The organism is Burkholderia sp. JP2-270 (assembly GCF_003233675.1).
GTDB classification, from domain to species: Bacteria; Pseudomonadota; Gammaproteobacteria; order Burkholderiales; family Burkholderiaceae; genus Burkholderia; species Burkholderia pyrrocinia_C.
Genome location: NZ_CP029825.1, coordinates 689747 through 1146401 on the forward strand (window position 1 = coordinate 689747; position 456655 = coordinate 1146401).

A 456655-nucleotide genomic window follows, 5' to 3' on the forward strand; every position below is an offset into this window, starting at 1 on the left:
CGAGATGGGACAGCAGATCGATCTCGTCGTGTCCGCCGACTGGCAGCCGCTGGCCGAGGTCGCCCTGCGCAATACACTGCGTGATACGCCGGACCTCCTTCAGACGCCGCATTTGCCGCACGCTGAGAATCAAGCCGCCCACGATGCCCGCGCCAAGGCAGAGCAGCCCGCCGCCGACCAGCGCCTGGATGATCCCCGCGCGGATTCGCAGGATGTGCGTGAGGTCGCGTCCGAGCACCAGCACGTAGCCGTTTGCACGCCGCTCCGCCATCGCGCGGACGACCGGCGGCACCTGGTCTCCCTCGATCGGCATCGTGTGATCGAGCGTCACGCCGTTGCGGTTCGGCCGTATGCCGGCGGGCAACGCCAGTACATCGCCGGCAATATGCCTGCCGTCCGCGGTGAAGAGTCCGTAGTAGTTGGTATGCATCCGCTCGTGCTCGATCCGGTGCCGGATCGCAGCGGGAAGCTGGTCGTCCTGTATCGAATCGAAGTAGATCATCTGCCAATCGATCACCGTGTCGGTTTCCCTCTCCATGTCGTGCGTGATCACCGATGCGATGAAACCGAGCAGCAGCATGACCGACACGGAGAACGTGACGGCATAGACCGACACGAGCCGAAACGTACTCGAGTACCAGCGTCGCGTGGGTTCCGGCTGGACGTGATGCGCGACGGACGCAGCGGTAGCCGACTCAGCCAAGGCGATACCCCGCACCGCGTACCGTCTGGATCATCTGCTTCGCATCGGGTGGATCGATCTTCCTGCGCAACCGGCCCATGTGCACTTCGATCAGGTTCGTGCCGGGATCGAAGTGATAGCCCCATACGGCCTCGAACAACATCGTCCGCGTAATGGTTTGCCCGGCATTGCGCATCATGTATTCGAGCACGCGGTACTCGGTCGGCAACAACACGATTTCTTCGCCGTCGCGAAACACCTTGCGCGAGATCAGGTCGAGCTTGAGGGGGCCGACGACCAGCATCGTGTCGAACGCGGCCGGCGCGGCCTGGCTCCGGCGCAGCAGCACCTCCAGGCGCGCGGCCATTTCCTCGGGATCGAACGGTTTGGTCAGGTAGTCGTCCCCCCCCGCGCGCAGCCCGCGGACCCGTTCATCGACATCGCCGAGCGCGCTCAGCATCAGCACGGGTGTGCGCACGCCGACGCTGCGCATCGTGGTCAGGATCGTGAGGCCATCGACAACCGGCAGCATTCGGTCGAGCGTGATCACGTCGAACTCGTTGCCGAGCGCGCGGGCCATGCCATCGCGCCCGTTCGCCGCCCATTCAACCGTAAAGCCGCGCCCCTTCAGCTCCCTGACTATTTCGTTCGCGGTGATTTCGTCGTCTTCGATCGTGAGTACGTGCGCCATGGCCGCACTGTCCTCGGGCAGCTTGTTAGGCACGGCGGGCTCGTTATCCGGGGAAGCTGATGATGCCATGTACGATTCTCGTCTTCATCGAAGGGACGTATGCGCTTCGATACCTGACGGTCGAACGCGCTCGTTTAGAGCTTATACGTGCACGCGTAAAAGATGCGCATCGGCTTCATGAAGAAAGTTTCATGTCGGGCGGCATCGCGCGCGGGCCGTCGTCAGCCCTGGCTGGCGTGCCATTGCAACGGAGGTCGGGAACGGCCCCGCATGCGGTCCTTGCGACACGATGCCGTATCGCGGCCTTCGGCGCACGCCAGCCGCTGCGACCAGCTGCGTACCGAGAGCCGCAACGCGCAATCAGCCCTGGTGCGATTGTGTTCCCGATCTGTCCGCGCGATGCGATGCAAGATCACGTGCGGCATCGATCGCACGATCCCTATGTTCGGCTTTCACGTGCGCGAGCGTCACATCGGCGATCGCGAGTCCTGTTCCCTGCACCTTCGCGAACGCCGGTAGCGACGCACACACAAGCGCGACCAGTCCAGCCATCACGACCCTTGATTTCATTGCATTACCCCAGTACGCACCGCGCGGCGCGCGGCATCGATTGATCCATCGGTCGACGATACGCCGCTGCGCCTAACCATTCGGGAACACGCGCATGAAGGATTCTTTAACTTTCAACGCATTCGGCAGCCAGTGCATGGCCCGATCCGGGCTTGCCTAAAACATGTTTCATCATCGCGCTGCCGTTTAGATAGTCCGCTATGCCTAATCTTCGTCTCGCGGCCGACGCAGGCATCCTGCCGTACGGCCTCTACCCACCGCTATCCAGGAGCCGAAGATGAATCATCCCGTCCGTTACCTCGTCTGCGCCGCCATGCTTGCATTGAGCGTCTCCGCGCATGCCGAGACGAAGCTCACGTCGGCGCAATGCCATGACTATCCGTTCGTGCATACGAACGGCCCAGTCTCCCACCGGCAGCTCGTCAACGAACTGAACGAGCTGGAGTCCGTCGGCTACAACCCGTCGTCCGGAGACGAGAGCAGCTATCCCGACGATATCGATTCGGCACAGACGCGCCTGATGCAGAAGTACCAGCACGATTGTGCCGGGGCAGCCAATACCGTCGCGTCGAGCGGTAACTGAATCGTCCCCGGCAACCGTTCTCCGACTTCGCGCGCGAGCCTCGTGGCCGCGCGCGTTTTTTTGGGTTAATCCGACCCGATCGTTGACAGCACGCGCTACCGCTTCCTCACGCGCTTTGCTCCGGAATTCTGCTTCGGAAGAACCGATTTCTTGCTTCACGACTCGCTTCGTCAACAGTGACCGTCGGATAACGGCGTGAATTCGCTTTCCGGTATATCGACGTTTCACGCGAATTAAATCATCATGTCAACCAGCGAAAAATAGAAAACAACACATTGCGAAGCGTTCGATAGCCATGCGACTCAACAGCGCAATACCTTTCCGCGTGACATCTATCGGCGCATGACACTTTCGAATACTGAAAGATAGTCTTTCCATGCACGTTGCGGCGACCGCTTTTCCCTCTGCCTACACTGCCTCGTCCGCTGAGATCACACTTCGGGACAACACCGAAGTCAGCGCCATCCAGCGCTGACTACCCAATCACACCATCAGAGGAACTAAATGAAACGCCAAGCGATGAAATTATCCTGGTTCGCATTCGCGCCGGCACTCCTGCTCGCAGGTGCGGCGCACGCACAGCAGAGCGTCACGCTATACGGCCTGATAGACGAAGGCCTTAACTTCACGAGCAACGCAGGCGGTCATGGCGCATGGCAGATGTCGAGCGGAGACACATTCGGCAGCCGATGGGGCTTGAAAGGCAGTGAAGATCTTGGTGGCGGCGACAAGGCCATCTTTCAGCTCGAAAACGGCTTCAACGTGAACAGTGGAAAGCTGGGTCAGGATTCGAGCATGTTCGGCCGTCAAGCGCTCGTGGGCCTGTCGTCTTCACGGTATGGCACGCTCACGCTCGGACGCCAGTACGATACCAGCGTCGACGCACTCGGCTTTGGCGGTATCACGGCGGCCGGAAACTGGGCGGGCGACATCAATACCCACCCATTCGATAACGACAATACGGACTGGGATTTCCGCGTCAACAATGCCGTCAAGTATGTGACCCCGACATACCGTGGACTCACTGCGGAAGCGATGTACGGCTTCAGCAACCAGCCCGGCGGATTCTCGAACAATCGCGTCTGGGGAGCCACGCTGAACTACCAGAACGGCAACCTGACTGCGGCGGCGTCCTATCTGAAGCTCAATAATCCGGGGCTTGCGGCTGGTGGCGCGGTCAACAGTGGCGACCTCTTCAACGGGTCGTCGCAGCAGGACATCGGCGTAGCGGCTTCTTACCAGTTTACCCACGTACTAGTCGGCGCCGCGTGGTCCCATGTCGATGTCTATAACCCCGTCGGCAATGCATGGATGGACAATACCACCCTGCAGAATGGCGCGACGTGGAATGCGTGGAAATTCGATAACTTCGAAATCAACGCTCAGTACTACTTCACTCACGCCCTCTGGCTGGGAGCGGCCTACACTTTTACCATGGCACATCTGTACACGTCCGACACGAAATATGTCCCCAAGTGGCACCAGATCGGCCTGATGCTCGACTATGACCTGAGCAAACGCACTTCGCTGTATCTGCAAGGTGCTTGGCAGCATGTCGTCAGCGCTCATACCGGGACCAGCTTTGACGAAGCACAGATTGTGGACGCGTCGGCCGGAGCGTCGTCAGGACCCAACCAGATGGTTTATCGCATGGGCATGTTGCATCGCTTCTAACCACCAGACTCCCGTACCGAAGCCGCGCTAAGCGGCTTCGGTACGGCCACCGGGGGGATCATGATTTAATGCGAATCGGCCGCTGGCACAACACAAAGTGGACCAAAATCCCTGAGGCTGGCCCAATTTCCGTCCCGGTCTTAATTGGAAAATTCCGGCTCTTCGGGATGGGCTGAAGCGGCCCGGGCGGCGCACTGGCGGGCGAATTCCGCCGGCGTCATCCATTGCAGCGCAGAGTGAGGACGCGCCTCGTTATAGACTCGCGCCAGACTTCGATCTTGCGTCTGGCATCCTCGAGAGACAAGAACCAATGTGCGTTGAGGCATTCCTCCCGGAAGCGTCCGTTGAAGATTCATTCTTCGCATTGTCGGTCGGCTTGCCAGGGCGCGAGAAGTCAATCTCCACGCCATTCTCGTACGCCCATTTGTCGAGCACCTTCGAAATGAATTCGCTGCCATAGTCTGCCTTGATATAGCGCGGAAGCGGACGATGCTGCGCAAGCCGGGTCAGTGCGGCGACAACGCTCGCCTTGCAAAGGCGGGGTGGACCATGCATTTTTTGACAGCACGAAAACGTCGCATCGCTGATCCCCATCTTGCGACACACCTCCGCGACCGGCGTGCCCAACTCCGCCTGCTTCAATGCGTATGCAATCTGCTCCTCGGTGAACTTGCTCTTCTTCACGGCATGACCTCCTGGTCTTGATGACAACGTCATGCCGGAATTTTCCACTTCAAAATGGGACAGTTTTGTGGGCTAGGGTCAGTTCCCTTGGCCTGATCGAGGCGTCGTCGCACAACGACCTCGGCGCGGCCTATGAGCGGCACGCGCAGATCCGTTGCTCTCTCGTTATGCAGCCCTTTAGTCTTATGCTTCGGGATCGTCCACCAGAGACCATCGGCTTCCTCCGCGATCTCAGTGTTCTCCCTGGCGACGATCTCGCCGCCTCTCGTGCCAGTCCAAAGGTACAGTGTCAACGCGTCGGCAACAGTCAAACTAAAAATTCGGCAACCACCGGATCAATGTACCGGGTTCGTCTATCGAGAGCACCCGTTTCTGTGTCCCCGTGTATTTCCCCTCGACCTTGCGCCCTTTGCTCTTCAATCGCCCTCTTAGAACTTCCCTCCACCAGTTCGGCGTATTTTCAGGAAGGCGCCCGGCATCAAGTGCGTAGTGCCAGGCGCAGCCAAGCTTCATACGAAGGCGCGCCGCAAGCATAGGCGTAGACCGATATGAGTCGAGTAGGTCGAATGCTTGGGCGTGCGTGATGGTCGCTGCGCTCACGTCCGAAATGGGCCCCAACATCGCCTTGAATACCTGTCGCATGCGGCCGTCGACCGGCGACTTGTAACGATACGCCCACGGCTTGCGGCCCGTCGACGCCTGAAGGCGTAACCCCGGAAATCCCTCAAAGGTCAGCTGCTCGCCACTCAGCATTTTGGCCGCGACACGCGCATCGAACCGCGTTCTTCCCTCGGCGTAGGTTTTCTGTGCTACACCACATCAACCTACGCTGAAGCAACAGGCTTAGGCACGCGGAGACAAGCGCCAAGTCGTTAATCGAGGCACCGGAAATTGCAACATAATCCTTAAAATTCAATACCTTACAGACATCAGCGGATCGATTCGGACGAACCTGGACAAACCCGAAATTTCCGCTATTCGTTTTCTTCGAAGTAATGCCCGAATTTCGTCTGCTTCGTACGGATATAACGCTCGTTTTCCTCGCGCACGGGCACCGCGAGAGCCACGCGCTCACAGACGGGAATGCCGTGCTTCGCGAGCGTGTCGAACTTCTTCGGGTTGTTGCTCATCAGTCGCACCGACGTCACGCCGAGGATCCGGAGGATCGCGGCGGCCGAGTCGTATTCGCGGGCGTCGTCGGGCAGGCCAAGGTCGAGGTTCGCCTCGACGGTGTCGCGCCCCTGCTCCTGCAGCGCGTATGCGCGGATCTTGTTGCTCAGGCCGATCCCGCGCCCCTCATGGCCGCGCAGATACAGCAGCACGCCGCGGTCTTCGGCCGCGATGTAGCGCAACGCGAGATCGAGCTGCTCGCCGCAATCGCAGCGGTACGAGCCGAACACGTCGCCGGTCAGGCATTCGGAATGCAGCCGCGTCAGCACGGACTGCTCGCCGGTCACGTCGCCCATCACGAGCGCGAGATGTTCGGCATCGCTGCCCGATACGCGGAATGCGTATGACGTGAACGTACCGTAGCGCGTAGGCAGCGACGCAGTGGCGACGAGCGTCACGCACTCGTCGGCCTGGCCATTGCCCGGCGTGGGCGATTGGGGACGCAAAGACATCATGAATTCAATCGAAACGTTCAGGAATGTAGGAGTTGTGTGGATAGTGCGTGACGGGAGTTTACCGCTAATCTGGAAACGTCACGCGACTGCCGCCGCCTGCCCGGCTATACTGGGCCCATCGGGTGACGCGCATCACGCCTGCCTTCCCTGCATCGACCTGCACACGGAGAAAGCGAATGAGCACGACTGTCGCGCAGATTCTCAAGGCCAAGCCGGATTCGGGCCGCACCATCTACACCGTCAAGAAGACCGACCTCGTCTATGACGCCATCAAGCTGATGGCGGAAAAAGGCATCGGCGCTTTGCTGGTCGTGGACGGCGACGACATCGCAGGCATCGTCACCGAGCGCGACTACGCGCGCAAGATCGTCCTGCAAGACCGTTCATCGAAAGCCACCCGCGTCGAGGAAATCATGACGGCGAAGGTGCGCTACGTCGAACCGTCGCAGTCCACCGACGAATGCATGGCGCTGATGACCGAGCACCGGATGCGCCACCTGCCTGTCCTCGACGGCGGCAAGCTGATCGGCCTCATCTCGATCGGCGACCTCGTGAAGAGCGTGATTGCCGATCAGCAGTTCACGATCAGCCAGCTCGAACACTATATCCACGGCACGCCCGCGGTGACGTCCGTCTGACCCGCTCCAGCAAAAAAGGCCCAAACGCGCAAGCGTCTGGGCGGAAAGCCGCCGGGATGCGGCGACGGAGGTTCTGCTCCTGCGGGCGAACGACGCGCGCGGATGGCGCGCGTTTCGTCGATTAAGTGGTGCGCTCGGGCAGACCGGGGACGTTCGCTTAGTTGCCGAAGTAGACCGAGTTCACGGGATTCGGCGCTTCCCGCGACATGCGGCGGCCTGCTTGTCCGGCACCCGTCGCCACCGCACCGTAGCCGCTCGTATCTGCCTGCGCGAGCATCGGCTGGTTCGGCTGGATCCGTTGTTCGGCCGCCTGGATATCGCTCGGATATTGCGAATCGCTCGCCAGCGGCTTGTAGCCGTTCTGTTCGAGTTGTACGAGTTCGGCCTTGACCTGGTCGCGGGTCAGCCCTTGGTCGGACTGCGCAAACGATGCGATCGGGGTGGCAAGGACGGATGCGGCGATGGCTGCGTAGATGATCGACTTCATGATTTACCTCCGGAATATGTTCTGTTTTGACGTCGCCTCGGCAGGACTGTCTGAAGCGATTGAATCCAGTGTAGTTCGCGCCACCCCGAGGGAAAACCCTTGGTTTGAACATACAGCGTTGCGATTTTGGAAAATATCGCCGACTGTTTATGGACTAGCGCATTGCCACTTACTTCATCCGCACAACAATCGCTGACGAAACGCCAACAGCCGGATCACATATCCCGAAGGTTGTGTTGTAAAATCGTAAGGTTTTATTCGCCAGTCGATATTCCATCCACCATGTACGCGCTCACGCCACTCTCGGTTTCGCTGTCCGGCCCGGCCGGCGCGCGCGCACGCGCCGGCCATCCGGCGCATCCACTCGCTCGACGCACGGCCCAGGCGCCGCTCGCCCCTGCCCGGCGCCTGATCTGACGGCTCGGTCTCCTCCCGGAGCCAGGTCAGACAGGCTCCGGGCGATCCTCATAGGCACGCCACGCCTGCCCCTGCCGATCATTTGGAGAACTGCCATGAAACAACGCCTTTACCAGTTGACTGAACTCGACGTCGCTCGCCTCGAGAAGCACGCCGAGCACAACCCGCGATTCCAGACGATGCTCGATACGCTGCTCGAACGCGCCGACATCGTCCAGCCCGACGCCATCAAGGCGAACGTCGTCACGATGAACTCGCAGATCACGCTGCTCGACGAAGCGACCCAGGAACAGGCCACCTGGACAATTGTTTATCCGGACGCCGCCAATCTCGAGCTCGGCCGCCTGAACGTCTTCTCGCCCGTCGGCATGGCGCTGCTGGGTACGCAGCGCGGCCAGATGGTCAAGGTGATGCAGCCGAGCGGCGCCGAAAAGCTGATGAAGGTCGCCGCGATCGTGTTCCAGCCGGAAGCCAACGGCGAATACACGCGCTGACGCCACCGGCCGGCAAGTGCCGCGCCGCAACGGGCACCGAACGAAAAAGCGAGGCACAGACCTCGCTTTTTTACGTCCGGACGATCCGGATTGTCGTCATCGCAATTCGCGGACGAAAAAAAGGCGCCCGAAGGCGCCTTTTTTGAAGCTGCGAAGCTGGTTACCCAGCCGTCACGCTTAGAAGCGGTGACGCAGACCAACCGTTGCTGCGGTTTGGTTGATCGACGAGCTCGGAGCCGTCGTGACGTCGCCGTTGTAGATCGAAGCGCCGCCGGCGTTCTTCGACGCACGTTGGTACACAGCTTGTGCGTACACGTCCGTGCGCTTCGACAGAGCGTAGTCAGCTTGCAGACCGAACTGGTTCCAGTGCGCGCTGGTGCCGTCAACCTTCGCGTTCGTGTACGTGTAAGCAGCACCCAGGCCGAGAGCCGGCGTCAGGTTGTACTTTGCGTTGACTTCGTAGTTGTCAGCGCGCAGCGAGCCGCCGCCGTTCGCTTGGTTGTCCAGACGCGATTGCGTCCATGCTGCACCGACTTGCGCCGGGCCGAATGCGTATGCTGCAGCTGCACCGAACGTGCGGTTACGGCCTTGAGCGGCGAACGCGTTGACTGCGCCCGACGGGTTAGCCACGGAACCGATGTTCGCTTGCGAGTATGCTGCACCCAGCTTCAGGCCTTGGAACTGGTACGACGCGCCGCCGCTGTATGCACGGTTGTTGCCGAAGTTCGTGTTGTTCGAGAACGAGTACGTGCCGCCGAATTGCAGGCCAGCGTAGTTCGCGCTCGTGTACTTGACCGTGTTGTTCAGCGCGACGTCGCCGTTCGTGCTCAGACGGTCATTGTTCAGCGGGTGCGCGAAGTACGTGCCGCCCCACGAACCCGTTGCCGTCAGCGGCGCCAGGTAGTCTTGCGTTGCGTCGTACTGCTTGCCCAGCGTGACCGTGCCGTACTGGCTCGACAGGCCGACAAACGCTTGACGGTTGAACATGCCGCCGTTGCCGTTCGCGAACTTGCCGTTACCGATGTTGAAGCCGCTTTCCAACGTGAAGATTGCCTTCAGGCCACCACCGAGGTCTTCCGAGCCACGCAGGCCGAAACGGCTCTGGTCAATGCCCGAACCCATCGACCACAGCGACTTGCCTTGGCCGGCTGCGTTCTGGACGTTGCTTTGGTAGGTGATGCCTGCGTCCAGCACGCCGTACAGCGTGACGCTGCTTTGCGCGTGAGCGACGGTAGCGAACGATGCTGCAGCTGCTGCAACGATCAGAGTCTTGTTCATTCGTGGAGCTCCCTTCTAAAAAGAGGCAGGTCTCGCGACCTTGTTTCATAAACGGTCTCAACCGCCCGGGAACGCCATCGGTCCTGCTGGCCGCGCCCGGATAGTTGCCCGTTTGGGAACCGTGAGTTTAGGGGTGTACCCTAGGGGCGCGATCCGCAAATAAAGAAATAAGCTTTTCCAGAACTAGAAATAATGAAAGCGGGGTAGCATTATAAGTATTTGTTTTTATGCCTGTTTTTGACTTCTTGACGGGGGCTTTTTGGAGGCTTTCATCGCACCATTCTTTCATGTCGCCGTCTTGACGGTTGCATAGAAACAACAAACTGGTTCGGTTGAACACCCAAAATCGGCAATTTTTACCTGCTTCAGCCTCAAGTGCCGGGCTTCGATCGTCTAAAGCGTGTCGGTCGACCAGTAAACAGGGAGCGACGCCCGTGCAGCGGGCGATGTCCGCCTGTCAGTCCGCAGAAACGGAAGGTCGATCTCCACCGACTGGCAGCCCAGCCCGTACCGTGACACGCGGTAACAGCCTTAACCGCCCGCGTAACCCGGCCGCCGTACCCACGCGCTAATGTGAGGCAGCCTCCAATACAGAACAGGGACACGCCATGAATAGACGCTCGTTGCTGCGCGCCATCGGATTGACTGCCGCCTTCGTCGGCACCGGCTGGCTCCGCGCCGCCTCGGCCCAGCCCGCACCGCCGGTGTACCGGCCGTCCGGCCCGAACCGCGTTCCCGGCGGGCCGCCTTATGACGACCGCCCGGGCTTCGGGCCGCCGGCGGCCCGGCACGACCGCCGCCCGCCGCCGCCACGGCCGCACGGCTATATATGGACCGACGGCTACTGGCGCTGGCAGCGCGGCCGCTATATATGGGTGTCCGGCCGCTGGGTCGCGCGACGCCCCGGACGTCGCTGGGTGCCCGGCTACTGGCGTCGCCAGGGACAAGTGTGGGTCTACGTCGACGGTTCGTGGCGGTAGGCGGTGGCTCGGCTCCAGCCCGTGGCAGCCCAGGCCCCGGAGCCGGACGGCGTGCGAACCCGCGCCGTTCGGCTCCGGTTTCATGGGTGCCCGACAGGCGCACTGCGACTGCTGCGCAACTCGCCCCTTCTCCGGACCGATCCCGACCGCCAGAGCCGATGCCTGGACGTCCAATCAGGCAACGTCGATATGCAACATGCCCGCCGATCTCCGGCACGTCTTAATGCATCGACCGGATTCCTGCCACGCTCTTGTCGTGCACATCGCATGCCGCGCGACAGACGCCCGAATGTTTCGGTCGCCCCGATGCGAGGCCCATTATCGGGGCGCCGTGTCGCAAGCGCATCGCGTGCGCGCATCGTCCGCAGCGCGACCGACGGCGATCTCGTTTATCTGCACGTGCATGCGACCGAGCGTCCGGACGATCGAGGCAAAGCGGTCGTCGACATCTTCCGCGTGAAGGACGGCAAGCTCGTCGAGCACAGGGACGTGATCCAGCCGGTGCCCGAAACGGTCGCGAACCAGAACACGATGTTCTGACGCTCTGGCCCGCGCGCCGCGTGCAACGATGCGCGCACGAAACGGCCCCCATGCGGGCCGTACACGCCGTCCGGTTTCCGATACAGCGTCAGCAGCACGATGTACAGCATCCCTGCCGACCGTCAGCGACACCGGCACGCTCAGGTCTAGCCCGCCCGCGAAGTTGTCGAGCGGCACAAACATCACGCATTCGAGACGTTTACGGCGAAGGAGAACCGTGTTTCCGGGCGGGCGGCCGGCCGGTTCCCGCGCCGCCCGTGCGGCGCGGGCGCTGCATCCGTCAGTGCGTCGGCGTTGCGGCCGGCGCGCGGCAGGCGACCAAGCCCCGCTGAACGGCTGGCCGCGCGGCGATGTCGGCGAGCCAGCGCTCGACGTGCGGGTAATCGGCAACGTCGAGATCGAGCTCGGCCGCCGAGCGCAACCACGGAAACGCGGCGATGTCAGCGATCGAGTATCGCGACGATGCGAGATACGCCGATTCCGACAATCGGCCGTTCACGACCCCATAGAGGCGCCGCGCTTCGTTCCGGTAGCGAGCGATCGCTTCCGCATTGTCAGTCTTCGATGCATGCAGGAACCACCAGAGCTGGCCGAGCATCGGCCCGATCCCGCCGATCTGGAAGTGCAGCCATTGCTGGACCGCCGTACGCTCGGCCAGCGTTTCGGGATGCAGACAGCCCGTCTTCGCGGCGAGATAGCCGAGGATCGCGCCGGATTCGAACACGGCCAGCCCGGTGTCGTGGTCGACGATCGCCGGAATCTTGCCGTTCGGGTTGATCGCGAGAAACGCCGGGCTGCGCTGCTCGCCGGCGGACAGGTTCACATGCACAAGGTCGTGCGCGAGCCCGGCCTCTTCCAGATAGATCGCGATCTTGTGCCCGTTCGGCGTGTCGGCCGTATAGAACGTGAGGGAGTGCGTCGATGTCATGTCGGTCCTTGTCATCCGGTTATCGTTGCAACTACAATCGTTGCAATTGCAATCCTATGCCAGGACCCGGGCCTCCGGTACATGTCAGCACTCGAAGGAGGGATATGCAGACCATGCAATCCGGGCAGGCCGGGCAGGCCGGCGCGCGGCGGCGAGCATGGTCACGCAAATCCGGCCGTTCGGTGCGAGTCGCACCGGCGATGCACCAGCATGCGCGCGGCCGACGCGCGAGCCGGCCGACGCTACTTCGCGTCGGCCGTCGCTTCACGCGCCGCGGCGGTCGCGCGATCGAGCGCGGCGGCCAACGCCACCTGCTCCTTGCCGGCGAACTGCCCGAGAAAAAGTTCCGAGACTGTCGACTGGTACACCTTCCACATCTTCTTGCGCAGTGCCCGCCCCTTGTCGGTGATGCTCGCGTACGCGGCGCGGCCGTCGTCGGCCGAACGGGAGCGCGTGACGAGCCCCTCCTGTTCGAGCCTATCGACGAGCCGCGTGAGGTTGTAGCGCTCGATCACGAGCACGTCGGCCAGTTCGTGCATGCGGCGCGCGCCGTCGGGCCCGCTTTCGAGCCCCCACAACGCGTCGTACCACGCATACGCGGGCAGGCCGGCATCCGTGAGGCGGCGCTCGATCTCGCGAATCATCGTCCGGTGCGCGCGGACGAACGAGAACCACAGATCCGGTTCGGGGGCGCTCATGTCAGGTCGTTCCCTTCGTTTAATTGCAGTTGCAATTAAATCTTACCTCGATACGGTTCCCCTCCACATATAGTCGTGCTCCGCGCGGCAGGCACGACCGTTCCGGCCGGCCGCGCCGCCCTGCCCGCGCTACTGCCCCGACTGCGCGAGCGGGCCTTGCGCGCGCTGCGCCGTTCCCGACGGCCAGCCGCCCGCGAGCGCCTTGTACAGCGCGACCGTCGATGCCGCGCTGCGCGTGCGTGCGTCGGCCGCCGCATCCTGCGCCTGCAGCAGCGTTCGTTGCGCGTCGAGCACTTCGTAGTAGTCGATCGCGCCGGCCGAGAAGCGCGTCTGCGCGAGCTGCGCGGCGCGCGCGCTGTCGTCCGCGGCACGCACGAGGTGCGTTGTCTCGTCACGCGTGCGTGCGACGCGCAGCAGCGCGTTCTCCGTTTCCTCCAGCGCACCGAGCACGGTCTGCCGGTACTGCGCGAGCTGGCCGGCTGCTTCCGCGTCGCTCGCGGCGATCCGTGCGCGCACGCGGCCGACGTCGAGGAACGACCAGTCGATGCCGAGCGCGATCAGGTTCGTGTCGCTGCCAGCGCGAAAAAAACCGTAGCTGCTCGTCGCGCTGCCGAGCAACCCCGACAGCGTGAAGCGCGGAAACAGGTCGGCCGTCGCGACGCCGACGCGCGCGGTCGCCGCGTGCAGCCGCGCCTCGGCGGCCGCGACATCGGGGCGCCGGCGCAGCAGGTCGCCCGGCGTGCCGGGATCGATGTCGGCGGCAAGCGCCGGCAGCGGCACGGGTGTGACCGCCGAAGCGACGGCCTTCGGGAGATCGAACCGGCCGATCAGCGCACCCGGCGTCTGCCCGGTCAACACCGCGAGCCGGTGCTCGTCGACGCCGATCGCGGCTTCGTACACGGCAATCCGCGACGTCGTCGATTCGTACTGCGCCCGCGCACGCGCCGCATCGAGTTCGGAACCGCGCCCCGCGCCGACGCGCGCATTGATCAGCGCGAGCGTCTGCTTCTGGTTGTCGGCGTTGTCGCGCGCGATTCGCAGCCGCTCCTGCGAGCCGCGCAGATCGACGTACGTGCTCGCGACCTCGCCGGCGATCGCGACACGCACCGCGCGCACGTCCGCCGCGCTCGCAGCCGTTTCCGCACGCTGCGACTCGATCGAGCGGCGCACCCGGCCGAACAGGTCGAGTTCCCATGCCGCATTGATCCCGACGCTGGATATCGGCGTATCGCGCTGGCTGCGCGGCGCACCGAACGCCTGGTCCCTGCTCGTCAGTTGATGGCCGATCCGGCCGCTCGCGGTGAGCGTCGGATAGCGGTCGAACGTCGCCTGCGACAGCAGCGCGTTCGACGCGTCGTAGCGCGACACGGCGACCTGCAGGTCCTGGTTCGCCGCGAGCGCCGTGTCGATCAGCTGCGTCAGCGCCGGATCGCCGAAGCCGCGCCAGAACGCGGCATCGGCATCGGCCGACGCGTCGGGCGGCGTATCGGACGTCGGATTGGACGGTGACGCCTCGCGCTGCGTCGCCGGCTGCGCATCGCGCGCGAACCGCGCGGCCGTGGCCGTGTCGGGCCGCTTGAAATCGGGGCCGACCGCGCACGCGGCCAGCGTCACCGAGATCGCGAGCGCGGAAAGACGGAAAGCGGCGCTCATCGGTTTTCTCCTTCGAGGGTGCCGTGCTGTTCGCTCCAGACGGCCGGCGTGCCGCCCGCGAGCTTGCGGATCGCCACATAGAACACGGGCGTCAGGAACAGCCCGAACAGCGTGACACCCAGCATCCCCGCGAACACGGTGACGCCGGTGGCCGCGCGCACTTCGCTGCCCGCGCCGCTGCCGATCAGCAGCGGCACCGAGCCGGCGATGAACGCGACCGACGTCATCACGATCGGGCGCAGTCGCAGCTTGCACGCCTCGAGCGCGGCTTCGATCACGCCCTTGCCCTGGATTTCGAGCTCGCGCGCGAACTCGACGATCAGGATCGCGTTCTTGCACGCGAGCCCCATCAGCACGACCAGACCAACCTGCACGAATACGTTGTTGTCGCCGCCCGACAGCCACACGCCGAACAGCGCCGCGCACATGCACACGGGCACGATCAGGATCACCGCGAGCGGCAGCGTCCAGCTCTCGTACAGCGATGCGAGCACGAGAAACACGAGCATCGCCGCGAGCGGGAACACGACGATCGCCGCGTTGCTTTGCGTGACCTGCTGGTAGCTGAGGTCGGTCCACTCGAGCGTGATGCCGGGCGGCAGCACCTCCGTCGCGATCTGCTGGAGCTTCGCGATCGCCTGCGACGACGACATCACCTTCGGATCGGCGTCGCCGATCAGGTCGGCGGCCGGATAGCCGTTGTAGCGGACGACCGGGTCGGGCCCGTACGCGGGCCCCACCGTCACCATCGAGCCGATCGGCACCATTTCGCCCTTCGCATTGCGCGTGCGCAGGTTCGCGATGTCAGCGGACGTCTGCCGGTGACCGGCGTCGGCCTGCGCCATCACCCGATACACGCGGCCGAACACGTTGAAGTCGTTCACGTACATCGAGCCGAGATAGACCTGCAGCGTGTTGAACAGATCGGTCAGCGCGACGCCCTGCGCCTTCGCCTTCAGCCGGTCGACCTTCACCTCGAGCTGCGGGATGTTCGCCTGGTACGAGCTGACGGGGTAGCTCATCCCCGGCGTCTTCGCGACCGCGGCCTGGAACGCGGCAAGCGCGTTCTGCAATGCACCGTAGCCGAGCCCGCCGCGATCCTCCAGGTACAGCGAGTAGCCGGAGCCGTTGCCGAGGCCCTGGATCGGCGGCGGCATCAGCGCATAGGTAATGCCGCCGCCGATGGCCGCGAAGCGCGCGTTCAGGTCCGCGTTGATCTGCGCGGCGCTGCGGTGACGCTGGTCGAACGGCTTCAGGATCACGTACGAGTTCGTGATGTTCGGCGTGTTCACACCCTGCAGCGCATTCAGCCCGGCAAACGCCGGCACCATCTCGACGCCATCGGTGCCGAGCGCGATCTTCGTCATCTGCTCGGTCACCGCGCTGGTGCGCGCGAGCGACGCGCCTTCCGGCAGCTTCGCGCCCGCGAACAGGTACAGCTTGTCCTGCACGGGGATGAAGCCGCCCGGCACCGCGTTGAACAGCAGCGCGGTGGCCGCGAGCAGCGCCGCATACACCGCGAACACCCCGCCGCGCCGTTTCAGCGTGCGCGCGACGACACCGTGATAGCGGTCCGAACTGCGCTCGAAGAAGCGGTTGAACGGATGGAACAGCCAGCCGAATGCGCGGTCGAGCGCGCGCGTGAGCGCATCCTTCGGCGCGCCGTGCGGGCGCAGCAGTTTCGCGGCGAGCGCGGGCGACAGCGTCAGCGAGTTGATCGCGGAGATCACCGTCGAGATCGCGATCGTCACGGCGAACTGCCTATAAAACTGGCCCGTGACGCCCGACATGAATGCCATCGGCACGAACACCGCACACAGCACGAGCGCGATCGCGACGATCGGCCCCGACACCTCGCGCATCGCCTGGTGCGCGGCATCGCGCGGGCTCAACCCCTGCGCGATGTTGCGCTCGACGTTCTCGACGACGACGATCGCATCGTCGACGACGATCCCGATCGCGAGCACGAGCCCGAACAGCGTCAGCGTGTTGATCGAATAGCCGAGCAGATGGAGAAACGCAAACGTGCCGACCACCGACACGGGTACCGCGACGAGCGGAATGATCGACGCGCGCCAGGTCTGCAGGAACAGGATCACGACGAGCACGACCAGCACGACGGCCTCGATCAGCGTGTGCCGCACCGCGCGGATCGATTCGCGCACGAACACGGTCGGATCCCACACGGGGCGATACGCGACGCCGGGCGGGAAACGCTTCGACAGTTCGTCGAGCTTCGCGTAGACGGCCTTCGCGACGTCGAGCGCGTTCGCGCCCGGCGACAGGAAGATGCCGACCACGGCCGAATGCCTGTCGTTGAAATACGAGCGCAGCGTGTAGTCGCCCGCGCCGAGCTCGATGCGCGCGACGTCGGACAGCTTCACGACCTGGCCGTCGTCGCCGTTGCGCAGCACGATGTCGCTGAACTCCTGCACCGTGCGCAGGCGGCCGCGCACGTTGATCGACACGAGGAAGTCGTTCGCCTTCGGCGACGGCTCCGCGCCGAGCTGGCCTGCCGACACCTGCACGTTCTGCTCGCGCACGGCCGCGATCACGTCGCTCGCGGTCAGCCCGCGCGACGCGAGCCGGTTCGGGTCGAGCCACAGCCGCATCGCGTAGTCGCCCGACCCGTACACGCCGACGTCGCCGATGCCGGTGAGCCGCGACAGCTCGTCCTTCACGCGCAGCGTCAGGTAGTTGCGCAGGTACAGCGAGTCGCGGCTGTTGTCCGGCGAGTAGAGGCTCACGTACATCAGCGGCGTCGGCGACTGCTTCTGCGTCGTCACGCCGTACTGGCGCACCTCGTCGGGCAGGCGCGACAGCGCCTGGCTCACGCGGTTCTGCACGCGCACGGCGGCCGTGTCGGGATCGACGCCCTGCAGGAACGTGACGACGACCTGCAGGCTGCCGTCCGACCCGGCAACCGACTTCATGTACATGATGCCTTCGACGCCGTTGATCGCTTCCTCCAGCGGTTCGGCGACCGATTCGGCGATTTCCTTCGGGTTTGCGCCCGGGTACGTCGCACGCACGACGACGCTCGGCGGCACGACTTCCGGGTATTCGCCGGCCGGCAGCATCGGAATCGAGATCAGGCCGATCGCGAAGATGACGATCGACAGCACGACCGCGAAGATCGGCCGGTCGATGAAGAATCGGGAGAAGTCCATCACATGTCTCCCGTCATTGCGCGGCCGGCGCGCGCGGGCAGCGCCTTCGGCTTCACCTGAGCGCCCGGATAGTAGATCCGCTGCACGCCGTCGACGACCACGCGGTCGCCCGCCTGCAGCCCCTTCTCGACGATCCGCTCGCCCTCGAGCTCGCGGCCGATCGTCACGTCGCGCCGCAGCGCCTTGTCGCCGGGGCCGATCACGTACACGTACTTGCGGTCCTGGTCGGTGAGCACGGCCTTGTCGTCGACGAGCAGCGCATCCTCGTCGCGGCCACTGACGAGCTGCACGCGCGCATACAGGCCCGGCGTGAACGTGTGGTCCGCGTTCGTCAGCCGCACGCGCGCGCGGATCGTGCCGGTTTGCGGGTCGAGCCGGTTGTCGAGAAAGTCGACGGTGCCCGCGTGCAGGAAACCCGTCTCGTTCGCAAGACCCACGCGCACCGGATCGGCGCCGATCGCGCGATGCTTCGGATCGGCCCGCCGCGCGTTGTAGCGCAGGTAGCTCTGCTCGTCGCAGTCGAAATACACGTAGACCGGATCCTGCGACACGACGGTTGTCAGCAGCGTGTCGTCCGCGCGTGCAAGGTTGCCGACCGTCGCGACCGCGCGGCCGACGCGGCCCGCGATCGGCGCGCGCACTGCGGTGAAGCCGAGATTGAGTCTGGCATCGGCAACTGCCGCGTCGGCCGCCTGCAGGTCCGCACGCGCCTGCTCGGCGGTGGCGCGCGCGTTGTCGAGCTCTTCCTGCGACGTCGCATGCGCATCGATCAGCGTCTGCACGCGCTTGAGCTGTACGTTCGCGAGGCTCGCGGCCGCGCGGGCCCGCTGCTGCTGCGCGTTCGCGCGGTCGAGCGCGATCCGGTACGGGCGCGGGTCGATCTCGAACAGCAGCGCGCCCTGCGCGACGAGATCGCCCTCCTTGTAGGCGACGCGCTGCAGATAGCCGCTTACGCGCGGCCGCAGTTCGACCGCGTCGACCGCTTCGACGCGACCGTTGAATTCATCAGCGAGGCGGACCGTGCGCGGCGCGACGGTTGCAACGCCGACTTCGGGAAGGGGATGGGCCGACGACGCGTCTTTGCCGTCGTGACAGCCCGACAACGCCAGCAGCAGTGCGCAAGTGGCGCCGAAAGGCGACGCCCTGCGTAGGGGTAAGGAGAACATGATGCCTCACGACAGGTTAAACTGCCGCGCAGCATAAAAGTTGAAGTTAACTTCAAGTCAAGCTTTTCCCGGAGAAGATCATGGGTACCCCGGAAGAACCGAAATGGCCGCTGATGTCGATCCGCGAAGTGGCCGCGCGCAGCGGCGTGCCGGCGTCGACGCTGCGGTTCTACGAGACGCGCGGGCTCATCAAGTCGCACCGGAACGGCTCGAGCCATCGCCACTATTCGCGCACGGTGCTGCGGCTGATCGCGTTCATCGTGTTCGCGCAGAAGATCGGCTATTCGCTCGACGAGATCGCCGAGCAGCTCGTCAGCCTCCCCGAGGACACCGCGCCGAGCAACAAGGACTGGCAGCGGTTGTCGCGCGGCTGGAAGCAGCGCGTCGCGAGCCGGATCGAGGAGCTGCAGCGGCTCTACATCAACCTCGACGAATGCATCGGCTGCGGCTGCCTGTCGCTGAAGCGCTGCAAGCTGACCAACCCTGAAGACCGCGCGGGCCGCAACGGGCCCGGCGCGCGGCGCTGGCTCGGCGACAAGCCGCCTACGGATATCGAATGATGCATGGTCCGGGCACGGCGCGTAATGGCGCGCGGAACGCTGTGAGCGAACCGGGGCTGGTTGCCGCGACGTGACCGCGCGCATCGTGCGCGCGGCGCTCAGTCGCCTATGATGTTGAGCGCGGCGGCGAGCACGGCCTGCTTGAACGCGTCCCGCTGCGTCGGCAGCGACGTGAACCCCAGCATCATGTGGCTGTACGACACCGTCGTGCCGATCGCGCTCGCGATCATGAAGAACAGCACGTTCGGATCGACCGCGCGGATCGCGCCGGCCTGCACGGCGTCCGACAGCAGCGGAAACATCACCTCGTGATACGGCCGCACGAGCCGCTCCTGCAGCCGGTCGAGCCGCATGCCCACTTCGGTCGCCGCGGTCGAGAAGAACATGCCGATGTCGGGCTCGTCGAACTCGTGATCGACGCACAGCTCGAGCGCGCGCCGCACGCGGTCGCGATGCGGCAATGACGACGTGCGCAACGCACGCAGCGCGTCGAACATCGGCGTAGCCAGGTCGACGATCTGCTCGACGACGGCCAGCCACAACGTTTCCTTCGTCCCGAAATGATGGGCGATCAGCGCCGCGTCGACGCCCAGTTCGCGCGCGACCTCGCGCACGCTCGTCGCGTCGTAGCCCCGCTTCGCGAACGTGCGGCGCGCGGCCCGCAATATCACGTCCGGACCGACGGACGCATCCGCCAGCGGCCGCCCGCGCGTACGCCGCTTCGACGGCGCGCGCTCAGTGACTTCAGCCACGTTTTCCTGCTCCCCTTGAATGGTTCGAATGCCCGTGTTCGGGCCCCGGTCTCACGTCGGCGAAACCGGGCTGCCTGCCCCCGCTCCGTTGACACGCGAAGCCGGGAAGCGCTAGGATCATACATTATTCATCACGCGATGATTTATTCATGACAACCCCTACGCGCATCGTCATCGTCGGCGGCGGGATCGCCGGGCTGCAGCTCGCGACCCGCCTGGGCGAGCGCCTCGGCCGGTCCGGGCGTGCGCAGATCACCGTCGTCGACCGCAGTTCGACCCATATCTGGAAGCCGATGCTGCACACGATCGCGGCCGGCACACGCGACGTCCAGCAGCAACAGGTGATCCTCCTCGCCCATGCACGCGACCACGGCTACGCGTACCAGCCCGGCGAACTGAAGGGGCTCGATCGTGCGCGCCGCCGCGTGCAGCTCGGCGAGATCCGCTCGCAGGACGGCGATGTGGTGATCGAGGCCCGCGAACTCGAATACGACGTGCTGATCCTCGCGCTCGGCAGCCAGGCGAACGATTTCGGCGTGCCGGGCGTGCGCGAGCACTGCTACTTCATCGACAGCCAGCAGCAGGCCGAAACCTTCAACGAAGCGTTGAGGATGCGCGTGTTCCGCAGCATCGCGCGCGACGAGCCGTTTCGCGTCGCGATCGTCGGCGCGGGCGCAACGGGCGTGGAACTCGCGGCGGAGTTGAGCCGCTTGCTGGAAGTGGCGCAGGCGTATGGCGACGCGACGGTGCGCGAGCGGCTGCAGCTGACGCTGCTCGAAAGCGGCCCGCGCATCCTCGCCGCGTTTCCGCCGAAAATTTCCGCGTCGGCGCAGCGGCGGCTCGAACAGATCGGCTTTCAGGTGCTGACATCGACGCGCGTCACGTCGGCCGACGCGAGCGGCTTCCACTACGGCGACGGTTCGTTTGCCGAAGCAGATTTGATGGTCTGGGCGGCCGGCGTGAAGGCGCCCGATTTCCTGCAGGCGCTGGGCGGGCTCGACACGAACCGCGCGAACCAGATCGTCGTCGGACCCACGCTGCAGGCAACGAGCGACGAGCGACGAGCATGTATTCGCGATCGGCGATTGCGCGAGCCTGCTGCCCGACGGCCACGAACGGCCGCTGCCGCCGACCGCGCAGGTCGCGACGCAGCAGGCCGAGCATCTCGCGAAGCACCTGCCCGCATGGCTCGACGGCCAGCCGATTCCGCCGTTCGCGTTCCACGATTTCGGCGCGCTCGTGTCGATCAGCGACTACGACGCGTTCGGCACGCTCGGGCAGTTCGGGTTCTTCCGCGGCGGCTTCATCCAGGGGCGTTTCGCGCAGTTCAGCCACCTGATGCTCTACCGGCGGCACCAGCAGGCGCTGCACGGCTTCTCCAAGGCGACCCTGCTGTGGATCGCCGAACGGATCAACGGCTGCGTGCAGCCGCGCATCCGCCTGTCGTGATACCGCGTCGCGGTGTCGCGTAACGTTTCGAGGAAAGCAGACATGAACGACAGTGCAGCGCCCTGGCTCATGACCGTCGCCGCGATCGGCAGCTTCGACATGCCGTCCTTATCGTGGGGCATACCGCGGCGACGCGGCGTCACGCGCGACCGGCTGCCGACGTGGGACGCGACGAGCCGGCCGACCATCAGCGTACTCGAGCGGCCCACGGCCGACACCGTGATGATTTCGTGGTGCGATGCGTGCACCGGGCATTACGGCTACCAGAAGTGGCGGCTGTTCACGACGCGCAAGCGCGGCGTCTGCGCGCTGTCGGGGCGGTCGATCGAGATCGGCGCCAGCGTCTATGCGCCGCAATTGCTCGGCTCGACGCCGGGCAACGCCGCCGCGATGGTGCTGGCGGCGTGCATCGACGAAACCTGCACCGCTTGAGGTCAGCTCGACGCAGCCTGACCGGCGCCGTAGGCCGGATCGCTGTTCTGCCGTTCCAGTTCGGCATCGAGATGCGCGGCATGCACTTGCGCCTCGGCTTCCGACATCAGCTCGCCTTCCCACTTCGCGACCACCGCGCTGGCGATCGAGTTGCCCACCGCGTTCGTGGCCGAGCGGCCCATGTCGAGGAACGTGTCGACGCCGAGAATCAGCAGCAGCCCGGCTTCCGGGATGTTGAACTGGTGCAGCGTCGCCGCGATCACGACGAGCGATGCGCGCGGCACGCCGGCCATCCCCTTCGACGTCAGCATCAGGATCAGCAGCATCGTGACCTGCGTGCCGAGCGACAGGTGGATGTTGTAGGCCTGCGCGATGAACAGCGACGCGAACGTGCAGTACATCATCGAGCCGTCGAGGTTGAACGAATAGCCCATCGGCATCACGAAGCTCGCGATCTTGCGCCGCACGCCGAAACGGTCGAGCGCGTCGAGGATCTTCGGATACGCGGCCTCGGAGCTCGCGGTCGCGAACGACAGCATGAACGCTTCCTTGATCAGCACGAGCAGCTTGAACACGCGGCGGCCGAGGAACAGCAGCCCGGCGGCGACGAGCGTGGCCCACAGCAGCACGAGGCTCACGTAGAAGTCGCCCATGAACACCGCGAACTTCAGCAGGATCGACAGCCCGTTGATCGCCACCGTCGACGCCATCGCGGCCATCACCGCGAGCGGCGCGAGCTTCATCACGTAGCCGGTGATCTTGAGCATCACGTGCGACAACTGGTCGATCGCGGCGACGAGGATCTTGCCGCGCTCGCCGAGCGCCGACAGCGCAACGCCGAAGAACAGCGAGAACACGACGATCTGCAGGATCTCGTTGTTCGCCATCGCCTCGGCGAACGACTTCGGCACCATGTGGCCGACGAAATCCTTCAGCGTGAACTTGGACGTCGCGAGATGCGCGGACGCGCCGATGTCCGGCAGCGGCAGGCCGAGGTTCTCGCCGGGCCGCAGCAGGTTCGCCATCAGCAGCCCGAGCAGCAGCGAGATCAGCGACGCGGTGACGAACCAGCCGAGCGCCTTCACGAACACGCGCCCGACGGACGACGCATCGCCCATGTGCGCAATGCCGACGACGAGCGTCGAAAACACCAGCGGGCCGATCACCATCTTGATCAGCCGCAGGAACACATCGGACACGAGCGAGATGTAGCCGGCGATTTCCGCAGCGGACTGCTTGTCCGGAAACTGCGTGAAGATCAGGTAGCCGATGAAGATGCCGGCCGCCATCGCGAGCAGGATCCAGCCTGCCGCAGACATTCGTTTGTTCATAACGGGATTCGTCGCAGGGTGAAGAGGTTGACGGATGAAAGGCGCGCGTCCGGCGCGGTGCCAGCACGCGCGCGCGGCAAGCCGGTCGTACGCGGAATGCCACGCACAGGCGCCGATCGGACTTGCAGATGTCCGCGAACGGACGCACTGCCGCCGTCGCGGCCTTCGCGGAAACGCGAATGCGGGCGGCGGCGGTTCAGCGTGATGCGATCAGGTCAGTAGCCGATCGCCGATCCGGCCGGACGGCGCGGATCGTTGTAGCCGTAAATGAAGCCGACGCGCACGTTGCCGGACACGGACGAATCGTTCCCGGAACTCTGGCGGCTCGCCGCTTCGGTGCCCGGCAGACCGACCATGATCAGCTCGGCCGCGCCCCACGGCGTCTGCTCGACCATCTTGTAGCCCATGTTGCGCAGGATCGCGAGCGTGTCGGGCGACAGGCCGTAGGTTTCGTAATAGACCTCGTCGGGCAGCCACTGATGGTGGATGCGCGGCGCGGCGACCGCGTCCTGCGGCGTCATCCCGTAGTCGATCACGTTCAGCACGGTCTGCAGCGTGATCGTGATGATGCGCGACCCGCCCGGCGAACCGACCACCATGAATACCTTGCCGTCCTTCGTCACGATGGTCGGCGCCATCGACGACAGCGGACGCTTGCCCGGTGCGATCGAATTGCGCGTGCCCTGCACGAGGCCGAACAGGTTCTGCGCGCCGACCTTCGTGGTGAAGTCGTCCATCTCGTCGTTCAGGAAGAAGCCCGTGCCCGGCGCGATGACCACGGCGCCGAAGCGGCCGTTGACCGTATAGGTCGTCGATACTGCATTGCCGTCGTGGTCGATGATCGAGTAATGCGTCGTCTCCGGCTTCTCGTGCACGCCGACGCCGGGCTGCACGTCGACCGACGGCGTCGCCGTATCGGCATGGATGCTCTTGCGGATTTGAGCCGCGTATTCCTTGCTCGTCAGCTTCGCGATCGGATTGTCGATGAAGTTCGGATCGCCGAGCAGCGTGTTGCGGTCCTCGTACGCGTGCCGCATCGCTTCGGTCATGTAGTGGACCGACGCCGCGGAGTGATAGCCCAGCTTGCGCAGGTCATACCCTTCGAGGATGTTCAGCGTCTCGCACATCGTCACGCCGCCCGAGCTCGGCGGCGGCGCCGACACGAACTCGTAGCCGCGGTACGTGCACTTCAGCGGGGCCATGTCCTCGGCCCGGTAGGACGCGAAATCGGCCGCCGTGATCAGGCCGCCCGCCTGCTTCGACGCCGCCTCGACGATCTTCGGGATCGCGCCGTGATAGAACGCGTCGGGCCCCTGCTCCGCGATCCGCTCCAGCGTGCGGGCCAGGTCCTTCTGCACCAGCCGGTCGCCCGGCTGCAGCGGCGTGCCGTCGGGCCGCAGGAAGATGCGGGCCGCGTCAGGGTCCTTCCTGAAGCGGTCGATCGTCGTGTCGAGGATGTCCGTATCGCCGCGCGTCAGGATGAAGCCGTCGCGCGCGAGACGGATCGCGGGCGCCATCACCTGCTTGCGCGTCAGCTTGCCGTATTTGCGCTGCGCGAGATCGAGGCCGGCGACCGTGCCCGGCACGCCGACGGCGCGATAGCCGTACAGGCTTTCGCCCGGGCGCACGTTGCCCGACGCGTCGAGATACATGTTCGCCGTGGCCGCGGCCGGCGCGGTCTCGCGGAAATTGATGAAGCGGTCGCGGCCGTCGGCCAGGTGCACGGTCATGAAGCCGCCGCCGCCGATGTTGCCGCAGCACGGATTGGTCACCGCCTGCGCGTAACCGACCGCCACCGCCGCGTCCACCGCGTTGCCGCCTTGCTTCAGGATGTCGACGCCGATCTGCGACGCGAAGTGCTGCGATGACACGACCATGCCGTTCTTCGCTTCAACTGCGGGATCCGAAGCGGCGAACGCGCACACGCTCAAAGCCGACAACAGGGTGAGTACGACGAGCCGCCTCATGCGGAATCCTCCAGACAAATTACCGGACCATGCCGGGATGCGCCGCCGCCTCATCGCGTGCGAACGCTGCCGATCCGGCATGTAATAAACGGTACATTCCGGCGAGGCCGCGATCATAGCACTCGCTTTTTTTCATCAAAACCTAGGGTTACTACTGAATTTGGAGCGAATGTGCGCGGAAACACTACCGGGCAAATGTTCGTTTCATTACATTGATGGGCGGGGCCATCTGGCCGAGCGATGCGTCCCTCTAATTTTGGCCCGCGCGCGGCCCACCGCACGTCGATCGGCTAACATGCGTGGGGTCCCGGCAGACGCACGTCTGCCGTTTGTCATTCAGATAAGAGAGTTGGAGTGCCCGATGGGGACGAGCATCAGGGCGTTGCTGTTATCCCAGATGGATAGCTTCACGCCGTCGGAACAGAAGGTTGCGCAGGCGTTGCTGGATCGCTATCCGAGCCTCGGCCTCGGGCCGATCGCGAGCTTCGCGAAGCAGGCTGAAGTCAGCGATCCGACCGTGTTCCGCTTTGTCGGCCGGATCGGCTTTCCGAATTACTCGTCGTTCCAGCAGGCGCTGTACGACGAGATCGACACGGCAATGAATTCGCCGCTCGCGCGAATGGATGCGTTCCATTCGGAAACGGGCCTGCGCGACAGCCATTCGGCGATTTTCCAGCGGCTGTCCGAGTCGCTCGCGACCACGATCGAAGGGCTCGACGCGGCCGCGTTCGACGCAGCCGTGGCGCTGCTGGCCGATCCGGACGTCCGCATCTTCTGCGGCGGCGGGCGCTACACGGCGCCGCTCGCGTCGCTGTTTTCGTTCACGCTGACCTATGCGCGCCCGCACGTGCAGTACGTCGAACCTAACGTGAATCTCGCGTCGGTCGCACTGACCGACATGGGGCGCAACGACGTACTCGTCATCTTCGACTTTCGCCGCTACCAGAAAGACAGCATCCGCTTCGCGCAGGCCGCGCACCGGCTCGGCACGCGGATCCTGCTGATCACCGACGAATGGATGTCGCCGATCGGCAAGTTCGCGGAGATCGTGCTGCGGATCCACGGGCGCCCGTTCGCGATGCTGCAGACCAATGTGCCGGCGCTGGCGCTCGCGGAAGCGCTGGTGATCGGCGTAACGAACCAGTTACCGGAACTGGCGCGGCAGCGGATGGAGAAGATCGAGCATCTCAATACCGGGGGATCGATCTGGACGCCAACCAGCGCGATCTGCCCGAATGACGATCGCTCGCCATTCGGGTGCGGGCGTCAGCTCTCGACGTCCTCGAGGCTGAACACCTCGGTCTTGTCGTTATACGAGAAGACTTCGCCGTAACGGCCCCAGTCGATCACTGCGTCGAGCGTTTCCTCGGCCGCCTCGTCCGACAGGAAATCCTCGAGCTCCTGCTCGAAGCGCACCCGCGGCGCACGATGGCCCGGACGCTCGTTCAGCACCTTCCTGATCCGTGCGGCGAGCGGCACGTGCTTCAGCAAGTGATCCGCGAACATCAGCTTGCGCTCCTGCGTGCCGAATTCCGCGAACACGCGAGCGGGCGGCGTCAGGAACACGTCGCCTTCCCGCACGTCCGCGAAACCGAGGTACTGCAGCACTTCGGCGATCGGGAACAGATCGTCGACTTCCAGATGCAGCGTGCGTGCGATTTCCGGCATGTCCGCGCGGCCGTGGTACGGCGCCATCGCGAGGGTTTCGATCAGGCCGGCCATCAGGTTGGTCGACACCTGCGGCAGCCAGCTGCCGAGCTCGAGCCCCTTCTTCGTCGCCTCGCCGGTCTGGCGGGCCGTCATCTTCGCGTAGATGTCGTCGACGAGCTTGCGGAAATCAGTGTCGAGCCGGTTGCGCGGGTGCTTGAACGGCACCTTGATCTCGGCAATCACGCGGCCCGGGTTCGACGACAGCACGAGGATCCGGTCGCACATGAACACGGCTTCCTCGATGTTGTGCGTGACGATCAGAACCGACTTGATCGGCATCCGCCCCTGTGTCCACAGGTCGAGCAGATCGGTACGCAGCGTTTCGGCCGTCAGCACGTCGAGCGCGGAGAACGGCTCGTCCATCAGCAGGATCGTCGGATCGACGACGAGCGCGCGCGCAAAGCCCACGCGCTGGCGCATGCCGCCCGACAGCTCGCGCGGATACGCGTTCTCGAAACCGTCGAGACCGATCAGGTCGATCGCGGCCAGCGCGCGCTCGCGCCGCTCGCGCGCGCCGACGCCGAGCGCCTCGAGGCCGGCCTCCACGTTCTGCAGCACGGTGAGCCATGGAAACAGCGCGAAGGTCTGGAACACCATCGCGACGCCTTCGGCCGGGCCGCGCAGCGGCTGGCCGAGGTAGGTCACTTCACCGCCGGTCGGTTCGATCAGGCCGGCGATGATTCGCAGCAGCGTCGACTTGCCCGAGCCCGAACGGCCGAGCAGCCCGACGATCTCGCCTTCGCGCAGCGACAGGTTCGCGTCGTCGAGCACGAGCAGTTCGCCCTGCGACTTGTTGAAGCCGCGGTTCACATGCTCGACGCGCAGGATTTCCTCGCCGAGGCGCGGCGGCTGCAGCGGCTGCGATGTCTTGACAGGGGCGTTGATAACGGTCGAATTTTGCATCGCGCTTACTCTCAATCGAGACGGAGCCGGGATTCCGCATAGGCGTACATCGGACGCCACAGCAGACGGTTGAACAGGGTAACGAACAGGGACATCACCGCGATGCCCAGGATGATCTTCGGGAAATCGCCGGCGGCAGTCATCTGCGCGATGTACGCGCCGAGGCCGTGCGCGACGACCTTCGTGTCGCCCCACTGCACGAACTCGGACACGATGCTCGCGTTCCACGCGCCGCCCGATGCGGTGATCGCGCCGGTCACGTAGTACGGGAAGATGCCGGGCAGGACCGCCTGCCGCCACCACTGCCAGCCGCGGATGCGGAAATTCTTCGTCGCTTCCTTATAGTCGTTCGGATAGGACATCGCACCGGCGATCACGTTGAACAGGATGTACCACTGCGTGCCGAGCACGATCAGCGGCGACAGCCAGATATCCGCATTCAGGCGGAAGTGGACGATCACGATCACGAACACCGGGAACAGCAGGTTCGCCGGGAACGCGGCGAGGAACTGCGCGAGCGGCTGGATCTTCTCGGCCAGCGCGGGGCGCAGCCCGATCAGCACGCCGAGCGGCACCCAGATCACCGACGCGATCGCGATCAGCACCATCACGCGCAGCAGCGTGATGAGCCCGAGCACGAGCACGTGCCCGACTTCGCCCATCGTCACGCCGGTCGCGACGAAGCTGACGACGCGCCACACGACGTACGCCGTCAGCACGATCACGAACGCGCCCCACACGATGTCGCCGATACGCGACGAGCGGCGTGCCGACGCACTGCGCGAGCGCGTGCCCTTCAGCGACGGCAGGCGCAGCGGAATCCGCGCGGCCTGCGACAGCAGCCAGCCGGCCGGCACGAGCAGTTGATGAATCAGGTGCGTACGGCGCAGCATGGCGAGCAGCCACGATTGCGGCGCATCGCCGGACGCGGTGTTCTCCATCCGGAACTTGTCGGCCCACGCGACGAGCGGGCGAAACAGGAACTGGTCATAAGCCAGGATCACGATCGACATCGCGACGATCACCCAGCCGACCGCGCCGATATTCCTGGCCGAGATCGCCTGCGCGAGATACGCGCCGATCCCCGGCAGCGTGATCGTCTGGTTGCCGACGGTGATCGCCTCCGACGCGACGACGAAGAACCAGCCGCCCGACATCGACATCATCATGTTCCAGATCAGGCCCGGCATCGAGAACGGCACCTCGAGCTTCCAGAAGCGCTGCCACGGCGTCAGGTGAAAGCCGCGCGACACTTCGCTCAGGTCGCGCGGCACCGTGCGCAGCGACTGGTAGAAGCTGAACGTCATGTTCCATGCCTGGCTCGTGAAGATCGCGAAGATCGCCGCGAGTTCGGCGCCGAGCACGCGGCCCGGGAACAGCGCGAGGAAGAACGTGACCGTGAACGAGATATAGCCGAGCACCGGCACCGACTGCAGGATGTCGAGGATCGGGATCAGCACCATGCCCGCACGTCGACTTTTCGCGGCGAGCGTGCCGTAGACGAGCGTGAACGCGAGCGACGCGACCATCGCGGCCAGCATCCGCAGCGTGGTGCGCAACGCGTATTCGGGCAGGTTCGACGGATCGAGCGAGATTTTCTGCGTCTGGAGCACGCCGATCGGCGCCATCGTCTGATGGAAGCCGACGATCGCCATCGCCAGCAGGCAGATGATCAGCGGAAACGCGACGGCATCCCAGCGGTTGGGGAGCACGCGCCACGCCGAGGCGTGCGCGGTGCGGTTCGGATCGAAACTGATGTCCATCGGTAGCGTCTTGTGTCGGATTGAAATTCGATGGGGCCGGCCGCGGGCCGGGCGTTGCGTCGGCCCGCGCCGCTGCCGACCGGCAGGATCAGCTCGACGGGCAGCAGCTGCACGATGCCGAACGCGACGGCGCCGCTCGACACGAGCACGCCGAACAGGTTCCGGAGGCCCGACCAGACGACCGCAAGGTGCGGGTCGAGCGAATGCGTGCAGATGACGGTCTCGACCGCGTTCGCGGTGCCGTGAAAGCCGTTCACGAATTCGAAGCCGAGCGCGATCAGCAGCGCGACGACGAGCAGCACGAACGGCAGGACCGAGCTTTCCCGGACCGGACCGAGGTCGGCGCTCAGGTGAATCGCGATATGGACGATGCCGCAGGCAACGATCAGGAAAAACAGCGCGAAACTGAGGGTGCGCGTGCGGTGGCGGACCGCGCCGCTGGTTTCCGTTGCCGCGAGATTCGGCATGAAGTGGCTCCGGATAGGTGACTCGGTGTCGCAGGCTATCGGGCGGCCATGACGCAAATGTGACGTATCGATTACAGGACATTAACAAGTCATCGTTCGGCATCCCGACGGCCGCCTTGCGCGGCCGCCGGCACCGGTGGCCGAATTCGCATATCGCGGGAATAAAACCGTCGCCGTGCCGGTATGGCACACGAAGGCGCCGGTTTATTCCAGGACGATCCGGCCGTCCCGTTTCGTCATACGATTGCGAGGCTCCCATGTCTTCATCCAATCCCACCCGCCCGTCGCGCCGCAAGGCCCTGCAGTGCATGGCCTTCGGCGGCCTCGGCACGCTGTTTACGCTGTCGGGCGGCATCCTGACGCCGTTCGACCTCGCGCTCGCGCAGACCGGCGACGCGCGCCCGGCCGACGCGGGCCGGCCGCTGTTCGTGCAGATCAGCGACACGCACATCGGCTTCAACAAGGATGCCAACCCCGACGTGTCGGCCACGCTGCGGCAAACGATCGAACTCGTCAACGGGATGCCGGCGATGCCCGCGCTGACCATCCATACCGGCGACATCACGCACCTGTCCAAGCCGGAGGAATTCGACCACGCGTCGCAACTGCTGTCCGCGCTGCGCGTGCCGGAACTGCATACGGTGCCCGGCGAGCACGACGTCACCGACGGTTCGGGCGCCGAATATTTCAGCCGGTTCGGCAAGGCCTCGGACAACCGCGGCTATTACAGCTTCGATCACGCGGGCGTGCACTTCATCGGCCTCGTCAACGTGATGCATTTCAAGCCGAACGGGCTCGGCAGCTTCGGCGACGACCAGCTCGCGTGGCTCGCGCAGGATCTGAAGGGCCGCTCGTCGAGCACGCCGATCGTCGTGTTCTCCCACATGCCGATGTGGACCATCTACGAGCCGTGGGGCTGGGGCACCGGCGATGCGCCGCAGACGATGGCGCTGCTGCGCCGCTTCGGCTCGGTCACCGTGCTGAACGGGCACATCCACCAGATCGTGTCGAAGGTCGAAGGCAACGTGACGTTCCACACCGCGCGCTCGACCGCATTCCCGCAGCCGACGGCCGGCAACGGCCCGGGCCCCGTGCCGCTCACGGTGCCGCGCGAGCAGTTGCCGAAGATGCTCGGCGTGACGACGGTGGAGTTCGCCGGCCACCCGGCCGCGTCGGCGCTGCACGACGCGACGCTCGCCTGATTTGCATAAGGAGACCGACATGACCCGCTGCAAGCAACCAAAAATCATCGCCGCGCTGATCCTGTGCGCGGCCGCCGCCGGCACGCCGCTCGCCGCATTCGCGCAGGGCCCGGACGGCCCGCTGGTCACGATCCGCAACTTCATGTTTTCGCCGATGTCGACCACGATCAAGGCCGGCACGACGATCACGTGGAAGAACCTCGACGCGGAGCCGCACACCGTCGTCAACGACGCCGGCATCTTTCATTCGAAGGCCCTCGACCAGGACGAGACGTACTCGTTCCGCTTCGACAAGCCGGGCGTCTACAAGGTGTTCTGCGGGATTCATCCGTACATGAAGGAGACGATCACCGTCGAATGAAGCGGCCCGCCACGAAACGCGCGGACGAACGGCGGGCGGCGGCCGCCTACAATGGCCATCGTCCCATTCGCCCGCGTGGCAAACGGAGCCGCCCATGCCCAGGATCGACCTCAGCACCGTGCCCGAACGCCGCGGCAGCGGCTATCCGCAGCCGTTCGACGCGCCGTGCGCGCAGCGCATCCGCCAGCGCCTCGGCGACGCCGGCGGGTTGCGCGATTTCGGCGTCAACCTGATGCACGTGCCGCTGGGCGGCTGGTCGAGCCAGCGCCACTGGCATTCCGCCGAAGACGAATTCGTGTACGTGCTCGAAGGCGAACTCGTGATGATCGAGGACGGCGGCGAGACCGTGCTGCGCGCGGGCGACTGCGCGGCGTTTCCGAAAAACTCCGGCAACGGCCACCACCTGATCAACCGGTCGGATGCGGTCGCCGTCTATCTCGAGGTCGGCTCGCGCTCGCCGGACGACGTGATCACCTGCCCCGACATCGACATGATGAGCCCGAGCAGCGACGGCCGGTTCCTGCACAAGGACGGCACACCGTACCCGGACGCGTGACGCCCGCCGCACCGCGGCGCATGCCTGCCGATGCGCAGCCGTCGATCCCCCGCCGCCGATCGCCTACACTGAATCGAACTGTTCGGATCCGACCCACCGTCACACGCAGCGAGGCAAGTCATGACCGCGAGCCAGCCGACACGAATGGATCTCCCCGGGCAAGTCGTGCTCGTGCTCCAGGGCGGCGGCGCGCTGGGCGCGTACCAGCTCGGCGTGTTCCAGGCGATGGACGAAGCCGGCATTCGGCCCGACTGGGTGGTCGGCACGTCGATCGGCGCGATCAACGCTGCGCTGATTGCCGGGAATCCGCCGGAGCGGCGCTACGAAAAGATGCTGGCGTTCTGGCAGCGCGTGACCGAACGGACCCGCTTCGACGTACCCGCGCTGCTGCCCGGCTGGGACAAGATGCTGGCCGAGCTGATGATCATCGGCGGCGGCATCGCGGGATTCTTCCAGCCCAATCCGGCATCGTGGCTCGGCCCGATGGTCCGCCTCGGCGTCGATCGCGCGTCGTACTACCGGATCGCGCCGCTGCGCGACACGCTCGCGTCGCTGATCGATCCCGGCCTGCTGAGCGCGGGCCACCCACGCCTGACCGTCAGCGCGGTCAATGCGTGCACGGGCACGATGCGCTATTTCGATTCGCGCGACACGCACCTGGGAATCGACCACATCATGAGCTCGGGCGCGCTGCCGCCCGCGTTCCCGGCGATACGGATCGACGGCGAGCCGTATTGGGATGGCGGCGTGTATTCGAATACGCCGGTCGAGGTCGTGCTCGACGACAATCCGCGCCGGAGCTCGATCATCTTCTCGGTACAAGTGTGGAATCCGGCCGGCCCGGAGCCCGAGAGCATCTGGCAGGTGTCGGAACGCCAGAAGGACATCCAGTACGCGAGCCGCACCGACAGCCACATCGCGCGCCAGCAGCAGATCCACCGGCTGCGCCACGTGATCCGCGAACTGGTCCGGCACGTGCCGGAAGCCGAACGCGCGTCGCCGGCCGTGCGCCGGCTCGCCGCGTGGGGGTGCGAAACCACGATGCACCTGATCAAGCTCGCGGCACCGCGGCTCGACGGCGACAATCAGCTGAAGGACATCGATTTCACGCCGGCCGGCATCGCGGCCCGCCGGCAGGCCGGCTACGACGCCGCGAAACGGGCCATCGCCGCCCGTCCGTGGGACTTGCCGATGGACCCGACGGAAGGATTGAGCGTATTCGATCCGGACGCACCGCCGGTTGCTGAAAAACCGGCATGACGTGCGGCGTCGCATCGCGCGCCGATCGCAACTGCGCGACCAGGCGCGCGCGATCGGCTTCGCCCACCTCGACCTCGGCGACGCCGCCGGACGCATGCTGTCCGACCACGTAGCCGCGCGCAGGGATCGATGTCGATGTGCGGATGGACGCTGCGCTGGCTGTCGCGATGTTCATGGAGACGCTCCCGGCAACGCTGTCATCCTGAACCGCGCGCGCCCGACCGGGAAACGAATTTATCTCGCCGATTCCTGCATTTTTTCGATCGATCCATCCGCCGCGGATATCGCACGCACGCTCACTGCCCCACCGTGCGCATTCCGGGCGCGGTTCCGGCGACGACCGGACATGATTGCGGCAACGCCTGGCCGAACAGCGCGGCCAGCCCGCAAGCGGACGTGAACATGCCGAGATTGTCGTGCCCGACGCCCGGCACTTCGACGACCTGCTGCGCGAGATCGTCCGGATGCCGCTTCTTCAGGTAGTCGAAATACGCAAGCCCGCGCGCGAGCCGGTATGGCCCTTGCGCCATCGCGGCGCACGAGCGGTCGATGAAATGCGTGTACGGGTTCGTGTCGGCCTGCCCGAGCAGGTACACGACATGGCGCGCGACGTAGCGCGCTTCGAGTTCGCGCACGTCCTGCGACGCGACGTAAGGCGGCGCTGACTTCAGCCCGTATTTCCATTCCGTCGCACGCGGGCAGGCTCCGCCCGCGATTGCGTCGGCGTCCGGCCGTTCGTCGTCGAAATACAGGTAGCTCGACGGGTTCGCGACCACATAGCGCACGGCGATGCCGGCCCGCACCAGCGCATCGCCTTCGCGCCCGGCCACCGCGTAGCGCTGCAGCAATTGCGCGCCGGCCGAATGACCGATCACGACCACGGTCGACAGCGCGGGGTACAGGCTGCGATCGGCGAAATGCGCGAGCAACGCATCGAGTGCGGCGAACGAACTGGCCGGGCCCGGCTGGCGTGCCGGTTCGCCGCCCTTCCATCCTTCCTGGGTCCAGGCCAGCGTCTGCGCGGGCAGCGAGAACGCGCGCGTATCGGCGCGCGTCAGGAACTGCGGGGCGACGACCATCGTGCCCTGCCCGGCCGCGCCAGCCTTCTCGACGACCTTGAGCCCCGACGCATAGTACGCGTCGGCATTTCGCAGTGTGCCGTGAATCACGATGAAGACACGCGTGACGTCGGGCGCGGCCTGGTCGAGCGGATGATCGGCGTAGACGGGCAGCATCGCGCTGCCCTGCGGCGTAGCGACGGTTACACGCTGGTCGGCGACGGCCTTGACCGGGGCCTCGAGACGTTCGCGCTGCGTCGCGGCATCGGCCGGACGCGCGCCGCCCAGCACACCGATTACGGCACAGGCTGCCGCGAGCGGGATCGCGTATGACAGGGTTCGGGCGGCCGGCAGCACGCGCGAGCGCCGGATTGTTGCAAAGGCGACGGAAATGAGTGACATGGCGACGGACCGGGTTGCGGGTATGACTTTAACGGCGATGGTCGCAGAATCCGTCGCGCGCTGCCGGCCCGTTGCGGAAAGCGGTTCGGTCGGCCGGTTCTGCGCCATGTTCGGCGTCGACTCGCGCTTCACCCTAAGCACGCTGCATTCGCCGTACGATCGCGGCCAGTTCGCCGATATGCGCGGTCACCGCCTGCTTGCCCGCGCGCGTCCATGCGTCGAACGACGTCATCCCGCTCACCGCGCCGACAAACGACACACCGGCGCGCTCGGCCGCCTGCGCGTCCACCGCATGGTCGCCCACGTAGATCGCCGCCGCGGCCGGCAAGCCGAGCCGCGCCAGCGCCAGTTCGAGCCCTTCCGGATCCGGCTTGTGACGCTGCACGTCTTCTCCGCCGATCAGCACGTCGACCAGCGACTGCAATCCGTTCAACGCGAGGATTGCGTCGATCCGGTAACGAAACTTCGACGAAACGATCGCGACCGCGAGACCCTGCTCGCGCAGACGCGCGAGCAGCGGCGGGACTTCGGGGTAGATGCGGGTGCCGTGCACCATGATCTCGTCGGCGCGCGCCACGAAGTGCCGTGCGAACGCGTCGGCCCGCGCCGGGTCGGTTTCGCCCGTCAACGAACGGAACATTTCGTGCAGCGGCAGCCCGATCACCGCACCGATCTGCGCAGGCGTCGCGCCGGCGGCGCCAAGCTGGTGCAACGCGTACTCCGTGCATTCGACGATCGCGGCGGACGAATCCGCCAACGTCAGATCGAAGTCGAATATGACGGCCCGAACAGACATGAAAGATCTCCTCAAACAAGAAAGGCCCGCGCGCGCCGCTCAGACCGTTTCACAGCATAGACAAAGAGGTCAGCGAACGGTTGCATATCGAGGCGCAGACGTCCGTACTGATGCACGCGCGCTTCAAGCGAACGCCATGCCGAACGCACGCCGGAGATCACCGCACCGAAGCCGGCGCGGCCGCTACCGGGCGGCAGCCGTCATCAGAACGAGCGGCATGTCGACCGACGGCCCGAAAGCGCTCGACAAGCTGCGCGCACAGCTCGGTGAATGAAGAAGGGACGGCGTGATTCTCAATCCCGGATTGCAGCGCGCGCGGAACATCAAGTGGGCGCCTCCGATGCATGTTGTAAAAATAATGCACGACGTATACAGTTGCATTCAGTGCATTAATTGATATTACCTTCCGAGCAAGGTGACATCCGAGGCAGGCCTGCACGTCGTCACGTACCTTACCGTCATGGAGGCGGGCATCGGAATACTGTCGTCCGGTAGATCGCTGTCGTGAAAGCGACTTCGAGAACTGACGACGTGTCGAGATCGAGGTGCATGAACATGCGCCACCTGACCTTTTCCACCGAGTTTCCCCGGTTTTCGGGGGCTTCCTGAAACGCTGTCGCACATCATCATGAATGCAAGCGAACTCTTTCAACAAGCAATTGAAATCGCCAGCAATTGCGCCTTCTGTTTTGTCTCTTCGAACGACGCGTCCGGTCAGATCAACTCCAGAGTCGTCGAGGTTCTGGAGATCGGGAAGGACCTCACGATTCGTTTCATGACCGACTCGAGAACGCGCAAAGCGTTGGAGATTCGCCAGGGGAAGACGATCAGTCTGTCCTTCCTCAGCATGGCTGACCGAGGATACGTCACGATCGGGACCGTCCCGACGGTCTCCGCGGAGACTGCGCTGAAGCACCGCATCTGGAAAGAATCACTGCGCACCTGGTTCCCCAACGGGCCTGACGATCCTTATGTGGTGACCGTTACCTGTGAGCCCGCCTGGGTTGAACTGTGGTCGCGCATGCGGGGAGTTGCGCCAGATCCGCTGGGCCTCAACTCGGTCCGGCTGACGCGGAACGATGGCGGCTGGCACGCCCGGCATACGTTCCCGACCGATGGCGAACCGTTGCATCCTTGAGCGCCATCTCGACGCGGCGAGCCAAACGTCGCCCGCTGCCCTGTGGCGGCAAGTCCTGTTCACCGGCGTTCGATGCGGTCGAGACTTTTCGCGACTTCCATTTTATGCACGATACGCAATATTGCTCATCGTGCAAATCATGAGGGATCGTATGACGAGCAATGGCAAGAACCCCGTCGTCGTGATCGGCGCAGGCCTGGCCGGCCTGACTGCCGCGCTGACGCTGACACGCAATGACAGACCCGTCGTCGTACTGGAGGCCTCGGACGAGGCCGGCGGCTGCTGTTCCACCACGACGGCCAACGGATTCACATTCAATAACGGCGCGATGTATGTCGCGGTGCCCTCGCTCATTCGCGCGTCGTTCCGGCGCCTCGGTCTCGACTTCGATCGCGAGGTTCCGATGGTGGCCATTGAACGGCCTCACGTTACGCATCTGGAGAATGGAACGGCCATTCATCTATCCCGCGCCGGCACGTCATATGTGGAAGGCGACAGGGAGGCCTCACGGACACGGCAACTGCGTGACGGCCTTGGCAGGCTCCAACAGCAATGGGGCTCCATCTATCGCACGCTGGTTGACGAAGTTCTGCCGCAGGAGCCTTCGCTTCTACGGACGCTAAGCAAACTGTGGCGTTACCTGCCCCGCATGAACGGGCATGTCAGCCACCTGATCGCGTCGCACTTCGCCGATGCGGACCTGCAGGCGGCTGTTGCATCGACACTGCTCTACACCGGGCAACCGCCCGATCGCCTTCCGGCAACGCAGATCATCGGCCTGCTGGCCATGCTGGAGGAGGGATTCCATTTGCCTCGCGCAGGTATGGGCGCCATCAGCTCCGTGATGGCGCGCGAATTGTCCAGACGGTCGGTGCCGATCAGGTTCGGTGCCCATGTACGCGAAATCCTCGTGGAGAACGGGGCCGCCCGTGGCATCGTTCTTGCCGACGGCGAGTGCATCTCGACCGATTGCGTCGTGGCGACGTGTTCAGGTTTCGAAGTGGTCCGCCACCTGTTGCCCGCCCACGCCCTACCTCGGCGGCTAGCGCACAAGGCTCGGGCGGCACCGCTCTCGCATCGCGCGATTTCAATCCAGATCGGCTGCTCCGGTGCCGTGCTGCCACGCGCCTTCATTACCAATCATGTTCCCCCGATGTCGCAACAGGCGGCCATGCATGTATCGACGCCCGGGGTTCCTCGCTGGCTCGCCTACACCTGTCCGTCACAGGTGCTGCCAGGGCTTGCGCCAAACGGCAAGGCAGTATTGGAACTGTATGCGCCAGCAACGGGAATCCATTCCGCATCGAAATGGACGAGCGCGATGACGCAGGCCGTGGTCGGCGACTATCTCGACGCGATACAGGCCCATCTCCCCGGCCTCTGCCTGGAAAACGTCCGTGTATCGGATCCGCAGGATTTCGCGCGCGGGCGGCACCTATACGAGGGAGCGCTCTACGGCATTGCGCCGGGCACCACGCCCGACAAGTTCTTTCCGCATCGGACAGGGCTGCGCGGCCTCTATCTCGGAGGACAAACGACGTTCCCGGGGTATGGCGTACCCACGGCCATTTTCTCCGGCGTCCAGGCCGCAGAAGCGGCATTGCAGGACATGCACGCGCATGTGCGAGTTGCGCCTTGCATGACTTCGGGCAAGTCGATCCAGTGAAGCGGAAAGCTTGAGCAGGATCTTCATCCGGGGCGTTTTCGAATGATCCGGGAGATTCGGCGACAGCCCCAGCGTCGAATGAAGCTGCTGTATCGTAACGGCTTCCGATATTCCCGGGTGTGATGTGCCAGATGATTCCGCTCTTTCGCAATCCAGCCTTCTATCAGTTGCTTGCCGACAGCCATGCTCGCCTGCTCGGTCGCCCGCTCGTGCCGGCCACCATTCCCGAGAATGACGCAACCGAGTGGCTCTATGAGCGCGCCCCGTTCGCAGTGCTTGCACACAACACGGACCCCGATCCACGCTTTATTTATGCCAACAAGGCCGCACAGTGCCGATTCGAATATGGCTGGGATGAAATCACCCGACTTCCGTCCCGGCTCTCTGCCGAAGCGCCGAATCGCGAGGAACGGCAGCAATTCCTCGCACGCGTACAGCGGCTTGGTTACGAGACCGGATACAAAGGGGTTCGCATCACGAAATCCGGCCAGCGCTTCATGATCGAGGAAGCAACACTGTGGCAGCTTCTCGATACGGACGGCCGATTACACGGCCAGGCAGTCGTCATTCCCCGTACACGTGACATCTGATTGCATTACCGGCGGTCCGCGCGACACAACGCAAAGCCGGAAGTGATTGCGTCCCCCAACCGGAGAAGAAGCACCTGCGACAAGCGTGCGTGCAGCGCCGGACCACCCGGCGCATCGCGATCGCTGGTTGGCTCTGGCCCCATCGCAGCGCCGGTCGACCTCGCGCGACGATAGCGAATCGCCTCGGTCGACAGCTATCAACCCCATTGCCAACAGTGCTTTCAAACATATCGCAAACTTCCGATATATGATTCGCCCATCGACGATACCCGTCTGCCCGACCGAAACACCCGCTCCATCCATGCCGACCGAAATCGACATCGACGCGATCCTGAAAGCGCTCTCGAACCCCGTGCGCCGCGAAATCCTCAACTGGCTGAAAACGCCGGGCGAGCATTTTCCGGCGCAGACGCTGCCGTACGACCACGGCGTCTGCGCGGGGCAGATCGACGCGCGCTGCGGGCTGTCGCAGTCGACCGTCTCCGCGCACCTCGCGACGCTGCAGCGCGCGGGGCTCGTGACGTCGACGCGGATCGGCCAGTGGGCGTTCTTCCGGCGCAACGAGGCCGTCATCGACGCATTTCACGACGCTTTGCGCCGCGATCTCTAGCCAACCGGCCGTATCGGCCACGCGGGCCCGCGTTGCGCATGACGCGACGGCGCGCCCGCGCCTTTCGTGAAGAGGTTATCTGCCATGCCCACGCTGTTCGATCCCGTTACCCTCGGCGAACTGACCCTGCCGAACCGCATCGTGATGGCGCCGCTCACCCGCTCCCGTGCGGGCGCGACGCGCGTGCCGAACGCACTGATGGCCCGCTATTACGCCGAACGCGCGTCCGCCGGCCTGATCATTACCGAGGCGACCTCGGTCACGCCTCAGGGCGTCGGCTACGCGGACACGCCCGGCATCTGGTCCGACGAGCAGGTCGAAGGCTGGAAGCAGGTGACGCAGGCCGTGCACGCGGCCGGCGGGCGCATCGTGCTGCAACTCTGGCACGTCGGCCGGATCTCCGATCCGGTGTTCCTGAACGGCGACCTGCCGGTCGCGCCGAGCGCGATCGCCGCGGGCGGGCACGTGAGCCTCGTGCGTCCGCAGCGTCCTTACGTGACGCCGCGCGCGCTCGAACTCGACGAAATTCCGGGCATCGTCGCCGCGTACCGCAAGGGCGCCGAAAACGCGAAGGCGGCCGGCTTCGACGGCGTCGAGATCCACGGCGCGAACGGCTACCTGCTCGACCAGTTCCTGCAGGACAGCACCAATCGCCGCACCGATGCCTACGGCGGCCCGATCGAGAACCGCGCGCGCCTGCTGCTCGAAGTGGTCGACGCGGCGATCGACGTGTGGGGCGCCGGCCGTGTCGGCGTGCACCTCGCGCCGCGCGGCGACGCGCACACGATGGGCGATTCCGATCCAGCGGCAACGTTCGGCTATGTCGCGCGCGAGCTCGGCCACCGCAAGATCGCGTTCATCTTCACGCGCGAATCGTATTCGGGCGACCACTTGAGCCCGCGCCTGAAGGAAGCGTTCGGCGGCCCGCTGATCGCGAACGAGCAGTTCACGCTCGATACCGCTCAGGCCGCACTCGAGAGCGGCAGCGCCGACGCGATCGCATGGGGCAAGCTGTTCATCGCGAACCCCGACCTGCCGCGCCGCCTCGAACTCGGCGCGCCGCTGAACCAGCCGGTGCCGGAAACGTTCTACGCAGAAGGCGAAACGGGCTACACCGACTACCCGGCGCTGAGCGACGCGGCCTGACGGCCGGACAGCACGTGTTCAGGCGCGCACGTCCGCGCGCATGAACACGCGCTGCGTCTCGTCGAGCCCGCGCGCGACGTGATGCGCGCGGACCGCGCGCAGCGTGTCGTCGAGCGACGCGTCGTCGATGATCCGGAAACCGAGGCGCGCGTAATATGGCGCATTCCACGGCGCATCGCGGAACGTCGACAGCACGACCTGTGCGATACCCTGCTGCGCCGCTCGCGCCGTCACCTGTTCGATCAGGCGCGCGCCGATCCGCTGTCCCGCATGCGACGGCGCGACATCCAGTTCCTCCAGATACAGCCGCTGCGCATCGAGCAGCCGGTAGAACGCAAACCCGACGCACGCGCCCTGCGCATCGACCGCGACAATCGCGCGGCCGTCGTCGATGCGTGCGAGCACGTCGGCCGTATCGGTCGGCTCGCCATCGGCGATGTCGGTCATGCCGATCTCGCGAAACCGCTGCGCGGCGGCGACTTCCACGGCGGCCATCGCGGCCGCGTCTTCCCGCGTCGCGGGACGGATCAGGATCGATGCAGTCATGACGGCAATTCAGGCAGGCAGTCTGGAACGGCCGTCACTATAATCGAAACTTCATACGTTTCGAATGCCCATCCACGAGGCCCATCATGACGTTGTCCGCACTCGCCGTCTTCGCCTTCGCCCTGCTCGTCACCGCCGGCACGCCCGGCCCGAGCGTCGCCGCGCTCGTCGCGCGCGTGCTGACGAACGGCGTGCGAGACGTACTGCCGTTCCTGGCGGCGATGTGGCTCGGCGAAGCGCTGTGGCTCACGCTCGCGGTCGCGGGGCTGTCCGCGTTCGCGCGCACGTTCGAGACGGGCCTGATCGTGCTGAAGCTGCTCGGCGTCGCATACCTGCTGTTCCTCGCGTGGAAGATGTGGACCGCGCCGACCGGGACGGGCGCGGACGACCTGCCGCGCGGCCAGTCGCCATGGCGCATGTTCGCCGCGGGCATGCTGGTCACGCTCGGCAACCCGAAAGTTAGGCGAAAATACATACTTCGCCTAACCGCGCAGAGCCTTATTTTACGCGCCCCCCCCGGAGCCGCCCATGTCAACTTTCTGCCCTACTTCCGTGATTCACACGACCAAGCGCGCAAGCCGTGCAGCCGCCCACGTCGCGCGGTAACACGACATGGCAGCGCCGAAGAAAACGAAATCCAAGGTCTACAGTTACCTGCGCTTCTCCGATCCGAAACAGGCCGCCGGCAGCAGCGCGGATCGGCAGATGGAGTACGCCGCACGATGGGCGGCTGAACACGGCATGCAGCTCGACGCGTCGCTCACGCTGCGCGATGAAGGGCTGTCCGCGTTCCATCAGCGCCACATCAAACAGGGGGCGCTCGGCGTGTTTCTGCGCGCTGTCGAGGATGGCCGCATCCTGCCCGGGTCAGTGCTCATCGTCGAAGGGCTCGACCGCCTGAGCCGTGCCGAGCCGATTCAGGCCCAGGCGCAACTAGCGCAGATCATCAACGCTGGCATCACAGTCGTGACGGCGAGCGACGGCCGCGAATACAACCGCGAGCGGTTGAAGGCGCAGCCGATGGATCTCGTATACAGCCTACTGGTGATGATTCGCGCGCACGAGGAATCGGACACGAAGAGCAAGCGCGTGAAGGCGGCAATCCGCCGGCAATGCGAGGGATGGGTCGCCGGGACGTGGCGTGGCATCGTGCGCAATGGGAAAGATCCGCACTGGGTACAGCAACGCGAAGATGGAGCGTTCGAACTCTATCCCGAACGCGTGTTGGCGATCAAGACGATGATCAACTTGTTTCTCGCCGGCCACGGCGCGATGGAAATCGCACGCATCCTATCGGAGCGCGAGCTGTACGTCAGCAACGCCGGCAACTATTCGACACATATGTACCGCATCGTCCGGAACCGTGCCCTGATCGGTGAGAAGTCGCTCACGGTGGACGGCGAGGAATTCAGGCTGACCGGCTACTACCCCACTCTCCTGACAGACGAGGAATTCGCGACCCTGCAAGATGCGATGAGCGAGCGCGGGCGCCGCAAAGGAAAGGGGGAAATCCCAGGCATCCTCACCGGACTGTCGATCACTTCGTGCGGGTATTGCGACATGGCAGTGGTGTCGCAGAACGCCACGAAGAAACGTGCCAAGGGCTCGGAAATCGTTCGACGTCTCTCGTGCTCGGGCTCCACGTTCAACGCCGGCTGCCCGGTCGGCGGCACGTGCGATACGGTGACGGTCGAGCGCGCGCTGATGCGCTACTGCTCGGATCAATTCAACCTGACGCGACTACTCGAAGGTGACGATGGGTCCGCGCGCCGAACAGCGCAACTTGCCGTAGCGCGGCAGCGCGCCGCGGAGATCGAAGCGCAGATCCAGCGCGTAACTGATGCACTTCTATCGGATGACGGCGCGGCGCCGGCGGCGTTCATGCGCCGCGCGCGCGAGCTCGAGACGGAACACGCACAGCAGCGCCGCGAGATAGAAGCGCTCGAACATCAAATCGCGGCGAGCAACGCCCACGAGATTCCCGCAGCAGCCGAGGCATGGGCGCGGCTCGTTGATGGTGTTCTCGCGCTCGAATACGACGCGCGCCTGAAGGCGCGTCAGCTCGTTGCGGATACGTTCCGGAAGATTGTGCTGTTCCAGCGCGGCTTCACGCCGCTCGATGACGCGCCGGCCGATCGGTGGAAACGCAGCGGCACCATTGGGCTGCTGTTGGTCACCAAGCGCGGCGGAATGCGACTGTTGAACATCGATCGAAAGACGGGGCAATGGGAGGCCGAAGACAACATCGACCTCGCGCCGCACCACGCCGACGAAGTGCCGTTACCTCACGGCATGTCAGGAGGGGCTTAGAACACGACGTATCATGCACGTCGCTTGGGAGCCGGCGGAATCGCCGCCAGGAAATTTCCGGACGAGCTTCGCCAGGTACCCCTGGGCACCTTTGGGGGCTTCGTGGAACACGGGTATGGTTCGCCAGAAACGGCACCCGGAGTGGGGGCGGGGCGTGCGCTCGAAATCACAGCAGTGCGCCTGTAGAATAGCGACTGAGTACCCTTTCCGCGCAACGCGGCCCGCTCGAGATGCTCGCCTCACATGCGAGTCCAGCGAAGAGAATATGAACGCGAAAGCAAAGATAATTTCGAAGGAGCGCGAGAGCGCTGTAATCGCAAAATTCCTCAAGTCACAGGACAGGCTTGTATATCAGACGGCCGATTTGTCGCTGTCGTCGCTCTCTGGGATGACTAGTGTTGGCCCACGTGGTAAAGCGGCAATCGACTTAGAGCCTGACTTTCAGCGCCGGAAACGATGGTCACCGGAAAAGCAGTCCGCGCTGATTGAGTCCTTCCTGATGAATGTCCCCGTCCCACCAATTTACCTGGCAGAGGACGCTTTTGGCCAATACTCAGTGGTCGATGGCAAGCAACGCCTGACGGCGATTCACGCATTCATGAGCGGAAGTCTGAGTCTTACGGGCCTGGAGAGTTTCACAGAGATTGATGGGCTGTTCTTTGAGAATCTCCCGGAGGACCTTCAGAACGCACTAACGATTCGCCCATACGTTCGAGTCGTCACGCTCCTCAAACAATCCGACCCCAACTTGAAGTTCGAGGTATTCACACGCCTAAATCGGGGCGGCGAGCCAATGCTGGCCCAAGAACTTCGGAAAGTTGCGTACCGAGGGCCCTTCAGCGATCTTATTTTTTCCCTCTCGGATTCTGAGTTCTTGAAACAGAGGCTAAAAATCACGTCCGAAACGTCTCCCGCGTACGTGCAAATGGACGATGCTGAATACGTACTTCGATATTTTGCACTTCTGGAAAGCTGGAAGACGTTCTCGGGCTCACTGCGGGACGAGCTTGATCATTGTATGGTCCGCAATTCAAAGCGATCAGCGGCAGAGGCCGCAGCGTTAGGGGAGAAATTCTCTGCGGCCCTCGAGGCGTGCCGCCGCATATGGGGGCAACGTGCATTTCAGCGACACACGGGAACCAGTTGGCGCGATCAGTTCCTAGCGGGGATGTATGACGCGGAGATGATTGCGGTCTCACAGTTGACAGCGCAACAAGTGGCAAAGGCAGAGGCGGCAAGCGCGAACGTGATCGAGTCGACCGCAGCGTTATTCTTGACACCAGGTTTCGACAAAGCTGTCCGACAAGGAACGAATACTCCATCTTTCGTGCGCCACCGTATCAACACTGTTCTTGATCTTCTGAGGGCTCTGTGAGCGCAGCTTACGATGATTTCTGGGCGACTATCTGCACCCTACGCGAATTGTCGGAGGCATTAGGAGACGTACTCCCGGGAACGCAGGGGTCACGGAGTGCGAACCACATTCGACTTAACGGTCTTCATGTTGTGGCCTTTGCTGCGCTCGAGGATTTTATCCGCCGCCGTGCGCATGAGGTCATCTCCTGGCTCGGGGCTGAAGGTGTTCGCCTCGAGAGCTTTCCCAATAGGTTACAGATGCTGATCCTTCAAGGAACCATTGAGGGCATCAACTTTTCTCTATCCCGCACAGATAGGGACGACCGAATTACGCTCCTGCAACTTCAAGGCCTGCTGCTAAGTAGTTCGGGCGAGAACGATCAAGCATTTGTGCCATCTGAATACTTTTTCGGGAAGGCCGCGTCGAATATATCGCGAGACGACGTTCGAGAATTACTGGAGTCATTCGGCCTCGGGGAGAAGTTCGCTTGCTTAAACGAAGTGACAGCCCTGCTCGAGATGCCGCTGCTCGGATCAATAGAAAGCGTGTTCACCCGGCTAGCTAAGAACAGGCATCGCGCTGCGCATGGTTTCGGGCTCGATTACAAGCTTTCAGACTTTCGGTCGGATATGGCCAACGCGTTGCCCTTGTTCGCGTTCGCCTTCGATACATCAGTCAGTCAGTGCGCTCAAGCTCTGCGCAAAACGGTGGTCACCGACAAGGCAGTGTTCGAAAAATTCTCGGCTGCGGCCTCGATAATTCGAATTGTCGAGTTCAATCCCGATCAATCTGGCTGGCAGGAGAACCGACTCGGCAAAATCGTTAAGAAGCTCAAGAAGGGAGAGCTGCGCCAGAGACTACAGGCGTTCGCAAATCGCACGATGGGTAGCGGGGAGACAATAATTGTCAAAAACGAGAAGGGCTTGATAAACGGCTGGATACAGCCGATCTAGCTCGCCCAACTAGTGGAGCGGAGTACCACAAATACGCCTCTCGAGGTACCACATGGGGTCCTTGGCCGACATATACGCTCCGGCTTGCTATTTCGCTGAAACCCTTGCTAGTATTGCGTCTCAGCCCTACAGGCGCCCCCGTTTAGGTCCTTGGCATTTCGATATCGATCCCTGTCGGGGGGACCAGCGACACCCCATTCAAGCCTTATACAGCAAGCCTCATCGGCGAATTTGGCGTAAATTTGGCGTAATGCCGAATTACTTCGCCTCGGCGTACATCTCGTCGGCCGGATAGAGCTGCAGCATCGCGCGCGCGGCCTCGATGTTCGATGTCGTGAGCCATTCCTCCCAGTCGTCGGGCCGCAGGATCACGACCGACCGCTTCTCATCTGCCGGCTTGTGCATGCGCGACATCAGTGGGTGGCCGTCGGCGTTGACGGTAATCATCGACATCACGTGATGCTCGGAGCCGTCCTGGTTCGTCAGCGTGCGCCAGATGCCGGCGACGCACATCGTCGGCCTGTCGACCACGCCGATTTTCTGCCACACGCACGGCCCGAGCACCCAGTCGCCATTCGCTTCCTGGCGCGCGTCAGGATAGGACGGTTCGACCACGGATAGCGCCGGAATCAGGCAACGCCGGCCGGCGCGCCAGGTTGGCCCGTACAACGGCGATTTCCCGAGGTTGTCGTCGCGCACGTTCATCGTGCTGCGCATGAGCGGCGGCTTGCGTCCCTGCTCCTTCGCCTTCTTGATGTTTGCTTTCTGGAGTGCACTCGGCCAGAAGCCGAAGCCTGCGATTAGGGGCTCGAACTGCCCGTCGACGTAGCCGACGATCGGCGCATCGTAGTCCGGGTAGATCTCAGGTTTCCACGGCGTCCAGCGGTACAGGTCGCGGAAGCTGTCGATCTTCAGCTCACTCAACCCCGGATCTTCTCCCGGCGCGACGTAGTTTGTGCACATATCCCGTCCCCATTTTTCTGGTCTTGACGAGGATAGCTTAGCGCGAAATATACTGTGTTTTTATACAGTGGTGTCGACGTGATCAAGCCGCAGTGGGCTTACATCTGGGAATACGGGTTCCAAGGCGACAAGAACCGCCTACGGACTCCGGTTGAGCTCACAAAGCAGGAATTCGAATTTTGGGTCGATCAGGACCCGAGGTCCGTTTTCCTAGGCTCATGCACGCCGATCGAGGCCACACGGATCGATCGAAATCGCGTGCCGCTCACCGATCCGCGCTTCAAGGTCAAGCCAAAGATGCCGGAGTTTGATGCTCCGTCGGATGCCGAGCTGCGCGCCCTATGGCGCGAGTACACGGACCTGCAGGTACGCTGGCTGATCCTTGAAATCCTCGCCCTTCGGAAATCGCTGGATAAGGTGCAGGAGTGGTTCGACTACGTCGACAAGAACGTCGAGGACCGCGGGGAGCTAGGCGGCGGCAACGGGAAACTTCAAGAGCTGCGCCACCTTCTCCGGAAAGAAAAGGGGCGCGCCGGGATGATGTGATCAGTCGACGGAGCGCCCAGTAGCTGTTACTTCTTCACCGGCTCGATACCCCAGCACTGTGCCGACCGGTCACCCTCCGGAATGGCCGACGGGTTGTATTTGCACTTGTTGATCGTGTCGAGCGCGACTTTGTACCGATCGACCAGCGGATCGGCAATGCTGGCCAGGTGCGCGTCTCGCACCGTCTGGTCGGGCGTGCTGCAGTCGGCGCCCATATGGGAAACGTCAGGCCTGTAAATGCCGCCAATGGGCGACACTACCCCCTCGTTGCTGGCGCCCTCAATTACCTCGTAAAGGACTTGCGACGTCGGCTTGTACGAGTTCACCACCACCATGCCCTCGTCATTGACGGTTCGAACCTCTTTGGGCCCGGCACACGACACGATCGGCCGAGCCGCGAAAATGACTCGCCCCTTGAGATATTCTCGCGCGCCATACACCTGCAGATCGCGCTTGAACTGACTAACTTCGGCACTCCGCTGTGCCGAATCGATGTATCCGGACATATCGTCGAGCTCGAAGTACACGAGAGCCCATTCGCTGATGTTGGTTTTCGAGTTGAGGATCTCGGCCGTGGTCGGCCCGACGCCACCGTTCTCGCTCATGACAATATCGTGCAGCTTCGAACCGTTGACAACGCCAGGATAGACGGCAATATCAGCGCCCCGCGCCTTGAATGCGTCCTGCAGCGCCGCGATCGTCGGCTGCACATCGCCAACTGACACCACCGGCGCTGACGCTGCGCTCGAGCCGTCCGCAGCAGCAGCCATTACGCGCGCACGTTGCGCCGCCACCAACGGCACCCCCGAATACGCAAGGCGGATTGCCGGACCAGTCGCGGCCGGCGTCGACGAGTCGTCGCCGCCACCGCACGCGGACAGCGCAAGCCCCGCCATCACAGCAGAAATCAAAGTTTTTTTCATTGTGGTTCTCAGGTCGGAAGTTGTTATATCCCCGGATCGTCGATTTTACATATCGATTACAAATTCTGGAAATAGAAAGCCCGCGGCAAGCGCGGGCGGCGATCAGAACAACCCGGACGGCTGCGCCGCGTCGTCCCAACTGAAGATGATCAATTCGCTTCGTTCGACGCTTCTATGTGAGCCCGCAACCGTGTACTGCAGCGGCACCGTCTCAATGTGAAATCCATCGAATACGCGCCTGATCTCGTCGTGATCGTTCAGGCTTACTATGGCTCGCCCTTTGATGCGGCGGAGCCTCTCTGCGATCCGCTCGTACTCAGCGAACGGGAAATCGACGCCGTAGCCGCGCGTTTCGAAATACGGTGGATCGAGATAGAACAACGTGTGCGGCCGGTCATAGCGATCGATGCAATCCGCCCAGTCCAGACGCTCGATATATGCGCTCGCGAGGCGCAAGTGCGCCGCTGATAGTTCTTCCTCAATCCGCAACAAATTCAGACCAGGCGGCGCAGTGGTAGCCGTGCCGAACGTCTGCCCGTGGACAATCCCGCCAAAGCAGTTTTTCTGCAGGTAGTAGAACCGCGCCGCACGCTGGATGTCGGTGAGCGTCTCCGGTGCCGTCTGCTTCAACCACTCGAACACCTGTCGACTGGTGAGGGCCCATTTGAACTGCCGCACGAATTCCTCGAGGTGATGCTGCACGACGCGATACAGGTTGATCAGCTCGCCGTTGACGTCGTTGATTACCTCAACCTTTGCCGGCGGCCGCATGAAATACAAAGCAGCGCCGCCCGCGAACACCTCAACGTAGCAGTCGTGCGCCGGAAAGCGCGGAATGAGATGGTCTGCAAGCCGGCGCTTGCCGCCGATCCACGGAATAATCGGATTTGCCATTGTGAAAGCCGTTTTTGAACTTGGTGTAGAATCCGGCCCGCCTACGTAGGTATGCAGGGCCTTGGCTGATTCACTGGCTCAGACAGTGGAAAAGCGACCGAGGGGCGTGTTACCGCACGCCCCTCGGTCGCCCTGTTTCTATCGCGGTGCCGCGCCCGTCAGCGCGTCGTAGTCGCTTTCGCATTGCCGGCCGGCAATGCCTCGTTCGTCAGCGATTCGCGCGAACTCTCCCGCAGCCTCGTCAGCCCGGCCGAACAGGTCGGCAAGCAGATCGAGGGGGCTGCCGGTTGCCGCGCCTCCGGCCGGAGCGGCGGGATCACGCGTTCGGGCGACAAGCTCGGCGACCTGCTTGCGCAGGCTGTTAGCAGCAGCATCGGCAGCGTCAGCAGCAGCGCGAGCCTGTTCACGTTGTTTCTCAGCATTTTCAGCATTCCCCTGTTGCTGACGCGCGATCCGGTCGCTTTCGTCGCGCTCGCCGACGAGCTCGCGAATTCGCTGCGCCTGTGTTTCCACCGTGTGCGACTGGTCTGCGTCGCGATGGCCCTTGAAATATCCAGCCGCGGAACCGATCACCAGCGCCGCGACGATTGCGAGCCAAAACCGCGGATCGAACCAGGTCATAGCCCCTCCGAGTACGTCGTGCTCGTCGCGCCGAACGATGCCGTCAGCACCTGTCGCCGCGGCTTCGTCCCGATCGGCGCGAGGCCGATGTGAACCCACGTGCCCTCCTGAATCAGCTGGTCGAATTCGATCGGCGACGCGCTGATCGCCCGGCAGATGTCGAGCGGCGCGCCGAATTTCGGACAGACGAAATCGGCGGCCAGGCCCGACAGATGCGCGCTCGTCGGAACGCCGCCGACCGCGCGATTGAGCGCCGCGGCTCGATAGCCCGAGGTGATGATCACGGGTCGGCCGCCGAGCACGTCGCGCACGCGCTCGAGCGCTTCCGCCGTCCTGCGCAGGTTCGCCGTCACGGCGGCCGACGGCGTGTTATCGATGCCGCGCCGGCGCGCCGTGTCGCTCGCGGTCAATTCCTCGAGCGTGAAATGTGCAGTCAGATTCGTCATATTCACTTCCCCCCAAACATTCGTTTTGCATTCCGTCGCAGCAGCACTTCGAGGTACTGCGACCCGACGATGCCCAGCGCACTACCGAGGCCGAGCAACGCGATCGGCGGCAAATCCGGGATCTGCAGCAGCGCCAGACCCGCAACCATCGATGTCGCCGAACCGAGCACGGCACGCCCGGCCACAAGCCGGAACGTCAGCTGCTCGCTACCCACCAACACTTTCGCAATGCCAATCAGTCCGCCCATGAGGATCAACTCCAGAATCGTCTTTTCGTGCTCTTGCATTCCCGCTCCCCGTTTCCTGCCCCGTAAAAAAAGAAAGGCCGCCAAGTTGGCGGCCAATCACAAAATTCCCGTCGCATCGAGCACCATGAACATGTGGTGCCACTGTTCTTTAAATCCCGTAAAGTTTGGCTTCTTCCCCCCTCCCCACATCGACGTTCCCCACGTGATCGTGCCGCCAGTCACGCGAATCGAAGTCATCTCCAAGCCAGCAGGGTCATAGCTCCAGCCGACGTGCACCGGGGCAATAGCAGAAACAAGGACCGGTCTTCCGTACGACCGTGATTGCCACTGCGGAGACGGAGCACCGATCGTCACAAACCCCGTGTCCGGCACGTAGTGGTCGACGATCACGTCAAGGACGCGAAGGAATGGCACTGACGTGTCAGCGATCAGCTTCGTATCCGGCCCAAACACCTGAAACCCGAAACCACTATTTGCCGGTGGCGTGCGATCGAACAGAAAGAAATAGACGGCACACGGGCGCTCCGTTACGAACCGAATCGTGTACACGCCCCCGTCGATACTCACGTTCCAAACCGTAATCCCGACGCCATCAGACGCGTATACGCCATACATCGGCCCGGCCGTCGCATTGAACGAGAATGCAATGCTCGGCAGCGTCGCACCGAACGGCCTCCCCGCATCGTTGACCGCAAGCTGCAACGACGTGTCTACCGCCTGCCCTGACATCGCCTGCACCAGCTGATAATTCGGTGTCCTCCCGTCAATCTGGTAAAGACCGCTTTCAGTAAATGCCTGAAATCCTGCGTCCATCAATACACCCCGAAAACTAGCCAACCAGGAACAGGCGCGTATGCGTTCGATCCGCTGGTATTTCCGCTGTAAGACCAACTGATTCCGTACGCATCGATCGCGACAACCGGCGTAGGCTCGGCGCCGCTGACACGACGAAAGATCCACTGCGGCATGAACGCCCAGAACGGCGCGCCCCCAGACAGGTCGGCCGGACTAGACCCCGCACCACCTCCCGTGTACACGATCCCGACGATCCGCCCAGCCCTCGACGTACCGTCGAGAATCAGGCGGCTGGCCGCATCCCAAACCCAGAATCCCGCGTCCATTACCCCCATACCCCCCAACGAACTCGAAGAACGCCATTTGCGTCGTAAACGCGCCCGCCGTTACTGTCGATCACCGTTCGATTTCCACGGCCATCGGTCGAGTTGATTTCGAACCAGCCGCTCTTGTCGAGCCGCCAGCCCTGCCGACCCGCAATGTAGTTGTCGGACTGGATATAGCTGCCGATCATCGCGTTCGTGATCCAGCCCGAACCGATGAGCGCCTGGCGAAGAAACACCTGCCCGCCCTGGACGACGAACGGTACGATCGAAGCGCCGCCGTTGTTCGGGTCGACCACCGCGAAACGTTGCGCCGATACCAACACCTGCGACTCGACAATGCCGCTGTCGTTGTTGATGCCGACGCCGATACCGGCGATATACGTGCGACCGTCCGACGTGATCTGCGTCTTGATCTGGTACGACGCCGATACACGCCCGTTCAGGTCCGCGTACGACTGCGCCACCGTCTGCACCGCGGCAGCGTTCGCGTTTGCCTGCGCGCGCACGGTCGTAATCTGCTCGGCCTGCGCACTGTCGGCATCCACTCGCGCCTGCGACTCCGCCTGAATCCCGGCTGATAGAGACGCCTGCCCGGAAGTCATCTGCGCCGTAACAGCTTCGATACGCTGCGCGATCGCCATGTCGGCTTCGGCACGCGCGGACTGCTCCGAATAGACGCCCGCCTTAACCTGCGTCGATCCCGCCGCACGTCCACTGTCGCCCGCCATCGGTACATTGATTTGCGCCGACACTTTGCTGATCTGCGTCGCCAGCACGCCATCCGCATCGGCACGCGCCTTCTGCTCTGCTGCGATCGCCGCCGCGTTAGCGCCGGCCGATGCCGATACCGTATCGATCCGACTCGACAGCGCACCGTCGCCGTCGGCGCGCGCCTTTTGCTCGGCCGTAATCGCCGCCTTGTTTGCGCCGACGTCGGCCGTTACGGCGTCGATGCGTTTACCGAGCGCCGTGTCCGCAGTGGTCCGCGCTGTCACCTCCGACGAGATGGCCGCAGCGTTGTCGTTCGCCTTGCTGACGACGGTATCGATCCGCGTCGACAGCGCACCGTCGGCATCGGCGCGCGCGGTTGCCTCTTGCTTGATGGCCGCCGCCGCGTCGCCGACGCCGGCCGTCACGGTATCGATGCGCTGCCCGAGCGAGGTGTCGGCCGTCTGCCGAGCCTGCTGCTCGGCGGTGACCGCGGCGCCACGCTGCCGCGCCTCTTCGGCCACAGCGTCCGCCCGATCCCGAGCCTCTTTCGCGATCGCGTCCGCGCGGTCGCGTATCTCCTTTTCGATTGCGCTCGCGTTATCTGCGACGCCTTGTTGAATGCCGGGAATCGCGTCGATCGGCTTGCGCAGATCCTCGCCCAGCGCCGAGTGCGAAATCCGTCCCTCGAAATACTTCTCGTATTCGTCTTCGTCGGTCGTGGGCTGCCCCTGCACGCCCGGCCCGGCCGCCGGATACCACGGCCCGACGTTCCCTGACGTGTCGACGAGCCGAGCCCAGAAATAGAACACCTGGCCGAACGCGAGCCCCTGCAAGGACGTGGAAGCCTGCGGATACGCGTAGTCCGACAGCTTGATCGCGTCGTCGCGGCTGGGCGTGCGGCTGTACCAGAGCTCGGTGCGCTGCGTATCGCCGGCCGTACCGTCGCCCGGGAACGCCCAATCGAGATCGATCCCAAACACGATGCCGGCGGCCTTGAGCGACGCAACGGCCGGCGGCGGCGTCGTTTTGCCCTTCAGCTGCGTTTCCGCGCTGATCGCCGGCAGCGACGTAACGCCCATCACGTTCTGCGCACGCACGCGCGCCACGTACCGCCCCTGATAAATCCCAGGCACCTCAACCTGCAGGCCGCCCGTGCGCGGCACACCGACCCACTCGCCGTTGTCCTTCCGCCATTCCGGCAGGTACGTCACCGAGTTATCCGCAGCGTCCCAGGCGATCACCATCGTCGTTTTGGAAATGCCCTGATCGACGGCCGAGTACGACGTCACGCGCACATTGGTCGGCGGCGCCTGTACCGATGGCGGCACGACCGTCACCGGCCGCTGCTGAATCTGTGCGCCGTCGTCAATCGCCGCGTATTTCCCGGGCTCGTGCATCGTGGCCGTGATCGTGTACTCGAGCAGGCCGTCGTCGTCGCCTTCCTGAACGCTCACGACGCGATAAAGCTGCGCCGCGACCTCCGCGTTCTCCAGCATCCACACCGCGCCGGACACCGGGTCCGCGTCGAAGCGATCAGCCAGCGTCAGCACGTCGCCATCGACGGACTTCACCGCACGGTACTGCGCAACGCCCGACGGCAGAATCGCCGTGAAGCGGTCGCCGGGCGCCACGGTCGGCGCCTTGTCGAGCGTGACGACGTTACCGGCCACCGCGCGGATGCGCCCACCGATGCGACGACCAGCCTTCCGCGGATCGGCGATCGCGATCACCTGCCCCGGCCCGACCAACACGCCATCCATCCCGACCTTGAACGACACCGTGCCAGACTCGTAGCGCGACGTCAGGAGCAGCCACCGGCCAAGCCGGTGCGCCTGCGCCTGCGACGTGCAACCGAACGCCGTCACCTGCGTCTTGATGACGCCGTACCGCGCGATGCCGTCGTCGTCCGGCACGTACTCGACCGCCTGCTTGTACTGGTTCGACGGATCGTTGTAGCTCACCAACGCGACCGTATATCGCGTCTTGCGCTCGCTTCCCACGTACCGGAACGCCCCGTCGATTACGTTCGCCGCCGTGTAGACGTAGACCGGATCGGACGGCATGTCCGCCGAAGCGACCACCGCGCCCGGCCCCCAGTACGAAATGCCGCGGAACACACTGGCGATATCCTGCAGCACCTTGTACGCGTCGGCCGCCGACTGGATCACGCAGTTGCATGTGAAGCGCGGTTCGACGCCGCCCCGGCCGTCCGACACCATGACGTCGCAATACCGCGCAATTTCGTACAACCCCCACTTGTCGATCATTGACGCGTCCACCGTCTTGCCGAGGCCGTAGCGATCGTTCAGCAGCAGGTCGTAGAAAATCCACGCCGGATTGTTCGTCCAGGCTGGCTTGAACGTCCCGTCCCATGCCCCCGAGTACGTGCGCGTCTCAGGATCGTAATTCGATGGCACCCGAACGATCAGGCCGCGAACGTGGTACGACCGCACCGGCACCTGCGAAAACGATCGCGCGTCGAACGTCATGCCAACGAGCGCCGTCATCGGATACCGCAGTTTGCGGTCGATCACCTCCGTGATCGCCTCGATATTCACCGTGTCCGCGATCAGCGAGCTGTGTGCGTTCGGCGTGATGCGTCGCACGCGGACCAACCAGCCGGTTGTCGCGCGCGGCAACTCGATCCGGTGCGAGCGCTCGTAAAGCGATGTCGTTTTTCCATCAAATGCCGACGACAGCACCTGTGCGTATGAGCCTCCGTCGACCGATAGATCAATCGCATATTCCACGCGATAGCCAAACACGCCAGTCGCTGGATCGCTCTTTTGCAGCGCCGGCAGGCCGAAGCGAATACGGGCCGCCGACAGCTGCGTGTTTTGCACCTGCCGCACCCACGGCGCATCGGAAGTCAGCGGCACGCCTATGGCCGATTCGCGCTCGACCGCCGGAAATCCCGGCATGAATTCCTGATCGAGCGTGCCCGTGCGAACGTCGACGCTGTAATTCTGGAAGTTGACTGAGCCGTCGGAATTCTGAATAGGCGTGCCATCGAGAAAGACCGACTGCATGCCCTTCACCAGGCCGACGATCGGCCCCTCGGAAATGACGTCGAGCACCTTCGCGCGCGCAATGGAATGCAAGTTGTCCGGCGATTCGCCGCCGCCGCCACCTCCACCGCCGCCGCCCTTCGCGCCGCTAATACGCTTCGGCCCGGATTCCGCGTAGATCCTTTTCACACTTGATCCTCTGTATAGATGCCGGAGCTAACGACCTTCGATCCGACAACCATCTCGCCGTACACGAGCGACACCGGCTCGCCTTGAGCGGCGCTGTTCACCGCTCCGTTGAAGTAGTACGAGGTGCCGTTGTCGGACGCACCCGCCAGCCCGGCCTGCTGCGGGCTCAGCATCTGCGTGATGCCGCCGAGCGCCATCGACACGCCCAGGCCGATCAGCGTCGGCTGACTGAACACGAAGCCGGCCACGGCCAGCGCCGCACCGAGAATCGTCTGGAACAGACCGCCGCTCTTGCTGCCGATGATCACCGGCGCAATTCGGATCACTTCGCCGCCGACCGGCGCGCCGAGATCGTCCTCGCGCAGGTTTCTGCGGCCATTGAACACCGCGAACGTCAGCCCGTTGTCGCGCGCGTCGAGCAGGAATTTCCGAAAGCCAGGGATCAGGACCGACAGCGCGCGCACGGCCTCCGCAGTCGACGAGACGGCCAGACGATGCACCCGGCCGAATCGCGCGCCCGCGATCCCGTAAAGCCTCACCTCGCGAAGCGTCGCCGTCATTTCTCACTCCCCACGTGCCGCAGCACAGTCGTGCAGCTGTCCCGCCACATCGAGCCCCACACCGCGCGGCACGACAGGCGCCCGTACATGTGATGCGCGAACATGCCGTCGCCGAGATACACGCCCGAATGATTCGGCACTCCGTTCTTGCTCCGGATCTGCATCAACAACACATCACCCTGCTCGAGCTGCGCGTCGCGGCCCATGTCGAGAAATCCCGCGTCTTGGTAGTGCGCGATATACAGGTTCGAATACCCATCGGCCCACCACCCATCCTTGCGCTCGAAATCAGGCAGAACGATCCCGCGCTCGGCGAGATACCAGTCACGCACCAGCGAGTAGCAGTCGAGCACGCCGTGCACGTACTCCCGACCGTAAAGCGGCGCAACGTAGCCGTTCGGCCCAAACTCGCACCAGTTGTCGATACCGATCGACCCGTCGGCCTGCACGCCGAGCGAGACAATCACCCACCGCGGGATGCCCGCACGCTCACACATTGCGCGATCGCCCATGCTCGGCTGCGCCGTCCCGTTCGGATGCGAGTGCACCATTGCGAGGATTTCTCCCATGTCCTCCGCGTCCGCGTAATCCTCGGCCGCGAGCCCGAATCGCTCGGTCGGCGCGGCCGCGACGTTGCGGCCAGGCACATACAGATCTCCCGACGCGGTTTCCACGATCAGCCCGCAGCACTCGCGCGGATACTCGCCGAGCGCGTGCTCCGCGATCGCCTGCTTGATTCGTTCGTCCATAAAAAAACCCGCCGATTGGCGGGTCCGTGAAGGAAAGTTGATTGGTGGTCTAGGCGAGCGTGTCGCACAAAAAGCCGCCGTGCGGCAGTGGGTTGTTCACGCCGAATCGGCATTCGCATCCGCTGACTTTATAGCTACAGCGATCGAGCGCCGGATCGCTCACCGGCCTGTCGTTCTTGTCGAAGTACACCACGCCGGCATAGCCGCATTCGGGCCCGCGATAGCGCCACTGGCACGTGCCGACGATCTGGCGCGCGGGCACCTGCTGCCCACCGAAGTCAAGGGGCGACGACAGCGTGAATTCCACCTGTACACCAGGTTGCTCGTCGCTTTTCTGCTCAATTCGCCACTGCTCAGGCGGCCATTGCTCATTCGGGTCCGCGGTCGGGTTGCCGTCCGGAAAATTCACCGCGTCGAGGTACTTCGCCAACGTGCGCCGGCGGAATACCTTCGCGCCGACGAGATCATCGAGCGCAACGCACAACGCAGTGATCGTGCCGTTGATGTCGCCCACCGTCAGTGTCGGCGCCGGCTGCCGCGCGTCCGACGTCCGCTCGAAGCCAGCCGCCCGGATCGGCCAAGGCTTGTATTCCAGGCCCTGCCAGACAATCGACGTTGACTGCAGGCGTCCATGAAAGCGCAACACGTCTCCGTTGATCTCCGTGCAATTGACCTCGAACAACTCGATCCGATGACCAGGCTCGAGGGTCTGAATATCCGCTGTGATAGCCATACGCTTACACCACGACGCCGTTAATGCTCATGTTGCGCGGGTAGATCGGTCCGATCGGTTGAACCTTCCAAACGTGAAGGCGAATTTGGTATTGCTTACCGATAGTCAGGCTCCCGTAAGCGACAGCACATGCCAACGACGCCGCTGAGCTGACCCCCACATACTGCTGCCCGTTAGGGACGCTCGCAATGCTGGAGCTACCTCGCGTAACCACCGCATTCGCCGCAACGTCGAAGACGTCGAGGTAACAAATAAAGTCATTTGCTACGGGCGTCGAACTCCCCACATTGATATAGAGAGATGCGTTTGCAAGTACGCTGTTCGCCTTCGGGGTGAAGCCCAGTACGAGCCGCACTTCATCGTTTATCGCCAGATCGCGCTCTTCGCCCCCGGCCGCTGCGATTGCTCCAACGTCGGAATGCTGCAAAGGACGTGGCAGATTCCAGCTATCCCACGGCACATTTCCCCCGAACGTCGGACGCCCGTCAAACGCCGGCGCACCTTGCAGATAGAGGATGCTCGCCTCCTGCGAGTACAACGATGGCGACGAACCGCGTTCGAGCTTGATACGTCGAAACGCCACGCCCCATTGAGCGATGGTCGGTGTGTTATCAGCAACCCGGCTCACACGCACATATGACGTCCCGTTCGGCGTTTTCCCCGAAGCGGTCACGAGCGTGTAATCGCGCCTCGTCGAAATTGGAGCGGTTGTGAACGTCGCCAAAAGGGTGCCGGACGCGTTGAAAGATTCCACCTTCATATACACCTGCCCCGCATTCAGACCGTTCGTCGCAATCTCGGCGGAGAGGGTCAATTGCATACCGGCGCCGATCGCGATGTTGTCCGAGTAGTCCATCGCATAGCCGGCGGTATTGATCGCGGCCGAGTTGATGAATATTGTTCCCTCCCCAGACGTGCCGGCCACAACACCGAAATTCGTGCCGGTCCAACAATTATTGCGGAGTTCGCCAGTCGAATTGACCAGCAAGTTTGGACTGTTGACCGAATTCAACCGACCACCGACCGCGACATCGCCGCCGACACTCAACCCGCGTGTAACAGAAAGAAAGCCCGAAACGACCTCATCCGGGAGCATCTTTCCGCGCGCCACTACATGCCAGTAGGAGACTCCGTCCGATGCGTACGTGATCCAGTCACCACGAGCAAGGGCCGTAATCTGCGTGCCGTCGTTGCCTTGCAGCCCGATATCGACTCCGACACCAACGTTGAAAAGGTGAACGCATGCATTGAGCATTACCGATCCGGCCAGGGGAAGCGTAATCTTCTTCCCGGTCACGCCGATGTTGAGCCCGAATCGAATACCTACCCGATTGGGCGCGATCGTCGTGGTGTCCCCCAGGATGTCGTACCCAAGCGCAACACAGGCGGCCAGCACGTCAACGTTAGCGTTATACCGAACATTCGCGGTTCGTTGATCGTCCCCGCCGTCACCATTCGGCGCCGTTCCGAGGTTCGCTTTTTGAAGTTGTGGCATGTCTTACCCTATGGTGCAAACGTCTGCTCAAACTGTGCGGTGATCGTGTACACGCGTCCGCTTCTCACCGGCTCGGTGTACTTCTCACACACGAATCGCCCCTGCGGCCGAAGCGGCGGCGTCCAGAAAAACGACACCGCACCGGCGTGGTCGTCGAGGAACTTGAGGATTGCCGATATCTTGTCGGCCCTCCCCACGAATCGAAGGTTGTACGACGGCACGCGGTTGTTGAGGCCGTCGGCCGCGCGCTGCGTATACCCATCGCCAAAACTGGCCTTTCGTACGCGCAGCGTCGTATCGCCGCCGAAACCCTCAACCGTCGGCGACCAGATAAACGTGTCGGTCATCACCCCATCCCGTTTTTCAGTTTCCAGAGCGCGCCACCCTGACGACTCTCGACCGCGATCAGCCCCTGCACCATCTGCGTGAGCTTCTTCACGAACTCGGCACTGGCCATCATCTGCGCCGCGTTGCCCGTGCCGCTGTCGATCGTCACCGGGATATTCAGCTCGATTCCTCCGCCCGCCGCGCCGAGCGCGCCACCGCCAGCCGACCCACCGCCGACCAGCCCGCCGTTCGCAAACTTCGCGAAGCCGAGATCCTGTCCGCTGTTGATCGCCTCCAGCAGCCGAAGCACGCCGGGCTTGCGCACCGCCGCGGCCTTTACCACAAACTCCTGGTCAGAAAGCCACGCGGGGATGCTGTCGCTCGTTGATGTGCCCGGGCCGCTAACCCGGCCGCCGCCGGCGAGGTGAAACTGATACGCATTGCCGCCGCCCCCACCCAAGGCGTTCGATAGGCCGCCCGCCACACCGCCGAGCAACGACGACGGACTGAATCTGCCTGCGCCTCCCGTATCGAACCCGAGCGCCGAACTGCCCCATCCGATAACAGCGGACAGCCCAGCCCGCGCATAGAAGCGCGCAAGGTCCGCGATCATGCTGTCGACAAGCCCCCGGAAATTCACCTTGCCTGACGTCGCGAACGACGCGGCCGCGTCCTCCATGTTGCGGAATGCACTCGTGAACGCTTCCTCGGACCGCCCAGCCGCGTTCTCGGCTGACTCCTGATACAGCGCCACAGCGCGACTCGCGCCGACGCGCCAGTCGCGCTGCACCGCGAGCCGCTGCTCGACATACCCACGTTCGCGCTCGACCTGCTCGGCCTCGGCCCGGTTGATCCGGTCGATTTCCGCCAGATACTCCGGCGAGCCGAGCGTGCCGTCCTTCCGCGCGCCCTTCGTGAAGTCATCGCGCCGGCGCCGGAATTCATCGCCGACACGGCTCGTCGCCTGGTTCAGCTCGCGCGCGTTGTCGCCCATCGGCATCGCGGCAAGCTCGCGCGCGACTTCCCGCTGCCGCTCGGACGCGTAGTCCGCCAGCTCCGCGTCGATCTGCGCGCTGCGCTCCTTCAGCTTGTTGATCGCTTCGTGATAGCGAACCTCTTTCTCCAGCTGCACCGCGCGGTCGTATGCCGCGCGAATTGCAGCCTGGTCACGAATCAGGCTCTTGTCGCCATCGGTCAGCTTCGTGCGCTTCGCGGCCAGGTCGATCAGCTTCTGGTCGAACCCGATCCGGTCCTTCTCCGACTGCGTGAGCTTGTCGGTTGCGACCGCCTCGACGCGCAGCTGTGCGATACGCTGCGTGATGTTGTCGAGCATGCGCTGGCTTTCCGACTCGGCACGCGACCCGCCGGCCCGGCTCTTGTGCGCGAGCGCCGGCGCGTTGACGCCGATGCGGGCAACCTGGCCGGCCGATTCCGACACCGTGTCGTCGAACGCCTTTTTGCCGCGTGCCGCGGCGGCCGCGAGCGCCGCGTCAGCGTTGAACCCGAATTTCTCGAATTTCTTGCTGACCAGATCCGCCTGAAACTCAGCGAGTGCCGCGGCGACGACCATCTGCTGATTCATGAGCGCGAGCTCGCGCGTCAGATTGTCGATGTTCCGCCGCGCGCCGGCCTCGGCCTTTGCGTCTTTATCCTGGATCGCTTTTTCGAGCGATTTGTACGCGTCCGCGCGGCCGGCGATCAAACCGGCCTGCCGCGCCTCCGCTGTGTTCGCGCCCTTCGTTTTCGCTTCGTATTCGGCGCGCTGCTGCGCGGTCATGCCGATGACGTCGGAGGCCTCTTTCAGCTTCTCGACGTACTTGTTCCAGGCCTCGGCCGCCATGCCGCCCGCGAAGAAGTTGTTTTCTTCGGTGAGCAGTCGGATGCCGTCGGCCGCACCGCGCGCGGCGGCATCCATCGCGGCCAGCGTGCGCGCGCCCTTGTCCGCCGCGGCGCCGGCCGTGTCGATCGCCGACGCGGCCTGCACCAGCTCGGCGCGAAGCTCGTCACCGCCCTTCGTCGCATCGATAAACACGCCGACCAGTGACGCAAGCTCGCGCGACTTCTCGTCGACGCCGAGGTTCTCAGTCTTGATCCGGTTCAGCCCTTCAATGAACCGATCGAGCGCGACCTGATTCTCGTCCGTGATGATCGGCGCGCTGTCGCCAATGCCCGGCACGATGACGCTCTGCGACGCGCGCGCCGCGAGGCCCGCGTACGCGTCCGCCACATCACTGCGCGCCGACGACTGCGCCTGCTTCGCGCGATTGCGCTCGACTTCCTGCAGCAGTGGCGACAGCTGCCGGTACTTCTCGATGATCTGGTCGAGCGGCGCCTGCATGTCGATCAGGCTCGACGTCGCGCTGCTCGCGTGATCGCGGAAAACCAGCCAGTTCACTGCCGCGCCGAGCGCCACCGTGCCAACCGTAGCGATGATCCCGGGCAGCCCGCCCATCACCGACAGCAATCCGGACCCTACCGTGCGCATCAGCGAGCCGGCGCGTGCGGCAGCAGTCTGCGCCACCGCCGCGCGTTCGGTCGCCGCAGCAAGGCCCGCCGTCGCGGCCGTCGCCCCGCGCTCGGCCCGTTCACGGGCCTGCGTCGCCGCCGCGACTTCGCGCTCGGCTAACGCGAGCCCCTTCTCGGTTTCGGCCAGCGCCGCCGCGTACCGAGTCTGGTCAACCGTGCCCTTGGCCGCCGCAGCCTCCAGCGCCACACGGCGCTGCTGTGCCAGCGCGAGGGATGCCTCGGCCCGCTCCAGCTCGCCCTGCGCCGCCGCCGTCTCGCGCGCGATCACCGCCGCGTACGGCGTGCCGGCGATCCGCGTGCCGATCTCCTGGCTGTTCGCCAGATTCGACCGCGCTGTCGCGACCTGCGCCACAGCGCTCGCCTCGATCGCACGCGCCTCGGCGAGCTTCGCCTGCGTGTACTGGATCGAACCGGTCGTCAGCGCCGACTGCATCGCCAGGCTTTCGCGCATCGCGCGCATGCCGGCCAGCTCGGCCGCCGCGGCGACTTCTGCCGCCTGCGCGTTCTGCAGCTTCGCCGCTGCCGCATCGCGGTCGCTCTGCGCCTTCGTGATCGTCACGAGCGCAGCCGCGTTTTCCGCCTGCGCCTTCGCGAGCAGCGCCTGCCGCTCCGCGTTCCACGCGATGGCCGACTTGCTGACGGCCACCGTGGTCTGCGCGAAATACACACCGAGCCGGCCGGCCGCGAGCGATGCGCTGATCGTGACGATCTCGTCGAGGTGATCCGCAACGTAGACCACGCTCTGCGCCAGCTTCGCGCTCGCACCGGTCGCCTCGTTCGCGTGCCCGACGTATGCGACGATTTCCGTTTGCAGGCGCGTCATCGCCTGGCCGACGGTCATGTCCACCTTGCCGAACAGTGCGTCCGTGCTCGACCCGGCGTTCTTCAGCGCGTCGATCAGGTTCTCGACGGTCAGCTTGCCGTCCTCGGCCAGCGACTTCAGCTCGGACGTGCCCTTACCCATGCCGCGGGCGATCGCGTCAGCAACGCCCGGCAGTTCTTCGAGCACGCTCTTCAGATCCTGCCCGCGCAGCTGGCCGGACGCGAACGCCTGCCCCAGCTGCACGATACCGAGCCGCGCCGTGTCGGCGGACACACCCGAGAGCGCAACCGCCTTACTGATTGTTTCGACCAGCGGGCCGACCTGTTTAATCGACAGACCGAGGTGCGACGTGTTGTTCGCGATCCGCTGATACAGCTCGGCCGTCGCGTCGAGCGGTTGCCGCGTAGCCTGTGCGATGCGAAGCACATCGTTTTGCGCAACCGCGAAATCGATCTGATCCCGCGTGACGATCTTGAGCCGGTTGCTCAGGTTCGTCCATTCGTCGGCATACTCGATCAGTTGGTGCACGCCGAACGCTGCGGCAGCAGCCTGTGCATATGCCGTGAGCGAGCCGCGCGCGGCCTCGATCGCACGCACCGTCACCTGCACGCTCGATGCGTTCGACGCGAACGCCGCGTCAGCGGCGCGGCCCCCATCCCGGACCGCATTGAAATAGCCGCTGGCCGTCGACCCAAGCTGCTGCATGCGTCGATCGTACTGGGTCGTATTCGCGGTAACGCTGACGATCAGCTCGCGGAGACTCGTTCCCATATTTCCTATCCGCCTACTTTACCAATCTCATTAGGCCTGCGAAGAAAGGATCGTCGTTGACCTCCTGAACTGCCGCCGACTCGCCAGACCAGTTCGGCATCATGTCGGCTACCTTGACCTTCGCTCCCTGTGCCTGGAACACCGCCGACGCGACCATCGCGGCATGAAGGTCGTAACGATCATCGGCGATCGGCGACTCGGAATCGAACGCCTGCCATAAGGCGAATTCCGCGGTCGACATAACGGCGCGCAGCTCGGCAAGTGTCCTGCCGAGCCGCAGCGCCAACGTCAGTTCGAGTCGGAGATCGGGATTTCGGCGGAGGGCTTTTTTGCGTCGTCCTCCGCGTCGACTTTCATGTTGCCGAGCTCGAGCGCCGTGCTCACGATGCGTTCGTGCGCGGCACCGAATGCCGACGCGACCTCGCGCGCGTCCCCGTCGTCGAATTCGCGGCGCCAGCCGGCCGACGTCTCGACATAGAGCACGCGCACGAACAGCCGCGCCGAGGCGAGCACGTGCTCGTCCGGGCGGACCGCCGCATACTTGGCGCGGGCCGTTTCTTCGTCGTCGCCCGGCTCGACGCCGGCAGCGAGGCGAAGCGGCTCGAGCCAGAATGCGCGGTCCTCGAGCAACGGTTCGCGCACGGCGACCGAGGCGTCGCCCCATTCCGGCATCTGCACCAGCTCGTGCCGCCAGCCGGTCAGCGGGTTGAGAATCGCTGCGCGCAGCGCGCCAGCGACCGTCGGAGTCTTCGTCATCACTCGTTCCTTACGTTTTCAGATCGATTAACCAGCCGGTGCGGCCGGCGGCGGCACTTCCTTCGGCGAGCCGCTGACACGGACGCTGTAGGTCGACGTCACGATGCCGTCGACACCGGCCGACCAGGTGTACTGGCGCACCATGCCGACGAACAGGAATTGCGACTTGTCGCGGAACGTCACACGGAACACATACTTGTCACCTGTGCCGCGCGCGCCGCGAAGAATCAGCTGGCCAGCATCGTCCGACGAATAGTTGCCATCCACCGAAAACTCGCCCGGGTCCGGCAAGCCGAGCTCGGATTCCTTTTCATCGCTCGCGAGTGTCGTCGCGTCGATCTCCGACGACTGCCCGCCTTGCCAGTTGATCGTCTTGCTCGTCGTGTTGAGATCGACGAAAACGAGCTTGTCGTCGTCGAGGTTCGCCGACGATGTTTTCGAGATCTCGACCTTCGTACCTTGCGCCTTGATGCGCTTGCTCTTCTCGGCCATAAGCCCCTCACAAAAAAGAAAGGCCCGCTCGAGGCGGGCCGTACACACAGCGGATTCCGTCAGAATTCAACGGATATTTCGAGGCTCACCCGGAAATCGCCGGAATCGCTCGAATAGTCGTCCGGCAGGTCATTCACCCCGCCAACAGAAAACTGCTCGGCCGCGTACGCGCGATCGATCACCTTGTCGGCGAGCGCGTCGGCGTCCGTATACGTGCTGGCGTAGACGTCGACCTGGAACACGCCCGATTTACCGCCGGTCGCACCGCCAATCGCCATGTCGCGCGCGCCGCTCACGCGCGATACCACGTAGTACGGTGATTTTGCTGCCGCTGCGGCGGCGCCGACATAGCCTTTCGCGGTTCCAACCGCGCCGATCGCATTGCGGATAATGAGAGCACTCACCGGCCACCCCCGAGCACCACGTCGATCGCGCGCACGATTTCAGTGCGAATCGCACCCTCAGCCTGACCGATCGAAGCGTCGAACGCCGGTCGCGCGAACGGCTGCGCCCTCATGTGCTGCGTGCCGAGCTCGATGAAGCGCCAGTAAAACGCGTTGCTGGGCGAATCGCCCTTGCCCTTCGTCCGCACACGTACACCCGCCGTCGCAATGCCGGGTGAATCCTTCTGACGAAGCGCGGCCGAGACGATGTTTCGCCTCAGCTTTCCCGATTTCTTCGGCGCGCGCGCACGTGCCTCGTCTCGGATCACCTTCGCCCCGGCCACGGTCGCGCGCCTGAGCGCCTTCGTCGACTGCGCTTTCGCAAGCTTCTCGAAATCAGCACGCAGGTCGGCCAGCCCCAAAATCTGCACGCTAGACATACTTTTCCCCCACCTTCACCGACAGGTCGAGATATCCGCGCTTGCGCGACGGCAGGACCGCCGTAATGTCGTACAGCCAGCCGTCGTACCGCACACGCATCTGCTCGTCGATACCAGCCCGATAACGGATGCGCATGCTGGCCACCGCCGAACCTCGGACAGCACCTGAAACGACGTGCTCTTTGCCGCTGATAAACAGCACGTCGGCCCATGGCTTCGAATGCTCAACCCACGCATCCGGCAATGGCTCATCGTTCTCGTTTACAGCACCGCTTCGGCGCTCGATCACGATTCGCTCGTTCCTCTTTCCCGCACGCATACTTTCCTCGTTAGATGCTTACGATCGCGTGACGCGCGATGAGTCGGTTCGTGAAATCCTCGCTCAGCGAACTGACCGTGCCATCGAGCTCCGATTCACGGTGTGCGGACAGCGTGCCGAGCTGCAGCAGCATCCACGCGACGAGCGATTCGGGCACGGTGTCCGGTGTTTCGAACGCGCCGCAACGAAACCGCACCTGGACATCCTCGCCGTACGGGAACGATTTTCGGGACACGAGATACGCCCGGTCCATCACGCGGTACGCTGCCGACGGCAAGGTCTGCCGCACGCCGGCCTCGTCCGTATACGACACGTCGGTGATCTCGATCACGTCGTTCCACAAGAGAATCCGATCGGACGGAAACGAGTCAACCCGTACCCGACACTCCTGCGGCAGCAACGGGCGGGACAGCGCCATCTCGAGCGCCTCGCGCGCCGCGACGATGTTCCCCTTCAACAGAACGTCCTCATCGTCGCCATCAATTCGGCAGTGCTCGCGCGCCAGGTCGAGCGTGATTGCTTCCTCGGCGGGCCGCGTCATAACGTCGACGCGGCCCGCCGCAACGCGCAGCGGATATGCCAACTGGTCGGCCATGTATTCCTCACGTCGAATGTGCGGCCGCCACGACGTAGCGGCCCCGTTCATCAGCCCTGCGGCGCTGCCGGCTGGCCCATCTTCAGCGCCTTCACGGCACCACCGATATCGATCAGGTTGCCGCCCTGGCGGTTGAAGCCGACGAAGCCGACCTGGCCCTTCAGCGTGTATCGCGAGTCCGTCATGCGGAACATCGTGAGATCCATCACTTCGCGCACGATGTATTCGGAGTGGTCGCCGAACGTCAGCGGCTTGGCACCCGCCTCGGGCACGTCGTATTCCTGCACGATCGTCACCGGCCGGCCGAGCAGACGATCCGGCGCACCACCCGGATTGCCCTGCTCGTAGCCCGGCACGAAAATCGGTCGCTTCTGCTCGTCCTTGATCTTGCGTACAACCTTCAGCATCTGATCGTGCATCGCATACCCACAACTCGGACGCACGCGGTATGCCGGATCGACGCTGTGCTCCAGGTCGATCAGGTCGTCGTAGGTGATCAGGTTCGGCGACGCCACGGTAACGCCCGTGCCGACCGCCGTCAGCAGACCGACCGGCTGCTTGTTGCCGGTGCCCTTCGCAAAATGCCGCGCAGTGATTCGGCCGACGCGCGTCGACAACAGACGGATGATGTAGCTTTCGAGGTCGAACATGCTGTCCTGCAGCAGTTCCATCGAAAGCGCGATCGACTTCGACGAGTAGCGGAACGCTTCGAGCGACTTCGCGACGAACTTCGTATCGCTGTCGCTCGTCTCCCCGTTTTCTTCGACGATCTCGCCCTCTTCCGTCGTCGCGTCCGTACCCGGGAACGTCATCGATGCGCCGGTTCCGGTCGACAGTACGGTAGCGATCTGGCGAAGGCCGCCGAATGCCTTAAGCGCCTCCGACAGTCGGCGATAGAATTCCGGCGCGACGGTATAACCGCCGGCCGCCGGGTCGCCGGTCGACATGGCGTTCTGGATTTCCGGCGTCTGCCGTGCGAGCATGCGCGCGCGGTCTTCGTCCGTCAGAGCCAGCACGCCGCGGCGGAGGAACGTGCGAATCGCTTTCGATTCACCTTCGTGCGCGCCGGGCGTCTTCACGTGCGCATTGATCAGCCCCTCGGGATTGCCGGCGAGCGCTTCTTCGGCGAGCCGGTTCATCAGCCCTTCGTGACGCTTGATCTCGGCGCCAACGCGATCCATTTCGGCGAGCCCTTCGTCGTACGCCTTTTGCTGATCGGCGCCCCACTTGTCGCCCTGGTTGTTTTCCAGCAGCGCGTTCAGGTTTTTCGCGAGTGCGTCGCGACGCTCCCGCAATGCTTGAATTGCAATAGCCATACAGTCTCCATCGACAGAAAAAGAAAAGGCCACCCGAAGGCAGCCCTTTGAATCGACGCGGGAACGCGTCACGAACGTTGTGCAAGCTCCAGCCGGCGGCGCAGCGCCTCCATATCCGCGGCTGCAGCGGGCGCCTGCGGAACCGGCTGCGGCTCCTGCGGCCGCTCCGGCAGCGGCTCCGGCGGGGCGAACGCGACAGGACCACGCGGCGGCGTCTGCGCATGCGCCGTGTTCGGCGCACGGTCGTACGCCGATAGATTCCATGCGGACGCCTGTGCATCCGGTCCTGCACCAGCGAGCCGATCCGCGAAGCCGCGTTGTACGGCTTCGTCGGATGACATCCACGTTTCGGCCGCCATCCATGCGGAAATATCGTCCTCACTTTGCCCCGTCTCCTTCGCGTAGGTTCGCACCAGCGACGCGTCGACAGCGTCGAGCAGCTTCGCCGATTCGCGCAGATCGTCCGCGTTGCCCATCGCGAACGTCCACGCGTTATGGATCATCACGAACGCGCCGTCCGTGATCTCGACCTCATCAGCGGCCAGCATCACGAAGCTGGCCGCGCTCGCGGCAACGCCGTCGACGTGCGCAATCACGCGCGCGGAATGGCCGCGAATTGCCGTTTCCATCGCCCGGGCGGCAAACACGTCGCCGCCCGGGCTGTTGATCCGAAGGTGGATCGTGTCGGCCGTGATCCCGGCGAGCGCCTGCACGAACGACTGCGCGGAGACGCCGCCCCACCAATCGTCGGTCACAATCACGTCGTAAAGGTAGACAGTCGCAACCGTGCCGTCGTCGCTCGCCTTCACGCTGAAAGCCCGCGGCGCTGCGCGGTTGTCATTCAGCAGCTGGAGGATTCGGTTTCGTCGCATCTTTGGTCCCTGAATTTAGAGTGTTGCCGTCCGGCTCCGGTGGCATGTTGAAGCGGCGCCGCACGTCGTTCTGCGACATCCACCCCGGCTCGCCTGCGCGACCGAGCGCGATACGGAATGCCTCAAACCGCGATTTCATGTCGCCGAGATCGAGCGCGTCGGCGTCGTGCTGAATTGAACGCTTCGGTTTTCGAACCACCTTCCGGCCGACTTCCTGCGCGATCTTCGTGAGGTGCCGACCCAGTGTGTATTTCACGAAGTGCTTCGCTAACTGCTCGGCAGTCGTGCCGATCGTCGTACCCTTGTCGCTACGCCCGACCATGTGGGGCATGACTCCGAACACCGAGCACACGTCGTCATCGGTCAGCTTCCGGTTTTCGATCAGCTTCACGTCTGCCGCCGACATCGAAATTTGCTTGATGTCCATTCCGCCGCCGAGCACGACCGGCGCCGAACTGTTGTGCAATCCGCTGTATCGCTGTATCCACTGCTTGCGCAGCAACGCGACCTGATCCTCGGTCAATTTGCCTTCTGACTTGATCACCAGGTCGGGACGCAAGTTGTCCGACAGCATCGTGTCGACCAACTGGCCAGCGGACGAGGCAACGTTCACCGGCATGCGAAGCACGCTGCGGATCTGCGAGAGTCCGCGGCGACCATCGAAGCCCGGGCCAGGAACGTGGATCATGTCGTCCTGATCGACCGTCATCACGACGTTGGTAGCCGGATCGAGATACGTGTACACGAGACGACCGTCGACGAGATCAACCCACACCGAAAGTGGATGCAAGGGCTCGACCGACTCGATTCGCGATGACCACCGCGTGACGCGGTGGATGCGCGAAAATAGATCGCCATGCAGGAGCAGGCCCGTCATGCCGAATTCCCATCCCACCGCCGCCGGCCACCGCGGGTGCAGCTCCTCGTTAAGCAGCTCCCAATATTCCGATTCCACCGGCAGCACGCCGTTCGGGCCGCGCTCGTACTCGACCAACGGTGTCGAAGCGACGGCACCGCCAATCAGCGCCACGCAGGAATAGACGGTCGCGACGCTCATCGCACCACGCTCGCTCACCGCCCGCCCTGGCGTTTGCAGGCCCGTCATCCAGTCATATGCGTCAGTGCCGGGAACGATCTGGCTCGTCGACACCGCGGCAGCATTCACCTTTGCCGCCTGGCGCTCGGCGTTCCACTGGTTCAAGATTCGCGAGCCGCTTGCATTCGCGCGCGGCGCACCGTTCGTTGCGTTCGTCATAGGATGTAGATTTCCGGGTCCGCTTCAGGCTGATACGTAACCGCACGCGTGGTCGCCATACAGGCCGCGACGATCGGATCGATGCGCCCGTTCGGCCGCGACTTCTTCTTGTCGGGCCGGATGTTTTCATTCGAATCGAGCAGCAACGTAACGTTGCTGGCGCACCATCTCGCAACCGGGTTCCCCCCATGACGCATCCGGCCGCCATATACCAGGCGCTCCAACTGCTTCGCGCCGGGTGACAGGCCTGCCATGTTTTGCGCGACCTGTACCATCGGGATCTCGTCCTCGAGCAGCTCGTTGACGATCTGCGTTGCGTTCCATGGATCGAACGCGATGTCCTGCACGTCGAAGAGTTTGCAGGCGGCCTTGATCGTGTCGCGAATAACCGTGTAGTCCGTGACCGCGCCCGGCGTCACGATCAACCACCCTTGCTCCGCCCATTTCTTGTACGGCGCGGCGTCGCTGGCCTCTTGAGTGTTCACCTTCGCCTCTGGTGCGAAAATGAAGAAGACATAGAACCACTCGCCGACCGGATCGATTTCCCCATCATCCGTGTACGGCGGAAACGTGAGCACGAAGGCGCACAAATCCTGCGTACTAGCCAGGTCCAAGCCGCCGAAGCACTTGCGCCCAGCGAGCGATTTCCGATCGAACGGCGCGCCGCATGCGTCCCATACAGCGATGTCAAACCAACTCAGCGCACCATTGACCCAGACGTTCAGATCCTTGGTGAGAAAATTCGCCTTCGCGCTCGGCAGCTCGGCAGCCTTCGCCGCTTGCGCACGCATGTAGTCGACGGTTTTCGCGCTGCCGAGGCTCGGGTTCGCCTTGATCCAAACTTCTGGATCAAACGGATCGTCGTCATCGTCGAGCGTGTAGATGTAGCCAAAGAAACTATCGTCGATCTTGTCGCCACGCAGGATCATGACGAGATAGCCGCGAATCTCAGTGCAGATCCCGTCGAGGATGTAGCCGGCCGTCGTGATTGCGGAGATTAATGGCTGGAGCCGCGCACCGAGCGCCGACTCCATCACGTCCCACACCTCACGCGTCTTGTGCGCGTGCAGCTCGTCCACCATACAAACCGATGGATTCAAGCCGTCGAGCGATTCTGCGTTCGCCGGCAGTGGCTTGAACACGCTGCTGCCGATCACAATCCGCTCTTGGTTCGTTCCGTCGTATACCTTGATCGATCGCGCCAACCGTTTCGATCGCCGACACCTACGACGGTAGTTGTCGAGCGCCGGCTTGAACACGCTCATTGCCTGCTCGCGCGTTGTTGCGATCGTGTACACCTCGGCGCCCTGCTCGCCGTCCATCAGGAACAGGTAATCACCTTGCCCGGCCTTCCACGTCGACTTGCCGTTTTTGCGTGCGACCTCTTCGTACCCAGTGCGAAACCGCCGCAGCCCGGAATCGACGCGGCGCCAACCGTACATCACGGCAGTCCAGAACCGCTGCCACGGGTCGAGCACCAGCGCCTGGCCGGCGAGCGCGCCCTTGATGTGAAGGAACTGCCGCTCGATATAGTCGATAACGTGGTGCGCATGCCCCGCACTGAACACGATGCCGCGCGCTGGACCGTCGATCAGATCAGCGTAGTGGCGCTTGACCGCAAGAAACACGAATTCGCCGACGACGATTTCGCCGCGCAACACCGGCAGGCCGTAGTCGACATCCCATCGATGCCGAATGGCTGGCGTCAGGCGGGCAATGTCGTTGGCCGAGAGCGCGCGTGATTCAGCAGCTCTTCGAACAGGTCGTCCTGTTGATCCGAGTCGTCCATCTTCGACTTCGCGATCAGCATCGACGGCGTCGTCAGGCAGGCTTCCGGCAAACACTTGAGCAGCCCCTCTTTCAGCGACTTCGCCGCGTAGTAGAGTTGATGCGGCTGCGTATGACCGTTCGGCGTCTGAACCATGAACGATCCGTGATTGACCTTCTCGAAATCGCGCAGTTGCAGCTCGACCTTCACCCATCGAACGAAGTCGACGCAGACGATCGCGAGTGCAACACCGGCCGTCCGATGCGGCACACCCTCCGCACGCAGCGCGTGGCACAGGTAGTCCCACACCTTCCGGTGCGACGATTCGAAGTGCACCCCGGGCGGCGGCGGCGGCGATTCGATCGCCTTTCCAACGCCGCCGCCCGACGCGCGCGACTCGTCGGCACCGCCGACGTCGGCAAACGGTTGATTCGGACTCATGTGAGGCTTCCCGTAAGCGAGCCAGCGAAAAACTCGTCTCGCGTTGCGCGATCGGCTCTATGGGGCGGCTTTCTTAACCCCCCCCTCTTCCAAAAATGGTCCGCAAAAAAATGCGGCTGAACGTTCGGTCCCGAGCAAGGGGCCGAAAAAATAAAACCACCCCCCCTCGGTTCGCGGGCGGCGGCCCGCGCCGGTTCATCGGCGACCGCGCCCGCGCGCTGCCTCGGTCGACGTCTTGGCGTCGTGACACGGCTTGCAGATCGACTGCAAGTTGGTCAGCTCGTCGGTTCCGCCTTCGGCCTTCGACACGATGTGGTCGACCGCGACAGCGCGTGCGATCCGGCCTTTCTTCCGACACGGCACGCAGAGCCCGTTGTCGCGGGCCAGCGCTTCGCGCCGCAGCTTTGTCCAGGCTGTACCGTATCCGCGTGCGTGGCGTGATCCGCGCAAGCGATCCGATTGCCAACCAACCGCCTCGCTCGCATGCTCGGCGCAATAGCCCGGCGTCGCGACCAGTCGGCCGCATCCGTAATGCCGACACTGCGTCGGCGCTTTCTTCGGCATTTAGAACTCGCGAGACTGCGCCGTGAACTGCATCTGCAAGGCTGCATCTGCGGCCTGACGCGCGACCCGCTCACCAACAATCGCGACCTCGTTATTGATTGCGGCCGAGTGCGCCGCGATGATCCGCTCGGACAGTGCGGCATCCCGCTCGTCGATACGATTGAGCACCGGACGAGCAAGCCACAGGACCAGGCGTGCGTAGAGTCGTTTCATGGATTCCTCTTTGGCATCACGTTTTCGAGAGCCCAATGCAAAAAGCCCCGACGCTTTCGCGATCGAGGCTTTGCGATTCTTCCGGGCGCCAGAGAGCCCGGGGAGTGCCCGAACCCTACTCAGCTTTCGCCGGATCAAATTGTGGATCAAAGTGTAGATCAGCTATTTCGAATTCGCAACATCATTCTGCATTCGAGCAATGACGTCGGCGATCCGCACGTGCTGACGGACCGACTCGCTCAACTGTTCTTCGATTGCCTTGCGCGCGTGCGACAGCGCGAAATCAAACACCGAATGCGGGCGCACCTTGATACCCAACCGCCGGCAAATCATGGCGGGCCGCGCGTTCCACATGTAGTGCATGCGAAGCAGCTGCTTGTCGAGCGACATCAACCGACGCCACGCCTTTTCCACCAGCTCGGCGTCCGCAACGTCTACGTCGCTCGCCACGGTCTTCCCCGCGGAATTCGGGAAATAGATGCTTGCCACCGTTCCGTCGGAATGCCCTTCGCCGTAGCTGTACGCGCGCGCCCAATTTTGGAGTCGTTTTTCGATCGTCATAGTTTCCCCGTCATTCTTCGTAAGAGCCGATGTGCTTTCGGCAATAGCCGCGCCGCGATGCGCCGGCACCAATGAGAGTTGTTGCTGGATTCGCGCAGCGGCACCCGGCTTCGACGTGCGCACACTGGCGATCGTCAACACCGGAAGATCCGTGACTCGCCACAGCGCCAGGCGCCGACGCTGTGGCCTTCGATTCAAGCGCCGCGTTGCGCCGGCGCCGCAATTCCTCCCAATTCTTTCGCAGGCGTGCCGGCGACGTGATGACTCGCTTCCAGAACTTGTCGCGCAGTGCATAGCCGGCGAGCCTCGCCATCGCATCGACCGATCGGCCGTCGTCGCGAATCATCGCCGCGACGTCGGCCGCCCACTCGTCGAGATTCGGCGCAGGAAACCCAGGATCGTCAGCGCGCAGCTTGTCGAGCATCCACCGAGCGAACGAAAAATCTCCGTCACTCGGTTTTTCTCTCTGATCGCCGCTGCCTGTGCTAACCACAGTGGTTTGATAGAGAGAGGGTTTACTCATATTTCTGTTTACTGGGTAGTTAGTTGGAACGTGGTGCCAGGAACTTTCTACCGAATCAATGGATTCAGGGCCCAAATCGCCATCACTGGCACCACGTTCCAGTGCCGCCGCCGAGTTACTGGAACCAGGTGCCAGTGATTTGCCTGAGTTACTGGCACGTGGTGCCGATTCGCCTATTTCGTGAGCATGTTCGGCACTACGTTCCGCGACACCGACCGCTAGCTCATCGTCGGCCGCGGCGAGATCGAGATCGATCGCATCGCGCTGCTGGAGCGCTACGTCCGCAGGAATGGACAGTCGATAGTGCGCGTGCGCCCACTTCCGATCCGGCCGGCGCGAGCGCCAACTCGTCAACCATCCGAATTGCGCGGCGATGCCAAGATGCTTCGTGACAGCACGAATGGATAGCGTTGCCTTTTCTGCGATCGTTTCGAGTGACGGCCAACACGTTCCATCCATGCCGTTCGAGTATTCCGCCACGACGAACAACACGAGCTTCGTCGTCGACGGCAGCGCGCTGCACATCATGGCGCGGCGCCAAGAATAAAAGGGAGATACCGTTCTCATACGTGATCAGTAATTCGATGTCGGCTCGGCGAAGTTCTCGAACCGGGTCGTTGCGTTCTGGAATGCGAGCCGCACGGTGCCGATCGGCCCGTTTCGCTGCTTCGCGATGATGATTTCTGCGGTTCCGCGGTCCGCGCTGTCGGGGTTGTAGACCTCATCGCGATAAATGAAGAGGATCACGTCGGCGTCCTGCTCGATTGCGCCGGATTCGCGCAGATCGGACATGACAGGTCGTTTATTCGGACGGTTTTCGAGACCACGGTTAAGCTGCGACAAGGCGATGATCGGAACATCGAGCTCTTTCGCGATCTGCTTCAGCGCACGCGATATTTCCGCGACTTCGGTGGCGCGCATTTCCGATCCACCGCCATCGCCCGACATCAGTTGCAGGTAGTCGACGACAATCAGCCCGAGCCGGCCGCATTCGCGATACAAGCGCCGTAACTCGGACTTGAATTTCGACGGGGTGATGGCGGAACTATCGAGAATATGTACGGGCGCGTCGGCCATAAGCTCAACGCCGCGCGTCAGGCGCGGCCAGTCGTCATCCTCGAGGCGACCGGTTCGCAGCCTGTTTTGGCTGATACGGGACGTCGACGCCAGCATACGCATGGTCAACTGCTCGGTCGGCATTTCGAGCGACAGAACGCCGACGGGCCGCCTGGACACAATCGCGACGTGCTCGGCGATATTCATGGCGAGCGAGGTTTTTCCCATCGACGGCCGTCCGCCGACGATAATCAATTCGCCGCCGTGCATACCGTCGAGTCGCGCATCTAAGTCGACAAACCCGGTCGGCGTTCCGGTGATTCCGCCGCGGTCCTCGCGATGGAATAGTTCGTCGATGCGCTCGACCACACGCGTCAACGCTGGCTGCATTGGCTGGAAACTGTCTGCCGCGCGCTGGCCGCGATCGGACAGCCGCAGAAAAGCCGCCTGCGCCGAATCGATAATCTCGGTCGCTTCGCGCCCGTTCGTGTTGTGACATTGATCGATCACGGCACGAGCGGCACGCACCGCACCGCGCAACTGCGAGCGCGACCGAACGATGTCCGCATATCGGCTCAGGTTCGCCGAGCTCGGCGTCGAATTGACGAGATCGTTGAGGTATCGGAGTGGCTCCGATACCTTTGCGTGCGTCGAGCGCAGCTGCTCAAAAACGGTGAGTACGTCAGCCGGGCGCGAGCTGACGATCAGATGTTGAATTGCGGTGAAGATCGCGCGATGTTCGCCAACCGTGAAATCGTCCGCGGACAATTCCGCAGCGACCAGGTCGTATGCGCCGTTGTCGAGCATGAGCGCGCCTAGCACCGCCTGCTCGGACTCCACGGACGCAATTACCCCGCGCGCTTCAGCCTCGTGGCTGGCGCCCATTGATTCCCCAAATGTTCCGGAAGCGCGTTAGCGCGGATTAACGACCAGGGCGCGAGCAGTACATACGGCGACCTCGATTTGACGCTGACTTTCGCGCGCGGCGCGCTCGATCGCCTCGACCTCGTGCCGCTCGATGATTCCGTCCTCAACAGCCTTGTGAATTTCTTCGGCGAACCGGCCTGCGTAGCTGCTGACCACCAGCGCGGCCGATACAAGCGCCGAGATATCCGTGCTGTTCTCGCGCTGGATCGGTGCGCCGGCCACCAGGCCGAATCGGGCGTTCAAGGCATGCAGTGCGTCGAGTGCATGGGGCTGATTTTTCTCCTGCATCCACTCGATCAACATCTCGAACATCTCGCCCGTGATGCGCGCGCCTTCGACCTCGCGCAGCTTGAGCCGCAAAGACTCCCCCGTGATGTGAATCCCTCGCCGCTCACTCAAATAGCGAGCCGCGTCGCCGACCTTCCCTGGTGTTTTTGAGACCGATTTGTAAAGCACGTCGGTCCATTCGGAATCGCTGTAATGGTGAGCCATTTTTACCCTTGAATTTCACCGTTTTTCATGCTGTTAACCGGATGCCGGATCGAATACCATTCAATCACTCGATCAACGGAGCCGGAATTTATGGAAGCAAGCCACCCCTACGATTTCCGCTGTAATTTCTGCGGGTTCGTTCGAAAAGAGACCATCGAAAGAGCGCTCAACGGCCGCTTAGATCCGCCAGTCTGGTGTCCGGAATGTCGTCGGACGATGGAACTCGATTACGACGATGTCGAAAAGCAAGCAAAGAAGGCGGGATTGATACCGATCGATGACGGGGATTGACGCGCCCATCTGGGCCAATCACCCAATCAGGTTCACGGCCAGTGCGGATCAGTCGGCGCATGTACGCCTCTTGGAGCCAGTCGACCCAACGGACGTGATGACAATACGCAAGCCGAGAGATCGGGCTGCGATGGTGCATTAACAGGTATCGGAGAGTCGACCACCGAGGGTGCGGGCGCGTCATGCGACCTCCATTTGTTGCGCGAGCTCGGGCCAGATGTCATGCCAATCGTTGGGGCGAAGATCGCGACGACTTACCTGGCCCGCAGTGATGCGCTCGATGACAACGCAGCTTTTGATTGGTACGGGCCGCGCGCCAGTACGCCACTGACTCACCACCGACGGCGCAGTGCCGAGACGGCGAGCGAAGTCGGCGGCGGATGGCGCATCCGTACACGAGAGGAATGTGGTCAGTTCCATGACGCGAACGATAGCGTAACGCTACCGTTAGGTCAATCGCGTTTCGCGAATTCACGTCGACGCCGATATCGGATGCAATACCAACAATGAAAACGTGCCACGAAATCAGACGGGAACAGCTCCGCGCCCTAATTGAAGAGGTCGGCGGCGCCGGCCGCCTATCAGAACTGATAGGCAAAACGGACATCCAGATCCGTCAATGGGTCAACGCGTCAAAAGACTCGCGCACCGGCAAGCCACGCGGGATATCAGATGACATTGCCCGCCACATCGAGGAAAAAACTGGAAAAGAAATTGGCTGGCTCGACAACGATCCCGAGATCATTGCCGGCTGGAGCCGCCTTACTGATATTCAGCGCGCCCAGGTAATGGGCTTCGTCAATGGCCTGCTCGCCCAGAGCACGACCGCCCGCCACTCAACACCGTTCGTTGAAGAAGGCGACACGCCCGGGAAAGCGAGCGCACCCGCGCGAACGCGCAAAGCGAGCTAATCCGGCGCGCCTATTCGGCGCGCTAACGCTATCAGCCAATCGGCCACCTCCTGCCGATGCTCCGGCAACACGCGTGCCCGATGGCTGATCGCGCCATCCACCCCGACAGTAATCGTCAGGGTCGACACTCCATCCGGGCGAAACCTCCCCGCCACACCCGCCAACGCCAACCTCGGCGCCACTTCTGCTGGTTCGTCGGCCCCCACCGAATTCGCCAATTCGCGCTGAATTGCTCTATTCATTTTCCCCACGCGCATCTAAACAGGACAGCCAGAATACTGTACATATATACAGTATCAGGCTTCACAAAAATTTGCACCTTACTTCTATCCTACAGAGATCGTTCGCGCACGCCTTAAAAATGTTCGCGTTACGCTATTGAATTACCGTTAGCGTTACGCTACCATCCGCCTCACTATGTCGGCGTATCCGCGCCTTGTGAGGTGAATGCAATGATTGCCATGTTTAAGCGCTCGTCGCTCGCTGCGCATCTACTGGATCAACGCGACTGGCACCCGCTCGTTGCGCTCGTCGTGCTTTACCTGATCGCCAGCGCGATCGCCCCCGAATTCGGTCTGTGAGGGGCGCCATGAAAAAGAACATCCGCTCCGCCAAGCAACTGCACACCGAATTGCTGTCGAGTATCGAGTTCGCCGGTCAGTGCCGCGTCGAATTCATTGCGGAGTATGGCAATCCCGTCGACAACTTCCTCCCCTACCTGATCGGCACGTTGCGCGCAGATCTCCCGGAGTTGGCTGCCGCGCTTGCCAGCGCCGCCGGCATGGAACACCTCAACGAATCGCACGAGGCACGGACCGAATGAGCGCGCGCCAATCGACACCCATGCCCCTCTGGAAAATCGTGCTGCTCTGGCTGGCCGTCGGTATCGGTTGCGTCGCGTGGACATACAGCGACGAAGCACCGGACGCGTCGAGCGCGAGCACCTACAGCGCGTGAGCCGGCCATGCAGAAAGATCACCTGCCAACCCATCTGCTGCGCGTCGAGTGGCAACTCCTGCACATGCGCGGCGACTTCGACACCGCGATCCAGCGCGCCAGCGTGCGCGATGCGCTCGAATCGTCGGCCCGTGCGCGGGAGACGCGCGAACAGCGCCGGGCGGCTGCCCGTGTGGACATCAAACGCCTGCAGGCCGGCGACGCGGAGGATTGATCGATGCCGCGCTGCCACGTTCGCTGCACGCACTGCGACGCGCGCCGATGCCTGCGCCGCCATCCCGATCGCTACACACGCCTGCCAGCCTGCCGCACGTGCAACCGTCGGAAATACCGCGTCGACCACTGGATGAATCGCCGGAATACGACGCGCATGCGCTGCGATTGCGCCGGCTACTGGTTCCCACACCGGCGCGGTTGCCTTTTTTGCTGGCATCGGGCCGACGGCTCGAACCGCTATCCCGGCGATACCGATTTCGCCGATCGCAATTACGACGGCCTCGCGGCCTGACTTCACCTGAGAGGTAATCGCATGTCCCTGTTCACGTCACTGCACGCGCTCGCGCAAACGACGAGCATCAACATCCTGATCACGGCCGAAGGTGCCGAAAACCTGCGCGTCAACGTTACGCCGATGGCGAACGGCAAGGGCGAAAAGCAGCGCTGGCCGCTGTCGCTTCTCGCAACACCGGCCGAGCTCGACGCGGAATTTGCAGCAGCGGTCGAGGTGTACGAGCCCGGCTCAACATCGCTGCTCGACCAGGCACGCGCGTGCGCCGCCGCGAATCAACCCGATTCCGCGCCCGCACTTCCCGCGCCAAGCAGCAGCCAATCGACACTCCCGGCGCCGAAACGCGGTCGCGGGCGACCGCCGAAGTCCGCAACTGCCGGCGACGCCAACACCCCGCCCGCTGACGACGGCGCAAACGCAAACACGAATGCGGCCGACCCGCGCCAGATGCGCATCGACGATACCGGCCAGCCGGACGCAGAAGCGGAGACGCCCGCCGCAGAAACCCCGGCGACCACGGAACCCGCAAACGAGGCGCAGCAGCCGTCGACCGACGCCGGCGTCGACCTGTACTGATCGGAGACAACGACATGCAAATTGAAACGCTCGCTCGCGAATTCTCGTACAACGGCGCCAAGCTCGCCGACCCTGCACCGACGTTCACGCTCCAACAGGTTCGCGACTTCTATTCGCAGACCTACCCCGAGCTGACGAACGCGGAGATCGAGGGGCCGGTCATCAAGGGCAACCGCAACGTCTACACCTTCCGTCGCGCTGTCGGCACGAAGGGAAACAACCCGATCAACCACGGCAACTACACGCTGAAAGTTTCCACCGGAACAGACGGACGACCCTACATCGCGGGCATCGCCGTCGCCCTCGTGAACGCGACCGCGACCGACTTCGACGACGCTCGCAAAAAGCTCGACGAGATCGGCGCTACAGATTGCATCGTTCCGCACCCTGTACGGGCGTATCTCGCCGAGCTCGACCGATTCAGCACTGCGCACGCCTGCCCGCTGCTCGACGAAGAAGTCGCGTTCATCAATGCGCTGCATGCGCGCTACTGCCCGCAACCGAAATGACGCTCCGCGAACTTCGAAAGCGCTTGCGCACCGACACGCTGAATCAGGGCCAGCGCCTGCCGACCGCGATCGGCAAGTATGACGCTCCCCTCGCGCGCAGCGTGGCGCGCGTAGCCTCAACCAACGACGGTGCGACCGAACGCCTGCGCCTGCAGTCGACTCTGGTTCCGCTGCTGCCATGATCGCCGCACCGCTCACCCTGCCCCGCATCGCGCCTGACGTGCCGACGCGCTACACGATCGGCGACGACGCAGATTTCATGCGCCGGCTATCGCTGGCGCTGCTTTGCGGCCGACAGCTCAGCGAAGCCGATGCCGCGTCGCTCGACGACTCGTCGACTGAAACCGACTTGGCGTTGAACGCGATGCCGCGCATATGGAAAGAAATCACCAGCGAAATTGGGTTGTTTGACTGGAGCCTCGCGATCTCCGACGCGAGCAACATGCCCGACACCGCGCTCGTGCGCGTCACCACGGCCGAAGGAGCTGGAAGCGGTCCGATCAGATTCATTGGCTCGGGCATTCGACGCCTCGAATCGATTCAACCAGGCCTCGGCCAAACCGTGCTCGCAGTCCTGTATGAGGCTTGCGACCACTATTTGCCGTCCGTGTGTACGCCGCATGAAGCAATGAGCCTGGCCGAATACATGTACTGGCACTGCAACAAAGACGAGGTTGCCGCGCTTCCAGAACTTCGCGACATGAATACCGCACCGGGCGACCCGTGGCTTCCCGATCACGAGTTCCTGGACCACATCGACGTTCCGCGGCGCGCCGAGTTTTTCGCCAGCGCGCCAGCTTGGGCCATAACGCCCAAGCGCGTACTTGATGCATCCGAGGTGCGTCGGTATTACGACACAGATCTCATCGCATGGGCCGCCATCGACGCGTGCGACGCGATCCACCGGACGATCACCACCGGCGGCCCGTTCGCCCGCGTCGACCTGAAGGACACGAGCGAATATGTTCAGGACTATTCCCTGATTCTCGCCTGGGACCGAGGCGACGGCCTCGAGCGAATTCTTGACGATTTCTGGCAAGGCGAAATGCAGTGCGGCGACCCTGAATCGTGCGCAGCACTCCACATGTCTACGAATGGCCGCACTCTCGGAACGTGGCTCGACCGCATGCGCAACACCGCGACGCTGGCCAAGACCGTTTCGAACTTGGTCATGCTGATCTCGACGCCTGACGGATCGGATATCGACGGCGAACCCGTCAAGGTACAGGTGCGTGTATGAGCCGCGTTGATATTTACGGAAACGGCGACGTTTCACTCGATCTGCACTCCGCGCTGCTGATCTACAAGAACGCACTCGAAAGTCAGGTCTACGTCACGAAGCACTCGGCCCGCGTGGTCGACGGCGTGCCGACGCTGATGGCCGGCACACCGATCACGCGCTCACAATTGGCCGAATTCGTCGCTGCGGCGTCGAAGCAGCTCGGGCATGAAGGATTCATTCACGAGCGGGCGATTTTCACCGCCCCTAGCGTCGTCGCCTGGTGGACGCCGGCCGCGCAGCGTCAGGTCTGGTTTTCAGCCAGCCCCCCGATCGGCGAGCGCTCAGCGGTCACGCACCACCCCGCACTGTTGTTCGTTGCCCGGGGGGAAGCACGCTATGTGTTCGCGCTCGCAGAGAACTGCAGGCCGACGCCTGACACGCATGTCTATCAAGCGCCCTACTTCAATGTGAGCAAGGGCGGCCAGATTTGCACCGGCAACGTTGACATTGCAGCCAACCCCACGCCGGCAGAAATCGAACGATACGAAGCCGATGAATTTTTTCGTAGCCGATTCACGCACCCGAACGCCACGAAGCTGATCAACGGGGGCAGTGCCGCCGATCTCTGGGTCGAGCTGCTCGATGGTGCCGAATTTCCCACCGAGCGACTCGTCAGCAGCGAAATGACGGTCGCCGCCGCCATTAAAAAAATCACGCAACGGAGTTAATCGCCATGAGCAAAATTGAAACCATCAAAGCCGAATTCGAAACCACCACTGGCGCCGTACTCGAGCAGCTCGGTAAGGCGTTGTCGACGTTCACGCGCGCCGTCGCCGACGAAGTTATCGCCGGCCAGCACCGCGCGATCGCCGCGCGGGCCGACGACGAGAACATCGCGCTCGACAATGCACTGTTCGATAGCGCGCCGGTGGCGGCCGTGCCGCGTCACGCGGAATTCGCGCCGCTGCTCGACGTCGGCCACCGCTTCCTGCTCACGGCCGAAGGCCTGTTCGTCGAGATCCGCCGCCCGTGGCTGCACCTGATTCAACAGGTTGCGCCGATCGAAGGCGCCTGCCCGCGTCCGCCGTACGGCTCGATCGACGCAAAAATCGAGTTCGCGTTCGGGCGCATCAGCGCCGCCGAGCCGCACCTTCGCCGGTTCGCGACCGACGCCGCCGGCGCCGCGCCGAACGAGCATGCCGCGTGGATCGTCTGGAACGAGACGAGCAAGGAACTGGTGTACCGCGAAGTCGAAGTGACCAGCTCCACGCCGACCGCGATCACCATCAATCGCCCGCCCCTCGCCGACGACGAGAGCCTCGCATTCGACCTTCACAGCCACGGCACCGGCCCGGCTGGCTTCAGCGCGACCGACGACGCAGACGATGCCGGCGAGGTGAAGATCGCCGGCGTGATCGGCGGCGTTGGCACGGCCAATCCGAGCGTTGCGTTCCGCCTGTGCGCACTCGGCAAGATGATCACGCTGCGCGTGCCGGTACAGGCATTTTTCCCGTCGACGGAGAAAGCCGCGTGAATCAACTCGACATGCTCGAACTAGCCGCGCGCGCCGCAGGGTGGGAAACGACCCGCCACACGGTACGCGACTGCACCGCAGTCCACGTCAGACCGCACGCAACCGCCGCCTGGCGCGCGTTCGATTCGATCGGCTCGCGCGCCGACGCGTTCGAGCTATCGAGCGCGGCCCGCATCGACGTGACCCACTTTGCTGACTACGTGACTGCGCACGCCGGCGCTGGTGCGTTCCGCCACTTCACCCACGACGACATCGATGCGCGGCACGATGTCGCCGCGCAGCAGATGGAGCGCGAGCGCGCGACGCGCCGCGCGATTACCGAATGCGCCGCGCTGATCGGGCGTGACGTTGGTGCGCCCTGGTGGAGGACGGTATGACCCATCACGCAACACCGGCCCGCTTTCTCAGCGATCGGCGCGTTACGGTTGCACTGATCGGATGCGGCGGCACTGGCTCGCAGATGTTGACGGGGCTCGCGCGCCTCAATCATGCGCTCGTCGAGCTCGGCCATCCCGGCCTGCACGTTACCGCGTTCGACGCTGACACGATCAGTAGCGCGAACGTCGGCCGGCAAATGTTCAGCCCCGCCGACATCGGCCTGCACAAAAGCGTCGTACTCGTTCACCGGATCAACGCGTTTTTCGGTATCGACTGGTGCGGTCGGCCCGTGCACGCCGGACCGGACGAGCTTGTGCGCGGCGCGCCCGCCCTCACGATCATGTGCGTGGACAGTGCGGCAGCACGCGCGAAGCTCGAGCCGTCCCTGCGCGCATCGAATTGCTACGTAATGGACCTCGGCAACCGAGTGAGCGACGCACAGGTGCTGTTCGGCGCGCACAAAAAGGTGACAGGCAACACAAAGACTGCCGCCGGTAGCACGCCGCTGCGCTGGCCGTACGACGTGCTGCCCGAGTTGATCGACACCTCGATTCCCGAAGACGACACACCGAGTTGCAGCCTCGCCGAAGCGCTCGAGCGGCAGGAGTTGTTCATCAACCAGGCCGTCGTCACGCAGGGGCTCGCGATCCTGTGGGAATTTTTCCGGCATGCGCGCCTAACCTGGTGCGGCGCGTTCATCAACCTAAAGACAGGCCAAGTGCGGCCGCTGCCTGTCTCGAAAGCGGAGAACGCTAAGTGAGCTTCGAATACATCCGCAAACACTACGGGGTACCGGCCGAGCGCGGCCGACAGGTGAAATGCTACGGCGAGCGCGGCGTGATCGTGAATGCCGACGGCCACTATCTCTGCGTAGTCATCGACGGCGACAAGAGCGAAGAGGAGCGCCGCTATCACCCCGTTGACCAGGTCGAATACGGCGAGTTCGTCGACGCGCCAGTCCTGCGCGAGTGGCGCTGCCTCCCGCCGTGGCGCGACGTGTTCGAATACGAAGCCTGGTTCACGGTTACCGCCAGCACGCGCAGCAAAGCCAGATACAAGGCGTTTCGCGATCTTCTCGACGTCTGCGATATGACCGGCAAGGACATGATCCGCATCCGCGTGCGCGCCGCTCGGAAGCTCAAGTCGATCCCCACTCCATACGTACCGCCTTCCGACGACCCGGACTTGCCGTTCTAGAGAGCCGAGATATGACAACCAGATACCGAATGACAAAGAATCAATCGAAACCGCAAGCACCGATCGGGGACACGCAAATTGCAGCAGCAATCTCCAGCACGATAAGCGCCGTCAGCTTTCAGGGGCTCAGCATCGAAACTCCCGACGGCAGTCCGGCGACGCTCGCTGTGCTCGATCAGAATGGCCACGTGGTCGACGCTGGTCCGGCCGTGTCGCGCGCCGTGTGGGAAATCGCGATCAGATCGTATCGAAACTTCCTGTGCGCGCAGGGCTTCCTGCGTGTCAGGACGGTTTCCCCCGACCAACAAACAGCATGACCAGCACGGCGCCGCAAGGCGCCGTTATCATTTCTAGGTTCCGGTAGGCTAGCGGCGGGATGATTGTTCGATTCTGCTAATATACATTTAGCCTAACGCTCGGCAACCCGAAGATCATGCTGTTCTATCTCGCGCTGCTGCCGACCATCGTCGATCTGACGCACGTGGGCGTTTTCGCGTGGGCCGAACTCGTCGGCACGATGCTCGCGGTGCTGATCCTCGCCGACTGCTTCTGGTCGCTGCTCGCAGTGCGTGCGCGGGCTTTTCTCACTTCGGCGCGCGCGAAACGGATCGCGAACCGCACGAGCGCGACCGCAATGGCCGGTGCGGCGGTGGCGATCGCGACGCGGTAGCCCGCCGATCCCGCGCCACACCGCCCCCTGCCGCCCGCCATGTCGCAACTCGGGCAGATTCCTGCCGCACTCGCCGCGCGATCGATTTCCCGTCGCGAGATCGTGCTTCCGCTCGACACCGCGCTCGAATGCATCGATTTTTGCGAGCGTCATCGCATTCCGATCTACGGGTGGGAAGGCTGGGTTCTGACTGCCGACGGACGAGTCGGACATGGCAGCGCGCCGCAGGGCACCGTGAGTCTTGAAGACTTGCCGCTTGAAGATGCCGCCGCGTTCTGCCGCAGCACGATGGTGTCCGACGCACAGGCGTGGCGCGACGAGTACTCCGAAACGACCGACCGGCTCCATTTCTGCATCACGATCGGCAACGCGCGCTGATCGTCGTAACCGTGCAATCACGCCGGCACCCCGCCGGCGATCCGCAATGGCAATCCGATCATTGCCCCCGTACGGATTCACCATGAAAACCCGGCGCATGGTCGTTGCACTCGATCAGCGCGCGCACCAGTGCCCAATCGTCGTCATCGCAGAAGTCGAGCAGCATCGCGCCGCACCGGCCGCGCTGCTCGCCCAATCGTCCGGCCAGCCGCGCATGAATACCCTGCACCCTGCCGTCGCCGTGCGCGACCACCGACGGATTCGCGCCCATCCCGGTCCCGCTGCAAAAATTGATCGCCCAGCGGCCGCTTTCCGGCGTCGGCAGGTGCGTGAGCAACGTGTCGATCGCACGCCACTTCCAGCCGATCGACGCGGTCACCGGCACGCGGTATTCGTCCTGGATCACGAATGCACCATCGGGATGATCGATCGTGAACGTCGCGTTGTCGGGCCACGCGGTCAGGTCGATGCCGAGCGGCCGGCCGCTGCGAAAGCGCCGCAGCAGCACGACCGCGCCGCGCACGTCGGCGAGCGCGGGCAGCGTGCCGCCGGCATGCCAGCGCAACCGCGAGTGGCGCGCGCGATGCGCGTCGAACGTCGCATCGAAACTGCGCGCGCACGCGTGCGCCGGCCATTCGTCCTTCACCGACATCACGATGCATTCGCGCGGATGCGCATCGAGAAAGCGCGTGCAGGTTGCCAGCACGTCGTCGAACGTCATGCCGAGCGCGATGCCGCCGTGATGGATGTCGAACGCATCGCGCACGTGCCGGCAGCGGATGTCGAGCAGTCGCACGCCGTGCGCGAGCTGCACATCGAGCGGCGCGCGCTGCGTGCGCACGAGCCGGTCGTCGACGGTATACGCACAAGTGTCATGGCTGCCCGGTAGGGTCAGCGTATGCAGCAGCCGCGCATCGTCGAGCGCCGACATCCAGTCGGCGAGCGGCGTGCACGTTTCGTGGCTCGAATGGATCATGAATCGATGAATGACAAGGAAAGAAAACCGTGGGTAACGGCGTCGGATGTCGCGGCACGAGCCGGCGTATCGCGCTCCGCGGTGTCGCGCGCGTTCTCGCCGACCGCGAGCATCGCGCCGCAAACGCGCGAACGCGTGATGGTCGCCGCGCGCGCGCTCGGCTACCAGGTCAACCTGATCGCGCGCGACATGATCACGCAGCGCAGCAGCATGATCGGTGTCGTGACGGCCGGCTTCGAGAACCCGTTCCGCGCGCGGCTGCTGTCGGACCTGATGGCCGCGCTCGGGCAGCGCGCACTCACGCCGCTCGTGACCAATGCGGAAGATCCGCGCCAGGTCCGGCAGTCGCTCGAGCAACTGCTCAGCTACCGGATTGCGGGCCTCGTGATGACGTCCGCATCGCCGCCACTGTCGGTGGCGCAGCAGTATCTCGAACACCGGATCCCCGTCGTGATGATCAATCGCGACGCGAACCTGCCGGGCGCGGATGTCGTCGTCAGCGACAACGCGGCGGGCGCCGCTCATGCGGCGCAGCGGCTCGTGCGGGCCGGCGCGCGCCGGCTCGCGTTCGTCGGGCCGCGCGGCGCGAGCTACAGCGCGCAGTCGCGCGCCGCGGCATTCGAGCATGCGATCGGGCGCGGCGACGCATTCGACGCGACGCTCGCGCGCGTGCTCGACACGCCGTCCGACACGCATGCATGCGGGATCGATGCCACGCGGCAACTGTTTGCGGCCGGCGCGCGGCCCGACGGCGTGTTCTGTTCGTCCGACCTGCTTGCGCTCGGCGTGATCGACGCCGCGCGCGGCGAATTCGGGTTGCGCGTACCGGACGACCTGCGCGTGATCGGCTTCGACGACATCCCGGCCGCCGAATACGACGCCTATCGGCTGACGACGCTCCGGCAGGACACGCGCGGCCTCGCGCATGCGGCGGTCGACCTGCTCGCCGAGCGGATGCAGACGTTCGACGGCCCGTCGCGCACGCGCGTCGTGCCGGTCACGCAGGTGGTGCGGCATAGCTGCGCATGACACGGTGAAATCGGGCGCGGCGTTGCCGCGCGTCACTTCAACCCGCCCGCAAACCCGCGCAACAGGTAGCACTGCACATAGCCGGCCACGGCCAGCGTAGGCAGCGACGCCATCAGGCCCGCGCTCATCAGGTCGCCCCAGTCGATGCCGTTCTCCGTCACGTAGCCGGCGATCGCGAGCGGCAGCGTGAAGCGGCTCGGCGTCGACACGAACAGCAGCGCGATCAGGAACTCGTTCCATGCGGCGATGAACACGAAGATCGCGGTCGCGATCAGCCCCGGCGCGCACAGCGGCAGCACGATCTGCACGAGCCGCCGCGCGAGCCCCGCACCGTCGATGCAGGCCGCTTCCTCGTATTCGACAGGCACGTCGCGCACGAACGCGAGCAGCATCCAGATCGCCATCGGCAGCGCATAGATTTGATACGCGAGCGTCAGGCCGAGCGTCGAATCGAGCAGGTGCAGCCGCTTCGCGAGCGCGAACAGCGGCACCGCGATCGTGATCGGCGGCATCAGCTTCAACGCCAGCACGAGCACCAGAAACAGCAGGTCGAGCCGCGCCGGAAACCGCAGCCGCACGAGCGCATACGCAGCTGGAAACGCGAGCGCCAGCGCGAGCAGCGTCGTGCCGAATCCGACCAGCAGCGAATTGAAGAGCGGCGCGCCGATGCCGTTGGACCACACCGACGCGAAATGCTCGACGGTCGGCGCGGCCGGCCAGATCCGCAACGGATGATCGAGGCGTTCGAGCGTCGGCATGAACGCCGCGCCGGCCATCCACAGGCACGGCAGCAGCAACAGCGCGAGCGCGGCAACACGCAGCGCCCACGGCACCGCGCGACCGAATGCGGCGCCCGTTCGCGCGCGCGAGATGCCCGCGGGTTGCGCCGTCATGCGCGCCGCTTGCGAACCGTCTGCCATACATACCCCGAGACCAGCAGCGCGGACGCCGCGAGCATCAGCACCGACGCGGCACTCGCCGGTCCGACGTTGAAGAAGCGGAAGCCCGTGTCGTAGATATAGGTCGACAGCGTCTGCGTCGCGTTGCCGGGGCCGCCGCCCGTCAGCGCATAGACCTTGTCGAACAGCTTGAACGTGTCGATCGAGCGCAGCAGCAGCGCGAGGCCGATCTGCGGCGCCGCGAGCGGCAGCGTGATGTCGCGCAGGCACTGCCACTCGCTCGCGCCGTCGGTGCGCGCGGCTTCGTACAGTTCGGTCGGAATCGACTGCAGCCCGGCCAGCACGATCAGGAACGCCATCGGCGTCCACTGCCACACGTCGACGAGCGCGAGCGACCACAGCGCGAGATGCGGATCGGACAGCCAGCGCACGCCTTCGATGCCGAACGCCGCGAGCAACTTGTTCAGGAAGCCGTCGAAGTTGAGCCAGTTGCGCCAGATCGCGGAGCACACGAGCGTGGACAGCATCATCGGCAGGATCGCGAGCGGCAGCGCGATGCGCCGCCCCGGAAACGCGCGCACGAACAGCAGCGCGAGGCCGAAGCCGAGCGCGACCTCGGCAAGCGACGCGACGATCGTGAAACGCAGCGTATTGCCGAAACCGGCCGTGAACGCGTCGTCGCCTAGCACCGCGCGATAGTTCGCGAGCCCCGCGAACGCACGCCGGCCGGCCGCGTAGTCGACCCGGCAGAACGAATCGATCAGCACCTGCGCGACCGGATACAGCGCGAGCGCGGCGAGCACCAGCAGTGCGGGGCCGAGCAGCGCGACGAACGGCAGGCTGCGGCCGAAGGCTTTCATGCGCGGGTTCCGGGCGACGTATCGAGGCGCGCCGTCACTTGCCGGCCGCGGCCATCGCCTGCGCGATCTTCTGCTGCGCCTGGCGCAGCGCTGCATCGGGTGCGGCCTGCCCGGTCAGCGCGAGCTGAAGCTGGTCGCCGAGAATGCTTTCCACCTGCTGCCAGTCCTTCACGCGCGGCCGCGCACGGCCGGCCTCGAGCGCCTTCAGTTGATCGGGATACCAGCGGTACTGGCGCACCAGCGCCGGATCGGCAAACACGCTGCGGCGGGTCGGCGGAATACCGATTCCGGCGAGGCGCGTCTGCGTATCGCGCGAGCTCAGGTAAGCCAGGAAGTCCTGCGCGAGCTTCGCGTGCGGCGCGTCCTTCGGAATGCCCATCTGCCAGATGCCGAGCATCGGCGCCGGGCCGGCGATCTGCCCGGGCGGCGGCTGCAGCGCGATCTGCCCGACCACCCGCGACTGCTTCGGATCGTCGAGCGCCGGCACCCAAGCGGGCCACACCTCGATCGACTGCGCGGCCGTGCCGCGCTGCAGCGCATCGCGCACCTCCGCCGCGCCGTACACGTCGACGTCCTTCGGCGCGGACGCCTTCAGCGCGAGGAACGTCTTCAGCGCGGCCCGCGCCTCGCTTGAATCGATCGTCACGTTGCCGGCATGGTCGAGCACGTCGCCGCCGTAGGCCCACAGGATCGGCAGGAAGCCCGTCACGACCGGGTTGCCCTTCGTGCCGCGAAACACGACGCCCGACACGCTCTTGTCCGCGCCGCCGACGGTCTGCGCGATCTTCAGCACGTCGTCCCAGTTGCGCGGCGGCTGCAGCCTGTATTTCGCGAGCAGGTCCTTGCGGTACGCGAACATCTCGACGTTGCCGACGATCGGCAGCGCATACAGCGCGCCGGCCGCGTTGCGGCCGAGCGCGACGGCGGACGGCACGAGATCGGCGTCCGCGAGCGACGCGGGCAGCGGCTTCAGCCAGCCGTTGCCGATGAATTCGGGCGCCCACGTGTCGTCCATCATCACGAGGTCGTACGCGCCGGTGCCTTCGCGCATCGACAGCTTGAGCTTCTGGTACAGGTTCGCGTTCGGCAGCTTGAGCAGCTCGATCTCGGTGCCGGGGTGCAGTTTGTTGAAGCCGGCGACGGCGTCGGCCAGCCCCTTGCCGTAGATGTCGTCGCGGCCTGCGATGACGAGATCCGCGGCAACGGCGTGCGTGGCGGCGAAGGACAGCGCAAGGGCGGCGGACAGCGCGCGCAGGCGGCTCAGCAAGGTCATGAGGTCTCTCTCGTTCGGCGTGGTGGCGGGACAGCCGGGCGTTGCACACGTGTGCAACGCGAGCGACGCTTCCGGCTGCCTGAAGCGAACGCCATTGTTCACGCAGATCGTTAAGAATTTGTGGCACACGGCGGAAGAGACAGCCGCCGTGCCCTGCCGCCCCGCCCGCCTGACTGCCCCGGTCCCGTCAGAAGTTCACGCGGATCCCGGCCATCACCGCCAGTTGCCGGCTCGAATTGCTGTTCGCGAGCACCGGAATCTGCGCGTAGTTCGCCGCGTTGCCGTTCGTATCGGTGCCGAGCCCCGTGCCGCTCGCGATCTGGCCGATCGCGACCGCATACAGCGCCGTGCGCTTCGACAGGCTGTAGTTCGTGCCGACGTTCAGCTGGTGGAAACGCGTCGTGCCGCGCCCGTCGGTATGCGCGGCGTTGAAGATGTACGCGACGCCGCCCTGCAGCGCGGGCGTGAACATGTACGTGACGTTCAGCTCGCCGATGTCGAACGTGAACGCCTGCGTGCGCGGCTGCGCGGCGGTCGAGAAATAGCGGCTGTCGCCGAGTCGCGTATGCGTGTAGGTAAGCGCGACCGTCGCCGCGCCGAAGGTCACCGAGCCGCCGGCGCCGAACGCGCGCATCGAGCCGGCGTCCTGCAGCAGGCAGTACATTGCGCCCGGGTTGCTGCACGCGAAATCGCCGATATAGCCGCTCGCGCCGCCGAGCGCCGCGTCGAGCGGCTGGTGCAGGTCGAGGTATCCGACCGAGAACGCCACCGGCGCGCGCGTGTACGTCGCGGCCACCGCATAACCGCGCTTCGCGGAAAAATCGCCGGCCTGCCCGCCGAAGCTGAACGTGCCGCCGAACGTGAGGCCGTTGAAATCGGCGCTGGTGAACTTCACCGCGTTGTTGAAATTGAACGCGGCGTTCAGGTTGTCGACGTCGCCGAGATGCGAGCCATACGGCGTCGCCCAGTTGTTGCTCGACACATACGCGCCGAGCATGTCCGTGTACGAGTCGTATTGCCGACCGAGGCCGAGCGTGCCGATCCCGTCCTGGCGCAGCCCGACCCACGCCTGCCGGCTGAATGCGGTGCCGCCCTGCAGCGCCTGCCCGTTCGCGGACAGGAACTGCTGTTCGAGCGTGAACACCGCGTCGAGCCCGCCGCCGAGCGGCTCGGCGCCCTGGAAACCGAAGCGGGACGGCACGAGGTTGCCGCCGCCCATCTGCCACGCATGGCCGCCGCCCGTGCTGCCGTCGGCGCGCGTGAACTGCTGGTTCGTCGAGTAGATGACACCGGTGTCCACGGTGCCGTACAGCGTCACGCTGCCCGAGGTCTGCGCGTGCACGTGCATGCAACCCAGCGTAGCCGCGGCCGCGGCCAGTCGTCGTCCGATCTTCATGTCCCGTCCTCTGGTGTCGTCGATTCGCAGTGCAAACCGATGGTGTTGTCGATATGGGTGACGGGACTCTATCCAGCGAAAATTCAGGACCTCTATCGCAAATCGGCAAACGGTGGATCGCGCTGCGCGTGCGTCAGTCGGGACGCGTCGTCTGGGACGGCAGCTCGCCGAACAGGTCGCGATACTCGCGCGCGAAATAGCCGAGATGCGTAAAACCCCAGCTCGCGGCGGCCTCGCCGACGCCGAGCTGCTGTACCGGCGTCGTGCGCAGCATGCGCCGCACCGCGTTCAGCCGGATCGTACGCAGATAACCGACCGGCGTGACGTCGGCAACGCGCTGGAAGCTGGTTTGCAGCGTACGGCGGCTGCAGCGCAGCGCGCGGCACAGTTCGAGCACGGTGACGGGCTCTTCGGGCCGGTCGCGCAGATGCTTCTCGCAGCGGCTCACGATGTCGCTGTAGGTGGCATGCGTGATGTCGCGGCGCTCGACGCCGATGCCCTGTTCGAGCGCATCGAGGAACATGCCGAGCATCGCGTCGCGGAACATCTTGCGGGTGGCCGCGTATTCGAGGTGGCCGGGGTCGCGCTGCGCATCGTCGATCAGCGACGACAGCCGCACGCCGAGCGCGACGCCCTGCTCATCGGACAGCCGCGTCACGTGCCGCAGCTTGCGCGCGCCGGCCGCACCGAATTCGGCCTCGCACAGCTCGTCGACCATGTCGGACGCCGCGCTGATCCCGACGAGCCCCATCCCTTCCGGCGTGTGGAATTCGAAATCCTCGCCGGCGCGCAGCGCGAGCAGCGCATAACCGTCGACCGGCTGGCCCTGGAACGTGCCCGCGAGCGGCACGGACAACGGTACCGCGAGCGACGTGCGCCCGGCCGGCGCGAGCCCGGTTTGCGCGACGCGCCGGTTGGTCGTTTCCCGGAAGAAGTGGAAATCGTCGTACAGCACCTGCGTGACCGTGCCCCTGAAGCGGCCCGGCGTCATCTGGCGGTAGACCTGATGCCAGCCCGCGATCGCGAGCCCGTGGTCGTGCACGTCTTCGTGCGAGCGTGACTGGAACAACATCGGCGCCTCCGGTAAAACCCTGATTCCTGGATGCGACCAAGGCGTTCGCCCCGCCGCAACGCCACAGCTTACCCGCGCAAAAACCTGCGCAGTGCCGTTTCGAACGCAAGACAGGCCGCCGACAACGCGGCAGCCTGCTCGCCGGTCAGCCGGACGTAGCGGCGAAACGACGGCATCCGGTTCACGACCTCGCTGCCGCCGAACGGCACGATCGCGAGCGTCCAGCGGCCGTCGCGCGCGTCGATCGCGCAGTCGGTCAGGTGCAGCGGCCGCAGCGCGTCGGCCAGCGACGGCTCGGCAACCAGCGCAGCCACCGTGTCAACGAATCCGGGGTCGCATCCCGGCGCGGGTGCCGCATCGATGCCCGTGCAGCGCAGCCAGCCGGTCTGCCGCACGCGGGCGCGGCCCTGCGCGGCCGGGCCGCATGCGGTCGCAGCCACCCTCACGCTGACCGTATGCATCAGGAACTGGCGCTCGACGCGCTCTTCGACGTTTACGCACACGCCGTTCGGTAGCCTTACCGTCGGACTGCCCGCACCGTCGGTATCGCGCACGGCATGCAGGTCGGCGAGCACGCGTGCGGCGATCGCGCCGGGCCGGTAGCCGGGCGGCGGCGCATCGGGCGCCGCACGCCACCGGGCGAGCGCGGCCTTCACGATGCAACGTGCTCGTTGCGCAGCACTTCCTCGATCGGCACCGGCTTGAACGGATGCCGGCGCTGCACGACGAGCGTCCAGAACAGCGCGTACAGCGCGGTGAGCCCGAGCATCGCGCCGAACGGCACGTAGATGTCGCGCGCGTTCATGCCGGGCGGCGTGATGTACCAGATCGCGAGCACGATGCCGACGCTCGACACGATCTGCGGCAGCGGAAACAGCGGCGAACGATACGGGCGCGGCAGGTCCGGGCGGCGGATGCGCAGCATCACGACCGACGCGGTGACGAGCAGGTACGCGGTGCCCCACGCGCAGGTCGCGGCGAGCACGAGGTGCAGGATGCTGTCGAGATTGCCGTTGATCAGCCACGCATGGAAGATCGGCACGACGGCCGCCGCGACGATGCCGACCACCGGCGTCTTGAAGCGCGGATGCAGGTACGCGAAGCAGCGCGGCAGCGCGCCGTCGATCGCCATCCCGTACAGGATCCGCGGCAGTCCGGCCATCAGCGTGTTGATCGTCGCGGCGCCCGCGAACAGGAATGCGATGCCGAACCAGATGCGGCCGAACGGGCCGAGCACCTGCAGCGCGAACGCGGGAATCGCGCCCGGCGTGTCGAGCAGGTGCGTGAGGCCGTCGGGGCTCACCGGCACGTTCGCGACCTGGCGGCGGATCGCCGCGCCGTACAGGAACATGCAGATCGCGACACCGACGAGGCCGATCGTCATCGCACGCGGAATCGTGCGGCCCGGCGCCTTCATTTCCGGCGCGAGCGGCGTGACGAACTCGCAGCCGACGAACATGAACATCGCCATCCCGACCAGCGACAGCACGGCCGGCACCGACGTGCCGACTTCCGAGCCGCCGAACCAGCCGTCGAGATGCACGGCCGGCGCGGCCGCGAGCCCGAGAATCCCGAAGATCATCAGCGACAGCCACATGCCGGCCGTCAGCACGATCTCAAGCTTGCTGAACACCTTGATGCCGACGATGTTGGTGATCGCGAACGTGACCACGAGACCGACGCCGACGAGCCAGGAGCTGTTGTGCTTCTCGAACGCGGCGTTCAGCGATTCGAAATTGACGAGCGCCATGATGCCGCTCAGGATCGTCTCGGCCGTGCCGGCGAACACGTGCACGAGAAAATACGCGGAGATCGTGCCGGTGATCGCCCAGAAGCGGCCCAGCCCGCACGACAGGTAATCGTAAACCGAGCCGGCCGTCGGCAGCATCGCGGCGGCTTCGGAGAACGTGGTCGCCTGTGCCTGCATCATCACGAACGCGATGATCATCGCGACCGCGAACGCCCAGCCGCCCATCCCGAAGCCCGACGTCGCGGTGAGGATCACCGGGCTTGCCATGATGAGGCCGACGGCGCTCGCCAGCGCGGTCGGAAAACCGACCGCGCCCGCCTTCAGTGCGGTGCCGCCCCCCGCTTCGGCCGGCGTGCCGGCGGGCGTATCGCCCGCGGCGCCGGTAACTCCTGACCATCCCGACATCGTTGTCTCCTTCCTTCGTTGACCCGGACCCGCGCTTCTTAACCCGGGCCCCCTGTCGATCACAACTCGATCCGATGTCGAAAAAATACGCAGGCAAAATAAACCGGTCATAGCGCAAATCGGCAAACCGGCGGCGGCCGGGCTGCCCGCCGCCGGTTTGCGGTCACGCGCGCATGCCGCCAGGCCGTCACGCGAACGGCACGGCCTCGAAGCCCGCCGCGAGCGCGTCGACGATCCGGTCGAGCTGTTCGCGCTGGATCACGAGCGGCGGCGACAGGATGATCTTCGTGCCGACCGGTCGCACCAGCACGCCGTTCTCGCGCGCGACTTCCGCGACCGCGTTCGCATAGCCGGACAGCGGGTCGATCGGCTCGCGTGTCTCTTTGTTCGCGACGAGGTCGAGCGCGAGCATCAGCCCCTTGCCGCGCACCTCGCCGACCGCCGCGAAGCGCTCCGCGAACGGCCGCAGCGCTTCGAGCAGATACGCGCCCTGCTTCGCCGCATTCGCCGGCAGGTCTTCCTTGACGACGATGTCGAGGCTCGCGATCGCGGCCGCGCACGCGACCGGGTGGCCCGCATACGTGTAGCCGTGCATGATCGCGCCGCCGAAGTCCGCATTCGCGGCGAACGCATCCTCGATCCGCGCGTTCACGACCGTCGCGCCGAGCGGCACGTAGCCCGACGAGATCCCCTTCGCGAGACACATGATGTCCGGGCGCACGCCCCAGCCGCGGCTGCCGAACATGCTGCCGCTGCGGCCGAAGCCCGTCACGACTTCATCGGCGATCAGCAGCACGCCGTAGCGATCGCACACCTCGCGCACGAGCGGCCAGTAGTTGGCCGGCGGCACGATCACGCCGCCCGCGCCCTGGATCGGCTCCGCGATGAACGCGGCGACCGTGTCGGGGCTCTGGAACTGGATCTCGCGCTCGAGCATTTCCGCGCAGATCCGGCCGAGTTCCTCCGGATCCTGCGTGAACGGGTTGCGGTACAGCCACGGCGTCTCGACATGGAAGCAGCCGGGCAGGTTCGGCTCGTAGTTTCGGCGGAACACGGTATTGCCGTTCACCGACGCGCCGCCGAAGTGCGTGCCGTGATAGCCCTGCTTCAGCGAGATGAACTTCGTGCGATCGGCCTGGCCGCGCACCTTCCAGTACTGGCGCGCGATCTTCAGCGCGGTCTCGATCGCGTCGGAGCCGCCCGAGCTGTACAGCACGCGGCGCATCCCTTCCGGTTCGAGCATGTCGATCACCTTCTTCGACAGCTCTTCCGCGCGCGGATGCGAGATCCCGTCGAACAGCTGGAAGTATTCGAGCTCGTCGAGCTGGCGCACGATCGCGTCCTTCACTTCCTGGCGGTTGTGGCCGACGTTCACGTTCCACAGGCCCGCGACGCCGTCGACGAGCTGCCGGCCCTGTTCGTCGAACACATAACAGCCGTCGCCGCGCACGATGCGGATCGGCTTGCGCTGCTTCATTTCGTTCGGATGCACCATCGGATGCCAGAATTTTGCTTCGTTGTAGCTCATTGCAGTCTCCACTGTCGGATCGGTTGAAGCTGGGTCATTCGGGGTCAAGGGTCGTGGTTCGCGTCGCGCGTCAGTGCGCGATGCAGACGGATTTGGTTTCGGTGAAGCCTTCGATCGCGTACTGGCCGAACTCGCGGCCGATGCCCGATTGCTTGTAGCCGCCGAACGGCATCGACGGGTCGAGCGGGATATGGCAGTTCACCCAGACGGTACCGGCCTCGATCTGCGGCACGAGGTTCATCACGCGTTTCAGGTCGTTGCTCCAGATGCTCGCGGCGAGGCCATACGGCGACGCGTTCGCGAGGCGCACGGCGTCGGCCGCGTCGTCGAACGGAACGACGACGATCACCGGGCCGAACACCTCGTCGCGCACGATCGCGCTGTCCGGATGCGGATCGGCAATCACAGCCGGCTTCACGAAATAGCCGGGCAGGTCGTCGGCCGGCGTGCCGCCCGCGAGGAACGTGAGGCCGGCGCGGCGCGCGCCTTCGATGTGCTGGACGACCTTGTCGCGATGGTGCGCGGACACGAGCGGGTTGATCTGCGCGGTCGTGTCGAGGCCCGCGCCGAGCTTCATCGACTGCGCGACGCCCGCGAGGCCGTCCGCGAGCTGCGCGAACTTGCTGCGATGCACATAGATGCGCGACGCGGCCGCACACACCTGCCCCTGGTTGAAGAACGCGCCGGCGGCGACGCCGTCGAGCGCCTGCGCGACGTCGATGTCGTCGAGCATCACGATCGGGTTCTTGCCGCCGAGTTCGAGCGAGAAGCGCGTCATGTTCTGCACGGCCGCCGCGCCGACCAGCTTGCCGGTCGCGGTCGAACCCGTGAACGAGATCTTTGCGATCGACGGATGGCTCGCGAGCGCGGCGCCGCACGTGCGCCCGCCGGTGACGACGTTGAACGCGCCGGGCGGCACGCCGGCTTCGCGCGCGAGCTCGGCGAGACGCAGCGCGGTGAGCGGCGTTTCCGGCGACGGCTTCAGCACGATCGTGCAACCGGCCGCGAGCGCGGGAATCAGCTTCCACACCGCGATCATCAGCGGGAAATTCCACGGCACGATCGCGGCGACCACGCCGACGGGTTCCTTGCGCGTATAGGCCGTATAACGCGTGCCGGGCGGGAACGGGATCGACACGTCGAGCGTCTGGCCGGTGATCTTGGTCGCCCAGCCGGCCATGTAGCGCACGTATTCGACGCTCGCGCCGACCTCGATCGCGCGCGACACGTGGATCGATTTGCCCTGGTTCAGCGTTTCGAGCTGCGCGAGCGTTTCGGCGTCGCGTTCGATCAGGTCCGCGAGTTTCAGCAGGATGCGTTCGCGGTCGGCCGGGCGCAGGCCGCTCCACACGCGCGTGTCGAACGCGTGCTTCGCGCTGGCGACCGCGCGGTCGACGTCGTGCTCGTCAGCATCCGCGACCGTTGCGAGCCGCTCGCCCGTCGCGGGGTCGTATACGTCGAGCCGCGCAGCCGCGTGTGCGGGCTGCATTTCACCGTCGATGAAGAGGCCGAAATCGCGCGCAACGAAGGTGCGCACGGTGTCGCTGACGGCGACGAAGTTCGTGTTGCTCATAAGCGTCTCGAGGATTGTCGTGGCTGGACCGCGAGCGCGTGGGCACGCGGGCGTCGGACCACTGTATCGACGAGGGATCGCGCTCGGTGAGCGCAAATTGGCAGCGCGTTGGGGGGCGCTTTCAGTTGCAAACAACGGACCGCGTAATCGGAAACGGAAGGCGTTACAGGAACAGCGCCCCAACCAGTTCAGTGCGATTCGACACGCCGAGCTTGCGATACATGCGCATCAGGTGCGTCTTGACGGTCGGTTGGCCGAGCGCGAGATCGCGCGCGATCTCCTTGTTCGAACGGCCGTCGCGCACGAGGCGCGCGATCTGTTCCTCACGGTAGGTCAGCCGTTCCTCGCAGCCGATCCGGTGAATCCCGCGCCGCGCGCGCAGCAGCGGGCTCAGCGCGGCTTCGGCGACAGGCTGCAGCCGCGCGAGCGCATCGATCTCGCCGGGTGCGAACCGGCCCGCCGTGCTATTTCCAGTCGCACCGCCGCCCGCTTCGCCCATCCCGAAGCGCAGCAACGAGAACGCGCCGACCGTGCGGCCCGCGTCGCGCAGCCAGATTTCAATGACGTCGGCCACGTCGTGCCGCCGCAGGAAACGGGTCCAGTACGCGGACGCCTCGCGTCTTTCATCTGGCAATTGGGAAGCGAGCGTGACAACCGCGCGCTCGCCCGCCGCGCAGCGCGACGGATGCAGCGGATCGAGCATCCGGTAGCGCGCGACATAGGTGCGATGCATCGACTCCGGCATCCCGAACAGCTCGAAATCGGCCGGTTCGCCGCTCTGGTCGAGCCGGTAGAACACGATCGCGGACGGGCTCGCGAACGCGTCGAACGCGTCCACGCACGCGCGCAGCGCGCGTTGCCAGTCGGCGGCGCCCTGGTCGGCGGGAACGGATGGAGTCGGCATGGAGGAATCGGCTGGCGGGCGAACGCGTCTAGGTTCGGGCCAGCCTACCGGCGCCGAAAAGCGCCGGTGAGCACAAATCGGCAAATCGTCCCGGTCTGGCGGAGTCGGCCGGTGTGGCCGGGACGATGCGGGCGCGCGACGGCGCGCGCGCCTTCCGTCAGCGCGCGTTCGCGGCGAACGTGTCGCAGGCGCTCACCTCGCCCGCCTCCATCCCGCGCCGCAGCCAGTACACGCGCTGGTCGCTGCTGCCGTGCGTGAAGCTTTCCGGTACGACATAACCCTGCCCTTGCTGCTGCAGCCGATCGTCGCCGATCGCGGCGGCCGCCTTCAGCCCCTGCTCGAAATCGCCGGGCTCCATCAACCGCTGGTTCGCACGCTGCGCATTGTTCGCCCACACGCCGGCGAAGCAATCGGCCTGCAGTTCCATCCGCACCGACAACGCGTTCGCGCGCGCCTGGCTCGAACGCCTGCGCGCGGCGTCGACCTTGTCGGAAATGCCGAGCAGGTTCTGCACGTGATGGCCGACTTCGTGCGCGATCACGTAAGCCTGCGCGAAATCGCCGCCCGCGCCGAAACGCTTGCGCAGTTCGTCGTAGAAACCGAGATCGATATACACCTTGCGGTCGGCCGGACAGTAGAACGGCCCCATCGCCGTCTGGCCCGTGCCGCATGCGGTCGGCGTCGAATTCGTGAACATCACGAGCTTCGGCGGCTCGTACTGCCCATGCAGCTGGGTGTTGAACACGCCCGTCCACGTACGCTCGATATTGCCGAGCACCTTGCGCGTAAACACCGAGCCCGGATCGTTCGCCGGCGCGCCCTGGCGCTGTGCCGGCGCGGGCTGCGCCTGCTGCTGGCGGCCCTGCAGCGCCGATGCGCCTTCGAGCACCACGCGCGGGTCGATCCCGAAGAAATACGACGCGGCCAGCGCGACCACGATCGTGCCGATGCCGATCGTCGCGCCGCGCCCGCCGCCGAAACCGCCGGCGCCGCGGCGGTCCTCGACGTTCATGCTTTCTCTTTCGTCGTCCAGCCTCATTGGCGGCCCTCCCTTCCTTGTCGTTGTGCTGACCGGACAGCCCCCGGCAGGCGATTGATTCACATTGCGACGCGCAGCGTCCGGCAGCTATCGCACGGCTGCACGCCCGGTCGGTCGTGCAGCATCGTGCAGGCCTGTCGATACACGACGCACGCGGCACCCGGATGACGGACCGGCGCACGCGCCATTTTGCCGACCTTGATGTCTTATCGCAAAAATATGGAGCATAGAGCGACCGGACCGGCGACATCGTCATTTTTTGCAAAATGACGGCACGTGCGGCCCGGGAGGACGAGATGACGAGGAGAACACCGGGCTTGCCCGGCCGCCGCACGGCCAGGCCCGCCGCGACTTACTTCGCGTGACCCCGGCGAACGTCGCTCACTGCGTCGAGCAAGCGGTACTTGCGGATCTTTTCATAGAGCGTGCTCTTCGCGATGCCGAGCTGACTCGCCGCCTTCGTCAGATTGCCGGCATGACGCGCAAGCGCGCGGCGGATCGATTCCGCCTCGGCCATCTTCAACGAGTCGCCCGCATCCGGCGCGAGCGCGTCGACCGGCCGCGCGGCGCACGCATCGATCGACGCCCCCGCGCCGATCTCGGCAGGCAGCTTGTCGGCCTGGATCACCGGGCTGTCCGACAGCAGCAGCGCCCCCTCGATCGCGTTCCGCAGTTCGCGCACATTGCCGGGCCACGGATAGCGCAACAGGCGTGCATACGCATCGTCGTCGAACGACCGCGGGGCGAGGCCATACGTCTCGCACAGATGCCCGAGCCAATGCGCAATCAGCGCCGGCAGGTCCTCGCCACGCTCGCGCAAGCTCGGAATCGACACGGTCGTGACCGCGATCCGGTAGTACAGATCCATCCGGAACTGGCCTTTCGCGACGGCGTCCTTCAGATCCCGGTGCGTCGCCGCGACCAGCCGGAAATTCACCCTGCGCGGCGTATTCTCGCCAAGGCGATAGATTTCGCTCTCCTCCAGCACGCGCAGCAGATGCGGCTGGATGTCGAGCGGCATTTCCCCGATCTCGTCGAGAAACAGCGTGCCCCCGTCGGCCGCTTCGATCTTGCCCGCCGCACCGGACTTGCGTGCGCCGGTAAACGCGCCCTCCGCGTAGCCGAACAACTCGCTGGCAAGAAGGTCTCTCGACAACCCGCCGCAGTTGAGCGCAACGAACGGACCGTCGGCGCGATCGCTCGCCTGGTGGATACCCTGCGCGAACAGTTCCTTGCCGACGCCGGTGTCGCCGAGCAGCAGCACCGGCACCCTGGACGGCGCGAGCTGGCGCGCACGATTCACGGCTTCCCGCAATGCGGCGCTGTCGCCTACGATGCGCTCGAACCCTCGCGGCTCACCGCCGCGCCGTTCCCGTCCGCGCACGATCGGGACGGCCCCGCGAGGATTCGCGATGCCCGGCGTCACGATCATGTAGCCGAGCACGTCCGCGCCGTCCCGCACGGTTTCGATGTGGCTGCGCAGCAGCCATGCCGGCGCACTCGCCGACAGGCGGCCGTCGCTCGCGTAGTGCTCGAGTTCGGGCAGCGCGAACGACGCGTCGCACCGGATATCGAATCCGAGCCGGCGCAACACCGGAACGACCTGCGCGTTGGCCTTGACGAGTCGGCCGCGTTCGTCAACGACGATCACCGCATCGGCGGAAGACGCACCGAAGCGTGACGCGCAGCGGTCAAGCAGGCTCAGGCGGCGCGCCATGCCCTCCTTCGCGAGCCGGCTTTCGATACGGCCCGCAAGCGACACCGCGAGCGCAAGGCTGTAGGGGTTGTAGGTCTGCGCGAGCCCCGAAATGTCGATCACGCCCAATACGTGCCCGTCGCGTGGATCCTGGATGACGGTCGCCGAACAGGTCCAGCGCTTGATGCCGGCGCAGAAGTGCTCCGCGCCATGGATCTGGATCGGCTGCCTGAGCGCGAGCGCGGTGCCGATCGCATTGGTGCCGCAATTCAGCTCGGTCCACTCGCAGCCCGGAATGAGGCCGACCTCGCGCGCAGGCTCGACGATCCGCATGTCGCCCTCCTGCTGGAGGATCATCCCGCTCGGATCGGCCAGCAGCATCACCGTGCCCGTCTGCGAAAGAAAATCCCGGGTCTGCTGCATCAGCGGCAGACTGGCATCGACGAGGCGACGGTTCGACGTGCGCCATTGCACGAGCCCGTCTTCATCGAGCGGCGGCGGCGCGCGGTCGACGCCGGGATCGACGCGGCTGACGAGACAGCGCTGCCACGAATCGTCGACCACGCCGCGTATGTCGGGCGAACGCCACTCGCTGCCTGTCACCAGATGCTCCCATGCGGCCATGATGCTCGCGTCATGGTGTGGACTGGGAAACCAGTCCATCGGCGTGCCTCTCTGTTGCATGTCTGTCTCCTGGCGGTTTCGTGACGGCACGAACCGCACGGCCGTCGCAGCGGCCATTTTGTCGACTTTGTGGGGCGCCCGACCGCAGCCGGCGGCGAGCGTAGCGACTATCGTACTCCGTCCCGGCGCCTCGACGGCCGTCCGGACACAAACCACTGCAAGCAATGCGCACGCCAGCAAGCGGTCGCCCGCAAGTGGTCGCGCGGCTCGGCACACCGCCGCGAACCGATGGCCGAAAAGAAACCGGCCGTTCGAAAATCGAACGGCCGGAAATCGAACGCTTCCCCGCGGGCGAAGCCGAAACGAGGCCGGCGAACGCCGAGCCCCGCAGGCAGCGTCAAATGTCAGATCATTGCACGCGCTCCGGAACCGGCAGCTTCACCCATTCCGCGTAGAACGCCTCGATGTCGGGTTCGAAGTCGTGAATGACCGGGTACCACGGCGTAGGCGCCTCGACGTCGTGCATCGCGCCGCAGGTCGGGCAATAGTATTCGCGGTAGACCTGCCATTGCGTGTCGGGCGCCATCAGGCGTGGATAGACCTCGTCCATCGCCTCTTCGGATTCGCGCACGAAGATGTTCGCGTGCAGTTTCCAGTTGTCGCGGTAATCGCAGAACACGTGGCCGCAGTCGCATTGCGTGACCCAGTGCTTCGTCGCCCATTGCTGCACGATGTACAGGTGCGGACCGAGCGGCAGCACGATGCGATCCTTCCAGCCGAGCTTCTGCTGCAGCGCCTCGACATACATCCGGAAGCGCTCGCCGTCCTTCGGCATCGACAGCATGCGCAACGTCGTGTCCCAGTCGAGCTTGCCGTCGACCATGTTCCTGATCTGTTCCTTGGTGTAGGTAGTCATCTCCATTCCTCCATGTGGGTGATAGTGCGCAGGGTCCGGCTCACTCCTCGACCAGCACCACCGTATTGACGTCGGGCATCTTCGACAGGTCCATGCGGAATTTCGAGCCGTAGGTCGGCACGTCGAGCTCGTCCTCGGTGAGCGTCCACGTATCCGGCAGCTCCCAGAACGCGCGGAACTGCTGCTCGAATTTCGTCGACAGGCCGAAGCTCGTCGCGAACATATGCTGCACCTGGGTCGACGCGTGCTTGAGCAGGATCCGCTCGCGCTCGCCCTTCATCCATTCGCGGGTCGGTTGCGAGCGCGCGAGACGCGCGTTGCGGATCTCGATGCGCTGCAGCGCGGTCGCTTGCGGATCGACCGTCCAGATGCCGTTGGCATCCCGCGTCGCGACCGCCCCGTAGACCTTCTGCGCGTATTCGGGCAGCAGCACCGCATTGTTGAGATCGCGCTCGATCGCGTCGATCTCGCGGTCGAGCGGATCGCCGAAGCCGGGGCCGCCGCGCAGGTAGTTCAGGTAGAGATCGTAGTTGCTGTAGCAGTCCTCCGTCGTCATGCATTGCTGGTCGCGCTTGACGACCGCGCCGGCGTTCAGGTGGTTTTCGTAATCCGGCAGGTCCGGATTCGTATCGCCGCCGAGCGGCAGGCTCTCGCCGAGCGCGATGCGTTCCTTGATGCCCGTGCGATGCGCTTCGAAGCGATAGCCGGTGGCGGGCGGGTAGCCGCCCATCAGGCCCCAGTCGCTGTTCATGTAGCCGTTGCCCATGAAGAACATCGTCCAGTCCTGCGCTTTCCAGACCATGCGCAGCGTCTCGAATCCGCACCCGCCGCGGTACTTGCCGTAGCCGCCCGAATTCGACTTCACGTTGCGGCCGAGATACAGCAGCGGCTCGGCCATCTCCCAGATCTCGATGTCGCCCATGTCGCCTTCGGGGTTCCAGATCGCGGCCGCGTGATTCAGGCCGTCCTTGATCGCGCACGCGCCGGTGCCGCACGACGATGCCTCGAAGCTGTTGACCGCATGGATGTCGCCGTCCTGGTTGATCCCGCCGCCCTGCAGCCAGTTCGACGTATTGGCGTTCCCCGCATTGACCTCCTCGAGATAGCCGCGGCTGAAGTACGCCTGCGACAGCGCGCGCCACATGGCGCTCCAGCCCGACACCAGGAAGTGCCATGCATAAGCGTGTCCGGTGCGGCGGTCGTCCGGGTTCATCCACGCGCCCTTGGGCAGGTGGAATTCGGTGCCGAAATACGCGCCGTCGTTGATGCGCTGCGTCGGTACCAGCGTCTGCGTCATCATCACCCAGATGCCGCTCGTGAACGCGACCTGGTGCGCGTTGTACGAGTGCCAGCCCCAGCGGCTCGCGCCTTCGAAATCGAGACGCCACGAGCCATCCTTGCGGATCTCCATCTCGACCGGCGAATGCATGATCGAGTCGAGCTTCGCAAACGCCGACGAGGTCTGCACGTCCGGGTGGTTGTATGGCACGTCGACGAACGCGACCTTGCGATACTTGCCCGGCAGCGTCATCGCCTTGAGGCGCGTCTGCAGGCCGCGCCGTCCTTCCTCGATCACCTCGTAGCTGAATTCCTCGTACGCGTCGAGGCCCTCCTCGTCGATCACTTCCTCGATCAGGTCGCGAATCATGTGGCAGCCCGCGATGCGCGTGCGCTCGTCGAGAATCCAGTACTTCGGCGTGCGAACCGAGCGCTGGCTCTCGTGCAGCCAGTCGCGTAGCGGCGTGTCGTTCACCCCTGTCTTGCGGCACGTGATCATGTAACCGTCGCCGAAACGCTGCACCTGGCCCGTCGACATCGAGCCCGGCGTCACCGCGCCGGTATCGATCACGTGCGTGACGCCGCCGACCCAGCCGACCAGCTTGCCGTGCGCGAAAATCGGCACGATCGTCGCGATGTCGCACGGGTGGACGTTGCCGATCGAGCAGTCGTTGTTGGTGAACATGTCGCCGGGCTGAATGCCCGGATTGGCTTCCCAGTTGTTCTCGATCATGTACTTGATCGCCGCGCCCATCGTGCCGACGTGGATGATGATCCCGGTCGACGTGAGCACGCAGTCACCCGCCGCGTTGTAGAGCGTGAAGCACAGCTCCCCTTCCTGCTCGACGATCGGGCTCGCGGCAATCTTCTTGGCAGTTTCGCGCGCATGCACGAGGCCGCCGCGCAGCTTCGAGAACATCTTCTCGTAGCGGATCGGATCGCGCTCGCGCAGCTCGAGCCGTTCGAGCCCGTTGTAATGGCCGGTTTGCGCGGTGCGCTCGAGAATGCCGTCGCGAAACTGCTTGAGCGTCTGGCCGTTCTTCAGCAGATCGGCGAAGCCGACTTCCTGGCTGGACATCATGTTCATCGCATGTCTCCTTACTTGACTTCGCTGAGATGGAAGAGGCGGTGCTTGTCGAGCGTGGTGGCGAAGCCCTTCGGGACGACGAACGTCGTCGCGTCGGATTCGATGATCGCGGGCCCCGTGATCTCGTTGCCCGGCTTGAGCGACTCCATTCGCCAGATCGCCGCGTCATGCCACTGCTTGTGCCGGTACAGACGTCGCGTGCCGATATGCGCGTCCGCCGGCGGCGTGGGGCCGGCGACAGGGTCTTCCGGCAATACCGGCTTCTGCGTGACGACCATGCCGCGCATGATCGCGCCCGTGACCGAGAAGCCCAGCTCCGGCGAGCGCGCGGAGCTCGCGTACACGCGGCCGTAGGTGTCCTCGAAGGCCGTCACGATCCTGTCCCAGTCGTCCGCACCGGACGCGCCCGCGATCGGCGATTCGATTTCGAGGTCGTTGAGCTGGCCCATGTACTGCATCCGGAAGCCTGGCCGCAGGATCACGTCGCGCTCGCTGAAGCCGTTGATGCGAAACTCGTCGATCACCTTGGCAGTCAGTTCCGCCCATGCCTTCTGGATCGTCTGCGCGGCCCGCGCCTTCTCGGCGTCGGACGCGAGCTGCGGCAGCGCGAGATCGACGCTCTTGTCGTAGCGATACTCGAAATCCGCGCACGCGCAGCCGAATGCCGAGAAGCCCGCCGCCCACGCCGGCACGACAACATCCTTGAAGCCGAGACCTTCGGTGTAGCCATATGTATGAACCGGCCCCGCACCGCCGTACGAGAAGCACACGAATTCGGTCGGGTTGTAGCCTTTCGCGCTGACATTCGAGCGCAGGTATTCGCGCAACTGCAGGTCGAGCAGCTCGATCACGCCGGCCGCCGCATCCTCCACGGAGAGTCCGAGCGGCTCGGCGATCTGCACGCGGATGTGCTCGCGGGCGCGATCCACGTCGAGCTTGATCTGGCCGCCGAGGAAGTTGTCCGGGTTCAGGTAACCGAGCACGACGTGGCAATCGGACACGGACACCGTCGTCAGGCCGCTGTCGGGCCAGCACGTGCCGACGCGATAGCCGGCGCTGTCCGGCCCGAGCTTGATGGCCCCGCTGTACGGATCGAGCCGCACGAAGCTGCCGGCGCCCGCGCCGACCGAATCCATCGTGACGAGCGGCAGCGACAGCACCAGGCGCGCCATGTCCGGGTCGGACGCGATCGCGAATTTGCCCTTCGTGATGAGCGCCATGTCGAACGACGTGCCGCCGATGTCCGAGCATGCGATGTTGTCGTAGCCGAGTGCCTCGCCGAGGAGCTTCGAGCCGATCACGCCGCCGATCGGCCCCGACACGATGGTGCGTGCCAGTTCCTTCGCTTTCCAGCTGATCGTGCCGCCGTGCGTCGCCATCACGCGCAGGTCGAATTTCGCGCCGTGCTTGCGGAAGCGGTCGCTGACTTTCCTGAGCGTCTGCCGCGACGGCTCGGCCGCATACGCTTCGAGCACCGTCGTGTTCATCCGGTGGCTTTCCTTGCGCTGCGGGTAGTAGTCGACCGATGCGAACACCGGGAGGTCGACGCCGCGCGCAGCCAGCTCGTCGCGCACGATGTCCCGCGCCTGGCGCTCGCTCGCCGCGTTCTTGTGCGACTGGAGAAAACAGATGACGATCGCTTTCGCGCCGGCGGCGACGAGTTCCCGCGTGGCCTGCCGCACTTCGTTTTCCCGCAGCGGAATGACGATCTCGCCCTGGACATCGGTACGCTCGGTGACGCCGCGCGTTCGCGACAACGGCACGAGCGGCTCGTCGTAGCGGTGCGTATTCAGGTGGATCCGCTCTTCGAGCGCGTACCCGAGATAGCTCTGGATCGCCCGCCCCATCAGATGCACGTGCTCGAAGCCCTTGTTGACGAGCAACCCGACGTCGAGCCCCTTGCGCTGCACGACGCGGTTGAGCATCGCCGTGCCGGAATACACGCAGGTGACGAGTTCCGGATAGACGTCGTCGACGTCGCGTTGCCAATGCGCGAGCGCGTCCTGCGACGAGTTGAAGATCGCGAGTGACTCATCTTCCGGATTGCTTTGCGCCTTGCCGACGACAAACCGTCCGTCCTCGCGCACGAAGAAGGTGTCGGTCATCGTGCCGCCCGCGTCGATGCCCAAGACCTGGACTTGCGAAAGTCCTTCCATGGTGATGTCTCCAATGATTGAAGTCGTGATGAGCCGCGTTCCGGTTCGAGCGAGGTCATCGTTCGATCCCGGGCGCCGGCTCATCTGCAAGGAGGCAACAACCGTGCCATTCGGCGGATCCGGCCGGTCGGCGCGCATCGGCCAAGCCAGGCGGGGTGCTCATCGGATCGAGCGGGCTCTTCGGGCAGGTAGCGCACCGGCGGACGTCCGGATTCCGGACTGGTCCGGCGTCCGAATATCAGCCGGCGCCGTCGGCGGGCGGTTGCACTTTCGCCCCGGATGCGGACCGGCGGCAACGCGAGCGCCTCGCCGTGCGGCGTCGCGTCGTCGCCGGTTGTCATCCCTCGTCCGCGTTCATCCTTTCGGCTGATACCGGCGCTCGCCGGCGCCGCCTAAAGTGACCGGAAACGACACCCTTCCGGAGAACGACATGACGCACCCGCAACCCCGCACGGTCGCCATCACCGGCGCTGGCACCGGCATCGGCGCCGCATGCGCGCGCCGCTTCGCCGGCCGCGGCGACCGCGTCGTGCTGATCGGGCGGCGTCAGGCGCCGCTCGACGCGCTGGCCGCCGAGACCGGCGGCCTCGCGCTCGCCGGCGACGCCGCGAGCAGCGCCGACTGGGCCGGCTTCCTGCCGCGGATCGCCGAACGCTTCGGCCGCGTCGACGCGCTCGTCTCATGCGCGGGCGGACACGGCCTCGGCCGCGCGGACGAAACCGGCGACGCGCAGTGGCGCGACGCAATGCACGCGAACCTCGATACCGCGTTCGTCAGCGCGCGTGCGTGCCTGCCCGACCTGATCGCGCAGCGCGGCAGCATCGTGCTGGTCGCGTCGATCGCGGCGCTCGCGGCCGGGCCCGGCGTATGCGGCTATACGGCCGGCAAGCACGCGCTGCTCGGGCTCGCGCGGTCGCTCGCCCGCGACTACGGCCAGCACGGCGTGCGCGCGAACGCCGTGTGTCCGGGCTGGGTCCGCACGCCGATGGCCGACGCGGAGATGGAACCGTTGATGGCCGCGCACGGCGACACGCTCGACGGTGCGTACGCGCGCGTCAGCGCCGACGTGCCGCTGCGGCGCGCGGCCGATCCGGACGAAATCGCAGCCGTGTGCGCGTTCCTCGCGTCGCCGGATGCGTCGTTCGTGACCGGCGCAACGCTCGTCGCGGACGGCGGTGCGATGGTCGTCGACGTGCCGACGCTTGCGTTCGGCAAGCTTTGACGCGCGGGGGCATGCCTCCCGCGTGGCACGTCGCTGCGGGCGGCGTTCCGTGCAACGTCCTCCGGCACTCCAATGCCCGCTACGGCATGCTCACCGCACCGCCCGCTCGTTTCCCGCTCCAAAAATCCGCTACCATCGATCGATCCCGCCGCCCCGCCCGGCACCGCCTCACCGTTCGGACTTCGATGAACATCCGGTTTCTTGAAACCTTCGTCTGGCTCGCAAAGCTGGAAAACTTCCGGCTGACCGCCGAAAAACTGCACACGACACAAGCTGCGGTATCAAGCCGCATCGCGTCGCTCGAAGAGGCATTCGACGTGCGCCTGTTCGATCGCAACACGCGCTCGGCCACGCTCACGCCCGCGGGCCGGCGCATGCTGGCCTATGCCGAACGGATCGTGCGGCTCGACAGCGAAATGCGGCGCGACATCGACGCAGCGAGCGATGCCGGCCTGATCCGGATCGGCGTGATCGAATCGATCGTGCACAGCTGGTTTCCGGCGCTGATGGCGCAACTGCGCGAGCGTTATCCGCGACTCGACGTCGAGATCACGAGCGACACGACGCTGCACCTGATCCGCCTGCTCAGCACCGACGGCGTCGACCTGATCCTGCAGACCGACCCGGTGCCGGGCCCCGACTTTACGAACCTGCCGCTGTGCGAATTCCCGGTGCGCTGGGCAGCGAGCCCGCGCCTAGGGCTCGGCGGCCAGCCGCTCGACGTCGCGCGCCTCGCGGAATTTCCGATCATCAGCTTCTCGCGCCATTCGGGGCCGCACGCGACGATCGAGCGGCTGTTCGCGGCCGTCGAACGTCCGGCCAGCATCAACTGCATCACGTCGGTCGCCGCGATGATCCGTCTCGTCGCCGACGGCCTCGGCGTGGCCGCGCTGCCGCCCGCGATCATCGGGCGCGAGCTGCACGAAGGCACGCTCGAACTGCTCGACGTCGAACCCGAGTTCCCCGCGCTGCCGCTCGTCGCGACATACCGCAGCCAGGGCCTGCCGGTCGCCGCACGCATCGCGGAACTGGCGAGCGAGGTCGCGCGCGCGATGGCGGCCGCCGCGAGCATCGCAAAGCCGACCGCACCGGCGAGCCCCGAACCCGTCGACGCATCGCCCGCCCGTACGGCGGCCAAAACAAAGACAAATACGAAGGCAACTGCGAAGCGCACGGCGAAAGCCGCGCCGCCCGCCGCCGCCCCGGCCAAACGCCGCCCGCGCCGCTCATAAGAAAAACTGTTCACCGCGAATTTGTTTTCTTGTTGGACGGGCGCGGCCCCTCTTCGGGACACTGCGGTTCCTGACATCCCCCGTCACGAGGACCCCCGCGATGACCCGCCTTTCCCTTCCGCACGGCCAGCTTTGTGTCTGGACGGATATCGACCCCGCGCACGAAGCCGATTTCAACGCGTGGTACGACCGCGAGCACATGCAGGAACGTGTCGCGATTCCCGGCTTTACGCACGCACGGCGCTTTCGCGCGACCGACGGCGGCCCGCGCCAGTACCTCGCGCTGTACGTGACGGACACGCTCGACGTGTTCCGCAGCGACGCCTACCGGCGCGCATTCACGCAGCAGACCGCGTGGTCGCTCGCGAACTTCGAGCGCATGACAGGCACGCAACGGCGCGTCGGCGAACTGACGATCGAGGCCGGCGACGGCGAAGGCGCGCATCTCGCGCTGTTCGTGCTGCCGCCGGAACGCATCGACGTGCTGCAACTGCGCGGGCGCTTCGACGCCGCGCTGCAGGAACCGGGCATTCACGCGGCGCGACTCTTCTGCACCGCGCCCGATCTGTCCGCGCCGATCGGCGCCGATGCGGCCGCCCGCCCGACCGCCGATGCGCTCGTGCTGATCGAAGGCAGCGATGCGGCCGCGACGCGCCGCGTAGCCGCCGCGCTCGCCGGGCACGACGACGTGCGCACCTTCGACCTGCTGTGGCGTGCCGCCGCGCCGCTGCCGGTTGCACACCACGGCTCCGAAGCCGAACCGGCCGCCGCCGCGCTGCCTGCCTGAACGCCGACGCCGGCCGCGCCGCTTCCGCCCCCGCAACCGCACGCGGCCGACGCGTCGGCCCCGCGCTTGATCCCGTTCTCCGTCACGACAGGCCCGATACCATGAGCACTCTCGCCCAGCCCGCCGCCCACGCGCCCCGCCGCGTCCGCAACAGCCGACTCGCGACCGCGAGCATGATCGGCACGTCGCTCGAGTGGTACGACTTCACGATCTACAACACGCTCGCCGCGCTCGTCTTCAACCACCTGTTCTTCCCGTCGGTCGATCCGCTGGCCGGCACGATCCTCGCGTTCTCGACCTATGCGGTCGGCTATGTGTCGCGACCGCTCGGCGGCTTCGTGTTCGGCAATCTCGGCGACCGCATCGGCCGCCGCGCGGTACTGATGCTCACGCTGGTGCTGATGGGCGTGACGACCGCGCTGATGGGCGCGCTGCCGACCTACGCGCAGGCCGGCATCCTCAGCCCGATCCTGCTCGTCGCGCTGCGCTTCGTGCAGGGCGTCGCGCTCGGCGGCGAATGGGCCGGCGCGGTGCTGCTGTCGGTCGAGCATGGCGATCAGAACCGGCGCGGGCTGTCCGCGTCGTGGACGCAGATGGGCCCGTCGTTCGGCACGCTGCTCGGCACCGGCTGCATCGCGCTCGTGACGCTGTCGACCACGTCCGCGAACTTCCTGTCGTGGGGCTGGCGCGTGCCGTTCGCGGCCAGCGCGCTGCTCGTCGTGTTCGGTTTCTGGCTGCGGCGCGGCGTCGACGAGACGCCGCAGTTCGAGCAGCTCGCCGAATCGCACGCGACCGCCGAGGTGCCCGTCGCCGACGTGCTGAAATACCACTGGCGGCGCCTGCTGATCGCGGGCGGCGCGCGGATCGGCTCGGACGTGCTGTATGCGCTGATCGTCGTGTTCACGCTGACCTACGTGACAACCGTGCTGCACCTGTCGCGCCCCGTCGCGCTGACGGCCGTGATGGTCGGCACGGCCTGCAACGCGCTCGCGGTACCGTTCTTCGGCGCGCTGTCGGACCGCTTCGGCCGCCGGCCCGTGTACCTCGCCGGCGCGATCGCCGGTGTCGTGTGGGCATTCGTGTTCTTCGTGATGCTCGATTCGGCGCGCCCCGGTGCGATCGTCGCCGCAGTCGCGATCGGCCTCGTGATCCATGCGGTGATGTACGGCCCGCAGGGCGCGTTCGTGACCGAACAGTTCCCGACGCGCGTGCGCTATGCGGGCTCGTCGCTCGCATACACGCTCGCCGGCATCGTCGGCGGCGGCTTCGCGCCGCTCGTGATCGCCACGCTGTTCCGGCAGACGGGTACGACGACGGCCGTGTCGCTGTACGTCACCGCAGCGCTCGTCGTCACCTCGATCGCGCTCCTCGCCGCGCGCGAGACCGCGCACCGGCCGCTCGCGGAATGAGCGCCGCCGCAAGCCGATTCATTCCTTCGCACTTCAAACGGATATCCGCATGCAAGCCCTGTCGTTCAACGTGATTTCCCTGCAACGCGCGCCGGCCGCCGTCGACGTCGAAATCGAGCGCGTCGTGATTGCCGGCTGGGCCGGCCGCGATCCGGCGGCGATCCGTGCGCACATCGACGAACTCGCGGCGCTCGGCGTCGCGCCGCCTTCGACCACGCCGTGCTTCTATCGCGTGTCGTCCGCGCTGCTTACGCAGGCGCCGTCGATCGGCGTACTCGGTGCACGCTCGGGCGGCGAGATCGAATGCGTGCTGGTCGACAGCCCGGCCGGCACGCTGGTCACGGTCGGCTCCGATCATACGGATCGCGAAGTCGAGGCGTACGGCGTCGCGGTGTCGAAACAGGTATGCGCGAAGCCGCTCGGATTTGATGCGTGGCTTTACGCGGATGTCGCCGATCACTGGGATGCGATCAAGATGCGTTCGTGGTTGATCGCGCGTGACGGCGAACGCATTGCATATCAGCACGGCGCGGTCAGCGGCCTGCTCGCGCCGGACACGCTGTGGCAACGCTTCGACGACCGCCGCACCATGCCCGCGCGCTGCGCGATGTATGGCGGCACCGTCGCCGTGCATGGCGCGATCGCGGCGATGGGCGACGGCGATGCGTTCGAGATGGAACTGCACGATCCGGTGCTCGGGCGCAGCCTTCGGCACCGGTATGCGGTCGAGGTGTTGCCGGTTGTGGCGTGACGGGGGGCTGCGGGCCTGACGGAAGCCGAAGTGAAGCGCGTGCACGCATGCTTTCATGCCGGCACGTTTCGTTCGCCTCCGCGTTTCGCGCCGCCGTTCACCGCAAGCAACCGAGCCCCGCCAGCGTCGCCTCCACCGCCGTATCGAGCGGTGTCAACGGCTCACGGCCGAGCACCGCGGTCACCCGCGCGTTGTCCATCCTGAGCGGCTCGCGCCACAGATAGCGCATCTCCAGCATCTCGCGCAGCGTCGTGACGAACGGCGCCGCGGCCCACACGAGCCACCACGGGAAGCGCCGCACCGCAGGCCGCATACCGTGCCTCTGCGCCACGCGACTGATGGCCTCGGCCATCTGCGTGCCGTCCGCGTCCCAATGCCCGCCGAGATGAAAGCGCGCAAACGGCTCCAGCGTGTCGCGCCGCTCGATCAGCTCGACCATCGTGCGCGCGACATCCGGCAGATACGCCCACTGATGGCCGACGCCCGGCCGCCCCGGCACGCGGATGGTCGAGACGGGCCGCCCCGGCTTGATCAGCCCCTGCGCAAACCAGTTGTTGCCGGCACGCATCCCGAAGAAATCGCCCGCGCGCACGATGATCGTGCGGACGCCCTGCGCGGTCGCTTCCTGCAGCCGCCGCTCCAGTTCGACGCGGATCGCGCCCTTGCGGGTCGTCGGATGCTGCGGTGCGTCTTCGCGCAGCACCGGAAACGCGTCGGCGCCGTAGTTGTAAACCGTGCCGGGCAGCACGACGGTCGCCTGCGCCGCCGTCGCCGCCGCGATCGTGTTGTCGATCATCGGCAGCACCTGCGTCGGCCAGTTCCGGTATCCGGGAGGATTCACCGCGTGCACGATCACGCTGCAGCCACGCGCGGCCCGAACGACCGCGTCGCGATCCAGCGCGTCGCCGCGCATCCATGTCATCCCGTCGCGCTCCACGACTTCGGCGTCGAGCCGGCGCTTGAGCGCACGCACCTGCCAGCCGGCATCGCGCAACTGCCGCGCGACTTCCCCGCCAATCCCGCCGCTCGCGCCGAGCACGAGTACCTGTCGTTGCATCGCGCCTGCGTTCGTCGTCATTGCCGTTCTCCTTGAATGAAACCGTCGTGAGATGCATTCTGGCGCGCGGGAGGTTAATAAGGAATTGCCTAGCATCGGATATCAGCTATACATTTATGCATGACCACCGATCTGAACTGGGAACGCTACCGCACCTTCCTCGCGGTGTTGACGGAAGGCTCGCTGTCCGGCGCGGCGCGCGCGCTCGGCATCACGCAGCCGACGGCCGGCCGCCACGTCGCGGCGCTCGAGGCCGCGTTCGGCCAGACGCTGTTCACGCGCTCGCCGTCGGGCCTGCTGCCGACCGAGGCGGCGCTCGCGCTGCGCGGCCATGCGGAGGCGCTGCGCAGCGCGGCGGCCGCGTTCGAGCGCGCTGCCGCGAGCCACGGCGCCGGTGTGCGCGGCACCGTGCGGATCTCGGCCAGCGACGTGATCGCCGTCGAGGTGCTGCCGCCCATGCTCGCGCAATTGCGGCGCGATCATCCGGGGCTCGTCATCGAGCTGGTGCCGACCGACCGCATCCAGGACGTGCTGAACCGCGAAGCCGACATCGCGGTGCGGATGGCGCCGCCCGCGCAGGATGCGCTCGTCGCTCGGCGCGTCGGCGCGATCGAGGTCGGGCTGTATGCGCGCGACGACTACGTGGCGCGCAACGGCGCGCCCGCGACGATCGACGAACTCGCGCATCACGCGCTGATCGGCTTCGATACCGTCACGCCGTTCATCCGCTCGGCTGGGCGCGGGATGCCGCTGTGGAAGCGCGATGCGTTCGCGCTGCGCACCGACAGCAACCTTGCGCAGCTCGCGATGATCCGCGCCGGCTACGGCGTTGGTTTCTGCCAGACGGGGCTCGCGAAGCGCGACGCGCGGCTCGTGCGCGTGCTGCCGGACGGGCCCGCAATGAAGCTGGAAACCTGGGTCGTGATGCACGAGGATTTGCGGACAAGCCCGCGCTGCCGGGCCGTGTTCGATGCGCTGGCGGACGGGCTGCGCGTCTACGCCGACGGAGAAGCCGCCGAGTAAAAACGCGAATCGCCCGGACGGGACTACTCGTAGATTTTCCCGGCGAACAGGATGTCCGCCATGCGCCGCCACGGATTGTCGGGCGCATCGTAGAAGCGCAGCCCTTCTTCCGACGCTTCGGCCCAGTCGACCATCGCCTCCAGGTACTCGCCGATCGTGCGGTTTTCCCAGCCGAGCGCGGCACGCGCGTATGGCGACGGCGGCAGGTCGGCTTCGAGCTGCCGCTCCGTGTTCCAGTCGTGGCCGAGCACGCGCAGGAAATGGATCAGCGAGCGCTCGTCGACCACACGCTCCAGCGCGTCCTGCAGCCTGTCGGCCATCTGGCTTTTCAGTTCGTCGTTCATGCGTAGGCCCCCTGCTCTTCGTTCAGAAAGCTTCCAGCGCGCACCACCCGGGATAGTTCTCCTCGACGATGAAGAAATCGTCGAAGTAGGTCAGGCCCAATCCCTCGAGCGATCTCATGCAATCGTCGGCTGCATCGCCGCCAAAGAACGGGCCGAGCGACACCAACCGTTCCGATTCGTCGAAGCAGCGGGTGAAATTGAATTCGAGCAAGATTTTCGAGAGGTTGACACCTTTCTCGACCAGCGCCGCCCGCCGCACGACAATCCCGAAATCTCTCGCTATTTTCATCGCTACCGTCTCCCGTCGAACGCGTGTCGTCACCGACCGCGCCTCCCTCACATCAGCAACTGCCGCGACAGCACCTCGCGCGCCTGCGTGACGGTTTCGCGTTCGCCCGGCATCGGCGGCGTCAGCGAAAACACCGCGTCGGGCAGCGGCGGCAGACGGTATTTCGCGCCGAGCCGCATCATGCCGTCGCCGATCGCCGACGCGCACAGGCAGCCGACACCGAGCCCCGCTGCGAGCATCGACTGCAGCCCTGCGACACCCGACGCGCTGTGCACGAGCACGTACGGCGTGTGCTGCTCGTCGAGCGAGCGCACCGCGATCTGATGCATCATGCAGTCGTCCGGCAGCAGCACGAGCGGCAGCGGCTCGGGCAATTGCTCCGCGAGCGCGGGCGACGCGACCCACGACAGCGGCTCGCGCCGCAACACCCAGCGCGTATCGGCCGACGCCGGCCGGAACGGCCCGCTCGACAGGTTCATCACGACGCCGAGATCGATCTGCCCTCTCGCGTGCGCCGCCTCGATGTCCGCGCTCTTCATCGCGCTCACGTGCAGGCTCAGCTGCGGGTAGCACTCCCGCAGCCGCGCCAGCAGGCCCGCGACTTCATTCGTCCGGTAGTAGTCGGTGATCGCGACGCGCAGCTCGCCCTTGATCGCCTGCCCGCGCAGCTCGTCGAACGCGGCCTCGTTCAGCGCGACGATCCGCCGTGCGTGCTGCAGCAGCCGCGTGCCGGCCGGCGTCGGCTCGACGCCGCGCTTGCTGCGCACGAACAGCGGCATGCCGGCGCGCAATTCGAGCTTGCGCACCTGCTCGCTGACCGTCGACTGCGACAAATGCAGCAGCGGTGCGGCGGCCGTCAGGCTGCCGGCGTCCGCGACCGCCGCGAAAGTGCGCAACTGGTCCAGGTCGAAACCGCGCATCGCCATTCCCCATCCATCGATTAACCCGATGGATGCTACCACTCTTTCCCGCTTTTCCGATTCATCGACCACATCCAGAATACGGGGTCAATGGCCGACCTGCGCCGCTCGCGCATAAGGCCCTCATTCTCTTCGGACCCTTCGTTCATGACGAACCAAACCCTTGCCCCTTGCGCGCCGGCCGGCGCGGCTGCCGCGGCGACGCCGCGCAGCCATCACGGCTGGGCACTCGTGGTCCTGCTGGTCGGCGCCATTCTGCCACCGCTCGACTACTTCATCGTGAATCTCGCGCTGCCGGCCATCCGCGACGGCATCGGCGCACGCCCGGCCGAGCTCCAGCTCGTCGTGTCGGCCTATGCGTGCGCGAGCGCGGTCGTGCAGATCACGGGCGGCCGCCTCGGCGACCTGTACGGCCGCAAGCGCATGTTCATGCTGGGCATGGCCGGCTTCGTGCTCGCGTCGACGCTGTGCGGGCTCGCCGGCAGCGGCGCGGTGCTCGTCGGCGGCCGCGTGCTGCAGGGCCTGTTCGCGGCGATCCTCGCGCCGCAGGTGCTCGCGACGATCCGCAGCGTGTTCAGCCCGCAGGAACAGGTGCGCGTGATGGGCTTCTACGGTTTCGCGTTCGGCCTCGCGGCCGTGATCGGCCAGCTCGGCGGCGGCGCGCTGATCAGCCTGCATCCGTTCGGGCTCGGCTGGCGCGCGATCTTCCTCGTCAATCTGCCGATCGGCATCCTTGCGCTGATCGGTAGCTGGCGCTTCATCCCGGAAAACCGGCCGCCGCGCGGCCAGCGTATCGACATGCCGGGCACGGTGCTGATGTCGCTGTTCCTGCTGATGCTCGTGTATCCGCTCACGCAGGGCCGCGAGGCCGGCTGGCCGCTGTGGATGATCGCGAGCATCGTCGGCGCGCTGCCGATGCTCGGTGCGCTGCTGGCGGTCGAAGCGGGCCGGCTCGCGCGCGGCCGCGATCCGCTGCTCGACGTGCGCCTGTTCCGCAACCCGGTCGTCGCGCTCGGGCTCTTGCTCGCGTTCCTGTTCTACACGCTGAGCGCGTTCTTCCTGAGTTACGGGATCTATCTGCAAGGCTGCCTGAACTGGTCGCCGCTCGCGTCCGGGTTCGCGATCCTGCCGCTCGGGCTCGGCTTCCTCGCAAGCCCGCTGCTGATGCCGCGCCTCGTCGGCCGGTTCGGCGGTTATCGCGTGCTGACGCTCGGCTTCGTCATGCTCGCCGCCGGCGTCGCGACCGCCGCCGCGCTCGCCCGCGAAGGCGCGCCGGGGCCCGGCTTCTACGCGGGCATCGCGGCGATCGGCATCGGGCAAGGGCTCGTGCTGCCGTCGGTCGTGCGGATCGTGCTCGCGGAAGTCGACGCGGCCCGCGCGGGCGTCGCGTCAGGAATGGTCAGCGCGATGCTGCAGATCGGCGCGGCCGTCGGCGCCGCGACGATCGGCGGCGTGTTCTTCGCGCGGCTCGGCGCGCATCCGGCCGCGGTCGATTACGTGCAGGGGTTCCGGACGTCGATGTTCACGCTGACGGTCGTATTGCTTGCGTGCATCGCACTGTCGACCGCGCTCGGGCCGCTGCATCGGCGGCTGCATGCGGGCGCATGACACGGGGCGTGGATCGCACCGCCGGCAGGACCTGAAGCGGCAATGATGAATGCGCGGCCGCTGGCCGGCATCCGGCTCATCGGTGTTGTTTGCGTTGCGCCTGCCGCGCCTCCCACTCGGCAAGCTCGATGCGATAGCGCGCCAGCGCTTCGTCGTACAGGTCGAAGACGCACGGCGAGCAGCCGCTGTTGCAGCAGTCTTCCAGTTCAGGCTGTTCGGGCGGAATCGGGCGGGGATCGTCGGCGGAAGGATCGGACGGATCGGTGGGGGCAGGCGTGGGCACGGCGAAGATCGAATGACAAAGTATGTCCAGTATAAGGGGATGCCGCCCGGCCTGCCGGCAGCGTCACATCCGTCCGCAGGTGCGCGATGTGATCTCGCTCGTCCATTACGCGACCGACATCGATGCGTTCGTGCAGGCCGGCGATATCCGCAACACCTGCTTCGCCGAGCCCTGCCCTGCCCGGTCCGGTCCGGTGACGACGACGGTCCAGGTCGAACATCTCTACCATCCCGATTTACTGATCGAGATCGCGGCCGTCGCCGATATTCCGCTGGTGCGGTTTCGCGGGCCGTCGCCTCACGCGTGAATCGCGGCCGTCCCACGCGGCGTTGCGCGCCGGCCAGGGCATACCCCACCGGCAGCGCACGCGAAACCCGCGCTTACTTCGCCGGCGCGCCCGGCTTCACGGCATCCGCGCCCGACTTGTCGCCCAGCGGCTGCCACGCGGCGCCGAGCGCATACCAGTCGATGCGGCGCGTGAGCGTCATGATGCCGGCGAGGATCGCGAACAGCAGCAGCGAACCGAGCATCAGCGCGTTGTCCTCCGACAGCAGCAGCCCGTAGAGCGCCGCATACAGCATTGCGAGCAGCGCAGCGAACGTCGCGCCGCGCTTCACACTGTGCAGCACGAACGACAGGTAGAAGCCGAGCAGCCCGATGCATGCGCCGCTTGCCGCGAGATACGCATAACCGAACGCGATGTGCTCGGACAGGCTCAGCAGCAGCAGGAAGAACAGCGCGAGCGACAGGCCGACCAGCAGGTACTGGATCGGGTGAATGCGCAGCCGCTTCGCGAGTTCGTACATGAAGAAGCTCGCAAACGTGAGCATCTCGAACAACGCGCCGTACTTCGTCGCGCGTTCGGCCTGCAGATAGACGTTCACGGGTTCGATCACCGATACCGACGCCATCTCGATCGCGCCTTCCCCGTTGCCGGTCGCGACCTGCTCGCGCGCCTTCGTGTTGAACGACGTCACGTGCCAGTTGCTGGCGAAACCATGCGCATCGATCGCGCGCTCGCCCGGCAGGAACGCGCCGCCGAAGCTCGGATGCGGCCACGTCGATTTCAGCGAGAAGTCGTTCTGGTCGGCCACCGGCGCGAACGCGACGGATTCCGCGCCCGCCAACGGCAGGCCGATGCTGAACGGCACGACGGCCCCCGCGTTTGCGTCCGCCAGCGCCGCGAGATCGATATTCGCGTGCACACCCTGGCGCAGGCTGTCCAGCCGCGTGCCCTGCTCCACGTCGAACCGCTTGCCGCCGATGCGCAGATCGGGCTGCGCCTTCAGCCCGCGAATGTCGCCGATGCCGATCGCGACATACGTGCTGTCGACCGCGAAGCTCACGTGGCCGTCGGCCTGCGGCAGCTTCTTCAGGTCCGGCAGCGCCAGCGTGCCTGTCAAACGGCTATCCAGCCCGTACACGAGCGCCTTGTGGATGCCACGATAGCGCACCTCGACCTTGAGCGTGCCGTCGACGTTCAACGTCTTCGGAAACACCAGCAGGCGCTTCGTCTCGCTTCTCAGGCTCGTTTTCGCCGCGCCGCCGGCCGGCGTGTCGTCGCGCACGCGCGTGACTTCCGTGTAACGCACGACGAGCACCGGCCCCGTCACCGTCTGCGGCCCGGCGTAGCTGGCCCAGATGCTCTGCAGCGCACTCTGGCGATACTCGGCGCGTTCCTGCACGATGCTTTGGACCATGTGCAGCGGGATCAGGATCGACAGCGCGAGAAACGCGGTGATCACGGACTTGAACAACAGGACTCGATTCATTGCTGACGGGTACCGGAGTGGAAGATGCGGTCAGCATGAACAGGCCCGGTGAACGGCGATTGAAGCCGGTGTGAAGCGAATGTGTGGCGAGCGTGAAGCGCGCTCAGCCCGGCGACGGCAGCGTGAGCGTCGCGCACGCGCCGCCTTCGGCGCGGTTCGCGAGCGCGACCTGGCCGCGATGCAGCATCGCGACTTCGCGGACGAAACACAGCCCGAGGCCCGTGCTGCGATCCTGCCCGTCGGGGCGCGGCAGCGAATAGAAGCGTTCGAATACCCGCGACAACGCGTAGTCGGGCACGCCGGGGCCGTCATCGGTAACGCTAACGACCGCGACATGCGCCCTGCCCGCCGGCTGCCGTTCGAGCGCGATCCGGATCGTGCTGCGTTGCGGCGCGAAATCCAGCGCGTTGTCGAGCAGGTTGCCGAGCGCCTGGCGCAGCAGGAACGGATCGCCTTCGACGACTGCCGGATCGGAAGCGCCGTTCGCATCGATCCGCAGGCTCACGCCGCGCTGGCGCGCGCGCGGCTCGATATCCTCGACGAGTTGTTCGAGCACCGGCAGCAGCGCGACCGGCTCGTGTACCGACAGGCGCTGCTTCTGCTCGACTTCGGCCAGCGCGAGCAGCTTGCGGATCATCTGTTCGAGTCGGCCGGCCTGGCGGCGGATGTTCTCGGTGAAGCGCCGGCGGTTCGCGACCGGCATCTCTTCCTGCAGCAGTTCCGCCGCGCCGCTGATCGCGGCCAGCGGACTCTTCATCTCGTGCGTGAGCGTGTGGATGTAGGTTTCGACGTACTGCCGGTCCTCCAGACGCTGGTGCATGCTCTCCACCGCGCGCCCGAGCTCGGCCAGCTCGTTCGCGCCCTGCAGCGGCATCGCCGCGCGCTCGCCGGCCGCGATCGCGCGCGCATAGCGTTGCAGCCGCCGCAGCCCGAGCACCAGCCACCATGTGCAGGCGGTGCCGATCAGGATCGCGCCGCCCATCAGCAATGCGCCATACAGCATGATCTTGCGCTGGCTGCGCGCGATGAACGGCTCGACCGTCTGGTTCGGTTTCGCGATCGTCAGCACGCCGATGATCTCGTTCCCGCGCCGGATCGGCGCCGCGACGTGCATCACGGTGCTGCTGTCGTCATTCGGATCGGCGCGCGTGCTGCGTGCGCCGTATTCGCCGCGCAGCGTCCGGTACACGTCGTTCCAGCGCGAATAGTCCTGCCCCACTGCGCTGCCGGTCGAGTCGTAGCGCACGATGCCGTGCGCATCGGTGATGTAGATGCGGTAGCTGATCGTGTTCTTGTGCATGCCCCACACGTTCGCGCTGACCGGGTTCTCGTGCAGCTTTTTCAGCTGCCGCGCGAAGGCGCCGTCGGCGATATGCCCGTTCGCCATGTCGGCGGCGGCCAGCGTCGCCAGCACCTGCGCGACGTCGACGAGCGTGTCCTCCATCGCCTCGCGCACCCCTGGTTTCACCTCCTGCACGAACACGCGCAGCGTGATCAGCGCGGCAAGACCGACGATCAGGAAAAAACCGAAGAAGATGCGCAGGCCGATATGCATGGCGGTGCCGGTCGTTACGGTTGCAGCGAATAACCCATCCCGCGATGCGTGCGGATCGGGTCGCGCTCGGGATCGATCGCGCGCAGTTTCGCGCGCAGCGTCTTGACGTGCGTATCGACCGTGCGGTCGGCCGAATCGAGCGCCTCGTGCCACACGAGGTCCATCAACTGCTCGCGCGAATAGATGCGCCCCGGATGCCGGACAAGCAGCGCCAGCAGGCCGAATTCGTAGCGCGTGAGGTCCAGCGCGTGGCCGAGCCACGACACGCGCGCGCCGTCGGTGTCGAGCACGAAGCCCGGCGCGGTTGTCGCGGCCTGCGCATCTGCCGGCGCGGGCGCCGTTTGCGGCGCGGCCGCCCGGTGGAAGCGCCGCAGGATCACGCGCACCCGCGCGGCCAGCTCGCGCGGCGAAAACGGCTTGACCACGTAATCGTCGGCGCCGATTTCGAGCCCGACGATCCGGTCGATCTCGTCGTGCCGCGCGGTCAGGAAGATCACCGGCACGTCCGTGAACGTGCGCAGCCGCCGGCACACTTCGAAGCCGCTGAGGTCCGGCAGGCCGACGTCGAGCACGACCAGGTCGAAGCGCGACTCGCGCAGATGATCGAGCGCCGCCTGCCCGAGCGTGCAGTGGACGGTCTGCATGCCGTCGGTGCCGAGGGCATAGACGATCGTGTCCGCGATCGCCGTTTCATCTTCGACGATCAGGATCTTGGGCTGATTCATGGTCTCAGGCTGGGCTCGCGCGTTTCCGGTGCGACATTGTACGCACGGCCGGTCGCGGCGCGAGCCGCGACGCGGCGAGCCCCGCCCGCGCGCGCTACGCCACGCGGCCGTTCACCGGAATCGACGCGCCGGTGATCGCCTGTGCGTCGGCCGACAGCAGGAACCCGATCGTCGCCGCGATCTGTTCCGGCCGGACCCAGCGCGTGAAATCCGCGTCGGGCATGTCCGCGCGGTTCGGCGGCGTATCGATGATGCTCGGCAGGATCGCGTTCACCGTCACGCCGCGGTCGAGCAGTTCGGCCGCCAGTGCCTCGGTGAGACGCGCGACGCCGGCCTTCGCGGCCGCATAAGCGCCCATGCCCGCGCCGGCCCTGAACGCCGCGCCCGCGCCGATGTTGACGATACGGCCGGCCGGGCTCGCGAGCAGGTACGGCAGCGCGGCCTTCGACGCGTTCAGCGCGGTCTTCACGTTCAGCTCGTACATGCGGTCCCACGTGGCGACGTCGCCGTCGGCGATCGTCTGCCATACGAACGCACCGGCGATGTTCAGCAGCGCGTCGACCCGGCCGCATTCGCGGTTTACCGATTCGAGTGCCCGTGCGGCGGCCTGCGGGTCGACAAGGTCGATGCCGCCGATGCGCAGCGCGTCGGCCGGCACGCCGGGCAGCGTCTGAGCAGCCGGCGCGGCGCCGCGGCCGATCAGTGCGACGCGTGCGCCGCGCTGGCCCAGCCATGCGGCCGTCGCGACGCCCAGATGACCGAATCCGCCGGTGATCGCGACTGCCTTGCCTTTCAGGTCATGTTCCATCGATGTGCTCTCCTGGATCGAAGATGAGTGGTTGATGCGTGACGCATGAGTCATGCCGGCCGCGGCACGTACGTGCGCGGCCGGCGTTTCGACAGCGTAGCGCCGTTCGCGCCTGCGTGCGCGCGGCGACGACGCCGCGGCGCAGTTCCTCCGTCGTTTCGCGCTGGTTGCAAGGGCGCCTGCCCAGCGGCGGCATCGCGAAGCGGAACGCGGTCCACACGTCGCGGGCCATCGCGACACCGCACGTGAGGCCCGACAGGCACGCATGCGGACAGCCGGGCATAATGCACGAGGCCCGTTCGGCGTGGCGCAAGCCGCGACCGAGCAGTGCCGGGCTACCTGACGCCTGCGCCGATCCCGTATCAAATACTGAACCTCAACCCGTCAATCCCATGCAAGTACTCGTTGTTGGAACCGGCAAGCTGGCCAATGAGCTGCTCGGCTCGCACAAGCTCGACCCGGCAACCTTTCGCGTGATGCCCTGGTCGGACAGCGCGCGAACCGATGAGCGGTGTAGCGACGCCCGACGTAGCGACGCCCGACGTAGCGACGCCCGACGTAGCGACGCCCGATCGATCGTCGTGCATGCCGGCTCCGGCCGCGAACTTCCCGCCGTGATCGCGTTCTGCGAGGCCACCGCGTCGCCGCTCGTCGAACTGTCTACCGGCTCCGACGTCGAAACCGGAACGCACGGCTTCCCGGTCGTGCTGTGTCCGAACACGAACATCCTGATGCTCAAGTTCATGAGCATGCTGGAAACCAGCGGCCATCTGTTTCGCGACTGCAAGATCAGCCTGACGGAGTCGCATCAGGCAGGCAAGACGTCCGTCCCCGGCACGGCCGTCGGCATCGGCCAGTCGCTCGGCGTGCGGCCGGAAGACATCCGCTCGGTGCGCGACCCGGACGTGCAGCGCAGCGAATTCGAGATTCCCGACGATCAGCTCGGCCGCCACGCAGTTCACCGGATACGCATCGACGACGGCGCGTGCAGCCTGCAGTTCGAATCGCGCGTGTACGGCGCGACACCCTATGCGGATGGCGTGTCGCGCATCGTCGAGGCCGTCCGCCAGCACAATCTCGAGAACCGCCGCTATTCGATCGTCGAGTTCATCCGCAACGGCTGGCTGTAGTCGCGGCGATGTGCGGCGGCGCCGCCGCAGGAACCTGCCGGCCGCGATCCCGCCACGGCCACATCGGGTGCCGGTGTGACGCCGCCGTTACGCGTCTCCCAGCACCGCGCCGCTCTCCGGCAAGGTCGCACCGCCGTCGACGACGATCGTCTGCCCCGTGATGTACGCCGCATCGGCCGAGGCGAGAAACAGCATCGCGTTCGCGATGTCCTCCGGCTCGCCCATCCGCGCAAGCGGGATGTCGCGCGCGATCTGCGCCGCGACCGACGCGTCACCGAGATTGCCTGCCGCCGGCGTGCGGATCATCCCCGGCTCGACACCGTTGACCGTCACGTTGCGGCGCGCGAGCTCCAGCGCCGCCGCGCGAATGAAGCCGTTCACGCCGGCCTTCGACGCCGCGTAGTGCGCGAGCCCCGGATAGGCGACGCGCGGCCCCGTCACCGACGACGTGACGAGCAGCCGCCCGGCCCCTGCGCGCTCGAATGCCGGCAACGCCGCCTGCGCGAGCCAGAACAGCGCCGACAAGTTGACCGACAGTGTCCGATCGAGCGTCGGCTCGTCGATCTGCGCGAACGGCGTCAGCGGAAAATACGCGGCATTGTGGACGACGACATCGAGCCGGCCGCCGTCGCGCTCGACCGCCGCGACCAGCGCGCCCAGTTCGTCGCGGCTGGCGGCGTCCACCCGATACGCGCGCGCATCGCCGCCCGCGCTGGCGAGCGCCTCGGCCTGCGCGGCGGCCGCCTCGTCGTTCAGGTCGGCGAGCGCGACGAACGCGCCGGATTCCGCGAAACGGCGCGCGATCGCCGCACCGATCCCTTGTGCGGCGCCCGTGACGAGCACGACGCGCCCGCTGAAATCCGCACGCAGTCGGCCGCTGCCCGGCACGGCATTCATCGCTGCGCCTCGCCGCCGAGCGGATGCACGGTTTCGTTCAGCACCTGCGCATGGGCGCCGATCTGGAAATTCGACATCGTGCCGAAATCGCCGCCCTGGTAGCCGAAGATCTTGCCGTCGGTCTTGCACTGCGCGAGGTCGATCAGCACGACGCCGAGCGTCGGCACCACCTTTTCGCGCCACACGAACAGATACAGATCGTCGGCGATCCGGAAGTAATGGCAGCGGTCGACATCGGCCAGCCCGCCTTCGACGCCCTGCAGGCACTGCCACGCGTAGAAGTTCTCGTTCAGGTAGATGTGCTCGTAGCATTCGGTCGGGCTGTAGCGGTACATCGTCCGCTTGCCGATCAGTTCGCGCGTCGGCCCGTGCAGCGGCCCCGGCCGTGCGTGACCGCCGAGCGTGCCGTGCCGGAACGCCGCGTCGACGGCCGTCAGCGGCAGCCCGCGCGCGACGCGCGTGAACGCGTCGATGCGCGTGTCGGCTTCGGTCGGCAGCACGCCGACGACCGACGTCCATACTCCGCTGTCGAGATCGATCACGAGACTGACCGACGTCGCGCGGGCGGCCGTGTCGATGTAGTCGACGAAGTACAGCGCGTCGCGCAACCGCGTCACGCGGCACGGCTCGCGGCCGCCCGTGTCGGTTGCCGCGTCGCGCCACTGCAGCGCGCCCTGCTCGAACGTATAGACGCGCCACGCGCCCGATGCATCGCCGAGCGCCAGCGTGCGCCCCGCGAGCGCGTCGACGGGCGCGAGGATGTTCGCTTCCGGCGCGAAGCCGTCCGCGAGCGCGCCAACCTGAATGAATACCGGATCCTGTCGTTCCACCTGCCGTCTCCCGCGCAGCTTCAGGCCCGGCGGACCGTGTACGCTGCTCATGTGCACATGGTGCGGGCTGCGCGCGCCGCGCGGTATCGGCCAAAAGGATGAAGGGCGCGCGGCGCCGGAACGCGCTAAAGTGCACGTGATCCGCGCCGCAGCCGGCGCGAGGAGCGCATATGCACCGTGTCACCCACTACCGACGGACCGGCGAAGGCATCGAGGCGATCAGCCTCGAATCCGACCGCGCGTTTCCGCGCCATGCGCATGACGAATTCGGGGTCGGCGTGATCGTCAGCGGTGCGCACCGGTCGTGGAGCGGCCGCGGGCAGGTCGACGCGCTGGCCGGCGACGCGATCATGGTCAATCCCGGCGAAATGCACGACGGCTCGCCGATCGATGCCGGCACGGGCCGGCGCTGGCGGATGCTGTACCTCGCGCCCGCGCTGGTTGCGGGCGTCGCGGCGGAAGAAGGCCTCGGCGGCATCGAGCTTGCGCATCCGGCAGTGCGCGATGTGCGGCTCACGGCCGCCGTCGGCCGGTTGCATGCGCGCATCGTCGCCGGGGAAACCCAGCCGCTCGCCCGCGACGAAGCGCTGGTGATGCTCGTCGCCGGGTTGCTCGCCCGGCACGCGAACCGCACGCTGCCGGCGGCCGGCGTCGCGCCGGCGATCCGTGTCGCCCGCGAACGGCTCGACGCGGCGCCGGCCGCGCCCGTTTCGCTCGCCGAACTGGCCGACCTGAGCGGCGTGAGCCGCTTCCAGTTGCTGCGCGGGTTTGCACGCGAACTCGGTATCACGCCGCACGCCTACCTGATCCAGTCGCGCGCGCGGCTGGCGCGCGCGCTGCTCGCCAGCGGCCTGCCGATCGCGGATGCCGCTGCCGAAGCCGGTTTTGCCGATCAGAGCCACCTGACGCGCGCATTCGCGCGCCAGTTCGGCATCACGCCGGGGCGGTTTACGCAGGCCGGTTGACGCCGACGTCGTTCCACCGAGAGGCCAGCGGGTGCGCTGCGTTGCAGACCGTTGCCACGTCGAGGACTGCAGCGACGGTGTCGATGCCGCTGATTGCCGCTGATTGCCGCCGATTGCCGCCGATTGCTGCTGACGCCGGCACGCCAGGCCCCGCGCACTGAACTCGACACGCCATCGTACCCGCTGCAATTTCATTCAAGACGCACACCGTCGCCGTACGCGACGATGCGGCGCATGAAAACACGACTGATTGGCTATCTCTATCTCGCCGCCGCGATGGCGGGCGTCGGCAGCACCGTCATCGCGAGCCGTCTCGCAGCCGGCGGCCTGCCGCCGTTCGCTGCCACGGCGCTGCGTTTCCTGATCGCGACACCGCTGCTGTTCGCGCTGATGCGCGCGCAGCGAATGCGCTGGCCGCGCATTTCCGCGCGTGACGCCGCGCTGCTCGTCATCCAGGCCGCGGCAGGCGGCGTCGGTTATACGGTGCTGCTGATCGGCGGCACGAAGCTGTCGTCGCCACTCGATGCGGGCGTGATGCTCGGCACGCTGCCGGCGATGTCGACGCTGATCGCGGCCGTCGTGCTGCGCGAGCGGCAGACGCCGCGCGACTGGGTGGCCGCCGCGCTCGCCACGGCCGGCGTGCTGTTCGTCACGTTCGCGCCCGGCCAGGCTATGCCGTCGCTCCAGACGCTTGCCGGCGATGCGCTGGTGCTGGCCGCCGTCGCGTGCGAAGCCGTCTTCATCCTGCTGAACCGGCGGCTTGCCGTACCGTTGCCGCCGCTCGCGCTGTCCACCGCGATGTCGGGGTTCGGCTTCGTGCTCGCCGTCGTGCCGGCCGCGTTCGAATGGCGCGCGGCGGCGACCGGCTGGACCGTCGGCGCCGTGTCGGCAATTGCCTACTACGCGCTGGTGCCGACCGTGCTCGGCTACCTGTGCTGGTATGCGGGCTCCGCGCGCACGAGCGGCACCGAGGCGGCGCTATTCACCGCGGTCGCGCCGGTCTCGGCCGTTCTGTTCGCGGTCGCGCTGTTCGGCGAAACGCTGACCGGCACGCGTATCGCCGGCATCGCGCTCGTCGTCGCGGGCATGCTCGTCGGCGCGACGCGGCGGCGCAAACCGCCCGCGCGCGCACGCGATGCGCAGCCGGCGAACCCGGTACAGCCAGCCAGTCCTGCGCCGTCGGCGCAAACCGCCGCCGACTGATCCGAATCCGCGCTCATCGCGTTGTTGCAGAAACGCAGGCCGCTCGTTCACACCACATTGCCGGTCGATCCGCGAGTTCGTGCGACGCCGCGAGCAACTGTAGGAATGTATCCGCGCGCTGCAAAACCGTTGCGCACCACCGCGCAAGATGCAATATTCGCGTGGCCGAAATCTTTGACAACCATCGAACAACAATCCGCCACGCAATGAACAGGAAGGAAGCCAAAACAAGAATCGCGGTGCTGCTGTCCGCGGGAACGAGGAAGGCGGACGTGCTGGCCGAGCTGTCCGGACAGGGGCTCAAGGATCGCGTGATCGCAGGCCTGATCGCGTCGCGCCCCGATCCCGAACGCTGTCGCAAGAACAAGGTGCACACCTGGATCCTGATCGCGCTCGGCACCCTCCAGCTGGCGATCAGCCTGATGCTCGCGTATTACTTCTCCGCCGCTGCCGGCGACCTCGGCGTGTCGGGCGCACTCGGCAATGGCCTGGTCGTGGTGTTCCTCGCGCTGACCGTGCCGCTGTCGCTGCTGTTCATCTGGGGCTTCGCGACTCATCGCGTCGGCGCGTATCACGCGTTCATCCTGCTGTCGCTGCTGCAGTTGCCGAAGACCGTCGCCGAGCTCGGACGCGATCCGTCGACTGCACTGCCGGGCCTCGCGGTCACGCTGGTGCTGGTGGGCTACGTCTGGTTCGTGCGCAACCGGATGTTCCCCGACTACGGCTGGTTCACGCCACGCAAGGTCGAAGGCCGCTACGCGTTCGTGGAACACGCCTGACGCCGCCGGCGTCAACGCCACGCCGCCCCAAAAAAGGCGCCGGGCCGCCCCGCAATCGCGGGACGGCCCGGCGCCTTCTGCATTCCGGAACCGGTCGGCTTACTTGGCCTTTTCGGCCGTATCGCTGATCGCCTGGCCGCCCTTCGAAATGTCCTGGCCCACGCCGGCGACCGTATTGCAACCGGCGAGCGCGGCGGTCACAACCAGCAACATTGCAGCAATCGTACGCGTCATTCTCGTTCTCCTTCGAATCAACAAGCCCGACCGGGCGAATCGTTTGCGGCATGGCGCCCTGCCGATGCAGGGCACGGGGCCTGACCTGATTATACGGAGGCGGACGCCGCGCGCCAGTCCAGGCCCGTCGAGTGTTACACGCACCGCACGGCCCGATCGCGCAGAATTTCCTTGACTTCACTGCGCCACGAACTAATATACGCACCGCGTATATTTTTCCGCCAGGAGCCGCCGATGACCGTTCCCCAGCAAGCCTTCCTCCGCGACGCGATGCGCCGCCTCAACATGACCCGCGAAGCGTTCGCCAATCGCATCGGCGTCAGCCGGCGCGCGCTGGATACCTGGCTGCTGCCCGACGATTCGCAGGAATCGCGCGGGATGCCCGAGATCGTCGAGCGCTTCGTGTCGGAAATCGTCGAGCGTTCGGCACCGGAAGGCGGGGTCTATACGCAAAGCGTAGACAACCAGGGGCTCGCGAAGCAGTTCCTGTTCGAAGGCAAGCCGCAACTGCTGTCGGTCGACCAGTTCTCGCGGGAATCGGTCGAGGCGTTGTTTCGCGTGGCCGACGTGATGCAGCCGATCGCGCGGCGTCACAAGATTTCGCGCGTACTGGAAGGCGCCGTGCTCGGCAACCTGTTCTTCGAGGCCAGCACGCGCACGCGCGTGTCGTTCGGCGCGGCGTTCTGCCGGCTTGGCGGCTCCGTGTGCGACACGACGGGCTTCACGTTCTCGTCGATGGCCAAGGGCGAATCGATCTACGACACGAGCCGCGTGATGGCCGGCTATGTCGACGCGCTCGTGATCCGCCACCCGGAGAAAGGCTCGGTGGCCGAGTTCGCGCGCGCGACCAACCTGCCCGTGATCAACGGCGGCGACGGCCCCGGCGAGCACCCGAGCCAGGCGCTGCTCGATCTCTATACGATCCAGCGTGAGTTCTCGCGGCTCGGCAAGATCGTCGACGGCGCGCACATCGCGCTGGTCGGCGATCTCAAGTACGGCCGCACCGTGCATTCGCTCGTCAAGCTGCTCGCGCTGTACCGCGGGCTCAAGTTCACGCTCGTGTCGCCGCCGACGCTCGAGATGCCGGCCTACATCGTCGACCAGATCTCGACGAACGGCCATGTGGTCGAACAGACGACCGACCTCGCGGCCGGGCTGCGCGGCGCGGACGTCGTCTACGCGACGCGGATCCAGAAAGAGCGCTTCACCGACGAGTCGTTCGAAGGCTATACGCCGGATTTCCAGATCAACCAGGCGCTCGTCGACTCGGTCTGCAAGCCCGACACGCTGATCATGCACCCGCTGCCGCGCGACAGCCGGCCCGGCGCGAACGACCTGTCGGTCGACCTGAACCGCGACCCGCGCCTCGCGATCTTCCGGCAGACCGACAACGGCATTCCAGTGCGAATGGCGATCTTCGCGGTGCTGCTCGGCGTCGAAAACCTCGTGCAGCATTCGATGCGCGACGCGACGTGGCGCCCGCCGGCATACCTCGGGCCGGAGGACGCGGTGTTTCACGGAGTCGATTGAGCCGCACCGGAAGTCTCGCGCCCGCCTGCCATCGCTTCATGGGCCGGCGCGCTTGCCTGACGCATAACGCGCCGCATTGCACGGCGCGTTTTCAATTTCAGCGCAGGTGATGGGTGCCAACAACCGGGCGCTACCGCGCCCACGGATCGATCACGCGAAGCCCCGCCACCTGGAACGGCGCGACATCGCGCGTGGCCACGATCAGGCCGTTCGCCTCGGCCGTGGCGGCGATAAAACAATCGACAGGCGCGATCGCGCTACCTGCGACACGGGCCCGAGCCCGAAGGCTCGCATACGCGTTGCTCGCCGCATTGTCGAACGGCAGGATTCGGCCTCGAAACAGCGGCACGACACGCCGCTCGATGCTTTGACGCAGCCACTCGCGCCTGCGCCCTTCCGGCAATACAGCCACGCCGAACTGCATCTCCGCGAGACTGATTGCAGCCAGAAACAGCGTCTCGACGTTCTGGGCATCGAGCCACTCGATCACGGCCACGCTCGGCTCGCGTCGCAGCGGTTCGGAAATGACGTTCGTATCAACAAGGATCATTCGAAGCTCATCGGATCGGTTGACGTCTTGTCGCGCTGGACGTCGAAATCTATTCCCTCAGCCTCCCGCCCGATTTCCGCCAGCAACGTTCCCAGCTTGAGCTGCCCAGAATGTCACGTACCTCGGCTTCGGTGCTGCGTCCGTGCCGGGCCGCACGAATCCGAAGTGCGCGATGCACTTCATCAGGCAAATTCCGAACGGTGATCGCCGGCATGATGCGCCTCACAAAGATTGCTTTCAATGCAGTCATATTGGCACCTCGCTGTCCTACCGAGTGAATCACGACACTGCCACTCTAACCGGCCCGACTAGCCCGCCACACTCCGCCAATCGGCCATCATCCCTGCCCATCCACCCCGTAACATTCGTCAACACTTACCTTTTAATTGATAACGAGAACGCTTCTCATTCAATAAAAAATTACATAGAATGCCGTCTGAAAACAAATCGTAATAATTCCCGGCGGCATGCACATTTCCGTAGCACGCCTCCCCCGGGGCCACATCGCGAGGTCCAAGCACACCATGAAGTCCCGTTCCGACGAGTTGAAGCTCGGCAAATTCACCACCCTGTGCAGCGTGCTCGCCGCAAGCCCTGCATTCGCCGATGGCACGCCGCCTCCGGCCCCGTCCGGCACCGAAGGCCATCTCGCACCGATCGAGATCCAGGGCAAGACCGAGCACAGCTACAAGGCCGACTTTTCCGCTTCCGCGAAATTCACCGCGCCGCTCGTCGACACGCCGAAATCCGTCACCGTGATTCCGCAGGAGCTGATCCGGAACAGCGGCGCGTCGACGCTGACCGAAGCGCTGCGCACCGTGCCCGGCATCACGTTCGGCGCAGGAGAAGGCGGCAACCCGCTCGGCGACCGTCCGTTCATCCGCGGCTACGACTCGCAGGGCAGCATGTTCGTCGACGGCATGCGCGACACGGGCGCCACGACGCGCGAGATCTTCAACACCGAACGCGTCGAGATCACCAAGGGTTCCGACGGCGCGTACGGCGGCCGCGGCGGCGCCGGCGGCAGCATCAACCTGATCACGAAGGCCCCGCACCTCGGCACGACGGCCAGCGCGAGTGCCGGCCTCGGCACCGACCGCTATCGCCGCTTCACGGCCGACGGCAACTGGCAGTTCGCCGATCACGCCGCATTCCGCCTGAACCTGATGAGCCACAACAACGACGTCGCCGGCCGCGACGCCGTCAACAACGAGCGCTGGGGCGTCGCACCGTCGATCGCGTTCGGCCTCGGCACGCCGACGCGCGTGACCGCGAGCTACTACCACCTGTCGACCGACGACATGCCGGACGGCGGCATTCCGTACGTCTACGGCTTCAACATCCCGAAGGGCGTCACCGACGGCCCGGCGCCCGTCGACCGCCACAACTTCTACGGGCTGATCGACCGCGACTTCCGCAAGACTACGTCGGACATCAGCACGATCAAGATCGAGCACGACATCACGTCGTCGCTGACGATCCGCAACACCACGCGTTACACGGAATCGACGCAGGACTACATCTGGACGCAGCCGGACGACAGCCAGGGCAACGTGGTCAACGGCAAGGTCTGGCGGCGCAACAACAACCGCGACAGCTCGATCAACAGCATCGCGAACCTGACCGAGCTGTTCGGCGAATTCCGCACCGGCCCGTTCAAGCACAGCTTCACGACCGGCATCGAGCTGACTCGCGAATGGGGCAAGCGCGACACGTACAAGGTCGCGACGGATAACGGCAAGATCTGCCAGAAAGGCATCGGCGCGGCGTCGGGCTACAACTGCACGAGCCTGTGGTCGCCAAACCCGAACGATCCGTGGGCCGGTTCGATCACGCGCAACAACGACTACGCGCATGCGCGCACCACGACGAAGTCGATCTACGGCTTCGACACGATCGAGATCACGCCGCGCTGGCAGGTCAATGCCGGCGTGCGCGTCGACGACTACTCGACCCGCTTCACCGACACCAAGGCCAAGGGCAGCAAAACCTATACGCGCGACGATACGCTCGTGAACTGGCAGGCCGGCCTCGTGTTCAAGCCCGCGCAGAACGGCAGCATCTACGCGTCGTACGCGACGTCGTCGACGCCGGCCGGCATGCTGCTCGGCGAAGGCAGCGAAACGCAGTCGCTCACTCCGGGCCGCGGCGGCGCCGGCCCGAACGCCGACCAGATGGCCCCGGAAAAGAACCGCAGCATCGAACTCGGCACCAAGTGGAACGTGCTGAACGACAAGCTCGCGCTGACCGCCGCGCTGTTCCAGATCGACACGACGAACGCGCGCGTGACGCTGCCGAACAACCAGTACGCGATGGTCGGCAACAAGCGCGTGCAGGGTCTCGAGCTCGGCGTCGCCGGCCAGATCACGAAGCAGTGGCAGGTGTTCGGCGGCTACACGTACATGAAGAGCGCGCTGCGCGACAACGGCAAGGATGCGGCGAACAACGGCAACCGCTTCCCGAATATGCCGAAGCACAGCCTCACGATGTGGTCGAACTACGACGTAACGCCGAAGTTCACGGTCGGCGGCGGCGCGTTCTACATGTCGGAGGTATTCGGCGATCCCGCGAACCTGCGCGCCGTGCCGTCGTACTGGCGCTTCGATGCGATGGCGCAGTACCGGATCAACAAGAAGCTCGACCTGCAGCTGAACGTGAACAACCTGTTCAACCGCACGTACTTCGACCAGGCATATCCGGCGCACTACGCGTCGATCGCACCGGGCCGCTCGGCGTTCATCACGCTGAATGCGCGCTACTGATCGATGGAGGCCGTGTCGCTGAAGGCGCTCGCGTCGGTATCGCCGCGCGAGTTCGCCGACATCCTGGCCGGGCCGCCCGAACGCGCCGCCGCGTGGGTCGCGGCGGCGGCCTACAACGGCATCGTCGATGCGCAGGCCGTCTACGGGCAGTACCTGCTCGACGGGCACGGCGTCGCGCGCGATCCGGCTGCCGCGTTCAACTGGTTCCGGCACGCCGCGCGGGCCGGCCATCCGATGGCGATGAACATGCTCGGCCGCTGCTACGAGTTCGGCTGGGGCACGGCCGCGTGCGCGCCGGTCGCCGTGTACTGGTACCGGCTCGCCGCGCAGGCGGGGCTCGACTGGGGCATGTACAACTACGCGACGGCGCTCGCGCTCGGCAACGGCGTCGACGAGAACCGTGCCGACGCGCTCGACTGGTTCCGCCGCGCGGCCGCACTCGGCCACGCGAAATCGATCAACCTGATCGGCGGCTTCTACGAGGACGGCTGGGTCGTATCCGTCGACACCGATGCCGCGTTCGACCACTATCGCCGCGCAGCCGTTGCCGGTGACTTCCGCGGCCAGTTCAATTTTGCGCGGCTGCTTGCCGAGCGCGGGCGCATCGACGAAGCGCTCGTCTGGCTCGCGCGCGTGCCGGCCACCGCGACGCCCGCGTTCATCGCGAAGATGCGCGCGTATCTCGCGTCGTCGCCGCTCGACGCATTTCGCTCTGCGGCGATGCAATTGCCGCCGCATGCGATGGAATCCGCAACATGATGCTTCATGTCCCCGGCGTATTGAACAAGACGCAGGTCGCCCAATGCCGCGACCTGCTCGATGCGGCCGAATGGGTCGACGGCAACGCGACGTCCGGCGCGCAGTCGGCGCTTGCCAAATGCAACCGGCAATTGCCGGAAGGCTCGCCCGCCGCGCGCGCGGTCGGCGACGCGATCCAGGATGCGCTCGCACGCCATCCGCTGTTCTTTTCGGCGGCGCTGCCGCTCAAGGTGTTTCCACCGCTGTTCAACCGCTATGAAGGCGGCGAGACGTTCGGCACGCACGTCGACAACGCGATCCGGCTGCTGCGCGGCACGGATTTCCGCGTGCGCAGCGATCTGTCGGCGACGCTGTTTCTCGAGGAACCCGATGCGTACGACGGCGGCGAGCTATGTGTCGAGGATACCTATGGCCTGCATCGCGCGAAGCTGCCGGCCGGCGATCTCGTGCTGTATCCTGCGTCGAGCCTGCATCACGTGACGCCCGTTACGCGCGGCGAGCGCGTTGCGTCGTTCTTCTGGATCCAGAGCATGGTGCGCGACGATGCCGATCGCACGCTGCTGTTTCAGCTCGATACGCAGATCCAGCAACTCTCTGCAGACAAAGGTGCGCGCGACCCGGGCGTGATCGCGCTCACCGGGATCTATCACAACCTGCTGAGACGGTGGGCGGATGCGTGAGCCATGTGGCGGGGCCCACGCGTGCCCTCTTCCGGCCAATCCCGCCACCGTCCAACGCAGCCGCGTTATGCCCGCTGCAGGATATCGATCGCCTTGTCTGCATCGTCCGCCGAATCGACCGCGAAATAGGCAATGAACTGGGAACCCAGCACGGCGGCCGACACGCCACGGAGATTGATCGCACCGTCCGCGAGCATCTGGGCCAGTTGCCCGATGATGCCCATTTGATCCAGACCCATCACGCGGACGGAGTGAACGCTCGGGGTAACGCTGAACCCCACCTGCGTGGCCGCGCGAATCACCGCGTCTCCCTGCAGTGGCGCGACAAACACGACGCCCTTGCCCGGCGTCTCCGATGTGCGGCGTGCAACGATGAACTGCAAGTCTGCGCCGGCAGTCCGCAGGGCGCTTAATACTGTCGCGAGGCCGCCCGGCTTGTCATCGATGGTCGCCACCCAGACATCGACACGTTCTACGCTCAGTTCCATGGCAGTCCCTCCCGCCTGAGAACCCGGATAGAAAAAATCTAGGTCACAGCAAGCGCGCGAGCAAGGCGGCAAGCGCCTTCCGGCCCCCGGCATCGACGCACCCTGTCGCGCTTTGCATGCATCGGGTGACGCCTGACCTTCGCGACTTGTCTCCCTCCGCCGCACCGCTATAAAATGACTATCGTCACGTGACCAGGTCCATATCATGATGCCGCACGCTCCCGTTTCGAAATCCGAATTCAAGGCTCGCGCACTCGAATACTTCCGGCTCGTCGAGTCGTCGGGCGAAAGCCTGATCGTCACCGATCACGGCAAGCCGACGCTCGAGATCCGGCCATATCACGCACGCGAGGCTCAGCCGTTGGACATATTGCGCGGCTCGGTCATGCGCTACGACAATCCTCTCGATCCGATTGCGGAAGATGATTGGGAGGCATCACGGTGATCGTGCTGGATACGCATGCATTGGTGTGGTGGGTGGCAGGCGACCCTTCGCTCAGCAAGAAAGCGCGAAGCGCGATCGATCGCGCGCGGGGCGACGGCGCACTCGCCGCATCCGCGATCTCCGCGTGGGAGATCGCGATGCTGGTACGCAGCGACCGCCTCGCACTGACGATGGACGTCGACGCGTGGCTCGCCACCGTCGCGCAGATCGACGGCATGCGCTTCGTGCCCGTCGACGCCGACATCGCCGCGAAGTCCACCACCCTGCCCGGCACGTTCCACAAGGATCCGGCCGACCGCATGATCGTCGCCACCGCGCGGCGGCTCGGCGCACCGCTCGTCACCCGCGACGAAAAAATCCGCGCTTACGCGCACGTGAAGACGCTCTGGTAAGCGTCGCCCGCCCACCGGCGAAACCACGGCGCATCCTCCGCCGGACTCTGGCATATTGGCGATTCGTCTGACCAAAACGCCCCTGATCGGCCACCTGCGACGGAGCACGCGTCCCGGACGACCGACTCACGGCCCGCAACCGTCGTCGCGCCACCCCACTCGCTATCGTGATATCACTCTCCGATCCCGTTGTCCGGTCGATCGCCCTGATGGAGTCGCACGAAAGGTTTGTCGATCTCGCCACGTTCGATGAACGCATCGCCGTCGACCTCTCGCGCAGCGTCGTTTCGAACCCGAGCCGGCATTTCCTGAAGGTGCGCAGCGGTGTCGCCGAACGGCTGGCTGCCGCCGCACACGCACTCCCCGCCGGCCTGCGCCTTTACGTGAAGGAAGGCTATCGCCCGCTCTCGCTTCAGCACGAATACTTCGCCGGCCATCTCGCGCAACTGCGCGGCACGCTGAATCCACTGCCGTCCGACGATGCGCTGTACGAACTCGCGAGCCGCTACGTCGCGCCGCCGGAAGTCGCCGCGCATCCGACCGGCGCCGCCGTCGACCTCACGCTGATATCGGCGGACGGCATCGAAGCCGACATGGGCAGCACCATGAACGCCACCGACCAGGAATCGTCCGGCGCGTGCTACACGCGCAACGCATTCATCAGCCGCACGGCCAGTCGAAACCGCCACGTGCTGATCGCCGCGCTGACCGGCGCCGGCTTCACGAATTACCCGTCCGAATGGTGGCATTGGTCGTTCGGCGACCGCTATTGGGCCGTCATGCAGCGTGAATCGCACGCGATCTACGGCCCCGTCGAGGAAAACATGCTCGACGAAGGTGCGTGAGGACGGCCTTTCCGATCTGACAGGCGCGACCCGGTAACATCCTCACTTGCCGATCCCCGCTCGCTCCCGCACAATCGCAGCACCTGTCTCACTCCCCCCGCGCCGATGTCCTATGCGTCACTCGTCACCGGCGTCCTGCTCGCCGGCGGTCTCGGTCAGCGCTTCGACCCAAGCGGCCTGCACAGCAAGCTGCTCGCGCTGCTTCCCGACGGCACGCCGGTCGCGGTCGCGGCCGCCCACCGTCTCGCGGCGGCCACGGCCGACGTGATCGCCGTCGTGCGTCCCGGCGCCGAAAAACTCGCGATTCTGCTGAACGAAGCCGGATGCCAGGTCGTCTATGCGCCCGACGCGTTGCGCGGGATGGGCGCGAGCCTCGCGGCCGGCGTGCGCGCCACGCCCGAATCGAACGGCTGGCTCGTCGCGCTCGGCGACATGCCGTGGATCGCGCCATCGACCTACGAAGCCGTCACGCGCGCGCTCGATGCCGACGATGCGTCGATCGTCGCGCCCGCGCATCGCGGCGTGCGCGGCCATCCGGTCGGCTTCGCCGCGCACCACTTCGATGCGCTCGCCGCCCTCGACGGCGACACGGGTGCCCGCGCGCTGTTCGCCAGCGCGCCGGTGAAGCTGCTCGACGTCGACGATGCCGGCATCCTGCGCGATGTTGACACGCCGCAGGATCTGCGCTGACCGTGATCGCGCGGACCACGCAACGCATCGCAGTACAGGATTCGGCTCGACGGTCGACAATCGCGAATTCGTGGATTTCGCCGACGACCGACAACCCGCCGCAAGAATCTCGCTGCAAACGCGCGCCCGATTGCCTATAACGAAGACGAGGCGCACCCACCGCGCCGCCGCCATCACGCATCGCGCGAGCTCCCCATGACCGATCACACGACCCCGACGCCCGAGCCACCGGCCGACCCGAACCGCGATCCGGAGGACGACCCGCTGTCGTCGCCGCCGGGGCATCACCACGACAACCCGCAGCAACCGGACGGCCCGCCGAGCAAAGACCCGGTCTAGCGCGGTGCGTCAGGTGCCCGCACACATTCGCCCCTATTTCCCGTCATGCGCGGTCGACGGCAGCTTAGACTCTAGCTTCAAGTGCAACACCTTTGATGAGATAGGGTGTTGCGATGACGAATTACAAGCATCTGAGCGCCGAAGAGCGTGCGGTGATCATGATCGAGAAGGCCCGGAACACGAGCGTCAGGGCGATTGCAAGGCTGCTTGGCCGCAGCGCGTCGACGATCACACGAGAACTGGCGCGCAATCGTACGGAAGCGCCTCGCTGCTATGACGCCACAAGCGCGGCCAGAGCCTATCGGACGCGCCGCGAGCGAAGTCGGCGTCAGGCGAAACTGGCAGCAGGAAGCACGCTGTACTGGCGGGTGCATCACGATCTGGTTTATCGGTGCTGGTCGCCGCAGCAAATTGCTGCGAGACTTCGCGAGATGCATCCAGACAACCCCGAGCAACGCGTCAGCCACGAAACGATCTACGCGGCGATTTATACCCATCCCCGCGGCGGCTTGAAGCAGGCCATGATTGAGGCCCTGCGTCAGGAGAAACCGGTGCGTGGCAACGCACGCAAGACGCTGGCCCGCAAGAGCTTTGTGCCGGAAGAACTTCGCATCGTCCATCGGCCCGAGGCAATCGAGACGCGCCAATGGCCCGGTCATTGGGAAGGCGATCTCATCAAGGGGGCCTTCAATCGTTCCTGCGTCGGCACACTGGTCGAGCGCAAGACGCGCTTCGTGGTGCTGTGCCGCATGGATGGCTGCACGGCCGAGGATGCACTGGAAGGCTTCACGCGCCAGATGAAGAAGCTGCCGGCCTTTCTGCGGGAAAGCCTGACCTACGATCGCGGATCGGAAATGACCTGTCATGTCGAGCTGGCTGAACGATTGAATCTGGATATCTGGTTCGCGGATCCCTACGCGCCTTGGCAACGAGGCAGCAACGAAAATACCAACGGCCTGCTGCGCCAGTTTCTACCCAAAGGAATGGACCTGTCAGGCGTGACCCAGATGCAGTTGAACGATATTGCCAAGCTGATGAACGGACGCCCTCGTCAAACCCTCAACTGGAAAACCCCCGAAGAGGCCATGGCGATGGAATTAGCTGCCACCGGGTTGGCTAAACGTTGCACTTGATTCTTGAGACCGCCCAGCCAGCCGCCCGTCACCCGTCACCGCATGACGTGGCCTATCGCGCCGTATACCCGCCGTCGATCGGCAACGACACGCCGCTGATCATCGACGCCGCATCGCTCAGCAAAAACAGGATCGGCTCGACGACCTCGTCCGGCTCCGCAAATCGCCCGAGCGGAATCGCCGCCAGCATCGGCGCGCGCTTCTCCGGTTCGCTCCACGCGAACCGCGCCATCGGCGTGAGCGTGACGGTCGGGTTCACGCTGTTCACACGAATGCCGTGCGTGCCGAGCTCAATGCACAGCACGCGCGTGATCGCGTCCATCGCCGCCTTCGACGCGCAATAGCTCAGATGCGCGGGCAAGCCGACCAGCGCAGCCTGGCTCGATACGTTGACGATGCTGCCCCGTACATGCGTGGCGCCGCGCCCGTCGCGCGCGGTCATCTTCCGTGCAACCGCCCGCGCCACGAGCGCCGCGCCGCGCGCATTGACGGCCATCACGCGGTCGAAATGCCCGGCGCTGACGTCGAGCGCCGGTTCGAGCGAAGCGATCCCCGCGCAATTGACGAGGCCGTCGAACGCATCGTGCGCGGCGAGCGCGGCATCGATCGCGTGTTCGTCACCGCCGACATCGATGCGCAACGTATCGCACCCAGTCTCGCCGGCGAGCGCATCGAGCGCGGCCATATCGCGCGCTGCCGCGACGACCCGCGCGCCCGCCTGCGCCAGCGCAACCGCACATGCGCGCCCGATGCCGCTCGATGCGCCCGTGACGAGCACCCGCGAACCGCTGAAATCGAATCGTGTCTTCATGATGGCGTGTGCAGCTCGTGCATGATCGGTTTGAGCGCCGGATACAGCGCCGTGTAGAGCGCGAAGCGCGCCGCATACGCGCGCGCGCGTTCGGCATCGGGTCGCGCGCGCTCGACGAGCGTGACCCAACCGCCCTGCGCGTCGTCGTGCGATACGAGCCCTGCCCCGACACCCGCGAGCAATGCCGCCCCCATCGCGGCTTCGACATCCTGCTCGATCGTCCACACCGGAAAGCCCGTCACGTCTGCAATGATCTGCATCCACAGCGCCGAATGCGCGGCTCCGCCGACGACGATCAGCCGGTCGTCCAGCGCCACTGCCCCGCGGCGGCCGGCCTCGATGTTGTGCCGCAACGCGAACGCAACGCCTTCGAGCACCGCGCGATAAAGGTGCGCCCGCGTATGCGCGAGACTCAGCCCGACGAACGCGCCGCTCGCCTTCGCATCCCAAACCGGGCTGCGCTCGCCCATCAGGTACGGCAGGAACAGTACGCCGTCGGCACCGGCCGGCACGCGTTCGGCCGCCTCCTCGAGCAGCACGTGCGGATCGCCGTGCGGCAGCAGGCGTGCCGCATCGATTTCCGCATGACAGAACTGGTCGCGAAACCACGCAACCGACGCGCCGGCCGTGATCGCACCGCCGAACACGTACAGGTCGCGCTGCCCGTCGAACACATGCGGCATGCTGACGAGCCCGTGCCGCGCATCGACGTGCCGGCTCACGTAGCCCCAGCACATGCTGGTGCCGATCATCGCGACATGCTGCCCGGTGCGCGTCGCGCCGGCCGCGAAGGTCGCGACGGCCGCATCGACGCCGCCCGCGACCACGGGCGTGCCGGCCGGCAGCCCGAGCTGTCCGGTCCATTGCGACAGCAGCCCGCCGACGATCTCCGTCGAATCGACGAGCCGCTCGGGCATCATCGTCGCCGGAATGCCGAGCATGTCGAGCGCGTCGTCGGACCACTCGCGGCGCGCGACGTCGTACACGCCGCCGATATTGCCGGCCGAGCTGTGATCGACCGCGACTTCGCCGGTCAGCAGGTAGATCACGTACGCGTTCGGCGGCAGGAAATAGCGCACGTTCGCCCAGACGTCCGGCCGCTGGTCGCGCAGCCACAGCATCTTCGTGAAGCCGTAGTAGCTGTCGACGCCGTTGCCCGTGATCACGCGCAGCCGCTCGACGTTCACGTGCTCGCCGACCCAGTCGACTTGCGCGGTCGCGCGCCGGTCCATCCAGATCAGGCACGGATGGAGCGGCCTCATGTCGCTGTCGACCGGGATGCCCGAGCCGCCGTACAGGCTGCTCACGCACACCGCGCGGATCGCAGCGGCCGGCACGCCCTGAGCGCGCGCGTCGCTCACGCAGCCGGCGACGCATTCGAGCACCGCATCGAACCAAACCTGCGGCCATTGCTCGGCCCACAGCGGGCGCGGCGTATCGGGCTGGTAGCCGGCCGAGCGCCGCGCGACGATCGTGCCGTGCCGGTCGACGAGCAGCGCCTTGGTGCTCTGCGTGCCGATATCGACGCCTATCACGTATTCCATGATGTCTCCGGTGAGGCGCACGCCGGCCGTCAACGGGCCGGCTTCAGCAGCACCTTGATCGATTCGGGCGATTTCGCGACGCGGATCGCGTCGTCCCAGTCCTCGAGCGCGAAACCGTGCGTGACGATGCCTTTCGACGTGACGAGCCCGCGCGCGAGCAGGTCGATCGCGACCGGATAGCAGTATGGCCCGAGGTGCGCGCCGCGCACGTCGAGCTCCTTGCGATCGCCGATGATCGACCAGTCGACGGTCGCATCCTCGCCGAACACGCTGAATTCGACGAAGCGGCCGAGCTTGCGGATCAGGTCGAGCCCCTGGTTCACGCCGACCGGCGCGCCGGTCGTCTCGATGTACACGTCGCAGCCATAGCCGTCGGTCAGCGCGCGGACGATCTCGCGAGCATCGTCGCGCAGCGGGTTGATCGTCACGTCGGCGCCGAACTCGCGCGCGAGTTCGAGCCGTTCGTCGATCAGGTCGATCACGACGAGTTTCTTCGGCGTCTTCAGGTGCGCGACCTGCGTCATCATCAGCCCGAGCGGGCCCGCGCCCGCGATCACGACGACGTCGTCGAGCTGGACGTCGCCGCGGTTCACCGTATGGATCGCGCACGACAGCGGCTCGATGATCGCGGCATCTTCGAGCGATACGCCGAGCGGGATCTTGTGGACGATCGCGGTCGGCGGAATGCGCATGTATTCGGCCATCCCGCCGTCGGCGACGTCGCGCTGGAAGCCGAAGATGTTGTGCACTTCGCACATCCAGTACTGGCCCGACCTGCAATAGCGGCACTTGCCGCACGGCACGATCTGCTCGGCGATCACGCGGTCGCCCAATGCCACGCCGAAATGCTCGGCCGCGCCGTCGCCGAGCGCTTCGACATGGCCGAAGAATTCATGGCCTGGGATCACGGGCGCCTTCACCCACGGGTTCGGGCCGCCCCAGAACATCTTCGCGCCCGTATAGCACTTGCAGTCGCTCGCGCAGATCCCGCACGCGGCGATGCGGATCACGAGTTCGTTCGCACCGGGGCGCGGCTTCGCGACCTGTTCGACGCGATAGTCCTCGGGGCCGTGGCAGACGACCGCGGTCATCCGCGGCTGGGCTTCGGGTGTCGTCATGAGTTTTCTCTTTCGTTGATGATTCGGTTTTCTGATCGATTACGCACTACCGCGATCGTTCGCGGCTGATATAGATCGCGAGCAGGATGATTCCGCCCTTGATCACGTTCTGCACATACGGATTCACGCCGATCATGTTCAGCCCGTTGTTGAGCACGCCGAGCAGCAACGCGCCGACCAGCGTGCCGAGGATCGCGCCGCGCCCGCCGGAGATCGACGTGCCGCCCATCACGACGGCCGCGATCGCGTCGAGTTCGAAGCCCACGCCGGCGTTCGGCTGCCCGCTCATCAGCCGGCCCGTCAGCACGATCGCGGCGAGCGCCGACGTGAGCCCGGCCAGCGTGTAGACGATCAACTTCACGCGTGCGACGCGCACGCCGGTGAGCCGCGTCGCCTGCTCGTTGCCGCCTATCGCGTAGACGTAGCGGCCGAACGGCATGCGATCGAGCAGCAGCCACGCGATCGCGTAGACCACCAGCATGATCAGCACGGGTGCCTGGATGCCGAGCACCTTGCCGCTGCCGAAGAACGCGACCCAGCCGGGCAGTCCGTCGATCGGATAACCGCCCGTGTAGATCAGCGCGAGGCCGCGCGCGATGCCCATCGTCGCGAGCGTGACGATGATCGGCGGCATCCCCGCGAACGCGACGAACACGCCGTTCAGGAAGCCGAACCCGAAGCCGACCGTAATGCCGATCGCGAGCGCGGCGACCGCATTGACGCCCGCGACCATCAGCCCGGCCGCGAGCGTGCCCGACAGCGCCATCACGGAGCCGACCGACAGGTCGATCCCGCCGGTCAGGATCACGCAGGTCATGCCGACCGCGATGATCGCGTTGATCGACACCTGGCGCAGCACGTTTTCGAGGTTCGCGGCGGACAGGAAGCTCGGGCTCGCGATCATCATCGCGACGCATACGACGACGAGGCCGACGAGCGGATAGAACAGCGTCGAGCGCCGCAACTGCGCCCACATCGCGCGTGGTGGCGGCGCATCGCCGTTTCCGGCGTTGGCCGCGAGCGTCGTGGAAGGCGTGGAAGAAGAATCAGGCAGGTTCATGGGTCGCTCCTCGCGTGCCGGCCGTGGCATGGGTCATGACCGTATCGGGATCGATCTCGTCGCCTTCGAGCGTCGCCTCGATGCGGCCCTGCCGGAACACGGCGACGCGATCGCACATGCCGACGATTTCCGGCAGCTCGGACGAGATCATGATGATGGCGTAGCCGCGCGCGGTGAGTTCGCGCATCAGCCCGTAGATTTCCGCTTTCGCGCCGACGTCGATGCCGCGCGTCGGCTCGTCGAAGATCAGCACCGACGTGTGATGGTTCAGCCAGCGCGCGATCACGACCTTCTGCTGGTTGCCGCCCGACAGCGTCGCGACTTCGGTGTGGATCGACGGCGCCTTCACGCCGACGCGCCGCATCACGTCGTGCGTCGCGCGCGCCTCGCCGCGGCGGTCGATCAGCCAGCGCATCGACCGGTACTTGCCGAGGTTGTTCAGCGAGATGTTGTCGCGAATCGAAAACGACGTGACGAGCCCTTCCGTCTTGCGGCTTTCCGGCAGGATGCCGATGCCCGCGCGCAGCGCGTCGGCCGGATCGGCGAGCTTCGCCGCCGCGCCGCGCACGCGCACGTCCTTGCGGTGTGCACGCGTCGCGCCGATTACCGCGAGCGCCGTTTCCGTGCGGCCCGAGCCGACGAGCCCCGCAAAGCCGAGGATCTCGCCTGCCCGCAGCGCGAAGCGGTTCACCGGGCCGTCGCGCTCGATCTGCAGTGCGTCGACTTCGAGCACGGCCGGCGCGTCGGCCGGCAGCGCGGGCTTCGGCGGAAAGCTGCTCTCGATCCGGCGGCCGACCATCATCCGCACGAGCTGTTCGACGTCCGTGCGCGCGACGTCGGTCGTCGCGACGTACTGGCCGTCGCGCAGCACCGTGATGCGGTCGCACACCGCGAAGATCTCGTCGAGGTGATGCGAGATGAAGATCATCGCGACACCCTGCCGCTTCAGCTCGCGCATGATCGCGAACAGGTGCTCGGCCTCGGCCGGCGTGAGCGTGGCGGTCGGTTCGTCGAGAATCAGGATGCGCGCGTCGAGCGACAGCGCCTTGCCGATCTCGACGAACTGCTGCTGCGCGACCGACAGCGCCCGGATCGGCGCATCGAGATCGATCGACACGCCGAGCCGCGCGAAAATGCCGGCCGCCGCGCGGCGCATCCGCGTGCGGTCGCGCGCGCCCCAGCGCGTGCGCAGCTCGCGGCCGAGGAACAGGTTGTCGACGGCGTCCAGATGCGGGATCAGGCTGAATTCCTGGAACACGATGCCGACGCCCGCCGCGACCGCCTCGTGATAGTTGGAGAAATGACGCGCGGTGCCGTCGATCTCGATCGTGCCGGCATCCGGTCGATGGATGCCGCACAGGATCTTCATCAGCGTCGACTTGCCCGCGCCGTTCTCGCCGAGCAGCGCATGGATCTCGCCGCGCGCAATGTCGAGATGAATGTCGGACAGCGCCTTCACGCCCGGAAAGCTTTTCGTGATGTGGCTGAGCCTGAGTATCGTTTCCATCGGCTTCTCCGTGCGAAGGGCATCGGCCATGCCGCCGCCCTTCGCGTCGCATCGCACGTCGTTCACCAGCTGAAGCCCTTCGCGTTGCTGCGATCGACGACCTTCACGTCGACCGGAATCGCCTTCGGCACCGTCGCGCCCCACTTGCGCGCGATCGCGATGCCAAGCGCGATGCGCACCTGGTCGGCCGGGAACTGCGCGGTCGTCTCGATGAACTTCGAGTTCGGCTTCTGGATCGCGGCGATCGCCTCGGGCGCGCCGTCGACGCTGGTCAGCTTGATGTCCTTGCCGGAACCCTCGATCGCCGCGAGCGCGCCCATCGAGCCGCCGTCGTTCACGCTGAAGATGCCTTTCAGGTTCGGATGCGCGGAGATCATGTTCTCGGTGACCGACAGCGCGGTCGCGCGCTCCTGCTTGCCGTTCTGCGTGTCGACGAGCTTCACGTTCGGGAATTTCGCGAGTCCGGCCTTGCAGCCGCGCACGCGTTCGAGGATCGGCACGACCGGAATGCCGTCGAGGATCGCGACCTCGCCGCTGCCGCCGATCGCCTTCGCGAGGTATTCGCACGACATCACGCCCGCGTCGTAATTCTTCGAGCCGACGAAAGAATCGACCGGCCCGTTCGCATTCGCATCGACGGCGACGACCACCGCGCCGGCCTTCTTCGCCTGCGTGATCGCCGACTGGATGCCGGTCGAATCGGTCGGGTTCACGAGCAGGATGTCGATCTTCTTCTGCAGCATGTCCTCGACGTCGCTCACCTGTTTGCTGACGTCGTGATGCGCGTCGGTCACGACGACCTGCGCGCCGATCGACGTGGCCGCATCGTTCAGCGCTTTCTGCATCGTCACGAAATACGGGTTGTTCAATTCCTGGAACGTCATGCCGATTCGCAGCGGCGCGGCATGCGCGGCGGCTGCGGGCAGCAGGGCCGCGAGCGCGGCGAGGGCCGCCATCCGGGCGGTGCGGCTGAATGATGAAGCGGGCGATGCGTGCGTCATGACGGTGTCTCCATTTATGTGCGGCTTTTTCGAGGTTGAGCAAGCCCCTCGCGACGTGAGCGACGCGATCGGCTGGGTGAAACGGCGTGGAAAAGTCAGGCGGGCGGCGGCCCGGCGATCATCCGGGCTGCGGCGCGAGTTCGGGCGCGCCGGGCGTCAGCACACGCGGCGGCATCGGGTTGCCGGTGGGCGCCGCGTGCAGCGCAAGCTCGCGGCTGCGCGCGTTCAGGCGCTGCAGCGCACGGAATTCGGACGGCGCCATCCCCTTCACCGCGCGGAACTGGCGGTTGAAGTTCGATACGTTGTTGAAGCCGGCCTGGAAGCAGATGTCGGTGATGTTGGCGTCTTCGGCGAGCAGCATCTGGCACGCGGATTCGACCCGCAGCCGGTTCACGTACTGGACGAACGGCATGCCCGTGTGACGGTGGAACGCGCGCGAGAATGCGCTGACGCTCTGCCCGGTCAGTTGCGCGAGTTCGGACTCGCGCAGCTCGGATGCGAGGTTCTTGCCGATATACGACAGCGCATGGCTGAGCCGCGTCGGCGTGACGTCCGCCTGGTCGTATGCGGGGCTCGCGAGCAGCGTGCGCTCGTCGGCACCGCAAAGCCGTTCGAGGATCGTCATGAACAGCGCGATGCGGCGCATGCCGCGCGCCGTCAGCAGTTCGTCGAACAGAGGCGCGATCGCGGCGCTGGTCGCATCGTCGAAACCGACGCCGCGCCGCGCGTCGTCGAGCAGCGCCTGCGCATCGCGGCATTCGGGAAACGCGTCCATGCAGCGGCGCACGAACGCCGGGGCGAACTGGATCACGAGGTTGCGGCGCTCGACGGTTTCACCTTCGGCCATGTCGCTGACCCAGTTGTGCGGCAGGTTCGGGCCGAGCAGCACGAGATGGCCGGGGCCGAACGAGCCGATGTGATCGCCGACGAAATACTTGCCGCGCGTCGCGACGATCAGGTGCAGTTCGAATTCGGGATGGAAATGCCAGCGGATCGTGCGATACGGGTAGCCGTGCGACCAGACCTTGAACGACTCGTCGCGTCGCACTTCGACCACTTCGAGATCGGGATGCATCATCTTGGCGTCTCCATTCCCATGTATCGCTGGCCGGCCTGTTCGGCGGTTCGCTCGTGCGCCGCGTGTTTCTCTTATTTCGCGCGGCGACCCCGACCGGTCGCATGGGAAGCAATGTAGGTCGATCGCGCGCGTGGCTCCACCAACTTTACGCCTGATTTCCGATACTTTTTTGCGCATTCCGGCCGCAAACGGCACCGGACGGCAAATTTGTGCAGCGCGCAACGGCACCGGGCGGGCAGCCGCCGGGCCGGGGCGATGCGCGCGCGCCGATGGCTTACGCGGCTGCGTGCTCACGCGCCGTGCGCACCTCGTATGCCTTCAGGTGGTTGTATGCGATCCGCAGCAGCGACAGCGCATCGGCCGCCTGCGGGTCGCGGCGCGCGAGCAGGTCGCCGATCACGTGATCGGCTTCGACGCGCGCATGGTTCTCTACGTCGCGCAGCATCGATGCGGTCAGCGGCGACGGCGTCAGCACCATCCGCTGCATCCGCTCGATCGCCGCCGGGTCGGGCCGGTGGCCGTTGTGTTCGGCGATCGCGCTGCATTCGCCGAGCATCGTCTCGAGCAGGCGACGGCCGTCCGGCGCGGCAAGAATGTCGCCGACCGAGCCGCGGAACAGCGACGTGCTCGCGGCGAGCGTCGCAAGGAATACCCACTTTTCCCACATCCGCGCGGCGATGTCGTCGCTGAGCGTCGCATCGAAGCCCGCGCCGCCGAGCACGTCGGCCACTGCGCGCACGCGCGGCGATTCGCCGCCGGCGAGTTCGCCGAACGATACGCCATGCGTGTCGTTCAGGTGCACGATACGCTGCTCGCGATCGAGCGTGGCCGCGATCACGCACAGCCCGCCGAGCACCTGCGCGGCGCCGAACCGGTCGCGCAGCACGTCGAGGTGACGCATCCCGTTGAGCATCGGCAGGATCAGCGTTTGCGGGCCGACGAACGGCGCGAACGACGCGATCGCATCGTCGAGGCTGTACGCCTTGCAGCTCAGCAGCACGAGGTCGAACGGCGCAACCCCGGCGCCGGCATCGCCCGCGCGCACGGTCTGCACGTTCGCGAGCGTCAGGTCGCCGCGCGGGCTGCGGATCAACAGCCCGTCGCGCGCCAGCGCGGCCGCGCGGCCGTCGCGCACCAGAAACGTCACGTCGCGCCCCGCCGCGGCCAGCCGGCCGCCGAAGTATCCGCCGACCGCGCCGGCCCCTACCACCAGAATTCGCATCGTTGCCTCCTTTCGGATTCGTTCGGCGCCGCGCCGCTGCCCGACCAGGCGCCCGGCGCGCGTAATCGCTCCGACAGTATAGCGATGCCCGTTATGCATATGCATAGATACCCGCGCCGACGTCGAAGGCATGAGCGACCGCACCGTTTCTAAGGGATTTCCCGCCTACGGCGACGCGCGTCGCCTGCCGTCAAGACACTTATCCCGTCACGCCGTTCCGGCGAGCATCCTCGACTGACCGACCCCATACCATGCGCAACCTTTCCCTGAATCAGAAACTCGCCTCGATGATCGTCATCCTGTGGCTCGGCCTGCTCGTGATCGCCGGGCTCGGCGCGTGGCAGACGCGCGCATCGATGACCGCGGACCGCCGCGACCAGCTCGCGTCGCTGGTCGCGCAGGCCGCGAGCGTGACCGACCACTACTACAAGCTGTCGCAGCAGAACGCGATGCCCGAAGCCGACGCGAAGCAGAAGGCGCTCGAGGCGATCGCCGCGATGCGCTACGGCGTCGACGGCTACATCTCCATCAACGACTCGAAGCCCGCAATCGTGATGCATCCGATCAAGGCCGAGCTGAACGGCAAGGACATGTCGAATTTCACCGATCCGAACGGCAAGCACCTGTTCGTCGAGATCGTGAAGGCCGGCAACATGGAGGGCGGCAAGGGCTTCGTCGAGTATCTGTGGCCGAAGCCGGGTGCCGACAAGCCGCAGGACAAAACCAGCGCCGTGCAGCGCTTCGCGCCGTGGGACTGGTATCTGGTGACGGGCATGTACATGAACGACGTGCGCTCGGCCGTGCTCGCGAGCATCGGCCGCTGGCTCGCGATGACGGCCGCGCTCGGCGCGATCGCGACCGCCGTGATGGTACTGGTGCTGAAAAGCGTGCGCGCGAGCCTCGGCGGCGAGCTCGAGGTCGCGCTCGACGCCGCGCAGCGCATCGCGCAGGGCGACCTGACCGCGCGCGTCGCCGTGAAGCAGGACGATCGCGGCAGCCTGCTGCATGCGCTGCACACGATGCAGGCCGGGCTGATCGACATGGTGTCGCGCGTGCGGATGGGCACCGAGAACATCAACGTCGGCGCGAGCGAGATCGCGTCCGGCAACACCGACCTGTCGCAGCGCACCGAGGAACAGGCGGCCGCGCTCGTGCAGACCGCGTCGAGCATGGACCAGATGACCGCGAACGTGAAGCAGAACGCGGACAGCGCCGCGCAGGCCGCATCGCTCGCCGGCCAGGCCGCGCAGGTCGCGACGCGCGGCAGCGCGGTGGTCGACGACGTCGTGCGCACGATGAACGAGATCACCGGCCGTTCGCACAAGATCGGCGACATCATCGGCGTGATCGACGGGATCGCGTTCCAGACCAACATCCTCGCGCTGAACGCGGCCGTCGAAGCCGCGCGCGCGGGCGAACAGGGCCGCGGCTTCGCGGTGGTCGCAGCCGAAGTGCGCTCGCTCGCGCAACGCTCGGCGACGGCCGCCAAGGAGATCAAGTCGCTGATCGTGTCGTCGAACGAGACCGTCGAACACGGCGCGACGCTCGTCACGCACGCGGGCGAGACGATGGCCGAGCTCGTGCAGTCGGTGCGGCGCGTGAACGAGATCCTCGACGAAATCAGCCATGCGTCGCGCGAGCAAAGCGCCGGGATCGAGCAGGTCAATCGCGCGGTGGGCGAAATGGACCAGGTCACGCAGCAGAACGCGGCGCTCGTCGAACAGGCGGCGGCCGCCGCGCATTCGCTGCGCGATCAGGCCGAAGCGCTGCGCGATGCCGTTACGCGGTTCGCGTTGCCGGCCTGACGGCGCCGGCACGACCCCGCACGCATACCCCCGTGCTCAAGCCGAGCCGCCAGCCCGCGGCACGGCCGCACCGATGCCGAGCCCCAGCCCGGCCGCCCGCTGGATCAGCTCGACGTCGTTGTTCGCGCCGAGCTTCTTCATTGCACTGATCTTCTGCGCGCTGACCGTCTGCTTGCCCTTGCTCAGGCGCTGCGCGATCGTCTTGATCGGCACGCCCGACAGATACAGGCGAATCACCTCGATCTCGCACGCCGACAGCTTCACGGGCGCCTCGCCGCGCTCGCCGATCGCATCGACCGCGCGCCTGACGCACGGCGACAGGTAGCGCCCGCCGCTGTAGCTCGAATGGATCGCCGTGACGATATGGCCGACTTCGTCGAACTTGCTGACGATGCTCACGCCGCCGATCGCGAGGATCGACCGGAAGATCAGCGGGTTCTCGTTGCCGACCAGCGCGACGATTCCCGCGTTCGGGCGCGTGCGCCGCAGCCAGTCGAACAGCGCGAGGCCGTCCATCTGCTCGTCGCCGCGGATCGAATAATCGACCAGCACGATGTCGCAGTCGACGCCGCCGAGCGACACGACCAGTTCGGCCGCACTCCGGTAGACCGCGACGAGTTCGATGGCGCAGGCGCTGCCGGCGATCTGCTCGATGCCGGCCAGCGTCAACGGCCAGTCGTACGCGAAAACGATGCGAACATTGAATTTCCTCATGCGCAGTTCCAGGTGGTTCACCAGCTGCGCGGCGCGGAACGCGCGCGGCCGGTTTGGCGTTGAAAGGATGTTCAAGATAATTTTATCCCGAAGATCGATTCCATGAAGCCGCGCGCGGGCGCGATATCGGACGGCATCGGGATTGGCGGCCGGGGACGTAATGCGAGTTTGATATTTGCGCCGATTCAGGCGCCCGACATCGGCCGGACGGCCGGCATTGAGCCCTTGCGGCCGGCCAGCAGGTAAAATTGCGGCGTTTGCATGCCACTCCGGGCACCCGGCGGCGAGCGACGCGCCGATGACGGCCGCGCGCCACTGCCCTTTTGCCGGCTATCCATACTCCGGCTGCCCGTACTCCCAGCTTTCCCCATGACCGAATCCGACCTGCAATCCGACGACACCTCCATCCACGAAGACGGCCTCTGGCGCGACAACGGCTGGACCGCCCGCATCATCAAGAACGAAGACGACGACGGCTGGGCCGTCGAGATGATCAAGGACGGCGAGTCCGAACCCGCGCTCGTCGGGCCGTGGACCATGGGCCGCGACAAGAAGAATCCGAAGCCGATGGACGCGAACGCGTTCCGCACGCTCGTGAAGACCGCGACCGAGGTGTTGATGCGGCACGAGCAGCAGCGGCGCGCGATGCTGCACAAGGAAGTGACGGTTCAGGGCGACGACGGGCAGGATGTGTCGGTGACGCTCGACATCGTGCCGGACGAGTTCGAGCCGTACGCGCAACTCAAGGCGTTCGATCCGTACGGCGAGCTGCTGGCCGACGCGAAGGTATCGGCCGGATTCAAGCTCAGCAAGGCCAGCGCCGAGCGCTGGGTCGCGTCGGGCTTCGAACGGCCGGCCTGACCGGGCGGCGGCGCGCGGTCAGGCGCCGGCGCCCTGCCGCGCGCGCTGCAGCCGGCGCTCCGCCAGCTTGCGCCGCACGAGCTGCTCGAACTGCTGCGTCGCGACCTCCGGATCGCGCGCGGCCAGCCCGAGCGCGTTGCGCGCGAGCTGGATCGGCGTCAGCACGATGCCCCACGGCAGCCCCCACCAGCCGAGCGCGGCCGATGCAAGCAGCGCGATCGCCTGCTTCTTGCGGCCGCAGCGGCGGCAGCACACGTGGCGCCGCGTCGCCCAGCGCGTGACGAACACCAGCGATACGACGCGATGCGACGCGTGGACGTCGACCGGATGCCCTTCGCGCAGGCAGATCGGGCACGGCCCGTACCGCCAGTCGTCGACGTACTGCCGGACCTTCGCGTCGGGCACCCGTTCGGCCTCGACGACGATCGGATGCGCATGCGCGCACGCCGGACTGCAATAGCGGCGGCGGTCGATCGACCGACCGCCGATCAGGAACGTCCTGCCGCAGTGACTGCACTCTGCCACGATAACCCCGGATAAGCGTGATACGCCGCATGCCGGCCGCGCGCATCGATGCGCCGGCGGTCCGGACGGGCCATTTCACGGTTTAACGGCCGCCGCCGCACGGTCTTGAGGGAACGCGCGCCACCGCGCGTCCGCCGTGCAGCCCGTGCGCGGTCATCAGGCGGTACAGCGTCGCGCGCGAAATGCCCAGTTCCGCCGCGACGTCCGCATGCTGGTGGCGGTGGCGCAGCAGCGTTTCCTCGATCGCGCGCCGCTCGGCCTGCCGGCGCACTTCGGCGAGCGTCGGCGGCTGCCGCGACGCGTACTGGTGCAGTTCGAGATCGGCGGCCGAGATCATCGGGCCGTTCGTCATCACGATCGCGAACCGGATCCGGTTGATCAGCTCGCGCACGTTGCCGGGCCACGAATAGTTGTGGATCGCCTCGACCGCGCACGGCATGAAGCCGCGAATCCGGTACGAACTGTCACCGCGATAACGCCGCAGCACGTCATCGGCGAGCAGCATGATGTCGCGACCGCGCACGCGCAGCGGCGGCTCGTCGATGCGCAGCACGCACAGACGGTAGTACAGGTCGGCGCGGAACCGCCCCGCCTGCATCGCGGCCTCGAGATCGACGTGGGTCGCCGACACGATCCGCACGTCCACCGGGATCGACGCGTGCCCGCCGAGCCGCTCGATCCTGCCTTCCTGCAGGAACCGCAGCAGGCTCGCCTGGCTCTCGAACGGCATGTCGCCGATTTCGTCGAGAAACAGCGTGCCGCCATGCGCGGCCTCGATGCGGCCGACCTTGCGCTGGTGCGCGCCCGTGAACGCGCCGCGCTCGTGACCGAACAGTTCGGCCTGCAGCAGCGTCGACGGGATGGCCGCGCAGTTCACGGCGACGAACGGCGCCGCGGCGCGTGCCGACTGCCGGTGGATCGCCGCCGCCGTCAGTTCCTTGCCGGTGCCCGATTCGCCGGCGATGAACACGGTGGTATCCGTGTCCGCGACCTTGCGGATCGTCGCGAACAGCCGGCGCATCGCGTCGCACGAACCGATCATCGTGCCGCCGGGCGGCGCCTCCGCGGCCGGGTCGCCGTCCGCAAGCTTCAGCATCCCGTACGCATGGCCGGCGAGATAGCCGATCGTCGTGTAGGCCGTCGCGTTGCTCACGTAGTCGAAACAGCAGTGGCGGATCAGGCGTGCGATGGAAATGTCGCGCAGCCGCTCGCCGTCGGCGAGCGCAACCCAGCCGACGCGCGGGTCGCGCAGCAGCGTCTCGAACGACGCGACGTCTGGCGACGCGAAGCTGCCGAAATCGACGATGCCCGCGTGCGGGCGGTTCGCCTTGACGAGATTCAGTGCGTCCGCAACGGTTTTCGCGCGCCATACGTCCCAGCCGCGCGACGCGAGACAGTCGGCGAGCGCTGCATCGTGCCGCTGCGACAGGTAGACGAGCGGCCGCGACGGCACGACATGGTTGCACCGGATCGCGAGAAACGGCATCGTGCCGGCCTCGCGTTCGACATCCGGTGGGCCTGACACTCTGATCTGGCAGCTATGGTTCACGATGGCCTCGCCGCTTTGGGTTGTATGTCGGGACGGCCGTTGCCGGATCGCGTGTGACGGGGTCTCGTGGTCCCGCGGCGCGGCGCCGGCCTGTCCTCGAATTGACGCCGTGTTACCGGCAGAAAACGACACGCTGCATGTAGATCTGCGGCTCGACGACCGGCTTCGCCGCCCGGTTCAGATCGTCGCGATAGGCTCGATAGGTCTTGCCGTTCACCGTCACGTCCGTCGCGCGGGCCGTCTCGATCCTGTCGAGCCCGTTGCTCTGCCACTCGCTTACCCTGCCTGCCGCCGACACGCTCGACTCGCCGGCGATCTTCTGCGTGATCGCGCTGCCGTCGCTCCACGGCTGCGTCTGCATGTCCTCGGCGTGCTGCATCGCGCCGACCGTCTTGCCCGTCGGCGTCGGCCCGTTCTGCGCTGCGAACGGCGCGCCACGGCCGTACACCGGCGATCGCCACGACGGCGCGTGACCTTCCTCGGGCATCATGTAAATCATCTGCGGGTCACCGACCATCATCATCGGCACGCATGCCGTGTTGTCGGGTCGGCCGAGCGTCGTCAGCGCCTGCTGGACGCTCGCGGCGTTCGCGAGGGTCTGCTCGCTCAGGATGACGAAGACCGCCGGATTCTGAAAAACCGACTGCGCAGCGGCTTGCACGCTGACCAGCAGCAAAGCGACCAAAAAGATCCTCATGATTGAGGCCTCCTTGCATCCTCGTCATGCAAAAAGAGGTGTTGACCTCGGGGATCGGACCAACACCCGTCAAACCGGGAACGACCGTCGCGCATCGGGTCCGAACGGCAGCCGTGCAACCGCGTTCCGGTCACACGGCTGCCCGACCCGCGTGCTTACGACGACGTGCTCGTCGAGATGACCGCCGGCGCGGCCGGTGCAGCCGGTGCGGCCTGCTGGTCGACCGTGGCCGGCGGCAACGCCTTCGCCGGATCGGTCAACGCCGACGTGTCGGCAGGCTGCGCAGGTGCGGCCGCGGATTCGACCGCGTCCGGCACCTTCGCGTCGGCGGCCGGCATGTCGGCTGCCGGTGCGGCCATCGCAGCGTCCGCCGCCTGCGGCGCTGCGCTGGTCACGGCCGGCGCGGCTTGCGCGCTGTCCGCCACCTTCGCATCGACTGCGGGCGCCGCGACGACGGCAGCAGCCGGCGCGGCAGCGGCTTGCGCTGCGTTGTCGGTCGCGGCCGGCATCGGCTCCGGCGCCTTGTCGGCGACAGCCGGTGCAGGCTCGGGAGCCTTGTCGGCGACAGCCGGCGCAGGCTCCGGCGCCTTGTCGGCGACAGCCGGCGCAGGCTCCGGCGCCTTGTCGGCGACAGCCGGCGCAGGCTCCGGCGCCTTGTCGGCGACAGCCGGCGCAGGCTCGGGAGCCTTGTCGGCGACAGCCGGCGCAGGCTCGGGAGCCTTGTCGGCGACAGCCGGCGCAGCGACGATGGCCGCGGCGGGAACCGCACTCATCGCGACCGGCGCAGCAGCGGCCGGTACGACAACTGGCGCGACAGCCGGCGCGGCGGCAACCGCCGGCACTGCCGCGGCAACCGGCGCGGCAGCAGCGGGCACGACGGCAGCCGCTTGCGACGCCTTCGCGGCAGCCGCCGGCACGGCATCCGGCACCTTGCTGGCGACGGTCGGCGCGACGGTCGCCGGCACGGGCACCGGGACCGGAATCGGCGCCGCCTGCACCGCGGTCGTCGCCACCGGGCGCGCCTGCGCCGGCGCCGGCGCGGCTGCGTCGAGCGGCGGCAGGCCCATGCGGTTGCGCACGATCGGATCGTGATACTTCACGTCGTCGGCGACGGTCGCTTCGACGCTGGGCGCGACATTCGAGCGTGCGAGCGGCGCGGTCGTACCCGGGCACAGGTGCCCGGTCGCTTCCACCGCGCGCCGGTTCGCGTCGCTCTGGCAGAGCAGCGCGAGCGCCACGTCGGTCAGGCCCATCGCGCGAAATTCACGCGCATCGAGACGACGGACGCAGGCCTGGTCGACCAGCGTCGTGCCGCCCGTCGCACCGAACCCCGGGAACGACACGCCGACGCTCACCGATCCCATGCAGGTATCGGACAGCGTGGTCGTAAGGCCGGGCGCCTGGATGGCCGGGTTCGTCTTGATCGTCTGCGTACCCGAGTAGTTGACGTTTTCCGATATCTGGGTGTTGTACGGGTTGGTGCCGGGCGAGCCGGGCGCCTGGAGCGAGCTCACGCTCTGCGGCGTCACGTTCGAGCCGCCGCTCGTGCTCGATGGCATCGTCAAGCTCACGTTCACGTTCGAATTGCCGCTGCCGCGAACCCCGCTGCTGCTGGCGGCATTGCCGCCGCGCGAGCTCGTGGTATTGGTGTTCGTGCTGATGCTCGAGCCGCCGCCCTGGCCGATCGCCGTCGACGACGTCGAGGACTGCGCGCTCGAAGTCGAGTCGGCTGTTTGCGCCTGGGCGCCGATCGTGGTCATCGCGAACATCGCCGCGCATGCCACCTTGATTCTGTTGCTGTTCATTTCACTCTCCGGACGAGGTTTTGACCTCCCACCCAGGCAACCGTACTAATTCCCCTGAATGACTTCAGTCTTTGCTGCTTCCCCGAACTGCTTCCAGCCGCTGCCCAGCTGGGACCACGAGCCGGCCGACATGCCCTGCCACTGCTGGGCGCTCGGTCCGCCGATGGCACTGCCCGACGAAAGCGTTTGTCGTTCTGACGGTTTGATTGTCTGGTCAGGGTTGTTTGACGTCTGCATATTCGATTGCACACCATCGGCAGCACGGTCAGCGCCATACGCCGTCAGAGACGCGAGCATCAGAGCGGCGGCAATCAGTTTCTGCTTCATGCCAACTCCTTACGGGGCAACAATGTGGGAAAAGAGACCAGCGTCGCTGGGAAACTGGTCCCCCCACACCTGACTAATGACTGCTTCCGGTCGCGCTGGAACTGCCCAGGCTTCCGCCCGATGCGGACGGCGAGCCGGCCGGGCCGGTACTCCACACGGTCGACGAGTTGTAGTGATTCGAACCCGTGATCGCGCCTGACCCGCCACTGCCCGTGAGCCCGGCGGCACCCGCGTTGGCAATGCCCTGGTCGTTCGCACCCGTAGCCGTATAGTGGTTCGCGCCGAGTACGATCGTGGCGGTCACCCCTCCCGACAGCGCATTCGCGTTCTCGTTCGTGCTGCCGTTTCCGCCGAACGAGCCTGCGGCACCGATACCGCCGCCTGCCGCGAACGCGCCCCCGTTCATGCCCGAACCGCTGGCCGTCGAAGTCGAGTTGTGAAAGGCGGATGCCGTGCCGGTGGAACCAGCGGGTGTGACGGTGCTTCCTGCATTCGCGCCCGCCGTCGAAGTCGAATTGCTGGTATAGCTGCCGGACCCGACCAGCACCGAACCGGAAACACCCGCTGCAACGGATTGCGTCTGGTTGGTGGTGGACGAACCGGCTGCCCATGCAGCCGACGATATGACGGTGAGCGCTGTCGCTAATATGACGTTGGCTTTCATAGCAATCCCTTGCTGTGAGGAAGTTCGGCGGTGGCGGAGCCGGGCCTGCCCGCATACAGCGAAACCCGGCATCCGTACCGCCAGCCAATGACGAACGCTACGCGCCGCGGCTCAGTGGTGAAGCGTCCAGCCGATCGAGCCGGCATTGGCGCCGCTCGTGCCACCAGCCTGCGCACCACCGAAGCCGAAGCCGCTGACCGACGATGATTGCGTGTGGTTGGTGTACGAGATCGAACCGCTGCCCGGGCCGCCGGCAACCGCAGCGGCTGCGCCGAGTGCCGCGCCGGAATCGGTCGCGGTGAAATGACCGAACCCGGCAACACCGGCCATCGTCGAACCGCCGCTCGTCGAGTTGCTGCTCGACACCGTGCCGCTGGCTGCGAATGCTGCACCCGAAACGGCCAGAACTGCTGCTGCAATGAGAAGCTTCTTCATGGTCGACTCCATAACGGCGTGGACGAAATGAGCCGGGAAGATTGCACGCCATCAATCTTCCTGACTTGAGCAATCCTAAAAAATAAGGATCACTATCAAATTACGAGACTCCTGTTTTCCTTTAAATCCAACTACCTTGGATTTTTTGGCAAGCCGAATTTTATTTTTTTCGCTTCCAAGTTATCCAAACTTTATGGATTCGTGTTTTCAATTATTTTTACTAATATTGATCATTTCACGAAAACACACTAATTCGGCGAACCGGAATGACGAACACACATTTCCGGCCCGCGATTTTCGACACCGGCCGAAAACAAATGCCGGCACTGGCATCCGTTTCCGGAATCTAAAATGCGCGAATACATTTGCCACCGAAAAATGCAGCGCCGCTAAAAATGCGCTCTTTAGCCGAGCGAAAAATGGCCTGCATTGCAGCTAGACGACATGTCTGCTCCCCGAGGGAGCGACGAAAGGTTTCCGGATAATCCGGCCGACAGGCGTTCGATCTATTCCGGCCGGCGCCGGTATTGACCCGGCGCGATCGAAACTGCCTTGCACGGTTGAAGACGAATCGGCGTCACGCTGTCCGGCACGAACAGGCTGACCCATCCGGGTGAACTGAATGAAGGCGAGCACCGCTGTCGCCTGGCTGCCGCACGGAGCGACAACCGCTCCAGCACGCGGAGCGCGCGGAGGGCAGGAAATCGGCGAGGCGCGACCCGCGGCGCTGGCACTGCGTCGCAAGCGATACCCCGAACTTTCCGACTACCCCTTTGGTGCGCAAAGAACGCGCCGATCAAGCCACTGCTTATAGTCTTCATTGCCGTTTCCCCGACTGGCTTATTGACGAGTTGGCCGCCCCCACATCGTTGTTGCATCGTGTCGACCGCTCGCCGGTGCATCCAATACCGCAAGCAGCGTGCCACGCGTTATTCCACCGCTCATTGCGAGCGTCGAACGGCCGCCGCGCCGGCTCGAATCGCCGGGAACGTAACTTTATGTTTCAGGAATGTATCGCGACAACAGTCGGGCACACGCGCCGATCGTTGCGCATCGCGAAGCAATACCACGATTTGACGGACGAATCCGGCACGCCAGCCCTCGCCGGACGGCCAGGTGAACGAGTGTTTCAGACTTGAGAAGCGCGCAGTCACGCATCGCCCGCTGCTTCCGTTTTTTTCGCTTGCGAACCGTGCGTCGCGACACGTTCGGCCGGCCTCCAATGCCCGGACGAACGGGAATCGAAGCGTGCGGCGCCCCGTCCTGCAAGCCCGCGCGGCCGCCTCCGATGTGCCTGCGACACGCATTCGTCTCGACCGGCGAAATGATTTTGATTCAACCTTGAAAATACCGACGCGATCGTGCGTCATGAGTTTGTCATCTAGACCATTACCGGCGTAATAACTAAAACAAATGAAAACGCGCAATCCAGACCGAAGCCGGCGCAACGGTTTTTCATTTTCATTCGCCCCCTTCACACCTTGAGCCACCCGACGGGCAATACATCGAAGAAACGTTTTTCAAGCAGCCAGTCACGCTTTTCTCATCGTTGAAACGCACCGATTCCACGCCTTATTTCGCGTCAAAAAATCCCCCAAACACCTGATTTATCGCAATTTTATTCGTATCGAACCACATCGATCCGGCCATCGCCCGAGGCATTTTCCTGTCCCCATCATTCACGCGTGAAACACAAACGCGCATATCGCGCGGCAATTTCGCGCCCTCGCCCGCGCACCGCGGGATTGCGTCGTTCATGACATGCCGATTGCCTGATTTCCGGTTCTCACCGAGCGGCACGCCACGGCACACGGATTACGGATGGCGGTCGCTCGTCAAACAACGTGTCGGGGAAAAGTCGATGGAGACCACCACCGTTCGAGCGGCGCTCGCGTCACGCGCAACGTCGAACGCGGCACGCTGCGCTTCGGCAGCGGCGTTCCTGCAGGCGATGGTCGTCGCGAAATAGCCGCTGGCCGCCGAGCGACGACCATCGCCACGGGCCGGCGGCGCACCGGCCGCGCGTTCGGGCCGGCCGCCGCCGCGTCAGCCGAGCAGTTCCTTCTTCCGCAGGTGCACGACGTCGCGCATCGGCGGCGCGCCGAACAGCCGGCTGTATTCGCGGCTGAACTGCGACGCGCTCTCGTAGCCGACCACGGCAGCCACCGACCCGACATCGCCGCCCTGCCGCAGCAACAGCCGCCGCGCCTCGTGCAGCCGCAACTGCTTCTGGTACTGCAGCGGGCTTAGCGTCGTCACGTGCTTGAAATGATGGTGCAGCGACGACACGCTCATGTTGACCGCCTGCGCGAGCGTCTCGACGCGCATCGGCTCCGCGTAGTGATCGCGGATCCATTCGATCGCGCGCGCGATCCGGTGCGTCTGGCTGCCCGCGATCGCCATATGCCGCAGCCGCGTGCCCTGCCCGCTCGTCATCAGCCGATACAGCAATTCCTTTTCGATCAGCGGCGCGACGACCGGAATGTCGGCCGGCGTATCGAGCAGCCGCAACAGCCGCAGCGCCGCGTCGAGCAGCGGCGGCGTCAGTTCGGCGAGTACGATGCCTTCGCCTTCTGGGCCCGCGTCGGGCTCGGGCAGCCGCATCTCGGCCGCGAGCTCGACGATGCGCTGCGGATCGAGCGTCAGCGACAGACACAGGTACGGCGCATCCGGCGACGCGCGCGTCACGCGCGACAGGATCGGCAAGTCGATCGACGTAATCAGGCAATTCTGCGTGTCGTATTCGTAGGCCTGGCCGGCCACGATCACGCGCTTCGCGCCCTGCGCTGCGATCACGAGCGCGGCACGCGACACGCCGCAACCGAGATCGACCGGACGCGTGTGCCGATGCAGCATCAGGCCCGGCACAGCGGTCGAATGCGAGCCGTCCGCCGGCGCGAAGCGGCCTATCAGCGACGCCAGCTCGCGCCGCCCGGATTCGCGCGACGCCGCGATATCGGTCATGTCCATGACGAATCCTCGATTGATTTCCCCATGTCGCGGGAGCATAGCGAAACGGCCCACGGCGTGCCCGGGATTTGCAGGATTGTTCAATAAATTTGCAGGATTGGGTAGACGCAAAAACCGGCCGCTCGCGCACACTGCCCGCTAACCGGGCGCATGCCGGATTTTCCCCACGGAGACAACCATAATGCCTACCTCGTTTGTCCTCAACGGCAAGAACGTTACGCTCGACGCCGATCCGTCGATGCCCGTCCTCTGGGCGATTCGCGAACATGCGGGACTGACCGGCACGAAGTTCGGCTGCGGCATGGCGCAGTGCGGCGCGTGCACGGTGCATCTCGAAGGCCAGGCCGTCCGCTCGTGCGTGCTGCCGCTCGCCGGTATCGCCGGCAAGCACGTCACGACGATCGAGGGCCTGCGGAGCAAGCCCGCGCAGGCCGTGCAGGCCGCGTGGGTCAAGCAGCAGGTTCCGCAATGCGGCTATTGCCAGTCCGGCCAGATCATGTCGGCCACCGCACTGCTCGAACAGAACCCGAAGCCGACCGACGCGGACATCGACGCCGCGATGAACGGCAACCTGTGCCGCTGTGCAACGTACGCCCGCATCCGGGCCGCGATCCACGACGCGGCCGCGACGCTGGGAGCCTGACCATGACGATCGAACTCGACAACCGCGATTCGGTGCGTCCGTCGCGCCGCACATTCCTGAAGGCCGCGGGCGCCGCGACCGCCGTCAGCCTGACCATCGGCTTCGAATGGGCCGGCCTCGGCCGCCGCGCGCTCGCCGCGACCGCACCGGCCGCCGATTTCGCGCCGAACGCGTTCCTGCGCATCACGCCCGACGGCACCGTCACGGTCATCGCGAAGCACGTCGAAATGGGCCAGGGCGCGTATACGGGCATCGCGACGATCGTCGCCGAGGAGCTCGACGCCGACTGGTCGAGCGTGCGCGTCGAAAGCGCACCCGCCGATGCGAAGCGCTATGCGAACCTCGCGTTCGGCACGATGCAGGGCACGGGCGGCAGCTCGGCGATGGCGAACTCGTGGCAGCAGCTGCGCGAAGCGGGCGGCAAAGCCCGCGCGATGCTCGTGTCGGCCGCCGCGGCCCGCTGGAAGGTGCCGGCCGGCGAGCTGACGACGGCCAACGGCGTCGTCACGCATGCGAAAAGCGGCAAGACGGCCGCCTACGGCACGCTCGTCGCCGACGCGTCGAAGCTGCCCGTGCCGGACAAGGTCACGCTGAAGCAGCCGGCCGATTTCAAGCTGATCGGCCAGCGGATTCCGCGCGTCGATGCATCGGCGAAATCGAACGGCACCGCGCATTTCACGCTCGACACGACCTTCCCCGGCATGCGCGTCGCGCTGCTGCAGCGCCCGCCGCGCTTCGGCGCGACGGTCAAGTCGTTCGACGCGACGGCTGCGAAGGCGGTGCCGGGCGTCGTGTCGGTCGTGCAGGTGCCGCGCGGCGTCGCGGTCGTCGCGACGGGCTTCTGGGCCGCGAAGCAGGGCCGCGACGCGCTGAAGGTCGAGTGGGACGAAAGCAACGCCGAAAAGCGCGGCTCGGCCGAGATCATGCGCGAATACCGGCAGCTCGCGGAGAAACCGGGCACGTCGGCGCGCAAGGACGGCGACGCCGACGCAGCGATCGCCGGTGCCGCGCGCAAGCTCAGCGCGACATACGAATTCCCGTATCTCGCGCACGCGCCGATGGAGCCGCTCGACGCGGTCGTCAAGCTGACGCGCGACGGCTGCGAGATCTGGGCCGGCGATCAGTTCCAGACGATCGACCAGGCGAACGCCGCCAAGGTCGCGGGCCTGAAGCCCGAGCAGGTGAAGATCCACACGCTGTACGCGGGCGGCAGCTTCGGCCGGCGCGCGAACGCGTGGTCGGACTATGTGGTCGAGGCCGTGTCGATCGCGAAGGCGCTCGGCGCGGACGGCAAGCCCGTCAAGCTGCAGTGGACGCGCGAGGACGACATCCAGGGCGGCCTCTATCGGCCGATGTACTTCCACAAGCTCGACGCGGGCCTGACCGCGGACGGCAAGCTGGTCGGCTGGCGCCACCGGATCGTCGGCCAGTCGATCCTCGCCGGCACGCCGTTCGAGGCGTTCATGGTCAAGAACGGCATCGACGCGACGTCGGTCGAGGGCGCGGCGAACCTGCCGTATGCAGTGCCGAACGTGTCGGTCGAGCTCACCACCGCGAAGACGGGCGTGCCCGTGCTGTGGTGGCGCGTGGTCGGCAGCTCGCACACGGCCTATGCGGTCGAGGCGTTCATCGACGAAGCCGCGCACGCCGCCGGCAAGGATCCGTACGCGTTCCGCCGCGACCTGCTCGCGAAGGAGCCGCGCATGCGCGCGGTGCTGGAGCTGGCCGCGCAGAAGGCCGGCTGGGATCCGGCCAAGCCGCTGCCGAAGGGCCGCGGGCGCGGGATCGCGGTCGCCGAGGCGTTCAAGAGCTATGTCGCGCAGGTGGCCGAGGTGTCGGTCGACGCGGACGGCAAGGTGAAGGTCGAGCGCGTGGTGTGCGCGGTGGATTGCGGGATCGCGATCAATCCCGACATCGTCGCCGCGCAGATGGAAGGCGGCATCGGCTTCGGGCTCGGTGCGGCGCTGCACAGCGCGATCACGCTGAAGGACGGCCAGGTCGAACAGCGCAACTTCGACGGCTACAACGTGCTGCGGATGGCCGAGATGCCGAAGGTCGAGGTGCATATCGTGCCGTCGGCCGAAGCGCCGACCGGGGTCGGCGAGCCGGGCGTCGCGCCGATCGGGCCGGCGGTCGCGAACGCGGTCTTCGCGGCGACGGGCAAGCGGCATTACGTGCTGCCGTTCGATTCGGCGGATAGCGCGAAGGCTTGACGGGTGGGAACGCCGGCCGGGAGATGGAAACGTCTGTCGGCCGGCGCCTTTTGTCGAAGCGTGTCCGATGCAGGGTTCGCTGTCCGGCAAAAACCATGTGCTGCGCGCGACCAATACCGCCTTCCCCACACGTTACGTCCGACGTAACGCCCGTAACGTCGCCCCTCGATGCTACGTAACAATTCTTCAAAATTGCTCCGCCCTTTCCGCACCCGCCCCGCGCCCCGCGTTAAAAATTCTTTTAAATTCAAGGCTTCCACGCCGTCTGCCCCGGCGCGCTCCCCCGTCGACGCCTGACCTCCGTCCCCTGGCCCGGAAGTTGCAGTATATGACCCGCAAACACTCCTTTTTGGACATGCGAGGGCCACCATGGATTGCAAATACCTGTACATCGACAACATAAAAATCAACTTCGTGCGCCGCACGATCGAAATCGACAACAAAGTCGTTGACGTTACGCCGCGCGAATTCGACGTCGTCGAATTCCTGCTCGACAACATGAACAAGGTCGTGCCGCGGCAGGCAATCCAGGAAGCCGTATGGGGCCGTGAACTCGCCGTGTCGTCGCGCACGCTCGATACCCATATCTCGCGGATCCGCTCGAAACTGCAGCTCGAGCACGACAAGAACCTGCGGATCATCCCGATCTATGCGGTCGGCTATCGCCTCGTGCTGTTCGGTGCGGCAATGACGCACGTCGAGCGCCACGAAGCGGCACCGATCCTGCGTGCCGCGCCGCCGGCCGTGATGGCCGCCGACTACGCCTGACGATTCACCCGCGCGCCGCCCGCTCGCGGCGCGCCGGCAACACTCCCCCCACCGCGCTGTGCCGGTTCGCAGCGCTTCGCGTCCCGCCAGCCGGATGCGGCCTGCATGCCGCCCGGCCCGCCAGCGAGTCGCGACCCGACCGCCGCCTCCGGGCGGCGGTTGCTTTTGGCCGCCCGCCGCCACGCATCGCGCTGCGCGGCATTCCATCACGCGGCGTCACGCTTCGTAGCGCCCCGCGCTCCCCGTCGCCGCGCGATGCACGCGACTACGGATTCCGGCGCGGCACGCGGCCATGGCCGTCCCTACAATCGACGCAGCAGCCGCGTGGCCGTCCGCGCCACCGGCCCCATAACAACCCGTCGAACCGACGCCGAATCCGCCCCGATCCCGCCGTGCCTGCGCAGTTCCTGACGAATGCCGACGCCGGCGACGCCGCGAACCGGGCCATGCCCGCCGCTTCCGTACCGCCCGCCGCTGCGCCGGCCGCGGTCGCGCTCGACGCGTCGCCCTACCTGCCGCGCCTGTCCGCCGCCGCCGCGCGCGGGCTGTCGCACGCGTACTGCGCGACCGGCGCCGTTCCGGTCACGCTCGGCGAGCATGCGTACGAGCTGCGCTGGCGCATCGATGCCGAGCCGGCCGCGGATGCGCACGCATATCGCTTCGTCGTCGGCCCGGCCACCGGCACGCTGTGGGTCGATCCGGTCGCGGAAACGGAATGGCTCGGCGACGCGGCCGACCCGGCCGTGCCGGCCGTGATCCGTGCGGCGCTGCTCGCCGACCTGTGCGCGCCGCTCACGGCCGTGCTGCAGGCCGCGACGCGGCAGCGCGTGGAGCTGCTGCCGCCGCCCGCGAGCGCGCCCGCCTGGCGCGCATCACCGGCCGCGCTGCGCTTCGAGCTGCGGCGCGCCGACGGCGCATGGCGCTGCCACGGCGCACTGCTGTTCGACGCGCCCGATGCGCTGGCCGTGTTCTTCGCGACCGCGCCGGCCGCGCTCGCCGACACGCGCGCGGCCTACGCGAACCTGCCCGTGCCGCTCGTGTTCGAGATCGGTCGCACCGAGCTGACGACGGCCGAACTGGCCGACGTCGTCGGCGGCGACATCATCGCGATCGAGCGCTGGCAGGCGCACGAGCAGAACCTGCTGTGCGTCGCGCGGCTGCCGGCCGCGCCGGCGTGGGAGATCACCGGACGGCCGTCGGGCAACCGGCTGACCGTCGAACGAATCAGGGAGATGCCTTTGGAACCGACCCGCACCGACACCGCGCCCGCGACGGCGCACGACGCGCCGCCCGCCGATGCGCCGCGCACGCTCGACGGCCTCGCGGTCGACCTGCGCTTCGAGCTGCCGCCCACGTCGATGCCGCTCGGCGAGTTGAGCGCGCTGCAGCCGGGCGCCGTGATCGAGCTGCAGCAAGGAATCAACCAGAGCGTGATCCATCTGGTCGCGAACGGGATGCTGATCGGCACCGGCCACCTGATCGCAGTCGGCCAGAAACTCGGCGTGCGTGTCGTCACGCTGACGCAACCCGCGCCGCGCGAGCGCTGAGCGATGGGCAACCTGCCGAATCCGGTCGCGCTGATCGCGGTGATCGCCGCGCTCGGCATCGCGCCGTTCGCGGCGCTGATGGTGACGAGCTACACGAAGCTCGTGGTCGTGCTCGGCCTCTTGCGCTCCGCGCTCGGGATCCAGCAGGTGCCGCCGAACCTCGTGCTGAACGGCATCGCGCTGATCCTGTCGCTGTTCATCATGGCGCCCGTCGGGATGTCGATCCGCGACGCGCTGCAGGCGCGCCACTTCGACGCGTCGGGGCAGCTGTCGACCGCCGACGTCGGCGCGCTCGCCGATGCCGCGCTGCCGCCGATCAAGGATTTCCTCGTGTCGCATACGCGGCAGCGCGACCGCGAATTCTTCGTGCGCACCGCGACGTCGGTCTGGCCGAAGAACCGCGCGGACGGCATCAAGGACGACGACCTGCTCGTGCTGGTGCCGAGCTTCACGCTCGCCGAACTGACGAAGGCGTTCCAGATCGGTTTCGTGATCTATATCGTGTTCATCGTCGTCGACCTGCTGGTCGCGAACATCCTGCTCGCGCTCGGGATGCAGATGATCTCGCCGACGACGATCTCGGTACCGTTCAAGCTGCTGCTGTTCGTCGCGCTCGACGGCTGGTCGCTGCTCGTGCACGGGCTCGTGCTGTCGTACCGCGTGGCGGGCGCGGGATGAATGCGCGCGGCCCGCGAACCGCCGCCGCGCGCCTGTGCGCGCTGGTCGGGCTGCTCGCGCTCGCATTCGCCGGCATGCAGCCGCACATCGCGCATGCGGCCAGCGGCGCCGGCTTCGCGCAACTCGCGCGCGCGTGTGCGCCGAACGTCGATCCCGACACGCTCGCCGCGCTCGTGCGCACCGAATCGGGCTTCAATCCCTATGCGATCGGCGTGGTCGGCGGCCACCTGGCGCGCCAGCCCGCGTCGCTCGACGAGGCGCGCGCGACCGCGCGCGAGCTTGCGTCGCGCGGCTTCAGCTACAGCGTCGGCCTCGCGCAGGTGAACGAACGCAATTTCTCGAAATACGGGCTCGACGAAGCGACGATGTTCGAGCCGTGCCGCAACCTGCGGGCCGGCGGCGCGATCCTGACCGAATGCTTCGCACGCTCGTCGGGCACCGGCCGCGCCGCGCAGGCCGCATTGCGCGCGGCGCTGTCGTGCTACTACAGCGGCAACTTCACGACCGGTTTCTCGAGCGGCTACGTGAGCCGCGTCGTCGCGAGCGCGCAGCGCAACGCGCGCGAAGGCGGCGTCGAACCGATTCCGGTCGTGAGCGACACGCCGCCGCCCGAGCGCCGCCGGCGCATGGACGCGGCCGCCACCACGCCGCCCGAACGCGCGCGGCGGCTGGCGTCGCCCGCCGCGTCCGCCGATGCGCCTTCGTGTCATGCGCGCCCGGTGGTGATGATGTGCCGCGGGCTGCCGGCGAACCAGGCGAAGCGGCTGTGCGTGCGGTGTCTCGATCAGTGAACAGGCGCGGCGCGGGCGTACCCGCCAACCGTCGTCAGCGGGTCAAACGCCGCGTCACCCCGCCCGCTGCGCTTCCAGCCAAGCCTGGAACATCAGCACCGTCCACAACTGATGCTGCCAGTTCATCCGCCCCGTCTGGTGCTGTCGCCACAGACGCTCGACCGCGGCCGCATCGAAGAAACCCTCTTCGCGCAACCGCGACGGCCGCAGCAGCGCCTCGGCCCAGTCGCGCAGCGAGCCGCGCAGCCAGTGATCGACGGGCGCGCAGAAGCCCTGCTTCGGCCGGTCGATCAGCGCCGACGGCACGTACTGGTCGAGCAGCCGGCGCAGCAGCGCCTTCGACTGCCCTTCCGGCAAGCGCACCGACGCCGGCACGCGCCACGCGAATTCGACGACGTGATGGTCGAGGAACGGCATGCGCGTCTCGAGGCTCACGGCCATCGCCGCGCGGTCGACCTTCGCGAGAATGTCGGTCGGCAAATACGTGAGCGTATCGATCGCCATCGCCTGCTCGGCGAAGCTCAGGTGCGCGGGCCACGCGGACACCGTATCGAGCGGCGTCGGCGGCTCCTGTCCCGACAGCGCGATGCGCTCGGGATGATGCACCGACGACATCAGCAGCCGGTACAGGCCGATGCGGCTCTCGGCCGTCATCACATGGCCGAGCTTGTGCAGGCGGTCGCCGATGCGCGACGCCGATTCGCGCGCCTCCACGCCGCCCCACGCACCCTGCGCGACGGCCGCGAGCTGGTCCGCGTGATCGGGCCGCAGCGCATGCAGCGCGGCGGCGATCCGCGCGCGCACGGCAGCCGGCACGCGATGCAGCTTGCGCCACAGGCGCGGCGTCAGGAAGTAGCGCGTATAGCCGCCGAACAGCTCGTCGCCGCCGTCGCCTGACAGGCTCACCTTCACATGCCGGCGCGTCAGCTCCGACACGAGAAAGGTCGGGATCTGCGATGCATCGGCGAACGGCTCGTCGTAGATCGACGGCAGCTTCGGCACGACGCCGAGCGCATGGTCGGCCGTCACGTAGAGCTCGGTATGCCGTGTGCCGAGATGGCGCGCGACGGCCTTCGCGTAACCGGCTTCGTCGTAGCCGGCTTCATGGAAGCCGATCGTAAACGTGTCGACCGGCGTCGCCGACTGCGCCTGCATCAGCGCGACGATCGCCGACGAGTCGACGCCGCCCGACAGGAACGCGCCGAGCGGCACGTCGGCTTCCATCTGCCGCGCGACGGCCTGGCGCAGGATCGCGTCGAGCTGGCCGACCGCCTCGTCGGCGCTGCCCTCGAACGGCTGCTCGCGGCCGCTCTCGATCGCCTGTTCGAGCGTCCAGTACGCGCGCACGCGCGGCGTGTCGCGCGCATGCTCGAACTGGATGTACGTGCCGGGCGGCAGCTTGCGGATGCCGCGATAGATCGTGTACGGCGCGGGCACGCTCGACTGGCGCAGATACAGACACAGCGCATCGCGGTCGACCGTGCCGTCGAAGCCCGGGTAACCGCGCAGCGCCTTCAGCTCCGACGCGAACACGAGCGCGTCGCCGATCCGGCCGTAGTAGAGCGGCTTCTCGCCGATCCGGTCGCGCGCCAGCGTCAGCACCCGCGACTCGCGATTCCACAGCGCGAACGCGAACATGCCGGTCGCGCGCCGCAGCGTCGCCTCGACTCCCCACGCGACGATCGCCGCGATCAGCACCTCGCTGTCGGAGTGGCCGCGCCACGCCGGTGCGCGACCCGCGCGCTCGAGCTCGGCACGCAGTTCGCGATGGTTGTAGATTTCGCCGTTGAAGACCATGACGTAGCGGCCGCACGCGGATGCCATCGGCTGTCGGCCATGCACCGACAGGTCGACGATCGCAAGCCGCCGGTGGCCGAGCGCGATACCGGCTTCCGGATCGACCCAGATGCCCTGCCCGTCCGGCCCGCGATGCGCGAGGCTCGCCGTCATTCGCGCGAGCGTGCCGCGCGCTGTCTCCTCATCGCAGGCGACGCTATTCAGAAAGCCGTCGATTCCGCACATTTGATTTGTCTGCCCCTGTTGACCTGTTCCGTCACGCATGGCGCAACCTCGCGGCCCGCCGTCAGGCGTGACGGTCGAACCATATTACGAAGAAATAAATCAGCAATAATTCACCTGTGAATTCCGGCCGCAACCGGAAAAAAAACAGCGTCAAGCGTCGCGCGCGCATGGTCACGCAAAGGGCCATATCGAAATGGAACGGATGGCCGCGCCGGCCCGCTGACCGGAAAAAAGGGGAACATGCCCGCCGCCGCCTGCGTCAGGCAGCGCCGGTCGCCCATTTCAGCAACTGCGCGACCTCGCGGAAATGCTGCTGCTGGATCGTGCCGTTCTCGGGTGTCGTCTCGTACAGCGCCTGCGCGAGCCCGGCGTTCGCGAGCGTCGGGCGCAGCGCGTCGCGCGCGAGCCGCACGATTCGCTCGGCCGCCTCGCTTTCGCCGCGTGCGAGCACCCATGGCAGCGTGCCGACCCCGCCGTAATAGAGCGCGACCGCGACGCTCGGCGAATAGACGACCACCGACGCGAAACCGATCCGGTCCGGCAGCGACGCGAACTGCGCTTCGCGCGCGAGTTGCCGGCGCTTCGCCTCGATATGCGGGTCGCCCTCGTCCTCCTTGTGCTCGCGCCGCACTTCGTCGATCGACATCTTCATCTTCTGGTTGAACTCGTGCCGCTGATGCACGATGTCGATCAGCGCCATCACGATATAGATCAGCGCGGCCCAGCCGAACAGCAGCATCAGCAGCTTCACGATCAGCGCGAGGATCGACATCGGTCGCGTGAAACCCGACTGCACCGACGGGTCGAGTGACTCGACGATCAGCCAGCCGAGCGTCGCGGCGAGCAGCACCGTCTTCAGCAGCATCTTCGCGAGATTGACGAGGTTGCGCATCGACCACAGGTTCTTCAGCCCCTCGGCCGGATTGAGCCGCGACAACTGCGGCATGACGCGGCTCCACGCCATCACGCCGCCGACCTGCACGAAACCCGCGAGCAGGCCGGCCAGCAGCCCGGCCGCGACGATCTGCGCGGACAGCGTCGCCCAGTCGCGCGCGGCGCCGTCGATCAGCACCGCGATCCGTGCGGACGGGTCGGCCGCGCCGACCGCGTCGAACACGAGCCGGAACAGCGCCTGCAACCGCGCGAACAGCGCACCGATTCCGACCGCGAGCGCGACGCATACGCCGACGAAGAACGCCGACGAAATCGTTTCCGCGCTCTTCGGCACATCGCCTTTCTGGCGCGCCTCGCGCAAGCGCTTCGCGGTCGGCTTCTGGTCCTTTTCGGCCATGTCGGCTCCGTCGCGCGCTCAGGCGCCGCCGTGCGCGGCGAACAGCGCGCGCAGCAGCGCCATCAGCCCGCTGTCGGGGCTCAGCAGCGAATGCAGCGACGCATACACGACCGGCAGGAACAGCACCATCATCAGCAGCGCGAGCGCGCTCTTCAGCGGCTGCGAGAACACGAAGATATTGAGCTGCGGCACCGCGCGCCCGACGAGGCCGATGCCGAGCTCGACGAGCACCAGCACGATCGTCACCGGCGCGGCGAGCTTCACCATCCATTCGAAGATCGTGTCGGTCTGCCGCACGATGAAGGTCTGCAGCATCGACGAGAAATCGGGGCCGAGCGAGCCGATCGGCCACCACGCGTACGACTGCGCGAACAGTTGCACGAGCACCTGCAGGCCGCCGGCCGTGACGAACAGCGCGATCGCGACGAAATTAAGGAAGCCCGATGTCGGGCCGCCCTCGTGCCCGCCCATCGGATCGAAGAACGCGGCGCTGCCGCTGCCGGTCTGGAAGTCGATCAGGTAGCCGACGCCCTGGATCGCGAACAGCACCGCGCTGAACGCGCCCGCGAGCAGCATGCCGACCACCGCCTCCTTCGCGACGAGCAGGCACCACATCAGGAACGGCAGCGCAGCCACCTGCGCGGAGTCGATCGCCGGTGCGACGAACGCGGCGATCACGACGGCGATCCCGTTGCGCACGAGCCCCGTGATGATCTGCTCGTTGAACACCGGCACGACGAACATGATCGGCAACAGGCGCGGCATCACGTAGAGCAGCGGCCGCAGCGTGCCCGCGACGTCGTTGAAACCCGCGGCCTGGTCTAGCATCGGCGCTCCGCGGCGGCGGGCGGTTCGGGGGCGTCGGCCGGGGCGGCCGAGGCGACTGCGTCGCTCATGTCGGTCATGTCGGCCAAGCCGGCTTCCGCATCGGCCGGCCGGGCGGCCATCTCCGCGTCGAACGCGGCGGCCGCTTCCGGCTGCGCGGCCGCGTGGCCGGCCACATCGCCCGCCGCGCCTGACCATACCCCGGCCGTCGCGAAGCGCCGCACCGCGTAGCCGTCCGCGACTTCGTCGGCATCGCGCTCGACCCGCGCGGCGCGTGCGTGCAGCGCCTTCTCGCCGGCCTTGTCGAGCTTGTCCTCGGCGGCTTTCGCCTTGCGCGCGGCGCGCTGCAGGTCGGCCAGCGTCGCCTCGTGGCCGCGATGCACGTGCGCAGCCTCGCTCACCGACGCGTTCGCGGTGCCGATGTGCCGGTCGAACGTGCGCGTATCGGCAGCCGCGTTCTGCAGCACGCGCGCCTCGCGCACGTCGTCGGCAAGACGCGTCTGGATCGCTGCCTTCGCAGCCACCTGCTGCGCGAGCTGCGCGTGCGCGGCGTCGAGCGCGCGGCGGCTCTGCGCGGCGATGCCTTGCTGGCGCGCGGCCGCGACGCGCGCGATCTGGCTGCGCATCTCGCGCACGCGCTTCAGGCGTGCAAGCGTGGCGAGCACGAGGCGGTCGTCGGCTTCAGACATGATCGTTCGCCAGCTTCGTCAGCTTCGCGAGCAGCGCGTCGAAGTGCACGTCCTCGTGCGACGCCTGTGCGCAGAACGCGCCGATCGCGTCGCGCGCGCGCAGCGCGAGATCGCCGAGCCGGTCGCTGCCTTCGCGATATTCGCCGATCTGCACGAGCAGCTCGATCTCCTGGTACTTCGCGATCAGCTCGCGCACGCGCGCGGCCGCTTGCTGGTGCGCGCGGCTCGCGACGAGCGGCATCACGCGCGACAGGCTCGCGAGCACGTCGATCGCCGGATAGCGGTTCGCGAGCGCAATCTTGCGCGACAGTACGATATGGCCGTCGAGGATCGAGCGCACTTCCTCGGCGATCGGGTCCGACTCCTCGTCGCCTTCGACGAGCACCGTGTAGAGCGCGGTGATCGACCCGTTCGCGCCCTGCCCCGCGCGTTCGAGCAGGCGCGGCAGCACCGCGAACGTCGACGGCGGAAAGCTGCGCCGTGTCGGCGGCTCGCCGCTCGCGAGGCCGACCTCGCGCTGCGCGCGCGCGAAGCGCGTCAGCGAATCGACCAGCAGCAGCACGCGCTTGCCCGCATCGCGGAAGTGCTCGGCAATCGCGGTGGCGACGAGCGCGGATTTCACGCGCTCCATCGCGGGGCGATCGGACGTCGATACGACGACGATCGAACGCGCGCGCACCTCGGGCGACAAACTGTGCTCGATGAATTCGCGCACCTCGCGGCCGCGTTCGCCGACCAGCGCGATCACGTTCACGTCGGCCTGCGCGCCGCGCGCGATCATCCCGAGCAGCGTGCTCTTGCCGACGCCCGACGGCGCGAAGATGCCGACGCGCTGCCCGACGCCGAGCGTCATCAGCCCGTCGATCACGCGCACGCCGGTCGGAAACGGCGTATCGATCATCTGGCGCGCGAGCGGGTTCGGCGGGTCCTGCTGCGTCGACACCCACGCGGCGCCCGTCACCGGCCCGCGATCGTCGAGCGGCCGGCCGAGCCCGTCGAGCACGCGGCCGAACAGCCCTTCGCCCACCGGAAACACATGCTCGCGCCCGGACGGCACGACGGTCGTCTCCGGCGACAGCCCGGCCACGTCGCCGAGCGGCGTGAGCAGCGTCGTCTGCCGCGAAAAACCGACCACTTCGGCAAGCAGCGTCGGCTGGTTCGGCGTGCGAAGTTCGCAGATCTCGCCGAGCCGCGCGCGAATGCCCGTCGCATTCAGGATCTGCCCGACCGCGTGATTGACGCGGCCCTGCACCGACACCGGCGAGAAGAACGCGAGCCCCGCGTCGAGTTCGCCGACGAGGCGGCCGTGATCGAACGGCGCGCCGTCGTCGTCGCCGCTTCCGAACGGCTGCGTATCGTCGAGCGGCGCGTTCATCGCGCGGCACCCTTCAGCGCGTCGCGGCGGATCGCCTGGCGCAGCGCGTCGATCTGCAGGTCGAGGCTCGCGTCGATGCGCCCGGACGGCGTCTCGACCGTGCACGCATGGCGTTCGAGCTGCGCGTCCTCGACGATGCGGATCTTCTGCCGGTTCGATTGCCCCGCGAATGCACCGTCGAGCGCGTCGCGCATCTCGTCCTTGCGGCCGGGCGCGACATGCACGACCAGGAACGCCTCGTCGCGTACGAGCGGCGCGATCCGCGCCAGCGCGGCCTCGTACAGCTTCTGCGTGCTCATCTCGCCGACGATCGCGCGCACGGCCTTCACGACGATATCGGCCATCGCGTCCTTCATCGTCTCCATCGTGCGCGCGGCGGCAAGCGCCTGCGTGTAGGCCTGCGCGGCCTGCTCGCGCTGCGCGCGGCGCATCCCTTCGTCGTAGCCGGCCGCCTGCCGCTTGTCGAATTCGCGCTGCGCGTCGGCGACGATGCGCGCGGCCTCGTCGTGCGCGGTCGCGATCACCGCTGACGCGTCGAGCAGCGCCGCGTATTCGCGCTCCTTGAGCACCTTGCGCTCCGACAGCAGTTGCAGGTTGTCGCTCGTGATCAGAAAAGCCAGTCCCATGACGCAAGCCTCTCGGGAATCAGAAACAGGAACAGCAGTTCGCCGAACTGGTCGCGCTGCGCGCGGTTCAGCCAGTAAGGCGCTTCGTTGTCGATTGCGCGGTTGAACTTCAGGCGCGCGCGCCGCGCGACCGCATCGCCCGCCACGCCGATGAAATCCGCGAGCAGCCGCCCGCCGCGTGCGCGGATCACGACGGGCAGCGCGCCGGGATCCGCGCGCCACGGTTCGAGCGTGTCGGCGAGCGCGCCGAATTCCGGCGCGCGTTCGAGCGCGAGCTCCAGCGCGTCGCCGCCAAGCCGGGCCGCGACTTCCGCGCGGATGCGCCGCACGGTCAGCGCATCGCGCAGCCAGTTGCGATGCAGCAGCAGCCCCGCATACGACGCCAGTTGCTCGAGCGCCGCGCCCGGCAGCAGCGCGAGCCGCGCGCACGGGTTCGCGACATCGAAGTCGTGCCGATCGGCCACGCCGTGCGCATCGAGCAGATGCCGCGCGAGCAGCTTGCGGCCGGCCGCGCCGAACGCGTCCGGCGAGCGGTAGCGCGCGGGCCAGTCGGCCGGCACGCGCGTCACGTGCAGATAACGGTCGGGCCGCAGGTTGAAATCGCAGACGAGCGCATGAAACGCGGCACGGCGCGCGGCGGGCGGCGGCGCGAGCGGCTGCAGCCACGGCAGCGGCGCCGTATCGGATGGGGCGGCCGCGTCAGCCGGTGGTGCATGCGAATCGCTCATGCGCCATCGCGCGCGCCGTCCGGCGTGCGCAGCCCGCCGCCGGCCGGATGCCCGGATGCCGGATGCCCGGACGCCGGCTGCCCGGATGCCCCGTTCCCGCCATTGGCGCCGCGCGGCGCGCCGAGCAGGCCGGCAAGCCGTGCGCCGAACATCCCGCGCCGCGCCGCCGACAGCGCGATCACCGCGCAGGTCAGCAGGATCAGCGCGAACACGAGCCAGCCGAGCGGCGAGCGCAGCCGCACGATGTCGGTTACCGCGCTGCCGATCCCGTCCACGCGCGTTGCTTGCGCTGCGGCCGGCTGCAGGAACAGCGACACGTTGTCGTACTGCAGCCCTTCGATGCTGTGCGCGACGAGATCCTTGACCATCGGCGCCATCGCGCGCAGGTCGACGCCCGGCCGGTAGCGGATGTACACGGCCGCCGACGACGGCTTGATCTTGTCCGCGAGCGGATCGTTCTCCGGAATCACGACCTGCACGCGCGCGACGACCACGCCCTCGATGTCCTGCAGCGTGCGCGACAGGTCCTGCGACACGCCGTACAGGTAGCGCACGCGCTCCTCGGCCGGCGTCGATACGAGGCCTTGCTTCTGGAACAGCTCGCCGAGGCTCGCATAACTCGGCTTCGGCAGCCCGTTCGCATGCAATATCGTGAGCGCCGACTGCATGTCGCCGTCCGCGACGCTCACGAGCCATGCGTTGCGGTCCGACGCGTCGCGCGCGTCGTTGTCCTTCGACGCGCTGATGCCCGCGTCGCCGAGCACCGCGACCATCTGGTTCGCATCTCGCTCCGACAGGCCCGAGTACAACTCCTTCTGGCACCCGGCCAACAGCACGAGCAGCCCCGCGAGCAGCGCACGCGCCGCCCGGCTGCGCCACGCATGCGTGCGCGGCGTCGAATCGATCGTCGTCATCGTTAGTCCGCTTCAGGGTGCGTGAGGTCGAATTCAGCCTGCACGCACGCTTTCACTCCTGCGTCTTCAGCACCGTGTGCGTGAAGCCGTTCGCCGCCTGCGCGACCGACAGGCTCAACTGGTATTCCGAAATCGTGGTGGTCGCCGTCCACTGGAAATCCATCGCCTTCACCATCGTCATCATCGGATCGCTGCGGCTGTCCGCCATCGACGTCAGCATTTCGCTGCGATGCTTGTCGATGTTCGCGTACCGCGTGTCGAGATCGTTGCCGTAGGTGCGCAACCGCTCGACGAGCGACGACTGGTTCGCCTGCGCGGGCGTCATCTGTACGGCCGGCGCCGCGTCCGCCGGCGCGCGCGACATCGCGACGCCCGACGAAGACGATGGGGCCGGCGATGCGCCCGGCTGCATCAGCGCATCGAACTGGCGCACCTGCGCCGGATCGGACGCCGAGCCCGTCTGCTGCACGGCACCCGCGAGCGCTGCCGCGCCCGGCGGCGCCGCGCCTACGCCTGTCACTGACATATTCATGCCCTCCTTGGCTGGCAGGCGCCGGACCGGATCGGTCGGGCCCGCCCGGAACAGGCCGGCCGGCACAGGCGCATCCGCGGCCGGGCGCCCTTCGCGGGCAAACCCGGCGCGCGGCGGCACGCGGCGCGGCCGGCAACCGGCGTCATGCGCGGCCGGCCGAGCTCAGGTGTTGCGCAACCTGGGCGTTCGCCGTCCCCTCCTGCGCGGTCACTGCGTTGCTGGTTTCGAACGTCGCGGTCGACTGCTGGACCTGGAAGTTGATCTTCGTCAGTTCGAGCTGCGTCTTGGTCAGGTCGTCGGCCTGCTGCTGGACCTGGTTCGTGTTGGTTGCACCACCTGCGGCCTGGGTACCCATGTTTCGCTCCTTAACGTGAACTTCGTCTACCTTCCGGCGATGGCCCCATGCCCCGCCGGCGACGTGAGCCGCCGCACCGATGCGACGCCCCGCGTAATGCGCGCACCGCCGGTCGAGCGATGCGCATGATCTGTCGCGGCGCTAGTGCGCCGCCTCCTTCGTCGAAGCACCGGCCGCCTTGGCGCCCGCTTGCGGTGCGTCCGGCAACAGCGTCGGCCCCGGCACCGGCTGCGCGACCCCGGCCGCCGCACCGCTCGCGAGCGGCGCCACGGGCGGCGCCGGCGCCTGCTCGGGCGCGTTCGCCGACGCGCCGCCGAGCGGCATCGTGATGCGCTGGCCGTTGCGTTCGAACACCACTTCGTCCGGGCCGATCGACACGACGGTCGGCCCGTCCTTCAGCCGCGCGCCCTCGAAATAGCGGCTGCCGTCGACCGTCTCGATATAGCGCTGGTCGCCGTCGCCGGCGAACACGGTCGTGATCTCCGGAATGCCGGCCATCCCGCCGAGCGTCGTCGTCGTGCGCGGCGCGGCCGGATCGGCATCGCGCACGTGATCGACCACCTCGAGCGCCGGGCGCGCGTCCTTCATGTAGTTGCGGATGCGCGGCTCGATCTGCGCGCGCGCGGCCGAGCCCGTCAGCTCGATCCGGCCGCGGCCGAGATACGCGACCGTCAGCGCCGTATCGCTGAAATAGGTCTGCGCGGTCGCCACCAGATCGCTGACCACGTAGATGTTGCCGAGCGCCGCGTTGTCGACGCCGGCGACGATCTGCGCGACGCGTTCGCGCGCAGCCGGGTCGCTCACGTAGCCGGACACGATCACGCCGTCGTCGCGCGGCGCGACGGCCAGCTCCGGATACGCGTGCAGCAGTTGCTGCAGCCGGTGCGTGCGCGCGAGCACCGATTCGTGCTGCCACGGCAGGCGCCCCGACCACGCGACGAAGCCGTAGCCGAGCGCGCCGAGCAGCACACCGATCCACAGCGCGACCAGCGCGATCACGAGCCGACGGCTGCCGAGGCGGCGCAGCCCGCCGGTAAGCCAGCCGAGCCACGCGGCCTCGCGCGCGGCGTCCGGCGCGTCGGTTTCGTCGGGCACCGCGACGCTCGCCTGCGCATGCCGTGCGATGCCGAGCCGGATCGAGCCGACCGTCACGACGTCGTACGGCGTCATCGAGCGGCGGCCGCTGCCGAGCGGTTCGTCGTTGAACAGCACCGGCGCGCCAGCGTCGCCGCCGTGGTTCTGCACGGTCACCGCGAGCGCGCCGACCTGCAGGCACACCTGTTTGGCGCCGATCTCGCGATCGGGCAGGATCACTTCGCAATCGGCCGCCGTGCCGACCCAGTTCGCGCCGCGCGCGAGCGACATCGTGCGGCCGTACATCGGCCCGCTCAGGAAGCACAGGTTCCACGGCGACGCGAGCGCGGCAGCGCCCGCTCCCGCGCCTCCCGCGCCGCCGGGCAATGCGCCGTCGCCGTGCGGGTCAATGATGGTCGTCGACATGGGTGGTGGCTCCTGCGGTCGTCGCCGCCGGCTGCGACGCCGCATCCTTCGGCGGCGGCGGCAGCGCGGGCGGGCCGAACTTCGTGCCGGGCAGCGGCTTCGGCGTCAGCGGCACCGCGACGTCGTTGTCCGGCGGACGATACATCGACATGCCTTCCTGGTTCGCCGGCCCGTCGGCGCCGGGGTTCACGGGCGAGCCGTCCGGCGCGTACATCGACGCGGTCGTCACCACGCGCGGCGTCAGCAGGTAGAACCGCTCCATGTGGTTGCCCGACTTGTCGGTGTACTTGAACAGGTTGCCGATCAGCGGGATGTCGGACAGCCAGGGCACGCCGCTCTTGTTCAGCTTCACCTCGTCGTCGTTGAAACCGGCGATCAGCAGGCTCTTGCCTTCGTCGATCATCGACTTGGTGACGATATTGCGCTGCTGGATCACCGGAATGTTCGACACGGCCTGCCCCTGCACGACGTTGCCGTCCTGGATGTCGATCGACATCATCACGCTCTGCGGATTGCCGGATACGGCGGCCGCGTTGCGGATCGCCTCGTCGACGATCATCGGCGTCACCTTGATGCTCGTGCCGGTCGTCACGCTGTACAGCGACGAATCCTGGTAGCCCTGCACCTGCACGTAGAACTGCGTCAGGTTCTCGAGGATCGCCTCGGTGTTGTCGAGCGCGAGCACCTTCGGTTTCGAACGCAACTGCGCCTGCCCCTTCTGCGCGAGCGCGTTCACGCGCGTCAGCAGGTAGTTGCGCAGCGAGCCGCCGATCGATGCGGTCAGCGCGATGCCGGTCGGCAGGAAAGTGCCCGTCTGCCCGGTTTCCGACGTGCCGACGCCGAACGTCAGCGGCGGATTGCCAGAGCCGTTGTACTGCGTGTTGCCGTTCAGCGGATTCGCGCCGTTGCCGATCTGCACGTCGCCGTGCGTCGTATGCAGGCGCCAGTCGATCCCGAGGCTGTCGAGCGAATCCTCGTTGATGTCGATGATCGTCACGTTGATCTCGACGATGCGCGGCCGCTCGTCGAGCTGGTTGATCAGCGACTGGTAGCGATACATGTTCTCCGGCAGGTCGCGCACGATCACCGCGTTGATCGCCGGATCGGCGACGATCTGCGGCAGCGTGTCGCCGCCGCCGTTCGAGAACGGCGAGAACCCGCCGGTCGCGCTGCCGTCGCCGGCATAGCCGCCCGAACGCGGGCCGCCGGAGATATCGGGAAAATCGAGGCGCGGCACCGCGATCGTCAGCCCCGAGCCGAGCTTCACCTGGCGCGCGGCCTGCCCGAGCGACGTGCTCGACGGCAGCGCGTTCGTGCCGCCGCCCTTGCCGAACAGCCGGCTCAGGATCGTCGCGACGCCCGGCACCGTCACTTCCTTGCCCGAGCGGTTGATCGTGAAATCCGACGCCCAGCCGTACTTCAGCCGGAACGCACGGATGTCCGCGTGCGCGCCGTTCGCCGCCGGATCGCCGACCGAGCCGACCGCCTGCCGCACGAGCTCGACATAGCGGCGCGGGCCGGCCACGTACACGCTGTTCGCGCGGTCGTTGATCACGAGCGTGTAGCGCTTGTCGGGAATCTGCATCGCCTGCAGCGCGCGGCCGATTTCGCCGGATGCGTTCGGCGGGATCGGGATCATCTGCGTCTGCGACTGGTCGGCCGGATCGACGTACAGGAACGAGCCGTCGTAGTACCACGTGAGCCCGTAGGTCGAGCAGATCGTATCGAGGGTCTGCTGCGGCGTGCCCGAGAAGCGGCCGCTGATCACGCCGTCGACCTTCGGGTCGACCACCGCCGTCACGCCCTGCGACGATGCGAGTTCGCGGATGAAGTCGCCGATCTTCTTGCCGTTCGCGACGATCGTGAACGGCTTGTTGCGCCAGCGCAGGTCCGCGGCGCGGGCCGGCTGCGCGGGCGCCATGCTCAGCGACGCCGCGAGCAGCGCAGTCGCGCACATGGCAAGCGCGGCCCGTTGCAGGCTGCGCGGTTGAAACCGGATCGGGGCGACGCGTCGACGCATCAAAGGACTCCTGTGGAAGAAACGAACATGCGTTCCAGCGCCTGCTGCGCGAAGCGCAGCACTTCGCCGCCGAGCCAGCCCGACAGCAGCACGAGTGCGACCATCACGGCGATCAGCCGCACCGCGATGCCGATGTTGGCGTCCTGCACCTGCGTGACGGCCTGCAGGATCGCGACGACGAGGCCGGTGACGGTGGCAATCAGCACGATCGGCAGCGACAGCAGCAGCACGAGCATCAACGCCTGGCGCGTCAGGTCGAGGATCGTCGAGCTCGTCATTGCACGGCTCCCGGCACGCGCACGTCGGCGCCCGCGCCGACCGAACCGTCGTCCGGCGGGTTCTTCACCCAGCCGATCGTGTGCAGCTGCACGTCCTCCTCGACCTCCTGGTACGACAGCACCGCCAGTTCGGGCAGCACCGGCTGCAGGATCGTCTTCACGTAGCGGCGTGCGCCGAGCGCGACCATCACCGCGAGCCGCGCCGCGCCCTGCGCGTTGCCGCCGGGGCCGGCCGCCTGCGCGGCCTGCACGATCGCGCGCACCTGTTCGCCGATGTCCTGCTTGATCGCGCTCGACAGCGCGAGGAAATTGCCCTGCTTCGTGCGCATCACCGCGCTCTCGATCCGCTCCTGCAGGTTCTGCTCGAACAGCACGACCCGCAGCTGGCGCGTCGTGCCCGCATGGCGGTCGGTGATCATCCGGCGCAGGTCGACGCGCACGAGCTCGACCAGCGCGATCACGTCGTCGGGTTCGTTCGGCGCCCACGTGATCAGGCTCTCGAAAATCACGCGCAGATTGCGGATCGGCACCTGTTCGGCGAGCAGCCTGCGCAGCACTTCGGTCACGCGCTGCAGCGGCACGAGCCGCGTCAGCTCGCCCACGAGTTCGGGGTGTTCGCGACGCACGAGATGCACGAGCGCCTGCGTCTCCTGGATACCCAGCAGTTCGTCCGCATGCTGACGCACGATCTGCTCGACGTGCGCGGCGAGCGCGCTTTCGCTCGACAGCCACTTGCCGTCCGGCGCGGCGCCGTCGTGCTTGATCCACAACGCGGTCGCGAACGGGCCGAACGCCTCGGCCGGCTGGCGCTCCGCGCGCTCGGGCAGCGGCGCGACACCGTCCCACAGCAGCCAGCCCGGCTTCAGCGCGCCGTGCGCGGCGAGCACGTCCTGCAGGTAGATCCGGTACGTGCCGGCCGCGGCACCCTCGTCGTCGTTCAGCGTGATGCGCGGGAACACCGTGCCGATATCCGCGTCGACGCGCGCCTTCGCGCTCGACAGCGCGGCCTGTAGTTGCGCGAGGTTCAGGCTCGTGCGCAGGTCGTCGGACAGCGATACCGCGATCAGCGACGTGACGCCCGCCGCGTGCGACACCTTCGCGGGCTGGCCGTCGTCGGCCGCGCCGACGCGCCCCGCGATCTGAATCAGGTTGAAGCTCGGCGCGGTCGTCTTGTGCTTGATCTGCGAGAACGCGAATGCGCCGAGACCGAGCGCGATCAGCGCGAACGACCATTTCGGAAAGCCGGGCACGACCAGGAAGCCGGCCAGCACCAGCGCCGCGATCAGCAGCGCGCGCGGATGCGCGCCCAGTTGCTCGCCGAGCTGTTCGCCGAGCTGGCGCTGCCGCGCATCGCGCGTTGCGACGCGCGTCGTCACGATGCCGGCCGCGATCGACACGAGCAGCGACGGAATCTGCGACGCCATCCCGTCGCCGACCGTCAGGATCGCGTAGCGCTGCAGCGCCGCGCCGATATCCATCCCGTGCATCAGCGTGCCGACCGCGATCCCCGCGACGATGTTGATGAACGCGATCACGAGGCCCGCGATCGCGTCGCCCTTCACGAACTTCATCGCGCCGTCCATCGCACCGTGCATCTGCGATTCCTGCTCGAGCTTCTCGCGGCGCTCGCGCGCTTCATCGGCGCTGATGATGCCCGCGCGCAGGTCCGCGTCGATGCTCATCTGCTTGCCCGGCATCGCGTCGAGCGAGAAGCGCGCGCCGACTTCGGCCACCCGCTCCGACCCTTTCGCGATCACGATGAACTGCACGACCGCGATCACGAGGAACACCACGCCGCCCACCACGACGTTGTTGCCGACGACGAGCCGCCCGAACGCGTCGATCACGTGGCCGGCGTTCGCATGCAGCAGGATCAGCTTGCACGACGCGATGTTCAGCGCGAGCCGGAACAGCGTAGTGAACAGCAGCAGCGCGGGAAACGACGAGAAGCTGACCGCCGACGGCACGTAGGTCGATACCGTCAGCAGCACCACGCTCACGGCGAGATTCAGCGAGATCATCCCGTCGAGCGCGGCCTGCGGCAGCGGCAGGATGAACAGCGCGACGACCGCGACGATGAACGCGGCGATGAACAGGTCGGCGCGCGGCGACGCACCCCGGAGACGCCGTCCGGACACGCCGCGGCCAGCGGAAAACAACCGCTGCCAGTCGCGGGGGAGCGCCTTCGGTTCTGCCATCGTGCCGTTGTCCTGTCGTCGTTATCGCCGGCTGGCGCGGGCAACCCTGCCCCGTGCCGCACGGACCGTTGAATGGGACGAGTGTAGCGATGCGAACCGATGGAAAAAGGGATGCACCTCGTAGCGCGAAAGCGCGTTTCCCGGCGGTGATCGGATCGGACTACGAAACCCGGCGGCGCGTTCGGGCACGCGCCGCCGGAACCGCTTCCATCGCGCGGCGGGCCGCCGGCGCGTGCGCCGGATCAGGGCTGAAGGCGCCGCGCGGCGAGGTACGCGAGCTGTGCGCGGTTCTGCACGTTGAAGAGTTTTTCGAGCGAGCGGATGTGGTGGCCGACCTTGTGCAGCGACGTACGCAGCGCGCTCGCGATCTCCTGGTCGGACAGCCCGTGCACGAGACGGTCGAGCACCTGCTGCTGCTCGTCGCCGAGCGCGAAGCCGCGCATGCGCGCGATGCGCGCCTCGAGGAACGGCAGCGCGACACGATGCACGGCGAGGCTCACGGCCAGCGCGCCGCCGATCACGCGATCGTCGATCCATTCGGTGCCGTGCGTCTCCGACGTCACGTTCACCGCGACGCGCAGGTCGAGCCGCGGCGCCGACAGGCTGAAGATCACGCCGCTGTTCATCGCGTGCGCGCGCAGATGGCCGGCGAGCGCCAGCACCTTGCGGTCGCCGCTGCCCTGCGCGGCCGCCTCGATCTCGTCGAGCCGCCACGCGACCGGAAAGCCGCTCTGCCGCACCTGCGCGAACCGCGGGTCGCTCTCGTACAGCATCCCTTCGATAAACGGCTGCATGAACGTCGCCGGCGCGAGGTCTCGCAGCAGATGCGCGCACAGAATGCGCCGCCCGATCATTTCGTAGGCGCCGTAACCGAGCGTGCTGAAACCGATTTGCCGCAATCGCGCATGGCATTGCGCGAAATCGGCCGGAGCAAGGTCGGTTTTACCGAGCGCAACTTGAATGCCGGTAAAAACATCGCGGTCGATTGCCTGATATTCGTTCGAATAAGCGGCCGCGGCCGCTATATCGGCTTGTGAAAACCATTCGACGCGTGGTGCGCCGTCAGCATATGTCATGAGGAGCCCGCCCTTTCCCAATATGTGAAACTGCGCCCCGTCACGATCTGGTCTTTTCTTTATGATTTTCTGGTCGTTGTTATATGCGTGCGAATATGAACCTTTCGCCGCAATTAGTATTACGGCATATTACGCGCACACGGGCATTTTTGTACAATGCCCCCGCGTTTCGTCAGGGATGACGATCGGCGCATATCAAAACGATGCTCGATCGCACCGCCGCGAATGCCGTATACGATACGGCCGCCGCCAGGCGATGCGCGTCGATTCCGAGGGATGGCTCATGTCCGATATTGCATTGCATGAAGAAGCGGTCGCCCCGACCTTTTCCCGCCCGTCGCGCGGGTCGAGCGCATGCGCGGACGCGCTGCGGGAGCGTACCGTGCAGGTCGTCTGGTGCGACGACGTCAAGCGCGGCGAAGTCGCGCAGCCGCACGCGCCGACGCTCGGCGTCGCCGATACGCTCGCGCATGCGCAGAGCACCGCCGAGCGCAACCGGATCGTCACGAGCCTGCTGCACCTGACAGGCTTCTCGACGTTCGCGTACTTCGCGCTCGAATTCGCGCGCGAGCGTGTTGAAAGTCTCTACCTGCACGAAGCGTTCACGCCGGCCACCTATCGCGGCGACTACGTGCGGCACAACCATCACGACGTCGATCCGCGCACGCTCGGCGCGCGCGTATGCAACATGCCGATCGTGTGGGATCTGCAGCAGCTGCGCCGCGAACACCGCGAGCGCGACGACGGCCCGTGCGTGACGCCGGCCGCGCTCGACGGTTTCCTGCAGACGATGCAGGACGACGGGATGTGCAGCGGCATCATGTATTCGATGGCTGTGCCCGGCACGCGGCTGCATGCGTTCATGAGCTTCACCGCGCCGCGCCGCACGCGCGAATGGATCACGCCGGCGACGATCGAGCAGGCGCTGTCGATCGGGCTGTCGGTGCACAAGTTCGCGTCGCCGCAACTGATCGCGACGTCGCGCGAGCGTACGGTAAACGGGCTCACGCCGTTCGAGCAGGAACTGCTGCTCGGCATCGCCGAAGGCGCATCCGACAAGGAGATCGGCCGACGCCTCGACACCAGCGCGCACAACGTCGACTATCACCTGCGCAAACTGCGCAAGCGCTTCGGCGTCGCGAACCGGATCCAGCTCACGTACCTGACGTCGAAGCTCGAGCTGATCTGACGGCCGCGCGGCGCTTGCGCAAAGCGAACGCGTAAACGCACATGCCGGCCTCGCGGGCCGGCATGTATGGGTTGCGGCGCGGTGCCGGGTCCGGCGCCGCTTCCTCGCAGACGATCCGCGTTACTTCAGCAGCGTCATCTGCACGACCTTGACGATCACGAGACCGACTGCGATCACCAGATAGCCGCGCAGCACGGCCATCCAGATCCGCGTCGCGAGCGTCATGTTCTGCGGCTCGAGCGTGTCGAGCGGCGGCATGCGCCACGTGTCGCGCAGCGAGCGATCGAGCCCCGGTTCGACGACGCGCTTGTGGCGGCGAATCAGCACCGTCGCGAGATAGCCGGCAATCGCGAGCACGGTGCCGCCCACCAGCACGTCGACGATCGCTTCGCCGCTGATGTCCGGATACATCACCGACGCGGTCAGGATGATCGACAGCAGCACGAGCACCCAGATCACCGCGCCCGTGAACACGTTGAGCTTCGTCGAGTTGACCCAGGGCCCAAGCACCTGGCGGTCGTTGCACAGCACGAGCAGGAACACCGTCGCGCTCGGCAGCAGCACGCCCGCGAGCGTCTGCACGGCTTCGGTCAGCAGGCCGAGCGGGCTGCCCGGGATCAGCACCAGCGTGGCCGCGGCCGCGACGATGCCGAAGTACACGAGATAGAAGCCCTTCGCATCGGACACGCCGCGGTGCAGCGAATGGCGGATCTTGAACACGTCGCCGATCGCATACGCGGTCGACAGCGACACGGCCGCCGCGCCGATGATGCACGCGTCGAGCAGCGCCACCGCGAATAGCGTCGCGCCAGTGCGGCCCGCATACTTCTCGAGGCCCGCGATGATGCCGCCCGCATCGGTGAAGTTGCCGGCTTCCGGATGCCCGCCGAACAGCGCGGCGCTGAAGCCGATCATCGCGACCGCGCCGATCAGCACGAATGCGATGCCGATCCACAGGTCGACCTTTTCATACTTCATGAAGCGCGGCGTGATGCGCTTGTCGATCACGTAGCTCTGCTGGAAGAACAGCTGCCACGGCGCGACCGTCGTGCCGACGATGCCGATCACGAGCAGCATCACGTCCGACAGCTTCGCGTGCACTGGCCAGTTCGGCACGAGGAAATCGCGCGTCATCTGCGCGACGGGCGGATGGATCGACACGAGCACCGGCACCAGCAGCAGGCTCAGCACGCACAGCCCGATCGCAAACCGCTCGAAGCGCCTGAAATCGCCGGTACTCACCGCGGCCATCGTCAGCGCGGCGGCCACGCACACGCCGGCCACCTTAGGCAATCCGAAGAAATCCAGCACGAACGTGATGCCGATGAACTCGGTGACGATCGTCAACGCATTGAGCAGGAACAGGTCGATCACGCTGAACGCGCCCCAGAACTTGCCGAAGCGCTCGAAGATCAGGCGTGCATGGCCGACGCCCGTGACCGCGCCGAGGCGCAGCACCATTTCCTGGTTCACGTACAGCACGGGCACGAGCAGCAGCAGCGTCCACAGCAGCGTCGTGCCGTAGTTCTGGCCGGCCTGCGTATAGGTGCCGAATGCGCCTGCGTCGTTGTCGCCGACCATCACGATGAGGCCCGGGCCGATGATCGCGAGCAGCGTTCGCAGCCGCGCCCACCACGTGCCGCGCGCGGCGGTGTCGTGATGCGCGATCGTGCCGAGCGCGCCGCGGATGTCGCCGACATGGGCTTCGTCGAGCACGGCGCTGCGTTCCGCGACGATCGGTGGAGAGACGTTGGATGGCGTGGACATGATGTGTTCCGTACGGCTAATGGTTATCCGATGAGCGTGTGACCTTGGGATGCGTACGCGGGGCTTGCCCGCAGGCAGCCGCGCGTGCGCATGCCGAGGCGCGCTCGGCGCTTCTTCAGTGGCGAATCAACGATTTCAGCTGGTTCAGCAGGCGGGAGAACACCCGCGGACGGGCATCGAGCGTCAGCATCGCGTCGTAATGGTTGCGCGATTCCGCGACGTGCGGCAGGTTCGACAGCAGAAGGCCGAAGTTCATGGTCTGGCTCCGTGCGGTGACGGCGGGCGTGCCGGCCGCGTGGTGGGCGCGGGGCCAGTCCGGGGGCCTGAACGACGTGTCAGGCTAGTCGGCCGGAGTGTCCCTGCGACCCGGGTTCGAAAGGGTCGGTGCGTGCAACGGGCATAAGGGACAACTGTCACTGTCGTTCATGGCGGCTCCTGTGCTGTGTTCCGGGGAACACGATTGACCGCCGTCCGGCTTGCGGGCCGGCATTCGCGAGCCTGAACAAGGCGTGCGCGAACGCGGCCGCCTGCCAGGCGGCGGTGAAACCGGGCAACGCATGCGAAAACGCATCACGCTAACCGGCGCGAATCAGGGTGCACGTAGGGAGTTGCTGCGGAATACTGCTGCGCGCACCGTTTGCCGGGGGGACAAACGGCGGCTTCGAAGAGGCGCGGACGTCGGTCGCTCAGGCGGAAATTTCGTTCGAAGATCGACTACTGCAGGCGTCCAAGGCGGCGGCCCCAAGAGTGAAGATGCGGAATTTTATGAACCGCCCGAAAGTGAAGTCAACCCCTCCAAACCCCATTTCCCGAAATAAACTTCCCGCTTTGCGGCGCTGAAAGATTTGCCCTTGAAATGACGTACCGAAACCTTTCAGCACGTCACGAAGCGGTCACGCGTCGATGCGTGCGAACAACGGCGGGCGCCCCGCCAAGCGCGCTGTTCGTGCCACCAGGTGCGCTGCGACTCGCACACCACACGCATCGTCTTTCGTGCGATTTTTACTTGCACCGCAGCAAAAGTCACGACTACAATCCGCCCCAATTCATCAAGGGAATCCCTCCATGGACACATGCTCTAGTTGCAGTTCGATGCCGGTCCAGGCCGGCCAAGCCATCGCGAGATAGCAGCCAGACGCATGTCTTTCGCCGCTAACTCGCATTCGTCGGGTTAGCGCGCTTCCTCCCGGGCCGGCCATCGCCGGTTCATCAGCCGCACGCTCCGTTATGTTCCAACCTCCGATCGCAGGCCGCGTCATGCGCCCGCGCTCGATCACGTCGTCCGGCATCCGCCGGACCGGACGGAGGCAGCGTCATGTTCATTCAATCGTTCGCGGTCAGACTCAAGCGCATCGTGCACGTCGCGTGCAACCGCTCGTTCGGTTCCGGCCTCTCGCCGCTCGCCCATGCGTTCGGCAACTGGCGCGGCGCGGCACTCGCCCACGTGCCGGCGGCACCGCGCCCGCTCGACTGCATACTGGCCCCCGTGATGGCGGCCGCGGTCGCGCTCGCCGCGCTGCTATGCTCGGCTGCTTCGCGCCTCGGCTTCGCGCAGGTGTGGCGCGTAGGCGGCTGGTTGCCGTAAGCCCTCGGCGCGCGGTGGCGCCACGCGCCATGTGCCGCCGCGCGATCGCCTCGCCACGCTTCCCGCATCGCATCTTCTTTTCTTCAGTCTATCTAATCAAATCGCCAACGGAATCCGCATGAAGAACCATCTCGAACCCGTTCCGCGCAAGCCGCGCGTCAATGCGCTCGCCACGCTGCTGCTGTCGCTCGCCGCCGCGCCCGCGTTCGCGCAATCGGCGCTGCCGGCCGCGGCCGAACCGGCGGCCGGCGCGAGCGACGCCGCCGCGCCCGCACCACCGGCCGCCGACGCCGCCGCGCCCGCTCCCACCGGCTTCTGGGAGCGCTCGAACCTGCTCGGCAACATGGGCGGCCTGCGCGACCTGCTCGACGATCACGGCGTCACGCTGAGCCTGCAGGAAACCAGCGAGTACCTGTACAACACGTCCGGTGGCACGAAGCGCGGCGGCGCCTACCAGGGGCTCACGCAATTCGGCTTCAACGTCGACACCGGCAAGGCGATCGGTCTGCCGGGCGGCACGTTCAACGTGTCGGCGCTGCAGATCCACGGCACCAACGCCACGCAGCGCTACCTGCAGACGCTGCAGACCGCGACCGGCATCGAGGCGAATTCGACCACGCGCCTGTGGGAGCTCTGGTACCAGCAGTCGTTGCTCGACGGCAAGGTCGACGTGAAGGTCGGCCAGCAGAGCGTCGACCAGGAGTTCATGGTGAGCCAGAACGCGGCGACCTTCATGAACGCCACGTTCGGCTGGCCCGTGCTGCCTTCCACCGACCTGCCGGCCGGCGGCCCCGCGTATCCGCTGTCGTCGCTCGGCGTGCGGCTGCGCGTGAAGCCGGCCGACGCATGGACCGCGATGGTGGGCGTATTCGACGGCAACCCGGCCGGTCGCACCGACGGCGACGCGCAGGTGCTGAACGCGCACGGCACCAACTTCAACCTGCGCAGCGGCGCGTTCGTGATCGGCGAAGTGCAGTACGCGCTGAACGCGCCGCCGGCCGACCCGAAGGCGCCGCAACCGGCCGGCCTGCCGGGCACCTACAAGCTCGGCTTCTGGTATCAGTCGCAGCATGCGAACGATCCGCGCTACGGCACCGACGGCCTGTCGCTCGCGAATCCGGCGAGCAACGGCATGCCGGCCACACACCGCGGCAACTACGGGTTCTATGCGGTCGCGGACCAGATGGTATGGCGGCCGTCGGACGACAGCCCGCGCTCGGTCGGCGTGTTCGCGCGCGTGATGGGCGCGCCGGGCGATCGCAATATCGTCGATTTCGCCGCCAATGCAGGCGTGACGCTGAAGGCGCCGTTCAAGGGGCGCGACAACGACGTCGCGGGCCTCGCGGTCGGCTACGCGAAGATCGGCTCGCATGCGCGTGGCCTGGACGGCGACACCGGCACCTACACGACGCCCGGTTATCCGGTGCGCCGGGCGGAGACGGTCGTCGAGGCGACCTACCAGTACCAGGTCGCGCCGTGGTGGCAACTGCAGGCCGACCTGCAGCACTTCTTCCGCCCGGGCGGCGGCATCCCGAACCCGAACGCGGCGGGTGCGCGCATCGGCGACGAAACGGTGGTCGGCGTGCGCACGACGATCACGTTCTGACACAAGCCGCGTGCGAAAGCGGAAACGAAAACGGGCCGGACGGCCGCTTGCGCGACAGTCCGGCCCGTGCGTTCGTTTGCAGCGCGCGGTGCGCCGCCGTGCATCACTCGCCGCGCGTCACTCGCCGTACAGCCCGAGCAGTTTCAGCGTGACGCCGTTGGTCCAGCCGAAGCCGTCCTGCAGCGGATATTCGCCGCCACCGCCGCCGCCCGTGCCCGAGCCTTCGACCACGTACTTCTCGACGAGCTTGCCTTCGGTTGCATACACATGCTTCACGTCGGACAGGAAACGCGTGCCGATGTCCTTCGCGAGCGCCGGTTCACCATAACGACGCAGCCCGTCGATCGCGATCCACTGCAGCGGCGCCCAGCCGTTCGGCGCGTCCCACTGCTGGCCCGTATTCTCGGTCGTCGTCGCGAGGCCGCCCGGTTTCAGCAGCGTCTTGCGCACCTCGCGCGCGGTCGCCTTCGCACGCTCGGGCCATGCGACGCCCGCGAACAGCGGATACAGCGCGGCCGCCGTCACGCCGTCGCGCGGCTTGCGCAACTGCCAGTCGTAGTCGCCGTAGTAGCCGCGGCGGTTCCACAAATAGTGGTTGATCGCGGCCGCACGCCGCGCCGCGCGCCCCGCGAAGTCGGTCACGCACGCGACGTCGCGCGTGACCGCGCAGCCCTTCACGATCGTCGTCTCGAGACGGAACATCAGGCTGTTCAGGTCGACCGGCACGATCGACGTCGTGCGGATCGTCGCGAGCGTCTTGCCGTCGCCGAACCAGCGCGAGCTGTAGTCCCAGCCGCTTTCGGCGCCCGCGCGCAGGTCGCGGTACACGTCACTCGCCGGACGGCCGGGCGCGGACTTCGCGGTCGTCACGTCCTCCAGATACGACTCGTCGCGCGGCGTGTCGCTCGCATCCCAGTAGCGGTTCAGCACCGCGCCGTCGGGCATCGCGACCACGTTGCGCGCGGCCTGCCCGCGCGGCGTCGTGGTTTCGCCCTGCATCCAGTACGCATGCTCCTTGCGCAGTTGGGGCAGGTATTTCTGGTAGACCTTGTCGCCTTCGGCCTGCGCGGCGAGCGTAACCATGTACGCGAAGAACGGCGGCTGCGACCGGCTCGCGTAGTACGTGCGGTTGCCGTTCGGGATGTGCCCGATCGTGTCGATCAGGTGCGCGAAGTTGTCGAGCATGTCGTCGACGAGATCCTCGCGCCCCGACACCTGCAGCCCGAGCATCGTGAAATAGGTATCCCAGTAGTAGCCTTCGCGGAAGCGGCCACCCGGCACGACGTACGGCTTCGGCAGCGGAATCAGCGAACTGTACGGCGGCACCGTTGCGCTCGTGCGCGTGAGCTGCGGCCACAGCCAGTCGATGTGCTGGCGCAGCGTCTGGTTCGGCGGCGGCGTCACGCCGCCTTCCGGGGGCGGCGTGAAGTGCTGGCCGACGAACGTCTTCAGCGAGAAGCCCGGCTGCGATTTCTGTTGCTGATACAACTGCACGATCGTCGCGGGATCGGTATCGGGCGTCGCGTCGACGAAGGTCTTCTGGTCGGGATAGATCTGCGCGGTCTGCACCGCGACGAACAGGTCGCCGTAGAGCTGGCTCGGCGGCGGCAGCAGCGTGCCCGACGCGGGGCCGGCAATCGCGGCCGCGGTCGGCACGGCCGACTGGCTGGCCGCCTGAGCGGCGGCCTGGTTCGCATTGTCGGCTTGCGCGGCGCAGCCGGCGACGGCGAGATACGCAACGGCCAGTGCGGCGGCCCAGCGCAGATGCGGCGCGGGCGGTGCATGACGCGTTGCATGATGAGGCGAGAAGCGACGTGAGAAGCGAGATGCAATCGATGCGGCACGACGTGACGTCATGACGTGTCCCCTCCTTTCGATGGTGAGTGGCTCGGCACGAGGTCTCGTTCGCGCGCGCGCTCGTCTCGATGGCCCTCGATCGATGCGCGTCATGTGTTGTGTTGCGATTGGGCCCGACTGTCGCACGAAACGTGCGCATCAAGCAAGTTTCGATTCTCGCGACTCACGCAGATAACCGCGCACGGCCCGCCACGCACGCGCTTCGAGCGCATCCGCATCGGTTTCGCCGCGCGCACCCGCCGCATCGACGATCCCTTTCACGATCGCGAGCAGATCGTGCGCGACGACCTCGGGCCCGACGACGCGCGGCGCATCGCGCAGGCCGAGCGCATGCAGCAGCGTCGATCGAATACGATCCGCGACGCGCTCGGTGCGCACACCGAGCGGCAGCCGCGCCTCTTCGAAATCGATCAGCCGCGCGAGCACGGGCCGGCGCATCTGGTGCGTGACGGCCGCACGCACCAGCGCGCGCAGCACGTCGTCGCACGACGACAGCGCGGCCGCCCGCTCGACATCGTCGAGCAGATGCGCACTCTCGCGCTCGGCGAGCGCGGCAGTCAGCGCATCGCGATTCGGGAAGTATTGATAGAGCGAGCCGATGCTCACGCCAGCCAGCGCCGCAACCGCGTTCGTCGTGTAACCGTCGAAGCCGTCGCGCTCCAGAATGCGAGCGGCGGCCTCGACGATTGCGTCGACGGTGGCAACCGAACGGCGCTGACGCGGCGCCTTGCGGGGCGAAAGCGGAATTCGCGAAGACGATTCGGGCATGGCTGGAATGCGAGTTTCAAATGTGAGCAAACGCTCATATTCTAGAAATGCCTTTCCACTCCGTCAAAAGGAATCCACATGACCCAGCAAACCTCGACCCCGCTCACCGTGTTCATGCTCGTCAAAACGCGTCCCGAATGGCTCGGCTTCCCGGTGCCCGAGCGCTTCCGGCTGCTGCGCGAACACATCGAGCCGATCCTGAAAACGCATGGCGAACGCGTATCGCTGCGCTTCTACGACACCGAGTTCTACTCGGCACGCGTGACCGACGTGTGGGTCTGGGACGCACACGATCGCCACGCGTACGAGCTCGTGGTCGAGGCGCTGCGCGAGACGCCGTTCTGGGATCGCTACTTCGACATCGTCGAGATCCTGCCGGGCGTCGAGAACGCGTATGCGTCCAACTACGGCGAGGCCGCGCTGTCCGCCGGCTAAGCGGTTGGCCGCACGCAAACGCGGCGCAGGCGTCACGATTGCGCAGTCGTTCTTTCCGGTCCCGCGCCGGGAAGGACGACTGTTGCAACATGCGGAACAAGTGTTGTCGTGCGTGACGCATCGGCAACAATGTGGGCATAATGACGTCTTTACCGCGCGCCCAGCCCATGTCGCCCGTCTTTCTAGCACCGCTCATCGTTGCCTGTGCGTTGTTCATGGAAAGCGTCGACGCGAACATCATCGTCACCGCGCTGCCCGCGATGGCAAGGGACTTCGGGCACAACCCCGTCACGCTGAACGTTGCGATCACGGCCTACGTGGTCGGGCTCGGCGTGTTCATCCCGATCTGCGGCTGGCTCGCCGACCGCTTCGGCGCACGCTCCGTCTTCCGTACGGCAATCGGCATCTTCGTCGTCGGCTCGCTGATGTGCGCGGCCTCCGGTTCCCTCGGCGTGCTCACGTTCGCGCGCTTCATCCAAGGCGTCGGCGGCGCGATGATGGTGCCCGTCGGCCGCATCATCATCTTCCGCGCGGTGCCGCGCTCGGATCTCGTGCGCGCGATGAACTACCTCGCGATTCCCGCGTTGTTCGGGCCCACGGTCGGGCCGCTCGTCGGCGGCTTCATCACGACCTACCTGCACTGGCGGATGATCTTCTTCATCAACGTGCCGATCGGCATCTACGGGATCTATCTCGCGAGCAAGCACATCGCGAACACGCACGAGCCCGATCCGGGCCCGCTCGACTGGTTCGGCTTCCTGCTGTCGGCAAGCGGCGCCGCGTTGCTGCTGATGGGCCTTACGCTGCTCGACGGCTCGCTCACCTCGCGCTCGAACGCGATCGTCATGTGCGTGGCCGGCACCGTGCTGCTCGCGCTCTACGTGCCGTACGCGCGCCGCAAGGAGCGCCCGGTGCTCGACCTCAGTTTTCTGAAGATCCCGACCTACCACGCGAGCGTCGTCGGCGGGTCGCTGTTCCGCATCGGCCTCGGCGCGGTGCCGTTCCTGCTGCCGCTCGCGCTGCAGGAAGGGCTCGGCATGAGCGCGTTCCATTCGGGGCTCATCACGTGCGCGTCCGCGCTCGGCGGCGCGATGAGCCGCTCGACGGCCACGCATACGCTGCGCCGCTTCGGCTTTCGCACGGTGCTGATCTACAACGCGGCATTCGCGGGGCTCGCGATCGCCGCCTATGGCGTGTTCCATCCCGGCATGGCGACCTGGGCGATCTGGCTGATCGTGCTCGTCGGCGGCATCTTCCCCGCGCTGCAGTTCACGAGCCTGAACTCGATGATCTACGCGGACATCTCGCCGCGCGACGCGGGGCGCGCCACGAGCCTCGGCAGCGTGGTGCAGCAGATGTCGCTCGGGCTCGGCGTGACGGTGGCCGGCATCGTGCTGCACGTGTCGCACTGGCTGCAGGGCCACCAGACGATGGTGTGGTCGGATTTCTGGCCCGCGTTCGTCGTGGTCGGGCTGTGCTCGTTCGCATCGATTCCGATCACGCGGCGGCTGCCGCCCGGCGCCGGCGACGAAGTCGCGCGCGGCAAGCGGCAATAAGTGGCAACAAGCGGCAAGCATTTCGGCTCGCCGCGTTGCGGCGCGGCAAAACGCGACGATCTGTCCCGCGCGCTGCGGCCCGGAGAGGCGAGTACCGCGGCATGACACGTCGCGCGGCAGCCGGCGAAAAACCGGAAAAACAAAAAAATCAGCGGACATCCACACGGGGCCGGTGCACAGCCGCATGGATGTCCGCTCAGGGCTCCGGGTCTCCCGATGGGGGTTGAGAATCCCGGATTCGCTTCCTGCGTGCCATGGACATATGTGCGTCGGAAGCGGAATCGTTGCGCGCACTTGTCGTCGCGCCATGCTCTGCACTATAGGGAAACTTGCGAAACGCATCTGTCAAGCATTGTCAGACGCGTTGCATCGGCGCGTCGCACGCACGCGCCGCTTTCGCGCTAAAGTGGTCGCCGACCGCCACCCTCACCCGCCCTTCCGATGCTTAAGCTCTCGCCCGCCGCCGCCCGCGCGCTGCATCTCGCCGCGCAGGGCCTGCTGACGCCGCCCCGCCGCAAGGCAACCAAGGCCGACGTGCTCGACACGATCCGCCGGATGGCGCAGTTGCAGATCGACACCATTCATGTCGTCGCGCGCAGCCCGTATCTCGTGCTGTTCAGCCGCCTCGGCGATTTCTCGCCGCAGTGGCTCGACGAACATCTCGCCGAGGCGCGCCTGTTCGAATACTGGTCGCACGAAGCGTGTTTCCTGCCGATCGAGCAGTTCGGCCTGATGCGCTACAAGATGCTCGATCCGTCGGGGATGGGCTGGAAATACGCGGCCGAGTGGCACGCGCAGAATCGCGACGAGATCGAGCGGCTGCTCGCGCGGATTCGCGACGACGGCCCGGTGCGATCGGCCGATTTCGTCCGGGAAGATGGCGTGAAGGGTAACGGCTGGTGGGACCGCAAGCCCGAGAAGCGTCACCTGGAAGTGCTGTTCACGACGGGCGACCTGATGGTGTCGGAACGCCGCAATTTCCAGCGCGTGTACGACGTGCGCGAACGCGTGCTGCCCGGCTGGGACGACACGCGCGACCTGCCGCCGCGCGAAGCCGTGCTGCCCGCGCTGCTCGACTACACGTGCCGCGCGCTCGGCGTCGTGCGCGCGGACTGGGTGGCTGACTATTACCGGCTGCCGCGCCGTTCGTATCGCGAGGAGCTGGAACGGCTCGCGGATGCGGGCGACCTGATTCCGGTGCAGATCGACGACTGGAAGGAACAGGCTTACGTGCATCGCTCGCTCGACGCATTGCTGGCGGCCGCCGAGGCCGACACGCTGCGCTCGACGGTCACGACGCTGCTGTCGCCGTTCGACCCGGTCGTATGGGACAGGCGGCGCGCATCGACGCTGTTCGGTTTCGACTACACGATCGAGTGCTATACGCCCGGGCACAAACGGCGCTACGGCTATTTCTGCCTGCCCGTGCTGCATCGCGGCCGGCTGGTCGGCCGCGTCGACGCGAAAGCGCATCGCACGCTCGGCACGTTCGAACTGAAGGCCGTGCATGTCGAGCCGGGCGTGCGGTTCGGCACGGGGCTCGCGGCCGACGTCGCGAAGGCCGTGAAGAAGCTCGCGGCGTGGCACGGCACGCCGGAGGTCGCGGTTGCGCACGCGCCGCCGGCCCTCGTGCAGGCATTCGCGCAAACCTGACGCCGCATGCCGCCGGCACGCTAGCCGAGCATGTGCATGCCGGCGTCGATATAGTGCGTGCCGCCCGTGATCGCCCGTGCGCCGTCGCTCGCAAGGAACGCGCAGAACGCGCCGACGTCGTCGATGTCCAGCGCGTGATGCAGCGGCGCCCGGCGCGCGGTGTCGTCGAGCAGGCGGTCGAAGTCCGGCAGGCCCGATGCCGCGCGCGTCGGCAGCGCGCCCGGCGAAATCGCGTTGACCCGAATGCCCGTGCCGCCGAGTTCGGCCGCCAGGTACCGCACGCTCGATTCGAGCGCGGCCTTGACCGGCCCCATCACCCCGTAGTTCGCGACGACCTGCTCCGCGCCGAGATAGCTCATCGCCATCAGGCTCCCGCCCTGCGTCATCAGCGGCTCGGCGAGCCTCGCCATCCGGATGAACGAATGGCACGAGGTATCCATCGCCAACGCAAAACCTTCCGGCGAGCTGTCGACGACGCGGCCGTGCAGATCGGCCTTCGGTGCATACGCGACCGAATGCAGCACGAAGTCGATCGCGCCCCATTGCGTCGCGATCGCGTCGAACACCGCCGCCATCTGGTCGGGCCGCCCGACGTCGAGCGGCATCCGGATCGGCGCGTCGAGTTGCGCGAACAGCGGCTCGACGTGCGGCAAGGTCTTCTCCGACTGCCAGGTCACCGCGAGCGTGGCGCCCGCCCGGCAAAACGCGCGCGCGCATCCCCACGCGATGCTCTGCTCGTTCGCAATGCCGACGACGAGCCCCCGCTTGTGTCGCAACGTCATGTCGCCCCCTGTCGATCCGCGCCGGCCTAGCGCTGCGCCGCGATCCAGCGCGCGATGTCCGGCCACACCGTCTTCAGCGTGCGCGACCCCATGAACAGGCCGATATGACCGCCCGGCACGAGTCGGCTCACGATCCCCGACGCGGGCGTCCCGAGACGGTCGCGCGCCCCGAACACCTGCTCCGGCGTCGTGATGTCGTCGGTCTCGCCCGCGAGCAGATAGGCCGGGCACGCGACGTCCTTCAGGTCGAGCGTGCGCCCGAGCGCGACGAACGTACCCTTCGCGAGCCGGTTCTCCTTGAAGATCTGCACGATCGCCTGCAGGTACCAGCGTCCCGGCAGGTCGATCGGGCTTTCGTACCAGTTCGCGAACACCTCGCGCTTGCGCAGGTATTCGGGATCGTCGAGATGCTCGTACAGGTCGACGTGCTCGGCGAGATAGTGCTGATCGGGATGCATGTTCTTCCAGCCGCGCAGCATGAAGCGCCCGCGCATCAGCCCGCCGCCCATCGCCACGAGTTCCTCGTAGAACGACGTCGGATACGTATGCACCATCCGCTTGATCGGGCCGTCGCCCGCGTCGGTGTCGATCGGCGAGCCCGCCAGCACGAGGCTCGCGACCTTGTGCGGGAAACGCGCCGCATACATCGCGGACATCCAGCCGCCCTGGCACAGCCCGACGAGATTCACGCGGCCGCCGAGCTCGTCGACACACACGTTCAGCTCGGCCAGATACTGGTCGATCTCGAGGTCCTTCATGTCCTCGGTGGCCGAGCGCCAGTCGGTCAGGTACAGACGCGTCACGCCGTGCTCGCGCAGCGTCTGCATCAGGCTCTGCCCCGGCTGGTAGTCGGCGATCATCGCGCTGTGCCCCGCGTACGGCGCATCGACGATCGTCGGCAGCCCGTGCGCCTGGGCGGCCGAATAATCGCGAAACGTCATCGTCCGCAGTTCCAGCAACGGCCGGTTCGCCGATGCCAGCGCCGGATGCGCTTCGAAATGCAGCTTCTCCTCTTCCGCGAGGAAGCGGAGATTGCGCGCGGCGATCTCGGAACCGGCCGCGAACATCGCCGTGGCGGCGGCCATCGGCCAGAACATCGGCAGCGCGGGGGTGCTGACGGCAGGGGAAGACGTGTCGCGTGCTGTCATCGAAGGTTTCACAGGGTCGGATACGGCGTGGAAGGGATCGCGTCGTCCAGCACGCGGCGCGTGTGCCGCGCGATCATCAGGTTCTCGTCGGTCGGGATCACGCGCACCGTCACGCGCGACGCGTCGCTCGAAATCACCGGCAGGCCGGCGGCGTTCGCCGCGTCGTCGAGCGCGATGCCGAGCCACGCCGCGCGACTGCAGATCCGTTCACGCACGCGCGGCGCGTGCTCGCCGATGCCCGCCGTGAACACGAGCGTGTCGAGACCGCCGAGCACGCCGGCCAGCGCGGCGAGTTCGCGAGCCGCGCGGTACGCGAACAGCTCGACCGCGTGCGCGGCCGACGGCGCGTCGCTCGCGAGCAGCGTGCGCATGTCGCTCGACACGCCGGACACGCCGAGCAAGCCCGATTCCTCGTAGATCAGATGCTCGACCTCGTCGAGCGAGCGGCCCTCGTGACGCTGCAGGTACAGGATCACGCCCGGGTCCAGCGCGCCCGTGCGCGTGCCCATCGGCAGCCCGTCCACGGCCGTGAACCCCATCGTCGTCGCCACGCTGCGGCCGTTCGCGAGCGCGCACAGGCTCGCGCCGTTGCCGAGGTGCGCGACGACGGTCCGGCGCTGCGCCCACGACGGATCGAGCGCCGCGAGTGCCGTCGCGATGTATTCGTACGACAGCCCGTGGAAACCGTAGCGCACGATCCCTTGCTCGGTCAGCGCGCGCGGCAACGCAAACTCCCGTTCGAGTGCCGGCACCGTCGAATGGAACGCCGTGTCGAAACACGCGACCTGCGGCAGGTTCGGCGCGACCGCGGTGACCGCGCGGATCGCGTCGACGTGATGCGGCTGGTGCAGCGGCGCGAGCGGCGAAAGCGACGCTATTGCATCGAGCACGCGCGTGTCGATCCGCACCGGCGCGGTGAAATACGGACCGCCGTGCACGACCCGGTGCCCGACGCCGTCGAACGCGGCCTCCCGCCCGACGTGAGCCGCGAACCACGCGTGCAGCGCTTCGATCGCGCCTTGGTGCCCCGGTCGCGCGACGGGGCTGTCGGCAAGCGTCGCGCCGTGTGCGTCGGCCACGAACAGATGCGGGGCGCCATGCAGGTTCTCGACCTGCCCGTGCAGGCCCGCATCGAGCGAGCGATCCGCGCGCGTGTCGTAGACCGAGAACTTGAGGCTCGACGAGCCGGCATTGAGTACCAGAACGGGATGCCGCATCGCAACCCCGTCAGTGGGCGTCGGCCGCAACGGCCGATGCGGCCGCGAGCGCCGCCGTGGTGCGCGCCGCCTCCGCGACGAGCGCCGCGACCGCGCAGCTCGCCAGGCGCGTGCGTTCGCTGTCGGCGCGACTCGTCAGGATCACCGGCACGCGCGCGCCGAGCACGATGCCGGCCGCATCGGCGTTCGCCAGGAACGTCAGCTCCTTCGCGAGCATGTTGCCCGCCTCGAGGTCGGGCGCGAGCAGGATGTCCGCGTCGCCCGCGACCGCCGAACCGAGATGCTTGAGCCGCGCGGCTTCGGGGCTGATCGCGTTGTCCAGCGCGAGCGGCCCGTCGAGCAGCGCGCCGGTGATCTGGCCGCGCTCGGCCATCTTGCACAGCGCGGCCGCGTCGAGCGTCGACGGCAGCTTCGAGCTGACCGTTTCGATCGCCGACAGAATCGCGACCTTCGGCTGCCCGATGCCGAGCGCGTGCGCGAGATCGATCGCGTTTTGCACGATGTCGGCCTTCTGCTCGAGCGTCGGACGGATGTTGACCGCCGCATCGGTGATGAACAACGGCTTGTGGTAAGTCGGCACGTCCATGATGAATACGTGGCTCAGGCGCCGCCCGGTGCGCAGCCCCGTATCGACGCGCACCACTTCCTCCAGCAACTCGTCGGTATGCAGGCTGCCCTTCATCAGCGCCTGCGCGTCGCCCGAACGCACCAGCTCGACGGCGCGCGCGGCCGACGCGTGGCTGTGCGGCGCATCGACGAGCCGATAGCCGGACAGGTCGATGCCGAGCGTCGCGGCAAGCGCCGTGATGCGCGCCGTCGGTCCGACCAGGATGGGCACGACGATACCGGCCCGCGCGGCGGCGACGGCCGCGCACAGCGATACCTCGTCGCAGGGGTGCGCGACCGCGACCGTCACCGGGCGTAGCGAGCGGCAACGCGCAATCAGCGCGTCGTACTTCTGGTGCTGGCGGATATCGGTCATCGAATACCCCTTCGCGAGGATTACATGAACGGATTCTGGTGCGAGACCGGGCGAAATCGTTTGACCCTCGTCAATCGTTTCAGGTGAAGTCCCGATAGCATGAAACCACATGATGACATCCGGATGGCCGCGGCGCCCCCCCTGACATGCACATACGCGAAATCCGCTCGAAGATCGCCAGTACGTCGTCCACGCGCACGATCACCAAGGCGATGGAAATGATGGCGCGCACCAAGATGGCGAACGCGCAGCGACGCGCCCGCGAGTTCCGCCCGTATGCGGCGCGCATCGGGGCGATGGCCGAACGCGTGCTGCGCGACCGGCCCGACCACGCGTCGGCACTGATGGCACGGCGCGATCCCGTACGCCGCGTCGGCCTGATCGTCGTCAGCACCGATCGCGGGCTGTGCGGCCCGCTCAATGCGCGGTTGCTCGTCGCATGCGTGGATGCGCTCGAACGCTGGGATCGGGCCGGCGTCACGTGCGAACTGAGCGTGATCGGTGCGCGCGGCATCGCGCCGCTGATGCGCCACGGCGCGACCATCACGGCGCGCGCGAGCGGCCTGGCCGCCGAGCCCCACTTCGACCAGTTGCTCGGCGCGCTGCTCGTGCCGCTGACCGCGTTCGTCAACGGCGAGCTCGACGAAGTGCACGTCGCCTACAACCGGCTGACGAGTCCGCTCGCGTACGAACCGCGTATCGATGCGATGCTGCCGATCGCGAGGATCGACACCGGCGCGCCGGCCGAAGGCGCGGCGGCATCCGACTATCTTTACGAGCCCGCGCCCAAACCGGTCGTGGACACGTTGCTGCTGCGCTACGTCGAGGCAACGCTCTATCAGGCGGTCGTCGAGAACTATGCGTGCGAGCAATGCGCGCGGATGTTCAGCATGCAGACCGCGACGGACAACGCCGACCGCGTGCTGCGCGAACTGCGGCACCTGTACCAGAAGACGCGGCAGGCGCAGATCACCACCGAGCTGTGCGAAATCGTCGCCGGCGCGGCGGCGGTCTGAAGGGGAGGCGCGCATGACGACGTCGATGAGGGTCGACATCCTGAGCGTCGAAGCGGTGCTGTATGCCGGCGACGCGCATTTCGTCGTCGTCCCGGGCGAAAGCGGGGAACTGGGGATCTACCCGCACCACGCGCCGCTGCTCACGCGGATCCGGCCCGGCGTCGTGACGCTCGTCGACGCGCCGACCGGCGAGCATCGCCGCCTGCTCGTCGCGGGCGGCGTGCTGGAGGTCGGCCGCGACGGCGTGACGCTGATCGCCGATCACGCGCTGCGCACGCCCGAACTCGACGATCTGCGCGCACGCGAGGCGCGGCATGCGGCCGACGACTGGCGCCGGCGCTACGCGCACGAAAACCGGCGCGCGTTCGATTTCGCGTCGGCCCGCGCGGAACTGATGGATGAAATCCGGCGCTTCTTCACGATGGCGCTGCGGCAACAGACGCAGCACGACAACCCGGGCGGCGCCGGCTAGACGTCGGCTCCGGTGTTGCCCGCTCAGTCGCGCAGCTTGCGAAAACGCGGCGTGCCGTCTTCAAGGTTGCCGTTGAACATCGCTTCCGGCCGCACCCACAGGCCGCGCGCATGCGGCCACAGATGCTCGTACACGACCACCGATTCCTCGGTTTCGGAATGGCGGGCGACGCCGATATAGCGGTACAGACCACCCTTGTAGTGGCGATGCGTCGCGAGTTGTTCGGCTTCCTGTTCGGTCATGATGGGCTTCTCTTCGGCAAAAACGGAAAGCGCGTATTGTATGCGCTGCGCCGCGCGTCAGCGTTTCGCATAGATGTCGGGACGGCGAATCTCCATCAACCGCTCGGGATTCGCGGACGGCCCGAAGCCGACCGGCCGGTACAGCTCGTGCGCGTCGGTCGTCACGAGCATGATGCGGCGCAGGCGCTGCACCATCTCCTGCGCGAATACGTGATCGATCAGCGCACGGCCGTAGCCGTTGCCGCGTTCGGCCGGCAGCACGAACACGTCGCACAGGTACGCGAACGTCGCGTGATCGGTGACGAGCCGTGCGAATCCGACGAGCCGGTCGCCGACATAGGCACCGAAGCACAGCGAACCCTCGATCGCACGCTCGACCACGTCGCGCGGAATGCCCTGCGACCAGTATGCGTCGCGATGCAGGAAGTCGAAGATCGCGTCGATGTCGAGTTCGCGCTTGTCGGTGGAAAATCTCAGCGCGGCAGGGATGGCAGCGGGCACGTCTGTTCTCCGGTGGGGGGCGGAAGGCGGAGCATCGACGATACCGCGCTGTGCGGCGGGCTACAAGGGACGCCTGCCGGATGCGGCTCGACGGGGTGCGTGCCCTCCCCGCGGCAATCTGAAGACCGTCATCGACCAGGTTGTCGACGATGCGGACGTGACGCTCATCACCCGCCGCGATGCACCGAACGCCGTCATCCTGTCGCAGGACTCTACGACAGCCTGATGGAGACGGTTCACTTGCTGCGCGCGCCGGCCGGCAATGCGCGTTGCACTCGCCCGCTTACCCGCACACGCATTTCGGTGGATGATGTAGCCCGTGCCTGCCTTCTACAACCGCGCATGCTCCCGACGACCGACTGGAAGGTGACGCCCGACGCGCAACCGTGCAGGCGACGGGCCCCGATTCGGTGACAATGTCGCGTGCTCAACAAACCCGTCACATCGCGTCATGCCCTACCGCCTCATCGCATTCGACTTCGACGGCACGCTCGCCGATTCGCTCGACAGCTTTCTCGCGGCGCTGTCGGAAGCGTCGCGCCTGCACGGCTTTCGCGACGCCACGCCCGAGCTGCGCCCGACGCTGCGCGGCATGTCGGCGCGCGACATCATCCGTGCGCTCGACGTGCCGATGTGGAAAGTGCCGCGCGTGACGATCGACATGCGCCGCCTGATGAAGCCGCGCGTCGCGCAAGTGATGCTGTTCCCCGGCGTCGACGACACGTTCGACGCACTCGCCGCGCGCGGCATCCGCATCGCGATCGCCACGTCGAATAGCGAGGACATCGTGCGCGACCGGCTCGGCCCGCGCGCCAGCGGCCGCGTCGACACCTTTGCGTGCGGCATTCCGCTGTTCGGCAAGGCACGGCGCCTGCGCGCGCTCGTTCGCGAGGCCGGCGTGCGCGCCGATGAAGTGCTGTATGTCGGCGACGAAATCCGCGATGCCGACGCGGCGCGACGCGCGCACATCGCATTCCAGGGCGTCGCGTGGGGCTACACCTCACCCGACGCGTTGCAGGCGCATTGCGCGACGCCGTTGCTGCCGCGCCTCGATGCACTGCTCGATCGCGTATGACGCATTCAAGCGCATCGCACGCGCAAGTCGTCACGTCGCTCGGCGCGCACGACACGGCAACAGCGGCACGACGATGAAATGCAGATGACACGCACGCGCATCCCGCACTACGCACACTCGCAAAAATTGCCGCCGCCACGCGTACACCAGGTACGCAATACCGGTACGCGCACCTGCTCATCGATGCGTCTTACCAACCGTTACACAAACCACAGCACGGTTGCACCTGCTACCCGACCGCTCTCCTAGAATCAGTCGGGCCGGGAAACACTTCGACCGGCGCCGCGGCAGAGCGGCGGTCGAATCCGGCCCGGGCGCGCCCGGTCTCTCGCACAGCTACGGATCACGTCATCCGTTTTTTAACCAGAGCCCCGATCGAAAGGAGGTCCCATGAACCGCTTTCCCCACATCTCGCGCCTTGCCTTGTCTGCCGCTGGCCTGCTTCTCGTCGCCGTGACGGCGACCGCGCAAACCGCGCAACCGGCACCCGCAGCACCCGCAGCACCCGCAGCACCCGCCGCGCCGGCCGCTGCCGCGACGCGCATCCACGAAGCCGACCAGGCTTTCATCACGGATGGCACGAAGACCGTGTCGACGCAGCACGACGCGGCACGGATCGCCGATGCGCGCACGTCGGACAGCCAGGTCAAGGCCTTCGCGCAACGTGTGTCGACCGACGATGAAAAGATCATCCAGGCGATGCGCGCGGCAAGCCCGCGCGGCGTCGACGTGCCGGCCAACGACCCCGACACGACCGTGCTGAACAGCATCAAGAGCCTGCGCGGCGCCGAGTTCGACAAGGCGTATATCGAGCAGGTCGCGCTCGCCGGCCAGCAGAAGACGATCTCGGCCTTCCAGGCCGAAATCGCATCGGGCCGCGACACGAAGCTGAAGGAAGTCGCACGCCAGTCGCTGCCGATCCTGCAGAAGCACTACGCGGATGCACAGAAACTCGCGGAGCGTCACCGCCTCGCATCGGCGCAGTAACGATGCAGCGCCGCGCGTCGTGCGCGGCGCACCGCTTCCCCTGTCGTCGCGCAGCCGCCTCCCCTGCCGGCTGCGCGATGCACGTCTGACCAGCCGCCCCGCGAATACGCGCACCGCACGTCACGCGTTATACGTTACGTCGCGAGCTTCGCCATCAACCGCGCACGCACATCCGGCCATTCTTCGTCGATGATGCTGAAGCGCACCGAATTGCGCTTGCGGCCGTCCGGCATGATCCGTTCGTGACGCACGATCCCTTCCTGCCTGGCGCCGAGCCGCAGAATCGCCGCGCGAGATTTCTCGTTCAGCTCGTCGGTCGTGAACTGCACGCGCACGCAGTGCAGCGTGTCGAACGCATAAGTCAGCAGTAGCCACTTCGCTTCGGTATTCGCGCGCGTGCGCTGCGCCGATTCGCTCAGCCACGTATGGCCGATCTCGAGCTTGCGATTCTTGCGATCGATCTTCCAGAAGCGCGTGCTGCCGATCACGCGGCCCGATGCGCGATCGACGATCGCAAACGGCATCACGGTGCCGGCCGCGCACCCCTGCAATGCCGTGTCGATATACGCGTCGATCGTCTCCACGCCCGGCACGACCGTGACCTTCAGGTTCCACAACTGGCCGTCGGATGCGGCATCGAGCAGCGCATGCCGGTCGGATGCTTCGAGCGGCCGCAGTTCGACGCGCTCGCCGATAAGGGTTGGGGATTCGATGTTAGGCGAAGCGGCGGTCATGACAGGGTTCCGAAAAGTTGGGACGATAGCGGCAAAACGCCCACCATACGGCGCTGTTTAACCGAGGTGTGCGGCCAGCCGGCGGCGGATCGCCTTCGCCTCGCTGCGCAGCGCATCGGCAAACGCATCGACGAGCAGGTTCTTCGGCCGGTGCTCGGGCACGATCATGCTGACCCGATACGGGAACGACCGCGTGAGCGGCCGCACGTGCAGGTCGCGCCCGACGAAATCGAGCGCGGTCAGCGGATTGACGATAGCGGCGCCGAGCCCTTGCCGCACGAACGCGCACACCGACACGGCCGACGGCGTGTCGACCACCGAGCGCGGCGCGACGCCCAACTGCGCAAATGCCTCGTCGATCAGGATGCGATACGGATCGTTCAACGACAGGCTCACGAACGGGCGATCGGCGAGATCCAGCAGATCGATCGCATCCTGCGCGAGCAGCGGATGGCCGTCGGGCAGCACGCACACTTCGTCGACTTCGAGCAGCGGCGTCAGGACGGTGCCGGCCGGCGCGACGTCGTGCTCGGTCAGCCCGAGGTCGTAACGCTGCGCGGTCAGCCACTCCTCGAGCACCGGCGACTCCTGTGTCGCAACCGACACGCTGACGCCCGCGTGAGCCTCGTGAAAGCGCCGGCATGCGCCAGGCAGGATCGCGTGCGAGAACGCCGGCAGCGCGATCACCGAAAGCTGGCCGTCGCGAAACTCGCGCAGGCGCGCGGCCGTCGCCGCGACGCGCTCGAGCCCCACATAGGCGAGCCGCACGTCGTCGAACAGCGTGAGCGCGGCCATCGTCGGCCGCAGCCGGCCATGCGCGCGCTCGAACAGCGCGAAGCCGACGACCTGTTCCATCCGCGCGAGCTCGCGGCTGATCGTCGGTTGCGACGTATAGAGCATCTCGGCCGCGCGCGTCGTGCTGCCGGTGACCATCAGCGCGCGGAAGACCTCGATATGGCGGTGCGTAAGCATGGCCCTTCTATATCAGGAATGAATTGAATGTCGATAAACAGGCATTTTACTGTATAGCCGAACTGGCGCATCATTCACGCTATCCGTTCATTCGATCCGATTCATCCGCCATGTCCCTCGATTCCCGCCAGCTCGCGACGCTCGCGCAGCAATACGGCACCCCGCTGTGGGTGTACGACGCCGACGTCATCCGCGACCGCATCGCCCAACTGCGCCAGTTCGACGTGATCCGCTACGCGCAGAAGGCGAATTCGAACGTCCATATCCTGAAGCTGATGCGCGAAGAAGGCGCTTGCGTCGATGCCGTGTCGCTCGGCGAGATCGAGCGCAGCCTCGCGGCCGGATTCAGTCCGGCCGGCGAGCCGGAAGGCGTCGTGTTCACGGCCGACCTGATCGACCGCCCGACGCTCGCGGCCGTGCTGAAGCACGGCGTGACCGTAAACGCGGGTTCGCTCGACATGCTCGCGCGCATCGGCGAGCACGCGCCGGGCCACCGCGTGTGGCTGCGCGTCAACCCCGGTTTCGGCCACGGCCACAGCAACAAGACCAACACCGGCGGCCCTCAGAGCAAGCACGGCATCTGGATCGACGACGTGCCGCGCGCGATCGAGATCGTGCGCCAGTACGGACTGAAGCTCGTCGGCATCCACATGCACATCGGCTCGGGCGTCGACTACGGTCACCTGTCGCAGGTGTGCGATGCGATGGTCGACCTCGTCACGTCGCTCGGCCATGACATCGACGCGATTTCGGCCGGCGGCGGCCTGTCGATTCCGTATCGCGACGGCGAGCCGCGCGTCGACGTCGGTCACTACTTCAGCCAGTGGGACGCCGCGCGCAAGCGGATCGAACGGCATCTCGGCCATCCAGTGCGCATCGAGATCGAACCGGGCCGCTTCCTCGTCGCCGAAGCCGGCACGCTCGTCACCGAAGTGCAGGCCGTCAACCGCCGGCCGAAGCACGATTTCGTGCTGATCGACGCGGGCTTCAACGACCTGATGCGCCCGTCGATGTACGGCAGCTACCACGCGGTGTCCGTGCACACGCACGACGGCGCGCTGCCCGCCGGCCGGCCGCTCGTCGACCTCGCGATCGCGGGGCCGCTGTGCGAATCGGGCGACGTGTTCACGCAGGACGCGGGCGGCGTGGTCACGCACCGCAAGCTGGCGCAGCCGCAGATCGGCGACCTGCTGTTCCTGCACGACGCGGGCGCATACGGCGCGTCGATGTCCTCGAACTACAACAGCCGGCCGCTCGCGCCTGAGGTGCTCGTCGATCGCGGCGCGCCGCGGCTGATCCGCCGCCGGCAGACGATCGACGAACTGCTCGCGCTCGAAACGTTCGAATAACGCGCTTTCGGCGTGACGACGGCCAACGGCCAGGCTTGCCGCTACCGGTAAGCCTGGCCGTTTTGCTTTTCGGCATGCCGCCGGTTCGCGCGGCCGCGGCCCGGAGCAACCGCACGACCGCACCGTAGCACCTGATGCTTCGCATCACGCGCAACCGCAGCAGATCGCTTGCGCCACCTTTCGCACGCAGAGAAAAACATTCCACGGCGCGCAGAAAGTGCGTGCATCTTTGGAAACACTTTCCTTTTTGACAAACCTAAGATTGCCCTCAGTCGCACAGCATTCTTGTCGCCGGATACGCATCGACGATGCACCGGCCCACCACTCTCGCAAAGCTGCACGGGCAATCATGAACAGCATGCTTGAACTCTTCGCCGCGCACTGGAACACGTTTGACGCGTATGCCGCGCGGCCCGCTCACGCGTCACTCTGCGACCGCTCGCACTTCTCACGCGTCCATCCGCATTCGCGCCGATCGACCACCGCGCGCGCACGCATGCCGTAACGCACGACATCGCGCACCGCGGCAAACGACACGCGCCGCCACTCGCTCCACCGCTTTCCCGCTCACGGCGACGCCGCCCGTCGCCGCGGCTTCGCACACCCTGAATTTTCGACAACAACCACGGAGACAACCATGAAGCGCTTCACCCCGACGCTCAAGCAAGGCATCGCGGCCGCCCTCCTCTGCATCGCGGCCGCGACGTCGCACGCGGCGGACCTGCTCGACACCGTCAAGCAGTCCGGCGTGCTGAAGATCGCGCTGGAAGGCACCTACCCGCCGTTCGACTACCGCAATGCCGACGGCCAGCTCGAAGGCTTCGACGTCGACGTCGCGAAGGCCGTCGCCGCCCGCCTCGGCGTGAAGCCGCAGTTCGTCACGACCGAATGGAGCGGGATTCTCGCCGGCCTGCAGGCCGGCAAGTTCGACGTGATCGTCAACCAGGTCGCGATCACGCCATCGCGCCAGCAGGCGCTCGACTTCAGCGCACCGTACGTGTATTCGTCCGCGCAACTGCTGCAACGGCAGAACGACACGCGCGCATTCAAGTCGCTCGACGAACTGAAGGGCAAGAAGGTCGGCGTGACGATGGGCAGCAACTACGTCGACCTCGTCAAGACCGTGCCGGCGATCGACCTGCAGGTGTATCCGGGCACGCCGGAAAACCTGCGCGACCTCGCGGCCGGTCGTATCGACGCGGCGGTCAACGATCGCCTGATGCTCAGCTACCTGATCAAGAACTCGCACCTGCCGCTGCGCCCCGGCTCCGTGCTCGCGGGCGGCGAGGACCGGATGGGCATCCCGTTCCGCAAGGGCAATCCGAAATTCGCGAAGGCGATCGACGATGCAGTCGCGTCGCTGCAACAGGACGGCACGCTGAAGAAGATCTCGATGCAGTGGTTCGGCACGGACACGACCAAGCCGGTGACGCAATAACGCAGCCCGCCCCGTGCCCGCGCGCACGAACGCACGGGCCGTCCGGCACACAATCAGGAGACACGTGATGGAAGCATTCGAACTGGTCGTTCATACGCTGCCCGTGATGGTCAAGGGCGCCGTGCTCACGCTGAAATTCGCGGTGGCGTCGATGGCGCTCGGCCTCGTCGTCGGGCTCGTGATCGCGATCATGCGCATCGGCAGCAACCGGCTCGCTGCCGGGCTCGCACAGGGCTACGTCAGCCTGATGCGCGGCACGCCGCTGCTCGTGCAGATGTTCGTCGTCTACTACGGGCTGCCCGATCTCGGCATCACGCTCGATCCGACCACGGCCGGCATCTTCACGCTGACGCTCAACGCGGGCGCCTATCTGTCGGAGAGCATGCGCGGCGCGATCCTCGGCATCGGCCGCGGGCAATGGGCGGCCGCGCACAGCCTCGGCCTCACGCACGTGCAGACGCTGCGCTACATCGTCTGCCCGCAAGCGCTGCGCCTCGCGGTGCCGAGCCTCGGCAACACGCTGATCAGCCTGATCAAGGACACGTCGCTGGTCTCGGTGATCACCGTCACCGAATTGCTGCGCTCGACGCAGGAAGTGATTGCCGCGACCTTCCAGCCGCTGCCGCTCTACCTCGCCGCCGCCGCGATCTACTGGGTGCTGAGCACGCTGCTCACGCGGCTTCAGGGCCGTGTCGAGACGCGCCTCGCGCTGCCGTCCACGCATTGAGCGCGTGCCGGACCTTCATCCCGAACCTCAACGACGGACAGAACATGATTACGCTCGACAACGTATCGAAATGGTATGGCAAGCATCAGGTCCTCTCGGCATGCAGCGCGGCGGTCTCGAAAGGCGAAGTGGTCGTCGTGTGCGGGCCGTCGGGCTCCGGCAAGTCGACCCTGATCAAGACGATCAACGGTCTCGAGCCGATTCAGAAAGGCAGCATCACCGTCGACGGCACGCGGCTCGGCGATCCCGGCGCGAAACTCGCGCAATTGCGCGCCCGCGTCGGCATGGTGTTCCAGCACTTCGAGCTGTTTCCGCACCTGTCGATCACCGAGAACCTGACGCTTGCGCAGATCAAGGTGCTCGGCCGCCGCAAGGACGAGGCCGTCGAGAACGGCATGAAGCTGCTCGATCGCGTCGGCCTGAAGGCGCACGCGCACAAGTATCCGGGGCAGTTGTCCGGCGGGCAGCAGCAGCGCGTCGCGATCGCGCGCGCATTGTCGATGAACCCGGTCGCGATGCTGTTCGACGAACCGACCTCGGCGCTCGACCCCGAGATGATCAACGAAGTGCTCGACGTGATGGTCGAGCTCGCGCGCGACGGCATGACGATGGTCTGCGTCACGCATGAAATGGGCTTCGCGCGGAAGGTCGCGCATCGCGTGATCTTCATGGACCAGGGCGCGGTGGTCGAGGACGCGGCCAGCGACAGGTTCTTCGCGGCACCGCGCTCCGAACGCGCACGCGACTTCCTCGACAAGATCCTGCATTGACCGCGCGGCCACCACCTCGCTTCGATTGACCGATTGCCCCTCAAAGGACGACATCTTGAACCACCTGCATTCGACCGACACCGTACTCGCCCACGAAGGCCGCTCGCACACCCAGCCCGGTTCGCCCGTGAACCCGCCCGTGTACCGCCAGTCGACGCTGCTCTTTCACGGCACCGACGCGCTCGACGCGGTGCGCGGCACGCCGCTCGCGTATGGACGCCACGGCAGCCCGACCACGCGCGCGCTCGAGAAAGCGCTTGCGCGTCTCGAAGGCGCGCACACCGCGCTGCTCACGCCGAGCGGCCTCAGCGCGATCACGACCGCGCTGCTCGCAGTGCTGAACCCCGGCGACCATCTGCTGATGGCCGACTCCGTGTACGACCCGACCCGCTCGTTCTGCGACGAGACGCTCACGCGCCTCGGCATCGAGACGACGTACTACGATCCGGCGATCGGCGACGGCATCGCGTCGCTGATGCGGCCGAACACGCGCGCGGTATTTGCCGAATCGCCGGGTTCGCTGACCTTCGAAGTGCAGGACATTCCGGCCATCAGCCGCGTCGCACATCGACACGGCGCGGTCGTGCTGCTCGACAACACATGGGGCACGCCGCTGAATTTCCGGTCGTTCTCGCATGGCGTCGACGTGTCGATTCATGCCGCCACGAAATACATCGCCGGACACTCGGACGTGCTGATGGGTGCGATCCTGACGACCGAAGCACTCGCATCGAAGGTCACGCGCTTCTACCGGCAATTCGGAATGACCGTCAGCGGCGACGACGCATATCTTGCGCTGCGCGGCCTGCGCACGCTGTCGGTCCGCCTCGAGCGGCACCAGCGCAACGCGCACGTGCTGACCGAATGGCTCGCGAAACAGCCGGAGGTCGCGCAGATCCTGTATCCGGCGCGGCCCGGCGACCCCGGCCATGCGATGTGGCAGCGCGACTTCACCGGCGCGTGCGGGCTGTTCGGCATCGTGCTGCATCCGCAGCCCGACGATGCGGTGCGCGCGCTGCTCGACGGAATGACCTGCTTCGGCATGGGATATAGCTGGGGCGGCTTCGAAAGCCTGATCGTCCCGTCCAATCCGTCGCGCCATCGCACCGCCACGAAATGGGCGGCGGCCGGCCCGCTACTGCGGATTCATGCGGGGCTCGAGCATCCCGACGACATGATCGCCGACCTCGCTGCCGGTTTCGCGAGAATGCGCGCCGCCGCGCTCGCGGAAGCCTGAAATTCGGCGACACGGCGCGCGCCATCCCGCATCACGATTTTTTCAACGTTCGCCCCATCTCATAGCGAGACAATCATGAAAGATACGCTGTTCATTCTTCGCCCCGGTTTCTTCAAGGACTCCGAAGGTCCGTTCTACTGCGGCGATTCCGTTTCCGTCGAAGGGTTGCTGGGCTTCTACCCGCAGCTTCGCGACGCGGTCGACGTCCAATACGTCGACGCGCCGCGGCCGCGCCAGCCGATCGTCGCGCTGATCGGTGCGGACCACCAGTCGGCGCCCGTGCTCGTGCTCGGCGACGGACACGTGCCGAAGGACGGCACCCTCGCGATTCGCGAGCACAACGGCCGGCGCTTCATCGATTCGCCGGCCGATATCCGGCGGTATCTGTCTTCGCAGTATGGCGTGGCGCACGTCGCGTAAGCACGCCGCTCGGTGCCGTCGAGCGACGGCACCGAGCGGAACGCGCGTCACCCCGCGCGCTGCACCGGCGCCATTTTCGAGAAGTACTTCGCGCCGGCCACGCAGCCGACCACGACGACCGTCACGACGACCATCGCCGGCGGCACCGTCTCGTGCAGCAGCCCGGCGGCCAGCAGGAAGCCAAAGAACGGCTGCAGCAGCTGCAACTGGCCGACGCCCGCGATTCCGCCGAGCGCCAGCCCGCGATACCAGAATACGAAGCCGATCAGCATGCTGAACAGCGACACGTACGCGAGCCCCCACAGCGCGGCGGCATCGACTCCGTCGAGCGACGCAGGCCACGTAAGCCACGTGAGCGGCAACATCAGCGGCAGCGACAGCACGAGCGCCCACGAGATCACCTGCCAGCCGCCGAGATCGCGCGACAGGCGCGCGCCTTCCGCGTAGCCGAGCCCGCACGCGACGATCGCGGCCAGCATCAGCGCATCGCCCACCACCGACGCCTGGCCGCCGTTGCGCAACGCAAACGCAGCCACCGCGCCGCTGCCGACGATCGAGAAGATCCAGAACGGCAGCCGCGGCCGTTCGCCGCCGCGCCACACGCCGAACAGCGCGGTCGCGAGCGGCAGCAGCCCGACGAACACGATCGCGTGCGCGGACGTCACGTGCTTCAGCGCGAGCGCCGTCAGCAACGGGAAACCGACCACGACCCCGAGCGCGACGATCGCCAGCGACACGGCCTCGGCGCGCGTCGGCCGCTTCTGCTTCAGCATGACGAGCAGCAGCAGGCCGAGCGCACCGGCGATCGTCGCGCGCGCGAACGTGAGGAACAGCGGGTCGAGCCCCTGCACCGCGACACGTGTCGCGGGCAGTGAGCCACTGAAAATGATCACGCCCAGCAGGCCGCTGAGCCATCCGTCGGTCGTCTTTTGCACGGGAAATCCTGAACGGGGAAAGGTGGATGACGGATCATCCGCCGCCCGCGAAAAACGCGTAAGCTACACCCCAATACAATCCGGACAAACTGTACTGAACAACTGGCCGTACAGTTCATTCTTCGCCATGAACCATTCCGCCCCGATTCCCGTTCCTCCCGCGCCGTCGCGCACGCGCGTCGAAACCGTGATGGATACGTTGCGCGCGCGGATCGCGAGCCGCGCGCTGATGCCCGGCGCGCGCGTACCGTCGATCCGGATGATGGCCGACGCGCTCGGCGTGTCGAAATCGACGGTCGTCGATGCATACGAGCGGCTCGCGAGCGAAGGCGTGCTCGTCGCGCGGCGCGGCTCGGGCTTCTACGTGTCGGGCCACGCGCCGCCGCTCGCGCTCGCCGATCTCGGCCCGCGCCTCGACCGCGAACTCGATCCGCTGTGGCTGTCGCGCCAGTCGCTCGAGGCGGCGCCGACGACGGTGAAGCCCGGCTGCGGCTGGCTGCCGTCGTCGTGGCTGCCCGACGAGAGCCTGCGCCGCGCGCTGCGCGCCGTGTCGCGCGACGAATCCGACGCGCTGACCGACTACGCGACGCCACTCGGCCTGCCCGCGCTGCGCCAGCAGCTCGCGTGGCGGCTCGCGCAGCACGGCGTCCACGCGGAACCCGCGCAGATCATGCTGACCGACGGCGGCACGCATGCGCTCGACCTCGTGTGTCGCCTGCTGCTGGAGCCGGGCGACACGGTCGTGCTCGACGATCCGTGCTACTTCAACTTCCAGGCGCTGCTGCGCGCGCATCGCGCGCGAATCGTCAGCGTCCCGTACACGCCGAACGGGCCCGATCTCGCGCGCTTCGAACAGGTGCTCGCCGAGCACCGGCCGCGCCTTTACATCACCAACGCGGCGCTGCACAACCCGACCGGTGCGACGCTCGCGTCGCCCGTCGCGCACCGGCTGCTGACGCTCGCGGCCGAACACGACCTGCTGATCGTCGAGGACGACATCTTCGCGGATTTCGAGAGCACGCCCGCACCGCGCCTCGCGTCGTTCGACGGGCTGTCGCGCGTCGTGTCGATCGGCAGCTTCTCGAAGACGTTGTCGGCCGCGATCCGCTGCGGCTACGTCGCCGCGCGCCCGGAATGGATCGAGGCGCTCGTCGACCTGAAGCTCGCGACGTCGTTCGGCAACGCACAAATCGGCGCGAACGTCGTGCACCGGCTGCTCGTCGACGGCACGTACCGGCGCCATCTCGACAGCCTGCGAGCGCGTCTTGCGGACGCGATGGGCGAGACGATCCGGCGCCTCGCGCGTGCGGGGCTCGGGATCTGGGCGGAACCGCGCGGCGGCCTGTTCGTGTGGGCGCAACTGCCCGACGGGCTCGACGCCGCACGCGTCGCGCGCCACGCGCTGGACCGCGACGTCGTGCTGGCGCCCGGCAACGTGTTCAGCACATCGCGCAGCGCGACGTCGTACCTGCGCTTCAACGTGTCGCGCTGCAAGGGGCCCTCGGTGTTCGACACGCTTGCGCGGGCGATGGAGGCGGCGCGGGCAAGCATGCAGACGGATGCCGGAAGGCGCGCGCTCACCGGTGAGCTGTGATCGCGGGCGATCGCGCTAACTACCGATCGCCACGATCTCGGCCACGAAATCGATGAACGCCCGTACCTTGGCGGGTGGCAGGTGACGCGACGGATAGTACGCAAACAGCGGGAACGCCTCACCGCGCCAATCCGCGAGCAGCTCGACGAGCCGCCCCTGCTCGATCAGCCCCGCTACCCCGCTCGACTTGAAGCGCGCAACGCCAGCACCGGCTAGGCATGCGCCGAGCATCGTGCCGGCGTCGTTGACGAGCAGCCTGCCGGACGTCTTCACCGGCACGCGCTTGCGGCCAAGCTGATAGACCCATTCGAGCGGCTCGCCGGTCAGCGTGTTGCGCATCTGGATACATGCATGGCCGACAAGATCGGCCGGCGTCTCGGGACGCCCGTGCCGTTTCACGTACGCGGGCGCGGCGACCGTCACCGCACGCGTCTCCAGAAGTTTGCGCGCCACCAGCGACGATGACGGCGGTTCGCCAAACCGCACCGCAATGTCGAATCCTTCGGCGACCAGATCGCCGAGTTGCTCGCGTGCAACGAGTTCCAACGACAGATCGGGATGGCGCGCAAGAAACGCGGGGAGATGCGGTGCCAGTACCCGTCGCGAAAAATAGGCGTCGACATTCACGCGTAACCTGCCACGCACGGCGGCGGCCGAGCCGGCGGCCAGCGTGACCGCGTCGCCAATGCCGGCGAGTAGCGGGCCGATGTCTTCGTACAGGCGCCGCCCTTCGTCCGTCAGCGTCACCGACCGCGTCGTGCGATCGAGCAGCCGCACGCCGACACGCGCCTCCAGCCGGCTCGCGGCCCGGCTGACACCGGACGGCGACATGCCGAGTGTATCGGCCGCGCGCGCGAAGCTGCCACCCTCGACGATCGCGGCCAGCACGCCCACGTTCGCCAGAATCCGCCCGTCGATGCTCATGATTTCGCTCATGACAAAAAATCACCAATCAAATGACATGGATTCGATTCCATCAGGAATCGCCGTTCCCTATCATGCAACCCGATGCATCGCGACGGCAAGTCCCACCGGCGGTCTACCCGAATACGACAGGCAGATCAGCCGCCCGGCCGCTCCGTCACTCGCCCCTTCAATTTTCGATGAGGATTTCGAACCATGTACGCCATTACAGGCATCACCGGACAGGTCGGCGGCGCACTCGCCCGAACGCTGCTCGCATCTGGCCAGCGCGTGCGGGCCGTCGCGCGCACTGCGGATCGCGCCGCGCCCTGGGCCGCACGCAACTGCGACGTTGCACTCGCTGACATGACCGACACCGCCGCACTGACGACGGCTTTCTCGAACTCGGCCGGCGTATTCGTCCTGCTGCCGCCGTGCTTCGATCCCTCCCCGGGATTTCCCGAAACACGCGCGGTGATCGACGCAGTCGGCGCAGCGTTGCGAGCCGCCCGGCCGCGCAAGGTCGTCTGTCTGTCGACGATCGGCGCCCAGGCGACGCGGATGAACCTGCTAACGCAATTGACGATGATCGAGGAGGCGTTCGGCGACCTGCCGATGCCCGTCGCGTTCCTGCGCCCCGCGTGGTTCCTCGAAAACGCCGCATGGGACGTCGCGACGGCACGCGACGCCGGTGTCATCCGCAGCTTTCTCCAGCCGCTCGACAGACCGGTACCGATGGTCGCCACCGAAGACGTCGGCCGCGTAGCCGCCGCGCTGCTCCGGGAAGAATGGACCGGCGTACGCATTGTCGAGCTCGAAGGGCCTCGTCGTGTCAGCCCGAACGACCTTGCGGCCGCGTTCGCTCGCGTGCTCGGGCACGCCGTCCACGCCGAAGCCGTACCGCGCGACACATGGGCAGCCCTGTTCGATACGCAGCGGATGCGCTACCCCGAACCGCGCATGTGCATGCTCGATGGTTTCAACGAAGGCTGGATCGATTTCGCGTCGGCACGCGCGGATGTATTGAAAGGGGAAATCGAGGTGGACGCCGTGCTCCGCACGCTCGTCACCCGCGCCGCCTGAGCACGAACGGGGCGGCCGCATCGCGCACTGCCGCCCCGTTCGCGCCTGTGGCCTACCTCAAACCTCCCCCGCGTGCGCCCTCGCCCGCACCTCCGCAAACGTCGTATCGACCAGCAACCGCCCCGTATCGAACACCGTTTCAAGCGCCTCGTCCCATTCGCCTTCCAGTGCACGATCGTCCCATGCGACGGGCAGCGGCGTCGTCCGATACTCGCCGGTGCGGCGATTGCGCAGCAGCGTGAGCCGCCCCTTCTTCGAGCGCTTGCCCTGATCGGTGACCGGATCCTTGCGGACGTCGTGCCATACGCCATCGCGCCGGATCGCCGAGCACTTCATCGCAAAGCGCTGCGTATCGCGGTTCACCTGCTGCAGCAACGCGCCGCCCATGCCGAACACGACATTGCCGGCCGCATAACCCGCGTCGTCGAGTGCGGAAAGAATCGCATCGATCGACAGCTCGTCGACACCATCGCCCTGGATCACGCGCACGCGATTCAGCACACGCCGCCCCTTGCCGTTCACGGTCGAGCCGAACGACGCGTCGAGCGCGCGCACGGTCTGCATCACGATCTTCACGGGGTCGCCCGAATCGGGACGCACGACGAGCGTCGCGCCGGAATCGATCACGGCCTGCCTCAGTTCGCCGCCCCACAGATCGAGCGCGGCGAACAGATCGTAGGAGTCCGACACGACCGACACGATCGCGCCGGGCAGCCCGAAGCGGCGGATCATGTTCCGGTACGCATCGGCCTCGCCTTCTCTCCCCCACGACGTGATCGTGCTGTGTTCGGCCGCCGGCACCGAGTATGCAGCCATCGGCTCGCGATAGAAGCGGTTCGCGGCCAGCACGCCAAGCACCGTGTCCGAGCCCATGAAGCTGACCAGGTGCGCGGCGCCGCCGATCGCGGCCGACTCCGCGCTCGACACGCCGCGCGCGCCGAAGTCGTGCAGCTTGAACGGCAGTTGCGCGAGATCGTCGTCGTTCCTTTCGAGGAAGCGGCGGATCGTCTGCCGCAGGTACCAGCTTCGCGTCGCGACCGTGACCGGATACCAGACGCGCAGCAGCATCGTCTCGAGATACGACGCGAGCCAGAACACCTGCGGGTCGTCGCATTCGACGGTCATCAGCACGTTGTGCACCGGCACGACCGAACCCTCCGGCACCGCGCGGATCTTCACGGGCAGGTAGCCGTCGTAGCGTTCGACGATGTAGCGCCACCCCGCTTCGTTGAACGGCACGCCGTGCACCGTGAAGAAATCGCGCGCATCGTCGATCATCGCGTGCGTGACCGGCTTGCACAGATATTCCTTCAGCAGCATCTGCAGGCCGAAGAACAGCGTGCGGTCGTAGCGGCCGCCGCGCGATTCGACGTACGAGAACATCGCCGACGCGTCGGGCGGATATTGCAGGAAGTGGGAAGCCTTGTACGAATCCGTGTTGAGGATCGGATTGGCTAGAACCGCGGCAAAGCCGCCGGGATCGTTTTGCATGGCTAGAGCTCCTCTAGGCCGTTGAAGTGCCGCCGCGTCTGTCGCGGCGGACCGGAATGCGGGGAATCAGCGGATCACAGCTTCCCCAGGAAGTGATACGCGATGTCGAAGTGATCCTCGAACATCACGTTGCGCATCTGCGCGAATTCGTTGAGCGGCACCCAGCGCGCCTTGTCGGCATCGTCGCTGCCCTTCACGCGCGGCAGCTCGCCGGTCGGAAAATTGAACAGGCACGCGTGCGTGATCGTGCGGCCGCGCAGCGAGCGGGTCGGATGATCGAACACCTGGCGATCCTTGATCGAGCCGCGCAGCACGGGCTCCGGCAGCTTCAGGCCGGTTTCCTCGCGCAACTCGCGAATGCACGCCGCATCGAGCCGCTCGTCCTGGTTCACGAACCCGCCCGGCAGCGCCCACAGGCCGCGGCCCGGTTCGCTGCGGCGGCGCACGAGCAGGATATGGCCCGAGTGCACGACCACCGCGTCGACCGTCACGAACGTGACGGGATAAGGCGCGGCCGCCCATGCCTTGCGATACGCGGCGATGAATTCGGCTTCCGACTTCAGTTGCGCGAATTCCGGCTGCGTGCGAAAACGCTCGAGCCAGCCGAACACGGGTTCCGGCACGGCCCACTGCACGAAGCTGTTGGTGCGTTCTGCGAAATACTGGTCGCGGATCTCGGTGGCAGAAATGTCTTCGGTCGCATCGACGTCGACGAGCTCCCATTGCGGGAACATCCGCAGGTAATACGACGTGGCGTCCTTCTCGTGGCCGATCAGCCCGACCTTGCGCTGCGCGACTTCGCCGAGCGCGGACGCGACGGCGCCCTGCACCCAGCGCACCCAGTCGCCGTCGTTGTACGTCGAATCCTGCAACGGCGCGATCGTCACGCGGTCGCGCTCGGACGCGTCGAACAGCGAAGCCAGCATCTGGCGGCGCTCGTCGAACGAGAACGGATCCTTGATGGTGCGGGGCTTGTCGGTCGACCCGATCAGCACGCACACGCGCTCGGCCCGGCTCAGTGCCGACTTCAGCACGTTCAGGTGACCACGATGCGGAGGCTGGAAACGACCAATGAAAACGAGCGCGTCGAAGCGCCGGTTCTGTTGCGTACTCATGAGGCTCCCTCAAGAGATTGAAACGCTTCGGGTCTTTCCCGAAGGGTTGGAACGAATCCTAGGTGAAATCCCGGAGTGCGTCAATCGAGCACACGCTCGACTTGACCAAGTCTGACGAAATGCGCGGTATTGGCGCGGTACACTCGATTTCATCACAATCCGCACCATTGCGCCCGCCATCATGAGGATCTCAGTCAGCCGGACCGTCGGCGTCGATCGCAGACGCCTCTTCACGTGGTCGCAGGATTACGCGCGGCGGCTCGTGTGGGACAGCTTCCTCACCGACGCCTACCTGCTCGACGAAACGACGGCCGACGTCGGCGTCGACGCGTTCTGCCGCAGCCAGTCGGGCGCGACGATGGTGTCGCGCTATATCTCGTACCGTCCGCCGCAGGTCGCCGCGGTCGAAATGGTCGACGGGCCGAAGGTGCTCGAACGCTTCAGCGGAAGCTGGAACTTCATCGAACACACGCCGGGTTCGACCGAAGTGAAGTTCACGTACAACTTCCGCGCGCAGCCGTCCTGGCTGCGCTGGCTGCTCGAACCGCTGATCGGCGCGTTCTATCTCGTGCAGACGCGCCGGCGTCTCGATTCGTTCAAGCGCTGGGCCGAAGCCGAAGCGCTGCCGCGCTGATACGCACTGCCGCGCGGTCCGGCGTGTCTGCGCCGTCTCCCTCCGGATGCGTTCGAACTCGCCGCGGCCGCTTCATCGGGCATTTGCCAGATTCGCCGAACCCGGAGAAACTACGGGCGGCCGTCACCCTGACGGCGAGCCCTGACCGAGAGAACAGGGCACTCCTCCCTGAAACGGCGTCGACACAAACACAATCCAATGAGCCTGATATCCCGATTCTTTGGCCGCAAGGAAGAACCCGAAAACCCCGCCGCACTGGTCGCGGCGTCCGACATCGAGCATCCGCTGAGCGTGACGGTCGTCTTCGACGGGCCGCTGCAGGTCGATATCGCGTCGCTGACGGCCGCGTTGCGTGCGTACCATCCGAGCATGAAGCACGCGCGTGTCGAAACCGAGCCCACGCTGGAGCAGGTATTCGGGCTCGCCGGCTGGGGCAACCACGTCGTCCGGCTGGTCGGCTTCGATGCGCCCTATCCGTCCGAAGCGCTGGAAGCATGCGTCGCGCCCGCCCACTATGAGCAGGATCTGAAGCAGCAGGTGCGCGCGAGCCGCAGCCACGTGATCCTCTACTACGCCGGACATGAACCCGATCCGCTCGACCAGTATGTCGCGCTGGCGGCCGTCGCCGGCGCGCTGGCCGAACAGAACGGCCTCGCGGTGCTGAACGAACACGCGCACACGTCGCTGCCGGCCGGTGTCTTCGACGCGAAGGAACTCGGCGCAGAGAGCCTCGAAGTGCTGCGCGAGATTCCGTTGAACCTGTTCTTCTGCGGCTTCGTGAAATACGAGGTCGAAGGCGTCGAAGGCGTGTGGATGCGCACCTATGGCGCGGACGTGTTCGGCCTGCCCGATTTTGCGGCGCTCGCGGAAGGCCATCACGAAGGCGAACGCTATTCGGGCATCTTCAACAACGTGATGCACTACCTGCTGGAAAGCGGTGCGCGCATGCATGCGGGCGAGACGATGCAGGTCGGTTCGGAAACGTTCATGAAGCTGCGGGAACCGCTCGAGCACGAGTATTACCTGCAGGGGCCGGCGCAGGTGCTGGTGGCCGAACTGATTTCGGCGGACCAAATCAATCGCTGATTGTGTCGCGATCGTGCGGCGCGCGGGATCGAAGCTTCCCGCACCGCGCGCCGCAGCATTACGTGACGGCTGCGTAGCAGCCACTGCTCCAACCCGGTGAGGAGACGTCCGTGTTCGGCATTCGCCTTTGCCTCATGCTGGCAGCCATCGGCCTCTCGCTGTCGGCCCACGCCGACAGCATCGACTGCGCGCGTGCGAAGACACGCACCGATCGCCTGATTTGCGCCGACAAGGCGCTGGTATCGGCCGACAGCGCGCTGTCGAGCGCCTACGACGACGCGATCGGCATCGCCGCCGACCAGCAGGCCGTAATTCGCTCGCAACGCGCGTGGCTCGCACAGCGCGACGCGTGTGCCGATGCCGCCTGCATCGCCACCGCCTACCGCGACCGCACCGCGGCGCTGAAGCAGGTCAAGCACGCGGGCTGGAAAACCTATCGCGACCCGGCGCTCGGCGTCTCGTTCGAGTACCTCGCGAACCGGCAGGTGAAGAAGCCGTGCCCGGAAATCGGCGGCGACAACTGTATCGCGATCGTCGGCCGCAACATGACCTACAGCAACTATTTCATCGCGTTCGAGATCGTCGACGGCGCGCTGGAGCCTGTCGCGGAAAAGGAAGCGGGTTTCGTGCAGCAGGACGACGGCAAGTGGATGACGACGTACGGCCGCGGCACCGCGCAGGAAGTCGAACGCTTCTCCGGCACCGGCTGGCGCGGCATGCGCGCGACGATCACCTGCGGCATCAGCGATCCGGAAACCGGCTTCCATGCGGCCGGCGGCGAATGCTACTGGGCCGTGCTGAGCAACGGCAAGCGCGCGGCCGTCGCGAATACGCAGGGCATCGTCGGCACCGACGACGCGACGCTGCACAGCGTGTCGACGTTCCGGTTCGAACGCTAGCGTGCTCCGCCCCGGCCCATCGAGAACGTTTCCGCGCCGGAATCGCGACGCAACGTGACTTCCGTACCGGTCAGCCAACCTGATTATTTCAGGATCGGGCGCGCCACTGCATACGAGCGATCGGCACTGGCGCCATACAGGTACAGATAGCCGTCGTTGCCGTCGCGATGCAGTTCGGTCTCGCCGAGTTCGCACATGCGGACCTGTCCGGACTGCCGCTGTTCGAGGAAGCGTCGGACTGGGGAATGCTCGCGGCACAGCGCGTGCTCGCGTGACGGCAACCATTCGTCATTGCAGCGCCGCCGCTAGCCGCTATAATCGCGCGACATTCCGACTGCATTGAGCAGGCCGACGGTGCCGCGCCGTGCGCCGCGCCGTATGCCCTCCTCGACAACAACAATGACGAACCGCACCATCCGACGCCTTCGCCCGTTCGTGCGCGCCGCCGCGCGCGTGCTCGCATGCGCCCCGCTGCTCGGCGCGCCGCTGGCGCTGCATGCGGCCGACACCGCAGGCACCGAGCCCGCATCCGGGCGCTATATCGTCGTCGACACCGGCCATACGCCGGCTCATCCGGGCTCTACCGGCGCGAGCGGCCGCGTCGAATACCTTTACAACCTCGATCTGTCTGCCGCAGTTGCGGAAAAGCTCGCCGCACACGGCGACCGCGTGCGGCGCACGTCGGCCGACGGCCGCGAGATCGCGCTCGACCAGCGTTCGACACAGGCGCCCGACGCGAACCTGTTCGTGTCGATCCATCACGACTCGATGCAGCAGCAATTCATCGACGCGGGCCGGCAGCGCGAATTCCGCGGCTTCTCGGTGTTCGTGTCGGAGCGCAATCCGCACTACGCGGAAAGCCTGCGTTGTGCGAAAGCGATCGGCGAACGGCTGGTCGCTGCCGGCGAACGGCCGTCGCTGTATCACGCGCAGCCGATCCGCGGCGAGAATCGCCCGCTGATCGACCCGCAACTCGGCATCCACCGCTTCGACGATCTCGTCGTGCTGCGCACCGCACCGATTCCGGCCGTGCTCGTCGAGGCCGGCGTGATCGTCAATCCCGACGAAGAAGCGCAGCTCGCGCAACGCGGGACGATCCAGCGCCTGTCCACCGCGATCGCGGGCGGGATCGACGCGTGCATGGCGCCGAAGTGACGATATCGCCCATCGGGCTCAACGATTTTCACCCAGTCAGGAGCATCAAAATGAAAAAGAAGAGTCTGTTCGCATCCTGCGCGCTGCTCGCGCTTGCCGTTCCGTTCGCCGCGCACGCGGCCGGCTGCGCGAAGCCGCACAGCGCGTTCGACCAGGTGTACTGCAGCAGCACGCAGTTCTCGCAGACCGACCGCGAACTCAACGACGAGTACGGCCGCCTGCGCAAGCAACTGAGCGGCGACCAGCAGGCGACGCTGAAGGCCGGCCAGCTCGCTTGGCTGAAGCAGCGCGACGCGCAGTGCAGCGAAACCCGCAACAACGGCTACCTCGTGGATCTCCAGTGCGCGACCGACATGACGGCGTCGCGACTGTCGTTCCTGCGCGAGCGCGAGCGTGAATGCACGAGCACGGGGTGTGTGGCGTCGAAGCTCGGCGAGTAAGCGCTTTGAAGATGCCGTGGCGCGACGCACTTCGCGGCACGGTAATCAGGCGGAGCACGCATGACACCGAATACGACAACGATCGACATCCGGGCCGCCACGCCGGCCGACGCTGCGGCCATCGCCGACATCCATGTCGCGTCGTGGCAAGCGACCTACATCAACATCATGCCGGCCCCGTTCCTCGCCGGTCTGTCGGTCGAAAAGCGCGCGGCCGAATGGCGCTGTGCGCTCGATGCCGGCCGGACACGCGTCGCGCTTGCATTCACGGGCAACGACGCGGCCGGCTGGATCGCCTATGGTCCGACGCGCGACACCGACAAGGATCGCGCGTGGGGCGAGATCGCGGCGATCTATCTGCATCCGTCGCATTGCGGGCAAGGCATCGGCGCGGCGCTGGTCGAGCATGCGTGCCGATCGCTGCAGGACGCGGGCCACGCATGGGTATCGCTCTGGGTACTCGTCGAAAACCGTCGTGCAAGAGCATTCTATGAACGCGAGGGCTTCGTCGCCGAAGACGACATCAAGACGTTCGAGATCGACGGTACGCCGATCGAAGAAGTGCGCTATTGGCGCGCACTTCCCTAGTTTGCTTCTGCGACGCACGGCAATCACAAAAACCACCGATACTCCCGCGCGCTGATCTCGTTACGAAAATCCAGCTCCTCCTGCCGCTTGTTCTCGCAATACACCATCACGAACTCGCTGCCGAGCCCTTCGCGCACGGCCGGATGATCCTGCATCGCCGCGACGGCCGACAGCATCTCCTTCGGAAAATCGATCCCGCTGCCACGATCCTCGTTGAGCGGCGCGATCGGTTCGATCCGTGCATCGAGCCCGTGCTCCATCCCGGCGAGGATCGCCGCGAGCACCAGGTACGGATTCGCGTCCGCACTCGCGAGCCGGTGTTCGATCCGCAGGTTGCGCGCATCCGACTCGGGAATCCGGATGCACGCATCGCGATCCTCGAAACCCCAGCTCGCGCGGCTCGCCGCGTTCACCATCGATCCGTAGCGCCGGAACGCGTTGTGATTCGGCGCGAACACGGGCATGCAATGCGGCAGCAGCGCGAGACACCCGGCCACAGCGTGCCGCAGCGGTCGCTGCCCGTCCGCCGCGAGCAGGTTGCGCCCCGCGTCGTCGTACAGGCTCACGTGCACGTGCATCCCGCTGCCCGGCGCATGCAGGTAAGGCTTGCCCATGAAGCTCGCGCGATAGCCGTGCTGCAACGCGACGCCGCGCGTGCTGCGGCAGAACAGCGCCGACCAGTCGGCCGCGCGCAGCCCGTCGTCGGTGTGCCCGAAATTGATCTCGAACTGGCCGGGCCCGAGCTCGGCGGTGATCACCGTCGCATCGACGCCCTGCTCGCACGCGGCCTCGACCATCTCGTGCAGCACGTCGGAGAAGCGCGACAGGCGCTCGATATGCATGTTCGGCTGATCGTCGCGGTCGTCGCTCAGGCGATCGCGCGGATACTGCGGCATCCCTTCCGCGAGCTGTGCGGCGAACAGGTAGAACTCGAGCTCGAATGCGACGACCGGCCGGATGCCGCGCGCCGCGAAACGCCGCAGCACGCGCGCGAGCACCTCGCGCGGCTCGAACTCGATCGGCGCATCCGTGCCGTCCGAGCTGATCAGCATCTGCGCGAGCGGCTGCCGCTCCCAGCGCACGCGCTTCAGCGTGCCGGGAATCAGGCGGCGCGGCGCGTCGGGGTCGCCGTCGTTGAAGCAGTAGTCGGCGATCTTGTAGAGGCCGCCCTGCGTGCCGAGCAGCACGCAGTTCTGCGGCAGCTTCAGCAGCGAGCCCGACGCGACCTTCTCGAGCGCATCGATCGGGTAGCGCTTGCCGTAGAAATGCCCGGGCAGATCGAGGCAGATCAGGTCGACATAACGGATCTCGGGGTGCGCCTGCCGGAATGCGCGGACTTCACCGACCAGCGCGGGAACGACGTCAGCCATGTCTCATCCTTTCCATGTCATGTATGGCGGTGCCGCAGCGCGGCGAACCGGATTCATGCGGCACGCGTGACAACGCACGCCTCATTTAAATCAGTACTGCAAACATGCTGCGTGGCGCGACAACCTGCGACACCGCCCGCCACGCCGACGACTCAGGTGAACACCCAGATCACGCGCGTCGGCGCGTCGGTCAGGTTGGCATAACGGAACCGCTTGTGCGCGGGCAGCTGGAACGCATCGTTCGGGCCGAGCGTGATGGGCATGTCGTCGCCATCGATCCAGATCGTCAGTTCTCCTTCGAGCACGAACCCGCCCTGCTCGTCGCTGTCGTCTACGGGCCGCTCGCCGCTGCTCGCGCCCGGCGCGAGATGGCTTTCGAGAATCGAGAAGCGCGAGCGCATGTTCGGCGACACGAGGATGTCGGTAATGCCGGCCGCGTAATACACGGTGCGCCGTTCGTCCGGCCGCGTGACCCACGGCACGCTGCGCGGCTTGCTCAGGCTGTAGAAATATGTGGTCGGCACGCCGAGCGCCTCGCCGATCGCGGTGAGATCCGCGACCGTCGGGCGCGACAGCCCGCGCTCGACCTGCGACAGAAAGCCGACCGAGCGGCCGATCCGCTCGGCGAGGTCGTTCAGCGTGACCTTGCGGTGTTTGCGCAGGTCGCGGATCAGGATCGCCAGACTTTCTATCTCTTCCTGTTCGTTCATGATGGGTTCCGAAACGGTCAGACGGTGTCGCGCAAACGGTACCAGGCCTTGCCGATCGCCTCCAGCGGCGCGGCGAGCCGGTCGCCGCCGGGGAAGCGCGGGTTGCGGATGCGCCGGTACAGCGCGAGCAGGCGCTCGTCGCCGAGCACGGCGTCGGCGACCGCGCGCGCACCCGCGAGCGTCGGCAGCACGCCGTGCCCCGAGAAGCCCTGCAGCCAGAAACGCTGCCCGTGGCGGCCGATGTCCGGCGTGCGGCGCATGCTGATGTCGATATGGCCGCCCCACGCGTAATCGAGCGGCACGCCGGCCAGTTGCGGGAACACGCGTTCGAGGTGCGGGCGCGTCGCCGCCGCGATATCGGCCGGGATGCCGCCGAGATACGTGCAGCCGCCGCCGAACAGCAGCCGGTTGTCGGGGCTCAGGCGAAAGTAGTCAGGCACGAACTGGTTGTCGATCACGCAACTGTTCTGCGGCAGCAGCGAACGCGCGACATCGGGCGCGAGCGGCGCGGTCGCGACCTGGTACGTGCCGACCGGCAGCAGCCGGCGCGCCAGGTCGCGATCGAGCCGGTCGACGTACGCGTTGCACGCGAGCACCAGCACGTCCGCGCGCACTTCGCCGCGTGCCGTGCGGGCGATGTGGCCGCCGGCCGTCTCGCGGCAATCGAGCACGCGGCTCTGCTCGAAGATGCGGCCGCCTGCGCGCTCGATCGTTTGCGCCAGGCCGAGCGCGAGTTTCAGCGGATTCAGGTGGCCGGCTTCCGGATCGTGGAGCGCGGCGAGATAACGCGTGCCGCCGATCCATTCGGGCATCTCGTCACGCCCGATCACGCGCAGCCGGTCGTAGCCCCAGCGCTCGGCCGCCTCGTCGCGGGCCTGCGCGAGCATCGCGACGCGGCGCGGCCGCACCGCGGCCCACAGGCTGCCGGGCCGGTAGTCGATGTCGAAGCCGTGCCGTCCGGGCAACTCGCGCACCTCGGTCGCGGCCCAGCGCATGCTGTCCCACAGCAGGCGCGCGCCGTCGCGGCCGAGCGAATCCTCGAGCGGCTGCATGTCGCACGACCAGCCGAGCAGCGCCTGCCCGCCGTTGCGGCCCGACGCGGCCCACGCGACACGGCTCGCTTCGAGCACGACGACGCGCTTGCCGGCGAGCGCGAGGCGCAACGCCGTATGCAGCCCGCTGAAGCCCGCGCCGACGACAAGCACGTCGGCGTCGATGCGCTCGTCCAGTTCCGGACGATGCGGGATCGGCGCCGGGTAGGTGCCGGCGTAGTAGCTTGCGACGTGACGGTCGGACTGCACGAACATGCGGGCTCCCGTGAAATTTTCGTCGATAAATTTCATGAAAAACTAGCACGACAATTTCATGGGGGCAAGGCGGAACATGATTTCGCCGATTGAGGTCGGACGGAATTCGTGGAGGCCAACGGGTTAAGCAGCGATCTGGTTCAGATAGAAGCGCTGCGTGAACGCGACAGGCGATTGGTAGTTCAGACGCGCCTGCGTGCGTTGCCGGTTGTAGAAGATTTCGATGTACTCGCTGATCGCAAGGCGTGCCTGCTCGCGCGTAGCGAAGCGTTGATGATAGACCAGTTCATTCTTCAGCGTTCCCCAGAACGATTCGATGGGTGCGTTGTCGTAGCAGTTGCCACGACGGCTCATCGACAGTCGCATGTCAAACTGGCCGATGAGTGCTTGATAGGCCAGCGCACAATATTGCGACCCACGATCGCTATGGTGAATCAGGCCCGCCGGCGGTCGTCGGGTTGCGACAGCGCGAAACAGCGCCTGCATGACCAGATGCTTGCCATCCGTTCGCTCATCGCGTACCCGACGATTTCGCCGCTGTCCTGGTTCAGCAGATTCGGCGCGACAGGCAGGTCGTGCTTCGAATTCGTCGTGGCCTTGAACCGGCGTTTCTGCTTGCAGCGCAGTCCCAGTTTTCTGCGCAGCCGCCTGATCCGGTGCACGCCGATTCGCACGCCACGTTCCTCGAGATGTTGCTGCAGGCGCTCGGGCCCGAAGCTTTCCCGAGTTCGCTGATGGGCCGCAAGTACCTCCGCTTCCAGGCGAGGCTCCTGCTGCGTTCTTCCGGACGGCTTGCGCTTGCGCCACGCATAGTAGCCGCTCACCGATACGCCCAGCACGCGACACATCGGCGGCACGGGATAGTCCTGTCGCATTTGCTCGATCACGCCGTACTTCACCGCGACTCCTTCGCGAAGTACGTCGCGAACTTTTTTAGGAGATCGCGCTCCATCTTGACCTCGGCCAGTTCGCGCTTGACCTGCGCCAGCTCGGCCTCAACTTCCGTCAGTGGTTTCTGGTGCCGACCGACATCTTTCAGCTTACCGGCCTTCGCCGCGCGCACCCAGTTTGTCAGCGTCTTGATTGGGATCGACAACCGGCGGGACGCTTCCGATACCCCAACACCTTCAGTCAACGCCAGCTTGACCGCTTCGTCGCGAAGCTCGTTCGTATAGACCGCTCTTGGAATTCGATTCATCCATGCCTCCGTTTCTCGATCTTACGAAACGTTGGCTTCCATTTTTTCCGGCCGACCTCAAAAGGCAGCGAACCGCAATCATCGGTTGCTTAGCTAGCCGGGCAAGACTCCCGGCCGAGCGATCGCAGGCCGGTTTCACTTCTACAACCATCGGCCGCGCCGAAAACCAAAGCAGCCGCCGAAACGTTCACTATGGCCGCCCAAACTGCCAAGATCCCGCCGGATCGTTACATCGAAACCGCCCGGGCGCCAACCCGACCGGATTCGATCAGGCAGGTGCCAAATGATGGCGCCGGGCGGCGTACAGCTTACTGCTTCGACTGTCCAGCGAGACGCGCCTTGAGCAGCGTCAACAGCAGCTGATCCCGCTCCGATGCCAGCGTCTGGAAGTCGCGGCCACCCACTTCCTCACGCAAACCCGCGACCATCTTTTCGCGCACTTCCTGGGTGAATTCGAAGTCGCCCAGCGGCGTCCACCAGGTGACGAGCGGGCCGGCAAATTGATTGTAGAAATGTTCGATGCCGCCGGCGCCGCCGCCGAGATGATTCAGCATCACCGGCCCCATGACACCCCAGCGCAAGCCCGGCCCCCACGAGCAAGCCGCATCCGCATCGGCCACGCTGACCACGCCTTCGCTGACGAGCGACATGATTTCGCGGACGAGCACGCCCTGCAGTCGGTTGGCGACGTGGCCAGGCACTTCCTTGTTGAGCCGGATCGTCTTCTTGCCGAGCCCGGTGTAGAACACGTCCGCGCGATCGATTGCCTCGGCCGCGGTCCGCTTGCCCGCGACGAGCTCGACCAGCGGAATCAGATGCGGCGGGTTGAACGGGTGGCCGACGATGCAGCGCTCGGGATGCCGTTCGCAACCCTCCTGGATGTCCGTCATGGTCAAACCCGACGAGCTCGTCGCGATAATGACGTCCGGACGCAGCATCGCATCGAGCTGACGATACAGATCGTGCTTGAACGGCAGACGCTCCGGACCGTTTTCCTGGACGAAGTCGACATCGGCAAGTTCGTTCATATCGGTTGTAAACGTCAGGCGCGCCTGCGAGCCACCCGGCACGACGGCGCCCAGCGTTTCCATCGCAGGCCACGCCTTTGCGATGTACTCGCGCAAGGATTTTTCCGCGCCCGGCGCGGGATCGGTCGCCACGACGTCGAAACCCTGAGCCAGAAACAACGCACTCCAGCTGGCTCCGATGACCCCGGTACCTACTACCCCGATCTTCCGAATATTCTTGCTCATATGGCGACTCGCAATGACTGATAGAGAAATTGGCGCGACGCCGCAGACTGCCGGCGTGGTCTCACCTACTCTCGTGGACCGTGGACCGCGCAGCATGCTGCATTCGGGGTGGGTCAGCGAGCCGGACGGCAGCCTGCATCGAAACGAGTCGATTGCGTCGCGCCTCAAAGTCTAGTCGAGCAGAACCGAGACGCTCCAATACTTTGTGGCACCGACCCTATGCCTCGGCGCTATACTTTCGCGATGGAAATCCGACATTTTCGATATTTTCTAGCGATCGCCGAGGCGGGGAGTTTTGCGGAAGGGGCCAAGCGGCTGTGCATTGCACAGCCGTCGCTGACGCGGCAAATTCGGGCGTTGGAGGACCAGCTTGGCTGTCCGTTGTTCGTGCGGTCCTGGCAAGGCGTGCAACTGACGGATAGCGGCGAAATCCTGCTCAGGGAAGCCCGGCTCGCCGTTGCCCAGTTCGACCTGGCGCTCAAGCGCACGCGGGAAGGCAAACAACATCCGCGGAAACTCGCCCTCGGCATGATTCCCGGCACGGAAGACGAACTGATGGGACGCATATCGGTCGCTCTCGGTCCCGAGTTGCAGGACGTCGCGATCGACGTTCACAGCAAGCTGCATCTCGATCTGATTCGCGCGCTGGAAAACGGCCGCATCGATGCGGCATTCGTCCGCCAGGGCGATATCGGTCCGGAATGGACGAGCCGGACGGTCCAGGCCGAAGACCTGATCGCCATCCTGCCTCGCGGGCACGCGTTGCTGAACAAACGCCGTCTGTCGCCGGCCGATCTGTCCAAAGAACGCATCATCGCGGTGGCCGCCGCCGCCGCGCCCGCGCTACGCGCAACCATCGACGCATTCCTCAATCAGGACGGCACCGCGCCCACGAAGCCTCCTCTCGAGGCCGACGGGATGTTGAGCATTTTCTCGCTGGTCGCCGCGACCGGACTCTGCAGCCTGGTGCCGAGCCATTTCGCGCGCATGCTGCCCAAAGGGATGGCTACGCGACGCCTGACCGCATTTGATAGCAGCCGGCTCAATCTCGTGCTGGCGTATGCCGGCAATCGCGCCTCCCCGATCGTGTCGCGCCTCGCCGCGCAGATGGGCGCAACGGTCAACTGAATCGAGTCCGCCCCGACCGGGCGCAACGTCCCGCATCATGTCGGCGAAAGATCGCGCGGCGTCCAATCCCCGATCACTCGTTGCATCGCACGCAGCCGAAGCGCCATGCGATGACCGAATTTGCATGTCGCGTGGAGCAACGCGGAATTCAATTTCCTCCAGGCATGCAATTCATAAAAAGAATTCAATTTATTTAAGAAAAATCGAAATCTAGACTGTTCACAGCCGGGGTTACCTGATGCCTGTTTCCGGTGCGAGCGACGCGGGCTCAGCGCCCCGCAGATCCGGCGCACCACCCTCGCCTCTCGAAAGTTTTGCCGACCAAGGACCCATTGTGAACATCAACGACGTCAAGCAACGCGCAGTTTCGATTCCCCTCACCAGCCCGACCTATCCGCACGGCCCGTACAAATTCGTCAATCGCGAATTCCTGATCGTGACGTACCGTACCGATGCGAAGAAACTTCGAGAGCTGGTTCCCGAACCGCTCGAAATCGACATGGAAAATCCGCTCGTCAAGTTCGAGTTCATTCGCATGCCGGATTCCAGCGGCGGATTCGGCGACTACACGGAGTCGGGGCAGGTCATTCCCGTGACGTACAAGGGCCGCCGCGGCACCTATACGCACGCGATGTTCCTCGACGACCACGCACCGACTGCCGCCGGCCGCGAGTTGTGGGGTTTCCCGAAGAAAATGGCGAAGCCGTCGCTCGAAGTCGACACCGACACGATCGTCGGCGAACTGCGCTATGGCAAGGTGCTGGTGGCGAGCGCGACGATGGGCTACAAATATCAGGAGCTCGACGCTCAGGCCGCCAAGGCGACCATCGAGGCGCCCGGCTACCTGCTGAAGATCATCCCGCACGTCGACGGTTCGCCGCGCATCCTCGAGCTGGTCGAATACCGCTGCCAGGACGTCACGATCAAAGGCGCCTGGACCGGCCCGGTCGGCCTCGAGCTGTTTTCGCACGCGCTCGCACCACTGAAAGAACTGCCCGTGCTCGAGATTCTTTCCGGCACGCACATCCTGGCTGACCTCACCCTCGGCCTCGGCCACGTCGTTCACGATTACCTCGCCCATCCGTCCGCGCACCACGCGCACAAGGAGGCCGCCGACGCCCTGGCGTAAGCGAGCGAGGCGCACACTCTCGGGCGTGCGCCTCACTGCCGGTGACATCGTGACCATCGCGCGCCGCTCCAATCCGACGCGCATTTGCACTTCGAGCGATAATCCGTCGGTCCAATCATCGCCAAGAAGTGCAATGGACTTGAAGGCATTTCGCTATTTCGACGAGATCGTCAGCCAAGGGAATTTCGGCAAGGCAGCCAAGCGCCTTCCGCTGTCTCAACCGGCACTGAGCAAAGCGATTCGACTGCTGGAAGACGAACTGGGTGTCACGCTGCTCGAACGCGGCAGACGCGGCGTCGCCGTCAAGCTCACGTCTGCCGGCGAAGTCGTTCTGCAACATGCGAGAGCCATCCTGGCAGAGCGCGAGCGGATGCAATTCGATCTCGATGCGCTGCGCGACCTCGATCGCGGCGAACTCCGTCTGGGACTGCCACCGGTCGGTAGCGCAGAGTTGTTTGCCGCTCCTTTGGCGGAATTCCGCGAGCGATATCCAGGCGTGTCGATTCATCTGCACGAACATGGCAGCGCCGAACTGGAGCAAGCCGTGCGAGACGGCGAACTCGAGCTCGCGGCAACGATGCTGCCCGTGCGCACGGATCTGCAAGCGATGTTCATCCGGCGCGAGCCGATGGTGCTCGCGGTACCTCGCGGCCATGCGCTCGAAACGCACGTCCGTGTCCACCTGCATGAGCTGAATGGCGTGCCGTTCATTGCGCTGAATGAAGGATTCGCATTGACGCGAAGGCTGCGCGAAGCGTGCATTGCCCAAGGTTTCACGATCAACGAAGTCGCGCATAGCGCCCAGCCGAATTTCGCACTTGCGCTCGTCGCGGCGGGTTTGGGCGTGACGTGTCTGCCGCGGCTGGTCGCGCGCCGACACGGCAATGCCGGCGTGCGCCTGATCGACCTGGATGCACCCGGACTGGAATGGCGTGTCGCGATCGTGTGGCGCAAGGGCACGACGCTATCCTGGGCCGCACGTGCGTGGCTCGACCTCATCAAGCCGGACGATGCCGGAGTTCCCATCGACTAGCGGCCGAGGCCGAAAATCGCGGCGCGCCACGTCGGCCGACGACCAACCTGCCAGGCCACGCCCTCGCCCGCATCCGGCATTGCGCCCAGCTTCGTCAGCGTCCACGAATCGCTGCGCCGATCATGGTCACCGATATCTCGCACGCTTCCCTTCCAGAGTCACATGAAGATGGATTTTTTCGCTGCAATTGGCATATTCGTACGCGTCGTGGAGTCAGGCAGCTTTACCGCCGCGGCTCGGCAAGTGAATGGCTCGACCGCCCAGATATCGCGCGCCGTCGCATTTCTTGAAAGACAGCTCGGGGTCCGCTTGCTCAATCGCACGACGCGTCACATCGGCATGACGGAAAGCGGCGAACGGTACTTCAAGCGCGCGAAATCGATTCTTGCGGACATCGAGCATGCGTCGGCAGAAGCGCGGAACCGGCTCGCAAAGCCGTACGGAAAGCTGCGGGTACACGCGATGCCGAGTCTCGGGTTACGTTACCTGACGTCCGCGATGGTTCAGTACCAGGTGTCGAATCCCGACGTCAAAATCGAACTGACGCTGTCGGAACGATTCCCGAACCTGATCGAGGACGGCATCGACGTCTCGCTGATGGCAACGGCCGACTTGCCGACTTCAAGCTATGTCTCGAAGCCGCTCGGCGGAAACTACAGCGTACTCGTCGCGTCGCCGGACTACGTCCAGAGAAACGGCATGCCGTCGACGGTGACGGACCTCGCGGCACATAGCTGCCTCACCTTGAACGCACCGAACTCGGCTCCGGAAAAATGGCGTCTGCACGGCCCGGACGGCGAGCATGCCCATCTGGTTCAGGCCTCGCCGTTTCAGGTCAACATGCCGGATGCCATGCGCTTCGCGCTGCTCGCAGGCGCCGGCATCGGCCCGCTGACGCTGCATTCGGCGATCGACGATCTTCGACGCGGCACTCTGGTTCAGGTCCTTCCGGAATATCGCGTCAATGCGCTGACTGTGTACGCGCTCTATACGTCGAAGCGCTATCTGGATGCGAAAGTCAGCACCTTCGTTCAGCACCTTCACGGCATCGCATTGCCCGCGTTCGAACCCCTCGACAAGCTCGTCGCGGCGAATCGCTAGCAAGAGGGGCCGGCAATCAGCCGGCCTGACGACGGGCTTTCCAGGGCTGCTGGCGGTATGTCGCCGGCGTGCTGCCCGTCCAGTGCCGGAAGGCGCGATAAAACGCAGTCGGATCGTCGAAGCCGACACTATTGGAGACGGCCTCGATCGAATCGTCCGAGCGCGTCAGCCGATAGATCGCAACGTCCCGCCGCACGTCGTCCTTGATCGCTTGAAAACTCGTGCCGTCGCCCGCCAGGCGTCGTGCCAGCGTACGCACCGACACGTGCAATTCCCGCGCGACCGCCTCGATCGTCGGCATGCTCGGCAACGCATTCTCGATCAAACGGCGAACGCGATGACAGACCATCTGCTCGGCAAATGAAGTGAAGATCCAGTCTTCCGGCGCGCGGCGCAGGAATTCCTCCAGATCCGGCTTTCGTCGGGAAATCGGACGATCGAGGTAACCGGCATCGAAGACGAGGCAGGTCTTGTCCCTGCCGAACCGCACCGGTCCGGGAAACAGGTACAGCAAGTCCCCCGACTGCGTCGGCCGAAGGAATCTGAATGAAACTTCGCGCAGCGCGATCTTCTGCCCGATCAGCCATGACGCGACGCCATGGACGAGCTTCAGCATCAGCTCGCTGCCCAGCGCGCTGACCGGCTGACCATCCGGATCAGGAATGAATTCGATGCAGGCGAGCGCACCCTCTCGCCACGACGCGAGGCGAAAGTCGTCGAGTATCAGGCGAAAGAACTGACCGATACGGTTCAACGCGACATCGAGCCGGGGTGCATCGATCAGACTGAGGCAAAGATATTTCAACAGCCCGCTTCTTAAGGGACGACTGAAAATGCCCGGCATTTCATCGTCCAGCTCCGTCGCCAGCAGGCGATACAGCGTCGCGAACTGCTGCTGCGTCACGCGCGCAGCCGGCTTCTCCAGCAGGTGGGCCGGGATGCCGGAGCGTTCGGCAAGGCGCACGACGACTTCACGTTCGGCGCCGGCCAGAAAGCCGTTGACCACCGAGATCGGGACTGTGGCCAGCGGATAGGTCGAAAAGCTGTCTAGCACGGTATCGAAAGTTTTCTTGCCACTACGTTCGAAGGCGATGGCGTGCAAGGTGCTACGGCATGGTCGACGCCCGAAGGATTGCGTGTCGATGTCGACGACCGGCTCCTCCATCGCGCTACCGCGACAGAGGAGCCGGGGAGCTTTCGCTCATTGGCTACGCAATGCCCTCGTCAGCCCAGCGCGCTCACGAGCTCCGGCACGAGCGTGAACAGATCGCCGACGATGCCGTAGTCGGCCACGCTGAAGATCGGCGCTTCCGGATCCTTGTTGATCGCGACGATCACCTTCGAATCCTTCATGCCGGCCAGATGCTGGATCGCGCCCGAAATGCCGACCGCGATGTACAGCTGCGGCGCGACGATCTTGCCGGTCTGGCCGACCTGATAGTCGTTCGGCACGTAGCCGGCGTCGACTGCCGCGCGCGATGCGCCCAGTGCCGCGCTCAGCTTGTCGGCCAGCGGCTCGAGCACCTTCGTGTAGTTCTCGCCGCTGCCCAGGCCGCGGCCGCCCGACACGATGATCTTCGCGCTGGTGAGTTCCGGACGGTCCAGCTTCGTCACTTCACGGCTCACGAACTGCGACTTGCCAGCGTCGGCTGTCGCTTCGATCTTCTCGACTGCTGCGCTGCCGCCAACGGCCGCAACCGGATCGAAACCCGTCGCGCGCACCGTGATGACCTTGATCGGGTCGCTCGACTGCACCGTCGCGATCGCGTTGCCTGCGTAGATCGGGCGCTCGAACGTGTCGGCCGAATCGACCGCCGTGATGTCCGAGATCTGCGCGACGTCCAGCTTCGCGGCGATACGCGGCGCGACGTTCTTGCCGTACGCAGTCGCCGGCGCCAGGATGTGCGAGTAATCCTTCGCGATGTTCAGCGCGGTCGCTTCGACGTTTTCCGCCAGACCCGCTTCGAGCTGCGGCGCGTCGGCCAGCAGCACCTTCGACACGCCTGCGATCTTCGCTGCCGCATCGGCGGCTGCTTGCGCGTTGTGGCCAGCAACCAGCACGTGGATGTCACCGCCGATCTTTGCTGCCGCTGCGACCGTGTTCAGCGTCGCAGCCTTGATCGATGCGTTGTCGTGTTCTGCAATCACCAGAATCGTCATTTCTTTGCGCTCCCTCTTACAGCACCTTGGCTTCGGTCTTCAGCTTCTCGACCAGCGTCTTCACGTCCGGCACCTTCACGCCGGCCGCGCGCTTCGGCGGCTCGGCCACCTTCAGCGTCTTCAGACGCGGCTTCACGTCCACGCCGAGGTCTGCCGGCTTGACCGTTTCCAGCGGCTTCTTCTTCGCCTTCATGATGTTCGGCAGCGTCACGTAGCGCGGCTCGTTCAGACGCAGGTCGGTCGTGACGACCGCCGGCAGCGTCAGCGACAGCGTTTCAGCACCGCCGTCGACTTCGCGCGCAACCGTGGCCTTGCCATCGGCCACCGTCACCTTCGATGCGAACGTCGCCTGCGGGAGACCGGCCAGCGCGGCCAGCATCTGGCCCGTCTGGTTCGAATCGTCGTCGATTGCCTGCTTGCCGAGGATCACCAGTTGCGGCTGCTCCTTGTCGACCAGCGCCTTCAGGATCTTCGCGACGGCCAGCGGCTCGACGCTGTCGGTCGACTCGACCAGGATCGCGCGGTCCGCACCGATCGCCAGCGCCGTGCGCAGCGTTTCCTGCGCCTGCGTCACGCCCACCGATACGGCGATCACTTCGGTCGCCACGCCCGCTTCCTTCAGGCGCACCGCCTCTTCAACGGCGATTTCGTCGAACGGGTTCATCGACATCTTCACGTTCGCGATGTCGACGCCCATGTTGTCCGACTTCACGCCGACCTTCACGTTTGCATCAACGACTCTCTTTACTGCTACAAGGATCTTCAAGCCATTCTCCTGAATTTCAACATTGCCGCATGCCATCCAGCGGCAACTCATGCCGTCCGGCGCACCGATGCGCCGCCGGCTGTCGCGGATCTGCGCCGATACCGCTCATAAACGACCGGATATCGACGCAGCCTGTCCGCCTAAAAATGGACGTCGCTCGACTCGCAGCGCACTGCTCGCTACGCATCCGTCACATGTTCGGATAATTCGGCCCGCCACCGCCTTCCGGCGTGACCCACACGATGTTCTGCGTCGGGTCCTTGATGTCGCAGGTCTTGCAGTGCACGCAGTTCTGCGCGTTGATCACCAACCGGTCGCTGCCGTCGTCGCTCTTCACGAACTCATACACCGCCGCCGGGCAGAACCGTCCCTCCGGCCCCGCATACGTGCGCAGGTTCACGTTCACCGGCACGCTCGCATCCTTCAGCGTCAGGTGCGCCGGCTGGTTCTCCTCGTGGTTCGTGTTCGAGATGAACACCGACGACAGCCGGTCGAACGTCAGCTTGCCGTCCGGCTTCGGATACTCGATCGGCGTGCATTGCGACGCGGGCTTGAGCATCTCGTGATCCGCGTGCTTGTGGTGCAGCGTCCACGGCACATTGCCGCCCAACAGCTTTTGCTCGATGCCGACCATCAGCGTGCCGAGATACAGCCCCTTCGCCATCCACTGCTTGAAGTTGCGCGCGCGGTGCAGCTCCGCATGCAGCCAGGATCGCTTGAATGCGTTCGGATACGCGCTGAGCTCGTCGCCGCGGCGGCCCGTCTGCACTGCATGGAATGCGGCTTCCGCCGCCAGCATGCCGGTCTTGATCGCCGCGTGGCTGCCCTTGATCCGCGATGCGTTCAAAAAGCCTGCGTCGTCGCCGATCAGCGCACCGCCCGGGAACACCGTCTTCGGCAACGACAGCAGCCCGCCCGCGGTGATCGCGCGCGCGCCATACGACACGCGCTTGCCGCCTTCGAGGAACGTACGGATCGACGGGTGCGTCTTGTAGCGCTGGAATTCCTCGAACGGCGACAGGTACGGGTTCGTGTAGCCGAGGCCCACCACGAAGCCGACCATGACCTGGTTCTTGTCCATGTGGTACAGGAACGAACCGCCGTAGGTGTCCGACTTCAGCGGCCAGCCGGCCGTGTGAATCACGAGGCCCGGCTTGTGCTTCGCCGGATCGATTTCCCACAGCTCCTTGATGCCGATGCCGTACGCCTGCGGATCCGCGTTCGCGTCGAGCTTGAACTTCGAGATCAGCTGGCGGCCGAGATGGCCGCGGCAGCCTTCGGCGAACAGCGTGTACTTCGCGTGCAGTTCCATGCCGAGCTGGAAGTTCTCGGTCGGCTCGCCGTCCTTGCCCACGCCCATGTTGCCGGTGGCGACGCCCTTCACCGAGCCGTCGTCGTTGTAGAGAATCTCCGCGGCCGGAAAGCCGGGGAAAATCTCGACGCCGAGCCCTTCGGCCTGCGTGCCGAGCCAGCGCGTGACGTTGCCCAGCGAAATCACGTAGTTGCCGTGATTCCTGAAGTTGCTCGGCAGTGCCCAGCTCGGCACGGCCTTGGCGTCCGTCTCGCTCAGGAACAAGAAGCGATCTTCCGTGACCTCGACGTCGAGCGGCGCGCCCAGCGCCGCCCAGTCGGGGATCAACTCGCTGATCGCGCCCGGGTCCATCACGGCGCCCGACAGAATGTGCGCGCCGATCTCGGAACCCTTCTCGAGCACGCACACACCGATCTCGGCGCCCTTCTCCTTGGCCAGCTGCTTGAGCCGGATCGCCGCCGACAGCCCTGCCGGGCCGCCGCCGACGATCACGACGTCATACTCCATCGATTCGCGCGGACCATACTGTTCGACGAGAGCGGCCTGGCGCGCCGAGCGGCAATCTATTTCGTTCATATGCGGGACCCAGTCAGAACTGGTCCTCCGTCAAGGCGAGCACGCCCTCCCCGCCCTTGGTGCCGACGATCGACGCCTCATATGACAACGCACGCGGCAGAATGAACTCTGCATAGAACTGCCCGATGGCGATCTTCGCGCCGTAGAACGCCTGATCCTCCTGCAGCTTCTTCGCCGCGATCAGCATCGCTCGCGCCATTTGCCATCCGCCCAGAACGACCCCCGCCAGCTGCAGATACAACACGCTGCCGATGAAGACGGCATTGGGATCGCGTTTCATGTTCTCGATGACGAATTCCATCGCATGCTCGAACGAGCGTGCGCCTTGCTCGAGATGCTTGCGCATCGATGCGAACGCCGCACCGTCGTGTGCCGACAGCTCCTCGACCGTCTTGGCGATTTCACCCAGCAGGAACTTCGCCACGACACCGCCGTCGCGGAACGTCTTGCGGCCGACGAAATCGTTCGCCTGGATCGCCGTCGTGCCTTCGTAAATGGTCAGAATGCGCGAGTCGCGGTAGAACTGTGCAGCGCCCGTCTCCTCGATGAAACCCATCCCGCCGTGAACCTGCACGCCGAGGCTCGTCACTTCGAGCGACAGTTCGGTGCTCCAGCCCTTGACGATCGGAACCAGGAACTCATAAATCGCCTGATGATGCGCACGGGTGGCAGCATCTTCGTGTTGATGCGCGATGTCGTTGTGAGCGGCCGCCACGTATGCGATTGCACGCGAGGCATCGGTCAACGCGCGCATCGTCCCGAGCATGCGGCGCACATCGGGGTGATGGATGATCGTCACCGCCTCCTTCGCCGAGCCATCGACCGGCCGGCTCTGGACGCGCTCCTTCGCATATTCGACGGCCTTCTGGTACGCAGCCTCGGAGATGCCCACGCCTTGCAGGCCGACGGCGAAACGTGCGGCGTTCATCATGATGAACATGTATTCGAGGCCGCGGTTCTCCTCGCCGACGAGATAGCCGGTCGCGCCTCCATGATCGCCGAACTGAAGCACGGCGGTCGGGCTGCCCTTGATGCCGAGCTTGTGTTCGATCGACACGCACTGGACGTCGTTGCGCGCGCCGAGCGAACCGTCTTCGTTGACGAGGAACTTCGGCACGACGAACAGCGAAATGCCCTTCACCCCTTCCGGTGCGCCGGGCGTACGGGCCAACACCAAATGAATGATGTTCTCCGTCATGTCGTGCTCGCCCCAGGTGATGAAGATCTTGGTGCCGAACACCTTGTACGACCCATCCTGCTGCGGCTCAGCGCGCGAACGCACCATCGACAGATCCGAACCGGCCTGCGGCTCGGTCAGGTTCATCGTGCCGGTCCATTCGCCGGAGATCATCTTCGGCACGTAACGCGCCTTTTGTTCGTCGCTGCCCGCCGTGAGCAGCGCTTCGATCGCACCGTCGGTGAGCATCGGGCACAACGCGAACGCTACGCTGGCCGCGTTCAGCATTTCGGCGCAGGGCGTCGCGATCAGCTTGGGCAGCCCCTGTCCTTCGTAATCGACCGGATGCTTGACGCCCTGCCAGCCGCCGGCGGCGAACAACTTGAAGGCGTCCGAGAAACCCGGACACGCGTTCACCACACCGTCCTTCCACGTATTGCCATGTTTGTCGCCGAGCACGTTCAGCGGCGCGACGACCTCGTTGCTGAACTTCGCTGCTTCTTCGATAACCGCCTGTGCAGTCTCGGCCGTGGCGTCCTCGCACCCCGGGAGTGCGCTGATTCGATCGAGTTGGGCGAGTTCGTTGACCACGAACAGAATATCTTTTACCGGTGCGACAAAACTCATCGTACTTCTCCATACAGTTAGATCTACATCTTGTCGAGCCATCGATTGGCCCGACTTGAAGCGACCACGACAGTGACGCCGGCCGCCTGTGCGTCGAGCGTCTACTGCCGTGCCGCATGCGGCATCACTTCGATTGCGCGGCCTGATCCAGTTGCGCGACGACCTTGTCGTTGATCAGACGCTCGATCTCGTTCGCGTCGTAGCCCAGCGCAACGAGCACGTCCCGGCTGTGCTCGCCGAGATCGGGCGCGCGGCGCGGCTTCACCTTGTCGACACCGGAAATCTGCATCGGGCTGTTGACCGTATAGGTCGCCTTCTCGCCGGCTTCGCCCAGCGGAACGAACACCTCGTTCGCGTACATCTGCTCGTCCTTGACGACTTCGTCTGCGACTTGCACGACACCGTAAATGACACGGGCTTCGTCAAAGGTCTTTTTCCAGTATTCGAGCGAATGGCCGGCGAATGCCTTGTCGAGAATGCCGACGAGTTCGGTGGCGTGCTTGGTGCGGCCCTCGGAGTCCGCGAAGCGCGGGTCTTCGAGCAGCGACGGCAGATCCATTGCCTTGCACAGGCCGGGGAATTCCTTGTTTGCCTGGAGCAACATCAGCAGCAGCCAGCGGTTGTCCGCGGTGCGGTAGGGATTGAACAGCGCGTTGAGCGGCGCATTGCGCGTATGCGCGCCGTAGAACTTCGCGCCGTTGAGTGCGCCCTCGGTCCAGAGTGCCGATGCCCACGCGCCTTCGGCAATGAGCGAGGTGGAGACGCGCGAGCCTTTGCCCGTCTTCTCGCGATGATAGAGGCCCGTCACGATCGCCGAGAACAGCGTGCTTGCCGTCGCGTGATCGCCAATCCCGGGGATGGGAACGGCGGGCGGGCTATCGCCGTCGCGGGTCACTTCCATCAGCCCGGAGCGCGCCCAATAGGTCGTCACGTCGAAGCCGGGACGGTTGGCCTCGGGGCCTTTCAAGCCATAACCCGTGATATCTGCGTAGATGAGACGGTCGTTGAGCGGCGCGAGCGCTTCGTAGGAGATGCCGAGTTTGTCGCGGACGCTGAGCGGGAAATTGACCACGACGACATCGGCCCATTTGACCAGTTTTTCGACAATGTCTTTTGCTGCGGGAGACTTGAGATCGAGTGCAAGACTCTGCTTGTTGCGGTTGGTGAGCTGCCAGGGATAGTTGGTGTCGCAGACGGGGTTCGGCGCCAGCTTGTAGAGGTTTCGATAGGGATCGCCGGTGCCGGGCGGCTCTACCTTGATAACCGTCGCACCGAAATCGGACAGTATCGTGGTTGCCGCGGGACCGGCGATATAGCTTGCGAAATCAACGACTTTGACTTCAGAAAAAATGCTGTCGGGGTTCTGCATGATGTCTGTAGCAGGTACTCTGCGTGTTGTATGGGTGACTCGGACTTCTGGTGCTCGCCAACTGCCGATACCTTATCCCGGTGCGCAGACGACTGACATGGGAGATGTCTCCGACACGCATGTGGTTTGTCACAATCCGCCAGCTCGACCGCCGACTATCGCCGCACGATGCCCTGCGCTTCAGAGAGCGATTTTTCGATCGGTGATAGTCTTCGGCCCGTGAACGCAAAGCTCAGCGCAAACGACACATGCAATGGAATTTGCACGTGGAGTCGCTCAATGCGTATGTGCCATCGAGACCGAGGCACCCGAGAATTTCTGGTCCGGCACCACTCTAGAGAACGATTGGCCACAATGAGAGTGATACATGTTCCGTCGCCGTCTGCGTTATTGCGGCAACAGATCAAGACAATCTCCGACGATCTGTCGACGGTGATCGAGCGCACCTATGCAGCATTAGGCGATATCGACGGCTACGAGGATCTCCCCATCTCCGTGAAGAAAGACATCGTCGACTCCATATCGATTTCGGAGCGCCTGTGGTTCCAATCGATCGTCGACGGCGAGTTTCCCGACAATGAAAGTCTGAAGACGTTTCAGGACTTCGGACGACGAAGAGTTCATCAGGGCATTTCTCTGCAGTCGCTGCTGAGAGCCTTCCGGATGGCGCTTAGAGAGGTTTGGCGCGCATGCGCCGATCTGGGCAGCAAGCACGACATCTTGCGCGACGAACTGCTGTTCGAGATTTCGCCGTACCTGATGGATTACTTCGACCACATGTCGCAACTGATTTCCTCCGCCTATCTGGACGAGCAGTACCGGCAGGCGCGCTGGCAGGAATCGCTGCGATACCAGTTGCATGACGTGGTCTTCAGCCGATCGCGCGACGACGATGCGTTTCGCAAGATCACCAAGGCGCTGGGCCTCGATCATGCCGTACCGAGAATCGCGGTTGCGTTGGCATCGTCGGCGCTCGACGGCGAGCCGATTCAGGCCGATCGCGCACTGGATCAGATCGTGCAAGTGACGGCGGGCATCCTGAAGACCTCGCGAGATACGCTGGTCGACGCCCGCCATCACGATCGCCTCGTCATCTGGGTTCCTTCGATACAGCAGGAATCCGCGAGCGCGAGCGACAGACGTGTCGCGGAATACATGGCGGCACTGCAGGAACGATTGCCGTCCGTCACGTCGATCGGGATCGGCCTCGCCGGCGTCGGCGCACAAGGCTGGGCCGCATCGGCCGACGAGGCGATACGCGCGCTGGATTTCGGCAATCGCTTCGCGCCGGATCAGAAGGTGCATCGCTACTCGGACATCGTCATCGAGGAATGCATCCGAGGGAACGACAGCGCGCTGAATTACTTTCTTTCGCTGCTGAACGAACTGTCGGTCGAGTCCGGCGCGACCCGCACGATCGAGGCGTTCTTCACCAACAGACGGCGTCGGAAAGTGACGGCGGCCGCGCTCGACATCCATCCGAATACGCTCGACCATCGGCTCGAACGGGTGGAGAGCATTCTCGGCGCGAAGCTGGACGACGCGCGATGGATCGCCAAGCTCGAAATCGCGCTGAAGTTGCGCGATGGGGCTTGCGCGTTGCCTGCGTGAGGGCGGCCGCAAGATGCGAGGCTCGCGTGGCATGACGCGTTGTCGTTCGCCGCGGTGTCGGCCCTTGTCCGAGCCGGCGACGACTCGTATCACTCGGAGCAATCGTCCGATCGTTGCTGCCGAATGTCTTACTGGATCACGGCCTGCTGTTTGACCGGTTTTGCCATAGAAACGGCAGGCTTGGACATGAACATATCGACTTCACCGGGTTAGGATGTCTCGACACCTGAATCCGACGGCCGCCCGCTTACGTTCATGAACGCGTCAGGCCCGCACGTGTCGCACAACAAGATGGCGGCCGTCATATTCATGCGTTCGCGGCGTCTGCATCGCGGACCGCAACGGCCGCATTGCATTGCACGCACACGCATCCTCATACACTCAAGTCGAGCTCTTCGAACATGTCGAATTTCCAGAACATTCAGTACGAAAAGAAGTCCGGTATTGCGTACGTTACCGTCGATCGCCCCAAATCGTTGAACGCGCTGAATTTCCAGACGCTCACTGAAATCACTGCGGCCTTCGAAGACGCACGCGACGACGATGCCGTTCATGGCGTGATCGTAACGGGCTCGGGAAACAAGGCGTTCGTCGCAGGCGCTGACATTTCCGAGATCGCCGCACTGTCGGCCGTCGCCGCGGAGAAATTTGCAGGGCTCGGGCATTCGACCATGAATCTGATCGAGACGCTCGGCAAGCCGGTCGTCGCGGCCGTGAACGGATTCGCGCTGGGCGGCGGCTGCGAACTGGCCATGGCCTGCACCATGCGCATCGCATCCGAACATGCGAAGTTCGGGCAGCCGGAGGTCAAGCTCGGCATCATTCCGGGCTTCGGCGGTACCCAGCGCCTTCCGCGGCTCGTCGGAAAGGGAATCGCGATGCAGCTGATCCTCACGGCGGCGCTCATCGACGCCAATGAAGCGCATCGCATCGGCCTCGTCAACGAGGTGGTGGAAGCGGACAAGTTGATCGCGCGCGCGGAGCAGATTCTGAATCAGATCGCCGCGAATGCTCCCATCGCAACGCGGCTTGCCATCACGGCCGTCAACCAAGGTGTCGAGGCGAGCCTCGAGCAGGCCTTGAGCCTCGAGCGTGCGCTGTTCGCGGTGTGCGCGGCGACGGAGGACAAGGCCGAGGGTACGGCGGCTTTTCTCGACAAGCGGACGCCGACGTTCCAATCGAAATGACGCGCTGATGACGTCGCCGGCGCGGTGGTGGCATATCCGCAAGCTCAGCATCGCGCCGAAAAGTCGACATCTCAGGGCAGCGTCTACTACCGCGCTCTTCCTAAAACGAAAATGCCGTTCAGTTGCTCAACTGAGCGGCATTAGCGGCCTGAAGAGGTGGCCTCGCAAAATCGGACAGCCAGATAAGTGGATCGGCCGGGGCCTGAGCCAGCGATAATGCTGGCAAAGGAAACGAGGAAATGACGAAGAGAACCCGACGCACGCACTCAGCGGCGTTCAAAGCGAAGGTGGCGCTGGCAGCGGTCAAGGGCGAGCGCACGCTGGCCGAGCTGGCGCAGCAGTTCGATGTGCACCCGGACCAGATTACCGAATGGAAGCGGCAATTGCAGGAGCGTGCGGCGGACGTGTTTGGCGCAGCAGGCATGCCGTCGAGCGAGCCGCCGGTGGACCTGAAGGCGTTGCACGCCAAGATCGGCCAGCTGACACTGGAGAATGATTTTTTAGAAGGTGCGCTCACCAAGGCGGGATTGCTGAGCGCAAAACGATGATCGACCGTACGCATGCGCTGCCGGTTTCGCAACAGACGCGACTGGTCGGCATCGCGAGATCGAGTGCGTATTACCGGCCGCAGCCGGTCAGCGAAACCGATTTGTTGTTGATGCGGCGAATCGACGAACTGCACATGGAGTTCCCGTTTGCCGGGGCACGGATGCTGGCGCGCCTGTTGCGTCGGGATGGCCATGAAGTCGGCCGCCGTCGCGTACGCACGTTGACGAAGCGCATGGGCGTGGAGGCGCTGTACTGCAAGCCGAACACAAGCCGCCGCAACGCGCAGCACAAGATCTGGCCGTACTTGCTGCGCGGCATGAAGATCGCGCGGGCCAACCAGATGTTCGCCCTCGACACGACCTACATTCCGATGGCGCGAGGCTTCGTGTACCTGACGGCGGTGGTGGACTGGGCGAGCCGCAAGATTCTCGCGCACCGGGTTGCCATCACGCTGGAAGCCACGCATGCCGTCGAGGCACTGGAAGAAGCGTTCGCCCGCTACGGGCTGCCCGACATCGTGAACACCGATCAAGGCAGCCAGTTCACGGCGGGCGCGTTCACCGAGGCCGTACTGGGTCGAGGCGTGCGGCTATCGATGGACGGCAAAGGGGCTTGGCGTGACAACGTGTTCGTCGAGCGCGTATGGCGCAGCATCAAGTACGAAGAGATTTACCTGCGGGCCTACGAGTCGGTCAGCCATGCCCGGCGCTCCATCGGCGACCACATCGAGCTGTACAACCGGAAAAGACCCCATTCGAGCCTGGCGGATCAGACGCCGGATGAGGCATACTTCGCGACGCTGCCTGCGATCAAATCGGCAGCATGATTGCCTCGGCCGCCCCACTTAAAAATCTCAGAAAACTGTCCGAACGAGTGAGGCCACCTCTGTTTGTCGGTGGCCCCCCTTGGTCAACGGCCTCGTTGTCATGCACAATCCGGTGCCCGACAATCCGGTTATCGCGCGTGGTCACGAGCGCGTGAACGCCCACCCATCTGGCAGACGGATCAGACTCATCGGTGTCATCACACAATTCGAAGGAAACAATGCCCGGATCTGCCTCTAAATAAACGATCCAGTGCAGGAAGCGGTAGTCCGATGGAACAATCCAGTCTCGGCTTGTCTTAACGCTATAGACAAGGTAGAGCTGCCGATTCCGGCGACCACGATGCCGGTAGGCGCGCATGACGTTTGCGCGCTGCTGCGACGAGAGTGTTGAGCCGGGCGCCATGACGCCTCCAATGGCCGGCGAAATACATCCGGCGGGCAAGGCTGAGTAAACTTTGGTTCAAACGGCAACTTTGCGTATTGTTTAGTTCAAAAATTCTGGAAGAAAATGTCTCCCATTGCAGTTGCCCAGCACTTCCGATCGACCGCCGGAAACGGGCAGCCTCCGACATTCGGTGGGTGAGATTTAGTTCCAGAGACTACGAGTACCCAACGCCCGGCAGATGTGATGGCAACGACACGAGCGCCGGGAATTCGACTCGGTCACATCGCACGTCATCCGAATGATCTGCAATGCGAAATCAATCGACTCGACCTGAACGACGAAGCGTCGACAATCCGACATCGTGTCGCCATCACGATCGACGCGTGGCAGATCTTTCGCCGACCGGCGCGCAATCATCTCCCGTCATCGAAGCGCTACGACGCCGCCGACGACGGCACGGCGTGACCGCCATCGTTCGGCTGTCGTCCGACAGCAATCGTTCGCGCTGACGTGCGCGACGGTCGTCACGATCACGTTCGTCAATCGCGCCCCGCCGCCATCGCATCGCCGATTACGCTCGAATCGTCCGCCGCTGCGCGCCGCCTCGAAGTGCAATAACTGACAGTTTCTCGTCCGGGGGCTTTTCATTAGATTGACGACACGATCAATGCAAGGTCTCGCTCACCGACATGACTCTCACTGCCAGCGAAGCACAGCCCACGACGACCGCCACGTACCGGGACATCGCCGAACGCCATACGCGGTCCGCCCCTTCCGGCGCGTTCCATCGCGATGCATGGGATGCATTGTCCGACGCGGGACTGTGGCGCCTGCCCGTACCGCGCGAACTCGGCGGCTCAGGGCGCACGTGGCACGACTTTGTCGATGCGTTCGAAGCGGTCGCCGCAACGCTGCGCTCCGTCGGTTTCGCGATGGCGCTCGCCAATCAGGCGACGCTGATTCGCGCAATCGTCGCGTACGGTTCCGACGCGCAGCGCGCGCGGCATCTGCCGCCGCTGCTGTCCGGCGCGATCGGCGCCACGGCGATCTCGGAGAAAGGCACCGGCACCGAAGTGCGCGCGCTCGAAACCAGCCTCGTGCGCAACGGCGACCACTATCGGCTCGACGGCCACAAGTACAACATCAGTCACGCACCCGAAGCGCGCCTGATGATGATCGTCGCGACCCTGGCCGGCGACGGCAAGCCGGCCACCGCGCTGGTGCTGATCGATCCCGAACGCGCTGGCGTGCGGCGCAGCGCCCCGCAGGCGACGCTCGGCGTCGCGGATCTTCCGATCGGCGATCTCGCGCTGTCCGGCGTGCGCGTCGACGCCGACGAACTGCTCGGCGCGCCCGGCGATGGGCTGCGCCTGCTGATGGACATCGCGTCGATGAATCGCGCGCTGTTCGGCCTGCTGTGCGCGAACGTCACCCAGCCGTTCCTGGCCGACGCGCTTGCACGCGCCGGCGCCCGCAAGACGCTCGGTGTCGCGCTGGACACCCATCAGCACGTGCAGCGCCGGCTGGTCGACGTCCAGGTCGGCATCGAACGCACGCGCTGGACGGCGCGCGCAGCGCTCGATCAACTCGTCGGGCAACGTCCCGAGGCGCTCGCGAACTGCTCGATCGCGAAGCTCGCAGGCGCGCGCGATCTCGCGCAGGCCGCGCTGCACCTGCTTGCGATTCACGGCAGCGACGGCTACCGGCGCGGCCCGCTCGCCACCTTCGTCGCCGACGCGCTCGCGATGGGCTCGGCCGGCGGCACCGAGGAAATGCATTACCGGAACATCTTCAGCCAGATGCAACGACGCGCGGCCGCCGCGGCGCGCACTGCGTAACCGTTCACCCTTCCATCACCCCTTCAGGAGCCGACCTTGACTATCCAGACTGGCCTGCGCGCCCGCGCCACCCACCGCGTCGACACGATTTCGCTCGCCGATCAATGGGGAGGCGAAGCGCATGCGCTCGCGAGCCCGATCATGATCATCTTCATCGAACAGACCTGCATGCAGGCGACCGACCATCTGCTGCCGGCCGGGCAGATGACGGTGGGCTACAACTTCGAGATCAAGCATCTCGCGCCGACACCGCCCGAATGGGACGTGACGATCGACGCCGAACTGATCGAGGTCGACGGCCGCATGATGACGTACCGGGTCGAGGTGCGCGACGCGGTGGGTGTCGTCGGCGAAGGCGTGCATACGCGCTGCGCCGTCAGCCGCGACGGGTTCCACCGCCGCCTCGACGAGCGGCGCGACAGCGCGGCGCTCGCGCGCTGACAAGCCGGAGCCCGACCATGATTCCGCTTCCTCTGCAGGGTCTCCGGCTGCCGGTGATTGCGTCTCCGATGCTGATCGCGAGCTATCCCGAGATGGTGCTCGCCCAGTGCAGGAGCGGGATCGTCGGCGCATTTCCGGCGCTCAACGCACGGCCCAGCGCGCAGCTCGGCGACTGGATCGACACCATCGACGGCACGCTGCGCGCATACCGGGACGCCCATCCCGACGCGCCGGTCGGCCCGTATGCGGTCAATCACATCTGCCATCCGTCGAATCCGCGCGTCGAACAGGATCTGCGCATCTGCATCGACCGGCGCGTGCCGCTGATGATCACGAGCCTGCGCGCGCCGTCGCGCGACGTCGTCGATGCGATCCACGCGTACGGCGGGATCGTACTGCACGACGTCACGACGGTGCGGCACGCGCAGAAGGCGCTGGAGGCCGGCGTCGACGGCCTCGTTCTCGTCGCGGCGGGTGCGGGCGGCCATGCCGGCACGCTGTCGCCGTTCGCGCTGGTCGCCGAAGTGCGGCGCTTCTACGATGGCTTCATCGCGCTGTCCGGCGCGATCGCGACGGGCGACGCGATAGCCGCCGCACGCGCGCTCGGCGCCGACTTCGCGTATATCGGTACACGCTTCCTGGCGTCGCACGAAGCAAACGTGGTGCAGCGATACAAGGACACGATCGTCGAAGCCAACGCGGCCGACATCATCTACACCGATGCGTTCACCGGCGTCCACGGCAACTACCTGCGCCAGAGCATCGAAGCGGCCGGGCTCGACGTGCGCCGTCTCGCGCGGGTCGACGGCGCGCAGCTCGATTTCTCGCCGGATGGCGGCGCGAAGCAGTGGCGCGACATCTGGGGGGCCGGCCAGGGCGTCGGCGCGATGGACGCGGTGCTCAGCGTCGCAGAGATCGTCGAGCGGCTCGAAGCCGAATACGACCGCGCCGTCGCGCGCGTGCAGCCGGGCGCGGCCGCGCACGTCGCCGCACGCCGCCCGTCCGTTTCCTCGACTTCACGGATCGAAACGCCATGACGCCGTCCGAGCTTGCCGCCCCGTCGTCCGTCGACGATGCGATCGCGCGCCGCCGCGCGCAGATCGACGTGATCGACGACGAGCTTCTCGCGCTGATCGGCCAGCGCATCGCTCACGCGACCGAAATCGGCCGTCTCAAGCGGCATGCGGGGCTCGCGGTGCGGCAGCCGGCCCGCGAAGCGTCGATCGTCGCCGAGCTGTGCACGCGCGCGCCGTGGGGGCTGCGCGACCGCGACCTGAGAGCCATCTGGCAGACGCTGTTCCGCGCGAGCCGCGACGCGCAATCGCTGCCGTCCGTCGCGTTCCTCGGCCCGTCGGGCACCTACACCGAAACCGCGATGCTGTGTCATTTCGGCGAGTTCGCCCGCGGGCAGGCGCACGAAACGATCGACGCGGTATTCGAAGCGCTCGCGCGCGGCGATGCGGAATGCGCGGTCGTGCCGGTCGAGAATTCCTCCGAAGGCAGCGTGACCCGCACGCTCGACCTGCTGATCGCGCAAGCGGCGCCCGTCACGGGCGAGATCGAACTGCCGGTCGCGCACTGCCTGCTGAGCGCCAGCGGATCGCTCGCCGGCGTCGACAGCGTGGTCGGCCATCCGCAGGCGCTCGCGCAATGCCGCGCGTGGCTCGACGCGCATGCGCCCGGCCTGCGCCGCATCCCGGTATCCAGCAACGCAGTGGCCGCGCGCGAGGCCGCGCACCTGTATGACTGCGCGGCGATCGCCGGCGAACCGGCGGCCGCTCTTTACGGATTGCGAATCGTATCCCGCGCAATCCAGGATCATCCGGACAACCGCACGCGCTTCGTGATCGTCGGCGGCCAGACGCCCGCCCCGACCGGCCAGGACCGCACGAGCATCGTGCTGCGGCCGACCGATGCGCCCGACGCGCTCGCGCGCATATTCGATGCGCTCGCCCACCACCGCGCACCGCTGCTGTGGGTCGATGTGCGCCCGGCGCGGGCGGCCGGACATGCGTACCGGTATTGCATCGACTTCGGCGGGCACCAGCTCGATCCGAACGTGCGCGCGGCGCTCGACGAAATCGCGCTCGCCGCTTCCGAACTGCGCGTCCTCGGCTCCTATCCGCGTGCCGTGGGCGAGACGGCCGGGCACGCCGACGGCCCGGCCGCGTGATGACGACGGCGCCTGCTTCGTCCCGCGTCGCCGCCCGGCTGCTCGCGATTCGCGACGGTCGCGACGATCGCCTGCTCGTGCTGTGCGGCATCGCCGCGGCGGGCTGCTTGCCACTCGCCGCCGGGCGATGGCTGCGCGCGCTGCGCGCCGAATACGACGACGAACTGGAACTGCTGCCGTTCGTGCGCGGCGCGCCGGATGCCGCCGATACCGCGTGCCTGCTGCGGCGCTGCGCGCGGCTCCGGCTTCCGGCGGTGGCGATCGGCGACACCGCGGCGTCCGCCTATAGCCGCTGGCGCGCGTGCCTGCCCGTCGCGCCGCTGACCTGGCGGGTGCTCGAAACAGCCGCTGCACGGGCCGCGACGCCGCTGCCCGGCGGCCTGCTGGCGCGCTGGCCGGCACGCGCGGCCGAGCCGGTCGACTGGCCGCGCTCGCGCCGCGTCGTCGCCGATCTCGGCGCCGCGTCGCCGGCGCTTGGCGCCCGGATCGGCGCATTCACCGACGCACTGTGCGACGGCTCGCTGGTGGTCGCAGGCATCGCGCTGGACACGGCCCCCGGCGCGCCTCACACCTTCGTCACCGATGCGCTGGACCCGCTCGCCAATTACGTCCGGATGCAGCGCATCGCCGCCGTGACGCGCCGCGCCCCGTCGCTGCGGAGCCGCCTGTGAGCCCGCGCCCGCAGGCCGGCCCGACGCGCATCGCGCTCGTCGGCATGCCCGGCGCCGGCAAGACGACCCTCGGCAGCGCACTGGCCCGCGCGCTCGCGCTGCCGTTCGTCGACGCCGACCGCGAACTCGAACGCCGCTTCGGCGCGCCCGTCGCGGCGCAATTCCATGCAGGCGACTTCCGCGCGCGCGAAGCCGACGTCATCGACGCACTGACGCGCGGGCCGGCGCTCGTGCTCGCGACCGGCGGCGGCGCCGTGCTGCGCGCCGATACGCGCGCCCGGGGCTCGGCCAGCGCTGTTTCGTGATCCATCTCGCGAGCGATCTCGACACCCTGTGGCACCGCACGCGTGACGACGCGTCCCGTCCGCTGCTGAACGTCGCCGACCCGCGCGCGGCGCTCGCCGCGCTGCACGACGCGCGCGAATCGCTGTACCACGCCTGCGCGCACTGCCGCATCGACACGTCGGGCCAGTCCGTCGCCCGAACGCTCGCGGCAGCGCTCGACGCGCTCGCGATGGCGTAATCCGCGCGACCTTATCTGTCCCCTTCAGCGGTTTCAACGATGCCGGCCGATTCGGCCGACTGCCATTTCTAACAGTTGCCGATCGTCAAATAATATCTAAAGATATATTTTTAGATACAAATCGTTCGCCATCGCGTCACAGGAAACCGACCATGCCCTTCCTCATCGACCGAGCGCGCGGCGCCCGCCGCCTGGTTCCCGCGCTCGCCGCGCTCGCGCTCGCCGGCTGCGCCCCGTTCGGCACGCAACGCCCGGCGGCCCGGATCACCCCCGTCGAGCAGCTCGACGCGGGCGCCGCGATCCGCTCCGCTGGCGCCGGCGCGCCGACGATCGCCGAACGCTGGTGGACCGCGTTCGGCGATGCCCAGCTGGATCGTCTCGTCGACGACGCGCTGGCCGGCGCACCGACGCTGCAGGCGCAGCGCGAACGCGTCGCGCAGGCGCTGGCCGACACCGACGTCGAAAACGCCGCGCTGCTGCCGCAGCTCGGCGCGACGGCGAGCGCAGTGCCGACCCGCCTGCCGGGCAGCTACCGGACGCCGCCGCCCGCGGCCGGACACTGGCAGGTCGACGCGCAGGCGCTCCTCGGCGCGTCGTGGGATCTCGACATCGCCGGCCGGCAGCACGCGCTGGCGCGCGCCGCGGCGCTGCGCGCGGACCAGCAGCGCGCGCTCGAGCACGCGGCAACCGTATCGCTGCAGGCGGCGATCGTCGAAACCTATCTGCAGCTCGCGCTCGAACAGCAACTGCTCGCGATCGCGCGCGATACGCTGCAGCAGCACAGCTATCTGCTCCGCCTCACGTCGCAACGCGCCGATGCCGGTCTCGACATGCAGGTCGCCGTGCTCAGGGCGAGCGAACCCATCCCGCACGCGCAGGCCGACATCAACACGCATGCGGCCGAGTCGGCCCGGCTGCGCCACCGGCTCGCCGCGCTCGTCGGCCGGGGGCCCGGTTACGCCGATGCGCTGAAGCCTGCCGCGCCGCCGGCGGCCGAGCTGCCGATGCCGGCCGTCCTGCCCGCGGCACTGATCGGCCGCCGGCCGGACGTGCTGGCCGCGCGCTACCGGGTCGAAGCCGAAGCGGCGAACATCGACGCGGCGCGCGCCGCGTTCTATCCGGACGTCAACCTGCTGGCCTTCGCCGGCGTGCAGAGCTTCGGCTTCCGCGCACTGTTCCACGGCAACAGCGGCACGTTCGGCGCGGGCCCCGCGATCACGCTGCCGATTTTCGAGGGCGGCCGCCTGCGCGCCGGCCTGCGCGCGCAAACCGCCGCCTACAACGCCGCCGTCGCGGTGTACGACGACACGGTCGTCAACGCGCTCGCACAGGTCAGCGACGCACTCGTCCAGATCGACACGCTCGGCCGGCAGCGTGCGCTTCAGCGCGAAGCGCTGGCGCGTGCGCAACAGACCTACGACATCGAGACGCAGCGCTACCGGAAAGGCATTTCCGGCTACCTCGACGTGCTGCTCGCGCAAGGCCGCCTGCTCGACGATCGCGCGTCGGTCGCGCGTGCGGATGCGTCGTTCGCGATCGAGCATGCCCGCCTGATCGCCGCGCTCGGCGGCACCACTTCCACTGGAGTCACGCAATGAACCGTCCCGAATCCCCCGCCGCCGAGCCGCCGCTGCAACGCGCGCGCCGGCGCTACTTCCGCTGGTTCTTCATCGCGCTCGCCGGCGCGGCCGGCCTCGCCGCCGTCGCGTGGGCCACCACGCGCGGCACCGAGACGACCGACGATGCGTACGTGTCCGGCGACGTCGTGCAGATCTCGCCGCAGATCGGCGGGACCGTCGACGCGGTGCGCGTGCAGAACGCCGACTGGGTCCGTCCGGGCGACCTGCTGTTCAGCGTCGACAAGACCGATGCCCGGCTCGCGCTGGACGAAGCGGTCGCGCAACTCGCGCGCGCGGTGCGCCAATACCGCACCGCGCATGCGGACGCGGTGCGCGAAGAAGCGCAGATCCGGGTGCGGCGCACCGAATGGTCCAAGGCGAACGACGACCTGCAGCGCCGGCTGAGCCTCGCGCAAGACGGCGGCGTGTCGCGCGAGGATCTTCGCCATGCGCGGGATGCGATGGACGGCGCGGCAGCCGCGCTGAACGCGCAGCAGGCCGCGTACGATGCGACGCTCGCGCACACCGACGGCACGTCGATCGACACGAATCCGCTCGTGCGCGCGGCGGCGTCCCGGGTCCGCAGCGCGGCGCTCGCGCTGCGCCGCACCGAAATACGCGCGCCGCTCGGCGGGCTCGTCACGCGCCGGGTCGTGCAGGTCGGCCAGCACGTCTCGCCCGGCACGCCGTCGCTGGCGCTCGTGCCGCTCGATCACGTGTGGGTCGAAGCCAACTTCAAGGAATCGCAACTGCGCGGCATGCGCGCCGGGCAGCCGGTCGAGCTGTTCTCGGACCTGTACGGCAGCGACGTGGTGTTCCACGGGCGCGTCGTCGGGCTCGAAGCCGGCACCGGCGCCGCCTTCGCGGCCGTGCCCGCGCAGAACGCGACCGGCAACTGGATCAAGGTCGTCCAGCGCGTGCCGGTCCGGATCGCGCTCGATCCCGCCGAGCTGCGCGCGCACCCGCTGCGCATCGGCCTGTCGATGACGGCATCGGTGCCGGTCGATCACGGCCCCGGCACCGCATCGGCGTCGCCGCCCGCCCATGCGCCCGAAGCGCGCCGGTCGATCGACGCCACGTCGATCTATCGCGACGACGACGAAGCGGGCGATGCGCTCGTCGCCGAGACGATTCGCGCGAACAGCGGCGCGCGCCCGCTCGCACCGGGAGCCTGACGATGCGCTTCTTCGCCCGGAACGCGGCGCCGAAACTGCCGCTGGAGCCGCTCGCCGGCATGCCGCTGGCGCTCGTCGCGATCGCGGTCAGCGTCGCGAATTTCATGCAGACGCTCGACCTGACGATCGCGAACGTCGCCGTCCCGACCATCGCGGGCGATCTCGGCGTCGCGCCGGACATGGGCACGTGGATGCTGACCTCGTTCGCGACGCCGCTCGCGATCACGCTGCCGCTCACCGGCTGGCTCACGCAGCGCTTCGGCCAGGTGCGGCTGTTCCGCGTGTCGGTGCTGCTGTTCGTGCTCACGTCGATCCTGTGCGGGATGGCGCCGAACTTCGAGTCGCTGCTGCTGTTTCGCGCGCTTCAGGGCGCCGCGTCGGGCCCGATCACCGCGCTGTCCCAGGCGCTGCTGCTCGCGGTATTCCCGTCGACGCGCCGCCACGTCGCACTGGCCGTGTGGCAGACCACGACGTTCGTCGCGCCGGTGCTCGGGCCAATCGCCGGCGGCTGGATCACCGACAACCTGAGCTGGCCGTACATCTTCTACGTGAACGTGCCGCCGGGCGTGCTCGTGCTGGGCGTGCTCGCGCGGCTGCTGGCGGGACGCGACAACGCGACGCGGCGGCTGCCGGTCGACGTCGTCGGGCTGCTGCTGCTCACCGCCGCGTTCGGTTCGTTCCAGTTGCTGCTCGATCGCGGCCAGAACCTCGACTGGTTCGCATCCGACGAAATTCGCATGCTGGCGGTCGTGGGCGTCGTGTCGTTCATCGCGCTGATCCTCTGGGAGCTGACCGACAGCCATCCGATCGTCGACCTGCGGCTGTTCGCGGACCGCAACTTCACGACGAGCACGCTCGCGATCACGGTCGGCTTCGGGCTCTACTTCGGCGCGCTGGTGCTCGTGCCGCTGTGGCTGCAGACCCAGCAGGGATACACGGCCACGTGGGCCGGCATCGCCACCGCGCCGCTGGGCCTCGCGGGGATCGTGATCGCGCCGCTGCTCGGCCGCTTCCAGGGTCGCACCGACCCGCGCCTGCTCGCGACCGTCGCGCTCGTCGGCTGGGGCGCCGCATCGTTCTGGCGCATGCACTTCAACAGCGACGTGACGATCGGCGACATCGCGGCCAATTCGCTGCTGATGGGCGCCGCCACCGCGTTCTTCATCACGCCGCTCGTGTCGCTGTCGCTCGCCGGGCTGCCCCGCGAGCGGCTGCCCGCGGCATCCGGGCTGCAGAACGCGCTGCGGCGGATCGGCACCAGCGTCGCGACGGCGGTTGCGCCGACCTACTTCGAGCGCCGCTCCCGCGTGCACAACACCTATCTCGTCGACCACATCACGCCGTACGATTTCGCGTCCGGCGACTGGTTCGCGCGGCTCGATCACGCTGGGCTGTCGCCGTCCGGCGCGCTCGCGTCGGTCTCGCATGCGATCGACGTCGAAGCGCACATGCTCGCGCTGAACGACTTCTCGTTCGGCTGCCTGCTGCTGTTCGGCGCGACACTGCTGGCGGTCTGGTCGATCCGCTACCGCCATGCGTGACGCGTTCCTGACGGCAAAGCGCGCCCGCGCATGCACCACCGCCACAGCGTGCGCCGGGCAACGGCACGTGTGAAAACGTACGAGGAGAAATATCCGGAACCCGTCTCGCCCGACGGGAGCGACCGACCGGGTAACCGGGGCGCCGAAAGGCGGCGAAGGCATCCGCCGGATCGCATCGCCATCGCCGATGAATCGATCGTGCCGGTCGCACTCGACGGCACCCCATATGAAAAAGGGGCTCCGCGCCGATCGACACGGCGCGGAGCCCCTTCACCTGCACCGCTTAACGCGGATCGCCGGCGGCCGGAACGTACCCGTCGGCAAGGATGCCGATCGTCCGAGCGGCCGGCTCGCGCAACCGCTTCGCGGCCTGATAGCCCTCCGACCGATACCACTCGCGGGCGCGCTCCGCCGACTCGAATTCGAGCACGACGACGCGCTTCGGCGCCCAGTCTCCTTCCAGCGTCTCGACTTCGGCGCCGCGCACCAGGAAGCGCCCGCCGTACGCGGCCACCGTCGGCGCGCCGAGCCGGCGGTACGCCTGGTATGCGTCGACGTCGTGCACGTCGATATCGAACACCACGTACGCGCTCATGACCGCACCTCCGCCGGCGCCGGCGCCGCCGCATCGGCCGGCGCGAGCTGCACGAACACGCGGCCGTTCTCGATCTTCACCGGATAGGTGCGCACGCACGTCGTCAGCGGCGCGCACAGCGCGATGCCGGTCCGCACGCTGAAGCGCCCCTGATGCAGCGGGCACTCGATCTCGTCGTCGAGCAGGAAACCGTCGCTCAGGCGTGCGTCGCCGTGCGTGCACTGGTTCTCGGTCGCGAAGATCTCGTCGCCGACCGCATACAGCGCGATGTCGCGGCCGCCCACCCGGACGCCGAGTATTCCGTCGGTGCGCACCGCTTCCGGCGCAACCGCATCGATCCATTCCGTAGTCACTTTCGGCACCTCGTTCAGATCGGATAAATCAGCGAGTTCGGAATCATCTCGCTGTCGTAGACGCAGATGCGCGACTCGAAACGCAGCCCCTGCGGCGTGCGCACGATCCGGTCCAGATAGCGCCCCGTGTTGTACACGTCGCTCATCTGCTCGGTCTTCGTGCGCAGCACCGCGTAGTTCGTCTCCGCCTCGATCGCCGCGTCGTCGAGATACGTGACGAGCGGCAGCCCGATCACGTGGCGCTGGTAGTACGGGTCGAAGAACAGCGTCTCCTTGATCCCGTAGACGCGGTCCTTCAGCATGCCCTTGCTCTCGAAATCCATCACCGCGAGCGGCAGGCTGCGCTCGTGGTTCTCGCGCGGCACCACCGTGTACCGGCATTGCTCGGTGAAGAATTCCGGCCACGCATCCCAGTCGCCGCCGTCGAGCACGGCCGCATACCGCGCGTTGAGCTGGACGAGCGCGTAAAAATCCTCGAAGCTCGCGCCGCTCGCGTGGGGCACCGCGGCCAGCCGGTCCGTTCGTGTCGTGATCGTGCTCATTCAGGCCTCCATCACTTGGCGCCAGTACTGGTACATGCCGCGCACCAGCGTTTCGCTGACCATATGGTCGGTTTGCTCGTCGATCTGCCGGCCGCCGAGTTCGTTGTAGACGTTGCCGTGCTGGATCTGCTCGAAGCTCTGCTGCACGCATTCGATGACCTCGCCGTCGTCCGCCGACACGAAACCGGCCGGCCCGAACAGATTGGCCTGGCGCAGGCGACGCCGCGTCATCTCCTCGGTGTCGGTCTCGAAACCGAAATGCGTCCACACGTAGTCGAACACGCCCGGGCCGATTGGCCGGATGCGACGCGTCGACAGCGCATTGACCTGCTGCTGGATGATGACGCTCGGCATCAGCGTGAGCATCACGACCGTCGGATCGCCCCACCACGGTTCGTGCACGACATCGAGGAAGCGGTCGTCGTGCAGCGTCATGCGCTCCTTGAAGCTGGTCACGTTGTGGGTCACCTCGCCGCCGCCGCCGCCGCTGCGGATCGACACCATCGCGCCGTGCCGGTGATGCGCATCGGTCACGAGCTTGGCGGGATTGTCCGCGCGCCACAGGCCGAAGTTGACGAACCAGGTATGCAGCAGCCCCGCGTGATACGGATCCTTGATGTTCTCGACCATCAGCTTCCAGTTGCTCGGCACGCGCTGCCGCGTGTAGCCGAGCACGGTCAGCTTCGGGCCGTGGAACAGGCGATCGTAGTAAGGCAGGATGCGCGGGCCGAGGAAATCCTCGAACGATTCGACGTTCTCGTCGAACGACGCGAACACGGCACCGCCGCGCGTCGACACGCGCAGGCGCCGCAGCGCGTGCTTGCCCGGATCGAAATCCGCCGGCATGCCGCCGTTGATCGTGCCGCCCTGACGCACGCCGCGCCGGAACGGCACACCGATCAGGTTGCCCTTCAGGTCGTAGTTCCACTGGTGATACGGGCAGTGGAAATCCTTCGCTTTCCCCGAGCGCTCGCGGCAGAACTGCATGCCGCGGTGCGCGCACGCGTTTTCGAAGACGACGATTTCGCCGTCCTCCGTGCGCGTCATCACGACGGATCGCTCGCCGACTTCCGTGCGCTGGAAATCGCCGGGAGACGGCACTTCGGCTTCGAGGCCGATGTAGCACCAGTGATTCGCGTAGAACAGGCGCTCGAGTTCGCGCTGGTACAGCGCTTCACTCGTGTACGCCTCGTATGGCGTGCGGCTGGCGCCGTCGCCTTTCCAGTCGAGCGCGCGGGCGATGTCGATGGGTGAGTTCAAGAGAGCTCCTTTCAGTAAGAAACGGCCTGCATCGCGACGGCGGCGCCGTGCGCGATGAAGCCGGCTGGCGAACGCCGCCGCGCAACCGCCGCGGCAGCCAACTGCTCGACGAGCTCGGCCGTGTGATCCCAGCCGAGACATGCGTCGGTAATGCTTTGGCCGAACACCGGCGGCGTGCCCGGCACCAGGTCCTGCCGCCCCTCGACGAGGAACGACTCGATCATCACGCCCACGATCGCGCGCTCCCCGCGATGCAGTTGCGCGGCGAGGTTGCCGCAGACGTCGATCTGCGCGCGCGTCTGCTTGCCGCTGTTGCCATGGCTCGCGTCGATCACGACATACGGGGGAAGATGCGCGTCGCGCAGCGCGGCGCAGGCAGCCGCGACGCTGGCGGCGTCGTAGTTCGGGGTCTTGCCGCCGCGCAGCACGATATGCGTGTCGGGATTGCCGCGCGTGGTCGCGATTTCAACGCTGCCGGAGACGGACGACCTCAGGTAACTGTGCGACACGCGCGACGCGCGGATCGCGTCGATCGCGACCTTCACGTTGCCGTCGGTGCCGTTCTTGAAGCCGACCGGCAGGTCGAGCCCCGACGCCGCCTGGCGATGGATCTGCGATTCGGTCGTCCGCGCGCCGATCGCGCCCCAGGACACGAGGTCGTCGAGATACGGCGCGGTCATCGGGTCGAGAAATTCGGTCGCGGCCGGCAGCCCCAGCGCATTGATGCCGAGCAGCACCTTGCGCGCAACGCGCAGGCCGTCCTCGATCCGGAAACTGCCGTCTAGATACGGGTCGTTCAGGAGCCCTTTCCAGCCCACCGTGGTGCGCGGCTTTTCAAAATAGACGCGCATCACGATCTCGAGCACATCGGCGTACCGCTCGCGCAGCGGCGCGAGCCGGCGCGCGAACGTCAGCGCGGCCTCCGCATCATGGATCGAACACGGGCCGACGATCAGCGCAAGCCGGTCGTCCTCGCCCGCGATGATGCGCGCCAATGCACGCCGCGCATCGCCGATCGACCGTGCCAGGCCGGGATCGCACGGCAACTCGGCGCGCAACCGCTGCGCACTGATCACCGCCACGCCTTGCGTCAACGCTGCCCCAACGGATTTTTCCATTTAACGCTCCACTCTCGCTGATCGGATGCCGATTTACGGAGGCAATTAGAGCGCGGTCAAATCCCCGGTGATACTGTCATTTATCTCAGAAGCATTTCACATAGTGGATATCTGTGATTTCCGACAGTATTCCGATATGCGGATCGCGTCTAACTTAACTCCTGCGCAAACACGTTCTCACCCGCCGTTCTGCCAAGGAGCCTGGTAATGACAAGAAAATATTTTGAAACCCGAATCGATGTGAAGTATCGGGAAACGGACGCGATGGGCCATGTGAGCAGCCCCGTCTATTACGATTATCTGCAGCACGCGTATCTGACCTACATGCACGATCTGCTCGAACTGCCCTATTCGGAAAAGCTGCCGCACATCATGGTCAAGACCTCGTGCGAATATCTGAAGCCCGCGCAGTACGGCGATACGATCACGGTCCGCAGCAGCGTCACGCGCTTCGGCTCGAAGAGCTTCGAACTGGAATACCTGATGGTGCGCGACGGGCAGGCGGACACCGGGGATTCGGCCGACGACCATGCGGTGGTTGCGCGGGCCGTGTCCACGCACGTGATGTTCGATTACGGCAGCAAGACCACGGTGCCGGTGCCGGAAGAGTTCAGGACGCGCGTGCTGTCGTTCCAGGGCGCGATCTGATGCCGCAACCGGGGGTCCACGGACGGACGCCCCGGTGCCGTTCATGCAAACACGATCAGGCCCATCAACACGGCTTTCACGACCGCATTGGTCTTGTTGGACGCATTGAGCTTCACAATCGATCTCGAAATATGGAAATTGATCGTGCGCTCGGTCAAGCCGAGAATGACGCCGATCTCATACGCGGTCTTCCCTTCCGCCGCCCATCGCAATACCTCGCATTCGCGCATACTCAGCGTGACATCCGCGGGAGTCGCTATATTCGCTGCAAACTGAACCATTCGTATCCCCATCCAGAATAAGACGCCAATATGTCAGATTCACGATTTCCAACGTTCACCTTAATTCACATACCCCTCGGATTGGATATTTATTATTTAAAGGCGTCACGAATGTTCGGCGAATTCAAAATCAAAAAATTCCCTGCCTATTATCTCCAGTGTTGTCCGAACGGAATCGAGCATACCGAATCGATTTACGCTTCGGAAGATGCACGAAACGCAATGTATCAATGACGTTGACGCACACCACCAGGGTTGCATGGCGCGTCACATCGAAGCGACCGCGCGGCTAGCGGGCGATCGCATCGGCAACGCACGGCGCGCAGATGCTGCGCACGCAATCGCGCAGCCAGCGATGCGCGGGGTCGCGATCGAAACGCGGGTGCCAGATCTGCGAGACGGTCAGGTCCGCGATCGGCAGCGGCAGCGTAAAGCTGTACATGCCGACGCGGGATCGCTCGGTCTGCCGCTCCGGCACGCTGGCAACGAAGTCCGAGCTGCGCGCGAGCGACAGCGCGGTCGGGAAGCTCGACACGACGGTGGTCACCGAGCGCGCGATGCCGAGGGAATCGAGCAGCGTATCGATCGGGCCGTTGAACTGCCCGCGGCGCGACACGCCCACTTGCGGAAACGACGCGAAACGTTGCGGCGTGATTTCGCCGGTCGCCAGCGGATGATCCGCGCGGACCACGCCAATGAAGCGGTCGCGAAACAGCGCCTGCACGCGCAGTTCCGGGCCGGCCTGCCCGATCACGCCGACTTCGAGATCGATGTCGCCGTTGCGCAGCGCATCGACATGCTTGTTCGGTTTGGGCGCGAAGCGCAGCCGCACGTCGGGCGCGGTGCGCGACGCGTGTTCGAGCAGTGCCGGCGCGAACGTCTCGACGAATGCCTCGTTCGCGCGAATCGAGAACGTGCGCTTGAGCGTACTCATGTCGACCCGTTCGCACGGGCACATGACCGAATGCGCCTCCATGACGAGCGCATGCACCCTGTCGCGCAACTCGAGCGCGCGCGGGGTCGGGACGAGATCGCGCCCTGCCCGCACCAGCAACGGGTCGCCCGTCATCACCCGCAGCCGCGCAAGCGAGCGGCTGAGTGCGGACGGACTGAGGCCGAGCGCGTTGGCCGCGCCCACGACGCTGTTCTCGGACAGCAATGCGTCCAGAACGACGAGAAGATTGAGGTCGATGGAAGTCGCCATGTTGCGCCCATGCTGTACTGTCGGGACCGGCCGGCCGATGGGCCAACGGCATCGTGCCTCGGGCGCATGTGCTCCGTGATTCGCGATATGCCGGAAATCGGCAGTCGCGCCGCCGAGCCTGACGCACGATCATGCGTCCGCCGAAACGGCGTGCAGTGAATGGCGGGGAGTATTCGTGCCGCTGAGAAAATCCGCTGCGGATTTATTGCACTTGTGAACGATTGTGCATCGCGCTGCAATAAATCGCAACCTGACGCGCCGAATATTCGGTTTAAATGAAACGATGCGTGCGAATGAACAATAAAACAAACCGATTCGATTCCGTCGATCCGTGCCTCGCGCATGCAAGCCGGCCGGTGAAGCAAAGCCCGCTGCAGCGAAGTCCGCGCGAACTTCACCAGGCGCTGCGTGGCCGGGCCCACCGACACGGCTTCCGCGCATCGGGATCGAATTACAGAACTTTTAGACTCTTCTATTGACTTTCACACCGATATTCCGTTTTTGGCGCGCATACGTTTCACGAAACAAATCCCGATCGGGCGATTCGCGCAGGTCTTCCCGCGATCCGAGAAAACCCGCTTGATCGTCCGGCACGCCCCTTTCGCGACTCGATCGGCATTTCACCCAGTCCGGTGATGTTTCGTCCCGTCTGCCCATTCCGAATTTTTACCCATGTAAAAATTTTGGCCAGAGAGAATGACGCGCTGAAACAGAGCGTCATCGGTCCATGCACGGCCCCCGCAAACCCTTTCAGACCCAGCCCAATCGCTGACCGGGAGACAAGATGCCCACGAACCAGGATTCACGCCCGATGGCCGAATCGGATCACGGAGAATTCTCGCTAAGCGAAGTCCCGCTCGAGAAACGCACCGGATTCGTCTCCATCACGATGGTGTTGTTGAGTTTCACGTTCTTCACCGGAACGATGTTCGCCGGCGGCAAGATCGGCGTCGCCTTCGACGTCGTCAGCATGATCCAGATCGCCGTGATCGGAAACCTGTTGCTCGCCGCCTATGCGGCGTCGCTCGCGCTGATCGCCGCCCGCAGCGGCCTGAATGCCGTGCTGATGGGGCGATTCTGCTTTGGGGAAGTCGGCAGCAAGCTGTCCGATTTTCTGCTCGGCTTCGCCGAACTCGGCTGGTACGCATGGGGAACCGCAACGGTGGCCATCGTATTGGTCAAGCTGCTCGGGTGGCCGGCCTCCGTTACCACGCCGCTGATGATCCTCTTCGGCTTCGGATTTTCCATCACGGCCATCATCGGATATCGCGGCATGGACGTGCTGTCGCGCGTCTCCGTGCCGTTGATGTTCGTGCTTCTGATGACGTCGATGTGGATCGCCACCCGCGATATCGGCGGCTGGGCCGGCCTCACGCACGTCGTGCCGTCTCATCCGATGCAGTTTTCGGCTGCCGTGACCATGGTCATCGGCACCTTTGCCAGCGGCGCCACCCAGGCAACCAACTGGACGCGCCTCGCACGCAGCGCGCGCAGCGCCGTGTGGGCAAGCATGATCGGATTCTTCGCGGGCAACGGCCTGATGATCGTCGCGGGCGCATACTGTGCAATCGTCTATCAGCAAGCCGACATCGTCGAGGTGATGATGCTGCAAGGCCTGTCGATCGCGGCGGTCGTGATGCTGTGCCTCAATCTCTGGACCATCCAGGGGCCGACGATGTACAACGTGGCGGCCGCCGGATGCCATCTGCTGCGCACCGAACGGCGGCGCACGCTCGTACTGGCGGGCGCGGCGATCGGCATCGTGCTCGCGGTCGGCGGAATGTACGAGTTGCTGATTCCGTTCCTGGTGCTGCTCGGCTCGATCATTCCTCCCGTCGGCGGCGTGATCATGGCGGACTACTGGTACCGCCATCGCGGGCAATATCCGTCGCTCGCTACCGCCCGCCTGCCGCGCTTCAATCCGGTCGGTCTGGCCGCGTATGCGATCGGCGCCATACTCGCCTATACGTCGCCGTGGATCGCGCCGATCGTCGGCATCGCGGCGTCCGCCGCCGCCTACATCGCGCTGCTGCAGATTTCCCGTGCGTTCTCCCGCGAACCGTCGGTCCAGGGTGAATGATTTCGCTTCACGCCCGCCCGGCCCCACGAACAAAAGGAATCCTCATGAAAATCGTCAACGCCAGATTACGCGGCCATAACGGCCTCTTCACGATAGACATCGATGCAGGCACGATTCGCGGCATCGACCTCCAGCCGTCGCCGCTGACGCCGCAAGGAGACGACGTCATCGATGCAGGCAGCAATCTCGTCATTCCGCCGCTGGTCGAGCCGCATATCCATCTGGATGCGACGCTGACCGCGGGCGAACCCGAGTGGAACATGAGCGGAACCCTGTTCGAAGGCATCGAGCGGTGGGGCCAGCGCAAGGCCACCATCACGCATGACGATACGAAATCCCGCGCCCACACCACGATCGGGATGCTGCGCGACAACGGCATCCAGCACGTGCGCACGCATGTGGACGTCACCGATCACACGCTTGCCGCGTTGAAGGCGATGCTCGAGGTCAGGGACGAGGCGCGCGATCTGATCGACCTGCAGATCGTCGCGTTCCCTCAGGAAGGCATCGAATCGTTCGAGAACGGACGTGCGCTGATGGAGCGCGCGATCGACATGGGCGCCGACGTCGTCGGCGGCATTCCGCATTTCGAGAATACCCGCGATCAGGGCGTGAGTTCCATCAAGTTCCTGATGGATCTCGCGGAACGCAAGGGCTGCCTGGTCGATGTCCATTGCGACGAGACCGACGATCCGCATTCGCGCTTCCTGGAGGTGCTCGCCGAGGAAGCGCGGGTTCGCGGGATGGGCGCGCGCGTCACCGCCAGCCACACGACCGCGATGGGTTCCTACGACAACGCTTACTGCTCGAAGCTGTTCCGGTTGCTGAAACGGTCGGGAATCCATTTTGTTTCGTGTCCAACCGAAAGCATCCACTTGCAGGGGCGTTTCGACACCTACCCGAAACGACGCGGCATTACGCGGGTGGCGGAACTCGATCGCGCCGGCATCAACGTGTGCTTCGGACAGGATTCGATCAAGGATCCGTGGTACCCCGTCGGCAACGGCAACATCCTGCGCATCCTCGACGTCGGCCTGCACGTGTGTCACATGCTCGGTTATGACGACCTGCAGCGCTGCCTCGACTTCGTCACGGAGCACAGCGCACATGCGATGTCGCTGGGCGATCGCTACGGCATCGCGGTCGGGCGGCCGGCCAATCTGCTGATCCTCGACGCGGATTGCGACTATGAAGTGATCCGCAAACAGGCAAAGGTGCGATTGTCGGTCCGCGCCGGGAAGGTCATCATGCAGCGCGCGCCTGAACGCATCACCTATCCTGAAGCGGGCACGCATTGAGCGGGCGACGACAACGCTGGCCCGACATGCTGGTGGAAAAAAAAACGATGAACCCGTCCGGGCCGACCGCAGGAACGGCCGCCCGGCCCCACGGCCGGCGGGAAGCGCTGCGCGACACGCTCGAGGCGGCCATTCTCGCCGCTGCCGAAGAATCGTTTTCCACGTACGGATTCGAGGGGAGCTCCGTTGCGACGATCGCGGCGGCCGCCGGCTTGTCGAAGCAGAACCTGATGTACTACTTCCCCACGAAACTGGCGCTCTACAAGCGCGTGCTGGACGACGTACTGCGCGACTGGCTGGGCAGGATGCGGGAGTTTGCGGCGCCCGATCGCGAGCCCGCGGAAGCGATGTCGGCCTATATCCGGGCCAAACTGGAATTCTCCAGAAATCGCCCGCATGGATCGCGGGTTTTCGCGCTGGAGATCATCGGCGGGGCAAAGACCTACGGAAAGGAAATCCGCAAGCAACTGATTCCGGTGTTGCGCGACGACATCCGCGTGCTCGAACGCTGGATCGACGCAGGCAAGGTCAGGCAGGTCGACGCCGAGCACCTGTTCTTCCTGATCTGGGCAGCCACGCAGGCGTATGCGGACTTCGCTCCCCAGATGCTGCAGGTGCTCGGCAAGCGCACGCTGGGAAGCGACGATTTCGACGCGGCTTACCGCACCATCTCGGGCCTGGTGCTCAAGGCGCTGATAACCGAAGACGGAACGACGGAATGACCGCTTGATCGCCTCCGTCGCCATTCGTGCACGGCGATCACGGAGGCATGCCCGGCTACCCGGCGCGATCAGCATTCGCCGGGGAAGTGCGGGACGACATCGCACGATGTGCGCTCGCCGCCCGCTCCACTGCGGCTCGCCGGGGAACCGCCGGTCAGTCGTCGTACTTGTAGCGCTTCTTGTTCTTGTGCTTGTTGCCGCGGTAATGGTCGTTGGAGCGCGAGTTGTTGCGCGACACGTGGCCGCCCAGCGCCGCACCCGCGCCGCCGCCCACGGCGGCACCGACGAGGCTGCCGGCCGTGCCGCCCATCGCGTTGCCCGCAGCGGCGCCTGCGCCGCCACCCAGTGCGCCGCCGACGACCGCGCCCGTGCGTTCGCGCTTGTTCGACGTCACCGCACCGCCTGCGCCACCGCCCACGGCCCCGCCGATGATGGCGCCCGTGCTCCCGCCGACCGCGTTGCCGACCGCCGCGCCCGCGACGCCACCCAGTGCGCCGCCCAGTGCGTTGTTCGTGTCGCCTGCCACGGCAGGCAGCGACGCCACCGCCGTCGCACCAACCACCACTGCCATCCCGGCCAACTTCTTCAGCATCTGTCTGCCCTTTCCGCTCTATGAGATATCGATGGGCGAATTTAGCACCTTTCCGTTAAGCCCATCGTAATGAAGCGTTAAATCGGGCGCTTTCCCGACCGGAATCGCCGCCGTGCCGAATCCGGCCCGCACGTTCGACCGCGCCACGACGCGACGGACGTTTCGCATCGGCTCCCCGGATTATCCCGGCGCGCTCTTCCTTCCCGCGCCTGCGATCCTGCATTACCATCGTGCGTCCGCCGCGCCTGCCCGCCTCCGGCAAGCGAGCCCAGCTACCTCACCGTTCCCGCACCGATGCTCGCCCTCGTCATCCTCGCCGGCCTCTGGGCCGGCCTGCAGAACACCCTCGCGGGCGGCGGCTCGTTCATCACGCTGCCCGCGCTGATCGTGTCGGGCATGTCGCCGCTCGCGGCAAACATCACGTCGACGGTCGCGCTGTTTCCCGCGCAGGTCACGACGGGCTGGGCGAGCCGAAACATGGTGCGCGGCGCCGGCAAGCTGTCGTTTCGCGCGCTGTTCCTGATCAGTGTCGTCGGCGGCGCGCTCGGCGGACTGCTGTTGCTGAAGACGCCTTCGTCGATCTTCTCGCACCTCGTGCCGTGGCTCGTGCTGTTCGCGACGATCGTATTCGCGTGGGGCAGCTTTTTCCGCAAGCCGAGCGAAGGCACCGCACACCTCGGCACGATTCCCGCCGCGATCTCGCAGTTCATGATCGCGATCTACGGCGGCTACTTCGGCGGCGGGCTCGGCTTCCTGATGATGGCCACGCTGACGATGGCGGGCCTGTCTCCGCGTCACGCGATGTCGACGAAGAATGCGCTCGCGGGCGTGATGAACGCATCGGCCGTCGTGCTGTTCCTGACGTCGCCGCAGTTGCACTGGGGCGCGGCACTCGCGCTCGGCGGCGGCGCGATCGTCGGCGGGCTGCTCGGCACATGGGCGCTGCATCGCGTGAACGAACGCGTGCTGCGGATCGGGATCGTCTGCATCGGTGCGTTGCTCACCGTCGGGTTGTTCGTCAAGCCGATCTGATACACGCACACCGTTGCCGCCGCGGCGGCAGTCATTCCGATTCACCGCCCGCGGCCCGGCACAAAGCGATCCTGCTCGGCGTTGTCCTCGACAATTTCCTGCCGTAGCCGCCGGTCTGACCCGGCGTGCGCGTTCAGCCGAACGGCCGCACGCCGATCAGCGGGCCATGCAGGAACAGCGCGAACACGGCCCACACGACGAGCCCGGCCACGATCGCCACCGCGTCGCCCGACAGCTTGCCGGCCGGATAACGAACGCCGTCGCGGCGATCGCGCGTGCGCGACACGACGAAATCGACGAGCGCCCACACGAAGAACGCACCGAACAACACGACCGCGTGCACCGTGCCGTTCATGAGCAGGTGCGCAACCGCCCAGACCATCACGCCGGCCAGCATCGGATGCCCGACGAGCGTCTTGATGCGGTTCGCAGGCACATAGGACGCGGCAATCAGCACGAACGCGACCGCGGTCAGCATGCCGGTGAGGTGGCGCACGCCGACGGGCGACACCCACAGCAGCGCAGCGCCCTCGCGCGCGACTCCGTAACCGCGGACGATCAGCACGAAGCCGACGATCGACGCGATCGCATAGCCGGCCTTCCAGCCTTTCTCGCCGATTCGCGCGATCATCGCGGAGCGCCAGCCGTCGGCGACGATCCGGATCGAGTGCACACCGAGGAAGATCGCTAAACCGAGAATCAGGACGAGCATCGGCTGTCTCCGTCTGGAATGATGAGTGGGGGAGCGTGCCGCGCGGCGTACGATGCGCCGTTCGCGGAGCCGGCGGCGAGGCCGGCGCGGGTCGCGCCGGGCACGAGCGCGATTCGCGCCGATCATAAACGCCGGGGCCGCCGTTGTGAAGCATGCAGAATGTGCGATGCGGCAAGCTTTACGCTTTTGTGCGCCCGATCCGCGGTCGCCCCGGTACCGTCACGTTTACCGTCGGCGCCCCTGCTGCGTCGATATTCGACGAAAAGAAAGGAGAACAGAAGTCTCGAAGTCGTTGCCTCGCGCCGATCGACACTAGGACTTCTTACGTGTCGATGACGATTTCGAAGCCAATTTGGGCGCCATTTCGGGCAACGGCTTTGCCGCCCGTTTCGATGCCGGCTTCGATTTCTGCCCCGTCGTCGATTTTGGCGCGGGTTTCGGCGAAGCTTTCGGTGCGGCCTTCGATGGCGGTTTCGGCGCCGCCCTCGCCTTGCGCTTCGGCGGCCCCGCCAGCAGCGCCGCGCGATACGCGCCGCGACACCAGTCGAACAGCGCGCCCGCATCCTCGAGCACATCGGCCGGCGTCTCGTAGTAGCCCTCGAGCGCGACGGTGCGCGTGCGCCCCGAATACGAGAACGGCCCCATCCCCGCCGCGACGAATGCCGGTCGGTTCACGTCGTCGACGCGCAGGAACAGCGACCCGCGCGCCAGGAAGCCGAACATCACGCCGTCGAGCCGCAGCGCGGCACCGCTGAAAAACCGCGTCACGTCGATATGGCCGAGGCTCGCGATCTGGTACGCGATCTCCTCGCCGTGCGCCTTGTCCGCCTGCCAGCTCATCGGGCGCCCTTGTCCGTCAAGCGGCGCCGATACAGCGCTGCGTCCACGCATCGAGCGCAGCATCGTCGAAGCCGACCGCCGCCGCGCTGTCACGGATCTGCCGCCACGTCGCGCGGTCGACCGGAATGCCGCCGGCGCCGCGCGCGGCGCGACTCGCTTCCTCCGGCTCGCCGGGCACCTGCACCCGCGCATCGCCCGCCTGCGGCGACGCCTTCGCCCATGCGACGAACGCATCGGCTTCACGCTCGGCATCGGCCGCGTCGAACGCTTTCGGATCGATCAGCACCGACAGCATCCCGTTCACGATCGCGCTCGTCTTCTGCAGCGTGTCGCCGTACGTCGTATGCCCGCCGACGAGCGCACCGCCGAAAATCTCGCACATCGCCGCGAGTGCATAGCCCTTGTGCAGCCCGAACGGCAGCAGCGCGCCGAACGGCTGCTCGTGCATCACGGCCGGATCGTCGGTCGGCTGGCCGCGATGGTCGATCAGCGCCCCGGCCGGCACGCGCTTGCCCTGGTTGTGCGCGACGCGCGTCTTGCCGTACGCGATCGCGCTCGTCGCGAAATCGAGCAGCAGCGGCGCCCGGCCCGCACGCGGATACGCGGCGCAGAACGGGTTCGTGCCGAAGCGCGGATCGGTGCCGTGCAGCGGCGCGACCAGCAGGTCGCCCGGCACGTTGACGAAATGGAACGACACGAGCCCCGAGCGCGCGCACTGCTCGGCCCAGTGCCCGATGCGGCCGAGGTGATGCACGTCGCGCAGCCCGATCGCACAGATGCCCATGCGCCGCGCGCGCTCGATCCCCTCGACCATCGCCTCGAACGCGATCACCTGGCCGAAGCCGCGGCCGCCGTCGACCGTCAGCACCGCGCCGCCGTCGCGGACGATCGACGCGTGCCCGTTTAACTGCAACTGCCCTTCCCGCCACGACGCGACGTAGTTCGGGATCATCCCGATCCCGTGCGAATCGTGGCCCGCGAGATTCGCGCCGACCAGGTGATCGGCGACGAGCCGCGCTTCGCGCTCGCTGCTGCCGGCCCGTTCCCAGAGTGCCGCGACGAATGCATGCAGCGGTTCGGCACGCATGCGCAGCGGTTCGGTATCGGGCGTCGGCAGTGCGGTCATCGGCAGGGTTCCGTCAGGTCGGATCGGGTTGGGCAATCGGGACGTCGAACGATCGCGACGATCAGCGCGCGGTCGCGATCACGTCGGCAACCGCCGCGGTCAGCTTCTTCGCGTACGGCACGTGCAGGAACTCGTTCGGGCCGTGCGCGTTCGACTTCGGCCCGAGCACGCCGCACACCATGAACTGCGCGGACGGGAAACCTTCCTGCAGCACGTTCATCAGCGGGATCGTGCCGCCGAGGCCCATGTACGCGCAGTCCGCGCCGAAGTGGCGGCGCGACGCGGCGTCGAGCGACGACGCGAGCCACGGCGCGAGATCCGGCGCGCTCCAGCCCGTCGCGGCGCCCGCGTCCGGCTTGAACGTGACCTTCGCGTTGTACGGCGGATCGAGTTCGAGCAGTTCCTTCAGCTGTTGCACGGCCTGCGCGGCATCGACGAGCGGCGGCAGGCGCAGCGACAGCTTGAACGCGGTGCGCGGACGCAGCACGTTGCCCGCATCGGCGAGCGCCGGCATGCCGGCCGCGCCCGTCACCGACAGCGACGGACGCCACGTCGAATTCAGCAGCGCCTCGCGCGGATCGGTCGTGGTCGGCAGCACTGGCTTGCCGTCCGCGCCGCACGCCCACGGCAGCCCCTTCCACACAGCGTCGCCGAGGATCGCGGCGGCCGCGTCGGCTTCGCGCACGCGGCTCGACGGGATCTCGCAATGGAACACGCCCGGCAGCAGGTTGCCGTTCTTCGCGTCCTCGAGACGCTCGAACAACTGGCGCATCACGCGGAAGCTCGACGGCGCGATGCCGCCGTAGACGCCCGAGTGAATGCCTTCTTCCAGCACCTCGACCTGCAGGTCGCCGGACACGAGCCCGCGCAGCGACGTGGTGAGCCACATCTGGTCATAGTTGCCGGCGCCCGAATCGAGACACACGACGAGCGACACCTGGCCGAGCCGGTCGCGCAGCGCGTCGACGTACGGCAGCAGGTCGTAGCTGCCCGATTCCTCGCAGGTCTCGATCAGACCGACGCAGCGCGGCCGCTCGACGCCCTGCTCGTCGAGCGCGCCGAGCGCCGCGAGGCTCGCGTAGATCGCATAACCGTCGTCCGCGCCGCCGCGGCCGTACAGCTTGCCGTTCTCGAACTTCGGCGTCCACGGGCCGAGGTCCGCGCGCCAGCCGTCGAATTCGGGCTGCTTGTCGAGATGGCCGTACAGCAGGATCGTGTCGGTGCTGCCCGGGCGCGTGGCCGGCGATTCGAAGAAGATCACCGGCGTGCGGCCCGGCAAGCGCACGATCTCGAGTTTCAGGCCCTTCACGGGCTGGCGTTCGGCCCACTGCGCGGCATCGGTGACGACGCGCTCGAGATAGCCGCGCTTCTCCCAGTCGGGGTCGAACGCGGGGCTCTTCGCGGGGATCGCGATGTAGTCGGTCAACGCGTGGAGGATTTCATCGTTCCACTTGCGCTCGATGAAGGTAACGAGCTTGTCATGGTCGAGGACGGGGGTCGTGTCGACGGAGGTCATGGTGGGGGTGCCTGGATCGGGCTGACGAAAATCCAGATCATACGCCGTTGATCCGCCGTCCGCGCCCCTTCCGCGTGCGTTCAGACCGCCTGCGGGAACGCGTCGCGCAGCCCGGCCGCGCACGCGAGCGCGTCGTCCCACAGGCGCCGCGTCAGTTCGCCGGCATCCTCTTCGCGCGCGAGCGCCGCGGCTTCGCCCGACCACAGCAGCGAGAAATCGTCGCGGCCCCGCCGCTCGAACGCACCACGCAGCGGATCGACCGCGGCCGTCGCGAGCGGGAACGCGGGTGCGAGCGCACTCATCGGCCCCTGCTCGCGCATGAAGCGCGTCAGCAGTCCGCGCGCGGGGCGGCCCGTGTACAGGTTGGTCACGCGCGTGCCGTCGTCGCGCGCGGCACGTATCGCCGCACGATGCTGCGCCGAGCGGCCGGCCTGCGGCGTCAGCAGGTAGCCGGTGCCGATCTGCACCGCACGCGCGCCGAGCGCGAACGCGGCCGCGATGCCGCGCCCGTCGGCGATCGCGCCGGCCGCGATCACCGGCGCACGCACCGCGTCGACGATCTGCGGCAGCAACGCGAACAGGCCCGGTTGCGCGTGGATGTCGTCGGTCAGGAACATCCCGCGATGACCGCCGGCCTCCGCGCCCTGCGCGACGATCGCGTCGACGCCGCGCGCATCGAGCCAGCGCGCTTCCTCGACGGTCGTTGCGGACGAAACGACCCGCGCGCCGGTGCGCCGCACGCGGTCGAGCAGCGTGTCACCGGGTAACCCGAAATGGAAGCTCACGACGGCCGGCCGCAACTCCTCGACGACCGCGCACATCGCATCGTCGAACGGCGCGCGGCCGGCGCCACCCTTCACGTCGGCCGGATCGAGCCCGGCTTCCGCGTAATAGCCGGCGAGCGCCGCGCGCCAGCGCGCGTCGACCCCCGCGTCGGGCGCCGGCGGCGTATGGCAGAAGAAGTTCACATTGAACGGCGCGGGCGTGCGCGCCCGGATCGCCGCGATCTCGTCGCGCAGCTGCTGCGGGCCGAGCGCCGCGCATGCCAGCGAACCGAGCCCGCCGGCTTCGCACACCGCGATCGCGAGCGGGCTCAGCGAACCGACCATCGGGGCCTGGATCAGCGGCAAACGGGAAGGCAGCATCGTCATCGGAGTCTCTTTTCGGAATGGTCGGAATGCGTGGCCATCGCAAGCGTCGGCGGCCGTTCAGACGGCCGGTTGCCCCGGCAGCCGGCCGACCCACGCGGCAAGCTGCGCTTCGCCCGCTTCATCGAGCCTGCCCTCGAGCACACCGTACCACGGCGCGATCGCGTCGGCCGGCTGCGTGGCCGTGAGGACCTCCAGGCTCTTTTCCAGGAATGTCGGAAAGAACGGAATGCCGCGCATGTGCAGGAACGTCGAATCGGTGATGCGCACCTGACCGTACACGTCGCGAATCCACGCAAGATGCGGCAGCGCCTCGTGAAGATGGCCGCCTTGCATCAGCGCGGAAATGAAGTTCACGCATGCGGCGACGTCCGACTGCTCGCGCGTTTCATGATTGACCTGGGCGGCCTTTTGCATCCACGCTTCGCCGCGCTCCACCTCGGCGCACATCACCGACGTCGTCGCGAGCTGCACCGCGTTGTGCGCGCTCGGCTCCTTGTCGAACAGCGCCAGCCAGTACTGGAACGCCTCCGGGAGCGATGCATCGCCGAATACGCGAGCGCGCAAAGCCGCGCCGCATCGGCGAGACGCTCGGCGTGCGGCGCGGCACCCGCGATCGCGGCCTCGTGCCGGCCGGCCTGGTAGGCCGCCAGCGCAGGCGCAAGTTCGGGCGCGACGTCGGGGCCGTTTTGCTGTTCCCGCGCCTCCTGCCCGCCGGTCGAAGGCACCTGCGCCGCCGTCGACGCCTCGTCGCGCGGCTTCTTTCCGAACAGCTTTCCCAGCAAGCCCATGATGGTTTTCCTTTTTGTTGTCACGCATGAACGGCGCCGTGCGGCGCCTGCTATCTTCCGCCGCGATCCATCCCGCGCCGGTACGCGGCCGGGCTCGTCGCCGCGACGCGCCGGAAATGCCGGCGCAACGATTCCTCGGAGCCGAACCCCGCGCGCGCCGCGACCTGCGCGAGCGGCAGCGCGGGTTGCGCTTCGAGCATGTCCTTCGCGACGTTCACGCGTTCGCGGATCAGCCACGCGAGCGGCGACATCCCCGTCGCATCCGCGAACTGGCGCTGCAGCGTGCGCGTGCTCATCGCGGCCTGCGCGGCGAGCGACGCGAGCGTGTGCGGCTCGGCCGCATGCGCGCGCATCCAGTCGATCAGCTTCGCGAGCCGGTCGCTGCCGCCCGGCGCGACCGGACGCGGCACGAACTGCGCCTGCCCGCCGTCGCGATGCGGCGGCAGCACGAGACGTTGCGCGACACGGTTCGCGATGGCGCCGCCGTGATCGCGGCGCACCAGATGCAGCAGCATGTCGAGCCCCGCCGCCGAACCGGCCGACGTGACGATCTGCCCTTCGTCGACGTACAGCGCATCGGGATTCACGCGCAGCGCCGGGTAACGCGCCTGCAGGCGCTGCGCGTAACGCCAGTGCGTCGTCACGGTGAGCCCGTCGAGCACGCCGGCCGCCGCCAGCACGAACACGCCCGAACAGATCGAACAGAGCCGCGCGCCGCGCCGATGCGCGGCCCGCAGCTTCTTCAGCAGCGGCTCCGGCGGCAGTTCGTCCGGATCGCGCCAGCCGGGAATCACGATGGTGTCCGCGCGATCGAGCGTCGCGAGCCGGTACGGCGCGGCGACCGTGATGCCGCCCGCCGCGCGCACGGGCCCCGGCTCGCTCGCGCACACCGCGAAGCGATACCAGTCGACCCCGAGTTCGGGACGTTCGAGTGCGAACAGTTCGACCACGCAGCCGAATTCGAACGTGCAGAGGCGATCGTAGGCGAGCGCGACGACGAGATGATTGTGCATGGCGCGATGTTACCGGAACTTGTCGATCGCGCCACTGCCGCGAACCGCGCCGAACCGCGATACTGCCCTCCATCCCGGCGCATTCCGCGCCCGTTCATCCAGGAGAGCCTGCCCATGTCCTTCGTCACCGACGTGCCCGCCGCCGACAGCCCCGCCGCCCTCGTGCATTTCGAGGCATCGCTGCGATTCGAGACCGATTGCTGGGACGTGCACGACGCGCTCGCGTCCGGCGCGCCCGATTTCGTGCTGCTCGACGTGCGCGGCCCCGACCAGTTCGCCGCCGGCCACGTGCCCGGCGCGCGCAACCTGCCGCGTCGCAAGATCGTCGCGGGCAAGCTCGCCGGATATCCGGCCGACACACTGTTCGTCGTCTACTGCGCGGGCCCGCACTGCAACGGCGCCGCGCGTGCGGCGATCGAACTCGCGCGCCTCGGCCGCCCCGTCAAGCTGATGATCGGCGGCGTGACGGGCTGGCTCGACGAAGGTTTCGCGTTGAGCAACGAACTGCAGCCGGCGGACGCCGAAGCCCGCTGATCGTTATTAAAAACGCAACAATCAATTGCCGGCACACAAACGGAAAAAGCGCGACAATCGGCCCCATTGCAGTTCGGACGGAGCAGCACAATGAATGATGCAGTCCTGATTCAAGTGGCCGGTTCGGTCGTCGCGATCGCGCTCTATTTCCTGCCGGCCGTCATTGCCGACCGGCGCGGCCGACACGACAAGCTGACGATCGCGATGTTCAACGCGCTGTTCGGGTGGACCGGCATCGGCTGGCTGATGACGCTGTACTGGGCGTGCCAGCCGAACCCGCGCACCGATGTCGCGCAAACGATCCTCGCGAAGCGCCGCGGCATCAGCATGCGGACCTTCTCGACCGGCCTCGTCGAACGCGTGCAGCGCCGCGTCGCCGCCCAGGAGCAATGGGCGGAGAAGCAAGGCTGCCGTTAAGCCCCTCTTTCCCCTTCACCGTGCCGCGTCGAACTTCGGCATTCTGACGTTGGTCGACGCGCGGTAATTCCACGTCAGCCCGCCGCGCGGCGGCCAGCCGCCCGCGCGCAACCACGCCGCGAACGCCCCCGCCGTCACCGCCCGCGCGATCCGCTCGCCCGGGCACCCGTGCAGCCCCGTGCCGAAGCCGAAATTCGGTCCGGCGGCGCGGCCGGGCATCAACCGGTGCGGATCGCGATGCACGGCCGGATCGCGGTTCGCCGCGGCGAGCACGACGAGGATCGCGTCGCCGGCTTCGACGGTCACGCCTTCGATCGTCGTGCGCGACGCGACGAAGCGGCGCGTGTTCTGCACCGGCGCATCGAAGCGCCCGACTTCGGCGACGAACGCGTCGAGCACGGTATCGTCCGGCGCGTTGCGCGCGGCTTCCGCTTCCCCGTTCCATGCCGCCAGCGTGTTGCCGAGCCACGCGGCCGTCGCCTCGCAGGTCTGCGACAGCAAGCCGACGAGATTCGCGACCAGCGCGCCGCTCGCCTGCCAGCCCGACGCGCGGGCCGCCTGCTGCACCGCAGCGACGAGCGTGCCGTCGTGCGCGTGCGTCTGCGCGACGCGCTCGCTCATCCGGTCGAGCAGTTGCCGCGCGCCGTCGCTCGCGCGGGCCAGCGCGGCCGCGTCGGACAGCGGCGACAACGCGGCGACGAAGTCGACGACCCGCGCCGCGATGTCGTCGAGCTGCGTCTCGTCGAAGCCGAGCAGATCGGCGACCGCGCAGACGGGCACCGTCATGCACCACGCATTCAGCGCGTCGGCATCTCCCGGCGCCGGCAGCCGCCGCGCGGCAAGCTGCGCGGCGCGGGCGCGCAGCCTGGCCGTGTCGACCGGCGCGAACGCCGTGCGCAGCGCCTGCTTCGGCACGTCGTGCCGCAATGCGCCGTCGTTCATGCGCACCAGTTCGCCGAACAGCGCGCCGGCCGTCGTGCCGCGCAACGCGGGCGGCACGGGCGCGTCCAGCGGACGCACGCGGCACGCCGGATGGCCGAGCACGGCCGTCACGGTCGCCGCGCGGCTCGCGACCCACAGGCCGAGCGCGGCGTCGAACGCGAGCGGCGGCCCGTCGACGAGCGCCGCATAGTAGGGATAGGGATCGCGGTGCGTCACCGCGGCAATGGGATCGGTCGGGTTCGGGTTCATGCGAGCAGTATCGGCGCAGTGCGCTGCCGCATGTTTCGGGCTCGCGTGAAATGTCGTCGCGTGGGCGCTGCGTATCGCATGCATTGCACGCATTGCAGCATTGCAGCATCGCAACGGCAGGCAGGCCTCAGGCAGCCGACCGGTAGCGTTGCGACTGCATGCGCATCCGGACGCTCCCGGCCGAAATCGCGCGCGGCTCCAGCACCACCGTGTCATGGTGGAACATTTCCTGCCGGAACTCGCCGTTCTCGTCGAACCACTGGCAGATGAGCCAGTCGGCGTCATCGAACACGACCGGCCCGGCATAGGTGACGGTCATGCGCGGCCCGCCCGTTTTCAGCGTCACGACATCGCCGACGCGAAACCTGACGCGCTGATTTTCTCGGATCGTCATCGCTCTCTCGATTTTTATATATTGATATTCCCGGCGGCCCGCATAACCGGTCATTTGAATATGCCGCAGATTAGCAACCAAAAAAATAACCGGCAACTCCTGCGTACGAAAATTCGCCGATTGCAAGAATGCAACAATGCGCGGTATCGGCACGCGCCGCGGAAGGCCGACTGCCAGATTCGGCGCGGCTTGCGAGCAGAATCCGGTCGAACCGGCGGAATGCGGAGAATAAACGATGATTTTCGCGTCGTCATCGGTGTTTAAATCCGACGCGAAATCGGTTGATTATTGTCAATCAATGCTTCGACTGGGAACGATCCCGCGTTTTATTTGTGATCATTCCCCGAATATAATCGGCGAATTATCGGGCGCCGCAAACCAGCGATTGATATCGCGCCCCGGCACGGCCGCCTGGGTGAACGTGAACGTGCCGTCGCGCGCCATCTCCGTCGCAGCGCGCAGGAACGCGCCGAGCGCGGCCCGCGCCAGCGCGCCGCCGACGCTGACGCGCTTCACGCCGAGCGCCGCCAGCTCGTCGAGGCTCAGCAACCCGCCCTGCAGCCCCATCACGACGTTGACGGGCGCGCCGACCGCCTGCGTCACCGCCGCGATCTCGGCGGCGTCGGTGATGCCCGGCGCATACAGCACGTCGGCGCCCGCGTTGCGATAGGCGACGAGCCGCGCGATCGTGTCGGCGAGGTCGCGACGGCCGTGCAGGTAGTTTTCGCAACGCGCGGTCAGCGTGAACGGAAACGGCAGCGCGCGCGCCGCGTCGACGGCCGCCGCGATGCGCTCGACTGCCGCGTCGCGCGCGTAGATCGGCGCATCGGCGCGGCCCGTCGCATCCTCGATCGAGCCGCCGACCGCGCCGGCCTCGGCCGCCAGCCGGATCGTTTCAGCCACCGTGTCGGGCGCGTCGCCAAAACCGTTCTCGAGATCGGCGCTCACCGGCAGACCGCCCGCGGCGACGAGATCGGCGATGTGATCGAGCATCGCGTCGCGGTCGATCGCGTTGTCGGGCTGCCCTTTCGAAAACGCGTAGCCGGCACTCGTGGTGGCGAGCGCCTCGAAACCGGCCATCGCGAGCAGGCGGGCGGTGCCGGCGTCCCACGGGTTCGGGATGATGAAGGCGCCGGGGCGCGTGTGCAGCGCGCGGAAAATTTCGGCTTGGCGGGCTTGCAGGTCGGAACGGGTCATCGCGGACTCCCGGAAGGTGTTGACGAGTGAGCTTACGCCGGTCGTGCATGCGACGTTTCAGCGATGGCCGAAATGTCGTCGTGCGACAGGAAGAAGTCGGGGTCACGCCACCGGCCGGCGGCAGCGAGCGGGCACCCAAGCCCACCCGCCTTCGTTCACTTCGATGCGGGCTGCGCGCCGTCGATGCCGAGCAATACGTCGGAGACGGCCTCGGAGAACCGCATCGCGCGGCCGCCGTTCAGCCCGCGAGCTTCTTGGTCAGGAAAACGCGCGTGTGCCCGACCGGATAATCCGGCAGCTCGCCGAAGCGGACATAGCCGCGCTTCTCGTAGAAAGGCCGCGCCTGGAAATCGAACGTATCGAGCCATGCACTGTGACATCCGCGCGCGACGGCCTCCGCTTCGGCCAGATCCATGATGCGCGTGCCGGCGCCCTGGCCGCGCGCTTCCTCGGGCACCACGAGCAGGTCGACGTGCAGCCAGCCGAACGCCGTACCGCCCCACAGGCCGCCGACCACCGCGCCTTGCGCATCGGTCACGAGCACAGCCAGCGGACGAAAGTCGGCCGGGCCGGCCCGGCTTTCGTTGAAGCGGACGAGCGGCGCGACGATCTGCTTGCGCGCGTTCGCATCGCCCGCGTCGGTCACCTCGTATGTGAACGTCATCGATTGCGTCGGGTTGAAGTGGGTTGAGTCGTGAACGACGCACGGCCGAAGCCGCACGCCGCGTCAGACGACGTAAGCGCCCTTCGCGTGCAATTCGGCTTCGGTGCGCTCGAGCGCCGCGATCGCATCGCTGCCTTCGAGCGCGAGCAACTGCGCGACCAGCGCCTCGGCCATCGCATGCGCGGCCACCAGCGACGGAAAGAACGACGGGCTGTCGTGCGTGAAGATCAGTTGCGCGTCCGCGTGCAGCGCAATCGGCGACACCGCGCTGTCGGTGATCGCGACGATCCGGCTGCCCTGCGCCTTCGCGGCCTGCGCGACGCGCGTCGCTTCCGCCGAATACGGCGCGAAGCTGACGACCACGGTCACGCTCTGCTTCGCGATCGTCCGCAGTTCCATTTCGAGCGAACCGGCAACGCCGTTGAGCAGCGACACGGTCGGGCGGAACAGCCGGTAGCCGTACACGAAACCGAACGCGACCGGATAACACGAGCGGAACCCCGCGACATGCACATGCGACGCCTTGCGGATCAGCCTCGCCGCATCCGCGAGCGCGTGCTCGTTCTGCGCGGCGGTGGCCGACAGGTTGTGCTGCTGCGCGGCAAGCAGGTCGTGCGCGAGCGACGCCTTCGCGTCGGGCCGCACGAGCGAGCGCGCACGCTGCGTGAGCGGCTCGGGGCGCGTGCGCACGCGCGCGACGCACAGGTCGCGCAGTTCGTTCCAGCCGGGGAAGCCGAATTGCTGCGCGAGCCGCACGAGCGACGCAGGCTGCACCTGCGCGCGCTGCGCGACCTTGCGCATCGACGAGGTGGCGACTTCGTCGGGATGATCGAGCAGGAATGCGGCGCCCGCCTGGAATTGCGGGCTCAGCTCGGAAAATTGCGCCCGGATCCGGGACGCGAGTTCGTCGAAATTGGCGGCCATCTTGGTGGGAACGGGAACCGGTCGTTCATGGTATCACCGGCCCCGCGCGCACCGGTCAGCGCAGCACTTCGACGTGGTCGGCGTCGACCTTCACCTTGCCCGACCACTTGCGCTCGAATTCGCCGGTCAGCTTCACTTCGCTCTTGTCGCTGACGGGCTGGCCGGCCGCCCACAGCTTGTTGTCGATCTCGACGCGGATCGTGCCGGTCGCATCGGCGAACTCGAAGTCCTCGCCGCCGGCATGCTTGACGATGCGCCCCTGCAACTGCACGTGCTGATCGTCCTTGCCGTTCGCGAGCAGTTCCTTCACGGTCGTCGTGGTCAGCGCGGACGGCCCCGTGTATTGCGCGTAGACGGCGGCAGGCAGCGTGGCGAGCGCGACCGTCAGGATTCTGGCCAGATGTTTCATGATGTCGATCCTCTTCTTCGATGTGATGCCGCGCCCCGTTGAACGCGACGGCGCCAGATTACGGACCGTAAGATTAAGCAAACCTGAAGGTCGTGCCGAAGCGACACGGTGCCGCATCGGGCAGAGTCGAAAGCCCGCCGCACGCCGCGCGCATTTAAGCCTGGCCTAAGATGCGTGCGCTTATCATGAGAACCCCGGGCGCCGCGGCGCCCTGCTGAAGAGACACGAATCCATGCGCGTACTGCTCGTCGAGGACGATCCGCTGATCGGCAGCGGGCTCGAACAGGGCCTCAAACAGGAAGGCTTCGCGGTCGACTGGGTGAAGGACGGCGACGCAGCGTCGCTCGCGCTGCGCTCGACCGGCTACGGCCTGCTGCTGCTCGATCTCGGCCTGCCGAACCGCGACGGCCTGTCGGTGCTCGCCGCGCTGCGCCGCCGTGACGAAACCCTGCCCGCGATCATCATCACCGCACGCGACGGCGTGCCGGACCGCATCGCCGGCCTCGACAGCGGCGCGGACGACTATCTCGTCAAGCCGTTCGAGCTCGACGAGCTGCTCGCCCGCATCCGCGCGGTCACTCGCCGCCATGCGGGCCGCGCGCAGACGACGCTCGCGATCGGCCCGCTGCGGCTCGATCCCGTCAAGCACCTCGTCTGGCTCGACGGCGAAGAAGTGCCGCTATCGCCGAAGGAGTTCGTCCTGCTGCACGAGCTGATGCGCGAGCCGGGCGCGGTGATTTCGCGCGAGCAGTTCGAGGAGCGGCTGTACAGCTGGGGCGAGGAAATCGAAAGCAACGCGGTGCAGGTGCACATCCACAACCTGCGCAAGAAGCTCGGCCACGACATGATCCGCACGGTGCGCGGCGTAGGCTACCGGATCGGTGACGGCACATGACGGGCATGCAACGCGCGATCGCGCGCTGGCGCAACGCGTCGCTGCGGCGGCGCCTGCTGATGTGGCTGCTGCCGGCCGCGTGCGTGATCGGCCTGGTCGCGAGCGCGGGCACCTACTGGGGCGCGCTGCGCGAACTCGACGACCTGCTCGACGACCAGATGCGCAGCATGTCGAAGCAGATTGTCGTCGGCCCGAACGGCGAGCTGTCGTTCAGCAACCGCGCCAACGGCAAGCACGGCTTCGAGGCCAGCGATCCCGATGCCGTGCTGCTGCAGGTCTGGCGCAACGGCACGCTCGTGTATTCGACCGACCGCGATTCGAAGCTGCCGCCGCCCGCGCAGACGGGCATCGCGAGCATCGACGTCGGCGGCCAGCCGTGGCGCACCTACGTGACCGAGCGCGGCGGTACGACGATCCGGCTCGCGCAGGCGCGTCACGCGCGATGGGAAGCGATTGCAGGCATCGCCGTGCACCTGCTGTGGCCGGTGTTCTCGATGCTGCCGGTGCTGGCGATCGGTCTGTGGTTCGGCATCGGCGCGGGGCTGCGGCCGCTGCGCACGATCGCGTCCGGCCTGAAGCGCAGGAATGCGAACAATCTCGAACCGGTCGACGTCGCATCGATGCCGAACGAGGTCCGCCCGCTCGCCGAGGCGATCAACGACCTGCTCGCGCGGCTCGACCGCTCGTTCACGCTGCAGCGGCACTTCATCGCCGATGCCGCGCACGAGTTGCGCACGCCGATCATGGGGCTGTCGATCCAGTCGAATCTGCTGCGGCGCGCGACGACCGCCGACGAGCGCGAGCGTATCCTCGCGCAAATCCATGCGGGCACGACGCGCCTCGGCCACCTCGCCGAACAGCTGCTGACGCTCGCGCGCCTCGAACCCGATGCGCAAGCGGCCACGTCCGCGTCAGCGCCCGTCGATCTCGCCGCGCTGTGCCGGTCGGTGGTCGCGGACCGCGCGCGCGTCGCCGACGCGCACCGGATCGATCTCGGCGCGATCGTCGCAGCACCCGTGATCGCCGCGGGCAATGTCGACACGCTGCGCGTGCTGCTGAACAACCTCGTCGACAACGCGATCCGCTATGCGGGCGACGGCGCGCGCGTCGACGTGTCCGCGCGCATCGACGGCACCACGCCCGTGCTCGAAGTCGCCGACGACGGCCCCGGGATCCCGGAAGCCGAGCGCACCGACGTGTGGGAACGCTTCTATCGCGGCGAGGGTGCGCAGGCGGCCACGTCGTCGGGCAGCGGGCTCGGGCTGTCGATCGTCAAGCGGATCGCCGAACAGCATCGCGCGACGGTCGCGCTCGGCACCACGCGCGGCGGGCGCGGGCTGACTGTCACGGTGCGCTTCCCGGCACCGGTCTGATGCGCGCGTGGCGGGCGGCTTTTCCACAGATTATGTTGGCAAGCTTGTGGACAACCTTCCATTAACGGCACCAAGCCGTTGATCGGAAAGGGTTTGTCACGCGTGCGCGGCAAACGCGCCATGCGGTCGCGAATATACGCATGTTTGCCGCCGACCCGGCCTCGACTCAATCGTCGTAGCCGATCCGCTCGACCCGCAGGCCGGTCGAGGTTTCGAGGATGCTGGCGTGCTTCTCCACGCGGCAATACAGAAGGCCCGGCGGCTAGTCGTCCGGCCTGGGTCGGGTTCGGTCCTCTTCATGAACGATGACGTTCACGCCGAGTTCATGAAACGGCAGCCGGCATACATCTCGACGCAGCTTCATCGCGCGCTCGGCGACAGTCCGACTTACCTGAACTACGCGATCCGGGAATCGACGCAAGGTTGGTGTCGCGCCCGCCGATCGCGAACGCGCAGTTCTCCACAGAAAATGTTGGCAAGCTTGTGGATATCCTGCGCACCGCAACGCTAAACCCTTGATCCGATGGACTTTGGCATGCGTGATGCAGACGAGGCGCGTGCGATGACCTTCGCGCGCACCGCATCGCCGCACTTCGCATCACGACGCCACGGCGATGCACATCGCGATCGCCGCACGCGTGCCGGCCATGCGCCGCGCCACTTACCCACAGTTTTTGTTGGCAAGCTTGTGGATATCCTGCGCAAGCATGCGCTAACCCGTTGATCGGCCAACGGTTCATGAGCTGCGTCACCATTTCGGCAACATGCGGCGCGAGCATACGCGAATACGGAATGATCCGGCGCGCCGCCCGCTCCTTGACGCTCGCGCCCGCCACGCGTCACTATCACGCGAGCCGCACGCGGCCGCGCATCGCCGGTTTCGCGCGTCGGCGCAACGTGCCGGCCGTTCCGCCGGCGCCGCACCACGACATATCACTCCGAGGAAGGCCATGGAACACTTCACCGCGTGGCAGTTGCTCGTCTCGCTCGTGCTTGTCGCCGTCGTCGTCTATCCGTATATCCGCATCGTCCGTCGCACCGGGCATTCGGGCTGGTGGATCCTGGCGATGTTCGTCCCGGTCCTGAACTTCATCATGTTGTGGGTGTTCGCGTTCGCGCGCTGGCCCGCCGTCGACGATCGGCAGCGCTGAACGCCGCGACGGCGGATGCTCGGGCTTGTCCACAGATTTTGTTGGCAAGCATGTGGATAGCCTGCGCATACCGCGACCAAGCGCTTGATCCGTAAGACTTTGTCCGCACCGCTTCGAACGCGGCACGCCGCCGGCAAATCGTCGGCCGCGCAGCGTTTCTCCGCGTGACGCGCCGCCTGCCGCGCGTGCGAACCGGCTTGTCCACAGATTTTGTTGGCAAGCGTGTGGATAGCCTGCGCATACCGCAGCCAAACGCTTGATCCGCAAGACTTTGTCCGCACCGCTTCGAACGCGGCACGACAGCGCGCGTCACGACGAACGCGGCCGCCCGCGGGCTTGTCCACAGATTTTGTTGGCAAGCATGTGGATATCCTGAGCATGCGCGACCTAAGTCGTTGATCGCACAACGTTTGGTCGCGCGGGTCACGACTGCGGCACGGCGTGCATGCGCATCCCGTCGCGCACGCCGCACCGCTCCGCTCAACCGAATGCCGCAACCACGACGCGCGCGACGTCGGCGATCACATCGTCCTTCGCCCGCGCATCGGCACGCGCCTGCGTGTAGTACACGGCCAGCACGATCGGCGCACGCGACGGCGCCCATACGACGCCCGCGTCGTTCGTCGTCCCGTAGTCGCCGGTGCCCGTCTTGTCGCCGACCGTCCACCCGGCCGGCACGCCCGCGCGGATCCGCTTGTCGCCGACCTTGTTGCCGCGCAGCCACGTGACGAGCTGCGCACGCTGCGCGGCCGGCAATGCATCGCCGAGCGTCAGCACGCGCATGCTCGCGGCCATCGCGGCCGGCGTCGTCGTGTCGCGCAGGTCGCCCGGCAGTGCGGTATTCAGTTCGGTCTCCCATCGATCGAGCCGGAACGTGTCGTCGCCGATCGAGCGCGCATATGCGGTCACCGCCGACGGGCCGCCGATCAGCTTCATCAGCAGGTTCGCGGCCGAGTTGTCGCTGTACTGGATCGTGGCCTCGCACAGTTCGGCGACCGTCATGCCCACGCCGACATGTTTCTCCGTCACCGGCGAATAGTTGACGAGATCGGCCTTTCCGTACGTCACGCGCTGTTGCAGCAATCCTGGACGCGCGACGCTCTGCGCGAGCACCGCCGCACTCAGCATCGCCTTGAACGTGCTGCAGAACGGGAAGCGTTCGGCGGCGCGATGCGCCACGCGCCGGCCGCTCGCGGTGTCGATCGCGCACACGCCGAGACGGCCGCCCGCATCGCGTTCGAGATCGGCAAACGTCGCAGCGGCGGCAGCGGACGCCACAGCCGCCGCTGCGTCCGTGGTCTCGTCCGGCGCAGCAGCCTGCGACGACGCACACGCCGCGACGGTCAGGGCGAGCGGCGCCGTCGCGGCGGCCAGCAACAGGGTTCGACGTTTCGATGAGTAGGTCATGTCGGTTGTCTCGTGATGGAAGGGACGCGAAATGGTGTTGAAAACGGCCGGCCGCCGAGACAGCACTATCGGGACTTTACGGTTGCCTGACAAGCAACGATAATTGAGCGCTGACAAAAGAAAATCTTATGACGAAGCTCCGCCCTCATCTTCCGCTCAATGCGCTGCGCGCGTTCGAATCGTCCGCGCGCCACCTGAACTTCACGCGCGCCGGCCTCGAGCTGAGCGTGACCCAGGCCGCGGTCAGCCAGCAGGTGCGCTCGCTCGAGGAACGGCTCGGCTGCATGTTGTTCACACGGCTGCCGCGCGGCCTCGGGCTAACCGACGAGGGGCGCGCGCTGCTGCCCGTGCTGAGCGATGCGTTCAGCCGCATCGAGACGGTGCTCAAGCAATTCGACGGCGGGCGTTTCCACGAGGTGCTGACGCTCGGCGTCGTCGGCACCTTTGCCATAGGTTGGCTAATGCCACGGCTGAAGCAGTTCGGCGATACGCACCCGTTCGTCGAGCTGCGGCTGCGGACCAACAACAACGTCGTCGACCTCGCCGCCGAGGGCCTCGACTTCGCGATCCGTTTCGGTGAAGGCAACTGGCCGGCGACGCGCAACGAGCGCCTGCTCGATGCGCCGCTCACCGCGCTATGCGCGCCGGAAATCGCGCGGCGCCTTGCGCAGCCGGCCGATCTCGCGAATGAAACGCTGCTGCGCTCGTACCGCACCGACGAATGGCTCGGCTGGTTCGACGCCGCGCAGCTCGAACCGTGGACGGTCAACGGGCCGGTGTTCGATTCGTCGCGGCTGATGGTCGAGGCGGCGATGCAGGGCGCGGGTGTCGCGCTCGCGCCGGCCTGCATGTTCGCGCGCGAACTGCAGCTCGGCCTGCTCGCGCGGCCGCTCGACATCGACGTGCATGCCGGCGGCTACTGGCTCACGTCGCTGAAGTCGAAACCGCTCACGCCCGCGATGGCGCTCTTTCGCGACTGGATCGCGGCCGAAGCGGCCGACACGGCGCCGGCCGCGTAACGCGGCTGCGCTTGTCCACAGAAAGTGTTGGCAAGGATGTGGATATCCTGGGTACCCGGGATCTAAGCCCTTGATCGCGCACGAATTACCGCCGCGAAGCAGACATCGGGCAGCCCGTGCGCACGGGCCTCGCACGCCGATCGCGTTCAGGCCCGATCCTCAACCATCGCGACGCAATCGATTGCGAGTTGTCCACAGATTTTGTTGGCAAGCCTGTGGATATCCACCAGACCAGACGCGTAACATCTTGATACACAAGGGGATTCGATTGACGGACCTTGACGGGTCAATGATGCGGCAGCGCAAGGTCATTCGAACCGCGCCCCGGGTACGCGCCGCGCGCCCGGCCGGAGACCGGCCGGTTCTCCACAGATTGTGTTGGCAAGCTTGTGGATATCCTGCGCATCGGCCGCCTAACTCATTGAGCGCAAGGGGATTTGCGCTTCGTCTGCAGAATCGGGCAGCGCCGGCGCCGCCCGTGCGGCGAGCGCCGGCGCAATCCATGCGTCAATGCCGGTCGAGCCCACCGCGCAATTCGCTCGCCTTGTCGCGCAGCGCCTCGTAACCCGAACGCGCATGCTCGGGCAGGTCGGGATCGCCGATCAGGGCGCCGAGCGTTTCGATCAGGCTGAACAGGATGCCCTTCGCCGCGCCGACCGCGATGCTCTGCGATTCGATCGACTTGTGCAGGTGGTCGACCGCCGCTTCCAGATTCTCGAGCTTCTGTTCGCCGTCGTCGGGCCGGTTGTCGGTCGTCATCTTCTACCTCCGCCATCGTTCAAGGGTCATGTCACGATTCTATGCCGCTGCGTGCAAACGTGGCGCGACATCGCGCAACGTTTGCACGTCGCCGCACTACAGCACCGCGATCACCTTCACGCGGCCCGGCTGCTCCGCCGACGCGACGACCTGGCCGTCGACGCGGCGGAACGTCAGCGATATGGTTTCGTCGCCGACGCGCAGCGCATCGATCCGCAGCCAGTCGACGCCTTCCGGCAGCGCCGGGCGCTCGACGCGCACTTCGTGGCGCAACGCGTCGATGCTTACGCCGAGGCACGCCTGCAGCATCATGAACGGCGCACCTGCCGCCCACGCTTGCGGCAGGCACGCAACCGGATACGCGGTCGGCGGTTCGCCGCGCCGGCGCGGGAACCCGCAGAACAGCTCGGGCAGCCGCATCTCGAAGCTCACCGCCGCCTCGAACAGCGCGCGCAGCAGGTTCACCGCGGCCGTCTTGTCGCCGTAGCGCGCGAGGCCGCGTGCGATGAGCGCATTGTCGTGCGGCCACACCGAGCCGTTGTGATACGCCATCGGGTTGAAGCGCGGCTGGCCGGCCGCGAGCGTGCGGATGCCCCAGCCCGTCTGGAACAGCGCCGAGCCGAGCACGCCGGCGACCGCCGCGCCGCGCTCGGCGTCGGGCAGCCCGAACGCGAGCAGGTGGCCCGCGTTCGATGCGAACACGCGGCACAGCTCGCCATGACCGTCGAGCGCGATCCCGTAGAAATCGCCTTCCGGCACCCAGAACAGCGCGTCGACCTGCTCGCGCAGCGCCTTTGCGCGCAGCGCGTAGCGCGTGGCGTCGGCCGCGTGGCCGCGCCGGTGCGAGCATGCCGACATCGCATCGAGCGCCGCGCACGCATACGCCTGCACTTCGACGAGCGCGATCGGCCCGTCCGGGAAGCGGCCGTCCGCATGGAACACCGAATCGTGGCTGTCCTTCCAGCCCTGGTTCGCGAGACCGCGCTCCGACGTGCGCTGATAATCGAGCAGTCCGTAAGGATTGCGGTCGCACTTGTCGATCACCCATTGCGCGGCGCGCTCGAGCGCGGGCCACAGCTCGTCGATCAGCGCATCGTCGCCGGTGCGTTCGACATATGCGCCGGCCAATACGATGAACAGCGGAGTCGTGTCGACGCCGCCGTAGTACAGCGCGAACGGCACCTCGCCCGTCGCCGCCATCTCGCTGCGGCGGAACTCGTGCATGATCTTGCCGGGCTCCGCGTCGCGGAACGCGGACGTCTCGCGCGCCTGGTGCTCGGCCAGGAAACGCAGCACGCCGCGTGCGAGCGACGGCTGCAGCCACAGCATCTGCAGCGACGTGATCACCGCGTCGCGGCCGAATGGCGTCGAGAACCACGGAATGCCCGCATACGGGTACGGCCCCGTGTCGAGCTGCGTCGTGAGCAGCCCGAGATCCGCGAGCGAACGGTCGAGCCATGCGTCGAACAGCGGATTGCCGGTATTCACGCGCGCCATCGATTCGCGCCGCGCGCGCATCTCGCGGTGCACGCCGACAAGCGCGGTGCGCAACGCGACGCGGCCACACCCTGGCGCTTCGCTGTGCGCCGGGCCGAGCGTCGCGTCGACGGTCAGATAGATCGACAGGCACGCCTGCGCGGCGATCGTCAGCGTGTAGTCGGCGCGATCGACCGACAGCGCGTCGGGTGCCGGCGAGAAATGCACGGTCACGTTGCGCTCGACGCCGTCGAGGCCGTCGTAACGCAGCCGCACCGCACCCGCGTCGACGCGCGGAGCGGCCACCGTGCCGCGCTTCGGGCGCTGCGTGCCGCGCACCTCGAACATGTCCTTGAAATCAGCCGCGAACGACAGCGACAGCGGCACCTCGGCTTCGCTCGCGCCGTAGTTCGTCAGCGTCAGCGCTTCGTACAACACGTCGCCCGCGAGCACGCGCATCCGTTCGATATGGATCACGCCCTCCGGCGTCTCCTTGCCGCCGAGCGGCGGCAAGGGGCGGTTGGTCAGGTGTGCGGTAAACGATGCGTTGTCGGCGCTCGTCGCGCCCGACAGCAGCGACGGCGCGCGGCCGCCGAACGTCAGGCGCCATTTCGACAGCACGCGCATGTCGTCGACGAACAGGCCGTCGTCGTGACCGCCGATGTCGCCGAGCGCGTCGCCGACCACGAATGCGTCGCCGGATTTCAGCACGTACTGGTTGCCGCGCGCGAGCGCCTGCGGATCGGCCTCGGGCGCGATGAATGCGGGACCCGACGCTGGGGTCGGGGCAACAGGCGCGACTTGCGGCGCCTGCGTCGTCGTGGCTTCGGCGTGATTCGGCATCGATGCTCCTGTGTCGAGGCGCAACGCGCGGCGCGCGTCACGTGTTTCGCACAGGATAGGCCAGAACGGGGGACGCGCGCAGCGACGAAACGGCCGCGACGCCATGCGACGTTACCGTCGCCGCATGGCGTCGCGGGCCGGCGCCGATGCGGGCGCCAAGGCGGGCTGACGTGGGCGTGTTACGCGCCGGTCAGAACTTCCACAGGATGTTGCCGAGCACCGCGTTGTCGCGCACGCCGCTGCCGTACTGACCGCTGTACGTGAGGCCGAGCGTCAGGCGCTTCGTGATGTTCGCGTCGATGCCGGCCTCGAGCACTGCGCTGTCGCGAGCAATCGGCACGCCCGACACCTGGAACGACGTGCCGCCGTTCGCGAACGTGAACGCCGACGACGGCCGCACGTTGCCGAACGCATGGCGCCAGCCGACCGTCCCGCGCACGGTGAACGTGCCGCTCGCGATCGAGCCGAGCTGCGACGCCGCGCGCAGGCCGAGCGTCGAGAAGCCGACGTGGGTCGTCTCGCCGCCGGCGCGCAGTGCTGCCGCGCCACCGCTTTCCGTATAGCCGTCGGTATGCAGGTTCACGTACGCGATGCCCGCGAACGGTTCGATCGCGACGGGCCCGACCGGCAGCGCGTAGCCGACTTCGCCGAACACCTGCGCCGAATTCGCGTTGTAGCCGGCCGAATCGTGATCGGAGAAGCCCGCGAAACCCGGATAACGGTCGCTGTTGATCCGGTACCACGTGTACGACGCGCCGCCGCGCACGCCGAGCGCGCCGTACTGCGCACCGCCGTACAGCGACAGGTAGTAGCTGTTCACCGACGCCGACGAACTCTGGTCGTTGTCGAGCGAGCTATGCGTGACGCCCGCGGCCAGGCCCGCGCGCCACTTGTCGTTGAGCGCCATGTCGGCACCGGCGATGAAGCCCGTCATGCTGCGCTTGATCGTCGATGCGTTGCCGTCGCCGGCAAGCCGGCTGCGGCCGCCGAACGCCTGCCCCCAGACGACCGGCTGGTAAGGCGTGCCGCCGTAGCAGCCGTCGCGCGAACCGATCCGGCGTTCCGGCGGCAGCGTCGGGTCGACCGCGCCGGCCGTGTTGTCGCCGCACAGCGCGGCACCGCCCGACGACAGCGCGGCGAGCGGGCCCGATCCGGACGCGAGACCCTGGCGGACGCGATCGGTCACCGCGTCGCGCACATAGCGGCTGTCGAGCAGCAGCATGCTCTTCAGGCTCGCCTGCAGTTCGCCGTCGAGCAGCCCGTATGCGCGGCGCGCGGTGCCCGCGTCGGTCGTCAGCACCGCGTCGTACAGCGGATTGCCGGCGCCGAGCCCGCCGAGCGCGGTCGCGACCGCGCGCTGGTTCGGCGTCGTCGCGACGTCGGGCAGTGCGGTGCCGTTCCCGACCAGTTGCAGGTACACGTGATCCGGATCGTAGCTGAGCGTCGGCATCAGGAACGCGTAGTTCGCAGTCACCTGGCTGAATGCGCCCTGCACGCCCGACGATGCGGTGAGGATCGTGTAGGTGGTGCCCGGCTGATAGCCGGTCTGGTTCGCGAGCACCTGCACGGTGCCGCCGTTCAGCGTCGCCGTGCCCGTCGCGGCGATGCTGCCGCTTTGCTGCGGTGTGGCCACGACCTGGAACGTCGAACCCGGCTGGAACGTGACGTTGCCGGCGACGTTCAGCGCCGTGCCGGGCTGCGATGCGGCCGCCGTCGCGCCGCCCTGCACCACGAGGCCGCCGATCGTGCCGGTGCCCGTCAGCGTCGCGCCGTTCTGCACGGTCACGGCTGACTGGGCGAGCGAACCGTTGACGGCGAGCGTGCCGGCGCTGACGGTGGTCGGGCCGCTCAGCGTGTTCGTGCCCGTCAGCGTCAGTTGCCCGCTGCCGGCCTGCGTCAGCGAACCGGTGCCGGACAGCACGCTTGCAACCGTCACGCTGCCGGACTGATTGAACACCAGCGCGCCGTTGTCGACGACGTTGCCGCCGATGCTGCCCGACGTGCCGCCGTTGCCGAGTTGCAGCGTGCCACCGGCGGCGATCGTGGTGCCGCCCGTGTACGTGTTGCTGCCGGTCAGCACCTGCGTGCCGCTCGCCACCGTGACGGCGCCCGTGCCGGCGATCGTGCCGCCGAATGCGGTGCCGGCGCCGTTCAGCGTCAGCGCATTCGCGCCGAGGCTCACGTTCGTGCCGGCGACGCCGCTCAACGCGCCGATCGTCTGCGCGCCTGTCGCGCCGCTCACGTCGAACGTCGCGCCCGCGCCGGCGAGATTCACCGCGCCGCCGGACGCGAGGCTGCCGCCCGCACCCAGCGCGAGCGTACTGCCGCCGTCGATCGTCGTGCCGCCGGTGTATGTGTTCGCACCCGTCAGCGTTTGCGTGCCGGCACCGGCGACCGTCACACCGCCGGTGCCACCGATCGTGCCACCGAAGGTCCCGCCGCTGCCAGCCAGCGTCAGCGCGTTGGCACCCAGGTTCACGTTCGTGCCGGCCGCGCCGTTCAGCGCACCGATCGTCTGTGCGCCCGACGCGCCGCCCAGATCGAACGTCGCGCCGGCACCGGCGAGATTCACCGCACCCGTCGACGCGAGGCTACCGCCCGCGCCAAGCACCAGCGTGCCGCCGCCGTTGATCGTCGTGCCGCCCGTATACGTGTTCGCACCCGTCAGCGTTTGCGTGCCCGTGCCGGCGAACGTCACGCCTCCGGTGCCGCCGATCGCGCCACCGAAGGTCCCGCCGCTGCTGCTCAGCGTTAGCGCATTGGCACCCAGGTTCACATTCGTGCCAGCCGCACCGTTCAGCGCACCGATCGTCTGCGCGCCCGACGCGCCGCTCAGGTTGAACGTCGCGCCCGCGCCGGCGAGGTTCACCGTGCCGGTCGATGCAAGGCTGCCGCCCGCACCCAGCGCGAGGGTGCTGCCGCCGTCGATCGTCGTGCCGCCGGTGTACGTATTCGCGCCCGTCAGCGTTTGTGTGCCGGTGCCGGCCAGCGTCAGCCCGCCGGCGCCGCCGATCGCGCCGCCGAAGGTCCCGCTGGCGGTCCCGCTCAGCGTCAGCCCGTTGCCGCCGAGACTCACGTTCGTGCCGGCGACGCCGCTCAATGCGCCGATCGTCTGCGCACCCGTCGCACCGCTCGCGTCGAACGTCACGCCCGCGCCGGCGAGATTCACCGCACCTGTCGACGCGAGGCTACCGCCCGCGCCGAGCGCCAGCGTGCCCGCGTTGATCGTCGTGCCGCCGGTGTAGGTGTTCGCAGCAGTCAGCGTGGTGGTCGCCCCGCCATTCTTCACGAGTGCGCCCGCGCCGGAAATCGCACCGCTCAGCCCGAGCGCGTTGCTGCCGCCGAGCGTGAGCGCCGCACCCGTGCCGAGATTGACCCCGTTGCTCACAGTAAGGCTCGCGTTCGTATCGAGCGTCGCCGCGCCGCCGACGGTCAACGCGCCGATGCCGAGTGCCGAGCCGTTGCCGAGTATGAGGCCGCCGCTGTTCAGGTTCGTGCCGCCGGTATAGGTATTCGCACTGTTAAGCGTCTGCGTGCCGGTGCCGGCCAGCGTCAGGCTGCCCGCGCCGCCGATCGTCCCGCTGAACGTGCCGCTGGCGGTCCCACCGAGCGTCAGTGCGTTGCCGCCAAGGCTGATGTTCGTTCCCGCGACGCCCGACAGCGCGCCGAGCGACTGCGCACCCGTTGCACCGCTCAGGTCGAGCGCCGCGCCCACGCCGGCCAGGTTCACCGCACCGGTCGACGCGAAGCTGCCGCCCGCGCCGAGCGCCAGCGTGCCGCTGTTGATCGTCGTGGTGCCCGAGTACGTGTTTGCGCCGGTCAGCGTCGTGGTCGCCGCGCCGTTCTTCACGAGGCTGCCGGTGCCGGAAATCCCGCCGCTCAGCGCGAGGGCGTTGGTGCCGCCCAGCGTGAGCGCTGCGCCCGTGCCGAGATTGACCGCGTTACCGACCGTCAGGCTCGTGTTCGTATCGAGCGTCGCCGCGCCGCCGACGGTCAGCGCGCCCGTGCCAAGCGCCGCGGCGTTGCCGAGCACGACACTGCCGCTGTTCAGGTTCGTGCCGCCCGTATAGGTGCTTGCGCCGTTCAGCGTCTGCGTGCCGGTGCCGGCCAGCGTCAGGCTGCCCGCGCCGCCGATCGTCCCGCTGAAGGTGCCGCTGGCGGTCCCACCGAGCGTCAGCACGTTGCCGCCGAGGCTCACGTTCGTGCCCGCCACGCCCGACAGCGCACCGATCGCCTGCGCACCGCCCGCGCCGATGTCGAGCGCCGCGCCGGCGTTGGCGAGATTCACCGTGCCCGTTGCCGCGAGACTGCCGCCCGCGCCGAGCGCCAGCGTGCCCGCGTTGATCGTCGTGCCGCCTGTATACGTGTTCGCGCCCGTCAGCGTGGTGGTCGCCGCGCCGTCCTTCACGAGGCTGCCCGCACCGGAAATCGCGCCGCTCAACCCAAGGGCGTTGCTGCCGCCCAGCGTCAACGTGGTGGCCGTTCCGAGATCGATTGCGTTGCCGACCGTCAGGCTCGTGTTCGTATCGAGCGTCGCCGCGCCGCCGACGGTCAGCGCGCCCGTGCCGAGCGCCGAGCCGTTGCCGAGCACCAGGCCGCCGGCGTTCAGCGTCGTGCCGCCAGTATAGGTGTTCGCGCCGGACAGCGTGACCGCCGCCGCGCCGTTCTTCACGAGACCGCCGCCGCCGGCGATCACGCCGCCCAGGCCGATTCCGGTGCTGCCGACGAGCGTCAGCGTCGAGCCCGTCGCAATATTGATGCCGTTCGTGAGCGATACGTTGGTGGTTGCATCGAGCGCCGACGAACCGGTGACGTTCACCGCGCCGAAGCCGAGCGCCGCATTGCTGCCGACGGCAAGGTTGCCGCCATTCAGGTTCGTGCCACCCGTATACGTGTTCGTGCCCGTCAGCGTTTGCGTGCCGGCGCCTGACAGCGTCACGCTGCCCGCCCCGCCGATCGTGCCGGCATAGGTCGCATTGGCGCTGCCGTTGAGCGTCAGCGAATTGCCGCCAAGGTTCACGGTCGTGCCGGCCGCGCCGGCCAGCGAGCCGATCGCCTGCGCGCCCGATGCGTTGCTCACGTCGAACGTCGCGCCCGCGCCGGTCAGGTTGACCGTGCCCGTCGCCGCCAGGCTGCCGCCCGCGCCCAGCGCGAACGTCCCGCTGTTGATCGTCGTGCCGCCGGTATACGTATTCGCGCCGGTCAGCGTGGTGGTCGCCGCGCCGTTCTTCACGAGGCCGCCGGCTCCGCCGATCGTGCCGGCCAGCCCGAGATCGTTGCTGCCGCCGATCGTCAGCGTCGTGCCGGTGGCGAGATTGACCGTGTTGTTGAGCGTCACGTTTGCGCTCGTGTCGAGCGATGCGTTCGTGTTGACGTTCAGCGCGCCAGTGCCGAGCGATGCATTGTTGCCGACGACCAGGCCGCCGCCGCTCAGGTTCGTGCCGCCCGAGTACGTGCTCGCACCCGACAGCGTCAGCGTGCCGCCGTCGTTCTTCGTCAGCGCGCCGCTGCCCGTCACCGTACCCGACAGCGTGAGCCCGGTCGCGCCCTGCACCGTCAAGCCGCCGCCGTTGAGCGTCACGTTGTTGGAGACGTCGAGCCCTGCCGCGCCCGCCTGCAGCGCGCCGCCATTGGCCGTGATGGTGCCGGTGCCGAGCGACGCGTTGTCGCCGATGATCGCGACGCCGCCATTCAGCGTCGCGTCCTGAGCGGTTGACGCACCGTTGATCGTCCAGTTGCCGCTGTTGACGTCGAGGTGGTTGAAGTTGATGTAGTTGTTGACCGCGATCGTACCGTTCGCGGTGGCGCCCTGCTGCAGATTGAGCGTGTTGTTGCCGCCAGCGCCGCCGTCGACGACACCCGTCGCCGCGACGTTTAGCGTGTTCGGGCCGACCGTGATGTTGAACGCGCTGCCGGTGCCGCCCGCCGCGTTGACCGACGAGCCGGTCACGGCATTGAACGTGTTGGCGCTATTCGCGCCCATCGACACGCCGCCGTTGATCGTGCCCGAGTTGGTGAACGTATTGCCCTGCCCGGGCGCGCCGTTCGAGCCGAACGACACGCGGCCGTTGATCGTTCCGCTGTTGCTCATATTGACCTGGCCGCCGCCGTAGGCGGCGACCACGGGCGCGTCCGCGCCGACGAGGGTCGCGCCGACCAGCGGGTTGGACCCGATCGTGCCGGTGTTCGTGATGTGCGACGTGCCGCCGGTGCCGTTCTGAACCGACAGCGCCATGCCCGTCACGCCGCTGATCGCCACTCCCGTCGAGCCGTTCATCGTGCCGTTGTTGACGACGGTGGTGTACGTGCTCGCCGACGCATTGCCGACCACCGCGCCGCTCGACAGCACGCCGAGCCCCGAGCCGAGCACGGACGGATCGATCGTGCCGTTGTTGGTCAGCGTGTTGTTATTGCCGGTCAACGACATCGCCGTGCCGCCGACGCCGAGCAGCACGCCGACGCTCGCGCCGGGGTTGACCGTCGCGTTCAGGTTGTTCGCGCTGTTCGCGTAACTGGGAGCCAGCGGGTTCGCAACGCCGGAACAGGTCACCGTGGTGCCTGCCGTGCTGCAGGTCGCATGGGCGGGAACGACGCCGGCGCCGGACAGCGCCAGGAAAACACCCGTCGGCAACAGCAGTCTCGGAAACGGCTCGCCGGCTTTTTTCGAACGCGCAAGATCCATGCTTTCCCTCGATATTGGTTATGGTGTTGCGGCTGCAGCTGACGGCACGCAGCAGAAAATCGCGAATAAAGGCATGCACACCGGCGGTCGCGATGCGACGTCGGCATATTCATGAGTAAGTTTTTAACCAGCCCCGGGTTGCGGACGTGAAACTAGCCGAATGACATGATGGCGGCCCCTGTTTCTCTGCAGCGAATTTTTGGTTTATTTGATTACTTCCCTGCTTTTTGTCAGACAAGGCTATATCAAACTCACGCCATTTTCCAGTCGATGTTCACCCATCGGATCAGGGCCCACAATGGATGTATTTTTTACCCGCCGCCGCATGCTTGCAGCAGCTCCCCGCATGTTTTTCGCCTGTTTATTTTGATTTTTCTCGAAAACAACGGAATCGCGGGCACCCGTAAAAACGCCAATATTCGGCTTCGATTCAACGCGCACGAATTTTGCAGCGCAGTATTTTCATGCTGACGAATCGCCGATACATATAATCAGCACCCGCTTAATAACAGATAAAAACCGGACTTGCATGCAATCGGCAAAATCGTTTCGATTTCCGTCTTGGATCGAACCTGAAACGCGAATCGTTATCGCCTGTCCGGCACCGATGACATCCGCGCGGCCGGCGAGAAAGCAAAGGAAAGAACGCCGTATCCGGCGTGAAACGGCAGGAAACCCGAAGGAAGGAGAAAATCAGGCGCCGGACGCGTTTGCCCCCGTGCGCCGTCTTATGAAAACAGGCTCATCAGGTAAAGCATCGGCCGGAACGAGACCGGCCGCGCGTCGGGATTCACCCACAGACGCACCGCATACACCGCGTAGGCCGGCACCTCGCGCCAGCTCGAATAGACATCGCGCAACTGGAAGCGGCTCGGATACGCGGCGGAGATGTTCGCCCGCGCGATGCCGACGCGCTCGAACGCAAGGCGCGCCCGCGCAAGGTGGTAGTACTGGCTGACGATCAGCACGCGCGACAGGCGGTGCGCCTGCAGGTACGCAAGCGTGTGCTGCGCGGTCGCGAGCGTGTTGTCGCCCTGGTCGTCGACGGCGATCCGGTCGGCCGGCACGCCGCGCGCCACGAGATAGTCGCGCATGGCCGTTGCCTCGTTCAGCCCGGGGCCGTCGATCGCGCCGCTGACCAGAAACGCCGGACACTGCCCCGTGCGGTAGCAGCGCACGCCGACGTCGAGCCGGGCCGCGAGCACCGGCTTCGGCGCGCCCGTATCGTCGAGCGCGTTGCCGAAGATCACGGCGACGTCGGCCGGCTCGCTCGGCATCCGCATCCCGTACGCGACGAGCGCGACGGCCGCGGCAACCCAGATGCCCGCGACGACGGCCAGCAGGCGGCCCGCTCGGGCCGCAAAGCCCCGTTTGGTTTGGTAATTCAAGGTTTTCGGTCTCTCAGGTCGTCGGGCGTATCGGCCGGCCCGGCCCGGCATGGGCGCGTAACGCTAGCACGGCGCGCTCGCGCGTGTCCACGCGGCAGGCCAATGCAGGGCCGCTACCGACCTGCTGGAAAGAAGGCCGGCTCGCTTTGAGATGGGAGGCGGGCCGACGCTACGGAGATCGAAAGAATGTGAACGGCTGCGTTGCGCAGTGATGCCCGACCCGGCCCGAATCGAACCGCGTCAATCGGCCGGACACATCGCCAGCCGCCCCATCGCCTCGCCGGCGCCGCGTACCGCGCAGGTGGCCGGCTCGTTGGCGATCCGTGCGATCACCCCCGTCTCGTCGTACAGCAAGCGCTCGAGATCCGCGAGCAGCGCGCCGCCGCCCGTCAGCACCACGCCGCGATTCGCGATGTCGGTCACGAGTTCGGCCGGCGCGTTTTCCAGCACCGACTTCACCGCGCCGATCACCTGCTTGAGCGGCGCGGCCAGCGCGTCCGCGACGTCGTGGTTGGACAGCTCGATCGAGCGCGGCAGGCCGTCGCCGATGCTGCGCCCCACCGCGCGCGTGGTCGTGCGCGGCACCGCGCTGGTGGCCGAGCCAATCGTCTTCTTCACGTGCTCGGCCGTCTGCTCGCCGAGCAGCACGCCGTACAGGTTGCGGACATGGTTCACGATCGCCGCGTCGAACTGGCTGCCGCCGACGCGGATCGCTTCGCGGTAGACGATGCCGCCGAGCGCGATCACCGCGACTTCGGTCGTCCCGCCACCGATGTCGATGACCATCGAGCCGACCGGCTCGGTCACCGGCAGGCCCGCGCCGAGCCCGGCAGCCAGCGATTCCTCGATCAGTTCGACCTCCGACACGCCGGCCGCGAATGCTGCCTCGCGGATCGCGCGGCGCTCGACGGCCGTCGCATCGGATGGCACGCACAGCGTGACCTCGACGCGGCGGCCGAAGCGCGAACGCGTGCGCGACATGTCGATGAAGCTGCGGATCATCTGTTCGGCCGCGTGCGCGTCGGCGATCACGCCGTGCCGCATCGGCCGCACGGCTTCGAGATGCCCCGGTTCGCGGCCAAGCAGCGCCTTTGCGCGCTCGCCGACGGCCTCGAGCGTCGGCCGCGCGTCGTTCGCGCCGGCCTTGCGGAAGCAGATGACCGACGGCTGGTTCAGCACCACGCCGCGCTCGTGCGTATAGATCTGCGTACTCGCCGTCCCAGGGTCGATCGCAACGGGTTGCGCAAACAACTTTCCGAACAGCGGTGTCGACATATCAAGCCTTTTTGAACGATCGGGCCGGGACGGCCCCGCCGCATCCCCGCGGCGCGCCTGCCGCCCCATCATGAAGTTAGCGGCAAATCGTGCCGATACTTTAGCCAATTCCGATGATTATTTCGCGACGAAATTGCCGAAAACAGCGCTTCGAGGGTGTCGGACTCCGAAACAGCCGCTCGCGTTGCGCCCCCAAAACACGGTAATCTCTCGGTCTTGCCTGCTCCCGGCAGGCTTCAGACGCCCGATCACGCCAGGTATTTCCTCCATGACAGCGACCGTTTCCTCCCGGTGGGCGCGGGTGCGCCCGCTCTGCACGACGCTCGTCGCCTTCTGGTGCTGCACGGTCACCGCGCAGCCGCTGCCGGCCTCCGCCACCGCGCCCGCCCCCGCTGCGGCCGGCACGCCGGTGGCCGCAGCCCCCGCCGCAACGCCCGCCGCCGCGCACGACTGCACAGCCGACGGCGGCCCGGCCGGCCGGCCGTCGATCGGCCTCGTGCTGTCCGGCGGCGGCGCGCGCGGCTACGCGCACCTCGGCGTGCTGAAGGTGCTGGAGGAAAACCGCATCCCGGTCGACTGCATCGCGGGCACCAGCATGGGCGCGGTGGTCGGCGGCCTGTACGCGAGCGGAATGGCGGCCGACGACATGCAGAAGCGCCTGTCGGAGGTCAACCTCGCGGATATCGCGTTCGACGTGACGGACCGCGCGGACCTGCCGCAAACCAGCCGGGAAGACGAACGCCTGTACATCAACGGCCTGACGCTCGGCTTCGGCAAGAGCGGCGTGAAGGCGCCGGTCGGCCTCGTACAGGGCAACCGGCTGCAGGCGCTGCTCGCCGACTGGACCGCCTCCGTGCCGACCAACCAGCCGTTCGACCGGCTGCCGATTCCGTACCGCGCGGTCGCGACCGACCTGCAGACGGGCCAGATGGTCGTGCTCGACCACGGCTCGCTGCCGCTCGCGATTCGCGCGAGCATGGCGATGCCCGGCCTGTTCGCGCCGGCCGAGATCAACGGCCGCGCACTGGTGGACGGCGGCCTCGTCAGCAACCTGCCGGTCGACACCGCACGGCAGATGGGCGCGAACGTCGTGATCGCCGTCGACATCGGCTCGCAGTTGCGCCCGCTCGACGCACTCGCGTCGCCCGCCGACGTGATGCAGCAGATGGTCGGTATCCTGATTCGCCAGAACGTGTCGGCCCAGCGCCGGCAGATCACCGCGAACGACGTGCTGCTCACGCCCGAGCTCGGCTCGCTCGGCTTCACCGATTTCCAGAACGCGCGCCAGGCCATCTCCGCCGGCGAAGCGGCGGCAACCGCCGCGCTGCCGCGCCTGAAGCGCTACGCACTGCCCCCCGACGAATACGCCGCCTACCGCTCCGCGCATGCGCAGCCGCTGCCGCCGCCGGTCCGGATCACGCGCATCGAGATCAAGACGAGCGGCGGCGTGCCGAAGCGCGTCGTCAGCGACGCGCTGCACGTGAAGCCCGGCGACCTCTACGATCCGCAGTCCGTCAGCCAGGATCTGCTCGGGCTCACGACGGGCGGCAACTTCGAGAGCGTCACCCAGCAGGTCGTGAGCCACGGCAACGACAACGTGCTCGAGATCAATGCGCGCGAGAAATACTGGGGGCCGAATTTCCTGCTGTTCGGCCTGGGCATGTCGAGCAGTTCGACCGACGAGGGCGGCTTCCGCCTGCATGTCGGCTACCGGCGGCCCTGGCTCACCGAATCGGGCCTCGAGTTCCGCGCGGATACGACGATCGGCAGCGACCTGCAGTCGGCGCGCGTCGAATTGCGCCAGCCGCTGCCGATGGCGTACGGTGTCTATGTCGCGCCCTACGCCGAATACCAGCGCCGCTACGCGAACCTGTACGACAACTCCGGCGACGTTAAGGTCACGCAGTACCTGATGCAGACCGCGCGCGCCGGGATCGATCTCGGCCTGCCGATCGCGCGGCTCGGCGACTTCCGGATCGGTCTCGGCTACGTGGCCGGACACGGCTCGCCGACCTACAACGTGCCGTTCGACGACGGCAGCGGCCAGACGCTGCTGTGGCCGAGCTTCACGTCGCGGGCGCTGACCGCGCGTGCGCGGCTCGTCATCGACCAGCTCGACGATCCGATGTTCCCGCGCAAGGGCTATTTCACCGAACTGCGCGTCGAACGCTCGCTGGTATCGCGCAATAGTGGATCGGCACAGGAGTTCGACGACGGGATCAATGACGCGCCTTACACCGAGATCTACGGCAAGGCGATGATTGCGCAGCAGTTCGGCCGGCACAGCGTCAGCGCGACGATCGAGGGCGGCAAGAGCATCGGCGGCACCAACCTGATCAACGCCTTCAACTTCACGCTCGGCGGCTTCCAGCATTTGTCCGCCTATGCGGCCGACCAGTTGAACGGTAACGAGCTCGCGTACGGCCAGATCACCTACATGAATCAGTTGATGACATTCAACGCGTCGCCGATCAAGGCGCTGTCGGTGGGCGCCAGCGCGGAAGTCGGCAACGTCTGGTCGAGCGGCCAGCAGATCGGCGGCGGCGCGCTCAAGCAGAGCTATACGTTCTTCACGAGCCTGTCGACCGCGTTCGGGCCCGTCTACATCGGCGTTGCGCTCGCGCCCGGCGGCCGCCGCAACTTCTATCTGCAGCTCGGCCGCACGTACTGACGCGCCCGCGTCGCGCGAAACGGCCTGTCGCGCCTGCCGTCAGGACGACGGGCCGGCCGCGACGCGCGCCGTGCCGATCGGCCAGCTGATCTCGAAGCGCGCGCCGCCGAGCTCGACCGGATCGACGACCGCGATCCGGCCGTTGTGCGCATGGAGCACTTGCCGCGTGATCGACAGGCCGAGCCCGTAGCCGCCGGTGCGGCGGTCGAGGCGCACGAACGCGTCGAAGATTCGTTCGCGCTCCTGCTCCGGCACGCCGGGGCCGTCGTCCTCGACGAAGATCCCGATGTTGCCGTGCTCCATCGCGATGCCGACGACGATCCGCGATTGCGCATACTTGCTCGCGTTGCGCAGCAGGTTACGCATCGCGTACGACATCAGCCGCCGGTCCATCTTCACGCGCAGGTTCGACTCGAGCGCGACGCGCGACTCGATCGTGCACTCCGGATACAGCAGCTGCGCGTCGTTGACCTGATGCTCGAACCACGCGACGGGCGCGGTCATCTCGAGGTTCGACTGCAGCGAACTGTATTCGAGCCGCGCGAACGTGAGGCTCATGTCGATCAATTCCTCGAGCTCGGTCACGTCCTGCGCGATGCTCTCGAGCGCGCCCTGGTATTCCGCGGCAGAAGCGGGCTCGCGCAGCATCTCCAGCGCGAAGCGCACGCGTGCGAGCGGCGTGCGCAGCTCGTGCGAGATGCCGTTCGTGAGATCGCGCTGCGCGGCGATCAGCCGCTCCATCCGCATCGCGAGGGCGTTCAGCGTCCGCGCGAGCGGGCCGATGATCACGCTGTGCGATTCGCGTGCGCGCGTGTTGAAGCGCCCGCCGGTGAAATCGATCGCGCGTTCGCGCACCATCACGAGATCGGACCAGACCGGCCGCATCCACCGGTACGCGGCGAGCGCGGGCGCGGCGAACACGAACGCGAGCACGATCCAGATATCGCCCGGCAGCGCGTCGAACGCATGCCACACGACCTGCGGCGACAATTCGACGCACAGCGCCAGCGCCGGCACGAGCGCGGTCAGCAGCACGAGGCCGAGCAGGTGCAGGTAGGTGCGCACGTAAAGGCGCGACCAGCTCGGAATGCGGTCGGCGCGCGTATCGGTCCACGCGCGGCGGAAATGCAGCCAGCGCCATCTGACATAGCGCAGTGTCGACAATGGCGGTGCATCGGGGTGCGAACGGGCTCGTCGGATCATCGCGGCTCCCGGCTGGCGGGCGGAATGCCCGCGCGGAACGTGACGGCGTCGCCTGACGGCGGCGTCATTCCCACGCGTGCTTGCTGAATTGGTAACCCTTGCTGCGGATCGTCTTGATCCGCTGCGGGTTGCTCGCGTCGTCGCGCAGCTTGCGGCGCAGCTTCGAGATGCGCCCGTCGATCGTGCGGTCGAGGCCGTCGAATTCGACGCCGCGCAACTGCAGCATCAGGTCGTCGCGGCTGACGACTTCGCCCGCATGGCACACGAGCGCCCACAACAGGTCGAATTCGGCAGACGTCAGATCGGGCGTGCTGCCGTCAGGCAGCACGACGGTGCGATCGGTGCGGTCGATCGAGAACTTTCCGAATGCATAGCGTTCGGGCTGCGACGCGGCGCTCTCGGGCGTGCGCGCGGGCGCGCGGCGAAGCTGCGCCTTGATCCGCGCGAGCAGGATGCGCGGCTCGACCGGCTTGTGCACGTAGTCGTCCGCGCCGAATTCGAGGCCGAGCAGTTCGTCGAACGGCTCGTCGCGCGCCGTCACCATGATGATCACGCCGTCGTACTGCTTGCGCGCCTCGCGGCAGATTTCGAAGCCGTCCTTGCCCGGCAGGTTCACGTCGAGAATCACGAGATCGGGACGAATGGACAGGATCGCCGACACCGCGGCGTCACCATGCAGCACAGTGTCGACTTCATAGTCGTTCTTGCGCAGGTAGCCGGCGATCAGCGTGGACAGGCGGGTGTCGTCTTCGACGAGCAGGATGCGAAAAGACATGGGCAGCGGTCGGGTCATCGGGGTAGCCGCGGCGGCGCCGGCCGGTGCCGGACGCCGGCCATCGGCCGAAACGTACCGCATGATACTGCGCCCGCCGCTTGCCCGTTTGCCGGTCTTGAAAATAAGGGCGCGATGTCGGCCGCGCTTGACGAATCGGCGCCGGGACGGTTCCATACGGGCTCGCCGGAATCCGGGCCACGCATCTACCCTGCCTGACGTGATGAATTACCAGACCATCCTCGATCGCATCCACACCGAACTCGCCCCCTGGATTGGCCAGGGACGGGTTGCCGACTATATTCCCGAACTCGCGAAAATCCCCGCCGACAAGTTCGGGATGGCTGTCGTGACACTCGACGGAAACGTTTACACGGTCGGCGACGCGTACGAGCGCTTCTCGATCCAGAGCATCTCGAAGCTGTTCGCGTGCACGCTCGCGTTCCAGTTGCTGGGCGATGCGCTGTGGGAACGGGTCGGCCGCGAGCCGTCCGGCACCGCGTTCAATTCGCTGGTGCAGCTCGAAAGCGAGCGCGGCAAGCCGCGCAATCCGTTCATCAACGCCGGCGCGCTGGTCGTCACCGACGTGCTGTGCCGCCGCTTCGTGAAGGCCGAGACGGCGCTCGTCGAATTCGTGCGGCGGCTGATCGGCGCGAACGATATCGACTACGATTCGCGTGTCGCGCTGTCGGAGCTGCAGCACGCGGAGCGCAACCGCGCAATGGCGCACTTCATGGCGAGCTTCGGCAACATGCAGATGCCGCCCGACACGGTGATCGACGCGTATTGCCGCCAGTGCGCGATCACGATGAACTGCGTCGAGCTCGCACGCGCCGCGCTGTTCCTCGCGAACGGCGGCGTCGCGCCGGTGACCGGCGAGCGGATCGTCGATTCGAGTTCCGCGAAGCGGCTGTCGGCGCTGATGCTGACCTGCGGCACCTACGATGCCGCTGGCGATTTCGTGTATCGCGTCGGGCTGCCCGCGAAAAGCGGCGTCGGCGGCGGGATCGTCGCGGTGCTGCCTGGGGAGATGGCCGTGTGCGTGTGGGCGCCGGGGCTTGATGCTAACGGGAACTCGCTGGCAGGGACGTTGGCGTTGGAGTGGTTGACGACGTATACGGGACGGTCGATTTTTTGAGGCGGCGAAGTCGAGCGTGACTCATTCTGTGCAATGCCGGACGCGCCAGCACACTGAACGGAGAATTCGTCCTCCGGCAGCAATCGACCCGAGACGGTCCGTCGGATTTGCCAGTAGCGGCCGTTCACCGCGGTGTCGGGATGTGGTGCGCCAGCCGCAGGCACAGCGCCAGTCAATGATCGAAGTAGAAGACACTCGGTCGGCGCCCATCGAGGGAAGACACTCGAAATCCCTGAAAAAGTGCTGTCCGAGAAGTTTTCGCCACGTCGGAAGAGTAAGCCCGAACCGCCGAAAAATCCCGCGCTTCGGTCTGAATCGAGCGCCATATCAATTTGATGGTACGTTTGGGCTGGCACGCGTCACCCTCGTTCATGACCCGCGATTTCCTTGCCTGCTTGCCCAAACGCTCCGAGTCATCGCGTCTCAACAGCACCCTGCTGCGACTTGTTCACCTGCTGCGACGGCGGTTTTGCCTTCGCTCGCCTTCTGCCAGCCGCCACCCAGCACCTTGTACAACGTGACGAGATTCGACAGCTTCGCGAGCTGGTCGGTCACGAGTTGCTGCTGCGCGGTGTAAAGCGTCCGCTGCGCGGTGAGCACGGTCAGGAAGCTGTCCGTGCCGGTCCGATAACGGGCCTGCGCGAGATCGTAGTAGTCCTGTGCGGATTTCACGTACTCGCGATCCGCATCGATCTGCGCAACATAGGTCGCGCGTCCGGCGAGCGCATTCGACACCTCCTTGAACGCGGTCTGAATCGCTTTTTCGTAATCCGCCACGTCGATGTCCTTCTCGATCTTCGCGACGTCCAGCGACGCCTTGTTGCTGCCGTAGTCGAAGAGCGGCAACGAAATCGACGGCGCGAACGCCCACGCGCCCGTCCCGGCCTTGAAGAGCTTCGACAGGCTGGAGCTTGACGTGCCGGCCGTCGCCGTCAGTTCTATCTTCGGGAAGAACGCGGCGCGCGCGGCGCCGATGTTCGCGTTCGCCGCCTTCAGCGTATGTTCGGCCGCAACGATGTCGGGCCGGCGCATCAGCAGGTCCGACGGAAGACCGGCGCCGATCTCCGCGAACATCGCATCGCTGTCGAGCAGCGTCGGGCCACCGTCGAGGTCGTCCGGCAGCGCGCAACCGATCGCCGCGGCCAGATCGTTGCGATCCTGCGCTACGGCCCGAGTGTATGACGCGACACTCGCTTTCGCCGACGCAAGCGACGTCTGCGCTTCGCGCACGTCCTGCAGCGACGCGCTGCCGATCCTCTGCATCGACACCGTGAGGTCGTAGGTGCGCTGGTTGGCCGCGACGGTGTCGGTCGCTATCCCGAGCATCGCCTCGTCGGCCCGCCATTGCAGATAGTCGGCCGCGACCGTCGCGACGAGCGCGAGTTGCGTGCTGACGCGCGACGCATCCGTCGAGAGGTAGTTCTCGAGCGACTGCCGCTTGAGGCTGCGCAGGCGCCCGAAGAAATCGATCTCCCACGACGTCGTGCCGACCGACACACTGCTCGACCGGCCGATCGTGCCGCCGCTGCGGGAATTCGTCAGCGAACCGCTCGCGTCGATCGACGGCCCGAGCGAGGCCCGCGTGATTCGGTACTGCGCCTCGTACTCGGCAACCTGGAGCGCCGCGACGCGCAGGTCGCGGTTGTTGTCGAGCGCGAGCTCAATCAGCTTTTGCAGCCGCGCGTCCTTGTAGAAATCGCGCCAACCAAGATCCGCAGCGAGCGGCGCCGCCGCACCGGCTGTCGACGATGCCCCCATTACCACGGCGTTCGTTCCGTCTGCGGCGCCGACAGTCCAGGTGCTCGCGATCGGTGCGACCGGCTGCCGATAGACAGGATCTAGCGAACACGCGCCGAGCGCGGCGACGCATACCAACGCCAGCAATTTCAGTTTCATGCTTCTTCCCTTGTGTGCCGCACGTCATTGCGACCTTGCTCGTTGAACAGGTTTCGCACGACGATGAAGAACACCGGTACGAAGAATATCGCCAGCACCGTCGCGGCGATCATCCCGCCGGCGACACCCGTGCCGATCGCGTGGCGGGCCGCCGACCCGGCACCGGTGCTGATCACGAGCGGCAGCACGCCGAACACGAACGCGAGCGACGTCATGAGGATCGGCCGCAGCCGGAGGTGCGCGGCCTCGAGCGTGGCTTCGATCAGTCCTTTCCCTTGCGCCTGCAGGTCCTTCGCGAATTCCACGATCAGGATCGCGTTTTTCGTCGACAGGCCGATCGTCGTCAACAAGCCGACCTTGAAGTACACGTCGTTCGACAGGCCGCGCAGGTGCGCGGCGGCGAGCGCGCCCAGCACGCCAATCGGCACGACGAGGATCACCGCCAGCGGCACCGACCAGCTTTCGTACAGCCCGGCAAGGCACAGGAACACGACAATCAGCGAGATCGCGTAGAGATAGGTTGCCTGCGAACCGGCGAGCACTTCCTGATACGACTGGCCGGTCCACTCGATGCCGAAGCCGGACGGCAGCTGCCGCGCGATTTTCTCGACCGCCTTCATCGCCTGGCCGGTGCTGACGCCCGGCGGCGTCTGCGCGCTCATCTGCATCGCGAGCGTGCGGTTGTAGCGTTCGATCTGCGGCGGGCCGAAGGTCCAGCGCGTGGTCGAGAACGCGGAAAACGGCACCATCACGCCATCGTAGGTCGAATTCGTCGTCGAATTCGACGACGAATCGGCGCGGACATACCACTGCCCGACGTCGGTCGGCATCATCCGGAACGGCGAGTCGGCCTGAACGTACACCTTCTGGATCCGTCCGGTATCGATGTAGTTGTTCACGTACGACGAGCCGAACGCAGTCGACAGCGTCGAGTTGATGGCGGAAATCGACAGCCCGAGCGCGCTGGCCTTCTCGCGATCGATGTCGACATAGAGCTGCGGCGAATCCTCCAGGCCGGACGGTCGCGTCATCGCGAGCGACGCATCCTTCGCGGCCAGCGCGACGAACCGGTTGCGCGCGGCCAGCAGCTTGTCGTGCCCCTGCCCCGAGCGATCCTCGATCTCGAAGTCGAGACCGCTTTGCGTGCCGAGCCCCTGGATCGCCGGCTGGTTCATCACGAAGACCTGCGCATCGCGCCGCGCCGCGAACGCGGCGTTCGCGCGGCTGATCATCGCTTGCGCGCTGTCGTGCGATCCGCGCTGACCCCAGTCCTTCAACTGAACGAACGCGAACGCGTTGTTCTGCCCTTGCCCGTTGAAACTGAAGCCGTTGACCGCCACCACGTGCGCGACGGCCGGCTGCTTCAGGAAATACTGCTCGACGGCCTCGACGGTTTTCAGCGTGCTCGACGCGGGCGTGCCGACCGGCGCCGACACGGACACCATGATCGAGCCCTGGTCCTCTTCAGGCAGGTACGAAGAAGGCAGCGTCATGAACAGCAGGCCGACGACGCCAGCAATCAGCGCGTACGCGATCATCCAGCGCATCGGTTTGGCGACGACGCGCGCGAGCGACGCACTGTATCCGGCGTTGCCCTTGTCGAACAGCCGGTTGAATGCGCCGATCACCCCGCGACGCTCGTGATGCGGGATGGACGACGGCGTGAGCAGCGTGGCGCACAGCGCAGGCGTCAGCGTCAACGCCAGCAGCACCGACAACACCATCGCGGACACGATCGTCACCGAGAACTGCCGGTAGATCGCGCCCGTCGAGCCCGAGAAGAACGCCATCGGAATGAACACCGCGGTCAGCACCGTCGTCACGCCGATAAGCGCGCCGGTGATCTGCCCCATCGCCTTCTGCGTTGCCGCCTTCGGCCCGAGCCCTTCGTCGGCCATGATCCGCTCGACGTTCTCGACGACGACGATCGCATCGTCGACCAGCAGCCCGATCGCGAGCACCATCGCGAACATCGACAGCACGTTGATCGAGAAGCCGATCGCCGACATCACGCCGAGCGTCCCCAGCAGCGCGACCGGCACGACGATCGTCGGAATCAGCGTCGCGCGCAGGTTCTGCAGGAACAGGTACATCACGAGGAACACCAGCACGACAGCCTCGATCAGCGTCTTCACGACTTCCTCGATCGAGATCTTCACGAACGGCGTCGAATCGTACGGGTAACTGATCGCGATGTCCTTCGGCAGCTGCTGCTGCAACTCGGCGAGCTTCGCGCGCACCTTGTTCGCCGTCGACATCGCGTTCGCGCCGGTCGACAGCTTGATCGCGAGCGCGGCCGCCGGCTTGCCGTCGAGCCGCGACGACGTGTCGTACGAATCGCCGCCGATCTCGACGCGCGCGACGTCCTTCAGCCGCACCTTCGACCCGTCGGTGTTCACGCGCAGCAGGATGTCGCCGAACTGCTCGGGCGTCGTCAGCAGGCTCGACGACGCGATGGTCGCGTTGAGCGCCTGCGTGTCCGTCGCGGGCGCGCCGCCCAGCTCGCCGACCGACAGTTGCACGTTCTGGTTCGTGATGGCCGTCGTCACGTCGGATGCGGTCAGCCCGACACTTTTCAGACTGACGGGGTTCAGCCAGATGCGCATCGCATGCTGGGCGCCGAACATCGTGACATCGCCGACGCCGCTCAGCTGTGTGAGCGTGTCCTGGATCTGCGTCGCGATCACGTTGCCGAGATCGATCGAGCTCAGCGAGCCGCCCGGCGACGACAGCGCAACGATCATCAGGAAGTTGCTGGACGCCTTCGCCACCTGAACGCCCTGTTCCTGCACCGTCTGCGGCAGCGATGCCGAGGCTTGCGTCACCTTGTTCTGCACCTGCACCTGCGCGATGTCGGCGTCGGTGCCGGGCGCGAACGTTAGCGTGATCGACGCCTGCCCCGCGTTGCTGCTGGTCGACGACATGTACAGCAGGTTGTCGATGCCGGACAGCTTCTGCTCGATCACCTGCGTGACGGTCTTCGCCACCGTGTCGGCCGATGCGCCGGGATAGGTCGCGGTCACACTCACCGAAGGCGGCGCGATCGTCGGATACTGTTCGACCGGCAGCCGCGTGGTCGCGGCACCGCCGGTCAGCATGATCACGATCGCGATCACCCACGCGAGGATCGGGCGCTGAATGAAGAATCCTGCCATGCCCCCTCCTTACGACTTCGCTGCCGGCGCGGCGCTCGTCGCGCCGGAGGCATCGGCCACCACCCGCACCGCCGCGCCGGCCTGCACCTTCTGCAGCCCGTCGACGATCACGCGATCGCCGGCCTTCAATCCGCTCGACACGATCCACCGGTCGCGATACGCGTTGTCGGCACGCACGGTCACCTGCTTCGCATGGCCGGTCGCGTCGACGATCCACACGCTCGCGCTGCCATCCGACGCACGCGTGACGGCGAGCTGCGGCACCAGCAGCGCGTTCGCATCGACGCCCTCATCGAGTCGCGCGCGCACGAACATCCCCGGCAACAGCTCGCTTTCGGGGTTCGGGAACACGATCCTCAGCGTGACGGATCCGGTCGTCTGATCGACGGTGATGCCGGAGAACTGCAGCACGCCGTCGTGCGGATACGGTGTGCCGTCCTCCGTCGTGAGCCGGACGATCGCACCATCGCCGGCGCGCTGCAGCCGGCCCGATGCATAAGCCTTGCGCAGCCGCAGCCATTCGGCGCTCGAACGCGTCACGTCGAGGTACATCCGGTCATAGGCGTGAATGGTCGCGAGCGCGGTGGTCTGGTCGGCCGTCACCAGCGCGCCCTCGGTCACCGACGATGCGCCGATCCGCCCTGAGATCGGCGCGGTGATCCGCGTGTAGCCGAGATTGACGCGCGCCGACTCCAGCGACGCGCGATCGGCGAGCACGTCGGCCTGCGCCTCGCGCACCGCGGCGATGGCATCATCGTTGTCCTGCGCGCTGACCGCGCTGATCTTCACGAGCTGCGCGTAACGCGCGGCCTTCGTCCGCGCCGACGCCAGCGACGCCTCGGCCTTCGCGAGCGTGCCGCGCGCCTGGTCGTAGGCGGCCTGGTAGCTGGCCGGATCGATCTGGTACAGCACCTGCCCGGCCTTCACGTCGGTCCCTTCGGCAAACAGCCGCTTGCGGACGATTCCGCCGATCTGCGGACGCACGTCGGACACCAGCAGCGCCGACAGCCGCCCCGACAGTTCCGTTTGCTCGACGATCCGCCGCGGCGCGACCGTCTCGACGGCGACCTCGACGGCGGCGGTGCCCATGCCGGCGGGCGCTGGCGCCCCGTCGCGATTGCCGCAGCCCGTCATGCCGAGCGCTGCGCATACGGCCAGTGCAGCGGACCAACCCACGATCCGGCTGTTCCGACGCTGCCCGGGCTGCCACGCCGGCGGCACTTTCCCGGCTTGCACGGCAACCGACAACGACGACCGCGCGATGCAAGACGCTAACTGCTTGTTCATGTGTACGACCATTACATTCGTCCGAATGTCGTGCACGATAAGTCAATCGTCATCTAAGTTGTTGATTCTTATGAGCATTCACATATTGTGTCGGGATTGACACAGACCAATCCCGTGCGCCGGAGTACATTTGTCGGCAAATGCGCACGGCGCACTCCGGCCCGAGACGCCTGGTACGCGTCCGGCGCCTGGCGCGCGCAGCAAAACAAGATCGCAACAACGGTGACCCGAATTGACCGGTACTCCCATCCTGATCGTCGAGGACGACGCTGACATCAGCGCGCCGCTCGCCGCCTTCCTGTCCGGCAAGGGCTATGTCACGCACGTGGCCGACAGCGTCGAAGCCGCTGACGCACTCCTCGCGACCGTCGACGTCGATCTGGTATTGCTCGACGTGATGCTGCCGGGCAAGGACGGGCTCGACCTGTGCCGTCGCCTGCATGCCGCGAAAGGCGGCCCGCGCATCATCATGCTCACCGCGCTCGACGATCCCACCGACAAGGTCGTCGGCCTCGAGTTGGGCGCGGACGACTACGTGCCCAAGCCGTTCGATCCGCGCGAGCTGCTCGCGCGAATCCGCGCGGTGCTGCGGCGCCCTGCCGCGCCGGAAGGCGGCGAGCGCCAGACGGCCACCGAACTGGTCGTGCAGTTCTCGGGATTCACGTTCTACCCGTATCGGCGTTTCGTGCGCTCGCCGGCAGGCCTGCGCATTCCTCTCACCGGCGCGGAAACGGATCTCCTGCTCGTGCTTTGCCAGCACGTGCGCAAGGTGCTCTCGCGCGACGAACTCATCAGCCTCACGCGCGGCACGAACTTCCCGATCTCCGAACGCTCGGTCGACCTGCTGGTGAGCCGGCTGCGCCGCAAGCTCGCCGGCGACGATCCGCTGGAGGAAATGATCCGCACCGTACGCGCGGACGGCTACGCGTTCCAGCCCGACGTGAAGGTCGTCTGATGCGCCGCATCCTTTCCACCACGCTCGGGCAGATCCTGATCATCCTGACGTGCTCGTCGATCGCCACGGCGCTGCTGTTCATCGCGCTGCTGTCGCACCACTCGCCGCCACCGCCGTGGCCATGGCAGAGTGCCTATCGCATCGCGAGTCTCGTCGAGGGCCTGCAGGTCGCACCGGAAAGCGCGCGCGACGCGATCGTCGGCGCCGCGCGGCAGCCGGCACTCAGGTCCCGGCTCACGCAGGCACCGTCCGCCTGTGCCGGCGTAACGCCGGACACCCAAAGCCTCGAAGCGATACTGAAATCCGAATTGACCGCCATCGCGGACGTCACCGTTCGCGCGTGTCCGGCCGGCCCACCCGGTGCGTCGATCCTGGTACGCGTTCCGCTCGGCAACCGGACGCTCGAAATCTTCACGGATCGGAACAAGGCCGATCAGCCGCGGTATTCGTTTCCCTTTTACGCCGCGCTGATCTTTCTCTGCATGGGCGTCGCGGCGCTGTCCACCTGGGCCATTTCGCGCGTGATCCGGCCGCTGCGGCGACTATCCGAGCAGGCCGATGCATTCGGCCGCGCGATGTCGGTCACGCCGATCGACGAGGAGGGCCCGCTCGAGATCCGCCGCGCCGCGCATGCGTTCAACCTGATGCAGGAGCGCATCACCGCTTCGATCCAGAACCGCACACGCATGCTGGCCGCCATCAGTCACGACCTGCGCACGCCGCTGACCCGCATGCGGCTGCAGCTCGAAATGGAGCAGACGGACAGCGTGCGCGACAAGCTGATCCGCAACATCGACCTGATGCAGACGATGGTCACGTCCGCGCTGACGTTTCTTGGCAGCGGAGCGGAGCGCGAACAGAAGGAGTGGCTCGATCTCGGCGCATTGATCGCGACGCTGTGCGACGAATACGAGGAGGCCGGCACGTGCATTCGTTACCAAGGCCCCGAGCAGATCCGCTTCTTCTGCCGGCCCGACGCGATGCATCGCATGCTAACGAACCTGATCGACAACGCCATTCACTTCGGCAGCAACGTCGCGGTGACCGCGGCAGTCGACGGCGCGAACGTGCGAATCGATGTCGTCGATGACGGCCCCGGCATTCCCGAAAACCGGCTGCGGGACGTGATCGAACCCTTCGTGCGGCTCGACCAGACGCGCAACGAGCGGCCCGGTAGCGTCGGGCTCGGGCTTTCGATCGTACGGGAGATCGTGCAGATGCACGGCGGCACGTTCGTGCTCGTCAACCGGAAACCGACGGGGCTCATTGCCCGAATTAATTTACCTGGCAATTGATGTAGTCGGGCACACGAGAAAGCAGCGGTAAAACCAACAACGATCGAGGGCCGTCAGTCATGAATCAGCAAAACACATCGGATCACGCAACGGCCTTAGTGCCGTCCCAAGCCGCGCTGCTCGTCATGCATTACCAGACCGACATCCTCGGACTCTTTCCGTCGGTCGCGCCCGAATTGCTCGCCAATACGCGCCGGCTCTGCGACGCGGCGCGGGCCGGCGGCATCGGCGTCTGGTTCGCCAACCTCCGGTTCAGTCCCGGTTATCCGGAAGTCAGCCCGCGCAACAAGAACGGCCAAGGCATCAAACAGCTTGGCCTGTTCCTCGATGACGGCACGTGCCCGGAGCTTGCGCGGCAACCCGACGAACCGCTGATCGTCGCGCATCGCGCGAGCGTGTTCTTCGGCACCGATCTGCAGGCGCGGCTGGTCGCGCAAGGTGTCGATTCGCTGATCATGGTCGGCATCGCGTCGACCGGCGTGATGCTGTCGTCGATCGCCTACGCGAGCGACGCGGACTTCCGTCTGTATACGGTCAAGGACTGCTGCTACGACCCGGACCCGATCGTCCACGAGCATCTGTTCTCCACCGCGTTCGAATCGCGCACGACTGTGCTGTCGCTCGCGGATGCGCTGCGGCTGCTCGGCTAACGGACCGGTTGTTCGTCGCGTGGAACGCGCTGCTGACGGTAACAGTACCGACCACCGGCCAGCATCGCATCGCGGATGCCGCATGGCGCGACGCCGTGGCATGCGCTGCCCGACACGGTCGACGGGCACGAGCACCGACTCGACGCGCCGGAACCGACCCGGCTACTGAGTGGTCGGGCACCCCCGCCGAAACCGCGACGGGCGACGACGTGCGCGTTGTCGCACACGCCGACCGCCTTCCCCCTTACTTCGCGATATACACCCCCGACGTCGGGCACGTGCCCTGCGTATTGCCATCCGTCACGAGCGACTCGGCGCTCGGGAACTGCGTGGTCGCATTCGTCTTCACCGCGATCCACGCTTCGGTGAAATAGCTGACGCCATTCGTCTTCGTGCATTTCAGCGACACCGCGCTGCGCGTATTGCTGCCGAACGCACCTTCGAACGCGGACAGCAACTGGTTACGCGTGACCGTCTTGCCCGCGTTCGCCTGCAGGTATGCATTGAACGACGTGTTGCCGAGCCGGCTGATCATGCCGGACGCCTGGTTCCAGTACGCATCGGGCGACGCGGAGTTCGAGCAGGTGCCGTGCTTGAACCATTCATGCTTGTCGAGGCACGACGCGACGCCCGGCATGTACGTCGACAGCGTATTGCGGGTCGCGCTGCTGATCGGGTAGGCATCCATGCTGCACCACTGGTGCGCGTTGTCGAGGTCGACGTCGTTCTGCGGCACGCCGCAGTAGAACGGCTGGTTGCCGTCGTACCGGTTCGGCCACAGGCCATGCAGCGACAGGCTCGTCGCCGCATACGAGCCGGCGAGGTTCGTGCATTCGGGCGTATCGTGCGACGCGCAGAAGCCGGGCTCCCACGACGCGGCGAGCAACAGATAGTCGTAGCTGGTCTGCGCGGTGGCGTGCAGCGAGGCGGAAGCGACGGCGAGTGCGGCAGCGGCGCGGGCGAGCGTCTTGAGCATGGCGTTTCCTCGGAAAAGGCTTGCGGTCGCGGGATGCGCCGCAAGATTGTCGAATGTCTGCCCGCGATTGTTGCTGCCGCAACGTGGCATGAATGTGAAGGTGGACGAATTATGTGCGGTGGCGCGGGCACGCACCGTCACGTCGCGCGGAACCGTCGCGGGAAGCAGGCGTGAGCGCGGCCGCGCGTGCCGCGCCCTGCCCGATATCGCTCACGGCCGATGCGTGCCGCCTGCCCGGCTGCACGCCGTCGCTCACGAGCCGGTACCCAGCTGCGTGCATGCGCGCGCAACCGATTCGGGACCTTCGAGCACAAGGATCTGCCACACGCCGATGCTGACGCGCCGGCGCGCCGCCGTCGACGCATCGGCCAGCAACGCCTCGGCGCGCGATGCGGCATCCGGCGCCTGCTGCTTCAGCGCCGCGTGATGCCGCGCGCGCGACGCCGGCGCGGATTCGTACACGTCGCACAGACGCACCATGCCGGCGAGGCCGGCCACGTCGTCGTCCTTGTCGATCGCACCCGGCTCGACCGGTGCGAGTCCGTTGCGCTCCGCCTCCGGCAGCTTGCTGCGCGCGCCTTCGTCGATCGACGTGGCGGACGCTGGCGGTAGCCCGCCCATCGCCGCAACGATCCGGCTGCCTGAGGCGATCATGTCGCCCTGGCACGCGATCTTCTCGGTGGCCGCGACTTTCGAGCAGAACGACACCGAAATCCGGTACACGTCGTTGCTCATGCGCGGCACTTCGTCCGTGCTCGCCTGCGCGAGGCCGGCGCTTGCCAGCGCCAGCGCAGCGGGAATCAGGATGCGGAAAACGCTCGTGTTGTTCATCGTCGTTCGTCTGTGGGTTCTTGTGGCGGGCAACCTCGCCGGACCGCACGGTCGCGGCTCCTGCGGCGCCGGGCCCTCGTCCGGCGCCACGCGATCATTTCATCGACGCAGCCTCGGATCCGCCGGACGACAGCGCCGCGCTGTCCTGCTCGCGCCACGCGCGGCGCGACGCCACGATCGCCTTCACCGCCGAGCGCGCGACCTTCCACCACGCGAACGGCCGCGGGTCGGCGAGCATGCTGAGCGCGCGCGCATAGTCGAGCGTGAGGCCGGGCGTCCATGCCATCGTCACCGCGCGCTTGCGGATCTGCGCGGCGACCCACAGCTCGGGTGTGAGCAGCAGGCGCACGAACGCCCCCCACCCAGCCCGCGCGCCCTTGAGCCGCCACACCGCGCCGTCGAGCGCGGCTTCGAGCGCGTTCGACACGGTGCTCGAACAATTGCGGTGCGTGAGGTTGTACGTCGCGTTCTGCCGGTATGCGGACCAGAATGCGTCGAGCTTCGCCGGATCGTAGTTGCGGATGCGCACGCGCACGGTCGACGGGCACCACGCCTTCGACTCGGTCGCGTAGTCCGGCTGAAACAAGCCCGGCACGTCGTTCTCGCGCGTGGCGCGCAGGATGCGCGTGAATTCGTCCGGAGAACGATCGATTTCGACGCCCGGATACAGGCTGATATAGATGCCCTCGGGCGACTCCAGCGCCGCATGCCCGGTCGAGATCACGCCGTTGACGTCCACCGCCGCGATATAGCGGTCGATCACCGGATAGCGTTGTGCTTCGGCCTTCGACGTGCCGGTCGGCGTCCATACGTGCACGGTGAGCGCACGCTCGCCGTCGGCCGGCGGGCCGTCCCATTCGGACTGCGCGAAACTCGGCCGGCCGCGCGCATCGTCGAGGTCGGGCGCGAGCGCCGGCGCGGGCGACGTCGCGAACGCGGGATTGCGCGTGAGCCGCCGCACGCGCGCGGCGAGGCTCAGCATGTGCATCCCGCCGAATATCAACAGCAGGCCGAGGCAGTACGGCACGGTGCCCACGTAATGCGTCGGGTACGGCTGGAAGAAGAAGATCGCCAGCAGGATCTCGACGACACCCCACGCGAACGCGACGTTCCAGCGGCGGTAGCGCACCATCCATGCGGATGTGCACTGCAGCAGCCCGTCGACGAGGAACAACGTGCCGAAGATCATCGACAGCAGGAAATGGCCGTGGTGATGGCCCGCGAACACGAGCCCCGCGGCCGCCACGACTGCGATCCCCTTCACGTAGCGCAGGATGCGCTGCCCGCCGACGCCGCTGCCGGCCACCGCGAGGGTCGCGAGCCCCTCGATCAGGAACAGCCACGCAAACAGCTCGATCGGGAAATGCAGCGCGCCGTCGAGCGCGTCGACGAAGATGGCGACGCCCGCGACGACCCACAGCCAGCCAAGCACGGTCAGCCCGCGCCAGCGGGTTCGCAGATATTCGATGCCCAGCAGCAGCAAGATCAGTCGTACCATCGCGCCCTCGTGTCATTCTTTCGGGAAACGCGCGGCCTCGCGTTTCCTGTCATGTCGACCGTGCGTCGTGCGACGCGCCGGCCGGAAGGCAATCGTTGCCGGCACGTCATGCCGTCGGCATGACCGATGGCGGCCGGCACGCGCCGCTCTGGCCGAATAATAAGACATGGCGGGGTCGGTTGAAAGCCTGCCGAAAACGTTTTCGGCAGGCGGGTGTCACGGTGCCCCGCCGGATACGGCGCAATCAACAACGCTGCCACGACAGGTTTCCCGTTCGACAACACGCGGCGGATGCGCCAGAATCCTGCTTCCGAGGGCGAAAGCCACTGAAGTGAACCGAACCGCACAAGACGGGACAACAAGAATGAGCATATCGATCACGCGCCGGCGCCTGCTGGCCGCCGGCATGGCCGCGAGCAGCGTCGCACTGTCGGGCTGTTTCACCCCGAAGCTGTACAAGGACGACGCATACAGCGAACACGTGTCCGGATTCATGATTACCGAGGACGGCAAGAAGCTCGTCGTCCTCGGCACGCGCTACCACTACATCTTCGATCTGCCGGCCCAATTGCGTCCGGTACTGCAGTCCGACTACCGGAAATCGCTGCGCACGACGTTTGCGGGCTTTCATGCGAGCGGCGGCAGCGTCACCGGCCACTACCGGATCGTGTTGCCGAAGGACGCGTCGGACGATGATCGACAGGCAGCCGCCGCCGACGGATTCGCCAGCGCATCGGCCGGCCTCGTGCTCGAAGGCGACATCGACGGCAAGCGCTATTCGACGGAAGGCTTCGCCGCCCAAGACAAGACGGCCGCGCAGCCGTTCAACCGGCCGTACTCGGTGTACATCAAGGAGTCGCCATCCGTTGTCGGCTTGGGTCTGCGGATTCTCGCCACGCCGATCACGGTTGCCGCCGACGGCGTGCTTGTGCTGGGCGGCATCGTGCTCGTGCCGTTCGCGGCAATCGCGATCCAGGCAAACGGCGGCATCCGGATCATGTAAAGGCGCGCGGCGCCCCTGCAGCGCGGGTGGCAGCAGCCCACGACACGCGAGCGCACACAACGACCGCAACCGGAGCATCGCCATGACCGCCTCACCGCTTCACACGCCACCACTAGGCCCACAGCTCAAGCGCTGGCGCGCGCTGCACCGCGTGAAGCAAAGCCACGCCGCCGAGCTGTTCGGCGTCGCGCAATCGACGATCTCCCGCTGGGAAGCCGGCATCCAGCAGATGTCGCCCGACGAGCGCGCGACGGCCGAGCGGCTGCTCGCCGCGCGCCTCGATTCCGCGGGCGACCACGCGCTTGCGCGGCTCATCACGGGCAGCGCGGGCCGCATGCATCTCGTGTGCGACCTCACGCACCGCCTGCTCGCCAGTTCGCCGGCGCGCGCGGCCGAGTTCTCGCAGCCGCTGCCGATACTGCTCGGCACGTCGCTGTGGCGCTACGCGACGCCGGAGATCGTGCGCATGGAAGCCGCGCTCGACACGCTCGGCTGGCGCGACCGCGCGGGGCCGCCGAGCGTCGAATTCGACACCGGCGCGAATGCATCGCGCGTCGTGCCGATTCGCGGCAGCAGGTGCCGGTGGACGCGGATGACGCTGTCGGACGGTTCGGCCGCGCGGCTGGTGGAAACGCTTTAGCGCACCGCGCATATTTCATGCGTGGACGAATCGCGTGCAGCCGCCTTACGCTTGACGGCTTATCGCAAGGACTCCGACCATGAACCCCGACACGATCCACGCACGCCTCGATTTCCTGCGCGAAGCCGAACGCCTGAAGGACGTGCTGCGCAGCGGCCACACGTCGGCCGGGCGCGCGGAAAGCACGGCCGAGCATAGCTGGCGGCTGTGCCTGATGGCGCTCGTGTTCGCCGACGCGCTGCCCGGCATCGATACGCTGAAGCTGCTGAAACTGTGCGTCGTCCACGATCTCGGCGAAGCGCTGCACGGCGACATCCCTGCGATCGAGCAGGCCGCGCACCCGGACAAAAGCGCGCACGAACGCGACGACCTGCTCACCCTGACAGCGTCGCTCGATCGCACGCTGCGCGACGAGATCGTCGCGCTGTGGGATGAATACGAGGCGGCCGCGTCGCCGGAAGCACGCGCGGCGAAGGCGCTCGACAAGCTCGAGACGATCCTGCAGCACAACCAGGGCAGCAATCCGCCCGATTTCGACTACGCGTTCAATCTCGGCTACGGCCGGCGCTATACCGATGCCGCGCCGCTGTTCAGTGCGATCCGCGACATCGTCGACGCCGATACGCAACGCCGGATCGACGCGGCCGGGCAGCGCGCGTAATCTCGCGGGATGCGGCGCGCGGCACTGCTCGCCCCTTTTCACATATCGCAACAATGACGCCGCCCGGCCCCGCTCCGGCGCGGCACGTCGCTCGCACAATTCAGCACAATTTCCACACGATTTGGCGCGAAATCCTCGCTTACCATGAGCGCCTGATTCGAATCGGCACGCCCGCGCGATGCGTACGCGGATGCCGTCGCGGGCAACACGCCCTGCATGCGACGCCGACCGGATCGTCCCGCCCGGCCGCACGCATCGCCGGCATCGCTTCACCCTCGCCGCATTCTCATGAATCAGAAGACCCATCGCCGCCGGCGCATCGTGCTGGCCATCATCGCCGTCGTTGCGATCGTCACAGGCGTCTCGTTAATGGTATTCGCGCCCGACAAGCATCCGCAGTACCTGTCCGCGCCCGTCACGCGCGGCGATCTCGAGAACGCGGTGCTCGCGACGGGCGCGCTGCAGGCGTTCAAGCAGGTCGACGTCGGCGCGCAGGTATCGGGACAGTTGAAGACGCTGAAGGTGAAGCTCGGCGACAAGGTCGCAAAGGGCCAGTGGCTCGCCGAAATCGATCCCGTGATCTCCGAAAACGCGCTGCGCCAGGCACGCGCCAGCGAAGAAAGCCTGCGCGCGCAGCACCAGTCGACCGCCGCGCAACTGACGCAGGCGGAACTCGCATTCCGGCGCCAGCAGGCGATGCTGCCCGACGATGCGACGTCGCGCGAGTCGTTCGAGGCCGCGCGCGCGACGCTCGACGTGCAGCGCGCGACGCTCGCGTCGCTCGCCGCACAGATCCGCTCGGCCCGCATCCAGATCGAGACCGCGCAGGCCAACCTCGGCTACACGCGCATCGTCGCGCCGATCGACGGCGAGGTCGTCGCGATCGTCACGCAGGAAGGCCAGACCGTGATCGCGCAGCAGCAGGCGCCGGTGATCCTGAAGCTCGCGGATCTCGACACGATGACCGTGAAGGCGCAGGTGTCGGAAGCCGACGTGATCCGCGTGAGCGCCGGCCAGACCGCGTATTTCACGATCCTCGGCGAACCGGACAAGCGCCACTACGGCAGGCTGCGCGCGATCGAGCCAGCGCCGCAGAACTTCGCCGACGCGCAAAGCACGCTCGGCGGCGGCGCGGGCGGCGGCACGAAACCGAACTCCGCGGTGTTCTACAACGCGCTGTTCGAAGTACCGAATCCCGAGCATCGGCTGCGCATCTCGATGACCGCGCAGGTCAGCATCGTGCTCGGCAACGCGCGCAACGCGCTCAGCATCCCGGCCGCCGCGCTCGGCGAAAAGCGCAAGGACGGCACCTATGCGGTCCGCGTGCTGCGCGCCGACGGCAGCACGGTAACGCGCAACATCCGCATCGGCATCAACAACAACGTACGCGTCGAAGTGCTGGCCGGCCTGAAGGACGGCGAGCGCGTCGTGATCGGCGAAGCCGCCGCGGACGAGCACGCGCCGCTGGCGGACGTGGTATGACGATGCGCCGGCCCCTGCTGAAACTCTCGAGCGTCACGCGGCGCTTTCCGGCCGGCGACAAGGATGTCGTCGTCCTGAACAACGTCAACCTGTCGATCGACGCGGGCGAGATCGTCGCGATCGTCGGCGCGTCGGGCTCCGGCAAATCGACGCTGATGAACATCCTCGGCTGCCTCGATCATCCGAGCGAAGGCACCTACACGGTCGGCGGACGCGACACGCACATGCTCGACAGCGACGAGCTCGCGCAGCTGCGCCGCGAGCACTTCGGCTTCGTGTTCCAGCGCTATCACCTGCTGCCGCACGTCGACGCGGCCGCGAACCTCGAAATGCCCGCGATCTATGCAGGCACCACGCGCGCGGAGCGGCACGAACGCGCACGCGGGCTGCTCGCGCGCCTCGGGCTCGCGGATCGCGCGCACCACCGGCCCGGGCAACTGTCCGGCGGCCAGCAGCAGCGCGTGAGCATTGCGCGCGCGCTGATGAACGGAGGCCAGGTGATCCTCGCCGACGAACCGACCGGCGCGCTCGACACGAAAAGCGGCCAGGACGTGATCCGCATCCTGCACGAGCTGAACGCGCTCGGCCATACGATCGTCATCGTCACGCACGACAAGGACGTGGCGCGCCATGCGCGGCGCATCATCGAGATCAGCGATGGCGAGATCGTCGCCGACCGGCGGAATCGCCACTATGCGGAAGCGCTCGCGGAAGCCGGCATCGCCGCGGCCGAAGCGACAGCCGGCGCGCCGACCGCACACGATCGGCACGACGACCGGCCGCCCGCCGACGCCGACGCCGACGCCAACGCCGAAACCGGCACGCGCTCGCGCCGCTTCGCGGCAGGCTCCGGCCGCTTCGCCGAAGCCTGCCGGATGGCCTGGATCGCGCTCGTGTCGCACCGGCTGCGCACGCTGCTGACGATGCTCGGCATCATCATCGGCATCACGTCGGTCGTGTCGATCGTCGCGATCGGCGAAGGTGCGAAGCGCTACATGCTCGACGAGATCGGCAGCATCGGCACGAACACGATCAACGTCTATCCGGGCACCGACTGGGGCGACAGCCGCGCGGACGCGATCCAGACGCTCGTGCCCGCCGATGTCGCCGCGCTCGCCGAGCAGCCGTACGTCGACAGCGCGACGCCCGAGACGTCGCGCACGCTGCTGCTGCGCTACCGCAACATCGACGTCAACGCGCTCGTGAGCGGCGTCGGCGACCGCTTCTTCCAGGCGCGCGGGATGCGTTTCGCGCTGGGCGTCGCGTTCGACGAGGATGCGGTGCGCCGCCAGGCTCAGGTGGCCGTGATCGACCAGAACACGCGCCGCAAGCTGTTCGGCGCGACGCGCAATCCGGTCGGCGAAGCGATCCTGGTCGACAACGTGCCGTGTGTCGTGATCGGCGTCACGGCCGACAAGAAGAGCGCGTTCGGCAGCGTGAAGAGCCTGAACGTGTGGGTACCGTACACGACCGCGAGCGGGCGCCTGTTCGGCCAGCGCCATCTCGACAGCATCACCGTGCGCGTGCGCGACGGGCAGCCGAGCGCCGCCGCCGAGAAAAGCCTCGAAAAGCTGATGATCCAGCGCCACGGCCGCAAGGACTTCTTCACGTACAACATGGACAGCGTGGTCAAGACCGTCGAGAAGACCGGCCAGTCGCTGACGCTGCTGCTGTCGCTGATCGCGGTGATCTCGCTCGTCGTCGGCGGGATCGGCGTGATGAACATCATGCTCGTGTCGGTCACCGAGCGTACGCGCGAAATCGGCATCCGGATGGCGGTCGGCGCGCGCCAGTCCGACATCCTGCAGCAGTTCCTCGTCGAAGCCGTGCTCGTCTGCCTGCTCGGCGGCACGATCGGCATCGTGCTGTCGTTCGGGCTCGGCGCGGTGTTCTCGATGTTCGTCACGCAATGGAAGATGGTGTTCTCCGCCGGCGCGATCGTAACGGCGTTCGTCTGCTCGACGCTCACCGGTGTGATATTCGGTTTCATGCCCGCGCGCAACGCGTCGCGGCTCGACCCGATCGATGCGCTCGCGCGCGACTGACGAAAGCCCTGCCATGACGCATTCCTCACCGCTTCGCCGCCTCGGCACATTCGCATGCGCGGCCGCCCTGCTGGCCGGCTGCACGGCCGCGCGCCACGCGCCGCTGCCGGCCGTCGCGATGCCCGCGAACTGGGCCGCGCCGGTCGCGGCCGACGCGCCGGCCACGATGCGCGACTGGTGGCGCAGCTTCGGCGATCCGCAACTCGACCGGCTGATCGACGACGCGCTGCGCGCCAACAACGACCTCGCGATCGCGGCGATCCGCGTGTACCGCGCGCAACTGCAGGCCGGGCTCGTCGACACCAACCTGACGCCCGCCGTATCGCTCGGCGCGAACGGCGCCGTGTCGCGCACGCTCGATACGCACCGGATGAACCGATCGAGCGGCATCAACGGTTCGCTAAGCTATGAAATCGACCTGTGGGGCCGGCTGGCAGCGCTGCGCGATGCCGCGCACTGGGAAGCCGACGCAACGGCCGCCGATCTCGAGGCCGCGCGGCTGTCGCTGATCGGCACGACGGCGTCGCTGTACTGGCAGATCGGTTATCTGAACCGGCAGATCGCGCTCGGTGACGCGAACATCGCGTATGGAGTGCGCACGCTCGCGGTCGTCCGGTCGCGGCACGCGGCCGGCGCCGTGTCGGGGCTCGATCTCGCGCAGGCCGAGCAGAGCCTGTCCGCGCAACGCGCCGCGCAGACGCAACTGATCCAGCAACGCACCGAGAAGCGCCACGCGCTCGCGCTCCTGTTCGACCGGCCGCCGCAGCAGCTCGCCGCCGAACCGCCGGCGCTGCCCGACGCGCCGCCGCCGGAAGTAGCGGCCGGCCTGCCGGCCAGCCTGCTCGGCCGGCGCCCCGACTTGCGCGCGGCGGAATTCCGGCTGCGCGAGTCGCTCGCGCAGGTCGACGCAACGCGCACGAGCTTCTACCCGACCTTCACGCTGACCGGCAGCGCCGGTACGACGAGCACGAGCCTCGAGCGCGTGCTGACGAATCCGGTCGGCACGCTCGGGCTTGGCCTCGCGCTGCCGTTCATCCAGTGGAACACGATGCAACTGCAGATCAAGGTGTCGAAGTCGCAGTACGAGGAAGCGGTGGTCGGGTTCCGCCAGCGGCTCTACACGGCGCTCGCGGAAGTCGAGAATGCGCTGTCGGCGCGCGTGCAGCTCGAACGCGAGGCCGACCAGCGCGCGCTGTCGCTGGCCCAGGCACAGCGCGCCGAGCAGCTTGCCGCCGCGCGGTTCGCAGCCGGGGCGACCGCCGTGCAGCCGTGGCTCGACCAGCAGCAGCGGCTGCGCGACGCGCAAAGCGCCGACGAGCTGACACGACTGAACCGGCTCAACAACCAGATGACGCTGTACCGCGCGCTCGGCGGCGGCACGTCCTGACCGGCGTGCCGACGCAACGGGCCGGCCGCGTCATTCGCACACGGCCGCCCTGCGCCGCGCCGGCGCGAACGCCACCGCACTCGCGGTCGCGAGCACGGCCACGCCGGCCGCGCCGTACACCATCACCCAGCCGAACCCGTGCACGAGCGCCGCGTGCAGCGCCGCGCCGCTCGGGTCGGCCTGCGCGAGCGCCGGTGCGATCTGCTGCAGCCCGTCGGTGCGGCCCGATGCGATCTCCTGCGCGAGCCGGCGCAGCGCCGCATCGCCGCTCGCGCCCGCAGCGCCATTCTTCAGGCTCGCGACGATCCCCGCGACCAGCACGAAGCCCATCACCGCGATGTTCAGCGCGACCGAGATCATCCGCGCGCTCATGTCGATGCCCGATGCCATCCCGGCCCGTGCGCTCGGCACCGCGCCAGTCGTCGTGTTGGTGACCGGCGTGTTCGTGAGCCCGAGCCCGATGCCGGCGATCACGCAGCCGGGCAGCATCGTGAGCCAGCTCGCGTGCTCTGCCGCGCTGCCGAGCCGCATCAGCACGAAACCGGCCGCAATCGTGAACAGGCCGCCCGGGATCACGACACCCGGCCCGTAGCGCAACGCGAGCCGTTCGCCGAACGGCGGCACGACCAGCGTCGGCAGCGTGTATGCGAGCAGCGCGAGGCCGGCCGTCACGCTGTCGTAGCCGAGTGCGACCTGGAACCAGATCGGCAGGTAGATCATGAACGGCCAGAAGCTGAAGTTCATCCCCATCGAACCGAGGATTGCGCCGGTGAACGCGCGGATCCGGAACACGGAGAAATCGAACATCGGCCTCGCGCTGGCGCGTTCCGCAACGAAGAAACCCACGAGCGCCAGCACGGTCGCGCCGAGCACGCCGAGGCCGGCGGCACTCGTCAGCCCGAGCTCCGCGCTCTGCGTGATGTAAAACACGAGGCCGAGCACCGCGAGCGACAGCGTGACGATGCCCGCGACATCGAGCGTGCCCGCATGCGGATCGCGCGACTCCTGCACCGCGCCGCCGATCAGCGCGAGCGCGACGGCCGCGAGCGGCGCATGGACGAGGAACACCCACGGCCAGCTCGCCAGCGCGACGATCGCGCCGCCGACGATCGGCCCGAAGCCGAGCCCGATCCCGAACACGATCCCCCAGATCCCGAACGCGCGGCCGCGCTCGCGGCCCTCGCGGAACTGGTGCGACAGCACGGCGATCTGGCAGATCAGCATCGCGCCGCCGCTGGCGCCCTGCAGCAGCCGGCCCGCGACGAGCACCGGCACGTTCGGCGCGAGCCCGCACAGCAGCGATGTCGCGCCGAACAGCACGGTGCCGATCGCGTACACGCGCTTGCGGCCGAACCGGTCCGCGAGCGTGCCGGCCGCCATCAGCACCGTCGCGCACGCAATCGTGTACGCGTTCATGATCCATTGCATGCCGTTGAAATCGCCATGCAGCACGTGTTCGAGCGTCGGCAGGATCACCGGCACGCTCGAGATTTCGAGGCCGAACATCAGCGACGTGAGACAGACGGCCGCGAGCGCGACCGCATTCCTGCGGGAGTCGGATAGCGTCATGCGTATTGCGCGGCGGCCCGGCAACAGGCCGCCGCGCCTCCAGGTAAGAAGGGTTCGCCGCGCGCGGCCGGCGGCGCACGCTGAACGGGAATCGGTACTATAGTGAGAATTCTCATCCCCATTGACGCATGTATTTCTCCGAACTGGGGAATCACAGGACTCAATCAGCACACCCTGCCATGACCGACAGACTCGACGGCGTGACGACCTTCGTCCAGGTGGTGGAATCGGGCAGCTTCGCGCTCGCCGCGGAGCGGCTCGACATGACGCGCTCGGCCGTCGGCAAGGCGGTCGCGCGGCTCGAGAAGCGGCTCGGCGCGCGGCTATTGCAGCGCACGACGCGCAGCCAGAGCCTGACCGACGACGGCCAGGCGTACTACGACCGCTGCGTACGCGCGCTCGCGGAACTGGAAGCGGCGGAAGCCGATCTGGACTGCGGCCGCAACGAAGCGCGCGGCAAGCTGCGGCTGAGCGTGCCGCTCGCGTTCGGGCACCACTGCGTGACGCCGATCGTGCTCGACCTCGCACGCACCTATCCGCATCTGCGGATCGACGTGTCGATCACCGACCGCTTCGTCGATCTCGTCGAGGAAGGCATCGATCTCGCAGTGCGGATCGGCACGCTCGCGGACAGCACGAGCCTCGCGGTACGCCGGCTCGGCACGCAATACGGCAGCCTCGGCGCGGCGCCGTCGTATCTGGCGCGCTACGGGATGCCGAAGTCGCTCGACGATCTGAAGCACCATCGGACGATCGCGTACTCACGCTCGGGCGTGCCGCAGCCGTGGGACCTGCGCGCGACGGACGGCTCGACGGTGCGCGTCGACATGCAGCACCAGCTGAGTTTCGACGACGTGCAGGCGATCGCGGCGGCCGGTGCGTCGGGGTTCGGGATTGCATGGCTGCCGAGCTGGCTGCTCGACTACTACGTGAAGCGCGGCGAAATGGCGGTCGTGCTCGACCGCTGCTTCGTGTGCGAAGGCGATATTCACGCGATCTGGCCGAAGACGCGCTATCTGCCGCGCAAGACGCGCTGCGTGATCGACGCGCTCGCACAGGCGATTCCGCCGATGATCGAGCGCCGCGATGAGTTCACCGAGATGAAATGAAACCGACGCGCCGCACGGCGCGTCAGGTGCGTCACGCCACGCCGAGATCGGCGAGCGGATGCGCGAACAGCTTCCACGGCGACGTCAGGAAATGCCGCACGCGTTCGGCGCGCAGCTCGACGAGCGACGCGGGCGCCCAGCGCGGCTTGCGATCCTTGTCGACGAGATGCGCGCGCACGCCTTCGCAGAAATCGCCTTCCTCGATCGCGCGCGCCACGATGCCGAGCTCCATCCGGAACGATTCGGCAAGCGTCATCTGCCGGCCGCGCAGCAGCGCTTCGCGCGTCACGTGCAGCATCGTCGGCGAATGGCTGGCGAGCGCGTCGAGCGTCGCCTGCAGCCATTGACGGTGCTCGCGCGTCAGCTCGTCGCGCGCGAGCTCCTGCGTCAGCGTCGCGACGATCCGCTCGACGGTCGAACGCTTGTCGAAGTGACGGACGATCCACGGCATCTGGCTGTCGAGCGCCGCGTGCGGCACGACGTTGCACGGCGGCTCGAACACCTTGCGCAGCACCGGCAACACGTCGCCGTCCCACTTGACGCTTTCGATGCGCGTCTCGAACGTGTCGAGCCACGCGGACGGCACGCACAGGTCGGCCAGCTTCGCGGTCAGCGCGTCGGCGCCCGACAGCACCGCGCCGGTCAGCCCCACGTACAGTTCGAGCTCGACCGGCATGCGCGACAGGAAATGCGTCGCGCCGACGTCGGGCACGAGGCCGATGCGCGTCTCCGGCATCGCGATCTTGCTGCGCTCGGTCGCGACGCGCAGCGCCGCGCCTTGCGCGAGGCCCATGCCGCCGCCCATCGTCACGCCGTCCATCAGCGCGACCACCGGCTTCGGGAACGTGTGGATCGCATGGTCGAGCCGGTATTCGTCGACGAAGAACGGCAGCCAGGTTTCGCGCTGCACCACCATCCGGTACAGCGCGCGCACGTCGCCGCCCGCGCAGAAGCCCTTCTCGCCCGCGCCGCGCAGCACGACCGCGACGATCTGGTCGTCGTGACGGCAGCGCTCGAAGAGCGCGGCCAGCTCGCCGATCATCGCGTACGACAGCGCGTTGAGCGCGGCCGGACGGTTCAGCGTGATCAGCGCCACGCGGTTCACCACGCGGAACAGCACCTCGGGCGCGGCTTCCGCGAACGCGTCGTGATTCGTGACCGGCATGCTCATCGTTGCGGCTCTCCGTCGGTGTTCCATTGCGGCGCGCGCTTGCCGAGAAACGCGGCCACGCCTTCGCGCGGATCGTTCGTGTCGAACAGGTCGACGAAGCGTTCGCGTTCGACCGCGAGCGCCGCGCTGCGCGGCACGCCGCGGCGCGCGAGGCCGATCAGCTCCTTGCTGTATGCAACCGCGTGCGGGCTTTGCCGCGCGACGTTGCGTGCCAGCGCCAGCGCCGCGTCGCGCGCCGCGCCGCTCTCGACCACGTCTTCGACGAGGCCGATCCTGAGCGCCGTCGCCGCGTCGACGCGTGCGCCGGTCAGAATGATCTTCTTCGCCCAGCCTTCGCCGACGAGCCAGGGCAGCGTCTGCGTGCCGAGCCCGCGCGGCAGCAGGCCGACCGACGGCTCGGGCAGCGCCATCTGCGCATGCGTCTCGGCGATCCGCAGGTCGCACGCGAGCGCGCATTCGAGGCCGCCGCCCATCGCATAGCCGTTGATCGCCGCGATCGTCACGACGCGCGCATCGTGCAGCGCCTCGAATGCCGCACCGAAGCGCGACGCCATCGCGCGCGCGACCGCGCGGTCGCCGTCGGCGAACGTGTTGAGGTCGGCGCCCGCGCTGAAGAACTTCGGGCCGTCGCCCGTGATCACCAGCGCGCGCACGCGCGGGTTCGCATTCAGTTCCGCGACGGTTTCCTGCAGTTGCTGCAGCCCGTCGGCGGTAAAGGCGTTCGCGGGCGGACGCTTGAGCGTCGCACACGCGATCGCGCCGTCGTCGACGTAGTCCAGTTCGATCATCACGCGTCCTTCTTCGTTGCCGGTTGGTACAGGCGGATCACCGCCGAGAAATCGAGCTGCCCGTCGCCGCGGCTGCTCATCGTCTGGTAAAGCTGCTGCGCGAGCGCGCCGAGATAGACGGGCTGGCGCGCCTGCTTCGCCGCGTCGTTCGCGAGGCCGAGATCCTTCAGCATCAGGTCGGTGCCGAAGCCACCCGAGTAGCCGCGCGACGACGGCGCGGTGTCGATCACGCCCGGGTACGGGTTGTACGTGTCCGAGCTCCAGCAGCGGCCCGTCGACGTGTTGACGATGCCGGCCAGCACCTTCGGGTCGATGCCGAGCGCGACGCCGAGCGACATCGCCTCCGACACGGCCGCCATCGAGATGCCGAGCACGAGGTTATTGCAGACCTTCGCGACCTGCCCCATGCCCGTCGCGCCGCAATGGACGATGTTCTTGCCCATGCCCGCGAGCACCGGCTTCACGCGCTCGAAATCGGCGCCGCTGCCGCCGACCATGAAGGTCAGCGTGCCGGCCGCCGCGCCGCCGGTGCCGCCCGATACCGGCGCATCGACGAACGCGCCGCCATGCTCGCGCACCAGCGCGCCGAATGCCTGCGCGCTCGCCGGGTCGATCGTGCTCGAATCGATCACGGTCGCGCCCGCGCCGAGGCCGGCCAGCACGCCGTTCTCGCCCGACAGCACCGAGCGCACGTGCGGCGCGGCCGGCAGCATCGTGATCACGAACGTCGCGCCCGACGCGGCGTCGCGCGGCGATGCGGCAACCTGCGCGCCGGCGTCCTGCAGCGCGCGCAATGCATCGGCGCTCAGGTCGAACGCATGCACTTCATGGCCGGCCTTCAACAGGTTCAGCGCCATCGGCGCACCCATGTGGCCGAGGCCGATAAATCCGATTTTCATGGTCGTATCCTCCGCCGCTCAATGCAGCCGAATCGTCGTATTCACCGGGCCGGCCGTCGTGTCGTCGTCGAACCAGCGCGCGGTGACCGTCTTCGTCTGCGTATAGAACTGCACGACCTGCTTGCCGTACGGGCCGAGATCGCCGAGCTTCGAGCCGCGCGAACCGGTGAAGCTGAAGAACGGCACGGGCACCGGAATCGGGATGTTGATGCCAACCTGGCCGACGTCGATTTCGCTCTGGAACTTGCGCGCGGCCGCGCCGCTTTGCGTGAACAACCCGACGCCGTTGCCCATCGGATTGCGGTTGACGAGCGCGATCGCTTCGTCGAGCGTGTCGGCTTCGAGCACGACGAGCACCGGGCCGAAGATTTCGTGCGTGTAGATCGACATGTCGGTATTCACGCCCGAGAAGATCGTCGGGCCGACGAAGTTGCCGCTTTCGTAGCCGGGCACCTTCACGCCCCGGCCGTCGAGCTCGAGCTTCGCGCCTTCTTTCACGCCCGCTTCGATCAGCGACAGGATGCGTTCCTTCGCGGCCTTCGACACGACCGGGCCGACGTCGGTGCCGGCTTCCGCGCCCGCATTCACCTTCAGAAGCTTTGCCTTTGCGACGAGATCGGGCAGCCAGTCGCGCGTTTCGCCGACCAGCACCGCAACCGACGTCGCCATGCAGCGCTGCCCCGCCGCGCCGAAGCCGGCGCCGACGAGTGCATTGATCGTCTGCTCGCGGTTCGCATCGGGCAGCACCACCGCATGGTTCTTCGCGCCCATCATCGACTGCACGCGCTTGCCGTGCGCGCTGCCGAGGTTGTACACGTGCGTGCCGACCACCGTCGAGCCGACGAACGAGATCGCCTTCACGAGCGGATGCGTACAGATCGCATCGACGACTTCCTTGCCGCCGTGCACGACGTTCAGTACCCCTTTCGGTACGCCGGCCTCGATCGCGAGCTGGACGAGTTCCATCGTCGACATCGGGTCCTGCTCGGACGGCTTCAGCACGAACGTGTTGCCGCAGACGATCGCCATCGGGAACATCCACAGCGGAATCATTGCGGGGAAGTTGAACGGCGTGATGCCCGCGCACACGCCGAGCGGCTGGCGCAGCGTGTACGTGTCGACGCCGCCCGCGACGTTCTCCGCGAATTCGCCGAGCTGCAGCGAGCCGATCGAACACGCGTGCTCGACCACTTCGAGGCCGCGGAAGATGTCGCCTTCGGCATCGGGAATCGTCTTGCCCTGCTCGGCCGTCAGCGTCTTCGCGATGCGCTGCTGGTTGGTGCGCACGAGATCCTGGAACTTCAGCATGATGCGCATGCGCGTGGCGATCGGCGTGGTCTTCCACGTCGCATACGCGGCGTGCGCGGCCTGCACGGCCGCGTCGACTTCCGCGACGGTCGCGAACGGCACGCGCGCGAGCACCTGCTGCGTCGCAGGGTTGACGATGTCGCGCCACTCTTTCGTGGCGGACTCGACGAAGGCGCCATCGATCAGCAGCTTGACCGTCGGCACGTCTTGCCCCGTGCGGGGCGTCGGATTCGCGTTCATCGATCGTTTCTCCTTGCAGAGGGCCGTGAAGCGCAATACCGCCGCGCGGCCGGTTCAATTCGGCTGCGGGCGGCGGCCGCGGAATGCGGCGCGCGCGGCCCGCGGTCGGTCATTTCATTTCAGTTCGGCGGCGAAATCTTCTTCCCAGTATTCGCCGGGCATCCGCGCGGCCGCGTCGTCGCCACGCTCGATCTCGCGGCGGCGCAGCTCGACGCGGCGGATCTTCCCCGAGATCGTCTTCGGCAGCTCCGCGAACTGCAGGCGGCGAATGCGCTTGTACGGCGCGAGTTTCTCGCGCGAGAAGCGGAAGATTTCCAGCGCGAGCGCGGGGCTTTCCTCGTAGCCCTGCCGCAACGTGATGAAGGTCTTCGGCACCGACAGCCGCACGGGGTCGGGGCTCGGCACGACGGCCGCCTCGGCGATCGCCGGATGCTCGATCAGCACGCTCTCGAGTTCGAACGGGCTCAACCGGTAGTCGGATGACTTGAACACGTCGTCCGCGCGGCCGATATACACGTAATAGCCGTCGTCGCCGCGCATCGCGATGTCCGACGTACGGTAGTGGCCGTCGCGCATCGCATAGGCCGTCGCGTCGGGGTTGTTCGCATAGCCGTTCATCAGCCCGACCGGGCGCGCGACGTCCGGGCCGATCGGCAGTGCGACCTCGCCTTCGGTCACGGGCGCGCCGTCCGGATCGAGCAGCGTGATGCGGTAGCCGGGCAGCGGCCGGCCCATCGAGCCCGCGACGACCGGCTGGCCCGGCGAGTTGCCGATCAGGCAGGTCGTCTCGGTCTGGCCGTAGCCGTCGCGGATCGTGATGCCCCACGCCTTCTTCACGCGCTCGATGATCTCGGGATTCAGCGGCTCGCCCGCGCCGACGATCTCGCGCAGCTTCACGTCGAACGACGCGAGCGGCTGCTGAACGAGCATGCGCCACACGGTCGGCGGCGCGCACAGTGTCGTCACCTGGTATTTGACGAGCGCATCGAGCACGACCTTCGGCTCGAAGCGCGCGTAGTTGAACGCGAACACGCACGCCTGCGCATTCCACGGCGCGAAGAAGCAGCTCCATGCGTGCTTCGCCCAGCCCGGCGAGCTGATGTTCCAGTGGACGTCGCCCGGCTGCAGGCCGACCCAGTACATCGTCGACAGATGGCCGACCGGATAGGTGCGGTGCGTATGCTCGACGAGCTTCGGCTTCGACGTCGTGCCCGACGTGAAGTACAGCAGCATCGGATCGTTTGCGTGTGTGACGGCGTCCGGCTCGAACGCGGCGCTCGCCGCGTAACCGTCGTTCATCGCGAGCCAGCCCGCGCGCGGCGCGCCGGCGACGATCTTCTGCGCGAGGCCGAGGTCGGGCTGCTCGAATTTCGCGGTTTCGTTCTCGTCGACGATCGCGTATTTCGCGCCGCCGATCTGCACGCGGTCGCGCACGTCGTCGGCCGACAGTTGCGTGGTGGCGGGCAGCACGATCGCGCCGAGCTTCATCGCGGCGAGCATCGCGTCCCACAGTTCGACACGGTTCGGCAGCATCAGCAGGATGCGATCGCCGCGCACGACGCCGATCGCGCGCAGCCAGTTCGCGATCCGCGACGAACGCTCGGACATCTGCGCGAACGAATACGGATCGCCCGTGCCGGTCGCCGCGTCGACGATCCACAGCGCGGGCCGGTCGTTGCCGCGCGCCATCGGGTCGAAGTAGTCGAGCGCCCAGTTGAACGCATCGAGCACCGGCCACTCGAAATCGCGATACGCGGTTTCGTAGTCGGTGCGATGGCGCAGCAGAAAATCGCGTGCGTCCAGGAATGCCTGTACCGTCATCGTTTCCTCCAGTCTCCATGCCTCGCGGTCAACCGGCGCATGCGCTGCAGCCCATGCCCGATTCCGTGTTGCGCGGCGCACGGTCACGTCGTTGCGTGCCGCGTTCACCGCGCTGCTGCCCTCGTCCCCTGCGTGATGATTTTGCTGACGCGACCGCCACGACTCAAAGCTGCCGCGCGATCACCATCCGTTGCACTTCGCTGGTGCCTTCGTAAATCTGCGTGATGCGCGCGTCGCGATAGTGACGCTCGACTTCGTAATCGACCAGGTAGCCGTAGCCGCCGTGGATCTGGATCGCGTCCGAGCACACGCGCTCGGCCATCTCGGATGCGAACAGCTTCGCCTGCGACGCTTCCGACAGGCACGGCAGCCCGGCCGTGCGCAGCTTCGCCGCGTGATGCACGAGCAGGCGCGCGGCGTTGATCTGCGTGGCCATGTCGGCGAGCTTCTGCTGGATCGCCTGATGCTCGGCGATCGGCTTGCCGAACTGCACGCGCTCGCCCGCATAACGGCGCGCCTTGTCGAACGCGGCGCGCGCGATGCCGAGCGCCTGCGCGGCGATGCCGATCCGGCCGCCCTCGAGATTCGACAGCGCGATCTTCAGCCCTTCGCCGCGATTGCCGAGCAGGTTCTCTTCCGGAATCGCGCAGTTCTCGAACGTGATCGCGCACGTATCCGATGCGCGGATGCCCATCTTCTTCTCGGGCTTGCCGACGATGAAGCCCGGCGTGTCGGTCGGCACCAGGAATGCGGAAATGCCGCGCTTGCCGGCTTCCGGATCGGTCATGGCAAAAACGATCGCAACACCGGCGCGCTGGCCGTTGGTCACGAACTGCTTCGCGCCGTTCAGCACCCATTTGCCGTCGCGCAGCTCCGCACGCGTGCGCAGGTTGTTCGCCTCGGAGCCCGCCTGCGGCTCGGTCAGGCAGAACGCGCCGATCACGCGGCCGGACGCCATGTCGGCCAGCCAGCGCTCTTTCTGCGCCGGCGTGCCGAAGCCGAGGATCGGGCCGCAGCCGACCGAGTTGTGCACGCTCATCAGCGTCGCGCACGCGGCGTCGCCGGCGGCGATTTCCTCCATCGCCAGCGCATACGCGACGTAGTCCGTATACGAGCCGCCCAGCTCCTGCGGCACGATCATCCCGAGCAGGCCGAGTTCGCCGAGCTGCGCGACGACGGCGTCGGGCAACTGCGCATCGTGGTCCCACTGCGCGGCGTTCGGCGCCAGCATCTCAGTGGCAAACGCGCGCGCGGCATCGCGGATCATCCGCTGGTCTTCGGTGTAAAGCTCGTCCATGGTGCTGCTGTCTCCCGCGGCCGCCGGGCGCGACCGTCCTTGCGTTTCGATGCAACAAGTGTAGGCAAGCGCGCGCGACTGTTCGATGCTCGCGTCGCTCATTTACACTGAGCGTTTTTGCCATACCGGCGGCACGATGAAGCAGGAAGACAAGGGAACCGTCGCGATCAGCCTCGTCGCGTACAGCGTCGCGCTCGCGACCCGGCGCGGCATCGCGGCCGAGCCGCTGCTCGCGCAGGCCGGTATCGCGCCCGCGCTGCTCGGGCAGCCGCGCGCACGCGTGTCGGCGCAGCAATACGGCGCGCTGTGGAACGCGATCGCGCGCGCGCTCGACGACGAGTTTTTCGGGCAGGATCGCCACCCGATGCGCAGCGGCAGCTTCATCGCGATGAGCCAGGCCGCGCTGTCCGCGCGCGACGGGCTGCACGCGATGGCGCGCGCGGTGAATTTCATGCACTGCGTGCTCGACGACCTGCACGCGGAGCTCGACGCGAACCCGCAGCGCGTGCGGCTGCGCTTCGTGCACCGCAACAACGGCGCGACGCCCGCGATGTTCACGTACGCGACCTATTTCATCATCGTCTACGGGCTGACCTGCTGGCTGATCGGGCGGCGCATCCCGCTGCTGCATGCGAGCTTCCGCTGCGACACGCCGCCCGCCGACCACGAATACCCGTCGATGTTCTGCGACGACATGCGCTTCAATGAGCCCGATTCGTATGTCGATTTCGATCCCGAGTTCGCGACGCTGCCGGTCGTGCAGAACGCGAAGACGCTGAAGACGTTCCTGCGCAACGCGCCGGCGAGCTTCATCGTCAAGTACCGCAACCCGAACGCGCTCGCGCAGCGGGTGCGCGCGGTGCTGCGCGGGATGCCGCCCGCCGCGTGGCCGGGCGCGGGCGGGATGGCCGCGCGGCTGCACGTGGCCGAGGCGACGCTGCGCCGCAAGCTGCACCAGGAAGGCCATGCGTACCAGTCGATCAAGGACGCGCTGCGGCGCGATCTCGCGTTCGAGGCGCTGGCCGACCCTGCTCGCACGATCGCCGACGTCGCGGCCGCGACCGGCTTCGCGGAACCGAGCGCGTTCTACCGCGCGTTTCGCAAATGGAGCGGGCGCAGTCCGGCCGACTATCGCGACGAAGTGCTTGCGCGGGGCGGCGGGGCGGGCTGAACCCGGCCTCGGCGGCCCCGGCTTCGCGCTTTGCGCCGAAACCGCCTAATCTTTAAGCATCGGGCCAACGCCCTTTCCGCGAGCCGGACGGCGTGCGACTACTGTGCGCCGCCCGGACGCCCCGATGCGCCTCCACCGTCACGGGCCGCCGCCGGCGCCTGCCGCGCCAGACGGCCGCCCCCGTCACCCGCTGTCCGCGCGGGTCGCGCGCGCCGCGCTGTTCGCGGCGCTGCTCGTCGTATGTGCGGCCGTCGCCGCAGCGCCGCCCGCCGCTGCACCCGCAGCCGCGCGCCCGATCGTCGTGATCCCCATCAACGGCGCGATCGGGCCGGCCAGCGCCGACTTCATCGTTCGCTCGCTCGATCGCGCCGCGCGCGAGCACGCACCGCTCGCGATCCTGCAGCTCGACACGCCCGGCGGCCTCGACACGTCGATGCGGCAGATCATCAAGGCCATCCTCGGCTCGCCGGTGCCGGTCGCCGCATTCGTCGCGCCGGGCGGCGCGCGGGCCGCGAGCGCGGGCACCTATATCGTCTATGCGAGCCACTTCGCGGCAATGGCGCCCGGCACCAATCTCGGCGCGGCGTCGCCCGTGCAGTTCGGCATCGGCGGCGCCGCGCCGGCGCCGGGCACCAACCCCGCTGCGCCGCGAGCACCGCCGGCCGGGACGTCGGGTGCATCGGGAGCCTCGGGTACGCCGCCGGCCGCGCTGCCGACCGACACGCAATCGACCGAAATCCGCAAGGCGATGCAGGACTCCGCCGCCTACATCCGCGGCCTCGCGCAGTTGCGCGGGCGCAATGCCGAATGGGCCGAGCGCGCAGTGCGCGAAGCCGTCAGCCTGTCGGCGACCGAGGCGCGCGCGCAGCACGTCGTCGACCTGATCGCACAGGATCCGGCCGACCTCGCGCGCCAGCTCGACGGCCGCAGCGCGACGACCACCGCCGGCACGCTGCGGCTCGCGACCGCGCATGCGCCGCTCGTCGTCGTCCTACCCGACTGGCGCAGCCGCTTCCTGTCGATCATCACCGATCCGAATGTCGCGCTGATCCTGCTGACGATCGGCATCTACGGCCTCTTCTTCGAATTCGCGAACCCCGGCTTCGTGCTGCCGGGCGTCGCCGGCACGATCTGCCTGCTGATCGGGCTGTTCGCGATGCAGTTGCTGCCGATCAGCTATGCGGGCCTCGGCCTCGTGCTGCTCGGTCTCGGCTGCCTGGTCGCGGAGGCGTTCCTGCCGACCTTCGGCGTGCTCGGTTTCGGCGGAATCGTATCGTTCACGATCGGCGCGCTGATGCTGATCGATACCGAAGTCCCCGGCTACGGGATTCCGTGGCCCGTGATCGCGAGCCTCGCGCTCGGCGGCGCGCTGCTCGTCGCGGGCGTGTCGAGCGTTGCGCTGCGCGCGCGGCGGCGGCCGGTCGTGACGGGCGCCGAAGCAATGGTCGGCAGCATCGGCGAAGTGCTCGACGACGGCCTGTGCACCGACCAGCCGCGCGGCGCGGCCGGCCCCGCGCCATCGGCCGCGGGCTGGGCGCGCGTGCATGGCGAGCGCTGGCGCGTCGCGAGCAGCGTGCCGCTCGCCGCGGGCTGCCGCGTGCGCGTCACCGGCCGCCAGGGATTGCTGCTCACCGTCTCACCGCTCTACGACGTGCCGGTTCAGGAACAACAACACCGCGGAGAACCAACATGATGGGCTACACCTTCGGCTTCAGCAGCGTCCTGATCGTCTTCGTCGTGGTGCTCGTCGCGTCGTCGATCCGCATCTTCCGCGAGTACGAGCGCGGCGTGGTGTTCATGCTCGGCCGGTTCTGGAAAGTGAAGGGCCCGGGGCTCGTGCTGATCATCCCGATCGTCCAGCAGGTCGTGCGGATCGACCTGCGCACCGTCGTGTTCGACGTGCCGCCGCAGGACGTGATCACGCGCGACAACGTGTCGGTGAAGGTGAATGCGGTCGTGTATTTCCGCGTCGTCGATCCGGAAAAGGCCGTGATCCAGGTCGCGCGCTTCTTCGACGCGACGAGCCAGCTCTCGCAGACGACGCTGCGCTCGGTGCTCGGCAAGCACGAGCTCGATGCGCTGCTGGCCGAGCGCGAACAGCTGAACGCCGACATCCAGAAGACGCTCGACGCGCAGACCGATGCGTGGGGGATCAAGGTGTCGACGGTCGAGATCAAGCACGTCGACCTGAACGAGACGATGGTGCGCGCGATCGCGCGGCAGGCCGAGGCCGAGCGCGAGCGGCGCGCGAAGGTGATTCATGCGGAAGGCGAACTGCAGGCGTCCGAGAAGCTGCTGCAGGCCGCGCAGCGGCTTGCGCAGGAGCCGCAGGCGATGCAGCTGCGCTACCTGCAGACGCTGACGACGATCGCGGCGGACAAGAATTCGACGATCGTGTTTCCGCTGCCGGTCGATTTTCTGGGGGCGATGCTGGAACGGTTAGGCTCGCCGCGCGAGCGCTGAGACGCCCGTTTCCCGGCCCGCGCGGCGCCGCCGTCGATCCCGCCGGACGCAGGGCCGCAACGGCCCGGTGCCCGGCGCCCGGCGCGCGTCAAGCCAGCAGCTTGCGCTCGGTCTTGCCGTACTTGATCGACTTCTCGTCCGGGATCATCAGGCCCGTGTGCTCGTCGCGTCCCTGCAGCAGGAAGCGCGCGTCGGGCTTGCCGATCTGCTCGGCCGCGAGCTTGCTGTCCGCGCCGATCTCGCCCTTCTTCATCCGGTTGACGATCACGCCGGCCGCGGTGTCCTTGAAGTCGCGCAGCATCCACGCGTCGCCGTCGCTGTCGCCGAACACCAGCAGCGGGCCATAGCCCTTCTTCGATTCGAGCACGTTGCGGATACCGACCGTCTTGCCGGGGCCGTAGTTGAAGTGCCAGCCTTCCGGGTAGCGGCTTTCATACTTGCCGTCCCGCATGTCGAGGCGCAAGCCGATCACGTTCCCGGGCGGCACGCCGTAGCCATAGTTCGGATTGCCGGCGAACACGCGCACGACATCGTCGAGCGACGCCGTGCTCACGTACACGTCGATGCCGTTCGCGCGCAGCGTGTGCATCACCGCGCGGATTTCCTCATGAATGCGGATGCCGTGGAAATGCGTGTCGGCCACCACGCCGGCCTTGCCCGGCAGCGTCTTCGGGCTTTCGTAGCGGACCTTGCGCAGCGCGTCGCCGATGCCGTAGTTGTTCGACGCTTCCGCCATCGCCTGCAGCTCGGCGGTCGTCATGTTCCTGTAGAAGTAGATGATCCACTTGTAGCCGATCTCGAGCGGGTGCGTGTCGCAGATCGCGTCGTACATGAAGTACAGCTTCGCGCGGAAATCCTTGAACTGATCGGTCTCGCGAATCTCGTCGAGGTTCTTGCTGCCGCCGAATCCCTTGTAGTTCGCGTAGAGCCAGCGATAGTCGGATTCGACGTCGGCGGCGAGGTCTTCCATCGTCACCGGCTTGCCGTCGATCGTCGTGTAGTCTTTCATGAAGGCGCCCTTCGGCACGTCCTTCCACATCACGTCGACGAATTCGTCCGGCGTCAGCTTGTACTGCAGATGGTTGATCTGGTACATCAGCAGCGCCTCTTCGCAGTCGTTCATGATGCACGTGTTGTCCCAGTCGAACACCGCGTACGGCCGGCGCTTTTCGTCGTAGCGCGCGCTCGCGACGCCATGCTGGTCGAGCACCGCCTGCAGGCGCGCGGCGTTGAACGGCGACCAGCGGCCCGGGTCAAGCGCATCCGGCGCGATTGCGCTCTTCGCGTCGGCCGTGCCGGCCTTGAGCAGCAGCGACGTCGCAGCGGTCGCAGCGGCAAGGGTATTCATGAACTGGCGGCGTTGCATGATCTCTCTCCGTGGAAATGTCGAATCTCGAATCGGCTTCGAGCGCTACCCCGCGCGGCGCACCGCGCACCGGCGGCTCATCGGCGCGGCGAAGCCGGGACGGCTCCGAACTGGGGGCGGATGATGTGACGAAATTATTTCGGCAATATGACGCCGTCACGTCGCGACGCGACGGGAAGTTGATCCGGCGCGACATGCCGGGCCGTCGCAAGGCGCGCACGCGACCATCCGGGCCGGCGCCGGGACCGCTCGTGACAAGCTCCAACCAGCCCCCGATCCATACGCGTGCGCGCCGACGGCCATCCGGCCCCGACCTCCGGAAACCTAGAGTCCCCCTTCCATTTCGGCCCTTCATTAGGACAAATCCTCACCTCCGGGGGGCTGGCGCGCCGCGCCCAACCGGCTATCATCGTTACATCATTAAATGGCACATTAAATGCTGACTGAATAAATCGCGACTGGAATACCGGCGGATGCATTCGGTTCAGCACCCCGCCTTGCATAGGACCGGAGCGCGCTTTGCGTGGGACCGGAGCCCGTGCTGAAGCTACCAACACCGGTCGACAAGCGCTGAAGCGCCCACTCCGGCCGACATATGGAGACGCATCATGGCCGACCACCGCCCGTTGCCGGAAGTCCACCTCGACGAGCTGCCGCAATTCCGCGCGGTCCAGCAGCTGGCCTACCGCTGTGTCGAAACCGTCGGCGCGATGCTCTACCCCGGCATCACCGAAAAGGAAGCCGCGCGCCTGCTGACCGAATGGCTGCAGGACAACGGCGTGCACGACTGGCTGCACAAGCCGTTCGCGTGGTTCGGCGACCGCACTGCGTTCGAAGGCTTCTCGGGCCTCAAGCACATGGGCGGCTTCAATCTCGCGTTCTTCCCGAGCAACCGTCAGCTCGAAACCGACATGCCGGTGATCCTCGACGTCGCGCCGGTGCTCGACGGCATCGTGGCCGACGTCGGCTACGCGCACTGCGTCGGCGAGAACCCGATCCTCGAACAGTTGCAGGACGACCTGATGGACCACCGCGACATGATCGTGCGGCTCGTGAAGGAGCGTCGGCCGATGGCCGAGGTCGCGCAGGAAGTCGACGCGCTGTGCCGCCGCCAGGGCGTCGAGCCGCGCCACAAGGCCTATCCGTTCAAGGTGCTCGCGCATCGCGTCGCGAAGATCCACAAGCTGTCGAAGCCGCGCTTCGTCGCGCGCTTCGGGTTGAACGCGACGCGCAACCTGCTGCTCGACCAGGGCCGCGCGGCAAAGCAGCAGGGCTGGTCGCCGCTGTGGTCGATCGATCGCCGCTCCGAGCATGCGCCCGTGCCGGGCCTGTGGGCCGTCGAGCCGCATCTCGGCTTCGCCGGCGTCGGCGCGAAATTCGAAGAGCTGCTCGTGATCACCGACGACGACGCGTACTGGCTCGACAACGACCTGCCGCACGTGCGCCGCTGGCAGCGCCGCCAGGCCGAACGCGCGCAGGCCGTCGCGACCGTGCCGGCCGCCGCCTGACGCGCCCGAGCCTTTCCTCCCGAATCCCTGAACGACGGACTCACGATGCAGCCTCTTTCCGACGAAGCGCCGCTGGCCCTGTTCGAATCGGTTCATAACGAGACGGCGGTCGCCTCCGGCGACCTGACGCTCGCGGTCAGGACCTGGGGCGACCCGGCCCGTTCGCCGGTCGTGCTCGTGCACGGCTATCCCGACGACAGCAGCGTCTGGCGGCACGTCGCGCCGCTGCTCGCGCGCAAGCACTACGTGATCGCTTACGACGTGCGCGGCGCGGGCCTGTCCGGCGCGCCGAAGCGCACGGCCGACTACCACCTCGCAAAGCTGACCGACGATTTCATCGCGGTGATCGATGCGCTCTGCCCCGGCCGCGCCGTGCACCTGATCGCGCACGACTGGGGCTCGATCCAGGGCTGGGAATTCGTCACCGATCCGCGCCTTTCCGGCCGCATCGCGTCGTACACGTCGTGCTCGGGGCCGTGCCTCGACCACGTGGGCTTCTGGCTGCGCGAACGCGTGCTGCGCCCGACGCCCGCGTCGTTGGCCACGCTCGGCGGCCAGCTCGTACGGTCGTGGTACGTGTACCTGTTCCATCTGCCGTTCCTCCCCGAGCTCGGCTGGCGGCTGTGGCTCGGCCGCGCATGGCCGCGCCTGCTGCGCCGGCTCGAAAAGACGCCCGCCGCGCCGCGCGCGACGCAGGCCGACGACGGTGCGCGCGGCGTGCACCTCTATCGCGCGAACTTCATCCGCTGCCTGTTCGCACCGCGCGAGCGCTACGCGCATGCGCCCGTGCAGACGATCGTGCCGCTCGGCGACAAGTACGTGAGCCCCGCGCTGTCCGAAAACCTGTCGCGCTGGGTGCCGCAGTACTACCGCCGCGAGGTCGCGGCCGGCCACTGGCTGCCGCTCGCCGATCCCGCGCGCTTCGCGGATCTCGCCGGGCAACTGATCGACGCGATCGAATCGGGCAACGAACCGCCGGCGCTCGCGAACGCGCGCCGCCGCGCGACGAGCGGGCACTTCAGCGGCAAGGTCGCGGTCGTCACCGGCGCGGGCAGCGGTATCGGCCGCTGCGCGGCCCTCGCGTTCGCGCGCGAAGGCGCGACGGTCGTCGCCTGCGACATCGATATCGCAAGCGCCGAGCGCACCGCGCTCCTTATCGGGCTGACCGGCGCGCAGGCGCACGCGAGGCGCGTCGACGTCGGGTCCGCCGACGAAATGGAAGCGCTCGCGGCCTGGGTCGGCAGCGAACTCGGCGGCGCGGACGTCGTGATCAACAACGCTGGCATCGGCATGGCCGGCGGCATCCTCGACACGAGCACGCGGCACTGGGAGCGCATCCTGCACGTGAACCTGTGGGGCGTGATCCATGGCTCGCGGCTGTTCGCGCAGCAGATGGCCGCGCGCGGCACTGGCGGCCACATCGTCAACACCGCGTCGGCCGCCGCGTTCGGGCCGTCGCGCGACCTGCCCGCGTATGCGACGACCAAGGCCGCCGTGCTGATGCTCAGCGAATGCATGCGCGCGGAACTCGCGGAGCAAGGCATCGGCGTGACGGCCGTGTGCCCCGGTTTCGCGGAAACCGGAATCATGGCGTCGACGCAATACGCGGGCGCCAACGCGCAGGACGAAGCGCGGCTGCGCAAGCGCGCGACGAAGCTGTACCAGATGCGCGGCCTGAAACCCGAAACCGTCGCGCAGGCGATGGTCGACGGCGTGCTGCGCAACCGCCCCGTCGTCGCGGTCGGCGGCGAGGCGCACGCGATGCGCCTCGTCGGCCGCTTCATGCCGTGGCTCGGCCGGATGATCGCCCGCGTCAGCATGGCATCGCATTGACGGCACATGACGCCGCACAGGGAGACACAAATGACCGCTACCGCCGACTACCACAAGATCAAGGCCCGGCACGTGAAGTTCGACTTCAGCGACACGCCGGTTACCTGGGTGCCGAACGATCCGGGCAGCACCCACATCATCAACACGCTGAACCTGCTGTTCCCGGAAGGCGAGCTGTGGTTCTGCCGCGTGTACAACAAGGCGCTGCCGCTGATCACCGATGCGCGCCTGCGCGACGAGGCCGAAGGCTTCCTGCGGCAGGAGGCCGTGCATTCGCGCTCGCACGGCGGCGTGCTCAAGCACTACTACGAGCGCCACGGGATCGACACGAAGCCGTTCACGCAGAAGCTCAACCGGTTGTTCACGCGCGTGCTCGGCGAACAGCCGCTCGGGCTGAAGATCGGCCATACGCGTTTCTGGCTGCGGCAGCAGCTCGCGGTGATCGCGTCGCTCGAGCATTTCTTCGGCTATCTCGGCAACTGGGTGCTCAACGCGCACGGGCTCGACGAAGGCCGCGCCGACCCGACGATGGTCGACCTGCTGCGCTGGCACGGCGCCGAGGAAGTCGAGCACCGCACCGTCGCGTTCGACATCTACCGGCACCTGGGCGGTAGCTACCCGGAACGCTGCGCGCACATGGCGTTCGTGATCCTGCTGCTGCTCCACTACATCACGACGGGCGCGAAGTTCATGTACAGGCGCGACCCGGACGCCGGCCGCTACCCGGGCTTCGTGCTCGCGTGGTGGCAGGGTTCGCGGCGCGGGCACCTGCCGTCGTTCTGGAAGGTGATCGGGGCAGCGCTGCGCTATTTCAAGCCGGGTTATACGCCGCATCACGAAGGCTCGACCGAGCAGGCGCTCGAATACCTCGCGCGCTCGCCGGCCGCGCAGGCGGCCGCGCACGGCGGCAACTGGGGCACGGCGAAGGGCGCGTAACCGGGTTTCCGGCGGGCGCGGCGGGCGGCGCCCGCCGAAATGCGTACAATCGCGGCTTCATTTCCCGGAGGTGCCGCGATGGCCATGAAGAAAACCGATCTCGAAAAGAACAAGGCGCTCAAGCTGACGCATGCGATGAAGCAGTCGGGCGCCACCCGTTTCGGCAAGGGCGCCGAAGACGCGGCAAAGCTCGACCGCCGCGCGCAGCGCAAGCTCGACCAGGAACAGGGCCTCGTGCCGTTCGCGTGCAAGCTCAACGCCGAGCTCGTCGAACAGCTGAAGGCGCGCGCGGCCACGCATCCGGACGGGATGACGGGCCTGCTGTCCGAACTGCTCGTGAACGGTCTCGCGCAACGCGACGCGTAACCGCCACGCATCTCGAAAATGTCGTTGACAGCGCCGCGCTGCCACGACACACTCGTTCGCATGCCTACGTTCAAGCTCGTCGCCATCGCGAATCATTGCCCGGTGAACATTCGAAAGAATGGATCACGGGAGGCGCTTGTGCGTTAGCAATCGAGCAGTACCGCATGTCACACAAGGCCTCGCCGGAAACGGATGAGGCCTTTTTGTTCTGGTGCGCGTCATCCGTCCGGCTCACTGAATGGAGAAGACGATGGACCAGGCAAGCCAGCTGTTTGACCGTCCCGACCGGCGCCGCGCCGGCACGATCGCGTTACCGACTGTCGTGATCCGTTTCGCGGTCGCGCCGCGCACGACGATGACCTGGCGCGCGCCGCAAGACGCGGAGATCCGCGCACACGGCGCGGCGCTATGGATCACGCGCCCGCCGAGCGTCGACGACTACTGGGTGCAGCCCGGCGACGTGCTGCGCATCGCACGCGGCGAGCGCATCTGGATCGGCACCGATGCCGACCGATCGGCCGAAGCGTCGATCACGACCGCCTACGTGCGGCGCGGCGAGCGCTTCAGGCGCACGCTCGCGCAAGTGCAACGTTTGCTCGCCGGGGTATTAAGAAGGAGTGGATGATCGACGCGTGGTCACGCACGCGGGACGCGGAATGGCCGCTACCGGAAACGGACGCACCCGCGGCGCAACGCGCCGCAGGTGCGCATCGAATGACGCGGCACGCCGGTGCGTGCCGCGAGCGATCGCGCGCCGTGCGCAGCTATCGGATGCAGCAGATGCATCAGGTGCTGGCGGCGAGACGCGGGCCCGTGCTTCGGGGAGTTGAATCGAGCTCGGGGCGTAGCGCAGCCTGCGAGGTCACCCACGGATCGATGCCCTGCTTCTGCACCTCTTCGAGGAATGACACACGTGTACGCCAGTAATCCGCCTGTAATTTCGCATCGATGACGCGCTGTTCCGCAGTGAACAGTTCCATGCGCGCCGTCACGAGCATCGACGCAGCGGTTTTTTCCGGCGTGGGGGCGTGTCGCATCGCCCAACGGCTGATCCAGTTCAACATGCTGACCTCCGTGATTACGGACGAACCCGCATCGGGCAATCGCAATCGGCCGTGCCTGCCCAAACGCGCAACGGCCTTGACCGCCATTCACCGCCTGGCCTGCACGGACTGCGACTCCCCCGCGTCGGCAATTACCGGCCGGCGTGTGCATGCGCGGTGTATCTATCCTAGAAAGACTTGCCGGTTTATGCGATGGGGTCTTGCAATCTTTTACACAGAAACCACAGTCGCACGCGCATCGCGAAATGACAGTTGCGGGCGGGACGGCTTCGGCGCAGGATAGCTCGTTATTTGCGACTGCCCGGACTGACGAACGGCTGCTGCACGCCGCAGCGCTCTCGCACCGGCCACGCACGCGCGTTCGCGTGCACGTCGTCGTGCACGTGATGCCTGCACCGTATTCGTGCAGCATGCAGACGCTCCGTTTCAGTCGAATGTCATCGCGTACCGGCTGCGCGCAATATGGCCGGTGTGCCGTTGCGCACGCATCGGCCGGCCCCCTGTTCGTCACGCTCCCGTTTTTACCCTTTCCGCCTGCCCGTTCCGCCCGAACCGGTAAAATGCGCGCCTTCGTCGCGCGGCCGGGCTGCCAGACCGTTCGCGCACCGGCAGCCGATCGTGCCCTCCAACTATATCGTCCGAGCTATCCGCGCTATTACAATCCGCCGATAGCCGGGCAATAGTGGCTGGTTACATTAAGCCGGCCGCTGCCTTTACAACAATTCGGCACAACAAGCAACACGACAACCCGACCGGAGAAACGCCCTAATGGAATCCATCAAGCGGTATTTCGGCTTCGCTGAAGCCGGCACCGACTTCCGCACCGAAATACTCGCGGGCGTCACCACGTTCCTGACGATGGCCTACATCATCTTCGTCAACCCCGCGATCCTCGGCGACGCCGGCATGCCGAAGGAATCCGTGTTCGTCGCGACCTGCCTCGTCGCGGCGCTGGCTTCGATCATCATGGGGCTGTATGCGAACTACCCGATCGCGTGCGCACCCGGCATGGGCCTGAACGCGTATTTCGCGTACACGGTCGTCAAGGGGATGGGCTTCACGTGGCAGGCCGCGCTCGGTGCAGTGTTCATCTCCGGCTGCCTGTTCCTGCTCGTCACGCTGTTCCGCGTGCGCGAAGCGATCGTCAACGGCATTCCGAAATCGCTGCGGATTTCGATCACCGCCGGCATCGGCCTGTTCCTCGGCATCATCTCGCTGAAGACGTCGGGCGTGATCGTCGGCAGCCCGGCCACGCTCGTCACGCTCGGCGATCTGCACAAGCACGACACGATCCTTGCGATCGTCGGCTTCTTCACGATCGTCACGCTCGACTACCTGCGCGTGCGCGGCGCGATCCTGATCGGCATCATCGGCGTCACGATCCTGTCGTTCTTCTTCGGCGACAACCAGTTCCACGGCGTGTTTTCCGCGCCGCCGTCGATCGACGCGACGCTGTTCAAGCTCGACATCGGCGCCGCGCTGTCGACCGGCATCATCAACGTGATCCTGGTGTTCTTCCTCGTCGAGCTGTTCGACGCGACGGGCACGCTGATGGGCGTCGCGAACCGCGCGGGCCTGCTCGTCGAAGGCAAGATGAACCGCCTGAACAAGGCGCTGCTCGCCGACAGCACGGCGATCGTCGCGGGCTCGCTGCTCGGCACGTCGTCGACCACCGCGTATATCGAGAGCGCATCGGGCGTGCAGGCCGGCGGCCGCACGGGCGTGACGGCCATCACCGTCGCGGTGCTGTTCCTCGCGTGCCTGTTCATCGCGCCGCTCGCCGGCGTCGTGCCGGGCTACGCAACGGCTCCTGCGCTGCTGTACGTGTCGTGCCTGATGCTGCGCGAGATGGTCGACGTGCCCTGGGACGATGCGACGGAAGCCGTGCCGGCCGCGCTGACCGCGCTGCTGATGCCGTTCACGTACTCGATCGCGAACGGCGTCGCGTTCGGCTTCATCGCATACGGCGGCCTCAAGCTGCTGACGGGCCAGGCCCGCACGGTCAAGCCGATCGTGTGGATCATCGCGGCCGTGTTCCTGTTCCGCTACTTCTATCTCGGCAGCGAATGACGGATGCGCTTCGGCGCGATGCTCAATGAGAAACGCCGCCTTCGGGTGGCGTTTTCGTTCGAGCATGTGCCCGGCGCGAACGCCGCCGCGTCATGCATCGGCTTCCCCGAGCACCCAGCGCGCAAAGGTCTGCAGCGGCCCGTCGCCCAGATCCAGCGCTTCGGGCAGCACGAGACAGAAGCGCTTGACCACACCCCGACCGTCCGGCCAGGGCGCGGCGAGCAACCCTTGCGCGATCTCGGTGTCGACATACAGCCGCGGCACCAGTGCGACGCCGAGCCCGGCCAGGGCCGCCGCGATCAGCATCGAGTAAAGATCGTAGCGCGCGCCGGCGGCCGGATTGCTCACCGGCACCCCCGTCTCCTGCACGTACGCCGACCACGCGTCGGGCGTCTGGCGCTTGTGAAGGCGCGGCAGCCTGCCCAGCAACGCGTCCGGATGCCCGCCCGCGAGCAGCGACGGATGGCAGACCGGCACCAGCACCTCCTCGCATAACCGGTACGTACGCATGCCGGCCCAGGCCGGATGCTCGAAGTGAATCGCAGCATCGAATCCGCTGCCGGCCAGTACGAACGGATCCGCGCGATCCGCTAAATGCACCGTGATGTTCGGGTGCTGCGCCTGGAACCGCTTGAGCCGCGGAATCAGCCAGCGCGTCGCAAACGTCGGCGTCACCGCGATATCGACGCTGCCGCCGTCGCCGGGCTGCCCCATCATGTACTGGCTGTCGCGCTCGAGCCGGTCCAGCACCTCGCGAACCTGCGCCGCATAGCGCGCGCCGTTCGGTGCAACCCGAACGCGGTTGCCGACACGCTCGAACAGCGCCACGCCGAGAAACGTCTCCAGCCGGCCGATCTGCCGGCTGATCGCCCCTTCCGTCAATGCCAGTTCGTCGGCGGCGCGCGCGAAGCTGCCGTGCCGCGCCGCGGCCTCGAATGCCATCAATGCCGAATTGCTCGGAATCCTGCGTCGCGTCACGATTGCTCCCGGTCCGACGGTCGTCGGTCAAAGCTTGATCAAATATCAATGAGCGATGACGAATTGTCGTTTTTCACCGCTATGACGCCTGATTATCATGACAAAAACTCAACCAGTCGAGCGGTAATCAATCCCGAAGGCCGCTTGCTCCCCGTGGAGGCGTGATGATCTATGCCGTTGAATGCAGTTTCGCCGACCGTGCCACCGAAGCCGAGTGGAACGATTTCTACAGCCGGATCAAGCTTCCGGCGCTGATCTCCGTATCCGGCTTCCGCACGTCGCAGCGCTTTCGCGCCCTGGGCGGCGACGGCCCCGTCTACCTCGCGCTTCACACGATCGACAGCCCCGACGTGCTGACGTCGGCCGAGTATCGCGACAAGGGCGGCGGCAATTTCGCGCGCTGGCAGCCGCATATCGTCGAGTGGCGACGTAACGTGTACGACGGCGCAGCGTCCGCGCCGATCGTGTCCGGCCATCAGTGGCTGGCCGTTTGCGACAACGCTGCGCCGTTCGCGCGAGCGGGCATCGCAGCCAGCGCGATTCACGCGATTGCGCTGGACCGCCAGCCGGCCCATCGCTGGCTGGCAGTCCTGGCGCACGATCAGGCGCGGCTCGCTTCCGAGCCGTCCGACGCCGCGATCCGGCTCTACGCGCCGATGGGAGATCAACTCGTCGGCGCGCCGGTGTCGGCGTCCGCACGCTGACGGGAGCCCTGTCATGCCCAGCGTCACGATTTTCATCCCCGAGGCGAGCATGCCGTCGAACGCCGCACTCGACGCGCTCTCGTCGGCCTGCGCGACCCTCTGCACCGACGTGTTGCGGGCCGCCCCCGGCACGGTCCATGTCGTTCATGTCCCGGTCAGGCACGGCTGCGGACATCCCGTCAGCGCGGAGATCCGCTACCGCCTCGAATCATTTCGCACCGCTGAGTTAATGGATCGATTCATGACCGCGCTGGATCGCGAAATTCTCCGCCATACCGGATTCGTCGCACGCATCCGCTGCTTCGGCTACGACACGATCCACCTTCACGCCCGACATTGATCCATGAGCGAACCGCTTCCCTGCTTCCCGTTCCCGTGCCGCCGGATCGGCGATTTCTCGGTCGTCGCGATCAGCGACGGCACGCTGACGGCCGGTCTCGACCTGCTTTCGAACATCGCACTCGACGACGCGACCGACATCATGCACCGGGCGGGCATCCACGCGCCGTCCAGCGTGAACATCAACTGTTACTTGATACGCGGAAACGGCCGCACTGTGCTTGTCGATGCCGGCGCCGGCGGCATCCGGAACTGGGGTGGTCGCCTGATTCCGTCGCTGTCGCGAGCCGGCGTCGATACGCGCGACATCGACACGATCCTGCTGACGCACGCGCATCCCGACCACATCGGCGGCCTGCTCGACGCGAGCGGGCAGCCGGCCTTTCCAGATGCGGAGGTGGTCATTCACGAACGGGAACGCGAGTTCTGGCTGGACGATGAATCGTACGATCGCGCGAACGATCGGGCTCGCGTCAACTTCCGGATCGCGCGGCACACTTTCGACGTCTATCGGGCGAAGCTGCGTACCGTCGAAGCAGGCGTCGTGCTGCCCGGCATCGCAGCCGTGCCGCTGCCGGGGCATACGCCCGGCCACACGGGTTATCGCATCGAATCGCGTGGCGAGCGCCTGCTGATCTGGGGCGATCTCGTGCATTTCGCGCCGATTCAGGTTGCACGCCCGGACGTCTCGATCGCGTTCGATCACGATCCGTCGCAGGCATTTGCGACGCGCGCGGCGGCACTCGCCGAGGCTGCTTCGGACAACCTGCTGATTGCGGGAATGCACCTCGCCGAAACCGGCTTCGCACGCATCGCGCGAACGAACGGCGAAACAGGTGGCGTGTATGCGATCACCGGGACGGACTGAGCGAAACGGAACAACTGGCACGCCATCGCGCCACACGACGATCGAATCGGCCACGCATCAAACGGCGTCGGCGTGCAGCCGGATGAGCATGCGCCGATACGACACGGGCGCCGGTAACCGGCGCCCGCTCCGTCGCTGCCCGGTCGTCCGGTTCAGCGCCAATTCGCCTCGTAGAAGCGCACATAGCCGCTGCGCAGCGTCACGCATTGCGCGCGCGTCTCCGACAGCAGGCGCCGCGCGGCCGCCTCGATGCGATCGCGGTGCTGATCGAATGCGCCGACCATGTCCTCGAAGCGCGGCGATGCCGCGCCGAAGTGGTCTTCCAGCGCCTCGGCGGTGATCTGACATTGGACGCGCTCGCCATTGACCAGCGCCGTGAACCCAAGCATCAGGTCGCGCCCCGAATATTCAGGCTTCTCGTTCGTGAAATGGATCTGCATGAAGCCGCCTCGACCGGTAGAAAACGAATGACCGCGTGCGTCGTCCGCCACCGGCCGGACGAAATGTACGCGGGCTCGCCAGCGAAAGCACCGTCCGCGGGGTATGGCGCGGACAATGCATGCCGGTTGCTTTCCACTTTAGACGGTTTCGCGCAGGAGACAAATTTTCCGGCGTGCGTCGTTCCGACGCGCATTTCATCAGATCAGCGCGGCTTCCGGCACCGTTTCGGAAACGGGCATCAGTGCGGATCGGTGGGCCAGACGTTGAGCGCGATCGCGGCCGTCGTGACGCCCACCGCAATCGCGGCCGCCCCGTATCGCACCGCATCGGTCAGGTCGAACAGCAACCCGTGGATCGCCACGGCAATGCCGCCCAGCATGATGAAGGTGGCGATGGCCGCCAGCACGACTCTCAGTTCCGTCCGAACCATGATGCGTCTCCCGAACGGATGCATGTCGCGTCGCATGCATGTTGCAATGCGGAACACGGCGCGTGCGTGTTCCATTTCCATCATTGCATGCGGCCATTTAAAAGCAAGTGGATTTTGTTCGCAGTCGCATATCGCACGTGGCGCTTGTATGATGATGCGTACCCGGATGGTCGGCCTTCGCGCCCGATGGTGCGCCGCAAGCGAAACGTGGATTCCGCAGACGGTTTCGATATGGCTTCGGCAAGTACCGCGGCACAGGAGTGGCCGATCGAGGAGCATGGGGCCCAAGTAAGCGCTGAAGCACTAACCGGGACCGACCGCGAAGCATGGGGTCCCAGTAAGCGCTGAAGCGCTAACTGGGACCGACAGGAGACAAGTCATGCCGCAACCCTTCGTGCTGCCCGCCGCCGCGGGTCGCACCGACCTGCTCGCGCAGGCGCATGCGCGTTCGACCGCGGTCGGCCTGCGCGCGCACGAGCGCCCCGATTTCTCGGCGCTGTCGCGCACCGCGCTGCGCGAACTGCTCGACACGAATCACGCACTGTTCTCGCACGCCCGCCCGGTGATGGAGAACCTCCACGCGCAAATCGCCGATACGCAAAGCCTCGTGCTGCTGACCGACGCCGACGGCGTGATCCTGCACAGCATCGGCGACGCGGACTTCATCGAGAAAGCCAACCGCGTCGCGCTGTGCACCGGCGTGTCGTGGGCCGAAGGCGCGCGCGGCACCAATGCGATCGGCACCGCGCTCGCATCGGGCCAGGCCGTCGCGGTACATGGCGCCGAACATTTCCTGCGCGCCAATCACATCCTCACCTGCTCATGCGCGCCGATCTTCGATCCGTTCGGCCGCACGCTCGGCACGCTCGACGTCAGCGGCGACCCGCGCGGCTCGAGCCCGCATACGCTCGCGCTCGTGCGGATGTCCGCGCAACTGATCGAGAACCACCTGTTCGCGAACCAGTGTGCGGAAGCGTTGCGGCTGCGCTTTCACGCGCACGAGGATTGCGTCGACTCGCTGTTTGCGGGGCTCGTCGCGTTCGGCCCCGACGGCGGGCTGATCGCCGCGAACCGCAGCGCACAATTCCAGCTCGGCGCGCCGTTCGATGCATTGCAGCATCAAGGCTGCGACGCGCTGTTCGGCATGCGCTTCGGCCAGCTCGCGCAGCAGGCGGCGCGCGCGCCCGGCGCGACGTTCCGACTCACGCTGTCGACCGGCGTACGCGTACTCGCGCGCTGCGAATTCGCGGAAGCGCAGCGCGCGACCGTCGCCGTCACGCCGCCCGCACCGGCCGCGCGCGTGCGCGCGCCGGACCCCGACGCGATCACGTTCGCGACGCTCGACACCGGCGACGCGCGCATGGCCGCCGTGCTCGAACGCGTCGCGAAGATCCGCGGGCGCGACCTGCCGCTGCTGATCCTCGGCCAGACCGGCACCGGCAAGGAATGGCTCGCCCGCGCGCTGCACCAGGCGTCGCCGCGCGCGGACGGCCCGTTCGTCGCGGTCAACTGCGCGGCACTGCCCGATTCGCTGATCGAGGCCGAACTGTTCGGCTATGAGGACGGTGCGTTCACGGGCGCGCGCAAGCGCGGCAGCCCCGGCAAGATCGCGCAGGCCGACGGCGGCACGCTGTTTCTCGACGAAATCGGCGACATGCCGCTCGCTCAGCAGGTCAGGCTGATGCGCGTGCTCCAGGAACGCGCGGTGATGCCGCTCGGCGGCGCGCGCGCGGTGCCGGTCGACGTGCGCGTGGTCTGCGCGACCCATCGCGACCTGCGCGCGATGATCGCCGAAGGCACGTTCCGCGAAGACCTGTTCTACCGGATCAACGGGCTCGCGGTCACGCTGCCGGCGCTCGCCGCGCGTACCGACCTGCCCGCGCTCGTCGACCGGATTCTCGCGCGGCTCGCCCGCAGCGAGCCGATGCCGCGCCGCATCGCGGCCCACGTGCTCGACGCGTTCACGCGCCACCGCTGGCCCGGCAACCTGCGGCAGATGACCAACGTGCTGCGCACGGCCGGCATGCTCGCCGAAGACGAAGCCGAAATCACGCTCGCGCATTTGCCCGACGATTTCTGGCTCGACTGTGACGACACGACGGCGGCACCCGCTGCGGCGGCCGCGACCGCACCGGCCGAGCCGCGCGAAGGAACGACGCTGCAAAGCCATCAGGCCGCGGTGATCGACGCGGTGCTCGCGCGGCACGGCGGCAACGTGTCGGCGGCCGCGCGCGAGCTCGGCCTCGCGCGCAATACCGTGTACCGGTACCTGCGCCGGCACTGATAGCCGCGGCCGGCGGGCGCCGGCCGCACGCGGCTTCGGGTATGCTTGGCGCGTTGCCGCCGATCCACCGCCCGCTTCCCATGACCACCCCGGAACACCCTCCCCTCGTGCGCATCGAGCCGCTCGGCACGACCTTCGATGCGCCCGATTCGCTGACGCTGCTCGAGGCAGCCGCATTCGCGCGCGTGTCGCTGCCGCGCTCGTGCCGCAACGGCACGTGCCGAAGCTGCCTTTGCCGGATCGTCAGCGGCAGCGTACGCTATACGATCGAATGGCCGGGGTTGAGCCGCGAGGAAAAGGCCGACGGCTATACGCTGCCATGCGTGGCCGTCGCGACGTCGGACCTCGTGCTCGACGTGCCCGACGCGGTCATGCTCGACTAGATGCGGCGCACGGTCGCGCGCGCCGTCCTGCAACGATTGATCCTGCATGGAGAACGTGATGACCCAGCAAACCGATCGCATCGAAAAGCAGACCCTGCTCGCGGCATCGCCCGACCGCGCCTGGGAAGCCGTCAGCAATTCCGGAGAATTCGGCCACTGGTTCGGTGTCACGTTCGACGGGCCGTTCGCGGCCGACCAGCCGCTGTTCGGCCGCATCACGCCGACGCGCGTCGACGACGACATCGCCAAGACACAGGAGCCCTATGCGGGCACTGTGTTCGAAATCGTCGTCGATCGCATCGAGCCGAAGCAACTGTTCTCGTTTCGCTGGCATCCGTTCGCGATCGATCCGAACTTCGATTACACGTCCGAGCCGATGACGCTCGTCACGTTCACGCTCGCCCCACAGGCCGGCGGCACGCTGCTGACGGTCACCGAAACGGGTTTCGGCCAGTTGATCGAAGCGCGTCGCGCGAAGGCGCGCGAGATGAACGATCAGGGCTGGGCCGCGCAGATGATGCTGATCACGAAATATCTGGCGAAGCACGCATAACGCGCCGCGATGCCGCACGCCGCTGCCGACATGCGAATCGACGTGCGTGGCATAATCCGCTCCATCGTCGCCCATACGCCGCCGCGCATCGCATGCTGAGTCGTCGTCTCCGGAAGATCGGCAGTCTGATCGGGATGCTCGCCATCCTGATGACGGCGCTCGCGCCGGCGATCTCGCAGGCACTGACGACGCAAGGCCGTGTCGATGCATTGCTGGCCGGCTACTGTACGGCCGCGCCGGCCACCGGCGACCGCTCAGCCGATTCGTCGTCGAAGAGCCTGCAGGCCCACCTCCAGGCATGCGGCTACTGCAGCCTGCTTGCCCATACGCCCGCGCTACCCGCGCCCGAACAGACGTTCGCGGCCAACGTGCGCGTCATCCAGCACCGCGAAGCGACCCGCTTCGACAGCCTGCGCCGCGCGCTGCCGCTCACGGCCGCGCAGCCGCGCGCCCCTCCGTTCGCGTCCTGAACCGTCGTCGTCACGCGTGATGCCGTAGCGCATCGCGCGGTCCGCGCGCGCCACCGGCGTGCGTGACGTGTCACGTTTCGAAGGACGATCATGTGTCACCGTGTTGCGCGCGGCGTTGTGCCGTGCGTGCGGTTGGCCGCTTCCGGTTCGTACTGTCGCGCCGACCGCAGCCGGCATCGGTGCCGCTGCGATGCCGCTCGCGCATCCGTCCGTCGAATCCGTGTGTGTCCATCCGATTCGCCACTCGCACAACCAGCCATGAAAACCTTCCCTTTCGTTCGCGGCGCACTCGCCGCACTCGGCTTCGTCGTCATCCAGGCCGCGCAGGCCCACGCGCTCCCGAAAACACAGGAACCGGCCGCCGGCGCCACGCTTTCGAGCGCACCGCACGCGGTCACGATCGATTTCAGCGAAGCGCTCGAGCCTGCCTTCAGCTCGATCGCCGTCACCGACAGCAACGGGCAGTCGGTCGCCGACGGGAAATCGGCCGTCGACACCGGCAACCGGAAACGGATGCACGTCGCGCTGGCCAGCCTGACGGCCGGCACGTACACGGTCGCGTGGATCGCGGTAGCCAGCGACGGCCATCGCACGAACGGCCGCTACACGTTCACGCTGAAGTGATACACGCGATGCGCATCGGCATGCCGCGCCGATCGCACGGCCGTCGATGCCTCACGCGGCACCCCCGATAAGGAGAACAAACAATGAAACGCTCGATTCCGACCGGCCTGCTCTTCGCGCTGCTGGCGCTGCAAGCCCCCGCCACATTCGCCGCACCGGCCGTGCAGGCCGACAACTGCTGGATCCGTGCGATGCCGGCGACGGTGCCGTCGTCCGGTTACTTCACGCTGAAGAACGACGGCGATGCACCCGCCAGGCTGACAGGCATCGACACCCCCGCGTACGGGATGGCGATGGTGCATGAAACGCAGACGAACGGCAGCACCGCGAAGATGGTTCACGTCGACGCGGTCGAGGTGCCCGCGCACGGCGCCGTGACGTTCAAGCCGAAAAGCTATCACGTGATGCTCGAGCAACCGCGCCAACCCGTCGCGCCCGGCGCGAAGATACCGTTCCGGCTGCATTTCGCAGACGGCTCGACGGTGTCCGTGACCTGCGACGCGAAGGCACCGGCGTACGCCGGCCAGTAATCAGCAAGGTTGCACACGCAACTACAGATGGAGACGAACATGAAAAACCGCCAGCCGCTGGCCGACCTGATCGTCCGCTACCGGACGCCGCTGAATGTCGCCGTGCTGATCGCCTGCGGGTTGTGGGCCGCGTGGATTGCGTGGATGACGCGTCCGGCTGCGATCGATACGCCGCTGTCGATCCCCGCATACTGCATGCGCGACGCGCGCTGACGCACCGCGCCGGTTCCGGCGAATGCTTGCGCCATTTTGGCGTGGCATCATCGCTTCACCCCTCCCGCCGGATCCGCCTCCCGGAGCGACGCATGTCCATTCAGACCTGGATGCTGTTTGCCGCAGCCTATCTCGCCACGACGCTGTCGCCGGGGCCAAACGTGCTGCTCGTCATCCGCAATACCGTGCGCTACGGCACGCACGGCACCGCCGCGACGATCGCGGGCAACCTCGTCGCGCAGGGCGTGGTCGTGCTGCTGGTCGCGCTCGGCGTCGGCGCGGTGCTCGCCGCGATGCCGCCGCTGTTCGTCGCGATGAAGGTCGTGGGCGCCGCGTACCTGATGGTTCTGGGCGTCCGGCAACTGCGCGGCGACCGCAAGGCCGCCGCTTCGACCGGCACAGCGGAGATCGCCGTGCCCGAGCGGGGGAAGCTGTTCCGCGAAGCACTGTTCGTGTCGGGCAGCAATCCGAAGACGATGATCTTCCTGTCGGCGTTCATGCCGCAGTTCATCGTGCACGACCGCCCGCTCGCGCTGCAGTTCGTCGTGATGTACGTGACGATCGCGTGCACCGTCGTGGTCGTTCACAGCATCTATTCGGCCGGCGTGCGCCGGTTCCATCGCGGCTTCGGCATGAGCCGCGCGGTGCGCGCGCTCAAGCGCGCCAGCGGGCTGCTGTTCGTCGGGCTCGGGATCAAGCTGCTGACTGCACGGCAGGTTTAACAAGCGCACGCACGCCGGGCAACGGACGGCTCGGCGGGCAGCCCGTCCCCGTCAGACCTTCCACGCGGCCAGCGCGGCGACAATCCCGTCGAACGACGGCCGGGTATCGATGTCCTCGCTCACGCAAGCCGCAGCGAGCGCTTCCAGGTCACTCGCCTCGCCCCATGTGCGCGGCGCGCAATGCGCAAGCAGTTCGCCGAGCAGATGGCCGAACGCACGGACTTCCAGCCGTTCGAGCCGGGCACCGTGCTGCGCGTCGATCGTGTCGTAGAACGATGCCGCACCGAAATCGCCCAGCAGCGCGCCGCCTTCACCGTCGTGCAGGATGTTGTGCGCATACAGGTCGCCATGCATGATGCCGCGCGCGTGCAGATGGCGCGCGGCCGACGCGATGCCGTGCGCGATCCGCACCGCCTCTTCCTGCTCGAATCGTGCGTCGGCCGCATACACGTCGCGCGTGCAGGTTGCGAAGCTCGGCGGCCCGGCCAGGTTCGCGAGCGCAGGGTCGACCAGTTCCATCACGAGGCCGTGCGTGCCGTCCGGATGACCGCGCACCTTGCCGATCACCGGAATCACGTTCGGATGGCGGCCGGCGTGCAGGCACGCGGCCATTTCACAATCGGGCAGCCCGTCGCTCGTCACCGCGCCCTTGAACAGCTTGACCGCGACCGCTCGCGGCGCATGACCGTCCGCACGCCATTGCGCGCGGTAAATGACGCCCGACGCGCCTTCGCCCAGCTTCTGGTCGCACGAGAGCGACGCCCAGTCGACGTCCGCGACCTCCGGCCCGGCCGACGCCACGGCTTCCTGTGCGGCGCTGAACGGATTGCCGGAGTATGCGAGCCACGCAAGGCGCGGCAGGCGCGGCAACCAGTCGGGCAGTTCGTCCAGCCGGTTCGCCGACAGGCGCACCAGTTCGAGCGCACGGCACGCGGCCATTTCGGCAGGCAGCGCGCGCAGCCGGTTGCCCGCGAGCATCAGCTTCTGCAATCGCGAGCAGTCGCCGATCTCGGCGGGCAATGCGTCGATTTCGTTGTCGGTGAGGATCAGCCAGCGCAGCGCGCGCGGCAGCGATCCGCGCGGCACCGTGCGGATCCGGTTCGCCTTGAAGCCGATCATGTCGAGCTGCTCACACGCGCCGAGCACCTCGGGGAAGGCGGTGAAGCGGTTGCCGGACGCGAACAGGATGCGCAGGCGGTGCAGCCGTGACAGGTCGTCCGGCAGCGCTGCGAGCGCATTGCCGGACAGGTCGAGCACTTCGAGCGTGTCGGCGAGATCGAAAATCTCGCGCGGAAATTCGGTCAGCCCGCACGCGAGCTTGAGTTGCCGGGCGCCTGACAGTTGCCCGGCCTGCAGTTGTTCGAGAGTGGTGGTCACTGGGAGAAAGCGGGTTGCGGTTGCGATGATCGTCGGACCGATCGAACGGATTCTACCGGGATCGCTCTCACACACACCGCAACCGTGTCATACCCCCTTCACAAAAGCGCAATGTGACGCTAGAATTGCGCCCCTTGCAGTGCAGTGCCGACGTGGTGAAATTGGTAGACACGCTATCTTGAGGGGGTAGTGGCGAAAGCTGTGCGAGTTCGAGTCTCGCCGTCGGCACCAGATGCGGTTTCTCCGCATTTCGAGATCGTGAGTCCTCGTCTTTGAGGCGGCACCGAGCCAAGACTCTGAAGATCAAAGACAGGTAACCGGCGTTACATCAGGCACTTCCGATCGACTGGCTGGACGACGCGCTGGGCGCAATTCTCCACTGAACATTCAGCCGCGCTCCAGACAGCAATCTCCATGATCAGCGGGAAGCCAATGGTTGGTGCCCCGTCGCCACCAACACGGCATTGATATCATCGCGCGCGCTGACAATGCGACCGCGTACCTTGCAATCCGATTGCACAGGCTTTGCGCCAACAGTAAATCCTACGCCACTCAGTTTGGTCGCCACCCATTGCGGGCCACGCTTTTCCAGCGCGAACGTCATGATCCCTGCCTGGTCGTCCGTCATCTCCAAATCGCCATCCTTATCCGCCAATGCGGCACATAAGAATGCGGCATCGTGGTCTTTGGCCAGGTCGACCACGAAATAGCGATAGTCCTTCAGGTCCGAATCGTTGTCGTTCAACCGGTGAACGGCCGCCAGTATCTGGGCACGGTCAGGGTCACTCTTGTCCAGATCACGGGCACATGCCACGTTGATCAATGTAACGGTGAAGATCAGTGCGCATACTGCGAATTTAAGCGACTTCAGCATGAACAATCCTTTTGACCGTGCCGCAGAGGCAACAAACTTACCCTAAGCTCGAAATCAGCGCGCATCCACACGTAGCACGGTGACCCTGCCGCGCTACCCATACACCGCGATCGGTTATTTTGGCATCGCCTTCCAGAATCACGTTCGGATTCACGTCGGGATGCTGGGGACACTTCACTAAGTCCCCCTTGCGCGCCACACGCCGCCCGCCGTAGCGCATGGTCTCCGAGGCAGTAATAACCTCGCCCCCGTGGTCAGTGGTGTCGCCGAGTCGAATCAGATCAATCATGGAGTTTCCCTCATTCGGCAATCACCGGCTGCCTGAACGGAATCAACGAGATTTTCACGCGTCAGGGCAAGTTGAATACCTGACTGCAACGCAGCTTTACTCCGTTGTCGATCGTCAGATCGAAGTACGGCTTGCGATCGAAATGCTTTTCGTCCGCATCGGGATCGGGGATATCTCGAAACCGCTCGAAAACGAGCATCTTGCCGCTCTGTAGCCGTATCGACATGAGCTTCATCGACTGATCGAATTGCGGCGTTCCCCATGACGAATCAATCGGCTTCCCCTCGCCTCTAGAGAGGTAGATCGACAGGACATTGCCCCACTCCTGGCGGGGAACCACCTTCATCTGATCGGAATCCGCCTGCGGCACGCCAACATTGACGGAAAGCTTCTTCCCGCCCTTTGCCGTACAGACGAACTCCTGATTGCCGCCGAACCGCTGCTGAAACGCGACGAACGGATCGGAGTTGCCCTGATCAGCCAGGGCTGTCGCCCCCCAGCAAGAAAGCACTGCGCCGGAAACCAAAAACCAAGCCTTCCATTTCATTTGACCCAGACTCCTGTCACCTTTCGGCCCTTTCCGATCAACGTGGGCTTCTCGCCCTTGCGCATCACTCTGCTATTCGGACTGATGTAATCGCTCGCAAATAGAGGTCCGGGCAATACGACCTCTGCATGACCATGGGTCGATCCATCGGTCGTACCGTAAACGATCACCGCACCCTCGGGGGCATCATAGGGGCTCGCGATGTGATAAGACGGATCGGAAAGAATGTTTTTAAATCCTGCCTTTTCAAGATCGATGCCGGCATCTTTGGCTTCGACCTGAGGCGGATACGAATCGACCATACCGGAAGCCATTAGCGCGATTTTCACATACTTCCAGCACTCCATCGTCGACACGCCGGGAGCTTTGGCAACGCTGTAGATCGGCTGCCCCAACTTCGCCTTGTTTACCGCGGCAGGCCCACTGAAATTGGCCTTACGCTTACCGTACTTTGCGTCTCTACGCAAAATCTCGAACATCTTCTGCTTGGGATCGCCGTCCGGCGGCGAATCGTCGGACGCCTGCGCGACGGCAACAGGGTGACCGTTGTCGTTGCGGGTCACTTTCGCTTGCTGCGATGCCTGAGAAGATTTATCCGCTTGCTCTGCCGACGAGGCCGCTGCCGGTGACGCAGGTGCAGACGATGCTGCGGTTGAAGATGGCCTTGCCGCCGGCGAGATGGGCGCCGAAGTTGCCGCCGTTGCAGAGGGGGCTACCGAGGACGCTGCTCCCGATGCCGTGCCGTTCGACGGCAGCTTGATTTGCTGCCCGGGCGTAATCAAGTTGCCGTCCAGCCCGGGATTAACGCGCCGGAGCTCGGCAACACTCGTCCCATGCTGGTGTGCGATTTTCCACAGCGAATCGCCATGCTTGACCATATACGCGCCCAGCTTGCTATTCCGGCGGTGATCCCCCGGGGACCCGGGATGTGCATTTGTCCGCGCTTCGACTTTGCTATGCGGACTGGTCAGCGTCAACGTGGCAAACGAGCCGGAAATCGAACCCGTCCACGCCCGTTCGAGATTCGCTTCCACCTCCTTCACCCAGACTTCCAGTGTCTCAGTGAATGGAACGTTCTTGACAGGTTGACTGATTTTTCCAGAAGCGTCGCTACGACCCTCCTGCAACACCTTCCCGCCGGACTTCACCTGATAATGCACGCCGGAAATCGGCTGCTTTTTCTTGTTGACGAATTGAACACCCAACGCGCCCGAGCAGCAGCCGAGGTCGTAATCGCCGAACTTGTCGATATAGTCCGAAACCGTAGTGCCGTTCGCGTCCGCCGGATCATCGGCCCCGTTCGATTCCAGAAATTTCATCACGCCGGGATGCTTGGCCGTTCCGAAACCCTTGAGGTGAGCTGCGCCGACAATACCGGAATGCGTGATCGTTATTCCGGCAATGACCTTGCCCTCGTATTGGTCCGCACCTTGTCGACGAGCCCGCGAACAAAGCAGCCTGACCCACGATACAGCCGCCACGTCCTGTTCGTCCGGAGAGCTTCTGAAATCCTCCAGGCTGTGGATTCCATCCTTTCCGGTCCATGTCCCTTTCCATTGATACTGGAACTTCGTATGGTGGTGCGGCAACTGGATGATGGGAGACGAACCGTCCGACACGTAATAGCCAAGGTCACTCAATGCGGACTCGCCAAACTGATACTTGCCGACGTATCCGTACTTGTTGATGACCTGGTAGTTCCCGCCACCTTCGCTCTGAAATAGTGCGCCAAGGAACTCCTTGATTCCACCCTTGCTCATGGTTCACTTCTTCTTGCAAAAAATTCGAGCGTCATCCGCATCGATCTTGATCGGATATTGCGTCTCGATGAGCGCCTTTTCTGCGTCGCTCGGATTCCCTAGCCATTGCGGCACGCAGCGATACAGCAAGCGCCCGGCGGTGCGATGGGACTGTTCGTCGTAAAGCATCGCGACATTCGTGACGTTGCACTGATTCGCCTGGCAAACGTGGTAGAGCCACTCGCGAGACTCGCCCATCTTCCAAAGCGATCCTTCCGTCGCCGGACCGCTCAGCAGGCGCTTCCGAAGCATTTGCACATCCAGGCCGGACAGGTTCAGAAAATGATCGAACGCGGTCGACACTGTCCGCCCGGTCACGGATCCGGCCTGATCTCCATCCGGATCCACGAGGTTGAAGATCTCCGTTTTATATCCCGAGCTTGCCGGCGTGACATTTTCCGCGGCGGGCGCCTGACTCTGGGCCTTACAGCCGAATGCCACCGAGCAGAACAACAACATCCAGAAAAACCTGGATCGAGCCTGATACGAACGAACTCCGGAGAATCCCTTCAATCTCATTTTTTTAGTGTGCCCTTGCGTCATCCCTGCACTCCATCTCCGTCAGAAAACAGATCATCGTGGACGGTATCCAGATGATGAGTCCAATCGCCATGTCGTATGCTGACATGAACAGCCTCTTCCTTCTCCGTGAAGACTCTGCCGGTCATGCCATCCTGATCGAGCGTTCCGTAATAGTGCGAATCCTCACCGACCTTGATCGTGTACGGCGCATTCCCGAGTATTTCTCCGTCCGCGAGTGCTCCCGACAGATCGAATCGCAAGCTATACGGCCCGGCACTCTGAGGTATCGGCATCGGCGGCAACGGCATGCGTACCGAGTCCGGTCCCGGCACATCCCAGCTTGCGGCCCGCTCCAGAATCGTTCCCGGCGAGCCATTGACGATCCCGCTGCCATTGATCTGGATGTACGACCCGCCCGCGCCAATCCAGACTTCCTTTGCCGCTGAGATAACCACCTTTCCATCGGTGCTGCTGATCGTGAGGTCCTTCAGGGCGGCGAACGCCATCTGGTCGCCCTGTGCCTGAATCTCGACCTTGCCCTTCGCAGCGAACAGCTTCATCCCCGCGTTCTGCACGAACAGGCTGATCTTCTCCGCGACGCTCGCCACAAGCGACTTTCCGCTGGCGATGAACATGCCCTGCCCGCTGACCAGATTGGTCTGCTGGTCGCTCGAAACATGCACTGATTGCTGCGTGGACAACGCAACGCCGGACGGACTGGCGAGCAGCATGACGGGGGTCTGGAATGCGTTGGCGTTGCCGGCACCGCCTCCCCCCGTTCTGCCGCCCGACTGCGTGCCCTGTGCGCTGCCTTGCGTTGCATTGGTAAAAGCCTTCAACGCTGCGTGCCCGTCCGCGAGACTTTCTGCCTGATGCGCCTGACTCGCCTGCGACATTGCTTCGATCATGCTTTCAGCTCCGACGAGTTGCTGCTGCGCTTCGCGCACGTCGAGTTGCTGACTGTTCGCCTGTTTCGGATGCGTCGTGACGTACAACCCTCGTGCGGCACGCACGGCACCGTACGAATCCGTTTTCAGGTCGAATCCCGAACCGAGATACGAGCCGCGCGCATTGCCGCTCTGGTCGATCAGGTATCCCAGGTGCAGCAAACTGTTGCCATTGCTGCTGAACAGCCTGGCGCGATTCTGTCCCGTCGCATCGTCCAGAACCATTTCGTTATAACCGGCCCCCGAATACTCCTTCGACCGGTAACCCGACAGGATGCCGTTGCTATGCCACTGCGGTTGAACGTTCCCGTTGTAAACGCGATGCAGCACGATGGGCCTGTCACAGTCCCCGCCGACATAACCAACCAGCACTTCTTCACCGACTCGCGGAACGTGAACACTCCCGTATCCGCCGCCCGTATCCGATTGCGCGACTCTCACCCAGCACGACGCGCTCGCGTCTCCCGAGTTTTGCCGGTCCCATACGAACATGACCTTGACCCGGTTCAATGCGTCCGTGTATACCTCTTCGCCCTGTGGCCCGACAACGATTGCCGTCTCCAGCTCCATCGCCGGCTTCTTGTGCTCGAACGGGCTCCGATACGGGACCGTCACACGCTGCGCCTCGACTTCGACCCGATAAAAGCCGGCTGAACCGTCATCATGAGTGACGACTCCACCCGCTTGCCCCAGCTTGGCCTGCGCGAGTTCGCCCTGCAGGCTGTATGGAAAGGTCGCTTCATGATTCGATAGTGGCAAGTTGTTCTCGATATACCGATGCACCTTGATCGCGGCGAATTCGCGCTGACCGACCGGGTCGCGGTCGTGTTCCGGATGCCCCGTTAACACAAATCGGCAACCGGCATCGATAGCCCGAACACCCCCCACGCCGGAAAATCGCTTCGCTCGCGACTCCCATTCCTCCAAGTGAATCTTTGAGAGATGCTCCCCTCGATTCCGATCCAAATACGTATAGGCACCCGTGTATTCGTAGACTTCTGCCTGATCCGGCAAACTCCCTTGGCCGGACATCGTCGGTAGCGTGGTGCCTTTAGGATTGGCGAGGGATGACGGGGCTTTGTAGTCGAACGTGCGCGTCGTGTGAACAGTACTTTGCAATGTTCGCGAACCCGCCCACTGCGTAAAGGCATCCGTTTCGCCACGTGCTCCCGATCTGGAAAACCCAACTGAATTGGGAAACATCTCATCGAGCGAGTAGACGTCATCGGTCACGACAAGCCTATGCGACTTCCCGTCGTTGTCCTGGCGCCAGAAACCGAACAGCCCTTCCTCCTCCAGCAATCGATGGACAAAATTCCAATCGGTCTCACTCTGGCGACAGTACGAACGCGGAGGTAATGGCTTCAGCAAAGCAAACTCGAATTGCCCGCGAGCTTGCGGATGCGCATTAAATACGTCCGTGATGATGGCGTCGACACTCTCGTCCTGCCAGTACCGCATATCGCTACGAAACTTGAGGAAATGCATCCACGAAGCGAAAGTCAATTGATAACTTGAAAGGCCGCCGTCAGCGCCAAGTCTGCGAGCTGTATGAATGTAGCCGTTGAGTGGCCGATAGGACTTGTTCGCTTGCTGAATCCAAAGCGTCATCGGTTGGGCGATCAGCGTTTTGAGCTCGATGTCGCCTGCGGTGGATACCATATCGAGCGTGACACTGAAGTCACGGCCGAGCTCGGAATAGGTCACGGCTCGTCGTGGTACGAGCGCGTTCTCCGGCAACGCCGGGATACTCGCCTTGAGCAGGCGGTCTTGTTGGATCAGGCCGCCACGAATCGCCTGAACCACTTCGGTCATGTTCATTCGCTATCCATCTTCTTGTTCTTTGCAGGCCCGCAGCGGCCTGCACTCTCACGGGAACGGCTCCCCGTTACGCCGCCGCAATTTTAGTGGCAACGACAAGTCGCGAGAATGTACATTAATCCTGAAAACAACAAAATGGCCTAACAAAAATTAATACACGACTCTCGAAAGAAGCGCGCTCACCCTCGACACCGTAAAAATTCCAACTTCCAAACACATTTCTTTCTATTTCATTCAATAAAATACCAAAATTAATAGAATTGTAATTAATTGAGGCTGGATTAGGCCATTGCAATCATCGATGGCGTCGAAGTCATCAGAAACCAACCCGTGGTTCCTCGCGACCGAGCAAAGTGTCCCTCAACGACGTCGATCGACTCTCTACCGCCGAGGCCGCTTCCAGTAGGCGTGGTACGCGGCAACGATGTTCCATTCACTATTCAGTGGGGACCCACTGTGCACCACGTCGCCGACCTGTATGCTCGCGAAGTCGCAGCCAACGCCAGTCACGCAGCAATCGTTGACTCGTCATCCGCTCAGCTCGGCCAACTGAACGGCAGACGGCTAATCCAGCTCGTAATATCGTACGTCAATGCGATTCAAGTCAAAATTTCCAAGACATCATTAATCTCGCGACTATTCCAGCAACAAATTGTGCAGCCTTCTTCGTGATTTATCAGCCCGCTGTGAAGGATCGATATCTCCAGTTTCATCGAACAATTCTCGCACAGTTCATTCAGGCGGATTGTGAGCCTGTTGGCACACACCCATTAAGATGACTTAATGCTTACGACGTTGAATTTTTTTAAACGTGGATGCCAACGTGACACCAGATTAAGTTTTAGAGCGTTTCACGGCATTTCCAAAGAACCGTCGGCAGCGCAAAGCTTCGCGGTTTTTTATTTTGACCCAATCCCCCGGGCACCCCGCTACGCCAGCAACAGAAAATTGCGAACGACCGCCGACGGCTCGTCGCATCGCGACGCAATGGCCAGCCTTGCACGAAGCGCATTACCCGCGAACGGCCGATAGACGACCCCGGCAACCTGCACCTGCGTAATCGCCTTCGGCACGACAGACACGCCCAGCCCGGCCGCGACCAGCGTCACCGCGGACGAAATTTGCGGCGCGGGTTGCGCCATGCGCGGCTCGAATCCGGCGGCATTGCATGCGGCGACGATATCGTCGAACAGCGCGCTGCCGGCCTCCCGCGGCACCTGCACGAACGACTCGTCGGCCAGCTCGGCCAGATCGATGCGCCGACGCTGCGCCAGCCGATGCGCGACGGGCAGCGCGACATACATCGGCTCTTCGTCCCAGTCGGTCACCCGCAACGTCGCGGCGACGCGGCGTTCCGGCCGCACGATCGCGACGTCGAGGCGCCCTGCATCCAGCGCGTCCAGCAGGACGCCCGAGGTCGCTTCCTGCAACGTCAGCTCCGCATCGGGAAACGCCTCCCGAAAGCGGCGAATCAGATCCGACACTTTCGAATTGAACGCCGCCGTCCCGGTGAAGCCGACCCGCAGATGGCCGGTTTCCCCGCGCGCAGCCCGCCTTGCCGCCCGTGCCGCACGCTCGGCATCGTCGAGCACGCGGCGCGCCTCTTCCGCGAAGACCTCGCCCCCCAGCGTCAGCTCGGCACCGCGCGCGGTTCGTTTGAACAGATCCACGCCGAGTTCGCTCTCGAGCGCCTTGATCTGCTGGCTCAACGGCGGCTGCCCGATGCCGAGCGTTTCGGCAGCCTTGGTGAAATTCGACGTGGCCGCCACGGCCAGAAAGTATCGGAGATGCCTGAGTTCCATTCGCTACGCGACCTCACGGTGAGCCAAGCTGACTCGTCAGCCAGTGGTTAAACATATCGCTACGGTTTCTTTCATATATTGGACATATACATGACGGTGCGCAAGAATTCAGGCATTCCATCGCACATCGAGTGCACCCCATGTCCTCCCCTTCGATTTCCCGATCCATGCCCGGAACGCAAAACGCCGCGCCGGACGCGCTGCCTGCCGGCGTTTCCCCGCGCTCGGCCGCGTACAAGCACATCGCGCTGGCGCTCTTCCTCGCCGGCTTTTCCACCTTCTCGCTGCTGTACTGCGTCCAGCCGCTGCTTCCCGCGTTCGCACGGGAGTTCGGGCTGGGCGCGGCGTCGAGTTCGCTATCGCTGTCGCTGTCGACCGGGATGCTGGCGGTCTCCATTTTGTGTGCCGGCGCACTGTCCGAACGCGTCGGACGACGCGGGCTGATGTTCGCGTCGATGACGCTGGCCGCACTGTTCAATGTGCTCGCCGCGCTGTCGCCCAACTGGACCCTGCTGCTGGTCTGGCGCGCGCTCGAAGGTTTCGCGCTGGGCGGCGTCCCGGCGGTCGCAATGGCCTATCTCGCCGAAGAAATCGCGTCCGACGGGCTCGGTTTCTCGATGGGGCTCTATGTCGGCGGGACCGCGTTCGGCGGCATGGTCGGACGGATCGGCATGAGCGCACTGGAAGAACACTTCTCGTGGCGGACGGCGATGCTGACGATCGGCGTCGTCGATCTCGTCGCGGCAGTTGCCTTCGTGATGCTGCTGCCGCAATCGCGACGCTTCGTGAAGCGCACCGATCTGACGCTGCGCCACCATTTGCGGCTGTGGAACGCGCAACTGCGTCACGCCCGGCTGCCGTTCGTGTTCGCGATCGGCTTCCTGGTGATGGGCGCGTTCGTGACGATCTACAACTATGCGGGGTTCCGCCTCACGGCGGCCCCCTTCAACCTGAGCTCGACCGAGTGCGGCCTGATCTTCGGCGCCTACCTGTTCGGGATGGTGTCTTCATCGAGCGCAGGCGCGCTAGCCGACCGCCTCGGACGGGCACCGGTGCTGGTCAGCGGCATTCTCGTATTCGCGGCGGGCCTCGCACTGACGCTGTCGCATTCGCTCGTCGCGATCGTCGTCGGCATCGTGCTCGTCACGATCGGCTTCTTCGTCGCCCATGCGGTCGCGAGCGGCTGGGTCGGCCATCTGGCAGGACCCGCGAAGGGGCACGCCGCATCGCTGTACCTGCTTGCGTACTATCTCGGGTCGAGCGTGCTCGGTTCGGTCGGCGGGTCGTTCTGGCAACACGGCGCGTGGGCGAGCGTCGCCGCGTATGTCGCGGTGCTGCTCGCTCTCGGGCTGCTGGCTGCACGGCGATTGACCCGCGCGTAACAGGCGCGGCGGGCATCCCCGCGTTTTCCGGTCAATCGCCGCGTGCTGTATGGCGCCGCCGATTCCGAACCGGTCAACGTATATCAGGAAATCGAACTAAATCTGCCGGGCATGTGGGTGAAGAACCGGGTGCGCGATGCCGCTGCGGATGCACATGGCCGCGCGCAGGTGTCGGCTTCGTCGATGGTCGGCTGATTCGAAGCCGCGACAAACGGTGGCGCAACGGTCACGTGCGTCGTCCGCACCGCCGCGCGTTGCCCATCACAACAATGGCAGCGTCAGCCGGATATGCTCGGCGAACGCCGCCGTCAGATGCGAAGGTCGTTTCCGGTCGAACTTCAGCGTAATGCCCACGGCCGGCAACGGCGGCAACCGCGGATCGCCGTTGACGATCGCCAGGTCGGCCGGCACCGCCGTCTGCGTCATCACCGCGAACGCCTGCCCCGAGCGCACCAGCGCGATCAGCCCCGCGAGACTGCTGCTCGCATACGCGACGCGATAGTCGCGGCCGGCGCGATTCAACGCTTCGCAAGCCGCGATGTGATCGAGCGTATCGCGGTCGGAAAGCGCGAGCGGCAGCGGGTCGAAATGCGCGGGCTCCAGCCCCGGATAGCCGATCCAGACCAGTTGCTCGCGGCGAATGATGTCGTCGTTCGCCCCGTCGTCCGGCAATGAAATCATCGCGAGATCGACCGCGCGTTTCTCCAGCTGTTCGAGCAGCCGCGGCGTCGGCCCGCATACGATTTCGACGATCGCCTGCGGATGCTGGCTCGAAAACTGCCGCAGCAGCGACGGCAGAAACACCTCCGCGTAATCGTCCGGGCACCCGAACCGGATGGTCCCCGACAGCCCCGTGCCGCACAGGTCGGCCATCGCCTCGTCGTGCAGCCGCAGGATGCGCTGCGCATGCACGAGCAGCCGCTCGCCCGGGTGGGTCAGCACGACGCCGCGGCCGGTGCGCTGAAACAGCGGCTGGTCGACGATATCCTCGAGCCGCTTCATCTGCTGGCTGAGCGCGGACTGGGTCCGGCCGACGCGCACGGCCGCGCGGCTGAGCGCGCGCACTTCGGCGATCACGACGAACGAACGCAGCAGGTCGATTTCGAGCGAGAGTCCCAAGGTATTAGCTCCTTTTCTACCTTGCATAAGAACTATTCGTTTCCATCAAACCAGACGCGCGCCTAGACTGCAAGCGATCCCTGCCCCTTTGCCCGGAGAAGCCCGATGTCCCTGAACGACGACGCAACCTTCTGGCGCAACGCCAGGCAGCACCTGGTCCGCTACGGCGGCACGTTCGAGCCGATGATCATCGAGCGCGCGAAAGGCAGCTTCGTCTACGACGCGGACGGCCGCGCGATTCTCGATTTCACGTCGGGGCAGATGAGCGCGGTGCTCGGCCACTGCCATCCGGAGATCGTCTCCGTCATCGGCGAATACGCGGGCAAGCTCGATCATCTGTTCAGCGGGATGCTGTCGCGGCCGGTCGTCGACCTCGCGACACGCCTCGCCGACATCACGCCCGACGGGCTCGACCGCGCGCTGCTGCTCAGCACCGGCGCGGAATCGAACGAAGCGGCAATCCGGATGGCGAAGCTCGTCACCGGCAAGTACGAGATCGTCGGCTTCGCGCAGTCGTGGCACGGGATGACGGGCGCGGCCGCATCGGCCACGTACAGCGCGGGCCGCAAGGGCGTCGGCCCGGCCGCGGTCGGCTCGTTCGCGATTCCGGCGCCGTTCACGTACCGGCCGCGCTTCGAGCGCGACGGCGCCTACGACTATCTCGCCGAACTCGACTATGCGTTCGACCTGATCGATCGCCAGTCGAGCGGCAATCTCGCCGCATTCATCGCGGAGCCGATCCTCAGTTCGGGCGGGATCATCGAACTGCCGGAAGGCTATATGGCGGCGCTCAAGCGCAAGTGCCAGGAACGCGGGATGCTGCTGATCCTCGACGAGGCGCAGACGGGCGTCGGACGCACCGGCACGATGTTCGCGTGCCAGCGCGACGGCGTGACGCCCGACATCCTGACGCTGTCGAAGACGCTCGGCGCCGGGCTGCCGCTCGCGGCCATCGTGACGTCCGCGGCGATCGAGGAACGCGCGCACGAACTCGGCTACCTGTTCTACACGACGCACGTGTCCGACCCGCTGCCCGCGGCCGTCGGCCTGCGCGTGCTGGACGTCGTGCAGCGCGACGGGCTCGTCGCACGCGCGAACGCGATGGGCGACCGGCTCAGGCGCGGCCTGCTCGACCTGATGGAACGGTTCGACTGCATCGGCGACGTGCGCGGACGCGGGCTGCTGCTCGGCGTCGAGATCGTCAAGGATCGCCGGACGAAAGAGCCGGCGGACGGGCTCGGCGCGAAGATCACGCGTGAGTGCATGAACCTGGGGCTCAGCATGAACATCGTGCAGTTGCCGGGCATGGGCGGCGTGTTCCGGATCGCGCCGCCGCTGACCGTCAGCGACGAAGAGATCGATCTTGGATTATCGCTGCTCGGACAGGCGATCGAACGCGCGCTGTAACGGCACGCGGTAACACCCTTCCCCGCATCGCGCAATCCGTCGCGCCGGTTCGACCGACCGGCGCGACGGATTCCCGATCGATCAGCGCGCTTGCGCCGCCCACGCTTCGGCATCCTCACCTGCCGGAATGTGCATCGGGCTCGACGGATCGGTCGCCGCACGCCACACCGCTTCGGCAACGTCCTGCGCATGAGTGATCGGCCCCGACGCATCGAGCATGCGCGCAACGGCCTTCCCGACGAATTCCGCATAAGCCTCGTGTTCGAAGCCGTGCATGTGCGCACGCGCGTTGTCGCCGAAACGCGTGTCGGGTGCTCGGCCCGGCAGCACGAGATGCGCGCGCACGCCGAACGGTTCGAGTTCGACCGCCATCGATTCGGTGAACGCATTGACCGCCGCCTTGCTGGCGCGATACGCGCCGACCAGCGGCAGCACCTTAAGCGTGACGCTCGACGTGACGTTCACGACCACGCCGGCCCCGCGCCGGCGAAACTGCGGCAGCACGGCCTGCGTGACCGCGATCGTGCCGATCGTGTTGGTCTCGAACAGCGCACGCACCGTGTCGAGCGGCGTGAGCTCGGCCGGCGCGGCCGCGCCGAAGCCCGCATTGTTGACGAGCACGTCGATCGGGCCGGCCGCGTCGATCGCGGCACGGATGCTGTCCGCGTTCGTCACGTCGAGCGCCAGCACGCGCAGGCGTTCCGACGGCGGCAGTACGTCCTCGCGCGGCGTGCGCATCGTCGCGACGACCTGCCAGTCGCGAGCCAGGAAATGGCGGGCAATCTCGAGGCCGAAGCCGGAGGAACAGCCGGTGATCAGTACGGTCTTCATGCGAACTCCTGGGTTGTGTTGGGCACGTGTCCGTACGATAGATGGCCGGATCCGTATTCGCTACAATCGAAAATCCGATTTTCTTTTGCGAGCGTCCGGCGATGATCGACCCGTTGACCGAAGTCGTGACCCTGCTGCAACCGGGCGCGCGGTACTCCAAGTCCGTTCACGGTGCAAGCCCGTGGTCGATCAGCCGCACGGTCGCCGGCGAGCCGTTCTATTGCGCGATCCTCGACGGCGGGTGCCGGATCGCGATCGACGGGCACGCGCCGATCGAGCTGCTGCCCGGCGATTTCGTGCTGATTCCGGCGGCCTACGGCGTCGCGATGTCCAGCCTCGAACCGCCGCCGCCGGGCGTCGAAACCGCGCCGCCGGTCGCACTCGACAACGGCGAATACCGGATCGGCGATCCGGGCAACCCGGTCGACACGCGGATGATGGCCGGCAACTGCAGCTTCGGTTCGCCGGATGCGGCGCTGCTGGTGTCGCTGCTGCCGCAATTCGTGCACGTACGCGGCGAACCGCGGCTGACCATGCTCGTGCAACTGGTGCGCGACGAATCGCGTGCACGGCGGCCTGCGCGCGAGATCGTGCTGGCGCGGCTGCTGGAAGTGCTGCTGATCGAGGCGCTGCGGTTCACGGCCGGCACGAACGCGTCGCCCGGCCTCGTACGCGGACTCGCCGACAATCGACTCGCGGCCGCGATCCGCCGGATGCACGAACGCCCCGCGCATCCGTGGACGGTCGTCGAGCTCGCGAAGGAAGCGGCGCTATCGCGCTCGACCTTCTTCGAACGCTTCAACCGTGCGGTCGGCGTCGCGCCGATGGAATACCTGCTCACGTGGCGGATGGCGCTCGCGAAGGACCTGCTCCGCCGCAACGAAGGCCGTATCGCAGAGATCGCGGGGCGCGTCGGCTACAGTTCCGCGAGCACGTTCAGCGTCGCGTTCACGCGGCATGTCGGCCGGCCGCCGGCGCAGTATGCGCGTGACGAACAGGCAGTGGTGAACGAGGAATGAACCGCGCACGCATGCCACTGCGCATATCGCGATGCGCGCCGGGGTTCCGCCCCGCTTCCCGCGCGATCGCCGAAGGTATGGCCCGTGCCTGCCACCGCCATCACGCGACCTGCGTACACTACCGGTCACGCAACGACGACGCGCGAGGCATCCGATGACGACAACGGCAAAGGACATCGGCACGACCGACCACTGGCTCGTCGCGCGCCGCGATCAGGAAACCGGCATCGAAAGCCTGCATGCGCATTTCAACGGCCATGCATACGACGCGCACGATCACGACGACATGCTGGTCGGCTTCACCGAACAGGGCGTGCAGCAGTTCCAGTGCCACCGGTCGCTGCATACGAGCGTGCCGGGCCGCGCGATCCTGATCGAGCCGGGTGCGATGCACGACGGCCATGCGCCCGAAGCGGGCGGCTTCACCTACGGGATGCTGTACCTGCCGCAAGCATGGGTCGAGCGCGCGGCGCGCCGGCTGGATTTGCCGGGCCTCGGCGGTGTCGAAGCCGCGTTCGGCCATACGCTCGTCGACGACCGCAGCCTCGTCGATGCGATCCGGCAGGCGTTTTTCGCGATCCACGGCAATGAAGGCAGGCTCGCGCGCGACCAGACGCTCGACCGCCTGCTGACGCGGCTCGGCGGCGAACTGCGCGGCCCGCTCGTGCTGGAAAGCGGCGTCGTGCCGCCCGCGATCGCGCGCGTGCGCGATCTGCTGCACGCGCAGATGGACGGCAACCTCGGGCTCGACGAACTCGCCAGCGTCGCCGGGATCGACCGGTTCCGGCTGACCAGGCTGTTCCAGCGCGCGTTCGGCACGTCGCCGCACGCGTATCTGGTGCGCTTGCGGCTGCGCGCCGCGCGCCGATTGCTGGCGGCCGGCCGCACGCCCGCTCAGGCGGCCGCGGACGTCGGCTTCGCCGACCAGAGCCATCTGGGCCGCTGGTTTCGCCGCGCTTACCGGATCACGCCGGCCGCTTACCGGCAAATGTGCACAAACGTTCCAGACTGATCGCGCGCGGCATCCGATCATGAGTGCTTCAACGAGGAGCAAGCATGTTCGATACGAAAGTGGCACTGATCGTGCGCGACGATCTCGCGGCGTGGCAGAAACTCAATGTCGTCGCGTTTCTCGCGACAGGCGTCGCGGCCGGCGCGCCCGAAGCGCTCGGCGAGCCTTACGAGGATGCGGCCGGAAATCGCTACGGCAGGATGTTCGGCCAGCCGATGCTGGTGTTCGCGGCCGATTTGAACGGATTGCAGACCGCGCACCGGCAGGCACTGTCGCGCGAACTCCGGATCGTGCCGTACGTGCGTGCGATGTTTTCGACCGGACACGATGCGGCCAACCGCGAAGTGTTTCGCGCCGAGGACGCGGCGAATCCCGATTTGGTCGGTCTGGCGCTGCACGGGCCGAAGAAGGCCGTGGACAAGGCGGTGAAGGGGCTGGCGTTGCATGCGTGAGCCGGTGCCTGCCCGCCGTTTCGGGTCAGCGATGCGTCAGCACGTTGACGAGCTTGCCGAACGGATCGCGCACGTAAAACCGCCGCACGCCCCACGGCTCGTCGGCCGGGCCGTATTCGACGGGAATGCCCGCCGCATGCACACGCGCGAGCGCTTCGTCGAGATCGTCGACCTCGATCGACAGGTCGGGCGTCGGCGTGCCCGACCCGCCCTGCGAAGCAAAGCTGATCTGCACATCCATCTGTTCGGCATTGCCGTAGGTTGCGATCCAGCCGTGATCCATCAGCAGGTCGAGGCCGAAGATGTGCTGATAGAAACGCTTCGCGTCGTCGACCGATTGCGTGTCGATATTGGCGACGATTCGTTTGACCTTCATCGGTTTCCTCCACGAGTCTTATCGCAAGAGCAAGAACAGAAACTGAAGCAGAAAGAACCGCACACTGCCATCGCGCATGCCCGCCATCCGGAGCGCACGATATGCCGCCGGCCCATTGCAGGCCGGCGGCTTTCCTCTTCAACCGCCGAGATAAGCCTGCTTGATCCGATCGTTCGCGAGCAGATTCGCCCCCGTATCGGCAAGCACCACACGCCCCGTTTCGAGCACATAACCGCGATCGGCCACGCCCAGCGCCTTGTTCGCGTTCTGCTCGACGAGGAACACCGTGACGCCTTCTTCGCGAATCGTCCGGATGATGTCGAAGATCTGCGCGATCACGAGCGGCGCGAGGCCGAGCGTCGGTTCGTCGAGCAGCAGCAGACGCGGCTTGCTCATCAGCGCACGGCCGATCGCCAGCATCTGCTGCTCGCCGCCCGACATCGTGCCGGCGCGCTGCGTCGCACGTTCCTTCAAGCGCGGAAACAGCTTGAACACGTGCTCGATGCCGTCGTCGATCTCGTGACGGCTCGCGAAGAACCCGCCCATCTTCAGGTTCTCGAGCACCGTCAGACTCGGAAACACGCGCCGCCCTTCCGGCGAGATCGCCATCCCCTGCCGCATGATCTGGTGCGTCGACATCGCGGTGATGTCGTTGCCCTCGAACAGCACGCGGCCCGACGATGCGCGCGGCGTGCCGCACACGGTCATCATCAGCGTCGTCTTGCCGGCGCCGTTGCTGCCGATCAGCGTGACGATCTCGCCCTTGTTCACCTCGATCGACACGCCCGCGAGCGCCTCGACCGCGCCGTAGTGCGTATGGACCTGTTCCAGCTTAAGCATCACTCTTCCCCCAGATACGCCTTGATCACGCGCGGGTCGTTGCGGACCGCTTCCGGCGTGCCGATCACGATCGGCCGGCCGTGCTCCATCACGAGGATGCGGTCCGACACGCCCATCACGAGGCTCATGTCGTGTTCGATCAGCAGCACCGACACGCCGAACTCGCGGCGCAGCTTGTCGATCAGGTGCTGCAGCTCGATCTTTTCCTGCGGGTTGAGGCCGGCCGCCGGCTCGTCGAGCATCAGCAGACGCGGCTCGGTGATCATGCAGCGCGCGATCTCCAGACGCCGCTGGTGCCCGTACGACAGCGTGCCTGCCGGCCGGTTGGCGACCGACTTCAGCCCCATCCGTTCGAGCCACACGGCCGCGCGTTCGAGCGCTTCCTTCTCGGCGCGGCGATACGCGGGCGTCGAGAACAGGCCGGGCAGCAGCCCCGCCTTCACCTTGCGATGCTGCGCGACGAGCAGGTTCTCGACGACCGTCAGCGACTTGAACAGGCGGATGTTCTGGAACGTCCGCACGAGGCCCTTCACCGCGATCTTGTGGCTCGGCAGCCCCGCGATCGGGTGGCCGTCGAGCACGACGTCGCCGCCGGTCGGCTTGTAGAAGCCGCCGACGCAGTTGAACACCGTGGTCTTGCCCGCGCCGTTCGGCCCGATGATCGCGAACACCTCGTCGCGGCGCACGTCGAAATCGATGCCGTCCACCGCGAGCAACCCGCCGAAGCGCATCTGCAGCCCGGCGACCTTCAACAGTTCTGCATTCGTGCTCATTGGGGCAGCTCCACGTGGGGACGGCTCGCGGGCAGCAGGCCCTGCGGACGCCACATCATCATCAACACCATCACCAGACCGAAGATCAGCATCCGGTACTCGGCGAAGCCGCGCGCGACTTCCGGCAGCACGGTCAGCAGGATCGCCGCGAGAATCACGCCGAGCTGCGAGCCCATCCCGCCGAGCACGACGATCGCGAGGATCAGCGCCGATTCGATGAAGGTGAACGATTCAGGATTCACGAGGCCCTGGCGCGCCGCGAAGAACGCGCCGCCGATGCCCGCGAACGACGCGCCGAGCGTGAACGCCGACAGCTTGATGCGCGTCGGGTTCAGGCCGAGCGACCGGCATGCGATCTCGTCGTCGCGCAGCGCTTCCCACGCGCGGCCCATCGGCATGCGGATCAGGCGGCTCGTCACGAACAGCGTGAAGCCGACCAGCAGCAACGCGATCAGGTACAGGAAGATCACCATGTGCTCGCCGCTGTATTCCAGCCCGATCAGCTCGTGGAAGGTCTTCGCGCCTTCGACGCTCGCCGAGCGCGCCATCTCGAAGCCGAACACCGTCGGCTTCGCGATGCCCGAGATGCCGTCCGGGCCGCCCGTGAGGCTCGTCAGGTTGTTCGCGAGCAGGCGGATGATTTCGCCGAAGCCGAGCGTGACGATCGCGAGATAGTCGCCGCGCAGCCGCAGCACCGGGAAGCCGAGCAGGAAGCCGAACGTCGCCGCCGCGATCGCGGCGAGCGGCAGGCACTCCCAGAACGACAGCCCGAAGTACTGGTTCAGCATCGCGTACGTATAGCCGCCGACCGCGTAGAACCCGACATAGCCGAGATCGAGCAGCCCCGCGAAACCGACCACGATGTTCAGCCCGAGGCCGAGGATCACGTAGATCAGCGCGAGCGTTGCAACGTCGACCGCACCGCGCGAGCCGAAGAACGGCCACACGAGCCCGACCGCGAGCAGCCCCCACACGACCACGCGCTGCTGCTGCGCGCCCATCGCGGGCATCGCCGGCAGCTTCACCGCCGATTTCGCGCGCACGAGCCACGGCTTGAACAACTGGAACAGGAACACGGCCGCGACCGCGATCCACACCGGCCTCCAGTGCGGCGTGAGCACGACCTGGTAGCCGTCGAGCTTCAACTGCAGGCCGAGCACGGGGATCGTGAGGATCGCCGTCAGGAGCGCGGCGGCCGTGGCATTTTTCAGCGCCTGGCCGAACGAAGCGTCGGCGGCCGGGCGGCGAACGGAAATGACTGTACTCATCTGCGTCTCCGTCAAACCTTTTCGATGTCCGACTTGCCGAGCAGGCCGGTCGGGCGGAACAGCAGGATCAGCACGAGCAGGCCGAACGCAACGACGTCCTTGTACTCGGCCGGCATGTAGCCTGCGGCGAAGGTTTCTGCGAGGCCCAGCAGCACGCCGCCGAGCATCGCGCCCGGGATGCTGCCGATCCCGCCGAGCACCGCGGCGGTGAACGCCTTGATGCCCGCGACGAAGCCGATATACGGATTCAGCTTGCCGATCGTCAGCCCGATCAGCACGCCGCCGACGGCGGCCAGCATCGCGCCGAGCACGAACGTGAACGAGATCACGCGGTTCGTGTCGATGCCGAGCAGGTTCGCCATCTTCATGTCCTCGGCGCACGCGCGGCACGCACGGCCCATCCGCGAATGCGAGATGAACAGCGTGAGCGCGATCATCAGCAGGATCGTCACGCAGACGATCAGCAGACGCGCATACGGAATCGTCACGTCGAAGTCGCCGCCGAGATGGATCTCGAACGCGCCGGAGATCAGCACCGGCACGGACACGTCGCGTGCGCCCTGGCCGATCTGCACGTAGTTCTGCAGGAAGATCGACATGCCGATCGCGGAGATCAGCGGCACGAGGCGCGGGCCGCCGCGCAGCGGCCGATACGCGACGCGCTCGACCGCGAAGCCGTACAGGCCCGTGACGATCACCGATACGATCAGTGCGGCGCCGAGCACGAGCGGCAGCGGATAGCCGGCGGAGATGCCGATTGCGGTCAGGGTCACGAGGCCCACGTACGCGCCGATCATGTAGATCTCGCCGTGGGCGAAGTTGATCATGCCGATGATGCCGTAGACCATCGAATAGCCGATGGCGATCAGCGCATAGATCGCACCCAGCGTCAGGCCGTTGACCAGCTGCTGGGCGAATTGCGGAAAGAAGTCAGTCATGTGCGGGAAGCTCCCGTTGGCGCCGCGTCGCGTGCCGCGCCGGATCACGGCTGCGGCCGCGCGCAACGCACGGTGTCGTCTCGGGCCGCCCGTTGGCCGCGGAACGGCCAAATGCGCACGCGCTCCGCCCGGGTTACGGGCAGAGCGCGTGCGCGGGGCGGGTACTCCGTATTACTTGGCGGCGGTCTTCGTCGCGTCCTTGTGCCACGTGTACACGACGAACTTGAACGCCTTCAGGTCGCCCTGCGCGTCATACGACACCTTGCCGATCGGCGTGTCGAACGTCGTCTTGTGCATGTACGCGGCGACCTTGGTCGGATCGGTCGTCTTCGCGCCCGCGATCGCGTCGGCGATGATCTTCACCGCTGCGTACGACGGCATCTGGAACGGGCCGTTCGGGTCGCGCTTCTTGTCCGCGAACGCCTTCACGAGCGCCGCGTTGGCCGGGTCGGCCGAGAAGTCGGCCGGCAGCGTGACGAGCATGCCTTCCGAAGCCGGGCCGGCGATCGCCGTCACGTCCTTGTTGCCCACGCCTTCGGGCCCCATGAACGTTGCCTTCACGCCCTGCTCGCGCGCCTGGCGCATCAGCAGTCCCATTTCCGGGTGGTAGCCGCCGAAGTAGACGAAATCGACGCCTTGCGACTTCAGCTTCGTGATGATCGCCGAGTAGTCCGAATCGCCGGCGTTGATGCCTTCGAACAGCACGACCGGGATCTTCGCGGCTTCGAGGTCCTTCTTCACCGACGACGCGATGCCCTGGCCGTACGACTGCTTGTCGTGCAGCACGGCGAGTTTCTTCGGCTTCACGTTGTTGATGATGAAGTGCGCGGCGGCCGGGCCTTGCTGGTCGTCACGGCCGATCGTGCGGAAGATGAAGTGGCGCTTCTTGCCTTCGGTCAGCTGCGGCGCGGTGGCCGACGGCGTGACCATCACGATGCCTTCGTTCTCGTAGATGTCGGATGCCGGAATCGTCGACCCCGAGCACACGTGGCCGATCACGTACTTGATCTTCTGGCTGACGATCTTGTTGGCGACGGCGACGGCCTGCTTCGGTTCGCATGCGTCGTCCATCAGCACGACTTCGAACTTGTTGCCGCCCGCACCGCCTGCCGCGTTGATCTGCTCGATCGCGGTCAGCGCGCCGGCCTTCACCATGTCGCCATATTGGGCGACCGAGCCACTCATCGGACCAGCGATGGCGATCTTCACGGTTTCCGCTTGCGCGGCGGCGGCGCCCGCGGTAAACAGCACGGCGGCGACGGAAATGGACGTAAGACGGGACAGCGTCATCTGGGAGCTCCTCGATGTTGTTTAGTCATACGGGCAAAGGCGGCATGACTTGCGCAATCGAACAGCACCCGGGGCGAGGACATGGGACACGCCCGAGACACATAGAAGACGGAACTCCAGCGGAATGTTGCGTAGCGGGGCCCGGCTCTTGCAGTCCCCGAAGGGGACGTCTGGTTCGGAAAGACATCGTGATGCGTCTTGCATTGCGCAAGCGTTTCGCCTGCCCCGCTTGCCGAACCGCTTGATCGGAGGGATGGTCCGACAGCCGTTGGCAAGGCAGCCGAAATTATATGGGCGTTTTTAAATTGTCTGTCAAAAATGCCGGTCGACCGAGGGAAAACACGTAGGGATGGAGTGGCGGTCGGTAGCAATGACGGCGCAACCTTTTGGTGTCGACGACGTTCGCCGGCGGTGCAATCCGGTTGCTATTGGGGTGGGTTTTCCGGCGCTGTGCCTTGCTGGGATTGAGGTCTGGTGATAGGCGGTCTTGTGACGCTTGTGTCGGAGTAGACAAAGGGTCGCATCGCCATTGTTCAATCGACTGATGATTGGTTTGGTGGGCACCATTGCGGTGCGTTGGGTGGGGCGGCTCAAACCTTCAGTTTTCAGACGGTTTTCGTCTCGCCGAAAGGTGTTAGTTATTAATATGAAATAATACGGATTCGCCTCTGCAATCCAGCCAGCCTTCCTCCAGGTCGCGTCCGCCGCGCCTCGGAGCCGCCTCAGGGCCGCTTCGACGCCCGCCCGTCGCCCAGCCGCCAGCCAGTGATCTGCCGTTTTTTCATTGCACATCACCTGCTTCGGATCGCCGATGAATCATCCCTTCCGTCTTTCTTCCGCCGCCGCATTTGCGTGTGCGCTTTCTGTTTCCGCGGCCGATGCTTCGGGTCGCGATACGCTGACCGATCGGTCGGCTGGTGCCAACGTGTTTCGTTCGGAGCGGCGTGCTGCTGCTCACGATGATGGGCATGCGGCACGTATGAACCGTCGCCGCGTGCAGTACGCTGCGCCCGTGGAACGTAGTCCGTTCGATACGCCGGATACGCGGCCGTTGCGTGTGACGGGCGATACGCTTGTGGCACCGCCGCCTTCGTCGGAGCACGAACCCGATTTGGTCTTGCCCGCGAATCGCGTCGCGCTCGGCGCGGGTGGTAGCGATAGTCTTGGCCGCGCGCTGCCCGGATACGAGCAGCGCGAGCAGAACTGGAATGAATACCTGCGGGCTAACGGCTCGCGGCCGGCCGGTAGTGGCGGCTCGTATGCGCCGGCGCGGCCGTACGATGCCGCACGCGGTCCGCATGGCACGCCGAATCCGTTCGATCCGTCGGTGCCGCAACCGGAGACGCGGACTTTCTACGACGACGGCGCGGGTACGCATTGCACCGCTACCGGCGGTGCGGGGACGTCGCGGTCGTCTTGCAATATCGCCTGGTGATGCGTTGGGGCGGCTGGTAGCGGCAGCCCTACGCGGCGCGCGGTGACCTGAGGCGGGATTTTGTAGCCAATCAGGCAGTGAGTCTCGCGTCGATATTATCGGAATCCAGCCAGGCTCGACGGACCATGGCGGGAGGTTGATAGCGATGCGCGCTATGGGGCCGGCGCTCGTTGTAAAACTGCCGCCAGCGTTCGATGAGTACCTTGGCCTCCGCACGGGAACCTGTCCGCATTTTTGTGGGCGAGGCGGTTGAACAACAGGTTATCCACGCGCCTGCGTAAACCGTTCGCCGAACAGAATAGCAAACTGGTTCATCGCTGATTTCCAGTCGAAGGCGGCCCTCACGGTCTTGGCCAGTACGTTGCGCAGCGCCAGCCAGAGCAGCTTGATGGCCGCCTCGTCGTTCGGGAAGTGACCGCGCGTCTTGATGATCTTGCGCAATTGCATGTTCAAGCTCTCGATGGCGTTTGTCGTATAAACGACTCGCCGAATTTCCGGCGGGAACACGTAGAACGGCACGACGTGCTCCCACGCGCGTTGCCACGACTGCACGATCGTCGGGTACTTCGCGCCCCAAGGTCCGTCGGCGAAGTCTTGCAGCGCTTGCCTTGCTGCCTCTTCGCTGGCAGCCGCGTAGATCGGGCGCAGCGCCGTGGCGAGTACCTTGCGGTCCTTGTAGCTGGCGTATTCGAGGCTGTTGCGGATCAGATGCACGATGCAGGTCTGAACGGTGGTCCGCGGATAGGCCGCGCTGATGGCTTCGGTTAGCCCCTTCAGGCCATCGACCACGGCGATCAGGATGTCCTGGCAGCCGCGCGTCTTGAGTTCATTGAACACCTTGAGCCAGAACTTGGCGCCCTCGGTCTGCTCGATCCAGAGGCCCAGCACATCGCGCTGGCCATCGGCTTGGATGCCCAAGGCCAGATAGACGGCCTTGTTGCTGACCACCCCGTCGTCGCGGATCTTGACCCGCAGCGCATCGAAGAACACGACCGGATACATCGCCTCGAGTGGGCGGCTCTGCCAGCTCAGCGCTTCGGCCATCACCTCGTCGGTGACCGAGCTGATGAAGTCGGGCGACACTTCGGTGCCGTATTGCTCGGCCAGAAACCCTTGAATCTCGCGCACGCTCATGCCACGCGCGTACATCGCAATGATGCGTTCGTCGAAGCCGGTGAAGCGGCGCTCGTGCTTGGGAATCAGGATCGGCTCGAAGCTGCCGTCACGGTCACGAGGGACTTCGACACGAACCGGGCCGCGATCCGTGATGACCGTCTTGCCGCTGGCGCCGTTGCGCTCGTTGGCTTGTCCGGCCGGCTTGGACTGGCCCGACGGGTAGCCCAGATGCAGATTCATCTCGGCGCCCATCGCCCGTTCGATGATCGCCTTGTTGAACGCCAGCATCAGATCCTGAACCTCGGTCGGCGTCATCGGCCCCTTGACCAACTGGTCCAGCAGTTCCTTGGGCAACTCAGGCAGCGGCCCGCGGGCCGCTGCCTGACGCGCTACGGTTTGCCTCTTCTTCTTCATCGGCATATCCATGACTTTTATACCTCATGATATGCCCCGCCCACGAAATGACGGATAGGTCCCCGCACGGCTGCGGAACCACTCCCGGTTCAGCAATTCGTCACGCAGCTTGCCGTTAAAGCTCTCGACGAACCCGCTTTGCCACGGACTGCCAGGCGCGATGAAGGCCGGACCAATTGCCGCGTCTCGCAGCCAGCGCATGACCTTGGCAGCGGTAAATTCAGCGCCGTAGTACATGCAGAACGAACGCGGGCTTGCCGTACAGCCGCATCAGTCGCGACAGCGTCAGGATCACATCCTGCGACCGCAGGCCGGCGCCGACTTCGATCGCAAGGCACTCGCGGGTGTATTCATCGATCACGCAGAGCATCTTCAACGCCCGCCCATCCACCAACTGGTCGTGCACAAAGTCGTAGCTCCATACCGAATTGGGCTGCGTCGCACCGGGCAACTGATGATGACTATGTACGGCACGTCGCAATACGCAATTCCACTCACGCGGCTTCGCGGCAAAGCACGCGTAGAGTCACAGCTACAGTCCTGACCTGCTGCAAGCCTTCTCAGATCGTCGTGGCACCCGGCTCACCATCACCCTTGCGAGCGAGGAAACCACCGAGCTGCGCCACGACGCGTACGACTTCAATATCAAGACAACCACACATCGCCGAAATCCTTACCCCCGTCACACTCTCATACTCAAATACCAAAAAACCACTCAATGAATTTATTGAAATCACCCCACTGGGACCTGAGACCACCATCCTTGAATTTTTTTAAATCACCTCCCAAACCAAGACCCAAAACCTCCCCCGTCTCCTTGTTGTAGAAGTATCCCCACCCTCCAGAAAACGAATCCAACGGAATATATGAATCTGGCACCCCAAGAATCTCGCGAGTCATCTTCAATCTTCCGCCATAATCAGAATTATTTAAAAACCAGCAGATTTGATATATTTCGCCATTCCTTGATATGAATGTCGGACCATCCTCGACGTGCAAATAAAACTGCGAAAAATCTGATGATACATCAAGCCCCATCCTCAAAATAGCGTCTCTATAAGTTGGCTCGATATCATCAAACCACCATTTCTTATCTCGACAAAAATTAATGATTTTATCTGATAACATATACGTCTCTCGCACCAGCCGCATGCCACCCATAGAAATTCTGAGCTCCTCCTTCACAGAGCGTCAGAATCTCGGCACATGCGCCCAGTCTCGCCACATTGCATTCGGCACATCACTACTCGACAAAAATAACCTCGCCGCATGATCGCATCCGAATTACGTTTTTGAGATGAGAGATCAACGGATCAATCGCTTTCAGGCTCGCTCCTTGAGCTCGTGATTCAAGGGGCACCAAGATTGAATAACCACTCGTGATATTTCATCTTGTCATGATCAGTCAAGGTACCTGCAACGAGTTCACGAGCAAAATCCTTCTGCACGTTAATCTCATGATCAATTGGATTTGCAACACGCCCTCCAATCAACTCAAAACTCTCCAAGTAGTCGATTCGGTTTATCAGAACCTCGGCGCATGCGGCCAGTCGCTCTATCTTATGTTCTGCACACCATTTCGCCAAAAAAGATAGTCCCGCCAGCAAATCGGTAGCTCCCTGAGCCGCAGCATCGTCGTCGATTTCGACTGCATCGGGATCCCAATCAACTTGCTCTAGATCGCTTAGTGGATTGGAGCTTTCGTTCCCATTCCAAACTTGATCCAAGTAATCGCCTACTCGGTGCCTGATCTGCGCACTTGTACTTCCCGCTTGCTTCGAAAGGAACTCGAATATTGACTCATCATGAGAAAGACCAACACAGCACCACACGCCAAAACGAGCAAGGTTATCGAGCTTCCCTCCAGCGAGAACTGATTCGAGATATTTTTTATGTGCCTCGATATCTAACATACTCATCTCCTAATCAAAAATCCCACCAGCTTGGTCCACATGTGGCTGGCATGATGGACACGATGCATTTCGTTGCAGTCCACCCCAAGAGATACCCCAGCGACTAACTTCGGCACCTTCAGGCAGATTACGCAATATAATTCGTTCCGCATGGTTTTCGAGCTTGTCAAAACCATCGATAGACTTCTTACCATAGAAGATGTTTTCTTCCGGCACGCCCATCTTCATAAGTGCCTGCCGTTGTGCCGGACTTAACCGCCCTCCACTTCCCGCCGCGAATAGTTGTGGCTTGCCATTCACATTGGCTTCGACGATTGATACCGTTGAATTCCGTATTGAGCGCGCATCCCCGCCACCCGCCAAGTTGTGAACTTCCTGTGCTTTACCGCTAAGTTCACCGCATGCCCAACCCCACGGATCGATCCACACCAACGGATTGGCAGCGTACCGATAGAGGTTCGTCCCTCCCAGCAAGCCGATCGGGTCCGGATTGATAAAGCGTCCAATATCCGGATCGTAAAACCGGAAAGTGTTGTAATGTAGCCCGGTCTCGCGATCAAGATATTGCCCTTGGAAACGCAAATTCTGCGGTCGCGGCACGTGAGTCGACGTTGGTGCGGCCGCTTGAACATCTCCCCAAGCCGGCTGCGGCCGGGTTGGCACCCGTGCGATCCACTCCTCCTGCACGGCGTTGCCCCAAACCTTGTAGCGGGCCTGCCAGATCAACTCGCCGTCGGCGTCGGTCAGTTCCTCCGGTAACCCTGAAACGTCGTTGTGGAAATAGTAGACCGCATCCTGTGCATCGGCATCGTTAGCCGCCGGCTTGCCTTGGTCGATCCGTGCAAGCGGTACGTAGCTATTAGACTCATACAGGTACGTCAGTGCTTCCTCGCCCTGCCGATCGTGATACGTCTCCTGCACGAGCCGCATGCCATCCCACAGGAAATCCGTACTCGCATAGCCACCATTGAGCTTGCGGATCCGCCGACCAAACGCGTCATACTCGAAATGCGTTGTCGCGATGCCAAGCCGATCCTTCGTCACGACAGTCTTCAGCTGGCTCCAGTCGTCGTATTCAAGAACCAGTTCTTTGGCAGGTCCGTGGCCACTCAGCTTGCGAACCAGCCGTCCATACGAGTCGTACTCGAAGCGCTTGTCTTCGAACATCTTGAGCCGGTTGTGCTCGACGTACCCACCCGGGTGATCGCTCGACACCAGGTTGGCCGCCGCGTCCCAGCGAAACACCTCCGACGGGAGCCCCGGCCCCGCCGCCTGTTCAAGGCGACCAGTCGGGTCATATTGATAGCTCGTCGTGCCATGACGCTGATCTCGCTTCTGGATCACGTCACCCGCTGCATCGTATTGCCACTGCTTCGCAAGCAGATCGTCCGCCGCCCGGCCTCGCTGCGCAGCATGCCGCGCACGACGACCAACCGCGTCGTACCCGAAATGACTGGTCAGCTTGCCCTGCGTTCGTAGCACCTCCCGATGCAGATCATCGCGTTCTATGTCGGCAACTGCAGCACCGTCAACGCGGATCTGGTGCACGTGACCGGAGCCGTAATGCAGCCAGTCGATCGTGCGCTCGCCCGAGATCGTGGTGCTGACGCGGTTGCCGAGCTCGTCGTATGTATGCGCGAGCCAGCCGGTCGGCGCGTATTCCTCAAGGACTTCTCCGCGTGCCCCGTATTTCAGATTGACCCGATTCTTCAGTGACGGACCGCGCGCGGTTAGCGTATAGAGCTCGGCCGATGCGATTCGGTTTGCCTTGTCGTACAGATATTCGCAACGTTCACGCGCGACTTGCTTCGCCGTCAGGCGCCCGATGGCGTCACGCTCGAACCGAGTCTCGATCTGTCCGCCCCGCACGATCGTGCCATGGCCACACGCGTCATATTCGTATCCGCGTTTATGGCCATCGAGGCCGACTTCCTCGACCAGCAAATCCCGACGGTCATACTGAAAGCGATAGGTCTCACGGTTCTCATTGGTCAGACTCGCCAACCGGAACGCATTGTCGTAACCGAACCGCACGACGCGATTAGCCGTGTCCGTGTGTGACAGCAGAAGTCCACGCGCATTGATCTCATAGCGCGTGCTGCGTTGATTCGCATCGACAACTTCGACGAGACGCCCGGCCGCGTCGTAACGGAACGTCTGACGAGCACCGTCGGCCATCCCGATCCCCGTGACCCGCCCCATCGCATCCGCTTCATACACGGTTGACTGCCCCGCCGCATCGGTCACACGCGCGAGCGCGCCACGTGCGTCATACGCAAACCGCGTGACTTTGCCGGAACAATCGGTGTACGAGGTCAACTGCGCACGGGCATTCCATTCGAGGAACTTGTAACCACCACGCGCATCGCGAATCGTGTGCGCCAACCCACGCTCGTCCCGGTGATACTCCGTCGCAAAGCCCGCCGGATCGCGCGTCATCGTCAGGTTGCCGCGATCGTCGTACCGGTAGATCCAGCGCGAGTTAGCCGGATCGGTTTCCGCGACAGGCAGGTCGTAGTGCCCATTCCATTCGGTGCGCTCAACCTGACCGAGTGCGTCTACGCGCTGGGTCTGGCGCCCGCGCTCGTCATATTCGAAGCTGGTCGTATGCCCAGCCGGATCGGTCGTACTGACCAACTGCCGCATCGCATTCCACTCGAACTGCCAAACATGGCCTTCGGCATCTGTATGACTCGTCGGCTGCTGATCCTCGTTCCACGTCCACTGCGTAACGCGACCGATCTGATCGGTGATCGTCACCGAACGCTGCGCAAGGTCCGCGTTGAACGTGTACGCCTCACCGTCGTCGGTCCAGTGGCGCACGACACGCGCGTCGCGGCCGACACCTTGCCACGCATAAAAGCACTGCAGGCCACCGCGCAAGGTGTGCTGAACCATCAGTCCACGCTCGTACGCGAAGCGTCGCCCGGTATGGCCACTACGATCGGTAACGGCCACCAACTCGCCAGCACCGTTGTACGCATAACGCACCAGCGTATCGGGTTGCTCGCCATCCACACCACGAGTCAGCTCGATCGTGGCAATGCGTCGCGGCTGCGATTTATCGTAGACCAGCGTCAGCATGCGACCGGCGCTGTCGTGCAGCCGGGCCGGCCGCACAACCTCATCGGCCGCTTCTTGCTCCACCTCGATCCAGTTACCGTTGCGATCCTCGAGACGCCACAGCTTGAGCGTCTCGTTGTCCGCATCGCTACGAGCACGACCGAAATCACGATACAAACCGTCGACCGTCTCAACCACGTAATGGCCGCCGGCAGTACAGATCAGGTAAATGCCTTCGGGAACGCTGAAATGGCTCTCACCCGGCGGCACCGCCGGGAACACAATGTCGCGCCCCTGCTCATCCCAATACGTGATCGACGTGACCGCGCCATGCTCACGCGCGAGCCTCAGCTCAACGCTGATCGGCACGCTCCAGCCCGGCCCGAACAGGCTGTCAGCACGATCATCGTGACTGCTGTAAAAACGTCGCCACACGATCGGCAGCGGCCCGGGCAATGCGAAATCGGTATCGTCCGTGCCATCGAGAATCTTGCCGCCGGTAATGACGTTGACCGGGTGGCCCGCTGACGGCCTCGCCAAACTGCCGAGCCAAGTACCGAAGGCACCGGCCGCAAAATTGATCGCGAGGCAAGGCAGCTTGCCTTTCAGAAACTGCCCCCAACTCATCTTCCCGCGACCGCAAACCGCGAGCGCAATACCAAGCGCCGCCCCCAGCCATCCGAGCCGGGAAGCCGACTTCACATCCCGCACCCGCTGCGTACCGCCGCCGATGAAAACGTTATCGGACCCTTCGGCAATCGTCCCGTCGCAAGTCGTCTTGTCGCCGACGCGCGCAGCCGGATGATCGTTGATATAAACGCTCCCCGACCCATCGGCGATCATCTGCGGCCCAGGATGATCCGTGCACGCGACGGTATCGAGATCGCCCGGCTTCGCCGCCCGCGCCGCCGGCTTGTTGTTGACGTAAACGTTCCCCGACCCGCTCGCGATCTTGCCTTTGATCTCGGGCGGCACGATCGAATTGGCCAGTGCCTTCGCGCCGTCGTCGATGGCCTCGTTCATCCCGCTCGCTTCCATCAGCGCGCCCGAGCCGACCGCCACCCCCACGCCGATCGCAATCACGAGCGGCGTCGCCAACCCTGCCGTGCCGATCTCGAGCGCAGCGAGGCCGGCGAACACCAGCCCCTCCATCGCCTCCGCCACCAATGCACCGACGATGGCACCGCCGACCACCGACCCGACCGTGCCGACAAGCTCACCCAGGAACGACGTGTGCTGGATCGGATCTTCGAAGCGCGCGGCCGCGAAGTTTTCCGCGCTCACGACGCGTCACCCGGCCCAAGCAGGGTCGGTCGAGCCGCGCGCGGCTGGAAGCTGGCGAGCATACGGTCGGCGATCGCCTGCTGTTCGTCGGTCAGCGGTGCCGCGCTGGTCAGCGTCATCACCAGCACGCGGCCGGCGTCGTCCGACGGAAACATGGTCTGCACCTGATGCCAGAGCCGGCCATCCCGCTCGTGCGTGGAATCGATCTGGATGCCCGAACGGCCCGCCACCGTCACAGGCCGGCGCGCCTTCTCGGTGAGCATCTTGGCATCGCGCGACGCCACTTCCCATTCGCGCGCGACGAACGCATCGATATCTTCCCCGTCGCGCAGCCGCCCGCGGGCGATCACGAGGTTGAGGCCGCCCGGGCCGGTGTTCATCACGAGGATGTTGACGGTGCGGTCGAGCGCCGCGTCCGGCAGTTCGAAGGTGCCTTCGTGGATTGCGTAGTGCATGGCTGGTTTTGTTCGTTTATTTGTTGAGATCGATGCGCTGGCCGTTGACCATCACGCCGTCGTCGGTCATCAGGATCACGGAGCCCTTGTGCTCGAGGCGAATGCCTTCGGGCGCGAGCGAGATCGAGCTGTCCTGCACCTTCAGCAGGATGCCGCGCTCGGCCACGTAGACCTGCGTGCCGCCGCCGCCATCCTTGGCTGGCGTCGTCACTTCGACCGTGGTCGCGGTGGTGCTCCGCTTCTCGGCGATCGTCTCGGTCAGGTTGCCCTGCGGAATCTGCTTCTCTTCGCTGCCCGTCGCCACTAGCACGGTACGCATCGGCCCCAGCACCTTGTGCGTCTCGTTGTTCTCGACCACGGTGTTCATGTCCTTCTGGGCGTGCATGAAGAATTCCTGCATGCCGTTCGTGTCGGTCATGCGGATCTCGTTCGACCCCTGCCCCTTGTGCGTCTGGCTCTTGATCCCCATCGTCTGGCCGGCCGCACCGTGGTACGGGTTGCCTTGCTCGCCGTTGAACACGCGGCCGACGATCACGGGGTTATCCGGATCGCCCTGATTGAACGCCACGAGCACTTCCTGCTTGATCCGCGGAATCGCGGCCGCGCCCCAGCCATCGCCCGCCCACGGTTGCGACACGCGCACCCACATCGAGTCGGATCCGTCCTTCTTGCCGCGCCGGTCCCACGGGAAGTGCACCTTCACGGCGCTCCCGTTGGTATAGATTTCCTCGCCCTTCGGACCGACGACGATCGCCGACTGCGTGCCATGAATCACCGGTTTCGGCGTGCCGCGCGGCGCGCGGTACGGAATCTTCTTCGGCAGCAGCGCGAAGCTGTTGCGGTACGGCAGTTTTGCGCTGTGTTGCGTGTAATCGTTTACCGCCTCGTGACGCACATGCAGGATCACGTACTCCTGGTTGTTCTCGAGGACCGGGTGATTCGCCACGTTGACGGCGCCGGCAGTGGTCATGCGCCACGCGTAGCCGCCGCCGGTATAGCGATGGGCCTGCGCCTCCTCGGCCTCCATCGCGAAACGGGCGTAGCGGTTGCCGTCGTCGCCGTGGTCGTACAGCGACTGGTGCTCGAACCGCTCGGTCGAGTCGAGCCGCGCGTGCTTGAGGTTCTGCGGGCCGGCTTCCACCAGCATCAGCGGCGACGACGGATTCTGATGATTGAAGTCGCGGAACGTGACCTTGCCGACACCGAAGCGCCGGCCTTCGTGCAACTGGTCGATGCCGCTGTCCTCGCTCGCCTCGGTGGCGGCGAACGGCACAGTTGCCAGACCGTCGATCGGGCGGAACAGCAGATTCGTGTCGCCGATCACAAGCATGTGCTTGTCCTTCTCGTAGCGGTGCGTCCAGACCAGCCCTTCCTGCTCCATCAGCCGCGCGCAGAAGTTGTAGTAGGACTCCTGGTACATCACCACGTATTCGAGCGGTTTCTGGCTCGTCCGGATGTCGAACACGAAGTCGGAGAATCCGTGCTCCTGGAAAATCTCGGCGAGGATGTCCTGCGCGGTCTTGTTCTGGAAAATCCGGCAGTCGGTCGAGCGCGTCAGGAACCAGAACCACGGCACCGCCGTCAGGTGGTACTGCGTGACATTCCCGGGATTGCCGGCGCGGTCGAACGACGCAACGTAGCCGTCGAAGTAACGATCGTTCTCGCCGGTACCCGATGCTACGACGCGTTCAAGCGTCGACAGGCGCGCCTGCTGATCGAATCGGACCTTGACCTGCTGGCCGATCAGGTCGTCGGGGCGCAGGTCGTGGCGATGCGACAGCAGGTCGAGGTGGATTTCCGGCAACCGGTTCACGTACTCGTCAACGACGGCGGCGCTGACCAGCAGCACATCCGGGCCGAGCGGCGTATCGAGCGTCACGTAGCGATTGAGCTGGGTCAGGCGCGCGGGGTTGGCGGCGCCGTTGATCGCATCGGCAACTGCGCCGGGCGTCTTGTCCATCAGCGAGAAGCCGGTCTGTGCGAGCTGCATCGCACGCTGGACGGTGTCGACGTGCCCGGCCAGGCCCGCGAGCGGCCCGAGGCTCCCGGCAACACTCGAGGCGATCGGCCCTGCCAGGCCGCCGAGCGCGCTCAAGGAGCCGAGCGCGCTACCGCCCAAACCATTGGGAATACCCCCGTTCGGAGCGAAACTCATTCTTGTTCCTTGCGTGTGATCTCAGGTTCCGTGGGCCGGCTGGCCGGCCCGAAGCCCCGATAATGTAGGACAATTTCCGACCGCGCGAAAGGCACCCGCAAACGTTGCCGTTCGAGCCCCGAAAATCGAAAAACTAGACCAGCGGCTGGACGCCGGCGCACGGTTGCCCACGGCGAAGCAGCGCGCCGGTATGCGCCGAGAACAAAACAATCTGCACGAAACTGGTGACAGGAACGTGAGGGGCGAAGAACCGATCCATCACGTGTGCGAATCCGCCAAGACTGAACCCGGCGAAACGCTGCAGTACTCCATCAGCAGGTGAAAAGGCCCGAGCGAGTCGTCACGCGGCATATCGAGCAGCGCATCGGCCGGCTCGAGGCCGACGGCCGTGAATGCCGGACCCGGAAGACGCTTCCAGCGTCCGGATTCGTCGGCCTCGGCGAAACCGCGTACGGCAAACAGCAGGACGGCGTCCATGAGTGCTGCGACGCCCCCTCACCTCGGCGAAACAACAATCGCCGCCCGCCGATTCTGTGCCCTCCCTGCCGGCGTCCGGTTATCCGCCACCGGATCGCGCTTCCCTTTCCCGACGATCGCAATGCGCTTCGCATCCAGCCCGACATCGACAAGCTCGATCGCCACGACCTCAGCCCGCCGCCTCGACAACTCGACGTCGTAATCGTCCGCCCCCTCCCGATCCGAGTACCCATAAACCCGCACCCCGTTAATCTCCGCCGACCTGAGCGTGCGCCCGATCCTTTCGACGATCCGCCGCACATCCGGCTTGAGGTTATAGCGGTCGAAATCGAACAGGATCGGCCCGGTCGAGCCGAACTCGAAACCTTCTTCGGTTTCGTGGAAACCGGCCGACTTGAGCGTCGTGACCTGCGTCTGCGTCAGCCCACGATGAAGCGGCGGCGTCTTGCAGCCCACAAGCAGCATGCACAGCAGCAGCGCGCTGCCGATGCACATCCGCCCCGTGCTCACAGGAAACGAGTGGTTCATTTCGCATCCCCTTCGAGTGCGCTCCCGTTGGGCGCGCTTTTTGTAATTCGCTGCCACGGCCTCGCCCGCAGCGCGAAGCAATCGACATCAAACCGGTCCCGCAACACCCTCAGCCAACTGCCACGACCCCGGCCGCGCACGCTTGGCGCGGTACATCGCGGCATCCGCGGCGCGCAGCAAGCCGCTCGCGTCCGACGCGTGGTCGGGATACAGCGCAATGCCGGCACTCATCATGGTGGCCACCATGCGGCCGTCGGACAGCTCGATCGACGGCGCCATGCCGGACAAAATCTCGTCGGCGACACGGCACACGCTGCCCGCGTCTCGCACCGCCGGCAGCATCACCGCAAATTCGTCGCCGCCCAGGCGCGCGACCAGATCGGTCTCGCGCACCTGCGCGCGCAGCCGCGCCGCGATGCCGATCAACACCGCGTCGCCTGCGTCGTGGCCGAGGCAATCGTTGATCTCCTTGAAGCGGTCGCAGTCGAGATACAGGATGCCGACCCGCTGCCCCGTCACCGCGGCTTCGCAGAGTGCAAGCGCGAGGCGCGACTCGAACTGCACACGGTTGGGCAGCCCCGTGAGCGCATCGTGCGTCGCCTTGTATTCGAGCGACGCGTTCTCGTCGCGCAGCGTGTTCTGCCAGCCTTCGAATTCGTCGAGCAATGCGTTGAAGTCGTCGCCGAGTTCGTTCAGTTCGGCGATCGGCACGGGCGCGACCCGCCGCGCGAACGCACGCTCGCGCCGCACGGCATGCGCAACGGCGGCCAGCGCGCGCAGCGGCGAAACGATGTTGCGCAGCAGACGCTTCGAGCTGACATACGCGCCAAGCACGCTGACCGCCAGGCAACCGAGAATGCCGCCGACGCCGCCGAGCAGGAAGCCGAAGAACTGGTGCCCGCGGCCGCGCACGACGACGTGGCCGACGACGATGCCGTCGTGCATCACCGGAACCGTCACGGGCCCGGGCAGCGCAAGGTCGGCGACGCTGCGCTCGACCCGGGCGATCCTGTTTCCGGCTGGCAACTGCCACGTCGCGAATAGCTGGCCATTGCCGTCCGTGACCACCACCTGCGCGACGTCCTCATCGCCGGCAATCATCCCGATCGCCTCGTTCGCCGCGACGCGGTCGCCGAACACGAGCGCTGCCTCGACCGTATAACCGAGCGAGCGCGCCAGCAGGTTCAGGTTGTTGCCGGCATACGCGCGCAATGCGATCACGGCGACGACGATCAACGACACGGCAGCCATCGCGACGGCAACGAACGCGAGGCGCAGGTGCGCGCGGCGCAACACGCTTTGCAGCGTCGGGCGCGACACGCGCGAAGGGGAAAAGTGAGGCTCGAACCGTGTCATGGCGCCCCCGGCCGTCGCGCGAGACTGAGCACGTTCGGGTGCACGCGCACGCCGCTGCGCGCTACGGCGTCGAGATTGATGTCGAACGACACGCGTTCGTCGTCGACATTGAGGCAGAACATACTGCCTGCGGTGCAGTACGGATCGTGTTCCGCGATCGTCAGGACCGGATGGCCTGCCACCGCGGTTCTCACCCGCGCTCTCTCGTCGTTGCCCAGGGTGCCGAGATAGACCACGTTGCAGGCCATGCCGAGCGACGGATCGTCGAAGCGGACGCGCTGCACGTCGAGCAGCGTCGAGCCGGCCTGCAGCGTGTCGGTCAGGCCGCGCGCGTAGTCGGGCCGGCCCGTCACGCACAGATGCAGGCGCACGGGTGTCGTCGGCCAGCGCGTGAAGCTGATGATGCCGAGCACGACCTGACGCACGGCGGAGTCGTGTGACGAAATGGCGGGATCGCGGGAATCGGCGGGGCTCGCGGCGGCGACAATGCGCACGGTGTCAGGCGAGCCGTCCGCATCGGCGGGAGCCCCGGCGAGCACGGCGGATGCCGCGCCGAGAACGCAAACGATTGCGATCAGCGCATCGCGCAGCGATACGGCCCGGCCGGGCCCGCCGGACGTCGTCCGCGCGGCGATCGCCGCCGCGCCCGTTGGCGTCGTTGCAGTCGCAAGACTGGCAGCCGCCGCGCACACTCTCGCATCCATGATGGAAACATCCGCTGGCGTTGCCCCCCGGCGTTGCCCTCTGCCTTCAACCATGCGTGTGCATGGCACCGTATCACGCGCATGATTCCTTCATGTTAGGTACAAAGCCGCGCAATCAACCAGTGGGAAACACCCGCGAGAAACGTCGGAAAGTATGGAGAATTTGCGTCGCGCGCGGCGATGCGGGCGAATGCGTTACCCGACGTCGATCCCGTCTCGACGTCGGCAAATTGATCAGCGGATTGGACGCGCGGCCGGCCCAAACTTCCTGCGCTCTCCAGCGGTACGCCAGATCGTTTTGCGGCACATTCCGGGTGCCATGCGTTACCGTCTGTCGGCGGATAACCGATGAAGAAATTCAGCTCTCGTCGCACGCTATCGAACAGGGATAAAGCAGCACGGTATCGCCGCCCTCCCGCTCGAAGACGGCCGGACGCATGAGCGTGCTGCGGAAGAACTGCGCGACAGCCGGCAAACGATCGGCGACGCCAGTCCGCATCTCATCTGCCGCGATCCAGACATTGCCGTTCACGCGGAAACGCTTCAACTCCGCCGCCCAGGCCTGTTTCGACCACTCGATCATCGCGCGACCGTGGCATGCCGCCCCCGGGGCGCAATCTCCCGTTCCGCTTCGCCGGGCCGATCCTCAGGCGCCACGCAACGCCCGCTCGTGTCCCGTCGCGTAGCACCCTGCCCTTGGCCCCCCACGTCGCCGCGAGTATGCTTGCAGTTCGAACGATCTCCAACCTGGGCGCGCACACCGCACCGTTGATGAGCGCACCGCCAACCGTCTTTCACCACCACCGATGGATTTCGACGTAATCGTTCTCGGCGCAGGCATCGTCGGCGTCTCCGCCGCGCTGCACCTGCAGGATCGCGGCCGCAAGGTCGCCCTCGTCGATCGCGGCGCGCCTGGCGAAGGCACGAGCTTCGGCAACGCGGGGCTGATCGAGCGCTCGTCGGTCGAACCGTATCCGTTCCCGCGCAGCCCGTTCACGCTGATGCGCTATGCGCTGAACCGCTCGACCGATCTGTACTGGCACAGCGCGTCGCTACCCGCGTTCGCGCCGTGGCTCGCGCGCTTCTGGTGGGAATCGGCGCCGCTGCGTCACGCGGCAGCCTCACGCGACATGCTGCCGCTGATCGAGCGCTGCCTCGTCGAGCACGACGCGCTGATCGCGCGGGCCGGCGCCGGAGAACTCGTGCGCGCGAGCGGCTGGCTCGAAGCGTTCCGCACGCCGGCCGCGTTCGAACGCGGCGTGGCCGAGGCCGGCCTCACCGCGCGCCGCCACGGGCTCGGCATCACGCCGCTCGATGCCGCCGCGCTGCTCGCGCACGAACCGAGCCTCGCGCCCGGCTTCTGCGGCGCGCTGCACTGGCTCGATCCGAAAAGCGTCGTCGACCCGTCCGCGCTCGTGAAGGCATACGCGCAGCTCTTCGTGCAAGGCGGCGGCACGCTGCTGACCGGCGACGCCGCGAGCCTCGACGCGCTGTCGCCCGGCTGGCAGGTCGGCACGCAGGACGGCACGGCCGCCGCACCGGCCGTCGTCGTCGCGCTCGGCCCGTGGTCCGACACGGTGTTCGGCAAGTTCGGCTACAAGATTCCGCTGCGCGAGAAGCGCGGCTATCACATGCACTACGCACCGTCCGCGCGCGGCGCGCCGTCGGCGCCGATCGTCGATCGCGAATACGGCTACGTGATCGCGCCGATGCGGCGCGGGCTGCGGCTGACGACCGGCGTCGAGATCGCGCGGCGCGGCGTGCCGCCGACCGGCGTGCAGCTCGAACGCGCGGAACGCGTCGCGCGGCCCGTGTTCGGCTTCGGCGAGCGGCTCGACCCGCAGCCGTGGCTCGGCTTCCGCCCGTGCACGCCCGACATGCGCCCGGTGATCGGCCCCGCGCCCGCGCATCGCGGGCTGTGGTTCTCGTTCGGGCACAACCATCACGGGCTGACGCTCGGCCCCGTCACGGGCCGCCTGCTGGCCGAGATGATGACGGGTGAGACACCCTTCACCGATCCGGCGCCCTATCGCGCCGACCGCTTCTGATTCTGAACGCGTAGAAAATCAGCGCACGCGCTCAGTCGAGCGCGCGGCCGAAGATGCGGATCACTTCGTCGAGATGGTCGGCCATCGCGCGGCGCGCGGCCTCCGGGTCGCGCGCGCGGATCGCGTCGAGGATCGCGCGGTGTTCCAGTTCCGACCGGTGCGGCATGTCGTTCGGCATGTACAGCGACTGCAGCCGCTGGAACATCAGGTCGTACTTGTGCGCGAGCAACTGCTTGATCATCAGCGCATACGCGGGGTTGTCGCTCGCCTCCGCGATGCGGATATGGAACAGCCGGTCGCCCGGATGCGTGAGCGAGCCGCTGCGGTTGTCTTCCTGGTTGCGCAGGAACGCTTCGTGGATCCCTTCGATCTGCTCGTCCGAACCGTGCTTCGCGGCCAGCGACGCGGCTTCCGGCTCGATCAGCCGGCGCGCCTGCAACAGCGCGAACGGCGGGATTTCGGTGTCGAGGTCGAGCGCGATGCCGAGTTCGGGATCGATCTCGACGACCGTAAACGGCGCAGCCTTCGCATCGGGTTCGGGCTCGGGCGCGGCGGCCGTTTCGGGATGGCGCACCTTCACGCCGTCGCCGACACGCACGCTGACGAGCCCGCTCACTTCGAGCGCGATCAGCGCCTCGCGCACCGACGTGCGCGACACGCCGAACTGCTCGGCCAGTTCGCGCTCGGGCGGCAGATAGCTGCCCGGCGGAAAATCGCCGGACTCGATCATCGCACTGAGCTTGTCGGCGATCTGCTGGTAGAGGCGGCGGTTCTGAATCGGCTGAATGGACATACGTTGATGCAGGTGATCGGTTTCGTTGCGGACGGTCCGACGAATCGTACAGGCCGTTCGCGCCTATTTTATATGCCGCGCCGCGTGTCGCCCGGCACCGCATAGCAATGCGCGGCGGTGCCGCCCCACAGCGCGTTGCGCTCGGCCGCCGACAGCCGCGATTCGGCCCAGCGCTCGACGATCGACGCCACTTCGTCATACGACGCGGCAAGCAGGCACACGGGCCAGTCCGACCCGAACATCAGCCGCTGCGGGCCGAACGCGTCGAGCGCCGCGTCGAGGCACTGCTCGATATGCCGGATGTCCTGTGCGCGCAGGCCGCGCCGCCAGTCGGCTTCGGTCACGAGCCCCGACAGCTTGCATGCGACATGCGGCAGCGCGCCCAGTTCGCGCAGTTCGGCGCGCCAGCGCGGCAGCGCGGTTTCGTCGCGCTCGAACTCGGCCAGCGCGGGCTTGCCGACGTGATCGAGAACGAGCCAGTGCGCATCGTGCCGCGCGCAGAACGCGCGCACGTCGGCCAACTGGCGCTCGAACACGAGCACGTCGTACACATAGCCGTTCGCCTGCAGCCACGCAACGCCGCGATTGAAGCCGGCATCCGCGACGAACGCGCCGACGTCGGCTTCGTCCTGCATCTGATGACGAAAGCCGCGCAACTTCGGGCTGCGCCATTCGGCGATACGGTCGGCAAGCTGCGGTGCAGCGAGATCCTCCCAGCCGACCACCGCCGCGATGCGCGCATCGTCGCGCGCGAGATCGAGCAGGAACGCCGTCTCGTCGCGCCCGGCGCGCGCCTGCACCGCGATCGACGCGCCGAGCGCCTGCGCATGCATCAGCGGCCACAGCGCATCGGGCAGATAATCGCGGGCGAGCACGCCCATCCCGGCGCCGATCCACGGATAGTCGGCCGCGCGATAACGCCAGAAGTGCTGATGGGAATCGATACGCACTGCGCCCATGGTGTCCTCATGCTCCGCCGTCACATGCCGCCTCATGCCGTTACAGCCTCACGGCCGCCGCGCCGCACACGCTACCGGCGTGCGGCGACCTCGCAACGTGCGAATCCGATCAGTCGTACAACGCCGCCGCGACCTTCGGATCGTCGATATTGGTCTTGTCGTACCAATAGAAACCGGTATCGATGACCTTCGGCAGCTTCTCGCCCTTGATCGCCTTCACGGCCGCCTCGACCGTCTTGTAGCCGATCCCGACCGGGTTCTGCGTGATCGCGCCGGCCATCAGCCCGCTGCGGATCGCGTCTTTCTGCTGCTTGCCGGAATCGTAGCCGACGATCACGACCTTGCGCTTCATCTCCCGCACGCCGTTGACCACGCCGATCGCCGAGCCTTCGTTGGTGCCGAACAGCCCCTTGAGCTTCGGATACCCTTGCAGGATCGACTTCGTCACCTCGGTCGACTTCAACTGGTCGCCTTCGCCGTACTGCACGGTCACGACCTTCACCTTCGGGTGCGCCGCTTTCATCCGTTCGAGAAAACCGTCGCGACGATCGATGCCGGTGCGGCTCGTCTGGTCGTGCGCGACCACGGCCACCTCGCCCTCGTCGCCGATCAGCGCGGCGAGCTTGTCGGCGGTGAGCGACGCGGCGGCCTTGTTGTTGGTCGAGGCCGTCGTCACCGGGATGTCGCTGTCGACACCCGAGTCGAACGCGATCACCGGGATCTTCTCGGCCTGCGCCTTCTTCAGCAGCGGCAGCGCGGCCTTGCTGTCGAGCGCCGCGAAGCCGAGCGCGGCCGGCTTCTTCGCGATCGCGGCCGACAGCATGTCGATCTGCTTGTCGACCATCGCCTCGGTTTCGGGGCCTTCGAACGTCACCTTCACCTCGTAGTCCTTCGCGGCCTGCATCGCGCCCGATTTCACGGCCTGCCAGAACTGATGCTGGAAGCCCTTCGAGATCAGCGGGATGTAGGTTTCCTGCGCCTGCGCGCCGGCCGTCACGCCGACGGCGAACGTCAGTCCGACGATCGCGTTCAACACCTTGCTCCTGATCACTTCGCGTCTCCTTGGTTGGTATCTGCCTGGATGCCGGCCGGGCCGGCGGTGAAGCTGATGCTGCGCGCGTCAACGGCGCCGCCGGCGCAGGATGTCGACGTAGACGGCGAGGATGATGATCACGCCCGTCACGACCGTCTGCCATTCCTGCGCGACCGACATGATGCGCAGGCCGTTGGTCAGCACGCTCATGATGAACGCGCCGATGATGGTGCCGACGATGCTGCCCGCGCCGCCCGACAGCGACGTGCCGCCGATCACGACGGCCGCGATCGCATCGAGCTCGTAGCCCTGCCCGAGCGCGGGCTGCGCGGAGTTCAGCCGCGACGCGATCAGGAGCCCGGCGATCCCGCACACCGCGCCGCTGAACGTGTAGACCGCGATCTTCCATGCATCGACGTTCACGCCGGACAGCCGCAGCGCTTCCTCGTTGCTGCCGAGCGCGAACGTGTAGCGGCCGAAGATCGTCCGGTTCAGCACGATCGATGCGCCGATCGCGACGAGAAACAGGATCAGCACCGCGTTCGGAATCGGCAGCGCGGGAATCAGGTTGCCGATCAGCGAATCCTGCGCGATCGACGTGAAGCCCGGCGTGTCGTTGAAGTAGATCGGCCGCGTGCCCGAGATCACGAGCGACAGCCCCTTGAGCAGCATCATCATGCCGAGCGTCGCGATGAACGGCGGCACCTTCATCTTCGCGATCACGAAACCCGACACGCAGCCGGACAGCGCGCCGAAGCACAGCGCAGCCAGGATCCCGAGCGGCAGCGGCATTCCCCATTTCGTCAGCACGACGCCGGCCATCACCGCGCAGAACGTCATCAGCGTGCCGACCGACAGGTCGATGCCCGACGTGATGATCACGTAGGTACAGGCCACAGCCAGCACGCCGTTCACGGCGGTGGCCTGCAGGATCGTGACGAGGTTGTCGACTTCGAGGAAGTTCGGCGACGCGATACTGAAGAACACGATCAGCAGCACGAGGCTCGCGAACGCGAGCAGCTTCTGCCGCGCGGCCGGATTGAAGAAGCGGGCGCGGAAGCCGGATGCGCCGGCCGGCGTGTCGCCGGAAGCGAGAGGCGGAACGGGATGCGTATCGTTGGACATGATCGGGTAAGCGTCTGAATCAGGACAATACGGTCGACTCGCGCTGCGTCGCGAGCTGCATGATCTTTTCCTGCGTGGCGTCGGCCGCGCGCAATTCGCCGGTGACGCGGCCTTCGCACATCACGAGAATCCGATGGCTCATGCGCAGCACCTCGGGCAGTTCCGACGAGATCATCACGATCGCCTTGCCGTCGGCGGCGAGCGCGTCGAGCAGCTTGTAGATCTCGCTTTTCGCGCCGACGTCGATGCCGCGCGTCGGCTCGTCGAAGAACAGGATGTCGCAGTCGCGCAGCAGCCATTTCGCGATCACGATCTTCTGCTGGTTGCCGCCCGACAGCAGCCGTGCGGGCTGCGCAACCGACGGCGTGCGGATCGCGAGCTGCCGCACGTACGCCTGCGCGGTGTCGCGCATCTTGCGCGCATCGAGAAACAGGCCGCGGCGCACGAAGCGGCGCATGCTCGACAGCGCGATGTTGTTCTGCACGTCCATCCCGACCGCGAGCCCGAAGTGCTTGCGATCCTCGGACAGGTAGCCGATCCCGTGCGCGACCGCGTCGGCCGGCGTGCGGATCGTCACGGTCTTGCCGTGCACGCGGATCTCGCCAGCGTCGACCGGGTCGGCGCCGAACACCGCGCGCGCGACCTCGGTGCGGCCCGCGCCCATCAGCCCCGCGAAGCCGAGGATCTCGCCGCGCCGCAGCGTGAAGCCGACGTCGCGGATCGCGCGGCCGCGCGACAACCCGCGCACTTCGAGCGCGACGTCGTTCGCCGACGTATCGGGCGGCGTGCGGTGCTCCGTATCGAGCTGGCGGCCGACCATCATCGCGATGATCGCGTCCATCGACGTTTCCGCCATCGGCACCGTCGCCACGTACTTGCCGTCGCGCATCACGGTCACGCGATCGGCGATCTGGCGCAGCTCGTCCATCTTGTGCGAGATGTAGACGATGCCGACGCCGTGCGCACGCAAATCGCGGATGATGCGGAACAGCTCGGCGATCTCCGCGTTGTTGAGCGCGGCGGTCGGCTCGTCCATGATCAGCACGCGCGAGTCGAACGACAGCGCCTTGGCGATCTCGACCATCTGCTGTTTCGCGACCGTCAACCGGCCGACCTGCGTGCGCGGGTCGAGATCGAGCCGCATCCGCGTGAAGATCGCGGCCGCGTCGCGATTCAATTTGTCTTCGTCGACGAACACGCCGAAGCGGCCGCGCGGCTCGCGGCCGATGAAGATGTTCTGCGCGACGCTCAGGTGGTTCATCAGGTTCAGTTCCTGATGGATGATGCCGATCCCGAGCGCCTGCGCGGTGCGCGGATCGGCGATCTCCACCGCGCGGCCGTCCATCCGGATCTCGCCGTCGTCGCGCTGGTAGACGCCCGCGAGGATCTTCATCAGCGTCGACTTGCCGGCGCCGTTCTCGCCCATCAGCGCATGCACTTCGCCGGCATGCAGGTCGAAACGGCAGTCGTCGAGCGCCTGCACGCCCGGAAAGCGTTTGCCGATGCCGCTCAACGCAATCAGCGGCGGCGCGGCGCTCGGGTTCGGGGCGGGTTGCATGGTGTCGGGATTCCTCTGCATTCAGCCGATCGCGCGGTCGAGATGCGTATAACCGCCATCGACGAACAGCCACTGGCCGGTCGTGTGCGATGCGCGCGCCGACAGCAGGAACACGGTCGTGTCGGCGATCTCGTCGGCCGTCGTGAAGCGCTTGCCGAGCGGCACCTTGCCGGCGATTTCGGCGAGCTTCGCATCGGGATCGTCGAAGCCGGCGAGCCAGTTCCTGTAAAGCGGCGTCATCACCTCGGCCGGGATCACCGCGTTCACGCGCACGCCGTCGTCGCGCAATGCGACGGCCCATTCGCGAGTCAACGCGAGCTGCGCACCCTTCGACGCGCAATAACCGCTCGTGTTGCCCTGCCCGGTGACAGCCGTCTTCGACGAGATGTTGACGATCGCGCCGCGCGCCGCCTTCAGGTGCGGCACGCAGTAATGCGCCATCACGTAGTAGTGGATCAGGTTGCGCTCGAGCGACGCGACGAACGCGTCGCGCCCGGCGTCGAGGCCGATGTTGTCGTTGATGCCCGCGTTGTTGACGAGGCCGTCGATGCGGCCGAAGCGCGCGATGGTCTGCGCGACCGCATCGCGGCATTGCACGTCGTCCTGCAGTTCGACCGACACGCACGCGGCGCTCGGCTGCTTCTGTACAAGCTCGCGCCAGAACGCGTCGTCGGGCGTGTGGCGCGCGAACACCACCGGAATCGCGCCCTCGCCGGCGAGCCGCATCGAGATCGCGGCGCCGATGCCCGACGCACCGCCGGTCACGATCACGACCTTGTCTTGCAGGTTCAAATCCACTTCGCGTCTCCGTCGTTCATGTTGTCGCCGCGCACGATGCACGTCGTGCGGCGTGCGTCGCCGTGCTTCAACCGCGGAACAGGTACTGCTCCAGCGATTCGGGCTTCATCTCGATCGAGAAACCGGGCGCAGCCGGTGGCATGTACGCCGCGCCGCGCACCACGCACGGTTCGACGAAATGCTCGTGCAGGTGATCGACGTATTCGGTCACGCGCCCTTCCTTCGTACCGGAAATGCACACGTAGTCGATCATCGACAGGTGCTGCACGTATTCGCACAACCCGACGCCGCCGGCATGCGGGCACACCGGCAGCCCGTACTTCGCGGCCATCAGCATCACCGCGAGAATCTCGTTCACGCCGCCGAGCCGGCATGCGTCGATCTGCACGACGTCGATCGCACCGCGTGCGATGAACTGCTTGAACAGCACGCGGTTCTGGCACATCTCGCCGGTCGCGACCTGCACGGGCGCGATCGCCTTGCGGATCTTGCGATGCCCTTCGACGTCGTCGGGGCTCGTCGGCTCCTCGATGAACCACGGCCGCGCGAACGCCAGCTCGCGCACCCAGTCGATCGCCTCGTCGACTTCCCACACCTGGTTCGCGTCGATCATCAGCTTGCGGTCCGGGCCGATCACCTCGCGCGCGATCGTCACGCGGCGGATGTCGTCCTCGAGGTTCGCGCCGACCTTCAGCTTCACGTAGTCGAACCCCGCTTCCACAGCTTCGTGGCACAGCCGGCGCAGCTTGTCGTCGCTGTAGCCGAGCCAGCCGGCCGACGTCGTGTAGCACGGGTAGCCGTCGCGCTCCAGCGTCGCGATCCGCGCGGCCTTGCCGGGCGCCTGCCGGCGCAGCAGGTCGAGCGCTTCGTCCGGCGTCAGGCAGTCGGTCAGGTAGCGGAAATCGATCGCGCGCACCAGCTCCTCGGGGCTCATGTCGGCGACGAGCCGCCACAGCGGCTTGCCGACCGCCTTCGCCCACAGATCCCACACCGCGTTGACGACGGCGCCCGTCGCCAGGTGGATCGCGCCCTTGTCGGGGCCGATCCAGCGCAACTGGCTGTCCGACGTGACGTGCCGCCAGAAGCGGCCCATGTCCTCGCGGATCCAGTCGAGGTCGAGGCCGACGACGAGGTGGCGCATCGCGTCGATCGCCGCGCAGCAGATTTCGTTGCCGCGCCCGATGGTGAACGTGAGCCCGTGACCTTCGAGCCCGTCGCGGTCGGTTTCGAGCACGACGTAGGCCGCCGAATAATCGGGGTCCGGATTCATCGCATCGGAGCCGTCGAGCTGGCGCGAAGTCGGAAAGCGCACGTCGAGGACGCGCATCGATCGAATGATAGGCATGACGAACCGTCCGTTAAAGGAAATCAGGCCTGCACGGTGCGCTGGCGCTGCTCGCCGAGCCCGTCGATGCCGAGCGTGATCACCTGCCCGGCGCGCAGATAGACGGGCGGCTTCTGCCCGAGGCCGACGCCCGGCGGCGTGCCGGTGGAAATCACGTCGCCCGGCTGCAGGCTCATGAAGCGGCTCAGATAGCTGATCAGGTGCGGCACGCGGAACACCATCGTCGCGGTCGTGCCGTTCTGGTAGCGGTGGCCGTCGACGTCGAGCCACAGCCGCAGCGCATGCGGATCGGGCACTTCGTCGGCCGTCACGAGCCACGGGCCGAGCGGCCCGAACGTATCGTTGCCCTTGCCCTTGTCCCACGTGCCGCCGCGTTCGAGCTGGTATTCGCGCTCCGACACGTCGTTCACGACGCAATAGCCGGCGACGTGCGACAGCGCGTCGGCTTCGTCGATATAGCGGCCGCCCCGGCCGATCACCACGCCGAGCTCGACCTCCCAGTCGGTCTTCTCCGAGCCGCGCGGAATCTCGACATCATCGTTCGGTCCCGAGATCGCGCTCGTCCACTTGCCGAACACGACGGGCTCCTTCGGCACTTCCATCCCCGATTCGGCCGCGTGATCGGAATAGTTGAGCCCGATGCAGATGAACTTGCCGACGCGGCCGACGCACGCGCCGAGCCGCGGCGTGCCTTCGACGAGCGGCAGCGACGACGGCGGAATGTCGCGCAGCCGCGCGAGCGAGGCCGGCGACAGCGCATCGCCGGCGATGTCGTCGATCACGCCCGACAGGTCGCGGATGTGGCCCTGCGCATCGAGCAGGCCCGGCTTTTCATGGTGTTTGTCGCCAAATCTCAGCAGTTTCATGGGGTTGTCTGAACGGAAACGGAAAGTGAATGGGAAGGCGCGGTCAGTTTGACCAGCCGCCGTCGATCAGGTGAATGGCGCCGGTGGTAAATGCGGACTCGTCGGATGCCAGATAGGTTGCCAGCGCGGCGATCTCGTCCGCCGTACCGACGCGCCCCATCGGCTGACGCGCGACAAATGCGGCGCGCACCGCGTCGATGGTCGTGTTCTGCTTCAGCGCCTGCTCGGTAATACGGGCCTCAAGCGAAGGCGACTCGACCGTGCCGGGGCAGATCGCGTTGCAACGAATGCGTTGACCGACAAAATCGGCGGCCACCGCCTTGGTCAGCCCGATCACGGCCGCCTTGGTGGTGCCGTACACGAAACGGTTCGGCACGCCCTTCACGCTCGACGCGGCCGACGCCATGTTGAGGATCGACGCGCCGCCCGCTTCGAGCATCGCGGGCAGCAGCGCGCGGATCAGCCGGTACATCGACGTGACGTTCAGGTTCAGCGAGAACGCCCACGCGTCTTCGTCGCAATCGAGGATCGAGCCGTGATGCACGTAGCCCGCGCAGTTGAACAGCACGTCGAACGCGCGTTCGCTCGCGGCGAGCGCGGCGACATCGTTCGCGTCGGTGACGTCGAGCCGCCGTGTGGTCAGCCGGCCGCCCGCGTGTTCGGCGTCGGCCGCGAGCCGGGCGAGCCCGGCGTCGTTGATGTCGGTCGCCAGCACGTCGGCGCCCTCGCTTGCGAACCGCAGCGCGGTCGCGCGGCCGATGCCCTGCCCGGCCGCCGTCACCAGCGCACGCTTGCCCTGCAATCTCATGAGCACGTCTCCCGAAAAGCCGGCCACCAGTCGGCCGATTGGCACAAAGGACTAAAGGTCCAACCAATAATAGGAAGTGATCGCCCGTTTGTCACGAATTTGGGATTCAGTATTTACCCGAGCGGGTAAATCCGGCGAATGGACAAGAATCCGGTGCTCGACCGGCCATGCCAGCGCGCTTTCGAATTCGCTCAAACCCAATGCCGGCGGGCCTCTCGGCCGGCTTTTCGCGCACGCCCGGCGGGGCTGCCGCGCCAAACTGACAAAAAAGTCATGTTCGCGTCAGGGTCTCAACGGGATGCGCGCGCCATCATGGCGTTGCCGGACTGCGCTTCCGGTATATCGCCTCCCCGCCCGCGTTCGATCCCTGCGGGCACTCCGTCCCCCGGCGATGTATCCCGTGACTGGGCGAGCAGACACGGCGCGCGGGCCGATTTTCCGCCCCGGACTATCCGTCCGGGGCGTTTTTGTCCGTGGATCCCAAGAAAAATGAGCGTGGATTGTTTCTAAATCGGCAAAAGGTAATTTGAGCCAGACAGGATGTTTTTTCCGGTCACAGACGCTTACATTTAGCGCACCACTCATGGAACCCGCTACGGATTCGCCATCGGGTAGTGACATCCACTGCCACGACCGAACCGCACGAGCTTTAGGAAACGGCAAAATGAAGGCCTCCCAATCCCTGCCTGCGCTCGATCCCCCCGACGTCCACGTCGAAATCCTCGAACAGTCCGATACGCTGCTCGTCGTCCGCTGGGTCGAACCCGGCCGCTGTCACTACGGCGAACAGCGCTGGCGCCGCCGCTTCGCGCAACGCACCGGCACCTGCGCGCTGTCGCGCCAGGTCATCCATCGCGGCGACGAAGTCTTCCGCCCGGCCGAACGCCCGGCACCCGCGAATGCGGCCGCGATGATCTCCGCCGCCGAAGTGCTCGGCCTCGCCGGGGCAGGTAAATCCTGCCAGCCGCGTGCCGGCCCTAGAAGCGCCGGTCTAATTCCCCCGCTTGTCTGCCACGCCCGCGCGCACTATCGTTACACCACTCAATGTAACGATTACGTGCCGCGGCCGGCCGGTCGCGCCGATGGAGGCAGACATGCATGCATGGAGCGCGCGCCACGTGCCGGCGCAGGGCGGCAAGGTCGCGGTCGTGACCGGCGCCAACAGCGGCCTCGGGTGGCAGCTCGCGGAAACGCTGGCCGCAAAAGGCGCGACCGTCGTGATGGGCTGCCGCGACGGCGCGCGCGCCGCGCAGGCTGCCGATGCGATCCGCCGGCTCCATCCCGATGCGCGCGTCGAAGTCGATGTGCTCGACCTCGCCGATCTCGCGTCGATCGAACGCTTCGCGGCCGACGTGTCCGAACGCCACGGCCGCGTCGACATCCTCTGCAACAACGCCGGCGTGATGTTTCTGCCGCTGCGGCACACGCGCGACGGCTTCGAGATGCAGTTCGGCACCAACCACCTCGGCCATTTCGCGCTGACCGGCCATTTGCTGCCCGCGCTGAGCGCCGCGCGACGCGCACGCGTCGTGACGATGTCGAGCGGCTTGAGCCGCGGCGGCCGGATTCGCGTCGACGACCTGCGCGCCGAGCATCGCTACAACCGCTATCTCGCCTATTGCGACAGCAAGCTCGCAAACCTCGTGTTCGCGATCGAACTGCAGCGCCGCTTCGAGCGCACCGCGTTCACCGGGATCAGCGTCGCCGCGCATCCCGGCTATGCGGCGACCAACCTGCAGTTCGCGGGCCCGGCGATGGACAGCTCGCCCGCCCGCGCCGCGCTGATGCGTGCCGCGAACCGCTATCTCGCGCAGCCGGCCGACCAGGGCGCACTGCCCGCGATCCACGCGGCGACCTCGCCGGATCTCGCGGGCGGCGCGTACATCGGGCCGTCCGGCTGGTTCGAATTGCGCGGACTGCCGGCGCCCGCGAGCGTGCCGCGCGCGGCACGCAACGTGGCCTCGGCGGCGCTGCTGTGGGAAGCATCGGAAGCCGCAACCGGCGTGCGCTTCCTCAGCTCGGGCGCGCCGGCCGGGCGCTTGCCGGGCCGGCCGTTCGACACGACGGCCGACGCGCGCTGAACCGCGCGTCGCAATCCGCAATATTCTTCATACTTATTACATCAACCGAAAAGAAAGCCGGTTGAAAGACTGATTCGGTGCATCACTGTTACCGCCCAGGAAACAATTTATCGTCAAAATCAGCGTTTACCCTCAACCATCCGATGACTAAGATTTGATCAATCGCTTAAGACATGGTGTCGACAGCGAACTCAATAAAACATCGGAGGTCATCATGAAATCGCTCGTTTCCGCAGTCGTTGCCGCTGTCGCCCTGTCCGCTTCGTTCGGCGCATTCGCCCAAAGCACCGTGACCCGCGCGCAAGTGAGGAACGAACTGGTCCAGCTCGAACAAGCCGGCTACAAGCCGGGCGTGTCGAGCCCGTACTACCCGAACGACATCCAGAGCGCCGAAGCGCGCGTTCATGGCGCCGACGCCAGCGGCTACGGCGCGCAACCGGCTCCGGTCGTCCACTCGGGCGCCCCGGCTGCCGCAGCGTCGTCGAACGCACGCGATTCGATCTTCTTCGGCCAGTAAGCCGATGCGCCCCCGGCGGGCGCCGCGCGATTAAGCCGTATCCGGACGAGCCCCTTTGCGGGGCTCGTCCTTTTTTTGTGAAACGCATACCTCCGCCGCCCGGCAGCGGGTGGCTTCGCCCGGACGCTTTGCGTCCGGGCGCTTTTTCGTCTGCGGGGCATGCGTGTGTGCAAGACGAAGCCGTGTGCGCCGCCGGTCAGCGCGGCACAGCCGCGGCAGGCACCGACCGCGACAACACGCGCCACCGCGACAGCAATTCGTCGCGATCGACATAGCAGCCCTGCAGATGCCGGCGGCCCGTCGACGGATCGAACTCGGTGCGCGCATGCAGCACACGCCGGTTGTCGAACGCCCACATGTCGCCCGCCCGCAGCCGTCGCTGCACGCGGAAGCGCGGCTCGCGCGCGAGCGCGAGAAACCGCCGGTACGCGCGATAGACGGCCGCGACCGATCCGGCCGGCGCATCGAGCGGCCCGCGCAGGAAGTTCGCGACACGCACCTCGGTCACGTTGCCGCGCGCATCGAGCCCGATCACCGGCGCCGAACAGCGGTAGTCGCTGTTCGCACTCTTGTTCCAGAACTCGAACGGCGTCGACGCAAGCTGCTCGAAATCGGCCGGATGCTCGCGCCGCAACGCATCCGCGAGCGCGAAGCCGTCGAGGAATACGCTGTCGCCGCCCGTCGCGTCGTTCGCGAGGCAATGCAGGAACTGCACGCCCGGCTGCAACTCGCGCGTCGGCAAATCGGTGTGCGGCGGCAGGTTGAGCGACGTATACGCATTGCTGTCCGGGCGCGGCTTCGATTCGACGTCGAACAGCACACCGAAATTGCTTTCGCGAATCAGGCCGACGCGGCGCGCGATCTCGTCGACGCGGCCACGCTCGGCCGGCACGCCTTCGACGAGCGTCAACCCGGTGCGCTGCAACGCGGCGAGCCACGCGAGCAATGCGCCGTCGTCCTCCATCACGTCGCGCCACGCGAACACGCCGATCGCCGTCGCATCGTCGCCGGCCCACACGTGCCGCCCGTGCGCGGCCTGGCGCTCGGCGCGGGACGCGTCGTCGTATGCATGCGCGCGCAACCAGCCCGGCGACCACGCGCTGCGATGCCCGTCGTTCCACTCGATATGCAGCGCGCCATCGGTTTCGACGTGCACGGCGAGCGCCGACAGGTCGTCGCGCGCGTCGGCGATCTCGAACACCTGTTCGCGTGTGACCGCATGCACGCACGCGGAACACGTGCAGTTGTCGCGCAGCCAGTCGAAATGGAACGGCGATCGTCGCGTGTCGCTCCACTCGACGTCCACCGCTCCGTCGCCGATTGCCACCGCGGCAATGGCCGCATTGGCCGCGTCGGCGGAAAACGTCCGCCAGTCCTCGATACGGTGTTGCGCTGCCTGCATCGTTGCCTCCCGGAAACGCCCGCTACGCGTGTGGTGCGAGCAGAAACCCGCCGACCATCCGGTGCATCCGCGCCGCCTGCGGGCTCGTCCCGAGCGCGCGCCAGCAGCCGTGCACCAGCCCCTCACCCATCCAGTAATACGCAGCTCCACCGGCCGCGCGAATCCGTTCGACGTACACGCGCGCATCGTCGCGCAGCGGATCGTGCTCGGCGCCGATCGCGAGCACAGGCGGCAAGCCGTCGAAACGCGAAGCCGCGAGCGGCACCGACGCACGCAGCAGCGGGTTGCCGTCCAGCAGCGCATCGGGCAGGTCGCCATTCAACTTGCGGTCCCAATACAGCGCGCGATAGCGATGAACATCGTCGAGCGTCAGCATCGGTGCATGCGCTTCCGTTTCGCGCGCGGGCGACTGCGGTTCGAATCCGAGCATCGGATAGACGAGTGCGATACCGTCGATGCCGTCTTCGCCCGCATCGCGCAGCGCGGTCGCGACGGCCGCCGCGAGCATGCCGCCCGCGCTGTCGCCCGCGAGCGTCAGCGGATGCGCGCACGGCCCGAACGGCCAGCGCGCATCGCGCGCGGCGCGCGTGACGGCAAGACAATCGTCAAGCGCGGCCGGCGCGCGGTGTTCGGGCGCCAGCCGGTAGTCGACGGCGATCACGTCGAGGCCCGTGTCGGCCGCCAGTTGCGCGGTGATCAGCGCATGACTGTCGAGCGAGCCGACGACGAAGCCGCCGCCATGAAAAAACAGCACCGTGCCGCGTAGCTTGCCGTGCGCGGCCGTATAGCGCCGCAGCGCGATCGCGCGTCCGTCCGGTGCGCGCCACACGGCATCCTGCTGCACGACGCCGGCCGGCAGGGCCGCCGGTGTCCACTCGGCCGCGAAGCGGTCGTAGAGGCGGCGCTGCTCGTCGGGCGAGCGCGCCGCCGCATCGGCCGGATACCACGCGTCGACGGCTGCGACGAACGCCGCGATTTCCGGTTCGAGCATCGGGTGCGCTCCGCGATTGAAGATCGACGCTAGCGGCGCGGCGGCAACCCGATCACGCGGCCCGCATACGCAGGCGCCGCGCAATCGCGCTGCAATGCATGAAGCCCGGCCACGCGCGCGGCAACGTCTGTGTCGAACGGCGCCGACTTCGCGCCGTCGCGCGTATCGACGTGCAGCAGCATCTGCTCGCTCGCCGATACCGCGTCGTCATGCCCATCCGCGAACAGTTCGAGATACAGGTGCAGCCGCTTCGCGTCGTGCGCGAGCACGCGCGCATCGACGCGCACCTGCGTGCCCTCCTTGATCTCGTGCAGGTAGTTCACGTGCGCTTCGAGCGTGTAGACCGAGCGGCCCCGCTCGCGGCGCGCGGCGTCGTCGAGCCCGATGCGATCCAGCAGCGCATCGGTCGCGAAGCTGAAGATCAGCAGGTAGAACGCATCGCGCAGGTGGCCGTTGTAGTCGACCCATTCGGGCCGCACCACGTCGCGGTAAATCGTCAGCGGGGTATCGCCGGTCATCGTCTGTCCTTTAGTCCTCGAATCGCATCCCGTGCCGCGCCTTCACCGCGGCGATCGATTTCAGCACCTCGGTGATGCACTCGTCGCGATAGCGTTCGAGCTCCTTGATGCTGCGCGTGCCCTGCTGTTCGGTCGTGCCTTCGACGACGCTGTCGATCAGCGCGTCGGTGAGCGTCGGCGCGACCAGCTTCGTCCACGGCAGTTCGAGCGCAGGGCCGAACTGCTGCATGAAGTGTCGCATGCCCGCGTCGCCGCCGGCCAGCGTGTAGGTCAGGAACGTGCCCATGAACGACCAGCGGATGCCCGCGCCGAAACGGATCGCGTCGTCGATCTCGCCGGTCGTCGCGACACCTTCGTTGACGAGGTGTAGCGCCTCGCGCCACAGCGCTTCGAGCAGCCGGTCCGCGATGAAGCCCGGCACTTCCTTGCGCACGTGCAGCGGCCGCATGCCGAGCTTGCGATAGATCTCCATCGCCGCTTCGACCGCTTCCGGCGACGTGCGCTCGCCGCCGAGCACCTCGACGAGCGGCAGCAGGTAGACCGGATTGAACGGATGGCCGACCACGCAGCGCTCCGGATGCGTCGCACGCGCGTAGAAATCCGTCGGCAGCAGCCCCGACGTCGACGACGCGATGATCGCGTCGGGTTTCGCCGCGCGGCTGATCTGCTCGTGCAGCTCGAGCTTCAGCGCCTCGCGCTCGGGCGCGCTTTCCTGGATGAAGTCGGCATCGGCGACGCACGCTTCGATCGTCGGCACGAAACGCAGCCGCGCGGGATCGGCGCCCGGCGCGAGGCCGACGCGTTCGAGCGCGGGCCATGCGTTCGCGACGTTCGCGCGAAGCCGTTCTTCCGCGCCCGGCGCGGGGTCCCACACGACCACGTCCAAACCGTGCGCGAGCGCGCGGGAAATCCACCCGCTGCCGATCACGCCGGTGCCGATGGCGGCGAACGTCTTGATGTCGGTCTTCACAGCCATGTCAACGCATCCTTCGAATCAGGGGAAATCGGTGGGCGGCCACGCCTGTGCGCGCCGCCGTGTCGTATCTGTCAGGAAAAACTCACGCGAATTCGGCGATCGCGCGGCGTTCGAGCGGTCGCTCGCCGCGAGCGGGCAGGCCGAGCTTGCGGCGACCTTCGGCCGGCGTCAGCACGCGGCCGCCGAGCCGTTCGACGATCTCGCGTGCGCGCTCGACGAGCGTGCCGTTGGTCGCAGGCACGCCGCGGTCGAGCCAGATGTTGTCTTCGAGGCCGACGCGCACGTGGCCGCCGAGCAGCATCGCCTGCGCGACCATCGGCATCTGCATGCGGCCGATCCCGAAGCCGGCCCAGTGCGCGCCCGGCGGCAGGTTGTCGACCATCGCCTTCATCGTGCCCGTATCGGCCGGCGCGCCCCACGGAATGCCGAGGCAAAGCTGGAACAGCGGCGGATCGTCGAGCAGCCCTTCCTTCAGCAACTGCTTCGCGAACCACAGATGGCCCGTATCGAAGATCTCCAGCTCCGGCTTCACGCCGAGCTCCTGGATGCGCTTCGCGCCGGCGCGCAACTGCGCGGGCGTCGACACGTAGATGTAGTCGCCGTCGCCGAAATTCAGCGTGCCGCAGTCGAGCGTGCAGATCTCGGGCAGCAGTTCCTCGACGTGCGCGAGCCGCGTGAGGCCGCCGACGAGGTCGGTGCCCTTGCCGAAACGCATCGGGTCTTCGCCCGGGCCGATCTCGAGATCGCCGCCCATGCCCGCCGTCAGGTTGATGATCACGTCGACGTCGGCCGAGCGGATGCGGTCGACCACTTCGCGGTACAGGTTCGGGTCGCGGCTGCCGCGCCCCGTCTGCGGATCGCGCACGTGGCAGTGCGCGACCGTGGCGCCGGCCTTCGCGGCTTCGATCGCGGCGGCCGCGATCTCCTTCGGCGTGACCGGAATCGCCGGATGCTTGCCGACCGTATCGCCCGCGCCGGTAACGGCGCAGGTCACGATGACTTCATGGTTCATGCTGTTTGCCTCGCTTGACTCTGATTTGTTCGCATTACTGATATTCAATCGGTTCATGCGTCGTGCAGCACGCAGGCCATTACAGGCCGAGATACGCCTTTACCGCCGGCAAGCCGTCCTTGCCGTCGAACGTCTTGACGCCCGCGAGCCACGGATCGAGCACCTGCGGGTTCTTCTTCAGGTAGGCCTTCGCGGCGTCGGCCGGCTTCGTCTTGTTCATCACCGACTGCATCAGCTGGTTCTCGAGCTGCGTCGAGAAGCGCAGGTTCGTGACGAGCTTGCCTGCGTTCGGGCAGCGCGCGATGAAGTCGGGCGCCGTCAGCGTGTACACGCGCGCTTCGCCGTAGTTCGGCCCGAACGACGCGTCGCCGCCGGACAGGTAGTTCATGCTGAGCTGGATGTTCATCGGATGCGGTTCCCAGCCGAGGAACACGACCCACTTCTTGTCGCGGATCGCGCGCTCTACCGTCACCAGCATCCCGGCCTCGCTCGATTCGACGAGCTTGAAACCGCCGAGCCCGTACTGGTTCGTATCAATCATCTTCTGGATCGTCGCGTTTGCGCTGCTGCCCGGCTCGATCCCGTAGATCTTGCCGTCGAGTTCCGCGCGGTGCTTCGCGATGTCCTCGAAAGTCTTCAGGCCGGCCTGGTATTCGTAGCTCGGCACCGCGAGCGTCGCCTTCGCGCCGGACAGGTTCGGCGGTTCGACGACGTTGATCGACTTGCTGTCGAGGAACGGCTGGAGCTGCTTCTGCTGCACGGGCCACCAGTAGCCGAGCGACACGTCGAGCTGCTTGCTCTTCAGGCCGGCGAACGAGATCGGCACCGACGCGATCGTCGTGGTCGGCTTGTAGCCGAGCGCCTCGAACACGGTCGACGCGAGCGCCGTGGTCGACGTGATGTCGGTCCAGCCGATATCCGCGAAACGCACGGTGCGGCAGGTCGCGGCATCCGTTTCGGCACGCGCCGCGTTCGTGAACGCGGCGGTCGCCAGCACGGCCGCGACAAGCGCGGCGATCTTCGTCGACTTCATGGTTCGGTTCCTCCCGGTGGGACTCGTGGCAGCCGGTGCGCGGGGTGTGCGCCGGCCTGCATCGTGGGAGTAAAAGTAACGAGCCATATTGGCCGCGAGAAGACCGGCGGCGACCTGTTCTTGACTATTTGCGACTATGAGTGGAAACCACTAGGTTTTTGTAGAGGCTTGATCGGCGGGGTTTTCGCGCGTGTTTTGGAAGAAGCCCGCTTGTCTACATGCGGCGCGAGGCTTTCGGGCCTGTCGGGAACGGCGCGATATCGATGCGTCTTCAGGCTCGGGGCGCTGGAGCCGCACGGATGAATTGGCCTGATCAGCCTGGCGGCTTCCGCAGCGCACCTGATCGCACGTTGAACGTCGTCCGTCGGGCCGTCGAACACGCGTCTGCACACTCATCCCGCCGGCAATCGTTGCTCGAACCATCCGGGCTTGCCCTCCCACCAGCAGCCGAAAGGGCGTTTCACATTGCGGAACTCGCGTCGAATTCCCGCGGCGTCCCTTTTTCGCCGCTTGAAAACTTGTTTTGCATCGCAAAAATCGCCACGCATCCCATTGAAAAACAAGGGAAATTTATGTCTTATGTCTTATATAAGACATCGCCAAAAAAGCATCGGTCGGCGTTACCATTCAGTCATGCAGTTCGCTTCGACATACGGAGCGCCACGCTCAACCATTTACTCAAACGCGCTTTGCTCTTAGGAGATTGACATGGCCCAGTATCAAGACGACATCAAGGCAGTTGCCGGTTTGAAAGAAAACCACGGCAGCGCGTGGAATGCCATCAACCCCGAGTACGCCGCCCGCATGCGTGCGCAGAACAAGTTCAAGACGGGTCTGGACATCGCGAAGTACACGGCCAAGATCATGCGCGCCGACATGGCCGCCTACGATGCCGACCCGTCCAAGTACACGCAGTCGCTCGGCTGCTGGCACGGCTTCATCGGCCAGCAGAAGATGATCTCGATCAAGAAGCACTTCAACAGCACCGAGCGCCGCTACCTGTACCTGTCCGGCTGGATGGTGGCCGCGCTGCGCTCCGAGTTCGGCCCGCTGCCGGACCAGTCGATGCACGAAAAAACCTCCGTCAGCGCGCTGATCCGCGAGTTGTACACGTTCCTGCGCCAGGCCGACGCCCGTGAACTGGGCGGCCTGTTCCGCGAGCTCGACGCGGCCGAAGGCGCTGCGAAGGCCGCGATCCAGGAAAAAATCGACAACCACGTCACGCACGTCGTGCCGATCATCGCCGACATCGACGCGGGTTTCGGCAACGCGGAAGCCACGTACCTGCTGGCCAAGCAGTTCATCGAAGCGGGCGCATGCTGCATCCAGATCGAAAACCAGGTGTCCGACGAGAAGCAGTGCGGCCACCAGGACGGCAAGGTCACCGTGCCGCATGAGGACTTCCTCGCGAAGATCCGCGCGATCCGCTACGCGTTCCTGGAACTGGGCGTGGACGACGGCATCATCGTGGCCCGTACCGACTCGCTGGGCGCCGGCCTGACCAAGCAGATCGCCGTGACCAGCACGCCGGGCGACCTGGGCGACCAATACAACTCGTTCCTCGATTGCGAAGAACTGTCGGCCGACCAACTGGGCAATGGTGACGTCATCATCAAGCGCGACGGCAAGCTGCTGCGTCCGAAGCGCCTGCCGAGCAACCTGTTCCAGTTCCGCGCCGGCACGGGCGAAGCACGCTGCGTGCTGGATTGCGTCACCGCGCTGCAAAACGGCGCCGACCTGCTGTGGATCGAAACCGAAAAACCGCATATCGCGCAGATCGGCGGCATGGTCAGCGAGATTCGCAAGGTCATCCCGAACGCGAAGCTGGTGTACAACAACAGCCCGTCGTTCAACTGGACGCTGAATTTCCGCCAGCAGGCGTACGACGCGATGAAGGCCGAGGGCAAGGATGTGTCGGCATACGACCGCGCACAGCTGATGAGCGTGGAATACGATCAGACCGAACTGGCGGCGCTCGCCGACGAGAAGATCCGCACGTTCCAGGCCGATGCATCGCGCGAAGCCGGTATCTTCCACCACCTGATCACGCTGCCGACGTACCACACCGCCGCGCTGTCGACCGACAACCTGGCCAAGGAATACTTCGGTGACCAGGGCATGCTCGGTTACGTGGCCGGCGTGCAGCGCAAGGAAATCCGTCAGGGCATCGCCTGCGTGAAGCACCAGAACATGTCCGGCTCGGACATCGGCGACGACCATAAGGAATATTTCAGCGGCGAAGCGGCGCTGAAGGCGGCGGGCAAGGACAACACGATGAACCAGTTCTGATACCGGTCCTATCCGAAGCAAAAGCCAGCCCCGAAGGTCTTGTACCCTAAACGCACATACTTTTCGAGCGTTGTGTCCGAGACCCTTACGGCTGCTGGGATTCTGTCCCACCAGTGTTCGATGTATTGATACATAGAAATACATCGAAGCCCCGACGCGCCGATGCTGGTCATCGGCGCGTTTTTGTTGGCGAACTACAATTTCGGGGCACGCTTGGCGCGCGTATGCGTGTCGTTTTTGGCATGCCGCGAAGGCGGTCGGTAGGCCCCCCGAAATGGAGCCGACGCAATGCTCGATCAACCTCCTCGCGAAGCACGGGCCGCAATCCGAGCGGCCGCCGATGTTTCGGGCGATCTCTCGATGGCGCTGCCTTGGTATCGCAATGAATCTCTGCCGGTGTTCGATTGCAAGACGGCCGAGCAACTCGTGCTGGAGGGGCGTTCGGACGATTTGATGCGCGACATGGCGTCTCTCGAGGCTGGGGCGGCCGGATAGATCACTCGGCCGAGATCATGCGGGCCTTGTGATGCGCAACACAGGCCGGCCATCCACATTTTTCAGCGGGAAGTATGACTTGTGCGTCGCGGGATCGATCGCGACGACATGGGCATTCGGCCCGAGGCGGCCCTCACCGATCTTGTCGCCCGTATCCGCCTTGAAGCGAAATAGTGAAACGACACCATCCTCGCCTGCCACGTAGAGCGTTGACAGAGTCGGGTCGAATGCCAGCACGTCCGGATCACCACCGACAGCGAACGACTGGACTACCTGATTCGAGCGCATGTTGAAGACGATCAGCTTATCGTTTCCTTCGCACGCAATGAAGGCGAGACGATCGCGCGGATCGATCAACAGGCCGTGATTGCCTTTGGCGCCCGGCAGATCGAAGCGATGCGTCGCCTCGTGTTGGCTCCCCGCGACGGAATCTTGCGATTCTGCCCGGTTACGGCTTGGCCCCTTCATCGGGTTTGATGTGGCGGAACGCGGCAAGCAACGAGAGGTCGTAGGCGATCTTCAATGCGCCGCATGCGACGAGCGGCACGCCGAGCCACCCGAGTCCGAACAGGCTTCCCGCCACCGTCGGCGCGACAGCGGCGGCGAGACTGCGCGGCACCGACGTGAAGCTGGCCGCGGCAGGTCGTTCCGCCGGCGTGACGACGGCCATGACGTACGCGGTGCGCGTCGGCACGTCCATTTGCGACAACGCGCTGCGCATCAGCAGGAGCGCCAGCGTTGCCGGCAGCGTGGGCGCAAAGGCCGCGCCGATCAGGCAAAGGCTCGACGGGATGTGCGTGAAGACCATCGTGTTCAACAAGCCAATCTTGCGCGACAGCGGCGCAGCGACAAGCTGGGAACCGGCGGATAGCAAGCCGGACCAGAAGAAGAATTGCCCGGCTGCCCCGATCGACAGGCCGAAGCGCTGCATCAGCCAAAGCGACAGCAGCGAATTGACGACGAGTCCGCCGGCGAACGCGTCAATGCTGAACAGCAGCGCCAGCCGCGTGACGATCCGCCGGGAGGGACCGAGCGGCGGAGCGGCAGTTGCCCGGCGCGACTCCGCGATCGGCAGCCGGCGGTACAAAACAGCGACCGAGATTCCCGTCACCGCATACAGGAGAAACATCGCGCGCAACGCCTCGAGCAGCGAGATGCCTGCGTGTGACGCAAACCAGAGCGGCAGTCCCGCCGCGAGTGAACCCAGCGCGGCCGATACCGCGCCGATCAGGCTGTAGCGTGCGAACAAGGCGGTCCGCGCATCACCGTTCGCCGCTTCGGCGAGTCTCGCCTGTTCGAGCGGCAGGAACAGGCTGACATCGCCCGAGCTCGGATTGAGCGTGCCGACGAAGGCCACGACGAGTAGCGGCCAGAGCGTCGACAAGCCGGCAAAACCGATGCCGGTCGCAGCCATCAGAACGGCGGCAAGTGTCAGCATCCTGCGTGGCGGAAAACGGCTGGCGAGCACGCCGACGGCGATCGTCGCCGCGGCCGAGCCTGCCAGCGTCGCGGTGCTGATCAACCCGACCTCGACTTGCGCGAAGCCGAGCATCAGCAGGTAGGCCGGCAGCAGGACTGCAACGAAGCCGTCGCAGAAGCCGCGCAGGCCGCGGCTGACGAGAAGAATCCATGCCGTGTGCTCCACGCCAGCCGGCATCAGCCAGCGTGAAACGCGAACCGCGTACGAGGCTGCCGGGCGCCCGCTAGGCGCGTGCATCACGTCGGCACCACGTATAAAGCGCGTCGTACATCACCATCCCGTGCTGCAACTGTTCGTGATCGTCGGCGAAGTTTCCCGACAGGCCGATCGATATCGCATACAGGCCGGTCGCCTCCGGCGCCAGGTCGAGCCGGTTCGTATCCGCACCGCGCACGATCTCGGCGAGCTTGAGCAGCGCGGGGTCGCGAAGTGCGTATTTGTCGAGGAACGCATCGAAGCTGCAATGTTCGCCGTGGTGCCCAAGCTCGACGCCGGGCACATCGTACGGGATTGCGCCCGTTTCGCCCGCGATTCGCAGCACGTCCGCCCCGGGCACATAGAGAAATTCAGGTGCGTCGTCGATGAACCGGGCGATGAGCCACGGACATGCGATGCGATCGATTTTCGGCCGTTCCCGCGTAATCCATTTCATGATGCATCTCCTGTATGGCGGTACGGAAGCTTCATGGCGACACGGCCGACGGGTCAGTCGTCCTCTTCGTCGTCACTGGCTGGGCGGCTATGATGAGCTTGCCATCTTCGGTCAGAATCAGACGTTGCTCCTGGCCACCCTGCTCGCTCGTCACCGCATGGAGCGAGTTGCCGTTCTTCATACGCCGTTGAATCGCCACGACGCTGCGGCCTTGCCGTCGACGCTCGATCGTCGTTCTCAACAGTGCCGGCGCTTACTCGAGCGTGACAACCTCGCCGCCCCCTGCTCGGACCCGCTTCTGTCGCAGCCGGACAGCGCAACAGACAGGGCCATCGCCATAGCGACCGGCACAATCCCGCAAGACCTTCGCATCACCCACTCCTTGTGGATCGCTCGCGGCGATTACCAGACCATGTGAATGACGATCAGTCGTTCGGACAGGCCCTGCAACCGGGCCGGATCGCACGCCAGCGTTTTCATCTGGTACGTCATGCTCATCTCCCGGTCGCGCGCTTCAGTGATGGACTAACGGATAGGCCGCCAACCCGATGAGTGCCGCTGCGGTGACGATCACCGGCTCCTGCAGCTTCTTGAAGCGCCACAGCAGCAGAACGGTCGCGACGGCCAGGACGGCGGTCGGCACGTCGACGATCGATCGCTTCGCGATGACGAGCACGGAGCCCGTGATTGCACCGACGGCCGCCGCCGTGATGCCGTCGACGAACGCCTTGACGTCGGCCCGGTGACCGTATTTCTTGACGTAGGGTGCCGGGATGATGGTGAACAGATAGCAGGGCAGGAAGGTGCCGAGCGCGGCGACGATTGCGCCCGGGAAGCCTGCCACCAGGTAGCCGATAAAGCCGACGGTGATCACGACCGGCCCCGGCGTGATCATGGCAACCGCGACGGCGTCGACGAACTGCTTGTCGTTGAGCCAGTGATGCTCGGTCACGACACCGCCGTACAGAAACGGCACGATCGCGAGCCCCGACCCGAACACGAATGCACCGGCTTTCGCAAAAAACACGCCGATCTGCGCGAGTTGCGGCAGATCGATGCCGCTCAGCAGGCCGCTGGCCGCCGGCAGGTTGGCGCCGGCGAGCGCGCTCAGCCCGCCCTTGTGCAGCCATTTGGGCGGGGCGCGCCACAGCCAGCCGATCAGGCCGGCGACGATGAAGAGCCACGCGATTTCCGATTCCGTGATGAAGGTCACGGCAGCCAGCGTGATGAAGATCGCCCACAGCAGCTTGTCGTTGCCGACGGTCTTTATCGTGAGCTTGTACGCGCTCATCGCGATGATGCCGACCACGGCGGCCCCGACGCCATAGAAGACTGCCTGCATCCACGACAGCCCGCCGAAGTGCGCATAGGCGAACCCGAGCGCGAGCACCATCAGGAATGACGGCAGCACGAACGCAAAACCGACGAGCGTCGCGCCGCGGATCCGGTAGTGGACGAAGCCGAGATAGATCGCGAGCTGGGCGGCCATCGGTCCCGGTGCGAGCTGGGCCAGCGTGAGTCCTTCCTTGTAGTCGGCCTCCGTGATCCAGCCGCGCTTCTCGACGAGATCGCGGCGCATGTAGCCCGCCAGCGCGACCGGGCCGCCGAACCCCAACGCGCCGAGACGCAGCATGTAGCCGACCAGTTGGCCTAGCGAATAGGTCGGCTCGGTCGTCGCGATAGCGGTAGTCATGACTTGGCCCCGGTGCCGTTCTTGTCGTTCGACGCGAAATGCACGTACAGCGAGTCGAGTACCGCCCCCATCTGCTCGAGCAATTGATCGTCGTTGTCCGTGCGCTGGCGAGTGCCGGCCATCACGGCCTCGAAGCCGACTGCTTCCGGCGCCGCAGTGCCGCCGACGTCAAGCGCATGCACGATCTCGCCGAGCCGCATCAGCGCCGGGTCCTGGTCGAGCCCGAAACTCGCGAGCAGCACCTCGAACGTCACGCGTTCGCCGACGTGGGTGAACGTCGCACCGTCGAAATCGAAGCCAAGCGCATCGGCCGGACAATCGGTCGGCGACGCGAGCCAGATGAAGCGCGCGCGTGCGTCGATGAAACGGCGGATCAGCCACGCGCTCGCGACGCGGTCGACCCACATGCGCTGCCGTGTCGCCCAGGTGCGACCTTGATACTCGTCGATCGCCAGCCGCCGGATTTCGCGTTCCGCGGCATGCGGCTCGCCTGGCGACAGCACGGTGTCGACCAGTGCGACGAAATCCTGCAGCGCGACTTCGGCGCGGGTGGCCGAGTCGCCCGGGAAGTAGTCGATCGCACGGAGCGTGTCGAAGTCCTTGTGCAGGCGCCGCAGCAGGCGGGTCAGTTCCGTGGCGGATTGCCCGGCCAGCGTCTTGCGCGCGTCGGCAAGGGCGCGGGTAAAGATCGTGTAGTCGTCGTCGCGACTGAACAGCGCACGGAATTCCTGCTCCTGCGACGCGTCGAGGCTCGGCGCGCGCAGCAGGTGGGCCGTGCCGCCGCTTTCGGCGATCCCGTCCGCCAGTTCGCGTAGCGTACTTTCATGCTCGGCCGTGTACGGAAGCAGGTAGATGCCGTCGCGCAGCACCGCGCAGCCCTTTGCCTTGAGCGCGCGCCAGTACCGCATGCGGGCCGTCGCGTTTTCAGTCGGAAGGGTCAGAACGAGGAGTGACCAGGCCGTGAAAGTATCCATGTAGCGAATACTACTCACGCGTTATTTACTCTACAAGTTAACTTTGAGGGCAACTGCCTAGCCGTTGCGGCCGCCTTTCCCGTGCGGCGGCTGCGAGCGACCGCAACGATTCAGCGTGCAGCGTCCACCGGGCATAGAAACCAGAACGCGACAACTGCGGATGGATTGTCAGTCGCCAAGCAGTTTGCGAACATCGCGAGCGAAGCCCAGGTCACCGTCGATCCCGAGACTGGCCATCCGCTCCGGCACGATCGCCACACCTCGCCCGGCCGCGACGAGATTCGGCATCGACGTCTTCGGCGACACGATCCGCGCCGCTGCCGGTACGAATCCTCGCTTCAAACAAAGATGGATCACGGCGCGGGCCGGCCACTCAGAAGTTGTGCTTCACTCCGACCGTCACCGACAGTTGCCGACTGCGGGTCGCATTCGGCAGGTTCGGAATCTGCGCATAGTTCGCCGCGCCGCCCGTCGCCGGGTCGATGCCGATCCCGCGACCTGCCGCCTTCTGGAAAATGCCGACCGTATAGAGCGACGTCCGCTTCGACAGGTTATAGGTCATCCCCAGGTTGACCTGATGAAACTTCGGCGAGCCGTTTGCGTCGGTCTTCATCGAGTTGTAGATATAGGCCGCACCCAGCATGAACGCCGGCGTCACCGAAAACGTCGTGTTGACCTCGACGATGTCGAAGCGCGCATCGGCGCCGTGCGGATGGGCGGCATCGGCAAAATACCGGCTGTCGCCGAGTGTCGTGTGCGTGTAGACGACGCCGACCGTCGCCGGCCCGATCGCATACGAGCCGCCCATTCCGATCGCCTTCAATGCACGCGCATCCTGCAGCTTGCAATACATCGCCGCCGGATTCGAACACGCGAAATCGCCGATATAACCCTGCGCGCCGCCGAGCGCCGCGTCGAGCGGATGATTCAGGTCGAGCGCGCCGACGCCGAACGAAAATGGCGCGTTGTTGTAGCTCGCGGCCAGCGCCCATCCGCGCTGCCGGGAAAAATCGCCGGCGACACCGCCGAACGAAAACGTGCCGCTGAACGAAAATCCCGCCATCACGGGGCTCGTGTACTGCACCGCGCTGTTCAGGTTGAGTGCGGCGTTGAGGTTGTCGACGTCACCGATATGCGCGCCGAACAGCGTGGCCCACGGAACGCTCGACGCGTAGGGTGCGAGCGTAGTCGTGTACGAATCGAACTGCCGGCCGACGGTCAGCGTCCCGTAGCGATCGTTCGACAAGCCGACCCACGCATTCTGGTTGAACAGCGTATCGGTCTGCAGCAAGCTGCCGTTGTTCATCCAGAAGCTGTTTTCGAGCTTGAACGTAACGGCCGTGCCGCCGCCGATATCCTCGCTGCCCGTCAGGCCGATGCGCGACGGCGCGCTCGCGCCGCCCGTCATCTGCCACGCATGCCCGCCGCGCACCGCGCCGTCGGCCCCGGTCGTCTGCACGTTGTTCGTGTACGTGATGCCGGTATCCACATCTCCGTACAGCGTGACGCTGTTCAACGCATGCGCGCCCTGCGTGACGGCGAGCGCCGCCACCGCCGCCGCGATCCCGCGCGGCGTCGTCAGATCCTTCATCGATCATCCTCCCTGATGCGTCGTATCCGTGTCGCGACCGTGTGCCGGAACCCGAACGCGCCGGCCGGTGGGCGCGAGCGTTGCCGGCGCCCCGGCAGCGCTCGCATCCGCACTTACGCGTAGTTCATCATCACCGACTTGCTTTCCGTGTACTGGTCGATCACCGCGCGACCGAGTTCACGGCCGAAACCCGACTGCTTCATCCCGCCGAACGGCATCGCGTTGTCGAGCAGCGAATGGCAGTTGACCCACACCGTGCCGGCCGCAATACGCGGGATGAGCTTGTGAATCGCGGAAAGGTCGTTCGACCAGATGCTCGCGCCGAGACCATACGGCGTGTCGTTCGCGAGCTGCACGGCCGTGTCGACATCGTCGAACGGCATCGCGACCAGCACCGGCCCGAAGATCTCCTCGCGCACGACGCGCATCGCCTGCGTCGTATCGATCAGCACGGTCGGCTCGACGAAGAAGCCGGGGCCGTCGATCGCACGGCCGCCCGCGGCGGCGCGCGCGCCCTCTGCGAAACCAGAGTCGATGTAACCGCATACGCGCTCGCGCTGCTTCGCCGACACGAGCGGGCCGATCTGCGTCGACGGGTCCATTCCCGGGCCGATCTTCAGGCTCGCGGCGATCTTCGCGACGCGTTCGATCACGCCGTCGAACACCTTCGCATGGATGTATGCGCGCGAACCTGCCGTGCACACCTGCCCCTGGTTGAAGAAGATCGCATTCGCGACGCCCAGCGCGGCTTTGTCGAGATCGACGTCGGGCAGCACGATCACCGGCGACTTGCCGCCAAGTTCGAGCGACATCCGCGTCATGTTGTCGAGCGCCGCGTGACCGATCGTCTTGCCCGTTTGCGTCGAGCCCGTAAACGCGATCTTGTCGATGCGCGGATCGCGCGACAATGCGGCGCCCGCCGTGTGACCGTAACCGGTGACGATATTGACGACGCCGTCCGGGAACCCGGCCTGCTGAATCAATTCCCCGAGCCGCAACGCACTCAGCGGCGTATCTTCCGCGGGCTTCAGCACGATGGTGCAACCGGTCGCAAGCGCAGGCGCAATCTTCCACGCCGCCATCAGCAGCGGGAAATTCCACGGAATGATCGCGCCAACGACGCCGACGGGCTCCTTGCGCGTATAAGTGAAGACTTCGCTGTCCGGCATGTACGGCATGCCCGCATCGATCACGCTGCCTTCGATCTTCGTCGCCCAGCCGGCCATGTAGCGGAAACACTGCGCGGCCATCGCGACGTCGAGCCCCTGCGCGACCATCACCGGCTTGCCGTTGTCGAGCGATTCGATCTCGGCAAGCTCGCGCGCATTGGCTTCGACCAGGTCGGCGAGCTCGAGCAGCAGCCGCTCGCGGTCGGTGGTCTTCGCGGTGCGCCACGGCCCCGCATCGAATGCGCGCCGCGCGGCGGCGACGGCCTGCTGCACGTCGCGTTCGTCCGCTTCGGGCACGCGTGCGATCACGGTGCCGTCGGCCGGGTTCACGACGTCGATCTGCCGGCCCGACGCGGCATCGCTCCACTCGGAGCCGATCAGCATCTTCTTCGGCTTCGCGAGAAATGCACGTGTTGCGTCGAGCACCGGGAATGTCTCGTTTGTCTTCATGTTCAATCCTCCTCGATTTCTTGAATGGGCCGGTCAGTAGCGATCCGCGACGCCGTCGATCCCGCGTTCCTGCAACGCACGGACGAGGCCGGCACGCACGGTCGCGACGTCGGAAAAGGCAGGCCTGCGGTGCGCGGCGACTTCGGCGGCCGTATAAGGCTTGAAGTCGCGCGGCAGCGCATCGCGGTTCATCGTCGTGAGCACCCAGTTGAGTACGTCGGCCAGATCCTGATCCGACAGCGCCGAGTTCGACGCGCCAGGCACGCGCGTCACGTATTCGCGCCCGGCCGGCAGATGCGTGAAGTAGCCGAGCGAGTTCGCGAGCGGCGGCACCTTGCCGGGAATGCCGCCGCCCGTCGTCGTGTGGCAGCCCATGCAATTGAGCACCCAGTGCTGCCGCGCGAGCGACGCGTCGGCCGCGCCGTCGGCATGCGCGGGCGCAGCGGTCACGCATGCGATAGCGCCTACGAGCAGCAACAGCGACAGCAGCCGACGCGGCAAGCCGCCGATCCGCGATGCCGCCTTCGACGTGCGCCGCGCGCGCTGCATCGGCTCGCCAACGCGCGATGCCCAGGCGACGTTCACAGGCCCAACTCCTTGACCACCACGGCGCGTTGCGCGTGAACGGCCGTGCCGTCCATCTCCTTCGCGCGCGCCGCGCGGATCTCGGCCGCGGTGAACGGCTTCGCGCTGCCTCGCTGCGCGTCGAGGTCGAACACGACGTAGTTGAGCACGTGCGCGATATCGTCGTCGCTCGCGCTCGCAAACGACGGCATCTTGAAGTTGTAGCTCTTGTCGTGCACCTTGATCTCGCCGAACATTCCGTGCAGCAGCGTCTCGACCAGTTGCGCACGCCCGGCTTCGACCGCCGCGTACCTGCCCGGATACTCGGTCAGCGGCGGCGCGAGGCCGTCCTGCCCCTTGCCGCCCGCCTGGTGGCACACCGCGCACTGCGCGTCGAACAGGCTCTTGCCGGCCGGGTAATGCACGGCCTGCTGCGCGCCGGCGATGCCCGGCAACGCGATTGCCGAGACGCTCGCCACGCACGCGACGACGATTTTTCCCGCTTGCTTCACTTTCATTGCTTCGCCGCTCCCAGCAGAACCGAAACCGAACAGTGGTAATTCGAATTACCGTTGGCCATGCACCAGTTGATGTCGTTGTTCAACGACAGCTTGTACAGCGGCTTCTCGCGCTCGTTGCGATTGCAGAAGCACTTTCCGCACGACGTCTTGCCGCAGCAATCGTTGTACGACACGATGTAGTCCGAACCGTCGTGCGGGTTGCGGCAAGTGCCGATCCACGTGATGGGCGAAGGCGTCGTGCCCGGCGGGCAACTGCTCGACGTGCCGCCGCAGCAGCTGCAAAGCCAGCCGTCGATCGCGCAATACTTCCAGTAGTCGCAGCTCATCGGGTCGTCGCTGGCCCCCGAGGCGGCCGCGCCGCCGGACGCAGCGGATGCGCCCGACGCCGCATCGGCCGCATACGCGGTGCGATCGACGGGCAGCAACGGCAGCATCGCCGATCCCACCAGCACCTTGCCGAGCTTCGCCATCGCGCTGCGCCGCGAACTGTGCTGCGCGACGCCGCGCGCCGACCGCTCGAACCATGAATCAAACAGGCCCATGTCGTTGTTCTCCAATGACGTTGAAAGGGGTTCGGCCGGTCATGCGTGCTGCGCGTGGGTGCCGCGGCTGCGACCGCCATGCACGAACTGCTGCAGCGACGCGACGCCGCGCTCCTTCGCTTCGAACAGGCTCTCGAGATGCTCGCGCGTGTTGACGAGCCCCTTCGCGCGCACCGTGCCGGTTTCGTCGAGCAGCACCGCATACGGCAGCTTGCCGATCTGGTACGCGAGGCCGAGCTCCTGCGACAGCACGTACGGGAAGCGCCCGAGGTCGTGCTTCTGCGCGAAGCGCGCGTGCTCGTCGACATTGCCGTCGCTCGCGAGCACGATGTTCACCGGCGGCGATTCGCTCGCCTGCAGCGACGGCAGCAGCGGCAGCAGCTTCTTGCAGACCGGGCACGTCGGCGACAGGAAGAACAGCAGCGTCGCTTTGCCCGACGCATCGATGCCGCCGACCTTCACCTGCGAGCCACGAATGTCGGTCAGCTCGAACGTCGGCGCGATCGCACCGACCGCCGGCCCCTTGTCGATCATCAGCGCGCCGGCCGGCATGATGCGTTCGTACAGGATGCCGATCTGGCGCACCAGCGCGAGACAGATCGCGCCGAGCGCGAGGACGGCAACCCACAGCAGTGCGGTGGAAACGGTGAGAGCGGTTTGCATCATGAATTCCTCAGGTGGGAAAGGCGCGGTACGTTGGCGAGCAGCACATCGACGGCGAGTAGCGCGCAGACGATCAGCAGTACGGAGAAAAACAGCGTCAGGTAGTCGAACCACACGACCGCACGCGCACCCGGCTCGACGAGCGCGGTCGCGGCCAGCGCGGCGAGCAGCAGCACGCGGCCCACATGCAGCCAGCCGATGCCGCGAGGCGCGTCCACGCGCGCTGTGGCGAAACCGGAACAGCCGCAATCGATGTCGGTGTGGCCGCGCAGCAGGTTGATCGCAAGCCCGGCCGCGAAAACCACGAGCAACGCGATCAGGCCGATCGCGCCGGCCATGCGCGTATCGGGAAACAGCAGCGCCGCGGCGCAGGCGGCTTCCGCGAGCGGAATCGCGAACGCGACAGGCGCGGTCAGCGCGTCGGGCAGCAGCCGGTAGCCCGCAAGCGCGTGGCGGAACGCGGCGGGCCGGCGCATCTTCGCGAAGGCGCCGAGCAGCACGACGACGGCCGCGCCGGCCTGCGCGCTGGTGGCAAGTACGGGATCGAGAGTCATCGCGGCCTCACGGGTTGACGAGCAGCGTCGACGTATTGCCGATCTGCTTCTCTACGTTGCGCAGCTTGCCGGTGTGCGCGTCCATCACGACGAGGTCGGACGTCGCGGTCAGCCCGTAGAACAGCGGCTTGTCGTCCTCGCTTACCTGGATCGACACGAGCGGATCGACCTTCTGCTGCGCGAGGTCCCAGCGCGCGACACGCTGCTTCGACTTCAGCTCGAATACCCACACCTGCGTGCCGGGATCCTTGTGCGAACCGTCGCCGCCCTTGTGCATCAGCACGTAGTAGCGGTTCTGCTTCGCCTGCACGGCCGTCTGCTGCATGCCGCCGGGGCGCCAGCCTTCGGCGCGCTCGGCATCGGTCAGCAGCGGCCACGACTTGCCGAACGCCGGCTTGTCGCCGCTGAAATCGGCGCTGCGCACGTTGCCGCCGTACGTCGTGAACAGATAAGCGCCCTTGTATGGCGACGCGTTCACGAACGCAGGATCCTTGTCGACGTCGATGAACGCATCGGACATCGTGCGCTTCGTTTCCTTGCCATTCGCATCGAGCGTGACGGTCAGCGCCTTGCCGCTTTCGCACAGCGCGGTGAAACGGTCTTTCCCCGACGGATACGCGAGCACGCACGCGGCCGTGTCGATCTCCGACAGCACCTTCTTCGAGACGGCGTCGATCACCGTCACCGACGCGGCCGGCGTGATGTTCGCGACGTACAGCCGCTTGCCGTCGGGGCTGAACGCGGTGTTGTACGGCGACGGCACATGCTGCCCGTGCTTCGGCGAAATCACGATCTCGCCCGCGTGATCGAGCGTCGTGTTGTCGGTCATTTCGACGACGTCGGTGCGCGTGCCGTGCGAGCCGCGCGAGAAGTAGGTCGTCGCGACGAAGCTCGTCTTGTGGTCGGGCGAAATCGCGAAGCCGGGGGCGAAGCCGCCGTCGATCTGGCCGAGTAGCTTCTTCGCGTCGGCGTCGTACACGTAGATGCGCCCGTCGGTCATCGACGGCATCGAGATGTCGACGATATAGACCTCGTGCGGATGCCACGGCGGCATCTTCTGCACGACCAGCTCCTCGGGTTTCTCCGTCGCGCATGCGCTGCCGATCCATGCCGCCGCGAACGCCAGCGTCGCCGCGAGCGCCGCGGTTCGTCGCGTTGTCCTCATGTCGCCTCCAGTTGGGGATTCACTTGATGTGGGGCGACTGTAGTTCGACAAAAAATCCGGTCAGCACCAGGACCGGCAACGCGTGCGTGCCGATTCGGGATATTGGAAATCCGCCTGAAAGCCGCGCGCGCACGCGGCTTCCGACCCTCTGACGAATACGCACGGAATAGCGCTCGACCTTATTGCGTCGACCGCTCGGCCGGTTTAATCTTCCGCGGTCCTGATCGACACCCCTGGAGGCGCTGTGTTCGTGTTTCACGAGATGTTCGACGATGCGGACCAACACGCGGACGCGCTGCGCGGCTGGAACCAGCGCTACGACCAGATCGGTTCGGGCGCGTATCGCAGTGTGGTCAAGCACGCGGTGCTCGACGGCATCGAGTTGTTCCAGGAAGCCGCGAACGTGCGCATCATCCAGCGCGGACGATTGCCGCCCGGTCACACGGTGTTCGGCATGCCGCTCACCGGCTCGGGCGCGTTCGCGTTCGGCGGCGCGCGCATCGACCGCGGCACGATGGTGATGGCGCGCGGCGGTGCGCCGTTCGAACTGCATTCGCCGGACGATATGTCGCTGATCGGTGTGGTCGTCGATGCCGAGCTGCTGCAGCAGGTCGAGGATGCGGCCGATGTCCGGCTCGACGATGCGGCGCTGCGGCGCGGCGTCGTCGACTTGCCGACAGCCATGCTGATGCGCGCGAGCATGCAGATCGCAACGCAACTCGAGCGCGTGCTGTCGTCGCCCGACACGTTCGACGACACGCGCGCGCAACGCGAACTGCGCGGCGATATCGGCAACGTGCTCGTCGATCTCCTCACGTACCGGATGCCCGAGCCGTCGAACCGGCTCACGCATGCTTGCCGCGCCGACATCGTGCGCCGCGTGCACGACTATGTGATCGACCATCCGGAAGCGCCTGTCGACGTGCTGAGCCTGTGCGCGCAGTTGCGCGTGAGCCGGCGCACGATGCAGAACAGCTTTCAGTCGGTCGTGCAGACCAGCCCGCTGCACTACGTGCGCTCGCTGCGCCTTTCGCAGGTGCGGCGGATGCTGCTCGACACACGCCAGGCCGACCTGCCGATCAGCGACGCGGCCGCGCGCTGGGGCTTCATCCATCTCGGCCATTTCGCGAACGCGTACAAGGCGCAATTCGGCGAACTGCCGTCGGCCACGGCGCGCCGGTCGGTGCGCGCCGCAAAAACGCGCTGAAGCCGGGCAAAACCCGCGATAATCTTCCGCTGACCGTTCGGCGCCTGCGAGCCGGCCGCGGCGTGTGCCCGTCCGTTCGCTATCCCGTGCGATGTGTGACGACCACCGGATTCCATCCCCTGCCCCGATGCCCGAGGATTTCCACTTCCTGCTGCTGCCCGGCTTCTCCGCACTCGGCTTCATGTCCGCGGTCGAGCCGCTGCGTGTCGCGAACCGCTTCCGCACCGAACTCTACCGCTGGCACGTGATCAGCGCCGACGGTGCGCCCGTCGCCGCGAGCAACGGCATTCCGGTCGCCGCCGAAGCCGCGTGCGCGGACGTCGCACAGGTCGATACGGTGTTCGTCGTCGCAGGCTTCGATCCGCTCGTGTGCTACACGCGCGCAATCGGCGACTGGCTGCGCCGCCAGCACCGGCACGGCGCGACGCTCGGCGGCATCGACACGGGCAGCTTCGTGCTCGCGGAAGCCGGGCTGTTCGACGCGTCGCAGCCGCTGACGCTGCACTGGGAAGCGCTGGCCGCGTTCCGCGAACGCTATCCGGGCCTGAACGCGACGCAGGAGCTGTTCGAGATCGACGACCGGCGCATCACGTGCGCGGGCGGCACCGCGTCGATCGACATGATGCTCGACCTGATCGGGCGCCGACACGGCGCCGATCTCGCGGCGGCGATCTCCGAGCAGTTCGTCGTCAGCCGCATCCGGCAGCGCTCGGACAGCCAGCGGCTCGAAATCGCCGCGCGCTACGGCGTGCACAACCGCAAGCTGATCCAGGTGATCGGCACGATGCAGCGGCACATGGAAAATCCGCTCGGCTCCGACGCGCTCGCGCAGGACGTATCGATCACGCGGCGCCAGCTCGAACGGCTGTTCAGCGCGACGCTGAACGACACGCCGACGCATTTCTACCTGAACCTGCGCCTCGATCGTGCTCGCGAACTGCTGCAGCAGACCGACATGAGCATCACCTCGGTATGCGTCGCGTGCGGGTTCGAATCGCCGTCGCATTTCTCGCGCACGTATCGAGCGCGGTTCGGCTTGAGCCCGCGCAGCGACCGGCGCGCGACACGCTGATCGTCGCGGGTTTTAATCACAATCCTGCGTGGTATTGCGCGTTCCGGCGGCGTTTCCGGCCGCTCACTGAACAATGTCGGCGATTGATCGACGGACCGAAGCGACCGTCGAAAATAAATTGCAATGTCGCCGAAAATATTCTGTAACATACCTCGCAATTAGATAGGCAGCCTAACGAGACGAGAGACTGGATTCGACGTACGTCGATCTGCGCAAGGCTGCCGACCGATATCAGTATCGATCCGAGGGGTCTGACATGACGATGCTCGCTTCGCCGTCGCCGCAGCTTCCTGCCGTTCGCTTCCCCACCCCTGCTCCCGCCTGTTTCTTTTCGACCTGACATTTAGGTTTCCTTAGTCAGTCGACGCTCCCAACACCGCTACGCCGCACCGGTTCCATCGAACCGGCGCGCGGGCCGTGTCGTGCCTGCGCGCCACGAGCGCGGGGGCGTGTCCAACCGTTGAGATGAGGATCACGTATGCAGACATCACGCAAAGCATTGCCGCTCGCCCTGGGCCTCGCGCTCGGTTTCGGCATCGTCGGCGGCGCCGCGGCCGATACGAAGGTCTCGAATCCGCAGGCCGCGAGCCTGCGCGAAAGCCTGACGCGCGGCGTCGCGCCGCCCGCCGCGAAAGCCGATACGGCCGCCGGGCAGTTCCGCGCTGACGGGGTCGCCGTCACGCTGTACAACCCCGCGTATCGCGTGAAGAAGGCCGCCGCGACGCCTGCTGCAACCGCGCGCGACTTCGTCGCATCGCAGGCCACGCAGCTCGGGCTCGACGCGACCGCGCTCGCGAGCCTCGTCGTCACGTCGGAACGCAACGATGCCGACTTCACTGTCGTGCGCCTGCAGCAGCAGGCTGCCGGGCTGCCCGTGTACGGCAGCGACATCGCGGTGACGGTCGCGAAGGACGGCCGCATCCTGTACGTCGCGAGCAACACGATCAACGGCGTGGTCGCTACGTCGCGCAAGTCGCAGGCCGTCGACCAGCAGCAGGCACTCGACCGTGCGCGCGCGTATCTCGGCGTGAGCGGCTTCACGAATCTCGACGCGCAGCTCGTCGCGTTCGTCGACAAGGCCGGCACGCACACCGCTTGGAAGGTGCGCGGCCGCCCGCAGGACGGCCCGAAGGGTGATTGGGAACTGCTGATCGACTCGGGCAGCGGCGAAGTGCTGCGCGCCGAGGACAAGGCGTTCTACGCCACCGAAGGCACGGGTTTCGTGTTCCGCCCGGATCCGCTGTCGCCGACCAAGAGCAGCTACGGCAGCACCGGCTACAAGGACAGCAGCGACGCCGATTCGACCCAGCTCACGGCCGCGCGCGTGCGCGTGACGCTGAAGGATCTGGGGCAATCGGGCGCCCGCTACGCACTGTCGGGCCCGTATGCGGCGTGCGTCGATTTCGATGCACCACGCGACAACGCGTGCCCGCTGCAGTCGACGCCTGCGTTCGAGTTCACGCGCGGCAACCTGTATTTCGAGGCTGTGAACACGTACTACCACATCGACACGTTCCTGCGCTACGTGAACCAGACGCTCGGGATCAAGGCGCTGCCGTACCAGTACACGGGCGGCGTGCAGTACGACCCGCACGGCGAATCGGGCGACGACAACTCGTCGTACTCGTCGAGCAGCGGCCGGCTGACCTTCGGGCAGGGTGGCGTCGACGATGCGGAAGATGCGGACGTCGTGATCCACGAACTCGGCCACGGCATCCACGACTGGGTGACCAACGGCGGCCTGTCGCAACAGGAAGGATTGTCCGAAGGCACCGGCGACTATCTCGCCGCCGCGTACAGCCGCGACTTCAACCAGTGGAGCCCGACCGACGCGCAGTATCACTGGGTCTACAACTGGGACGGCCACAACGAATACTGGGGCGGCCGCGTGACCAACTGGAACGTCGGGCGCACCTATGCGCAGGCGCGCGGTGCCGAGATCCATACGGCCGGCCAGTACTGGGCATCGTGCAACCTCGTCGCGCGCGACGCGATCGGCGCGCAGGCGATGGACAAGGCATTCCTGAAGGGGCTGTCGATGACCAACAGCTCGACCAACCAGAAGGCCGCCGCGCAGGCCGTGCTGACGGCCGCCTCCGCGCTCGGCTACAGCAGCGCGCAACTCACGGCGATCGGCAATGCGTACAACAAGAGCTGCACGTACGGCGTGACCGTGCCGCAGAAATCGTAATTCCGCAGCAGGCGGGGGCACATCGCACGACCTGCGGCGCGCCCTCCTCCTCGACATCGTTACCCTCGCGAGATCGAACATGCCTACTCTGAAACTCACTCATCTGAGCGCCTCGCTGGGCGGCATGCTGTTGACCGCCGCCGCACATGCGGCCCCCGTGTGGATCACGCTCGGCGATGCGGCGTTCCGCCAGCTTCAACGCATCGACTCGAGTGCGACCGCGCAATACAGCACGACGGTCGATGCCGGCAAGACGGCCGACGGCGCCGCGCGCCGCGAAACCGTGCACGTCGTCGAAATCGACGATTCACGACTCGGCGAGCTGGCGCATGCCGTCCACCATGCGCGCGGCCACGGGCCCGGCTATGTCGTGCACGACTCGTTCGACGAAGCGCGCCAGGCACTGCAGCCGTTTCCGCCGTCGCTCGCGAAGCAGGTCGCGGCACCCGCGTACAAGGTGTCGAATGCACCGCAGATCGGCACCTGGATCCAGCAACTGCAGGCCAGCAACATCGTCGGCACGATCACGTCGCTGTCCGGCTTCACGAACCGCTACTACACGACGTCGCACGGCGTTGCCGCATCGGACTGGCTCGCGCTGCAGTGGAAGCAACTGGCAGGCTCGCGCACCGATATCGCCGTCGAGCAGTTCGCGCACACAGGCTTTCCGCAGAAGTCCGTGATCCTGACGATCCGCGGCAGCGATCCGGCCGCGGGCACCGTCGTGCTGGGCGGCCACCTCGATTCGACCGTCGGCCGCACGACGGAGAACACGCGCTCGCCCGGCGCGGACGACGATGCGTCGGGCATCGCGAGCCTCACCGAAGCGCTGCGCGTGCTGCTCGCGAACAACTACCGGCCGAAGCGGACGATCAAGTTTGTCGGGTACGCAGCGGAGGAAGCCGGCCTGCTCGGCTCGAAGGCGATCGCGAAGCAGTTCCGCGCGCAGAATGCGAACGTGGTCGGCGTGCTTCAGCTCGACATGACGAACTACAAGGGCGATCCGAAGGATATCTACCTGATCACCGATTACACGAACGCGTCGCAGAACACCTACCTGACGAATCTGGCGAAGACCCACCTGCCGGAACTCGCGATCGGCACGTCGCAGTGCGGGTATGCGTGTTCGGATCATGCGTCGTGGAATGCGCAGGGCTATCCGGCGTCGTTCCCGTTCGAGGCCGACCAGAACGACAGCCCGTATATCCATACCGTGAACGATACGCTGGAGAACTCGGATCGCCAGGCGAACCACGCGCTGAAGTTCGGCAAGCTGGCGCTGGCCTATGCGGTCGATCTCGGAGGGGTGGCGCCGTAGCCCTGAAACCCTGACAGCGAGCGGCCAGGTCGTCCGTCTGTCCGCCCGGAAACGCCGGAAGCGTGTGCTCGCGGTCCGCACACGCTTCCTCCCGGACGACTTTGATCGGAGACTATCTCGTCCAGCGTCGTAGAGACGCATGCCCGAAGCCAGCGCGGCCGCCACGGTGGCTTCATGGCGTGACACGTGCCGCGCGATTGACTCGATCGAACCGCGAACGCGCGCTCATCCGGATAGAATCGTCACTCTGCCACTCCGCTACACGCTTCCATCCATGACCGACACCACCCGCTCCGTCGACGATCTGTCGCCCGCTCGCGTCACGACCGCATTCGACCTGCCCGGCCATACGACCGTTCGCTCGCTCGGCGTCGCACAGGGCATCATCGTGCGTTCGCGCTCGATCGTCGGCTCGTTCGGTGCATCGCTGCAGACGATCTTCGGCGGCAACATCACGCTCTATACGTCGCTGTGCGAGAAAGCGCGCCAGCAGGCGTTCGACAAGATGCTCGCCGATGCGCGCAAGCTCGGCGCGAACGCGGTCGTCGCGATGCGCTACGACTCGACCGAGATCGGGTCGGGCATCACGGAAGTGATCTGCTACGGCACGGCCGTGCGCGTGACGCAGGACGCGTAACGCGCGTCACGCATCACACGTCGCGCTCGAGCGACTTCATGTTCGTGAGCTGAGGAAACAGCCGCATCCACGCGAGCGCGACGACAATCGTCGCGGCACCGCCGCCGACGATCGCCGTCAGCGCGCCCCACCATGCGGCCGTCACGCCCGACTCGAATTCGCCGAGCTGGTTCGATGTGCCGATGAACAGCGAATTGACCGCACTCACGCGCCCGAGCATGTCGTCGGGCGTACGAAGCTGCACGAGCGACAGGCGCACGACGACGCTGACCACGTCCGATGCGCCAAGCGCGGCCAGCGCAACGAGCGACAGCGCGAAGTGCCGCGACAGCCCGAACACGATCGTCGCGATGCCGAACGCGATCACGCCGCCGAACATCGCGCGGCCCGGCCGACCTTTCAACGGGAAACGCGTGAGCCACAGCGTGCCCGCGAGCGCGCCGACCGCGGGCGCCGCGCGCAATGCGCCGAGCCCCCACGGCCCGACCTGCAGGATGTCGCGCGCGTAGATCGGCAGCAGCGCGGTTGCGCCGCCGAACAGCACCGCGAACAGGTCGAGCGACAGCGCGCCGAGGATCGCCGGTTCGCGCCGGATGAACGCGATCCCCGAAAACACCGAGCGCAATGTGACCGGCTCGCGTGCAGGCGGCGCGCTGCGCAGCGGAATCGTGCCGCTCAACACCGCCGCAATCGCGAATGCCACGACGCTCGTGCCGAACGCGACGGGCGCACCGATACCGTAAAGCAGCCCGCCGAACGCGGGCCCGAGGATCTGCGCGGCCTGGTTCGCCGACGTCGACAGCGCGGTCGCGCGCGGCAAGTCGGTGCGCGACACAACCGCCGGCAGCAGCGACGAAACCGACGGCGACTCGAACGCGCGGGCCGTGCCGACGATCGCCGCGAGCGCATACACGGCCGGCGCGGCCAGCCACCCTTGCACGGCGCCGAGCAGGAACACGCCGGCGGCCAGCGCCTCGACGCCCTGACAGATCGTCGCGATGCGCCGCCGGTCGTAGCGGTCGGCCACCTGCCCGACGACGAGCGTCAGCGCGAACATCGGCACGAACTGCGCGAGGCCGACGAGACCGAGCGCGAACGCGCTGTGCGTGAGCGCATACACGTACCAGCCGATCGCGACCGACAGTATCTGGAAAGCCAGGGACGACATCACGCGTGTGCCCCAGAAGCGCTGGAACGGGGCGTGACGGAACAGGTTGGCGGGTAACGGGGATGGAGGCGCGGGTTCGGGTAAGTGGGCGGTCATCGGGGTCTCGGCGATCGGCGGTGCGTGACGCAACCGCTCAACGAGCGGCTACCTGCGCATGTGCGTGCTTGCGCAACGACTTGCCCATCGCGACGCGATATCGGTCCCCGGTCGTGGAGACGGTCGGCTGGACAGCGCAGACGCGGCCAAACCGCGATGATATGTCAATCACGGTAAACCGGCCGTTCAATCGGCCGAGGCAGAAGCGCACCACACCGGCGCACCCGCCTCACACCGCCCAAAAAAGTTGGTCGCGGATTTCCAGGGAACGCGGGGCAGGCTGTCGGCGATCGGCCAGGAGCGATCGTTCAACCAAGCCGTTGGAAGGTCATTCGAGGAGTCCGTTTTCACGCCGGTCGCAGACGCTATAGGGGACGCGTTGTGGCGCCTATGCCGCGGATTGTCCGACGACGTTCTGTCAAAATATCCGCCTAATCCTTCTGACCGGTCACGGAATGGAACTCAGACAACTACGCTATTTTCTCAGCGTCGTGGAACACGGAAGCATGGGCAAGGCAGCGCTGGAACTCGGCGTGGTGACCTCGGCATTGAGTCAGCAGATCAGCCGCCTCGAAGGCGAACTGTCCACGCGTCTGCTGCAACGCACCTCGGGCGGCGTCGTTCCGACCGACGCAGGTTTGGCGTTCTGGCGTCAGGCGCAACTCGCGCTGCGTCATATCGACGGTGCAGCGCTCGCTGCACGTTCAGCACGTCTTTCGGGCCATGTCAGCGTCGGCATGGCGCCGAGCACGGCGAGCGTGCTAGGTGTCGCATTCATGCAGGCCATGCGCTCGCGCTATCCCGATGTGCGGCTGCACATGGTCGAAAGTCTCTCCGGCTATCTTGCGTCCATGCTGAGTGCGCGTCAGATCGATCTCGCCGTGCTGTTCCGTGAGGAGTCCGCGCAACGCTGGAGCGTGCTGCCGCTGCTGGACGAGCGGCTGTTCCTGATCGGCGTGGGCGATCTCGATGGCATGCCGACGAGCGCATCCGTCCGGCTGAAAAACCTCGGCAGGCTTCCGCTCATTCTTCCCAGCGGCACGCACGGGCTGCGTTCGCTGCTGTTATCAGCGTTCAGGCGCGCCGAATACGAGCCGAACATCGTCGCCGAAGTCGATGGCCTTGCGCTCCTGATGGACTTCGTTCGCACCGGCATCGGAGCGACGATACAGCCGGGCGCGGCGCTCGCAAGGCCCGAGAACGTGATACTGACGAGCGTGCCCGTCGCGGAGAAATACGCCACGCGGCCCAACATGCTCGCCAGCATCTCCGACGACGAACTGTCTCCCGCCGGTCTCGCTGCGCGCGTGGTGCTCGCCGATGTCGCCCGTCAACTGGTGCAGGAAGGCCGTTGGCCCGGTGCGCGGCTGCGGGAGCCTCCGCCTTCACAAAAAGTGAAGACCCCTTGACGGCTGGCTGGTAGCGACGCGGGCACGAGACCTTTACGATTTGTCCAAAAGGAGACAAGTCTGATGGTCGATGTGCTCGTAATCGGAGGAGGCAATGCCGCGCTGTGTGCCGCATTGATGGCGCGCGAAGCGGGCGCCTCGGTCCTACTTCTCGAATCCGCGCCGCGCGAATGGCGCGGCGGCAACTCGCAACACACGCGCAATCTGCGCTGCATGCACGATGCGACGCAAGACGTTCTCGTCGATGCCTATCCGGAAGAGGAATTCTGGCAGGACCTGTTGAAAGTCACCGGCGGCATCACGAATGAGCATCTCGCACGCCTGACGATCCGCGCGTCGTCGTCGTGCCGGCCGTGGATGCAGAAGCACGGCGTGCGCTTCCAGCCGCCGCTGTCCGGCGCGCTGCACGTGGCACGCACCAACGCATTCTTCATGGGCGGCGGCAAGGCACTCGTCAACGCGTATTACCGCAGCGCCGAAGCGCTCGGCGTCGATATCCGCTATGAAACGCCCGTCGATTCGCTTGAACTCGACGGCGGTCTCTTCATCGCGGCGCGCAGCGGCAGCCAGCGCTTCGAGGCGCGCGCCTGCGTGCTAGCGGCGGGCGGCTTTGAATCAAATCGCGAATGGCTGCGCGAAGCGTGGGGGCAAAACGAGCGCGGCGAGTGGCCCGCTGACAACTTCCTGATTCGCGGCACGCGCTTCAACAAGGGGGTGCTCATCAAGCATATGACCGACGCCGGTGCGGACATGATCGGCGACCCGTCGCAGTCGCACTGCGTCGCCATCGATGCACGCGCGCCGCTGTATGACGGCGGCATCTGCACGCGCATCGACTGCGTGTCGCTGGGCGTCGTGGTGAATCGTGACGCCGAGCGCTTCTACGACGAAGGCGAGGATTTCTGGCCGAAGCGCTATGCAATCTGGGGACGGCTCGTTGCGCATCAGCCGGGGCAGATCGGCTATTCGATCATCGACTCGAAGGCAATCGGCCGCTTCATGCCGCCGGTGTTTCCGGGCGAAAAGGCCGACACGCTGCCGGAACTCGCTCGCAAGCTCGGGCTGCCGGAAGCGCGCTTCATGGAAACGCTCACGCGCTATAACGATTCATGCCGCGACGGCACCTTCGACCACACCGCGCTCGACGACTGCCACACCGAAGGCCTCGCGCCGCCCAAAACGCACTGGGCGCGCCGCATCGAGACGCCGCCGTTCTACGGTTATGCGTTGCGGCCAGGCATCACGTTCACGTATCTCGGACTAAAGACCAATGACCGCGCGCAGGTTCACTTCGGCGGCAAAGCCAGTAAGAACCTGTTCGTGGCCGGCGAAATGATGGCTGGCAACGTGCTCGGCAAGGGCTATACAGCGGGCGTCGGCATGTCGATCGGCACGGCCTTCGGGCGCATTGCCGGGACGCAGGCCGCGCGCGCCGCACTCAAAACAACGGAGGCAACCAGTGCAGCAGTCTGACCCGCTCGCGCCCGAACGCACGCGCACGGCGTTATCGGTCGATACGAAAAAAACTTCACACGGCAGCACGGCACGCGTGATCCCCATTGTGGCGATGAGCGTCGGCGAAACCGAAGTGGCACGGCAGATGCAGATCTGCAACGCCTGCCGCTACTGCGAAGGCTTTTGCGCCGTGTTCCCGGCCATAACGCGCCGCCTGGAATTCGGCAAGGCGGACGTCAACTACCTGGCGAATCTCTGCCACAACTGCGGCGCGTGCTATCACGCGTGCCAATACGCTCCGCCGCACGAATTCGGCGTGAACGTGCCGAAAGCGATGGCCCAAGTCCGGCTCGAAACCTACACCGAATACGCGTTTCCCGCGTCGTTCGGCGCGCTGTACAAGCGCAACGGCCTGACTTTGTCGGTTGCACTGGCGGCCGGACTCGCGCTGTTTCTGCTGCTCGGCACTGCATTGCACGGCGGCTTGTCGGGCGATGTCGCACCAGCGAACTTCTACTCGATCTTCCCGCACAACCTGCTCGCGGCGATGTTCGGCATCGTTTTCCTGTTCGCCATTCTCGCGCTCGGTCTGGGCGTCACGCGCTTCTGGCGCGACGTATCGGCAGGAACGGCGAGCGCGCCAGCCGTCGCGGAAGCGGCCAAGAACGCGCTGACGCTCAAGTACCTGGACGGCGGCCACGGCGACGGCTGCAACGAAGAGAACGATGCCTTCACGCTGGCGCGGCGCCGTTTCCATCACCTGACGTTCTACGGCTTCATGCTGTGCTTTGCGGCAACCGCAGTCGCGACGCTCTATCACTATGCATTCGGTCTGGAAGCGCCGTATCCGTTTCTGAGCGCGCCGGTACTGCTGGGAACGGTGGGCGGCATCGGACTGATCGCGGGGCCGGCGGGACTGCTGTGGCTGAACCTGAAACGCGTTCCGGAGCGGGGCGATACCCGCCAGCGTCCGATGGACCGCGGCTTCATCGCGCTCCTGCTGCTGACGAGCACATCCGGTCTCGCGCTGCTCGCGCTCCGCACGACATCGGCGATGCCGTCGCTGCTCGCGATTCATCTCGGCATCGTGATGGCGCTGTTCGCCACGCTGCCTTACGGCAAGTTCGCGCACGGCATCTTTCGCTCGGCGGCGTTGCTCAAATCATCGATGGAAAAGCGGCAACGCAACACACTGAGCCTCAGTTCGGATTAGCAGTCACTAGGGCGCCTTGGGGCGCCCATCAATATAGACAAGAACCAGGAGACGAAATGAACCGCACAGAATCGATCGCCGCTACGTCCGGCGTTTCGCCCATGACGAGGGCCGCCGCCGTGTTGCGCGTGACCAGCGGCAATTTCATCGAACAGTTCGATTTCTTTCTGTTCGGCTTCTACGCGACATCGATCTCGAAGATCTTTTTCCCGTCCACCAGCGAGTTCGCCTCGCTGATGCTCACCTTCGCCGTGTTCGGCGCGGGCTTTCTGATGCGTCCGCTCGGCGCAGTCTTTCTCGGCGCGTATATCGACAAGGTCGGACGGCGCACCGGGCTGATCGTTACGCTGTCGATCATGGCGAGCGGCACCATTCTGATTGCCTGCGTGCCGGGGTACGCGACCATCGGCCTGCTCGCGCCAGCGCTCGTGCTGCTCGGGCGTCTGTTGCAGGGCTTCTCGGCGGGCGCGGAACTTGGCGGCGTGTCTGTCTATCTCGCGGAAATGGCGACGCCCGATAACAAGGGCTTTTACACGAGTTGGCAGTCGGCGAGCCAGCAGGTCGCTATCGTCGTAGCGTCGGCCATCGGTTACGCGCTGAACCAGTGGCTGTCCGCGCAACAGATAAGTGCATGGGGCTGGCGCGTGCCTTTTTTCATCGGCTGCGCGATCGTGCCGTTCCTGTTCATGCTGCGCCGTTCGCTGCAGGAGACCGCAGCGTTCGAAGCGCGGCGGCATCATCCGCAGGCGCGCGAGATTTTTGCGATGCTGCTCGGCAACTGGCGCACCGTCATCGGCGGCATGCTGCTGACGGCGATGACCACCACCACCTTCTATCTCATCACCGTCTATACGCCGACCTTCGGGAAGTCGGTGCTGAAGCTGTCCACCTCCGACAGCCTGATGGTGACGCTGCTCGTGGCTGCATCGAATTTCGTCTGGCTGCCGATCGGCGGCACGATCTCCGACCGCATCGGCCGCAAGCCGCTGCTGCTCGCCATTTCCGTGCTGGCGATCTTCACGGCTTATCCGGCGCTGTCCTGGCTCGCCGATGCACCGAGCTTCGCGCGCATGCTGATCGTTCTGCTGTGGTTCTCGTTCTTCTTCGGCATGTATAACGGCGCGATGGTCGCCGCGCTCACCGAATTGATGCCGGTCGAAGTGCGCGTCGCGGGCTTCTCGCTGGCGTTCAGTCTCGCGACGGCGCTGTTCGGCGGCTTTACGCCGGCGGTATCGACGTATCTGATTCAGGTCCTGCATGACAAGGCCGCACCAGGCTACTGGCTGAGCTTCGCTGCGCTCTGCGGCTTGTGCGCGACGCTCGGGCTGTACCGTCGCCGCGCGGGCAGCAACGCATCGTCGGCATCGTCGGCCTGATCGCGATTGCATCGGCGCGTTTACGTAACCCCGGCTTCGCACCGGGCTTTCGCTTTTCCAGCGGCGACAAGAAGGGGCGATGCGGTCCAGCTTGCGCAGCAACGCTGGCCACTCCATCTTGTCGTAAGAGCGGCGCGTCTGTGGCTGATAGCTCATATGCCCGGCGCGCAGATTATGGGCTGAAGGCCTATTCGACTGACCGCCGAGTGGGCTTGCCGGGAATTTTTCATCTCCATGTCGGCAAACGATCATCGGAACGTGCGGCTGGCATTGGCCGCATTTATCGATCACCTGTTGACGGGCTGATTTTACCGGCTCACATGCCAATGGCTGAGCGCCTGATATTGTCTGCGGATTCAACCCGTCGACGCACCGCACTTGAGGCTGCATAGCAGCGAGAAGTGTTGCAATGAAACAGCGGCCGTCTAATCGTGGAGTAGTATTTCCCCATGTCCAAGTTGTTGCTCGGCCTCTACGGCGCACAGCCAACCCATCCGTGACGAGGGCAGCAAGCTCGTTAAAGGGTTTGGAAACTGCTTCAACGATACGTACGGTGGCGTCGGCCGTAGCGACGGCATTGATGGGAATGCATCATGTCAATCGAGTGGAAGCACCGCGTCAGACTGTTTATCCAGCGTTTCTGGCAGCCGACCAGTGCGTGCATGACCTGCATGCCGGGGAGCTGGGGCAATATCATGAGCCTTGGCCACTGGACTATTGCATTTCAGACAGGTCTGTTTACCGGACTCCTGGCTGTACTTTTGACTTTCACGCCTGCGGAGAAACTCTACGCGCATCGATATGGCAATGCGCTGCTGGTTGGCGTCCTGACAACGTTGGGCGACGCCTACTCGCACACGAGTCACTACCGTATCCCCTATGTCGAGCACATCGTGACGGGTGCAATTTCAGGTCTCTTGACGCTGGCGGCCTCATATCTCTTCGAAGACCGCGCTCGACGCCTTCGGTCGGTATGGGCTCGGGTTTTCGGATAGCGTGTCCGCTGACTTTCTGAACCCGCCAGCCCAAACGGAAAGAGACTCCCCGGTGTGGCTACGCTTCATGATCGGGAGGCTGCGCATGGACAACGTGAGCTCGCGACCGTTACATGCCCCAGCCGAACAGCGCTTCATGGCGGCGGATTCAACCGGTCGACCGGGAGGTCAGAATCGTTGACAATCGAAGGCCTTCACCGCTGTGCCTCGCTATGCTTGATTAACGAAAAATCTATGAACCAACGTTTGCTGACCCAGTGCGCTGTACTTTTCCTGTTTGTCGTTTTCGGAAAGCCAACATGGGCGGCGCCCCTTGCCGAGAGCAATCAAATTGTGATCGCCGTGAACTATGGCAGCCTTGATTTGACGCGACTACACCAACTGGAAGACGAACTGGAATCGGTAGCGAGGGAGACGAAGTTAGGCGAGCTGGATGGTGATGAAGTGACAGTCGATGGTGGTAAGGTATCCATCTATATGACGAGCGTCCACAGGGATAAATTAATCGACGCTATCCGTCCGGTGTTAAAGACGTACGATTTCTCGCGTGACGCTCACATTCTTGTGGGGCGCTAAAAGTGCGGCGCGATGAAAAACGAAATTTCTGAATTTGAGAAAACCGAAGGTCAATTCAGGGTCGGACAGCAACATCCCCGGAGATCCGCGAAGAAAAAAAAGCGCGAACCGCAGTTCGCGCCAAAGAGAGACCTCGCTGAAGACGTCGCTGCTCCAAACCACCCCGCTCAGAACGAATGCCGCATCCCGATCCGCACGTCGGCCTGCGTCTGCGTTGTCGACGGCGTGAAGCTGTAGCCGACCACCGCATCGACGCCGTGCGACGCGCGCAGGTAATCGCCGGAGATATACACGTCGGTGCGCTTCGACAGCAGGTAGTGCAGGCCCGCCGTGCCCTGGTTCCAGTGATGGCCTTCGAAGCGCGTGTGCTGGTAGCCTGCGATCAGGCTCAGCGCCGGCGTGAACTGGTACAAGCCGCCGCCTTCATACACCTGCATGTGCGACGACTGGCCGAAACCCTTGATCGTCGTGTACGAGAAGTTGGCGTCGAGCGTCAGCTTGCCGATCGTGTAGCTCGAGCCGATGCCGAACGTGCCCTGGCTGTCGACGTCCATCGGCGTGTTCGCGAACAGGTCGGTGCGCGCACCGGTCGCCGGATCGACGGTGACGGTCTGCTGGCCGAGGAACGTGTGCGTGCCGATCATCGCGTACGGGTCGAACGCGTAGATGCCGTTCGGGTTGTTCAGGCGCGTGTACGCGGCGCCGATCGAGAAGTCGCCCTTCGTGAAGCTCGCGCCCGCGCTCCATGCGCTGTTGCGGTGGAAGTTGCCCGCGACGTTGCCGAACGAGTACATCGCGCCGAACTTGAAGCCGCTGAGGTCGTTCGACAGGAATTTCACCGAATTCGGCAGGCGGTCGCCGTTGAAGCGGTCGAAGTCGCCCTGGTGGATCGCATAACCGCTGCCCCACGCCGAGATGTTGTAGATCGACACGAGTTCGTTCGTGATGTCGAGCTGGTTGCCGAACGACAGCGTGCCCCAGTCGTTCTGCAGGCCGACATACGCCTGCCGGCCGAACTCCGCGCCGCCGAAGCCGAGCTGTCCGTTGCCGAGGTGGAAGCCGCTCTCGAGGGCGAACACGGCCTTCAGGCCGCCGCCCAGGTCTTCCGTGCCCTTCAGGCCGAAGCGGTTCCCGTATGAAACGCCGTCGTCGAACTTGACCACGTGCGAGCCGCCGGTGTTGTTCACATACGTGATGCCCGCGTCGAGAATCCCGTACAGCGTCACGCTGCTCTGCGCATGGCCGATGGCAGGAATACAGGCCGCGCATGCAAGCGCGGCGGCTACGGCGACTTTCGTGTGCTTCATTATCGACCACCCTCCCTGAACCGTTCGATGGAAAGAATCTCGTCCCGGCGCGTGCCGCGATACGCCGGTGGATTCGAATTCAGTACGCCTGCTGGCTTCGGCATTTCGTTTTCCGCAATAACGCAGCCATTGCCGAAAAATACAAACCCATATTTCACGTCACCCGTCTGAAGGCGACACTAAATGGTCACGATGCGACCGGTCGGGAAAACACGTAGACGGGTGGCACGGCAAAAACCGGCCGCCCGGGGAGCGGTCAGCGGCCGTCGAGGGCCGCGCGCACGGCCGGCAGGCCCGGTGCGCCGGCTGCCGTCGTCACGCCGTCCAGCCAGCCGGCGACCAGCGCCGGGTCGGCCTTCAGTGCATGCTGCGCCGCGAGCGCGGGCGACGTCTTGTGGTCGAGCATGTCCGCGATCATCCGGTTCTCGACGTCGACGGAGAACGTCATCTGCCGGAACAGCCGCGCGAGGTTCGCGCACTGGCCGGCAAACCCGGCGCGCGTGACGGTATTGACCGTCGCGCCGCCGTAGTTCGGGCCGAAATACGCATCGCCGCCCGACAGGTAGGTCAGATGGAACTTCGTGTTCATCAAATGCGGCTCCCACGCGAGAAACACGATCCAGCGCTTGTCGCGCACCGCGCGCTCGACCTGCGTGAGCATGCCCGTCTCGCTCGATTCGACGAGCGACCAGTTCGCCGTGCCGAGCGCATGGTCGGACAGCATCCGCTTGATGTTCTGGTTCGCGGGCGCGCCGGGCTCGATCCCGTAGATCTTGCCGCCGAAACGGTCCGCGTAGCGCGCGAGATCGGCGAACGTATGCACGCCCGCCGCCGCAACGTAGTCGGGCACCGCAAGCGTGAACTTCGCGCCGCTCAGGTTCGCGTGCAGCACGTCGATCGATTTCTCATCGACGAACGGCTTCACGAGCGGCGCCTGCGCGGGCATCCAGTTGCCGAGGAACACGTCGACCTGCCCTTTCTTGAGCCCCTGATACGTGATCGGCACCGACAGGTTCGCCACGTCCTGCCGGTAGCCGAGCGCCTTCAGCACGACGCCCGCCATCGCGTTCGTCGCGTCGATGTCGGTCCAGCCGGGCGCCGCCATCTTCACGTCGCTGCACGTCTGCGGGTCGGCCGCGTGCGCGCCCTGCGCCACCATCAGGCAGGCGGCCGCGGCGAACGCCGCGCCGATCCGGATTGCTGCATTGCATTGCGGTTCCATCGCCAGCTTCCTCCGTCGTTCGTCAATGATCGCGATGCGGGACGCTCAGCGCCCGACCCGCGGAAAGCGCGCCATCGCCTCGAGCGTGTCGAGTTCGATGTGATTGCGCATGTAACGCTGGCTCGCGTCGGTGAACGGCTGCCAGTCCCACGCGTGGATGCGGCCCTGCGTCGCCGCCGCGTAATGGAAGCGTCGGCGCCGCTGGCTCGCACGCACCTGCCGGTCCAGCTCGGGCAGGTTCCAGCGCTGCGCGGCTTCAACGCGGAACGCCGCGAGCACGTCGGCGGCTTCCGGCGAACCGGCCAGGTTCGTCAGCTCGCGCGGGTCGTCGGCGAGGTTGTAAAGCTGGTCGGGATCGGCCGGGCAATGCACGTATTTCCAGTCGCCGCGGCGGATCATCACGACCGGCGCGACCGCGCCTTCCGCGAGGTATTCGCCGAGCGCGACATCGTGCGCGGGCGTGCCGTGCAGGTGCGGCACGAGGCTCGCGCCGTCGACCGGGTCGGGCCAGCCGCCGGCGGGCGCGGCGCCGGCCAGGTCGACGAGCGTCGGCAGCAGGTCGACGTGCGACACGGGCCCGCGCACGCGCCCGGCGCCGAAGCGGCCCGGCGCATGGACGATCAGCGGCACGCGGCAACCGCCTTCGAAGAACGTCATCTTGTACCAGAGCCCGCGCTCGCCGAGCATGTCGCCGTGGTCGGATGTGACGATCACGATCGTGTCGTCGGCGAACCCGCACTGCTCGAGCGCGGCCAGCACGCTGCCGAACTGCGTGTCGACGTAGGAGGTTGCGCCGTAGTACGCGCGGCGCGCGGCGCGGATCTGCGCATCGGTCGGCGGCGTGCGGTCGTTCTCGCAGACGAAGCGCAGCCGCTGCGAATGCGGGTCGCTGTCCGCTGCATCGAGCCGCACGGCCGGCATGTCGATCTCGTCGTCGCGGTACAGATCCCAGTATTCGCGCGTGATCGCATAAGGGTCGTGCGGATGGGTCAGCGACACGACCATGCAGAACGGCCGCGCATCGTGCCCGGCCGCACGTTCGCGCGCGACGTCGTAAAGCTTCTGCTTCGCGGCGAACGTGACTTCGTCGTCGAAATCGAGCTGGTTCGTGCGCACGCACGGGCCCGCGTCGAGCACCGAGCTCATGTTGTGATACCAGCTCGGCCGCTCCGCCGGGCTGTCCCAGTCGGGCACCCAGCCGAAATCGGCCGGATAGATGTCGGTCGTGAGCCGCTCCTCGAAGCCGTGCAACTGGTCGGGCCCGCAGAAATGCATCTTGCCGGACAGCATCGTCCGGTAGCCGCCCGCGCGCAGGTAGTGCGCGAACGTCAGCGTTTGCGCCGGCAATTCAGCGGCGTTATCGTAGGCACCGATCCCCGACGGCAGCTTGCCGGTCAGCAGCGAGAAACGCGACGGCGCGCACAGCGGGCTCGCGCAATACGCGGCGTCGAACACCACGCCTTGCGAGGCGAGCCGGTCGAGCGTCGGCGTGCACGCGACGCGGTTGCCGTACGCCGGCAGCGCGAACGGCGTGAGCTGGTCGGCCATCAGGATCAGGATGTTGGGTGTCGGGTTCGTCATCGGCGGTCGTGGGGAAAACGGTGTTCGAATGGAACGGCGCGCCGCTTTGGCAGCGAGACGTCCGGCATGACGGAGGCAGCCCGAAGAAAGTGCCGCGCGGGCCCGCCGCGACTGGCTAGAATCGCGGAAAGGCCTGCCGCGCCAGCCGTGAAGCTCGCGTGCCGTGCCGTCCGATGCACTATCGCCCGCCCGAATTCGGGCGGGAAGGCGTCCTGCCCTTATGGGGCCATTAGAAGGACTTATGTCGAAATCCGAACCGTTACCGTCGATGCAGGCGCTGCGCGCGTTCGAATCGGCCGCCCGGCTCGCGAGCTTCACGGCCGCCGCGCGCGAGCTCGGCTCGACGCAGCCGGCCGTGAGCCAGCAGGTGTTCCAGCTCGAGGCCGAACTCGGCGTGCCGTTGTTCGAGCGCAGCCCGCGCGGCGTCACGCTGACGGCCGACGGCCAGTGCCTGTACGAAGCCGTGCGGCTGAGCCTCGACACGCTGCGCGGCGCCACCGCGACGCTGCGCGCGCGCCGCGAGCACGGCGCGCTCACGATCGTCACCGACTTCGGCTTCGCGACCTACTGGCTGATGCCGCGCCTGGCGGGCCTGAAACACGTGATGCCGGATGTCGACGTGCGCGTCGTCACGTCACAGGATTACGACGCGCAGCGCGACCACGGCGACATCGCGATCCTGTTCGGTGACGGCCACTGGCCGTCGTGCACGGCCGCGCGGCTCTTTCCGGAATCCGTCACGCCCGTCTGCTCGCCCGCGTTTCGCGACGCGCATCCGCACGTCGCGCGGGCCGACCACCTGCTCGCGCTGCCGCTGCTGCACGTGCAGCCGACGCGCCCCGAGCGCTGGCTGTCGTGGTCGGGCTGGTTCGACGCGCACGGCCTCGACACGGCGGCCGCCGCACGCGGCGTGACCTTCAACAGCTACGCGCTCGTGATCCACGCGGCGCTGCTCGGAGAAGGCGTCGCGCTCGGCTGGTCGCCGCTCGTCGACGAGCTCGTCGCATCCGGCCAGCTCGTAAAGCTCGTCGACGCGCCCGTCGTCACGTCGCGCGGCTACTTCCTGGTGCGGCCGCCGCAGCGGCCCGAGCCGGACGCGACCCACGTGTTCCGGCGCTGGCTGCTCGACGCGTGCGCGAGCGCCTGACGAATCGGGCCTGCCACCGCGTGCTGGCGCACCGATACCAGCCACACGGCGCGTTGGTTCTATCCTCCCAAAAATCGTCCTGATTTACTTGAGTCTCCCGCAACCCGCGCGGCGCGGCGCTTTCGCGCGCTGCCGCACGGGCCGTGCGCCCCATGCCATCCGAGGAGTCTCATGACCGCCGAGCACCGCCCCGATCAATTCGTCCTGACGCTGTCGTGCGCGAGCGCGGCCGGCCAGGTCGCCGCCGTCGTCGGCTTTCTCGATCGCCATCGCTGCTATGTCGATGCGCTGAACGTGTTCGACGACGATCTCAGCAACCGCTTCTTCGTGCGCTGCGTCTTTCATCCGACGGATGAAACGCTGCAGATCGACGCACTGCGCCAGGAATTCGCGCCGATCGCGGCCGGCCTGGGCGGCGACATGCAATGGGCGATCCACGACGTGAACGCGCGGCCGAAGGTGCTGATCATGGTGTCGAAGCTCGAGCACTGCCTCGCGGACCTGCTGTTCCGCTGGCGGATGGGCGAACTGAAGATGGACATCGTCGGCATCGTGTCGAACCACCCCGATTTCGAGCCGATGGCCGCGCAGCACGGGCTGCCGTTCCGGCACTTCCCGATCACGGCCGACACGAAGGCGCAGCAGGAAGCGCAGTGGCTCGACTTCTTCGAATCGAGCGGCGCCGAACTCGTGATCCTCGCGCGCTACATGCAAGTGCTGTCGCAGCAGACGAGCGCGAAGCTCGCGAACCGCGCGATCAACATCCATCACTCGTTCCTGCCCGGCTTCAAGGGTGCGAAGCCGTATCACCAGGCGCATGCGCGCGGCGTGAAACTGATCGGCGCGACCGCGCACTTCGTCACCGACGATCTCGACGAAGGCCCGATCATCGAGCAGGTCGTCGAGCGTGTGGATCACGCGCTGCGGCCGGAGCAATTGCTGGCGGTGGGGCGTGACGTCGAATCCATCACGCTGGCGCGCGCGGTGAAGGCGTTCATCGAGCGGCGGGTGTTTTTGAACGGGGATCGGACGGTGGTGTTTTCGTAAGGTGCGCGTCGCGTTCGTCCGAGCGCGACGAAAACAAAAAAGGCCCGACAGGCGTACCGTCGGGCCTCTTTGCTGTCTCGTTGCATTTGACGCTTCGCGCGACAATCCCGAGTGCGGTTTCCGGGGCCATCGCGCGGCGATGCACGCATTACATCGTCACTTCACCCACGCAAAGTAATACGACAACCAGATCGTCAACCCCGCGCCGATCAGCGCCGCGTAAGGCATCAGATTCAACCACATGCTGCGCTTCGGCACCTCAAGCTCCATGTCGCGCTGCATCTGCGCGGGGAACCGGCCGCGATCCTGCCAGTAGTGACGATAGAGAAACACCGGCACGATCAGCAGCATCGCGATCAGGCCATTACGCAGCGTGCCCTCGCCCTGCAGGTTCGCACCCGCGCCGACATACACGAGGTTCGCATAGCCGCAGATCGCACCGCCGACGAGCAGCCACGTCGGACAGCGGAACGGCCGATCCCAGTTGCCGCGATCCATCCGGTGGATCCAGCCCGACTGAAGATTCAGGAATACGAACAGCATGTAGCATACGTTCGAGATCGACAGCACCGTCATGTAGTCCGACATCATCAGCAACACGAGGTTGAAGCCGAGGTCGGTCCACATCGCGCGCGTGGGCGAGCCGTGCTCGTTCACGTGCGACAGGTACTTCGGCAGCCAGCCGTCCACCGATGCCTGGTACAGCGTGCGCGACGAGCCCATCATCGACGTCATCACGATCAGCAGGATCGACAGCATCAGCATCACGACGACCGCATTCGCAACCCATGCGCCGCCGCCGACGATCTTCGCCATCGCGGCCGCGACGCCGGTACCGTCGCCGATCGCGGGATCGAGCATCGCCTGCGTACCGAGCGCGCCCTGGAACGCCAGCGGCACGAGCGTCATCACGACGAGACACAGCGCACCCGACCAGAAGATCGCCTTCGCGGTATCGCGGCGCGGATCGCGGAATTCGCGCGTGTAGCAGACGGCGGTTTCGAAACCGTACGACGCCCACCCGGCCATGAACATCGCGCCGAGCGCCATCGTCACGCCCTGCCCGTTCCACGAACCGAACGTCGCGGCCGTGAGGTTGCCGTGCGCGTCATGACCGAGCGGCAGCAGCGGGAGCAGGTTCGACATCGGCACGTCGCCGGTGACGAACGGTACGATGCCGACGATCAACAGCGGCGTGAGCGATGCGATGCCGAGAATGCGCTGCGTGCGCGCAGCCTTCGACGCACCGCTGTGCTGAAGCTTGAACGTGATGAGCAGCAGGATCGTCGCAATGATGAACGTCGCGTTGATCCGCAGGGACAGACCGGGCTTGATGAACCCGAGATCCGCAACCTTGAGCTGCCAGTGCAGCACCGCCGCATCGGCGGGAAAGAGACTCGTGAGCGCATAGCTCGCCGCGAGGCCGCAGCCGAGTGCAAGCATCGGCGACCACGCGAGCCAGTTGCACCACACGGAAACCGGGGCAATCAGCTTGCTGTAACGGACCCAGCCGATCGCGCCATACACCGACGCGCCGCCCGATTTATGGGGAAATAGCCCCGATATTTCCGCATAAGTCGCGCTTTGGATCAGCCCCATCGTGATCGCGGCGATCCAGATCGCCCACGCGGGCTGGCCGATCGTCGCGCATACGCCGCCGATCGTGAACAGCACGCCTGCCGGCACGCCGCTCGTTACCCAGAATGCATCTTTCCAAGTCAGGCCACGATGCAGCGTGTGGCCCGTCGAATCATGTGAGATGGTTGCCTCAACATCACTGGTGCTGTTCGCACGCAGTCCTGCTTGACTCATCCATATCCTCCTGTGATGACTCCGCATAAGGGCCGTAGTGTAACAACTTAAGCACTTTTTTGCAGAATCAGTAAAAGAATTCCGGGATATGGCCGCATGAAACCGCTATTACTTCGGATTCCTGCATGCCATTCCCGTCGTATTTTTATGGTGCTTCGTATGACGAATATCTAGTGCCTACTGCGCGCCTTCCGTCCACGCATTCACGCGGTCGGCATGCGCCGCAATCCACGCGTCGGCGGCCGCTTCCGGCTTCGAGCCGTTCTGGATCGCCAGCATCACGCTGTCGATTTCACCCGGCTTCCACTGGAATTTCTTCAGGAACGCGACGACCGGCTTGGCCTTCGTTTCGAGGCCCGGATTCGCGACGCTGTCGACGTGCTCGGCGCCGCCGAACACCTTCTTCGGATCCTCGAGGAAGCGCAGCTTCCACTTCGCGAACATCCAGTGCGGCGCCCAGCCGGTCACGATTACGGGCTTGTTCGCGTTGACCGAACGCGACAGCTCGGCCGTCATCGCGCTGCCCGAGCTCGGCATCAGCGTGTAGTTCAGCCCGTAGCTCTTGATCGCTTCGTCGGTCTTGCGCATCACGCCGGCACCCGCGTCGATACCGACGATCCGGCCGCCGAAACTGCTCTTCTCCGCGTTCAGGTCGTCGATGCTCTTCGCCTTAACGTACGCGGGCACGATCAGGCCGATCTTCGCATCCGGGAAATTCGCGCCGAGGTCGACGACCTTGGCCTTGTACTCATCCCAGTACGAGCCGTGCGTGACGGGCAGCCATGCGGACAGCGTCGCGTCGAGATCGCCGCGCGCGACGCCCTGCCACATGATCCCGGCAGCGACCGGCACGAGCTGGACCTGGTAGCCGAGCTTCTTCTCGATGACGCGGGCCGCGACGTTCGACGTCGCGACGCTGTCGTCCCAGCCTTCGACGTAGCCGATCTTCAGCGTCGGCTTCGTATCGGCGAGCGCCGAGGCGCTCAATGCCACCATCGCCGACAGTGCGCCGGTCCACAACAGTTTTCCGAACAACTTCATGGTCGATCTCCTTGATATGCGCCTGCGCGCGTTGCCTCTCTAGGTTCTTCAACCACAAATCCGCGGTATCGTTGTTTTCCGACGGATGCTTGTCCGGACGCGACGCGCCCGGACAGCCGATGGCGCGATTTGACTACTTGTCGATCACGAGATCGGACAGCGGCTTGCTGCAGCACAGCAGCACCATCCCCTGGTCGATCTCGCGCTGGCGGATGCCGCCGTTGTGTTTCATCTCGACCTGCCCCGACACGAGCTTCACCTTGCAGGTGCCGCACATGCCCTGTGTGCACGAGGCCGGCAGCCGCACGCCCGACTGGCGTGCCGCATCGAGCACGTGCTGCTCCGAGCCGCACGCGATCTCGCGGTTGCTCTTCGCGAAGCTGACCGTGTACTGCTTCGTCCCGGCGTCGCCGCCTTCGGCCGGCGGCGCCAGATCGGCGAGCAGCTCGTCGCTCGCGGTCTGCGCAAGCGTTTCGAACGAGAAGCTCTCCTCGTGATACTGCTTGCGATCGAAACCGGCTTCGTCGAGCAGGTCGCGCACGGCCTTCATGTACGGCGCGGGGCCGCACGTGAAGATTTCGCGTTCCATGAAATCCGGCGCGATCAGCTTCAGCAGCGGCAGCGTCAGGAAGCCCGTGACGCCCGGCCAGTTGGTGCGCGCACCCACACGCTCGACGACGAACGACGTGCGGAAATTCGTGTGATTCGACGCGATCAGGTCGAGCTCGCGCGCGAAGATGATGTCGTCCGGCGTACGCGCGCTGTGCACGAACAGGATGT

The 456655-nt window shown here is 66.1% G+C and carries 428 protein-coding genes, 1 tRNA gene and 22 pseudogenes (2 of these 451 cut by a window edge); 189 read left to right on the top strand and 262 right to left on the bottom strand.

Going from position 1 to position 456655, the window contains the following annotated elements:
- Positions 1–616 carry the start of a HAMP domain-containing sensor histidine kinase gene (locus tag DM992_RS20820; protein WP_239511459.1) on the bottom strand. It extends 716 nt beyond the left edge of the window, so only the first 616 of its 1332 coding nucleotides appear in the window; the start codon lies at positions 614–616; the stop codon falls past the left edge of the window.
- A 79-nt stretch (positions 617–695) separates the two neighbouring features.
- Positions 696–1373 (bottom strand): response regulator transcription factor, encoded by a 678-nt coding sequence (locus DM992_RS20825; RefSeq protein ID WP_111018446.1) that lies wholly within the window; start codon positions 1371–1373, stop codon positions 696–698.
- 847 nt (positions 1374–2220) lie between these two features.
- Between DM992_RS20825 and DM992_RS20835 the strand changes: the two genes are divergently transcribed.
- Both DM992_RS20835 and DM992_RS20840 read left to right on the top strand, forming a co-directional pair.
- On the top strand, positions 2221–2526 hold the full coding sequence (locus tag DM992_RS20835) for a DUF4148 domain-containing protein (RefSeq protein WP_111018448.1): 306 nt from the start codon (positions 2221–2223) through the stop codon (positions 2524–2526).
- A 504-nt stretch (positions 2527–3030) separates the two neighbouring features.
- Entirely contained in the window at positions 3031–4200 is a 1170-nt protein-coding gene (locus DM992_RS20840; RefSeq protein ID WP_111018449.1) for a porin, read from the top strand.
- 140 nt (positions 4201–4340) lie between these two features.
- On the opposite strand, the pseudogene DM992_RS42805 reads toward DM992_RS20840, so the two are convergent.
- From DM992_RS42805 to ribA, 4 genes and pseudogenes are all read right to left on the bottom strand, one after another.
- A pseudogene (locus tag DM992_RS42805) lies at positions 4341–4680 on the bottom strand (integrase core domain-containing protein); the annotation flags it as partial.
- A gap of 142 nt (positions 4681–4822) precedes the next feature.
- Positions 4823–4917: pseudogene (locus DM992_RS42810) on the bottom strand (hypothetical protein); the annotation flags it as partial.
- A 50-nt stretch (positions 4918–4967) separates the two neighbouring features.
- Positions 4968–5637: pseudogene (locus tag DM992_RS42815) on the bottom strand (hypothetical protein); the annotation flags it as partial.
- Between the two features lie 221 nt (positions 5638–5858).
- Positions 5859–6509, bottom strand: a complete 651-nt coding sequence (gene ribA, locus DM992_RS20855; protein WP_034180409.1) for a GTP cyclohydrolase II — start codon at positions 6507–6509, stop codon at positions 5859–5861.
- 176 nt (positions 6510–6685) lie between these two features.
- Between ribA and DM992_RS20860 the strand changes: the two genes are divergently transcribed.
- Complete coding sequence (locus tag DM992_RS20860; protein WP_111018450.1) at positions 6686–7147, top strand: CBS domain-containing protein; 462 nt, start codon at positions 6686–6688, stop codon at positions 7145–7147.
- 157 nt (positions 7148–7304) lie between these two features.
- On the opposite strand, the gene DM992_RS20865 is transcribed toward DM992_RS20860, so the two are convergent.
- Positions 7305–7634 carry a DUF4148 domain-containing protein gene (locus DM992_RS20865; RefSeq protein WP_111018451.1) on the bottom strand — a complete coding sequence of 110 codons (330 nt, stop codon included), beginning with the start codon at positions 7632–7634 and terminating at the stop codon, positions 7305–7307.
- 512 nt (positions 7635–8146) lie between these two features.
- Here DM992_RS20865 and DM992_RS20870 point away from each other — a divergent pair.
- Positions 8147–8545, top strand: a complete 399-nt coding sequence (locus DM992_RS20870) for a GreA/GreB family elongation factor (protein WP_006486027.1) — start codon at positions 8147–8149, stop codon at positions 8543–8545.
- 177 nt (positions 8546–8722) lie between these two features.
- Here DM992_RS20870 and DM992_RS20875 read toward each other — a convergent pair whose 3' ends face one another.
- Positions 8723–9823: a porin gene (locus DM992_RS20875; RefSeq protein WP_111018452.1), complete on the bottom strand. Its 1101-nt coding sequence runs from the start codon at positions 9821–9823 to the stop codon at positions 8723–8725.
- Positions 9824–10431: 608 nt separating this feature from the next.
- Here DM992_RS20875 and DM992_RS20885 point away from each other — a divergent pair.
- Both DM992_RS20885 and DM992_RS20890 read left to right on the top strand, forming a co-directional pair.
- Positions 10432–10803, top strand: coding sequence for a YXWGXW repeat-containing protein (locus DM992_RS20885; protein WP_034180413.1), 372 nt, complete (start codon positions 10432–10434; stop codon positions 10801–10803).
- A 342-nt stretch (positions 10804–11145) separates the two neighbouring features.
- Positions 11146–11343 (top strand): annotated as a pseudogene (locus tag DM992_RS20890) (nuclear transport factor 2 family protein); the annotation flags it as partial.
- Positions 11344–11623: 280 nt separating this feature from the next.
- Here the strand turns inward: DM992_RS20890 and DM992_RS20895 are convergent.
- The 5 genes from DM992_RS20895 to DM992_RS20915 form a co-directional block, all read right to left on the bottom strand.
- Positions 11624–12271, bottom strand: a complete 648-nt coding sequence (locus tag DM992_RS20895; RefSeq protein WP_111018454.1) for a glutathione binding-like protein — start codon at positions 12269–12271, stop codon at positions 11624–11626.
- 242 nt (positions 12272–12513) lie between these two features.
- Positions 12514–12969 (bottom strand): MarR family transcriptional regulator, encoded by a 456-nt coding sequence (locus DM992_RS20900; RefSeq protein WP_111018455.1) that lies wholly within the window; start codon positions 12967–12969, stop codon positions 12514–12516.
- A gap of 129 nt (positions 12970–13098) precedes the next feature.
- The gene (locus DM992_RS20905; protein WP_111018456.1) at positions 13099–14622 is read right to left on the bottom strand and encodes an efflux transporter outer membrane subunit; all 1524 of its coding nucleotides are present in this window, start codon (positions 14620–14622) and stop codon (positions 13099–13101) included.
- On the bottom strand, positions 14619–17792 hold the full coding sequence (locus DM992_RS20910; protein WP_111018457.1) for a multidrug efflux RND transporter permease subunit: 3174 nt from the start codon (positions 17790–17792) through the stop codon (positions 14619–14621). Before DM992_RS20910 ends, DM992_RS20905 begins: the two co-directional genes overlap by 4 nt.
- Complete coding sequence (locus DM992_RS20915) at positions 17792–18958, bottom strand: efflux RND transporter periplasmic adaptor subunit (RefSeq protein ID WP_111018458.1); 1167 nt, start codon at positions 18956–18958, stop codon at positions 17792–17794. Before DM992_RS20915 ends, DM992_RS20910 begins: the two co-directional genes overlap by 1 nt.
- A gap of 80 nt (positions 18959–19038) precedes the next feature.
- Between DM992_RS20915 and soxR the strand changes: the two genes are divergently transcribed.
- Positions 19039–19518, top strand: a complete 480-nt coding sequence (gene soxR / locus DM992_RS20920) for a redox-sensitive transcriptional activator SoxR (RefSeq protein WP_111018459.1) — start codon at positions 19039–19041, stop codon at positions 19516–19518.
- Positions 19519–19616: 98 nt separating this feature from the next.
- On the opposite strand, the gene DM992_RS20925 is transcribed toward soxR, so the two are convergent.
- Positions 19617–20270 carry a TetR/AcrR family transcriptional regulator gene (locus DM992_RS20925; RefSeq protein WP_111018460.1) on the bottom strand — a complete coding sequence of 218 codons (654 nt, stop codon included), beginning with the start codon at positions 20268–20270 and terminating at the stop codon, positions 19617–19619.
- Between the two features lie 149 nt (positions 20271–20419).
- Here DM992_RS20925 and DM992_RS20930 point away from each other — a divergent pair.
- Together DM992_RS20930 and DM992_RS20935 are read left to right on the top strand one after the other, a co-directional pair.
- Positions 20420–21719 (top strand): annotated as a pseudogene (locus DM992_RS20930) (NAD(P)/FAD-dependent oxidoreductase).
- 42 nt (positions 21720–21761) lie between these two features.
- Complete coding sequence (locus tag DM992_RS20935; RefSeq protein WP_111018461.1) at positions 21762–22151, top strand: DUF3331 domain-containing protein; 390 nt, start codon at positions 21762–21764, stop codon at positions 22149–22151.
- A 2-nt stretch (positions 22152–22153) separates the two neighbouring features.
- Here the strand turns inward: DM992_RS20935 and DM992_RS20940 are convergent, their stop codons facing one another.
- Together DM992_RS20940 and ggt are read right to left on the bottom strand one after the other, a co-directional pair.
- A complete protein-coding gene (locus DM992_RS20940; protein ID WP_111018462.1) occupies positions 22154–23482 on the bottom strand; it encodes a dicarboxylate/amino acid:cation symporter in 1329 nt (442 codons plus the stop codon).
- 215 nt (positions 23483–23697) lie between these two features.
- Complete coding sequence (ggt, locus tag DM992_RS20945; RefSeq protein ID WP_111018463.1) at positions 23698–25449, bottom strand: gamma-glutamyltransferase; 1752 nt, start codon at positions 25447–25449, stop codon at positions 23698–23700.
- A 361-nt stretch (positions 25450–25810) separates the two neighbouring features.
- Here ggt and DM992_RS20950 point away from each other — a divergent pair.
- A pseudogene (locus tag DM992_RS20950) lies at positions 25811–26688 on the top strand (MurR/RpiR family transcriptional regulator).
- 27 nt (positions 26689–26715) lie between these two features.
- Here DM992_RS20950 and DM992_RS20955 read toward each other — a convergent pair.
- The 3 genes and pseudogenes from DM992_RS20955 to DM992_RS20965 form a co-directional block, all read right to left on the bottom strand.
- On the bottom strand, positions 26716–28062 hold the full coding sequence (locus DM992_RS20955) for a nitrate/sulfonate/bicarbonate ABC transporter ATP-binding protein (RefSeq protein WP_111018464.1): 1347 nt from the start codon (positions 28060–28062) through the stop codon (positions 26716–26718).
- 11 nt (positions 28063–28073) lie between these two features.
- Positions 28074–29825, bottom strand: coding sequence for an ABC transporter permease subunit (locus tag DM992_RS20960; protein ID WP_111018465.1), 1752 nt, complete (start codon positions 29823–29825; stop codon positions 28074–28076).
- Between the two features lie 62 nt (positions 29826–29887).
- A pseudogene (locus tag DM992_RS20965) lies at positions 29888–30292 on the bottom strand (inorganic phosphate transporter); the annotation flags it as partial.
- Positions 30293–30549: 257 nt separating this feature from the next.
- On the opposite strand from DM992_RS20965, the gene DM992_RS20970 reads away from it, so the two are divergent.
- From DM992_RS20970 to DM992_RS20985, 4 genes are all read left to right on the top strand, one after another.
- Positions 30550–31494, top strand: a complete 945-nt coding sequence (locus tag DM992_RS20970; protein ID WP_111018466.1) for a metallophosphoesterase — start codon at positions 30550–30552, stop codon at positions 31492–31494.
- 19 nt (positions 31495–31513) lie between these two features.
- Entirely contained in the window at positions 31514–31855 is a 342-nt protein-coding gene (locus DM992_RS20975) for a cupredoxin family copper-binding protein (RefSeq protein WP_111018467.1), read from the top strand.
- A 94-nt stretch (positions 31856–31949) separates the two neighbouring features.
- Positions 31950–32411, top strand: a complete 462-nt coding sequence (locus tag DM992_RS20980; protein WP_111018468.1) for a cupin domain-containing protein — start codon at positions 31950–31952, stop codon at positions 32409–32411.
- 120 nt (positions 32412–32531) lie between these two features.
- Complete coding sequence (locus tag DM992_RS20985; RefSeq protein WP_111018469.1) at positions 32532–33671, top strand: patatin-like phospholipase family protein; 1140 nt, start codon at positions 32532–32534, stop codon at positions 33669–33671.
- 296 nt (positions 33672–33967) lie between these two features.
- On the opposite strand, the gene DM992_RS20990 is transcribed toward DM992_RS20985, so the two are convergent.
- Positions 33968–35131 carry an alpha/beta fold hydrolase gene (locus DM992_RS20990; protein WP_111020326.1) on the bottom strand — a complete coding sequence of 388 codons (1164 nt, stop codon included), beginning with the start codon at positions 35129–35131 and terminating at the stop codon, positions 33968–33970.
- Positions 35132–35264: 133 nt separating this feature from the next.
- On the bottom strand, positions 35265–35927 hold the full coding sequence (locus DM992_RS20995; RefSeq protein ID WP_111018470.1) for an HAD-IA family hydrolase: 663 nt from the start codon (positions 35925–35927) through the stop codon (positions 35265–35267).
- Between the two features lie 628 nt (positions 35928–36555).
- Here DM992_RS20995 and DM992_RS21000 point away from each other — a divergent pair.
- The 5 genes from DM992_RS21000 to DM992_RS21020 all read left to right on the top strand — a co-directional run bounded on the left by DM992_RS21000 (position 36556) and on the right by DM992_RS21020 (position 41077).
- Entirely contained in the window at positions 36556–37065 is a 510-nt protein-coding gene (locus DM992_RS21000) for a pyridoxamine 5'-phosphate oxidase family protein (RefSeq protein WP_111018471.1), read from the top strand.
- 151 nt (positions 37066–37216) lie between these two features.
- Positions 37217–38731, top strand: a complete 1515-nt coding sequence (locus tag DM992_RS21005) for an NAD(P)/FAD-dependent oxidoreductase (RefSeq protein WP_111020327.1) — start codon at positions 37217–37219, stop codon at positions 38729–38731.
- Positions 38732–38862: 131 nt separating this feature from the next.
- Positions 38863–39321 carry an MEKHLA domain-containing protein gene (locus DM992_RS21010; RefSeq protein ID WP_111020328.1) on the top strand — a complete coding sequence of 153 codons (459 nt, stop codon included), beginning with the start codon at positions 38863–38865 and terminating at the stop codon, positions 39319–39321.
- 301 nt (positions 39322–39622) lie between these two features.
- On the top strand, positions 39623–39931 hold the full coding sequence (locus DM992_RS21015; RefSeq protein ID WP_034180436.1) for a helix-turn-helix transcriptional regulator: 309 nt from the start codon (positions 39623–39625) through the stop codon (positions 39929–39931).
- An 84-nt stretch (positions 39932–40015) separates the two neighbouring features.
- Positions 40016–41077: an alkene reductase gene (locus tag DM992_RS21020; protein ID WP_111018472.1), complete on the top strand. Its 1062-nt coding sequence runs from the start codon at positions 40016–40018 to the stop codon at positions 41075–41077.
- Between the two features lie 18 nt (positions 41078–41095).
- Here DM992_RS21020 and DM992_RS21025 read toward each other — a convergent pair whose 3' ends face one another.
- Positions 41096–41623, bottom strand: a complete 528-nt coding sequence (locus tag DM992_RS21025; RefSeq protein WP_111018473.1) for a GNAT family N-acetyltransferase — start codon at positions 41621–41623, stop codon at positions 41096–41098.
- An 86-nt stretch (positions 41624–41709) separates the two neighbouring features.
- On the opposite strand from DM992_RS21025, the gene DM992_RS43530 reads away from it, so the two are divergent.
- From DM992_RS43530 to DM992_RS21045, 4 genes are all read left to right on the top strand, one after another.
- On the top strand, positions 41710–42357 hold the full coding sequence (locus DM992_RS43530) for a LysE family translocator (RefSeq protein ID WP_343212470.1): 648 nt from the start codon (positions 41710–41712) through the stop codon (positions 42355–42357).
- The gene (locus tag DM992_RS21035; RefSeq protein ID WP_343212476.1) at positions 42278–43933 is read left to right on the top strand and encodes a recombinase family protein; all 1656 of its coding nucleotides are present in this window, start codon (positions 42278–42280) and stop codon (positions 43931–43933) included. The genes DM992_RS43530 and DM992_RS21035 overlap by 80 nt, the downstream gene beginning before the upstream one ends.
- A gap of 265 nt (positions 43934–44198) precedes the next feature.
- On the top strand, positions 44199–45308 hold the full coding sequence (locus tag DM992_RS21040) for a DUF262 domain-containing protein (RefSeq protein ID WP_204356163.1): 1110 nt from the start codon (positions 44199–44201) through the stop codon (positions 45306–45308).
- Complete coding sequence (locus tag DM992_RS21045) at positions 45305–46243, top strand: hypothetical protein (protein ID WP_162631706.1); 939 nt, start codon at positions 45305–45307, stop codon at positions 46241–46243. Before DM992_RS21040 ends, DM992_RS21045 begins: the two co-directional genes overlap by 4 nt.
- Before the next feature lie 258 nt (positions 46244–46501).
- On the opposite strand, the gene DM992_RS21050 is transcribed toward DM992_RS21045, so the two are convergent.
- The gene (locus DM992_RS21050; protein WP_111018476.1) at positions 46502–47206 is read right to left on the bottom strand and encodes an SOS response-associated peptidase family protein; all 705 of its coding nucleotides are present in this window, start codon (positions 47204–47206) and stop codon (positions 46502–46504) included.
- Positions 47207–47260: 54 nt separating this feature from the next.
- Between DM992_RS21050 and DM992_RS21055 the strand changes: the two genes are divergently transcribed.
- A complete protein-coding gene (locus DM992_RS21055; RefSeq protein ID WP_111018477.1) occupies positions 47261–47752 on the top strand; it encodes a hypothetical protein in 492 nt (163 codons plus the stop codon).
- Positions 47753–47778: 26 nt separating this feature from the next.
- On the opposite strand, the gene DM992_RS21060 is transcribed toward DM992_RS21055, so the two are convergent.
- The 32 genes from DM992_RS21060 to DM992_RS21215 form a co-directional block, all read right to left on the bottom strand.
- A complete protein-coding gene (locus DM992_RS21060; RefSeq protein WP_111018478.1) occupies positions 47779–48675 on the bottom strand; it encodes a hypothetical protein in 897 nt (298 codons plus the stop codon).
- A gap of 102 nt (positions 48676–48777) precedes the next feature.
- Entirely contained in the window at positions 48778–49569 is a 792-nt protein-coding gene (locus tag DM992_RS21065; RefSeq protein ID WP_111018479.1) for a DNA adenine methylase, read from the bottom strand.
- A 138-nt stretch (positions 49570–49707) separates the two neighbouring features.
- A complete protein-coding gene (locus DM992_RS21070) occupies positions 49708–50190 on the bottom strand; it encodes a DUF2514 family protein (RefSeq protein WP_111018480.1) in 483 nt (160 codons plus the stop codon).
- Entirely contained in the window at positions 50187–50636 is a 450-nt protein-coding gene (locus tag DM992_RS21075) for a D-Ala-D-Ala carboxypeptidase family metallohydrolase (protein ID WP_105797707.1), read from the bottom strand. The genes DM992_RS21070 and DM992_RS21075 overlap by 4 nt, the downstream gene beginning before the upstream one ends.
- A gap of 2 nt (positions 50637–50638) precedes the next feature.
- Entirely contained in the window at positions 50639–50923 is a 285-nt protein-coding gene (locus tag DM992_RS21080; protein WP_027808735.1) for a phage holin family protein, read from the bottom strand.
- A gap of 57 nt (positions 50924–50980) precedes the next feature.
- The gene (locus DM992_RS21085) at positions 50981–51697 is read right to left on the bottom strand and encodes a hypothetical protein (RefSeq protein ID WP_111018481.1); all 717 of its coding nucleotides are present in this window, start codon (positions 51695–51697) and stop codon (positions 50981–50983) included.
- The gene (locus DM992_RS42820; protein ID WP_027808737.1) at positions 51697–52005 is read right to left on the bottom strand and encodes a hypothetical protein; all 309 of its coding nucleotides are present in this window, start codon (positions 52003–52005) and stop codon (positions 51697–51699) included. Before DM992_RS42820 ends, DM992_RS21085 begins: the two co-directional genes overlap by 1 nt.
- A complete protein-coding gene (locus DM992_RS21095) occupies positions 52005–55913 on the bottom strand; it encodes a phage tail protein (protein WP_111018482.1) in 3909 nt (1302 codons plus the stop codon). Before DM992_RS21095 ends, DM992_RS42820 begins: the two co-directional genes overlap by 1 nt.
- Positions 55910–56473: a tail assembly protein gene (locus DM992_RS21100; RefSeq protein ID WP_111018483.1), complete on the bottom strand. Its 564-nt coding sequence runs from the start codon at positions 56471–56473 to the stop codon at positions 55910–55912. The genes DM992_RS21095 and DM992_RS21100 overlap by 4 nt, the downstream gene beginning before the upstream one ends.
- The gene (locus DM992_RS21105; protein ID WP_111018484.1) at positions 56470–57222 is read right to left on the bottom strand and encodes a C40 family peptidase; all 753 of its coding nucleotides are present in this window, start codon (positions 57220–57222) and stop codon (positions 56470–56472) included. Before DM992_RS21105 ends, DM992_RS21100 begins: the two co-directional genes overlap by 4 nt.
- Before the next feature lie 49 nt (positions 57223–57271).
- Positions 57272–57955 carry a phage minor tail protein L gene (locus DM992_RS21110; protein WP_111018485.1) on the bottom strand — a complete coding sequence of 228 codons (684 nt, stop codon included), beginning with the start codon at positions 57953–57955 and terminating at the stop codon, positions 57272–57274.
- A 4-nt stretch (positions 57956–57959) separates the two neighbouring features.
- Positions 57960–59450, bottom strand: a complete 1491-nt coding sequence (locus DM992_RS21115) for a hypothetical protein (RefSeq protein ID WP_162631707.1) — start codon at positions 59448–59450, stop codon at positions 57960–57962.
- A gap of 8 nt (positions 59451–59458) precedes the next feature.
- Positions 59459–59797 (bottom strand): phage tail protein, encoded by a 339-nt coding sequence (locus tag DM992_RS21120; RefSeq protein WP_111018487.1) that lies wholly within the window; start codon positions 59795–59797, stop codon positions 59459–59461.
- The gene (locus tag DM992_RS21125) at positions 59797–63897 is read right to left on the bottom strand and encodes a phage tail tape measure protein (RefSeq protein WP_111018488.1); all 4101 of its coding nucleotides are present in this window, start codon (positions 63895–63897) and stop codon (positions 59797–59799) included. The genes DM992_RS21120 and DM992_RS21125 overlap by 1 nt, the downstream gene beginning before the upstream one ends.
- Before the next feature lie 13 nt (positions 63898–63910).
- Positions 63911–64189 carry a DUF4035 domain-containing protein gene (locus DM992_RS21130; RefSeq protein ID WP_111020330.1) on the bottom strand — a complete coding sequence of 93 codons (279 nt, stop codon included), beginning with the start codon at positions 64187–64189 and terminating at the stop codon, positions 63911–63913.
- Positions 64186–64653, bottom strand: a complete 468-nt coding sequence (locus DM992_RS21135) for a phage tail assembly chaperone (protein WP_111018489.1) — start codon at positions 64651–64653, stop codon at positions 64186–64188. Before DM992_RS21135 ends, DM992_RS21130 begins: the two co-directional genes overlap by 4 nt.
- A 27-nt stretch (positions 64654–64680) precedes the next feature.
- Positions 64681–65145: a phage tail tube protein gene (locus DM992_RS21140; RefSeq protein ID WP_021162321.1), complete on the bottom strand. Its 465-nt coding sequence runs from the start codon at positions 65143–65145 to the stop codon at positions 64681–64683.
- A 59-nt stretch (positions 65146–65204) separates the two neighbouring features.
- A complete protein-coding gene (locus tag DM992_RS21145) occupies positions 65205–65549 on the bottom strand; it encodes a hypothetical protein (RefSeq protein ID WP_111018490.1) in 345 nt (114 codons plus the stop codon).
- Positions 65546–65968: an HK97-gp10 family putative phage morphogenesis protein gene (locus DM992_RS21150; RefSeq protein WP_111018491.1), complete on the bottom strand. Its 423-nt coding sequence runs from the start codon at positions 65966–65968 to the stop codon at positions 65546–65548. The genes DM992_RS21145 and DM992_RS21150 overlap by 4 nt, the downstream gene beginning before the upstream one ends.
- Positions 65961–66287, bottom strand: a complete 327-nt coding sequence (locus DM992_RS21155; RefSeq protein WP_111018492.1) for a phage head closure protein — start codon at positions 66285–66287, stop codon at positions 65961–65963. The genes DM992_RS21150 and DM992_RS21155 overlap by 8 nt, the downstream gene beginning before the upstream one ends.
- Before the next feature lie 10 nt (positions 66288–66297).
- Entirely contained in the window at positions 66298–66882 is a 585-nt protein-coding gene (locus DM992_RS21160) for a head-tail connector protein (RefSeq protein ID WP_111018493.1), read from the bottom strand.
- A 50-nt stretch (positions 66883–66932) separates the two neighbouring features.
- Entirely contained in the window at positions 66933–68198 is a 1266-nt protein-coding gene (locus DM992_RS21165) for a phage major capsid protein (protein WP_111018494.1), read from the bottom strand.
- Positions 68199–68266: 68 nt separating this feature from the next.
- The gene (locus tag DM992_RS21170; RefSeq protein ID WP_111018495.1) at positions 68267–69070 is read right to left on the bottom strand and encodes a head maturation protease, ClpP-related; all 804 of its coding nucleotides are present in this window, start codon (positions 69068–69070) and stop codon (positions 68267–68269) included.
- Complete coding sequence (locus tag DM992_RS21175) at positions 69036–70325, bottom strand: phage portal protein (RefSeq protein ID WP_111018496.1); 1290 nt, start codon at positions 70323–70325, stop codon at positions 69036–69038. The genes DM992_RS21170 and DM992_RS21175 overlap by 35 nt, the downstream gene beginning before the upstream one ends.
- Positions 70322–71986 (bottom strand): terminase TerL endonuclease subunit, encoded by a 1665-nt coding sequence (locus DM992_RS21180; RefSeq protein ID WP_111018497.1) that lies wholly within the window; start codon positions 71984–71986, stop codon positions 70322–70324. Before DM992_RS21180 ends, DM992_RS21175 begins: the two co-directional genes overlap by 4 nt.
- A gap of 44 nt (positions 71987–72030) precedes the next feature.
- Positions 72031–72534: a P27 family phage terminase small subunit gene (locus DM992_RS42825; RefSeq protein WP_111018498.1), complete on the bottom strand. Its 504-nt coding sequence runs from the start codon at positions 72532–72534 to the stop codon at positions 72031–72033.
- Between the two features lie 195 nt (positions 72535–72729).
- Positions 72730–73098, bottom strand: a complete 369-nt coding sequence (locus tag DM992_RS21190) for an HNH endonuclease (protein ID WP_111018499.1) — start codon at positions 73096–73098, stop codon at positions 72730–72732.
- A complete protein-coding gene (locus DM992_RS21195) occupies positions 73099–73311 on the bottom strand; it encodes a hypothetical protein (RefSeq protein ID WP_111018500.1) in 213 nt (70 codons plus the stop codon). It lies immediately after the preceding gene.
- A gap of 162 nt (positions 73312–73473) precedes the next feature.
- Positions 73474–73872 (bottom strand): hypothetical protein, encoded by a 399-nt coding sequence (locus tag DM992_RS21200; RefSeq protein WP_111018501.1) that lies wholly within the window; start codon positions 73870–73872, stop codon positions 73474–73476.
- A 10-nt stretch (positions 73873–73882) separates the two neighbouring features.
- Positions 73883–74923: a helix-turn-helix domain-containing protein gene (locus tag DM992_RS21205; RefSeq protein ID WP_111018502.1), complete on the bottom strand. Its 1041-nt coding sequence runs from the start codon at positions 74921–74923 to the stop codon at positions 73883–73885.
- A gap of 45 nt (positions 74924–74968) precedes the next feature.
- Positions 74969–76336: a replicative DNA helicase gene (dnaB, locus tag DM992_RS21210; RefSeq protein ID WP_111018503.1), complete on the bottom strand. Its 1368-nt coding sequence runs from the start codon at positions 76334–76336 to the stop codon at positions 74969–74971.
- 27 nt (positions 76337–76363) lie between these two features.
- A complete protein-coding gene (locus DM992_RS21215; RefSeq protein WP_111018504.1) occupies positions 76364–76870 on the bottom strand; it encodes a phage regulatory CII family protein in 507 nt (168 codons plus the stop codon).
- A 90-nt stretch (positions 76871–76960) separates the two neighbouring features.
- On the opposite strand from DM992_RS21215, the gene DM992_RS21220 reads away from it, so the two are divergent.
- Positions 76961–77161, top strand: coding sequence for a hypothetical protein (locus DM992_RS21220; RefSeq protein WP_111018505.1), 201 nt, complete (start codon positions 76961–76963; stop codon positions 77159–77161).
- 180 nt (positions 77162–77341) lie between these two features.
- Here the strand turns inward: DM992_RS21220 and DM992_RS21225 are convergent, their stop codons facing one another.
- Positions 77342–77581, bottom strand: a complete 240-nt coding sequence (locus DM992_RS21225) for a YdaS family helix-turn-helix protein (RefSeq protein ID WP_111018506.1) — start codon at positions 77579–77581, stop codon at positions 77342–77344.
- Between the two features lie 86 nt (positions 77582–77667).
- On the opposite strand from DM992_RS21225, the gene DM992_RS21230 reads away from it, so the two are divergent.
- The 16 genes and pseudogenes from DM992_RS21230 (at position 77668) to DM992_RS21310 (ending at position 86001) form a co-directional block, all read left to right on the top strand.
- Positions 77668–78072: a hypothetical protein gene (locus DM992_RS21230; RefSeq protein WP_111018507.1), complete on the top strand. Its 405-nt coding sequence runs from the start codon at positions 77668–77670 to the stop codon at positions 78070–78072.
- Between the two features lie 452 nt (positions 78073–78524).
- Positions 78525–78653 (top strand): hypothetical protein, encoded by a 129-nt coding sequence (locus DM992_RS43410; protein WP_275427577.1) that lies wholly within the window; start codon positions 78525–78527, stop codon positions 78651–78653.
- An 8-nt stretch (positions 78654–78661) separates the two neighbouring features.
- Complete coding sequence (locus tag DM992_RS21240; protein ID WP_111018509.1) at positions 78662–78895, top strand: hypothetical protein; 234 nt, start codon at positions 78662–78664, stop codon at positions 78893–78895.
- Between the two features lie 141 nt (positions 78896–79036).
- Positions 79037–79243 (top strand): hypothetical protein, encoded by a 207-nt coding sequence (locus tag DM992_RS21245; protein WP_059677496.1) that lies wholly within the window; start codon positions 79037–79039, stop codon positions 79241–79243.
- Between the two features lie 315 nt (positions 79244–79558).
- A complete protein-coding gene (locus tag DM992_RS21255) occupies positions 79559–80113 on the top strand; it encodes a PRTRC system protein E (protein ID WP_111018511.1) in 555 nt (184 codons plus the stop codon).
- Positions 80114–80127: 14 nt separating this feature from the next.
- A complete protein-coding gene (locus DM992_RS21260) occupies positions 80128–80622 on the top strand; it encodes a PRTRC system protein C (protein WP_111018512.1) in 495 nt (164 codons plus the stop codon).
- Positions 80619–80804, top strand: a complete 186-nt coding sequence (locus DM992_RS21265; RefSeq protein WP_111018513.1) for a hypothetical protein — start codon at positions 80619–80621, stop codon at positions 80802–80804. Before DM992_RS21260 ends, DM992_RS21265 begins: the two co-directional genes overlap by 4 nt.
- The gene (locus DM992_RS21270; protein WP_111018514.1) at positions 80801–81862 is read left to right on the top strand and encodes a PRTRC system protein F; all 1062 of its coding nucleotides are present in this window, start codon (positions 80801–80803) and stop codon (positions 81860–81862) included. The genes DM992_RS21265 and DM992_RS21270 overlap by 4 nt, the downstream gene beginning before the upstream one ends.
- Positions 81859–82572: a PRTRC system protein B gene (locus tag DM992_RS21275; protein ID WP_111018515.1), complete on the top strand. Its 714-nt coding sequence runs from the start codon at positions 81859–81861 to the stop codon at positions 82570–82572. Before DM992_RS21270 ends, DM992_RS21275 begins: the two co-directional genes overlap by 4 nt.
- A 5-nt stretch (positions 82573–82577) precedes the next feature.
- Entirely contained in the window at positions 82578–83378 is an 801-nt protein-coding gene (locus tag DM992_RS21280; RefSeq protein ID WP_239511424.1) for a PRTRC system protein A, read from the top strand.
- Positions 83375–83755 (top strand): hypothetical protein, encoded by a 381-nt coding sequence (locus DM992_RS21285; protein WP_111018516.1) that lies wholly within the window; start codon positions 83375–83377, stop codon positions 83753–83755. The genes DM992_RS21280 and DM992_RS21285 overlap by 4 nt, the downstream gene beginning before the upstream one ends.
- Positions 83752–84516 carry a PRTRC system ThiF family protein gene (locus DM992_RS21290; protein WP_204356165.1) on the top strand — a complete coding sequence of 255 codons (765 nt, stop codon included), beginning with the start codon at positions 83752–83754 and terminating at the stop codon, positions 84514–84516. Before DM992_RS21285 ends, DM992_RS21290 begins: the two co-directional genes overlap by 4 nt.
- Complete coding sequence (locus DM992_RS21295) at positions 84513–84953, top strand: hypothetical protein (RefSeq protein ID WP_204356166.1); 441 nt, start codon at positions 84513–84515, stop codon at positions 84951–84953. The genes DM992_RS21290 and DM992_RS21295 overlap by 4 nt, the downstream gene beginning before the upstream one ends.
- Before the next feature lie 29 nt (positions 84954–84982).
- Positions 84983–85270: a hypothetical protein gene (locus tag DM992_RS21300; protein WP_111018518.1), complete on the top strand. Its 288-nt coding sequence runs from the start codon at positions 84983–84985 to the stop codon at positions 85268–85270.
- Between the two features lie 95 nt (positions 85271–85365).
- A pseudogene (locus DM992_RS21305) lies at positions 85366–85623 on the top strand (LysE family translocator); the annotation flags it as partial.
- A gap of 39 nt (positions 85624–85662) precedes the next feature.
- On the top strand, positions 85663–86001 hold the full coding sequence (locus DM992_RS21310) for a hypothetical protein (protein WP_111018519.1): 339 nt from the start codon (positions 85663–85665) through the stop codon (positions 85999–86001).
- A gap of 58 nt (positions 86002–86059) precedes the next feature.
- Here the strand turns inward: DM992_RS21310 and DM992_RS21315 are convergent, their stop codons facing one another.
- A complete protein-coding gene (locus DM992_RS21315) occupies positions 86060–86977 on the bottom strand; it encodes a phosphatidylinositol-specific phospholipase C (RefSeq protein ID WP_162631708.1) in 918 nt (305 codons plus the stop codon).
- 6 nt (positions 86978–86983) lie between these two features.
- On the opposite strand from DM992_RS21315, the gene DM992_RS21320 reads away from it, so the two are divergent.
- Positions 86984–88006 (top strand): LacI family DNA-binding transcriptional regulator, encoded by a 1023-nt coding sequence (locus tag DM992_RS21320; protein WP_111018520.1) that lies wholly within the window; start codon positions 86984–86986, stop codon positions 88004–88006.
- 32 nt (positions 88007–88038) lie between these two features.
- Here the strand turns inward: DM992_RS21320 and DM992_RS21325 are convergent, their stop codons facing one another.
- From DM992_RS21325 to DM992_RS21395, 16 genes and pseudogenes are all read right to left on the bottom strand, one after another.
- Positions 88039–88899, bottom strand: a complete 861-nt coding sequence (locus tag DM992_RS21325; RefSeq protein ID WP_111018521.1) for a carbohydrate ABC transporter permease — start codon at positions 88897–88899, stop codon at positions 88039–88041.
- Complete coding sequence (locus DM992_RS21330; RefSeq protein ID WP_111018522.1) at positions 88896–89765, bottom strand: sugar ABC transporter permease; 870 nt, start codon at positions 89763–89765, stop codon at positions 88896–88898. Before DM992_RS21330 ends, DM992_RS21325 begins: the two co-directional genes overlap by 4 nt.
- A gap of 34 nt (positions 89766–89799) precedes the next feature.
- The gene (locus DM992_RS21335; protein ID WP_111018523.1) at positions 89800–91038 is read right to left on the bottom strand and encodes an ABC transporter substrate-binding protein; all 1239 of its coding nucleotides are present in this window, start codon (positions 91036–91038) and stop codon (positions 89800–89802) included.
- Between the two features lie 187 nt (positions 91039–91225).
- Positions 91226–92434, bottom strand: a complete 1209-nt coding sequence (locus DM992_RS21340; RefSeq protein WP_111018524.1) for a porin — start codon at positions 92432–92434, stop codon at positions 91226–91228.
- 133 nt (positions 92435–92567) lie between these two features.
- On the bottom strand, positions 92568–93506 hold the full coding sequence (locus DM992_RS21345; protein ID WP_105392646.1) for a helix-turn-helix domain-containing protein: 939 nt from the start codon (positions 93504–93506) through the stop codon (positions 92568–92570).
- Between the two features lie 68 nt (positions 93507–93574).
- Complete coding sequence (locus tag DM992_RS21350) at positions 93575–94162, bottom strand: DUF3156 family protein (RefSeq protein ID WP_111018525.1); 588 nt, start codon at positions 94160–94162, stop codon at positions 93575–93577.
- On the bottom strand, positions 94159–95661 hold the full coding sequence (locus DM992_RS21355) for an APC family permease (protein ID WP_111018526.1): 1503 nt from the start codon (positions 95659–95661) through the stop codon (positions 94159–94161). Before DM992_RS21355 ends, DM992_RS21350 begins: the two co-directional genes overlap by 4 nt.
- Positions 95662–95848: 187 nt before the next feature.
- Complete coding sequence (locus tag DM992_RS21360; RefSeq protein ID WP_111018527.1) at positions 95849–97189, bottom strand: aspartate aminotransferase family protein; 1341 nt, start codon at positions 97187–97189, stop codon at positions 95849–95851.
- Between the two features lie 70 nt (positions 97190–97259).
- Entirely contained in the window at positions 97260–98762 is a 1503-nt protein-coding gene (locus DM992_RS21365) for an aldehyde dehydrogenase family protein (protein ID WP_034180450.1), read from the bottom strand.
- Between the two features lie 163 nt (positions 98763–98925).
- Positions 98926–99666, bottom strand: coding sequence for a LuxR C-terminal-related transcriptional regulator (locus DM992_RS21370; protein WP_111018528.1), 741 nt, complete (start codon positions 99664–99666; stop codon positions 98926–98928).
- Positions 99667–99823: 157 nt separating this feature from the next.
- On the bottom strand, positions 99824–100705 hold the full coding sequence (locus tag DM992_RS21375; RefSeq protein ID WP_034180453.1) for a neutral zinc metallopeptidase: 882 nt from the start codon (positions 100703–100705) through the stop codon (positions 99824–99826).
- Positions 100706–101121: 416 nt separating this feature from the next.
- Positions 101122–101469, bottom strand: a complete 348-nt coding sequence (locus DM992_RS43535) for a hypothetical protein (protein ID WP_343212477.1) — start codon at positions 101467–101469, stop codon at positions 101122–101124.
- A gap of 113 nt (positions 101470–101582) precedes the next feature.
- Positions 101583–103142, bottom strand: a pseudogene (locus DM992_RS42835) (sigma 54-interacting transcriptional regulator); the annotation flags it as partial.
- 292 nt (positions 103143–103434) lie between these two features.
- Positions 103435–103941 (bottom strand): acetone carboxylase subunit gamma, encoded by a 507-nt coding sequence (locus DM992_RS21385; protein ID WP_111020333.1) that lies wholly within the window; start codon positions 103939–103941, stop codon positions 103435–103437.
- Positions 103942–103981: 40 nt separating this feature from the next.
- The gene (locus tag DM992_RS21390) at positions 103982–106306 is read right to left on the bottom strand and encodes a hydantoinase B/oxoprolinase family protein (protein ID WP_111018530.1); all 2325 of its coding nucleotides are present in this window, start codon (positions 106304–106306) and stop codon (positions 103982–103984) included.
- Positions 106307–106317: 11 nt separating this feature from the next.
- Entirely contained in the window at positions 106318–108462 is a 2145-nt protein-coding gene (locus DM992_RS21395; protein ID WP_111018531.1) for a hydantoinase/oxoprolinase family protein, read from the bottom strand.
- A 430-nt stretch (positions 108463–108892) separates the two neighbouring features.
- Here DM992_RS21395 and DM992_RS21400 point away from each other — a divergent pair, with 430 nt between their 5' ends.
- From DM992_RS21400 to DM992_RS21420, 5 genes are all read left to right on the top strand, one after another.
- Entirely contained in the window at positions 108893–109684 is a 792-nt protein-coding gene (locus tag DM992_RS21400) for an SDR family oxidoreductase (protein WP_111018532.1), read from the top strand.
- A 185-nt stretch (positions 109685–109869) separates the two neighbouring features.
- Positions 109870–110916: a LysR family transcriptional regulator gene (locus tag DM992_RS21405; protein WP_111018533.1), complete on the top strand. Its 1047-nt coding sequence runs from the start codon at positions 109870–109872 to the stop codon at positions 110914–110916.
- 100 nt (positions 110917–111016) lie between these two features.
- Complete coding sequence (locus DM992_RS21410) at positions 111017–111703, top strand: DUF4286 family protein (protein WP_111018534.1); 687 nt, start codon at positions 111017–111019, stop codon at positions 111701–111703.
- Between the two features lie 101 nt (positions 111704–111804).
- Positions 111805–113112: an MFS transporter gene (locus DM992_RS21415; protein WP_072442408.1), complete on the top strand. Its 1308-nt coding sequence runs from the start codon at positions 111805–111807 to the stop codon at positions 113110–113112.
- 49 nt (positions 113113–113161) lie between these two features.
- The gene (locus DM992_RS21420) at positions 113162–113863 is read left to right on the top strand and encodes a DUF2848 domain-containing protein (RefSeq protein ID WP_111018535.1); all 702 of its coding nucleotides are present in this window, start codon (positions 113162–113164) and stop codon (positions 113861–113863) included.
- 97 nt (positions 113864–113960) lie between these two features.
- Here DM992_RS21420 and DM992_RS21425 read toward each other — a convergent pair whose 3' ends face one another.
- Entirely contained in the window at positions 113961–114941 is a 981-nt protein-coding gene (locus DM992_RS21425) for an NAD-dependent epimerase/dehydratase family protein (protein WP_111018536.1), read from the bottom strand.
- Positions 114942–115040: 99 nt separating this feature from the next.
- Here DM992_RS21425 and DM992_RS21430 point away from each other — a divergent pair, with 99 nt between their 5' ends.
- Positions 115041–115943: a LysR family transcriptional regulator gene (locus DM992_RS21430; protein ID WP_111018537.1), complete on the top strand. Its 903-nt coding sequence runs from the start codon at positions 115041–115043 to the stop codon at positions 115941–115943.
- Between the two features lie 23 nt (positions 115944–115966).
- Here DM992_RS21430 and DM992_RS21435 read toward each other — a convergent pair whose 3' ends face one another.
- The 3 genes from DM992_RS21435 to DM992_RS21445 are packed head-to-tail and all read right to left on the bottom strand — an operon-like array spanning position 115967 to position 117496.
- Entirely contained in the window at positions 115967–116287 is a 321-nt protein-coding gene (locus DM992_RS21435; RefSeq protein WP_111018538.1) for a hypothetical protein, read from the bottom strand.
- A gap of 22 nt (positions 116288–116309) precedes the next feature.
- On the bottom strand, positions 116310–116576 hold the full coding sequence (locus tag DM992_RS21440; protein WP_162631709.1) for a hypothetical protein: 267 nt from the start codon (positions 116574–116576) through the stop codon (positions 116310–116312).
- Positions 116577–116623: 47 nt separating this feature from the next.
- Complete coding sequence (locus tag DM992_RS21445; protein ID WP_111020334.1) at positions 116624–117496, bottom strand: LysR family transcriptional regulator; 873 nt, start codon at positions 117494–117496, stop codon at positions 116624–116626.
- 147 nt (positions 117497–117643) lie between these two features.
- Here DM992_RS21445 and DM992_RS21450 point away from each other — a divergent pair, with 147 nt between their 5' ends.
- A complete protein-coding gene (locus DM992_RS21450; protein WP_111018540.1) occupies positions 117644–119104 on the top strand; it encodes an MFS transporter in 1461 nt (486 codons plus the stop codon).
- A 76-nt stretch (positions 119105–119180) separates the two neighbouring features.
- Here DM992_RS21450 and DM992_RS21455 read toward each other — a convergent pair whose 3' ends face one another.
- Entirely contained in the window at positions 119181–119387 is a 207-nt protein-coding gene (locus DM992_RS21455; protein ID WP_111018541.1) for an oxidoreductase-like domain-containing protein, read from the bottom strand.
- Positions 119388–119463: 76 nt separating this feature from the next.
- Between DM992_RS21455 and DM992_RS21460 the strand changes: the two are divergent.
- Positions 119464–119694 (top strand): annotated as a pseudogene (locus tag DM992_RS21460) (Rid family hydrolase); the annotation flags it as partial.
- A gap of 73 nt (positions 119695–119767) precedes the next feature.
- On the opposite strand, the gene creD reads toward DM992_RS21460, so the two are convergent.
- The 4 genes from creD to DM992_RS21480 all read right to left on the bottom strand — a co-directional run bounded on the left by creD (position 119768) and on the right by DM992_RS21480 (position 124247).
- A complete protein-coding gene (gene creD, locus DM992_RS21465; protein ID WP_111018543.1) occupies positions 119768–121159 on the bottom strand; it encodes a cell envelope integrity protein CreD in 1392 nt (463 codons plus the stop codon).
- A 103-nt stretch (positions 121160–121262) separates the two neighbouring features.
- Positions 121263–122714 (bottom strand): two-component system sensor histidine kinase CreC, encoded by a 1452-nt coding sequence (gene creC / locus DM992_RS21470; protein WP_111018544.1) that lies wholly within the window; start codon positions 122712–122714, stop codon positions 121263–121265.
- Positions 122715–122728: 14 nt separating this feature from the next.
- Positions 122729–123439, bottom strand: a complete 711-nt coding sequence (gene creB, locus DM992_RS21475; RefSeq protein WP_111018545.1) for a two-component system response regulator CreB — start codon at positions 123437–123439, stop codon at positions 122729–122731.
- 94 nt (positions 123440–123533) lie between these two features.
- Positions 123534–124247 carry an SDR family NAD(P)-dependent oxidoreductase gene (locus tag DM992_RS21480; protein ID WP_111018546.1) on the bottom strand — a complete coding sequence of 238 codons (714 nt, stop codon included), beginning with the start codon at positions 124245–124247 and terminating at the stop codon, positions 123534–123536.
- Positions 124248–124639: 392 nt separating this feature from the next.
- Between DM992_RS21480 and DM992_RS21490 the strand changes: the two genes are divergently transcribed.
- Positions 124640–125377 (top strand): dihydrodipicolinate reductase C-terminal domain-containing protein, encoded by a 738-nt coding sequence (locus DM992_RS21490; RefSeq protein WP_111018547.1) that lies wholly within the window; start codon positions 124640–124642, stop codon positions 125375–125377.
- An 87-nt stretch (positions 125378–125464) separates the two neighbouring features.
- Here DM992_RS21490 and DM992_RS21495 read toward each other — a convergent pair whose 3' ends face one another.
- Both DM992_RS21495 and DM992_RS21500 read right to left on the bottom strand, forming a co-directional pair.
- Positions 125465–126274 carry an SDR family oxidoreductase gene (locus DM992_RS21495; protein WP_111018548.1) on the bottom strand — a complete coding sequence of 270 codons (810 nt, stop codon included), beginning with the start codon at positions 126272–126274 and terminating at the stop codon, positions 125465–125467.
- Positions 126271–127104 (bottom strand): molybdenum cofactor biosynthesis F family protein, encoded by an 834-nt coding sequence (locus DM992_RS21500; protein ID WP_111020335.1) that lies wholly within the window; start codon positions 127102–127104, stop codon positions 126271–126273. Before DM992_RS21500 ends, DM992_RS21495 begins: the two co-directional genes overlap by 4 nt.
- Positions 127105–127274: 170 nt before the next feature.
- Between DM992_RS21500 and DM992_RS21505 the strand changes: the two genes are divergently transcribed.
- The 3 genes from DM992_RS21505 (at position 127275) to DM992_RS21515 (ending at position 130051) form a co-directional block, all read left to right on the top strand.
- Complete coding sequence (locus tag DM992_RS21505) at positions 127275–128069, top strand: AraC family transcriptional regulator (RefSeq protein ID WP_111018549.1); 795 nt, start codon at positions 127275–127277, stop codon at positions 128067–128069.
- Between the two features lie 234 nt (positions 128070–128303).
- Positions 128304–129272, top strand: coding sequence for a DMT family transporter (locus DM992_RS21510; protein WP_111020336.1), 969 nt, complete (start codon positions 128304–128306; stop codon positions 129270–129272).
- Between the two features lie 206 nt (positions 129273–129478).
- A complete protein-coding gene (locus tag DM992_RS21515; RefSeq protein ID WP_111018550.1) occupies positions 129479–130051 on the top strand; it encodes a permease in 573 nt (190 codons plus the stop codon).
- 99 nt (positions 130052–130150) lie between these two features.
- On the opposite strand, the gene DM992_RS21520 is transcribed toward DM992_RS21515, so the two are convergent.
- Positions 130151–130285 (bottom strand): entericidin A/B family lipoprotein, encoded by a 135-nt coding sequence (locus DM992_RS21520; protein ID WP_021158165.1) that lies wholly within the window; start codon positions 130283–130285, stop codon positions 130151–130153.
- Positions 130286–130519: 234 nt separating this feature from the next.
- Here DM992_RS21520 and DM992_RS21525 point away from each other — a divergent pair, with 234 nt between their 5' ends.
- Positions 130520–131815 (top strand): aspartate carbamoyltransferase, encoded by a 1296-nt coding sequence (locus tag DM992_RS21525; RefSeq protein WP_111018551.1) that lies wholly within the window; start codon positions 130520–130522, stop codon positions 131813–131815.
- A 130-nt stretch (positions 131816–131945) separates the two neighbouring features.
- On the opposite strand, the gene DM992_RS21530 is transcribed toward DM992_RS21525, so the two are convergent.
- Positions 131946–132365, bottom strand: coding sequence for a type II toxin-antitoxin system VapC family toxin (locus tag DM992_RS21530; RefSeq protein WP_111018552.1), 420 nt, complete (start codon positions 132363–132365; stop codon positions 131946–131948).
- Positions 132362–132579, bottom strand: a pseudogene (locus DM992_RS42840) (plasmid stability protein). The gene DM992_RS21530 and the pseudogene DM992_RS42840 overlap by 4 nt, the downstream one beginning before the upstream one ends.
- A 310-nt stretch (positions 132580–132889) precedes the next feature.
- Here DM992_RS42840 and DM992_RS21540 point away from each other — a divergent pair.
- Genes DM992_RS21540 through DM992_RS21550 form a run of 3 tightly spaced genes read left to right on the top strand, consistent with a single transcriptional unit; the run spans position 132890 to position 136566 of the window.
- Positions 132890–135127, top strand: a complete 2238-nt coding sequence (locus tag DM992_RS21540; protein ID WP_111018553.1) for a TonB-dependent siderophore receptor — start codon at positions 132890–132892, stop codon at positions 135125–135127.
- A gap of 3 nt (positions 135128–135130) precedes the next feature.
- Positions 135131–135886, top strand: a complete 756-nt coding sequence (locus DM992_RS21545; RefSeq protein ID WP_111018554.1) for a tetratricopeptide repeat protein — start codon at positions 135131–135133, stop codon at positions 135884–135886.
- Positions 135883–136566: a Fe2+-dependent dioxygenase gene (locus tag DM992_RS21550; protein ID WP_111018555.1), complete on the top strand. Its 684-nt coding sequence runs from the start codon at positions 135883–135885 to the stop codon at positions 136564–136566. Before DM992_RS21545 ends, DM992_RS21550 begins: the two co-directional genes overlap by 4 nt.
- 65 nt (positions 136567–136631) lie before the next feature.
- Here DM992_RS21550 and DM992_RS21555 read toward each other — a convergent pair whose 3' ends face one another.
- The gene (locus DM992_RS21555; RefSeq protein ID WP_111018556.1) at positions 136632–137054 is read right to left on the bottom strand and encodes an amino acid-binding protein; all 423 of its coding nucleotides are present in this window, start codon (positions 137052–137054) and stop codon (positions 136632–136634) included.
- A 205-nt stretch (positions 137055–137259) separates the two neighbouring features.
- Here DM992_RS21555 and DM992_RS21560 point away from each other — a divergent pair, with 205 nt between their 5' ends.
- The 6 genes from DM992_RS21560 (at position 137260) to DM992_RS21580 (ending at position 140898) form a co-directional block, all read left to right on the top strand.
- The gene (locus tag DM992_RS21560; RefSeq protein ID WP_048245635.1) at positions 137260–137499 is read left to right on the top strand and encodes a type II toxin-antitoxin system Phd/YefM family antitoxin; all 240 of its coding nucleotides are present in this window, start codon (positions 137260–137262) and stop codon (positions 137497–137499) included.
- Complete coding sequence (locus DM992_RS21565) at positions 137496–137891, top strand: type II toxin-antitoxin system VapC family toxin (protein ID WP_111020337.1); 396 nt, start codon at positions 137496–137498, stop codon at positions 137889–137891. The genes DM992_RS21560 and DM992_RS21565 overlap by 4 nt, the downstream gene beginning before the upstream one ends.
- Before the next feature lie 209 nt (positions 137892–138100).
- A complete protein-coding gene (locus tag DM992_RS21570) occupies positions 138101–138736 on the top strand; it encodes a M15 family metallopeptidase (protein WP_111018557.1) in 636 nt (211 codons plus the stop codon).
- Between the two features lie 105 nt (positions 138737–138841).
- Entirely contained in the window at positions 138842–139426 is a 585-nt protein-coding gene (locus DM992_RS21575) for a nucleotidyltransferase family protein (protein ID WP_111018558.1), read from the top strand.
- A gap of 195 nt (positions 139427–139621) precedes the next feature.
- Positions 139622–139765, top strand: a complete 144-nt coding sequence (locus DM992_RS42345; protein ID WP_165948077.1) for a hypothetical protein — start codon at positions 139622–139624, stop codon at positions 139763–139765.
- A 113-nt stretch (positions 139766–139878) separates the two neighbouring features.
- A complete protein-coding gene (locus DM992_RS21580) occupies positions 139879–140898 on the top strand; it encodes an IS30 family transposase (RefSeq protein WP_080484403.1) in 1020 nt (339 codons plus the stop codon).
- A gap of 52 nt (positions 140899–140950) precedes the next feature.
- Here DM992_RS21580 and DM992_RS21585 read toward each other — a convergent pair whose 3' ends face one another.
- From DM992_RS21585 to panE, 8 genes are all read right to left on the bottom strand, one after another.
- Complete coding sequence (locus DM992_RS21585) at positions 140951–141709, bottom strand: SDR family oxidoreductase (RefSeq protein WP_111018559.1); 759 nt, start codon at positions 141707–141709, stop codon at positions 140951–140953.
- A complete protein-coding gene (locus DM992_RS21590) occupies positions 141706–143253 on the bottom strand; it encodes an FGGY-family carbohydrate kinase (RefSeq protein ID WP_111020338.1) in 1548 nt (515 codons plus the stop codon). Before DM992_RS21590 ends, DM992_RS21585 begins: the two co-directional genes overlap by 4 nt.
- A 29-nt stretch (positions 143254–143282) precedes the next feature.
- A complete protein-coding gene (locus DM992_RS21595) occupies positions 143283–144371 on the bottom strand; it encodes an alcohol dehydrogenase catalytic domain-containing protein (RefSeq protein ID WP_111018560.1) in 1089 nt (362 codons plus the stop codon).
- A 46-nt stretch (positions 144372–144417) separates the two neighbouring features.
- A complete protein-coding gene (locus tag DM992_RS21600; RefSeq protein ID WP_111018561.1) occupies positions 144418–145431 on the bottom strand; it encodes an ABC transporter permease in 1014 nt (337 codons plus the stop codon).
- On the bottom strand, positions 145418–146938 hold the full coding sequence (locus DM992_RS21605; RefSeq protein WP_111020339.1) for a sugar ABC transporter ATP-binding protein: 1521 nt from the start codon (positions 146936–146938) through the stop codon (positions 145418–145420). The genes DM992_RS21600 and DM992_RS21605 overlap by 14 nt, the downstream gene beginning before the upstream one ends.
- Before the next feature lie 62 nt (positions 146939–147000).
- A complete protein-coding gene (locus DM992_RS21610) occupies positions 147001–147939 on the bottom strand; it encodes a substrate-binding domain-containing protein (protein ID WP_111018562.1) in 939 nt (312 codons plus the stop codon).
- A 118-nt stretch (positions 147940–148057) separates the two neighbouring features.
- Positions 148058–149017, bottom strand: coding sequence for an AraC family transcriptional regulator (locus DM992_RS21615; protein WP_111018563.1), 960 nt, complete (start codon positions 149015–149017; stop codon positions 148058–148060).
- Between the two features lie 274 nt (positions 149018–149291).
- Entirely contained in the window at positions 149292–150239 is a 948-nt protein-coding gene (gene panE, locus DM992_RS21620; protein ID WP_072442349.1) for a 2-dehydropantoate 2-reductase, read from the bottom strand.
- Positions 150240–150490: 251 nt separating this feature from the next.
- Between panE and DM992_RS21625 the strand changes: the two genes are divergently transcribed.
- Positions 150491–152044: a methyl-accepting chemotaxis protein gene (locus DM992_RS21625; protein WP_111018564.1), complete on the top strand. Its 1554-nt coding sequence runs from the start codon at positions 150491–150493 to the stop codon at positions 152042–152044.
- Positions 152045–152080: 36 nt separating this feature from the next.
- On the opposite strand, the gene DM992_RS21630 is transcribed toward DM992_RS21625, so the two are convergent.
- Positions 152081–152758: a LuxR C-terminal-related transcriptional regulator gene (locus tag DM992_RS21630; RefSeq protein WP_111020340.1), complete on the bottom strand. Its 678-nt coding sequence runs from the start codon at positions 152756–152758 to the stop codon at positions 152081–152083.
- A 369-nt stretch (positions 152759–153127) separates the two neighbouring features.
- On the opposite strand from DM992_RS21630, the gene DM992_RS21635 reads away from it, so the two are divergent.
- Complete coding sequence (locus tag DM992_RS21635) at positions 153128–153619, top strand: hypothetical protein (protein ID WP_111018565.1); 492 nt, start codon at positions 153128–153130, stop codon at positions 153617–153619.
- Between the two features lie 18 nt (positions 153620–153637).
- On the opposite strand, the gene DM992_RS21640 is transcribed toward DM992_RS21635, so the two are convergent.
- The 4 genes from DM992_RS21640 to DM992_RS21655 all read right to left on the bottom strand — a co-directional run bounded on the left by DM992_RS21640 (position 153638) and on the right by DM992_RS21655 (position 157949).
- Positions 153638–154144: a hypothetical protein gene (locus DM992_RS21640; protein ID WP_111018566.1), complete on the bottom strand. Its 507-nt coding sequence runs from the start codon at positions 154142–154144 to the stop codon at positions 153638–153640.
- A gap of 82 nt (positions 154145–154226) precedes the next feature.
- Positions 154227–155693: a sigma-54 dependent transcriptional regulator gene (locus DM992_RS21645; RefSeq protein ID WP_111018567.1), complete on the bottom strand. Its 1467-nt coding sequence runs from the start codon at positions 155691–155693 to the stop codon at positions 154227–154229.
- Positions 155694–155805: 112 nt separating this feature from the next.
- On the bottom strand, positions 155806–156390 hold the full coding sequence (locus DM992_RS21650; RefSeq protein WP_111018568.1) for a hypothetical protein: 585 nt from the start codon (positions 156388–156390) through the stop codon (positions 155806–155808).
- Between the two features lie 155 nt (positions 156391–156545).
- A complete protein-coding gene (locus DM992_RS21655) occupies positions 156546–157949 on the bottom strand; it encodes a chemotaxis protein CheA (protein WP_239511425.1) in 1404 nt (467 codons plus the stop codon).
- On the opposite strand from DM992_RS21655, the gene DM992_RS42845 reads away from it, so the two are divergent.
- A complete protein-coding gene (locus DM992_RS42845) occupies positions 157936–158244 on the top strand; it encodes a hypothetical protein (RefSeq protein WP_239511426.1) in 309 nt (102 codons plus the stop codon). The genes DM992_RS21655 and DM992_RS42845 overlap by 14 nt on opposite strands.
- On the opposite strand, the gene DM992_RS21660 is transcribed toward DM992_RS42845, so the two are convergent.
- The 5 genes from DM992_RS21660 to DM992_RS21690 all read right to left on the bottom strand — a co-directional run bounded on the left by DM992_RS21660 (position 158241) and on the right by DM992_RS21690 (position 162591).
- A complete protein-coding gene (locus DM992_RS21660) occupies positions 158241–158522 on the bottom strand; it encodes a hypothetical protein (RefSeq protein ID WP_111018570.1) in 282 nt (93 codons plus the stop codon). The two genes, DM992_RS42845 and DM992_RS21660, sit on opposite strands and share 4 nt — an antisense overlap.
- Positions 158523–158595: 73 nt before the next feature.
- Positions 158596–159186, bottom strand: a complete 591-nt coding sequence (locus tag DM992_RS21665) for a hypothetical protein (RefSeq protein WP_111018571.1) — start codon at positions 159184–159186, stop codon at positions 158596–158598.
- A 111-nt stretch (positions 159187–159297) separates the two neighbouring features.
- A complete protein-coding gene (locus tag DM992_RS21670) occupies positions 159298–159621 on the bottom strand; it encodes a hypothetical protein (RefSeq protein ID WP_111020341.1) in 324 nt (107 codons plus the stop codon).
- 1572 nt (positions 159622–161193) lie between these two features.
- Entirely contained in the window at positions 161194–161379 is a 186-nt protein-coding gene (locus tag DM992_RS21685; protein ID WP_111018574.1) for a hypothetical protein, read from the bottom strand.
- A gap of 288 nt (positions 161380–161667) precedes the next feature.
- Positions 161668–162591, bottom strand: coding sequence for an AraC family transcriptional regulator (locus DM992_RS21690; RefSeq protein WP_111018575.1), 924 nt, complete (start codon positions 162589–162591; stop codon positions 161668–161670).
- 181 nt (positions 162592–162772) lie between these two features.
- Between DM992_RS21690 and DM992_RS21695 the strand changes: the two genes are divergently transcribed.
- The 6 genes from DM992_RS21695 to DM992_RS21720 all read left to right on the top strand — a co-directional run bounded on the left by DM992_RS21695 (position 162773) and on the right by DM992_RS21720 (position 169231).
- Positions 162773–163234 (top strand): (2Fe-2S)-binding protein, encoded by a 462-nt coding sequence (locus DM992_RS21695; protein WP_111018576.1) that lies wholly within the window; start codon positions 162773–162775, stop codon positions 163232–163234.
- Positions 163235–163236: 2 nt separating this feature from the next.
- Positions 163237–165447 (top strand): xanthine dehydrogenase family protein molybdopterin-binding subunit, encoded by a 2211-nt coding sequence (locus DM992_RS21700; protein WP_111018577.1) that lies wholly within the window; start codon positions 163237–163239, stop codon positions 165445–165447.
- Between the two features lie 369 nt (positions 165448–165816).
- On the top strand, positions 165817–166215 hold the full coding sequence (locus tag DM992_RS21705) for a winged helix-turn-helix domain-containing protein (protein WP_105391120.1): 399 nt from the start codon (positions 165817–165819) through the stop codon (positions 166213–166215).
- A 392-nt stretch (positions 166216–166607) separates the two neighbouring features.
- On the top strand, positions 166608–167762 hold the full coding sequence (gene sctQ / locus DM992_RS21710; protein ID WP_111018578.1) for a type III secretion system cytoplasmic ring protein SctQ: 1155 nt from the start codon (positions 166608–166610) through the stop codon (positions 167760–167762).
- A 3-nt stretch (positions 167763–167765) separates the two neighbouring features.
- Positions 167766–168440 (top strand): type III secretion system export apparatus subunit SctR, encoded by a 675-nt coding sequence (gene sctR, locus DM992_RS21715; protein WP_034180501.1) that lies wholly within the window; start codon positions 167766–167768, stop codon positions 168438–168440.
- Positions 168437–169231 carry a lytic transglycosylase domain-containing protein gene (locus DM992_RS21720; protein WP_111018579.1) on the top strand — a complete coding sequence of 265 codons (795 nt, stop codon included), beginning with the start codon at positions 168437–168439 and terminating at the stop codon, positions 169229–169231. Before sctR ends, DM992_RS21720 begins: the two co-directional genes overlap by 4 nt.
- Before the next feature lie 54 nt (positions 169232–169285).
- Here DM992_RS21720 and asnB read toward each other — a convergent pair whose 3' ends face one another.
- The 15 genes from asnB to DM992_RS21795 all read right to left on the bottom strand — a co-directional run bounded on the left by asnB (position 169286) and on the right by DM992_RS21795 (position 185660).
- Entirely contained in the window at positions 169286–171253 is a 1968-nt protein-coding gene (gene asnB, locus DM992_RS21725) for an asparagine synthase (glutamine-hydrolyzing) (protein WP_111018580.1), read from the bottom strand.
- A gap of 259 nt (positions 171254–171512) precedes the next feature.
- Positions 171513–172544, bottom strand: a complete 1032-nt coding sequence (locus DM992_RS21730; RefSeq protein ID WP_111018581.1) for an EscU/YscU/HrcU family type III secretion system export apparatus switch protein — start codon at positions 172542–172544, stop codon at positions 171513–171515.
- 18 nt (positions 172545–172562) lie between these two features.
- Positions 172563–173372, bottom strand: a complete 810-nt coding sequence (gene sctT, locus DM992_RS21735; RefSeq protein WP_111018582.1) for a type III secretion system export apparatus subunit SctT — start codon at positions 173370–173372, stop codon at positions 172563–172565.
- Positions 173366–174058 (bottom strand): hypothetical protein, encoded by a 693-nt coding sequence (locus DM992_RS21740; RefSeq protein ID WP_111018583.1) that lies wholly within the window; start codon positions 174056–174058, stop codon positions 173366–173368. Before DM992_RS21740 ends, sctT begins: the two co-directional genes overlap by 7 nt.
- Positions 174051–175433, bottom strand: coding sequence for a type III secretion system ATPase SctN (gene sctN, locus DM992_RS21745; protein ID WP_111018584.1), 1383 nt, complete (start codon positions 175431–175433; stop codon positions 174051–174053). The genes DM992_RS21740 and sctN overlap by 8 nt, the downstream gene beginning before the upstream one ends.
- Positions 175430–176059, bottom strand: coding sequence for a type III secretion system stator protein SctL (gene sctL, locus DM992_RS21750; RefSeq protein WP_034180508.1), 630 nt, complete (start codon positions 176057–176059; stop codon positions 175430–175432). The genes sctN and sctL overlap by 4 nt, the downstream gene beginning before the upstream one ends.
- Positions 176041–176787, bottom strand: a complete 747-nt coding sequence (locus DM992_RS21755; RefSeq protein ID WP_111018585.1) for a SctK family type III secretion system sorting platform protein — start codon at positions 176785–176787, stop codon at positions 176041–176043. The genes sctL and DM992_RS21755 overlap by 19 nt, the downstream gene beginning before the upstream one ends.
- Positions 176784–177701 carry a type III secretion inner membrane ring lipoprotein SctJ gene (sctJ, locus tag DM992_RS21760; RefSeq protein WP_111018586.1) on the bottom strand — a complete coding sequence of 306 codons (918 nt, stop codon included), beginning with the start codon at positions 177699–177701 and terminating at the stop codon, positions 176784–176786. The genes DM992_RS21755 and sctJ overlap by 4 nt, the downstream gene beginning before the upstream one ends.
- 52 nt (positions 177702–177753) lie before the next feature.
- Positions 177754–178227 (bottom strand): hypothetical protein, encoded by a 474-nt coding sequence (locus tag DM992_RS21765; protein ID WP_111020342.1) that lies wholly within the window; start codon positions 178225–178227, stop codon positions 177754–177756.
- Between the two features lie 148 nt (positions 178228–178375).
- The gene (locus DM992_RS21770) at positions 178376–178588 is read right to left on the bottom strand and encodes a hypothetical protein (RefSeq protein WP_034180511.1); all 213 of its coding nucleotides are present in this window, start codon (positions 178586–178588) and stop codon (positions 178376–178378) included.
- 141 nt (positions 178589–178729) lie between these two features.
- Complete coding sequence (sctD, locus tag DM992_RS21775) at positions 178730–180088, bottom strand: type III secretion system inner membrane ring subunit SctD (protein WP_111018587.1); 1359 nt, start codon at positions 180086–180088, stop codon at positions 178730–178732.
- Entirely contained in the window at positions 180069–182108 is a 2040-nt protein-coding gene (sctC, locus tag DM992_RS21780) for a type III secretion system outer membrane ring subunit SctC (RefSeq protein WP_111018588.1), read from the bottom strand. Before sctC ends, sctD begins: the two co-directional genes overlap by 20 nt.
- On the bottom strand, positions 182108–182386 hold the full coding sequence (gene sctS, locus DM992_RS21785) for a type III secretion system export apparatus subunit SctS (RefSeq protein ID WP_006480854.1): 279 nt from the start codon (positions 182384–182386) through the stop codon (positions 182108–182110). Before sctS ends, sctC begins: the two co-directional genes overlap by 1 nt.
- Positions 182383–184584, bottom strand: coding sequence for a type III secretion system export apparatus subunit SctV (gene sctV / locus DM992_RS21790; protein ID WP_111018589.1), 2202 nt, complete (start codon positions 184582–184584; stop codon positions 182383–182385). The genes sctS and sctV overlap by 4 nt, the downstream gene beginning before the upstream one ends.
- A gap of 242 nt (positions 184585–184826) precedes the next feature.
- Complete coding sequence (locus DM992_RS21795) at positions 184827–185660, bottom strand: autoinducer binding domain-containing protein (RefSeq protein ID WP_111018590.1); 834 nt, start codon at positions 185658–185660, stop codon at positions 184827–184829.
- 283 nt (positions 185661–185943) lie between these two features.
- Here DM992_RS21795 and DM992_RS21800 point away from each other — a divergent pair, with 283 nt between their 5' ends.
- A complete protein-coding gene (locus DM992_RS21800; protein ID WP_111020343.1) occupies positions 185944–186849 on the top strand; it encodes a LuxR family transcriptional regulator in 906 nt (301 codons plus the stop codon).
- Positions 186850–186969: 120 nt separating this feature from the next.
- On the opposite strand, the gene DM992_RS21805 is transcribed toward DM992_RS21800, so the two are convergent.
- Both DM992_RS21805 and DM992_RS42350 read right to left on the bottom strand, forming a co-directional pair.
- Entirely contained in the window at positions 186970–188616 is a 1647-nt protein-coding gene (locus tag DM992_RS21805; protein WP_111018591.1) for an Nramp family divalent metal transporter, read from the bottom strand.
- Positions 188617–188731: 115 nt separating this feature from the next.
- Positions 188732–188872 (bottom strand): hypothetical protein, encoded by a 141-nt coding sequence (locus DM992_RS42350; protein ID WP_204356167.1) that lies wholly within the window; start codon positions 188870–188872, stop codon positions 188732–188734.
- A gap of 1059 nt (positions 188873–189931) precedes the next feature.
- On the opposite strand from DM992_RS42350, the gene DM992_RS21815 reads away from it, so the two are divergent.
- Positions 189932–190201 carry a hypothetical protein gene (locus tag DM992_RS21815; protein WP_111018593.1) on the top strand — a complete coding sequence of 90 codons (270 nt, stop codon included), beginning with the start codon at positions 189932–189934 and terminating at the stop codon, positions 190199–190201.
- Between the two features lie 118 nt (positions 190202–190319).
- Positions 190320–191807, top strand: coding sequence for a carbohydrate porin (locus DM992_RS21820; RefSeq protein WP_111018594.1), 1488 nt, complete (start codon positions 190320–190322; stop codon positions 191805–191807).
- 117 nt (positions 191808–191924) lie between these two features.
- Here the strand turns inward: DM992_RS21820 and treA are convergent, their stop codons facing one another.
- Both treA and DM992_RS21830 read right to left on the bottom strand, forming a co-directional pair.
- A complete protein-coding gene (gene treA, locus DM992_RS21825) occupies positions 191925–193664 on the bottom strand; it encodes an alpha,alpha-trehalase TreA (protein WP_111018595.1) in 1740 nt (579 codons plus the stop codon).
- Positions 193665–193802: 138 nt separating this feature from the next.
- Positions 193803–194432, bottom strand: a complete 630-nt coding sequence (locus tag DM992_RS21830) for a TetR/AcrR family transcriptional regulator (protein ID WP_111018596.1) — start codon at positions 194430–194432, stop codon at positions 193803–193805.
- A gap of 78 nt (positions 194433–194510) precedes the next feature.
- Here DM992_RS21830 and DM992_RS21835 point away from each other — a divergent pair, with 78 nt between their 5' ends.
- The 3 genes from DM992_RS21835 to DM992_RS21845 all read left to right on the top strand — a co-directional run bounded on the left by DM992_RS21835 (position 194511) and on the right by DM992_RS21845 (position 198076).
- Positions 194511–194867, top strand: a complete 357-nt coding sequence (locus DM992_RS21835; RefSeq protein ID WP_111018597.1) for a darcynin family protein — start codon at positions 194511–194513, stop codon at positions 194865–194867.
- A gap of 167 nt (positions 194868–195034) precedes the next feature.
- Positions 195035–196423 (top strand): MFS transporter, encoded by a 1389-nt coding sequence (locus DM992_RS21840; protein ID WP_111018598.1) that lies wholly within the window; start codon positions 195035–195037, stop codon positions 196421–196423.
- 441 nt (positions 196424–196864) lie between these two features.
- Positions 196865–198076 (top strand): crosslink repair DNA glycosylase YcaQ family protein, encoded by a 1212-nt coding sequence (locus DM992_RS21845; protein ID WP_111018599.1) that lies wholly within the window; start codon positions 196865–196867, stop codon positions 198074–198076.
- Between the two features lie 20 nt (positions 198077–198096).
- Here the strand turns inward: DM992_RS21845 and fabI are convergent, their stop codons facing one another.
- Genes fabI through DM992_RS21865 form a run of 4 tightly spaced genes read right to left on the bottom strand, consistent with a single transcriptional unit; the run spans position 198097 to position 202205 of the window.
- Complete coding sequence (gene fabI, locus DM992_RS21850; RefSeq protein WP_111018600.1) at positions 198097–198858, bottom strand: enoyl-ACP reductase FabI; 762 nt, start codon at positions 198856–198858, stop codon at positions 198097–198099.
- A 26-nt stretch (positions 198859–198884) separates the two neighbouring features.
- Positions 198885–200006 carry an alpha/beta fold hydrolase gene (locus DM992_RS21855; protein ID WP_111018601.1) on the bottom strand — a complete coding sequence of 374 codons (1122 nt, stop codon included), beginning with the start codon at positions 200004–200006 and terminating at the stop codon, positions 198885–198887.
- An 8-nt stretch (positions 200007–200014) separates the two neighbouring features.
- Entirely contained in the window at positions 200015–201223 is a 1209-nt protein-coding gene (locus DM992_RS21860) for an acetate/propionate family kinase (RefSeq protein ID WP_111018602.1), read from the bottom strand.
- Positions 201224–201233: 10 nt separating this feature from the next.
- Entirely contained in the window at positions 201234–202205 is a 972-nt protein-coding gene (locus DM992_RS21865; RefSeq protein ID WP_111018603.1) for a phosphate acetyltransferase, read from the bottom strand.
- A 146-nt stretch (positions 202206–202351) separates the two neighbouring features.
- Here DM992_RS21865 and atpG point away from each other — a divergent pair, with 146 nt between their 5' ends.
- A complete protein-coding gene (gene atpG / locus DM992_RS21870) occupies positions 202352–203221 on the top strand; it encodes an ATP synthase F1 subunit gamma (protein WP_111018604.1) in 870 nt (289 codons plus the stop codon).
- A gap of 13 nt (positions 203222–203234) precedes the next feature.
- Positions 203235–203693, top strand: coding sequence for an ATP synthase F1 subunit epsilon (gene atpC, locus DM992_RS21875; protein WP_111018605.1), 459 nt, complete (start codon positions 203235–203237; stop codon positions 203691–203693).
- A 23-nt stretch (positions 203694–203716) separates the two neighbouring features.
- Here the strand turns inward: atpC and DM992_RS21880 are convergent, their stop codons facing one another.
- Both DM992_RS21880 and DM992_RS21885 read right to left on the bottom strand, forming a co-directional pair.
- Positions 203717–203935 (bottom strand): DUF1653 domain-containing protein, encoded by a 219-nt coding sequence (locus DM992_RS21880; protein WP_006480837.1) that lies wholly within the window; start codon positions 203933–203935, stop codon positions 203717–203719.
- A gap of 57 nt (positions 203936–203992) precedes the next feature.
- Positions 203993–204436, bottom strand: coding sequence for a GNAT family N-acetyltransferase (locus tag DM992_RS21885; RefSeq protein ID WP_111018606.1), 444 nt, complete (start codon positions 204434–204436; stop codon positions 203993–203995).
- A 73-nt stretch (positions 204437–204509) separates the two neighbouring features.
- On the opposite strand from DM992_RS21885, the pseudogene DM992_RS42850 reads away from it, so the two are divergent.
- The 3 genes and pseudogenes from DM992_RS42850 to DM992_RS21900 form a co-directional block, all read left to right on the top strand.
- Positions 204510–204694: pseudogene (locus tag DM992_RS42850) on the top strand (type II toxin-antitoxin system prevent-host-death family antitoxin); the annotation flags it as partial.
- A 193-nt stretch (positions 204695–204887) separates the two neighbouring features.
- On the top strand, positions 204888–205511 hold the full coding sequence (locus DM992_RS21895) for an HAD hydrolase-like protein (RefSeq protein ID WP_111018607.1): 624 nt from the start codon (positions 204888–204890) through the stop codon (positions 205509–205511).
- Between the two features lie 390 nt (positions 205512–205901).
- Complete coding sequence (locus DM992_RS21900) at positions 205902–206498, top strand: DUF4142 domain-containing protein (RefSeq protein ID WP_111018608.1); 597 nt, start codon at positions 205902–205904, stop codon at positions 206496–206498.
- Between the two features lie 134 nt (positions 206499–206632).
- On the opposite strand, the gene DM992_RS21905 is transcribed toward DM992_RS21900, so the two are convergent.
- Together DM992_RS21905 and DM992_RS21910 are read right to left on the bottom strand one after the other, a co-directional pair.
- On the bottom strand, positions 206633–207232 hold the full coding sequence (locus DM992_RS21905) for a GNAT family protein (RefSeq protein WP_111018609.1): 600 nt from the start codon (positions 207230–207232) through the stop codon (positions 206633–206635).
- A 57-nt stretch (positions 207233–207289) separates the two neighbouring features.
- Positions 207290–208204 carry a LysR family transcriptional regulator gene (locus DM992_RS21910; RefSeq protein WP_111018610.1) on the bottom strand — a complete coding sequence of 305 codons (915 nt, stop codon included), beginning with the start codon at positions 208202–208204 and terminating at the stop codon, positions 207290–207292.
- Positions 208205–208314: 110 nt separating this feature from the next.
- On the opposite strand from DM992_RS21910, the gene lysA reads away from it, so the two are divergent.
- The 6 genes from lysA to DM992_RS21940 all read left to right on the top strand — a co-directional run bounded on the left by lysA (position 208315) and on the right by DM992_RS21940 (position 214145).
- A complete protein-coding gene (gene lysA, locus DM992_RS21915) occupies positions 208315–209553 on the top strand; it encodes a diaminopimelate decarboxylase (protein ID WP_046548343.1) in 1239 nt (412 codons plus the stop codon).
- A 637-nt stretch (positions 209554–210190) separates the two neighbouring features.
- On the top strand, positions 210191–210991 hold the full coding sequence (locus tag DM992_RS21920) for a transporter substrate-binding domain-containing protein (protein WP_111018611.1): 801 nt from the start codon (positions 210191–210193) through the stop codon (positions 210989–210991).
- A 67-nt stretch (positions 210992–211058) separates the two neighbouring features.
- A complete protein-coding gene (locus DM992_RS21925; RefSeq protein WP_111018612.1) occupies positions 211059–211718 on the top strand; it encodes an amino acid ABC transporter permease in 660 nt (219 codons plus the stop codon).
- Positions 211719–211762: 44 nt separating this feature from the next.
- On the top strand, positions 211763–212488 hold the full coding sequence (locus DM992_RS21930) for an amino acid ABC transporter ATP-binding protein (protein ID WP_111018613.1): 726 nt from the start codon (positions 211763–211765) through the stop codon (positions 212486–212488).
- A 55-nt stretch (positions 212489–212543) separates the two neighbouring features.
- Positions 212544–213725: a cystathionine beta-lyase gene (gene metC, locus DM992_RS21935; RefSeq protein WP_111018614.1), complete on the top strand. Its 1182-nt coding sequence runs from the start codon at positions 212544–212546 to the stop codon at positions 213723–213725.
- Positions 213726–213800: 75 nt separating this feature from the next.
- On the top strand, positions 213801–214145 hold the full coding sequence (locus tag DM992_RS21940; RefSeq protein ID WP_111018615.1) for a DUF3088 domain-containing protein: 345 nt from the start codon (positions 213801–213803) through the stop codon (positions 214143–214145).
- Between the two features lie 47 nt (positions 214146–214192).
- Here the strand turns inward: DM992_RS21940 and DM992_RS21945 are convergent, their stop codons facing one another.
- A complete protein-coding gene (locus DM992_RS21945) occupies positions 214193–215080 on the bottom strand; it encodes a DMT family transporter (RefSeq protein WP_111018616.1) in 888 nt (295 codons plus the stop codon).
- 127 nt (positions 215081–215207) lie between these two features.
- On the opposite strand from DM992_RS21945, the gene DM992_RS21950 reads away from it, so the two are divergent.
- Positions 215208–216674, top strand: a complete 1467-nt coding sequence (locus DM992_RS21950) for a PLP-dependent aminotransferase family protein (RefSeq protein WP_111018617.1) — start codon at positions 215208–215210, stop codon at positions 216672–216674.
- Positions 216675–216689: 15 nt separating this feature from the next.
- Here DM992_RS21950 and DM992_RS21955 read toward each other — a convergent pair whose 3' ends face one another.
- A complete protein-coding gene (locus DM992_RS21955; protein ID WP_111020344.1) occupies positions 216690–217598 on the bottom strand; it encodes a LysR family transcriptional regulator in 909 nt (302 codons plus the stop codon).
- A 195-nt stretch (positions 217599–217793) separates the two neighbouring features.
- Here DM992_RS21955 and DM992_RS21960 point away from each other — a divergent pair, with 195 nt between their 5' ends.
- Positions 217794–218660 carry an NAD(P)H-binding protein gene (locus DM992_RS21960; protein ID WP_111018618.1) on the top strand — a complete coding sequence of 289 codons (867 nt, stop codon included), beginning with the start codon at positions 217794–217796 and terminating at the stop codon, positions 218658–218660.
- Between the two features lie 57 nt (positions 218661–218717).
- Here the strand turns inward: DM992_RS21960 and DM992_RS21965 are convergent, their stop codons facing one another.
- Both DM992_RS21965 and DM992_RS21970 read right to left on the bottom strand, forming a co-directional pair.
- Positions 218718–220151 (bottom strand): nicotinate phosphoribosyltransferase, encoded by a 1434-nt coding sequence (locus DM992_RS21965; RefSeq protein WP_111018619.1) that lies wholly within the window; start codon positions 220149–220151, stop codon positions 218718–218720.
- A gap of 74 nt (positions 220152–220225) precedes the next feature.
- Positions 220226–221266 carry a bifunctional nicotinamide-nucleotide adenylyltransferase/Nudix hydroxylase gene (locus DM992_RS21970; protein WP_111018620.1) on the bottom strand — a complete coding sequence of 347 codons (1041 nt, stop codon included), beginning with the start codon at positions 221264–221266 and terminating at the stop codon, positions 220226–220228.
- 181 nt (positions 221267–221447) lie between these two features.
- Between DM992_RS21970 and DM992_RS21975 the strand changes: the two genes are divergently transcribed.
- The 7 genes and pseudogenes from DM992_RS21975 to DM992_RS22000 all read left to right on the top strand — a co-directional run bounded on the left by DM992_RS21975 (position 221448) and on the right by DM992_RS22000 (position 226068).
- Positions 221448–221900, top strand: a complete 453-nt coding sequence (locus tag DM992_RS21975; RefSeq protein WP_111018621.1) for an SRPBCC family protein — start codon at positions 221448–221450, stop codon at positions 221898–221900.
- A 198-nt stretch (positions 221901–222098) separates the two neighbouring features.
- Complete coding sequence (locus tag DM992_RS21980; RefSeq protein ID WP_111018622.1) at positions 222099–222986, top strand: DUF4261 domain-containing protein; 888 nt, start codon at positions 222099–222101, stop codon at positions 222984–222986.
- A 110-nt stretch (positions 222987–223096) separates the two neighbouring features.
- Positions 223097–223885, top strand: coding sequence for a lysozyme inhibitor LprI family protein (locus DM992_RS21985; protein ID WP_162631710.1), 789 nt, complete (start codon positions 223097–223099; stop codon positions 223883–223885).
- A 188-nt stretch (positions 223886–224073) separates the two neighbouring features.
- Positions 224074–224160 (top strand): annotated as a pseudogene (locus tag DM992_RS43540) (FAD dependent oxidoreductase); the annotation flags it as partial.
- Between the two features lie 124 nt (positions 224161–224284).
- Positions 224285–225040 carry an N-acetylmuramoyl-L-alanine amidase gene (locus DM992_RS21990; RefSeq protein ID WP_111018624.1) on the top strand — a complete coding sequence of 252 codons (756 nt, stop codon included), beginning with the start codon at positions 224285–224287 and terminating at the stop codon, positions 225038–225040.
- A 50-nt stretch (positions 225041–225090) separates the two neighbouring features.
- On the top strand, positions 225091–225480 hold the full coding sequence (locus DM992_RS21995; RefSeq protein WP_111018625.1) for a lysozyme inhibitor LprI family protein: 390 nt from the start codon (positions 225091–225093) through the stop codon (positions 225478–225480).
- A 60-nt stretch (positions 225481–225540) separates the two neighbouring features.
- Positions 225541–226068 carry a GNAT family N-acetyltransferase gene (locus DM992_RS22000; RefSeq protein WP_111018626.1) on the top strand — a complete coding sequence of 176 codons (528 nt, stop codon included), beginning with the start codon at positions 225541–225543 and terminating at the stop codon, positions 226066–226068.
- 23 nt (positions 226069–226091) lie between these two features.
- On the opposite strand, the gene DM992_RS22005 is transcribed toward DM992_RS22000, so the two are convergent.
- The 5 genes and pseudogenes from DM992_RS22005 to DM992_RS22025 all read right to left on the bottom strand — a co-directional run bounded on the left by DM992_RS22005 (position 226092) and on the right by DM992_RS22025 (position 231906).
- Positions 226092–227438, bottom strand: coding sequence for a glutamine synthetase family protein (locus DM992_RS22005; RefSeq protein WP_111018627.1), 1347 nt, complete (start codon positions 227436–227438; stop codon positions 226092–226094).
- A 152-nt stretch (positions 227439–227590) separates the two neighbouring features.
- Positions 227591–228148 carry an XRE family transcriptional regulator gene (locus tag DM992_RS22010; protein WP_111018628.1) on the bottom strand — a complete coding sequence of 186 codons (558 nt, stop codon included), beginning with the start codon at positions 228146–228148 and terminating at the stop codon, positions 227591–227593.
- A 17-nt stretch (positions 228149–228165) separates the two neighbouring features.
- Entirely contained in the window at positions 228166–229455 is a 1290-nt protein-coding gene (locus DM992_RS22015) for an FAD-binding oxidoreductase (protein WP_111020345.1), read from the bottom strand.
- Between the two features lie 123 nt (positions 229456–229578).
- Positions 229579–230653: pseudogene (locus DM992_RS22020) on the bottom strand (IS3 family transposase).
- A 308-nt stretch (positions 230654–230961) separates the two neighbouring features.
- Positions 230962–231906 (bottom strand): 3-hydroxyacyl-CoA dehydrogenase NAD-binding domain-containing protein, encoded by a 945-nt coding sequence (locus tag DM992_RS22025; RefSeq protein ID WP_111018629.1) that lies wholly within the window; start codon positions 231904–231906, stop codon positions 230962–230964.
- 243 nt (positions 231907–232149) lie between these two features.
- On the opposite strand from DM992_RS22025, the gene DM992_RS22030 reads away from it, so the two are divergent.
- The 4 genes from DM992_RS22030 to DM992_RS22045 all read left to right on the top strand — a co-directional run bounded on the left by DM992_RS22030 (position 232150) and on the right by DM992_RS22045 (position 236297).
- Complete coding sequence (locus DM992_RS22030) at positions 232150–233034, top strand: LysR substrate-binding domain-containing protein (protein WP_111018630.1); 885 nt, start codon at positions 232150–232152, stop codon at positions 233032–233034.
- A 334-nt stretch (positions 233035–233368) separates the two neighbouring features.
- Complete coding sequence (locus DM992_RS22035) at positions 233369–234163, top strand: acetoacetate decarboxylase (RefSeq protein WP_111018631.1); 795 nt, start codon at positions 233369–233371, stop codon at positions 234161–234163.
- Positions 234164–234296: 133 nt separating this feature from the next.
- On the top strand, positions 234297–235196 hold the full coding sequence (locus tag DM992_RS22040; protein ID WP_111018632.1) for a LysR family transcriptional regulator: 900 nt from the start codon (positions 234297–234299) through the stop codon (positions 235194–235196).
- A 168-nt stretch (positions 235197–235364) separates the two neighbouring features.
- Complete coding sequence (locus DM992_RS22045; RefSeq protein ID WP_239511461.1) at positions 235365–236297, top strand: LysR family transcriptional regulator; 933 nt, start codon at positions 235365–235367, stop codon at positions 236295–236297.
- A 16-nt stretch (positions 236298–236313) separates the two neighbouring features.
- Here the strand turns inward: DM992_RS22045 and DM992_RS22050 are convergent, their stop codons facing one another.
- From DM992_RS22050 to DM992_RS22075, 6 genes are all read right to left on the bottom strand, one after another.
- Positions 236314–237462: an AraC family transcriptional regulator gene (locus DM992_RS22050; RefSeq protein ID WP_111018634.1), complete on the bottom strand. Its 1149-nt coding sequence runs from the start codon at positions 237460–237462 to the stop codon at positions 236314–236316.
- A gap of 59 nt (positions 237463–237521) precedes the next feature.
- A complete protein-coding gene (locus DM992_RS22055) occupies positions 237522–238457 on the bottom strand; it encodes an electron transfer flavoprotein subunit alpha/FixB family protein (protein WP_111018635.1) in 936 nt (311 codons plus the stop codon).
- A gap of 16 nt (positions 238458–238473) precedes the next feature.
- On the bottom strand, positions 238474–239223 hold the full coding sequence (locus DM992_RS22060) for an electron transfer flavoprotein subunit beta/FixA family protein (protein WP_111020346.1): 750 nt from the start codon (positions 239221–239223) through the stop codon (positions 238474–238476).
- A gap of 190 nt (positions 239224–239413) precedes the next feature.
- A complete protein-coding gene (locus DM992_RS22065) occupies positions 239414–241111 on the bottom strand; it encodes an electron transfer flavoprotein-ubiquinone oxidoreductase (RefSeq protein WP_111018636.1) in 1698 nt (565 codons plus the stop codon).
- Positions 241112–241124: 13 nt separating this feature from the next.
- Positions 241125–242915: an acyl-CoA dehydrogenase gene (locus tag DM992_RS22070; protein WP_111018637.1), complete on the bottom strand. Its 1791-nt coding sequence runs from the start codon at positions 242913–242915 to the stop codon at positions 241125–241127.
- A 124-nt stretch (positions 242916–243039) separates the two neighbouring features.
- Positions 243040–244284, bottom strand: a complete 1245-nt coding sequence (locus tag DM992_RS22075; RefSeq protein WP_111018638.1) for a CoA transferase — start codon at positions 244282–244284, stop codon at positions 243040–243042.
- A 432-nt stretch (positions 244285–244716) separates the two neighbouring features.
- On the opposite strand from DM992_RS22075, the gene DM992_RS22080 reads away from it, so the two are divergent.
- From DM992_RS22080 to DM992_RS22090, 3 genes are all read left to right on the top strand, one after another.
- Entirely contained in the window at positions 244717–245895 is a 1179-nt protein-coding gene (locus DM992_RS22080) for a helix-turn-helix domain-containing protein (protein ID WP_239511427.1), read from the top strand.
- Positions 245896–246296: 401 nt separating this feature from the next.
- Positions 246297–247082, top strand: coding sequence for an enoyl-CoA hydratase-related protein (locus DM992_RS22085; protein WP_111018640.1), 786 nt, complete (start codon positions 246297–246299; stop codon positions 247080–247082).
- Positions 247083–247321: 239 nt separating this feature from the next.
- Positions 247322–248457, top strand: a protein-coding gene (locus tag DM992_RS22090; RefSeq protein ID WP_111018641.1) for an IS3 family transposase whose coding sequence is annotated in 2 segments (ribosomal slippage) — positions 247322–247577 and positions 247577–248457 — 1137 coding nt in all. Because the reading frame shifts where the segments join, the coding sequence is not laid out codon by codon here.
- Here the strand turns inward: DM992_RS22090 and DM992_RS22095 are convergent.
- On the bottom strand, positions 248441–248860 hold the full coding sequence (locus DM992_RS22095) for a hypothetical protein (protein ID WP_111018642.1): 420 nt from the start codon (positions 248858–248860) through the stop codon (positions 248441–248443). The two genes, DM992_RS22090 and DM992_RS22095, sit on opposite strands and share 17 nt — an antisense overlap.
- A gap of 671 nt (positions 248861–249531) precedes the next feature.
- On the opposite strand from DM992_RS22095, the gene DM992_RS22105 reads away from it, so the two are divergent.
- The 9 genes and pseudogenes from DM992_RS22105 (at position 249532) to DM992_RS22145 (ending at position 258823) form a co-directional block, all read left to right on the top strand.
- A complete protein-coding gene (locus DM992_RS22105) occupies positions 249532–250680 on the top strand; it encodes an acyl-CoA dehydrogenase family protein (RefSeq protein WP_111018644.1) in 1149 nt (382 codons plus the stop codon).
- A gap of 36 nt (positions 250681–250716) precedes the next feature.
- Positions 250717–251121, top strand: a complete 405-nt coding sequence (locus DM992_RS22110; protein ID WP_034180561.1) for a hotdog domain-containing protein — start codon at positions 250717–250719, stop codon at positions 251119–251121.
- Positions 251122–251138: 17 nt separating this feature from the next.
- Positions 251139–252158 carry a nitronate monooxygenase family protein gene (locus tag DM992_RS22115; protein WP_111018645.1) on the top strand — a complete coding sequence of 340 codons (1020 nt, stop codon included), beginning with the start codon at positions 251139–251141 and terminating at the stop codon, positions 252156–252158.
- A complete protein-coding gene (pheA, locus tag DM992_RS22120; RefSeq protein ID WP_111018646.1) occupies positions 252155–253294 on the top strand; it encodes a prephenate dehydratase in 1140 nt (379 codons plus the stop codon). Before DM992_RS22115 ends, pheA begins: the two co-directional genes overlap by 4 nt.
- Positions 253294–253965 (top strand): hypothetical protein, encoded by a 672-nt coding sequence (locus DM992_RS22125; RefSeq protein WP_111018647.1) that lies wholly within the window; start codon positions 253294–253296, stop codon positions 253963–253965. The genes pheA and DM992_RS22125 overlap by 1 nt, the downstream gene beginning before the upstream one ends.
- A 44-nt stretch (positions 253966–254009) precedes the next feature.
- Positions 254010–254488, top strand: a pseudogene (locus tag DM992_RS22130) (shikimate kinase).
- Between the two features lie 152 nt (positions 254489–254640).
- Positions 254641–256086, top strand: coding sequence for an efflux transporter outer membrane subunit (locus tag DM992_RS22135; RefSeq protein WP_111018648.1), 1446 nt, complete (start codon positions 254641–254643; stop codon positions 256084–256086).
- A complete protein-coding gene (locus DM992_RS22140; RefSeq protein ID WP_111018649.1) occupies positions 256083–257282 on the top strand; it encodes an efflux RND transporter periplasmic adaptor subunit in 1200 nt (399 codons plus the stop codon). The genes DM992_RS22135 and DM992_RS22140 overlap by 4 nt, the downstream gene beginning before the upstream one ends.
- A gap of 2 nt (positions 257283–257284) precedes the next feature.
- The gene (locus DM992_RS22145) at positions 257285–258823 is read left to right on the top strand and encodes a DHA2 family efflux MFS transporter permease subunit (protein ID WP_111018650.1); all 1539 of its coding nucleotides are present in this window, start codon (positions 257285–257287) and stop codon (positions 258821–258823) included.
- A 283-nt stretch (positions 258824–259106) separates the two neighbouring features.
- On the opposite strand, the gene DM992_RS22150 is transcribed toward DM992_RS22145, so the two are convergent.
- From DM992_RS22150 to DM992_RS22170, 5 genes are read right to left on the bottom strand one after another with little or no spacing between them, the layout of a single operon-like run.
- Entirely contained in the window at positions 259107–259418 is a 312-nt protein-coding gene (locus DM992_RS22150) for a DUF1330 domain-containing protein (RefSeq protein WP_047902672.1), read from the bottom strand.
- Complete coding sequence (locus tag DM992_RS22155) at positions 259415–259771, bottom strand: non-heme iron oxygenase ferredoxin subunit (RefSeq protein WP_111020347.1); 357 nt, start codon at positions 259769–259771, stop codon at positions 259415–259417. Before DM992_RS22155 ends, DM992_RS22150 begins: the two co-directional genes overlap by 4 nt.
- A 14-nt stretch (positions 259772–259785) precedes the next feature.
- Positions 259786–260313 carry an aromatic-ring-hydroxylating dioxygenase subunit beta gene (locus DM992_RS22160; protein WP_111018651.1) on the bottom strand — a complete coding sequence of 176 codons (528 nt, stop codon included), beginning with the start codon at positions 260311–260313 and terminating at the stop codon, positions 259786–259788.
- On the bottom strand, positions 260314–261573 hold the full coding sequence (locus DM992_RS22165) for a Rieske 2Fe-2S domain-containing protein (protein WP_111018652.1): 1260 nt from the start codon (positions 261571–261573) through the stop codon (positions 260314–260316).
- A gap of 11 nt (positions 261574–261584) precedes the next feature.
- Complete coding sequence (locus DM992_RS22170) at positions 261585–262691, bottom strand: 3-deoxy-7-phosphoheptulonate synthase (protein WP_111018653.1); 1107 nt, start codon at positions 262689–262691, stop codon at positions 261585–261587.
- 207 nt (positions 262692–262898) lie between these two features.
- On the opposite strand from DM992_RS22170, the gene DM992_RS22175 reads away from it, so the two are divergent.
- Positions 262899–263339 (top strand): thioesterase family protein, encoded by a 441-nt coding sequence (locus DM992_RS22175; RefSeq protein WP_111018654.1) that lies wholly within the window; start codon positions 262899–262901, stop codon positions 263337–263339.
- A gap of 41 nt (positions 263340–263380) precedes the next feature.
- On the opposite strand, the gene DM992_RS22180 is transcribed toward DM992_RS22175, so the two are convergent.
- Together DM992_RS22180 and DM992_RS22185 are read right to left on the bottom strand one after the other, a co-directional pair.
- Entirely contained in the window at positions 263381–263620 is a 240-nt protein-coding gene (locus DM992_RS22180; RefSeq protein WP_235212469.1) for a LuxR C-terminal-related transcriptional regulator, read from the bottom strand.
- Positions 263621–263909: 289 nt separating this feature from the next.
- Positions 263910–264824, bottom strand: coding sequence for a LysR family transcriptional regulator (locus tag DM992_RS22185; protein WP_111018655.1), 915 nt, complete (start codon positions 264822–264824; stop codon positions 263910–263912).
- An 811-nt stretch (positions 264825–265635) separates the two neighbouring features.
- On the opposite strand from DM992_RS22185, the gene codB reads away from it, so the two are divergent.
- Genes codB through DM992_RS22200 form a run of 3 tightly spaced genes read left to right on the top strand, consistent with a single transcriptional unit; the run spans position 265636 to position 268924 of the window.
- Positions 265636–266904: a cytosine permease gene (codB, locus tag DM992_RS22190; protein ID WP_111018656.1), complete on the top strand. Its 1269-nt coding sequence runs from the start codon at positions 265636–265638 to the stop codon at positions 266902–266904.
- A gap of 44 nt (positions 266905–266948) precedes the next feature.
- Positions 266949–268202, top strand: a complete 1254-nt coding sequence (codA, locus tag DM992_RS22195; protein ID WP_111018657.1) for a cytosine deaminase — start codon at positions 266949–266951, stop codon at positions 268200–268202.
- A 26-nt stretch (positions 268203–268228) separates the two neighbouring features.
- Positions 268229–268924 (top strand): TetR/AcrR family transcriptional regulator, encoded by a 696-nt coding sequence (locus DM992_RS22200; RefSeq protein WP_239511428.1) that lies wholly within the window; start codon positions 268229–268231, stop codon positions 268922–268924.
- A 154-nt stretch (positions 268925–269078) separates the two neighbouring features.
- Here DM992_RS22200 and DM992_RS22205 read toward each other — a convergent pair whose 3' ends face one another.
- Positions 269079–269516 (bottom strand): hypothetical protein, encoded by a 438-nt coding sequence (locus DM992_RS22205; protein WP_111018658.1) that lies wholly within the window; start codon positions 269514–269516, stop codon positions 269079–269081.
- A gap of 294 nt (positions 269517–269810) precedes the next feature.
- On the opposite strand from DM992_RS22205, the gene DM992_RS22210 reads away from it, so the two are divergent.
- A complete protein-coding gene (locus DM992_RS22210; protein ID WP_111018659.1) occupies positions 269811–270548 on the top strand; it encodes a sulfite exporter TauE/SafE family protein in 738 nt (245 codons plus the stop codon).
- A 133-nt stretch (positions 270549–270681) separates the two neighbouring features.
- On the opposite strand, the gene DM992_RS22215 is transcribed toward DM992_RS22210, so the two are convergent.
- The 7 genes and pseudogenes from DM992_RS22215 to ftrA form a co-directional block, all read right to left on the bottom strand.
- Positions 270682–271260, bottom strand: a complete 579-nt coding sequence (locus DM992_RS22215) for an NnrU family protein (protein ID WP_111018660.1) — start codon at positions 271258–271260, stop codon at positions 270682–270684.
- A gap of 312 nt (positions 271261–271572) precedes the next feature.
- Complete coding sequence (locus DM992_RS22220; RefSeq protein WP_111018661.1) at positions 271573–272100, bottom strand: TfoX/Sxy family protein; 528 nt, start codon at positions 272098–272100, stop codon at positions 271573–271575.
- A gap of 16 nt (positions 272101–272116) precedes the next feature.
- Positions 272117–273226, bottom strand: a complete 1110-nt coding sequence (locus tag DM992_RS22225; protein ID WP_111018662.1) for a malate/lactate/ureidoglycolate dehydrogenase — start codon at positions 273224–273226, stop codon at positions 272117–272119.
- A 61-nt stretch (positions 273227–273287) separates the two neighbouring features.
- Positions 273288–274742, bottom strand: a complete 1455-nt coding sequence (locus DM992_RS22230; RefSeq protein ID WP_111020349.1) for a M20 family metallopeptidase — start codon at positions 274740–274742, stop codon at positions 273288–273290.
- A gap of 80 nt (positions 274743–274822) precedes the next feature.
- Positions 274823–275893, bottom strand: a complete 1071-nt coding sequence (locus DM992_RS22235) for a nitronate monooxygenase (RefSeq protein WP_111018663.1) — start codon at positions 275891–275893, stop codon at positions 274823–274825.
- 57 nt (positions 275894–275950) lie between these two features.
- Positions 275951–276681: pseudogene (locus tag DM992_RS22240) on the bottom strand (hypothetical protein).
- A gap of 50 nt (positions 276682–276731) precedes the next feature.
- A complete protein-coding gene (gene ftrA / locus DM992_RS22245; protein ID WP_072444261.1) occupies positions 276732–277694 on the bottom strand; it encodes a transcriptional regulator FtrA in 963 nt (320 codons plus the stop codon).
- A 114-nt stretch (positions 277695–277808) separates the two neighbouring features.
- Here ftrA and DM992_RS22250 point away from each other — a divergent pair, with 114 nt between their 5' ends.
- Together DM992_RS22250 and DM992_RS22255 are read left to right on the top strand one after the other, a co-directional pair.
- Complete coding sequence (locus DM992_RS22250; protein ID WP_111018664.1) at positions 277809–278228, top strand: rhodanese-like domain-containing protein; 420 nt, start codon at positions 277809–277811, stop codon at positions 278226–278228.
- Between the two features lie 90 nt (positions 278229–278318).
- The gene (locus DM992_RS22255; protein WP_034180582.1) at positions 278319–278645 is read left to right on the top strand and encodes a superinfection immunity protein; all 327 of its coding nucleotides are present in this window, start codon (positions 278319–278321) and stop codon (positions 278643–278645) included.
- A gap of 15 nt (positions 278646–278660) precedes the next feature.
- Here the strand turns inward: DM992_RS22255 and DM992_RS22260 are convergent, their stop codons facing one another.
- From DM992_RS22260 to DM992_RS22285, 6 genes are all read right to left on the bottom strand, one after another.
- Positions 278661–279836, bottom strand: coding sequence for a cytochrome P450 (locus tag DM992_RS22260; RefSeq protein ID WP_111018665.1), 1176 nt, complete (start codon positions 279834–279836; stop codon positions 278661–278663).
- A gap of 127 nt (positions 279837–279963) precedes the next feature.
- Positions 279964–280230, bottom strand: coding sequence for a YodC family protein (locus DM992_RS22265; RefSeq protein ID WP_111018666.1), 267 nt, complete (start codon positions 280228–280230; stop codon positions 279964–279966).
- A gap of 336 nt (positions 280231–280566) precedes the next feature.
- A complete protein-coding gene (locus tag DM992_RS22270) occupies positions 280567–281427 on the bottom strand; it encodes an isocitrate lyase/phosphoenolpyruvate mutase family protein (RefSeq protein ID WP_111018667.1) in 861 nt (286 codons plus the stop codon).
- A gap of 238 nt (positions 281428–281665) precedes the next feature.
- Positions 281666–282091 carry a GNAT family N-acetyltransferase gene (locus tag DM992_RS22275; protein ID WP_111018668.1) on the bottom strand — a complete coding sequence of 142 codons (426 nt, stop codon included), beginning with the start codon at positions 282089–282091 and terminating at the stop codon, positions 281666–281668.
- Between the two features lie 63 nt (positions 282092–282154).
- Positions 282155–283015, bottom strand: a complete 861-nt coding sequence (locus DM992_RS22280; protein WP_047902647.1) for a MurR/RpiR family transcriptional regulator — start codon at positions 283013–283015, stop codon at positions 282155–282157.
- Between the two features lie 55 nt (positions 283016–283070).
- Complete coding sequence (locus tag DM992_RS22285) at positions 283071–283424, bottom strand: NirD/YgiW/YdeI family stress tolerance protein (RefSeq protein ID WP_111018669.1); 354 nt, start codon at positions 283422–283424, stop codon at positions 283071–283073.
- A 232-nt stretch (positions 283425–283656) separates the two neighbouring features.
- Between DM992_RS22285 and DM992_RS22290 the strand changes: the two genes are divergently transcribed.
- From DM992_RS22290 to DM992_RS22305, 4 genes are all read left to right on the top strand, one after another.
- Positions 283657–284319 (top strand): response regulator, encoded by a 663-nt coding sequence (locus tag DM992_RS22290; protein ID WP_111018670.1) that lies wholly within the window; start codon positions 283657–283659, stop codon positions 284317–284319.
- Positions 284316–285692 (top strand): ATP-binding protein, encoded by a 1377-nt coding sequence (locus DM992_RS22295; RefSeq protein ID WP_111018671.1) that lies wholly within the window; start codon positions 284316–284318, stop codon positions 285690–285692. The genes DM992_RS22290 and DM992_RS22295 overlap by 4 nt, the downstream gene beginning before the upstream one ends.
- A gap of 535 nt (positions 285693–286227) precedes the next feature.
- On the top strand, positions 286228–286416 hold the full coding sequence (locus DM992_RS41750) for a hypothetical protein (protein ID WP_162631711.1): 189 nt from the start codon (positions 286228–286230) through the stop codon (positions 286414–286416).
- A gap of 226 nt (positions 286417–286642) precedes the next feature.
- Positions 286643–286843, top strand: a complete 201-nt coding sequence (locus DM992_RS22305) for a hypothetical protein (protein WP_111018673.1) — start codon at positions 286643–286645, stop codon at positions 286841–286843.
- A gap of 480 nt (positions 286844–287323) precedes the next feature.
- On the opposite strand, the gene blaPEN-bcc is transcribed toward DM992_RS22305, so the two are convergent.
- Positions 287324–288250 (bottom strand): PEN family class A beta-lactamase, Bcc-type, encoded by a 927-nt coding sequence (blaPEN-bcc, locus tag DM992_RS22315; protein ID WP_111018674.1) that lies wholly within the window; start codon positions 288248–288250, stop codon positions 287324–287326.
- A gap of 128 nt (positions 288251–288378) precedes the next feature.
- On the opposite strand from blaPEN-bcc, the gene penR reads away from it, so the two are divergent.
- Positions 288379–289269 (top strand): beta-lactamase transcriptional regulator PenR, encoded by an 891-nt coding sequence (penR, locus tag DM992_RS22320; RefSeq protein ID WP_111018675.1) that lies wholly within the window; start codon positions 288379–288381, stop codon positions 289267–289269.
- A gap of 507 nt (positions 289270–289776) precedes the next feature.
- Here the strand turns inward: penR and DM992_RS22325 are convergent.
- The 3 genes from DM992_RS22325 to DM992_RS22335 form a co-directional block, all read right to left on the bottom strand.
- Positions 289777–290028 (bottom strand): hypothetical protein, encoded by a 252-nt coding sequence (locus DM992_RS22325; protein WP_034180596.1) that lies wholly within the window; start codon positions 290026–290028, stop codon positions 289777–289779.
- Between the two features lie 96 nt (positions 290029–290124).
- The gene (locus DM992_RS22330; protein WP_111018676.1) at positions 290125–292347 is read right to left on the bottom strand and encodes an amylo-alpha-1,6-glucosidase; all 2223 of its coding nucleotides are present in this window, start codon (positions 292345–292347) and stop codon (positions 290125–290127) included.
- 190 nt (positions 292348–292537) lie between these two features.
- Positions 292538–299029, bottom strand: coding sequence for an autotransporter domain-containing protein (locus DM992_RS22335; protein WP_111018677.1), 6492 nt, complete (start codon positions 299027–299029; stop codon positions 292538–292540).
- A gap of 165 nt (positions 299030–299194) precedes the next feature.
- Here DM992_RS22335 and DM992_RS41760 point away from each other — a divergent pair, with 165 nt between their 5' ends.
- Entirely contained in the window at positions 299195–299500 is a 306-nt protein-coding gene (locus DM992_RS41760) for a hypothetical protein (RefSeq protein ID WP_162631712.1), read from the top strand.
- A gap of 257 nt (positions 299501–299757) precedes the next feature.
- On the opposite strand, the gene DM992_RS22340 is transcribed toward DM992_RS41760, so the two are convergent.
- Together DM992_RS22340 and DM992_RS22345 are read right to left on the bottom strand one after the other, a co-directional pair.
- A complete protein-coding gene (locus tag DM992_RS22340; protein WP_111018678.1) occupies positions 299758–300417 on the bottom strand; it encodes a YdcF family protein in 660 nt (219 codons plus the stop codon).
- A gap of 240 nt (positions 300418–300657) precedes the next feature.
- Positions 300658–301692, bottom strand: a complete 1035-nt coding sequence (locus DM992_RS22345; protein ID WP_111018679.1) for a rod shape-determining protein — start codon at positions 301690–301692, stop codon at positions 300658–300660.
- Positions 301693–301960: 268 nt separating this feature from the next.
- Here DM992_RS22345 and DM992_RS22350 point away from each other — a divergent pair, with 268 nt between their 5' ends.
- A complete protein-coding gene (locus DM992_RS22350; protein ID WP_111018680.1) occupies positions 301961–304363 on the top strand; it encodes a patatin-like phospholipase family protein in 2403 nt (800 codons plus the stop codon).
- A 39-nt stretch (positions 304364–304402) separates the two neighbouring features.
- On the opposite strand, the gene DM992_RS22355 is transcribed toward DM992_RS22350, so the two are convergent.
- Positions 304403–305566 (bottom strand): ATP-binding protein, encoded by a 1164-nt coding sequence (locus DM992_RS22355; RefSeq protein ID WP_111018681.1) that lies wholly within the window; start codon positions 305564–305566, stop codon positions 304403–304405.
- A gap of 64 nt (positions 305567–305630) precedes the next feature.
- Entirely contained in the window at positions 305631–306341 is a 711-nt protein-coding gene (locus DM992_RS22360) for a response regulator (protein ID WP_111018682.1), read from the bottom strand.
- A gap of 220 nt (positions 306342–306561) precedes the next feature.
- Here DM992_RS22360 and DM992_RS22365 point away from each other — a divergent pair, with 220 nt between their 5' ends.
- Positions 306562–307476, top strand: a complete 915-nt coding sequence (locus DM992_RS22365) for a glutaminase (RefSeq protein ID WP_111018683.1) — start codon at positions 306562–306564, stop codon at positions 307474–307476.
- Between the two features lie 423 nt (positions 307477–307899).
- Here the strand turns inward: DM992_RS22365 and DM992_RS22370 are convergent, their stop codons facing one another.
- Genes DM992_RS22370 through DM992_RS22380 form a run of 3 tightly spaced genes read right to left on the bottom strand, consistent with a single transcriptional unit; the run spans position 307900 to position 313661 of the window.
- Complete coding sequence (locus DM992_RS22370; protein ID WP_111018684.1) at positions 307900–309372, bottom strand: efflux transporter outer membrane subunit; 1473 nt, start codon at positions 309370–309372, stop codon at positions 307900–307902.
- A complete protein-coding gene (locus DM992_RS22375; RefSeq protein WP_111018685.1) occupies positions 309369–312527 on the bottom strand; it encodes an efflux RND transporter permease subunit in 3159 nt (1052 codons plus the stop codon). Before DM992_RS22375 ends, DM992_RS22370 begins: the two co-directional genes overlap by 4 nt.
- A gap of 9 nt (positions 312528–312536) precedes the next feature.
- The gene (locus DM992_RS22380; RefSeq protein ID WP_239511462.1) at positions 312537–313661 is read right to left on the bottom strand and encodes an efflux RND transporter periplasmic adaptor subunit; all 1125 of its coding nucleotides are present in this window, start codon (positions 313659–313661) and stop codon (positions 312537–312539) included.
- 385 nt (positions 313662–314046) lie between these two features.
- Here DM992_RS22380 and DM992_RS22385 point away from each other — a divergent pair, with 385 nt between their 5' ends.
- Genes DM992_RS22385 through DM992_RS22395 form a run of 3 tightly spaced genes read left to right on the top strand, consistent with a single transcriptional unit; the run spans position 314047 to position 316714 of the window.
- On the top strand, positions 314047–314769 hold the full coding sequence (locus DM992_RS22385; RefSeq protein ID WP_111018686.1) for a response regulator transcription factor: 723 nt from the start codon (positions 314047–314049) through the stop codon (positions 314767–314769).
- Complete coding sequence (locus tag DM992_RS22390; RefSeq protein ID WP_111018687.1) at positions 314769–316064, top strand: ATP-binding protein; 1296 nt, start codon at positions 314769–314771, stop codon at positions 316062–316064. The genes DM992_RS22385 and DM992_RS22390 overlap by 1 nt, the downstream gene beginning before the upstream one ends.
- A gap of 59 nt (positions 316065–316123) precedes the next feature.
- Positions 316124–316714, top strand: coding sequence for an isochorismatase family cysteine hydrolase (locus DM992_RS22395; protein ID WP_111018688.1), 591 nt, complete (start codon positions 316124–316126; stop codon positions 316712–316714).
- A 244-nt stretch (positions 316715–316958) separates the two neighbouring features.
- Here DM992_RS22395 and DM992_RS22400 read toward each other — a convergent pair whose 3' ends face one another.
- From DM992_RS22400 to DM992_RS22410, 3 genes are all read right to left on the bottom strand, one after another.
- Entirely contained in the window at positions 316959–317690 is a 732-nt protein-coding gene (locus DM992_RS22400) for a ribonuclease T2 (protein ID WP_111018689.1), read from the bottom strand.
- 252 nt (positions 317691–317942) lie between these two features.
- Positions 317943–318521 (bottom strand): hypothetical protein, encoded by a 579-nt coding sequence (locus DM992_RS22405; RefSeq protein WP_111018690.1) that lies wholly within the window; start codon positions 318519–318521, stop codon positions 317943–317945.
- Between the two features lie 94 nt (positions 318522–318615).
- The gene (locus DM992_RS22410) at positions 318616–320019 is read right to left on the bottom strand and encodes a DUF308 domain-containing protein (protein WP_111018691.1); all 1404 of its coding nucleotides are present in this window, start codon (positions 320017–320019) and stop codon (positions 318616–318618) included.
- A 364-nt stretch (positions 320020–320383) separates the two neighbouring features.
- Between DM992_RS22410 and DM992_RS22415 the strand changes: the two genes are divergently transcribed.
- From DM992_RS22415 to DM992_RS22440, 6 genes are all read left to right on the top strand, one after another.
- Positions 320384–321022 (top strand): hypothetical protein, encoded by a 639-nt coding sequence (locus tag DM992_RS22415; protein WP_111018692.1) that lies wholly within the window; start codon positions 320384–320386, stop codon positions 321020–321022.
- Positions 321023–321104: 82 nt separating this feature from the next.
- Positions 321105–321662, top strand: a complete 558-nt coding sequence (locus DM992_RS22420; protein WP_111018693.1) for a helix-turn-helix transcriptional regulator — start codon at positions 321105–321107, stop codon at positions 321660–321662.
- 79 nt (positions 321663–321741) lie between these two features.
- On the top strand, positions 321742–322323 hold the full coding sequence (locus DM992_RS22425; RefSeq protein ID WP_111018694.1) for an HD domain-containing protein: 582 nt from the start codon (positions 321742–321744) through the stop codon (positions 322321–322323).
- Between the two features lie 288 nt (positions 322324–322611).
- The gene (locus DM992_RS22430) at positions 322612–323805 is read left to right on the top strand and encodes an efflux RND transporter periplasmic adaptor subunit (RefSeq protein WP_111018695.1); all 1194 of its coding nucleotides are present in this window, start codon (positions 322612–322614) and stop codon (positions 323803–323805) included.
- A gap of 2 nt (positions 323806–323807) precedes the next feature.
- The gene (locus DM992_RS22435) at positions 323808–325850 is read left to right on the top strand and encodes a MacB family efflux pump subunit (protein ID WP_111018696.1); all 2043 of its coding nucleotides are present in this window, start codon (positions 323808–323810) and stop codon (positions 325848–325850) included.
- A gap of 13 nt (positions 325851–325863) precedes the next feature.
- Positions 325864–327237 carry an efflux transporter outer membrane subunit gene (locus tag DM992_RS22440; RefSeq protein WP_111020351.1) on the top strand — a complete coding sequence of 458 codons (1374 nt, stop codon included), beginning with the start codon at positions 325864–325866 and terminating at the stop codon, positions 327235–327237.
- Positions 327238–327267: 30 nt separating this feature from the next.
- Here the strand turns inward: DM992_RS22440 and DM992_RS22445 are convergent, their stop codons facing one another.
- Complete coding sequence (locus DM992_RS22445) at positions 327268–328806, bottom strand: MFS transporter (protein ID WP_111018697.1); 1539 nt, start codon at positions 328804–328806, stop codon at positions 327268–327270.
- A 179-nt stretch (positions 328807–328985) separates the two neighbouring features.
- Here DM992_RS22445 and DM992_RS22450 point away from each other — a divergent pair, with 179 nt between their 5' ends.
- Positions 328986–329915, top strand: coding sequence for a LysR family transcriptional regulator (locus DM992_RS22450; RefSeq protein ID WP_111018698.1), 930 nt, complete (start codon positions 328986–328988; stop codon positions 329913–329915).
- 31 nt (positions 329916–329946) lie between these two features.
- Here the strand turns inward: DM992_RS22450 and DM992_RS22455 are convergent, their stop codons facing one another.
- The 6 genes from DM992_RS22455 to DM992_RS22485 form a co-directional block, all read right to left on the bottom strand.
- On the bottom strand, positions 329947–331086 hold the full coding sequence (locus tag DM992_RS22455; protein ID WP_111018699.1) for an enoyl-CoA hydratase/isomerase family protein: 1140 nt from the start codon (positions 331084–331086) through the stop codon (positions 329947–329949).
- Positions 331083–331874, bottom strand: a complete 792-nt coding sequence (locus DM992_RS22460; RefSeq protein ID WP_111018700.1) for an enoyl-CoA hydratase — start codon at positions 331872–331874, stop codon at positions 331083–331085. The genes DM992_RS22455 and DM992_RS22460 overlap by 4 nt, the downstream gene beginning before the upstream one ends.
- Positions 331874–332773, bottom strand: coding sequence for a 3-hydroxyisobutyrate dehydrogenase (mmsB, locus tag DM992_RS22465; RefSeq protein WP_111018701.1), 900 nt, complete (start codon positions 332771–332773; stop codon positions 331874–331876). Before mmsB ends, DM992_RS22460 begins: the two co-directional genes overlap by 1 nt.
- Before the next feature lie 18 nt (positions 332774–332791).
- Complete coding sequence (locus DM992_RS22470; RefSeq protein ID WP_111018702.1) at positions 332792–334321, bottom strand: CoA-acylating methylmalonate-semialdehyde dehydrogenase; 1530 nt, start codon at positions 334319–334321, stop codon at positions 332792–332794.
- Between the two features lie 114 nt (positions 334322–334435).
- A complete protein-coding gene (locus DM992_RS22475) occupies positions 334436–336142 on the bottom strand; it encodes an AMP-binding protein (RefSeq protein ID WP_111018703.1) in 1707 nt (568 codons plus the stop codon).
- A 163-nt stretch (positions 336143–336305) separates the two neighbouring features.
- Complete coding sequence (locus DM992_RS22485; RefSeq protein WP_111018705.1) at positions 336306–337439, bottom strand: acyl-CoA dehydrogenase family protein; 1134 nt, start codon at positions 337437–337439, stop codon at positions 336306–336308.
- 136 nt (positions 337440–337575) lie between these two features.
- Between DM992_RS22485 and DM992_RS22490 the strand changes: the two genes are divergently transcribed.
- The 3 genes from DM992_RS22490 to DM992_RS22500 all read left to right on the top strand — a co-directional run bounded on the left by DM992_RS22490 (position 337576) and on the right by DM992_RS22500 (position 341073).
- Complete coding sequence (locus tag DM992_RS22490) at positions 337576–338610, top strand: AraC family transcriptional regulator (RefSeq protein ID WP_162631713.1); 1035 nt, start codon at positions 337576–337578, stop codon at positions 338608–338610.
- A gap of 124 nt (positions 338611–338734) precedes the next feature.
- Positions 338735–340303 (top strand): nodulation protein NfeD, encoded by a 1569-nt coding sequence (locus DM992_RS22495; protein ID WP_111018707.1) that lies wholly within the window; start codon positions 338735–338737, stop codon positions 340301–340303.
- On the top strand, positions 340300–341073 hold the full coding sequence (locus DM992_RS22500) for a slipin family protein (protein WP_111018708.1): 774 nt from the start codon (positions 340300–340302) through the stop codon (positions 341071–341073). The genes DM992_RS22495 and DM992_RS22500 overlap by 4 nt, the downstream gene beginning before the upstream one ends.
- A gap of 88 nt (positions 341074–341161) precedes the next feature.
- Here the strand turns inward: DM992_RS22500 and DM992_RS22505 are convergent, their stop codons facing one another.
- The gene (locus DM992_RS22505) at positions 341162–342439 is read right to left on the bottom strand and encodes an HAD family hydrolase (protein ID WP_111018709.1); all 1278 of its coding nucleotides are present in this window, start codon (positions 342437–342439) and stop codon (positions 341162–341164) included.
- 608 nt (positions 342440–343047) lie between these two features.
- Between DM992_RS22505 and DM992_RS22510 the strand changes: the two genes are divergently transcribed.
- The 5 genes from DM992_RS22510 to DM992_RS22530 all read left to right on the top strand — a co-directional run bounded on the left by DM992_RS22510 (position 343048) and on the right by DM992_RS22530 (position 347707).
- Entirely contained in the window at positions 343048–343947 is a 900-nt protein-coding gene (locus DM992_RS22510; RefSeq protein WP_111018710.1) for a M24 family metallopeptidase, read from the top strand.
- Positions 343948–343992: 45 nt separating this feature from the next.
- Entirely contained in the window at positions 343993–345780 is a 1788-nt protein-coding gene (locus DM992_RS22515) for an SDR family oxidoreductase (protein ID WP_111018711.1), read from the top strand.
- Positions 345781–345810: 30 nt separating this feature from the next.
- Positions 345811–346716, top strand: coding sequence for a metal-dependent hydrolase (locus tag DM992_RS22520; RefSeq protein WP_111018712.1), 906 nt, complete (start codon positions 345811–345813; stop codon positions 346714–346716).
- A 78-nt stretch (positions 346717–346794) separates the two neighbouring features.
- Positions 346795–347082, top strand: coding sequence for a hypothetical protein (locus DM992_RS22525; RefSeq protein WP_111018713.1), 288 nt, complete (start codon positions 346795–346797; stop codon positions 347080–347082).
- Between the two features lie 250 nt (positions 347083–347332).
- Positions 347333–347707, top strand: coding sequence for a DUF2917 domain-containing protein (locus tag DM992_RS22530; RefSeq protein WP_111020352.1), 375 nt, complete (start codon positions 347333–347335; stop codon positions 347705–347707).
- Positions 347708–347867: 160 nt separating this feature from the next.
- Here DM992_RS22530 and DM992_RS22535 read toward each other — a convergent pair whose 3' ends face one another.
- Positions 347868–348146 (bottom strand): hypothetical protein, encoded by a 279-nt coding sequence (locus DM992_RS22535; RefSeq protein ID WP_072441829.1) that lies wholly within the window; start codon positions 348144–348146, stop codon positions 347868–347870.
- A gap of 768 nt (positions 348147–348914) precedes the next feature.
- On the opposite strand from DM992_RS22535, the gene DM992_RS22550 reads away from it, so the two are divergent.
- Positions 348915–350216, top strand: a complete 1302-nt coding sequence (locus tag DM992_RS22550; RefSeq protein WP_111018714.1) for an NCS2 family permease — start codon at positions 348915–348917, stop codon at positions 350214–350216.
- Positions 350217–350306: 90 nt separating this feature from the next.
- On the opposite strand, the gene DM992_RS22555 is transcribed toward DM992_RS22550, so the two are convergent.
- Positions 350307–351158 (bottom strand): LysR substrate-binding domain-containing protein, encoded by an 852-nt coding sequence (locus DM992_RS22555; protein ID WP_111018715.1) that lies wholly within the window; start codon positions 351156–351158, stop codon positions 350307–350309.
- A gap of 200 nt (positions 351159–351358) precedes the next feature.
- On the opposite strand from DM992_RS22555, the gene DM992_RS22560 reads away from it, so the two are divergent.
- Genes DM992_RS22560 through DM992_RS22570 form a run of 3 tightly spaced genes read left to right on the top strand, consistent with a single transcriptional unit; the run spans position 351359 to position 353105 of the window.
- Positions 351359–351898, top strand: coding sequence for a sugar ABC transporter (locus DM992_RS22560; protein ID WP_111018716.1), 540 nt, complete (start codon positions 351359–351361; stop codon positions 351896–351898).
- A gap of 13 nt (positions 351899–351911) precedes the next feature.
- Positions 351912–352238 carry a hypothetical protein gene (locus tag DM992_RS22565; protein WP_111018717.1) on the top strand — a complete coding sequence of 109 codons (327 nt, stop codon included), beginning with the start codon at positions 351912–351914 and terminating at the stop codon, positions 352236–352238.
- Positions 352239–352241: 3 nt separating this feature from the next.
- The gene (locus DM992_RS22570) at positions 352242–353105 is read left to right on the top strand and encodes an MBL fold metallo-hydrolase (protein WP_111018718.1); all 864 of its coding nucleotides are present in this window, start codon (positions 352242–352244) and stop codon (positions 353103–353105) included.
- A 152-nt stretch (positions 353106–353257) separates the two neighbouring features.
- Here DM992_RS22570 and DM992_RS22575 read toward each other — a convergent pair whose 3' ends face one another.
- The gene (locus DM992_RS22575) at positions 353258–353545 is read right to left on the bottom strand and encodes a DUF1488 domain-containing protein (protein ID WP_034180648.1); all 288 of its coding nucleotides are present in this window, start codon (positions 353543–353545) and stop codon (positions 353258–353260) included.
- Between the two features lie 239 nt (positions 353546–353784).
- Positions 353785–353976 (bottom strand): DUF2964 family protein, encoded by a 192-nt coding sequence (locus DM992_RS22580; protein ID WP_034181003.1) that lies wholly within the window; start codon positions 353974–353976, stop codon positions 353785–353787.
- Between the two features lie 379 nt (positions 353977–354355).
- Here DM992_RS22580 and DM992_RS22585 point away from each other — a divergent pair, with 379 nt between their 5' ends.
- From DM992_RS22585 to DM992_RS22620, 8 genes are all read left to right on the top strand, one after another.
- A complete protein-coding gene (locus tag DM992_RS22585) occupies positions 354356–356260 on the top strand; it encodes a sigma-54-dependent Fis family transcriptional regulator (protein WP_111018719.1) in 1905 nt (634 codons plus the stop codon).
- A gap of 80 nt (positions 356261–356340) precedes the next feature.
- Positions 356341–356643: a 2Fe-2S iron-sulfur cluster-binding protein gene (locus DM992_RS22590; protein ID WP_034180650.1), complete on the top strand. Its 303-nt coding sequence runs from the start codon at positions 356341–356343 to the stop codon at positions 356641–356643.
- A gap of 58 nt (positions 356644–356701) precedes the next feature.
- Positions 356702–357196 carry an SRPBCC family protein gene (locus DM992_RS22595; RefSeq protein ID WP_111020353.1) on the top strand — a complete coding sequence of 165 codons (495 nt, stop codon included), beginning with the start codon at positions 356702–356704 and terminating at the stop codon, positions 357194–357196.
- A gap of 92 nt (positions 357197–357288) precedes the next feature.
- The gene (locus DM992_RS22600) at positions 357289–357666 is read left to right on the top strand and encodes a DUF2946 domain-containing protein (protein ID WP_111018720.1); all 378 of its coding nucleotides are present in this window, start codon (positions 357289–357291) and stop codon (positions 357664–357666) included.
- A gap of 258 nt (positions 357667–357924) precedes the next feature.
- Positions 357925–358290 carry a copper homeostasis periplasmic binding protein CopC gene (gene copC, locus DM992_RS22605; protein ID WP_111018721.1) on the top strand — a complete coding sequence of 122 codons (366 nt, stop codon included), beginning with the start codon at positions 357925–357927 and terminating at the stop codon, positions 358288–358290.
- An 83-nt stretch (positions 358291–358373) separates the two neighbouring features.
- Complete coding sequence (locus DM992_RS22610; RefSeq protein ID WP_111018722.1) at positions 358374–358820, top strand: copper chaperone PCu(A)C; 447 nt, start codon at positions 358374–358376, stop codon at positions 358818–358820.
- A gap of 39 nt (positions 358821–358859) precedes the next feature.
- Positions 358860–359033 carry a hypothetical protein gene (locus DM992_RS42355; RefSeq protein WP_204356168.1) on the top strand — a complete coding sequence of 58 codons (174 nt, stop codon included), beginning with the start codon at positions 358860–358862 and terminating at the stop codon, positions 359031–359033.
- Between the two features lie 92 nt (positions 359034–359125).
- A complete protein-coding gene (locus DM992_RS22620; protein ID WP_111018724.1) occupies positions 359126–359755 on the top strand; it encodes a LysE family translocator in 630 nt (209 codons plus the stop codon).
- Between the two features lie 51 nt (positions 359756–359806).
- Here DM992_RS22620 and DM992_RS22625 read toward each other — a convergent pair whose 3' ends face one another.
- Positions 359807–361132 carry a protein kinase gene (locus tag DM992_RS22625; protein ID WP_111018725.1) on the bottom strand — a complete coding sequence of 442 codons (1326 nt, stop codon included), beginning with the start codon at positions 361130–361132 and terminating at the stop codon, positions 359807–359809.
- 146 nt (positions 361133–361278) lie between these two features.
- Between DM992_RS22625 and DM992_RS22630 the strand changes: the two genes are divergently transcribed.
- Positions 361279–361363 (top strand) — tRNA-Leu (locus tag DM992_RS22630).
- 187 nt (positions 361364–361550) lie between these two features.
- On the opposite strand, the gene DM992_RS22635 is transcribed toward DM992_RS22630, so the two are convergent.
- The 7 genes from DM992_RS22635 to DM992_RS22665 all read right to left on the bottom strand — a co-directional run bounded on the left by DM992_RS22635 (position 361551) and on the right by DM992_RS22665 (position 369733).
- Complete coding sequence (locus DM992_RS22635; protein ID WP_111018726.1) at positions 361551–362006, bottom strand: hypothetical protein; 456 nt, start codon at positions 362004–362006, stop codon at positions 361551–361553.
- Positions 362007–362043: 37 nt separating this feature from the next.
- A complete protein-coding gene (locus DM992_RS22640) occupies positions 362044–362295 on the bottom strand; it encodes a PAAR domain-containing protein (RefSeq protein ID WP_081938415.1) in 252 nt (83 codons plus the stop codon).
- Between the two features lie 61 nt (positions 362296–362356).
- On the bottom strand, positions 362357–362842 hold the full coding sequence (locus tag DM992_RS22645) for a hypothetical protein (RefSeq protein ID WP_111018727.1): 486 nt from the start codon (positions 362840–362842) through the stop codon (positions 362357–362359).
- A complete protein-coding gene (locus DM992_RS22650) occupies positions 362839–364602 on the bottom strand; it encodes a LysM peptidoglycan-binding domain-containing protein (protein WP_111018728.1) in 1764 nt (587 codons plus the stop codon). Before DM992_RS22650 ends, DM992_RS22645 begins: the two co-directional genes overlap by 4 nt.
- Positions 364603–364605: 3 nt before the next feature.
- On the bottom strand, positions 364606–365184 hold the full coding sequence (locus DM992_RS41765) for a hypothetical protein (RefSeq protein ID WP_162631714.1): 579 nt from the start codon (positions 365182–365184) through the stop codon (positions 364606–364608).
- Positions 365181–367931, bottom strand: a complete 2751-nt coding sequence (locus DM992_RS22660; RefSeq protein ID WP_111018730.1) for a type VI secretion system Vgr family protein — start codon at positions 367929–367931, stop codon at positions 365181–365183. The genes DM992_RS41765 and DM992_RS22660 overlap by 4 nt, the downstream gene beginning before the upstream one ends.
- 929 nt (positions 367932–368860) lie before the next feature.
- Positions 368861–369733, bottom strand: a complete 873-nt coding sequence (locus DM992_RS22665; protein ID WP_111018731.1) for a LysR family transcriptional regulator — start codon at positions 369731–369733, stop codon at positions 368861–368863.
- Positions 369734–369873: 140 nt separating this feature from the next.
- Here DM992_RS22665 and DM992_RS22670 point away from each other — a divergent pair, with 140 nt between their 5' ends.
- Positions 369874–371115 (top strand): MFS transporter, encoded by a 1242-nt coding sequence (locus DM992_RS22670; protein ID WP_111018732.1) that lies wholly within the window; start codon positions 369874–369876, stop codon positions 371113–371115.
- A 42-nt stretch (positions 371116–371157) separates the two neighbouring features.
- Positions 371158–371310, top strand: coding sequence for a hypothetical protein (locus DM992_RS41770; protein ID WP_162631715.1), 153 nt, complete (start codon positions 371158–371160; stop codon positions 371308–371310).
- A gap of 66 nt (positions 371311–371376) precedes the next feature.
- On the opposite strand, the gene DM992_RS22675 is transcribed toward DM992_RS41770, so the two are convergent.
- On the bottom strand, positions 371377–372261 hold the full coding sequence (locus DM992_RS22675; RefSeq protein ID WP_111018733.1) for a LysR family transcriptional regulator: 885 nt from the start codon (positions 372259–372261) through the stop codon (positions 371377–371379).
- A 78-nt stretch (positions 372262–372339) separates the two neighbouring features.
- Between DM992_RS22675 and DM992_RS22680 the strand changes: the two genes are divergently transcribed.
- Positions 372340–373641 (top strand): aspartate aminotransferase family protein, encoded by a 1302-nt coding sequence (locus tag DM992_RS22680; RefSeq protein ID WP_111018734.1) that lies wholly within the window; start codon positions 372340–372342, stop codon positions 373639–373641.
- 81 nt (positions 373642–373722) lie between these two features.
- Here the strand turns inward: DM992_RS22680 and DM992_RS22685 are convergent, their stop codons facing one another.
- A complete protein-coding gene (locus DM992_RS22685) occupies positions 373723–374472 on the bottom strand; it encodes an SDR family oxidoreductase (protein ID WP_111018735.1) in 750 nt (249 codons plus the stop codon).
- Between the two features lie 41 nt (positions 374473–374513).
- Here DM992_RS22685 and DM992_RS22690 point away from each other — a divergent pair, with 41 nt between their 5' ends.
- The 3 genes from DM992_RS22690 (at position 374514) to DM992_RS22700 (ending at position 376955) form a co-directional block, all read left to right on the top strand.
- Entirely contained in the window at positions 374514–375491 is a 978-nt protein-coding gene (locus DM992_RS22690) for an AraC family transcriptional regulator (protein WP_111018736.1), read from the top strand.
- A 154-nt stretch (positions 375492–375645) separates the two neighbouring features.
- Entirely contained in the window at positions 375646–376503 is an 858-nt protein-coding gene (locus DM992_RS22695; RefSeq protein WP_111018737.1) for an AraC family transcriptional regulator, read from the top strand.
- Positions 376504–376547: 44 nt separating this feature from the next.
- Positions 376548–376955 carry a DUF2000 domain-containing protein gene (locus DM992_RS22700; RefSeq protein WP_111018738.1) on the top strand — a complete coding sequence of 136 codons (408 nt, stop codon included), beginning with the start codon at positions 376548–376550 and terminating at the stop codon, positions 376953–376955.
- Positions 376956–376980: 25 nt separating this feature from the next.
- Here the strand turns inward: DM992_RS22700 and DM992_RS22705 are convergent, their stop codons facing one another.
- From DM992_RS22705 to DM992_RS22730, 6 genes are all read right to left on the bottom strand, one after another.
- Positions 376981–377331 carry a VOC family protein gene (locus tag DM992_RS22705; protein ID WP_111018739.1) on the bottom strand — a complete coding sequence of 117 codons (351 nt, stop codon included), beginning with the start codon at positions 377329–377331 and terminating at the stop codon, positions 376981–376983.
- Positions 377332–377469: 138 nt separating this feature from the next.
- Positions 377470–378171 carry an ABC transporter ATP-binding protein gene (locus DM992_RS22710; protein ID WP_031398713.1) on the bottom strand — a complete coding sequence of 234 codons (702 nt, stop codon included), beginning with the start codon at positions 378169–378171 and terminating at the stop codon, positions 377470–377472.
- Entirely contained in the window at positions 378171–378944 is a 774-nt protein-coding gene (gene livG, locus DM992_RS22715; RefSeq protein ID WP_111018740.1) for a high-affinity branched-chain amino acid ABC transporter ATP-binding protein LivG, read from the bottom strand. The genes DM992_RS22710 and livG overlap by 1 nt, the downstream gene beginning before the upstream one ends.
- Complete coding sequence (locus DM992_RS22720; protein WP_111018741.1) at positions 378941–380212, bottom strand: high-affinity branched-chain amino acid ABC transporter permease LivM; 1272 nt, start codon at positions 380210–380212, stop codon at positions 378941–378943. The genes livG and DM992_RS22720 overlap by 4 nt, the downstream gene beginning before the upstream one ends.
- An 11-nt stretch (positions 380213–380223) precedes the next feature.
- Positions 380224–381150, bottom strand: coding sequence for a high-affinity branched-chain amino acid ABC transporter permease LivH (gene livH, locus DM992_RS22725; RefSeq protein ID WP_047902578.1), 927 nt, complete (start codon positions 381148–381150; stop codon positions 380224–380226).
- 171 nt (positions 381151–381321) lie between these two features.
- Positions 381322–382440: a branched-chain amino acid ABC transporter substrate-binding protein gene (locus DM992_RS22730; RefSeq protein ID WP_111018742.1), complete on the bottom strand. Its 1119-nt coding sequence runs from the start codon at positions 382438–382440 to the stop codon at positions 381322–381324.
- Between the two features lie 784 nt (positions 382441–383224).
- On the opposite strand from DM992_RS22730, the gene DM992_RS22735 reads away from it, so the two are divergent.
- Positions 383225–383875: a hypothetical protein gene (locus DM992_RS22735; protein ID WP_111018743.1), complete on the top strand. Its 651-nt coding sequence runs from the start codon at positions 383225–383227 to the stop codon at positions 383873–383875.
- 70 nt (positions 383876–383945) lie between these two features.
- On the opposite strand, the pseudogene DM992_RS22740 reads toward DM992_RS22735, so the two are convergent.
- The 14 genes and pseudogenes from DM992_RS22740 to DM992_RS22805 all read right to left on the bottom strand — a co-directional run.
- A pseudogene (locus tag DM992_RS22740) lies at positions 383946–384095 on the bottom strand (integrase core domain-containing protein); the annotation flags it as partial.
- Positions 384096–384136: 41 nt separating this feature from the next.
- Positions 384137–385405, bottom strand: a complete 1269-nt coding sequence (locus DM992_RS22745) for an IS256-like element ISBcen18 family transposase (protein WP_081938342.1) — start codon at positions 385403–385405, stop codon at positions 384137–384139.
- Positions 385406–385468: 63 nt separating this feature from the next.
- Positions 385469–385859: pseudogene (locus tag DM992_RS22750) on the bottom strand (DDE-type integrase/transposase/recombinase); the annotation flags it as partial.
- 106 nt (positions 385860–385965) lie between these two features.
- A pseudogene (locus DM992_RS43415) lies at positions 385966–386046 on the bottom strand (IS4 family transposase); the annotation flags it as partial.
- Positions 386047–386101: 55 nt separating this feature from the next.
- Positions 386102–386590 (bottom strand): hypothetical protein, encoded by a 489-nt coding sequence (locus DM992_RS22760; RefSeq protein WP_204356169.1) that lies wholly within the window; start codon positions 386588–386590, stop codon positions 386102–386104.
- A 164-nt stretch (positions 386591–386754) separates the two neighbouring features.
- Positions 386755–387318 carry a glucuronate isomerase gene (locus DM992_RS41775; protein ID WP_162631716.1) on the bottom strand — a complete coding sequence of 188 codons (564 nt, stop codon included), beginning with the start codon at positions 387316–387318 and terminating at the stop codon, positions 386755–386757.
- Positions 387319–387327: 9 nt separating this feature from the next.
- Positions 387328–391665, bottom strand: a complete 4338-nt coding sequence (locus tag DM992_RS22765) for an RHS repeat-associated core domain-containing protein (protein ID WP_239511429.1) — start codon at positions 391663–391665, stop codon at positions 387328–387330.
- Positions 391662–392120 carry a DUF1795 domain-containing protein gene (locus DM992_RS22770; RefSeq protein ID WP_111018744.1) on the bottom strand — a complete coding sequence of 153 codons (459 nt, stop codon included), beginning with the start codon at positions 392118–392120 and terminating at the stop codon, positions 391662–391664. The genes DM992_RS22765 and DM992_RS22770 overlap by 4 nt, the downstream gene beginning before the upstream one ends.
- Positions 392121–392136: 16 nt before the next feature.
- Positions 392137–394275: a type VI secretion system tip protein TssI/VgrG gene (gene tssI, locus DM992_RS22775; protein ID WP_111018745.1), complete on the bottom strand. Its 2139-nt coding sequence runs from the start codon at positions 394273–394275 to the stop codon at positions 392137–392139.
- A 258-nt stretch (positions 394276–394533) separates the two neighbouring features.
- Complete coding sequence (locus DM992_RS22785) at positions 394534–394752, bottom strand: hypothetical protein (RefSeq protein ID WP_111018747.1); 219 nt, start codon at positions 394750–394752, stop codon at positions 394534–394536.
- Positions 394753–394770: 18 nt separating this feature from the next.
- Positions 394771–395280: an OmpA family protein gene (locus DM992_RS22790; protein WP_111018748.1), complete on the bottom strand. Its 510-nt coding sequence runs from the start codon at positions 395278–395280 to the stop codon at positions 394771–394773.
- 87 nt (positions 395281–395367) lie between these two features.
- Positions 395368–396636 carry a diguanylate cyclase gene (locus DM992_RS22795; protein WP_111018749.1) on the bottom strand — a complete coding sequence of 423 codons (1269 nt, stop codon included), beginning with the start codon at positions 396634–396636 and terminating at the stop codon, positions 395368–395370.
- Positions 396633–397340 (bottom strand): YfiR family protein, encoded by a 708-nt coding sequence (locus DM992_RS22800; protein WP_111018750.1) that lies wholly within the window; start codon positions 397338–397340, stop codon positions 396633–396635. Before DM992_RS22800 ends, DM992_RS22795 begins: the two co-directional genes overlap by 4 nt.
- A 358-nt stretch (positions 397341–397698) precedes the next feature.
- Positions 397699–397923 carry a hypothetical protein gene (locus DM992_RS22805; RefSeq protein ID WP_111018751.1) on the bottom strand — a complete coding sequence of 75 codons (225 nt, stop codon included), beginning with the start codon at positions 397921–397923 and terminating at the stop codon, positions 397699–397701.
- A gap of 223 nt (positions 397924–398146) precedes the next feature.
- Here DM992_RS22805 and DM992_RS22810 point away from each other — a divergent pair, with 223 nt between their 5' ends.
- The gene (locus DM992_RS22810; protein ID WP_111018752.1) at positions 398147–399388 is read left to right on the top strand and encodes an FAD-binding oxidoreductase; all 1242 of its coding nucleotides are present in this window, start codon (positions 398147–398149) and stop codon (positions 399386–399388) included.
- A gap of 31 nt (positions 399389–399419) precedes the next feature.
- Here the strand turns inward: DM992_RS22810 and DM992_RS22815 are convergent, their stop codons facing one another.
- From DM992_RS22815 to DM992_RS22855, 9 genes are all read right to left on the bottom strand, one after another.
- Positions 399420–400181: a FadR/GntR family transcriptional regulator gene (locus DM992_RS22815; RefSeq protein ID WP_105391668.1), complete on the bottom strand. Its 762-nt coding sequence runs from the start codon at positions 400179–400181 to the stop codon at positions 399420–399422.
- Positions 400182–400249: 68 nt separating this feature from the next.
- Positions 400250–401140, bottom strand: a complete 891-nt coding sequence (locus DM992_RS22820; RefSeq protein ID WP_111018753.1) for an amidohydrolase family protein — start codon at positions 401138–401140, stop codon at positions 400250–400252.
- Between the two features lie 109 nt (positions 401141–401249).
- On the bottom strand, positions 401250–402191 hold the full coding sequence (locus DM992_RS22825) for an ABC transporter substrate-binding protein (RefSeq protein WP_111018754.1): 942 nt from the start codon (positions 402189–402191) through the stop codon (positions 401250–401252).
- A gap of 69 nt (positions 402192–402260) precedes the next feature.
- The gene (locus DM992_RS22830; RefSeq protein WP_111018755.1) at positions 402261–403298 is read right to left on the bottom strand and encodes an ABC transporter permease; all 1038 of its coding nucleotides are present in this window, start codon (positions 403296–403298) and stop codon (positions 402261–402263) included.
- 19 nt (positions 403299–403317) lie between these two features.
- Positions 403318–404856, bottom strand: a complete 1539-nt coding sequence (locus tag DM992_RS22835; protein ID WP_111018756.1) for a sugar ABC transporter ATP-binding protein — start codon at positions 404854–404856, stop codon at positions 403318–403320.
- 21 nt (positions 404857–404877) lie between these two features.
- Complete coding sequence (locus DM992_RS22840; RefSeq protein WP_111018757.1) at positions 404878–405654, bottom strand: SDR family oxidoreductase; 777 nt, start codon at positions 405652–405654, stop codon at positions 404878–404880.
- 67 nt (positions 405655–405721) lie between these two features.
- Complete coding sequence (locus DM992_RS22845; protein ID WP_111018758.1) at positions 405722–406999, bottom strand: L-fuconate dehydratase; 1278 nt, start codon at positions 406997–406999, stop codon at positions 405722–405724.
- A 23-nt stretch (positions 407000–407022) separates the two neighbouring features.
- Positions 407023–407865 carry an ureidoglycolate lyase gene (locus tag DM992_RS22850; RefSeq protein WP_111018759.1) on the bottom strand — a complete coding sequence of 281 codons (843 nt, stop codon included), beginning with the start codon at positions 407863–407865 and terminating at the stop codon, positions 407023–407025.
- A gap of 43 nt (positions 407866–407908) precedes the next feature.
- On the bottom strand, positions 407909–408673 hold the full coding sequence (locus DM992_RS22855) for an SDR family oxidoreductase (RefSeq protein WP_111018760.1): 765 nt from the start codon (positions 408671–408673) through the stop codon (positions 407909–407911).
- A gap of 664 nt (positions 408674–409337) precedes the next feature.
- Between DM992_RS22855 and DM992_RS22860 the strand changes: the two are divergent.
- The 3 genes and pseudogenes from DM992_RS22860 to DM992_RS22870 all read left to right on the top strand — a co-directional run.
- A pseudogene (locus DM992_RS22860) lies at positions 409338–409622 on the top strand (DUF3331 domain-containing protein); the annotation flags it as partial.
- Positions 409623–409767: 145 nt separating this feature from the next.
- Complete coding sequence (locus tag DM992_RS22865; RefSeq protein WP_111020355.1) at positions 409768–410754, top strand: oxidoreductase; 987 nt, start codon at positions 409768–409770, stop codon at positions 410752–410754.
- 214 nt (positions 410755–410968) lie between these two features.
- Positions 410969–411271: a DUF4148 domain-containing protein gene (locus DM992_RS22870; protein ID WP_059447722.1), complete on the top strand. Its 303-nt coding sequence runs from the start codon at positions 410969–410971 to the stop codon at positions 411269–411271.
- 196 nt (positions 411272–411467) lie between these two features.
- Here the strand turns inward: DM992_RS22870 and DM992_RS22875 are convergent, their stop codons facing one another.
- The 6 genes from DM992_RS22875 to DM992_RS22900 all read right to left on the bottom strand — a co-directional run bounded on the left by DM992_RS22875 (position 411468) and on the right by DM992_RS22900 (position 417203).
- Positions 411468–412673 carry a TauD/TfdA family dioxygenase gene (locus DM992_RS22875; protein ID WP_111018761.1) on the bottom strand — a complete coding sequence of 402 codons (1206 nt, stop codon included), beginning with the start codon at positions 412671–412673 and terminating at the stop codon, positions 411468–411470.
- Between the two features lie 22 nt (positions 412674–412695).
- Entirely contained in the window at positions 412696–413664 is a 969-nt protein-coding gene (locus DM992_RS22880) for an alpha/beta hydrolase (protein WP_111018762.1), read from the bottom strand.
- Positions 413665–413693: 29 nt separating this feature from the next.
- Entirely contained in the window at positions 413694–414182 is a 489-nt protein-coding gene (locus DM992_RS22885; RefSeq protein WP_111018763.1) for a thioesterase family protein, read from the bottom strand.
- 10 nt (positions 414183–414192) lie between these two features.
- Complete coding sequence (locus tag DM992_RS22890) at positions 414193–415158, bottom strand: L-carnitine dehydrogenase (RefSeq protein WP_034180716.1); 966 nt, start codon at positions 415156–415158, stop codon at positions 414193–414195.
- A gap of 82 nt (positions 415159–415240) precedes the next feature.
- Positions 415241–416170, bottom strand: a complete 930-nt coding sequence (locus DM992_RS22895) for a 3-keto-5-aminohexanoate cleavage protein (protein ID WP_111018764.1) — start codon at positions 416168–416170, stop codon at positions 415241–415243.
- A 79-nt stretch (positions 416171–416249) separates the two neighbouring features.
- Positions 416250–417203, bottom strand: coding sequence for a choline ABC transporter substrate-binding protein (locus DM992_RS22900; protein WP_111018765.1), 954 nt, complete (start codon positions 417201–417203; stop codon positions 416250–416252).
- Between the two features lie 299 nt (positions 417204–417502).
- Between DM992_RS22900 and DM992_RS41780 the strand changes: the two genes are divergently transcribed.
- The 3 genes from DM992_RS41780 to DM992_RS22910 all read left to right on the top strand — a co-directional run bounded on the left by DM992_RS41780 (position 417503) and on the right by DM992_RS22910 (position 419987).
- On the top strand, positions 417503–417910 hold the full coding sequence (locus DM992_RS41780) for a hypothetical protein (protein ID WP_162631717.1): 408 nt from the start codon (positions 417503–417505) through the stop codon (positions 417908–417910).
- 1 nt (position 417911) lies between these two features.
- Entirely contained in the window at positions 417912–419492 is a 1581-nt protein-coding gene (locus DM992_RS22905) for an isocitrate lyase (protein ID WP_111018766.1), read from the top strand.
- Positions 419493–419780: 288 nt separating this feature from the next.
- Positions 419781–419987, top strand: coding sequence for a hypothetical protein (locus tag DM992_RS22910; protein ID WP_204356170.1), 207 nt, complete (start codon positions 419781–419783; stop codon positions 419985–419987).
- 15 nt (positions 419988–420002) lie between these two features.
- Here the strand turns inward: DM992_RS22910 and DM992_RS22915 are convergent.
- The 3 genes and pseudogenes from DM992_RS22915 to DM992_RS22925 form a co-directional block, all read right to left on the bottom strand.
- Positions 420003–420386: pseudogene (locus tag DM992_RS22915) on the bottom strand (hypothetical protein); the annotation flags it as partial.
- A 49-nt stretch (positions 420387–420435) separates the two neighbouring features.
- On the bottom strand, positions 420436–421704 hold the full coding sequence (locus tag DM992_RS22920) for an MFS transporter (RefSeq protein WP_111018767.1): 1269 nt from the start codon (positions 421702–421704) through the stop codon (positions 420436–420438).
- Positions 421691–422119 carry a chromate resistance protein ChrB domain-containing protein gene (locus DM992_RS22925; RefSeq protein WP_111018768.1) on the bottom strand — a complete coding sequence of 143 codons (429 nt, stop codon included), beginning with the start codon at positions 422117–422119 and terminating at the stop codon, positions 421691–421693. The genes DM992_RS22920 and DM992_RS22925 overlap by 14 nt, the downstream gene beginning before the upstream one ends.
- Here DM992_RS22925 and DM992_RS41785 point away from each other — a divergent pair.
- Positions 422118–422537, top strand: a complete 420-nt coding sequence (locus tag DM992_RS41785; protein WP_162631718.1) for a hypothetical protein — start codon at positions 422118–422120, stop codon at positions 422535–422537. The genes DM992_RS22925 and DM992_RS41785 overlap by 2 nt on opposite strands.
- A 96-nt stretch (positions 422538–422633) precedes the next feature.
- Here DM992_RS41785 and DM992_RS22935 read toward each other — a convergent pair whose 3' ends face one another.
- The 10 genes from DM992_RS22935 to DM992_RS22985 all read right to left on the bottom strand — a co-directional run bounded on the left by DM992_RS22935 (position 422634) and on the right by DM992_RS22985 (position 432005).
- The gene (locus tag DM992_RS22935) at positions 422634–423812 is read right to left on the bottom strand and encodes a chromate transporter (protein WP_111018769.1); all 1179 of its coding nucleotides are present in this window, start codon (positions 423810–423812) and stop codon (positions 422634–422636) included.
- Entirely contained in the window at positions 423809–424786 is a 978-nt protein-coding gene (locus DM992_RS22940; protein ID WP_162631719.1) for a chromate resistance protein ChrB domain-containing protein, read from the bottom strand. The genes DM992_RS22935 and DM992_RS22940 overlap by 4 nt, the downstream gene beginning before the upstream one ends.
- A 373-nt stretch (positions 424787–425159) precedes the next feature.
- Positions 425160–426377: a porin gene (locus tag DM992_RS22950; RefSeq protein ID WP_111018771.1), complete on the bottom strand. Its 1218-nt coding sequence runs from the start codon at positions 426375–426377 to the stop codon at positions 425160–425162.
- Between the two features lie 113 nt (positions 426378–426490).
- Positions 426491–427996 carry an aldehyde dehydrogenase family protein gene (locus tag DM992_RS22955; protein WP_111018772.1) on the bottom strand — a complete coding sequence of 502 codons (1506 nt, stop codon included), beginning with the start codon at positions 427994–427996 and terminating at the stop codon, positions 426491–426493.
- Between the two features lie 33 nt (positions 427997–428029).
- Positions 428030–428545 carry a cytochrome c gene (locus DM992_RS22960; protein ID WP_111018773.1) on the bottom strand — a complete coding sequence of 172 codons (516 nt, stop codon included), beginning with the start codon at positions 428543–428545 and terminating at the stop codon, positions 428030–428032.
- Positions 428546–428577: 32 nt separating this feature from the next.
- Positions 428578–429078, bottom strand: coding sequence for a cytochrome c (locus DM992_RS22965; protein ID WP_111018774.1), 501 nt, complete (start codon positions 429076–429078; stop codon positions 428578–428580).
- Positions 429075–429623 carry a methylamine dehydrogenase light chain gene (locus DM992_RS22970; protein ID WP_034181018.1) on the bottom strand — a complete coding sequence of 183 codons (549 nt, stop codon included), beginning with the start codon at positions 429621–429623 and terminating at the stop codon, positions 429075–429077. Before DM992_RS22970 ends, DM992_RS22965 begins: the two co-directional genes overlap by 4 nt.
- Positions 429624–429662: 39 nt before the next feature.
- The gene (mauD, locus tag DM992_RS22975; protein ID WP_111018775.1) at positions 429663–430289 is read right to left on the bottom strand and encodes a methylamine dehydrogenase accessory protein MauD; all 627 of its coding nucleotides are present in this window, start codon (positions 430287–430289) and stop codon (positions 429663–429665) included.
- Entirely contained in the window at positions 430286–430840 is a 555-nt protein-coding gene (locus DM992_RS22980; protein WP_111018776.1) for a MauE/DoxX family redox-associated membrane protein, read from the bottom strand. The genes mauD and DM992_RS22980 overlap by 4 nt, the downstream gene beginning before the upstream one ends.
- A gap of 7 nt (positions 430841–430847) precedes the next feature.
- The gene (locus tag DM992_RS22985) at positions 430848–432005 is read right to left on the bottom strand and encodes an amine dehydrogenase large subunit (RefSeq protein ID WP_111018777.1); all 1158 of its coding nucleotides are present in this window, start codon (positions 432003–432005) and stop codon (positions 430848–430850) included.
- 244 nt (positions 432006–432249) lie between these two features.
- Here DM992_RS22985 and DM992_RS22990 point away from each other — a divergent pair, with 244 nt between their 5' ends.
- From DM992_RS22990 to DM992_RS23010, 5 genes are all read left to right on the top strand, one after another.
- On the top strand, positions 432250–433212 hold the full coding sequence (locus DM992_RS22990) for a helix-turn-helix domain-containing protein (RefSeq protein ID WP_111018778.1): 963 nt from the start codon (positions 432250–432252) through the stop codon (positions 433210–433212).
- 127 nt (positions 433213–433339) lie between these two features.
- A complete protein-coding gene (locus tag DM992_RS22995; protein ID WP_111018779.1) occupies positions 433340–434284 on the top strand; it encodes a GlxA family transcriptional regulator in 945 nt (314 codons plus the stop codon).
- Positions 434285–434762: 478 nt separating this feature from the next.
- On the top strand, positions 434763–436475 hold the full coding sequence (locus DM992_RS23000) for a M36 family metallopeptidase (protein ID WP_111018780.1): 1713 nt from the start codon (positions 434763–434765) through the stop codon (positions 436473–436475).
- A gap of 79 nt (positions 436476–436554) precedes the next feature.
- Positions 436555–437793 (top strand): M20/M25/M40 family metallo-hydrolase, encoded by a 1239-nt coding sequence (locus DM992_RS23005; RefSeq protein WP_111018781.1) that lies wholly within the window; start codon positions 436555–436557, stop codon positions 437791–437793.
- 274 nt (positions 437794–438067) lie between these two features.
- Positions 438068–438430 carry a YbjQ family protein gene (locus tag DM992_RS23010; protein ID WP_111018782.1) on the top strand — a complete coding sequence of 121 codons (363 nt, stop codon included), beginning with the start codon at positions 438068–438070 and terminating at the stop codon, positions 438428–438430.
- A 13-nt stretch (positions 438431–438443) separates the two neighbouring features.
- Here the strand turns inward: DM992_RS23010 and DM992_RS23015 are convergent, their stop codons facing one another.
- A complete protein-coding gene (locus tag DM992_RS23015) occupies positions 438444–439694 on the bottom strand; it encodes an MFS transporter (protein ID WP_111018783.1) in 1251 nt (416 codons plus the stop codon).
- Positions 439695–440149: 455 nt separating this feature from the next.
- On the opposite strand from DM992_RS23015, the gene DM992_RS23020 reads away from it, so the two are divergent.
- The 4 genes from DM992_RS23020 to DM992_RS23035 all read left to right on the top strand — a co-directional run bounded on the left by DM992_RS23020 (position 440150) and on the right by DM992_RS23035 (position 445147).
- Entirely contained in the window at positions 440150–441103 is a 954-nt protein-coding gene (locus tag DM992_RS23020) for a LysR family transcriptional regulator (protein ID WP_111018784.1), read from the top strand.
- Positions 441104–441166: 63 nt separating this feature from the next.
- Complete coding sequence (tcuA, locus tag DM992_RS23025) at positions 441167–442576, top strand: FAD-dependent tricarballylate dehydrogenase TcuA (RefSeq protein ID WP_111018785.1); 1410 nt, start codon at positions 441167–441169, stop codon at positions 442574–442576.
- Positions 442563–443771: a tricarballylate utilization 4Fe-4S protein TcuB gene (tcuB, locus tag DM992_RS23030; protein WP_111018786.1), complete on the top strand. Its 1209-nt coding sequence runs from the start codon at positions 442563–442565 to the stop codon at positions 443769–443771. The genes tcuA and tcuB overlap by 14 nt, the downstream gene beginning before the upstream one ends.
- A gap of 56 nt (positions 443772–443827) precedes the next feature.
- Positions 443828–445147 carry an MFS transporter gene (locus tag DM992_RS23035; RefSeq protein ID WP_111018787.1) on the top strand — a complete coding sequence of 440 codons (1320 nt, stop codon included), beginning with the start codon at positions 443828–443830 and terminating at the stop codon, positions 445145–445147.
- A 63-nt stretch (positions 445148–445210) separates the two neighbouring features.
- Here the strand turns inward: DM992_RS23035 and DM992_RS42855 are convergent.
- Positions 445211–445300: pseudogene (locus tag DM992_RS42855) on the bottom strand (class II aldolase/adducin family protein); the annotation flags it as partial.
- Between the two features lie 440 nt (positions 445301–445740).
- On the opposite strand from DM992_RS42855, the gene DM992_RS23045 reads away from it, so the two are divergent.
- Together DM992_RS23045 and DM992_RS23050 are read left to right on the top strand one after the other, a co-directional pair.
- A complete protein-coding gene (locus tag DM992_RS23045; RefSeq protein WP_111018788.1) occupies positions 445741–446142 on the top strand; it encodes a hypothetical protein in 402 nt (133 codons plus the stop codon).
- A 234-nt stretch (positions 446143–446376) separates the two neighbouring features.
- Positions 446377–446718 (top strand): hypothetical protein, encoded by a 342-nt coding sequence (locus DM992_RS23050; protein ID WP_111018789.1) that lies wholly within the window; start codon positions 446377–446379, stop codon positions 446716–446718.
- Positions 446719–446885: 167 nt separating this feature from the next.
- Here the strand turns inward: DM992_RS23050 and DM992_RS23055 are convergent, their stop codons facing one another.
- The 3 genes from DM992_RS23055 to betC all read right to left on the bottom strand — a co-directional run bounded on the left by DM992_RS23055 (position 446886) and on the right by betC (position 450828).
- Positions 446886–448025 (bottom strand): porin, encoded by a 1140-nt coding sequence (locus tag DM992_RS23055; protein ID WP_034180735.1) that lies wholly within the window; start codon positions 448023–448025, stop codon positions 446886–446888.
- A gap of 256 nt (positions 448026–448281) precedes the next feature.
- Positions 448282–449247: a choline ABC transporter substrate-binding protein gene (gene choX, locus DM992_RS23060; RefSeq protein WP_111018790.1), complete on the bottom strand. Its 966-nt coding sequence runs from the start codon at positions 449245–449247 to the stop codon at positions 448282–448284.
- A gap of 45 nt (positions 449248–449292) precedes the next feature.
- A complete protein-coding gene (gene betC, locus DM992_RS23065) occupies positions 449293–450828 on the bottom strand; it encodes a choline-sulfatase (protein WP_111018791.1) in 1536 nt (511 codons plus the stop codon).
- A gap of 241 nt (positions 450829–451069) precedes the next feature.
- On the opposite strand from betC, the gene DM992_RS23075 reads away from it, so the two are divergent.
- Together DM992_RS23075 and purU are read left to right on the top strand one after the other, a co-directional pair.
- The gene (locus DM992_RS23075; protein ID WP_111018792.1) at positions 451070–451975 is read left to right on the top strand and encodes a LysR family transcriptional regulator; all 906 of its coding nucleotides are present in this window, start codon (positions 451070–451072) and stop codon (positions 451973–451975) included.
- Between the two features lie 171 nt (positions 451976–452146).
- The gene (gene purU / locus DM992_RS23080) at positions 452147–453022 is read left to right on the top strand and encodes a formyltetrahydrofolate deformylase (protein ID WP_111018793.1); all 876 of its coding nucleotides are present in this window, start codon (positions 452147–452149) and stop codon (positions 453020–453022) included.
- A 156-nt stretch (positions 453023–453178) separates the two neighbouring features.
- On the opposite strand, the gene DM992_RS23085 is transcribed toward purU, so the two are convergent.
- The 3 genes from DM992_RS23085 to DM992_RS23095 form a co-directional block, all read right to left on the bottom strand.
- The gene (locus tag DM992_RS23085) at positions 453179–454834 is read right to left on the bottom strand and encodes an APC family permease (RefSeq protein ID WP_111018794.1); all 1656 of its coding nucleotides are present in this window, start codon (positions 454832–454834) and stop codon (positions 453179–453181) included.
- A gap of 177 nt (positions 454835–455011) precedes the next feature.
- Positions 455012–455875 carry a glycine betaine ABC transporter substrate-binding protein gene (locus DM992_RS23090; RefSeq protein ID WP_111018795.1) on the bottom strand — a complete coding sequence of 288 codons (864 nt, stop codon included), beginning with the start codon at positions 455873–455875 and terminating at the stop codon, positions 455012–455014.
- 133 nt (positions 455876–456008) lie between these two features.
- Positions 456009–456655: the 3' portion of a hybrid-cluster NAD(P)-dependent oxidoreductase gene (locus tag DM992_RS23095; RefSeq protein WP_111018796.1), read on the bottom strand. Its footprint extends 502 nt past the window's final position; the window shows 647 of its 1149 coding nt (coding positions 503–1149); its start codon lies beyond the right edge, outside the window — the gene reads right to left on this strand; it ends in the stop codon at positions 456009–456011.

Coding starts and splice junctions, on each gene's coding strand:
- panE (WP_072442349.1), bottom strand. CDS start 150,239: ATGCGAATTCTGGTGGTAGGGGCCGGCGCGGTCGGCGGATACTTCGGC.
- DM992_RS21275 (WP_111018515.1), top strand. CDS start 81,859: ATGAGCCGCGTTGATATTTACGGAAACGGCGACGTTTCACTCGATCTG.
- DM992_RS20835 (WP_111018448.1), top strand. CDS start 2,221: ATGAATCATCCCGTCCGTTACCTCGTCTGCGCCGCCATGCTTGCATTG.
- DM992_RS22400 (WP_111018689.1), bottom strand. CDS start 317,690: ATGCTCAAGACGCTCGCCCGCGCCGCTGCCGCACTCGCCGTCGCTTCC.
- DM992_RS21360 (WP_111018527.1), bottom strand. CDS start 97,189: ATGAGCTACAACGAAGCAAAATTCTGGCATCCGATGGTGCATCCGAAC.
- DM992_RS22360 (WP_111018682.1), bottom strand. CDS start 306,341: ATGTCTTTTCGCATCCTGCTCGTCGAAGACGACACCCGCCTGTCCACG.
- creB (WP_111018545.1), bottom strand. CDS start 123,439: ATGAATCAGCCCAAGATCCTGATCGTCGAAGATGAAACGGCGATCGCG.
- DM992_RS21980 (WP_111018622.1), top strand. CDS start 222,099: ATGAGCCTGATATCCCGATTCTTTGGCCGCAAGGAAGAACCCGAAAAC.
- DM992_RS21990 (WP_111018624.1), top strand. CDS start 224,285: ATGACGAACCGCACCATCCGACGCCTTCGCCCGTTCGTGCGCGCCGCC.
- DM992_RS21740 (WP_111018583.1), bottom strand. CDS start 174,058: ATGTCTGAAGCCGACGACCGCCTCGTGCTCGCCACGCTTGCACGCCTG.
- DM992_RS21770 (WP_034180511.1), bottom strand. CDS start 178,588: ATGGGTACCCAGGCCGCAGGTGGTGCAACCAACACGAACCAGGTCCAG.
- DM992_RS22730 (WP_111018742.1), bottom strand. CDS start 382,440: ATGACGCTGTCCCGTCTTACGTCCATTTCCGTCGCCGCCGTGCTGTTT.
- DM992_RS22420 (WP_111018693.1), top strand. CDS start 321,105: ATGACCGCCTCACCGCTTCACACGCCACCACTAGGCCCACAGCTCAAG.
- DM992_RS22495 (WP_111018707.1), top strand. CDS start 338,735: ATGCGCCTCCACCGTCACGGGCCGCCGCCGGCGCCTGCCGCGCCAGAC.
- soxR (WP_111018459.1), top strand. CDS start 19,039: ATGGGTACCCCGGAAGAACCGAAATGGCCGCTGATGTCGATCCGCGAA.
- DM992_RS22585 (WP_111018719.1), top strand. CDS start 354,356: ATGCCGCAACCCTTCGTGCTGCCCGCCGCCGCGGGTCGCACCGACCTG.
- DM992_RS22600 (WP_111018720.1), top strand. CDS start 357,289: ATGCTGAGTCGTCGTCTCCGGAAGATCGGCAGTCTGATCGGGATGCTC.
- DM992_RS22565 (WP_111018717.1), top strand. CDS start 351,912: ATGCCCAGCGTCACGATTTTCATCCCCGAGGCGAGCATGCCGTCGAAC.
- DM992_RS22820 (WP_111018753.1), bottom strand. CDS start 401,140: ATGGGCGCAGTGCGTATCGATTCCCATCAGCACTTCTGGCGTTATCGC.
- DM992_RS22040 (WP_111018632.1), top strand. CDS start 234,297: ATGGACTTGAAGGCATTTCGCTATTTCGACGAGATCGTCAGCCAAGGG.
- DM992_RS22695 (WP_111018737.1), top strand. CDS start 375,646: ATGACGACAACGGCAAAGGACATCGGCACGACCGACCACTGGCTCGTC.
- DM992_RS20900 (WP_111018455.1), bottom strand. CDS start 12,969: ATGAGCGCCCCCGAACCGGATCTGTGGTTCTCGTTCGTCCGCGCGCAC.
- DM992_RS22610 (WP_111018722.1), top strand. CDS start 358,374: ATGAAACGCTCGATTCCGACCGGCCTGCTCTTCGCGCTGCTGGCGCTG.
- asnB (WP_111018580.1), bottom strand. CDS start 171,253: ATGTGCGGAATCGACGGCTTTCTGAATAGCGTCGCCTGCGATGAGGAG.
- DM992_RS21015 (WP_034180436.1), top strand. CDS start 39,623: ATGCCGACCGAAATCGACATCGACGCGATCCTGAAAGCGCTCTCGAAC.
- DM992_RS22075 (WP_111018638.1), bottom strand. CDS start 244,284: ATGCAGAACCCCGACAGCATTTTTTCTGAAGTCAAAGTCGTTGATTTC.
- DM992_RS22525 (WP_111018713.1), top strand. CDS start 346,795: ATGGCCATGAAGAAAACCGATCTCGAAAAGAACAAGGCGCTCAAGCTG.
- DM992_RS21585 (WP_111018559.1), bottom strand. CDS start 141,709: ATGAAGACACGATTCGATTTCAGCGGTTCGCGGGTGCTCGTCACGGGC.
- DM992_RS21705 (WP_105391120.1), top strand. CDS start 165,817: ATGGATTGCAAATACCTGTACATCGACAACATAAAAATCAACTTCGTG.
- DM992_RS22470 (WP_111018702.1), bottom strand. CDS start 334,321: ATGAACGCGAATCCGACGCCCCGCACGGGGCAAGACGTGCCGACGGTC.
- DM992_RS21125 (WP_111018488.1), bottom strand. CDS start 63,897: ATGGGAACGAGTCTCCGCGAGCTGATCGTCAGCGTTACCGCGAATACG.
- DM992_RS21855 (WP_111018601.1), bottom strand. CDS start 200,006: ATGACAGCACGCGACACGTCTTCCCCTGCCGTCAGCACCCCCGCGCTG.
- DM992_RS21340 (WP_111018524.1), bottom strand. CDS start 92,434: ATGAAGATCGGACGACGACTGGCCGCGGCCGCGGCTACGCTGGGTTGC.
- DM992_RS22925 (WP_111018768.1), bottom strand. CDS start 422,119: ATGAAATGGATTACGCGGGAACGGCCGAAAATCGATCGCATCGCATGT.
- sctJ (WP_111018586.1), bottom strand. CDS start 177,701: ATGACGACGATCGATTCGACGCCGCGCACGCATGCGTGGCGCAGCCGG.
- DM992_RS22050 (WP_111018634.1), bottom strand. CDS start 237,462: ATGGAGGAGCCGGTCGTCGACATCGACACGCAATCCTTCGGGCGTCGA.
- DM992_RS21085 (WP_111018481.1), bottom strand. CDS start 51,697: ATGGACGCAGGATTTCAGGCATTTACTGAAAGCGGTCTTTACCAGATT.
- sctD (WP_111018587.1), bottom strand. CDS start 180,088: ATGTCGACGACCATCATTGACCCGCACGGCGACGGCGCATTGCCCGGC.
- DM992_RS22210 (WP_111018659.1), top strand. CDS start 269,811: ATGCTCGCCCTCGTCATCCTCGCCGGCCTCTGGGCCGGCCTGCAGAAC.
- DM992_RS20960 (WP_111018465.1), bottom strand. CDS start 29,825: ATGGACATCAGTTTCGATCCGAACCGCACCGCGCACGCCTCGGCGTGG.
- DM992_RS21900 (WP_111018608.1), top strand. CDS start 205,902: ATGAACCGCTTTCCCCACATCTCGCGCCTTGCCTTGTCTGCCGCTGGC.
- DM992_RS22650 (WP_111018728.1), bottom strand. CDS start 364,602: ATGAGCAAGGGTGGAATCAAGGAGTTCCTTGGCGCACTATTTCAGAGC.
- DM992_RS22280 (WP_047902647.1), bottom strand. CDS start 283,015: ATGGCCGCCAATTTCGACGAACTCGCGTCCCGGATCCGGGCGCAATTT.
- DM992_RS22235 (WP_111018663.1), bottom strand. CDS start 275,893: ATGACGATGCTGCCTTCCCGTTTGCCGCTGATCCAGGCCCCGATGGTC.
- DM992_RS21805 (WP_111018591.1), bottom strand. CDS start 188,616: ATGTCCACGCCATCCAACGTCTCTCCACCGATCGTCGCGGAACGCAGC.
- DM992_RS22720 (WP_111018741.1), bottom strand. CDS start 380,212: ATGAGTACAGTCATTTCCGTTCGCCGCCCGGCCGCCGACGCTTCGTTC.
- DM992_RS21950 (WP_111018617.1), top strand. CDS start 215,208: ATGAACCATTCCGCCCCGATTCCCGTTCCTCCCGCGCCGTCGCGCACG.
- DM992_RS22330 (WP_111018676.1), bottom strand. CDS start 292,347: ATGCCGAATCACGCCGAAGCCACGACGACGCAGGCGCCGCAAGTCGCG.
- DM992_RS22955 (WP_111018772.1), bottom strand. CDS start 427,996: ATGAAGACAAACGAGACATTCCCGGTGCTCGACGCAACACGTGCATTT.
- DM992_RS21110 (WP_111018485.1), bottom strand. CDS start 57,955: ATGGCTATCACAGCGGATATTCAGACCCTCGAGCCTGGTCATCGGATC.
- DM992_RS20975 (WP_111018467.1), top strand. CDS start 31,514: ATGACCCGCTGCAAGCAACCAAAAATCATCGCCGCGCTGATCCTGTGC.
- DM992_RS22290 (WP_111018670.1), top strand. CDS start 283,657: ATGCGCGTACTGCTCGTCGAGGACGATCCGCTGATCGGCAGCGGGCTC.
- DM992_RS22570 (WP_111018718.1), top strand. CDS start 352,242: ATGAGCGAACCGCTTCCCTGCTTCCCGTTCCCGTGCCGCCGGATCGGC.
- DM992_RS22160 (WP_111018651.1), bottom strand. CDS start 260,313: ATGAGCACGATCACGACACGAACGGACCGGCTGGCCGCGGTGCCCCAC.
- atpG (WP_111018604.1), top strand. CDS start 202,352: ATGCACATACGCGAAATCCGCTCGAAGATCGCCAGTACGTCGTCCACG.
- DM992_RS21345 (WP_105392646.1), bottom strand. CDS start 93,506: ATGTTGTTCCAGTCACGCTCGCACGAAGACGTGCACGACCACGGGCTC.
- DM992_RS21080 (WP_027808735.1), bottom strand. CDS start 50,923: ATGCAAGAGCACGAAAAGACGATTCTGGAGTTGATCCTCATGGGCGGA.
- DM992_RS21375 (WP_034180453.1), bottom strand. CDS start 100,705: ATGAGGCTGGACGACGAAAGAGAAAGCATGAACGTCGAGGACCGCCGC.
- DM992_RS21260 (WP_111018512.1), top strand. CDS start 80,128: ATGCAAATTGAAACGCTCGCTCGCGAATTCTCGTACAACGGCGCCAAG.
- DM992_RS20940 (WP_111018462.1), bottom strand. CDS start 23,482: ATGAACAAACGAATGTCTGCGGCAGGCTGGATCCTGCTCGCGATGGCG.
- DM992_RS21320 (WP_111018520.1), top strand. CDS start 86,984: ATGAATGACAAGGAAAGAAAACCGTGGGTAACGGCGTCGGATGTCGCG.
- DM992_RS22900 (WP_111018765.1), bottom strand. CDS start 417,203: ATGAAGTCGACGAAGATCGCCGCGCTTGTCGCGGCCGTGCTGGCGACC.
- DM992_RS22875 (WP_111018761.1), bottom strand. CDS start 412,673: ATGCAGGCAGCGCAACACCGTATCGAGGACTGGCGGACGTTTTCCGCC.
- sctN (WP_111018584.1), bottom strand. CDS start 175,433: ATGAACGCGCCGCTCGACGATACGCAGCCGTTCGGAAGCGGCGACGAC.
- DM992_RS21510 (WP_111020336.1), top strand. CDS start 128,304: ATGAAAACACGACTGATTGGCTATCTCTATCTCGCCGCCGCGATGGCG.
- DM992_RS21310 (WP_111018519.1), top strand. CDS start 85,663: ATGTCGCAACTCGGGCAGATTCCTGCCGCACTCGCCGCGCGATCGATT.
- DM992_RS22785 (WP_111018747.1), bottom strand. CDS start 394,752: ATGGACGCCGTCCTGCTGTTTGCCGTACGCGGTTTCGCCGAGGCCGAC.
- DM992_RS22200 (WP_239511428.1), top strand. CDS start 268,229: ATGCTGGTGGAAAAAAAAACGATGAACCCGTCCGGGCCGACCGCAGGA.
- DM992_RS22835 (WP_111018756.1), bottom strand. CDS start 404,856: ATGCAACCCGCCCCGAACCCGAGCGCCGCGCCGCCGCTGATTGCGTTG.
- DM992_RS22380 (WP_239511462.1), bottom strand. CDS start 313,661: ATGACGGGCTGCGGCAATCGCGACGGGGCGCCAGCGCCCGCCGGCATG.
- DM992_RS22220 (WP_111018661.1), bottom strand. CDS start 272,100: ATGAGCTGGCAGGCGGACAAGGCGCACGGCGAGGAGATCGCGTACCAG.
- DM992_RS21555 (WP_111018556.1), bottom strand. CDS start 137,054: ATGGAACTGAGCGTAGAACGTGTCGATGTCTGGGTGGCGACCATCGAT.
- DM992_RS21765 (WP_111020342.1), bottom strand. CDS start 178,227: ATGTCAGTGACAGGCGTAGGCGCGGCGCCGCCGGGCGCGGCAGCGCTC.
- DM992_RS21580 (WP_080484403.1), top strand. CDS start 139,879: ATGACGAATTACAAGCATCTGAGCGCCGAAGAGCGTGCGGTGATCATG.
- DM992_RS20910 (WP_111018457.1), bottom strand. CDS start 17,792: ATGGACTTCTCCCGATTCTTCATCGACCGGCCGATCTTCGCGGTCGTG.
- DM992_RS22415 (WP_111018692.1), top strand. CDS start 320,384: ATGAGCATATCGATCACGCGCCGGCGCCTGCTGGCCGCCGGCATGGCC.
- DM992_RS22140 (WP_111018649.1), top strand. CDS start 256,083: ATGAACCGTCCCGAATCCCCCGCCGCCGAGCCGCCGCTGCAACGCGCG.
- DM992_RS42355 (WP_204356168.1), top strand. CDS start 358,860: ATGAAAAACCGCCAGCCGCTGGCCGACCTGATCGTCCGCTACCGGACG.
- DM992_RS21490 (WP_111018547.1), top strand. CDS start 124,640: ATGCAAGTACTCGTTGTTGGAACCGGCAAGCTGGCCAATGAGCTGCTC.
- DM992_RS21390 (WP_111018530.1), bottom strand. CDS start 106,306: ATGAACATGATGTCCAGCCAGGAAGTCGGCTTCGCCGATCTGCTGAAG.
- creC (WP_111018544.1), bottom strand. CDS start 122,714: ATGCATATCGGCCTGCGCATCTTCTTCGGTTTTTTCCTGATCGTCGGT.
- DM992_RS21100 (WP_111018483.1), bottom strand. CDS start 56,473: ATGACGGCGACGCTTCGCGAGGTGAGGCTTTACGGGATCGCGGGCGCG.
- livG (WP_111018740.1), bottom strand. CDS start 378,944: ATGAGCACGAATGCAGAACTGTTGAAGGTCGCCGGGCTGCAGATGCGC.
- DM992_RS22640 (WP_081938415.1), bottom strand. CDS start 362,295: ATGATTGATCTGATTCGACTCGGCGACACCACTGACCACGGGGGCGAG.
- DM992_RS20935 (WP_111018461.1), top strand. CDS start 21,762: ATGAACGACAGTGCAGCGCCCTGGCTCATGACCGTCGCCGCGATCGGC.
- DM992_RS21105 (WP_111018484.1), bottom strand. CDS start 57,222: ATGGACGAACGAATCAAGCAGGCGATCGCGGAGCACGCGCTCGGCGAG.
- DM992_RS21625 (WP_111018564.1), top strand. CDS start 150,491: ATGCGCAACCTTTCCCTGAATCAGAAACTCGCCTCGATGATCGTCATC.
- DM992_RS22560 (WP_111018716.1), top strand. CDS start 351,359: ATGATCTATGCCGTTGAATGCAGTTTCGCCGACCGTGCCACCGAAGCC.
- sctC (WP_111018588.1), bottom strand. CDS start 182,108: ATGCGTCGACGCGTCGCCCCGATCCGGTTTCAACCGCGCAGCCTGCAA.
- DM992_RS21075 (WP_105797707.1), bottom strand. CDS start 50,636: ATGACGAATCTGACTGCACATTTCACGCTCGAGGAATTGACCGCGAGC.
- DM992_RS22550 (WP_111018714.1), top strand. CDS start 348,915: ATGGAATCCATCAAGCGGTATTTCGGCTTCGCTGAAGCCGGCACCGAC.
- DM992_RS22305 (WP_111018673.1), top strand. CDS start 286,643: ATGGAACACTTCACCGCGTGGCAGTTGCTCGTCTCGCTCGTGCTTGTC.
- DM992_RS21330 (WP_111018522.1), bottom strand. CDS start 89,765: ATGAAAGCCTTCGGCCGCAGCCTGCCGTTCGTCGCGCTGCTCGGCCCC.
- DM992_RS22670 (WP_111018732.1), top strand. CDS start 369,874: ATGTCCTCCCCTTCGATTTCCCGATCCATGCCCGGAACGCAAAACGCC.
- DM992_RS21480 (WP_111018546.1), bottom strand. CDS start 124,247: ATGGAACATGACCTGAAAGGCAAGGCAGTCGCGATCACCGGCGGATTC.
- DM992_RS22135 (WP_111018648.1), top strand. CDS start 254,641: ATGCCCTTCCTCATCGACCGAGCGCGCGGCGCCCGCCGCCTGGTTCCC.
- DM992_RS22455 (WP_111018699.1), bottom strand. CDS start 331,086: ATGAGCATGCCGGTCACGAATCACGACGCGTTCGCGGAAGCCGCGCCC.
- DM992_RS21135 (WP_111018489.1), bottom strand. CDS start 64,653: ATGACGAAGACTCCGACGGTCGCTGGCGCGCTGCGCGCAGCGATTCTC.
- DM992_RS22515 (WP_111018711.1), top strand. CDS start 343,993: ATGCAGCCTCTTTCCGACGAAGCGCCGCTGGCCCTGTTCGAATCGGTT.
- DM992_RS22885 (WP_111018763.1), bottom strand. CDS start 414,182: ATGACCGGCGATACCCCGCTGACGATTTACCGCGACGTGGTGCGGCCC.
- DM992_RS22940 (WP_162631719.1), bottom strand. CDS start 424,786: ATGGATACTTTCACGGCCTGGTCACTCCTCGTTCTGACCCTTCCGACT.
- DM992_RS22535 (WP_072441829.1), bottom strand. CDS start 348,146: ATGTTGAACTGGATCAGCCGTTGGGCGATGCGACACGCCCCCACGCCG.
- DM992_RS43530 (WP_343212470.1), top strand. CDS start 41,710: ATGACGTTGTCCGCACTCGCCGTCTTCGCCTTCGCCCTGCTCGTCACC.
- DM992_RS22660 (WP_111018730.1), bottom strand. CDS start 367,931: ATGAACATGACCGAAGTGGTTCAGGCGATTCGTGGCGGCCTGATCCAA.
- DM992_RS21325 (WP_111018521.1), bottom strand. CDS start 88,899: ATGACGGCGCAACCCGCGGGCATCTCGCGCGCGCGAACGGGCGCCGCA.
- DM992_RS21435 (WP_111018538.1), bottom strand. CDS start 116,287: ATGAACGACGAACTGAAAAGCCAGATGGCCGACAGGCTGCAGGACGCG.
- DM992_RS23005 (WP_111018781.1), top strand. CDS start 436,555: ATGCCTACTCTGAAACTCACTCATCTGAGCGCCTCGCTGGGCGGCATG.
- DM992_RS21005 (WP_111020327.1), top strand. CDS start 37,217: ATGACGAGCAATGGCAAGAACCCCGTCGTCGTGATCGGCGCAGGCCTG.
- DM992_RS22530 (WP_111020352.1), top strand. CDS start 347,333: ATGGACCAGGCAAGCCAGCTGTTTGACCGTCCCGACCGGCGCCGCGCC.
- sctL (WP_034180508.1), bottom strand. CDS start 176,059: ATGGGACTGGCTTTTCTGATCACGAGCGACAACCTGCAACTGCTGTCG.
- DM992_RS22275 (WP_111018668.1), bottom strand. CDS start 282,091: ATGACGTTCACATACGAGGTGACCGACGCGGGCGATGCGAACGCGCGC.
- DM992_RS22085 (WP_111018640.1), top strand. CDS start 246,297: ATGTCGAATTTCCAGAACATTCAGTACGAAAAGAAGTCCGGTATTGCG.
- DM992_RS42350 (WP_204356167.1), bottom strand. CDS start 188,872: ATGAACTTCGGCCTTCTGCTGTCGAACCTGCCGCACGTCGCGGAATCG.
- DM992_RS22490 (WP_162631713.1), top strand. CDS start 337,576: ATGAAGCAGGAAGACAAGGGAACCGTCGCGATCAGCCTCGTCGCGTAC.
- DM992_RS20840 (WP_111018449.1), top strand. CDS start 3,031: ATGAAACGCCAAGCGATGAAATTATCCTGGTTCGCATTCGCGCCGGCA.
- DM992_RS21220 (WP_111018505.1), top strand. CDS start 76,961: ATGGAAGCAAGCCACCCCTACGATTTCCGCTGTAATTTCTGCGGGTTC.
- DM992_RS21755 (WP_111018585.1), bottom strand. CDS start 176,787: ATGAGCGATTCGCATGCACCACCGGCTGACGCGGCCGCCCCATCCGAT.
- DM992_RS22045 (WP_239511461.1), top strand. CDS start 235,365: ATGGATTTTTTCGCTGCAATTGGCATATTCGTACGCGTCGTGGAGTCA.
- DM992_RS43410 (WP_275427577.1), top strand. CDS start 78,525: ATGATTGCCATGTTTAAGCGCTCGTCGCTCGCTGCGCATCTACTGGAT.
- DM992_RS22595 (WP_111020353.1), top strand. CDS start 356,702: ATGACCCAGCAAACCGATCGCATCGAAAAGCAGACCCTGCTCGCGGCA.
- DM992_RS21370 (WP_111018528.1), bottom strand. CDS start 99,666: ATGCCGACTCCATCCGTTCCCGCCGACCAGGGCGCCGCCGACTGGCAA.
- DM992_RS21970 (WP_111018620.1), bottom strand. CDS start 221,266: ATGAGTACGCAACAGAACCGGCGCTTCGACGCGCTCGTTTTCATTGGT.
- DM992_RS21405 (WP_111018533.1), top strand. CDS start 109,870: ATGAACATCCGGTTTCTTGAAACCTTCGTCTGGCTCGCAAAGCTGGAA.
- DM992_RS21595 (WP_111018560.1), bottom strand. CDS start 144,371: ATGACGACACCCGAAGCCCAGCCGCGGATGACCGCGGTCGTCTGCCAC.
- DM992_RS22070 (WP_111018637.1), bottom strand. CDS start 242,915: ATGAGTTTTGTCGCACCGGTAAAAGATATTCTGTTCGTGGTCAACGAA.
- DM992_RS22390 (WP_111018687.1), top strand. CDS start 314,769: ATGCGCCGCATCCTTTCCACCACGCTCGGGCAGATCCTGATCATCCTG.
- DM992_RS22665 (WP_111018731.1), bottom strand. CDS start 369,733: ATGGAACTCAGGCATCTCCGATACTTTCTGGCCGTGGCGGCCACGTCG.
- DM992_RS21920 (WP_111018611.1), top strand. CDS start 210,191: ATGAAGCGCTTCACCCCGACGCTCAAGCAAGGCATCGCGGCCGCCCTC.
- sctV (WP_111018589.1), bottom strand. CDS start 184,584: ATGGCAGAACCGAAGGCGCTCCCCCGCGACTGGCAGCGGTTGTTTTCC.
- DM992_RS22830 (WP_111018755.1), bottom strand. CDS start 403,298: ATGTCCAACGATACGCATCCCGTTCCGCCTCTCGCTTCCGGCGACACG.
- treA (WP_111018595.1), bottom strand. CDS start 193,664: ATGACGTCACGTCGTGCCGCATCGATTGCATCTCGCTTCTCACGTCGC.
- DM992_RS21960 (WP_111018618.1), top strand. CDS start 217,794: ATGTACGCCATTACAGGCATCACCGGACAGGTCGGCGGCGCACTCGCC.
- DM992_RS41750 (WP_162631711.1), top strand. CDS start 286,228: ATGCGTGATGCAGACGAGGCGCGTGCGATGACCTTCGCGCGCACCGCA.
- DM992_RS22260 (WP_111018665.1), bottom strand. CDS start 279,836: ATGAACCCGAACCCGACCGATCCCATTGCCGCGGTGACGCACCGCGAT.
- DM992_RS21190 (WP_111018499.1), bottom strand. CDS start 73,098: ATGCCGAAGAAAGCGCCGACGCAGTGTCGGCATTACGGATGCGGCCGA.
- DM992_RS21665 (WP_111018571.1), bottom strand. CDS start 159,186: ATGAAAGCCAACGTCATATTAGCGACAGCGCTCACCGTCATATCGTCG.
- DM992_RS21635 (WP_111018565.1), top strand. CDS start 153,128: ATGACCGAATCCGACCTGCAATCCGACGACACCTCCATCCACGAAGAC.
- DM992_RS22710 (WP_031398713.1), bottom strand. CDS start 378,171: ATGCTTAAGCTGGAACAGGTCCATACGCACTACGGCGCGGTCGAGGCG.
- DM992_RS22180 (WP_235212469.1), bottom strand. CDS start 263,620: ATGGTTCAGTTTGCAGCGAATATAGCGACTCCCGCGGATGTCACGCTG.
- DM992_RS22395 (WP_111018688.1), top strand. CDS start 316,124: ATGAATCAGCAAAACACATCGGATCACGCAACGGCCTTAGTGCCGTCC.
- DM992_RS23050 (WP_111018789.1), top strand. CDS start 446,377: ATGAACCAACGTTTGCTGACCCAGTGCGCTGTACTTTTCCTGTTTGTC.
- DM992_RS21610 (WP_111018562.1), bottom strand. CDS start 147,939: ATGACGCACGCATCGCCCGCTTCATCATTCAGCCGCACCGCCCGGATG.
- DM992_RS21420 (WP_111018535.1), top strand. CDS start 113,162: ATGCAAGCCCTGTCGTTCAACGTGATTTCCCTGCAACGCGCGCCGGCC.
- DM992_RS22845 (WP_111018758.1), bottom strand. CDS start 406,999: ATGCCTATCATTCGATCGATGCGCGTCCTCGACGTGCGCTTTCCGACT.
- DM992_RS21395 (WP_111018531.1), bottom strand. CDS start 108,462: ATGGAAGGACTTTCGCAAGTCCAGGTCTTGGGCATCGACGCGGGCGGC.
- DM992_RS20905 (WP_111018456.1), bottom strand. CDS start 14,622: ATGAGCGCCGCTTTCCGTCTTTCCGCGCTCGCGATCTCGGTGACGCTG.
- DM992_RS22205 (WP_111018658.1), bottom strand. CDS start 269,516: ATGCTGAAGAAGTTGGCCGGGATGGCAGTGGTGGTTGGTGCGACGGCG.
- DM992_RS22880 (WP_111018762.1), bottom strand. CDS start 413,664: ATGCTCGAACCGGAAATCGCGGCGTTCGTCGCAGCCGTCGACGCGTGG.
- DM992_RS21430 (WP_111018537.1), top strand. CDS start 115,041: ATGACCACCGATCTGAACTGGGAACGCTACCGCACCTTCCTCGCGGTG.
- DM992_RS22365 (WP_111018683.1), top strand. CDS start 306,562: ATGAATTACCAGACCATCCTCGATCGCATCCACACCGAACTCGCCCCC.
- DM992_RS21120 (WP_111018487.1), bottom strand. CDS start 59,797: ATGACCGACACGTTTATCTGGTCGCCGACGGTTGAGGGTTTCGGCGGC.
- DM992_RS23075 (WP_111018792.1), top strand. CDS start 451,070: ATGTCGAAATCCGAACCGTTACCGTCGATGCAGGCGCTGCGCGCGTTC.
- DM992_RS22800 (WP_111018750.1), bottom strand. CDS start 397,340: ATGGATGCGAGAGTGTGCGCGGCGGCTGCCAGTCTTGCGACTGCAACG.
- DM992_RS21315 (WP_162631708.1), bottom strand. CDS start 86,977: ATGATCCATTCGAGCCACGAAACGTGCACGCCGCTCGCCGACTGGATG.
- DM992_RS22685 (WP_111018735.1), bottom strand. CDS start 374,472: ATGAAGACCGTACTGATCACCGGCTGTTCCTCCGGCTTCGGCCTCGAG.
- DM992_RS22215 (WP_111018660.1), bottom strand. CDS start 271,260: ATGCTCGTCCTGATTCTCGGTTTAGCGATCTTCCTCGGTGTGCACTCG.
- DM992_RS21860 (WP_111018602.1), bottom strand. CDS start 201,223: ATGCGGCATCCCGTTCTGGTACTCAATGCCGGCTCGTCGAGCCTCAAG.
- DM992_RS22255 (WP_034180582.1), top strand. CDS start 278,319: ATGAATGATGCAGTCCTGATTCAAGTGGCCGGTTCGGTCGTCGCGATC.
- DM992_RS21605 (WP_111020339.1), bottom strand. CDS start 146,938: ATGGAAACGATACTCAGGCTCAGCCACATCACGAAAAGCTTTCCGGGC.
- DM992_RS22115 (WP_111018645.1), top strand. CDS start 251,139: ATGATTCCGCTTCCTCTGCAGGGTCTCCGGCTGCCGGTGATTGCGTCT.
- codB (WP_111018656.1), top strand. CDS start 265,636: ATGGCCGAATCGGATCACGGAGAATTCTCGCTAAGCGAAGTCCCGCTC.
- DM992_RS21280 (WP_239511424.1), top strand. CDS start 82,578: ATGAGCAAAATTGAAACCATCAAAGCCGAATTCGAAACCACCACTGGC.
- DM992_RS42825 (WP_111018498.1), bottom strand. CDS start 72,534: ATGAGTCCGAATCAACCGTTTGCCGACGTCGGCGGTGCCGACGAGTCG.
- DM992_RS21205 (WP_111018502.1), bottom strand. CDS start 74,923: ATGATGTGCAGCGCGCTGCCGTCGACGACGAAGCTCGTGTTGTTCGTC.
- DM992_RS21520 (WP_021158165.1), bottom strand. CDS start 130,285: ATGACGCGTACGATTGCTGCAATGTTGCTGGTTGTGACCGCCGCGCTC.
- DM992_RS22745 (WP_081938342.1), bottom strand. CDS start 385,405: ATGAAGAAGAAGAGGCAAACCGTAGCGCGTCAGGCAGCGGCCCGCGGG.
- DM992_RS22105 (WP_111018644.1), top strand. CDS start 249,532: ATGACTCTCACTGCCAGCGAAGCACAGCCCACGACGACCGCCACGTAC.
- DM992_RS41785 (WP_162631718.1), top strand. CDS start 422,118: ATGATGCATCTCCTGTATGGCGGTACGGAAGCTTCATGGCGACACGGC.
- DM992_RS21050 (WP_111018476.1), bottom strand. CDS start 47,206: ATGTGCACAAACTACGTCGCGCCGGGAGAAGATCCGGGGTTGAGTGAG.
- DM992_RS21385 (WP_111020333.1), bottom strand. CDS start 103,941: ATGACTACCTACACCAAGGAACAGATCAGGAACATGGTCGACGGCAAG.
- betC (WP_111018791.1), bottom strand. CDS start 450,828: ATGACGAACCCGACACCCAACATCCTGATCCTGATGGCCGACCAGCTC.
- DM992_RS21730 (WP_111018581.1), bottom strand. CDS start 172,544: ATGGCCGAAAAGGACCAGAAGCCGACCGCGAAGCGCTTGCGCGAGGCG.
- DM992_RS22965 (WP_111018774.1), bottom strand. CDS start 429,078: ATGAAAGTGAAGCAAGCGGGAAAAATCGTCGTCGCGTGCGTGGCGAGC.
- DM992_RS22905 (WP_111018766.1), top strand. CDS start 417,912: ATGGCCCAGTATCAAGACGACATCAAGGCAGTTGCCGGTTTGAAAGAA.
- DM992_RS22345 (WP_111018679.1), bottom strand. CDS start 301,692: ATGTCGACACCGCTGTTCGGAAAGTTGTTTGCGCAACCCGTTGCGATC.
- DM992_RS20870 (WP_006486027.1), top strand. CDS start 8,147: ATGAAACAACGCCTTTACCAGTTGACTGAACTCGACGTCGCTCGCCTC.
- DM992_RS22500 (WP_111018708.1), top strand. CDS start 340,300: ATGATGGGCTACACCTTCGGCTTCAGCAGCGTCCTGATCGTCTTCGTC.
- DM992_RS23055 (WP_034180735.1), bottom strand. CDS start 448,025: ATGAAGCACACGAAAGTCGCCGTAGCCGCCGCGCTTGCATGCGCGGCC.
- DM992_RS22185 (WP_111018655.1), bottom strand. CDS start 264,824: ATGGCGACTTCCATCGACCTCAATCTTCTCGTCGTTCTGGACGCATTG.
- DM992_RS21155 (WP_111018492.1), bottom strand. CDS start 66,287: ATGCGTGCGGGAAAGAGGAACGAGCGAATCGTGATCGAGCGCCGAAGC.
- DM992_RS21195 (WP_111018500.1), bottom strand. CDS start 73,311: ATGAAACGACTCTACGCACGCCTGGTCCTGTGGCTTGCTCGTCCGGTG.
- DM992_RS23090 (WP_111018795.1), bottom strand. CDS start 455,875: ATGAAGTTGTTCGGAAAACTGTTGTGGACCGGCGCACTGTCGGCGATG.
- DM992_RS21590 (WP_111020338.1), bottom strand. CDS start 143,253: ATGGAATACGTGATAGGCGTCGATATCGGCACGCAGAGCACCAAGGCG.
- DM992_RS21450 (WP_111018540.1), top strand. CDS start 117,644: ATGACGAACCAAACCCTTGCCCCTTGCGCGCCGGCCGGCGCGGCTGCC.
- sctS (WP_006480854.1), bottom strand. CDS start 182,386: ATGACGAGCTCGACGATCCTCGACCTGACGCGCCAGGCGTTGATGCTC.
- DM992_RS20955 (WP_111018464.1), bottom strand. CDS start 28,062: ATGCAAAATTCGACCGTTATCAACGCCCCTGTCAAGACATCGCAGCCG.
- tssI (WP_111018745.1), bottom strand. CDS start 394,275: ATGAGTTTCGCTCCGAACGGGGGTATTCCCAATGGTTTGGGCGGTAGC.
- DM992_RS22295 (WP_111018671.1), top strand. CDS start 284,316: ATGACGGGCATGCAACGCGCGATCGCGCGCTGGCGCAACGCGTCGCTG.
- DM992_RS21820 (WP_111018594.1), top strand. CDS start 190,320: ATGAAGAACCATCTCGAACCCGTTCCGCGCAAGCCGCGCGTCAATGCG.
- DM992_RS21540 (WP_111018553.1), top strand. CDS start 132,890: ATGAAGTCCCGTTCCGACGAGTTGAAGCTCGGCAAATTCACCACCCTG.
- codA (WP_111018657.1), top strand. CDS start 266,949: ATGAAAATCGTCAACGCCAGATTACGCGGCCATAACGGCCTCTTCACG.
- DM992_RS21905 (WP_111018609.1), bottom strand. CDS start 207,232: ATGACCGCCGCTTCGCCTAACATCGAATCCCCAACCCTTATCGGCGAG.
- DM992_RS20990 (WP_111020326.1), bottom strand. CDS start 35,131: ATGTCACTCATTTCCGTCGCCTTTGCAACAATCCGGCGCTCGCGCGTG.
- DM992_RS22980 (WP_111018776.1), bottom strand. CDS start 430,840: ATGACTCTCGATCCCGTACTTGCCACCAGCGCGCAGGCCGGCGCGGCC.
- DM992_RS22010 (WP_111018628.1), bottom strand. CDS start 228,148: ATGAACGAACAGGAAGAGATAGAAAGTCTGGCGATCCTGATCCGCGAC.
- DM992_RS21265 (WP_111018513.1), top strand. CDS start 80,619: ATGACGCTCCGCGAACTTCGAAAGCGCTTGCGCACCGACACGCTGAAT.
- DM992_RS21655 (WP_239511425.1), bottom strand. CDS start 157,949: ATGCCATCGAGCACGAGCGGCGGCTCGAACGTGACGCCGCAGAGCGTG.
- DM992_RS21495 (WP_111018548.1), bottom strand. CDS start 126,274: ATGAATGCCGTGCCGGGCAGCGGCCGACTGCGTGCGGATTTCAGCGGG.
- DM992_RS22055 (WP_111018635.1), bottom strand. CDS start 238,457: ATGACGATTCTGGTGATTGCAGAACACGACAACGCATCGATCAAGGCT.
- DM992_RS22150 (WP_047902672.1), bottom strand. CDS start 259,418: ATGAGCGCGTACGTGGTGTTCGATATCGACGTGCACGACGTCGACGCA.
- choX (WP_111018790.1), bottom strand. CDS start 449,247: ATGGAACCGCAATGCAATGCAGCAATCCGGATCGGCGCGGCGTTCGCC.
- DM992_RS21930 (WP_111018613.1), top strand. CDS start 211,763: ATGATTACGCTCGACAACGTATCGAAATGGTATGGCAAGCATCAGGTC.
- DM992_RS22485 (WP_111018705.1), bottom strand. CDS start 337,439: ATGGACGAGCTTTACACCGAAGACCAGCGGATGATCCGCGATGCCGCG.
- DM992_RS22270 (WP_111018667.1), bottom strand. CDS start 281,427: ATGACCCGTTCCGACCTGCAAGCCCGCCAAGCCGAAATTTTCCGCGCG.
- DM992_RS21895 (WP_111018607.1), top strand. CDS start 204,888: ATGCCCTACCGCCTCATCGCATTCGACTTCGACGGCACGCTCGCCGAT.
- DM992_RS22030 (WP_111018630.1), top strand. CDS start 232,150: ATGGAAATCCGACATTTTCGATATTTTCTAGCGATCGCCGAGGCGGGG.
- DM992_RS22375 (WP_111018685.1), bottom strand. CDS start 312,527: ATGGCAGGATTCTTCATTCAGCGCCCGATCCTCGCGTGGGTGATCGCG.
- dnaB (WP_111018503.1), bottom strand. CDS start 76,336: ATGGGCGCCAGCCACGAGGCTGAAGCGCGCGGGGTAATTGCGTCCGTG.
- DM992_RS22175 (WP_111018654.1), top strand. CDS start 262,899: ATGACAAGAAAATATTTTGAAACCCGAATCGATGTGAAGTATCGGGAA.
- DM992_RS21230 (WP_111018507.1), top strand. CDS start 77,668: ATGAAAACGTGCCACGAAATCAGACGGGAACAGCTCCGCGCCCTAATT.
- DM992_RS22985 (WP_111018777.1), bottom strand. CDS start 432,005: ATGAGGACAACGCGACGAACCGCGGCGCTCGCGGCGACGCTGGCGTTC.
- DM992_RS22285 (WP_111018669.1), bottom strand. CDS start 283,424: ATGAAACATCTGGCCAGAATCCTGACGGTCGCGCTCGCCACGCTGCCT.
- DM992_RS22505 (WP_111018709.1), bottom strand. CDS start 342,439: ATGCAACGCCGCCAGTTCATGAATACCCTTGCCGCTGCGACCGCTGCG.
- lysA (WP_046548343.1), top strand. CDS start 208,315: ATGTCCCTCGATTCCCGCCAGCTCGCGACGCTCGCGCAGCAATACGGC.
- DM992_RS20970 (WP_111018466.1), top strand. CDS start 30,550: ATGTCTTCATCCAATCCCACCCGCCCGTCGCGCCGCAAGGCCCTGCAG.
- creD (WP_111018543.1), bottom strand. CDS start 121,159: ATGAATCGAGTCCTGTTGTTCAAGTCCGTGATCACCGCGTTTCTCGCG.
- DM992_RS22895 (WP_111018764.1), bottom strand. CDS start 416,170: ATGAACCATGAAGTCATCGTGACCTGCGCCGTTACCGGCGCGGGCGAT.
- DM992_RS22865 (WP_111020355.1), top strand. CDS start 409,768: ATGCATGCATGGAGCGCGCGCCACGTGCCGGCGCAGGGCGGCAAGGTC.
- DM992_RS20865 (WP_111018451.1), bottom strand. CDS start 7,634: ATGAAGTCGATCATCTACGCAGCCATCGCCGCATCCGTCCTTGCCACC.
- DM992_RS21865 (WP_111018603.1), bottom strand. CDS start 202,205: ATGACCGATATCCGCCAGCACCAGAAGTACGACGCGCTGATTGCGCGT.
- DM992_RS21845 (WP_111018599.1), top strand. CDS start 196,865: ATGCTTAAGCTCTCGCCCGCCGCCGCCCGCGCGCTGCATCTCGCCGCG.
- DM992_RS21025 (WP_111018473.1), bottom strand. CDS start 41,623: ATGACTGCATCGATCCTGATCCGTCCCGCGACGCGGGAAGACGCGGCC.
- DM992_RS22125 (WP_111018647.1), top strand. CDS start 253,294: ATGACGACGGCGCCTGCTTCGTCCCGCGTCGCCGCCCGGCTGCTCGCG.
- DM992_RS21815 (WP_111018593.1), top strand. CDS start 189,932: ATGTTCATTCAATCGTTCGCGGTCAGACTCAAGCGCATCGTGCACGTC.
- DM992_RS21020 (WP_111018472.1), top strand. CDS start 40,016: ATGCCCACGCTGTTCGATCCCGTTACCCTCGGCGAACTGACCCTGCCG.
- DM992_RS22690 (WP_111018736.1), top strand. CDS start 374,514: ATGGCCGGATCCGTATTCGCTACAATCGAAAATCCGATTTTCTTTTGC.
- DM992_RS21060 (WP_111018478.1), bottom strand. CDS start 48,675: ATGAAAAAAACTTTGATTTCTGCTGTGATGGCGGGGCTTGCGCTGTCC.
- DM992_RS22095 (WP_111018642.1), bottom strand. CDS start 248,860: ATGGCGCCCGGCTCAACACTCTCGTCGCAGCAGCGCGCAAACGTCATG.
- DM992_RS21530 (WP_111018552.1), bottom strand. CDS start 132,365: ATGATCCTTGTTGATACGAACGTCATTTCCGAACCGCTGCGACGCGAG.
- DM992_RS22950 (WP_111018771.1), bottom strand. CDS start 426,377: ATGAAGGATCTGACGACGCCGCGCGGGATCGCGGCGGCGGTGGCGGCG.
- DM992_RS22590 (WP_034180650.1), top strand. CDS start 356,341: ATGACCACCCCGGAACACCCTCCCCTCGTGCGCATCGAGCCGCTCGGC.
- pheA (WP_111018646.1), top strand. CDS start 252,155: ATGACGCCGTCCGAGCTTGCCGCCCCGTCGTCCGTCGACGATGCGATC.
- DM992_RS21290 (WP_204356165.1), top strand. CDS start 83,752: ATGACCCATCACGCAACACCGGCCCGCTTTCTCAGCGATCGGCGCGTT.
- DM992_RS21425 (WP_111018536.1), bottom strand. CDS start 114,941: ATGACGACGAACGCAGGCGCGATGCAACGACAGGTACTCGTGCTCGGC.
- DM992_RS23045 (WP_111018788.1), top strand. CDS start 445,741: ATGTCAATCGAGTGGAAGCACCGCGTCAGACTGTTTATCCAGCGTTTC.
- DM992_RS21650 (WP_111018568.1), bottom strand. CDS start 156,390: ATGAGGATCTTTTTGGTCGCTTTGCTGCTGGTCAGCGTGCAAGCCGCT.
- DM992_RS22870 (WP_059447722.1), top strand. CDS start 410,969: ATGAAATCGCTCGTTTCCGCAGTCGTTGCCGCTGTCGCCCTGTCCGCT.
- DM992_RS22995 (WP_111018779.1), top strand. CDS start 433,340: ATGCCCGAGGATTTCCACTTCCTGCTGCTGCCCGGCTTCTCCGCACTC.
- DM992_RS22510 (WP_111018710.1), top strand. CDS start 343,048: ATGGCCGACCACCGCCCGTTGCCGGAAGTCCACCTCGACGAGCTGCCG.
- purU (WP_111018793.1), top strand. CDS start 452,147: ATGACCGCCGAGCACCGCCCCGATCAATTCGTCCTGACGCTGTCGTGC.
- DM992_RS21270 (WP_111018514.1), top strand. CDS start 80,801: ATGATCGCCGCACCGCTCACCCTGCCCCGCATCGCGCCTGACGTGCCG.
- DM992_RS21940 (WP_111018615.1), top strand. CDS start 213,801: ATGAAAGATACGCTGTTCATTCTTCGCCCCGGTTTCTTCAAGGACTCC.
- DM992_RS22170 (WP_111018653.1), bottom strand. CDS start 262,691: ATGGAAAAATCCGTTGGGGCAGCGTTGACGCAAGGCGTGGCGGTGATC.
- DM992_RS21965 (WP_111018619.1), bottom strand. CDS start 220,151: ATGCAAAACGATCCCGGCGGCTTTGCCGCGGTTCTAGCCAATCCGATC.
- DM992_RS21670 (WP_111020341.1), bottom strand. CDS start 159,621: ATGAAGAAGCTTCTCATTGCAGCAGCAGTTCTGGCCGTTTCGGGTGCA.
- DM992_RS22790 (WP_111018748.1), bottom strand. CDS start 395,280: ATGAACCACTCGTTTCCTGTGAGCACGGGGCGGATGTGCATCGGCAGC.
- DM992_RS21880 (WP_006480837.1), bottom strand. CDS start 203,935: ATGACCGAACAGGAAGCCGAACAACTCGCGACGCATCGCCACTACAAG.
- DM992_RS21400 (WP_111018532.1), top strand. CDS start 108,893: ATGACGCACCCGCAACCCCGCACGGTCGCCATCACCGGCGCTGGCACC.
- DM992_RS21795 (WP_111018590.1), bottom strand. CDS start 185,660: ATGACATATGCTGACGGCGCACCACGCGTCGAATGGTTTTCACAAGCC.
- DM992_RS21440 (WP_162631709.1), bottom strand. CDS start 116,576: ATGAAAATAGCGAGAGATTTCGGGATTGTCGTGCGGCGGGCGGCGCTG.
- ftrA (WP_072444261.1), bottom strand. CDS start 277,694: ATGCACAATCATCTCGTCGTCGCGCTCGCCTACGATCGCCTCTGCACG.
- DM992_RS22910 (WP_204356170.1), top strand. CDS start 419,781: ATGCTCGATCAACCTCCTCGCGAAGCACGGGCCGCAATCCGAGCGGCC.
- DM992_RS21445 (WP_111020334.1), bottom strand. CDS start 117,496: ATGCGCGGTTTCGACCTGGACCAGTTGCGCACTTTCGCGGCGGTCGCG.
- DM992_RS22680 (WP_111018734.1), top strand. CDS start 372,340: ATGTCCCTGAACGACGACGCAACCTTCTGGCGCAACGCCAGGCAGCAC.
- DM992_RS22025 (WP_111018629.1), bottom strand. CDS start 231,906: ATGAGCAAGAATATTCGGAAGATCGGGGTAGTAGGTACCGGGGTCATC.
- DM992_RS22770 (WP_111018744.1), bottom strand. CDS start 392,120: ATGCACTACGCAATCCACGAAGGCACCTTCGAACTGCCGGACGCGGCG.
- DM992_RS20860 (WP_111018450.1), top strand. CDS start 6,686: ATGAGCACGACTGTCGCGCAGATTCTCAAGGCCAAGCCGGATTCGGGC.
- sctR (WP_034180501.1), top strand. CDS start 167,766: ATGGGCAACCTGCCGAATCCGGTCGCGCTGATCGCGGTGATCGCCGCG.
- DM992_RS22225 (WP_111018662.1), bottom strand. CDS start 273,226: ATGACCGCACTGCCGACGCCCGATACCGAACCGCTGCGCATGCGTGCC.
- DM992_RS22250 (WP_111018664.1), top strand. CDS start 277,809: ATGTCCTTCGTCACCGACGTGCCCGCCGCCGACAGCCCCGCCGCCCTC.
- DM992_RS22890 (WP_034180716.1), bottom strand. CDS start 415,158: ATGGCTGTGAAGACCGACATCAAGACGTTCGCCGCCATCGGCACCGGC.
- DM992_RS21835 (WP_111018597.1), top strand. CDS start 194,511: ATGACCCAGCAAACCTCGACCCCGCTCACCGTGTTCATGCTCGTCAAA.
- DM992_RS20885 (WP_034180413.1), top strand. CDS start 10,432: ATGAATAGACGCTCGTTGCTGCGCGCCATCGGATTGACTGCCGCCTTC.
- DM992_RS22810 (WP_111018752.1), top strand. CDS start 398,147: ATGGATTTCGACGTAATCGTTCTCGGCGCAGGCATCGTCGGCGTCTCC.
- DM992_RS20985 (WP_111018469.1), top strand. CDS start 32,532: ATGACCGCGAGCCAGCCGACACGAATGGATCTCCCCGGGCAAGTCGTG.
- DM992_RS21550 (WP_111018555.1), top strand. CDS start 135,883: ATGATGCTTCATGTCCCCGGCGTATTGAACAAGACGCAGGTCGCCCAA.
- DM992_RS21410 (WP_111018534.1), top strand. CDS start 111,017: ATGACCCGCCTTTCCCTTCCGCACGGCCAGCTTTGTGTCTGGACGGAT.
- DM992_RS21150 (WP_111018491.1), bottom strand. CDS start 65,968: ATGTCTAGCGTGCAGATTTTGGGGCTGGCCGACCTGCGTGCTGATTTC.
- DM992_RS22620 (WP_111018724.1), top strand. CDS start 359,126: ATGTCCATTCAGACCTGGATGCTGTTTGCCGCAGCCTATCTCGCCACG.
- DM992_RS41780 (WP_162631717.1), top strand. CDS start 417,503: ATGAATTGGCCTGATCAGCCTGGCGGCTTCCGCAGCGCACCTGATCGC.
- DM992_RS21690 (WP_111018575.1), bottom strand. CDS start 162,591: ATGGACATGACCGATATCGCGGCGTCGCGCGAATCCGGGCGGCGCGAG.
- DM992_RS21140 (WP_021162321.1), bottom strand. CDS start 65,145: ATGGCCGAGAAGAGCAAGCGCATCAAGGCGCAAGGTACGAAGGTCGAG.
- DM992_RS22555 (WP_111018715.1), bottom strand. CDS start 351,158: ATGGCATTCGAGGCCGCGGCGCGGCACGGCAGCTTCGCGCGCGCCGCC.
- DM992_RS20995 (WP_111018470.1), bottom strand. CDS start 35,927: ATGTCTGTTCGGGCCGTCATATTCGACTTCGATCTGACGTTGGCGGAT.
- DM992_RS21700 (WP_111018577.1), top strand. CDS start 163,237: ATGACGATCGAACTCGACAACCGCGATTCGGTGCGTCCGTCGCGCCGC.
- DM992_RS23020 (WP_111018784.1), top strand. CDS start 440,150: ATGGAACTCAGACAACTACGCTATTTTCTCAGCGTCGTGGAACACGGA.
- DM992_RS21335 (WP_111018523.1), bottom strand. CDS start 91,038: ATGACCTTGCTGAGCCGCCTGCGCGCGCTGTCCGCCGCCCTTGCGCTG.
- DM992_RS21170 (WP_111018495.1), bottom strand. CDS start 69,070: ATGCGACGAAACCGAATCCTCCAGCTGCTGAATGACAACCGCGCAGCG.
- DM992_RS22405 (WP_111018690.1), bottom strand. CDS start 318,521: ATGAACAACACGAGCGTTTTCCGCATCCTGATTCCCGCTGCGCTGGCG.
- DM992_RS22705 (WP_111018739.1), bottom strand. CDS start 377,331: ATGAAGGTCAAACGAATCGTCGCCAATATCGACACGCAATCGGTCGAC.
- DM992_RS42820 (WP_027808737.1), bottom strand. CDS start 52,005: ATGGACGCGGGATTCTGGGTTTGGGATGCGGCCAGCCGCCTGATTCTC.
- DM992_RS23035 (WP_111018787.1), top strand. CDS start 443,828: ATGAACCGCACAGAATCGATCGCCGCTACGTCCGGCGTTTCGCCCATG.
- DM992_RS22575 (WP_034180648.1), bottom strand. CDS start 353,545: ATGCAGATCCATTTCACGAACGAGAAGCCTGAATATTCGGGGCGCGAC.
- DM992_RS21040 (WP_204356163.1), top strand. CDS start 44,199: ATGAACGCGAAAGCAAAGATAATTTCGAAGGAGCGCGAGAGCGCTGTA.
- DM992_RS21615 (WP_111018563.1), bottom strand. CDS start 149,017: ATGATGCATCCCGATCTCGAAGTGGTCGAAGTGCGACGCGACGAGTCG.
- DM992_RS21175 (WP_111018496.1), bottom strand. CDS start 70,325: ATGACGAACGCAACGAACGGTGCGCCGCGCGCGAATGCAAGCGGCTCG.
- DM992_RS22065 (WP_111018636.1), bottom strand. CDS start 241,111: ATGAACGAAATAGATTGCCGCTCGGCGCGCCAGGCCGCTCTCGTCGAA.
- DM992_RS21165 (WP_111018494.1), bottom strand. CDS start 68,198: ATGGCTATTGCAATTCAAGCATTGCGGGAGCGTCGCGACGCACTCGCG.
- DM992_RS21955 (WP_111020344.1), bottom strand. CDS start 217,598: ATGAGCATCGACGGGCGGATTCTGGCGAACGTGGGCGTGCTGGCCGCG.
- DM992_RS21545 (WP_111018554.1), top strand. CDS start 135,131: ATGGAGGCCGTGTCGCTGAAGGCGCTCGCGTCGGTATCGCCGCGCGAG.
- DM992_RS21215 (WP_111018504.1), bottom strand. CDS start 76,870: ATGGCTCACCATTACAGCGATTCCGAATGGACCGACGTGCTTTACAAA.
- DM992_RS41760 (WP_162631712.1), top strand. CDS start 299,195: ATGATGGCGGCCCCTGTTTCTCTGCAGCGAATTTTTGGTTTATTTGAT.
- DM992_RS22450 (WP_111018698.1), top strand. CDS start 328,986: ATGACCGACAGACTCGACGGCGTGACGACCTTCGTCCAGGTGGTGGAA.
- blaPEN-bcc (WP_111018674.1), bottom strand. CDS start 288,250: ATGACCTACTCATCGAAACGTCGAACCCTGTTGCTGGCCGCCGCGACG.
- DM992_RS23010 (WP_111018782.1), top strand. CDS start 438,068: ATGACCGACACCACCCGCTCCGTCGACGATCTGTCGCCCGCTCGCGTC.
- DM992_RS22920 (WP_111018767.1), bottom strand. CDS start 421,704: ATGCACGCGCCTAGCGGGCGCCCGGCAGCCTCGTACGCGGTTCGCGTT.
- tcuA (WP_111018785.1), top strand. CDS start 441,167: ATGGTCGATGTGCTCGTAATCGGAGGAGGCAATGCCGCGCTGTGTGCC.
- DM992_RS22960 (WP_111018773.1), bottom strand. CDS start 428,545: ATGCAGCGCGCGCGGCGCACGTCGAAGGCGGCATCGCGGATCGGCGGC.
- DM992_RS21685 (WP_111018574.1), bottom strand. CDS start 161,379: ATGAACGACGCAATCCCGCGGTGCGCGGGCGAGGGCGCGAAATTGCCG.
- livH (WP_047902578.1), bottom strand. CDS start 381,150: ATGACTGACTTCTTTCCGCAATTCGCCCAGCAGCTGGTCAACGGCCTG.
- DM992_RS21515 (WP_111018550.1), top strand. CDS start 129,479: ATGAACAGGAAGGAAGCCAAAACAAGAATCGCGGTGCTGCTGTCCGCG.
- DM992_RS22005 (WP_111018627.1), bottom strand. CDS start 227,438: ATGGCTGACGTCGTTCCCGCGCTGGTCGGTGAAGTCCGCGCATTCCGG.
- DM992_RS22265 (WP_111018666.1), bottom strand. CDS start 280,230: ATGACGATCCGAGAAAATCAGCGCGTCAGGTTTCGCGTCGGCGATGTC.
- DM992_RS22460 (WP_111018700.1), bottom strand. CDS start 331,874: ATGATCGAACTGGACTACGTCGACGACGGCGCGATCGCGTGTGCGACG.
- DM992_RS21600 (WP_111018561.1), bottom strand. CDS start 145,431: ATGAACCTGCCTGATTCTTCTTCCACGCCTTCCACGACGCTCGCGGCC.
- DM992_RS21830 (WP_111018596.1), bottom strand. CDS start 194,432: ATGCCCGAATCGTCTTCGCGAATTCCGCTTTCGCCCCGCAAGGCGCCG.
- DM992_RS21505 (WP_111018549.1), top strand. CDS start 127,275: ATGCACCGTGTCACCCACTACCGACGGACCGGCGAAGGCATCGAGGCG.
- DM992_RS21840 (WP_111018598.1), top strand. CDS start 195,035: ATGTCGCCCGTCTTTCTAGCACCGCTCATCGTTGCCTGTGCGTTGTTC.
- DM992_RS21240 (WP_111018509.1), top strand. CDS start 78,662: ATGAAAAAGAACATCCGCTCCGCCAAGCAACTGCACACCGAATTGCTG.
- DM992_RS21925 (WP_111018612.1), top strand. CDS start 211,059: ATGGAAGCATTCGAACTGGTCGTTCATACGCTGCCCGTGATGGTCAAG.
- DM992_RS21720 (WP_111018579.1), top strand. CDS start 168,437: ATGAATGCGCGCGGCCCGCGAACCGCCGCCGCGCGCCTGTGCGCGCTG.
- mmsB (WP_111018701.1), bottom strand. CDS start 332,773: ATGAAAATCGGATTTATCGGCCTCGGCCACATGGGTGCGCCGATGGCG.
- DM992_RS21525 (WP_111018551.1), top strand. CDS start 130,520: ATGACCGTTCCCCAGCAAGCCTTCCTCCGCGACGCGATGCGCCGCCTC.
- DM992_RS21560 (WP_048245635.1), top strand. CDS start 137,260: ATGATGCCGCACGCTCCCGTTTCGAAATCCGAATTCAAGGCTCGCGCA.
- DM992_RS22675 (WP_111018733.1), bottom strand. CDS start 372,261: ATGCAAGGTAGAAAAGGAGCTAATACCTTGGGACTCTCGCTCGAAATC.
- DM992_RS22410 (WP_111018691.1), bottom strand. CDS start 320,019: ATGGTACGACTGATCTTGCTGCTGCTGGGCATCGAATATCTGCGAACC.
- DM992_RS42345 (WP_165948077.1), top strand. CDS start 139,622: ATGACCGATCACACGACCCCGACGCCCGAGCCACCGGCCGACCCGAAC.
- DM992_RS22475 (WP_111018703.1), bottom strand. CDS start 336,142: ATGACGGTACAGGCATTCCTGGACGCACGCGATTTTCTGCTGCGCCAT.
- DM992_RS22815 (WP_105391668.1), bottom strand. CDS start 400,181: ATGTCCATTCAGCCGATTCAGAACCGCCGCCTCTACCAGCAGATCGCC.
- DM992_RS21065 (WP_111018479.1), bottom strand. CDS start 49,569: ATGGCAAATCCGATTATTCCGTGGATCGGCGGCAAGCGCCGGCTTGCA.
- DM992_RS21695 (WP_111018576.1), top strand. CDS start 162,773: ATGCCTACCTCGTTTGTCCTCAACGGCAAGAACGTTACGCTCGACGCC.
- mauD (WP_111018775.1), bottom strand. CDS start 430,289: ATGATGCAAACCGCTCTCACCGTTTCCACCGCACTGCTGTGGGTTGCC.
- DM992_RS21355 (WP_111018526.1), bottom strand. CDS start 95,661: ATGTCGGGATGGTCAGGAGTTACCGGCGCCGCGGGCGATACGCCCGCC.
- penR (WP_111018675.1), top strand. CDS start 288,379: ATGACGAAGCTCCGCCCTCATCTTCCGCTCAATGCGCTGCGCGCGTTC.
- ribA (WP_034180409.1), bottom strand. CDS start 6,509: ATGATGTCTTTGCGTCCCCAATCGCCCACGCCGGGCAATGGCCAGGCC.
- DM992_RS21225 (WP_111018506.1), bottom strand. CDS start 77,581: ATGGAACTGACCACATTCCTCTCGTGTACGGATGCGCCATCCGCCGCC.
- DM992_RS21300 (WP_111018518.1), top strand. CDS start 84,983: ATGACAAAGAATCAATCGAAACCGCAAGCACCGATCGGGGACACGCAA.
- DM992_RS21160 (WP_111018493.1), bottom strand. CDS start 66,882: ATGGCCGACCAGTTGGCATATCCGCTGCGCGTTGCGGCGGGCCGCGTC.
- DM992_RS21365 (WP_034180450.1), bottom strand. CDS start 98,762: ATGAGCAACACGAACTTCGTCGCCGTCAGCGACACCGTGCGCACCTTC.
- DM992_RS22230 (WP_111020349.1), bottom strand. CDS start 274,742: ATGACCTCCGTCGACACGACCCCCGTCCTCGACCATGACAAGCTCGTT.
- DM992_RS22970 (WP_034181018.1), bottom strand. CDS start 429,623: ATGGGCCTGTTTGATTCATGGTTCGAGCGGTCGGCGCGCGGCGTCGCG.
- DM992_RS21630 (WP_111020340.1), bottom strand. CDS start 152,758: ATGAGGAAATTCAATGTTCGCATCGTTTTCGCGTACGACTGGCCGTTG.
- DM992_RS22440 (WP_111020351.1), top strand. CDS start 325,864: ATGACGCATTCCTCACCGCTTCGCCGCCTCGGCACATTCGCATGCGCG.
- ggt (WP_111018463.1), bottom strand. CDS start 25,449: ATGAGGCGGCTCGTCGTACTCACCCTGTTGTCGGCTTTGAGCGTGTGC.
- DM992_RS21660 (WP_111018570.1), bottom strand. CDS start 158,522: ATGAAGCAGAAACTGATTGCCGCCGCTCTGATGCTCGCGTCTCTGACG.
- DM992_RS21070 (WP_111018480.1), bottom strand. CDS start 50,190: ATGACCTGGTTCGATCCGCGGTTTTGGCTCGCAATCGTCGCGGCGCTG.
- DM992_RS22635 (WP_111018726.1), bottom strand. CDS start 362,006: ATGCTGAAGTCGCTTAAATTCGCAGTATGCGCACTGATCTTCACCGTT.
- DM992_RS21415 (WP_072442408.1), top strand. CDS start 111,805: ATGAGCACTCTCGCCCAGCCCGCCGCCCACGCGCCCCGCCGCGTCCGC.
- DM992_RS23000 (WP_111018780.1), top strand. CDS start 434,763: ATGCAGACATCACGCAAAGCATTGCCGCTCGCCCTGGGCCTCGCGCTC.
- DM992_RS22335 (WP_111018677.1), bottom strand. CDS start 299,029: ATGGATCTTGCGCGTTCGAAAAAAGCCGGCGAGCCGTTTCCGAGACTG.
- DM992_RS20915 (WP_111018458.1), bottom strand. CDS start 18,958: ATGTTCTCCTTACCCCTACGCAGGGCGTCGCCTTTCGGCGCCACTTGC.
- DM992_RS20980 (WP_111018468.1), top strand. CDS start 31,950: ATGCCCAGGATCGACCTCAGCACCGTGCCCGAACGCCGCGGCAGCGGC.
- copC (WP_111018721.1), top strand. CDS start 357,925: ATGAAAACCTTCCCTTTCGTTCGCGGCGCACTCGCCGCACTCGGCTTC.
- DM992_RS21575 (WP_111018558.1), top strand. CDS start 138,842: ATGTCCTATGCGTCACTCGTCACCGGCGTCCTGCTCGCCGGCGGTCTC.
- DM992_RS22935 (WP_111018769.1), bottom strand. CDS start 423,812: ATGACTACCGCTATCGCGACGACCGAGCCGACCTATTCGCTAGGCCAA.
- DM992_RS21010 (WP_111020328.1), top strand. CDS start 38,863: ATGATTCCGCTCTTTCGCAATCCAGCCTTCTATCAGTTGCTTGCCGAC.
- sctT (WP_111018582.1), bottom strand. CDS start 173,372: ATGCTAGACCAGGCCGCGGGTTTCAACGACGTCGCGGGCACGCTGCGG.
- DM992_RS22435 (WP_111018696.1), top strand. CDS start 323,808: ATGCGCCGGCCCCTGCTGAAACTCTCGAGCGTCACGCGGCGCTTTCCG.
- DM992_RS23015 (WP_111018783.1), bottom strand. CDS start 439,694: ATGACCGCCCACTTACCCGAACCCGCGCCTCCATCCCCGTTACCCGCC.
- DM992_RS20875 (WP_111018452.1), bottom strand. CDS start 9,823: ATGAACAAGACTCTGATCGTTGCAGCAGCTGCAGCATCGTTCGCTACC.
- DM992_RS22580 (WP_034181003.1), bottom strand. CDS start 353,976: ATGGTTCGGACGGAACTGAGAGTCGTGCTGGCGGCCATCGCCACCTTC.
- DM992_RS21245 (WP_059677496.1), top strand. CDS start 79,037: ATGCAGAAAGATCACCTGCCAACCCATCTGCTGCGCGTCGAGTGGCAA.
- DM992_RS22370 (WP_111018684.1), bottom strand. CDS start 309,372: ATGAAACTGAAATTGCTGGCGTTGGTATGCGTCGCCGCGCTCGGCGCG.
- fabI (WP_111018600.1), bottom strand. CDS start 198,858: ATGACGTTGCGACACAAGCGGGGGCTCGTCGTCGGCATTGCGAACGAG.
- DM992_RS22700 (WP_111018738.1), top strand. CDS start 376,548: ATGTTCGATACGAAAGTGGCACTGATCGTGCGCGACGATCTCGCGGCG.
- DM992_RS41775 (WP_162631716.1), bottom strand. CDS start 387,318: ATGTTAGATATCGAGGCACATAAAAAATATCTCGAATCAGTTCTCGCT.
- atpC (WP_111018605.1), top strand. CDS start 203,235: ATGACGACGTCGATGAGGGTCGACATCCTGAGCGTCGAAGCGGTGCTG.
- DM992_RS21910 (WP_111018610.1), bottom strand. CDS start 208,204: ATGCTTACGCACCGCCATATCGAGGTCTTCCGCGCGCTGATGGTCACC.
- DM992_RS21570 (WP_111018557.1), top strand. CDS start 138,101: ATGGAGTCGCACGAAAGGTTTGTCGATCTCGCCACGTTCGATGAACGC.
- DM992_RS22145 (WP_111018650.1), top strand. CDS start 257,285: ATGCGCTTCTTCGCCCGGAACGCGGCGCCGAAACTGCCGCTGGAGCCG.
- DM992_RS20825 (WP_111018446.1), bottom strand. CDS start 1,373: ATGGCGCACGTACTCACGATCGAAGACGACGAAATCACCGCGAACGAA.
- DM992_RS22325 (WP_034180596.1), bottom strand. CDS start 290,028: ATGACGACCGACAACCGGCCCGACGACGGCGAACAGAAGCTCGAGAAT.
- DM992_RS22425 (WP_111018694.1), top strand. CDS start 321,742: ATGAACCCCGACACGATCCACGCACGCCTCGATTTCCTGCGCGAAGCC.
- DM992_RS22645 (WP_111018727.1), bottom strand. CDS start 362,842: ATGAAATGGAAGGCTTGGTTTTTGGTTTCCGGCGCAGTGCTTTCTTGC.
- DM992_RS22445 (WP_111018697.1), bottom strand. CDS start 328,806: ATGACGCTATCCGACTCCCGCAGGAATGCGGTCGCGCTCGCGGCCGTC.
- DM992_RS21200 (WP_111018501.1), bottom strand. CDS start 73,872: ATGACGATCGAAAAACGACTCCAAAATTGGGCGCGCGCGTACAGCTAC.
- DM992_RS21255 (WP_111018511.1), top strand. CDS start 79,559: ATGTCCCTGTTCACGTCACTGCACGCGCTCGCGCAAACGACGAGCATC.
- DM992_RS21800 (WP_111020343.1), top strand. CDS start 185,944: ATGTCCGATATTGCATTGCATGAAGAAGCGGTCGCCCCGACCTTTTCC.
- DM992_RS22430 (WP_111018695.1), top strand. CDS start 322,612: ATGAATCAGAAGACCCATCGCCGCCGGCGCATCGTGCTGGCCATCATC.
- DM992_RS22855 (WP_111018760.1), bottom strand. CDS start 408,673: ATGAGATTGCAGGGCAAGCGTGCGCTGGTGACGGCGGCCGGGCAGGGC.
- DM992_RS20895 (WP_111018454.1), bottom strand. CDS start 12,271: ATGACATCGACGCACTCCCTCACGTTCTATACGGCCGACACGCCGAAC.
- DM992_RS22355 (WP_111018681.1), bottom strand. CDS start 305,566: ATGATCCGACGAGCCCGTTCGCACCCCGATGCACCGCCATTGTCGACA.
- DM992_RS22850 (WP_111018759.1), bottom strand. CDS start 407,865: ATGAAACTGCTGAGATTTGGCGACAAACACCATGAAAAGCCGGGCCTG.
- DM992_RS22795 (WP_111018749.1), bottom strand. CDS start 396,636: ATGACACGGTTCGAGCCTCACTTTTCCCCTTCGCGCGTGTCGCGCCCG.
- DM992_RS22015 (WP_111020345.1), bottom strand. CDS start 229,455: ATGTTCGTGCAGTCCGACCGTCACGTCGCAAGCTACTACGCCGGCACC.
- DM992_RS21000 (WP_111018471.1), top strand. CDS start 36,556: ATGAATGCAAGCGAACTCTTTCAACAAGCAATTGAAATCGCCAGCAAT.
- DM992_RS22350 (WP_111018680.1), top strand. CDS start 301,961: ATGACAGCGACCGTTTCCTCCCGGTGGGCGCGGGTGCGCCCGCTCTGC.
- DM992_RS22000 (WP_111018626.1), top strand. CDS start 225,541: ATGACACCGAATACGACAACGATCGACATCCGGGCCGCCACGCCGGCC.
- DM992_RS21995 (WP_111018625.1), top strand. CDS start 225,091: ATGAAAAAGAAGAGTCTGTTCGCATCCTGCGCGCTGCTCGCGCTTGCC.
- DM992_RS22520 (WP_111018712.1), top strand. CDS start 345,811: ATGACCGCTACCGCCGACTACCACAAGATCAAGGCCCGGCACGTGAAG.
- DM992_RS41765 (WP_162631714.1), bottom strand. CDS start 365,184: ATGACGCAAGGGCACACTAAAAAAATGAGATTGAAGGGATTCTCCGGA.
- DM992_RS21975 (WP_111018621.1), top strand. CDS start 221,448: ATGAGGATCTCAGTCAGCCGGACCGTCGGCGTCGATCGCAGACGCCTC.
- DM992_RS23085 (WP_111018794.1), bottom strand. CDS start 454,834: ATGAGTCAAGCAGGACTGCGTGCGAACAGCACCAGTGATGTTGAGGCA.
- DM992_RS21115 (WP_162631707.1), bottom strand. CDS start 59,450: ATGCCACAACTTCAAAAAGCGAACCTCGGAACGGCGCCGAATGGTGAC.
- DM992_RS22805 (WP_111018751.1), bottom strand. CDS start 397,923: ATGATCGAGTGGTCGAAACAGGCCTGGGCGGCGGAGTTGAAGCGTTTC.